This window comes from Brevundimonas sp. G8 (assembly GCF_902506205.1).
In the GTDB taxonomy this organism is placed as follows: domain Bacteria; phylum Pseudomonadota; class Alphaproteobacteria; order Caulobacterales; family Caulobacteraceae; genus Brevundimonas.
On the sequence record NZ_LR732816.1, the window covers coordinates 1571604 to 2010688 of the forward strand.

A 439085-nucleotide genomic window follows, 5' to 3' on the forward strand; every position below is an offset into this window, starting at 1 on the left:
TCGTAGGCGACGAAATAGGGCTTGCCGAGGATGTCGGTCTGGCCGCGATAGGGTTTGCCGTCCTTGAGCACGGCGTCGAAGACCGGGCCGGGCTTTAGCCGGGTGCCGACGGCGCGCGAGCCGTCGTCCTTGACCACATTGGTCGTGATGCGCAGGTCGCCCATGAAGACGGTGGCCGTGCCGCCAACGAGGGTCTTGACCCGATCCACGGGGGCGGTGAAGTCGTTCATCGGCGTCGAGCCGACGTAGAGCTTGCCGTCGCGCGCAGTGAAGCCGTCGCCATAGTCGGCCAGCACGTCCCAGGCGACCCGCATGTTGGTTTCTTGGCGCTCGGCCGCCCTGGCCTCGGCGTCGCGGGTCAGAAGGACGGCGGCGACCGCCATGACGGCCAGGGTCAAGGCGCCGAGGGCGGCGATGACCATCAATGCCGTCTTGGCCGACAGGGAAAGGGCGCTGAGCTTCATCGTCTGGTCCGGGTGGAAAGGCCGGGGGAGCGGCCGAGCGTCAGACCTGCCGGAACGAGGTTAAAATTCTCAACCTATAAGGGTTCTTGCGTAGTCGGCTCAGGCCAGTCCCTTCAGGCGATACAAGGCTTCCAGGGCCTCGCGGGGGCTTAGCGCGTCGGGATCGACGTCCTGCATGGCCTTCTCCAGCGGCGAGGGGCCGCGCATCGGCTCCGGCTCGGCGACGGCGAACAGGGGCAGGTCGTCCAGGCGGGCGGCGGCGGCCTTTTCGCCCTCCAGCCGTGTCAGCACCGAGCGGGCGCGGGCGACGACGGCGGCGGGGACGCCGGCCAGTTTGGCGACCTGGACGCCATAGGAGCGGTCGGCCGCGCCGGGCGCCGCCTCGTGCAGGAAGACCAGTTCGCCGTTCCATTCGCGCGCGACCATGGACAGGTTGCAGACGTGGTCCAGTCGCGTCTCCAGCTGGGCCAGCTCGTGATAATGGGTGGCGAACAGGGTGCGGGCGCGGTTGGTCTCGTGCAGGGCCTCGGCCGTAGCCCAGGCGATGGCCAGGCCGTCGTAGGTGGCGGTGCCGCGCCCGATCTCGTCCAGCACCACGAAGCTCTTCGGCGTGGCCTGGGTCAGGATGGCGGCGGTCTCGACCATCTCCATCATGAAGGTGGAGCGGCCGCGCGCCAGGTCGTCGCCGGCGCCGACGCGACTGAACAGCCGGTCCACCACGCCCAGCCGCATAGACCGCGCGGGCACGAAGGCGCCGGCCTGGGCCAGGATCACAAGCAGCGCGTTCTGGCGCAGGAAGGTGGACTTACCGGCCATGTTCGGGCCGGTGACGATGGCCAGGCGCGATCCGTCCTGGCCCGATCCGTCCAGCCGGGCGTTGTTGGGGGTGTAGGGCGACCCTTGCGCCTTGACCGCCGCCTCGACGACGGGATGTCGGCCGGCCTCGACGCAGAAGGTCAGGGTGTCGTCCACGACGGGCCGGGTCGCGCCGACCTCTTGCGCCCATTCGGACAGGGCGGCGTGGGCGTCCAGTTCGGCCAGGGCCTCTGCGACGGCCTGAAGCGGCTGGGCCAGGCGCGCGGCCTCGCGTCGCCAGCCTTCGAAGGTCTCGCCCTCGATGGCCAGGGCGCGGTGGCCCGCCTGGCTGATCTTGGCGTCCAGTTCCGACAGTTCGACGGTGGTGAAGCGGACTTGGTTCGCCAGGGTCTGGCGGTGGATGAAGGGGCTCTCGGGACCGGCGCGGAACAGGGGTTCCGCCGCCTTGGCCGAGGTTTCCAGGAAATAGCCGAGGACGGCGTTGTGCTTGACCTTGAAAGGCACGCCGGATTCGGCGACGGCGCGGGCCTCCAGATCGGCGACCACCCGGCGGCTGTCGTCGCGCAGGGTGCGGGCGGCGTCCAGTTCGGGGCGATAGTCGGGCCGCACATAGCCGCCGTCACGCGCCAGATGCGAGGGCTCGTCCACCAGCCCGTCGATCAGATCGGCCTTCAGCCGCGACACGTCCGCCGACAGGGTCAACCGGTCCAGAGCCGAGGCGATGCGGCGCGGCTGGCCGGTCAGGGGATCGACTTGCCCGACGAAGAGGCCGGCTACGCCCTCGGCGATCGACAGGCCGATGCGCACCGCCGCCAGGTCACGCGGGCCGCCACGCCCCAGGGCCAGCCGTCCGACAGCGCGGGCGATGTCGGACGACGCCTTTAGGGCCTCGCGCAGGTCACGCCGCAGATCGCGCCGCTCCAGCAGCCATTCGACGGCGTCGAGCTGTTCGTTGATCGCCAGGGGATCGCGCAGGGGCCGAGCGATCCGTTCGGCCAAAGCCCGCGCGCCGCCCGAGGTCACGGTGCGGTCGATGCAGGCGAGCAGCGATCCCTCGCGCTCGCCGCGCTGGGTGCGGTCGATCTCCAGGCTGGTGCGGGTCGCCGGGTCGATGGCCAGAAAGCCGCTTTCGCCCAGCCGGCGCGGCGGGGCGAGCGCAGGAACCTTGCCGGCCTGGGTCGTCTCCAGATAGGCGGCGATCAGGCCCAGCGCCGAGACCTCCGCCTCCTCGAAGGCGCCGAAACCGTCGAGCGCCGAGACGCCGTACAGCCGCTCGACCCGCACGCGCGCGGCCTGGGGTTCGGCGATGGCGCTGGCCAGGGCCTGGACCACGCCGCCCGAGCCATCCAGAGCGTCACGCGTCGCCTCGTCCGAATACATCCGGTCGGTGACCAGAACCTCGGACGGCCGGAAGGCGGCGAGGGCTGCGCCCAGATCCTCGATGGCGCAGGCGACGGAATCCACCGCGCCGGACGACAGCTCGACCACGGCGACCGCCGCCCGCCCCTTGCGCACCGCGACCGCCGCCAGACGATTGGCGCCGCGCGCGTCCAGCAAGCTGTCCTCGGTCAGGGTGCCGGGCGTCACTACCCGCACCACGCCGCGATGGACCACGGCCTTGCCGCCGCGCTTCTTGGCCTCGGCGGGGTCTTCCAGCTGTTCGCAGATGGCGACCTTGTGGCCCATGCGGATCAGGCGGGCGAGGTAGCCTTCCATGGCGTGGACCGGCACGCCGGCCATGGGGATGTCCTCACCCTGGTGCTTGCCCCGCTTGGTCAGGGTGATGCCCAGGGCGGCGGCGGCGACCTCGGCGTCCTTGAAGAATAGCTCGTAGAAATCGCCCATGCGGAAGAAGAGGATGGCGTCCGGCTGGCCGGCCTTGGCCGTTAGATATTGCGTCATGAACGGCGTCGCGCCCTCCAGCGAAGCGGCGATTTCGGGGGGGTGAGTGACGGGGGCGTTCATGTGGCGACAGGGTGACGGATCGCGCCCGGCGGCTCAAGGCCGTTGAACGGCCCTTGCACAGGCTTGTCGCCCCTGCGATAGGCCGCGCCAGGCGGTTTAGGGAACACGGTGAGACACCGTGGCTGTGCCCGCAACTGTAGGCGGCGAGAGCGTCGTCCGTCCGGGGTCTGACGACTTCGGCGCCACTGGGCAACTGGGAAGGCGAGGACGGCGGTTTTTGACCCGCAAGCCAGGAAACCTGGCCGCCAACGTCGCTCGTCGCTGTCCGGGACCAGGCAGAGGCGCGGGGACTATCTCGTCGCAGCGACCCGACCTTGCGCCGTCCAGACCCCTCGCGGTCTGGCGGGTCGGCTCGCTTTGAACGGTCTCTCGCGCGCACTCGCGGGACCGGAAATGGGGATATCGCTCAATGAAGCGTTCCATTCTTCTCTCGACGGCCGCGCTCGCGGCCGCCTTCGCCGCGCCCGCCTTCGCAGCCGATGACACGACCCAGCTGGACGAAGTCGTCGTCACCGCCACCCGCATTCCCGCCATTGTCGCCGACACGCCCGGCGCCCGCGTCATCGACGGCGCGACCATCGAAAAGCGCGGCGCGATCTTCGCCGCCGACATCCTGGCCGACGTGCCGGGTCTGTCGGTGACGCGCAACGGCGCGTTCGGCGGCGTGGCCCAGGTCCGTATGCGCGGCGCGACGCCGGGCAAGACCTTGGTGCTGGTCGACGGCGCGCCGGTCAACGATGCGGCCGAGCCCAACGGCGCCTATGACTTCTCGGGTTTCGAGCTGGGGGATATCGAGCGCATCGAAGTGCTCAGCGGCCCGCAGTCGTCGCTGTGGGGCTCCGACGCCATCGGTGGCGTGATTTCCTTCACAACCAAGGAGATCGACGGCCTGCGCGCCGAAGCCGAAGCCGGCAGCTTCGACACTGTGCGCGGTCGCCTGTCAGCCGGCGTGGCCAACGAGACCTACGCCTTCAGCGGCTATGTTTCGCACTTCGATACTGACGGCATCTCTGCCGCTGATGAGGCGAACGGCAATCCCGAAGCCGACGGTTTCACCAGCACCATAGCCGGCTTGAAAGGCCGTTACGCCGTCTCCGACACCGTCAAGTTCGATGGTTCGGCCCGCTGGTCCAAGAGCAAGGCCGATACAGATAACGGTTTCCCTGTCTCGGATAATGACGACACCTCGGAATCGGAACAATGGTCCGGGCTGGCCCGCGCCAGCGTCAGCGCCTTCGGACTGGACCATCAGTTCAGTGTCTCGGCTTCAGACATCGAACGCAAAGCCTTCCAGAGCTTCGGAGACTCTGTTTTCGATGCCAATCGTCAGGCCTATCGCTGGCAGGCGAATGGCGAGACTGGCGCCGCCACCTATGCCTTCGGCGCCGAACGCGAACAAAGCGAAGGCAGTATCTCGACTGGTGACAAGGTCAGCTTGGGCACAACCTCCCTGTTCGGCACGGCCCGCTACGAAGTGAGCGAGCAGCTCAGTGTCACGGGCGGTCTGCGTTGGGACGACACCGACGATTTTGGTTCGGAGACGACAGGACGGATTTCTGCGGCCTATGAACTGGGTGGCGGTTTCATCCTGTCGGGCGCCTATGGCACGGGCTTCAAAGCTCCGTCAGTCAGCCAAGCGGTCTGCGACTTCTGCTTTTCGTCTGTTCCCTATCCGACCCTGAAGCCGGAGACGGCTGATAGCGTCGAGGTCGCCTTAGGCTGGGCCTCAGCAGACGGCCGGTTCGACGGCCGCGCGACCTTGTACCGGCTAAACATCGACGATCAGATAATCTACTTCTCCGACGAAGTGACGTTCGACAGCTATTATGCCAACGTAGACAAGACCCGCACCGACGGGTTCGAGCTGGAAGGCCGCGCGCTGTTGGGCGGCGGGTTCGACCTGACGCTGGCCTATGCCTGGACCGACGCCGAGGACCGCTCGACGGGCGCTCGCTTGTTGCGCGTGCCCGAACACGCCGGTTCGGCGACCCTGGGCTGGACGGGCGACCGCGTCTCGGGCGCGTTGACGGTGCGGGCGGAAGGTGACCAGGCCGATGCCGGCGGGGTTCGCGAGGGTTTCGTCACGGCCAATCTGAACGCGGCCTATGAACTGACCGACCAGGTCACATTGACGGCGCGGATCGAGAACCTGAGCGACGAACACTATCAGCAGGTGTTCGGTTACGGAGAGCCAGGACGGTCCGGCTATGTCGGGATCAGGCTGCGCTACTGATCCGGGCGCGGGCGCCGGCGGTGAAGGCCGCCGGCGCCTCTAGCGCCAGGGCCGCCCAGTCCAGGTTCGGACAGGGGGCGTGGGCGGCGGCTAAAATGGCGCGCAGTTCGGCGGCTGAGGCGACGCTGGCCACGACCTTGTCCACCCCTTTCAGCGCCAGGGCGTAACCCAGGGCCGCCTGCATCGGGTCGCAACGCTGCTCGGCCAGGCGCCTGCGTGTGCGCGACAGGGCCTGGGCGTGGCTGGCCAGTTCGGCCGGCAGATCGTCGCCGCCCGCGAACAATAGTCCGCCGGCGAAGACCGAAGACAGATGAACCGAGGCGCCGGTGTCGGCGATGGCTTCCAGCACGCCGTCCTGGGCCGCGCGCTGATCCAGCAGGCTGCACGGCACCTGGACCACATCGGCTTCCAGACGGCGGGCCAGCAGAGCGGGGCCGTCTTCCAATGTGGCGCAGAAACCAATGCGACGATAAAGGCCGCGATCCTTGAGGCTGCGGGCGCGATCCCACAGGGCGCGACCCTCGGCGCCGGCCAAGTCAGCGGCGTTGGAAATCAGCAGCACGTCTCCACGCGGCAGGCCCATCCGTTCCAGTGAACGGCGGGCGCGGGCCTCGACCCGGTCCACACCTTCGCTGATCGGCACGGTCCGCACCGTCACCTGGAAGGGGGAGGGGAAGGGCCAGGCCTGACCCAGCAGGCGCTCGCCGTCGCCCTCGGGTCGGGTAGCGATCAGTTTGACCCCGGCGTCCGCCCCCGTTTGCAGCAGGAACCGCATGGCCTCTTCGCGGGCGCCCGACGGCGCGCTCATGAAGGCGCCGGGCGCGCGCTCGGGCTCTGTCACCACGGCGAGGGCCAGGCGATGGATGGGCGACGACGCCGAAGGTGTGGCGGGAGAATACGACACCCACGCACTTTGACGCCCAATGCTTAAGGGACGCTGAGCGAGACCTTAAGCGAACCCTACTTATCCACCGCTGATATGCGCAATCCGGCGAAAATCAGACATCCGCGTCAGGCTGTCGGTCCGGGTGGGCCGAGGCGAAGGCGGGGTGCGCTTCGGCGGTCGCCTCGATGGCCAGAAGGCGGGGCCAAGGGGACAGGTCCATATTGAACCGGCGCGCCGAATAAAGCTGTGGAATCAAATAGCAATCCGCTAGCGTCGGCGCGTCGTCAAAGCACCAGGCGCCACCGTGGCGCGCAGTCAGCGCCTCCAATGCATCGAACCCCGGCGCGATCCACTGGGCGGCCCAGGCGTCCACGGTCGCCTGATCGGCCTCGAAGCTCGACCGCAAGGCCTTCAGCACGCGCAGGTTGTTAAGCGGATGAATGTCGCAGCCGATCAGGGCGGCCATGGCGCGCACCGCCGCGCGGTCGTTCGCCGCCCTCGGCAACAGCGCTGGCTGGGGGTGGGTCTCCTCCAGCCATTCGAGGATGGCCGGGCTCTGGGTGACGATCAGATCGCCGTCCTGAAGGGCTGGGACCATGCCCTGTGGGTTCAGCGCCAGATAGTCGGCCGTCTTCTGCTCGCCCTTGCGCAGGTCGTGGGCGGCGAGGTCGTAGCCCAGCCCTTTCAGGTTCAGGGCGATGCGGACGCGGTAGCTGGCGCCCGAACGCCAATAGCCGTGCAGGATCATGGCTGGATCTCGAAGCTGAGGGTTTCCAGGCCCTCGACGGTGACGACCACGCGGTCGCCCGGACTGACGGGGCCGACGCCGGATGGGGTGCCGGTGAAGATCAGGTCGCCGGGCTGAAGCGACCACAGGGCCTGCGCCGCCTCGACGATGCGGTCGGGGTTCAGGATCATGTCGTCCAGCGTGCCCGCCTGCTTGACCTCGCCGTTGACGCTCAGGCCGATGGCGCCGGCGGGATGAGGCAGGGCGCCCAGGGTGATGGGGCCGCACGGCGCCGACTGGTCGAAGCCCTTGGCGGCGTCCCACGGACGCCCCGCTTGCTTGGCCTCGGCCTGCAGATCGCGTCGCGTCAGGTCGCAGCCGACGGCCCAGCCGATGATGGCGACGCCGCCGTCAGCATCCGGCCCGATGGCCGCGACCAGTTCGGCCTCATAATGCAGGTTGGCGGTCGCCGACGGATAGGCCGGGTTCGCCCTGTCCGACACCACGGCGTCGCCGGGCTTGGCGAAGAAGAAGGGCGTCTGCTTGTCGGGGTCCGACCCCATCTCGCGCGCATGGGCGGCGTAGTTCTGGCCCACGCACAGGATGCGGCGAACGGGAAAACGCTGATCCGTTCCGACGATCGGCAGCGAAGGGGCGGGGCGGGGCGGGAACAGCCATTGGGTCATGCGACCGTTCTAGTGCGGCGAAAAGCCCGTGGCGAGGGCAGAGACGGGCGCCCATCTGTTGGAACCTCGTTCGCAGTGTGGCGTTGCCAGACGGGGTTCTCTATTCTACCGCCAAGCTTTCAACGGAGCGCGCATCATGGCCACCACCAAGGCCCGAGAAGACATCAAGGCCGACCTGAAGACCCTCAAGGAGGATCTGAAGACCGGCGCCCGCGAAGAAACCCAGCGCCTGCGCGAAAAGGCCGCCGAGGCCGAAGCCAAGCTGCGCGCCAAGAGCGACGAAGTGCGCGATCAGGCTCGCGGCTACTACGACGAAGCCCGCGTGAAGGGCCGCGAATATTACGACGACGCCGCCGAGCGCTTCGACGAAGCCCAACGCTATGTCGTCGAGCGCGTGCAGGAGCGTCCGCTGCAATCGACCGCCGTTGCGCTCGGCGTCGGCGTCATCCTGGGCATGCTGCTGGCCGGCCGCCGCCGCTGATGTTCAAGGGAATCGTCAAAAAGCTGGTGGCGACGGCTGTCGTCGCCGCCAGCGTGTTTCTGGCCGTCGTCTTCCTGGGCCTGACCCTCTTCTATGCGCTCAGCCTCAAGCTGACGCCTCTGGGCGCGGCGGCCGTGACCTTCGGCCTGTTCGCTCTGGTGGCCCTGATCGTGGCCGTCGTCTTCCTGAAAGGCGACAAGCATGACGAGGACGATGAAGAGGACGAATCGGAAGGCCTGCTGGGCAAGGTGATCCATATCGTGCGCGAGCGGCCCATCGTGGGCGCCGTCGGCGGTCTGGGCGCCGCCTTCCTCTTGCTGCGCAATCCGGCCCTGGCGGCCATCATCGCCAGCATGGTCGCCGACCGCAAGATGGACCAGGGCGGATACGCCAAAAGACGTCGTCGCTGATCGAATCTGACCGAACGACGGAACGGCCAAGCCGCGACGACGTTGATGTATCGGACCGACGAACGGCTCTAGGGTCGCCGACGGCAACATCAACTCAGGAGAGCTAAACCCATGATGCGTTGGGCAATTATCTTCCTGGTCGTGGCCTTGGTCGCGGCCGTTCTCGGCTTCGGCGGCATCGCGAACTTCTCGTTCGAGATCGCCAAATTCGTCGCTGTCGTCGCCATCATCCTGTTCGTCATCGCCTTGGTGGCCGGCGGACTTCGCGGACGCGGCGGCACGCCCCGACTATAACGGGCGAAACAATCAGATTGAGGGGCGGGACTTCGGTTCCGCCCCTTTTTTATGCCTGAAAGCAAGGTTGAAAAAGAACTTTACAACACAAAGTATATGGACGATGTTTCTTCATCGGATTTGAGGAGGAGAGACCCATGACCCGCGAGACCCAGGCCATTCAGGACGACATCGCCTATATGCGCAGCCTCGCGCACGAGGGCCGCCACGCACCGTTGCTGGCGGGACCGATCCTGGTCACCGCCGCCATCGTGTTCGGTGGGGCCAGCGTAGGCCAGTGGGCCCTTCAGTCCGGCACCTTTAACGTCAGTCCGTGGGCGCAGCTCTGGCTCTGGATCGCCTCCGCAATCATCTTCACCGTGGCGCTGATCGCCTTGATCGGTCGCATGAAGGGTAAGCCGGGCATCAACTCGGCTGGCAACAAGGCGGTCGGGGCGGCCTGGTCGGCCGTGGGATACGGCATCTTCGTCACCTGGCTGGCCTTGGTCGCCCTGTCGGTCAGGACGGAGAACTGGTCGTTCATGGCGGTGATGCCGACGGCGGTTCTGGTCGCCTATGGCTCGGCCTGGATGGTCGGAGCAGCGATGACACGGACGCGCTGGATGTCGTTCACGGCCTTGGCGGCCTATGCTGGCGCGGTCGCGGTGGCCTGGTTCATCGGCAGCGCGCTCATCTATCTGGTATTCGCCGTCGTCCTGATGGCCATCGCCCTGGTTCCGGGGATCATCCTGATGCGTCAGGAACCGTCGGAGATCGACTAAGCATGGCCGATGATTTCGACATTAGCCGGATCGACGACGTCATCCATGGGCGCATCCGGTTGGGGATCATGGCCTATCTGTCGGGAGCGGGAACGGCGGATTTCACCAGTCTGAAGGCCCGGTTGCAGACCACGGACGGCAATCTGTCGGTCCATCTGCGCAAGCTGGAAGAGGCCGGATTCGTCGCTGTGACCAAGAGTTTCAAGGGCCGAAAGCCCCTGACCGAGGCCAGCCTGACCGACCAGGGACGCGACGCCTTCGTCGCCTATCTGGATGCGATGGCGGGCCTGCTGCCAGATCGGTGAATACAGGCTAGAAGCGCGGGCATGACCACCCGTCTTCACGCCTTCGAGGCCATCGACAACTTCCGCGACTATGGCGACTACGCCACCACGGCCGGGCGGCGCGTGCAGCCTGGCCGTCTGCTGCGATCCGCCCACCACGCGCGGGCCAGCGATGCGGATCTGGAGCGGTTGCGGCGGCTGGACATCGGGGCCGTGGTCGATCTGCGCCGACCCGGCGAGCGTCGCGATCAGCCGTCGCGTCGGCCGGATGGCTTCAGCGGCCTGGTGATCGATGGCGGCGTGGACGACGGGGCCGAGGCACCGCACATCGCCTTTCTGAAGACTGCGGACCTGACGCCGGATTCGGGGCGGCGGTTCATGGAACGCACCTATCGGACCCTGCCGTTCGATGCGTCGCACCAGGATGTGTTCGCTCGCTATTTCCAGGCTCTGGCCGATCAGGACCGGCCGGTGGTGATCCACTGCGCGGCGGGCAAGGATCGGACGGGTTTCCTCGCCGCCCTGACCCATCACCTGTTGGGCGTGTCCCGCGACGACATGATCGAGGACTATCTGCTGACCAATACGGCCGTCGATCTGGCCGGGCGAGCGCCGGGCATCGCCCGGAAGCTGCACGCGATGACCGGTCGCCTGGCGTCGGACGACGCCATCGTGGCCTTCCTGGGCGTCGAGGCCGCCTATCTGGAGGCGGCGTTCGCCGAGGTGGAGGCGCGGCACGGGTCGGTGGACGCCTATCTGCGCGAGGCCTTGGGTGTCGATACGGCCCGGCGTGACCGGATCGTGGAGCGACTGTCGGCGTGAGCGAGGTTCTGAGCCACGTCGTCACGCGCGATGCGCCGTGGACGGAACCAGTCGAAGTCGCGGCGGGGCTGGGCGGCGGTGACGGCGTGCTGGCCCTGCTGTCCGACGGCGGACCGGGCGGGCGCTGGTCGCACGTCGCCACAGGGCCGGACCTCGTTCAGGTCGGCCCGGTCGATGACGCCGCGCCGTTCCAGGCGCTGAGAGAACCGGCGTTCAGTGCGGGCTTGGTGGGTCTGGCCGCCTATGACGCGGGCGCGCGGCCGGCCACCGGGCGGCGAGAGACGACATGGCCCGACCTGATGCTGGCCCGCTATCCGGCCATGCTGACCTTCGATCATCACCAGCGCACGGTGACCGCCGTGGGGCGAGGGGCAACTGAGGGCCAGGCCGACGAGGCGGCGCATGTCGCCCTCGGCTGGTTGGCGAACGCCGCCGTTGTCGCACCGCCATCGGCCCCGGCCGAGACCTTCGACGCCGAAGCGCAGGCGGGCGCCTATCGCGCCGCCGTGTCGGATGTGGTGGAGCGGATCGCGGCGGGCGAGCTGTTCCAGGCCAATATCGCGCGGGCCTGGACCGGCGTGCTGAGGGCGGGCGCCGATCCTTTCGACGTCTTCCTGCGCCTGCAACAGGATCGGGCCTCGCCGTTCGGGGCCTATTGGCGGATCGGGGATCGGGCGTTGGTGTCCAACTCGCCAGAGCTATTCCTCGCCTTCGACGCCGCCAGCCGCCGTATCGAGGCCCGGCCGATCAAGGGCACCCGCCCCCGCGCCGTCGATCCGGTTCAGGACGCCGTCCTGGCGGACGAGCTGCAGGCCAGCGCCAAGGACCGGGCCGAGAACCTGATGATCGTCGACCTGATGCGCAACGACCTGGCGCGGGTGTCACAGCCGGGGTCTGTCCGCGTCGAAACCTTGTTCGAGATCGAGAACCATCCGACCGTGCATCACCTGGTCTCGACCGTGACCGCACGGGCTGCGGCCGGCATCGGCCCCGCCGACCTGCTGGAGGCGACCTTCCCGCCTGGCTCGATAACCGGCGCGCCAAAGCATCAGGCCATGAAGGTGATCGCGGCGCATGAGCCGCCGCGCGGTCCCTGGTGCGGCTCGCTGTTCCTGATCGGGGAGGGCGGCGCCCTGACGGCCTCGGTCCTGATCCGCACGGCCGGTTTCGAAAGATCGGGTGAAGTCTGGCGCTTCCGAACCCTGGCCGGCGCCGGCATCGTCGCCGACAGCGACCCGGCGGCGGAAGAGGCCGAGACCGACGCCAAGATTTCAGCGCTGCGTGAGGCCTTGGTCGGCGCGTGATGTCAGCAGTTGGAACAGGCGACCACTTCTATGGTTCTGGGTCGCAGATAGGCCATTCGTACGAACTTCGTACCGTAGGGAACGACCCGGTCGAATGGCGACACGTAGTCATAGACCGCTTCGGCGACGATGACGGACTCGCCGGCGGCCAGTAAGTCGGATGGAATCTTGGCGTCGGCGACCGGCAGCTTGGCTTTCATGGCGTTGCTGCCGCGGCCAACGCTCCAATCAACCCTGTAGGTGGTGGCGTTCACGCGCGTGACACTGCTTACGCGCTGCTGGAGCGTCGTCGTCGAAAAGGGCGTCATGATCAGGTCGCCAATGTCGAGAACCTCATTGACCTGCTGCTTGGTCACGGCGTCGGTTCGAGACACGAGATCAGCCACCATCGAGGCGACGTGACCGGTGCGCTTCAGCGCCATATAGCCCTGACAGAACTCTACCATGCTGAAATAAAACAGGATTAGGATTGGCGCGAGAAAGGCGAACTCGACTGCGGCGACGCCGCGCGTGTCGTGCGCCAGAACCCTGAGACGCGACATCAGGCCAGGCTTTTTCATCAGAATGGCTCGTTGCGGAAGGCGGTGGCGGCGCTTAGCAGCACCTTGCCGGTTCCTATCCGCGAGACAGACTGGGTCAGGAACGGCGTGACCAGCGGATGGGCATACCAGACGCGAACGAGCACCAGGTCGCCGCCTACGCCGCTGTCATAGACGGTCTTGTTGTTATCCAGAGCGTTGTTTGTGATCGGATCCTCAAGATCCCGCACGGCGAATTGCGCAATGACTCGCACGTCGATCGTTGCGCGATTGGTGCAATCGCTTTCGAATAGCATCATCCGACTGCAAAGCTCGGTCTTGAAGCGGGCCTTGTCGAAGCTCTGCGTCTGGGCCTGACCGGTGCGGACCAAACGCCCCGCATCAATCGTCGCCGTTTCGAGCACCGAATCCAACACGAAGACGATGCCCAGTTCCAGGATCGAGAAGATCATCAGGAAGAAGGGGATCGCGACCATGGCGAACTCGACGGCCGCGACGCCTTCGCGACCCTGGCGGCGCCGTAGCCGAAGCGGCCGCGACCTTGATGATCCCCAAACGGCCATGAGGAGGATCAGGGAGCGGTCGGAGCGGTGGAAGACGAAGCTCGAATGCTGGGGGTGCAGGATGCGCCACAGGCCATTTCGGTGGCCTGGGCGCCACGCCAGACGCGAACCGTGCCGGTTGAACCGCCCGTCACCACGATCTCGCGCTGAAACAGGGTGCGACCGACGCCGTCGACCGCGACGACTTCGGTGACGCCATAGCCCTTGCCGACGATGAACAGGGTGTTGGCGTCGACCATCGAGACGTCGGCGATCTGGGGGTTGCCGACGATCACGGAGGCGGCCGCGCCGCGAAGCTGAACGCGGGCCGAGCGGTCGATTTCTACATTAAGCGCGCCGTCTTGAGCGCTGGCGGAGATCGGCGCTGAGACGAGGGCTGCGGCCAAGAGGATGGCGGGAATGCGAGACATCGGCGGCTCTGAATAACGGCGCGTGCAGACGCGGACGCACGCATGATGCGCCTTTGATCCTCAACAAAGCCTGAAGCGCCAAGATGAGAATTTTCTTTGGTAAATCCGCGCGTAACCAAACCTCGTGACTCAGATTTAACGGGGGTCTGGCATTTTGATCCTGCGTTTGGGGGTCAAGCGGGCTACCGGCTCCCCCCGCCAAGTTGCTCGCTAGACCATTTTGAAAAAAAGGAACTACCCATGACCAAGTTCATCTCGCGCTTCGCCAAAGACGAATCCGGCGCCACCGCCATCGAATACGGCCTGATCGCTGCTCTGATCGCCGTCGCCCTGATCACCGTGCTGGGCACCATGAGCGGCAGCCTGAAAGACACCTTCACGAAGGTCAGCACCGAACTCGACACCGCCAACAAGCCTGCTGCGTAACTCCGTAGAAGTTTGTTGAGGGAAAGGGCCGGGGCGAAAGCCTCGGCCTTTTTCTCATGTTGGAAACTCAACTTTAAGTCCTGATGCCGAAGATGGTCCTCATGGACATCCTTCTGCTCATCGCGCTTGGCGTCTTTCCGGCTCTTGTCATCGTCGGCGGTCTGCACGACCTGATCACGATGAAGATTCCGAACTGGATCTCGTTGGCCTTGGTCGCTGCCTTCTTTCCCGTCGCGTTCCTGATTGGCGCGGCCCCGATGGACGTCGCCCTTAACGCCGGGGTCGGCGTGGTCGCGCTTCTGGTCGGGATGGGCATGTTCGCCGCTGGGTGGGTGGGAGGAGGAGACGCGAAACTTCTGGCCGCCAGCTGTCTATGGATGGGCGTCAGCGGCGTCGCACCCTTTCTGATATGGACAGGTCTCTCTGGCGGCGCCTTCTGTCTGCTTCTGATGACAGCCCGCCAGTATTTCCCAATGGTCGCGCCCTCGGTATCGCCAGGGTGGGTCGCCCATCTGATGCAGCCCAAGGGCGACATTCCTTATGGTGTCGCCATCGCGGCCGGGGCCTTGCTGGCCTTGCCGGAGAGCGGCTTGGTCGCTGCTTTCACGTCGGGCCGTTGAACCTTTGCTGACCGGCGTTCGCGCCGCTTAGGAAGCGTTAACCCGCAAGGCCCATGATCGTTAACGGTAGGCGTCGGGGGATGAATCCGAAACATTGCGCCTGCTGGAGACATCCTGGATGAAGCCCGCCCGCATCGTCGTCATCTGCATCGCCGCCGTCTCGGCCATCGGCCTGGCCTTGGTGGTCCGCGCCATGGGGTCGTCGTCGAACCAACCCGCAGCGCCCGCCGCCGCCGCCCAGGTCGAAGTCCGTCCAATGGCCAAGGTGCTGGTCGCCGCCAAGGACCTGGAGCCGGGCAAACGTCTGGTCGAGGGCGATCTGGCCTGGAAGGACTGGCCGGTGGACGAGGTCAATCCCGTGTTCATCACCGACGGCTCTACGCCCGTTCCCGCCAAGCCGGTCGCGGAAACCACGACGGAGAAGGCCTCCAACGCGGTCGAAAGTGTCGCCAAGGCGGCGAACGAACTGTCGGGGACCGGGGCCAAGGCCGACTATATCGGCTCGGTGGTGCGTGAACCCATTCTGGCCGGAGAGCCGATCGTGGCGCGCAAGATCGTGCGCGCCGGCGACAGCGGCTATCTGGCCGCCTATCTGGAACCCGGCATGCGGGCCATGGCCATCGCCGTCACCGTGGAATCCGCCGCCGGCGGCTTCATCTTGCCGGGCGACCGTGTCGATGTCGTGCTGACCGCCGAAACCAATCGCAATGGCGCCGTCGAAGGCGCGACCAGTTCCAAGTTCGCGTCGGGCGTCGTCCTTCAGAACATAAAAGTCCTGGCCATCGACCAGTCGACTCGCGCGGGCGACGACGAACAGGCCGTGGTGGGCGCCACCGCGACCCTGGAGGTCCGCCCGCAGGATTCTGTGTTGCTGGCTCAGGCCAAGTCCGAAGGCGAGCTGTCACTGTCTCTGCGGTCCTATGCCGACACCGCCGGTCCGTCCGGCGCCACGCGTCGCCCCTCCGCCGCCGCAGCTCAACCGAGGGCCGTACGCATCTATCGCGGTGGCGCGCCCGAAGTGGTGGCCGTGCCATGAAAGCTGTTCTGATGCGTCAATATGCGATGAGAAAGACCGCCTTCGCCGCCGCCTGCGCCCTGCTGGCCAGCTTGGTCGCCGTACCAGCCGGCGTGGCCCAGACGCGCGCCGCCGTGTCGATGGGCGCCGCGCCGCAACTGATCAACCTGCCGCGCGGCACCTCTTTCGCGGTCGATCTGCCGGCCGATGCGCGCGATGTGATCGTGTCCAATCCGCAGGTGGCCGAGGCGATGCTGCATTCGCCGCGCCGCATCACCGTCATCGGCATCGCACCGGGCGAGACCGATGCGGTCTTCCTGGATGCCGCCGGTCGTACGATCCTAAGTCTGCGCGTCCGCGTCGATGCCGGCACCAGCGCCCTGCAGGACACGCTGAGCCGTGTTGCGCCCGGCGGACAGATCCATGCGGAAGCCGTCAACGACAGCGTTATCCTGACGGGCTTCGCCGACACGCCGGCCCAGGCCGCCCAGGCCACTCGCGTGGCCGCCGCCTTCGTCTCGGCGCCGGAGAAGGTGATCAACATGATCAGCGTCGTCGGTTCGGACCAAGTGACGCTGAAGGTGCGTGTGGTTGAGATACAGCGCAGCACGCTGAAACAGCTCGGCTTTGGTTCCGACATTCTGAACGGCGCGGGCATTCATTCGTACGGATTCAGCCGGCCCAACACTTACGGCGTCAACGGCGCGCCATTGGGTGGAAGCAGCCTGTGCTACAATCAGGCGGGTGGCCAGACGACGAACGGCTCGACGTCCAACTCGAGCACCGGAACGACTGTCGACGGCGGGCTGACCAACACGATTTCCAACATTGCATCGACCGCCTTCCGCACGATGACCGGTACGAATGCGAGCGGTTGCCTTGAAGCCTTCGAGCGCGTGGGCCTGGCCCGGACCCTGGCCGAGCCGAACCTGACATCGGTGAACGGCGAAGCCGCAAACTTCCTGGCGGGCGGCGAGTTTCCGTTGCCTTCGGGACGCGACCGCGACGGCAATATCACCGTGACCTACAAGCCCTATGGGGTGGGCTTGGCGTTCCGCCCCGTCGTTCTGTCGGGCGGCCGCATATCCTTGCAGGTCAAAGTCGAGGTGTCGGAACTGACGTCCCAGGGCGGCTTCACGATCGGTGCGGGCACGCCTTCGTCCATCACCTTGCCGGGCCTGAGCGTTCGCCGTAGCGAGAATACGGTCGAACTTCCCTCGGGCGGGTCGATGATGATTGCCGGCCTGCTTCAGGAAAGCACGCGACAGACAGTGGACTCCCTACCGGGCGTAACCAACCTTCCCGTGCTGGGATCTTTGTTCCGGTCGCGCGACTATCTGATGGGCGAGACCGAACTGGTGGTCATCGTCGAGCCTTACATCGTCAGCCCCACGTCGCCTGATCGGATGCAGACGCCGGCCGACGGCCTGCGGATCGCCAGCGACAGCCAGACCATCCTCTTTGGCCAGTTGAACCAGGTCTATGGGCTGCCGAACGCGCCCCCGGCCGGTTCGGTCGGCTATGTGATCGAGTGAGCGACATGAAACGCACCCCGATTATCGCCCTTTTGGCTGCGGCCGCGCTCTCGCTGGGCGCCTGTGTCGGCGGGCCGGCCAGCCTGGGCGGCGAACCGCCTTTGACGCCGACCTCGCGCTATCAGCTTCAGGTCGAACCCGATCTGGACCGCGTCGCCCTAGCGGTTCACGAGACGGGCCTGTCGCCCGCACAGGGCGACGCGCTTCAAGCCCTGGTCGGACGCTATCGCTACGTTGACGCCGTGCCGATGGTGATCGAAGCGCCCGCTGGAAACGATCCGGTCGCGCTGAAGGCCGCCTATGACATCAAGTCGGCCCTGGCGGCGTCGGGCGTCGCGCCGGACCGCATCATATTGGTCAGCTATGCCGCGCCCGATCCGCGAGCGCCGGTCGTCGTCGGTTATCAGACCGTTCGCGCCGCCGTGCCCCAGTGTGGAGCCGCGTGGGGCAATCTGAGCCGTACCGGGGACAACCAGTCATCGTCGAACTTCGGGTGCGCGGTCACGGCCAATCTGGCCGCCCAGATCGCCGACCCACGTGACATCCAAACGCCGCGCGCCATGACGCCGACCGACGCCGGCCGTCGTACGGTGGTGTTCGATCGCTACCGGGCCGGCCAACAGACGGCGGCATCGGCGGAAACGCTGATCCAGCAGACCGCCGTCTCCCGTGCGGTGAACTAGCATGAGCACAGCTCCCGTCCCCCGCGAGTTCGACGCCTTCGAAGACGGCTTCGACGTCGATATGGATTTTTCCGAACCGACCCGGGATGTCGAGGTGGAGACGGCGCGGGCGCCGCTTCAGTTCATGGCCGCTGCGCCGGCTCACCCCGCACCGCCTGTGCCGGTCGCCCCCGCCTATGTCCCCGAAGCCGCTGGCTTCAACCCTGTCGGCGACGTGGTGGCCCAGGCGCAGGCCAGCCTGATGGAGACAAGCCTCGCCTCCACCGGCCTGGCGCCGTCCAGCAATATCGGCGAAGTGTCGGTGCCGCGCATCGCCATCCATGTCTTCGCCGAGCGCCAGGATACGCTCGCGGCCGCCGAACGCGCGGCCCAGGATCGCCGTCTGTCGCGCGCCACCACTCAGATCCGCGTCGGCGGCGTGCCCGCCGCCGTCGAGACCTATCATCACGAACCCACGCCGCCGCTGATCATCGTCGAGTGCTTGAAGGATCCCCAGACCCTGCTCTGGGAAGTCGATCAACTGGCTGAGGTCTGCGACGCGGGCACCAAGGTCGTGGTCATCGGGGCGACCAACGACATCATCCTGTTCCGCGAACTGATGCGGCGCGGGGTCAGCGAATATCTGGTCGCGCCGTTGCAGCCGCTGCAACTGATCGCGGCCATCGGCGGCCTGTTCAACGATCCGGCCCAGCCCTTCGTCGGGCGCACCATCGCCTTCGTCGGCGCGCGGGGCGGGGCGGGGGCCTCGGCCGTGGCGCACAACACCGCCTATGCGATCTCCGAGCGGATCGGCGCCAATACCGTCATCGTGGACTATGACCTGCCGTTCGGCACCGCCGGTCTGGACTTCAACCAGGATCCGCTGAGCGGCGTCGCCGACGCCCTGGGCCAACCCGACCGGCTGGACGCGACCCTGCTGGACCGGATGATGGTTCGCTGCACCGACAAGCTGAGCCTGTTCGCCGCGCCCGCCAGTCTGGACACGGACTGGGACATCTCGACCGAGGCGTTCGAGGAGGTGACGAACCAGATCCGCGCCACGGCGCCCTTCGTGGTGCTGGACCTGCCTCACCTGTGGTCGCCGTGGATGCGCCGCACCCTGATCAGCGCCGACGAGGTGGTGGTGGTGGCCACGCCCGACCTGGCCTCGCTGCGCAACGCCAAGAACATGATCGACCTGATCCGTCAGGGTCGTCCCAACGACGCCCCACCGCGCCTGGTGCTGAATCAGGTCGGGGTGCCGGGCCGCCCCGAGATTCCGGCCAAGGATTTCGGCGCCGCCCTGGGCGTGCATCCCAGCCTGCTGATCCCGTTCGACGCCAAGACCTTCGGCGCCGCCGCCAACAACGGCCAGATGATCCTGGACGCCGGGGCCAAGACCAAGGCGGCCGAGGCCTTTCAGACCCTGGCCCAGATCGTGTCGCGTCGCGAACTGCCCATGGTCGCGGGACCGAAGGGTAAACCCGCGAAAGCCGACAAGGCGTCCAAGCCGTCCGCCGGTGCGTCCAAGTCCCTGTTCGCCAACATGTTCAAGAAGCGCTGACGCATGTTCGGCAAGCGCACAGGCCAGCCCGGCGTCACGACGGCGCCGATGCGTCCGGCGCCCGGGCCGGCCGGCGAGCCTGTGTCCGTCTTCAAGGTCGACGCCGCCGCGCCTCCGCCGGGAATGGCCGCCCAGGCCAGGGCCGAGGCCTACGCCTTCGCCGACGAGGATCTGGAGCCGGCGGCGGAAGCTTTCGAGCGCGCCTCGGCGCCGACCCAGCCCGCGCCCGCCGACCGCCTCGACGCCCTGGCCTCGCGCCCCAAACCCAAGCCGGACGCGCCGCGGCCGACCGGCAATGTCGCCGGAACCGGCCCCAAGGCTACGGCCGGCCTAGAACAGCTGAAGAAGGCCCAGGCGGTCGCCGAAATCGTCCGTGAACAGAGTGACTATTATCACGCCACGAAGACGACGATCTTCAACGCGTTGATGAACACCATCGACCTGGCCCAGCTGGCGCATCTGGACCAGAAGGCGGCGTCGGAAGAGATTCGTGACATCGTCGCCGAACTGGTGGCGATCAAGAACGTCTCCATGTCGGTCGCCGAGCAGGAGCATCTGGTTCAGGACATCGTCAACGACGTTCTGGGTTATGGGCCGCTGGAGCCGCTGCTGGCCCGCGACGACATCGCCGACATCATGGTCAACGGCGCCGGCCGGGTCTTCATCGAGGTCGCGGGCAAGGTCCAGCTGACCAATGTCCGGTTCCGCGACAACACCCAGCTGATGAACATTTGTCAGCGAATCGTGTCGCAGGTCGGCCGCCGCGTGGACGAAAGCAGCCCGATCTGCGACGCCCGTCTGCCCGACGGTTCGCGCGTCAACGTCATCGCCCCGCCGCTGGCGATCGACGGCCCGACGCTGACGATCCGGAAGTTCAAGAAGGACAAGCTGACGATGAAGAACCTGGTGGAGTACGCCTCCATCAGTCCCGAGGGCGCGCGCGTCCTGGGCGTCATCGGCGCGTCGCGATGCAATCTGGTCATCTCGGGCGGCACGGGTTCGGGCAAGACGACCCTGCTCAACACCCTGACGGCCTTCATCGACCCGACCGAGCGCGTCATCACCTGCGAGGACGCCGCCGAACTGCAACTGCAGCAGCCGCACGTGGTGCGTCTGGAAACCCGCCCGCCCAACCTGGAGGGTCAGGGCACGATCACCATGCGGGACCTCGTCAAGAACTGCCTGCGGATGCGTCCCGAACGGATCATCGTCGGCGAGGTGCGCGGACCTGAGGCCTTCGACCTGTTGCAGGCGATGAACACGGGCCACGACGGCTCCATGGGCACGCTGCACGCAAACTCGCCCCGCGAAGCCATCAGCCGGATGGAATCCATGATCACCATGGGCGGCTATGGCCTGCCCTCGCGCACCATCCGCGAGATGATCGTCGGCTCGGTCGACGTGATCATCCAGGCCGCGCGTCTGCGCGACGGGTCGCGTCGCATCACCCACATCACCGAGGTCGTCGGCCTGGAAGGCGACGTGATCGTGACCCAGGACCTGTTCGTCTACGACATCACCGGCGAGGACGAGCACGGCAAGATCATCGGCCGTCACCGTTCGACCGGCATCGCCCGTCCCCGCTTCTGGGACCGCGCCCGTTATTACGGGCTGGAGCGCGAGCTGGCCGACGCCCTGGACGCGGCGGAGTAGACCATGTTGCCGATTCTCGCCGCCGTTCTGGCCTTCATCACCATCGGCGGCCTGGGCTGGGTCTTCGTCGGGGGCGATGATTCCTCGGCTCAGGCTGTCAAGCGCGCCCAAAGCCTGGGCGAAGCCAAGAAGAACCCCACGATCGCCCGCAAGGCCGCCGCCGCCAATACGCCCGAGGCGCGACGCAAACAGATTCTGGTTCAGCTTCAGGAAGCCGACCGCCGCGAACGCAAGGCGCGCACCACTCTGGCGTCACGTCTGAAACAGGCGGGCCTGAGCCTGAACGTGCGAACCTTCTACATCATCTCCGCCGTGGTCGGTGTGGTGGCGGCGCTGGTCGCCTTCGTGCTCGGTCTGCCTATTCTCGCGGTGCTGGGCCTCGCCCTGGTGTTCGGTCTGGGTCTGCCGCGCTGGGTCGTCGGATTCCTGGCGAAGGGCCGGATGAAGAAGTTCTCGCTGGAATTTCCCAACGCCGTCGACGTGATCGTGCGCGGCATCAAGTCGGGCCTGCCGGTCCACGAATGTTTCAAGATCATCGGCCGCGAAAGCCCCGCGCCCCTGGGGCCCGAGTTCCAGAAACTGGTCGAGGGCCTGGGGGTCGGCCTGACGCTGGAGCAGGCGCTGGAGAAGATGTTCGAGCGGATGCCGACGCCGGAACTGCGTTTCTTCACCATCGTCATCGCCATTCAGCAGAAGACCGGCGGCAACCTGGCCGAGGCCTTGGGCAACCTGTCGGCCGTGCTGCGCGCGCGGCGCATGATGGGTGAGAAGATCAAGGCCCTGTCGTCCGAAGCCCTGGCCTCGGCCGGCATCATCGCCTCCCTGCCGCCGGCGGTGATGACGATGGTGATGATGACGACGCCGTCCTACATGATGCCCCTGTTCACGGACTTCCGCGGCAACTTCATGCTGCTGCTGGCGGTTTGCCTGATGGCGACCGGCATCTTCGTGATGAAGCGCATGATCTCGTTCAAGTTCTGAGGCAGGGATCATGGAAGGCTTCATCCGCTTCATCACCGACCCGCAGAACCTGCTCAGCATCGGCGTGGGCGTGCTGGTCTTCGCCACCGTCATGACCTTGTTATCAGCGATGGGCGGCAGCGCTCAGCTGGACAAGCGGATGAAGGCGGTCGGCGAACGCCGTGACGAGCTGAAGCGACGCTCGCGCGCCAATATGGCGGCTGGCCAGGGCGCGTTGCGTCACACCGACGACGGGTTCAAGAAGCGGATCGTCGATCGGCTGAACCTGACCAAGCTGCTGGAAGACCCCAAGGTCGCCGGCCAGATGGCCCAGGCCGGCTATCGCGGGCCCAAGCCGCTGACGACCTTCTATTTCTTCCGCTTCGCCTCGCCCTTCGTCTTTCTGATCGTGGCGGCCTTCTACATGTTCGTGATCAAGATCGTGGACTGGCCCACGATGAACAAGGTGACCCTTGTCATGGGGGCGGCGGTGGGGGGCTTTTATGCGCCCAACCTCTATCTGAAGAACCGCATCACCAAGCGCCGCACCTCGATCATGCAGGCCTTCCCCGATGCGCTGGACCTGCTGCTGATCTGCGTCGAGGCCGGCATGTCCATCGAGGCGGCGATCACCAAGGTCAGCCAGGAGATGGGGCCGTCGTCGGTCGACCTGGCCGAGGAACTGTCGCTGCTGTCGGCCGAGCTCAGCTATCTGCCGGAGCGACGCATGGCCTATGAGAACCTGGGCAAGCGCACCAACCATCCGGGCGTGAAGTCGGTGGCGACCGCCATGACCCAGGCCGAGACCTATGGCACGCCGCTGGCGACCGCCCTGCGCGTCATGGCCAAGGAAAACCGCGACCTGCGTCTGTCGGCCGCCGAGAAGAAGGCGTCGGCCCTGCCGGCGCAACTGACGGTGCCGATGATCCTGTTCTTCCTGCCGGTGCTGTTCATCGTCATCCTGGGACCGGCGATCCTGAACGTCATCGACATGATGAAAGAGGGCGGCTAACCCGCCTCCGCCGCCGCTTTCAGGCCTTCCACGATGGCTTCCTGGGCCTGGCGGATCGCCGGGCGATGCTTGTCGTGGAACAGTTCGCCACGCAGGCCCGAGAAGCGGATGCCCGCCGTCAGGATGCAGTTGCCGGGGCCCAGCTCCTCGATTTGGATGTAGCGCAGGCTCTGGAACAGGAAGCCGCGCCGTTCCGCCCAGACAAGACGCACGCGCGGCTGCCATTCGACGACCTGGGCCAACGCCTGACGCTCAGCCATGTCAGGCCAGGCCTCGTTCATCGTCAACCGCCCGCCATAGGCGATGGCGCCTTCGACATCGGCGTCGACCGGGTTCCAGGCGCCCCAGCCCGACAGGTCGGCGACCAGATCCCAGATCCGATCCGAGGTCGCCTGAACGCCGACGCGTTTTTCGATACGAGTGTCATCCATGGTTTCGCTCTGGCACGGCTTGTCGCCGGAAGGAAGGCGCAACCCGCCGCTGTCCTCAGTCCGGTTCGACCAGCTTTAGCCGACGCCCGTCGTCCAGCCCCAGCCGCGTCTTGACCTCGAACAGGTCGGCGCCGGCGGGAATGATCAGCAGCTTCTTGGGTTGGGCCGTGTTGACAGCGACCACCCCGCCCTTAGGGCAGATGTCGAAACAGTCGGCGCCGGTGACGACCAGCCCGCCCCTTCGGCCCTGCTTGCCCTTCTTGAGGTGCAGATATTTGCGCAGCGCCTTCTTCAGCGTCAGGTCGCCGCCGGGGCCGAAGCCGCCATCCAGCTTCTTGGAGCATTTGCGGCACACCAGGACCACGTCCCGCCATTCCGTCTTCGCGGTCTTGAAGTCCTTTTCGGCCATGCCGACAGAAATCGCCGTTCGCGACGGCTTGCACAAGCGCTCGCGGCGCCGTCACCTGCGCGGGTAAGAAAATTTCACGGGACCTTCACATGCGCCGACTGTTCGCCGCCTCCGCCCTGGCGCTGCTGCTCGCGGCCGGCGCCGCAAATGCTCAACCCGTCGATGCGGCCAGCGTGGACGCCGCCGTACGGCGCGTGATGCCCGAGGTGACGGCTTGGCGCCGCGACTTTCACCAACATCCCGAACTGGGCTTCGCCGAAACCCGCTCGGCGGCGGTGATCGCCGAACATCTGCGGTCGCTGGGGCTGGAGGTTCGAACCGGGGTCGGCAAGACCGGCGTGGTCGGCATCCTGCGCGGCGCGCAGCCTGGTCGGGTCGTGGCCCTGCGCGCCGACATGGACGCCCTGCCGGTGCAGGAGGCGACGGGTCTCGACTTCGCCTCGACTGCGACCGGAACCTATATGGGCAATACGGTGCCGGTGGCCCACGCCTGCGGCCACGACATGCATATGGCCATGCTGATGGGCGCGGCCGAGGTGCTGGCGGGGATGAAGGACCGGATCGCCGGCACGGTGGTCTTCGTCTTCCAGCCGGCCGAGGAGGGCGCCCCTCCGGGAGAGCCCAAGGGCGGCGCGGCCCTGATGATCGCCGAGGGCGCGCTGAACGATCCCAAGCCCGAGGCCATCTTCGGCCTGCACGTCGTGCCGGGCCGTCCGGGCAGCGTCTTCTATCGACCCGAAGGGTTCATGGCCGCCTCGGACCGTGTGGACATCAGCCTCAAGGGCAAGCAGACCCACGGCGCCTGGCCTTGGCGCGGGGTCGACGTGATCGCGGTGGCGGGCCAGGTGATCGAGACGGTCAACACCCTGACCGCGCGCACGGTCGATCCGACCACGACTCCGACGGTCTTCACCATCGCCACGATCAACGCCGGCGTCCGCTACAACATCATCCCCGACAGCGCGACCCTGTCCGGCACCTTGCGCACCTTCGACACGGCCCAGCGCGACGCCTTGGTCGCCCGCGCCGAGACCGCCATCGACCACGTCGCCGCCGCTTATGGCGCAACGGCTGAGTTCGGCGTCAAACAGAACGCCGCCCTGGTCTTCAACGACCCCGGCCTGTCCACCTGGCTGGCCCCGGTCTTGGCCGAGGCGGCGGGTGAAGGAAACGTCAACCCCGCCACGCCCCCGACCACGGTGGCCGAGGACTTCAGCTATTTCCAGCAGGTCATCCCCGGCGTCTTCTACCATCTGGGCGCCAGCCCCGACGGCGTCGATCCGGCTGCGTCGTCGCCCAATCATTCGCCGGAGTTCTCACCGAACGAGAAGGTGCTGCCGCTGGGGGTGAAGACGCATGTCCTGACGGCGCTGCGATTTTTGGATCGGAGTTAGGCGAGGCGAACGATGGCAGTCGGAAGCCAATGTCGCAAACCGACCCTTAGCAGACGTTGCTCCGGCGATCTTCGTTATGCATATATCCGCGATGTCCCGATTGCTCCCAGCGATAACGGTCACTGCGGCGGTGCTTGGGCTTGTTGGCTGTCAAACGGTTTCGAATTGGGGTCCGTCCTCTGAGTTCGCGCTCCCCTTGGGCGATGTTGTCGTCATCGCTCGGGTTGAAAACCTTAGTAGCGAGCCCGTCGATGACCCCGACGATCTGCTTGGTCACGGCTGGTTTTCCGGCAACCTCCACGGCTCGCGCGTCGAATCAGGAAGCCTGACGAGCAGGATCGTGCCAGTCCGCTACTTTGGGCACACATGGCTCCGAGAGGACGTTGATTTTCGCTTTCACTTGCGGGCCGAGGAAGGCGGACGATACTTCATCTGCAAACCACCGGGACCCAGTAGCGGAGTAAACTGCAACCGGAAAAAGGGATCCTAGGACAGCCCCAGTTGCCCTCCGGCGACGGTCCGCTTTCCACCCCTAGCGGACGGCGACGGCGACCGCTTGTCGGCTCAGCGTCCAGCGACTACTTCCGGCGTCGAGGCCTAAAGCGGAATCAACCCGTCCCAGATTGTGTAGATGTGGTCTAGCGTCGCCATTGGAACGGGAGTTCGACCTCGCGCCCGATCTCGGCGTGGTCAGCCACGAAGCTGGCTGACATACACAAGCTCCACTCACCAAGCCGGGCGTCAGACGCGCTCAGAACAACACACCGGTCCAACTCTCCGGCTGCACCAACCCGACACCGCAGACGGACCGCCCCGTCTGGAAGGTCGGTGCTGGACGGCTGGCAGCGCGTAATCTCTTCAGACGATGGGGTGCGCTTCCATCGCGGGGGCTTCGATTGGCTGTCAGTCCCCGCAGGGGCGAATCCGCAACCGCTGATGAACACCGCGACCGCCACGACGTGAACAGAAATACGTTTCATTGCGATGAGGATAGGCACACCGAAGGTCCGCTTTCCACCCCTTTCGGACTATCCGAAGGCCCGGTTTGGAGCGGGCCAAGTGAAAGCAGATTCACTAAAGTCTGGCCGCCAGCAGGTGTCACTAAAGCCGCTCGAACACCGTCTCGATCACCCTCCGATAGACGGCCGTCAGGGTCTCCAGCTCCGCCACCGGGACCCGTTCGTCGATCTGGTGCATGGTCTGGCCGACCAGGCCCAGTTCCAGCACCGGGCACAGGGTGCGGATGAACCGGGCGTCGGAGGTGCCGCCGGTGGTGGAGGCTTCGGGGCGGCGCCCCAACACGGCCTCGACCGCGTCCTGCACCGCCGCGACGAAGGCTCCGGGTTCGGTCAGGAAGGCCTCGCCCGAGCACAGATGCTCCAGCGTGATCTGCAGCCCGGTCTCGGCCTGGACGGCGCCGGCCTCGCGGTTCAGCCAGTCGATCAGGGCGTCGCCGGTGTGGCTGGGGTTGAAGCGGATGTTCAGCCGCGCCCTGGCCTCGGCCGGTATGATGTTGGTCGCCGGATTGCCGATGTCGATGGTGGTGATTTCGAGGTTGGACGGGGGGAAGTTCTCGTAGCCGTCGTCCAGCACATGGTCGTTCAGGCGCGCCATCAGACGTGCGATCACCGGGGCCGGATTGGCCGCGCGCTCGGGATAGGCCACGTGGCCCTGTTTGCCGTGGACGGTGATCCAGGTGTTCAGCGAGCCGCGCCGGCCGACCTTGATCATGTCGCCCAGCTGTTGCGACGACGACGGTTCGCCGACCACGCAGGCGTCGATGACCTCGCCCTCGGCCGCCAGGGCCTCGACCACCCGCTTGGTGCCGTGCAGCGCCGGGCCTTCCTCGTCGCCGGTGATCAGGAAGGAGAGGGAGCCTTTGGGTTCGCCATCCACCAGCACCTGGGACACGGCGGCGACCCAGGCGGCGATCCCGCCCTTCATGTCCACCGCACCGCGGCCGTACAGGACGCCGTCCCTGACCTCGGCGTTGAAAGGTTGCGACGACCATTGGTCCGACGGGCCGGTCGGCACCACATCCGTATGGCCCGCGAAACACAGGTTGGGCGAGGCGGTCCCGCGCCGCGCATAAAGGTTCTCGATCCGCGCATCGACGCCGACGCCGCTGGGCCCCTCGAAAGCCAGCCGGCGACAGGTGAAGCCCAGGGCCGTCAGATGGCGTTCCAGCACGTCCATGGCCCCTTCGTCGGCGGGGGTGACGGACGGAATGCGGATCAGGTCGCGGGTCAGTTCGACAGGATCGATAACGGGAGTTGATGCGCGGCTCATGCGGCTATGCTTTAGGGAAATCGCGTCAAGGCGAGAAGGCCCATGCCCAAGATCGACATCGACAGCGCGCCGAGAGCCGACGGCACGACCTATCCCGAGGAATTCGCCGGCCCGTGCAAGCCGCGTCGCCGCTGGAAGCTGGGCGATGCGGCGGGACTGAGCCAGTTCGGCGTCAACCTGCTGCGCCTGCCCGACGGCGCCTGGTCCAGCCAGCGCCATTGGCACGCGTCCGAGGACGAGTTCGTCATGGTGGTCGAGGGCGAGGTGGTGCTGGTCGAGGAGGACGGCGAGACCGTGCTGCGCGCCGGCGACTGCGCGGGGTTTAAGGCCAGCGTCCCCAACGGCCACAAGATCGTGAACCGATCCGGCCGCGAGGCGGTGCTGCTTGAGGTCGGGACACGCAGCCCGACGATCACCCCTTGCGACTATCCTGACATCGACATGGTGCTCCACGCGGGCGTCGATGGCTATTTCCACCGCGACGGCTCGCCCTATCCGAAACAATCCAGACGCACGTGACCACAGAAACCATAGATACCGGCCCCGCCGCCCCGCCCGTTCCGCCTGCGCCTCCCGAGGGGCCGTCCAGTCCGTGGGGGATCCGCGATTTCCGCCTGCTGTGGTTCGGTCGGGTGGTCGCTGTGCTGGCGATCCAGATCCAGTCCTCGGCCCTGTTGTGGCAGGTCTATGAGATCGCGCGGCGGGATCACCCGATCGAGGAGGCCAGCCTGTATCTGGGCCTGGTCGGCCTGTGTCAGTTCCTGCCGCTGCTGGCCTTTACGCTGCCGGCCGGGGCCATGGCCGACCGGCGCGACAGGAAGCGCACGGTGTGGATTTCGATCCTGGTCGAGGCGGCCTGTGCGGGGTCGTTCCTGGCCATGGCGCTGCATGGCAATCCGCCGCTATGGGGGTTGTTGGCCGTCGCGGCCCTGTTCGGCGCGGCGCGAGCCTTCCTGGCGCCGGCCAGCCAGGCCTTTCTGCCGATGGTGGTGGGGCGCAAGGCCCTGCCGCCGGCCATCGCGGCCCAGTCCATCGCCTTCCAGACCGGGGCCATCGCTGGCCCGGCCCTGGGCGGGGTGATCGTGGGGGTCAATGTGCCCCTGGCCTATGCGGTGTCGCTGGGCATGTTCCTGCTGGCGGTCGCGGCCTTCATCCTGATCCGCACCAGTGGCAAGCCCGCGCCCCAGGCCAATCCCCTGTCGCCCATCGAATCCGTCAAGGAGGGGCTGGCCTATGTCTACAAGACCAAGATCGTGCTGGGCGCCATTTCGCTGGATCTGGTCGTGGTGCTGCTGGCCGGCGTGGCCCTGCTGACGCCGATCTTCGCGCGCGACATCCTGCATGTGGGACCGCAAGGGTTCGGCCTGTTGCGGGCGTCGTTCGGGGTGGGGGCGATGGCGGTGGCCATCTATTTGAGCCGTTACCCCATCGTGCGGCACGGCGGTCGCTGGATGTTCGCGGCGGTGGCTGTGTTCGGGATCTGCACGGTGACGTTCGGCCTGTCCAAGATTGTCTGGATCAGCGCCCTGGCCCTGTTGATCGGCGGCGGGGCCGACATGATCAGCGTCAACATCCGCCAGACCCTGATCCAGCTGGCCACGCCCGATCACATGCGCGGGCGGGTGTCGTCGGTGTCCATGCTGTTCATCGGCGCGTCGAACGAGCTGGGCGAGGCCTATTCGGGCGTCATGGTCCGGCTGCTGGGCGCGGTCGGCGCAGCGGTGTTCGGCGGGTTTGGCGCGCTGGCGGCGACCGGGGCCTGGGCGACGATGTTCCCGGGGCTGAGGAAGGCGGATCGGCTGACGTGAGGTTTCGGGCTCTCCCTCCCCCTGCGGGGGAGGGGCGTCGCGGATCGACGGGGTGGGGGCGGCCAGGCGACGACGCACGGACTTGACCGGGCGAGGTCTTGGAGCCCCACCCGGCTTCGCCTGCGGCTCAGCCCCCCTCCCCCGCAGGGGGAGGGAGAGGCTTGTGGCTCACCACACCTTGAAGTGCTTCGACAGCTTCAGCCCCTGGTTCTGATAGTGGCTGCCGCTTTCGCCATACAGGCGGCTGGGGCGTTCGGTCAGAGGCTCATAGACCAAGCGGGCGACGGTCTGGCCGTGTTCCAGCAGGAAGGGGGTGTCGTGGGTGCGGACTTCCAGCACACCTTTCGATCCCGCGCCGTGCGCCTCGTCGGTGCCGAAACCGGGGTCGAAGAAGCCGGCGTAGTGGACGCGGAACTCGCCCACCGACGGGTCGATGGGGGTCATCTCGGCGGCCTGATCGACGGGGATCTCGACGTCGTCGGACGAGGCCAGGATGTAGAACTCGCCCGGATCCAGCAGCAGTTCGCCGCGACGCAAGGACAGCGGCTCCCAGAAGTCGCGCGGGTCGTGGCCGGCGATATGGTCCAGATCGACGACGCCCGCATGGCGCCGGCCGCGGAAGCCGACGATGTCGCCGCCCTGCAGATCGACGCCGACGCTGCAGGTCTCCAACTTGGGCGGATCGCCGGCCTTGAGGCGCAACTGGTTCAACCGCGTGCCGGGACGGACCAGGATGGAGAAGGTCTGGGGCGCGACCTCCATATAGAGCGGGCCGTCATAGCCTTCGGCCACGTCGTCGAAACGGGCGCCCTGGTCGGTCAGCAGGCGCACGAAGACATCGACGCGGCCGGTCGAGCTTTTCGGATTGGCGCGGGCGATCAGGCCCTGGGGCAATTTCAGCCGCTCCTGCAGGCGCACGATGTAGACGCAGCCCTTTTCCAGCACGACGCCGGCGTCGGTAATCTCGATGGCGTGCATGGCCACGTCGGCGATCCGCGCCTCGACCTTGCGTTGGCCGGGCAGGAAGGAGGCGCGGACGCGCCAGGCCTGGTCGGACAGGCGCAGGTCCAGGCTGGCGGGCTGGACCTGGTCGTGATCGAATGCGGTGTCGGACGTGATGGCGCCCGTGGCGATCAGCGTCTCGATGGACTGGGCGGGCAGGATGCCGGGACGGGGCGCTTGGAAGGAGCTCATGGCGTCTGTCTCACACGGTTTTCGCGACTTGTCTCCAAGTCGCGCTTGCAGCCCGCGCGCGGCGGGGCGAGCATATAGCCCATGCACGATGGTCCTGCCTATACCGCCGAATCGAACGGCATCCTGATCCGGGTCCGGCCCAGCTATCTGGCGGGCCAGTCCGATCCGCACGAAGGCCGCTGGGTCTGGGCCTATCAGATCGAGATCGTGAACCTGACTGGATCGACGGTGCAACTGATGGCGCGCCGCTGGACCATCACCGACGGCCACGGCCATGTCGAAGAGGTGCGGGGGCCGGGCGTGGTGGGCGAACAGCCGGTGATCGAACCGGGCGGCAGCTATGCCTATGCGTCGGGATGCCCGTTGGGCACAGACAGCGGTTCGATGGTCGGCGCCTATTATATGACGGATGCAGACGGGCGCAGTTTCGAGGCGGAAATTCCCGCCTTTTCGCTCGATACGCCCGATGCGCGGCGGGTGCTGAACTGACGAAATCCTCCCCCGAGAAGCGTAGCGAAGCGGGGGAGGATCGAGAAGGCGGATGGGGCTGCGTCAACCCGGATGAACCGCAGCCCCGCCCCTGAAGTCTCGCCGGCTTGATTGCGCGAGCCGGCGAGGGGGAAGTCGGCTCCCTAGGGAGCATCTGTGACGCGGAAACGACCCGCGCGAAGCGCGGCGCTCAAGCAGCGAGCGACCGCGTCGTGAGCGTAGCGCCCTTAGATGTACCTACGCAGGCTGCGGGCCAGGTCGGAACCGCTTTCCTTGGAGCCGCGACGGACTTGCGGCTGGTAGGCGACGCGGGCGTGTTCGACGCAATAGACGCCTTCCGAGGAGCGGCGGCCGCAGAAGCTGAACTCGCGCGACGACGGGTCGCCGATCGGCCATTTGCACATGTGCGCGCCCAGGGTCATCACCGTCGCGGTGCCCGGCAGGTCCGGGATCGGGGCGGGGACGGGCGCGGCGGCCTGGACCGGCTTGGGCTGGACGGCCTCAAGACGGCGCGGGGCCGAGGGCTGAGCTGGGGCGGCCGGCGCTGGGCGCGGCCGGGCGGTCCGGAAGGTCGCGGCGACGGTGCGCGCCGGTTGCGACGGGGCGGCCCGGCCCGACAGGCCCAGGCGGTGCACCTTGCCGATCACGGCGTTGCGGGTGACCCCGCCACCCAGTTGTTTGGCGATCTGGCTCGCGGACTGGCCCTCAAGCCAGAGCTTCTTCAGCGCGCCTACGCGGTCGTCAGTCCAGCCTGCGGTCATGCCACCCTCCAGCGAGTTTGGATTCAATATCTAGGTCCAGGCTCCCCCTCCGGGGTCTTGACCTACAACTAATCGTAAACCAGCCGTTAAGAGACGCAAGATGTGCGAATCAATCGTCCACAGAAACCAGATATTGAATCATCGTTAAGGTTAAGCCGGTGATGTCGTTTTCTGGCGGATCAGGGGTGATCCCTTGCGAAGCGCGACCGTCGAGCGCATCTGGCGGGCCATGACCGAGACCCCCGACCTGATCTCCACCCGTCCCGCCGGCTTGCCGCAGCCGCGTCGCTATCCGGGGATCAACTGGATCGGGGTGCAGACGCTTTATCTGCGCGAGGTGCGGCGCTTCTGGAAGGTGGGCGCCCAGACGGTTGCGGCGCCGGTGGTGACGACGCTGCTCTATATGCTGGTGTTCGTGGTGGCGCTTCAGAACGCGCGCCCGCCGCTGCACGGCACGCCGTTTGCGCTGTTCGTCGCGCCCGGTCTGATCATGATGGCCATGCTCAACAACGCCTTCGCCAACGCCTCGTCCAGCCTGATCCAGGCTAAGATCATGGGCACGGCCACCGACTTCCTGACGCCGCCGCTCAGCCCACTGGAACTGACGCTGGGCTTTACCCTGGGGGCTGCGACGCGCGGCCTGGCGGTCGGTCTGGTGACGGCGATCTGCGTCCTGCCGTTCGCGCCGTTAGGCGTAGCCAATATCTTCGCCATCGTCTGGTTCGCCTTGGCCGCCTGTTTCGTCATGGGCATGACCGGGGTGCTGGCGGGGCTGTGGAGCGAGAAGTTCGACCATCTGTCGGCGGTCCAAAACTTCATCGTCATGCCCATGACCTTCCTGTCGGGCACCTTCTATCTGGTCGAGAACCTGCCCGAGCCGTTCCGCTCGATCAGCCGCTACAACCCCTTCTTCTATCTGATCGACGGCTTCCGCTATGGCTTCATCGGCCATGCCGAGAGCAATCTGACGGTCGGGGTGGTCGGTTCGGCCGTTCTGATGGTCGTCATGGGCGTCGTCTGCTGGCTGGTGTTCCGCTCGGGCTGGCGCCTTAAGAGCTAGATCGCTACCTTTTGCGGATCGCTCCCCCGAGAGGTCCGCCATGCTGTTCCGTTCGCTCGTCGCCGCCACGGCGCTGTTCGCCGCCGTCCCTGCGTTTGCTCAAGAAGCGACGCCCCAGGCCGGCGACCGCCCCGACATCGCCGCCGGCGCAGCCCAGTTCATAAAGCCCACCAACGCCGAACGGACCCAGGTCCTGGTCGGCATTCTGACCCGCCTGGGCTTCACGCCCGAGATCCAGGTCTTCGCCGGCGGCAACCAGGCCTCCGGCCCGATGGAAGGCGCGAACGTCGTCGTCACGGTCGGCGAGGGCGACAAGGACATCGTCCTGACCGCCCACTATGACGCGGTGAAGCTGCGCGACGGCGCTCTGTCCCAGGGCATTGTCGACAACGTCGGCTCGGTCATGGCGATGATGGAGGCGGCCAAGACGCTGGAGATGGGACTGGAGGGCCAGCCGGTCGCCCACCGCTTCGTCTTCGTCTTCACCGACCAGGAAGAGCTGGGCCTGCTGGGCGCCAAGGCCTTCCTGGAAAAACACGGCAAGGACAGGATCGCCGCCGTGATCAACGCCGACGTCGCCGCCTATGGCCAGACGGTCATGTACGGCGAGAACAACGGCGACCAGTCCGACTTCGTGCTGGAAACCCTGCGCAGCCTGTGCGCCGAGCGCGGCTTCGACTGCATGCCCTATCCGGTCTATCCGCCCAGCGACGACCGCGCCTTCTCGGCGGCCGGCGTGCCGGTGGTGTCGATGGGCACGCAGGATGCGGTCGGCGCCCACCAGATGTGGCTGGCTTTCAACGGCGGCGAGAACAACGGCCTGAAGGAAGGCTTCGTGCCGCCGGTGTTCCAACGCATCCACTCGACCGAGGACAGGCTGTCCTACATCAAGGGCGTCGATGTCGCCCGCTTCGGCCTGTTCATCGCCGACCTGGGCCTGGCCTTGGACAAGCGCCTGGTCGAGATCCAGGCCAAGGACGACGCCGTCGCCGCCGAGGCCGCCCCTGCCGCCGCGGCGCCCAGCAATCCGTGACGGCCGTTATCGAGATAATGGGTGTCCAGCCGACGCCACGGGAAGGTCGGGCCGCATTTAAGGCCTGGCCCGGCATCCGTCGCTGGACGACTATGCCGGTCGCGTTCCTCGGTGTCGTGATGCTGGCCACCATGGCAGCCTGCTTCGGCATGGAGTCCGACCGTATGGGCTGGATCGTCGGTTTTCAGGTGATCGGCCTCTATGGCTTCGTCGGCCTGTCGATGCTCGCGAACCGCACGATCGTGGCGACCGGCCGATCGACGCCGATCGCTCAACGACCCAGCGACTGGCGCATCGGCGAGCAGGGCCTAGCGATTTCGGGCGCGGATTTCGAAACCCGCATCGGCTGGCGCAGCCTGGTGGCCGTGGTGGAGGAGAAGGATCGGATGATCTTCGCGGCCTCGCCCAACACCAACTTCATCCTGCCGTTGCGGGTGCTGGATACGGATCAGCTCCAGGCCGTGCGCGCCATCGTCGCCGACGTGCGGTCGCGGGGCGTGCTCGGCGCCGGTGTTGACTAACACCGTCACTAATCCGACAACGCCTGTCCGTATCAATCCGGCTCCGTCGCGCTCGCGTCGGGGCCGTCTCGCTTTTGGAGGTCTTAGTCCCGTGTCCACGAACCATCTGATGGGTGTCTACAATCGCGCGCCGCTGGAAGTGGAACGCGGCCGAGGCGCGCGCCTGTGGTCGACCGACGGGACCGAGTATCTGGACTGCGTCGCCGGCATCTCGACCAACGGCCTGGGCCACGCCCACCCCGAGCTGGTGCAGGCGGTCAAGGATCAGGCCGAGAAGCTGTGGCACGTGTCCAACATCTTCCGCATCCCGGGCCAGGAAGCCCTGGCCGACGCCCTGTGCGACAGCAGTTTCGCCGACGTGGTCTTCTTCACCAACTCGGGCACCGAGGCCGTCGAGTGCGCGCTGAAGACCGCGCGCAAATATCATTCGGCCAATGGCGCGCCCGAACGGATCGACATCTACGGCTTCGACGGCTCGTTCCATGGCCGGACCTATGGCGCGATCAACGCCGCCGCCAACCCCAGCTACACCGAGGGCTTCGGCCCGCCGATGCAGGGCTTCCACCAGCTGACCTGGGGCGACAAGCCCGCGCTGGAAGCCGCCTTCAAAAACCCGACCACGGCGGCGATCATCCTGGAGCCTGTCCAGGGCGAGGGCGGCTGCCGCGAGACGCCGGTCGAGGAACTGCGCTGGATGCGTCAGATGGCCGACGACAACGGCGTGCTGTTGATCTTCGATGAGGTCCAGTGCGGCATGGGCCGGACCGGCAAGCTGTGGGCCCATGAATGGGCCGGCATGGCGCCGGACATCATGGCGGTGGCCAAGGCCCTGGGCGGCGGCTTCCCCATCGGCGCCTGCCTCGCCTCGGCCAAGGCGGCCTCGGGCATGACGGTCGGCGTCCACGGCTCGACCTTCGGCGGCAACCCCCTGGCCATGGCCGTGGGCCAGAAGGCGCTGAGCCTGATCAACAGCCCCGAAACCCTGAACAACGTCGCCGAGATCGCCGGTTATCTGAAACAGCAACTGGCCGGTCTTCAGGCGCGCTTCCCCGATGTGATCGTGGATGTACGCGGCAAGGGCCTGCTGATCGGGGTCAAGCTGGTCCCGAACAATCGCGAGTTCATGGGCCTGGCGCGCGATACGCAACAGCTTCTGATCGCCGGGGGAGGGGACAACTGCGTGCGCCTGCTGCCGCCGCTGAACCTGACGCTGGACGAGGCGCGCGAGGCCATTGCCCGGTTCGAGGGCGCCTGCGAAGTCGCCCGCGAGAAGCTGGCGGCCTGACTGATATCTCTCCCTCCCCCGGCGGGGGAGGGCGGTCGGCGCCAAGCGCCGACCTGGTGGGGGTGACCTAATCCAATCCGTTTCTCAGGGCCGGCCCCACCCGGTCCCTGCGGGACCACCCTCCCCGGAGCGGGGAAGGAGAAGGGCGGCTCAATGGTCCGGCACTTCCTCGACATCCACCGGCTCGAAGCGGCCGAACTGCGCGCCATTCTGGACGACGCCCATGCCCGCAAGGCCGCGCGCAAGGGCTGGCCCCAGGGGCGCGCCGATGCCGATGCGCCAGGCCAGGACCGCGTCCTGGCCATGATCTTCGAGAAGAACTCGACCCGCACCCGCTTCAGCTTCGACGCGGCCATTCGTCAGCTGGGCGGGTCGTCGATCATCGCCACCGCCGCCGACATGCAGTTGGGTCGCGGCGAGCCGGTGGAGGACACCGCCCGCGTCCTGTCGCGCATGGTGGACGCCGTGATGATCCGCGCCAACGACCACGAGGATGTCGAGCGTTTCGCCCGCGTCTCGACTGTGCCGGTGATCAACGGCCTGACCGACCGCTCGCACCCCTGTCAGATCCTGGCCGACCTGCAGACGATCGAGGAGCATTCCGGCCCCATCGCCGGCAAGACGATCGCCTGGATCGGCGACGGCAACAACGTCTGCCACAGCTTCATGCACGCGGCGCCCAAGTTCGGCTTCCACTTGAACGTCGCCTGCCCGGCGGAATATCATCCCGATCTGCGCGACCTGGCCAAGGGCGCAAACGCCGTCACCCTGACCAGCGACCCGCGCGAAGCGGTCAAGGGCGCCGATGTCGTCGTCACGGATACCTGGGTCTCGATGGGCGATCAGGACTATGAGGCGCGTCTGGCGGCCTTCGAATCCTATTCGGTGGACGAGGCCCTGATGGCCCTGGCCGATCCTGACGCGGTCTTCCTGCACTGCCTGCCCGCCCACCGCGGCGAGGAAGTCACCGACGCCGTCATCGACGGACCGCGTTCCCTGGTCTGGGACGAGGCCGAGAACCGCATCCACGCCCAGAAGGCCGTGCTGGCTTGGTGTTTCGGCGGCTGAACGAAAAAGGGCGGACCCGATCAGGTCCGCCCTTTCTAACCGAATGGGTTCTGTCGCTTACAGCTTCACGTCCGAGACGCCGCCGACGTCGGGCGTGGACTTGGTGAGGTTGGCCTTGAGGACTTCGTAGCCGAAGCCCAGCGCGCCCTTGTCGGACACCCAGACGCGGCCGTCGTTGGCGTCGAAGCGGACCAGGGTCAGGTGAGGGTCGTCCTTGCCGTCGGGGTACCAGGCGGCGACGACGGGATTCCAGTATTTCTCGATGCGGGCGCGGTCCTGATCCACGGCCAGGCTACCGTGGATGCAGGCCTGAACCTTGCCGTCCTTGGCCTGGTAGCAGAACATGCCGTCCTGGCCGCCGCCGGCCACGTCGCGGGCGAAGTCGGTGTCGTCGCGGGTGAAGAACCAGATGGTGCCGGTCTCTTCCTCGCCATAGCCGGTCATGGGCTGGTGGTGATAGCCGGGCTTGTCCAGGCCCAGCATGCCGGTGTTGGACTCTTTCAGGCTCTTCCAGAATTCCTTTTCCGCCTCGGCGGCGGTCAGTTTGTCGGTCATGCGGCATCTCCTTGCATTGGTTGCAGGATCAACCGACCGAAAGGAAACGGGTTCCTAAGGCTAAGCTCCCGGAATCCATGGCGCGCGTTCGGCGCCGAACAGCGTCGCCAGATGGATCAGCAGCAGCATGGCGATCGCGGCCGACCCGATCATCAGAAACCGCCACGGCATCATGCGCGGCCCCTTCAACGGTTCAGGCGGCCGCGCCCCGCGCCAGCCGGTGAAGACCATGACCGCCAGGGTGAGGGCCAGCAGAATGAGGGTAGTCGTCAAGCTCATGCGCCGCACGTGGCGAAGCCCGCGCCGCTTGGCAAGCGAACCCTTGCCGGGAGGTTAATCTTCACACCGCGTTAACCGAGATGATTCACTAATCCCGGCGTCTGGCGGGCTGTCCACAGGATTGGGAGACCGCCGCTAGATATTGCGGTTAACCATCAGTTTACACCCTCGATATTGACGGTATAGCCTCACTCGTATGGGCCGGGAGACGAATCAGTGAGCGCTGCAGCGCCGTGGAGCGTTAAGGGAATCGATCCCAAGGCTCGTGAGGTCGCAAAGGACCTTGCGCGTCGTTCCGGCATGACGCTGGGTGAATGGCTCAACTCCATGATCATGGAGGATGAGGAGGAGGGTTACGCCACCCTGCCGCGTCGGTCCCAGGCCGCCGACACCTACGAGCGCCGCAACCGCAGCCGCCGTCTCGACGACGCCTATGATGTCGCCGAGGACAACGGGCACCGGATCAGCGCCTCCATCGATGTGATCGCCGCGCGTCTGGAAGCCGCCGAACGCCGCTCGACCGTCGCCATTCAGGGCGTGGATCAGGCGGTCTCCGGCCTGATGCGTCGTCTCGACGGCCAGGAAGTCGAGGCCCAGGGCAATGCCCGCCGTATCGACGACATCGCCGAGGAACTGCGCGAGGGCCATCGCCGTCTGCGCGCCTTCGAACGCGACACCGGCCCGCTGACTCAAGAGGCTTTCGGCAAGGTCGAGACCTCGCTGGGCGCGCTGAGCGGACGCCTCTACGACATCGAGGAACGCCAACGACTGGGCGTCAACGACCTGCGCGAGCGGATGGAGGCGGTCGAAAAGGCCGCCGGCCCCGGCGTCGGCACCGAAATGCTGGCCCAGGTCGGCGCGCGTCTGGACGAAGCCCAGAACCGAACCACCGAAGCGCTGAAGACGCTTGAACGCTCGTTCGCCGAACTGGACCAGCGGATGCGCTCGGCCGAAAGTCGGGTCGAGCCGGAAAGTGCGCGGGATCTCGCGCGGTTCGAAAAGCTGGCCGAAAGCCTGTCGCGCCAGATCGAGAACAATCGCGCCGAAATGATGCAGCGTCTCGACGCCGCCGAGACGGGCGCGCGCATCGACCGCATCGAACGCGCGGTCCAGGCCGTCGGCGACCAGATCAAGACGTCCGAGCAGAAGGGCGCCGTGGGCCTGGAAGCCATGGGCCGCGAAGTGCTTCGGATCGCCCGCAATCTGAACGCCCGGGTCCAGAAGGTCGAAACCGACAGCGACGGTCGCACCGACGCCGTCGCTCGCGCCGTCACCGAGGCCGTCAGCCAGACCATCGAGACCGAGGTCGCGCGTCGCGCCGGTCGCCTGGATCAGGAGTTCGCGCGTCACGTCGATCGCGTCGATCAACGCCTGACCGCCAGCGACGACCGCCACGCAATCGCGTTGGAGAAGCTGGGCGGCGAGATCACCCGCATCTCGGACCAGCTGAGCGACCGCATCGCCCAGTCGGAGCGCCGCTCTCAGCAGGCGCTGGAAGACATCGGCCGGCGCCTGTCGGAAAGCTCGGACAAGATCGAGCAACGCTATGACCGCGCCTCGGGCGAACTGGCCGAGCGGATGCGGATGAGCGAGGAGCGCACCGCCCGCCTGCTGGCCGAGGCGCGCGACAGCATCGACGCGCGCGGTCCCACGCCGATCCGCGACAAGCCGCTCGACAGCGAGCCGGCATGGAGCCCGGCGCGCCCGGTTCTGGAACGCGCCGCGCCGGCAACGATCCAGTCGACCTCCGTCGATGGCGACTGGCGCGCTGCCGCCTTCCCCGACGAGACCTTCACCGACCAGGATGCCTGGTCCAGCGATCCGGTCACGCCCGAAGTCGCCGCCGCCTCGCCTTTCCCGGCGACCGCCTTCGCCGATCCTGAAGCCGACACGGTCACGGCCGAGGCGGACGAAACGCCGGCGCGTCAGGTCGATCCCGATGGCGTCGAACCCATCATCCAGCCCTTCAGCGGCTTCGGCGGCGCCGATGTCGAGGATGCGCTGGAAGCGACCTCGCCCGGCTTCTCGACCGCATCGACCGAGAAGCGCGACGCCCCCGTTCTGGACGCCGACGACGACGATTTCGGCGGCGAGACTGAGTTCGTCGATCCGCGTCGCCTGCGCGCTAGCATGGAAGCCGCAGCCGCCGCCGGTCGCGCCTCTGCGACCCGCAGCACCATCGACGCCGCCCGCGCCGCCATCACGACGCCGCCCGAGCCGGAACCGGCGCCGCGTTCGGGCTTCGGCCTCAAGCGCGGCGGCAAGTCCAAGCTGCAGGAGCGGCTGGACAGGCAGGCGGCCAAGGACGGCTCGACCGTCAAGAAGACCTTCCTGGCCTCGGTCACGGCGGTCGCCCTGACCGGCGGCGTCTATGGCTATCTGTCCCTGACCGACGGCGGCGCGCCAGACTTCGAGCTGCCGAGCTTCGGCGGCGCCCAGGCTGCTGGCCCCGCCATGCCTATCGCCGCCTCGGCCGTGACGCCGACCGGCGTGCGGCCGACCTTCGACCTCGCCGGTCCCGGCGCGGCCGACTACGAAACGGCTATCGGCAAACTGGAGGCCGGCGACAGCACCGGCCTGGACGGCATGAATCGTGCCGCCAACCTGGGCTATGCCCCGGCCCAGACCTATCTGGGTCAGCTCTATCTGGACGGCGCCAACGGCGTGCCCGCCGACCCGGCGCAAAGCCGCCAGTGGGGCCGTCGTGCGGCCGAGGGCGGGGATCCGCGCGGGATGCATCTCTATGGGATGCAGCTCTATGAAGGCGACGGCGGCGCGACCAATCAGGCCGAGGCCCTGACCTGGCTGCTCAACGCCGCCGAGCGCGGTCTGCCGGACAGCCAGTATAATGTTGCGCGCATCTATGAGACCGGCGCCGACGGCGTGGCCAAGAATGCGACCGAAGCCCTGAAGTGGTACATGATCGCCGCGCGCGGTGGGGACTCCGAGGCCCAGGCCGCCGTGACGCGCCTGCGTCCGACGGCCAGCGCCACCGCCCAGCGCGCCGCCCGCACCGCCGCAGACGCCTTTGTGGCCCAGTCCCAACCCGCTTCGCAGGCGACGGGCTAGATTCACGCGCGCCGGGCGGCTATCGGTCGCCCGTCGTCGAACGACCTCGTCCCCGCCTGACGGCGATCCTTTAACCGCTCCAGCCGAAGGCGCGTCCTTTGGACATCTATCTGCCGATCGCCGAGGTTTCGGTGAACTGGCCGACCCTGGTGATCCTGGGGGCGGTGGTCGGATTCGTGTCCGGCCTGTTCGGCATCGGCGGCGGCTTCCTGATGGCCCCGATCCTGGTCTTCCTGGGCATCCCCCCGACCGTCGCCGTCGCCAGCCAGGCCAGCCACGTCGTCGCCTCTTCCACCTCCGGCGTCATCCGCTATGCGGGCGCAGGCGCTGTCGATTTCAAGATGGGTTCGGTCATGGCGGCCGGCGGCGCGGTCGGCGCCCTGGCGGGGGTCGAGCTGTTTCGATATCTGCGCCTGCTGGGCCAGGCCGACCTGGTCGTCGCCGTCTCCTACCTCGTCTTCCTGGGCGCTATCGGCGTCCTGATGCTGAACGAGAGTCTGACCGAGATCCTGCGTCGTCGTCGGGGCCTGCCCGCGCCGCACAAGCAGCGCCGGCGGCCGATGTGGCTGTATGGTCTGCCGCTGAAGATGAAGTTCCCCAAGTCGGGTCTTTATATCAGCGCCCTGCCGCCGTTCGGCCTGGGCGTGTTCGCCGGGGTCCTGTCGGCCATCATGGGGGTCGGCGGCGGCTTCATCCTGGTTCCGGCCATGCTTTATATCCTGCGGATGCGGGCGGGCGCGGTGGTGGGGACCAGCCTGTTCCAGATCATCATCACGACTGCGATCACCACCATCCTTCAGGCCGGCCGCAACCAGACGGTCGATATCGTCCTGTCCACCATCCTGCTGCTGGGCGGCGTGGTCGGCGCCCAGGTCGGCGCCCGGTTCGCCGGTCGTTTCCGTGCCGAGGAGCTGCGCGCGGCGCTGGGGCTGATCGTGCTGCTGGTCGGGATCCAGATGGGGCTGGACCTGTTCGTGCGCCCCAACGACATCTTCATGATCGCGCCGGGGATCGCGGACTGATGCAGGCGCTTCCTCCTCCCCCGCCGGCGATCACAGCCCCGGCCCCGGATCGGTCCGAGGCGACGACGGGCGATCTGCGCGTCGCCGCCGCCTTGACCGACGCCCAAGTCCGGGTCGATTCCAGTTTCACGGGCGCGTCCATCGTCCTGTATGGCGCGGTGTTCAATCCGACGTCCGAACCGGCCGATGTCGTGGTGGTGGTGCGGGGGCCGGACGCGCCGATCCGCCTGGTCAAGAAGACCCGAACCTCGGGCGTCTGGCTGAACAGCCGGCCGGTACTGTTCGAAGGCGCGCCCGGTTTCTATATGACCGCCTCGACCCGCCCGCTCAGCGACATCGCCGACTTCGGCCAGCTGCGCCGCCTGGGCGTCGGGGTCGATCACCTGCGCATCGACGCACCGGAAGAAAGCCGCACTGTCACCCGTTACGGCGTGCGCGACGTGGTCGTCAGCCGGCTGGGCGACGACTATCTGGACTGGCGCCGCGCCGTGATCCGGCTGAAGGAGGCCGCCGCCCTCTACGACACCGATTCTCAAGGAGTGGAGTTCGTGGATCGGGGCCTGTTCCGCGCCGAGGTCGAACTGCCCACCGTCGCCCCTACGGGCAAATACTACGCCGAGGTCTGGCTGTTCCAGAACGGCGAACCGCAGTCGGTCTCCAACCTGACGCTGACGGTCGAGAAGGTCGGGCTGGAGCGCGACATCTACGAGTTCGCCCACCGTCGTCCGTGGCTGTACGGGGTGTTGTGCGTCGTGCTGGCCGCCCTGACCGGCTACGGCGCCTCACGCATCTTCAGTCGCCGGAGCTGAAGCCCAGTTCGGCGCGCAGGGCTTCAACCGTCAATCCGCCCGCCCGCAGTTCGGCCAAGGTGACCGAACGATCGCGCTTGGCGTAGCGCCGCCCGTCCGGTCCCGCCAGCAGCCGGTGATGGCGATAGGTCGGCGCCGGCCAGCCCATCAGCGTCTGGATCAGACAATGCACATGGGTCGCCTCGAACAGGTCCTGGCCCCGGATCACATGGGTCACGCCCTGCAGCCCGTCGTCGTGCGTCACCGCCAGATGATAGGCGACGCCCGTATCCTTGCGCGCCAGCACCACATCGCCCGCCGCCTCGGGATCGACGGCGACGACGCCGGTTTCGCCGTTCGGACCCTCCCCCTCCTCGACGAAGCCCAGGCCGTTCCAGACCGTCTCGCCCAGCGCCTCGCGCGCCCGATCCAGCGACAGCCGCCAGGCGAAGGGCGCGCCCGAGGCCAGCAGCCGCGCCTCTTCATCCGCCGGATGCGGGCCGGGCCGCACCGCCTCCATCGCCCCGTGCGGCGCGTCGCCGATGGCGTTCAGGATTTCCTTACGCGTGCGGAAACACCGATAGAGCAGGCCGCGCGCTCTCAAGCCTTCGATCACGGCGGCGTAGTCGTCCAGATGGTCGGACTGTCGCCGCACCGGCGTCTCCCAAGCCAGACCCAGCCAGGCCAGGTCCTCCAATATCGCCGCCTCATATTCCGGCCTGCACCGCGTCGGGTCGATATCCTCGATCCGCAACACGAACCGCCCGCCCGCCGCCTTCGCCGCGAACCAGGCGGTCAGGGCCGAAAAGGCGTGCCCTTTATGCAAGCGGCCGGTGGGGGAGGGGGCGAAGCGGGTGGTGAACATCGCGATGATCCTAGCGGTTTGCGGCCGTCAACGGCGCCCCCGCTCTTTCCGACAGGCGCGACGAGCCGTAAGCATGACGAATGCCGCTTCAACCCACGCCCCAGGACATCGCCGCCGCGCGCGAAGCGCTGGTCGCCGCCGATCCGGCCATGGCGCGGGTGCATGCGCAGACGCCCGCCTTCGAGTGGCGGCTGCGGGTCGGTGGGTTCGAGGGGCTGTTTCGCATGATCGTGGAGCAGCAGGTGTCGGTGGCCTCGGCCGCCTCGGTCTGGGCGCGGCTGCGGGAGGGGATGGGCGGGATCACGCCCGAGCTGTTGCTGGCGCATGATCTGGACCAACTGCGCGGCATGGGCCTGTCGCGGCAGAAGGCGACCTATGGCCAGGGCATCGCGCGGGCCCAGATCGCCGGCGAAATCGATCTGGAGCATCTGGCCAGTCTCGACGACGAAGCCGCAATCGCCGCCCTGACGGCGTTGAAGGGCGTGGGGCTTTGGACGGCCGAGGCCTATCTGTTGATGTGCGAGGGGCGGCTGGACGTGTTCCCAGGCGGCGACGTGGCGCTGCAGGAGGCGATCCGCTGGGCTGACGGCGCCGATGTGCGACCCGATCAGAAGGGCGCCTACGCCCGCGCCGAGGTTTGGCGGCCCTATCGCGCGGTGGCGACCCATCTGCTGTGGGCCTGGTACACGGGCGTAAAACGCGGCGAGATCTTGCTGGAGGCTGCGCCATGACCCCGCTCGATCCCGTCCTGACCGAACCCCTGCGCAATCCTCAGACCGTGCTGTCGGCGCTGGATTTCGCCGGCGTGGCGGTGTTCGCAGCGACCGGCGCCCTGGCCGCCGCGCGCGAGAAGCATGACGTGGTCACCTTCGCCTTCTTCGGCGCCATCACCGGGGTGGGCGGCGGCACCCTGCGCGACCTGTTGCTGGGCCTGCCCGTCTTCTGGGTGCAGGACTGGCGTTATCTGGCGGTCTGCCTTTTCGCCTCGACGGCCCTGTGGCTGGTGGGCCAGCGCGACTGGCGGTTCCGCGCCCTGCTGTGGCTGGATGCGATCGGTCTGGCGGCCTATGGCGTCATGGGTGCGGCCAAGGCGGAGGCGGCGGGCGCGCCGGCGCTGATCTGCATCGTCATGGGCACGCTGACGGCCTGTTTCGGCGGGGTGGTGCGCGACACGCTGGCGGGCCAGCCCTCGATCCTGCTGCGCCGAGAGATCAACGTCACGGCGGCCATACTGGCGGCGACCGTCTATATGGTGCTGAGGGTGCCCGGCACGCCGATCTGGCCCGCCGCCATCGTCGCGGCCCTGTCAGGTTTCCTGTTGCGCGCAGCAGCCCTGCGTTGGGGCTGGACCCTACCGGGCTTCCCGACACACGCCAGCCGGGCCTGAGCAGGTCATGAGCGAAATCCCCGCCGCTTATCGCGACGCGCCCCGTTGGCCGTTCGGCGACAGCCTGGAACTGGCCGACGAACTGCTGGCCCTGGTGCTGGCGGGCGGCAAGCGGGCCACCTGTTCGTCGCTGGCGGCGTGCGAAGCCGACATCATGCCGACCGTCGGCGAGGTCAGCGTGATCCTGGACGGCGCGGGAACGCCCCACTGCGCCATCCGCACGACCCAGGTCGAGATCATGGCCTTCGAAGACGTCAGCGAAGATTTTGCTCGCGCCGAGGGGGAGGGCGATCTGAGTTACGCATGGTGGCGGGACGCGCACGAGGCCTATTACAGACGCGAAGGCAGCTGGGCGCCGGGCATGAAGGTCGTCTGCGAGCGGTTCGAACTGGTCGAGGTCTTCTGACGCCGCGTCACGAAAACGCTGCACACTGGTCATGGCGATGAGCGGGAATCACGCGTAGGCTGTCGCTGCAAGACTAGGGAAGGAGACGTGTCCTCACCTCTGTCGCCTCGATATCCCCCCGTCCGCGCGGGAGGGCCTGATGCAGGTTCTCCATCGACCGCCCTCCGGCTTTCCCGCCTTGGTGCTGAACGCCGACTTCCGGCCATTGTCTTACTATCCGCTGTCGCTCTGGCCGTGGGAGGAGGCGGTCAAGGCGGTCTATCAGGACCGCGTGGACGTCGTGTCCCTGTATGACAAGGTCGTCCGCTCGCCCTCGATGGAGATGCAGCTTCCCAGCGTGATCGCGCTGCGCAGCTATGTGGACCAGGACCGCAACCCCGCCTTCACCCGCTTCAACGTCTTCCTGCGCGACGGTTTCGCCTGTCAGTACTGTGGGGAATCCAAGGATCTGACCTTCGACCACGTCATCCCCCGCTCGCACGGCGGCCGCACGACCTGGGAGAACATCGTCGCCGCCTGCAGCCCCTGCAACCTGGCCAAGGGCGGCCGCACCCCGCGCCAGGCCATGATGCCGATCCGCCGCGAACCCTATCGCCCCAACGCCTGGCAGCTCCAGGACGCCGGCCGACGTTTCCCGCCCCACTATCTGCACCAGAGCTGGCTCGACTATCTCTACTGGGACATCGAGCTGGAGCCCTAGGGGCGCAGAATGGCGCCCACGGGCGACGGGCCGGTCGAAGCGCGGCGGCGACGCAGGCGGCGGTCCAGGCGGTCGATTTCGGTCAGGGTCAGGTCGGGGTGGCGGCGGAACGACTGGCGCAACTGTTCGATACGGCCGGGCGCCCAGGCCGCCGTGACGCCGGCGGCGCCGGCCAGGAAGTCGACGATGGAGACGCTGCGGCCAGTCAGAGCCTGCAGCAGTTCGATACCGAACGCGGCGGCGATGACATACAGGGCCAGGTCGTCGCGCCGCTGGCTGGGCGCGATCAGGAACAGGCCGCTGGCGACGCCATAGAAGGCGATGACGTGGGCGGCCTTGTCGTTCAGGCCGAAGACCTGCTCCAGCCCCTGGAACGGTCCCAGCATCAGGACGGCCATGCCCAGCGCCGCCAGGGCGAAGCCGAGGCGGGCGGCCATGACGATGCGGCGGGGCGTGAGCATGAGGCGGGCGTCCGTGACGTTGATCCGCCGTCATCCTGCATCGCCGTCCGCCAAGATGCGGTGAAGCGACGTGCTGAACGCTTTACGAACGCCCTATCGCAGCACGGACCAGTCCAGGGCGTGGACCCGGTCTCGCCCGAGGGCGGCGGCCAGGGGCGGGGCGGCGAACAGATCGGCGATGGCGGGATCGCGTACGTTCAATCCGCCGGTGAAGGCGCCGAAGGCCGGAAGGACGATGCGCGATCCGTCCGTGACGAAACACGGCCGCCGCACGCCGCGTCCATAGGCGGCGACCTTGGCGGCGGGATGAAGGTGTCCCGCGACCTCGCCGCGCCGGTCGTCGTGGGCCGTCAACGGTTCCGGCTCGTGCGTCAGGCGAAGCGGGCCCAGGGCCATGTCGCCGACGATTCTGCCGGGCAGGCGGGCCGCCGTGTCGGCATCGCGCGCCATGCTGCGGTTCAGGGCCTCGCGGTCGTGGTTGCCCTCCAGCCACAGCCAGTCGCGCCCCGACGCCAGCCGGTCCAGACGCGCGCGGTCTTCGGCCGCCATGCGGGGAATGGCCTTAGTGTCATGGAAACTGTCGCCCAGCAGCACGACCATGGCCGGGTCCAGTTCGGCGATCTCGGCCTCCAGCTTGTCCAGCGTGGCGCGGCTGTCATAGGGCGGCAGCAGCTGTCCGCGCACGGCGAAGGCGGACCCTTTTTCCAGATGCAGGTCCGCGACGATCAGGGCGCCGTGCGCCGGAACCCAAATGGCCCCGGAACAGCGCAGCACGCAGGCCTCGCCCGCGATCCGCACGCTCAACGACCCGCAGGTCTTGCGGGCAGGCGACAGGGTCTGACGCAGGGCGGCGTTCATGCGGCCCCCGACTGGGTTTGCGGTTCAGCGTCGTCCATGACCTCTGCGATCAGCAGGTCGGCGCTCTCGTCCAGGATCATTTCGGCGGCGTCCCCGCCCACCCGCTCGCGCCCGATCTGGACCAGCACCGGCACGCAGAAGGGCGAGGGCCGCGTCAGGGGCTGATGCCGGATCCGGCCCTCTATCCGCGTCAGCATCTGGCCTAGCCTGGCCACGTCGAGCAGGCCGGAGGCGGCGTCGGCGCGGGCGGTCTTCAGCAGCAGGTGATCGGGTTGGTGGCGGCGCAGCACGTCGTAGATCAGGTCGGTGGAAAAGGTCACCTGGCGGCCGGTCTTCTCGGCGCCGGGCTGGCGGCGCTCGATCAAGCCCGAGATCAGGGCGCAATTGCGGAAGGATCGCTTCATCATGAAGCTTTCCTCCAGCCAGGCCTCCAGATCGTCGCCCAGCATGTCGGACTGGAACAGGGCGTCCAGGTCGATGTCGTCCATCGGCTTGATCGACCAGATGGCCAGCGAATAGTCGGTGACGACGAAGCCCAGCGGACCCACGCCCATCCGGTCCAGCCGCCGCGTCAGCAGCATGCACAGTGTGGTGTGCGCCAGATTGCCCTCGAACGGATAGGCGACGAGGAAATGGCGGCTGCCGCGCGGAAAGGTCTCGACCAGCATGGATTCCGCATTGGGAATGACCGAGCGCGTCTCCTGAAGCTCCAGCCACTCCTGCACGTCGGGCGGCAGGACGCGCCAGTGATCGCGGTCGTGAATCATCGTCCGCACCCGGTCGGCCAGCGAGGTCGACAGCGGGAACTTCGACCCGCCCCAGGACGGGATCTTGGGATCCTTGTCGTTGGCGTGGGTGACCAGGGCGTCGGTGCCGGTGATGCCCTGGAACGCCCAGACCTGGCCGGCGAACAGGAAGGTGTCGCCGGGTGTCAGCTGTTCGAAATACCACTCCTCGGCCTCGCCCACCTTTCGTCCGCCGATCAACTGGCGCGACGCCCCGCCCCGGCGGCTGGCGACGCGCACGTTCAGGGTTCCGGCCGAGACGATGGCCCCGACGTTCATGCGGTGGCGTTGGGCGATGTGCTGGTTGCGGACCTTCCAGCGGCCATCCTGGGTTCTGACGATGCGGGCGAACCGGTCATAGGTGCGCAGGGCATATCCGCCGGTGGCGACGAAATCGACCACCTCCTCGAACTGCTCCCACGTCAGGTCGCGATAGGGACCGCAGCCGGTGATCTCGTCGTACAGGGCCTGCATGTCGAAGGCCTCCGAACAGGCCACGCCCATCACGTGCTGCGCCAGGGTGTCGAGGGTGCCGATATGGACCGGCTCCCAGTCGAAGGCGTTGTCGGCCACCGCCTCGCGCGCCGCCTGGCATTCCAGCATCTCGAACCGGCTGGCGGGCACCAGCAGGGCGCGCGACGGCTCATCCAGCCGGTGGTTGGCGCGGCCGATCCGCTGGACCAGGCGGCTCGATCCCTTCGGCGCCGCCATCTGGATGACCAGGTCCACGTCGCCCCAGTCGATGCCCAGATCCAGCGTCGAGGTGCAGACCACGGCCCGCAGATCGCCCCGCGCCATCGCCGCCTCGATCTTGCGCCGCTGCTCGGCGGCCAACGAGCCGTGGTGCAGACCGATGGGCAGGTTCTCGTCGTTGATCGCCCACAGCTGCTGGAACACGAACTCCGACTGCCAGCGGGTGTTGACGAAGATCAGCGCCAGGGTCGATCGCTGGATGGCGGAGTAGACTTCCGGGATGGCATGCTGGCCCGTGTGGCCCGCCCACGGCACCTTGCCCTCGGAGATCAGCACGTCGATGACGGCGGGGGCGCCGGGGTCGCCACGGACCAGTTGGACGGCGTCCAGAGCCCCTCCACCCCTGGCTTCGCCAGCGGTCCCCCTCCCCATTTCATGGAGAGGAGACGATGCGGCATCTGTCTCCTCCCCGCTGTGCGGGGAGGGGGACCGCGAAGCGGTGGAGGGGCTCTCTGTGTTCGCATCACCCGGCGCCAACCACCCCCGGATCAGATCGGGATCCTCGATGGTCGCGCTCAGACCCACGCGCCGCATCCCTGGCGAAAAGCTCTGCAACCGCCCCAGCCCCAGCGACAGCAGGTCGCCGCGCTTGCCGCTCCAGATCGCATGCACCTCGTCCAGCACGACGCATTTCAGGTCGGCGAAATAGGATCGCGCCCCCTCCCAGGCGCAGAACAGGGCCAACTGCTCGGGCGTGGTCAGCAGGATGTCGGGCGGAAAATCGCGTTGCCGCTGACGCTTGGACTGCTTCGTGTCGCCGGTCCGCGTCTCGACGTGGATGTTCAGCCCGATCTCTCGGATCGGCGTCATCAGATTACGCTCGACGTCGGTGGTCAGCGCCTTCAGCGGTGATAGATACAGCGTATGCACCCCCGACCCCGGCCCGGTCGCCGGCCTTGGCCCGCGCTCCGCCAGTTCGATCAGGCTGGGCAGAAACCCCGCCAGCGTCTTGCCCCCGCCGGTCGGTGCGACCAGCAGCGCATGCCGGCCCGCTTCACCCGCCGCGACCATCTCCAACTGATGCCGCCGAGGCGACCAGCCGCGCAACGCGAACCAGTCGGCGAACAGGGGCGGAAGCGTTGCGGGAGCGGCGGCGGTCGTCACGAAGCCGATATAGCATGTTCCCGTTCCGTTTCAGCCCCGAGGTCGCTATCTATCGACCGTGTCCGACGAATCCGTCATCGCTGAAACCCGCCTGACCGGCGCCGAGCCGTGGGCGGGACTGCCGCCGGCGCTCGCCACGCCGCCCGGCGCGGGTGCGGTATGCGACGAGGCGGGTGCGAGGAAGATTGGGCGCGGGGCGGCTGAGGGCGTGTTCACAACCGGGCCGGTCATTGTGGCGCACGCCTCGCTGACGGCGCGGCGGCTGGGGCTGACACCGCCGCCGAGGTCGCCCGAGTTGATGGATGTGCTCGAGCTTTACGCCTTCGTGCGGCCGGCGCGGTTCTGCGCGCCGTCGCCAACGGGGCTGGCCCTGTCGCTGGGGCTGGCCGAGCCGAAGTCGGCGGAGGAACAGGCGGCGGCCCTGCGCGAGGCGGCGGGCCTGCTGCTGCGAGAACTGACCGAGCCGGCCTATCCCGAACGCGAGGCGGCGTATGTCCTGGCCCTGACGATGCAGCGGGCGGGCTGGGCCTGGGGCGAGCGGGTGGTTCAGGCGCTGGAGGCCGGCGGCGTGCGGGCGCGCCAGCATCGCGGGTCGGGCCTGGACGTCTGGTCGCGCCTGACCGAATGGGAGGACGAGGCGCCGCGCGGCGAGGCGGGCTCGGCCCCGGTCGACAGCGAGAGCGCGCGCATCCGGCTGGAGAAACTGCTTCAGGCCTCGGGCCTGGACGAGACACGGCCGACCCAATCGGATTACGCGGCCGAGGCCGCCTTCGCCTTTTCGCCGCGCAACGAGGAGGGGCGACCCCGTGTTCTGCTGGCCGAGGCGGGGACCGGCACGGGCAAGACCCTGGGCTATCTGGCGTCCGCCTCGCTGTGGGCCGAGCGGAACCAGGGGGCGGCGTGGATCTCGACCTATACCCGCGCCCTGCAGCGCCAGATCGACCGGGAGAGCCATTCGCTGTGGCCCGATCCGGCCGAGCGCAAGAAGAAGGCGGTGATCCGCAAGGGGCGCGAGAACTATCTGTGCGTCCTGAACCTGCAGGACATGGTCCAGGCGGCCCAGCTGGGGAACGGCGACCTGATCGGTCTGGCGCTGGCCGGGCGATGGGCGCTGCATACGCGCGACGGGGACATGACGGGCGGCGACTTCCCCGGCTGGCTGCCCGGCCTGTTCGCCATGCCGGCGGCCCATGCGGCGGGGGCGGCGAACCTGGTGGATCGGCGCGGCGAATGCGTCCACGCCGCCTGTCCGCACTACCGCACCTGTTTCGTGGAGAAGACCATTCGCGCCAGCCGCCGTGCCGACCTGGTCATCGCCAACCATGCTCTGGTCCTGACCCAGGCGGCGTTCGACGGCGCGCGGTCGGCGCGAGGTCAGAAGCAGGACGGCGAGACGGCGGCCCTGAAGCGCATCGTCTTCGACGAGGGCCACCATTTGTTCGATGCGGCCGACAGCGCCTTTTCCGCCTGTCTGTCGGGCCAGGAGGCGGCCGAACTGCGCCGCTGGATCCGCGGGCCGGAAGGGCGGGGGCGTCGCGGGCGTGGGCTGGAACAGCGGCTGGGCGACATGGTCGGGGACAATGAGGCGGCGCTGAAGGCGCTTCAGGACGCCATCCGCGCCTCGGCTGCGCTGCCGGGCGAAGGCGTGTCCGGCCGCGTCGCTCCGGCTTCGGGCGAGGTCAACCCCATCGGCCCGATCGAGGCCTTTCTGGCCGCCGCCCTGGATCAACTGCGCGCCCGCACCGCCGAGACCAACACCTATGGCGGGCCAGAGTTCGGCATGGAATGCGCGCTGAAGCCCGTCACCGATCCGGTCGCCGAAACCGCCCGCGCGGCGGCCCAGGCCCTGGCCGCCATCGAGGCCCCGCTGCTGGCCCTGTCGCGGCATCTGGAGGACATTCTCGACGACGAGGCGGCCGAGCTGGACGGCTCGCAGCGGTCGCGGATCGAGGGGGCGTTGCGCGGTCTGGACCGGCGCGCGCGCATGACCCTGCCGGGATGGCGGTCCATGCTGGCGGCGCTGGAGGACGGGGGCGATCAGCCCGATCCCGACTTCGTCGACTGGCTGTCGGCCGAGACGGCGTTCGGCCGCATCCACGACGTGGCCCTGCGTCGTCACTGGATCGACCCGACCGTGCCGCTGGAGGCCGCCGTGATCGTGCCGTCGCACGGGGTGCTGGTGACCTCGGCGACCCTGTCGGATCCGATGCAGGAGGACCCGTTCGACCTGGCGCGGATGCGGACCGGATCGGCCCGTCTGATCGATCCGCCGCGCACCCTGAAGGTCGAAAGCCCGTTCGACTATGCGGCCAACAGCCGGGTCATCGTCGTCAACGACCTGGTCAAGGACGATCCACGCCAGACGGCGGCGGCGATGCGCGAACTGTTCCTGGCGGCAGGGGGCGGGGGGCTGGGCCTGTTCACCGCCATCCGCCGGCTGAAGGCGGTCTATGAGCGGCTGGGGCCGGATCTGGCGAAGTCGGGCCTGCCTCTGTACGCCCAGCACGTCGATCCGCTGGAGGTCGGGGCGCTGGTGGACATGTTCCGGGTCGAGGAGAACTCTTGCCTGCTGGGCACCGACGCCGTGCGCGACGGGGTGGACGTGCCGGGTCGCAGCCTGCGCGTTCTGGCCTTCGACCGCGTGCCGTGGCCTCGCCCGGACCTGCTGCACAAGGCGCGGCGCGAACGGCTGGGTGGGAAGGGGTATGACGACGCCCTGGCCCGCGCCCGTATCGCTCAGGCCTTCGGGCGGCTGATCCGGCGCGGCGACGACAAGGGGGTCTTCCTGATGCTGGACGCCGCCACGCCGACGCGGCTGTTCGCCAGCCTGCCGCCGGGCACCGAGGTCCAGCGTATGGGCCTGGCCGATGCGGTGGAACTGACCCGCAGCTTCCTGAACCCCGAGACGACCTGAGATGTCGAAGACCACGCCCGCGACCGTCGCCCTGACCAAGGCCGGCGTCGCCTTCGATCTGTTCCCCTACGACTATGATCCCGATGCGCCGCGCGTGGGGTTGCAGGCCGCCGAGGCCCTCGGGATTGCGCCCGAGCAGGTGTTCAAGACGCTGATGGTCCTGATCGACGGCGCGCCCGCCTGCGTCATCGTGCCGTCCGACTGCGAGGTCAGCATGAAGAAGCTGGCGGCGGTGCTGGGGGGCAAATCGGCCCAGATGATGAAGCCCGCCGACGCCGAACGGCTGACGGGCTACAGGGTCGGCGGGGTCAGCCCGTTTGGTCAGCGCAAGTCCGTGCCCACCGCGATGGACGAGACGGCGATCCTGTTCGATCAGGTGCTGATCAATGCAGGCCAGCGCGGGCTGTTGCTGGGCTTACCGCCGGAGGATGCGCGCAGCGTCGCGGATGCGGTGCTGGCTGATCTGACGGCCTAGAACGCCTTATCCCCGCGCCGTTCGTTGCGCTATAGGACCGCCGAACACCGGAGTTTTCATGACCGACGCCACGACCAAGCGACCCAGCCGCAAGGGCCTTTATGCGCCCTTCATCCTCGTGCTGATCGCCTTGGCGGCCTGGACCGGCTGGTGGGTCTTTCTGACGCGCCAGATCGACACGCGGCTTGAGGCCCAGGTCCAGACCCTGCGTCAGGACGGGTGGGACGTGCGGTTCGCGGGCAAGACCATCACCGGCTGGCCCTTCCGCGCGCGTGTCGGCCTGACCCAGCTGGTGGTCGAGACGCCGTCGGGTCACGCGATCAATGCGGCCGAACTGAACGCCGAGGCCAATGCCTATCAGCCGACAAAATGGGTGGTGGTGGCGCCGCAGGGGCTGATGCTGACCCGCGCCGGCAAGGGCGAGGTCGCGGTCAAGGGCGACGCGATCCGCATGAGCGCCAGCGGCATAGACCAGCGCTGGCCCAATCTGGCGCTGGAGATGGTCAATCCGGTCTTTACGACCCAGACCGGCGCCGAACCCTTTCCCATCGCGCGCGCCGCGCGGATCGAATTTTACGCCCGGCCGCATCTGGAAGGCTCGACGGCGCCCACCGACGACGTCGATGTCATGTTCCGCCTGGTGGACGGCCAGGGGCGCGCCGACGGCCCGGTCGAAGGCTTCGCCCAGGACGGCCGCCTGACCACCCAGCTTGAGGCCGTGATCGGCCAGGCCAGCCTGTTGAAAACCGGCGGCGATGCGGCCGGGGTCTTCTCGGCCTGGACGAAGGCAGGCGGGACGTTCCGCAATGTGCGCGGCGACCTGCAGGCGGGGGACAGCCGCGCGACCCTCAGCAGCGCCGTGTTGCGCGCCGATGCGAACGGCCGCCTGACGGGTCAGGTGGAACTGCAGGCGCAGAAGCCTCTGCCCGCGCTGGCCGGTCTGATGGCGACGCGGCAGGGGCCGGTCAACCGGATCGGCGCGGCCGGGGCCGCTGCTGCGGCGGGCGCCGCCCAAGCAACAGGAAAGGCGACGGGCCAGGAGCAACTGCCCCTGACGCTGGTGTTCCGCGACGGCCGCACCTGGCTCGGGCCCTTCCCCCTGGCCCCGGCGCCCAAGCTGTTCTGATGGCCCTGTTGAACGAACCCGAGACGAACGAGGCCTTGCTGGCGCTGGACCGCGCCCTGGTCGAGGCGGTGAAGGCACGCGTGGCGGCGGGGCCGCGCGACCGGGCCGACGCCTCGGCCATCGCCTTGCGCCAGTTGCTGGACGGCGCGTCGCCTTCCGAAGCGGGGGCCGTCAAGGCGGTGTGGGGCCGGCTGGAGGTCGCCACCGGCCCGGCGCTGGTCGTCTGCGGCGGCCTGGCCCAGGCTCTGGCGGTCGATCGCTACGGCCTGGGATCTCGCCCGATGTCGGCGGACGACGCCTTGAAGGCGGTCGAGGCCGGGTCGCGCGCGGTGATCGACCTGACGCCCGACCGGCCGTGGTGGGGGCGTCTGCTGGCCCGGCCCGAGCTGAAGATCGTCGGCGCCTTGCCGGACGACCGACGCGGCCGGCCCCAGGCCTTTGTGGTGTCGAAGGAAACCTCCGGCCCGACCGGCGACGACCGCAGCTTCTGGGTCACCGACAGCGGCTGGTCCGAGACCAAGATCGTCGAGGCCCTGGGCGAGGCCGGACTGGTCGCCGATCCGTTGGCGGCGGCGGGCGGCTTGAAGCTGTTCATGCTGACGGGCTATGTGCAGCCCGAGGACGGGCGGCTGAAGACCGCGCCCGGCCGCCTGAACGGCGTCATCGGCGCCGCCCCCATCTATTAGTTCAAGGTTTCCCATGACCGACGCGCCCGCCCCCAAGCCCGGCATCCTCGACATCGCCCCCTATGTCGGCGGCAAGTCGTTCATCGCCGGCGTCGCCGAGCCGTTGAAGCTGTCCTCGAATGAGAACATGCTGGGCGCGGGCGAAAAGGCGCGGTCCGCCTATGAAGCCGCGATCAAGAACATCCACGTCTATCCCGACGGCCGGGCGACCAAGCTGCGCGATGCGGCGGCCGAGATCCACGGGCTGGAGCCTGAACGCCTGATCTTCGGCAATGGCTCGGACGAGGTTTTCGCCCTGCTGAACCAGACCTATCTGACGGCCGGCGACAACATCGTCTGCGGCCAGTACGGCTTCCTGGCCTACCGGATCAGCGCCCTGGGCTGCGAGGCCCAGGTCAAGCTGGCGCCTGAGCCGAACTTCAAGGTCGAGGTCGATGCGCTGCTGGCCCAGGTCGATGACCGGACCAAGATCGTCTATGTTTCCAACCCGTCGAACCCGACCGGCAGCTACAATACGGGCGAGGAAATTCGCCGCCTGCACGCCGCCCTGCCGGCCCACGTCATCCTGGTCGTGGACGAGGCCTATGCGGAATATGTAACCGAGGCCGATTGGGAGACCGCATTCCCGCTGGCCCGCGACGCACAGAACATCGTCGTCACCCGCACCTTCTCCAAGATCCACGGCCTGGGCGGTCTGCGCATCGGCTTCGGCTATGCGCCGCTGAAGGTCGCCGAGGCCATCGACCGCATCCGCCTGCCGTTCAACGTCTCGGTGCCAGGCGTCGACGCCGCGACCGCCGCCCTGTTCGACGAGGCGCACCAGACGGCGTCGCGCGACCTGGTGTCGAACTGGAAGCCGCGCCTGACCCAGGCCCTGCGCGGCTTCGGCCTGGAGGTGCTGCCCAGCGCCGGCAACTTCGTGCTGGTGATGTTCGATGGCGCCGAACGCGCCGCCGCCGCCAACGAATACCTCAACACCAAGGGCATCATCGTGCGCCCCGTCGGCGGCTACGGCCTGCCCCAGGCCCTGCGCATCACCATCGGCACGGAAGACCAGAACCGCGCCGTGATCGACGCGCTGAGCGAGTTCGCGGCGAGCTGACGCAATCGTCTCCTCCCCGCGAAGCGGGGAGGGGGACCGTGTAGCGGTGGAGGGGCTCTTCAAGCCCACAGACGCCTGTCCTGTATTGCAGAGCCCCTCCGTCACGGCGCGAAGACGCGCCGTGCCACCTCCCCATCGCTGCGCGATAGGGAGGAGACGGATCGACCGTCAGTCCGCGCTGGAAAACCGCACTACGCCGATCAGGCCGGCGCGCCAGATGCCTTCGTCGTCGACCAGGGGGCTGTCCTTGGTGTCGCCAAGGCGCTGCTCATAGTTGACGAAGCCGCCCAGACCGAAACGCTTGCCGACCGGAATGGCCAGGAAGGCGACGGCGCCCGCGCCCGACAGGCCGCCTGACGCCTCGTAGGGTTGATAGCCGCTGCCCGGCGCCTGCTCGGTCGTGATGCCGTAATAGCGTTGCAGGCGCTTGTCGTCGCCGCCGGTGACGTAGCCGCTGACCCGCAGCAGGCCGACCGGCGTCACGCGTTGATGGCCGACCGAGGCGAAATACTGCATTCCGGCGTCGTCGCCCGAGACGTCCTGGGCGATGCGGCCGCCGACCACGATCCCGCCGAACCGCTTGTAGGCATACAGGGCGGCGTCAGCGCCCAGACCCGGGCGTTCCAGGCTGGAACCCTCGATGTCGCCGGCCGAGAAGCGCGGGCGAAGTTGGACCCCGGCGCGCAAGTCGTCGCTCTTGACCGCATTCCAGCCCACGCCGTCCAGCCCGTTGGCATAAACCACGTCCTTGTAGTTGGCCGAACCCCAGGCGGTGTAGTTGATGTCGTCGCCGGTATTGCCCGTCGCGCTGAAGCCGTGGGTGATCCCGCCGCCGACCTCGACCCGCCAGGTCTTGGGGGCCTCGACCTGCTCATAGGGCTGCGACTGGGCCAGGGCGGAGCCGGCCACGGCGGCGAAGGCGACGGAGAGCAGAAGGGGGCGAAGCATCGGGCGTTTCCATGATTTGCGCCCGAGCGGGGAGTTCAGGCCGGATCAGAATGCGCTAGCTGGGCCTTTGGCTCCAAAAGGGCGACCGAAGCCGTCTCGATGCGACTTTCCAGCAACGCCATCATGGCGCCGCGCTTCAGCTGGCCCGGGATCGGCTCCAGGAATTCGAACACCACCGTGCCCGGATAGCGGCGGAAACCATGGGCCGGCCAGTGGACGCCGGAGTTGGTGGCGACGGGCCAGCAGGGGCCTTCCAGATCGCGATAAATGGCCGCGACGCCGGGCTTGTAGTCGCCGGGCACGCCGGGATCGTTGCGGGTGCCCTCGGGGAAGATGACGATCTGGCGGCCTTCGGACAGGCGCTCGCGCGCCTGGCGGGTCATGTCCTTCAGGGCCTTGGCGTGACCGGCGCGGTCCACCGCGATCATCTTGGCCTTCCAGGCGAACCAGCCGAAGAAGGGCAGGGGCATCAGTTCCTTCTTCATCACGAAACAGGCGTCGGGCAGCACGGCCAGCAGGGCGACGATGTCCAGCATCCCCTGGTGTTTCGACGCGATCAAGGCCGCGCCGGAAGGGGCGTGTTCCAGCCCGCGCACCTCGACCTTGACCCCGGCGATCCAGCGCAGGCCGAACAGGACGATCTTGGCCCACAGTCGGCACACGCCCTGGGCATAGCGATGCGGTCCCAGGAGGGCGGGCGACAGGCCGACGGCGATGACCGGCATCGACAGATAGAGCCAGGCGGTGAAGAGCAGGGAACGCAGGGTGTTCACTTAAGGCGCGGCCTTTTCGTCAGGAGACGTGTCGGTGGAGGGCGTTACGGCGGCGGGCCGGTCGCGGGTGATGCGACGCACGCCCTCGCGACCCAGGACGGCCAGGTATTTCATATATTCCAGCGTCATGCGCCGCGCCGTCACCGCCGCCCGCCACCAGCGCGCATTGTCCAGCGACGGGGTGGAGATGGCGTAAGGCGTCAGCTTCACCCCTGGCAGCTGGCCCCGGATTTCGACCAGCGAACGCGGCATATGATAGTCGGAGGTGACCACGATCAGGCTGCGATAGCCCTTGGCGCGGGTCCAGGCGGCGATCTCCTGGGCGTTGCCGACGGTGTCCTCGGCCTCGAAGCCCAGATCGACGCAGCAGTTGAACAGGCGGCTGGAGCCGGGCGTCAGCTCACGCAGTTCGCGGCGACGGACCTCGCGATTGACGCCCGAGATCAGCACCCGCTCGCCCTTGCCCTGTTCCAGCAGGCGGATGGCGGTGTTGACCCGTTCGGACGAGGGGCCGGTCAGGGCGACGATGGCGTCGGCGCGTGCGGGATCGTCGGCGGGCGTCAGCTCGCGCACCCGATGGGCGAAGGCGAACAGGCCGACCAGCCAGATCAGGGCCGCGATGGCGATGACGCTCAACAGTCTCATGCGCCTCCCCCTTCTGTCGGCCTGCCTGACGCCAGCACCCGCATGGCGGCGAATCTCGCCGCGAGAACCGCAACCGTAGCCGCGAGCAGAGGGCATGGCGAGAGCAGCGCAAGGTCGCTCCAGGTGATCGGCAACGCCGCCGACAGCCCGTCCGATCCGCCCAGGAACCTCAGGAAGGCCAGCAGGATCGCAGCCAGCCCGGCCCCAATCGCGCCCGCGCCCGCCGCCATCAGGCCGAATCGCCGCTGGAACAGCCAGGCGATGGCCCCGTCGGTCGCCCCGTTCAGGCTCAGGGTCTCGATCACGCCTTGCCCGGCCGCAAGACCCGCGCGGGTCGCATAGGCGATAGCGGCGGCGGCGGCGAAGGCGATGGCCAGGAAGGCGGCGCCGGCCAGGGCCGTGATCAGGGCGGCGGACCGCTCGACCTCGCCGCGCCACAGGCTGTGGTCGTCTACTGTCGCATCCAGCCCGGCTTCGGCCAGGGCGCGGCTCAGGGTCACGGCGCTGGCGGGCGCCTGGGCGTTCAGCCGCACCGTCACCAGATGCGGCACGGGCAGGTCCGGCAGGACCGCGTCGCCCAGCCAGGGCCGCAGCAGGTCCTCGGCCGCCTTGCGGCTCAGGGCGGCGGCTTCTTCCACCCCGTCGACGCCCGACAGGGTCTCGGCCGCGCGGGCGGCGGCGGTGTCGCCGGTCTCGCCGACACTGGGGCGCACCTGCACCGTGGCCTCGGCGCCCAGTTGCCCGGCCCAGCCGTGGGCGGCGCGATCCGCAGCTGACGCGGCGACGGCGGCCAGACAGGCCAGGAAACACAGGACCGCAATGACGGTCATCAGCCACGGCTCGCCTGCTGCGGCGGGCGGCAGCAGGCCGGGCCGGCGGCTGGACAGGCTGAAATCGGACAGGCGGATCATGCGGCGACCCGCGACGGTTCGCTCAGACGCCCGGCGTCCAGCCTCAGGACGCGCGCGCCCGACCTCTGGGCCAGGGCCTCGTCATGGCTGGCGATCAGGACGGTGGCCCCCAGCTTGTTCAGCGACTGGAACAGCCGCAGCAGCTTGTCGGCCATGACGGCGTCGACGCTGCCGGTCGGTTCGTCCGCCACGATCAGGCCGGGTCGGGTGATGACGGCGCGGGCGATGGCCAGCCGCTGTTTCTCGCCGCCGGAAAGGGCGGGAGGTCGCGCGTCCATCCGACGACCAAGGCCGACCCATTTCAGCATCTCCTGCACATCGGCGGCATAGTCGGCTTCCGATCCGCCCGCCAGGCGCAGCGGCAGGGCGACATTGTCGAAGGCGGACAGGTGATCCAGCAGGCGAAAGTCCTGGAACACCACCCCCATGCGCCGTCGAAAAGCGGGGATGTCGCGCCGGTCGATGTGGGTGACATCCGATCCGAACAGGCGGATGGTTCCCGTCCTGGGCCGGTCCGCCAGCGTCAGCAGGCGCAGCAGCGAAGACTTTCCGGCCCCGGACGGCCCGGTAAGGAAGTGGAAAGAGCCACGCGGCAGAATGAGGTTAACGTCCCCCAGCACATCGGGCGCGCCAACATAGCCGAAGCCGACGCCCGACAGGCGAACGGTCTCAGTCACGGGGGCGGGTTCGGCGGGCGAGGACGGCATGGTATGTGTTTCAGGAACAGGGCGCGGCGTCGCGCCTTACGGGAGGGGGCGACAGCCTCGCAGTCAGCCACATGATACTGACCTGCCCGGCCTGCGCCACCAGCTATTTCATTCGTGACGACGCGGTCGGGCCCGACGGCCGCAAGGTGCGGTGCCAGTCGTGCGGCGAAGTGTGGCGCGCCACGCCCGACGAACCGCTGGAACTGACCCTGACGCCCGAGCCCAAGATCGCCCCCGCCGCTCCTGCGCCGGAGCCGGAACCCGCGCCGACCGCCAGCCTGGCCGAGACGCCCGCCCCGGAACTGCCCCGCGCCTTCCGCGCCCGCGCCGACCGCCAGAAGAAGCTGCGTCGCGCCGCCGCCCACGGCGTCGTCTGGGCCGGCCTGGCCAGCGTCTTCATCGGTCTGATCGTGGCGGCCTTCCTGTTTCGGGTCGAGATCGTCCAGGCCTTCCCCAAGGCGGCCTCGGCCTACAAATTCTTCGGGGCGACCGTGAACCCGGTCGGGCTGGACTTCGAGGCCCTGACCGCCAAGGCCGCGCCCGGCCGTCCCGGCATGGTCGTGGTGTCCGGCGCCATTCGCAATGTTCGCGACGTCGAGATCGTCTCGCCGCCCGTCCGCGTCGCCCTGGTGGACGCCAACGGCGCCGAGGTGGGCTTCAAGATCGTCCAGATCGACGCCGCGCCGGTCCTGCCGGGCAAGGTCCAGGGATTCGCCGCCCTGATCCCCGATCCGGGCGGACACGGCGCCGGCATCGGCGTCGACTTCGCCCCGGCGAAACCTGCCCCGGCCAAGCCGGCCGCAGGGCATGACGATGACAAGAAAGCCGAGTCGCACGGGGCCGAACCGACTTCCGACCATGCGCCTGCTGCAGCGGATGCTGCGGCCGCCCACGGCCTGCGCTCGGCGACCGCGCCTGGGGCCGATGCGCCGAACACTGCGGCGCCGATCGACGCGCGGCCTGTCGGTGCGGTGGACAAGGGGCATGATGAGGCGGTATCGGCCTCGCATCATGGCTGATCCCTCCCCGACGCCGACCGTTCTCTTGCCCGAGGCCGAGGTGGCGCGCATTGTCGCCGACCTGGCCCAGCGTATCGCCCCGGTGATCGACGACGACACCGTCGCCGCCGTGCTGCTGACGGGCGGCCTGTGGTTCGCCGCCGACCTGACCCGCGCCCTGTCGCGCGTGGGCCGCAACGTCCGCTTCGACGCCCTGTGGCTGGCCTCCTACGGCGACGAACAGACCAGCCGGGGCCGCATCGACGTCTATGCCCCGTTCCAACGCCCCATCGCCGGCCGTCGCGTCCTGATCCTGGACGACGTGTTCGATACCGGCCTGTCGCTGGCCGAGGCGGTCCGCATCGCCAAAGAGGCCGGCGCGTCCGAGGTCCTGACCTGCGTCTTCGCCAGGAAGCCCTGGCCTGCGCCGCGTGCGCCGGAACCGGACTTCGTCGGCTGGGAGGCGCCGAACCGCTTCCTGGTCGGCTATGGCCTGGACCACGCCGGAACCCTGCGCGGCCTGCCCGACATCTGCGCCCTGGATTGAGTCCGGGGACTGAAGCGTCACAGGCCGCGACGACGGGGGATAATCCGTCCGGGGCTGAATTTCCGCCGGGTTCGGCGTTGACTCTCGGACACCCTTCCGTATATGTCGCCGCTCTTCGCCGCCCGGGGTGCCCTCGGACGGCGTATCTTTTTTTGCGTTTGCGCTGAGGCTTCAACATGTACGCGGTGATCAAGACCGGCGGCAAGCAGTACCGGGTCCAACCGGGCGACACCATCGTCGTCGAAAAGCTCGACGGCGACGCCGGCTCGGAGCTGAAGTTCGACAGCGTCCTGATGCTGGGCGGCGACAAGGGCGTGACCCTGGGCGCTCCCCTGATCGACGGCGCCTTCGTCGGCGCGACCCTGGTCGAGACCCGCAAGGGTGAGAAGATCAAGATCTTCAAGAAGACCCGTCGCCAGGGCTATCGCCGTACGAACGGCCACCGCCAGATGGAATCGGTCCTGCGCATCACCGGCATTGACGGCGCCGGCGAGACCGCCAAGTGGGACGGCACGGTCGATCTGACGACCAAGGCCGAGATCAACCTGCGGGCCCGCAACCTGGCCGCCCGTGACGCCACGTCTTCGCTGGGTTCGACCGAGACGGTCGTGACCGACGTGGACGGCGCCGAGGTCAAGGGCGTCGTGGTCGAGAGCTCCGCTCCCGCCAAGAAGGCCCCGGCCAAGAAGAAGGCTGCGCCCAAGGCTGAAGCCGCCGGCGACGAAGCCTAAGACATTCACCGGCGCCTCGCGGCGCCAGACAGTTCAGAGTGGCGTCCTCAAGTAGGCCGAAAGGCCGGTAGGACACTCAAGAAAGACGGAGCGGCAAGATGGCTCACAAGAAATCCGGTGGTTCGTCGCGTAACGGTCGCGACTCCGAGTCGAAGCGCCTTGGCGTGAAGAAGTATGGCGGCGAGCGCGTGCTGGCCGGCAACATCATCGTGCGCCAACGCGGCACCACCTTCCACCCGGGTGAGAACATCGGCATGGGCCGCGACCACACCCTGTTCGCCCTGACGCACGGCGCGGTGAAATTCACCAAGAAAGCGGGCGGCCGTTGTTACGTGTCGATCCTCGCGGCCAATGACGACGCCCAAGTGGCGATGGCCGCCGAGTAACGCGATCTGGACCTTCCCGGATCGGCGTTGCTTCTGAAAGCAGCCGATCTGGACCAGGGATTATATTCCGCGGGGAGTCTGGATCACCAGGCTCCCCGTTTGCGTTTCCCCGCCTCGAAGACCGTCCGAGCCCTTCAAGGAGACGGTTGAAGATCCGAGGCAACGCCCATGTGCGTCATCGAAACCTCTCCCGTCGTCGAGACCCGGCGTTTGGTGCTGCGCGCGCCCGCGCCCCAGGATGCGCCGCGCATCGCGGCCCTGGCCAACGACCTGGACATCGCGCGCATGACCAAGCGCATGCCCCACCCGTTCCACATCGGCCATGCCGACGACTTCGTGCTGCAGGTCGCCTCGCAGGATCCGAGGCGGGCCAACACCTTCGTCATCGACCATGAGGACGTCGGCCCGATCGGCGTGATCGGCCTGTTCGAGGGCGAGGATCGGGTGCCCGAGACGGGCTACTGGATCGGGCGGGACTACTGGGGTCGGGGCTTCGCCACCGAGGCGCTGGACGCCGCCCTGGTCTGGGCCAGCCGCAAGTGGAAGCGTCGGGCGCTGGTCGCCGGGCATTTCGCCGACAACCCGGCGTCCGGTCGCGTGCTGGAAAAGGCGGGCTTCCTCTACACCGGCGAGACGCGCCGGGCGTGGAGCAAGGCGCGTCGGGCCGAGGCGGACACCCGCATGATGGTCTGGCTGGCCTGAGGGCCGGCCAGGCGTCAGCCGCCGGCCATGGTCGGTCCATAGACGGCGGCGGCGGCGATCAGGCCAACCACCAGCATGGCGCCCGCGCCGGCGATGAAGGTCGCGATGGTCTTGGAACGGCGGCGCCGCATGCCGCCGGCCTTGTATTTGCGGATGATGACCGACGGCCCTCGCGTAAAGGCCTCGGACCCTATGATGTTGTGTTGGGACAAAAAAAGCGCTCCCCGAACTCTCGCACAGAAGCGGCGATCAGTCCGGGGCGCTCGCGGCCAGAAGATGGCGATCCGCGTTACCGGGGTCGCATCTTCGTGACATGGCTCTCTCGGGTCACAGGGTGACGGCGACGACTCGGCCGCCGCGCGTCTGAACCGACCGCATCAGCACCAGAGGCGCATCGCCCGCCGTCACCGGCACGATCAGGAACCAGCCGCCGTCCGGCAGGTCATCGAAGCGGAAGCGGCCGTTCTCGCAGCGCGTATCGCGCACATAGGTCCGATAGTCGGCGTTGGCGTCGGCGACGGTGCGGGCGCGGACCACGGCGGCCGGCACGGCCGCACGCTCGGTCGAGCCGTACAGGGTGCGGAAGCGGGCGCGGGTGTAGGGCGTGTCGGGGGTGAGACCGACATTGGCGACACAGGCGAAGGCCTTGCCGTCCTGGGCGAAGGCGACCTGGCCCTGAATACTGTTGCGGCCGGGCATCTGGGACCAGCCGAAGTCACCTTCGTCGAAGGCCGCAGGTCCGGCGTATGGCAGGCCGCCTCCGGTCGTGGGGGCGCAGGCCGAAAGGGCGGCGGCGGCCAGGGCGAGGGCGAGGCCTGGGGCGGCGAAGGGGCGGATCGACATGGGGGGCTTCTCCGATGATCGTCACGGTCGCGGGGACGACCAAGCCCACTATCGCACGACCCGGCGCCCGACTTCCACGGTCAAGATGTCCGCCTCTGGACCCAGGCCCGGCAACGCGCGAAACAGACCCGAACAACGCGCCCATTCGTCGAGGCGCGACAGCTCGGAAACGCCCGCATGACCGTCACCTTCGCCGACATCCAAGCCGCCCGCGCCCGGATCGCCGGTCAGGTCGACCACACCCCGACCCGCTATTCCAGGAAGCTGTCGCAGCTGACCGGGGCCGAGGTCTGGGTCAAGTTCGACAACCTGCAATTCACCGGCAGCTTCAAGGAACGCGGCGCGCTGAACCGCCTGCTGATGCTGAGCCCCGAGGAGCGCAAGCGCGGGGTGGTGGCGGCCAGCGCCGGCAACCACGCCCAGGCCCTGGCCTATCACGGCGGGCGGCTGGGGGTGCCGGTGACCATCGTGATGCCGGAGGGGACGCCCTTCGCCAAGATCAACGGCACCCGGTCGCACGGGGCCACGGTCGTGATCCAAGGGCTGGACTTCACCGGTTCGACCGAGGAGGCCAAGCGGCTGGAGGTCGAGAAGGGCTATGTCTTCGTCTCGGCCTTCGACGACGCGGGCATCGTGGCGGGCCAGGGGGTGTGCGCCATCGAGTTCCTGGAGGATGCGCCCGACATCGAGGCCCTGATCATCCCCATCGGCGGGGGCGGGCTGATCGCGGGCTGCGCCATCGCGGCCAAGGCGATGAAGCCGGACATCAAGGTGTTCGGGGTCGAGGCCGCGCGCTATCCGTCCTTCACCGCGCGGCGGGCGGGCCTGCCGCCGGTCTGCACCGGCCAGACCATCGCCGAGGGCATCGCCATCAAGGCGGTGGGCGACATCCCCTTTGCTTTGGCCGACCCGCTGGTGGACGAGGTCTTCGTCTGCGAGGAGGCGGACTTCGAACGGGCCGTGGCCCACTACGTCACCTATGAGAAGACGGTGTCCGAGGGCGCGGGGGCGGGCGGTCTGGCGGCCCTGCTGGCCTATCCCGAGCGGTTCAAGGGGATGAAGGTCGGGCTGGAGCTGTGCGGCGGAAACATCGATGCGCGAATGCTGGCCGTGGTGCTGAATCGCGAGATGGTCCGTGAACGGAGGTTGCTGGTTTACCGCATCCTGGGCGACGATCGGCCGGGCATGCTGTCGGCCATGGCGGCGGTGATCGGCGGCCTGGGCGGCAACATCATCGACGTGGTTCACAACCGCCTGGCGCTGGACGTGCCGGCCAAGGGCGCCGAGTTCGACATCATGGTCGAAACGCGCGATAGCGCCCACGCCGACGAGATCGGCGAGGCCTTGAAGGAACGCGGCTATGAACTTCGGATGGGGTAAGGCGGCAATCGTCGCGGCCTTCTTGCTGGCGGGCTGCGGCCAGGCCGAGCCGGTCGATCCGAACGCGGGCAAGGCCGAGGCGGTCGCCTTCATGGCCGAGAACGCCAAGGCCGAGGGCGTCGTGACCCTGCCCAGCGGCCTGCAATACAAGGTGGTGCAGGCGGGGCCGGCCAGCGGCCTCAGCCCGGACCGCAACGACCTGGTCAAGGTCGATTACGAGGGCAAGCTGGTCGACAACAGCGTGTTCGACAGCTCGTTCGCGCGCGGCGCGCCGGCCGTGTTCACGCCCGAGGAAGTGGTCAAGGGCTGGACCGAGGCGCTGCAGAAGATGCGCGTCGGCGACGAATGGCTGCTCTATGTCCCGCCCGAGCTGGGCTATGGCGAGCGCAACAGCCCTAAGATCCCGGCGAATTCGGTGCTGATCTTCCGGCTGAAACTGCTGGACGTGGCCAAGGTGCCGGGCGGTGGATCGGGTGCGGCGACGGCGATGGGGTGACGGCTTCCATCTCCTCCCTGCGAAGCGGGGAGGTGGCGCGGCGCCGCTTGGCGACGTGACGGAGGGGTTCTGTGCCGCATCACCAGCGCCTGTGGGACGTCAAGAGCCCCTCCACCGCTTCGCGGTACCCCTCCCCGCGAAGCGGGGAGGAGACGAAAAAAGTGCACTGCGAATTTTTTGAGTGCACTTTAGTGCAGATTTTTGCGAGCGGTTTGCAAGTCTGTCGTTGGGCGGATGTCAAAGACCAGGGCGGCATCATAACCCAGCGTGCAGGGGCGGTGGGGTAGCGGTCGCTGGTCGTCTTCAGGGCTTTGAAATCGCTACGGTTCGTTGCGGCGATTATGCGGGTTGAGCGGTTTCGGACCGTCGCCATTCGGCCAGGACCTGGGGGTCGGTCTCTGTGGTAGCCTCGGCCAGGGTCGCGAATTCACCGGGGCATGTCAGCCGCGAAAGCGCCCAGACGGCGGCGCCGCGCACCAGGGGCGAGGGGTCGGCCAGCAGGGCTTTCGTCGGGGCGATCAGGGACGCGTCGCCCGAGTTGCCGACGGCGTAGAGGACGTTCCGCAGGAAGCGGTCGCGGCCGATGCGCTTGACCGGGCTCTTGGTGAACAGGGCGCGGAAGGCGGCGTCGTCCAGCGCCAGCAGGTCGTGCAGCCGGGGGCTTTCGAAGGCCTCGCGCGGCAAAAGCCGAATCTCGCGCGCTTCCTGCGCGAACTTGTTCCACGGGCAGACCGCCAGACAGTCATCGCAGCCATAGATGCGCGAGCCGGTCAGGGTGCGGAACTCGACCGGCCAGGGATCGGCGAACTCGATGGTCAGGTAGGACAGGCAGCGCCGGGCATCGAGCTGGAACGGGGCGGGAAAGGCCTTGGTCGGACAGGCGTCGAGACAGGCGGTGCACCGGCCGCAGTGTTCGGTCTCGGCCGCGTCCGGCTCGATCTCGGCGGCGGTCAGGATGGTGCCCAGGAACAGCCAGTTGCCGTGGGTGCGGCTGAGCAGATTGGTGTGCTTGCCCTGCCAGCCCAGGCCGGCGCGCTGGGCCAACGGCTTCTCCATTAATGGGGCGGTGTCGACGAAGACCTTGATGTCGGCGCCGTTGCGGGCCGCGATTTGACCCGCCAGCTGTTTCAGCCGGCCCTTGATGACCTCGTGATAGTCGTCGCCGCGCGCATAGACCGAGATATAGCCGGCCGAGCGGTCGGCCAGCTGGTCCAGCGGATTGTCGTCGGGGCCGTAGTTCATGCCCAGGACGATGGCGGTCCGCGCCTCGTCCCACATGGCGGTGGGGTGCTGGCGGCGATCCAGCGTCGTCTGCATCCACTCCATGTCGCCATGCCGGCCCTCGTCCACGAAACGCCGCAGCCGCTCGCCCGCCGGCCAGGCGTCGGCCGCCGAGGCGAAGCGGCAGACATCGAAGCCGAGTTCGGCCGCGCGCTGGCGGATGAAGGTTTTCAGGCGGTCGGACACGGGGCGGGGGATAGCACAGTTTCTTGCGCGCCGTTCGGGGCGGAGCGGGTCTCTCTTTCGCTCGTCATCCTAGGCCTCGTGCCTAGGATCCATAAACACGGGAGGTGCCGGTGCGCACCATCGAAGACCGGGCGTCTGGATCCTAGGCACAAGGCCTAGGATGACGGGAAAAATGGTGCGGAAGGGCGCGCTTATTCGCCGTCGAACAGCTCCAAGATCTGGGCCTGGATGTCGGTAGGCCAGGGCGTGATCAGGGCGGTCAGGCGGTCGCGGTCGGCGGCGAACAGGGCGCGGCTGGCCTCTTCGAAGTCGGGGGCGTCGCCAGCCATCTCGACCATGAAGCCATAGGCGGCGTCGGTGCGGCGGCGGCGCGCATCGTCGTCGGCGCCGGTCTTGCGGGCTTGTTCAACCAGACGGCGCAGGGCGGCCGAGGCGCCGCCGGGCTGGGCCGCCAGCCAGTCCCAGTGACGGGGCAGGAGGGTAACCTCGCGCGCGGCGACGCCCAGGCGCGGGCGACCGCGCCGGGGTGGGGGCGCCGGTCGCAGATCGAGATCGACGGCGCGCCCGGTCTGGAGGTCGAAGACGCGCAGAGCGGCCTGGGGCGACGCCGACAGGGCGGTCTGGAAGGCGGCCGACACGACGGCTTCGGACCCCTTGGCGATCCGGTCGGGGCCGTCGAACAGGACCAGTCGGCGAATCTCATCGTCCATATATTTACCCGGGTAAAATTAGCAGATAGGATAATACCCGGATAATAAGGAAGGCCGTCATGACCACAAGCCGCAAGACCCTGATCGCCGAATACAAGGAGCGGGTGACCATCGCCGGCGTCTATGCCGTGATCTGCAGCGCGACGGGTCAGGCCTGGGTCGGCAAGAGCCGCCACATCGACACCGAACAGAACGGCCTGTGGTTCGCGCTGCGCCACGGCGGCAGTCCGTATCGGTCGCTTCAGGCGGCGTGGAAGGCGCACGCGCCCGAGGATTTCCGCTTCGAACAGCTGGACCGCCTGCCGGAGGACCTCTCCGATCTGCGGCGCAAGGATGAGTTGGTCAGTCGCGCCAAGCTGTGGATCGCACGGCTGGGCGCCGAGGCGCTGTAAGGGCGGCGCACCCTTTACTTTCGTCATTCCGGGCGCAGCGTAGCGGAGACCTGGAACCCAGCGGCGCCGAAGGCGAAATCTATCCGACGCACGCAGTTTGAAGATCGAATCTGCGACAGGTTCGCGCTCACGCGCGCCGCTGGGTTCCAGCTCTGCGGGCCAAGCGGCCCTTCGCCCGGAATGACGAAAGGTGTTTTTGCTTAGAAATCCAGGGTCTGCGTATCTTGCTTGTCGCTCGTAATTCCTCGCAAATGTTTAGCTTAGGCGCGATGGGGTGGCGGGTTGATAAGTGCTGGGCATAGGTGGGCGGGCTGGCTTGCGCTCCTGGGCGTAGGTAGCGTGTTCCTGCTCTTCGTCAGCAGGCTGCCGGGGAACGATGCTTCAACGGTGAAAGCTGTCAACAAAGTCGTGTCTAAACCATCCCGCTGTTCAGCAGGTTTCACGGCGACATCGAATCTTATTGGGACCTTGGAGCAGGGAGAGATCGTCAAATCGATCTCCGCACGAAACGGTATGGATTACGTCGACTGGCGTGGAGGATGCTGGGTCGTTTCGCAAAACATGACTCCACTAACCGATCCAGCTTCTAAATAGACGGTATTCGGGACGTTGGTTCGACGTCCCTGATCTACTCACTTGGGCCGTTCGCCTTGACCGCTTGCATCTCAGAAATCCAGATCCGCATACCACGCTGAGGGCGGCACGCCGACGAAGCGGTCCGCCAGCAGGGGGCGGAAGCAGGGGCGGGATTTGAGCTTGGAGTACCAGGTCTTCAGCCCAGGCCAGTTCTTCCACTGGATCTCGCCGAAATAGTCGAGGACCGACAGGTGGGCGGCGGCGATCAGGTCGGCCTGACTGAGGCGACGGCCGGCCAGCCAGTCGCGGGCGGCGACCAGATCCTCCAGCATGGCGAGGTGGGTCTTCAGGGCGTCGCGGCCCTCGCGCAGGGCGCGGGCTTCGGGCGGGCCCAGCTTGAGCAGGGGTTTCTCCATCCGCTCGTGCAGCAGGACCGAGTCCACGTCGTCGGTAAAGCGGCGCTCGAACCAGCCGGTCAGGCGGCGGGCCTCGGCGCGTTCGGCGAGGTCGGCGGGCAGCAGCAGGGGCCCCTTCTGCTGATCCTCGATCCAGCCCAGGACGGCGGGCAGTTCGCACAGCACCAGCGGGCGGCCGCGATCCATCGTCTGGATCACCGGCGGCAGGCCTGATGGGTTGAAGTCGTTGACCGGGCAGTCGGCCTCCCACGGACGGACCGGGGTGTCGGTCCATTCGATCCGCGCTTCGCCCAGGGCCAGGCGCGCGGCGCGCGAGGCGGGCTGGAAGGCGAAGTGGAAGAGAACGCAAGGGTCGGCCATCAGGGGTTGATGCGCCCCGACCCGTTAATGCGCGTTTACTGCATTGAAATTGGGCGCAAGGTCAGGACCAGGGGCCCTTCGGCGCAGGGCCGGTCGGGGCCTCGACGGCCTTGGGTTCGGCCGGCGCGGGGGTCGTGACGGCGGGAACGTCCGCCTGCGGACGGGTGCGGCCGCGCGGGTCGGCGTGGATCAGGATATCGGCGGCGGGATATTGGCTCAGCACCCGGTTCTCGGCCGCGACGACGATGGCGTGGGCGGCGTCCAGGGTCTGGTGGGCGTCCAGGTCGACGTGCATCTGGATCATCATCACCTGGCCGGCCATGCGGGTGCGCAGCTGATGCACGCCGAAGACCTGGGGGTCGGTCAGCACGGCCTGGGTGATGGCGGCGCGGTCGGCTTCGGGCACGGCGCGGTCCAAAAGGTGATCGGCGGCGACCTTCAACATGCCGGTCGCGCCCCAGAACAGCCAGACGGCGACGACGATGCCGGCCGCCGCGTCCAGACCCGGCGCGCCCAGAAAGGCGCCCGAGATCACCCCGATCAGGACCACGACATTGGCGGCTAAGTCCGCGGCATAGTGGGCGCGGTCGCCAGCGACGGCGAGCGAGCCGGTCTTCTTCAGCGTCTGGGTCTGCATCCACACCAGCCAGGCGGTGATGGCGATGGCGACGACCATGATCCCTGTCGCCCAGAAGCCTGCGGTGACGGGGCGGGGGTCGAAGATGCGCTGCACCCCCTCCCAGCCGATGAAGATGGCCGAGGCGAACACCAGCCCGGCCTGGACCAGGGCGGACAGGGCCTCGCCCTTGCCGTGGCCATAGCGGTGGTCCTCGTCCGGCGGGGCGGCGGCCCAGCGCACGGCGAAGAAGGTCGTCAGGGACGCCGCCAGATCCAGCACCGAATCCGCCAGGGTCGCCAGGATGGAGACCGAGCCGGAGGCGCCGAGCGCAAAGGCCTTCATCGCGATCAGCACCACCGCGACCCCGACCGACAGGCGGGTGATGCGGCGCGCAGCCAAATGGGCATCTTCCAAGGGCGGGGGCGCAGGTGCGGGGGCGGGCGTCGTCATATGCGGCCTCTTCTCGCGCAATCATGGCGGAAAGCCAACCGCTCGCCATCCTCTCGCCTAATCGGGGATGGTTGGTCTAAGGGTGAGGCGAACCGGGGGCGTCGTGATCCCGGACCTGTTTCGGGGTTTTCATGTCGGACTGGCTGGCGGCCATCATCCTGGGTCTGGTCGAGGGACTGACCGAGTTCATTCCGGTCTCGTCCACGGGCCATATGCTGCTGCTCGGCCATTTCATGGGTTTCGAGAGTTCGGGCAAGACGTTCGAGATCGTGATCCAACTGGGCGCCCTGCTGGCCATCATAAGCGTCTATTTCAAACGGCTGTGGGCGCTGGCGACGCGCTGGCCGTTCGACCCGGAGGCGCGTCGGTTCCTGATCGGCCTGCTGGTCGCCTTCGCGCCCGCCGTGGTGATCGGCTTTCTGGCCTATGACTTCATCAAGACGGTGCTGTTCGAGACGCCGCAGGTGGTGTGCGTGGCCCTGATCGTCGGGGGCGTGATCCTGTTGCTGCTGGACCGGATGGACAAGCGGCCGAAATGGCTGGACGCCGAGGCCTATCCGATGCGGATCTATTTCCTGATCGGCCTGTTCCAGTGCCTGGCCATGATCCCCGGCGTGTCGCGGTCCGGCGCTACCATCGCCGGCGGCCTGCTTCTGAAGACCGACAAGCGGTCGGCGGCCGAGTTCAGCTTCTTCCTGGCCCTGCCCACGATGGGGGCGGCGGTGGCCTATGATCTGCTGAAGAACCACAAGACGCTGGATTTCAGCGACGTGGGCCTGATCGCCGTGGGCTTCGTCGTGGCCTTCATTTCGGCCCTGGCGGTGGTGCGGTTCCTGCTGGATTTTGTGTCGCGTCGCGGCTTCGGCGTCTTCGCCTGGTGGCGGATCGTGGTCGGGGTCGTGGGGCTGGTGCTGTTGCAGGCGGGGTTCTGAGGCTGGTCCCCGACGCCTTCACCCTCTAAGGGCGGGGCATGACCACGCTTCTCTATGGCCGCCCGCCTGTCGTCTTCGATCCGCCGGGCGACGCGACCCAGACCTCGCCCCTGATCCCGGATTCCGCTGCGCTGGAGGCGCAGGACGCCGGTTCGGCCGACACCATCATGATCTCCGCCCCGCCCGGCGTGCTGGAGCGGCGCTATGTCCTGGCCCTGGCGTTGAGGGTGCTGAAGGTCGGCGGGCGGCTGGATGTGATGGCGCCCAAGGACAAGGGCGGGTCGCGCCTGGGCAAGGAGCTGAAGGCGTTCGGCGTCGAGGTCGCCGAGACGGCCAAGGCCCACCATCGCCGCTGCATCGTCTTCAAGCCCGAGACGGCCGAGGGGTTGGACGCGGCCATCGACGCCGCCATCGCCGCAGGCGGGCCGCAGTTCGTGCCGGGGCTGGAAGCCTGGTCTCAACCGGGGATTTTCGCCTGGGACCGGATCGATGCGGGGTCGGCTTTGCTGGCCGGACACCTGCCGCCGATGAAGGGCGAAGGGGTCGATCTGGGCTGCGGCTATGGCGCGCTGGCGATCGTGACGCTGCGGTCGCCGGCGGTGACCAAGCTGAAGCTGGTCGATCTGGATCGCCGGGCCATCCGCGCCGCGCGCGAGAACGTCACCGATGAGCGGGCCAAGGTCTGGTGGTCCGACGCCCGCACCCTGGAGGCCAAGGGCGACAAGGATTTCGTGGTCAGCAATCCGCCCTTCCACGACGGCGGGGCCGAGGACCGGCGGCTGGGTCAGGCCTTCATCCGCAAGGCGGCGGAGCTGCTGAAAAAGGGCGGTGTCGCCTGGGTCGTGGCCAACCGGCACCTGCCGTATGAGGCCGAGTTGAACGCGGCGTTCAAGCGGGTGCGGCTGGTCGCCGAGGCGGGCGGCTACAAGCTGTTCGAGGCGGTGAAGTGAGTACGCGCTCAAGCAGCCCGAAGGGCGGTAGCGTATGAAAAAAGTCCCCACGTCGAGGGTCGACCGCCTGCTGGGTTCGATGGGCTATGGCTCGCGGGCCGAGATGGCGCGGATGGCCAAGGCGGGCGGGATCGTGCTGGACGGGGCCGATCTGACGGACGTGTCCAAGCGGATTCCGGTGACGCGCGACCTGCCGAGCCGGATGGAGATCGACGGCCAGCCGCTGGACCCCGTGCAGGGGCTGGTGATCATGCTGAACAAGCCGCTGGGCATGACCTGTTCGCACAAGGAAGAGGGGGCGCTGGTCTATGACATCCTGCCGGGGCGGTGGCGGGCGCGCGATCCGGCCATTTCGACCATCGGGCGGCTGGACAAGCAGACGACGGGCTTGCTGCTGCTGACAGACGACGGCGATCTGCTGCACCGGGTGATCTCGCCAAAGCGCCATGTGACCAAGGTCTATCGCGCGGGGCTGGCGCGGCCGCTGGTCGGGACGGAAGGCGATCTGTTCGCCGCCGGGGAGTTGGTGCTGGAGGGCGAGGACAAGCCGCTGGCGCCCGCCGTGCTGGAGGTCGTGACGCCGACCGAGGCCCTGCTGACGGTGACGGAGGGGCGCTATCACCAGGTGCGGCGCATGTTCGCCGCCGCCGGAAATCATGTCGAGACCCTGCATCGCGAGCGGATGGGTGGGCTGGTCCTGCCGGCCGATCTGGCGCTTGGACAGTGGCGGCTGCTGAGCCCGGACGAAATCGCGTCCATCTTCGTGGAACCGACCGGCGGCTGATTGGACATCTCGTGGCCAGATGGCTATTTTGATGGCCATGTCCAGCTACTCCGTCGCCGAAGCCAAGAACAACCTGCCTAAGCTGCTGGATCGCATGCTGGCGGGAGAGGCCGTGACCATCACGCGGCGCGGCGTGCCTGTGGCGCGACTGGAACCGGCGCAGGAGGTTGAGCCGACGTCGGGGCCGATGGACATGGATTGGCTGAAACGGGTGCGGATCAAATCGGAAGCGTCAATGGACTCGGTGACGCTTTTGCGCCGGATGCGGGACGAAGAGATTTGACCGTCTATCTGGACACCAGCGTCCTGATGTCCCTGTTTCAGACCGACAAGCACACCGAGCGGGCGTCGGCCTGGATCGCGGGTGTCGATGCCTTCGTCATGAGCAGTTGGACCCTGACAGAGTTTTCCTCCGCCCTGGCGATGAAGACACGCATGCGCAATTTGCGCGACAGGGATCGGCGCGAGTTCGAACTGCAACTGGACCAATGGTTGAGGGGCAGAGTCGTCCTTTCGGTCCTTGATGGCGATATGGTGGACGCGCGGCGCCTAGTGAGAAATGACGTAAGATTGCGCGCGCCCGACGCGCTTCATATCGCGGTGGCGGCGAGGCATGGCTGTAGGCTCGCGACACTGGACGAGGACATGGCCGCTGTAGGTCGTGACATCGGACTGACGGTGATCGTGCCATGACGGCCATCAAGATTTGCGGCCTTACGACGTTCGATACGCTGGACGCCGCGCTGGACGCCGGCGCCGATTTCGTCGGATTCGTGATGGTGAAGGCCAGTCCGCGATATGCCGGGCCAGGTCTGGCGAGCCGGCTGGTGGATCGGGCGCGCGGCCGTGCCAAGACTGTGCTGCTGTTTGCGGACATGGTCGGTCCTGAAATGGACGTTCTGGTCCATGATCTCCAACCCGACATGGTTCAGTTGCATGGCCGGGAAACGCCGCTTCAGGTTAGCAATGCACGGACCGACTACGAAATTCCGGTGATCAAGGCGGTGGGGGTGTCCGGCGCAAAGGATCTGGTCGGGCCAGAGACTATGGAAGCGGCGGCCGACCATCTGCTGCTGGACGCCAAGGCGCCCAAGGGGGCGGCCTACAGCGGCGGACATGGGGTGGCTTTCGACTGGACCCTGCTGGCGGACCGGGCGTTTCGCCATCCGTGGTTCCTGGCGGGGGGGCTGACCCCGGACAATGTGGCCGAGGCGTTGAGGATCACCGGCGCGCCCATGGTGGACGTGTCCTCTGGCGTGGAAAGCGCGCCGGGTGTTAAGGACGCCGACCGGATCGCGGCCTTCATCCAAAACGCGCGCCGGACGTAATTACGACGCCTCTCCGCGTGAAAGTCGAACCCGTGAACGCCCAGACCCCCATCCAAGCCCCGTCCTCTGGTCAGCCGTTGTCCAACGCCTACGCCTGGCCGGACGCGCAGGGGCGGTTCGGTCCCTATGGCGGGCAGTTCGTGGCCGAGACCCTGATGCCGCTGATCCACGAGCTGGACGCGGCCTATAAGGCGGCGAAGGCGGATCCGAGTTTCCAGGCCGAGCTGGACAGCTTCCTGACCCACTATGTCGGTCGCGAGAGCCCGCTGTATTTCGCCGAACGTCTGACCGACCATTTCGGCGGGGCGAACATCTGGCTGAAGCGCGAGGACCTGAACCACACGGGCGCGCACAAGATCAACAACTGCATGGGCCAGATCCTGCTGGCGCGGCGCATGGGCAAGACGCGCATCATCGCCGAGACCGGCGCGGGTCAGCACGGCGTGGCGTCGGCGACCGTCTCGGCGCGGTTCGGTTTGCCCTGCACCGTCTATATGGGCGCGGTGGATGTGGAGCGGCAGCAGCCGAATGTCTTCCGCATGCGCCTGCTAGGTTCGGAAGTCTTCTCCGTCACGGCCGGCGCCGCGACCCTGAAGGACGCGATGAACGAGGCGATGCGCGACTGGGTCACGAACGTCTCGGACACCTATTACATCATCGGCACGGCGGCGGGTCCGCACCCCTATCCGGCCATGGTGCGCGATTTTCAGTCGGTGATCGGCAAGGAGATCAAGACCCAGTCGATGGCGCAGATGGGCAAGCTGCCCGAGGCCGTCGTGGCCTGTATCGGCGGCGGATCGAACGCCATCGGCGCCTTCCACCCCTTCATCGAGGACGAGGCCGTGCGCCTGATCGGCGTCGAGGCGGCGGGCCACGGGCTGGATACGCCAGATCACGCGGCCTCGCTGAAGGGCGGGCGGTCGGGCGTGCTGCACGGCAACCGGACCTATCTGCTGCAGGACGAGGACGGCAATATCGTCGAGGGGCATTCGATCTCGGCCGGGCTGGACTATCCGGGCATCGGGCCGGAGCACGCCTGGCTGCACGACATCGGCCGGGCCGAATATCGCTCGGCGACCGACAACGAGGCGCTGGAGGCGTTCCAGCTGTGCTCGAAGCTGGAAGGCATCATTCCAGCGCTGGAACCGGCCCATGCGCTTGCGCGGACGGGCGAAGTGGCGCGCGAAGTCGGCAAGGGCGGCGACGTCGTGCTGCTGATGTCGGGCCGCGGCGACAAGGACATCTTCCAGGTCGCCAAACATCTGGGAGTGGAACTGTGATCCGTAGTCTGCTGGCGGCGACCGCCGTGATGAGCCTGTCGGCCGCCGCCGTTCAGGCCCAGACGCCGGCTCCGGCTCCGGCTCCGGCTTCGCCTGCGCCTGCGCCGCAAGGCGGCCCGGCCGATATCGGTCTGCTGCCCGGTGCGGAGCTGTCGGCCGATTGCGGCGGGCTAAACAATCTGACGGGCCGGGCGTATTGCGTGACGGCGCAACTGGGTCAGATCGGCGCCTTGGCCGACGCCTATATCGCCGATCTGGCGTCCAAGAACTGGCTGGCGGCGGGCGGAGATGAGAACCGCGTGGTCTTCATCAAACGCCGCGAGGGCGGCGGCTGCGACGGCATGCAGATGGTCGCCTTTTACGACACCGCCAAGACCGCCGTCGCCGAACTGCCCGCCTATCTGGGCTTCGCCACCATTCCAGGCGACGTCTGCGCGGCTGCTGCTGCTGCGACGCCGCCTGCCGCTCCCGCCGGATCGCCGCAGCAATGACCACCGCCCGTATCGACGCGCGCTTCAAGGCGCTGAAGGCCGAGGGCCGTGCGGCCTTCATTCCCTATGTGATGGGGGGCGATCCGTCGCGCGAGGAGGCGTTGGCGATCCTGCACGGCCTGCCCGGCGCCGGGGCCGACATCATCGAACTGGGCTTTCCGTTCAGCGATCCGATGGCCGAGGGGCCGCCGATCCAGCGGGCGGCGATCCGGGGGCTGGCGGCCGGGTTCGGCCTGCGTTCCACCATGGATCTGGCCAAGGAATTCCGCAAAGGCGATGACGCCACGCCGATCGTGCTGATGGGCTATCTGAACCCGATCGAGAGCCTGGGTTATGACGCCTTCGCCGCCTATGCGGCCGACTGCGGCATCGACGGGCTGATCGTGGTGGACTGCCCGCCAGAAGAGGCCGGTCCGCTGATCGAGGCGCTGGACAAGGTGTCGATCTCGCTGATCCGTCTGGCGACGCCGACGTCGGACGACGCGCGGCTGAAGATCGTGGTCCAGGGCACCTCGGGCTTCGTCTATTACGTCGCCGTGGCGGGCGTGACGGGCGTCAAGGAAGCGAACGCCGATGTCGTGGCGCCGGCGGTGGAGCGGGTGCGCAAGGCCTCGGGCCTGCCGGTCGCGGTCGGGTTCGGGGTCAAGACGCCGGAGCGGGCCGCCGAGATCGCCCGCGTGGCGGACGCGGTGGTCGTGGGTTCCGCCCTGGTGGACGAGGTTGCGGCGGCGCTGGCGGCGAACGAACCGGCCGCGCCGCGCGTTCTGGCCCGGGTCAAGGCGCTGGGGGATGCGGTTCGGTCCGTGCGCACTGGTGCATCCCTGGCGGAAACCGTCTAAGAGCCCGCCCATGGTCGACAAGAACAAACCTCAGGAAAAGCGCGGCGGCTGGCTGAGCCGTTTCGCGCCGGGCGTCCGCAAGATCGTGTCGCGCCGGGACACCCCGGACAATCTCTGGGTCAAGGATCCCGATAGCGGCGAGATGCTGTATCGTTCGGATCTGGAGGCGTCGCTGTGGGTGACGCCGTCGGGCCGTCACATGCGGATCGACGCGCCGACGCGCCTGAAGGCCACCTTCGACGGCGGCGTGTTCCAGTCCATCGACACGCCGGACGTGCCGGAAGATCCGCTGAAATTCTCGGACGGCAAGTCCTACAAGGATCGCCTGAGCGCCGCGCGCAAGGCGTCGGGCCGCAAGGACACCATGGCCATCGGATATGGCGTGGTTGGCGGTCAGGACGCGGTCGTGATCGTCCAGGACTTCACCTTCATGGGTGGGTCGTTGGGCATGGCGGCGGGCGCGGCCTTCATCAAGGCCGCGCGCGAGGCGGTGTCCCGCAAGGTTCCGATGATCTGTTTCACCGCCGCCGGCGGCGCGCGGATGCAGGAAGGCGCCCTGTCGCTGATGCAGATGGCGCGCACCACCCTGGCCATCGAAGAGCTGAAGGACGCCAAACTGCCCTACGCCGTGGTCCTGACGGATCCGACGACAGGCGGGGTGACGGCCTCCTACGCCATGCTGGGCGATGTGCATCTGGCGGAACCGGGCGCCCTGATCGGGTTCGCCGGGCCGCGCGTGATCGAGGCCACCATCCGCGAGAAGCTGCCGCCGGGGTTCCAGCGCGCCGAATATCTGCAGGAAAAGGGCATGGTGGACCGGGTCGTGACCCGCGCCGACCTGCCGCGCACCCTGGGTCAGATCCTCTCCATGCTGATGGGCGGCACGCGCGCCGCCGCCTGAGACCGCCTGAAGGGCCAGTCGACCGCGGTCGAGGCCCACAGGCACCACCAGATGATGACCGGCTGAAACAGCAGGCGCGGGCCGTGATAGGCCCAACCAAGGCCCGTGCCTGAGGTCAGGCCATCGACGGCGTGCTGGACGTTGGCGGGGTAAACGCAGACCGCATAGAGGGCCAGGGCCCATCCCGCGACGACGCGCAGGCGCGGGATCATCAGTCCCGCCGCGCCCAGCAGTTCGGCGACACCCGTCAGCGCCACGACCAGGGCGGGGTTCGAAACCCAGTGCGGCGTGATCCGCACGAAGGGGCCGGGGACCATCAGATGCAGCACGCCGGCGCCCAGGAAGACGGCCGCCAGGACGATGCGGGCCGCCGTTCTGATGTGCGGCCTGGAAGTCATGTCGCGGTTCTCGAAATCAGGGGCTAAAGGAGGCGGATGGATCCCGTCTCCGAACGTCTACGTGCGCGCCACCCCCAGCGGATCGACCTGTCGCTGGAAAGAATGCGCGTGCTGTGCGCCGCCCTAGGCGATCCGCAGCATCGACTGCCGCCGGTGATCCATGTGGCGGGCACCAACGGCAAGGGTTCGACCGTCGCCATGATCCGAGCCATAGCCGAGGCGGCGGGGCTGAAGGTCCATGCCTATACCTCGCCCCATCTGGTGCGGTTCAACGAGCGGATCCGGCTGGCCGGCAAGCTGATCGAGGACAAGGCGCTGAACGCCATCCTGGACCGGATCGAGGCCGTGATGGCCGAGACCGACAGCGAGGCGACGGTGTTCGAAAGCACCACCGCCGCCGCCTTCCTGGCCATGGCCGAGACGCCGGCCGACCTGGCCATCATCGAGGTCGGCCTGGGCGGGGTGCTGGACGCGACCAATGTGATCGAACGGCCGCTGCTCAGCGTGATCGCGCCGGTCGATTACGACCATGCGGAGTTCCTGGGCACGGATTTGGCCGCCATCGCCTCGGAAAAGGCGGGTGTGCTGAAGGCCGGGGCGCCGGCCGTGATCGCGCGCCAGCGCGAGGAAGCGATGGCGGCCATCGAACGTCGGGCCGCCGACGTCCATGCGCGGCTGACGGTGCTGGGGGTCGATTTCGACGCCTGGGCCGAGCGGGGCGGCCTGGCGTTCCAGACGGCCGAACTGTTCATGGACCTGCCGGCGCCGGCCTTGGCGGGGGCGCACCAGATCGACAATGCGGCCCTGGCCGTGGCGGCGGCGGTCGAGCTGGATCTACCTGAGACCGCGATCGCCGAGGGGCTGAAGGCCGTGCGCTGGCCCGCGCGGCTGCAACGGATTTCGGCCGGACCCTATGGCGAGGCGGCGCGGGCGGCGGAGGCTGAACTTTGGCTGGACGGGGGGCACAATCCCCATGCCGCAAAGGCGCTGGCGGCATTTCTGGCCGAGCGTCAGGCGCGGGCGCCGCGTCCGCTGGCCCTGATCTGCGGCATGCTGTCGAACAAGGATGCGGGCGGCTTCTTCGCCGCCCTGAAGGACAGCCAGGCGACGGTGTTCACTGTCGGCTTCGACGGGGCGGCGGCCGATCCGGCGGCCTTGGCGGCCGTGGCGCGCGGCCATGGACTGGCGGCGACGCCCGCAGGCTCGGTGAGCGAGGCGCTGGAGCTGGCGTTGAGGCTGGGGGCCGGGCGGGTCGCGATCTGCGGGTCGCTGTATCTGGCGGGGGAGGTGCTGGGCGCCAGTCGAGAGACCTGGCCGGACTAGGCGCCGGATTCTCCCTCCCCCTGCGGGGGAGGGTGGTCGAGCCGCAGGCGAGACCGGGTGGGGGCGGCAGGGTGACGCTACACGGACTTCTCTTCAGTCAAGCAAGTGCCGCCTTGCCGGGCCGCCCCCACCCCGTCGCTGCGCGACGACCCTCCCCCGCAGGGGGGGGGGGAAGCCTGCGTCTGCTTTTACTTGCTCATCCAGGGGCGTGATTTGCCGGCGGCGATGCGGGCGTTCTGTTCGCGCTGGAACCGGCCGCCGCGCGGGGCCTTGGGACGGCCGTCGAGGGCCGCATTCTTCAGGCGCAGGGCGCGCTGGACGGAGGTCTCGCCGGGGATATCGTCGTCAGAAATCGGGGCGGGGATTGGGGTGTCTTCGTCGCTCATGACGGCATCCTAGCATGAAAAACGCCCGCCGGTCGGGACCGGCGGGCGTTTGATCTTCACAGGTAGATAAGGATCAGGCGTCGGCCTTGACGCCGGCCTCGGCCAGCCATTCGACGATCTTGCCCTTGGGCATGGCGCCGACCTTCATCGAGGTCATCTGGCCGTCCTTGAACAGCATCAGGGTCGGGATGCCCTTCACGCCCAGTTTGGACGGGGTCATGGGGCTGTCGTCGATATTGATCTTGGCGACGGTGACCTTGCCGCCCAGTTCGTCGGCGATCTGTTCCAGCGCCGGGCCGATCTGCTTGCAGGGGCCGCACCACTCGGCCCAGAAATCCACCAGCACGGGGGTGGACGACTTCAGGACGTCGGCGTCGAAGCTTTCGTCGGTGACTTTTACCGTCGCCATAAATGGCTCCTTGGGCGCTGGCGCTCGGCCCGCGGGGCCTTTGCTGCTTGAGCGCATGTTGATGTTGGCCGGATGCGTCCGGGTTCGGATGCAGATGTGGGAGCGAATCGCGGGCAATTCAACTGTCCGCCAATGCGGCGTCCAGCATCGCCTGCGGGATCGGCATCAGCTTGGGACCGTCGGTCCAGACCAGGGCGGCCTCGACCGGGCGGTCGGGGTAGAGGCGTTTCAGCACGGTGACATAGACGGCGGCCTGAAGCACATAGGCGGGGTCGACGGTCGCGATGGCGTCGGGCGCGGGGCGGTTGGTCTTGTAGTCGACGACCAGCACCCGGTCGGGCGTGACCACCAGCCGGTCGATGCGGCCGTTGATGGCGACGCCGGGCGGCAGGCCGGGAGCGGATCCGGTCAGGGCGACCTCGGCGCGCGAGCCCTGGCCAAAGACGGGTGCGAACAGGGCGTCGTCCAGAACCGAGAAGGCGGCGGCGATCATCTCGGCGCGCTGGGACTCGTCTAGGTCTGTCTCGCGCGCCAGCAGACGCCGCGCCGCGTCGGGACGGTCTGCGGGCGTGATCTCGGGCAGGCGTTCCAGCAGCCGGTGGATCAGGTCGCCGCGCCGGAACCGGCCCAGCGACGCGCCCCCCGCCGCGCTGCGGGCCAGGGGCGAGGGGGCGGGGATACGGATCGAGCCCTCCATCCGCGACGGTGAAGCGAAGCGGGCGGCGGCGTCGGCCGGAGGGCGGGTGGAGGCCCAGGCGGGCAGGATGGTCGTCGTCGGAGCCGCCAGCGTTTGGTGTGGAACGGTCTCGGGATCGACGCCGAAGCGCAGGCGGCCGTCGTCCAGCATCTGCACCGCGTCCCGCCGGTCCTGGGCCAGACGTTCGAAGGTTCCGGCGATCACGTCCCACCAGCTGCCGACCTCGAACCCCTCCTTGGGCGACTTGGTTTTGCGACCCATGACGATCAGCCGGTCGCGGGCGCGGGTCAGGGCGACGTAGAGCAGGCGCAGGGATTCGGCGTCGGTGCGTTCCACCCGCGCCTGACGCACATCGGCGGAGGCGATGCAGTCGGCCTTGGCGCTGGATGGACACATCAGCCAGGCCTCCGAGCCATCCGGCAGGGTGGCGGGCATCAGGGTGGGCCCCTGCGGCTTCGCCTTGCCCGTGGTGTCGGGCAGGATGACGATGGGCGCCTCCAGCCCCTTGGAGCCGTGGACGGTCATGACGCGGACCTCGTCGCGCGCGCCCTCCATCTCGCGCTTCACCACCACGTCGGCCTGTTCGAGCAGGTGAAGACAGGTCTCCAGATCGCGGCCGCCGCGCTCCTCGGCCGCCAGGACCTGGGCCAGGGTTTCGTCGATGGCTTCTTCCGCCTCGCGGCCCAGCCGGTCCAGGATACGGGCGCGGCCAGAACGGCCATCGGGGCCGACGCGGTTGAGGGCGGTGGAGAAGAAGCTGAACGGATCGCGGTCGCGCGCGGCGATCAGGGCGTGCATCAGGTCGCGCGCGGCGGTCCAGGCGGGATGTTCATGGGCGCGGCGCTGCAGTTCGCGCCACAGGCCGCGCCCGTCGCGGTTGACCTTGTCCGCCAAGGGATAGAGGGCGTCGGCGGGACCGAAGTCGGCGACGTCGCAGAAGGGGCTGCGCAGGATTTCCGCCAGCGACAGGTCGTCGTCGGGGAAGAGGGCCAACCGGGCCAAGGCCATCAGGTCGTCGAAGACGATATGCGCCTTGAGCTTCAGCCGGTCGGCGCCGGCGACAGGCACGCCCTCGGTCTTCAGCGCGCGGATGATCTCCTCGAAGGTGGCGTCGCGACGGCGGACCAGCACCAGGAAGTCGCCATAGCGGACGGGCCGCATGGCGCCGCGCTTTTTCGGAGCGTGGACGGCGACGGCGTCGGCGACCTGCTGTTTGATGTCGCGGGCGAGGGCGAGTGCCAGCTTCTTGCGCGCGCTGTGTTCGCCCTCCTTGTCCACCGGGGCGTTCCAGGCCTCGCGATCGGGGGCGGCGGGGTCTTCGAACAATGGCCATAGATCGACCGAGCCGTATTGACCCAGGCGTGCAGGACGGTGAACGGCGATGTCGCCGGTCTCTCCGACCAGGGCGCGGGTGCGTTCCGGCCCGGCGAAGGCGGCATCCACGAAGGTCAGCACCTCCTCCGTCGACCGGAAGGAGGTGTCCAGCGGCACCTCGCGGAAGTCGGCGCCGGCCTCGCGCACCAGGGCGTCATAGGTCTGGGCCTCCTGACGCAGCCGTTCGGGCCGGGCGCCCTGGAAGGAGTAGATGGACTGCTTCTCGTCGCCGACGGCGAAGACGGTGCGGGGTATGGCCTGATCACGACGCTCGGCGCCCGAGCCGGCGAAGAAGGGCTCCGTCAGGGCGCGGACGATGTCCCACTGATCCGGCGCCGTGTCCTGGGCCTCGTCGATGAGGACGTGCTCGATGCCGCCGTCGAGCTTGTACAGGACCCAGGCGGCGGTGGCGCGTCGGGTCAGCAGTTCGACCGTGCGTCCGACCAGGTCGGTGAAGTCCAGCGCGCCTTGCGCCCGTTTGGCGCTCTCGTAGAGGGCGGCGTGGACGCGGGCCAGGGTCAGGACCTTCTCCGTCTCGTCCGCCACGCGCGCGGCGCGCACCCGGTCCAGGGTCGAGAAGTATTTCAGCGACACGTCGGCGAGATAGGTCGCGGCGCCGGGCGGGGCCTTCGACGTGCCGAACTTGTCGCGGGGCTGGCCTTTGGAATCGATGAAGATCGGCGTCATGGCCGTCAGGGTCGCGGCGGGCGGGACAGCCTCGCGCATCTGGCCGGCGATCTTCTTGTCGTTGATCCCGCCCATGGCGAAGCCGTCGGCGGCGGCCAGCCAGTCGGCGGGGTTCAGCCAGGCCATGAAATCGGCCTCGATCTGATCCGGCGTCTCGTCGCGCGTGACCCCGACCAGGGCGTGCGGATCCGGCGCGGTCCCGGCGTCGATGCGAGCCAGATAGTCCAGCAGGGGCTCGCGCTTGGCCTCGACCGTATCCAGCAAGGAATGGAAGGCGTCCCAGGCCAGTTCGACGGCGAAATGGGCGTAGGCGCGGCCGACCGGACCATCCCCGTCCTTCAGGGCGTAACGGGCCAGATCCTCGCGCGCGGCGTGGGACAGGTTCAGGGCGGCCTGATCCTCGAGCACGGTGAAGCCCGGCGCGACCACGGCCTCCAGTGGAAACCGCCGCAGCAGTTTCTCGCAGAAGGCATGGATGGTCTGGATCTTCAGCCCGCCCGGCGTTTCCAGCGCGCGGGCGAACAGGATGCGGGCGTCGGACAGTTCGCCGCCGGTCAGGGTCGCGGGGTCGCGGCCGTCCAGTTCGGCCAGTTCCTTGGCCAGCGCGCGGTCATCGGCGACGGCCCATTCGCCCAGCCGTTCGAACAGGCGGGCCTGCATCTCGGCGGCGGCGGCCTTGGTGTAGGTGACGCAAAGAATCTCGCCTGGGCGCACGCGTTTCAGCAGCAGGCGGGCCACGCGGCTGACCAGTGTGGTGGTCTTGCCCGATCCGGCGTTGGCGGTGACGAAGACCGACAGGGCGGGGTCGGCGGCGGTGGCCTGATGGGCGCGGGCCATTTCCACAGGGTTCGGGTCGACGGGGCTGAGTTCGGTCATTCGGGCGCCTCGTCCTCGCCGCCGACGACGTGCCATTCCCACACGCGCGCCAGATGGTCGTAGTTGCCGCCGAAATTGCCCATGAACTGAGGCGCGACCCATGATCGATAGGGGGTCGCCTCGTCGTCGAAGGCGGCGACGCCCAGTTTCAGCCGGTCCAGTTCGCGCTGGGCCAGTTGGGCGGCGGTCTGGGTGTTGCCCCGGCCCTGGCGCGAGACGTCCTCGACCTTGCCCGGATCGCGGCGGCCGGTGACCTTGACGTAGAGCAGTTCGGTCGCCTCGGTCGGCGGGGCGGGAAAACCGCCCTCGGCCAGGATGGCGGCGGTCAGGGTCAACTGGGGCGCGAAACCCTGGACGACCTGTTTCTGGCTGGGTGTCTGGCCGGTCTTGAAGTCGAGGACGGCGGCGCCGTCTGCGTCCAGTTCGATCCGGTCGGCGCGGGCGGTCAGGACGAAGGCACCGCCGGGCGAGGAGAAGGCGATCCGGCCCGATTGTTCGATCATCAGGGTGGCGCCGCGCGCGCGGCGATCACGCTCGAACCGCTCCAGCCAGCGGGCGCAGTTCCTGGCCAGGGGGCGTTCGCGGGCGAGGGCGGAATCCTCGAACCCGGCCTCGATCATGGCGTCGACGATGAATTCCGAAATCTGATCGGCGCAGTCGTCGGGAAGGACGTCGGGCCAGACGCGGACGATCTGTTCGATGGCCTCGTGCACCGCATTGCCGCGCGCCATGGCCTCGGCCGAGGCGCCGGGCCGGTCCAGCACCCGCAGGCCCAGGATGCGCTGGGCGTAGACGGCGTAGGGATCGCGCACCCAGCGTTCGACCCCCGTGACGGGCAGTTCGCGCGGGCGGCGCTCGACCGGAGGCGTCGGCGCGGGACGACGCGCATAGTCGGGCGTGGCGCGGGCGGCGGCGTCCAGGGCGCGGGTCCAGTCGGCGACGTGGACCGGCGCGGCGACGGCGACGGGCGTCTCGTCGGTGTTCGCCCCCCGCGTCAGCATGTCCAGCCGCCACAGCCAGCGAGAGCGCACGGCCGGCTGGCCCCCGCGCCGTTCGGTATGGATCAGAATGGCCTCGTCGGCGCAGGCGGCCTGGACGAAATCCTGGGCGCTCTGGCCGATGCGGCGTTCGGGCGGGGGCAGGCCCAGGGTCTTGCGCATGGGTCGTGACAGGAAGGGGTCGATCGGCGCGCCCTGGGGCCAGACGCCTTCCTCCAGTCCGGCCAGGATCATGCGATCGGCCCGCACCAGCCGCGCCTCGATGGCGCCCAGGATACGCAGAGACGGATGCGTCGCCCCGCCGGTCCGAACCACGGCGTCGCCCAACAGGCCCTGAACCAGTTCGACCAGATCCTCGGGCGTCAAGGCGCCCAGCGAGGCCCCGCCCGCGATCAGGTCGGACAACAGTCCGGCTGCGCATTCCCCATCCGGCCCGCCCCAGGCGTTCTGGCCCGCCAAGGCCTCGATCAGCATGGTCAGGGCGCGCGCGGCGGCGTCCAAAGGCGCGTCGGGCGCAAACGATGCGCGGGCGGTCGTGATCAGGCCTTCCAGATGATCCGACAGGGCGCGGGCCAGGGCTAGGCGTTTCAGCTTGCCGTCAGACGAGGGCTGTCCGTCGCGGTCAGTGCCGGCGGCCTTGTCCAGTTTCCTGCGCAGGCGCTCGAAGCTCGTCAGACGCGGGCCGCGCAGGGCCACGGCTTCGAAAGCGACGACGGCGCGGTCGGCATCGACCTCGCCCAGGTCGAGCCGCACCAGCGGGTGTTTCAGCAGACCGAGCAACACCTGGGGATCGGTCGGGGCGGCCATCCAGCGCACGCACAGTTCGACCAGCACGCCCGCAGGCATCCGGTTCAGCGGCTGGCCGGCCGAGGCGTCGGCCGTGATGCCCCACCGCTCCAGCCGGGCGGCGACGCGACGGCCCAGGCCCTGGTCCGGGGTGACCAGGGCGCAGGTTTGACCGGGGGTTTCCAACGTCTCGCGCATCATCAGGGCGATGGCGGCGGCGGTCTCCTCGTCGTGGCGCAAGGTCAGGACTGAAAGCCCTTCCAGCCCCTCGGCGATGGGGTCGACGGCGCGACCGGCCTCTGCGGCGCGGGCGCGGATATGGCCGATCTCGGCGCGCCAGTCGCCAGTGGCGTCGGCGGGCCGCAGGGCCTCGTTGAGCAGACGCTGACGCGCCAGGCCGCGCTGTTCGATCCGCGGTTCGACGGCCGGACGGAACCACGGACGCACGGCATGGCGGTCGATGTCGTGGCGCTCCAGCAGGCGTTTGAGCGCGCGTTGGGGGTGCTGTTCGTTCTCCGCGTCGATCTGGTCCCAGACCCGATCGTCCAGATCCAGATCGAGGCCGGGAAGGACGACGCAGCCCAGCGGCGCACGGGCGACCGCGCCCAGCACATCTGCGGCGGCGGGGACGGTGCCGGTCGAACCGGCGGCGATGACGGCCTGGGTCGGGGGGTGGGCGTCCCACAGTTCGGCGAGGCGGCGCAGCAGGGTGGCGCGGCGCCAGGCCGGATCGACCAGGCCCAGTTCGGCCAGGCGTTTGGGCCAGGCGGTGACGGCGAGGCCCAGGAACTCGGCCGAGCGTTCCCAGTGTTCGGCCATTTCGCCGTCGACCAGGGTGGCGATCCGTTCGGGGTTGGGGATTTCTTCCAGCTGGCAGGAATCTAGGAAGCCGCCGAGCGCGTCGGCTAAATCCAGCGCGCGCATCGGCGTCAGTGTGTCGTCGAACTGTTCGACGATCATCCGCGCCATCTCGAAACGGCGCGTCAGGGCGGGGATGGCGGGCGGCAGATCGAGGCCCAAGGCGCCGGGGGTGAAGGGCGGCTCGTCCTCCTCCAGATCGCCCAGCGGCCGCACCTGGGGCAGCAGGATGGGCCGGTCGCCCGACAGTTTCGACAGGGCGCCGGTGAAAGCCCGCGCGGCCCGGCGATTGGGCAACAGGATGGTGGCGTCCGACAGGGTCTCGGGCGGGAGTTCACCCAGCCAGGCCAGGACGCCGGCGGCCAGGTCTTCGAGGAAGGGGCGGTGCGCGGGGATGGCGTACCAGCGCGGGCTGGACGCCGAGAAAGGGTCGAAGGACACGGGGGCGTTTGCCGTCATGCCCTCCCCCCAAATCCGTCATCCTCGGCCTTGTGCCAAGGATCCAGAGACTCCGTCGAAGACGGGGTGGCACAACGGCCGCCACCGGGAGTCTGGATACTAGGGACAAGCCCTAGGATGACGGGGAGGGTGTGGGGGGTCACGACTTGGCGGTCCCCAGCTTCGCCTCGGCCTGGTTCCGCGCCTGGGGATCGCCGACGTGCATCCAGTCGCCGTCCAGGACGCAGCCGAAAAGACGGCCCTGGGCGGCGGACTTGCGCCACAGGGGGCTGAGGGAGAAGGGGCCTTCGCAGCCGTTGTCGGCGTATCCGGGCCGGGTGATGTGGACGCCCATATAGGCGTAGGGCGCCGATGCGGCCGCGCCCCGGAAGGCCAGGCCTCCCCCCTCTCCAGAAATGGCATCACGCAGGAAGAAATCGCCGTCGCCCTCGAAGCCGATGGAGCCCTCGCGGCGGGCCAGCAGCAGGGCGGCGTCCATCGTCTCGGGGTTCCACAGGCGGACCAGATCGGCCAACGCATCGCCCCGGTCGATCCAGACACTGTCGATATTGGCGACGAAGACGGGCTCCTCGCCCAGCAGGGGATGGGCCTTCTTCAGCCCGCCGCCGGTCTCCAGCAGTTCGGCGCGTTCGTCGGAGATGACGATCTCAGGCCCGCGCCCCCGCGCGGCGAGATGCGCCTCCAGCCGATCGGCGAACCAGTGGACGTTGACCACCGCCGTTTCGACCCCCGCCTCAGCCAGTCGGTCCAGCACATGATCGATCAGGGCGCGGCCCTGAACCTCGACCAGGGCCTTGGGTCGGTCGTCGGTCAGGGGACGCATGCGGGTGCCCAGGCCGGCGGCCAGCACCATCGCCGTCTTGGGCGCGATCTTGTGGGTCATGTGCGCACCTCGGCGGAGATATACCGGTCGAACCAGCGGGCGACGGGCGCCAGGGCCGGCTGTTCCAGATTGGCGTTCAGATGCCGCCACATGCGCGGCAGGAACTGGCGGTAACGCGGCTTGCCGTCGCGGGCGATCAGACGGGCGAAGATGCCGATGATCCGCGCCTCGTTCAGGGCGGCGAGACCGGCGTAGTCGGCCATGAAGGCGGCGCGGTCCACGCCGGGGCGCAGGGCGAAATAGCGATCCAGAGCCTGGGCCTCCAGCGCAGGCGACACGTCGCGGCGGGCGTCCTGAAGCAGGGAGTGCAGATCCCAGGACGGGTGGGCGCGGACGGCGTCCTGGAAGTCGATCATGCCGACGCGGGCGGCGCCGTCTCGCTGGGGCAGCCAGATCAGGTTCTCGGCGTGATAGTCGCGGTGCGCCATGACCGAGGCCCCCGCCGCGCCCGAGGCGACGATGGGCGCCCAGGCCGCGCGCCAGTCGGCGACGGCGGCGGCGTCGAAGCTGACGCGCTCGTCCAATTTCGGCAGCCATTCGACGAACAGATCGGCCCCGCCCTGCAACGCGGTCTCGTCATAGGCCAGCAGGGGCCAGTCGCCGCCGGGTCCGTCAAGCGTTTCGGGCGGCGCGCCCGCGTCGTGCAGGGCGGCCAGGGCCTCGATGGCCGTCAGATAGAGCGGCGTCTCGTCGGCCCCGTCTGCGATGACGCGGGCGAACAGGTCGTCGCCGAAATCCTCCAGCACCGCCAAGCCGTTGGCGGCGTCCAGCGACGGGATCTCAGGGGCGGACAGGCCCAGGGATTTCAGATGGGCGGCGACGGCGGCGAAGGCCTCGATCCGGCCGGCGGACAGGCGGGCGACGGCGTTCCAGCCGGCGGCGTGGCGCTGTTGCGGCGTCCAGGTCGGGTCGGCGGGCGGGCTTTCGGCGGCGGGGGCCTGGTCCATCAGCATCAGGGTCGGGCCGCTAGTCGGCGTCAGCCGCTCGTAACGCCGCGTCGAGGCGTCGCCGGGCAGGGGGGCGCGCACGGCGTCGGCCAGACCGGCGGCCTTCAGGAAGTCGAGACGGAGGATTTCGCGGTCAGACATGCAGTTCCTTCAGCCCCGTTTCCCATCGGCCTACGCCGGAAACGGTCGCAAGGCGGCCCTCGCCCTGTTCGGAGATTTCGATGATCAGTTGATCCGGCCCCAGGAACCGGCCCGGTTCCTCGCCCAGTCGTTCGGGCCATTCGATGACGGCGCAACCCTCGTCCAGCGCCTCGTCCAGGCCGATCTCGAACGCCTCTTCGGGCCGGGTCAGACGGTAGAGGTCGAAATGGGCGACGGGCGGGTCGCTCTCGTAGAACTGGACCAGGGTGAAGGTCGGACTGGGCACGTCCTCGTCCGGCGTGGTCAGGGCGCGGATCAGGCCGCGCGCCAGGGTCGACTTGCCCATGCCCAGCGGCCCGTACAGCAGGACGCTGTCGCCCGGCGCGAGCAGGGGGGCGACAGCCTGGCCAAGGGCGGTGGTGGCCTCGGCGTCGGACAGTTCGATCTTCATGCGAACACCGCGTCGGCATCGGCGGCCAGGGTGCGTTCGGTGAAATGTTTCAGCGCCTCGGTGGCCTTGGCCGCGTCCACGTCCAGCCGGTCGGCGGGGATGGGCAGGCCGACATCGACGCCGAACGGCTTTCCCGCCTTGTTCAGAAGCTCATGGAACAGGGTCACGTCGCGCAGTTCCTGCGAGACCTTGTCGAACAGGTGGAACAGACGGCTGTAGGGGCCGGTGACGTGCATTGGGATCACCGGCGCATCGTATTTGCGCGCCATCGAGGCGGCGGTGGGCGCCCATTCGGGATCGGTCAGGACGCCGTTCCTCTCACGCGCCAGACGACCGGCGGGGAACATGACGACGCAGCGTTCGGCCTCGAACGCCTCTTTCGCCGCGGTCAGGGTGGCGCGGGTCTTTTCGCGGGTGCGTTTGTCAGTGACCCATTCGACGGGGATGATGGTCTCGTCCAGCCGGGGCGAGACGCGGATGGCGTCGGCGTTGGCGAAGAAGATCATGTCGTTGCGCCGCTGTTTGATCGCATCGAACACGGCGAGCCCGTCGGCGATACCGGTGGGGTGGTTGCACACGACGACGCAGCGGCCGGTCGCGGGCAGACGGTCCAGGTTGGTCGTCGTCACCTTCAGCTTCAGCAGGTCGGAGACGTAGTCGAAGGTCTGCGTCCCCGACAGGGTCTGGATGGCGTCGGCCATCCGCACCGCCGCCCCATAGCCCAGCACGCCGTAAAGGGCCGGCCGCACCACGGGCCACAGGGGCGAGGCGGTCAGGCGCGGCGCACGCTCGGCGATCAGCACATCGACGATGTGCGGCTGGCGTCGGGCGGGGAGCGGGGCTGAATCCATGGAAGTCCGCTTGTCGCCGGTTCGGGGGGGCGGGGCAAGATGCGCGGCGTCTTGAGGCGCGATGGCTTGGGCGCTTGGCGATGCGGCGGGCGCCCCCTATCAAGATCGGAAAACCTATGGGGAGTTGAGACATGACGCGTTCACGCTGGATGGCGGCCGCCGCCTTTGGAACCCTGATGCTGGCCGCCGCGCCCGCGTTCGCTCAGGAGGCGGCGACTGCGCCGGCCGAGGCGGCGGCGCCCCCATCCCAGGCTCAGCCGCGCGGCTTGTCGCTGAAGGATCTGGCGATGATGGAGCGGGTCAGCGAGCCGCGCGTCTCGCCGGACGGCCGCCAGATCGTCTACGCCGTGCGCACCACGGACTGGGACGACAACAAGGGCGTCAACGGCCTGTGGCTGGCCGACGTTGCGGGGGGAGAGCCGCGCAGGCTGGCGATTTCCGAAGGCGGCGCCTCCGGTGCGCGCTGGGCGCCGGACGGCGGGGCGATCTATTTCCTGTCGTCGCGGGGTGGATCGAACCAGGTGTGGCGCACGGATGCGGCCGGGATGGCGGCGGCCCAGGTGACGACCCTGCCGTTCGACGTCTCGGGTTTCCGCATCGCGCCGGACGGCAAGTCGCTGGTGCTGGCGGTTTCGGTCTTCGTGGATTGCGACACCCTGGCCTGCACCAAGACGCGGCTGGATGCGCGCGCCAAGTCGACGCTTCAGACCTATGACCGACTGCCGCTGCGCGACTTCGACCATTGGGTCGATACGCGCCGCACCCATCTGTTCGTCCAGCCGCTGAACGGCTCGGGCCTGGGGGGCGGCGAGCCGCGCGATCTGCTGACGGGCCTAGACGCCGATGTCTCGGCGGGCGATTCCAGCTTCGACATTTCGCCGGACGGCCGGACGCTGGTTTACGGCACCCAGACGCAAGGAGCGGGCGAGCCCTTCACCAGCAACAGCGACGTTTTCCGTGTCGCGCTTGAAGGCGGCGCGCCGGTCAATCTGACGGAAGGCAACAAGGGGCCGGACGGCAATCCCGTCTTTTCGCCGAACGGTCGCCAACTGGCCTGGTTGTCGGCTCCGCGCGAAAACGTCGGCGGGGATCAGGCGGCGGTCTGGGTGGCTGACGCCGACGGGTCGGGCGCGAGGAAGCTGACCGACTGGGATCGCGGGGCGGGCGGCCTGCAATGGCGCACCGACGGCCGGTCGCTGCTGGTCTCTGCGGCGGACGAGGGCCAGAACCGGCTGTTCTCGGTCGACGCCCGCAACGGCCGGGTCACGCCCCTGACCCGGACGGGCACGGTCGGGTCCTATGAAGAGGTGGCGGGCGTCCTGGCCTACGCCCACGAAAGCTTCGTCGCCCCGACCCAGATCTTCGTCCACACCAACGGCGAGCCGCGCCAGATCAGCCGCCAGAACGCCGAGGTGCTGGCGCAACTGGACCTGCCCAAGGGCGAGGCCTTCACCTTCGCGGGCTGGAACAATGAGCCGGTGCAGGGATGGGTGTTCAAACCGGCCGGTGCGGTCGAGGGGCGGCGCTATCCGGCCGTCTATCTGATCCACGGCGGGCCCAAGTCGCCCTGGACCGAGAGCTTCTCCTACCGCTGGAACCCGCAGACTTATACGGCCGCCGGCTATGCAGTGGTGATGATCAACTTCCACGGTTCGCCCGGTTACGGCCAGGCCTTCACCGACGCCATCAACAATCACTGGGGCGACCGGCCGCTGGAGGATCTGGAGAAGGGCTGGACGGCGGCCCTGGCCAACAACCCGTGGATCGACGGCGACCGGGCCTGCGCCTTGGGCGCCTCCTACGGCGGCTATATGGTCAATATGATCGCCGGCAAGTGGAACGGGCCGTGGCGCTGCCTGGTCAACCACGCCGGGGTGTTCGACGTGCCCCAGCTGATGAACGCCATGGATATCGGCAACTTCATCTGGGAGTTCGGCGGGCCGAGCTGGGAGCGCAAGGAGGTGTACGACGCCTTCAACCCGGAGACCTTCGTGGGCGACTGGAAGAAACCGATGCTGGTGCTGCACGGGTCGAAAGACTTCCGCGTGCCGATGGAGCAGGGGCTGGCGACCTTCTCGGCCCTGCAGCGCGAGGGCATCCCCAGCCGCTTCGTCCATGTGCCGGACGAGAACCACTGGGTGCTGAAGCCCCGCACCTGGGTCGATTGGCAGCAGGAAATCCTGGACTGGGTCGGCCGCTATACGGCGGCCCAATAGGCCGCCAAGCAGGTCACCAGATCCGGGCGACCCCGAAACTGTCGAACAGGCGCTCGTTGGACACGAGCGTCAGTTCGTTGAGCAGGCCCTGGGCGATCAGCAGCCGGTCGAACGGATCGCGGTGGGCATTGTCCATGCGGCCGGCTTGCGACGCCTCGCGGGCGGTGATGGGAAGGATGGCGAACCCTTCGAGCTCGACCTCGGCCTCGAAGCGTTCCGCCAGAGGCGCGGCCTGCGGCAATCGACCCATGCCGTGTTTGAGGGCGATCTCATAGGCCGAGACCGCGCTGACGAAGACGGTATTGCCGCCGTCCCGTATCGCCGCCTCGGCAGTTTGGCTGAGGCCAGTCTCGCCGGACATCCACCAGATCAGGGCATGGGTGTCGAGCAGCAGCCTCATTCGCCCCGTCCTTCCCACAGGCGCAGTTCATCTTCGGGCAAGGGGTCGAAGAAGCGCGCATCCATCGCCACGACACCCCTGAGCCGCCCCGGCTTGCGATCAGGCTTGGCGGCCGGTTCGAACGGCACGATCCGCACGGCCGGCTTGTCGCCGCGGGCGATGACGACCTCTTCGCCGCGTTCGGCGGCGGCGATCAGTTTGGAGAGATGGGTCTTGGCGTAGTGGACGGTGACGGTGGTCATGTCGCGCTCCCCGAAAGCCTGAGTGGGTCTAACCATCTTAGCTAAGTCACCTGCGCGCAGCAACTTCCGCCCGGCGAACGGCGGTGCTACGCCTTGCCGCAGCAAGATTTCCGAGGAAGAGCTTGATGCGTCACCGTTCCCTTCTGTCCGCCGCCTGCGCGGCTGTCGCCCTGATGAGCGGCGTTCCGGCCTTGGCTCAGGTTCCGCCCGCCCCGGTTCCCGCCGCGCCTGCGACGCCCGACGCCTTCACCTATCAGGACATGATCACCGCCAACCGGCTGGGCGATCCGCAGGTTTCGCCGGACGGTCGCTATGTCGTCTATTCGGTGACGACCACGGATGTTCAGGCCAACAGTCGCGCGGGCAGCCTGTGGATACTGGACCTGACGACGCCGGATACGGCGCCGCGTCGCCTGGCCATCTCGGACCAGGGCGCCAACACCGCGCGCTGGGGCGGGGACGGCAATCTGTATTTCCTGTCGGGAAAATCGGGCGCGAGCCAGGTCTGGCGCGTGGCTTCGCCCACGTCGGCGGCTGTGCAGGTGACCAATCTTCCGACCGACGTGAACGCCTATAGGATCAGCCCGACGGGCGACAAGGTGGCGGTGTCGCTGGCTGTGTATCCCAATGCGGCCGACCTCAACGCCTCTGTTCAACAGGGCAAGGCCATCGCCGAACAGAAGACGACGGGTCAGGTCTACGACCGCATGTTCGTGCGTCACTGGGACACCTGGAACGACCACACCCAGAACCACCTGTTCGTCCAGTCCATCGGCCGCGACGGCAAGGCGACGGGAACGCCTTCCTGGATCACCAAGGGCTTCGATGGCGACACGCCGTCCAAGCCGTTCGGCGACGAGAGCGAGTTCGTCTTCACGCCGGCGGGTGACGCCGTGGTCTTCTCGGCGCGCCTGGCGGGCCAGACCGAGCCGTGGAGCACCAACTTCGACCTGTGGAAGACCAACGGCCTGTCGGGCGACGGCACCTTTACTAACCTGACCGACGACAACGACGCCTGGGACACCGGCCCGGTCTTCTCGCCGGACGGGCGGACCCTGGCCTATCGCGCCATGGCGCGGCCGGGCTTCGAGGCGGATCGCTATCAGATCGTGCTGATGGATGTCGAAACCGGCCAGAAGCGCGAGATCGCGTCGAACTGGGATCGGTCGGCGGATACCCTGCAATGGTCGCGCGACGGACAGACGCTATACACGACGGCGGGCGACGTCGGCTCAACCAAGCTTTTCTCGGTGGATACGCGCAACGGGGTGGTGACGCCGATCACGGGGGCGGGCCACGTCTCGGCCTTCCAGCAGACGCCGTCGGGTTTCGTCTTCGCTCAGGACAGCCTGCGCGAGCCGGGCGACCTCTATTTCAAGACCTATCTCGGTCGCGAGATGCCGCGCCGCCTGACCCAGGCCAACCCCGCATTCGCCGCCAAATCGTTCGGCGAGTATGAGCAGTTCAGCTTCCCCGGCTGGAACAACGAGACGGTGCACGGCTATGTCATCAAGCCGGTCGGCTATGTCGAAGGTCAGAAATATCCGGTCGCCTTCCTGATCCACGGCGGGCCGCAGGGTTCGTTCGGCGACGGCTGGTCCTATCGCTGGAACCCCGAGACCTATGCCGGCGCGGGCTATGCGGTGGTGATGATCGATTTCCACGGCTCGACCGGCTACGGCCAGGCCTTCACCGACGCCATCAGCCAGCACTGGGGCGACCGCCCGCTGGAAGACCTGCAGAAGGGCTGGGCGGCAGCGCAGCAGAAGTACGGGTTCCTGGACGGCGACAACGCCTGTGCGCTGGGCGCGTCGTACGGCGGCTATATGATCAACTGGATCGCCGGCAACTGGTCCAACGAGTTCAAGTGCCTGGTCAACCACGACGGCGTCTTCGACACCTTCGGCATGGGCTATTCCAGCGAAGAGCTGTGGTTCACGGAATGGGAATACGGCGGCACGCCGTGGTCCAATCCCGAGGGCTATCAAAAGTTCAACCCGGCCAACCACGTCGAGAACTGGAAGACGCCGATGTTGGTCGTCCAGGGCGATCGCGACTTCCGCATTCCGACCGCCCAGGGCCTGTCGACCTATACGGCCCTGCAACGTCGCGGCATCGACAGCCGCCTGATCGTCTTCCCCAACGAGAACCATTGGGTGCTGAAGCCGGCCAACAGCCTGCAATGGCACAATGAAGTGTTCGGCTGGCTGAACAAATACCTGACGCCGGCGCAGTAAGACCCTTCAGTCTGGAACGACAAAAAGGGGCGCGGTCGTCAGACCGCGCCCTTCTTCATGCGTCCAACCGAAGGATCAGAGCGAGGCGCGCATCTGGGGCGCGCCGGCCAGGCGATCATACTGGTGCGCGGTCATGCAGCGCGGGGCGGCCCAGCGCTGGCCCGACTGGCGGGCGGCGACGGCCTGTTGTGCGGTGACGAAGGTGGGGGTCACGCCGTTGTCGCGCTGATAGGCGAGGCGCGAGGCCGCGTCGGTTCCACAGACCCTGACGGACTGGAGCACCGCGGCGCGTTCGGTGCGTGGCGTCGAGCTTTGGGCCAGGCTGGGCGACGCGGCGGCCGCCAGGGCGGCGACGATCAGGGCAGGGGTGAGAAAACGGGTCATCGGGTCATCCTCCATGGCCTGAATTAAGATCAGGACTCTGACGAAATATGCGCCGATATTTCCATTTGTAAAGAATATGCGACAAGTTCACGTCAAATAGACGACGATCAACGATAGGTTGACGTTGCGGCGCCAAACTGGAGCTGATGCGTTCTCTGTGGCTGACGGAGACGAGCGATTGTCGAACCCACGGAATTGGCGGACTTTTCGGGCTGACGTGCATCAAAGGGCGCTGGTTCCAGCAGGCGTGCGCCTGCGGTCCTGGCGCGACTGGGTTCGCGACAATGACCCCGTCTATGCGGCGGCGCGGCGGCCCGGATCGGCGGAAAAATGGGCGGCGGGGGTGGTGCTGGTCCTCGTCGCGGTCGTGGTGCTGTTCCTGGCCCTGTTCGACTGGAACATGCTGCGCGGACCGATCGGCCGCTGGGCTTCGGTCAAATACGATCGTCAGATCGCCCTGACGGGGGATCTGGACGTCAACCTGTTCAGCTGGACGCCGTCCGCCGTGGTGCGCGGGCTCAAGGTCGGTGGGCCGGACTGGGCGCGGGATCGCGACACGGCCGACGTCGACGAGGTCCGCGCCTCGGTCAGGCTCAGGAAACTGCTGGCCGGCCAGATCGAGATGCCGCTGCTCAGCTTCACCCGGCCCAAGGTCGTGCTGATCTCGACCAAGGACGGCCGCAAGAGCTGGGAGCTGAACCCGGACAAGCCCGACACCGGCGAGGGTCTGAAACTGCCGGTGATCCAGCAACTGATCATCACCGACGGCCAACTGTCCTTCGACGAGCAGCGGCGGGGCCTGACGCTGCAGGCCGCCGTCAATGCGCGCGAAGCCGCCAGCGGCGCCGGCTTCCTGCTGGACGGGCGAGGCACGGTGAACGGCTCGCCCCTGACGCTGAAGATCGAGGGCGGTCCCTTCATGAATATTCGGCGCAACCGGCCCTATCGGTTCGAGGCCGAGGTCAGCGGGGCGGGGTCGTCCCTGACCGGCAAGGGCGCCATCACCCGCCCGTTCGACTTGGGTCGGTTCGATGCGACCCTGACGATGGAGGGACGCAATATGTCGGACCTCTATCTGCTGACGGGCGTCACCCTGCCCAATACGCCGCCTTATCGGCTTTCGGGCGCGCTGAACCGCAACGAGCGGATCTGGACCTTCAAGGATTTCGACGGGCGCGTCGGCGCGTCCGACCTGTCGGGCGAGGTGCGGGTCGATTCCGCCCAGCGCCTGAGGGTCGATGCGCAACTGACCTCGCGCCGGCTGGACATCGACGATTTGGCCGCCGTGCTGGGTGCGCGGACCCGGACCAATGCGGCCGGTACCGATACCGAGGCGCCGGTCGCAGTCGGCGGCAAGCTGCTGCCCGACGCCAAGCTTCAGACCGAACGCCTGCGCACCATGGACGGAACCCTGACCTACCGGGCGGCTGCGGTGAAGGCGAACGAGTTCGACGTGCGGGCCGTGAACCTAGGGGCCGATCTGAAAGACGGTATACTCAAGCTCGACCCGATCAGCTTCAACTTCAACCGGGGCGAAATGAACGGCACGGCGCGGATCAATGCGACCCGGGATACGCCCTACAGCACCGTCGATCTGCGTCTGTCCGGCTATCCGCTGGAATCGATCATTCCCGCCCGTAACGGCTCGGTTCCCTTGAGTGGTCGCGCCCTGGGTCGGGCCAGGCTGGAAGGGCCGGGCGCCTCGATCCATGATTTTGCGGGGGCGTCGAAAGGCTCGCTCAGCCTGGTGGTGCCGAACGGCAAGATGCGGGCGGCCTTCGCCGAACTGCTGGGCATCAACGCCAGCGCGGGCCTGCTGAAACTGCTCAGCGGCGATCAGTCCGAAAGCCAAATCCGCTGCGCCGTCGCCGATTTCAGCGTCAGCAGGGGCACGGCGACCGCCCGCACCTTCGTCATCGATACGGATGTGGTCCTGGCTCAGGGCAAGGGCACGATAAACCTGGGGGCCGAGACCATGAACCTGCGCATCGAGGGCGAATCCAAGAAGCCGCGCCTGCTGCGCCTGTGGGCGCCCATCACCGTCTCCGGCCCGTTGACGGCGCCCAAGGTCGGGGTCGATCTGGGCGATGTGGTGTCGCAGGGCGGTCTGGCGGGTCTGCTGGGCGCGGTGGTGGCGCCGGTCACCGCCCTGTTCGCCTTCGTCGATCCGGGCCTGGCCGAGGACGCCGACTGTGGTCGACTCATTGCTGGGGCGCGCTAATCATCGGGGTGACGAAGACCGAATCGGCGGCGCGAACGTATTGACCGCGATGGAACCTTGCACATGACCCGCCGTGGCCTGTTCGCGCCCGCCCTTGGGCTTTTCGCCGCCGCCTGCTCGCCGCTGGGCCTGCTCAACACCCTGGGGCCGAGGGACGGCGGGGTGCGCCGCGTCGCGCGCGACATCGCCTATGGCGACGATTCGCGCCAGCGGATGGACCTCTACGCCCCGACCGCGCCGGGACCGTATCCGACCCTGGTCTTCTTTTATGGTGGCGGCTGGGATTCCGGTTCGCGCAGCCAGTACGGCTGGGCGGCCCAGGCCTTGGCGGCGCAGGGGTTTGTCGTGGCCCTGCCCGACTATCGCGTCGTGCCCCAGGTCGTCTTTCCCGCCTTCATCGAGGACGCCGCCGCCGCCACAGCCAAGGCGGCGGATGTGGCGGCGCAATATGGCGGCGATCCCGCGCGCCTGGGTGTGCTGGGCCATTCGGCGGGGGCGCATCTGGCGATGATGATCGCGCTCGACCGGCGATACATGGCCGCCGTCGGTCGGCCCGACCTGATCAAGGCGGCGGCGGGGCTGGCGGGGCCTTACGACTTCCTGCCGTTCGACGTGGCGGCGTCGCGCAACGCTTTCGGCCGCGCGCCGGATCCGACCCTGACCCAGCCCGTCACCTTCGTGCGCGCCGACGCCCCGCCGCTGTGGCTGGGCCACGGCACGGCAGACACGGTGGTCCACGACGAGGACACCATCATTCTGAACGATCGGATACGCGCGGTCGGCGGTCGCTCGGAGGCCAAGCTCTATCCGGGGCTGGACCACGCCGACCTGATCGCGACCTTCTCGCCCCTGTTCCGCAAGAAGGCGACGGTCCTCGCCGACGTGGCGGGGTTCTTCCACCGGCAACTGGGCTAATTAGGTTTTCAAGAAGGTGGTGCGGGCGGCCGGAATCGAACCGGCACTCCTTTCGGAACAGGATTTTGAATCCAGCGCGTCTACCAATTCCACCACGCCCGCAGAGGCCGCCTCATGCCACAGAGGGTAGAGGCGGGTCTAGTGTTCGTTCAGCGTTCCGTCATGCTGAAGGTCATTCTTGTCGTGAAGACGCCGCCCGCCTGCATAGGCGCCCCGTCGATGCGTTCCACTCGCCCGCTTGTGATCATGCGCAAGGCATGGCGGCCAAAGCCCGAGCGTGCGGGGTTTTCGTCCAGAAGGGCGCAATCTTTGGGTTTGCCGCGTTCATCAACGGAGCACTGAATCAAAGCTTCCGCATAGCTGGCTGAGGGCAACGTCGGCGGCGGGGTGATCCTTGGTGGGACGGCCCAGACGACATCCAGTGGGCGGGGATCATAGATTGCGTCGGCAGCGTTTTCCAAGGCGATCTCGCAAGCCGTCATGACCGCGTCGAGCGCCGCATGATCGCGGGGAAGGGCGAGTTGGTAGCGTTGTGCTCGACGGTCACCCTCCGCAGGAATGCGCACGGTGAAGCTTTCTGACGAACGAAGGTGGCGCGCGTAGATCGAGGGGGCTGGAGCCAAAACGACCGAGCCGTTGCTGTTCGGCGCAACCGACCAGGCCGAGGATACCAGCACCGGGGCGCGAAGACTGACGTCGAGTTTCCGAGTTCCTTCGGACCCAGCCATTGCCGGCAGTCCTCCCAACGCGAACACGAACCGTCCGTTTCGGCAGGCCGCCGAGAGGGTCACCCCGACATCATATTCAATAGACGCAGCTTCCAGGCCGTCCTTTTTCGTGGCCGTCCACGCCAGATCCGACACGACGGCTTCTTGTGCGAGCGCCAACAACAGGCCCACGATCACGCCACGACCTCCACATGCCCGTCCGTTCCACCCGCCTGGATGCGGCGGGCGCGGATGTACATTTCGACGCGCTGCATGACGATCAGGCCCATGGCGAAGACCAGGAAGGCGTCGGTCACGGCCATGGCGTTCAGGTGCCATTCGGCGGCATGGCTCTCGATCAGGTCGCGCAGCAGCGACCGGCCCGCGAACAGCACGACCAGCAGGATCAGGCCCAGCGGCGACGCCTGGGCCATCAGGGAGCCGTCCGGTTCCTTTTCGATGGTGACGGTCTTGCCGCGATACCAGCCGGCGACACCGCCCAGCAGGCCGCCGATGGCCAGCACCGCCCAGGCGGCGGGGCCGAACGGAGCGTGGGCCATTTGGGGGTTCTGCATCATACCCCACAGGCCCAGGCCGATCAGAGGCAGGACGATGGCTGGCATGACCCACAGCAGATGCGGCTTCAGCACCCGCTTCCTGCGGTTCTTCAGCAGCACGACCACCAGCATGATCGGGATCATGAGCAGCGGAATCAGTTTTTCAGGCGGCACGTCGTCTCTCCCCAGGACTTGATCCGACCTCCCCCGAGGCCGGCGTGATCAACCTAATGCCGTCACACGTCGCTGGAAAGCGGGCCGACGGTCTGTTCGATGGCGCCGAAGATGGAGTGGTTGCGGTCGTCCAGCATCTCGATCCGCACCGTGTCGCCGTGCTTGAGGAAGGGGGTCTCGGCGGCGCCGCGCAGCAGGGTCTCGACGGTGCGGACCTCGGCGATGCAGCTATAGCCCAGGCCGCCTTCCGACACCGGCTTGCCGGGGCCGCCGTCGGCGTCCTTGTTCGACACGGTGCCCGAACCGATGATGGTGCCGGCGCCCAGCGAGCGGGTCTTGGCTAGGTGGGCGATCAGGGTTCCGAAGTCGAAGGTCATGTCCACGCCGGCGTCGGCCTTGCCGAACTCGGCGCCATTCAGTTGGACGTTCAGCGCGCCGTGCAGCTTGCCGTCCTGCCAGCGGTCGCCCAGCGCTTCGGGCGTGACCAGCACCGGCGACAGGGCGCTGGCGGGCTTGGACTGGACGAAGCCGAAACCCTTGGCCAGTTCGGCCGGGATCAGGTTGCGCAGGCTCACGTCGTTGACCAGGCCGACCAGCCGGATGGCGGCCAGGGCCTGTTCCCGCGTTGCGCCCTGCGGCACATCGCCGACGACCACCACGATCTCGGCCTCCAGGTCGCAGCCCCAGGCCTCGTCGGCCAGGGGGATGGCGTCGCGGGGCGCCAGGAAGCTGTCGGAGCCGCCCTGATACATCAGCGGATCGGTCCAGAAGGTGGCGGGCATTTCGGCCCCGCGCGCCTTACGCACCAGTTCGACGTGGTTCACGTATGCCGAGCCGTCGGCCCACTGATAGGCGCGGGGCAGGGGCGAAGCGGCCTCGTGTTCGCGGAAGCGGCCGCGCGGCACGGCCTCGTGTTCCAGGCTCTCGGCCAAGGCCTCCAGCCGGGGCCCGCACTGGTCCCAGTCGTCCAGCGCCGCCTGCAGCGTCGGTGCGATCAGGAAGGCGTCCGTGAACCAGTTCAGGTCCTGCGAGACGACGACGAGGCGGCCATCGCGGCCGTGCTTGAGCGAGGCGAGTTTCATGGACAAAGGCCTAAACCGAATTCACGGGGTTGGAAACCGAGCGATCACGCGTTTGGCGTCAGCAGGGCGCGGGCCTCGGCGCCGGTGCGGGCGGCGGCGTCGCGAACCTCGACCTCGACGATGACGCCGCCCTTGGGCTCGACGGCCCAGAGGTAGCGCCGCTCGACCTCGACCGTGCGGCCGGACGGGGCGAAGCCTTCGTAGCTGTCGCCCCAGGGTGTGATCTTCTTCAGTTCGACGAAGGGCATGGCGCAGGCGGCGTCCAGCTCCTCCTGGGCCATCACGGTCAGTTCGTCGTCGGGTGCAGGCATGGGCATGTCAGTCTGAACGAAGGGGAGTGAGGAGGGATGCGGCGCGACCGCGTCACCCCCGGTGGTGCAGCCGCTTCCACACCTGATAGCCGACGATGGGAGCGAAGCCGCAGAGGAGGGCGGCGATCAGGACCATCCAGAAGCCGCCGCCCAGCCAATATTCACCGGCCAGGGCCCCGGCGCCGGCCGCGAGGACCGGGCCGAGCCAGGGCAGCCAGGTCGGCGGCCGCATCTTCATTCAGACGTCGACCTTGATGACGCCGCGACGGATCTGGTCCAGTTCGATGGAGTCGAACAGGGCCTGGAAGTTGCCGTTGCCGAAGCCCTCGTTGCCCTTGCGCTGAATGATCTCGAAGAAGATCGGACCGAAGGTGTCCTGGGTGAAGATCTGCAGCAGCAGGCCGTCCTCGTCCGAGCCGTCGATCAGGATGCGGTTCTTGCGCATCCGCGCCACGTCGTGCCCGTGGTTGGGCAGGCGTTTGTCGATTAGTTCGAAATAGGTCTCGATGGTATCCTGGAAATCGACGCCGCGCTCGCGCATGGCCTCGACCGTCTCGAAGATGTTCTCGGTGGTCAGGGCGATGTGCTGGATGCCCTCGCCGTTGTAGCGACGCAGGAACTCCTCGATCTGGGAGTTGTCGTCCTGGCTTTCGTTCAGGGGGATGCGGATGGCGCGGTCGGGCGCGATCATGGCCTGCGAGAACAGGCCGGTCGCCTTGCCCTTGATGTCGAAATACTTCTGCTCTTCGAAGTTGAAGACCGAGCCGTAGAAGCCGGACCAGGTGCGCATCTCGCCGCGGCGCACGTTGTGGGTCAGGTGGTCCAGGATCTCCAGACCCATCGAATTCTTGCGCTCGGATTCTTCCCAGCCCTCGATCTCGTCCCAGGTGTCGTACAGGGAGCCGGCGTCGCCATATTGATCGATGACGTAGAGCAGGCTGCCGCCGATGCCCTCCAGGATATAGGGATAGTCGCCACCCAGGGCGCCGCCCGAGACGCCTTGCGCGGGCTTGGCGCCGCGCTCGACCGCGCCCTCATAGGCGGCCTTGGCGTCGTTGGTGCGGAAGGCCATGCCGTTGGCGGACGGGCCGTGATCCTTCGCGAAGGTTGCGGCCTGGCTCTCCGGACGATCCTGGGGCTTGCGGTGAACCAGGAAGCTGATGTCGCCCTGCTTCAGGCGGACCACGTCGGTCCTGGGGTTCACGTGCGTCTGGGTGAAGCCCATCAGCTCCAGGCGCGAGATCATCGCCTTGGGTTCAGGGCCGGTGAATTCGACGAATTCGAAACCGTCGACGCCGAGGGGGTTTTCCAGGTCGAGCTTTTCGACCTGAGCCTGGGTCATGTCGTTCATGGCGCGTCTCCCGCACAGATTTTTGAGGCGGGCTTAACCGAAAGGGGCCGCCGATTGGCGCGGAACCTAGTCACAGAAGACGACGGAGCCAAGACGAAGCCACGGGGACGTGATGAACAGCGCCCCGTAGCGCCTCATGCGATCAGCGCAGGACGGGTTCGGGATCGACCAGACGGACGTCGTGCATCTGGTCCAGATAGGCCTCGTAGTAGCCCTTGTGCGCCGCGCCCACGATGCTCAGCATGCGCGTGCCCGGATAGCGGCCCAGCACGTCACGCATGTTCGCGACCATCCGCAGGTTGCGGGTTTCCCAGAAGCCGACGTAGCGGCGGCCGAAGGCTTGTGGCGACGGTTCCACCAGGTTTGCGCCGAAATCGGACTGATAGGCCATGGCCGGCGCGCCCGGCGAATTGTAGGCGCGGTACATCTGAAGGACGCCGTCCGGCTGGTCCAGGGCGGCGCCCAAACGGACGTCTTCCGCGCGACGGGCCGTGCTGGCGGGATTGTCCCAGGCGCGTATGACGGCCTCTTCGTAGGCTTTCTTCTCCTCCGGGTCGGTCGGATCGGGCGAGTCGGCGGAGTGGTCGTCGACGCTCCACAGCCGCTCCAGTCCCAGGCGCGCAGCCAGGGGCGCGGAGATCAGATAGGTCTCGTTGGCCCGATCCTTGATCCGGTTCAACATGGCGACCAGGGCGTCGTTCAGGCCGTCGCCGGCGGTGCGGTCCTCCGGCGCGAGCCGAAGCCACTGGACCAAGGCCGATCCCCGCTCGCCGGCCGCCAGGAACAACGCCGCCAGATGTCGCCGCTGCGCCGCCGTGGGCTGGGCGGGCCAGGTCGCCAGCAGCCGCTCGGCCTCGGCGTTGGCGGCCGGAACGTCCAGGCCGGTCGCCAGGGCGGCCGGGGCGGGGTCCCAGCAATAGGTTCTGACCGTCTCGGCATAACGTGCCGGATAGCGACGCAGGCTGTCGCATTGCAGGCCGGACAGGTCCTCGGTCGCAATGGCTGTGGGTTTCCAGGCCGCCAGCCGGTCCAGCAGCGGCGTCAAGCTCTCGGCTTTGAAGCCGTCGTCCAGGTTCGACAGGTGGGGCGTGCCCAGCACCAGCACTTCGTTCAAGGCGCCGGCGGGCGGCCCCTTTAGCTGGTCGGGATGGAAGGGCTGGCGGTAATCCTGCGCGGCGGCCGGCAGGGCGGTCGTCAGCAGGGCGCCGACGGCGGCGAGAAGGGTGCTGGAAGAACGAAGGAACAGAGCCATGACACGCCGTGAAGAGGGGCAAGAGGGAAGATCGACCGCCGGTCGATCAAGCCACCATTCACGCTGTGCCGGTCGGACGCTTGTTAATTCTTGGACATCTTAAGGCCGCGCTTGGTCTGGGGCTGGTCAGGTTGCGCGCGTCGTCAGGGCCGGGGCTGCCGTGACGACCCAGGCCTTGGGCTGAGCCAGCGGGGCCTTGCAGACGGCCTCGACCGCCTGGCCGTCCTGGAAGCGATAGCGGACCGGCAGTCCTTCGACGCAGCGGGTTTGAATTGCGACGAACATGGCTTCGGCGTCGGCGTAGGGATCGTGATCCTCGATACTGGCCAGGACCGGGGAGCCCGACAGCACGCCGCATTTGTCGGTGGTGTCCAGCTGGATGCCCTCGCGAACCTGATAGAAGCCTGTGCCGCCCCCTGTGCAGTTCTGGGCGTTCAGGTGGACCAAGGCGGCGCGGCGATAGTCGCCCCGGCCGGGCTGATCCACCAGGGAGACACCTAGGGCCGTCAGTCGCGCCTCGATCCCCGTCCAGCGGTCCGCGCCGGGGGCGTCCAACAGAATGTTCGCGCCGCTGTCGGCGGGCAGAAGGGCGCGGAAGTCCGCCACGCCATAGCCGTCTCCCGCGCGCCTAGCGTCCAGCATCGTCTTCCACAGATCCAAGATATCTCGTCGACCATCGGAGGCCCGACGCACCTCCAGATCGGCGATCCACTGGATCAATACGCCGCAGTCATAGACGCTGGAGCCGGATTGCAGCCGCCGAGGATCGTAGTCGCGATCCTTGAGCGTCGCACGGCAACCGTTCAGCCGCCGGGCCAGGGACGATCTCGCTTGGGCTTCGTCTATGACGCCGGACGAGGCGGCGGCGACCAGGGCGCCGTATTCCGCCCCGCCCTCGTGCAGCCAAGGCGCGCTGTCGCCGTCCTTCAGCGTGAGGCCGTGGCCGTTCCACAGGTGGAAGGTCTCGTGCCAGACGAAGGTCGAAAGGGGACCGGCCACGTCCTCGGCCGGTGCGTCCCAGGACGTGCCGAAAAAGCGTGTGGAGATGACGCCGGTGTCGGTCACATCGCCACGAAAGGTCGTCGGGCCGGGGCTGTCGGTCGTGACGATCAGGACGGGTTGGTAGGGCAGGTCGCGGCCCAGCCTGGCGCCATAGAAGGCCTGAGCCGCCAGGAAGCCGTCGCCCATCAGCTTCGACAAGGATGCGGGAACCGAGGCGCCGGTCACGACCGCCCCGCCGTCCCTGCGCGTCACCGCCGCCTCGGGGCCGATATAGGCGTAACCCTTGATCGCATCGGCCTGAGGCAGGGTGGTTTCGCCAGCGACGGGTTGGGCGGTCAGTTCGGCGTCCATGCCCTTCAACTCCAGGCCGGGGCCATAAAGGACGTGGCCCGCGCCGACGCGCGTCAGGCCCATATAGACACGGTCCACCTCGGCCGCGTCGGGGGCGATCAGAATCTGAAAAGTGTCGAAGGGCCGGTCGGACTTGACCACGCCGTCCGCCAAGGTCAGGCCGGGCGTCGTCACTGTCCACAGATTGCGGATGATGGCGGGGTCCAGGAAGGCGACCTCGGTGGTCGGCTGGGCCAGCCGCCAGGTCACGGCGACGCCGCCGGCGGCGGTGCGGGCCTCAATGGTCGCGGCCTGCTGGGCCTGAGATAGCGCGGAGGCGGCCGTTCCAATGGCTAGGCTCAAAGCGGCCAACACGCCAATCAGGTTCGAGGTCATGCAATCCGGCTCCGACAACTAAGCGTGAGCATACTGGCGCGACGAAGTGGGGCGATTTGACGGCGAAATCGTTAAAGCGAAGTCAGCCCGGCAGCCAGCGCGTCGCCCATTCTGCGCCCATCAGCAGGCCGGCTCCCAAGGCGCCAAGAATCGTTAGCCAGACGGTGGTGACGGCGGCGCCGGCGATGACGAACAGGCCGTCGCGCTGGATCAGGCCGACTGACAGCAGGGCGAGGGCCACCGACGGGATGGTGTTGGTCAGGGGCATGACGATGGTCAGGGTGGCCAGGATCATGAAGACGGCCGCCAGCTTCTCGCCCGGTCCGTCGGCGAACCGGCGCAGGCGGGGGCGCGACAGCCGGTGGATCCAGCCCAGTTTCGACTCGGCGAAATCGGCCATGGCCTTTAGCCAGACGCCCTTGCACCTCAGGTTCAGGAACCAGCGCGGCAGCCACGGCTCCTCGCGCCCGACCAGCATCTGGCCCGCCAGCAGGATGACGATCAGTCCGACGACTTGCGGCACGCCGTAAAGGCCCGGGACCAGGCAGGGGATGGAGAGCAGCAGGATCAGCAGCCCATAGGCGCGCTCGTCCAGACGGTCGCGAATCTCGTGCAGGGTCAGGCCGGTTTCGCCGCCGTCGTCCGCCAGCCGCCGCAAGAGGCGGGTGACGTTGTGGCTGACGTCATCCTGCTGCGAGGCGGGCGAGGGAGGAGAGGCAGGGGTGGTCATGAAATGCGCTCTAGCAGGTGGCGGCGACCGCCGAGGATGACGGAACGCCACAGGGGTGGTAACGCGCCAGTCCGCCCTGCGGCCCCTCTAAGGATCACCATGCTTCGCCAGCTTTACGACCGTGTCTTCGATCTGGCGCGCAGCCGCCATGCGACGAAGGCCCTGGCCGTGGTCTCCTTCGCCGAGAGTTCGTTCTTTCCCATTCCGCCCGACGTGATGCTGGCGCCGATGATCCTGGCGCGGCCGGAGCGGGCCTATTTCTACGCCGCCGTCTGCACCGTCGCCTCGGTGCTGGGCGGGATACTGGGCTACGTGATCGGCTATTTCCTGACCGATCTGGGCCTGGCGATGATGCGGCTGCTGGGTCATTCGGACGGGCTGGCGCAATTTCGCGCCTGGTTCGATCAGTGGGGGCTGTGGGTCATTCTGATCAAGGGGCTGACCCCGATCCCCTACAAGCTGGTGACCATCGCCTCGGGCCTGGCGGCGTTCAGCTTTCCGGTCTTCATGGCCGCGTCGGTGGTGACGCGCGGCGGGCGGTTCTTCCTGGAGGCGTGGATCCTGAAACGCTGGGGTCAGGCCATGCTGGCGCAGGTGGAAAAGCGGCTGGCGCTGTGGAGCGTCATCGGCCTCGTGGCTCTGGTCGGACTCATCGTCGCCGTGAAGCTTCTGTAAGTCGACGTAAGGCCTGGGGAGGGGTAAGACTTTTCGCAATGATCGACGCCTATCGCCTTCTGACCCGTTGGTGGACCGCCTTCGCCCTGGCCGCGTCGCTGGCGATGCTGGGTGCGGCCCATGCGTTTCAGCGGTTCGGCGGGCTTGAGCCCTGCAACCTGTGCCTCAAACAGCGTGAGGCCTATTGGGGCGCCGTCGTGGTGGCGGCGGTCGCTACGGCCTGGACCCTGATCAGCGGCAGCCGGCGGGGAACCCCTCGCATCGCGGCCTTCCTGCTGGCCGCCGTCTTCGCCACCGGGGCCGTGACGGCCATCTTCCACATGGGCGGGGAATACAAATGGTGGGCCTTGCCCGCGACCTGTTCGTCGGTCGGCGGTTCGGTCGATCTGAACAGTCTGACGGCGCTGGCCATGGGCACAGGGCCGGTGGTCAAGGTGATCGGCTGCGGCGACGTGGCCTGGAGCTGGCTGGGCCTGTCGATGGCCGGATGGAACGCCCTCGTCGCCTCGGCGCTTGCGGTGTTCAGCCTGCTGGCCGCCAAACGCCCCAAGGACGCTCGCGCCCCCCGTATCGAGAAGGCCTGACCTGACATGAGCGGCTCCATTCCTCTTCCTCGTCCTGGACGCGGCGCTGACAAGGCGCGGATGGACGAGATCCTGCGGGTCGATCACGCCGGAGAATACGCCGCCGTCCTGATCTATCGCGCCCAGAAAGCGGTGTTCGAAGGCCGCAAGGGCAGGGGCGAGATCGCCCGCGACCTGGGCGAGATGCAGGACCAGGAGGCGGTGCATCTGGCGCGCTTCGACCGGCTGCTGAACGATCGGCAGGTGCGGCCCACAGTGATGACGCCTCTGTGGCGGATCGCGGCCTCGGCCTTGGGCGCCGGCACGGCCCTGATGGGCGAAAAGGCGGCGCACGCCTGCACCGAGGCGGTCGAGAGCGTGATCGAGAAACACTATGCCGATCAGATCGCCGAGATCGGCGACCGCGACCCGGCTCTTGCCGCCGAGCTGAAACAGTTCCGCGACGAGGAACTGGCGCACCACGACCACGCCATCGAGCACGGAAGCCGCGAGGCGCCGGCCTATCGGCTGTTGAGCGGCGTCATCAAGGTCGGCTGCAAGGCGGCGATCAAGATCAGCGAGCGGGTTTAAACCGTCTCCTCCCCACTTGTGGGGAGGGGGACCGCGCGTAGCGTGGTGGAGGGGCTCTTGAAGTCCCACAGGCGTCTGTGAGGCGGTGAAGAACCCCTCCGTCACGGCGCTGGATAAGCGCCGCGTCTCCTCCCCCTCGCTGCGCGACAGGGAGGAGACGGGAGCCTCAGTAGATCTCGAACAGGCCCGCCGCGCCCATGCCGCCGCCGATGCACATGGTGACGACGCCGTATTTGGCGCCGCGGCGCTTGCCTTCGATCAGGACGTGGCCGGTCATGCGGGCGCCGGACATGCCGTAGGGGTGGCCGATGGAGATGGCGCCGCCCGAGACGTTCAGTCGGTCCATCGGAATGCCGAGGGTTTCAGCGCAATACAGGACCTGGACGGCGAAGGCCTCGTTCAGCTCCCAGATGCCGATGTCGTCCACCGTCAGGCCGTGGCGCTTCAGCAGTTTGGGCACGGCATAGACCGGGCCGATGCCCATTTCGTCCGGCTCGCAGCCGGCGACCGCCATGCCGCGATAGACGCCCAGCGGCTGAAGATTGCGCTTCACCGCCTCGCCCGCCTCCATGATCACGCAGGCCGAGGCGCCGTCCGACAGTTGCGAGGCGTTGCCGGCGGTGATGAATTCGCCCTGCTGGATTTCCTCGCCGGAGCCGAACACGGGCTTCAGCGACTTCAGGCCCTCCAGGGTGGTTTCGGGCCGGTTGCCCTCGTCCTTCGACAGGGTCACATCCTTGGATGAGGTCTCGCCGGTCGCTTTGTCCGTGACCAGCATGGATGTGGTCATCGGCACGATCTCGGCGTCGAAACGGCCCGCCTCCTGCGCCGCCGCCGTGCGCTGTTGGGACTGGAGGGCATATTCGTCCTGGCGGTCGCGGTCGATATTGTAGCGCCGGGCCACGACCTCGGCCGTCTCCAGCATCGACATATACATATGCGGCGCCAGCTTCAGCAGGGCCTCGTCCTTGCCGCGGTACAGGTTCATGTGCTGGTTCTGGACCAGGGAGATGCTTTCCAGCCCGCCGCCGACCGCAATCTTCTGCTGGTCGAACACCACTTGTTTGGCCGCTGTGGCGATGCCCATCAGGCCCGAGGCGCATTGACGGTCCAGGCTCATGCCGGGAACCGACGACGGCAGGCCGGCGGCCAGGGCGATCTGACGCGCCACGTTCGTGCCTGTCGAGCCCTGCTGCAGGGCCGCGCCCATGACGACGTCCTCGATCTCGGCCGGATCGACGTTGGCGCGCTGAACCGCGTGCTTCACCGCATGGGCTCCCAACTGCTGGGCCTGGGTGTCGTTGAAGGCCCCACGATAGGCCCGGCCGATGGGCGTGCGGGCGGTGGAGACGATGACGGCTTCGCGCATGAGCTTTCCTCCTGGGGCTATCGCCCTTCGGGCTACTTGAGCCCCATTTTGTTTGGCCTATCGCGCGTTCGCGCTGCTGAGGCCGATTTCCTCTGAAGCGAAGTTAGGCGCCTCACGTCGCGTCAACGCAAGGCGCCTTTACGCTTAAACGTCGTGCGCCTTCTGCGCCTTTGTCAGTTCGATCATGCCTTGGGCGGCGCCCATCTCCGGCACGATCTCGCCGGCGCGGTCCGAGATGGCGTCGAAGCGGGCGGCGACCTGTTCGGGCGCATCCTCGCCGGTGACGAACGCTCCTTGCGTCAAGGTGACATAGGCGCGCTCGAACCCGCCGGCGCCGGCGGCCAGGATGGCGCGGCTGGGGGCGTCCGTCGAAGCGGGCGGCGACCTGTTCGGGCGCATCCTCGCCGGTGACGAACGCTCCTTGCGTCAAGGTGACATAGGCGCGCTCGAACCCGCCGGCGCCGGCGGCCAGGATGGCGCGGCTGGGGGCGTCCCGGCTGACCAGATACAGAAGACCCGGCGTCACCAGGGCAGGTGACAAGGCCTCCAGCGGCAAGGCCGCGCCCAGGTCCTCGGTCATGCGGGTGTGGGCGGTGGGCGCCAGGCAGTTGACGCGAATGTCGTTCTTGGCCCCCTCGATCGACAGGGACTGCATCAGACCGACCAGGGCCATCTTGGCCGCGCCATAGTTCGACTGGCCGAAGTTGCCGTACAGGCCGGACGACGAGGTGGTCATCACGATGCGGCCATAGTTCTGACCCCGCATGATCTCCCACACCGCCTTGGTGCAGTTGACGGCCCCCATCAGGTGAACGTCGACGACGAAGCGGAAATCCTCGATCTCCATCTTGGCGAAGCTTTTGTCGCGCAGGACGCCGGCGTTGTTCACCAGGATGTCGATCCGGCCCCATTTCGCCATCGCCTGATCGACCATCGATTGAACCGCCGCGAAGTCGGTGACGGAGGCGGCGTTGGCGATGGCCTCGCCGCCTGCCCCCTGGATTTCCGCCACGACGGCTTCTGCGGCGCTGGCCGAGCCNACGTCGACGACGAAGCGGAAATCCTCGATCTCCATCTTGGCGAAGCTTTTGTCGCGCAGGACGCCGGCGTTGTTCACCAGGATGTCGATCCGGCCCCATTTCGCCATCGCCTGATCGACCATCGATTGAACCGCCGCGAAGTCGGTGACGGAGGCGGCGTTGGCGATGGCCTCGCCGCCTGCCCCCTGGATTTCCGCCACGACGGCTTCTGCGGCGCTGGCCGAGCCGCCCGAGCCGTCGCGCGCGCCGCCCAGGTCGTTGACCACCACCTTGGCCCCCCGCGCCGCCAGCGCCAGAGCATGCTCGCGCCCCAGTCCGCCGCCCGCGCCCGTCACGATCGCCACCTGTCCGTCGAACCGCATCGCCATAATCGTTCCCTTTCGCTGGCGCCCAATGTGTTGAAACGGCGCCACAGTCGTCACAATCCTAATCCGAGAGCGGAACCGGACGCCAGCCATGCCGTTCGGCTCGGGAACGCTGTGCCAACGCGCAGCTTCGCGCAATTCACACAGTGAGGAAGCTATGAAGCTCAAACTTCTCGCCTCTGTCGCCGCAGCCGGGCTGTTCGCAGCCGGGGCCGCATCGGCAGAACCCAATGGTTGGTACGGGGCGATCGACGCCGGTTACCATATGATCGACGACATCAACGCCGAGTCGTCGACGACCGGCGCCAACTGGAACTATGAAGTGAATGACGGCTGGGCGGCGTTCGCCCGTCTCGGCTATCGCTTCAACCCAAACTGGCGTGCGGAACTCGAAGGCGGCTACCGCTCGGGCGACGTCGGCACGGTTCGCGCCGTTTCCGGTACGCAGGGCCTTTGCAACTTCACCCCGGCGACGGGCGGTTGCTTCTCCCCTGAAGGCGATATCGAATCCGTCACCCTGATGGCGAATGTCATCTATGACTTCGGTTACGAAGCCTGGGGCATCCGTCCGTTCGTCGGCCTCGGCGCCGGTGTGAATCGCGTCAAGACGGACCTGACGGGCAACCTGCGCGCCAACCGCGCCGCGACCTTTACGGCTGATGACGACTCGACCAAGTTCGCCGCTCAGGCGATCGCCGGTCTGGCCTGGGCCGTGGGCGACCGCACCAACATCGACCTGACCTACCGCTACCTGACGGGCGACGCTGGCTTCGCCTCGACGACGGTCGGCGCGACGCAGTTCGGCGAATGGGACGGCGACTACGATCAGTCGCACACCGTGACCCTGGGTCTGCGCTACAGCTTCGGCGCCGAAGACGCACCGCCGCCCCCGCCTCCCCCCGCAAGAAACCACCGGAGGAAAGCGAGGCTTACCTCTTAAAACCCGTCGGCGATTCGATTGGAGCGCGGAACCTAGTGAAACCAACCGATGAAAGCAAGAAGTTTTTCAACTCCTCCTTCCGTGGGGCCTTGGAGATTTACACCCCCGCGGCCCCGTCGGCCGGCCCGTTTCCGAGCGAGGCGGCTCTATACGTATGGGCTGATTTGTCAGCAAGCGGATTCTGACTGTTGGGGGAAAGTTTCTCAAAGACTCATGATCGACGATCATGAGCCACCAGCCTCAACCCGCAATGTAAGTGCGGAGACTCGCGGCTGACGGGCTGCTTCAGGCTCCGCCCAGGCGGGACATCAGCTCCGCATCCTGCTCGGAGGCGGCGACCTCATTGTCGAACGCCAGCTGCGCCTCGGAGAGATCTGTGAAGATCAACGGCTCCGACAGGCGCAGACTTGAGATGGCGTAGTCTTCGCCCCTCTGTTCGAGGACGACGCCGCTACGGGCGTGAAGGATACGGGCATCCGTGGTCATGGGTCTGTTCTCCGGCTTGGATGGAGAACGCGCCAATCACCGAAATGGGTCGCTCTCATTCGCCGGACAGGATTCCAGCGATTCGCGCGTTCAGCGTTTCGTCATCCAGGCCGTCGACGACAACGATCTTCGACCGCGACTGGCCGCCGCGTGTCACGGTCACCGAAGACTTCGACACGCCAAGGCTCTTGGCCAACAGCCGGATCAGGGCGTCATTGGCCTCTCCATCTATGGGACGAGCGCGGACGCGCACCTTGAGCACGCGCCGTCCTTCTACGTCCGCCTCCCAGCCCTCGATGCGATCCACCGCCGCGCCGGGCTGCAGCCTTATGGGCAGGTTCGCCATCCGATCTCCTACGGGCAAGAAAAAGGGCGCGGCTCCTTTCGAAGCCGCGCCCTCTGCGTTTGGGGTCTAACCCAGACTTAGCCCAGGGCCGTCATCAGTTCCGGCACCACGGTCTTGTAATCGCCGACCAGGCCATAGTCCGCGACCTGGAAGATCGGGGCGTCCGGGTCCTTGTTGATGGCGACGATCGTCTTGGAATCCTTCATCCCCGCCAGGTGCTGAATCGCGCCCGAGATGCCGATGGCGATATACAGCGCCGGCGCCACCACCTTGCCGGTCTGGCCGACCTGATAGTCGTTCGGCGCATAGCCCGCGTCGACCGCTGCACGCGAGGCGCCGATGGCGGCGCCCAGCTTGTCGGCCAGCGGCTCCATCACGGCGTGGAATTCGTCCGCCGAGCCCAGAGCGCGACCACCGGAGACGATGATCTTGGCGGCGCCCAGTTCCGGGCGGTCCGACTTGACCATTTCTTCCGAGACGAAGGTCGTCTTGGGCGCATCGGCGCCGGCGACGCTCTCGACCGAGGCGGAACCGCCCTCAGCGGCGGCGGCGAAGGCCGTCGGACGTACGGTGATGACCTTCTTGGCGTCGGCCGACTGGATCGTTTCCAGCGCGTTGCCGGCGTAGATCGGGCGCACGAAAGTATCGGCCGAAACCACTTCGACGATGTCCGAGATTGGGGCGACGTCCAGCTTGGCGGCGATGCGGGGAGCAAAGTTCTTGCCGTCCGTCGATGCTGGGGTCAGGATGGCGTCGTAGCCGGCGGCCAACGGAACCACCGTCGCCTCGACCGCCTCGGCCAAGCCGTGGCCCAAACCGGCGCTCTCGGCCAGCAGCACCTTGCGGACCCCGGCAATCTTGGACGCGGCGTCAGCTGCGGCTTGCGCCCCCTGCCCCACGACTAGAACGTCCACGTCGGACGACAGGCCGAGCGCGGCGGTCACGGTCTTGTTTGTGGTGTCGCGAACGGTCGAACCGTCGTGATCGGCGATAACGAGGACAGCCATATTACAGCGCTCCCGCAGACTTGAGTTTGGAAACCAGTTCGGCCGCATCGGCGACCTTGACGCCGGCCGACCGCTTGGGCGGCTCGGTGACCTTCAGGACCTTCAGACGGTCGGCGACATCGACGCCGTAATCGGCGACCGCCTTGACGGCGATCTCCTTCTTCTTGGCCTTCATGATGTTCGGCAGCGACGCATAGCGCGGCGTGTTCAGCCGCAGGTCCACCGTCACCACGGCCGGCAGGTCCGCCGAGAGCGTCTGCAGGCCGCCATCGACCTCGCGCGTCACAGTCGCCTTGCCTGCATCGATCACCAGCTTGCCGGCGAAGGTCGCCTGGGGCCAGTCCAGCAGGGCGGCCAGCATCTGGCCCACCGCATTGTTGTCGCCGTCGATAGACTGTTTGCCCATCAGGATCAGGTCGGGTTTTTCTTCCTCGACCACCGCCTTCAGCAGCTTGGCGACCGCCAGCGGCTCAAGGTCCGTATCCGACTGGATCAACAGACCCCGGTCCGCGCCCATGGCCAGGGCGGTACGGATGGTTTCCTGGGCCTGGGTCACGCCGATGGAGACCACAACGATCTCGGTCGCGGTGCCGGCGGCGTGGTGTTCCTTGCCTTCCTTCAGACGAACCGCCTCTTCGACGGCGATCTCGTCGAAGGGATTCATGCTCATCTTGACGTTGGCCAGATCGACGCCTGACTGGTCCGCCTTCACGCGGGCCTTGACGTTATAGTCGATCACCCGTTTGACGGGGACGAGTACCTTCATGGGTCTATCCGTGAAATCGCCTGAATGTGAGGGCAGGACATGGAGCGGTCGCGAAGGCCTGTCAACGTAACGCGGGGTCAAGCTGTGGCAGCGACCCCTCCCTAACGGACTACGAGATGAAGCGTTTCCTGACCTTTCCCCGCCTGGCGATGATTTTCTTTGGCCTGTTCGGCGTCGCCATCGTGGGGATTTTCATCCTGCAGGACTATTGGGTCGCGCCGGGCAAGCGATGCGAAGCGGCTGGCAAATGGTACGACATGGATAGCCGCATCTGCGCACAACCCATCTCGATCGCCCAGATCACAGGCCGCCCCAATGGCGTCTCGCGTGAGGAAGCCTCGGCCGAGAAGAATCGCGAACTGGTCCGCATCGAACAGGAACTCGCCGCCGAGGATCGCGCCCGCGCCGCCGAAGTTCAGCGCCAGAAGGCGGCCCTGGCAGCCGCGCGGCCGGCGGCATAGTTTAGCGGGTCGCGCCCGGCTTCCACTTGATGTCGCTGGCGCCGTTGGCATTGGCGCGTCGTGCGGCGACGAACAGATGGTCCGACAGGCGGTTCAGATATTTGACCGCCTCGACATTCACCGCCTCGCCGCTTTCGACCAGTCGCACGGCGTCGCGTTCCGCCCGGCGGCAGACCGTGCGCGCGACATGCAGATGCGCCGACAGCGGCGCGCCGCCCGGCAGGATGAAGCTGTCGAGCGCCTTGAGGCTCTCGTTCATCCAGTCGATTTCCTGCTCCAGCCGCGCCACCTGGGTGTCGATGATCCGCAAGGCCTCCCAGGCTGGCGGCGGATCCAGCGGCGTGGCCAGGTCGGCGCCCAGGTCGAACAGCTCGTTCTGGATGCGGCCCAGCATGGCGTCGATGCGGTCGTTCTGACCGCTGTTAAGACGGGCGACGCCGATCACGGCGTTCAACTCATCGACGGCGCCATAGGCCTCGACGCGGATGTTTGTCTTGGACACCGGTGCGCCTGACGCCAGCCGCGTGCGGCCCTCGTCACCGGTCCGGGTGTAGATCTTGTTCAGCGTCACCATGGTCAGGCCCCCTTCGCCGCCTTCCACATCATGCCGACGACCAGCAGGATGACGGCCAGCGCCTGCAGCCCGACCCTCAGCCGCATCAGCTTGTTGGAGTTGGTCCGCGCATAGTCCCCGCCCCGGAACAGAGAATAGAGGCCAAAGCCCAGGGTGATCGTCACGGCGGCGATGGCGACGATAATCAGGATGTCGAAGATCTGCATGCCGTCGTTCTAGACCCGGATCGCCATCACACGCCAGCGGCGCTCGCCGACTGCCCCGTCACGATACGGCGCCGCTTGCGACCGATGGGCGCACCCCCCTTGGACTGTGATTGCGAATGCTGTTGAGAGGCGCTCGCAAATATCAGGGGCTATTCCGATCATGATCTTCTCGACCCGCGCTCGCCTGTTGGCCGGCGCATCCTGCGCTTTCGGCCTGACCTCGGGCGCCGCACTGGCGGAGACCGTGCAACCGGTCACGGCCGGACAGGCGACGCAGACGGCCGAGCTGGGCGAGATCGTCGTCACCGCCTCAGGCTTTGAACAGCGCATCAACCAGGCCCCCGCCTCGATCAGCGTCATTCCCCGCGCCGAGATCGAAGAGGTGCGTGCCGTTTCCCTCGCCGAAATCCTGAATAATGTCGAAGGCGTCGATACCGGGGCCGCCGTCGGCAAGACAGGTGGCCAGACCATCAACATCCGGGGCATGGGGTCAGACTACACCCTGATCCTGATCGACGGCCGCCGCCAGAACACGGCCGGCAGCGTTACGCCCAATGGGTTCGGCGAGACGTCCAACAGCTTCCTGCCCCCCATCTCGGCCATCGAACGGGTCGAGGTCGTGCGCGGCCCCGTCTCCACCCTCTACGGCTCCGACGCCATGGGCGGCGTGGTCAACATCATCACCCGCAAAATCGGCGACGAATGGCACGGCTCGGCCAGCGCCCATTACACGATACAGGGCGATGATGAGTTCGGTCCGATCCGCGGCGGCGATGTCTATCTGGCCGGACCTCTGATCAAGGACCGGGTCGGACTGTCGATCCGCGGCTCGCGTTCGGAACGCGAACAATCGCGCCTGACATTCGAAAACGTCGCGGGCGCGGAAACCCCGGTCACAGGCTTCGGGCGCAGTTCCACCGCCAACGAAATCTGGTCCGCCGGCGCCCGTCTGGCCTTCAACCTGCACGCCGACCACGACCTGTGGATCGACGCCGACGTCGGCCGCCAGTGGTACGACAACTCCAAAGGCCAGATGGGCACCGCCACCACCGCCGGCGGCTATGACAAGTTCCTGGAGTTCAATCGCGACCAAGTCGCCATCGCCCATAACTGGCGCCTGCCGTTCGGCACATTGGAATCCAACTATTCGATCGCCACGACCGAGACCAAGGGCCGGATCATCCCCAACGGCGTCGCCGGCGCCGGCAGCCCGCGCGACCTGGAGAGCGAGAACCGCATCTTCGACACCAAACTGTTCTCGCAATGGCGCAATCACACCTTCACCGTCGGCGGCCAACATTGGGAAGCCGAGATGACGGACGGCGTGGTGTCGGGCACGTTCAACCACACCCAATGGGCCGTCTTCGCCGAGGACGAATGGCGCTTCACCGACACCCTGGCCCTGACGGTGGGGGCGCGTCACGACGATCACTCGACCTTCGGCTCTCACTTTAGCCCGCGCGCCTATCTGGTGTGGAATCCGACCGATGTGTGGACCGTCAAGGGCGGCGTCAGCCAGGGCTTCAAGACCCCGCGCCTGGAACAGCTGGCCTCGGGCATCAACGGCTTCGGCGCACAAGGCCGCCTGCCCTTGCTGGGCAGCCCGGGTCTGATGCCGGAAACCTCGACCTCGACCGAGTTCGCGGTTCTGTATGACGACCATTACCGCCTGCGCGCTGGCATCACCGTCTTCCACAACCAGTTCGACGACAAGATCGCCACCGGCGTGCCCATCGCCAATTGCCTGTTCGGCCTGACCCCTGCCCAGTACGCGGCCGGCGGCTACAACACGTCGGGCTGTTTCGACGTGGGCTTCTATACGGCCTATATATCGACCGTCCCCACCTTCGGTCAGAGCATCAATATCGACGAGGCGGTCACGCAGGGGGTCGAGGCCACGGCGCGTTACCGCTTCAACGACGCCTGGACGCTTCAGGGCAACTACACCTTCACCGACAGCGAGCAGAAGTCAGGCGCCGCGGCCGGCCAGCCCCTGACCGACACGCCCGAACACATGGTCAACGCCAACCTGCGCTGGAACGCCACCGACCGGATGAACCTGTGGCTGCGGGGCGAATACCGTTCGGCGCGCTATCGCGGGGCCGGCGACGCCCAGACGGCGCTGGGCGACTATGACGCCTACAGCCTGTTCCACCTCGGCGGCGCCTATCGCATCGACGATAATCTGACGGTCAATGCCGTGGTCTACAACCTGTTCGACAAGGACTTCGTCAGCCTGCTGCCCTATGGCAGCCCGGTCGTCTATGCGCCCGAGTTCGCCAACAATCAGGAGCCGCGCCGCCTCTGGATCTCGGTGACCGCGGCCTTCTGATCCTTGAATCCGAAGCCATCAGGCGGGGGTCGCTTCGGCGACCCCCGTTCTTTTTTGCGCCGAGCTAAGCCATTGGTCACGATTGCCGGTGCAATCTGCACGACATGACCGATCGCGCCGTCCGCAATCTCGAACATCTCAAGAGCTCCGCCTCCACCGCCCGCGTGCTGAACCTGCTGCGCGTGTGGGAAGAAAACGGCGACAGCGCCGCCGACGGCGCCGTGCGCAACCCCGACTGGGCCGCGCGTCCGATCTTTCGCACCTCGGCCCTGAACCGCGCCCTTATCATCAAGCACCGCCTGCGTCGCAACGAGACCGACCTGTTCACCGGCCGCCGCCAGGTCGCGACCAAGGTCGTCATCCCCATCGACGATGCGGACCTGAAGACCGGCGGCCGCTACGTCTTCGTCAACCAGATCGGCTTCGAGCGGATGATGATGGAGGCCTTCGGCGTCGCCGCCACCCATCCCGACATCGAGACCCTGCGCCTGATCGACAAACTGCCGTCGCTGGACCCCTTCCTGCTGCGCGAGCAGTTGCGACGCGGCGGCCTGGACCCCTCGCCCTGCTATTTCTCGATCAGCGACAGCGATCTTCAGCGCATGCTGGCCTTCGTCCGCAGCGAGATCGAGCCGCTGGTGACCCTCAGCCTGGGCCCGGACACGGTCGCTGTGAACTCCGATTCGGCGGGGCGGATGGCGTCCAAGATCCTGTCCAACACGCCCGGAGACCAACTCGACGCCCTGCGCCTGACCCTGCGTCTGGCGCCGGAGCAGTATCAGGAGGGTGTCTTCTGCTGGAAGGGCTTCCTCTATTACAAGTGGACGCTGGCCGCCCTGCTGGGCGAGGTCGCCGGCGTCGCCGAGGCCGTGCGCACCATCAAGCCCGTCGGCAAGATCGACCGCGCCGCCAAGGAATATCTGGCCCGAAGCCGCGACGTCCTGCGCGGCCGCATCATCAAGACCTGCGACGAGGTCAGCCGAACCCTTCGCGTCTATGACGACGCCTACGCCAAGCTGACGCAAGAGGGCCGCCCCACCGCCTTCCGGGACTTCCTGCTGGACGCCCCCTCGATGTTCGCCAAGCTGGGCGACCAGCTGGGCGCCGTACAGCACATCGTCAGCTACTGGCGCTTCCGCTTCGGCCCCGGCGCCGCGCCGGTGAACGTCGAAGAGCTGATGGACATCTTCATGGACTTCGAAACCGGCCTTCTGGGCCGCGGCGAAGTCCCCGACGACATCGGCATGATCGCAGCTTAGCGACGACCGAACGCTCGTTTTAAGATATACAGACTCTCTCAATGGTTGCCGACTAGCTTAGCAATCAGCATTGGGGGAAGCCTTGGACATTCAAACGAAACTCGCCGAACTTCAAAAACGGACGATGGAACACCGCGAGGTGTTGCTGACCGAAGAGGCCGCCAAGACGGCTTTGGTCATGCCCTTCATCCAGGCTCTCGGTTACGACGTGTTCAATCCGTCGGAGGTGATCCCGGAATATACGGCCGACGTCGGCACCAAGAAGGGCGAGAAGGTCGATTACGCCATCTGCGACGGCGGCAAGGTTCGCATCCTGGTCGAATGCAAGCCCAGCAATGTGGCGCTGAACCTCAACCACGCCAGCCAGTTGTTCCGCTATTTCTCGGTCACGGACGCGCGCCTCGCCATCCTGACCAACGGCGTTGTCTATCAATTCTACTCGGACGTCGAAGCCACCAACAAGATGGACGACAAGCCGTTCTTCACCTTCAGCATGGATGCGCTGAAACCGACCGACGGCCGCACGGTGGAGAAGTTCACCAAACTCTCTTTTGACATCGAAAAGATCGTTCAGGAAGCAGGGCTGCTCAAGCTCCAGTCTTTGCTCCGAAAGGAGTTGGAAAAGGAGATGGCTGAACCGTCGGAAGAGTTCGTGCGCATGATGGCCGCCCGCGTCCATGAGGGCCGCGTCACCGCGCAGGTGCGCGAGAACTTCGGTAAGATGGTCGTGGCCACCTTCTCCTCGATCATCCGTGACAAGGTCAACGAACGCCTGTCCACCGCCCTCAACGCCACCGGCCCTTCAATGACCGATCAGGACGAGGCTCCGCCTAGCGACCCGGAAATGATCGTGACCACCGAGGACGAGGTTTCCGGCTTCCACATCATCCAGGCCATCGCCTCGAAACTGGTGAAGCCCAAGCGCATCGTCATGCGCGACGCCCAATCCTATTGCGCGATCTTGCTGGACGACAACAACCGCAAGACCATCGCGCGCCTGCATTTCAACGGCGTCACCAAGAAGTATCTCGGCACCTTCGCAGAGAAGGGCGAAACCCGGCACCTGATCGGCGACCTGACGGACATCTACCAACTATCAGATCAGATCGAAAAGCGGATCAAGGAGCTGGAAGGAAGCACGCCCGCTTAGCGCCCGTTCAGTGCGCGGCGTCCCAGTTCGACGCCGCGCGCGCATCCACCACCAGCGGCACGGTCAGGGCGACGGCCGGGTCCGACGCATTCTCCATCACCTGCTTGATGATGACGATGGCGCGGTCGGCTTCGGCCTCCGGCGCCTCGAACACCAGTTCGTCGTGGACCTGGAGCAACATGCGCGTGGAAAGGCCGGCCTCGGTCAGGGCGGCGGGCATGCGGATCATGGCGCGGCGGATGATATCGGCGGCCGCGCCCTGGATCGGGGCGTTGATGGCGGCGCGCTCGCCGAACTGGCGTTCGGCGCCCGACTTCGAATGGATGGCGGGAATATGGATACGGCGGCCGAAGACGGTCGAGACGAAGCCCGACTGGCGCACCTCGGCCTTGGTCTTGTCCATATAGGCGCGAATGCCGGGGAAGCGTTCGAAATAGGTCTTGATATAGGCCCCGGCCTCGCCCTGATCGATGCCCAGCTGGTTGGCCAGGCCGAAGGCCGAAATGCCGTAGACGATGCCGAAGTTGATGGCCTTGGCGCGGCGACGGGTCTCGGAGGGCATTCCCTCGACAGGGACGCCGAACATCTCCGAAGCCGTGGCGGCGTGAATGTCCAGCCCCGCCTTGAAGGCGCGCTTCAGCTCGGGAATGTCGCCGATATGGGCAAGCAGGCGCAGCTCGATCTGGCTGTAGTCGGCGCTGATCAGGACATTACCGGGCGCGGCGATGAAGGCCTGGCGGATCTCGCGGCCGGTCTCGGTGCGGATCGGGATGTTCTGAAGATTGGGATCGCTGGACGCCAGACGGCCCGTGGTGGCGGCGGCCAGTTGATAGCTGGTGTGGACGCGGTCGGTCTTGGGATCGGCGGCGGCGGTCAGGGCGTCGGTATAGGTGCCCTTCAGCTTGGACAGCTGGCGCCAGTCCAGCAAGACGCGCGGCAGATCGTGACTGAGCGCTAGTTCCTCCAGCACGCTGGCGTCCGTGCCCCATTGGCCCGAGGCGGTCTTCTTGCCGCCCGGCAGGTTCAGCTCGCCGAACAGGATCTCGCCGATCTGGCGCGGCGAGCCGATGTTGAAGGGGCGGCCGGCGATCTCGTGGGCCTGGGCCTCCAGTTCGGCCATGCGCAGGCCGAACTCGCTGGACAACCGCTTCAACCGGTCAGGATCGATGCTGACGCCGTTCAACTCCATGTCCGCCAGCACCGTGGGCATGCCGCGCTCCAGCGTCTCATAGACGGTGGACAGTCCCTCGCGCGCCAGTCGGGGCTTGAGGACACGCCAGAGCCGCAGCGTCACGTCCGCATCCTCTGCCGCATATTCCGCCGCCGGTTTCAGGGCGACATGCTTGAAGGATTTCTGGCTCTTGCCGGTCCCCGCCACCCGCTTGAACGGGATCGGCTCGTGGCCCAGGTGCAGGCGCGACAGCTCGTCCATGCCATGCCCGTGCAGTCCGCCCTCCAAAACGTAGGAGATCAGCATGGTGTCGTCATAAGGCGCGACGCGAATGCCGCGGCGCGCCATGACGGCGATGTCGTATTTGGCGTTCTGCAACACCTTCAGAACCGACGGGTCTTCCAACAGCGCCTTCAGTTTCGCCAGGGTGGCGGGCTTGTCCAGTTGATGGATCGGCTCGCGCGCCTCTTCCGGTTCACCGAAAAGGCCGCCGTCGTTCGCCTGCGGCTCGTGCTCGTGCGTCAGGGGGATGTAGCAGGCCTCGTTCGGCCCCACCGCCAGCGACACGCCGCACAGGCCCGCATGGGTCGCCGACAGGGCGTCGGTCTCGGTGTCGAAACCGACGACGCCGGCTTCGGTCGCCCGCGCGATCCACCGATCCAGCGCCTCTTCGGTCTGGACGCATTCATAGGCGGCGTGGTCGAAGGTCTGGACCTCCGCCGGGCCTTCCACGACCTGCCCGTAACGCGGCGTGGCGACGGGGGCGTTCAGGTTCGGCGCGCGCTTGGGCGCAAAGGCGGAGACGTCGCTGGGGCCGGCCTTGCCGTCTCCGACACGGCGCTGAAGCGAGCGGAACTCCATCGTCTCCAGGAAGGCCGACAGGATTTCGGGATCGGGATCGCGCACGGCGAAGTCGTCGATCAACTCGGGCGCCGGCGCATCGCACGTCAGGCGCACCAGTTCGCGCGACAAGCGGATCTGGTCGGCGAAGGCGATCAGGGTCTCGCGCCGCTTGGGCTGTTTGATCTCGCCGGCGCGGGCCAGCAGGGTGTCCAGGTCGCCGTATTCGTCCAGCAGCTGGGCCGCCGTCTTCGGCCCGATGCCCGGCGCGCCAGGCACGTTGTCGACGCTGTCGCCGATCAGGGCCTGCAGATCGACCATCTTCTCCGGGCCGACGCCGAACTTCTCGAACACCTCGGCCTCGGCCAGACGCCGATCCTTCATCGGGTCCCACATCACGACGCCGCCGCCGATCAGCTGCATCAGGTCCTTGTCGGACGAGACGATCACCGCCTCGCCACCCGCATCGCGCGCCTTGCAGGCGTAGGTGGCGATCAGGTCGTCGGCCTCATAGCCGGGCAGTTCGACGCAATGGACGCCGAACGCCGCCGTCGCCTCGCGCACCAGCGGAAACTGGGGGATCAGATCCTCGGGCGGCGGCGGGCGGTGGGCCTTGTACTGGTCGTACAGGGTGTTGCGGAACGTCTTTTCCGAATGGTCGAAGATGGCGACCAGATGCGTCGGACCATCCGCCCCCTTCATGTCCTGGAGCAGTTTCCACAACATGTTGCAGTAGCCCTGGACCGCCCCGACCGGCAGGCCGTCCGACTTGCGCGTCAGCGGCGGCAGGGCGTGATAGGCGCGGAAAATGTAGGCCGAGGCGTCGATCATCCACAGCCGCAGCGCGGGGCCGTCCTGTGTCAGGGGACGTTCGGCCTGGTCGGTATCGGCGGCGGGAAGTTCGGTGGAGGCGTCGGACATGGGGCGAACATAGGATGCGCCCTCGCCGCCGTCATGTCTGGATCGCAGCCGGCGGCTACAAACCTTCGGGCAGGTGCGCCAGATCCGGCATGACCGTCAGCTTTTCACGCGCATCGATCAGCACTGGGAAGGTTGCGCCGACCCGACAGAAGAAGTCCCTCCGGGCGACGGACTCAGGCCGGAATTCGATGGTCAGGCCGGTATCATAGGCGGGTTCTCCATCGTCGGGCGTGACACGCAGGCCCAGTGCGGCGAAGCTGGAGCCATCGTCTTTTAGTTTGGCGTCCACGGCGGACACCGTGGCTTGCCCCCGGCGGCCTTCTCGCCGCAGACCATCGTGTCGTTCCGCGCCCTGACGCGTCGCGCCGGTCACATCGATAGTGTTTTCGCCTCGGCCGGCCATGCGTTCCGCCATCATCAACGCGGCCTTTCGGCCCGCGACCGCCCCCGTCTCGATCTCGCGCCACAGAATGTTGAATCGGGCGGGGTCTGCGCGTTCGAACACGACAGGCAAGGTCTGGCCGGGCGACGGCCATTTGGATGCGCGCGCAAAGCCGGGGCCATGCACCGCCAGACCTTCGACGCCAGGCCCAGAGAGCACGCCGTCCAGGACATAGTTCGAGGACGCCACGCCCGCTTCCGGCGGTTGACTGACGGCGACGACTAGCAGTTGACCCCGCACAGCATCGGTCAGCTTGACCGGCCCCAGCTTGCGCCAGATCAGAAAGCCGACACCCGCGACGATCAGGACCGGCGCAAGAACCGAGACCAGGATGATTGCGATCGTGGCGTCATCGGTCATGGCATTGATCCCTTGTTGGCCGGACGCGAACGGAGGTCAGAACTCGGTCCAGCTCGATCCGGGGTCGCGCCGGCCGGGCTGGGCCTGCTGTTGGCCCCAGGACACCACCATGAAGGCCTTGTGGCTGCGAATGCGATAGGTGCCGATCATCGGCACGACGGCGCCCAGCGGCGCGCCCGTCTTGGCCTCGTAGAGGAAGCCCGAAAACTCGGCGACGCCGACCCGGTCGCGATGGCTGTAGACCGACAGTTCGGGCAGGGAGACGACGTTGAAAGTCTCGTTGATCGGGATGCGCATCTCGGGAATGCCGAAGACGCGTCGCATCTGTTCCAGCGACAGGGCGCCGGCGCGGATCTCGAACACCGCGTTCGCCTCGTCCTTGTTGCGCGCCAGGCTGAAGCCCGCATCCGAGATCGCGCCGCGAATGGCGCTGACGGCGTAACGCGTGCCTTCGCCCTGGAAATAGGCGTCGTCGACGAAGACCGAGGCCCCCAGCGGCAAGGGCAGGACCATACCCTCGATCGCCTTGTCCGAGGCGCGCGCCAGCAGCAGCTGTTCCGTCGCCGTGCGGCCGGTGTTGCTCTCGGTAGTTGAGGCGCAGGCCGACAGGGTCAAGGTCAGGGCCGCCAAAGTCAGCGACAGCCCCCGCCCCGCGCGCATCACCATGCCCCGGTATTGGGCATCGAGACCCAGGGCTCGGCCGGCGCCAGCGGCGCGCCTTCCTGAAGCAGTTCGATGGAGATGCCGTCGGGCGAGCGCACAAAGGCCATGTTGCCGTCGCGTGGCGGGCGGTTGATCGTCACCCCGCCGTCCATCAGCGTCTGGCAGGCGGCGTAGATGTCGTCGACCTTGTAGGCCAGATGGCCGAAGTTGCGGCCGCCCTGATACTCTTCCGGGTCCCAGTTGAAGGTCAGCTCCACCTCGGGACAGCGTTCCGCCGCCGACTGCGCCAGGTTCTTGGGAGCGGCGAGGAAGACCAGGGTGAACCGCCCCGCCTCATTCTCGGTGCGCCGCACCTCCTGCAAACCCAAGAGGTCGCAGTAGAAATGCAGCGAGGCGTCGATGTCCTTTACCCGGACCATGGTGTGCAGATAGCGCAAGGCTCGTCTCCGTCCGAACGGGGTGTCAGCGCTCTATAGACCCAGGCGCCGTCACACTGCGACTGAACTGAGGTTACGACCTCAGTGGGACTCGGGCTCAGTGGGCCTCGGGCGCGCGGGCCGCCGGGCTCAGATATTCGTTCTCGTCATGCGGATGGGCCGACAGGACGAAACGCCGGTCGCAATAGCCGCATTCGATGAAGTCGTCCTCGCCCATGTCCATATAGACCAGCGGGTGACCCAGCGCCCCGCCGCCGCCGTCGCAGGCCACGCGCTTGGTTGAGACCACGATCTCTTCGGGCGGCGGGATGATGGCGTCGGAATGGCGGGGGGGCATGATGCGGTCCGGTGTGGAAGGCTTGCGGGCTTCCTAGGCGGACCGGCCCCGAAGGTCAAACCTCAGTGGGCGCCGCCGGGCGACGGCCCAGAAGGCGGTTCAGCATCGCCTTGCGCTTCTTGAACAGCGTCAGACCCAGACAGGCGGCGCCGACCCACAGACCGATTTCGCCAATGAGCAGCAAGGCGGCGCCGGCGATGGCCGCATGCGTCATTTCGATCTGATCGGTCTTGCCCGCCAACAGCGCCAGTCCCCCGCCGATATAGCCGATGGCGCAGACGCCCATGGCGACGAAGCCGATCAGGCGGGTGCGGGTCAGGGGCGTCTTGGATTTCTGAACGGTGGTCAAAGCGATCTCCATCAAGTTCGGTTGTCTTTATGACAAGCAAGCTAGACACCACACGCACGTTCGTCAAGCACCGTTGACACAAAGACAGGCACGCTTGTCGAAAGCCTCTATGTGGGACAGGTTGGCGAATGCGGCCGCGCGCCCTACCTATGCCGCTCGCCGTCCCGCCCGAGTGAATAGCCGATCATGTCAGAGACCCCCGCCCTGCCCGACAACGCCATCGAGGTGCACGGGCTGAAGAAGACCTATGCCGGGTCCAAGAAGGCCGCGCCCAAGACGGCCCTGCGCGGCGTCGATCTGGTCATTCCGCGCGGCTCGGTCTTCGGCCTGCTCGGCCCAAACGGCGCGGGCAAGTCGACCCTGATCAACATCCTGGCCGGGGTGGTGAAGAAGTCCGAAGGGTCGGTGAAAATCTGGGGCCGCGACATCGACAAGGAGCCGCGCGACGCCGCCGCCGCTTTGGGCGTCGTGCCGCAGGAGATCGTCGCCGACGTCTTCTTCACCCCGCGCGAATCGCTGGAGGTCCAGGCCGGTTTCTATGGCGTGCCCAAGAACGAGCGTCGCTCGGACGAACTGCTGGCGGCGCTGGGCCTGTCGGACAAGGCCAACGCCTATGTCCGCGCCCTGTCCGGCGGCATGAAACGTCGCCTGATGGTGGCCAAGGCCCTGGTCCACAATCCGCCGATCCTGATTCTGGACGAACCGACCGCCGGTGTGGACGTGGAACTCCGTCGCCAGCTGTGGGCCTATGTCCGCCGCATCAACGAGGAGGGGGTCACGATCGTTCTGACCACCCACTACCTAGAAGAAGCTCAGGAGCTTTGCGACACCATCGCCATCGTCAACCGGGGCGAGGTCGTGGCCTGCGAACCGACGCCGCAACTGCTGCGCCGCCTGGACAGCCGCAACGTGGTGGTGACGCCGGAGATACCGCAGACGACGCCGCCGGTCCTGGCCGGCTTCGAGGTCACCGCGCGACCGGGCGGCGCCTTCGCCGTGGCCTACAAGAAGGGCCAGTCGTCGGTGGAACAGGTCATCAACGCCGTCCGCGCCGCCGGCGTCACCATCGCCGACATCACCACCGAAGACCCGGACCTGGAAGACGTCTTCCTGGCCCTGACCTATGGGGATGCGTCGCGGGTCGATCCGACCAAGGACTAATCGACTTCGGATAGAAACTCGAAGATCGCCGCCTTGGCCTCCGGTTCGTCCAGCATCGGCGCGTGGCCGACGCCGGGAACCTCGACATAGGCCATGGCCGGGGCGGCCTTCTTCATCCGCCCGGCGATGTCGGCGCTCAGCAGATCCGAGTTGGCGCCGCGCACCAGCAGGGTCGGCTTCTTCCGCGCCAGCCGCCGGAACATGGGCCACAGGTTCGGAACCAGCGCCTTGGCCCCCGCCGCCCGGATCGGCACGGCGATGTCGGGATCGTAGTCCAGCCCGATCTCGCCGTCGGGCTGCTGGCGGAAGATGCGCCGCGCGAAAGCGTCCCAGTCCGCATCCGAATAATGAGGAAAGGCGACCGCATTGATCCGCTTCGCATAGGCCGCCGCATCGGCCCACGACCCGATCTCGACCGGCTGGCCGCTATAGGCGGCGATGCGCGCTAGCCCCTCGGGCGCGACTTCCGGGCCAATGTCATTCAGGATCGCCGCGACCACCGCCTTGGGCCGGATCGCCGTCAGCGCCATGGTGATCAGCCCGCCCATCAAGGACATCGTCCGCACCACCCCGTTCGCGACAACCGATCCGTCTAACTTCGACGCCCTGTCCATCGGCGGCCAGAACACGCGCTTCAATGCCATCCTGATCGACGGCGTACGCCAAAACGACGATTTCGGACTGAACCAGAACGGCTATCCGACCCTCAGCACGCCGATCTCGCGTTCGGTGATCCAGGCCGTCAGCGTCGATGTCGCCCCGTACGGCGTTCAATACGGCTCCTTCACCGGCGGCGTGGTCAACTCGGTCACCAAGTCGGGCGGCAATGACTTCCACGGCGAGGTCTTCTACGAGAAGACCGACCAGGACATGCGCGGCGAGACCTTCAGCTACGAAGATTTCGTCACCGGCCAGCGCCAAAATCGCTCGGTCGTCGGCGAGTTCGAAGAAAAGACCTGGGGCGCGACCCTCAGCGGTCCGATCATCAAGGATCGCCTGTTCTTCCTGCTGAACTACGAGAAGTTCGACAGCGCCACGCCGGTCCTGTCCGGTCCTGAAGGCGCCGGTCTGCCGAACGAAGCCGCCGGCATCACCCAGGCCCAGATCGATCAGGTCCGTCAGATCGCCCAAACCGTCTACGGTTACGATCCCCTCGACTGGCGCGCCGGCGCGCTTGAGACCTTCGACGAAAAATACTTCGCCAAGCTCGACTGGAACATCAACGACCGTCACCGTGCGGTGGTGTCGTACCAGCAGACCCAAGGCAGCGACCTGCGTCTAAACAACACGACGACCAGCGGTACGAACCTGTCGGTTGGCCTGCTGTCATCGGCCTATCAGATCGTCACCGATCTGACGGCCTACAAGGTTCAGCTGTTCTCGGACTGGACGGATCGCTTCTCGACCGAGTTCTCGTACACCCGCAAGGAAGTCGAGAACATTTCGCAGGGCCTGGCCGGCAACGACTTCGCCGCCATGCAGATCTATCTCGACTCGCCCTACGGCGCGCAAAGCGGCACGCGCCGCTCGATCCGTTTCGGACCGGAACGCTCGCGTGCCGCCAATGCGCTGACGGTGGACACGACCCAGTATCGCTTCGTCGGCAAGTACGACGCCGGCTTCGGTCACCGCTTCACGGTAGGCGTGGAACGTGAAGAGCAGGACATCTTCAACCTGTTCGTTCAGGTCGCCAACGGCGAGTACGAGTTCGCGTCGATTGCGGACTTCCAGAACCGTCAAGCGTCTTCGATCGGCTATTCCAACGCCGCAACGAACAACAAGGCCGATGGTGCCGCCTCGTTCAGCTATGCGCAGAACAGCTTCTACTTCCAGGACGAATGGACGGCGACGCCGAACCTGACGATCACGGCCGGCCTGCGCTATGACCTCTACACGTCGGACGACAAGCCGAAGCTGAACCAAGCCTTCGTTGATCGCTTCGGTTTCGGCAACGACACCAACCTGGATGGTATCGGCATTCTTCAGCCGCGCTTCGGCTTCAACTGGCGCGCACCTTGGGATGTCACCGTCTATGGCGGCTTCGGTCGCTTCCAGGGTGGTTCGCCCAACGTCTGGATTTCGAACTCCTACTCGAACCCCGGCAACCTGATCGGCTCGTTCCAGTGCAAGACCTCGAACCAGGTCAACGGTCAGGCCTATAACTCGCAGTTCGCAGGCGGCTTTGCTGTCTGTAATGCCGCTCAGCAAGCCGCTCTGGCGAATGTGGACGGTCTGGTCGTCAAGCCGGTGGCCCAGACTGCGGTCACTACCAGCGCCAACCTGGGCACGGGCAACATCAACCTGATCGACCCGACCTTCAAGACGCCCTCGATCTGGAAGGCTTCGCTCGGCGCGACCAAGGCGTTCGACCTGAGCCGCTTCAACCTGGGTGAAGGCTGGAACGTGACGGCCGAATACGTCCACTCGGAACTGCAGGACGCCGTGGGTTGGGTCGATCTGTCCATGGCCAAGACCGTCACCGGCACCGCGCCTGATGGTCGTCCGGTCTACGGTCCCAACCCGGTTCGTCGTGGTCAGAACGTGCTGATGATGACCAACTTCGATGGCGGCAAGACGGATCAGTTCGCCATCGGTCTGGGCAAGGATTGGTACGACGGCTGGCTGAATGGTGCAGGCTTCAACCTGTCCTACACCTACCTGGACAGCACGGATCGTTCGCCGGGCTCGTCATCGACGGCCAGCTCCAGCTTCGGCAACAATGCTCTGTTCGACGCCAACGACCCGACGCTGGCCGACTCGAACTACGAGATCGAGCACGCCCTGAAGCTGTCCGTCAGCTATTCGCGCGCCTTCTTCGGCGATTACCGCACGCGTATCGGCATGTTCGCCCAGCGCCGTTCGGGCCTGCCGTTCAGCTATACGTTCAGCACCAGCCCGGCGAACCAGTTCGGCGAATACGTCACGACCTTCCGCCAACTGCTCTATGTCCCAAAGACCGACTCGTCGGGTAACGTCACGGCGACCAGTGATCCGCTCGTCAACTATGGCGCCAACTTCAACGTCGCCAACTTCAACGACTTCCTGAAGCGCACGGGCCTGATCGATTACGCCGGTGAAATCTCGCCGCGTAACGCCTTCAAGTCGCCTTATGTCACCACGGTCGACATGCATATCGAGCAGGAACTGCCGGCCTTCTTCCCCGGCGGCGCCAAGCTGATCGGCTATATGGATATCGAGAACCTCGGTAACCTGTTGAACGACGAATGGGGTTCGATCCAGCAGATCGGCTTCCCGTACACCTCGGCCAACGTCGATGCGACGCGGACCGCAACCCAGTACAACTACAACACCTTCACGACCCGCAGCCCGGCCACCTTCGGCACGAACTCTGTGTGGCAAATCAAGGTCGGCGTTCGCTATCAGTTCTAAGCGAACGACAGACTGAAACGACGAAGGGCGGTCCGTTCGCGGGCCGCCCTTTTTCTTTGCGCATAGGCCCGGCGTTGAAGTCGGGGGCGCGAGGGACCATATGGCGCGGCTCGCGTTTCGTGCCCGATTACAGACAGGATCAGTTCGCCGATGACCGCTCCCATCCCTGCCGCCATCCCCGCAGAGTGGGCTCCGCACCGCGCTATGTGGGTGGGTTGGCCCAGTCATGCCGAATACTGGTTCGAGGCGCTGGAACAGGCGCAGGACGAGGTCGAGGGGCTGGTTCGGGCGCTGGCGGGGCCGGGGCGCGAGCAGATCAAGCTGATGATCGGCAAGGCCGAGGTTCTGGCGGACGCCCAGGCGCGCTTCGCCGGGGTGGAGAATGTCGAGGTCGTGGCCGGCGAGTTCGGCGACATCTGGCTGCGTGACACCGGGCCGATCTTCGGCGCGGGATCGAAGACGGCGGCGGCGTTCCGGTTCAACGGCTGGGGCGGGAAATACGACATGCCGGGCGATGATCTGGTCGCGGGCCAGATCGGCGAACATTCGGGCGTGGCCCTGACCTTGAACGACTTCGTCATGGAGGGCGGTTCGCTGGATCACGACGGAGAGGGGACGGTGCTGACAACGCGCCAATGCTTACTGAACCCGAACCGCAACCCGGCCTGGAACCAGGACGAGGCGGTGGCGACCGCAGAACTGGAAAAGGCCATCGGGGCCAAGGCCGTGCTGTGGCTGGGCGACGGTCTGCTGAACGACCACACTGACGGCCACGTCGATAACCTGGCCCGCTTCGTCGCGCCGGGCGTCGTCGCCTGCCCGATCGCCTGGGGCCGGAACGACCCGAACGCCGAGGTCTATGACGCCACGGCGCGCGAACTGTCGGGCATGACCGACGCGGCGGGACGCACGCTCCGTGTACTGAGGATCCCGTCGCCCGGCCTGGTGCTGGATGAGGACGAACGGCCGATCCCGGCCAGCCACATGAACTTCCTGATCGCCAATGGCGCGGTCGTTGTGCCGACCTATGGCGACGACGAGGCCGCGCGTTTCGCCTGCGAAGCCCTGGCGACGGCCTTCCCCGATCGCGAGATCATCCCGCTGCCGTCCAAGGCCATCCTGACCGGCGGCGGCTCGTTCCACTGCATTTCCCAGCAGGAGCCCGCATGACCCGCAACATCACCGTCGCCGGCATCCAGACCTCGTACGGCGAGGACATGCAGGCGAACATCGCCAAGACCATCGACTTCGTGCGTGAGGCGGCGGGCAAGGGCGCGCAGGTGATCCTGCCGTCGGAACTGTTCCAGGGGCCGTATTTCTGCGTCTCGCAGGAAGAGCACTGGTTCACCCAGGCCTATGAATGGCGCGAACATCCGTGCGTCACGGCCATGGCGCCTGTGGCGAAGGAGCTGGGCGTGGCCATTCCCGTCTCAATCTTCGAGAAGGACGGGCCGCAGTATTACAACTCGCTGGTCATGCTGGACGCGGACGGCGAGGCCTTGGGCGTCTATCGCAAGAGCCACATCCCCGACGGCCCCGGCTATCAGGAGAAGTATTATTTCCGGCCTGGCGATACGGGCTTCAAGGTCTGGAACACCCGGTTCGGCAAGGTCGGGGTCGGCATCTGCTGGGACCAGTGGTTCCCCGAGGCCGCGCGGGCGATGATGCTGATGGGCGCCGACGTGCTGATGTATCCGACGGCCATCGGCACCGAGCCGCATGACGCCGAACTGCACACGGCCGAGCCGTGGCGGCGCGCCATGCAGGGGCACGCCGTGTCCAACGCCGTGCCGGTCGTCGGCGCCAACCGCATCGGCCATGAGACGGTGACGGAGACTGGCCAGACCTTCTACGGCCATTCCTTCATCGCCGATCAGCGCGGCGACCTGGTTGAGAGTCTGGGCGCCGAGGAGGAGGGGGTGCTGGTCCACCGCTTCGACTTGGATGAACTGGACAAATATCGCGCGGCCTGGGGCTTCTTCCGGGATCGGCGGACGGATCTGTATGGGGCGCTGACGGGTAAGGGCTGACCCGATCCTCCCCCGCGTCAGCGGGGGAGGATCTAGCTCCGCATCGCCTCCACCGCCGCGACCAGGCGGTCGAGGTCGGTCGGCGTTGAAAGCCGGTGGTCTCCGCCCTCGATCAGGTCGAGCCGCACGTCACCCCCGGTCAGCCGCTCGACCAGTTCGGCCTGATGCCGCCAGGGCACCACGTCGTCCGCGCGGCCCTGCAGGATGTGAACCGGGGCGGCGATCTCGATCACGCCGTCCAGCAGCAGCCAGTCGCGCGCCTCTTCAAACATGCGCCGCGTCAGGACGTATTCGCCAAGGCCCTCCTCGACGATCAGGGTCTCGCCCTCGCGCAGGATGGCCTGGCGTTCGTGGTCGGCCAAGCCCGGCCACATCATCCGTTCGGTGAAATCCTGGGCCGGGTTGATCAGGACCAGCCCCTTGATCCGCTCGGGTCGCGCCAGGGTCGCCAGCAACGAGACCCAGCCGCCCATCGACGACCCGACGGGGATGACCGGCCCCGAAAGGCTGTCGATCAGGGCGATGGCGTCCTCGCGCCAGCGGCCGATGGTGGCCTGGCGCCAGTCGCCAGAGGACTGGCCGTGGGCAAAATGGTCGTAGCGGACGTAGTTCCAGCCACATTCGCGTGCGGCGTTCTCCAGCGCCAGGGCCTTGGTCCCCTCCATGTCGGAGCGGAAGCCGCCGACCCAGATCACGGTCGGGCCGTCGCCCTCGATGTGGCGGAAGGCCAGGATTTCGCCGTCGGGGCGGGACAGGTGCTGGATGTCGGTCATGGCGCTCTTGTGCCGCGACTTTGCCGCCCCGTCACCCTTGACCCCGACGCCCGATGGCGGAACTACAGGCGCATGTCCGCACCCCAGGTTCTGTTCGTCACCTCCAATCGCATCGGCGACTGCGTCATCTCGTCGGGGGTGATCCGCGAGATCGCGCGTCAGGTTCCGGGGGCGCAGATCACCGTCGCCTGCGGTCGCCCGCCGGCGCCCTTCTTCCGCAATGCGCCGGGCGTGGTGCGGACTATCGTGCTCGACAAGAAGAAGATGTCCGGACACTGGCTCGACCTGTGGAAACAGGTGGTCGGCACGCGCTGGGACCTGGTCATCGACATCCGGGGGTCGGCGCTCAGCTATCTGATCCCGACAAAGCGGCGCGTGGTCTATAACCGCTCGTGGGAGACCGGCCTGCGCAAGGTCGAGATGGTGTCGCGCCTGATGGGGTCGCCCGCGCCGCTGGATCCCGAAATCTTCCTGGACGACCAGGCGCGGGCCGAAGCCGCCGCCGTCATCGATCCGCAGCTGGCGGGCGGGGCCGGTCCTGGCCGGATCATTGCGCTCGCGCCCATCGCGCACCAGCCGGGCAAGAGCTGGCCCGCCGACCGCTGGGGCGCTCTGGTGGATAAGCTGAAAGCCGAACCGCGTTTCGACGGCTGGCGTTTCATGCCCGTGGGCGGGCCGGGCGACCGGCCGCCGGCGACCCCTGCGCTCGAGGCCGCTGGGCCGCGCGGCATCGACTTCGTCGGCAAGGGGGACATTCTCGCGTCGGCCGCCGCCATCGATCGGGCGGACCTGTTCGTCGGCAACGACAGCGGCCTGATGCATGTCTCGGCGGCGCTGGGGCGGCCCACGCTGGGCCTGTTCGGGCCGACCGAGTGGTGGCTGTATGGTCCGTGGGGTCCCAAGACGCGCACGGCGGCGTCGAACGAGACGCGCGGCCAGTTCGCGCCCATCGAGGACCTGAGCGTGGATCACGTCTTCGAGGCGGTGCTGGCGCTGCACGACGCCTATATCGACGCCCTGCCCGCGAAGCCTTGAAAAACCGGGCTTCCGGGCGCATATTGCGGCCTTGAGGGGAACGTGGCGCAAGCTGCGCCATTCCGCTTATCAATACACACGCCTTCTCTGACCACATAAGGAAACGACGCCCATTCGCCGTCCCATGCAAGCGCCACCCGTGAAAGACGGGCCGCGTATGAACCAGGATATCCGCGCCCCTCGCGTTCTGCTCATCGACCAGAACGGCGAGAAACAGGGCGTCATGCCCACCTCTTCCGCGCTCGAAGCCGCCGAAGAAGCCGGGATGGACCTGGTCGAGATCGTCTCCACCTCCGAGCCGCCGGTGGTCAAGATTCTCGATTACGGCAAGCACCGTTTCCAGGAGCAGAAGAAGAAGGCCGAGCAGCGCAAGCGCCAGAAGGTCGTCGAGCTCAAGGAAATCAAGCTGCGCCCCAACATCGACACCCACGACTACGAGGTGAAGACCAAGGCCATGCACCGCTTCTTCGACGAGGGCGACAAGGTCAAGGTCACGCTTCGCTTCCGCGGGCGCGAGATGGCACACCCCGAACTGGGCATGAAGCTGCTGAACAAGGTCCAGGCCGATTTCGACGAAATCGCCAAGGTCGAGTTCTCGCCCAAGATGGAAGGCCGCCAGATGATCATGATCCTGGCCCCGCGCTGATCGCGATCCATCGCTGATTACGAAACGCCCCGGTCGCAGGACCGGGGCGTTTTTCGTTGGCGCATCCGCCGCTTGCGTCGCTCCGCGTCTTCTGGTTGAGCTTCACCGTGGATGGGGGAGTTCATGCTGAAGTCTGTTTTGTCGGGATTGGTCCTGACCGTGTTGAGCGTCGTGGCCTTGGGCGGCGGCATGGTGTCCGGCGCCCAGGCGCAAGTGCAGGGCGCCCCGCCGTCGCTCGATATTTACGCGGCGTCGCCTACCGTCGAGCTGATGGCGCTGTCGCCCAGCGGAGACCTGATCGCGCGCATCGTCGTGACGGGCGAGCAGCGGGCCATCGCCGTCACCCACATGAATAGGGCCGAGCATGTCTTCGCCGCGTCCATCGGCGAGGCCAAGGTGCGCGATCTGCGCTGGATCGGCGAAGGCAAGGTGCTGATCATCAGCTCCCAGACGCGGGCCATCCATCTTCTGGGGGTGCCTCGGTCCGAGCTCTATTTCGGCATGATCCTCGATCTGGAGACTCAGAAGCTGACCCGTGTGCTGGATCGCACGCAGGATGTTCTGCCGGTGCTCTATGGCGGCGCATCGGTTCGCGAGACCGACCAGGGACCGACGCTGTTCGTGCGCGGCTTCAACGTCGAAACGGGACAGTCCGATCTGCACAGGGTCGATCTGAGTTCCGGTCGCGGGCGTTCGGTCGTGCCGATGGATCGAGAAACGGACGACTATGTGCTGGACGGCGAGGGCGTCGTGATCGCCACCGCGCGCTATGTCGAGCGCAGCGGGCGGTGGACCATGATGCTGCCGAACGGCCGACGGTTCCGCGAGGCCTGGACGACCGATGCGCCCGTCGACACGCCGACGTTCCTGGGCATGGGTCGCACGCCGCGCACGGTCGTGATCAGTGCGGATCGACCCGATCTGGCCGCCGCCGATCCCGAATCCGAGACGCAGGCCAATCTGTTCGAGGTCAATGTCGATACCGGCGAGTGGACGAAACTGCCGTTTGCGCATCACCCGGACGCGCTGTGGCATCATCCAAGGACCCGTCTGCTGATCGGCGGGTCGCGTGTCGAAGAGGACGGCGTGCGCTATGAGTTCATCGACCCGACCTCGGCCAGTCGGTGGCGTTCGATCGAGCGCGCGTTCGAAGGCAAGGCGCCGCAACTGGTGTCATGGAGCGCCGACCAGAAACGCATCCTGGTCTTCAGCGACATCGGCGAATCCGGCCTCTACCAACTGGTTGATTTCGACCGTCGCACCGCCGACGCCTTGGCCTTCACCTATCCCGACATCCCGCCGGAACAGGTCGGCGCGGTTCGGCATGTCACCTATGACGCCGCCGACGGCCTGAAGATTCCCGGTTATCTGACCCTGCCGCCGGGCGTCGAGACGCCTGAGAAACTGCCCCTGATCGTGCTGGCGCACGGCGGGCCGGCGTCGCGCGATGTGATGGGGTTCGACTGGTGGGCCCAGGCGCTGGCGTCACGCGGCTATGCGGTGCTTCAGCCCAACTTCCGAGGCTCGGAAGGGTACACGCGGGCCTTCCTGGAAGCGGGATATGGCGAATGGGGTCGCAAGATGCAGACGGACCTGTCCGACGGGGTCCGCTGGCTGACCGAGCAGGGCATCGTCGATCCCGACCGGGTCTGCATCGTCGGCGCCAGCTACGGCGGTTACGCGGCCATGGCGGGACTGACGCTGGACAGGGGCGTCTATCGCTGCGCCGTCGCAGTCGCCGGCGTCTCCGACCTGCGCCGCATGGTGAACTGGGAGGCCCGGCAAGAGCGTAGCCGCAACAACCAGACGGTCCGGTACTGGAACCGGTTCATGGGCGCCGCGCGCCTGAACGACCGGGCGCTGGATGCGCTGTCGCCCGCCTATCTGGCCGACACGGTCGACAAGCCGCTGCTGCTGATCCACGGCCGCGACGATACGGTGGTGGCGATCGAGCAGAGCCGCGTCATGGCCGAGGCGATGCGCCGTGCCGGCAAGCCGGTCGAACTGATCGAGCTTGAGGGCGAGGATCACTGGCTGTCGCGCGCCGACACCCGCCAGCAAATGCTGCGTGAGACCGTGCGGTTTCTGGAGGCGAACAATCCGGCTCGCTAGCGACGGAATGCCGCGCTAAGCCTTGGCCATGACCGCGACACCGACGACCCCGCCGAAGCTGAAGACCCCGGTGCTGGCCGTGTTGTTCGCGACGGTGTTCATCAATCTGGTCGGGTTCGGGCTGGTGGTGCCGCTGCTGCCCTTCTTCGCCCAGAGCCTGAAGGCCGAGGCGTGGCAGATCACGCTGATGTTCTCGGCCTATTCGCTGGGCCAGTTCTTCGCTGAGCCCTTCTGGGGGCGGTTGTCGGACCGGATCGGGCGCAAGCCGGTGCTGCTGATCACCCTGATCGCCAATGCGCTGGGCTATCTGATGCTGGCCTTCGTGCCCAACATCTGGCTGGCGATTGCGGTGCGGCTGTTCACCGGCCTGGGGGCGGGCAACATCTCGACGGTCCAGGGCTATGTCGCCGACGTCACCCCGCCGGAACAGAGGGCGGGGCGGATGGGGCTGATCGGCGCCGCCTTCGGCCTGGGCTTCATCGTCGGGCCGGGGCTGGGCGGACTTCTGACCCAACCGCAGTTGGGGCGTCTCGGCTATCAGCTGCCCATCTTCTTGGCGGCGGCCCTGGCGGCCGTGGCGGCGGTCGGTGTGATCGTCTTCCTGCGCGAGAGCCGGGCCAAGGCCGATCCCGCCACGCCGCGCCCGGCCTTCCTGGCGGGACTGAAGGATGCGCGTGACAACGATGTGGTGTCGCGGGTGCTGGTGGTGACTCTGATCTATATGGCCGGGTTTTCGGCGATGGAGAGCGTGTTCGGCCTGTGGGCCGAGAGCCGCTATGCGTGGGGTGCGCGCGAGGTGGGGCTCAGCTTCATGATTGTGGGCATCGTCTCGACCCTGAACCAGGGGTTCTTCGCCGGGAAGTTGGCTCGGCGGTTCGGCGAATCGCGGGTGCTGGCGGTCGGCATGCTGCTGTTCGGAAGCTCGCTGGTGTTGCAGGTGCTGGCGCCCATCGCCTGGTTCCCGGCGACCCGGCTGGAGCTGGGCGCCCTGTCCATCCCCATTGTTCAGGGCTGGGTCATTCCACTGGTCATGGCGGTGGGGGCCTGCGGCATGTCCCTGGCCATGCCCAATATCTCGGCCATGATCAGCCGCGCTTCGCCGCCCGACCGGCAGGGGGCCATGCTGGGCCTGAACATGGCGTCCAGTTCGGTGGCGCGCATCTTCGGGCCCATGATCGCGGGCGCGCTGTTTTCCGGCCTGGGGCACGACTGGCCCTTCCTGGTCGGCGCCCTGCTGACCATCCCGGCGGCGGTCATGGCGATCAACGCCGGACGGGCGATCCGGCGGGGTCAGGTCGCGGCGGATGCGCCGGCCAAGTCCTTGACCTGACTCACGTCTTGCGTCGCCGGGCGTCTTCGTCTACAAGCCGCGCCTTCGCGTACCGAACCGCCGGGCGAACAGGCATGCCTGGGCGGTTCTTAAACTCTGGAAGACCACCTCCCCACGGCTCAAGCAGCCCGAAGGGCGGTAGCCCTCCAAAAAGGAGACTGAAATGCCGAAACTGAAGACGAAGTCAGGCGCCAAGAAGCGCTTCAAATTCACGGCCACTGGCAAGGTGAAGTCGGGCGTTGCAGGCAAGCGTCACCGCTTGATCAGCCACAACTCGAAATACATCCGTCAAAACCGTGGCACCAAGGTCATGGCCGACGCCGACGCCAAGAAGATCAAATCCTACATGCCGTACGCCTGATCGGCGCGCGCTGTACGACTGATCTCCATCCCAAAGAATTTGAAGGAATAGCGACATGGCTCGCGTTAAACGTGGCGTAACCTCGCACGCCAAGCACAAGAAGGTTCTGGAGCAGGCCAAGGGCTTCTCCGGCCGCCGCAAGAATACGATCCGTACGGCCAAGGCCGCCGTCGATCGCGCCGGGCAATACGCCTATCGCGACCGTCGCACCAAGAAGCGTAACTTCCGCGCCCTGTGGATCCAGCGCATCAACGCCGCCGCCCGTCTGGAAGGCTTCACCTACAGCCAGTTCATCAACGGCCTGAATAAGGCCGGAATCGAACTGGACCGCAAGGTTCTGGCCTCGATCGCCGCTGACGCGACCGGCTTCAAGGCCGTCGCCGACAAGGTCCGCGCCGCTCTGGCTTAAGGGTTTGGCGTAAGGACCGCGCTCAAGCCGCGAGCGACCGCGTCGCGAGCGTAGCGCAAGAAAATGACGCCCGCTCCGCTTTCCGGGGCGGGCGTTTTTCGTTTCAGGGCCTGTCGGAAGTCCGCCCGTTCAGGCGGCTTCGGCCACTTCCGCCATTCGGCTTTGCGCCAGCACCATGCGAATGGCGTTCAGCAGGGCGTCGGGCTGGATCGGCTTTTGCGCCACCCCGTTCATGCCCGCAGCGATATAGTCCAACTCGTCACGCTCATCGGCGTTGGCCGTCAGCGCCAGGATCGGCAGGGCGCCGGCCGGGCCGGGCAGGGCGCGGATGGCCCGCGTCGCGGCGACCCCGTCCATCACCGGCATCTTGATGTCCATCAGGGCCAGGTCGAACGGTCGAGCACTGACGGCGTCCAGCGCCTCGCGCCCGTTCTCGGCCATCTCGCAGGTGCAGCCGAACATCTCCAGCAGCTTGCCGGCGACGAAACGGTTGGTCGCATTGTCGTCCACCACCAGCACATGCAGGGTGTCGTGCGGCGTCGGCGCGGCCATTTCGGGCGCCGTCGTCCCTCGTTCGTTCGCGACGCGCAGCGGCAGTCGCACCTGGAACCGGGCGCCGCCCTGGGGCGAGGTCGCCAAGGAGATGCCGCCCCCCATCCGCTCGGCGATCTGGCGGCAGATGGCCAGACCCAGGCCGGCGCCTGCGCCCTCGCGCCCGGCCTTGCCGGTGTTGAAGGGGTCGAAGATGGTCGCCGCCGCCGCCTCGGGTACGCCGGGGCCGCTGTCGTCCACGGTGAAGATCACCTCGCCGTCGGGCCGGCTTTCGATCAGGGCGACGACCTCGCCCGTCAGGGTGAACTTCAGGGCGTTGCCGATCAGGTTGTTCAGCAACTGCTTCAACCGCATGCCGTCGGCCTGAACGTAAGGGACGGCCAGGTCGGTGTGGATCGTCAGGGCCAGGGCCTTCTCTTCGGCCCGCGCGCGCCACAGGGCGTCGATGTCGAAGGCGACGGCCGATAGGTCCAGCGGCTCTTCTTCCAGGGTCAACATGCCGGCCGAGGCGCGCGACATGTCCAGCGCGTCGGTCAGCAGCCGCAGCAGGCTCTGGCCCGAATCGATGACGGTGCGGACGTAGGGGCGCAGCTCTTCCTGCTCCAGCTTCTTGTCCATCAGGGCGGCGACGCCCAGCACCCCGTTCAGGGGCGTGCGGATTTCGTGGCTCATCACCGCCAGGAACTCGGACTTGGCGCGGCTGGAGGCGACGGCCTCGGCCTCGGCGATGGCCAGGTCGCGGGCCAGGGCGCTCATTTCCTCGGCGCGCTGGCGGTGCAGGGCGGCGCCGGCTTGTACGATCTGCAGCGCGGTGCCGACGCCGACGTAGCGACCGTCCGCCACCACGACGAAGCCGCCCAGCAGGGCCCCCAGTTCCGCCGCCCCATAGGCTTGGAAGAAGGCCTCCGCGCTGGTCGCCGCGTCCGCCATGGGGGCGTTGCGATCCATCAGGCTTTCGGCGGGTTTCCTGGCATAGAGGGCGCGTCCGAACTCGGCCGCCATCCTCAGGGTGAAGGCGTTGCGCTCGATGATGCCGACCGGGCGGCCGTCGTCGTCCACGACGGCCAGGGCCAGGGTGTTCGGCTCGGTCTGGAACCGTTCGAACACCTCGGCGCCGGGCGTAGACGGGGCCACCGGCGCGATCAAATCAACGAAGTCACCGATACGCGGCATCAAGGTCCTCACCCGTTCGGAGGCCTGCTTAGCGGCTGATATTTAACGCCAGCTTTGCCGTTCATGAACCTTTCGCGGCGGGTTTTCGACAGTTGATCCGTTAACGGACGGAAATCACATAATTTCAAATGGACGTTTCCCCACGCGTGCTTCGACGCTAGCCTCGCACCATGATGCGCCCCCTGATCTGCAGCCTGGCTCTCGCTCTCGCCCTGGCCCACCCCGCCGTCGCGCAGGAGCGCCGCGTCGCTGTCACCTTCGACGACCTGCCGTTCCAGGCGGACGAGGCGACCTTGTGCGATCCGGCGCGGATGATGACGATCACCGAAGACTTCGTCGCCATGCTGAAGCCGCTCGACACCCACGGTGCGGCCTTCGTCAATGCGGGCAAGGTGTGCGAGGCCGAACGCGCCACGACCCTGCCCCGCGTGCTGAACGTCTGGTTGGACGGTGGACTGGACCTGGGCAACCACACCTTCAGCCACATCAACATCCACCGCACGACGGCCGAGACCTATTTGGCCGACGTGGACGCAGGCGCCCCGATCGTCCGCGACGTGCTGGAGGCGCGCGGCAAGGCCCTGCGCTGGTTCCGCCATCCCTATCTGTTCACCGGCGAGACCCAGGACAAGCACGACGCCATCGCGGCAGGCCTGGCCCAGCGCGGCTATACGGTGGCGCCGGTCACGATCGACAACAACGACTGGATGTTCGCCGACGTCTATCGCAAGGCCGAGTCGCTGGGCGACACGGCCCTGATGCAGCGCATCGGTCAAGCCTATGTGGCGCACATGACCACGGTGCTGGATTTCTTCGAACCCTACAGCGCCGAGATCGCTGGCGGTCGCGAACCGGCCCAGGTCCTGCTGCTGCACGCCAACAGTCTGAACCAGGCGTATTATCCGCAGGTCCACGCCCTCTATCTTGCGCGCGGCTATCGCTTCGTGCCGCTGGAGGAAGCGTTGTCCGATCCGGTCTACGGCCACGCCGATACCTATGTCCGCGCCAACGGAATCTCATGGCTGCACCGCTGGATGCAGACCGACGGCCGGCCCATCCGCTGGGAGCCGGAACCGCCCGCCTGGATCGTCGCGGCCAACAAGGCGCCGGCGTCCGAACTTCAGGCCATCGCATCCGCCCCTTGAAGGGTGACGAAAGCCGTTCCACCCGTTAAGGCACGGGGCAAATGACCGATCTCGCCACACTCGAACTCGACCTGATCAACGCCATCGGCGGCGCCGAAGGCGTCGCCGCCCTGGAAGAGGTGCGTGTCGCCGCCCTGGGCAAGTCCGGCTCCGTCTCCGGCCTGCTGAAGGGCATGGGTGCGATGAGCCCCGACGAACGCCGCGAACAGGGGCCGATGATCAACGGCCTGCGCGACCGCGTCGCCGCCGCCATCACGGCCAAGAAGGCCGAACTGGAGGCCGCCGAACTGGACGCGCGGCTCCAGGCCGAGCGCATCGACCTGACCCTGCCGGCCTGGCCGCGTCGCAAGGGCGGGGTTCACCCCACCATGCAGGTGATGGACGAGATGATCGCCCTGTTCGCCGAGATGGGCTTTGCGGTCGCCGAAGGCCCGGATATCGAGGACGACTTCCACAACTTCACCGCCCTGAACTTCCCGCCCAAACACCCGGCGCGGGAGATGCACGACACCTTCTTCCTGAAGCCCGACCCGGAAACGGGCGAGCGCAAGGTGCTGCGCACCCACACCAGCCCGGTGCAGGTCCGCACCATGATGTCCCAGAAGCCGCCGATCCGCATCATCGCGCCGGGCCGCACCTTCCGTAAGGATTCGGACGCCACCCACACGCCGATGTTCCACCAGATCGAAGGCCTGGTGATCGATCGCGACATCCATATGGGTCACCTTAAGACCACGCTTCAGACCTTCATCGCCCGCTTCTTCGAACTGGACGAGGTCCAGGCGCGGTTCCGGCCGCACCACTTCCCCTTCACCGAACCTTCGGCCGAGATGGACATCCGCTGCGACCGCTCGGGCGGCAAGCTGGTGTTCAACAGAGGCGACGACTGGCTGGAGATCCTGGGCTGCGGAATGGTGCATCCCAATGTGCTGCGGAACTGCGGCATCGACCCGGACGAGTATCAGGGCTTCGCCTTCGGCATGGGCGTGGACCGCCTGGCCATGCTGAAATACGGCGTGCCCGACCTGCGTCCTATGTTCGACGCCGACACCCGCTGGCTGTCGCACTACGGCTTCTCGGCGTTCGCCGCCCCCAATCCGGCCAGCGGACTGAGCTGATGAAAACCATACTGCCGATCAATCGCCCGCTCGCCGACGCGCCGGACCTGAACGCAGCGAGGTTCGAGAACGTCGACATCATCTTGTACGAACTCTATGCTGCCGCCGATGCCAAAGGAGTTCCGCTGGTCGAGGGCCGCACCTTCACGGGCTGCCGCTTCCAGGGGCCGGCCGTCATCTTGGTGTCGAACGGCGTCACCTTCACCGATACGAACTTCGGCGACGGTCGGGGCAGCATCAAGAACCTGCTGACCCGTTCGCTGGGCGACAAGGCCATCGGCACGATCCCGATGCGCGACTGCAAATTCATCGGCTGCGAATTCTATGGCGTCGGCTTCACCGGCACGGACGAGTTCCTCGACCAGGTCGCCGCCCTTACCGACAAGCCCAAGGCCTGAGACCGTTATGAAATTCACCCTGTCCTGGCTGAAGGACCACCTCGAAACCGAGGCGGACGTGCATCGGATCGCCGAGGCCATGACCATGGCCGGGCTGGAGGTCGAGGAGGTCATCGACCCCGCCGCCAAGCTCGCGCCCTTCACCGTGGCCAAAATCCTGTCGGCCGAGCGTCACCCGAACGCCGACCGGCTGCAGGTCTGTCAGGTCGAGACCGTCGATGGCTTGAAGGAGATCGTCTGCGGCGCGCCGAACGCGCGGGCGGGCCTGACCACCATCTACGCCCCCATCGGCGCCTATGTGCCCGGCCTGGGCGTGACCCTGGTCGAGAAGCCGGTACGCGGCGTGGTGTCGAACGGCATGCTGTGTTCGGCGTCGGAGCTTGAGCTGTCGGACGAGAGCGACGGCATCCAGGAACTGCCGCCCGAGATCCCGGTGGGAACCCCGGTCGCCGGCCTGTTCGGCGCCGAACCCGTGATCGATTTCGAGGTCACGCCGAACCGCCCCGACTGGCTGGGCGTCGCCGGCATCGCGCGGGATCTGGCCGCCGCGAGCGTCGGCAAGCTGAAGCATTTCGACATCGCGGTGGTGCGCGGGGCCTTCCCGTCGCCGATTAGCGTGCGGCTGGATGCGCCGCAGATGTGCCCGGTCTTCGCCGGTCGCGTCATTCGGGGCGTCAAGAACGGGCCGTCGCCGGCCTGGCTGCAAAAACGCCTGACCGCCATCGGCCTGCGCTCGATCAACCGTCTGGTCGATGTGACCAATCTGATCGCCTACGACCGCGCCCGGCCGCTACACGTCTATGACGTGGCCAAGCTGGTTGGGACCGAGATCGTGGTGCGCGCGGGCCAGGTCTCAGCCGAGACGGCTCATATCGAGGGCGGCGAGCCCGAACATCTGATCGCCCTGGACGGAAAAACCTACGCGGCATCGGCCGCCGACTGCGTCATCGCCGACGCCGGGGGCGAGCGTCCCATCGGCCTGGGCGGCGTGATGGGCGGCGAGTCGACCGGCTGTGACGAGACCACGACCGACGTCTTCGTCGAAAGCGCCTGGTTCGACCCGCTGGTCGTCGCCCAGACGGGCCGGGCGCTCGGCATCCATTCCGACGCCCAGTATCGGTTCGCGCGCGGAGTCGATCCGGTCTCGGTCACGCCGGGGCTGGAACTGGCCACCCGCCTGATCCTGGACCTGTGCGGCGGCGAGCCGTCCGAGATCGTCTTCGTCGGCGAACCCCCCGCCAGCCCGGCGCCCTTCGCCTTCGACCCCGCCTATGTGAAGCGGCTGACGGGCATGGACCTGGCCGACGACCGGATCGGGACCATCCTGGGCCAGCTCGGCTTCCTGGTCACCGCCGGCCCCGCCGATCAGGCCGAGCCCTGGATCGTCACCCCGCCGTCCTGGCGCCGCGACGTCGAGGGCCGCGCCGATCTGGTCGAGGAGGTCGCCCGGATCGAGGGCTTCGACAGCCTGCCCGACACGCCCCTGCCTGAGGCCGCTCGCCCCGCCGGCGGCGTGCTGAGCCCGCGCCAGGCCCGCGTCCGCACGGCGCGCCGGGCCCTGGCCGCCCTGGGCTACGCCGAGGCCGTCACCTGGTCCTTCACCAAGCAATCGACAGCCGTCCTGTTCGGCGGCGGCGATGACAGGCTGGTGCTGGAGAACCCGATCGCAGCCGATCTGGACTGCATGCGGCCGTCGGCCCTGCCGAACCTGATCCAGGCGGCGGCGAGGAACGCCGCGCGCGGCTTCGCCGACGCCGCCCTGTTCGAGATCGGCCCCATCTATCTGGGCGACGGTCCCGCGGATCAGCGCACGGTGATCACCGCCCTGGTCGCCCCGCACGCCGCCCGCCACTGGGCCGGCGCCGGCGAGGACGCTCTGTTCACGCTCAAGGGCGACCTGACCACCCTGCTGGAAGAGATCGGCGCCCCGGTCGCCTCGCTGCAACTGACGCAAGGCCAGAACCGCGACTGGTGGCACCCCGGCCGTTCGGCCCGGCTGCAGCTGGGTCCCAAGAACGTCATGGTCGAGCTCGGTGAACTGCATCCGCGCGTGCTGAAGGCGCTGGACGCCGACGGTCCGATCCTGGCCTTCGAGATCGTGCTCGACAACGTCCCCGAGCCGCGCGGCCAGAAAAGCAAGAATGGGGGCGGCAAGGCGCGAGGATCCGCCGACCTGTCCGCCCTGATGCCCCTGACCCGCGACTTCGCCTTCGTGGTCGAGGACGCCAAGCCGGTCGGCGACCTGGTCCGAGCCGCGACCGGCGCCGATAAGGCCCTGATCGCCGAGGTCCGCGTCTTCGACGTCTATCGCGGCAAGGGCGTGGACGACGGCTTCAAGTCCGTCGCCCTGGAAGTCGTCATCCAACCCCGCGACGCCACCCTGACCGAAGCCGAGATCGAAGCCCTGACCGCCAAGGTCGTGGCGGCGGTGGAGAAGCAGGGCGGCAAGCTGCGGGGGTAAGGCTGACGTACCCACGGTCCTAGCGGCGTTACCGATCCTTAAGTTGCCCCATTGAGCGCAAGTCGCGACGGTGACGGCGAACCGGGGGCGCCGCTTTGAACATACTGAAACTATGCTTGGCTGTGGCGGCGACCATCCCAGGCGTCGCGTTCGCGCAGACCGCGCCCTCGCGCGCCTTCTTTGAGCCGGGCTCCTGCGTCGTCGAGGTCGCGGCTGGCGAAAAGATCGACTGCGGCACGTTGAACGTCCCGGAAAACAGGTCGGTGGCGGACAGCCGGATGATCCGGCTGCCGGTCATCATCTTCCGCAGTCGCGCGGCCCAACCGGCGTCCGACCCAGTCATGTTCCTGACAGGCGGTCCCGGCAACAGCGCATTGACCGGCCAGCGCTCGGGCAAGAGCAATCCTTTCCTCGACGCACGCGATCAAGTGTTGCTGGAGCCGCGCGGCGCGAGACTGTCTCAGCCGGCGCTTGAATGCCCTGAGATCAACGCTCTGAAAGGCGAGATCGGCGCGGGTCGATTACGGGCAGGGGCGGGGCAGGCGGCTTTGTCCGCCGCAGCCGGAGCCTGTCGTACGAGACTTGAGGACGCCGGAGCGGACCTGAACGGCTACAACTCGGCGGAGGCGGCCGACGACATCGAAGATCTTCGTGTCGCCCTGGGCTATCCCCAACTGAATCTCTACGCCCTGTCTTATGGGACGCGGCTGGCGCTAACGGTCGCCAGGCGGCATCCGGCCTCGGTGCGGGCAATGGTGCTGGACTCCGCTTTGCCGCCCGAGGTGAACTATGACGAGACCGCCAGCGCCAACACCTGGCGCGCGCTCAACGCGGTGTTCGACGGATGCGCCGTGGACCCTGTCTGTGCGGCGGCCTGGCCGAACCCAAGGGCGGACTTCCAGGCCCTGGTGGCCAAGGCCGACAGCGAACGTCTGCCCTTCGGTCTGGCCGATCCCTCGATAGATGCAAGAGGGGCTGAGGTCGTCCAGGCCGTCGGCATGGCCTTGCAGAACCCGCGTCTCATTCCCCTCATCCCCCGCGCCGTGGGTGGGGCTCTGGCGGGTCGGTATGAAGAAATGGCCGGCTGGATCACTCAGGGCCAGGGTCTCTCGAACTTCACCTGGGGGCTGAGATTGTCGGTCTGGTGCAGCGAAGAGGCGCCGTTTCAGAATGCGGATCGCGTCCGGGCGCAGACGTCGGCGGATTACGGTCTGGGCGGCATGGACGCCCGTGCGGCGTCGCCGGCCATGTGTGAGGCCTGGAATATCGCACCGGCGCCGGCGGTCGAGAACGAGGCGGTGCGTAGCGATGTCCCCACCCTGATCCTCGCGGGCGAGTTCGATCCATCCACCCCGCCGCAATGGGGGCAACGGGTGCTGGTGAACATGCCGAAGGCCTTTTTCGTGCAGATGCCGGGCCTCAGTCACGGCGCCAGCTTCAACGCCTGCGGGGGGCGTATGGCGTTCGACTTCATCAACGACCCTGGTGCGCCGCCCGTGATGACGTGCGTCGCCAAACTTCCCGGCGCGGACTTCGCCGCCAGCGCAACAGAGCCAGCAACGTAAGCCCCCGTTAACCTTGAAGCCGCAAGGCTGCCGCAAAGGTCGGGGACGGTGCAGCGAAGACCGGCGCGCCAGCCGGCCGTCCTCTCGCCGCCTTCGGAGCGTCCCCCATGCATCGTCGCCAAATGATTCTTTCCGGCCTGGCCACAGCCGCCGGCGCCTCGGCCGTCGGCGCCTGCGCCACGGCGCCGGCGCGCGATCCCAACTATCCGATCCGCTCGGACCAGACCGCCCAGGCCTACAGCTTCGACGAACTGGTCTCGGCCGGTTCGCGCGAGTTGGGCATTGCGGCCGAGGTCGTGGGCGGCGCCATCGAGCGTATCTTCGCCGACCAGGGCGACCGCCCCACCGCCTATATCGCAGGCGAGGAAGGGTCCGGCGCCGTGGTCGTCGGCGCGCGTTACGGCCGCGGCGCCCTGCACATGAAGGACCTGTCGGCCTCGCAGGAGGTGTTCTGGCAGGGCGCGTCCGTGGGTTGGGACTGGGGCGGCAACGCCAGCCGGGTCTTCACCCTAGTCTACGGCCTGTACCACCCCGACATGATCTATCGCCGCTATCCGGGGGTCGAGGGTTCGGCCTATCTGGTCGCCGGCATGGGCGTGAACTATCAGCGCGCCGACGGCATCGTCCTGGCCCCCATCCGCACCGGCGTCGGCCTGCGCCTGGGCGCCAACGTCGGCACGATGAGCTATAGCCGCCAGCGGAATTTGCTGCCGTTCTAAGCTACTCACCGGCTTGACCCGAGGACCGAGCGTCGGTCGGACTGTGCGTCGCCCCTTCGCATGAGCGGCGGATCATCCGGTCCTCGGGTCAAGCCCGAGGATGACGGGGTGTGATCAACTCACCAACCGCAACGGCGGTGGCGCATCCAGCAGCGTCGCCAGCCCTTCGCGCCAGGTCGGATAGGCAGGCCGCCAGCCTAGCTCGGCCTTGGCCAGCGCGTTCGAGACGCGTTTGGAATCCAGGTAGAAGCGCCGCATCGCCTCGCTGACGCTGTCGTCGGTCCAATCGACCTGGGGCGGGCGGGGCAGGCCCATCCGGTCGGCGGCCCATTCCATCACCACGTCCGCGGGCGAGGGTTCGTCGTCGGTCAGATTGTAGGCCGCCCCCGGACGCGGCCGTGCCATCGAGGCGAACAGGCCCGAGACGATGTCGTCCACATGGATGCGGTTGAAGACCTGGCCCGGCTTCCTGACCAGTTTCGCCGTGCCGTCTCGCAGCCGCTCGACCACGCTGCGTCCCGGCCCATAGAAGCCTGGCAGGCGGAAGATCTGCACCGTCAGCCCCATCCCCTGCGCCCCGTCCAGCCAGTCGCGCTCGGCCCGCACCCGGCGTGCGCCCTCCAGGGTGGCGGCGTTCAGGGGGCCGGTCTCGAACACCCAGCCCCCGGCCCGGTCGCCATAGACGGAGGTGGAGGAGACATAGCCGATCCAGTCCGGCCAGGCGTCGCCGGCCAGCGGTCCCAGGGCGCGCAACCCGGGGCAGCCGTGGGCGTCCGGCGCGGCGGTGATCAGGACCGCCGTCGCGGCCTCCAGCGCCGTCTTCAGCGCGGTCGTATCGGTCGGGTCGATAGCCGTGATCCCCTCCGCCGCCAGCGCGCGACGGCGTTCGGGATCGCGCGAGGTGGCGGTCGCCCGCCCGCCGCGCCGGATCGCCTCCAGCGCCGCCGCCCGTCCCAGATAGCCGCCGCCGAAGACCAGCAGGTTGAGGGAAGAGGGGACGTCGGTAGGCATCACGTTACTCAGGCCGTCAGAACTTTGGAAAGCGGCGCGGCGACTGGCGGACGCGCCTCATTTTCCAGCGCCTCCGCCCGGCGTTGGTTCCAGGCGGACACGCATGGGACCCGCGTCAGATCGGCCCGGTCGGCGTAGCGGCGGGCGATCTCGGTCACCTCGTCCATCAGGCCCTGCGCCAGGGTGATCGGCTTCAGCCCCAGGTCGCGGAACTGGTCGTTGGCGACGACCAGATCGTTCTCGTCGGCCTCCTGGCGGGGGTTGGCGACATTGTGGATTTCGGCGCCGGTCTTGTCGGCGATCATGGCCGCCAGGTCGCGCACGCGCCGGCTCTCGGTCATCTGGTTCAGGATCTTGACCCGCTCGCCGCGCCTGGGCGGGTTCTTCAGCGCCAGTTCGACGCAGCGCACCGTGTCCTGGATATGGATGAAGGCCCGCGTCTGGCCGCCTGATCCGTGCACCGTCAGCGGATAGCCGACCGCCGCCTGCATCAGGAACCGGTTCAGCACGGTGCCGTAATCGCCGTCATAGTCGAACCGGTTGATCAGCCGTTCGTCCTGCTTGGTCTCGGTCGTCTGGGTGCCCCAGACGATGCCCTGGTGCAGGTCGGTGATGCGCAGATTGTCGTTGCGAGCATAGAACTGGAACAGCAGGGCGTCCTGCGTCTTGGTCATGTGATAGATGCTGCCCGGATTGGGCGGGAACAGGATCTCCTGCTCGGCCGGGCCGTGGTCGGTGTCCACCGTCACCTTCAGATAGCCCTCGGGGATACGCAGGCCAGCGGTGCCGTAGCCATAGACCCCCATGGTCCCCAGGTGCGCCAGATGCACGTCCAGCCCGCTCTCGACGATGGCGGCCAGCAGATGGTTGGTGGCGTTGATGTTGTTGTCGACGGTGTAGAGCTTGTGCCGCGCCGACTTCATCGAATAGGGAGCCGCGCGCTGTTCGGCGAAATGCACCACGCTGTCGGGGGCATAGTCGCGGATCAGGGCGACCAGACGATCGAACTCCTTGCCCACCGTCATGTTGACGAAGCCGATCTCGCGGCCGGAGACTTCCTTCCACGCCTTGATCCGCTCGCCCATGGTGCGGATCGGCGTCAGCGACTGGACCTCCAGCTCGTTGTCGATGTTTCGGCGGCTCAGGTTGTCGACGATGGTCACGTCCCAACCGCTGGCCGACAGATGCAGGGCCGTGGGCCAGCCGCAGAAACCGTCGCCGCCCAGAACCAGAACACGCATGGGATAGCCTCGTCGTCGTCTCAAAGGTCATGCCTAGCCCAGCAGGCGGGCATCGGCAAAGCGGGGCAGTTAACGAGCGCGTGCGACGCTTTGACGAATACCCCTTGGAAAGGGGCGTCGCACAGGTTAAGTCTCGCTCGTCTCCCACTCAAACGCAGCTTTACGGGCCTCAACCCGGTTGTTCGCGACTTGAGCCGATCATGACGGTCGGTCCCGAAAGGACCGGCGCACCATGCGGGCGACAAGGCATTCCGACAGTTCGACAATCGGGGATCGGCCCCGAGCGAAACGGAACCACGAAACGGACGGAACCGGCCGACGGCCTGGGCTCCATCCCTGCACACGGTAGCGCGAATGAGAGATTTCAAGGGCATGAAGCGTCAGCGCGGACGCAATCGGAACAAGGCGGGCGCGTCGAACGCCAACAGCGCCAATCCGAATCGTTCGTGGGACTCGCAAGGCCCCGAAAACATCAAGGTCCGGGGCAACGCCCAGACCGTGTACGAGCGCTATCAGCAGCTCGCCCGCGACGCCTCGTCCGGCGGCGACCGGGTGCTGGCCGAAAATTATCAGCAGCACGCCGAACACTATTACCGCGTCCTGCGCGCGCTTCAGCCGCAACGGTCCTTCTCGGACATCGCCGCGCGCGAACAGTCGAACCAGGGCTTCGACATCGATTTCGAGGATGAATCCGGGGCCCAGGCCGCCGCCTTCGTCGCCGCCCAGCAGGCCGCCGACCGCCAGGTTCAGGAAGCTGCCGAGCGCAGCGAGCAGAACCAGAACCGCGATCAGAACCGCGATCGGGACTACAACCGCGATCGCGACCAGACGCAGAACCGTGATCGGGACCGTGACCAGAATCGCGACCGTGACCGCGACCAAAATCGTGACCGCGATCAGAACCGCGACCAGACCCAGAACCGTGACGCCCAACCGCCTCGCGAACCGCGAGAGCCCCGCGAGCCGCGCGAGGGTGAAGAAGTCCGCGCCGATGGCGAGGGCGGTCGCCGCGAGAGCCGTCGCGAACGCTGGGAGCGTCGCCGCGAGGAACGCAACCGTCGCTTCGACGGCCAGGAAGGCGAAGGCGCCGACACCTCCGCTCACGCCGAGGCCGAAACCGTCACAGAGACGCCCGTCGTCGAGGCGCCCGTTGTCGAGAGCAAGGTCGAAACGCCCGCCGTCGAGGACCGTCCCGCCCGCCGTCCGCGCCGCACCGCCGCCGCCATCGCTGCGGACGAAGGCGACGCCCCGACGGCCCTGCCGGGCTTCCTGACCCGCGCCCCCGCTTCGGTCGCTGCTGCTCCAGAAGCCGAAGGCGAGGCGGCCCCGCGTCGTCGCGCCCCGCGTCGCAAGCCGGAAGCCGCCGCGACCAGCGAAGATTAAAACAACTCAAGCGAGCGTGTTTACCTGAACGCAACTCCTGCGTGCCATCTTGGCGCGTAGGAGGGCGTCATGGATATCGTCTTGCTTGTCTTGTCCCTGGCCCTGGCCGGGACCTGCGCGGGAATATGGCTCTGGCTTCAGGCGCACGCGGTCGCGGTGCGTCTGCGCCGTGAGAACGACCGGCTCGAAACCCGCATCGTGCAACAGACCCAGGCCCTGCGTCGCGCTCTGACGACCGCCGAAGCGCAGGTCGAACGCCTGACCGCCGAGGACCGCACCAAGGGCGAGGTGATGCAGGCCCTGGGGCGCGAACTGCGCACCCCCCTGACCACCGTCATGGGCTTTCCCCAACTGCTGCGCATCAACGCCGAGGCCGATCCCCTGACCGCGCGCCAGTCCCAGGCCGTGCGCCAGATCGAGGCGGCGGGCGCGGTGCTTCTGGCCCTGGTCGAGGAGGCGGACGCCTTCATGACCTCGGGCGACGCCGGCGCCTCGCCCTCCATCCACCGTGTCGATCTGCGCCTGGCCCTGCGTCAGGTCTGCGACGGGGTCGAGCCCCAGGCGCGCGAGGCGGGCGTCACCCTGGCCTGTCCGCCGCCGGCGTCGGGCCTGTGCGTCATGGCCGATCCCGGCCAGGTCCGCCGCATCCTGCGTCGTCTGGTCGAGAACGCCCTGCGCCATTCGCCGGGCGGCGGGACCGTCCGCATGGAGATGAGGCGCGACGATTCACAGGTCATCGTCGCCATCCATGACGCCGGCGCGACCCCGACGCGCGAAGGGTCCGACCGCCTGTTTCACCCCCTGGACGGCCAGGACGCGCGCGGCGGCACCACCCTGGGCGTCGCCTCGATTCAGCGCCTGGCCGAGCGGATGGGCGGCGCCATCGCCCAGCAGCGCGAACCCTGGGGCGGGACCGTCTTCTCGCTCAGCCTGCCTGCGGTAGGCGCGCGGTCCGTCTCGAGCCCGAAACCGGCGGTGGTGCTCTATGTCGAGGACAACCCCGCCAACATCGCCCTGATGCGCCAGGCGGCTGCGGGCCTGGGTCTGACCCTGCACGCGGCGACGACGGGGCCGGAGGGACTGGAACTGGCTCGTGCGCTGCGGCCCGACGTCATCCTGCTGGATATTGGCCTGCCGGACATGGACGGCTATGAGGTCAAGGCGCGGCTGGACGCCGATCCGATGACGCGCCACGTGCCCGTCCTGGCCCTGACCGCGGCCGTTTCGCCCCAGGACCGCACGCGCGGCGCCGCCGCCGGCTTCGACGCCTGGCTGGCCAAGCCGCTGGACCTGACCGCCCTGGCGGCCGCGTTGAACGACGTGCTGGGCAGCGCGCCCGCGACCGGCGGTCTTGACGCCGACCGGCGTCAGAGGGCCTAAGGAGCCACTTCGCCCGCAAGGTCGCCCCCAAAGGGAAGCGTTGATGCGTCAGTTCGCCCGGTTCGTTTCGTCCCACCTGCTCGTTCGCCGTCTGGCGCCGCTGGTCGCCCTCTGCGCCGTCGCCGCCTGCGCCGCGACCCCGCCGCCCCCGCCGCCGCCGCCGTCGAGCGCAGGCACGGGCGCCGCCCTGATGGACTGGCGCGGCGTCATCACCTCGGGCGACCGCGACCGCTATAACCGTGTCGACGCCGCGTGGACCCTGGCCCTGCAGCAGGCGAACCGCCAGCGCGGCTCGGGCGACCTGAACGGTCTGGGCGACCTGATCTCGCCCAAGGCCGCCCGCCCCGGCGTCACGCCGCCGCCCGGCGACTACCGCTGCCGCACCGTCAAACTGGGCTCCCAGGGCGGCGAGGATGGCCTGGGCTATGTGGTCTATGGCTGGTTCGCCTGTCGCATCGAACAGACGCCGCGCGGGCTGAAGTTCTCCAAACTGACCGGCTCCCAGCGCCCTTCGGGCCTGCTGTTTCCCGAGAACGACCGGCACATGGTCCTGCTCGGCTCCATGGCCCTGGCCCAGGAGCCCGCCGCTAACTCTTACGGCCGCAACGCCGACCGCGACCTGGTCGCCGTGCTGGAACGCATCGGCGAGGCCCGCTGGCGCCTGGTCCTGCCCTGGCCCCAGAACGAGTCCAATCTCGACCTGATCGAACTGGTCCCGGCGCCGCGAAGCTGACGGCGCGCTGAACCGGGCGGCGGCTGGGCCGTTTGCATCTCCGCAACCGATGGAGACGCTCATGCGCCGCACCCCTCTGGCCGTTCTGGCCCTGATGACCACCACGGCCCTGGCGGCCTGTGGCGATGACCGCCCCGCCAGTCCCGCCGAGACGTCGCCCGCTGTGACCGAGCCGGCCGCAGCGCCGGCTCAGGAGGGGCCCGAGGCCGCACCAATGCCGCAGCAGGAGGCTTCGACTAGCGGGATCCAGGGCGGGACCGACAGCTGGCACCAGGTCGCCAATACGGCAGACGCCAGCCTGCTGGGCCGGCTGGACCAGGCCTGGCGTCTGGGGCGCGCTGAGGCGGAAGACGGCGGGTTCGCGCGTCAGGTTGAGGCGTTGGGTCCGCTGGCAGATCCGAACGCGGCGCAGACGGGCCGCATCCAGCCGGGGCCGGGGACCTATCGCTGTCGCACCATCAAGATGGGCCGCCGCGTCGAGGGCCAGGGGCTGGCCTATGTCGAATATCCCTGGTTCGCCTGTTCGGTCGAACTGACGCCGGGCGGCGATCTGGTCCTGACCAAGACAAGCGGATCGCAGCGCACGCGCGGCCTGATCTATCCCGACACCGACCGCCGCGCCGTCTATGTCGGCGCCCAGGCCTGGGGCGCCGACGAAAAGACCTTCCCCGCCTATGGCGACCAAGCGGAGCGCGATCAGGTCGGGGTCGTCGAGCGGATCGGCCAGACCCGCTGGCGCCTGGTCCTGCCCTGGCCCAAACAGGAGGCCAAGCTGGAGCTGCTGGAGATCACCCGCTAGCGCGCGCCGGTCGAACGGCCCAGCGCGGGGCGCATCCCTTCGGCGTGCAGGGCGCCGGAGGGGGCGATCCTGACGTTGGGCGTCTCGATCGGGCCGAAATTAGCGGTGCGGTCGTCCGGCCCAGTCCAAGTCGGGCTTTCGGCCTTGCGGTTGACGGCTTCGCGCAGGTTGTCCGTCGCGGCCTTGGCGTCGGCGCCCGGCTTGCGACGCGCCATCTCGTCGGCGACGCGGGCCACGGCCTCTGTGAGGATCGCCTTCTTCTCGCGCGCGCCGGTGTCCGGCCCGCCCTGCGCCGTGCGGACGCGGGTTCGGATATGGCGTTGCACCCGGTCGCGACGCGCCCGCAGCCGGCCGATCAGGTCGCGCAGTTCCGCCGGCGAACGCTCGCCCAACGACTTCGTCTGTTCGACCATTTCCGCCTCGTCGCGATCCAGCGCGCGCGGATTTGGGGTCTTGGACATGACGGTCTCCCTTTGGATTGATGGGAAGGCAGCGTTTGTCCTGCGACGACCGTTCCGGTTTGCGACCCTGGGTCACAGGGCTTTCGCCGCCACTCAGCGCGCCGTACAGTCCAGCGGCTTTGCATACTCCACGGCGCTGGGATCCAGCCGGCGCGCCTCGGCGATCTGCGTCTCGGCCTCGGCGCAGCGGCCGGTCGCGGCCAGCACTCGGGCGTAGGAGTGTCGGATCGGCGCGGCTTGCGGCAGGGTCGCCAGCGCCGCCTCGCAATAGGGCAGGCCCTCGGCCGCGCGCCCGGCCTGATACAGGATGAAGCAGTGGTTGTTCTGCACCCCCGCCTCGTCCGGCGACAGGGCCAGGGCGGCGCTGCTGTCGGCGACAGCGGCAGGATAGTCGCCCAGCTTGGCCATCAGACCCGCCCGGTTGGTCAGGGCGATCCCGTCGGTCGCCGGCAGGGTCATGACCTGGGCCTTGGCCGCCGCAAAGGTCGCCGCATCGCCGTCCTTCAGGATCGGCAGAATGCGGATCAGCACCTCGAACCTCAGTTGGTCGTCCACCGGCATGTCGTTGGCCGGATCGCCGGACGCGCTGACCTCGCCCTTCAGCATCCGCCACGCCAGGCCGGCGTCTTCCTGCGCCGCCTCAATGCGTCCGGCGTGGAAGTAGGTGTCCCCCCGGAAGGTGTGGAAGACGATGTCGGAGGTCACCGCCATGCCGGGCGGAACCGCCTCGTCATAAAGACCTAGGGCCTTGGCGTACTGGCCCGCCAGATAGGCCTGCGACGCCAGGTTGATCAGCGCTAACGCCCGGACCGGCGACCCCTTGGGCGCCGCATCGGCGCAGGCCTGGACATTCATCTGCCCCGCCCCGTCCGGCCGACAGACGGCGGGAATGTCCTGAGGCGTCTGCACCTCCTGCGGCGCCAGGGACAGACCCAGGATCAGGGCGACGGCGGCGATCACCTCAGTCCACCCGCATCAGCTTCAGGTCCTGATAATCGTAGCTGAAGTCGATGTCGGGGCTGACCCCCTTCACCGTCGCCGTCGCGGGCTTGGCCGTCAGGATGGCGAAGGTGACGAAGGCGTCCTCCTCGCGCTTGTCCAGGAACCGGGTGCGGAAGGTCTCGCCGTCATACGGCTCCAGCCAGCCTTGCAGGGCGGGGGTGTGGGTGAAAGTCAGCCACAGGCCGCTCTTCCTGTTGCGCCCGCGTCCCTCGGTCTTGGGCGCAATGACGATGTCGCCATACCAGGGGTCGCGCCAGGTTCCGGCGTAGGCTTCCAACGGCATGGACGGGGCGGCGCCGGCCGCCTGTTTGGCGTCAATCTCGACGGCGGCGGCGATGGATTTCGCATTGCCCTCGGTCTCCATCCGCTTGGAGTCCGCGATCCAGTCGACGTCCACCTTGCCCATGCAGATGTCCGAAATCCCCGAACGAAGCGCGCGCAGCAGGAAGCTCTCCTCGGCGTTGGAGAAGATGCAGAAGCCGGTCTTGCGGCCGGGGATCAGCACCGTCGCCGAAATCCCGCCGGGCGAGCCGCCGCCGTGGCTGGCGATCCGCTCGCCGCGATAGTCCTGAACCTGCAGCCCCATGGCGTAGGTCGAGGCGATCGATCGGTTGGGCAGTTCCGCCGTGGGGCCGGGCGAGGACCCGACGATGATGTTGGGTCGAACCATCTCGCGCGCCGCCTCCTCGGAATAGAGCCGCGATCCGTCCGCCAGCTTGCCGTCGTTCAGCCGCACGGCGATCCATTTGGCCCAGTCGGTGGGGGTGGTGCAGATGCCGCCGGCCGCAGCGGCCGAATCCCAGTTCCAGACCTCGACGATGGACTTGGCGATGGGCGTAATCGCCCCCTGGTAACGCAGCGGCGGCCCGACACGGCCGTGGGGCAGGGCGGACTTGGCCGGGTCGGCCAGACGCGCCAGCGGCACGGTCTCGGTCATGCCGACCTTGTCCAGAATGCGGGTCTGGATGAAGGCCTCCCAGGTCAGGCCGGACACAGCCTCCAGCACCGCGCCCGCGACCACGAACATCAGGTTGCAGTAGTGATAGCGCGCCCGGAACCCGTCCTCGATCGGCACGAAGGCGGCCTGGGCCAGCACCTCGGCGCGGGTGCGGTCCGAATTGGGCCAAAACAGCAGGTCGCCGGCGCCTAGGCCGAACCCGGCCCGGTGGCTCAGCGTATCGCGCACCGTGATGTGCTCGCCGATATAGGGGTCCGACAGGGTGAAGCCGGGCAGGTAGGTTTTGACGGGTTCGTCCCACTTCACCTTGCCCTCGTCGACCAGGACGGCCAGGGCGGCGGCGGTGACGTTCTTGGTGTTGGAGGCGATGGCGAACAGGGTGTGCTCATCGGCGCGGGCCGGCTTGCCCTGAACCTTGACGCCATAGCCGTGCGCCAGGACGGTCGCCCCGTCCTTTACCACGGCGACGCCCAGAGCCGGCTGATCGGGCCAGGCCGCCATGCATTTCGCCACATAGGCGTCCACCGCCTGGGCCAGCGACGCATCGTCGTTCGCCGGCACCTGAGCCGTTGTCTGGGCGAACGCCGGCTGAGCCGCCAGCGCCGCTGCGCCTCCGGAAGCGAACAGGGAACGGCGCGACAGACGAAGGGACATGGCGAACTCCAGCGAAGACGCCGGACGCTAGCGCCCCTGCGCCGTCTAGGCCAGTCGCCACCGCTGAAGTTGCTCCAGCACATCGGCGACGATCTGGTCGTGGGTGAAGCCGGTGATGTCGTGCGGGCGGGCGCCGTCGCCGGTCTGGGCCATCAGTCGCCACTCCAGCAGGCGGCGGCCCTGAGATGTTTCGCGAGCGGTCATGGTCGGCCGCGGGCGTGACCGCGCGCCGATGCGATAGACGAACGTCCGTTCGCCGTGCCGCAAGGTCAGCCAGGCGGCGGCGTCGTCTGTGCCGATTTCGGCGTCCGGCTCTTCGGCCTCCAGGGCGGCGCGCACCGTCTCTAGGGCCGGCAGACCGTGGCGGTCGATCTCCTTGACGATGTCGGCGCGGCTGGCGGGGGCCAGGATGCGTTTCAGCCGTTCGGCCAGGGGCGGGCCTTCCGTCTCGACGCTGCGCCCCGCCAGGTCGGCGTTCATCTGGCGCACCAGGCCGATCGACAGCAGGATCATGATCAGGACGAAGGGCAGGGCGGCGGCCAGGGTGGCCGCCTGAAGCGCGCCCAGTCCGCCCGCCAGCAGCAGCGTCGCGGCGATCAGGCCCAGCAGCAGGCACCAGTAAACCCTCTGCCAGCGCGGCGTGTCGTCGGCCCCTCCGGATGCAATGGTGTCGATCACCAGGGCGCCGGAATCGGCCGAGGTGACGAAGAAGACCGCGACCAGCAGGATGGCCAGCGTCGAGGTGAAGGCCGCGCCCGGCAGCTGTTCCAGGAAGTAGAACAGGGCGGTCGACAAGTCGGTCGAGACGGCGTTGGAAATCGCGCCCGCCGCCTGACCCATGTCCAGGCTGATGGCCGTATTGCCGAAGACGGTCATCCACAGGAAGGTGAATCCGGCCGGCACTAGCAGCACGTTCAACAGGAACTCGCGCACCGTCCGCCCGCGCGAAATCCGGGCGATGAACATGCCCACGAACGGCGACCAGGCGATCCACCAGGCCCAGTAGAACAGGGTCCAGTCCGCCATCCAGGCGCGCGGCTCATAGGCGTAGAGGGTGAAGGTCCGTTCGAAGAAATGGTCCAGATACAGGCCGAAGTTCTGGACCAGCGCCTTGAACAGGAAGCCGGTCGGCCCGACCACCAGCACGAACAGCATCAGCAGGACCGCCAGGGTCAGGTTCAGCTCGGACAGGCGGCGCACCCCCTTGCCGACGCCGCTCATCACCGAGGCGGTCGCCGCCGCCATGACCACGACGATCAGCCCGACCTGGACCCAGGCGGTGTTTGGAATGCCCAGCAGATAGGTCAGGCCGCTGTTCATCTGAGACACGCCGAAGCCCAGCGAGGTGGCGATGCCGAAGGCCGTGCCCCAGATGGCGAAGATGTCGACGGCGTCGCCGATGGGGCCGTTGATCCGCTTGCCCAGCAACGGCGACAGGCCCGACCGCAGGGTCAGCGGCAGACCCTTTCGGTGCGCGAAATAGGCCAGGCTCAGCCCCACCAGCGCATAGATGGCCCAGGCGTGCGCCCCATAGTGGAAGAAGGTGATGCCCATCGCCTCGCGCGCGGCGGTGAAGGTGCCGCCTTCGCCGGAGGGCGGGTTGATATAGTGCTGGATCGGCTCGGCGACCCCGAAATACATCAGGCCGATCCCCATGCCGGCGGCGAACAGCATGGCCAGCCAGGACAGGTAGGGGAAGTCGGGCTCGGCGTCGTCCGGTCCCAGTTTCAGAGCGCCCGTAGGCCCGATGGCCAGCACCAGCACCAGTCCCACGAACCCCGCCACCGAGGCGATATAGAGCCAGCCGAAGGTGTCGATCACCCAGGCCTGGACGCTATGGAACAGCCGGTCGGACTGGCCGGGCGCGAGGGTGGCGACAACCAGCAGCATCGCGATGATGGCGCTCGCGCCCCAGAAGACGCGCGGGTTCATTTTCGTAGTCAGCATCGGGTCAAAGCGTATGGCGAAGCTGACGGTTCCCCAGCTTGGCCACAACCCCGCCACGGGGATGAAAAAGATGTAACTGAGGGATGTGGTCGCCGCCTGATACGCGCCTGACAGGAGGACGTTGAGGGACGTCCATTTGGGGATACGGCGCCATGTTGATACGCAAACTCGCGCCGGTGGTCGGCGCCGTTCTGGCCTTGCCTGGCGGCGTGGCGATGGCCCAGACGCCCGCCCCCGCGCCTGCGACGCAACAGACCCAAACCCAAACGCCCCCGCCTGCGCCTGAAACCGACAAGGACAAGGAGGCGTCGACCGTGGGGGACGTGGTCGTCAGCGCCCGCGCCAGCGACGTGCGGACATCCATCGATTCCATCAGCTACAGCCTGGCCGACGATCTTCAGGCCGCCACGGGCACCCTGGCGGAGGCGCTGCGCAACGTGCCGTCCGTGGATGTCGATCCTCAGGGTAATGTCTCGCTGCGCGGCGACGGCAACGTCACAATCCTGGTGGACGGTCGCCCGTCGGCGATCCTGTCGGGACCGAACCGGGCCGACGCCATACTGCAGCTTTCCGCCGACCGTTATGCCCGCATCGAGGTGATGACCAACCCCTCGGCCGCCTACAGCCCGGAAGGGTCCGGCGGCGTCATCAACCTGATCACCAAGCCGACCCCCGCCGCCGCGCCCGGCGCGCCCGGCGCTCCGGCAGCGACCACGACGACGGGCTCGCTGCGCGCCAATGTCGGCGACAACGGCCGCTGGAACGTGGGCGCCAGCGGTTCGCGCCAGAGCGGCAAGCTGACCCTGACGGGCGACGTCAGCTATCGCTACGACGACCAGACCTTCTCCTTTGATCGCCTGCGCGAGCAACTGGATCCGGCCGGCGCCGTCACCTCGACGACGACCACATCCCAGCAGAATAACTCGACGCAGAAGGGCGCCTTCGGCCGCCTCTCCGCCGAATATCGCCTGACGGAAAAGACGATGCTGACCGGCGAACTGCGGGGCAACCGTTTCGATGTCGATGGTGAAAACCAGGGCCTGTTCGAGACCCGCGACGCCTCCGGGCAACTGCTGAACGCCTACACCCGCGACGGCGACAGCGCCTTCGTCCTGGACGGCTGGGGCGCGACCGCCCGGGTGCTGCACCAGTTCGACACGTCGGGCCATGAATGGTCCAACGAGCTGCGCTACGATCGTAACGACAACGAAAACACGGCCCTGATCGTCAATGCCTTCCTGACCCCGATCGCGCCCGATCTGTATGAACGTCAGCGCTGGCTGAGCGCGCAGGAGACGATCGGTTTCACCAGCGCCTACACCCGGCCGATGAGCGACGGGTCCAAGCTGCGCGCCGGCTATGAGCTGAGCATCAGCCGGCCGGATCAGGACAATGTTCTGCGGCGTGGCGCCTCCGAATCCGCTCTCGCCGTTGTTCCGGCGCTGAGCAACCGGTTCGAGGCGGACCAGACCGTCCACGCCCTTTACACCACCTACGAGCGGCCGTTCGGCGAGAAGCTGTCGGCCCAGTTCGGCCTGCGTCTCGAACAGGCGGACATCGATGTCGAGGACGTCACCAACGGCATACGTGCGTCCCAGGACTATTTCCGGGCCTATCCGACGGGCCACCTCCAGTACAAGCTGAACGACGAGCAGACCCTGCGGGCGAGCTACTCGCGTCGCATCCAGCGGCCCCAGCCGACCCAGCTCAATCCCTTCGTGACCTATGGCGATCCGCTGAACCTGCGCTCGGGCAATCCCGATCTGGAGCCGCAGGAGACCGACAGCTTCGAGGCCATGTGGCAGTTGCGGCGCGGCCAGAGCTTCTATCAGGCCACCGCCTATTACCGCGACACGACCAAGGCCTTCACCGACGTGGCGACCGACGTCGGGGGCGGCGTCCTGTTGACCCGGCCCGAGAACCTGGGCGCGCGGCGTGATCTTGGCGTCGAACTGACCGCCAGCGGGCGACTGCATCCGACCCTGCGCTACAACGCCAGCCTCAACGCCTTCCGCCAGGAAATCGACACCGCGGGTATCCCCGGCGCCCGCAACCGCGAAGGCGACCTCGTGACGGGCCGCCTCAGCCTGAACTGGCAGCCCACAGCCAAGGATTTCGTCCAGGTCTCGGGCTTCTGGCAGGGCGACCAACTGCTGGCCCAGGGCACGCGCGAGAGCGGCGGCATGCTGAACCTCGGCTATCGCAGGAAGCTGAGCGACACCCTGTCGCTACAGTTCACGGCCCGCGACCTGCTCAACTCCTTCGGCGGCGCCACCACCTATGACACGCCGCAGTTCCGCGAGCGGGTCGACCAGGACATCAACCTGCGCGCCTTCTACCTGGGGCTCAGCTGGTCGTTCGGCGGCCCCCGTCGTCAGCCCGAACAGTTCGACTTCTCGACCGGCCCGAGCGGCGGCTGACCGCCCTTGCAGAGTCTGTCTTGACGCCCGTCGCCCCTCCGGCGGCGGGCGTTTTTGCGCCGGCTCTTGCGTGTCCAACTGGCCACACCCACCTCGAATGCAACGGCTCATGGCGTCGCTTCCTGCAAGGGCGCATTGGGTTGAAATCCGCCTCCCGAGGGGACTGAAACGATGAATCTCGAACTCTATTCCGACCGCGCCAAACAGGCCGTTCAGTCGGCCCAGTCGCTGGCGCTCGCCCGCCGTCACCAGCAGTTCGCGCCCGAGCATCTGCTCAAGGTGCTGCTGGAGGAACGCGACGGCCTGGCCCGCAACCTGATCACGGCCGCCGGCGGCGACGCCCGCCGCGCCGAGGCCGATATCGAGACGGCGCTGAAGAAGCGCGCCCAGGTCTCGGGCGGCTCGGGCCAGCTCTATCTGGACGGCGACACCGCGCGCGTCTTCGCCGCCGCCGAGGAGGCCTCCAAGAAAGCCGGCGACGCCTTCGTCACCACCGAACGCCTGCTGGCCGCCCTGGCCAAGGAGGGCGGGGTCGCCGCCGAGGTGCTGAAATCCTCGGGCGCCACGGCCGAAAAACTGGACGCCGCGATCGCCGAGGTGCGCAAGGGCAAGACCGCCGACAGCGCCGGCGCCGAGGACGGCTATGACGCCCTGAAACGCTACGCCCGCGACCTGACCCTGGCCGCCCGCGACGGCAAGATCGACCCGGTCATCGGCCGCGACGAAGAGATCCGACGCACCATCCAGGTCCTGGCCCGCCGCACCAAGAACAACCCCGTCCTGATCGGCGAGCCCGGCGTCGGCAAGACCGCCATCGTCGAGGGCCTGGCCCTGCGCATCGTCAACGGCGACGTGCCCGAGAGCCTGCGCGACAAGACCGTCATGGCGCTGGACATGGGCAGCCTGATCGCCGGCGCCAAATACCGCGGCGAGTTCGAGGAACGGCTGAAGGCCGTCCTGTCCGAAGTCTCGGCGGCCGAGGGCGGCATCGTCCTGTTCATCGACGAGATGCACACCCTGGTCGGCGCCGGAAAGGGCGACGGCGCCATGGATGCGTCGAACCTGCTCAAGCCCGCCCTGGCGCGCGGCGAACTGCACTGCGTCGGCGCCACCACGCTGGATGAGTATCGCAAGCACGTCGAGAAGGACGCGGCCCTGGCCCGTCGCTTCCAGCCGGTCTTCGTCGCCGAACCGACGGTGGAGGACACGGTCTCCATCCTGCGCGGCCTGAAGGAGAAGTACGAGGTCCACCACGGCGTGCGCATTTCCGACAGCGCCATCGTCGCCGCCGCCACCTTGTCCAACCGCTACATCACCGACCGCTTCCTGCCGGACAAGGCCATCGACCTGATCGACGAGGCCGCCAGCCGCGTGCGCATGGCCGTGGACTCCAAGCCCGAGGCCCTGGACGAGATCGACCGCCGCCTGGTCCAGCTGAAGATCGAACGCGAGGCCCTGAAGAAGGAGACGGACACAGCGTCCAAGGCCCGGCTTGAAAAGCTGGACGACGAGATCGCCGATCTGGAAGGTCAGTCCGACGATCTGACCACCCAGTGGAAGGCCGAAAAGGACAAGGTCGGCCAGGGCGCGCAACTGCGTGAAACCCTGGACCGTCTGCGCCTCGAACTGGCCAACGCCCAGCGCGCCGGCGACCTCGGCCGTGCGTCCGAGATCGCCTACGGCCAGATCCCCCAGATCGAAAAACAGCTCGAAGAGGCCGAAGCCAACGAGACCTCCGGCACTTCAGGTCGTGGGGGCCCCCTGACCCCCGAGGTCGTCGACGCCGAACAGATCGCCGCCGTCGTCAGCCGCTGGACCGGCGTCCCCGTCGACAAGATGCTGGAGGGCGAACGCGAAAAACTGCTCTCTATGGAGACCGCTCTGGGCGGCCGCGTCGTGGGCCAGGACGAGGCCCTGGCCGCCGTCTCCGATGCGGTGCGTCGCGCCCGCGCCGGCCTGAACGACCCCAACCGCCCCCTGGGCAGCTTCCTGTTCCTGGGCCCGACCGGCGTGGGCAAGACCGAACTGACCAAGGCCCTGGCCGAGTTCCTGTTCACCGACGAGGCGGCCATCACCCGCCTGGATATGTCGGAATATATGGAGAAGCACAGCGTCAGCCGCCTGATCGGCGCCCCTCCCGGCTATGTCGGCTATGACGAGGGCGGCGCCCTGACCGAGGCCGTGCGTCGTCGCCCCTATCAGGTCGTCCTGTTCGACGAGGTCGAAAAGGCCCACCCCGATGTCTTCAACGTCCTGCTGCAAGTGCTGGACGACGGCCGCCTGACCGACGGCCAGGGCCGCACCATCGACTTCCGCAACACCCTGATCATCATGACCTCCAACCTGGGCAGCCAGTATCTGGCCGAACAGGGCGAGGGCGACGATGTCGAGGCCGTCCGCCCCTTCGTCATGGACGCCGTCCGCGCCCACTTCCGGCCCGAGTTCCTGAACCGGATCGACGAGATCATCCTGTTCCACCGCCTGGGTCGCGACCAGATGGGCGGCATCGTGCGGATCCAGCTGTCACGGTTCGAGAAACTGCTGGCCGACCGCCGGTTGTCGCTGGACCTGGACGACGCTGCTTTGGCGTGGCTCGCCGACCGCGGCTACGACCCGGCCTATGGCGCGCGGCCGCTGAAACGGGTGATCCAGAAGGACCTGGTCGATCCGATTGCGCGCAAGCTTCTGGCCGGCGAGATCGAGGACGGCGGGGTGATTGCGGTCACCGCCGGCGAGGGCGGGTTGGAGATTGGGAAGATGCGGGTGCACTGAGGCTTGCCTTCTAGTTCAGGCGCTTGCTTGCCTCGAATTCCAAGAAGCTGTTGATCAGGGATCGTTTGCGGTCGGCAACGGCTTGGAGCAAGTACCTGATGTTTTCATCCGTCAGAATTAGTACAAGACCTTTCCCTTCATTTGCCACGTCTCGGCATCGCTTCAACGCCAGCTCTGCATTGTCGAGGTCGCGACAAGTGATGAAGCCAAAATTGCCTCGCTGCTGGCCAAAGCGGCCAGCAAGTTGATCGATTTCGGGGTTGGTAATGTCTTTTGAATAGTTTTTACACTCGAATATTGCATACAGCGCTTTTGTCATCGGCCACGTGCGCATTCTATAGAAGAAGCCGTCACGAGAGCTGTTTACAAAATGAATGTCGATACGCTTACGGCCTTCGTTCTGAGGCTGTTCCATCTTAGGGCTGGTGAGGTGTGGATAAAACAGGAAAGTCAAAATGCCAGTCATGAATGACTGATAGCGGCTAGCGTTGTCGTTTCCTGGCGGAATCTTTCGAAGATCGTCGATCAAGCTTAGGGCGAATACAGACTCGTTGAAGTCTTTTTCCATTTGCTTTGCCGATAGAGGACCGTCCGCGCCTTTAATTTTCTTGTATGTCTCTATTATTTGAGGGTGCTGCCTCACAAAATCGGCAAGAAATTTCTTTGAGAACGGATGTTGTTCTTTGAGGTCCTTTTTGTAAACTCGTGGCTCGGTGCCATTTTTGATCATCCTGACCAAGCTGCCGTTCGACGAAAGCTCCTCCGCTTGAAGGAATTCCAGTATGTGATTGTTGTAAAACTCTTGGCTATCGAGCGACAGTTTCATCCGCACGATGGATTTCGGTACCAGAAGAACCTTCTTGCCTGACACGATCGGAATGTCGGCATAACCGCCTTCCCATCTTAGCTTCTCGGGATTCCACGCGGCAGGCATGGCGACCCGGCGTGTCTCCATTCCGAGAAGTGCGCATTGGTTCGCGGTGTATTCGTTGAGCGGACCACGGATGAGATTGGTAGTCAGATCGGATAGCTTGTCGCTGCTGATCCCTTCAATGAATAGTTCTGTTTCCGCTAGGTCGGTCAACAGGCCCGTTTGAACTGCCCGACTGCTTCGCAAAGCCGCTATAATTTGGTTCGCCTGACCCCGGCCGACTCCTCGCCCTGCGGGGGTCCCTTTCGACATTCCGAGGAACGTTTCTTCGGGTTCGCTAAGATGCGACGTGAGAGATTGCAGGAGTCGCTGGTCGTTCGACTTGATTGCCTCGATCAAGGTCTGGAAGAATGACACGATATGGGTCTTCAAGCGCTCCGAGAATGGATCATCTCGAATCTCAATGGCGTAGGGATCGATGAAAAGACGGGTGTCTCGCGTCACGTCGACGTCAATAAAATCGAGCTCTGCTTGGCTTTTGTTTAGGCGGAAGAAGTTGGTGACCCGCATGCCAATTTCCGTGACAGACCATAGTTCTGCGACCATCAACTCTAGATTCGGTTGGAACTCAACCTGACCGCGTCGGCCGGGCAATCTGAAAAAGCGCCGGCAGCGCATTCATCGCGTACAATCAGCACGGGTGTAGCTACAAGAAGAAGACCCCGCGTCTCCACGGGGCCTCTGGTCTCCTCGCCGTCGCAAGTCCGCGAGTAGGGGTTGATGACGCCCTTGATGCAGCCGTCTGCGCCGCGAAGACGCGGCTTGCCAAAGGATGACGAAAGGTGGGGGTTAGCCATCGTATTGGCTGCGTCTCACCCAAGCGATTTCAACCCCCTACCCTCCACCAGCGTCCTCTTCCTGCCCGCCCTCCAAAACCGTGCGATCCTTTTTCCGCACGTCCGCATCGGACGCGCCGCACAGCCGGGGAGGGCGGATTTGAGACGAATTGCACTATTCAGACGGTGTTTTTCACGCCGCAGAGTCTGAAATCGGCGTCACGGGTTGATCACCACCTTGATGCAGCCGTCCTTCTTCTCCTGGAAGGTCTTGTAGGCGTCGGGTCCGTCTTCCAGACCGATCTTGTGGGTGATCAGGAAGCTGGGGTCGATGTCGCCGTCGAGGACCTTCTTCATCAGGGGCTCCAGATAGCGCTGCACGTGGGTCTGGCCGGTCTTGAGCGTCAGGGCCTTGCCGATGAAGGCGCCCAGCATCGTGGGAACCATGCCGACGAAGACGCCGGGCAGGCTGATGGTCCCGCCGGGCTTGCAGGCCACGATGGCTTCGTTCAGCGCATAGGGGCGCTCCAGCTTGCCGGCGACGGTCTCCTGAACCTTCTCCATCAGGCTGCCCGAGCCGTGGCTCTCCAGGCCGACGGCCTCGATCACCGCATCGGGGCCTTCGCCATTGGTCAGGGCCTTGATCTGCTCCTGCAGGTCGCCCTCGGAGAAGTCGAGGGTCTCGGCGCCCGCCGCCTGGGCCAGGGCCAGCCGCTCGGGCACCTGGTCGATGGCGATGACCCGGCCGGCGCCCATCATGAAGGCGCTGCGGATGGCGAACTGGCCCACCGGCCCGCAGCCGAACACCAGGATGGTCTGGCCGGGCTGGATGTCGCAGTTCTCGGCCGCCATCCATCCCGTCGGGAAGATGTCGGACAGGAACAGCACCTGATCGTCGGTCAGCCCCTCGGGCACCTTGATCGGCCCGACGTCGGCGTAGGGGATGCGCAGATATTCGGCCTGACCCCCGGCGAACCCGCCGTACATCTCGCTGTAGCCATACAGGCCGGCGGTCGGATAGCCGGTCTGTTTGGCCTGTTCGGCGCCGTTCGGGTTGGAGCGTTGGCACAGGCTGAAAAGGCTGGCGCGGCACATCTTGCAGTCGCCGCAGCTGATGGTGAAGGGCACCACGACGCGGTCGCCGACCTTGAGCTTGTCGTTGTCCTTGCCGACGGCGACGACCTCGCCCATCGTCTCGTGGCCCATGACGTCGCCGTGCTTCATGCCGGGCACATAGCCGCCGTACAGGTGCAGGTCCGAGCCGCAGATGGCGCAGCTGGTCACGCGGATGACGGCGTCGCGGCCGTCCTCGATGGTGGGGTCAGGCACCTCCTCGCAGCGGATGTCGCCCTTGCCGTGCCAGCACAACGCCTTCATGTCGGATCTCCCAATCTGAGTGGGATCAATCCGGCTGTGCGGGCGCGGTTCCTAAGGCGCCGCTTTAAAATCAAAGCGTTACCGTTCGAAGATCAGTCCTTGGGGATCGGATTGGTCCTTGGGTCGGGGCCATTGGTGATGACGCGGTCGCGTTCGCCCAGATCCTTGATGATCTTGACGTCGGTGAAGCCGGCGGCCTCGAACAGGGCCTTGACCTGGGGGCCCTGGTCCCAGCCGATCTCGACGGCGAAGACGCCCAGCGGTTTCAGGATGCGTTTCACCTCGGGCGCCAGGTCGCGATAGGCCTGCAAGCCGTCGGGGCCGCCGTCCAGGGCCAGGTGCGGGTCGTGGTCGCGGACCTCGGGGTCCAGGGTGGCGATATGGTCGGTGGGGATATAGGGCGGGTTGGACAAGACCAGGTCGAAGCTGGCGTCGCCGAAGCCCGCCGCCCATTCGGTGCGCAGGAAGACGGCGCGGTCGTTCAGGTCCAGGTTGGCCGCATTCTCCTTGGCCACGGCCAAGGCTTCCGACGAGATGTCGGTGCCGACGCCCTTGGCGGCCGGCCGCTCGGCCAGCAGCGCCAGCAGGATCGCGCCCGAGCCGGTGCCCAGGTCGATGGCCTCGAACGCCTCGTTCCGGGAAAAGGCCAGCATGGCCACGTCCATCAGGGTCTCGGTGTCGGGCCGGGGGCTGAGGACGTCGGGGGTGACGTTCAGCATGATCTTCCAGAACCCCTTCTTGCCGATGATGCGCGACACCGGCTCCCGCCTCAGGCGGCGTTCGACCATGGTTTCATAGGCGCTCAGCTGGTCGTCTGTGATGACGCGATAGGGATCGGTCAGGATGTCCATGCGGCTGGCGCCCGATGCGGCCTCCAGCAGCAGTCGGGCGTCGATGGCGGGGCTGTCGATGCGGCCGGTCTTGAGCCTGGCCTGGGCGGCCTTCCACGCGGTCAGCAGGGTGTTGGATGCGGTCATGGTCGCTGATTGGCCCGCGCGGGCGCCGATTTCAAGCATTTGCGGAACGGGCGAGCAGCTATACCGTTCGCCAGACCATGTCCGACCGCAAGTCCCCCCGCCGCCCGTCCGTCCTGTCACGCCTGTCGTCCTCGCCCCGTCCCGCGCGACGCGGCGGCAAGGACGGCGGCGGCATCTGGCGCTATGTTGCGGCCGTGGCCGGGGGACTGACGGCCGGGGCGGGCGCCGCCCACCTGCTCTACAGCCAGGGCCACAAGGTCGGGGTCGAGCTGCGTCCCGAACGCCCCGAGCCCCTGCCGCCCAAGCCCCCGACGCCCGAGGACTATGAGGCCAAGGAGCCGGGCCGCGGTCGCATGGCGAAACGGCCCGAGCACATCCCGCACAGGGGCTGGTCCGACATCGTCTGGCGCACCGGCGGCTCGTATTTCGGCGACCGGGTCGGGTTCGTGGCCGGGGGCGTGACCTTCTTCACCCTGCTGTCCCTGTTCCCGCTGCTGGCCACCTTCGTGACCCTGTACGGCCTGTTCGCCGATCCGTCCGACGCCTGGGGACGGCTGAACTTCCTCTACGCCGTCCTGCCCGACAGCATCGCCGTCTTCCTGGGTGGGGAGATGCAGCGCCTGGCCCAGAACTCGAACAGCCAGCTGACCTTCACCCTGATCTGGACCCTGGCCCTGTCGCTGTGGACCGCAAACGGGGCGGTCAAGGTGCTGTTCTACGGCCTGAACGTCGCCTACCACGAGGTCGAGCGGCGCAACCTCGTGCGCTACAACCTGATCTGCATGGGCTTCACCGTCGGGGCCATCTTCGCCGTGCTGCTGACCTCGGTGCTGGTCGTCGGCGTGCCGGTGGTGGTGCGCCTGTTCGGGCTGGAGGAGGAGTGGGGCCTGTTCGCGCCGTTGCGCTGGCCGCTGCTGCTGGCGGGCTATATCGCCGCCCTGACCGTCATCTACCGCTTCGGTCCGTGCCGTCAGAGGGCGCGCTGGCGCTGGGTTACGCCGGGCGCGATCTTCGCGGCGGTGCTCAGCCTGACGGTGTCCTTCCTGTTCAGCTGGTATCTGAACAACTTCGTGCGGACCGACAGTTATGGCCCGCTGGCGGCCATGATGGGCTTCCTCTTGTGGACCTGGTTGTCGGTGCAGGTGATTCTGATGGGGGCCGAGCTGAACGCCGAGATCGAACACCAGACAGCCGTGGACACCACCACCGGCAAGCCCCTGCCGATCGGCGAGCGGGGAGCCAAGGTCGCCGACAGCATCGGCGCCCGGCGCGGCAACCCCGCCGCGCTGGCCTTCACCCAGCGCCAGGCCGAGCGGGTGGCGGATCGACTGCGCGGCCGCCAGAACCGCAAGGCCGTCGAGGCCGCCTCTAAAGAATGAAGCGGCTCAGATCGACGTCCTTGGTCAGGGCGTCCATCTTCTCGCGCACCGCGTCGCCGTCGAAGGCCACGGTCTGGCCCGACAGGTCCGAGGCCTTGAAGCTGGTCTCCTCCAGCACCCGCTCCATCACCGTCTGAAGCCGGCGCGCGCCGATGTTCTCGATGGCGCTGTTGGCCGCCACCGCCGCATCGGCCATTGCCTCGACCGCGTCATCCGTGAAGGTCAGCGTCACGTCCTCGGTCGCCAGCAGGGCCTGGTTCTGACGGATCAGATTGGCCTCCGGCTCGGTCAGGATGCGCTTGAAGTCGTCGCGCGTCAGGGCCTTCAGCTCGACCCGGATCGGCAGCCGGCCCTGAAGCTCCGGCAACAGGTCCGACGGCTTGGCGACGTGGAAGGCGCCCGAGGCGATGAACAGCACATGGTCGGTCTTCACCGGCCCGTATTTGGTCGAGACGGTGGTGCCCTCGATCAGGGGCAGCAGGTCGCGTTGGACCCCCTCGCGCGACACGTCGGCGCCGGATGCGCCCTGGCGCGCGGCGACCTTGTCGATTTCGTCCAGGAAGACGATGCCCTCGTTTTCGGCCAGCAGCAGCGCTTCTTGTGTCAGGCTGTCCTGATCCAGCAGCTTGTCGCCCTCTTCGGCGATCAGGGGCGTGGTCGCGTCGCGCACGGTCAGCTTGACGGTCTTGGTGCGCCCGCCGCCCATCTTGCCCAGCATCTCCGACAGGTTCAGCAGGCCGACGTTGCCGCCGCCCGGAATGTCCAGGCCCTGGATCGGCGAGGCGGTGTCGGCCAGCGAGATCTCGATCTCCTTGTCGTCCAGCTCCCCGGCCCGCAGCTTCTTCCTGAAACTGTCGCGCGTCGCCGGCCCCGCGCCCGGTCCGACCAGGGCGTCCAGGATCCGGTCCTCGGCGGCGGCCTCCGCCTTGGCCCGCACGTCGCCGCGCCGACGCTCGCGCACCATGATCAGGGCGCTTTCGACCAGGTCGCGCACGATCTGGTCCACGTCGCGGCCGACATAGCCGACCTCGGTGAACTTGGTCGCCTCGACCTTGAGGAAGGGCGACCCGGCCAGCTTGGCCAGCCGCCGCGCGATCTCGGTCTTGCCGACGCCGGTGGGGCCGATCATCAGGATGTTCTTGGGCGTCACCTCATCGCGTAGGTCCGCCGGCACGCGTTTCCTGCGCCAGCGGTTCCTCAACGCCACGGCCACGGCGCGCTTGGCGTCGTCCTGGCCGACGATATAGCGATCCAGTTCGGAGACGATCTCGCGGGGGGTCAGTTCAGTCATGCCGTGCAGATAGGAGGCGCCGAACCGTTGCGGGAGAGGGCAGGGCGTCGCGTCGTGCGATTGTCGCCGCGAACCTGATCTATAGACCCGCCGTCGGTCGTGCATGTGCGCCTGCCGATGCGAAAAGAAGCGAGACCGTCATGACGCCGTTGGAAACCGATCGCTTGATCCTGAGGAACTTCGACGCCGCCGATGCGGCGGACCTGTTCGCCTATCTGCACAAACCCGTGGTGAGCTGTTTTGCGTCTCTGCGGCTGGAGGACATGGATGCGGCCGAGGCCAAGGCGGGCAAACGCGGCGAGTCCGACGATTATATCGCCGTCGAGCTGAAGGCCGAAGGGCGGGTGATCGGCGATGTCTTCGGCATGTTCGAGGAGCCCGACACCTATTCAATCGGCTGGAATTTCAACCCGGCGTTCGGCGGCGCCGGCTATGCGTCGGAGGCTGCGTTCGCTCTGGTCGATCACCTGTTCCGACGGAAGAACGCGCGGCGCCTTTATGCCTATACCGAGGACGACAACCTGTCGTCTCAACGCCTTTGCGAGCGCTTGAAGATGCGCCGCGAGGGCCTGTTCCGCGAGTTCATATCCTTCGAGACCGACAGCGACGGCCAGCCGGTCTACGTCAACACCTACCAGTACGCCCTGCTGCGCAACGAGTGGGAGGGCTGACAGGCGACGCCCAGCAAAAAGGCGTCCTCCGGCCGGAGGACGCCTCTTATGCTTATGCCGATGTCGCCCGATCAGGCGGCGTTGGCGGCCTTGGTCTTGGCCAGCTTGTCCTGGTGGGCCTTCATGCCTGCGGCGATCAGGTCGGCGGCTTCGCCGGCGTCGCCCCAGCCCTGGACCGTGACCGACTTGCCCTTTTCCAGGTCCTTGTAGCGGGTGAAGAAGTGTTCGATCTGCTCGATCAGGATGGCCGGCAGCTGACGATAGCTGGCGATCTCGGTGTAATAGGGGTTCAGCTTGTCGACCGGCACGGCCAGGATCTTCTCGTCGCCGCCGGCCTCGTCCGTCATCTTCAGCACGCCGATGGGGCGCGAGCGAATGACGCAGCCCGGAACGACCGGCGTCGGGTTCAGCACGATCACGTCGCAGGGGTCGCCGTCGTCCGACAGGGTGTGCGGGATGAAGCCGTAGTTGCCCGGATAGTACATGGCGGTGTGCAGGAAGCGGTCGACGAACAGGGCGCCCGAGGCCTTGTCCATCTCGTATTTCACCGGCAGCCCGCCTTGCGGGATCTCGATGATGACGTTGATGTCCCAGGGAGCGTTCGGGCCGACCGGAATGGCGTCAAGGTTCATGGTGGATCTTTGCTGCGACTGCGAAATTCGAAAAGGCGAGGCGTGATAAGCCTACCAGCCCGCAACGGCAAGCGCGACATGTGGCGGACAGGCTTGCGTCGGGCCGCGTCATCGCGGACATCTGGGTCATGACCTGGACCGATTGGGCCGCCCTGGCGCTCTTTTTCATCTGCTGGCTGGGATACAGCCCCATCCTGGCTTTCATCAGCCGAAAGGGCGGCTCGCTGAACAAGGACATGGAGCATGTCCGCGCGGTGTGGATGCAGTCCATGACCCACCGCGAGATGAAGTTGATCGACAGCCAGTTGATGGGCCATTCGATCAACTCGGCCTCCTTCTTCGCCTCGACCAACCTGCTGCTGATCGCGGCGGTGGGGGGCATATTGTTCGGCGGCGAGAGCGCGCTGCAGGGGTTCGCCGCCGTCGGGGCCGAGAATGTGCCGCTCAAGATCCTGGAGGCCAAGCTGGCCCTGGTGCTGGTCTGCCTGGCTCGGGGCTTTCTCGACTTCATCTGGGCGCTGCGCCAGATGAACTACACCCTGGCCCTGATCGGCTCGGCGCCCGAACTGCATTCCAACACCGACCGCAAGGCGTTCAGCGAGGCGGCGGGGCAATTGCTGAACCCCGCGCTGAGTTCGTTCAGCCAGGGGGTGCGGGGCTATTATTTCGCCTTGGCGGCGGCGGCCTGGCTGTTCGGTCCCTGGTGGCTGGCGCTAGGGGTGGCCTCGTCGTTCGGCCTGCTTATCTATCGCCAGGAAGCCTCGCCGGCCGCGCGGGCCATTCGCAATGCGCGGCGGCTGCTGGAGCACTGAGCGCCGCTATCTCGCAGATGCGAGATGCGCTTGGCGTCAGACTTTGGTCTAATACCCGCCATGTTACCGGTTACATGGCCGTATTTGCGTAACACGGCGTGACCGCGAAGGCGCATATCGGCCTTGACCCATTGTGCATCGCAACCTAAGTTGGCCTCTGACGCCTCCGGGCGTCTTGCCCTTCCTGGGCGTTTCCTCCCTATAGACTTTAATGCCGCACCTTCGGGTGCGGCTTTTTTTTGATCTGATCAGCGATCAGTCAGGCCTTGATCCAGGGTTCCGCACACAGGGCGGCGATCACGCGGGCAAGGGCCCTCTGTGTCGTGGCGTAGGTCGCGCCGGGCGCAAGCGTCGCCTCGTCCAGATACAGCCGCCGGCTCAGCTCGATCTGGATCGCCTCATAGCCTTCGTCCGGCCGACCCCAGCGCTGGGTGGACCAGCCCCCCGCGTAGGGATGGTTCTGCGCCACACGCCAGCCCAGACCCTCGAACAGGTCGCGCAGTCGCCGGCTGAGCCGTGCGCTGCACGCCGAGCCGTAACGGTCGCCCAGCACCACCTCGGCCCCCACCGCCCGCGACGGCATGGAATGCCAGTCGATCAGCACCGCCCGCCCGTGCGTCTCGCGCGTCGTCTCCATCAGGTCGGTCAGGGCCTGATGATAGGGGCGATGAACCCTGTCGATGCGGTCCTGCGCGTCGGCCAGGCTCAACCGACGCGCATAGAGGGGCGTCCCGTCGCCGGCCAAGCGCGGCACGACGCCGTAGCCGGCCGCGGTCTTGGCCCCCACCGGTCCGTCCAGGCCGTCGATCAGCGCGGGATCCAGCTCGCCGGGGTCGCGGTTCAGATCGACATAGGCCCGGCCGATCCGCCCCTCGATCAGGGTCGCGCCCTGACGCGGCCCCTCCGCGATCAGCCGCCCGACCAGGGCGTCCTCGGCGCTTTTCAGGCTGGAGAGCGACAGGTCGGGCACGGCGCCCATGTCGGCAGGATAGCGGTCGCCCGAATGGGGCGAGGCGAACACCAGCGCGGTCGCCTTGACGCCAGAGGCCGGCGCGGTGATCGAAAAGCTGTCGCCGCCGTCGGTCATGCCTCCGCATAGCGGGTTTCGCTGTGGAAGGAAGTCGGCTGATCGGTGAATTTCATCGGCGGTTTACCGTTGCGCCTCTAGTCTGGTCGCCTGTTTCAGAGGTGTTTTTCGAATGGCGCGTATTCTCCTGGCCGAAGACGACGGTTCGTTACGCGGGTTTCTGACGCGCGCGCTGGAGCGGGCGGGCCATCAGGTCATCGATTGCGAGAACGGCGACGACGCCATCGACGCCCTGGAACATGGCCCCTACGACCTGCTGCTGACCGACATCGTCATGCCGGGCGCGGACGGGATCGAGGTGGCGCGCGTCGCCGCCGCCCGCCAGCCGGGCCTGCGCATCATGTTCATCACCGGTTTCGCCGCCGTGGCCCTGACCGCCGCCCAGGCCACGCCCGATGCCAAGGTCCTGTCCAAGCCCGTCCACCTGCGCGACCTAGTCAACGAGGTCGAGCGCATGGTCGCCGCCTGAGCGGCTGATCTGACGGCGGTTTTCGAGAAATCTCTTTCTGGCCGTGAAATCGGCTTGATGAAGCCCGGCCTCGCCGCTATACGACCGCTCTTCCCGCTCCGAACAGCTTTTTCGGAGCCCTACGGCGGATGCGTAGCTCAGCGGGAGAGCACCTCGTTGACATCGAGGGGGTCACAGGTTCAATCCCTGTCGCGTCCACCATTCTTCCCCATGACATTGTAAGCGTTGGTTTACATGCCGAGGTCTGGGCCTTCGGCGAACCAGGCCGACAGATGTTGGCGGCAGTTCAGTTCTGAAGCGCTTGCATGGCGCACAGGCCGTCAGCGGTTCGATTTCGCGGAGCTCCCACGCGTTTTTCGGCGCAGTTCCCTCTGCCCCCCGCCTGTCCGTCCGCGGCTAACGGACGAATAAGGCAAAGCTTTCAGCCCGATTGATTTTATCCACACAACGCCCTGCGTCAAAATGACGTGTGGCGAAATTAGGGTTGACGCTGATCGTATTCCCGGCCGGGATGTGCGTCGGGGTTGCGCGTTTGGTCGCAAACATAATGTCGGCGAAAAGCCGAAGGGGGACTTTTTGGCTATCAGTTTGAAACACGGCCTTCTGGCCGCGACGGCTGGCGTGGCGATGCTGGCGTCGACGGCGGCTTTCGCTCAGTCGGCGCTGACGGCCCCGACCGGCGGCTTCTACATGGCCAATGGGACGCGCACGACCAACTATCAGACAGCCGTGGCGTCCTGGCGGGCGGACGCGCAGTTCGCCGTGGATTATTCGAAGGGGTTCCTGGGGCTTGAGCACGCCTATGCGCGCGGTCTGACGGGCCGTGGCCAGACGATCGGGGTCAATGACGCCGGCGTCTATATGGCGCACCCGCTGTTCCAGTCGGCGGGCAAGGTGACGGGCCTGCGGACGGCGGCCATCGCCGGATACGGCAATGACGGCATGATCAACCCCCGCCGTCCCTGGGAAGGTCACGGCACCCACGTCGCGGGCACGATCGCGGGCGATCGCGTCGCCGGACAGGCGATGTTCGGCAACGCCTTCGGCGCCAAACTCTATGCCGCCAGCATCAATTTCGCGGCCGGTGATTTCCTGTGGTTCAAGGATCAGATCATCGACGGCAAGACGGTGATCACCTCGACCCAGAACATCGTCGACCTGGCCAACACCGGCCAGGTGCGCATCATCAACAACAGCTGGGGCAGCAACAACAGCCTGCCGTTCAACGCGTCGCTGCCGACGGTTCTGGCGGCGTTCAATCGCGATTACGGCGACTTCTACAAGCCGGTTCTGGACAAGGACGTCCTGGTCGTCTTCTCGGCCGGCAACGGCAGCGGCGTGCACGCCGGCATCGACGCCGCCGCGCCGCTGTCGGACGCCCGTCTGCGCTCGAACTGGCTCTCGGTCGCCAACTACGCCAGCACGACCACGCCCAGCCCCTCGACCAGCTTCTGCGGACAGACCGCGACATGGTGCGTCGCGGGCCCGGGACATAATGTGATCTCGTCCGTGCCGACCTATGTGATGGACAATCGCGGCCTTCAGGCCCTGTATCCGCGCGCCAGCTATCCTGGTCTGTATTCGGCGACGACGGTCACCGCCTTGCAGAATGCCGCAGTCAACCAGTTCCTGACCGTGCTGAACAACTACCTCGGCGCCAAGCAGGCTGGCGGCGCTGGGTTCGACGAGGACGCGGCCCGCCGCGAAGTGGCTCGTCAGGCCGTGGCCATCACGCTCGTCTCCGGCAGCCGACTGAACACCCCCGACGGCATGACCAGTGTGCTGGCCGGACTGCTGACCTCGACGGGCAATATCGCCATCCTGACGCCCGCCTTCTCAAGCGCGGTGCTGGAATATGCCAACACCGAACTTCAGCGCGTGCTCGCCCAGTACGTGACCTACACGGGCGCGGGCTACGAAGCCTACACCGGCACGTCGATGGCGGCGCCCAATATCTCGGGCTTCGCCGCGCTGCTGATGGAGAACTTCCCGGAATATAACACCGCCCTGATCTCCGACATTCTGGTCTCCAGTTCGCTGGACCTGGACACCCCCGGCGTCGATCTCCGGTCCGGCTGGGGCGCGCCTCAGATGAATGTTGCGCTGAACGGCCCCACCGCCCTTCGCGATACGCGCGACGTGACGGTTTCGGTCGGCACGGTCGATGTGTGGAGCAACAATATCGGCGATGCGCGCGATCGCTATTCCGCCGAGGTGCGCGCCAACTTCGGCAACGACATCGGCGGCCTGGTCAAGAAGGGCGGCGGCGAGCTGATCCTGGCCGGCGCCAACGACTACAGCGGCGTCACCCGTGTGGAAGGCGGGCTTCTGACCGTGAACGGCAGCCTGCTGCGCTCCAACGCAACGGTAGGCCAGGTCGGCATGATCGGCGGCACAGGACGGCTGCTGAACCTGACGGCCGAAAGCGGCGGCGTGGTTGCTCCGGGCGATGCGGCCAACCCGTTTGGAACGCTGACGATCGCCGGCGACGTCAACTTCAAGCCGGGGTCGTTCCTGTGGGTTCGTTCCAGCGTCAACGGCGCGGCCTATTCGCGGTTGGCGGTCGGCGGCGCGACGCGGATCGAGGGCGGCCAAGTCATCCTGAAGGCCGACAATGGCGAGTGGAACCTGCGTTCGCAGATGAACATCATCCAGTCGACCGGTCCGGTCACAGGAACCTTCAGCGGCGCACAGAGCGATCTCGCCTTCCTTGCGCCCGTGCTTACCTATTCGGCCAATGGCGTGGTGCTGACGGTGCGGCGCAACGACGTGACCGTCGCGTCCTTGGCCGGCAATCCGAACCAGCAGTCGCTGGGCGGAGCGCTGGACGTGATGATCAACAACACGACGACCGGCGCGAACCGCAATCTGACGCTGGAAAACGCCTTGCTGGACGCCAGCGCCGCCAACGTCAGAGCGGCCTTGGGCGGTCTGACCGGAGAAATCCACGCGTCTCTGGGCGGTTTGGCGACCTCGGACGCCCGGTCCATCCGCGAGGCCATGGCCGAACGTGGCAGGGGCGCCGGTGAACAGGCCTACGGTCGCGGCGTCTCGGTCTGGGGCAGCGCGGTCTATGGCAACGGTCGAGGCAGCGCGCACGACGGCATTGCGAGCTTCCGCAATGAATCGTCGGGTTATCTGGTCGGCGCGGAAAAGGCGTTGTCGGACAACATGCACCTCGGCGTCGCGTTGGGTGAGAACCGATCCGAAATGCGTTCGCCGCGCCTGCGATCGACGGGACGGGTCCAAAGCGAACAGATCGGCGTCTATGGCGGCGTCAACCTTGGCGCCTTCGATGTTCGCGTGGGCGGCTCCTGGGCCGACGCCAACGTCAGAACGGACCGCACCGCTCAGTTGAACCAGTTCAACAACAGCCTGGTCGGCAACTATGATGGCAACGTCTGGCAGGCCTACGGCGAACTGTCCTGGAGCAGGGCTGTGGGCGGCACCGTCGTCGAGCCGTACGGCGCCTACAGCCATGTGGAGTATGATGCGGATGTCGCTGAAACGGGGGGAGACGCCGCCCTGTTCGGCAACGTCAAGCAGAAGTCAGACCTGCTGACGGCCGGTCTGCGGACCCGCACCATCCTGGCCGGGGGCGAAGGTCGTCCGCGCCTGTCGGCGGTCACGCATCTGGCCTACACCCATGACCTGAACGGCGACGGTCCGATCTTCGACGCCGCCTTCGTGGACGGTCCCCGGTTCCTGATCGAAGGCGCCAATCCCGGCGACGACGTGATCTCGACCGGACTGGCGTTCAATATCCAGGCTACGGATCGGGCGGCGGTCGAGTTCGGATACACCGGACTGCACAAGGACGAATATCGCGACAACCGCATCTACGGGCGGTTCAGCGTCAAGTTCTGATCTCAAGCCAGCCCAGACATCGCGCCCTCGACCTCACGGTCGGGGGCGCTTTTGCGTGCGGCGACGGGCTAGTGGGTTTCGCCAGCCAGCGCGTCGTCATCCAGCGGGAAAGTGCGACTGCGTGCGCTCGGTCGGTTCTCGACCCAGACGGCAGGCGAGCGGGTCAGCCGTTCGACCGCCTCGACTGCGCCCCTCATGAAACGTTCGGGTGTATCGGCGGCGGTGCGCCTTGATGGGCCGGCGTGCCCGCCTCGCAGGACTGTGGTCGCATAGATATCGAGCTGATGGCCTTGCTTGCGCCCATCGCGGTAAGGAAACAGGCACAGGGTGTAGCGCTGCTCCAGACGGCTTGCGACCCTCTGGCGGACGTCTGCGCGCCAGCTTGCGCCGTCGCATGTGGCGATCCGAACGGAGCTGACCCGCCCGCTGGGTGTCTGTGTCGACGGCCCTTGGAGGCCGAACCCTCCCGGCGAAGCGGGGTCGATCAGAGCGAACCGCCGTGGGATGCGCGGAACCACGGGCGTCTCTGACCCGGAAGTCGTGACCTGGACGTGCTGACGCTCGAGATAAAGCTTCAGGGCGTTGGATACGTCTTGGCCTGACAAGGGCGTCTGGAAATCCACGATGACATAGGCCTGGTCGGTGCTCAGATCGGCAGGCGCCTGCGCCGCCGCGCATCCTGCGGTCGCGAGGCTTGCGATAGCGGCGGCGAGAACGGTGTGAACACGGCGGGTCGTCATGGGTCATCAACGCCCTGGCGGAGATGAGTGTCAACCTGATCAAGGTGTCGCGTTTGACCGCGGGTTACAGCAACAAACCTTGGCCCGGTGTTTTCGCGACTTCGGCTTCGACAAGACCGCGTCGGCGCAGTTCGGTCGCGGCGGTGAAGGCGATGTCGATGTCTCGGCCTGATCTGAAGGCTTGAAGCGTGTCGTTTTCGAGCGCGCTCCACGCCTTGCCGCGTGCCGGGCCGGCGGGCACGCGGGGCAGAAGCCCGGGCTCGCGGCTCCACGCCAGCAACTGCTCTACGGTGGTTAGGTTCAGCATGTCGCGCAGGTGGTGGGCGGTGACATAGGCGTCGGGCAGGGCGCGGTGCGCCGGTAGACCCAGCTCGTGCACCAGGCCCTCGGGCCGGCGCAGGTAGCGCAGCATCTGGTTGGAGAACCGGGGCAGGTCGGGCCAGAGTCGTAGGGCGCATTTCCATGTACAGATCCAGTCCGCGCCGCCTGAAAGGGTCGGGGTGCAATACCGCTGCTCAAAGGCCGCGCGGTGGGCGGCCAAGGCGATCACGCCGTCGTCAGGGCGAAGGATGGATGGGGCGACGGACCTCCAATAACCCGCGCCCTGGACCCAGGCGTCCTGGATATGATGGATGGCCATGGTGTCCGGCGAGATGGGACGGCCCGGATCGACGAAGCGGGCGCCGCGTACCTCATCCAGCCGCCAGACGCCGGACGCGGTCCTCACCACATCCTGCCAGCCGATCTCGCACACGTCCTGAGGCCCGGGGCCGGCGGTTTCCAGGTCGATGACGCGGATGCGCGACGGCAGGCCGGTATCGGCAGGGGAGGCGGCGTCGATGTCGGTCAGGGCGTCCTCTATGCGTGGCTCAGGGACGGTAACGCGTGACGCACGCGATTTGGTCCGGCCGTTGAAGGGAGCGCCGCCGGAAGCTTGTCAGTTGGGCGTGTGGGCCGGGCTGTGGGGTATGGCCGCCATCACCGCCCAGGCGCCGACCAGCAGCGCAGGCGAGGCGATCAGCGCCCGCCGACAGCGGTGCGCCAGATACAGAGCTTCGCCGATCACGATCGACAGCAGCATTTGCGTTTCCCCCGAAACGATAAGCGACACTTGTATGACGCCGCCGGTCGGTGGGCGCCTTACTCGGAATTGTTTCTGGCGCGTTGGATGCGCGTTCGCTGGACCTGGGTCGTGGAATGGGCGATCTCGAAGCCATGGGATCCGTCGCGCGCCTGTTCCGTCTGCATTTCTCCCTGTGGCTAGGGCTGCTTGTGCTGGCGACGGTGGCCGCGCTGACACCGGCTGGCCTCGGCTGGCCGCTCAGGCTGGCGGCGGGCTGGGACGCGGGCGTCGCGGCCTTTTTGATCGTCACCTTCTATCACATCTTCCGGGCGCGCTCTCAGGACGCGATCCGACGTCGCGCGGCCGAACTGGATCAGGCGGGCGCACTGGTCTTGCCGCTCAGCATGGCGGCGGCGGTCGCCAGCGTCGTGGTGCTGGTCCTGGCCATGGTGGCGAGCGGGGGCAAGCCGACGGTGGGGCAGGCGGTGTTCTCGGTCTGCACGGTGGGCCTGTCGTGGCTGTATGTGCACATCATCTTCGCCCTGCACTACGCCCATGGCTTCTACGCCCCGCGCGAGCACGGCAAGGGCGATCAGGGCGGACTGATCTTCCCCGGCGAGGACGACCCAGACTACTGGGATTTCCTGCATTTCGGCCTGATCATCGGCGTGGCGAACCAGACGGCCGACATCCAGATTTCCAGCCGCAAGCTACGCGGCCTGGCCACCCTGCACAGCCTGGTGGCCTGGTTCTTCAACGCCGTCATCCTGGCGTTGACGGTCAATCTGGCGGCGACGCTGTTCTGAGGCGTCGCCGCCGTTTCGATCAGAGATCGATGGGTCGGCCGGACTCTTCTTCTTCGAGCGTGACGGCCACGTCGGCGTTGGCCGACAGGCGCACCTTGTCGCCCTCGACGCCGGCGACGAAGCCGTTCTCGATATAGTGGTGGTGGTCGGCGTGGGCTCCGGAGTTCTCGCGGCGGGTCAGCTTGATCCGGTCGCTCTCGACGCGGTCCACGACGCCCACATGCACGCCGTCGGCCCCGATGACTTCCATGCCTTCCTTGATCTCACTCATCGCCGTCTCTCCTCGTTGAAAATGACATCAAGAGGGGAGCGTCGCAGAAGAGGATTCCGTTCCCGTCGCGGTTGGACGGCCTGCCGTTTAAGTTTTACAGGCGGCAGGGACGGGCATTGGGTGCATTATCGCGCCGCAAGACCGGCTCAGCGCACCAGCTGAGGATTGCAGGCGACAGGGATGCCGTTGACTTGATCGAACAGTATGGATGGTCCGACGCCTGGGCGACGGCGTTTGCGCCTCAGGCACAGGCCGGTCATGTTCCAGGCCGCGTCATTCTCCAGCATCGCAACGGCTATCTGGTCGCCACGGACGAGGGCGAGCTTCAGGCCAAGGCGTCCGGTCGCCTGCGTCACGAGGCCAAGGAGGTCGGCCATCCGGCCGTCGGCGACTGGGTCGCGCTGTCGCTGAACCTTCAGGACCGCACCGCCACAATCCATGCCGTCCTGCCCCGGCGCACAGCCTTCGTGCGCCGGGCGGCGGACAGCGTGCGGCGGATGCAGATACTGGCCGCCAATATCGACGTGGCCTTCGTCGTCACCTCGATGAATGCGGATCTGAACCCGCGCCGGATCCAGCGGTTTCTGGCCGCCGCGTGGGAGAGCGGAGCGCGGCCTGTGCTCGTTCTGACGAAATCGGATCTCAGCACCGATCCGCAAGCTGAAGCCGCTCAGGTCGCCGCGTTGGAGACGGGTTGCCCGGTCCTGATGGTCTCGGCCCGCGAAGGCGTCGGCCTGGATGCGCTGCGCCTGCAGATGAAGCCGGGCGAGACCTGCGTGCTGATCGGCTCGTCCGGCGTGGGCAAGTCCACCCTGGTCAACGCCTTCCTGAACGAGGATCGGATGGCGACCCAGGCGATCCGCGCGTCCGACGACCAGGGGCGTCACACCACCAGCCACCGTCAACTGATCCCCCTGCCGGGCGGGGGGCTGATCATCGACACGCCGGGAATTCGCGAAGTGGGCCTGATCGACGCCGAAGAGGGCGTGGGCGCGGTGTTCGACGACATCGAGCGCCTGATGCAGGCGTGCCGCTTCACCAACTGCAGCCATACGAACGAGCCGGGATGCGCCGTGCAGGCGGCCTTGGCGGACGGGACGTTGGAGGCCTCGCGATGGGCGCATTTCCAGAAGCTGACGCAGGAACTGTCGGAAGCGGGCGACAAGGCGGAGCGGGTCGCCAAGGCCGCCGAACGGCGCCGGCTGGGCGGGCTTCAGAAGGTCTATCGCGCGACGAAGCGCAACGATCGGGGCGGCGCGGATTGATGGTGGCTTTCCCGTTCGCTTTTTCCGACCTCTTCGACCTCTAAGAATTTAGGCCTGTCGCGCCGCCAAACAGGCTAGGTGAGCGACTTAGACTTAAGAAAGATCATCATGTCCGCATTCACCATCGTCACCACCAGCGCCGTCCAGGGCAGCGAGGCCGCAGAGGTCAATACGCTGACGGACGACTTTTCCGACGCCAGCGAGGCCGTCGGCTATGCGCGCCGCATGGCCGACGAGATGATCGACATGGCCGCTCAGCTGCTGCTGGATTTCGACTACAGCAATGTCGGCATCTATGAAGGCGACCTGCTGGACGAGGATGTCACCCCGGACCACCCCGCCCTGATCGGCGTGTGGGTCCTGGACGAGGAAGGCTCGGCCTTCGTGCCGGCCGAAGAGTTCCGGCAGGGATCGACCGAAGTCGAGAACTGATCAGCGATATCGCGGCGGGAGGCTCGGATCGAGCCGCCTGCCGCGTCCGCCATCGGACGATGCGCGAGAGTGCATTGATCGCGCGCCGAACGGCGTCTGCGGTGCATCGCGGATGTGAGGAAAGGTGGCCGTCCCTCCGAACACCTTGCGGTGCTCGGAGGTGACGATGGTGGAGCTTAGCGGAGTCGAACCGCTGACCTCTTGCATGCCATGCAAGCGCTCTACCAACTGAGCTAAAGCCCCGGACCTGTCGGTCTGGATCGCCCGGTTCATCTTGCGATGGCCCCCGGCGAGGCGGCGGAAACTATGTCAGGGCTTTTCTACGATCAAGCCCGTTTCGAGATTTATTTTCACCGCGTTCCCAGGGGTGAAAATACGCAGATTTTTCAAACCGAAGCGGCTGGAAAAGGCTGCTGTCCCGCCGCGTTTCCCTAACGGGAAATGCGGCGGGTGCAACAAGAATCTGAGCCCGACAGCGAGAAGCGCAACAGAGGCGGGAAAACCGGCCTCAAGTAGCGCGACGCGCGATAGGCCCAACCAATCAGTCGTCGTCGCGCGAGGGCTTGGCGATCTCGCCGTCGATCGAGTCGTCGTCTTCGTCCTCAATGAAGGGGACGGAGTCGTCATCGTCGTCGTCGGCCAGCAGGTCGTCGTCGCCGTCGGTCGCATTCATACCGGCTTCTTCCGAAGCATCGGCAGGCGCGTCCTCGTCTTCGTCGTCCGGCGTCAGGATCGGCTCATGGCCTTCCTCGTCGATCTCGGGCGTCTTGACGTCTTCTTCCTCGTCCTCGTCGCCGTCGACCTTCTTGTCCTTGACCTGGTCTTCGGCTTCGTCGTCAGCCGGATAGCCGGGGCGAGCGCGGCGGCTGCGCAGCTTCAGCGCTTCTTCCGGATCGAAGTCCGTGCCGCATTTGGGGCAGTGGGCGGGACGACGGTTCAGGTCGTAAAACTTCGCTTGGCAGTTGGGGCAGACCTGCTTGGCGCCCAGTTCGGGATTGGCCACGTGAGGACACTTTCAACGGGTTGAATTCGGGGCGGTCCCTTGCCACCCCTTTGACCCGCTGTCAAAAGCCATCTTTCGCGCCGCCCGCGCGGCCGTTTCGACAATACAGCCTGAAGCGGGTGAATATGCCTTCCCAACTGACCGCCCAACTGACCGCAAGCCGTTCGTCCGCCCTGACCGGAAAGGTCCGCGCGCCCGGCGATAAATCCATGTCGCACCGGTCGATGATCCTGGGCGGAATGGCGTCGGGCGTGACCGAGGTCGAGGGTCTGCTGGAAGGCGACGACGTTCTGGCCACCGGCCGCGCCGTCGAGGCGTTCGGCGCCAAGGTCGAGCGGACAGGCGACGGCAAATGGCGGATTGAGGGCGCAGGCGGCTTCAAGACGCCTTCGTCGGTGATCGACTGCGGCAACGCCGGGACCGGGGTTCGCCTGCTGATGGGAGCGGCGGCCGGCTATGCGCTGACGGCGACCTTCGACGGCGACGGCTCGCTGAGGAAGCGGCCGATGAAGCGTGTGACCGGGCCGCTGGCCGAGATGGGCGCGGTGTTCGACTGGCAGGCGGCCGAGGATCGGTTGCCGGTGGCCCTGACCGGCGGGACGTTGAAGGCCATCGACTATGTGCAGACGGTCGCCTCGGCCCAGGTGAAGTCGGCCATCCTGCTGGCCGGCCTGAACGCCGAGGGCGTGACCTCTGTGGTCGAGCCCGAAAAGAGCCGCGATCACACCGAGCGGATGCTGCGCGCCTTCGGCGTCGAGGTCGGTGTGGAAGAAATGGGCGAGGGCTGGACGGTCACGCTGAAGGGTGGCCAGCTGCTGACCGGAACCTTCGTCGCCGTGCCGGGCGATCCGTCGTCAGCCGCTTTCCCCCTGGCGGCGGGGCTGATCGTGCCGGGGTCGGAGGTCACTGTGGAGGGCGTGATGCTGAATGCGCTGCGCACCGGGCTGTTCGACACCTGGATCGAGATGGGCGCGGACCTGACCATCACCAACCGGCGCGAAGCCGGCGGCGAGGATGTCGGCGACATCACCGCCCGCCATTCGGCCCTGAAGGGCGTGGTGGTGCCCGAGGCGCGCGCGGCTTCGATGATCGACGAATATCCGATCTTGGCGGCGACGGCGGCCTTTGCGGACGGCGTCACGGTCATGCGCGGCGTGGGTGAGATGCGGGTCAAGGAAAGCGACCGGATTTCGCTGATGGTCGAGGGCCTGCGCGCCTGCGGCGTCCAGGTCGAGGAGGAGCCGGAGGGCTTCATCGTCACGGGTGGGGTGGTTCGCGGCGGCGCGACCGTCCACACCGCCCACGACCATCGTATCGCCATGAGCCACCTGGTCTTGGGCCTTGCCGCCGAACAGCCGGTCTCGGTCGACGAGCCCGGCATGATCGCCACTAGCTTCCCCGGCTTCGTCGAGATGATGAACGGGCTGGGCGGGCATATCGCGTGAAGCCGGCGCGCGACGTCCTCTATCGCGGCGTCGCGGCCCTGGGGCTTCTGACCTGTCTGGGTGGGGCTAGCTGGACGGCCTGGACCGTCTGGCAGGGGATGATGACCGGCAGCGTCAGGGGCAAGCACGGCGCCGTCCATCTGAGAGGCGATTTCTTCTTTTATTCGACAGTGACGCTGAACGGTATCGCCTGTCTGGTGTGGCTGGGCCTGGCGGCGTTCGCGGTCGTGGTTCTGGCGCGCTGGAACGACTGGACGTGAGCCGGCGCGGGCGGAACGCCTGGGTTGGTTCGGTCGCGACCCTCGCGATTGCACTGCTGATCGGCGGGTTCTGCCTCATCGGCGCGCTCGAGATTCTGGACGGCCTCGCGTCCGGAGTTCTGAACAATCGCAAGGGGCCGGACGTATATCTGATCGAACGTCCAGTCATTTTCTGGACGCTGATCGTTTTCTACGCGACGGCGGTGGTCGTCAGTGCAGGCATGGCGGTTCTGCTGTCGAGCATCGCCTTGCGCAACCTGTTCGAATTGCGTCGCTGATGGCCTCGCATGTCGCCCTGCGGGCGCTGGGCGCCATGCTGCTGGTTCTTTGTCTGAGCTTTCTGTTGTTCGGGCTCGGCTTTTACGGCGAAGGGATGTTGGATCTTGCCGACGGTCGCATGAATGGCCACGCGTCCCTCCACCTTTCGGAGAGCGTCGCCCTCCACCTGTTTTGGCGTCGCATCCGAACCATGCTTGGATTAAGTGCGGTGCTTCTGTTGCTCGCTCTTGCGTGTTTCTGGGCTGCCTCCGCGTTGAAGCCGAAGCCATGAACGCCATAACCGGCTTGGCGCGCCGTGAAGGGATGCCGCTTTGAATGCGAAACTGATCATCGCCGTCGATGGACCGGCCGCCTCTGGCAAGGGGACCATCGCCGCGCGCTTGGCCCAGACCTATGGACTGCCGCATCTGGATACGGGGCTGCTGTACCGCGCGGTGGGGGTGAAGGTGCTCGAGGACGGCGGTTCGCTGGATGACGAGGCGGCGGCGGCCGAGGCGGCGCGCGGGTTGGACGCGGCCGGTCTGTCGGACGATGCCCGCCTGACGACGGGCGAGGCGGGCGAGGCGGCCAGCCGCGTGGCGGGGCATCCCGGCGTGCGTGCTGCCTTGCTGGAATTGCAGCAGGCGTTCGCGGCCCAGGCGGGCGGGGCTGTGCTGGATGGGCGCGACATCGGCACGGTGATCGCCCCGCACGCCCAAGCCAAACTGTTCGTCACCGCGACGCCGCAGGTCCGTGCGACCCGCCGCTGGAAGCAGCTGACGGCGCGCGGATCGGACATCGCCTTCGAGGACATGCTGGCCGATATTCAGCGTCGCGACGAGCGTGACGCGGGTCGCGGCTCCGCGCCCATGGTCCAGGCCGACGACGCGGTCTTGCTGGATACGACCGACATGGGTATAGAGGCGGCCTTCGATGCGGCCCGCCGTATCGTCGAGGCGGCGCGCGCGAAACACGGTCTCTGAGACTGCTCTCGCAAATCCAACGCTCCCATCCTCGGCTTCCGCGGGCGTTTTGATCGTTCTGAACGGCCTCGCATCCTGACGACCTGCCTATCTTTTCCTCTCGCCTCGGCGCAGCGCCTTGCTGTGTGAGGGGCGTCCACCTCGCGCGGGGCCGTCCGGTCGCGCGCCACAGCCCTATCGGAAACACCAGAGCTTCATGTCTGATACTCTCAATCCCACACGCGACGACTTCTCGGCGCTGCTCGACGAACAGCTTCAGGGTCGCGACTTCGGCGAAGGCCAGGTCGTTCACGGTCGCGTCGTCGGCATCGAAAAAGATATCGTCATCATCGACGTCGGTCTGAAGACCGAAGGCCGCATCGCCATGCGCGAGTTCGGCCAAGGCGACGACGGCGCCCTGCCCAAGGTCGGCGACAACGTCGAGGTTTACCTGGAGCGCGTCGAGAACGCCCTGGGCGAAGCCGTCATCAGCCGCGACAAGGCGCGTCGCGAAGAAGCCTGGACCCGTCTGGAAGTCGTGTTCGCCGAAGGTCAGCCGGTCAACGGCGCCATCGTCGGTCGCGTCAAGGGCGGCTTCACCGTCGATCTGGGCGGCGCCTCGGCCTTCCTGCCCGGTTCGCAAGTCGACATCCGTCCGGTCCGCGACGTTGGTCCGCTGATGGGCAAGGAACAGCCCTTCGCCATCCTGAAGATGGACCGTCCGCGCGGCAACATCGTCGTGTCGCGTCGCGCTATCCTGGAAGAAGCCCGCGCCGAACAGCGCACGGAGCTGGTCGGTCAGCTGGCCGAGGGTGAAGTCCGCGAAGGCGTCGTCAAGAACATCACCGACTATGGTGCGTTCGTCGACCTGGGCGGCATCGACGGCCTGCTGCACGTCACCGACATGTCGTGGAAGCGCGTCTCGCACCCGTCGCAGGTTCTCGCCGTCGGCGACACCGTCAAGGTCCAGATCGTCAAGATCAACCCGGACACTCAACGCATCTCGCTGGGTATGAAGCAACTGCAGTCGGACCCCTGGGACGGCGTGGAAGCCAAGTATCCGGTCGGCGCCAAGTATACGGGCCGCATCACCAACATCACCGACTACGGCGCCTTCGTGGAGCTGGAAGCCGGTGTCGAGGGCCTGGTGCACGTCTCGGAAATGTCCTGGACCAAGAAGAACGTCCACCCCGGCAAGATCGTCTCGACCTCGCAGGAAGTCGACGTCGTGGTTCTGGATGTCGACGCCTCCAAGCGCCGCATCTCGCTGGGCCTGAAGCAGGCTCAGGACAATCCGTGGGACGCCTTCGTCGCCAACAACCCGATCGGCTCGACCGTCGAGGGCGAAGTCAAGAACGCCACCGAGTTCGGCCTGTTCATCGGCCTGGACAACGACATCGACGGCATGGTGCACCTGTCCGACCTCGACTGGTCGGTGTCGGGTGAAGAAGCCATCCAGCGCTACCGCAAGGGCGAGATGGTCAAGGCCAAGGTCCTGGACGTCGACGTCGAGAAGGAACGCGTCTCGCTGGGCATCAAGCAACTCGGCGGCGATCCGATCGGCGAGGGCGACACCTATCGCCGTGGCCAGCAGATCACCGTCACCGTCTCGTCGATCGAGTCGGGCGGCATCGAGGTCAAGTTCGGTGAAGACGACGCGCCGGTGACGGCCTTCGTCCGCAAGTCGGACCTGTCGCGCGACCGCAACGAGCAACGTCCCGAGCGCTTCGCCGTCGGCGATCGCATCGACGCCATGATCACCGCCGTGGACAAGGCCTCGCGTCGCGTCTCGGTGTCGATCAAGGCGCTGGAAATGAAGGACGAGGCCGAGGCGATCGAACAGTTCGGATCGTCCGATTCGGGCGCTTCGCTGGGCGACATCCTGGGCGCCGCGCTGAAGAACGCCGGCACCAAGGACTAAGCGCTTGTCCGAAAAGCGTCAGGCGCCTCGCTCAAGCAGCGAAGCGCCGCTCGCTTTGCGGTAGCGAACAAAAGATGAAGGGCGGCGGGAGCGATCCCGTCGCCCTTTTCTCTGTCTGAGACAGCGTTATGTTCGCTGGCGGACATAATTCCTGCGAATGACGCGCATCGTTGGCGGATAAGGGCTTTTTCGAGAGCCGGTCGAAGGTTAGGGTGCAGCTTCTGGATCGACGGCGGGCGAGACGGCCTGTCAAAACGAGCTGGCAGGGGCATCGATGATCAAGTCCGAACTGATCGAAAAGCTGGCGATGGAAAACACCCACCTGACCCACGCGGAGGTGGAGCGGTTGGTCAATGTCATCCTGGGCACCATGACCACGGCCCTGTCCGAGGGCGGCCGGGTCGAGCTGCGTGGTTTCGGCGCCCTGTCGGTTCGTTCGCGGCCGGCGCGGGCGGGACGCAATCCCCGCACCGGCGAGGCCGTCGAGGTGCCGGCCAAGGCCGTGCCCTTCTTCAAGAGCGGCAAGGAACTGCGCGAGCGGCTGAACGCTTCCGGCGACGCGTGATCCTGCGCCTCGCTCTCTGACGACCATCCTAAGGAAAATCCAATGAGCCTGATGTCTGAGTTTCGTGAGTTCGCGGTCAAGGGCAATGTCGTCGACCTTGCGGTCGGCGTCATCATCGGCGGCGCCTTCGGCAAGATCGTCACCAGCTTGGTCGATCAAGTCATCATGCCGCCGATCGGCTGGCTGATCGGCGGGATCGACTTTGCGGACCTGAAGATCACCCTGCCGGTCAATCCGGCCAATCCGACCGGCGAGCCGGCCGTGATAGAATACGGCGCCTTCATCAATGTGATGATCCAGTTCCTGATCGTCGCCTTCGTCATCTTCATGATGGTGAAGCTGATCAACAAGCTGCGCCGCCAGCAGGCTGCCGAACCGGACGCGACACCTTCGGCGCCCACCGCGACCGAAGCCCTGTTGATCGAAATCCGCGACGAGCTGAAGGCCCGCCCGACCGCCTGATCAGGCCTTGGAGACGCGGCCGCGCGATGTCGCGCGCGCCGCAGACGGCCGGCGGAGGCGCGTTGGCGCCGGCGGGTTGCGCGAACAGATGCCGTAGTCGCCGTCGAACGGGGTCGGCGCCCAGGCGGCCGCCAGCGCCGGATCGTCGATGATGGCGTGGCAATGGCCCCAGCCGCCTTCGCGTCGCGCCGTCGTCGCCAGCTCGCCTAGCCCGGCCAGCAGGCGCGGGGTCACCATCTGCAACCGCACCTTGGCGGCGCCCATGGCGCGCGCGTTGTCGATCAGGGCCTGCGTCAGCAGTGCGATCGCATCCTGCGCCGTCTCCAGCGCGACCAGATCGATGATGTCCAGGCAGGGCGGTTCGATCAGGCTGGTCTTGGTCATCTGCGCCATGGCGGTGGCGACGATCCGGCCCTCGCGCACGCAGGCCAGCAACAGGGGCGTCAGCGTCAGGTCGGGGTCGGCCATGCGCCAGCGCAGGGTCTCGGGACTGCGATCCGCCAGCAGCCGATCCTCCGACGACAACCGTCGCCAGAAGTCGGCATAGGGCGACCCGTCCGACAGGTCGCGCAGCACGGTCACCTGCGGCGGCAGGGACGGCGCCGTCTGTCGAAACACCCGTCCATTCATCAGCTGCTCGCCCAGCCGGGCGGCCGTCTGCGCCGAGGTGCGGCCCAGAAGACTCCGCAGCACACGACCCTTGGCGCAGGCCAGCCGGTCCGTCACCCACGACAGCTTCAGTCCATGCGTTTCGGTCGGCCAAGGCGACATGCCGAACAGAGTGTAGAGCGGGGCCGAGCGGGCGTTGGCGTTAAAGGTGTAACGAGCGAACAGGCCCGGCTGTTTCAGGAAGGTGCGGATCAGCGGACGGCTGGCGCCTTTCTGGCTAGGCGGCACGATGATCGAGAAGCCGGTCGCCCCATAGAGACAGCGCGGCCCGTGCCGGAACCGCTGGATGAAGTTGCCCAGCATGGCGACGGCCTCGTCCTGATCGTCGGCGACCACCCACCCGGCCGGGGCCGCGATATCCTGGCGCGCCGGATTGGCCTCCAGCCAGCGCCAACCGGCCGGCGACCGTTCGGGCCAGCCCACGTCGCGGTGCAGCCTGTTCAGGGCTTCATGGTCGGATCCGACGATGGGTCGCACGGACATCGGGCGCTCCTTCCCATTATGAAACCGGAGGTCTCTCCTGGGCGCGAGGATTGCAGAATGGGCGCCAACTTCTATCACTTCAGGTTGTGTCTGGCGACAGGTCTTCGCGGCACGCTGTCCCACAACGGCCTTAACACTTGTTCGGATTCGCCCGCTGTGCTGGGTATGCGCCTTTCGCGCGCCCGATAGCGGCGCGGCAGTTGGGAGTGAGCCGTTGAATATGACGGACATGGGGGGCGCGCGACTTACGCGCTGCGTTACGAAACTTCGACGTGGGGTGGCGGCATGAATATCGTCGTCGCTCTTGGACTGATCATCACATTCGCAACCGGCGTGCCGGTGCTGATGCAGATCCTCAAACACCATCCGCGCGGACTGATCATTCTGTTCTTCGCCGAGATGTGGGAGCGTTTCTCCTACTACGGCATGCGCGGCATCCTGATTTTCTTCCTGACGCAGCACTTCCTGTTCGACGACACGATGGCGGGGTCGACCTACGGCTCCTACACCTCGCTGGTCTATCTGCTGCCCCTGCTGGGCGGCATCATGGCGGACCGGTTCATCGGCACGCGCAAGGCTGTCGCCTTCGGCGCCCTGTTGCTGGTCGCCGGTCACGGCATGATGGCCTTCGAGGGGCGTCCGGCGACGGAAACCCTGACCTACGCCGGTCAGACCTATCAGATCGACGCCGAAGGGCGTGGCGCGGCCCGCGAAGTCGCCATCGTCATCGATGGCCAGAAATACAGCTTCGAACCCGCCGAAAACGGCATCGCCATTCAGAACCTGCCGGCGACCTCGACCCTGCCTGCTGTGATTCCGACCGCTGACTACAAGATCGAAACCACCCGCGACATGGCGGGCGTGAACGTCTTCTATCTGGCGATTTCGCTGATCATCATGGGCGTCGGCTTCCTGAAGCCGAACATCTCGACCATCGTCGGACAGCTTTATCCGCAGGGCGATCCCCGGCGTGATTCCGGCTTTACCCTCTACTATTACGGCATCAATCTCGGGGCCTTCTGGGCGGCGGTGCTTTGCGGCCTTCTGGGGCAGACCATCGGCTGGTGGGCGGGCTTCGGCCTGGCTGGCATTGGCATGGCGCTGGGCTGGGTCGTCTTCATGCTTGGCAAGCCGCTGCTGCAAGGCAAGGGCGAGCCTCCGGCCGACGCCAATCTGAAGAAACCCATGCTGGGGCCGATCAACCGCGAATGGTCGATCTATCTGCTCAGCATCCTGGGCGTGGGCATCGTCTGGTTCATGGTCCAGCGTAATGCGCTGGTCGGTTGGGTTCTGGGCGCCGCGACCGTCGCTTCGTTGCTGTTCATCCTCTACGTGATCGTCAAGGTCTGCGAGAGCAAGGCGCAGCGCGAGCGGATGATGCTGGCGATGGTGCTGATCTTTGGATCGGTGGTCTTCTTCACCCTGTTCGAACAGGCCGGCACGTCGCTGAACCTGTTCGCCGATCGTAACGTGGACCTGAGCATCACCCCGCAGGCCTTCCAGTTCCTGGGCGTCACGGTGGGAACGCCGGCCCAGTTGGCCGCCGCCGGCATCACGCCAAGCGGCTTCTGGATCGACGCGACGATCACCGCCGCCCAGACCCAGTCGTTCAACGCCGGCTTCATCCTGATCTTCGCGCCCATCATGGCCGCGATCTGGGCCTTCCTGGCCAAGCGCAAGCTGGATCCCAATCCGACAATGAAGTTCGGCCTGGGCCTGCTTCAGGTCGGTCTGGGCTTCATGATCGTGGTGTGGGGCGCTGGCATGGCCAACTCAGCCTTCCAGATGCCGCTGCTGCTTCTGGGCCTGCTCTATCTGTTCCACACCACGGGTGAACTGTTCCTGTCGCCGGTGGGCCTGTCGGAAATCACCAAACTGTCGATGGCCAAGGTGGTCAGTTTCATGATGGCGGTCTGGTTCCTGGCCAGCTCCATCGCTCAATACGTCGGTGGCTGGATCGCCGGCCTGGCGGGCACGGAGACCGTGGGCGGCCAGGTGCTGAACCCCGGACTGGCGCTGCGGACCTCGCTTGAGGTGTTCAGCATGCTGGGGCTTTGGGGCATGGGCATCGGCGTGGCCTTCATCGTCATCAGCTTCTTCATCAAGGGCTGGTCGCATGGGGCGAACGACAGCGGCGATCATCCTGGACCGTCGTTGAGCGATCGGGGCCAGGAGGATGGCAACATCGCTGCGCCGCGGACCTCCACCGTCGGCTGATCCTCGAGTGTCGACATGAAGAAGGGCGGCGTCCGCGAGGACGCCGCCCTTTTTTCTTGCTGGGACCGCTGGTCAGAAGGTCTTGCGGACGCGCAGCGACACGAAGGTGCGCGGGTCGATGTCGCGGTCTTCGACGAAGGCGACGGTGCGCGGGTCGCGCGAGGCATAGACCGTGCGGCGGATGGTGAAGTCGTCCCACAGGTTCAACTGGGCGCGGATGGCCAGGGTAGGCGTTGGCTTGTACTCGACGAAGGTCTCGACATAGCCCGACCCACGCCAGATGCTGACCTGATCGGGACCGTAGGTGGGCTGGCCCAGACGGGGTAGCCAGTTGATTCCCCACTGGGTCTTCCAACTGGTGATGTCCTGCTGGAAGCCGACATTGGCCTGGCTGGCGCGGACGCCGGAGATCCGCCGATCTTCGCCCGTGGTCGGGTCGGTGACGCTGGTCTTGTTCCAGTCGTTCTTGAAGGTGAAGCGGCCGCCCGAGATGCCGAACTTGTCCAGCGGGACGGTGACGTTCAACGACAGCTGGTCCAGCGTGCCGTCGCCGATGTTGCCGACGGCCGACAGGCCCTCCGGCAGGGGCAGGCGGTCGATGACGTCGATGATCTCGTCATGGCGATAGCCGATGGCCACCACGCCCTGGCCCCAGAAACGGCGCTCGTAGGTCAGTTCTGAAATCCAGCGCTGCTCAGGCTCCAGATTGACGTTGCCGCCATAGACATTGTTGTCACCCAGGTCGGCCGAGGCGGCGAAATCGCCGAAGTCGAGCTGGCCCAATTCACGCTCGAAGCGGAAACGCACCTGATTGTCGGCCATCGGCGTCCAAGTCGCCAAGAAGCGCGGCTTGGCGAAGAAGAAGCTCTTTTCCTGGTCCGCATCGCCCGACTGCTTGATAGTGGAGGCCTCAAGCCGCACGCCGCCTTCCAGCGTCAGCTTGGGGTTCAGCCGCCAGGTCGCCTTGGAGAAGGCCTCCCCGCGCGTCTCCTCGACCTTTACCGAGGCGCTGGGCAGGTCGACGGGTGCACCGCCGATGGTGAAGCCCTGCTGCACGTCCAGCATATTGTAGGCCACTTCGCCGCCAGCTTCGAACGTCAGGGCGGCCGAGCGTTCGTGACGCACGAGGGCGCGCAGGATGGTTTCGGACGTATCGCCCTTCGACGTGAACTGCTGTTCCGGCGTGACCGTCCCGTTCAAGGTCTCGTTGCTGTTGGAGACGTTGTCGGTGTCGCCGAACTCGTGAATGAAGCGGGTTTCCACCTGCCAGCGCGGGTTCAGGGTGCGCGTCCAGGTCACACCGACCTCGCCGAAATGCTCCTTTTCGCCATAGTCGCTGCGGCGCAGCGAGGTGGGCGAGCTCAGCTCGGACCAGTTTTGCCAGTCGCTGACGCCATAGCGCGCCGTACTTTCGACCTTGCCGCCGAACAGGGGGCCGGAGTAGTTGCCACGGATCGAGTTGCTGCCGCCCCAGCCGTCGTTCTCATACCGCTCGTCGCGGATGACCTGGCCCGCGGCATTGGTGCGGATCGAACGGCCGACGCCGTTGGAATCGCTGGACCCCATACCGTCCGACAGAACGACGCCCCAACTGCGATCCCCATTGCGCGCGGTGAACTGATACGAGCCGCCGTAGATGTCATGGCCGCCTTCGAACAGCATGGCGTTCCAGGTCAGGATCGACTGGCGGCTGGTGGTGGATTTCAGGACGACGTTCACGACGACCGCATAGCCCTGCATGTCGATGCCGGACGCGCCGCCGCGAATCAGCTCGATGCGCTCGACCTGGTTGGCCAGGGTGCGGCCCAGGACGTTCGAACCCGAGTCGTTCTTGGACGCCGGGCGGTTGTTGTTGATCAGGACGTTGCCGACTGCCCCTTCGAACCCACGCGCGCCCGAGCCGTCGTCGATGGAGAAGCCGGGCACCCGGTTGACCATATCCAGAGCGGTGTTGGGGCGCTGGGTGGCGAAGAAGTCTGGGGTGAAGACCAGTACGCCGCGCTGGCTGGCGTCGGCAAGCGGCGCCTCATTGGTGGGGCCGGTCGGGATCGGAGCTTCGGCGACTTGCGGTACGTCTCCGGCGAAGGCGGCGCCGGCGGTGAAGAGCAGGGCGGTGCTGGCCAGCAGCAGGGTCTTGGTCATGGGGTTCCCCTCGGTTCGTTGGCGAGAGGTGTGCCGATCCGGCGTCTTCATCTCCAGTTACAAGGCGGCAAGGTGGATTAAATCGACGACATAATTACAGGGATTTCATTACACGTCGGACAGTAAAACATCTTACAGCGATGTAATGATCAGACGCTCATCTTGCCTGTTGTTGTCCCTGCTGGCCGCCGGCGCGCTGGCCGGTCCGGTCTCGGCCCAGGAGGTTCCGTCCGATGCGGTCGAGGACATCGTCGTCACGGCGCGCCGGATCGAGGGACCGATGTGGGAGGTGCGGCGCGGCGACAGTGTCCTGATCCTGGTCGGATCGATCGACGGCCTGCCCCGTGACATGGAATGGCGCACCGACGCCCTGGTCTCGGCGGTCGAACGCGCAGATCGGGTGCTGTTCCCGGTGCAGGGCCAGGCGTCGCTGGCGGATGTCGGGCGACTGCTCTGGCGGATGCGCACCCTGACGCGCCTGCCGGGTGACCGCACCAGTGCGGACTATCTGTCGCCCGAACTTGAGGCGCGGGTGGAGCAGGTGACGGGCGAGGGCCCCAGCCGCAAGAGCATGCTGATGCTGTCGGCGGACCTGATGGAACATGGCGGCTATGCGCGTCGGGCGCGGCCGGTGTCGGAGGTGGTGCGTCGCGCCGCCCGGACCAACCGCACCCCGGCCGAGCCTGTCGGCGTCTTTCGCGGCGACGAGATGGTCGACAAGATCCTGACCACGCCGCCCGAGGCCTATATGGACTGCATCACGGCGGCAGTGACGGCGGCGGAGGCGCATCCCGAAGAAGCCGCGCAGCGGGCCGAGGCTTGGCGCCTGCGGCGTGTGCCCGCCGTATTGGCTTCGTCGTTGGATCAGGCGACCAACGCCTGTTCCTACTGGGCGGTGATGGGGCAAGGCGAGACGCTGCGCGACATCTGGAACACGGCGGTGGACGAGGCCCTGGCCGAGACCGGCGTCACGGTCGCCATCGCGCCCTTGCGGTTGCTGGCCGAACCAGGCGGCATGCTGGATCGTCTGGAGGCGAACGGGCTGGAACCGCTGGGTCCCGAATGGCGTCCGTCCGCCCCCTGACGAGGCCTTAGTTAGCGGGAGCCGGCGCGCGTTCCGGCACGGCGTCACGCGCAGCGTCGCCGATGTTGTCGGCGGCGTTGCCGACGCTCTCGGCCGCGCCGGCGACGGCGTTGGACTCGATCGCGTCGTTGCGGTTCATGTTCATCAGGAAATAGCCGATCACCAGCACGGCCAGCAGGCCGATGATCAGGGCGACGATGGCGCCCATGCCACTGCCGCTGCGACGCTCGACGACGGTCGTGGGGGCGGCGGTGGTTTCGGTGATGCGTTCAACCCGGCCATCGGGATGTTGGATTTCACGTTCGGTCGGCATGGTGTTTCCTCTCTGTGGTGGCGAGGAAACCCGCCCTGAGCGGATACGGTTCCGCTGGGTCAGACCGCCGTTCCGCCAACGGTCAAGCCGCCGATTTTGAGCGACGGCTGACCGATACCTACCGGCACGCCCTGTCCGGCCTTGCCGCAAACGCCGACGCCGGGATCAAAGGCGAAGTCGTCGCCGACCATCTGGATTTTGGTCAGGGCCGTGGCGCCGTCGCCGATCAGGGTGGCGCCGCGGACGGGTGCGGTGATGACCCCATCTTCGATCAGATAGGCCTCGTTGCACTGGAACACGAACTTGCCGTTGGTGATGTCCACTTGGCCGCCCGAGAAGTTGGCGGCGTAAAGGCCACGCTTCGTATTGGCGATCATGTCGGCCTTGGAGTCCTTGCCGCCTTCCATGAATGTGTTGGTCATGCGCGGCATGGGCATGTGGGCGAAGGACTGGCGACGGCCGTTGCCGGTCGCGACCACGCCCATCTGACGCGCCGAGAGCCGATCGTGCATCAGCCCGACCATGATGCCGTCCTCGATCAGGACGGTGCGCGAGGTCGGGGTGCCCTCGTCGTCGATGGACAGCGACCCGCGCCGCCCGGCGACAGAGCCGTCATCGACCACGGTGACGCCGGGAGCAGCGACGCGCTTGCCCATCATGCCGTTGAAGACGGACGAACCCTTCCTGTGGAAGTCGCCCTCGAAGCCATGGCCGATGGCCTCATGCAGCAGGACGCCGGGCCAGCCGGCGCCCAGGACCACGTCCATCTCACCCGCCGGACAATCGATGGCGTCCAGATTGACCAGGGCCTGACGCAGGGCCTCGTCCACCTGGGCCTGCCAGCGTTCGGGGGCGACCCAGGCCTCGAACCCGGCCCGACCACCGGCGCCGGACGAGGCGCTCTCGCGCTTGCCGTTCTGCTCGACGGTGACGGCGACGTTCAGCCGGACCAGGGGGCGGACATCGCGTACGGCCCGCTCGTCGGCGCGCAGGATTTCGATGGTGCGGCGCTCGCCTACCAGCGAGGCCGAGACCTGGACCACGCGCGGATCGCGGGCGCGGGCCCAGGCGTCGATCTCGGCCAGCAGGGCGATCTTGTCGGAGAAGGCAGGCGAGGCGAGGGGATCGACCTCGCCATACAGTTTCTGATTGGTGGCGCGCGGCCCCTCGGCGACCAGAGCGGCGTGGCCCTGTTTGGCAAGCGCGGCGCTGTCGGCGGCGCGGCGGAGGGCGGCGGCCGAGATCTCGTTGGCGTGGGCGTATCCGGCGGTCTCGCCCGCCACGACCCGCAGGCCGAAGCCCTCGGTGGCGTCATAGGCGGCGGACTTCAGCCGGCCGTCGTCGAACACCAGGCTCTCGCTCTCGGACCGTTCCAGGAACAGCTCGCCGTCGTCGGCGCCGGCCAGGGCCGTTTTCAGGATCGACAAGGCTTCGTCGGTATCGACGCCGGCGGCGTCGAGGATGGGCGGCGGGGAGGCGTGAACGGTCATGGCCTGTAGGTAGGGGCTGCAGGCCGTTTCGTCACCTGCGAAGGCGCGCGATCTTTCGGATCAGTCCAGCGGTTGAGGCCGGGTTACGACCGGGGCGTCCGGATCGCTGGCGCTGGGACGCGCCGCGGTCGGAGGCGGTGTGGACGGCACGACCACTAGCGGCTCTGTCTGAACCGTCGGTGCGGGCGTGGGCGTAGGCGTGACGGGCTGAGCAGCGGCTGGCGCCGGTTCGCGCGGCGCAACGGTCGCCGGGCGAGGTTGAGCTGTCGGGGTGGTCGTCGTCGTCGGCGGCGTGGTGCGGGCGGCCGGGGTCGGCGCGGTCTGCGCCTGGACGGGGGCCGGGGCGGGTGCGGCTGTCGCTGGCGTCGGCGTTTCAGCCTGAACGACGGGGGCTGCCCCGGTCGGGACCGTGTCGGCCGGCGGCGTGGTCAGCGGCGCCTCGGGGGCCACGGCGGCGGTCGTCGCAGGGGCGGGCGTGGAGGCCGGACGCGTGGCGAACCAGGCGCCGCCGCCGATCACCAGCAGGGCGGCGACGCCCGCGCCGACATAGAGTGGCAGGCGCGAGGGCTTGGCCGGCGCGCGGGCGAAGCTGGGCGTCACTTGGGGCGCAGACGCTTCCACAACAGGTTTCGAAGCGACGGGCGGCGCGACGACGGGTTTGGCCGCGACTGGCGCCGTCTCTGCCGGCTTCGGCGTGGGGGCAGGCGCGGCCTGCGGCGTCGGCAGCGGACGCACGGTCAGGTCGGCGTCGGGCAATGGCGCGGCTTGCGGCGCGGGCTGTGGCGTTGCTGGCTGGGGCGTCGTCGCCTGGGCCGGACGCGCGGTCGGGATCAGTGATCCGCCCAGGATGCTTGCGGTCTGCGGACGCGGCGGCCTGGGCTGCGCGGGCGCTCGGTTCGGAGCCGCCACCTGCCTCTTGGCGGGCGCCACGCCGGATGCCAGGCTCTGCGTCTGGATCGAGGCTTGCTGCTGTTGCGGCGAGGGCTTGCGCGGCGGCGGATTGGGGATGCGGTCCAGCGGATTGGGCGCGACCGGCACCGGCCCGACGTGGAAGGTCGTCGCGGGCATGCGTCCCCACGTCACCGGCTTGCGGGCAAAGGGCTCGGGCGGGGTCTTCTGATCGTCGGACATTCTATTCCATTCGCTGGCGATCTGGCCCGTTTCGTGACGGATCAGTTCTTGAGCCGATAGCCGGTCTTGAACATCCACATGACGATGGCAAGGCAGACGGCGAAGAAGCCCAGGGTGGCCGCCACGCTGATCCCGATCGCGACATCGCCCTGACCGTAGAAGGCCCAGCGGAAGCCCGAGATCAGATAGACCACCGGATTGAACAGGGTCACCGTGCGCCAGCCGTCGGGCAGCATGTCGATGGAATAGAAGGCGCCGCCCAGGAAGGTCAGGGGCGTGACGACCAGCATCGGGATCATCTGAAGCTGCTCGAACCCATTGGCCCAGACCCCGATGATGAAGCCGAACAGGCTGAAGGTCACCGAGATCAGGATCAAAAAGGCCATCATCCAGAACGGATGCAGGATCTGCAGCGGCACGAAGAACGCCGCCGTCGCCAGGATGATCAGCCCCAGCACCGCTGACTTGGTCGCCGCCGCCCCGACATAGGCCAGCACGATCTCAAGCGACGACACCGGCGCGGACAGGATCTCGTAGATGGTGCCCGTGAACTTGGGGAAATAGATGCCGAAAGAGGCGTTGAAGATCGACTGGGTGAACAGGCTGAGCATGATCAGGCCGGGCACGATGAAGGCGCCGTAGGGCACGCCGTCCACCTCCTGCATCCGGCTGCCGATGGCGCCGCCGAAGACGACGAAATACAGGGCCGTGGTGATGACGGGCGTGACCACGCTCTGCCACAGGGTGCGCAGGGCGCGCGCCATCTCGAAGCGATAGATGGCCCAGACACCGAATGCGTTGAAGGTCATGCCGCGGCTCCGTTCTGGTGGACCAGGCTGACGAAGATGTCTTCCAGCGAGCTCTGGCGGGTGTTCAGGTCCTTGAAGCCGATGTTCAGCGCCTCAAGTCGGCGGATCAGCGACGGCACGCCCGTATCGTCGGCGTTGGCGTCGAAACTATATTCCAACTCGCCCCCGTCGTTCTTCAGCATCAGATCCCAGTCGGACAGGTCGGCGGGCAGGGCGGCCAGCGGGTCGATCAGGTTCAGCGTCAGGGTCTTCTTGCCCAGCTTCTTCATCAGGGCCGACTTCTCCTCGACCAGGATCAGCTCGCCTTTCAGGATCACGCCCACCCGGTCGGCCATCTCCTCGGCCTCCTCGATATAGTGGGTGGTGAGGATGATGGTGACGCCGCGTTCACGCAGCTTCCTGACCATAGCCCACATGTCGCGACGCAGTTCGACATCGACCCCGGCGGTGGGTTCGTCCAGGAACAGGATGTCCGGCTCGTGGCTCAGGGCCTTGGCGATCATCACCCGCCGCTTCATGCCGCCCGACAGGGTCATGATCTTGGCGTCGCGCTTGTCCCACAGCGACAGGTCCTTGAGCACGCTTTCGATGAAGGCGGGGTTCGGCGACTTGCCGAACAGGCCCCGGCTGAAGGTGACGGTGGCCAGCACGGTCTCGAAGGCGTCGGTGGTCAGTTCCTGCGGCACCAAACCGATCTTGGTCCGGGCGGCGCGGAAGTCCTTCTGGATATCATGGCCGTCGGCGACCACCGTCCCCGTCGTCGGCGTGACGATGCCGCACACGATGGAGATCAGGGTGGTCTTGCCGGCGCCGTTCGGACCCAGCAGGGCGAAAATCTCGCCCTTCTCGATTGTCAGGTCGATGCGCTTCAGCGCCTGAAGACCCGACTTGTAGGTCTTGGTCAGGCCGTCGATCTCGATTACGGGCATGGGCGTTCCTTTCCGGCGGCGCGGCGGCGCCGGCCGGGGTGTGGCGGCAATATGGCGTGCCTGACGGCCGACTCAAGGGGCGCGCGCGACTCCGAGCGGCGCCAAGTCGTTGTTAACCGGATTGCCGCACGGTGCAGACTGTCCCTTCCGTTGGCGGGAGCTTTCGTGTCGTCCCTGTCCGCCGCCCACCGCGCCGCCTTGACGGCGGTCGTCGAGGCCTGCCCCGACGCGTCCCTGGCGACGCTGGGGGCGGCCGTGGCGGCCCTGAAAGGCGACAAGGCGACGGAACTGGCGATCATCGTCGCCGAAGAGGCACGCGACAGAGCGCGTCGCGGAACCGCTTTCGGTCCTCTTCTGCCTCTGTTTCATCCCCGAGCGGACGGGGCGCCGGCCCTGACTTTTCCGCCTCGGGTTCTGACGCGCGTCTGGCGTCATGCTGTCCAGGGTGAAGAGGCCTTCCTGCCTTTGCTGGACGGCGCCGTCACCATCGACGGCGAATGGACCCTGGCCGCCGACCGGCTGTGCGCCAAGGCGGCGGCCGTGCTGCGCGACCGCGCAAGCGATGTCTGGCCCGATTATCAGCGCCCGGCCGACGGCGAGCCGCCCGCGACCCCGTTCGAACTGGCGGGCTGTTTCGACCTGACGCCGCTGGCGCGCACCGCTCTGCCGCGTCTGCCGGTCTGGCTGGAACGGCCCGACGACAACCAACTGGCGGGCCTGCGCCTGCTGATCCAGGACTGTCTGCTCATGTCGCCCGACGGCGGGCGGCGGATGATCGACATCCTGTTCGCCCATGTGGCGGATGCCGAGCGGATGTTGCGGGTCGTGACGCGCACCAGCCGCCTGGCCGACCGCGAGGCGACCCTCAGTCATTCGGAAATGGGCGTATTCGTCGAACGGCTGCTGACCTCTGTCCAGACGCGGGTTCAGCGCATTGCCGCCGTGCGGTCCTCGCTGGGCGAGGCGACCATGCTGGGCGTCGTGGACGATGTAACCTGGTGCGCTGGGGTTCTGGCCGAGATGGACATGAGCCTGCAGATCCGGCCCGATTCCAGCTGGGGCAAGACCGCGCGGATGGCGCGGGTCCAGGTCTCGGGTCAGTTGTCGGGGCTGATGAAGTCCACCTCGGCCGCCGTCCACGCGGCCCTGCCGATGAAGCGGCGAACCATCACCGGACGCATGACCCGGATGTCGCCCTGGCTGGAGGCGCCCAGCGACGGCGAACCCATTGAGGCGGCGGCGGCTCTGCTGGCGGCGGTCGCGGCCCTGCGCGGGGCGGCCGTCACCTTCGGCTGTGAGGCCGACCGCTCGGCGCTGAAGAGCGAACTGACCGACTATCTATCCACCTGGGCCAACGAGGCGCTGGACAGCGCGGCGGATGGCGAGGTCGAGGATCCCGACCATGTCCTGCGCCTGGTCGGCGTAGCGGCGCGGTGCCTGACCCTGATCGAGGCGCTGGAGGCGGCGCGGGCCGTGCGACGGCGCGCGGCCTCGGCGGAAATGGCGCGCCTGGGCTGAAACGACACCTCGCCCGGCGTTCGCGTATGGGTTAGACGGCGAGGATGATCGCCTTCTGGATGATGACGGGACTGGCGGCGGCCCTGGCCGCCCTGCTGGTGCTGACCGGCGCACGGCGCGGCGCCGATCCGGCCGCCGGGGCCGAGACCCAGGCCGGCTCGCGCGAGATCGAGGAGCTGGATCGGCTGAAGGCGCGCGGCCTGCTGGACGACGCGGCCTATGCGGGCGCACGGGCCGAGGCGGGGCGGCGGCTTCTGGCCATGACGGCGACCGCGACCCCGGTGGCGGGCGGCAGGGATCGGTTCTGGGTGCTGGGCGGCATCGCCGTGACGGTCGCCGGCGCGCTGGGCCTCTATGTCTTCACCGGATCGCCCGGCCTGCCGGACCAGGCCTATGAGCGGCGGGTCGACGACTGGGCGGCGAACCTGGAGGGGCTGGAGCCGGCGCAACTCGCCGCCGTGACGGCGCGCATATCCAGGGAACGCCCCAATGACCGTCAGGCCCTGGCCATGCTTGGAGCGGCGCGTTATGCGGCCGGCGATCCTCTAGGCGCGGCGTCGGCCTTCCGTCGCCTGATCGCCCTCGACCCCAAGGACGCCCAGGCCTGGGCGCGGCTGGGCGAAAGCCTGGTGGTGGCCAATGACGACCAGATCGGCGGCGACGCCGAAGCCGCTTTCCGCGAGGCGCTGAAGCTGGACTCGGATCAGCTGGGCGCGCGCTTCTTCCTGGGCGAAGCGGCCCTGAGACGGGGCGACGGCGCGTCGGCGCGTGCGCTGTGGACGCCCCTGATCGCCGCGCTCGACCCGGCTGATCCGCGTCGTCTGGACCTGGAGCGGCGATTGCCGAAGGACGGCGCGCAATGACGCGTTGGTCGCGCGCCGCGACGGCGGTATATGCCGCCGGTCTGCCCTCCGAACCCGGAACGTCCGTCGCATGAGCTGGCTGCCCAAATCGCCGAAGGCGCGTCGTCGCCTCTGGGTCGTCGCCGCCGTGGCGCCGATCCTGGCGCTGGCGGTCGGCCTGTCGCTGTGGGCGATGCAGGACAGCGTGACCTTCTTCTATTCCCCGTCCGAGGCCACGGTCGACAAGGCGCCGGAGGGGCGCAACATCCGCCTGGGCGGCTTGGTCGAGGCCGGCAGCGTGCAGAAATCCGGCGACGGCGTTGTGGCCTTCGTCGTCACCGACAACGCCGCGACGACCCGCGTCGTCTATCACGGCGACCTGCCCGACCTGTTCCGCGAAGGGCAGGGGATCGTTGCGCAAGGGGCCTTCGGCGCCGACCGCACCTTCCACGCCAGCCAGGTCCTGGCCAAGCACGACGAGAACTATATGCCGCGCGAGGTCTCCGACCGGCTGAAGGAAAAAGGCGAGTGGCGGCCGGACGGCCCCGAAACGCGCTCAAGTAGGCCGCAGGCCGATAGCGCGCAGACCAGCTTATGATCGCTGAGCTTGGGGCCTTCGCCCTGGCGCTGGCTCTGGCGCTGTCGATCCTTCAGACGGGCCTGTCGGCGGCCGGGCGCGCGCGACGCAGTCCGGTTCTGGCCGGGGCGGCGCAAGGCGCGGCGCTGGCGGCGGCGGGCGCAGTGGCGCTCAGTTTCGCGGCGCTGATCTACGCCTTCGTGGTCTCCGACTTTTCGGTCTCCAACGTCGCGGCCAACAGCCATACCGACAAGCCGATGCTCTACAAGGTCGCCGGCGCCTGGGGCAGCCACGAGGGGTCGCTGCTGCTGTGGTGCCTGGTGCTGACCGTCTTCGGCGGGGCGCTGGCGCGCGCGCGCGGCCTGCCGTTCGGGCTGAAGGCCTCGGCCGTGGCGGTGCAGGGCGCGCTGGGGTCGCTGTTCCTTGCCTTCGCCGTCTTCACCTCCAGCCCCTTCACCCGTCTGGATCCCGCGCCGTTCCAGGGCGCGTCGCTGAACCCTCTGCTTCAGGATCCGGCTTTGGCGGTGCATCCGCCGCTGCTCTACGCCGGCTATGTCGGCTTTTCCGTCTGCTTCTCCCTGGCCGTTGCGGCCCTGATCGAGGGGCGAGCGCAGACGGCGTTCTGGCCCGCATGGGGGCGCTGGGTCCGGCCCTGGGCCCTGGCCAGTTGGGCCTTCCTGACCGTCGGCATCACCCTGGGGTCGTTCTGGGCTTATTATGAGCTGGGCTGGGGCGGCTGGTGGTTCTGGGACCCGGTCGAGAACGCCAGCTTCATGCCCTGGCTGGCGGGGGCGGCCCTGTTGCATAGCGCGGTCGTAACCGAACGGCGCGGCGCGCTGGCGGGCTGGACCGTCTTCCTGGCCCTGCTGGCCTTCACCTTCTCCATGCTGGGCGCCTTTCTGGTGCGGTCGGGCGTGCTGACATCGGTCCACGCCTTCGCCGTCGATCCGCAGCGCGGCATGATGCTGCTGGCCATTCTCGGGGTCACGGCCGGCGCCGCCTTCGCCCTGTTCGCCTGGCGCGCGCCCCAGTTGAAGGGCGGCGGTCTGTTCGCGCCGGTCAGCCGCGAGGGCGCACTGGTGCTGAACAATCTGTTCCTCACGGCGGCGGCCGCAACCGTGCTGCTGGGCACCCTGTATCCCCTCATCCTGGAGGCCGCGTCCGGCGCCACCATCTCGGTCGGCCCTCCTTATTTCGCCGCGACTTTCGTGCCCTTGATGGTTGTCGCCTTCATCATCCTGCCCGCCGGACCGCTGCTGGCGTGGAAGCGTGGCGACCTGCCCGGGGCGGTGCAGCGGCTGGCCGTAGCGGCAGGTCTGGCCATTGTTTCGGCCTTGGTCGCCTATGCCCTGTGGGAGCCGAAGAAGGCGCTGGCCGCCGCCGGGATCGGCCTGGGGGCCTGGCTGGTCCTGGGATCGCTGGCCGAGGTGGCCGAACGCGCGCGTCTGTTCCGGGCATCGGGCGCCGAGACGCTGCGTCGGCTGAAGGGCCTGCCGCTGGGCGCCTGGGGCATGACGCTGGCGCACCTGGGCCTGGGCGTCTTCATCCTGGGGGCGGTGGTCGAGACGGGCTTCAAGGCCGAGACGGCGCGCGCCCTGTCGCTGGGCCAGAGCGTCTCCGCCGGACCCTGGACCGTCACCCTGGACGACGTCCGCGTGGTCGAGGGCCCGAATTATCTGGCCGAACAGGGCCGGTTGACGGTGCGGCCGACCGATGATCGCGGCCGGGCCAGCACGGTCACGGCCGAGCGCCGCTTCTTCCCCGCCGGCGGTCAGACCACGACCGAGGTCGGGCTGGATTTCCGAGGGCTGGACGACGTCTATGTGGTGATCGGCGAGCGGGCGGGCAGTCCTGAACAGCCGGCCTGGGTCGTGCGCCTGTACTGGAACCCTTGGGCGCGACTGATCTTCCTGGGGCCGATGATCATGGCCCTGGGCGGCGTCCTGTCCCTGCTGGATCGTCGGTTGAGGCTCGGGGTCGGCGCGCGCCGTCGCAAGACCGCATGAGGCGGTATCTGATCCTGCTGGCCGCGCCGGTCCTGGCGCTGACGCTGACGGCGGCCGAGCCGCCCGCCGCGCCCGACAGGCCGCTGACCGATGCGACCCAGGAAGCCCGCGCACAGGCCCTGTTCAAGGATGTCCGCTGCGTCGTCTGTCAGCATGAGGCCATCGCCGATAGTCCGGCCGGAGTGGCGGGCGACATGCGCCGGCTGATCCGTGAGGAAATCGCCTCGGGCGCGTCGGACCAGGCGGTGCGCGACGACCTGGTGCGGCGCTTCGGCGACTATGTCCTGTTCACTCCGCCGGTGCGGGCCGGGACCTGGCTGTTGTGGTTCGGGCCCTTCGCCCTTGTTCTGCTGGCGGTCGCCGTCCTGATGCTGCGCGCCCGCCGCCGTCCGGTCGAGGCCGCGCCCCTGACGGCCGAAGAAGAAGATCGGCTGGACGAAGTTCTGCGAAATGAGAAGCTTCGCCGCGATCCTGACGCAACCTCGCCTCACGACGGGCGCTAGTCGAGATCAACGATCGGCGGTCGGGATTGGCGCAACGCCGGTTCGGCCTATATCAATCGCGAAACCGGCGCCCGCATGGCGCAGGACAGAGGATCGCAAGGACCACGATGCTGAAGCGCAAGGAGTTCATTCTCGGGGCCGCGGCCGGCCTGACCCTGGCGGCGGCGGCGACTGCCGGCGGCGTCATCAACTGGCCTGGCGCCCATGCGGAGCCGCAGGCGGTCAACCGGATCACCCCGGTCCCGGCCAACGGCGACAGCTTCACGCCCCCGCCGGGCGCGCCCAGCAGTTTCGCGACCATCTTCGATCAGGTCTCGCCCGCCGTCGTGCAGATCGACGTGACGGTCAAGGTGGATCAGCCCCAAGGCGGCGGCGCGTTCACCATCCCCGGCCTGCCGTTCCAGTTCGTGCCGCCGCAAGGTCGCGGCGGTCAGGGCGGTGACGAGCCGCAGACGACCCAGGGCGCCGGCTCGGGCTTCTTCATCTCGCAGGACGGCTTCATCGTCACCAACAACCACGTCGTCGCCGACGCGACCGAGATCAAGGTCAAGATGTCGGACGGCCGCGAACTGCCGGCCCGCCTGATCGGCCGTGATCCCGCGACGGACCTCGCCGTGATCAAGGTCGAGGGCGCCGACTTCAAATACGTCAGCTTCGAAGAGACGGCCGAACCACGCGTGGGTGACTGGGTCATCGCCATCGGCAACCCCTTCGGCCTGGGCGGCACCGCCACGGCCGGCATCGTCTCGGCCAAAGCGCGCGACATCGGCGGAGCCGAAAGCCCCTATACGGACTTCCTTCAGATCGACGCCGCCATCAACCGGGGCAACTCGGGTGGCCCGACCTTCGACATTCACGGCCGCGTCATCGGCGTGAACTCGGCCATCTATTCGCCCACCGGTGGATCCGTCGGGATCGGCTTCGCTATTCCTGCCGAGGTCGCCAAGCGCATTACCTCGCAGCTGATGCGGGGAGAAACCATCGAGCGAGGCTATCTTGGCGTCCAAATTCAAACCGTTACGCCGGACCTAGTCGGCGCATTGGGTCTGACCGAAGGTCAGAAGGGCGCGTATGTCGGTGAGGTGACGGCTGGCGGCCCGGCCGCGCGTGCGGGCATCCAGATCGGCGACATCGTAACTGCGGTGGACGGTCAGGCCGTAACCAACAACACCGAACTGACTCGCCGGGTCGGCGCGGCTAAGGTTGGAGACAGTCTGCGTCTCGACATACTGCGCGATGGTCGCCGCCAGACGATAAACGTTCGCGCGGCCCGTCGTCCCGCGGAAGCCGAGCTTCAAGGCGGCCCGCAGGGTGGCGACGAGACACCCTCGACGCCGGACGCGCCGTCGGGTGCCGTGGTCGAAGGCATGCGGGTCGCCCCCATGTCCGATGCCCTTCGTCAGCGCTACTCCGTGCCGGCCGATGTCAATGGCGTGGTCGTGACGGACGTGGCGCGTGGATCGAAGGCGGGCGGTCTTGGGATGCCTGCGGGCGTGGTCATCCTTCGCGCGAACAACCGGGCCGTGGCGACGCCAGCAGAACTGGAAGCGGCGGTGGCTGCGGCCAAGGCCGCCAATCGTCCGGGTATTCTGCTGCTGTTGCGCGCGCCGGACGGCAACCGGTCGATCGTGCTGCCGCTGTCCACCGGCGAATGATCGGCATTCTGACCAAGCCTTAACTCACTCTATCGCCGCCGATGCGCTACCATCGGCGGCGATTTTGATTCCGGGAGGGGTTTCGATGCGGATTTTGGTGGTCGAGGATGACGCCGAGGCGGCGACCGCCATGGTGCGGGGCCTGTCCGAAGCCGGACATGAGGTGACCCACGCCGTGGACGGCGCCTTTGGGCTGCTGGAGTCGCAAAAGGGCGGCTACGACGTCTATGTCGTGGACCGGATGATGCCGCGCCTGGACGGCGTGGGCATGGTCGAGACGGTGCGCAAGGGCGGCGATCAGACGCCGGTCCTGTTCCTGTCGGCTCTCGGCGAGGTCGAGGACCGGGTCACGGGCCTGAAGGCCGGCGCCGACGACTATCTGGTCAAGCCCTACGCCTTCGCCGAGCTGATCGCCCGGGTCGAGGCCCTGGCCCGCCGTCGCGAGACCGGCGGCGTCCAGACCGTGCTTAAGGTAGGCGACCTGGAGATGAACCTGATCGCCCGCACCGTCCATCGCGGCGCGGCCGAGATCGATCTTCAACCGCGCGAGTTCCAGCTGCTGGAGTTCCTGATGCGCCACGCCGGCCAGTCGGTGACCCGCACCATGCTGCTGGAGAAGGTCTGGGAATATCATTTCGACCCCCAGACCAACGTCATCGACGTCCACATCAGCCGCCTGCGCTCCAAGATCGACAAGGGCTTCGACCGCGCGATGCTGCAGACCGTGCGCGGGGCGGGGTATCGGTTGGAGGCGTAATTTCTCGCAAATAGTTCTCCCTCCCCCTCGGGGGAGGGTGGCCGCGCAGCGGCCGGGTGGGGAGGGCAAGGCGACATGGCGATCATCGCTAGAGCCCGCGCGATGCGAAAGGCGCTCACTCCGTCGGAAGCTCGTCTGTGGGTCGCTCTGCGCGAACTCAGACATGAGGGTTTGCATTTTCGCCGGCACGCGCCTTTGCGCGGCTATTATCTCGACTTCTTTTGTTGGGCCCGAGGAGTGATCGTGGAAGTGGACGGCGGGTCTCATCTCGACGAAGACCGCGCCCGGCAGGATCGCGTGCGCGACGTCGTCTTCGCCAGAGAGGGGTTGATCACCTTGCGCTATGACAATCTCATGGTCCGGGATGAGTTGGCTCAGGTCGTTGAAGACGTGCGTGGGCGTTGCCTTGCCCGCCCCACCCGGTCACCGCTGCGCGGCGACCACCCTCCCCCGCAGGGGGAGGGAGAAGATTTCTCCTGATCTATGCGCCTTCCCTCCCTCCTTCGCCGCACGCCCTTCCGGCTGACGCTGCTGTTCCTGGCGTTGTTCGTGACGGCGGCGGGGGCGATTCTGGCCTATGTCTATTTTGCCTCGGCCTCCGAGGCTCAAGGCCGGGCCAAGGCGGACGTTGAGATCGAGCTGGGGGCGCTGACGGCGATCCATCGCACGCGCGGCATTGACGCCCTGAACCAGGCGCTGGTCGAGCGGTCGATCCGGGGCGGGCCGTATCTGTATCTGCTGACCGACGCGGCGGGAAAGACGATCACCGGCAACATCACGGAATCTCCGATCGACATCGATCTCAGCCTGCCGGCCGGCGCCAGCGACTGGGAGACCTTCCGCCTGACCGACACGGATGCGCAGGGCAAGGTCCAGCGTCGGCGCTCCATCGGGGTGATCACCACCTTGTCGGGGGGCGAGCATCTGTTCGTCGGTCAGGACATCGGGGACATCGAGGAATACCTCGCGCGGCTGACCCAGGCCCTGTGGGGCGCCATGGCGCTGGTGATGCTGCTGGGGCTGGCCGGCGGTCTTTACATCAGCCGGCGGGTGGAACAGTCCATGGCCGGTCTGAACCGGGTCGTGCAGGCGGTGCAGGAGGGCGACCTCAAGGTCCGCGCCCCCGTCCGCAACACCGGCGACGAACTGGACGAACTGGGCCAGGGGCTGAACACCATGCTGGACCGGCTGGAGGCGTCGATGTCCTCCATCCGCCACGCGGGCGACGCCATCGCACATGACCTGCGCTCGCCCCTGACGCGGATGCGGGCCAAGCTGGAGGTGGCGCTGATCGACGCCGAGGCGGGCAAGATCGACGGGGTGGAAGCCTTGGGCATCGCCCTGGACGAGGCGGACCACCTGCTGAAGACCTTCAACACGGTCCTGGCCATCGCGCGTCTGCAGGCGGGCGGCGCGCCGGATCCCAGGCTGATGGACGCCGCCGACCTGGCCGCCGACATGGCCGAGCTTTACGAACCGGCGGCCGAGGACAAGGAGATCGACTTCTCGTCCGAGGTCGAGCGCGGCCTGATGATCGAGGGCAACCAGCCCTTCCTGGCCCAGGCCCTGGCCAATCTGATCGACAACGCCATCAAATACACCCCGGCCGGCGGGGCGGTGAAGCTGCGCGCGCGAAGGCGCTCGTCGGGCGAGATCGAATATTCGGTGACGGACACTGGACCGGGCGTCCCCGAGGAGGACCGCGAGCGGGTCGTTCAGCGGTTCGTGCGCCTGGACAACAGCCGTACCGAGCCCGGCTCGGGCCTGGGTCTGTCGCTGGTGACGGCGGTGGCCGAGGCCCACGGCGGCCGGGTGGTGCTGGATGAGGGGCCGGGGGCTTACGGCGATTTCGGGCCGGGGCTGCGGGTGGCGTTGGTGCTGCCTGCTGCGATCCAGAACTAAAGATTTCCGCTCATCCCCGCGAAAGCGGGGACCCAGTTCTTTGGGCGGTCAGGCTTGTGGCGTGTGTCAGGATCGTGGTCCAACGCTTTGCCGAGCGAAAGCACTGGGTCCCCGCTTTCGCGGGGATGAGCGGATGAATTAATGGCCGAAACTGCAACCCCCGCACCGATCCCGTTGGGCCAGAGGATCAAGCCCGCTGGTCCAGTGGCGAGCGCGGTCGCGGCAGACCGCCTGCTGGAAAGCCTGATCGAGGCGGCTGACACCGACGGCTGGCGTGATACCCTTGACGCCGCTTGGCCCGCTCTGGCCCCGGTCGCCGGCGCTTCCCCCTATCTCGCCGGACTGATGCGTCGCCGCCCCGCCCATCTGCGCCGCCTGCTGGAACAGGATCCCGCCGCCAGCCTCGCCGGGATCATCCGTGACACCGATGCGCTGGACGCCGAGCCCGACGAGGTCCGCGCCCCGCTGCGGGTGCTGAAGGCGGACCTGCATCTGCTGACCGCCCTGGCCGATCTTGGCGGCGTTTGGGATCTGGATCAGGTCACCGACGCCCTGTCGAAATTCGCCGACGCCGCCTGCCGCGCGGCCCTGCGCGCCGTCGCCGCCGAACAGAGGGCGCGCGGTCGGCTGGTCTCGCCGCCCGGCGATCCGCGCGGGCCGATCCCCGGTCTGTTCGGCCTGGCCATGGGCAAGCACGGCGCCAACGAGCTGAACTATTCCTCCGACATCGACATCTCGCTCTTCTTCGAGCCACGCCTGATGGTCCTGGCCCTGCGAGAGGGTGAGGAAATGCAGGATTTCGCCAATCGGGTCGGCAAGGGTATCGCCACCCTGCTGACCGAGCGGACGGCCGACGGCTACGTCTTCCGCGTCGACCTGCGGCTGCGGCCTGATCCGTCCTCGACCCCGCCGGTGGTCGCGGGGCCGATGGCCCTGGCCTACTATGAGAGCGTCGGCCAGAACTGGGAGCGGGCGGCCTTCATCAAGGCGCGGCCGGTGCTGGGCGACATGCGCGCGGCGGGCCGGTTCCTGAAGGCCATGATCCCCTTCATCTGGCGGCGCAGTCTGGACTACGCCGCCGTGCTCGACATCCAGTCGATCAAGAAACAGATCCACGTCCACAAGACGGGCGAAGGGCTGCACGCCGCCGGGGCCAATCTGAAGCTGGGGCGCGGCGGCATCCGCGAGATCGAATTCTACGCCCAGACCCAGCAGCTGATCCTGGGCGGGCGCGATCCGGGCTTGCGCAAACAGCGCACGCTGGAGGCGCTGAAGGCGCTGGCCGACGCCGACCACATTCCTCAGGCGGTCGCCGAGGAACTGTCGGCCGCCTATGTCGAACTGCGCGGGCTGGAGCACCGGGTGCAGATGCTCGACGACGAGCAGACCCACCGCCTGCCCGAGGACCGTGAACGCCGCGCCGCCGTCGCCGCGCTTGCCGGTTCCGGCGATCTGGCGGCCTTCGACGCCCATGTCGAGGCCCTGCTGGTGCGGGTCAACACCCGCTATGGCGAGCTGTTCGAGGGCGGTGAAAATCTGGATTCCAGCTATGGCAGCCTGGTCTTCACGGGCGTCGAGAACGATCCCGAGACGCTGGAGACCCTGCGCCGCATGGGCTTCTCCGAGGCCCCGTCCGTCGCTGACACCATCCGGTCCTGGCACCACGGCCGCATCCCCGCGACGCGGACATCGCGCGGCCGCGAACTGTTCACCCGGCTGGCGCCGCGCCTGCTGGAGGCCCTGGCCCGGTCCGGCGCGCCGGACGACGCCTTTCGCCGTTTCGCCACCTTCTTCTCGGGTCTGGCGGCGGGGGTCCAGGTCCAGGCCCTGTTCCTGAACCAGCCCAAACTGTTCGAGATGGTGCTGGGCGTCATGGCCTTCGCGCCGCGCCTGGCCCGGACCCTGGGGCGGCAACCGGCCGCTTTGGACGGGGTGCTGGACGCGCGCTTTCTGGCCGATCTGTCCGCCGAGACCGGCCTGACCGAACAGATCCTGCGCGAAGCCGGCGAGACCGAGGATTTCGAAGGGGCCATGAACGCCGTGCGCCGCCTGCACCGTGAACAGATGTTCCGCATCGGCATCCACGCCCTGACCGGCCGTGCAGGGCCTGAGGCGGCGGGCCGCGCCTATGCCGCCCTGGCCGACGCGGCCATGCGCACCCTGTCGCCGGCGGCTTTGGCCGAGACCGAACGGCTGGGCGGCGCCTTGCCCGGCGCGGTGGCGGTGGTGGCCCTGGGCAAGGCCGGGTCGCGCGAGATGACGGCCGGGTCCGACCTGGACCTGATGACCCTGTACGAGGCCCCGTCGGAGGCTGCGTCCGCGATCAAGGGCTGGACCGCCGATGTCTTCTACGCCCGCTTCACTCAGCGGCTGATCGCGGCCCTGTCGGCGCACACGGCGGAAGGCGGCCTGTACGAGGTCGATATGCGGCTGCGGCCCACCGGCTCCAAGGGGCCGGTGTCGGTGCGGCTGAAGGCCTTCGACGACTATTACGCCCGCGAGGCCGAGACCTGGGAGTTCATGGTCCTGACCCGCGCCCGCGTCGTGTGGGCCAGCGATGCGAAGTTCGGCGCTCAGGTGTCCGCCGCCATCGAGGCCGCCCTGCGCCGCCCGCGTCCCGGCGTCGACATCGCCGCCGATGTCAGGAAGATGCGGGGTCTGATGGATCGCGAACGTCGCCCGCACGGCTTCTGGGACCTGAAACTGTCGCCCGGCGGCCAGGTGGACGCCGAGTTCGCAGCCCAGTTCCGTCAGCTGCAGGCCGCCGCCATCGGCGAACCCCTGACCCTGTCGACGCTGGAGGCCCTGCACGACGACCCGGTCCTGGCCGAGGCCTGGCGGGTGCAGCAGCGGCTGGCGCACCTGCTGGCCGCCGCCTTCGAGGGGCGTGTGGATCCCGAGGCCGAGCCTTCGGTCTTCCAACTGCGTCTGGCCGAGGCGGCGGGGGCTCAGGATTTCGAGAGCCTGAAGACCGAACTGACAGATTTGCGGGCGCGGGCGCGCAAGGCCTTCGAGCGGGCGGTTCCTGCAGGCCGCGACGGAGATTCGGAGACGCCGCGTTCAATCTCCTGACAGGGCAATGTCAAAGGGTCGCGCCACGCGGTCCATGGAGATGATCGAGATGAGAAAGACCTTTCTGACCGGCCTGAGCGTTATCGCGCTGGCCGCCGTCGCCGGGGCCGCGACCGCACAGGTTCCGCCGGCTGGCGCACCCGTTCCGCATCAGGCGCGCGGCGAACCGAACCGTCAGATCACGCGCGCCGAGTTCGTCGATACGCGCGTCGCCCGCCTCACCGCGCTGGACGCGAACCGCGACGGCACGGTCAGTGTCGAGGAGCGTCAGGCCGGCATGCAGGCCCGCCAGGCCGAACGGGCTGACGCCCGCTTCACCAAGCTGGACGCCAATGGCGACGGCTCCATCAGCCGCGCAGAGTTCGACGCCGGCCATGCCGCGCGCCCCGATCGCGGCCCGCGCGCCGAACGCGCCGGCAATCGTGAAGGCCATCGCGGCGGCCCGCGTCACGCCATGCGCGGTTCCGGTCGTCCGGGCGCCGAAGGGCGTGGCCCCGGGCGCGAACGTGGTCCGGTGGTGATCTCCGACGTCGCCGCCAAGCTGGGCGAGCGCTTCGACAAGATGGACGCCAACCGCGACGGCGTGATCTCGGCCGACGAGCGCCGCACGGCCATGACCGCCCATCGCGCGGAGCGTCAGGCCCAACGTGCGGAACGCCGTGCAGCCCGTCCGGCGCAACAACCGGCTTCCCCCGCCCCGGCTTCGGAGTAAGAACGGTGTCGGGGTCGGCCGTCATGCGCGAACCGGTCCCTTTCGTCAGCAGCGGAAGAGGCAGGTTTGGTCGCGATCGTCGACCCCGACGAGGATCTGGTGCGCCGGGTGGGTCAGGGCGACCCGGCGGCGGCGCAGACGCTCGTCGCGCGCAAGCTGCCGCGCATCCTTACCCTGGCCCAGCGGATGCTGGGCGACGCGGCCGAGGCCGAGGACGTGGCCCAGGAGGCCATGCTCAAGGCTTGGCGTCAGGCGCCGAAATGGGCTCCCGGCAAGGCCCGGTTCGACACCTGGCTGCACCGGGTGGCGCTGAACCTCTGCTACGACCGGCTGAGGCGACGGCGCGAAATCCCGACCGACACGCCGCCGGATCGCCCCGACGAGGGACCGGCGCCGGATCGGGGGCTGCTGGCGGCGGAAACAGGCGTGCGAGTGGATGCGGCGCTGAAACGGCTGCCGGACCGTCAGCGCGAGGCCATTGTCCTGTGCCATTATCAGGAGCTGTCCAATATCGAGGCGGCCGCCCTGATGGAGATCAGCGTCGAGGCGCTGGAGAGTTTGTTGTCGCGCGGTCGTCGCGCATTGCGTCAGGCCCTTTCGGACATGGCTCCGGCCGGGTCTCTGAGGGCGGGTAGAGGAGACGGACGATGAAGGCGGAACGGTTGCACGAACTGGCGGGCGCCTACGGCGCCGACCTGCGTCGGTGGCCCGCGTCCGAGCGCGCCTTCGCCGAGAGCCTGCTCGCGGCCGATCCGTCGTTGAAGGCGGTGCTGGACGAGGCGGCGACGCTGGACGCCCTGCTGAACGCCGTGCCGGCTCCGGTTCCGTCCGCCGCCCTGACCGCGCGCATTCTGGCCGCTGCGCCCAAACGCAAGGCCAGAGGCCGGCTGGGCAAGGCTGTCTGGTATCTGGGGGCGGGATGGGCCGCCGCCGCCTGTGCGGGCGTGGTCGCCGGCGTTGGCCTGACCACCCATCTGACCGCCGACGCGCGGGCGGATGCGGTGCTCTATCAATCCTCGCTGACGGGCGTGGACGACACCGAGGTTCTGGGATGACGGCGAAGACCTTGAAGATCGCCCTGGCCGTCTCGGTGGCCTTGAACCTGTTCGCCGTCGCGGGCGGCGTCACCTACGTGGTCAATCGCGACCGGATCGAGCGCAAGATCGAGGACCAGCGACGGCCTGGCCGCGAAGGACCGCTGGCCGAAGTCCTGACCGATCTCGACCCCGCCGTTCGCCAGCGCGTGCGCGCCGCCCTGCGAGAATCGGCGCTGGCGGCGCGACCTGACTTTGAGGCGGCACGCGCCGCGCGACGCGAGGCCATCGACGTCGCCGGTCAACCGACGCTGGACGCGGCCCGTGTTCAGACGCTGCTCGAACAATCCAGGGTCGCCGAGATGCGGGGGCGCACGCGGCTGGAGAACGGCGCCGTCGCCGTGCTGGGCACGCTTACACCCGATGAGCGCAAGGCCCTGACGCCGATCCTGCAACGCAAGGGCGACGCCCGACGCGCGATCGTGCACGGCGAACGAAACGATCGTCAGCGGGACCAAAGTCCTTCCCGCTGACGGCCTGGCAGATCAGCCTTTCTTGGAAGCCCGGAACGCCGCCACGGCGTCCACGGTCGCGCGGACCTTGGTCTCGATGGCGGCCCAGTCGCCCGACTTGACGGCCTCGTCGGTCACAAGTTTGGAGCCCATGCCCGCCGCGACGATGCCGGCGCCGAACCATTTGGCGATCGAGGCCTCGTCGGGATCGACGCCGCCCGTCGGCATGATCTTGACCCAGGGCATTGGCCCCTTGACCGCCTTGACGAAGTCCGGGCCGCCGACCGACGAGCCGGGGAACAGTTTGACGATGTCGCAGCCCAGTTCGTGCGCCTCGCCGATGTCGGTCACCGAGCCGCAGCCAGGGAAATAGGCGACCATGCGACGGTTGCAGACCTTGGCCACGTCGGGGATCAGGCAGGGGCTGACCACGAAGCGCGCGCCCCGGTTCAGATAAAGCGACGCGGTGCCGGCATCGACCACCGAGCCGATGCCCAGAACCACGTCCGGGTCGGTCCTGATCAGTTCGCGATTGATCTCGCCGAACAGGTCGCAGGCGAAGTCACCGCGATTGGTGAACTCGACCACCGGCGCCCCACCGCGTGCGCAGGCGCGAATGACGTTCAGGCTGACCTCGGCGTCGGGGTGATAGAAGACCGGGCACACGCCCTGGGTCTCCAGCGCCTGAAGCACGCTGACGCGATCATGGGCCATGGTCTGTCTCCGCCTGTCCCGGCGTGGGCCGGGATCTTGTGTTGCAACGACCGGTCGTCCCGGCCCTGATCCCCTGCTTATCCCAGCCGACGCGAAATGCGAAAGCGCCGCGCGGCGGCTTTCGCGGGGCCGGGCGGAACTTATTGTTTCACCGGTGTCAGGCGGCGCCTGATCGATTCCCATCCGGGCTGCATCCCTTGGCCAGCAGGGCGGCCTCGATCACCGACAGCCGAGCCTGGGCTGCACGTTCGGCGTCGGGCCTGGCCGTCGAATAGAGGACGGGCCGTTGCGAGAACCTGGGCCGCCCGCCTTGCGCGATTAGGTCGATCTGCTGCGTCGTGTCCTCCGCGACCAGACCCTGGTCGTGAAGCTGGCTGCAGGTCATCGCGTCCGCGTCGGTGGGGCTCAAGGTCGTCAACATAGGATATTTCATCCCCACGCACCCCGCCAGGACGAGGGCGCAAACGGGGATCAGGATCGGCGCGTGTCTGGACATGGCGATATTGTGGAGGGCGTGAACGCCTTCGTCCACGGGTTCGCCGTCAGCCTGCGGTGCGCGCGTGCCCCAGGGCGGCCAGCCGTTCGACCATAGGACTGTCCGCATCGAACAACGGGTCCAACACCGTGAAATGGTTCAGGCCCGGCAGGGCCTCGAACCGTGTCTTGGAGCCTTGGGCGCTCCATTGCGCGGCCATGGCCTCGCTTTGGCGTCGGAAGGCATCGCTTTCGGCGCCGCCGACGATGCAGTCCAAGACGGCGCCGGCGGGTGCGGGCCAGTGGATCGGCGACAGCGCGCGCGCTTCGGCCGGGTTCATGTCCAGAGCCACGTTCAGCGAGGTCGGGATCAGCGGCTCCAGGTCGAACACGCCCGAGATGGAGACGGCGGCCGAGGCGCGACCGTCCGCCAGCAGGCAGGCCGCCATATGTCCACCCGCCGAGTGGCCGCTGACGACGGGGCGGGCGCCGGTGCGGTCGTGGATCAGATCGACGGCGGCGCGCATCTGATCGACGATCCGGCCCAGCCGCACGGTCGGCGCCAGGTCATAGGTCGGGATGGCGACGCTGACGCCATGGGCCAGCAGGGGCAGGGCGACGAAGCTGAACCAACTGGCGTCCAGCGCCTGCCAATATCCGCCGTGGATGAAGACCACGACGGGTGCGCCTTTCCCTGCATCGAACCAGTCGATCCGCTCGCGCACGCCGGGGCCGTAATGCAGGACTTGCGGCGGGCAGGCCGCGCGAGCGGCCTCCGATCCCGCCTTCCAGCGCGCCATGACGGTCGGGTGGTCGGGGACCAGGGCGCGGTTGTTGTATTGCGCCTCCAGCACGGCGTCTGTGTCTTGCGGCTTACCCGGCACGTCGTCATCCGCTAGGAACGCCCTCGAACCAGAGGACTGATCCGCCATGATGACCGCCATCTTCGTCTTCATCAAATGCGAGCTGGGCTACGCCAACGATGTGGCGGCCGACATAGTGGACAATGTCGAGAACGTCTCGGAGGTCTATTCGACCTCGGGCCAGCACGATCTGCTGGCCAAGTTCAATCTGCCGCGCGACGCCGACATCGGCACCTTCGTGACGAAACAGGTGCAGACGCGGCCGCATGTGCGCGACACCTTCACCGTCATCACCTTCTCGCCCTTCTTGCCTTCGAAAGGCTAAGTTGCAGTCTTTCGTTTGACCTTGTCCTTGCGGTCCTCGGCCTCGTCGTCGTCGCCGACCTTTTCCTCGACCGTGGCCGACAGGCGCTGGAAGACGCCCAGCCCGACCAGCACCAGCACCGAGGCGACCAGCAGGGCGGTGGGATAGATCAGCAGGGCCACGTCCTCGCGCGCCGTCTTGAACACCACCACCAGCGCCTCAAGAAACAGGGCGATGACGATGGTGGACAGGAACTTGGTCAGGCTGCGCCGGGCCTCGGCCGCGCTGCGCTTCTCGTTGCCGCGCTGCACCTCGTCCTCGAAGATGTATTTGGCCACGTCGAATACGGCGATGGCGACGATGACATAGCCCAGCACGTCCAGCACGGCGTCGGCGCCCGACCGATCCGGCGAGCCGATCCCATGCAGCGCGTCTTTCACGCCGAACCCGATCAGAGCCATAGCCGCCAGCAACAGCATCAGGCTGGCGAAGGCGAAGACCGCCCGGGTCAGATAGGTCATTCGAAAATCCCTCCGCGAGGCCACAGCAACGCGCCATCTGCCAAGCTGTTGCCTCGCTGCAAAAGGGTGACGCTGACCCAAGGGAGGGCTAAACCGGCGTCATAGGGAGACACGACATGACGCGATCCAACGCGCCCGCCTACATGACCGGCTTCGGCAATCATTTCGCGACCGAGGCTGCGCCGGGCGCCCTGCCCGTGGGCCGCAACTCGCCGCAGAAGACGCCGATGGGCCTGTATGCCGAACAGCTGTCGGGCACGGCTTTCACCGCCCCCCGCGCCGAGAACCGCAGAAGCTGGCTGTATCGCCTGCGGCCCTCGGCCCAGCACGGACCCTATACGCCGTTCGGCCAGGGGCTGGTGCGCTCAGGCCCCTTCGACGAGACGCCGCCCAATCCCAATCGGATGCGGTGGGATCCGTTGCCGACGCCCGAGGCGCCGACCGACTGGGTCGAGGGGCTGACGACCTATGGCGGAAACGGCGAGCCGGACGCCGGCGCAGGGGCGGGCATCCACCTGTATGTCGCCAATCGTTCGATGACCGACCGGGTCTTCTACGACGCCGACGGCGAGCTGCTGATCGTGCCGCAGGAGGGGGCGCACCGCTTCGTCACCGAGATGGGCGTGATCGAGGCCGAGCCGGGCCATGTCGTGCTGATCCCGCGCGGCGTTCGCTTCCGCGTCGAGGTGGATAGTCCCGTGCGCGGCTATATCTGCGAGAACTACGGCAGTCCGTTCCGCCTGCCGGATCTTGGCCCCATCGGCTCGAACGGCCTGGCCAATCCGCGCGACTTCGAGACCCCGGTCGCAGCCTATGAGGATGTGGATCGTCCGACCGAGTGCGTCCAGAAATATGGCGGCCGACTGTGGGCCACCACCTTCGACCACAGCCCGCTGGACGTGGTCGCCTGGCACGGCAACCTGGCGCCCTGCCGCTATGACACGGCGCGGTTCAACACGATCAACACCGTCAGCTTCGACCACCCGGACCCGTCGATCTTCACCGTCCTGACCAGCCCGTCCGAAACGCCGGGCACCGCCAACATCGACTTCGTCATCTTCCCGCCGCGCTGGATGGTGGCCGAGCAGACTTTCCGCCCGCCGTGGTTCCACAGGAACGTCATGAGCGAGTTCATGGGCCTGGTGACCGGCGCCTATGACGCCAAGGCCGGCGGCTTCGCACCGGGCGGCGCGTCCCTGCACAACCGCATGAGCGGGCACGGCCCCGACCAGGCCAGCTATGAAGGGGCGATCAAGGCGGAGCTGAAACCGCACAAGATCACCGACACCCTGGCCTTCATGTTCGAAACCCGCGCGCCGATCCGCGTCACGAAATGGGCGTCCGAATCACCGCAGATGCAGCTCGACTACGACGACTGCTGGTCAGGCTTCACCAAAGGACAGATCTCATGATCCGTATTTCCCTCATCGCCGCCGCCGCTCTGCTGGCCGCCGCCTGTTCGTCCCAGCCGACGGGCGCCAGTTCCGACGCCCCGATGCAAAGCGCGGACGCCGCGTCCTGCGCCACGCGGGGCGGCACGATGCAACAGGTGGGGCGAATGCAGTCCTGGCAGTGCGTTGTCCGCTATGCCGACGCAGGTAAGCGCTGCACCGACGGCGACCAGTGCCAGGCTGACTGCCTGATCGAGGGCAACAGCGGCGTCGCGCCGGGGGCGGCTGTGGCGGGCGTCTGTCAGGCCACCAGCAACCGCTTCGGCTGCAACACTCCAGTCGAGGACGGCAAGGCCGGCGCGACCCTCTGCATCGACTGATCCTTCAGGCACGAAAAAGCCCCCGTCGCGAACGACGGGGGCTGATCCATCCGTAAACGGATTTAGTGGGTCGACGGCGTGTTCGAGGTGGTCATGCCGCCGTCGGCGTTACCGCCCTGTTGCTCGACCATGTCGGCCTTGCGGTCGGCGTTCTTCTCGACCTGATCGGCCTGGGCGTTCAGAGCGCCGGCTTCGGCGGCGGTCGGAGCGGTCGCGGCTTGCGATTCCAGCTGATCGGCGCGGGCTTCACCCGTCGCTTCGATGGCGTCGGCTTGTTTTTCAGCGGCCTTGTCGGCGGCGCTTTCACCGCAGGCGGCGACGCCGGCCAGCATGAACAGCGAGGCGGCGGCGATGGCGAACTTCTTCATTTTCGTTTCCTCTCCTTGGTGGAAATCAGGAAACGTCACGGCGGCGAAACGGTTCACGCCGCCGTGATATTTTCGTGATCTTCAGTCTTCGGATTGGGCGAAGGCGACGCGTGCGGCCCCCAGCAGGGCGGCGTGTTTGTGCATGATCACCTTGGTCGGAATCTCGGACATATAGTCCTTGAACCGGCCCTTGCGCTCGAACCGCTGGCGGAAGGGGCTGGCCTTGATGAAGGGCAGTATGCGCGGAACGATGCCCCCGGCGATATAGACGCCGCCGCGCGCGCCGGTGGTCAGGGCGATGTCGCCGGCCACGGCGCCCAGGATGGCGCAGAAGCGGGCCAGGGTTGCGCCGCACGGGCTGTTGGGGTCCGCCATCGCTGTCTCGGTGATCTGGGCCGGATCGTCGATATGGGTCTCGCGACCGTCGATCTCGGCCAGCGCCCGATGCATGTTCAACAGGCCGGGACCGCAGATCAGCCGCTCGATGGAGACGCGGTCATAGCGACGACGCAGGATACGCAGGATCTCGTCCTCGATCGGATCGCCGGGCGGGAAACAGGCGTGTCCGCCCTCGGACGGCATGGCCATCTCCTTGCCCGCCGCGTCGCGCACCAAGGCGGCGACGCCGAAGCCCGTGCCGGGGCCTAACACGGCTACGGTGGAGTGGGGATCGCCGTCTACTGGCCCGCCCAGGCTTTCCAGCTGGTCTTCCGGCACGATGGGCGCGCCCCAGGCCAAGGCCTCGAAATCGTTGATCAGCTTGACCGGTTTCAGACCCAGGGTCTGAAGCTCGCTCTCCGACACCGCCCAGGGCGAGTTGGTCAGGTCGATGGCGCCGTCGGTGACCGGGCCGGCCACGGCGATGACGCCACCCGTCGGCTTGACGTCGCAGCCGTCGACGTAGGCGGCGACGCCTTCCAGGAAGGTCGGATAGGTCTCGGCCGGAAAGCTCTCATGGTGGTCCAGCACGGGCTTTCCATCAACCATGCGGGCCACGGCGAAGCGGGCGTTGGTGCCGCCGACATCACCGACGAGGAGGGTCTTGTCATTCATTTCAGGCGTTTCCTGCGCTCGGTTCGGTGGATCAGGCGTCCACGGTCCGGTCGACGAAGTTGGGATTGGGCGGCGTGTCGTCATGGCCACGAGAGCCGGTCGGCACGGCGAAACAGACGGTCGCCCCCTGTTCGGCCGTGGTGACCACATGGCGGAAGGCGCCAAACAGTTCGCGGCCATAGCCCCAGGACGAACCCTCGGCGTTGTCGGCGGACCGGGCGGCGAGGGGGCGGGCGGTCAGGTCGGCGATCCCGACCGTGGTCAGGACCCCGGCCTCGGCGTCCAGACGGATGATGTCGCCGTCCCGGACATGGGCCAGCGGGCCGCCGGCCAAAGCCTCGGGGCTGACGTGGATGGCGGCGGGCGTCTTGCCGCTGGCGCCCGACATGCGGCCGTCGGTGACGAAAGCGACCTTGAACCCCTTGTCCTGAATGACCGACAGGGCCGGCGACAGGCTGTGCAGTTCGGGCATGCCGTTGGCCTTCGGTCCCTGGAAGCGCAGGACCACGACCACGTCGCGGAACAGTTTCCCGTCCCGGAAGGCCTGGAGCGCGTCTTCTTGGGTCTCGAACACGGCGGCGGGAGCTTCGACGATGCGGTTCTCGGGCTTGACCGCCGAGATCTTGATGACCGCGCGGCCCAGGTCGCCCTTCACCAAGCGCAGGCCGCCCTCCTTGTCGAACGGGTTGGAGGCGGGGCGCAGGATGTCCAGGTCCAGGCTTTCCGCGACGCCGTCGCGCCAGACCAGCTCGCCGTCCACCATCGACGGTTCCTGGAAATAGGCCTCGATGCCCTGACCCATGATGGTCGTGACGTCACTGTGGATATTGCCAGCCTTGGCCAGTTCGCGGGCGATGAAGGCGACGCCGCCGGCGGCCTGGAAGGCGTTCACGTCGGCCGAGCCGTTGGGATAGACCCGCGCCAGCAGCGGCGTGACCGACGACAGCTCGTCCATGTCGGTCCAGTCGACCAGCACGCCCGCCGCCCGCGCCATGGCGACCAGGTGGATTGCGTGGTTGGTCGAACCGCCGGTGGCCAAGAGGGCCACGATCATGTTGACGATGGACTTCTCGCTGATGACGTCGGCCATGCGGCATTCGCCGCTGCGGGCCAGTTCGACCGCCCGCTTGGCCGCCGCCGCCGTCAGGGCGTCGCGCAGGCCAGTGTCGGGATGGACGAAGGCGGTGGACGGCATGTGCAACCCGCCCAGTTCCATCATCATCTGGTTGGAGTTGGCCGTGCCGTAGAAGGTGCAGGTGCCGGGCGAGTGGTAGCTGCCGATCTCGCTTTCCAGCAGGGTGTGGCGATCCACCTTGTTCTGCGCATATTCGGCCCGGACCCGGGCCTTTTCCGCATTCGGAATGCCCGACGGCATCGGACCGGCGGGGGCGAAGACGACCGGCAGATGGCCGAACGCCAGGGCGCCCATGAACAGGCCGGGCACGATCTTGTCGCAAACGCCCAGCATCAGGGCCGAATCGAAGGCGTCGTGCGTCAGGGCGACGCCCGTGGACATGGCGATCACGTCGCGGCTGAACAGCGACAGCTCCATACCCGGACGACCCTGGGTGACGCCATCGCACATGGCGGGGGTGCCACCGGCGACCTGGGCCGTGGCGCCGACCTCGCGCACGGCCTTGCGCACCACATCGGGGAAGCGTTCGAACGGCTGGTGGGCCGACAGCATGTCGTTATAGGCGGTGACGATGCCCAGGTTGGGCTTGGACCCATCCATCGCCGTCAGCTTGTCGGCGATAGTCTGGCCGGCGAATGCATGGGCCCAGTTGGCGCAGCTCAGTTTGGCGCGGCCGGTGCCGCTGTCGCGGGCGGCGTCCATGCGACGGATGTAGTCGGCGCGGGTCTCGCGGCTTTTCTCGACGATGCGGGCGGTGACCGCGGCGACCGTGGGGTGAAGCGTCATCAGCTTTCCTCCGTCCACAGAACTTCAAGGGAAACGCCGGCGGCGATCAGGGCGGCGATGGGCTGGATCTTGGGATCGCCCTGGGCCTGTTCTTCGAACACGCGGCGTTTCGCGGCGCCCTTCAGACCCAGGATCACGCGCCCGGCGGAAATCAGGTAGGGGAGGTTGATCGACAACCGCTCGATGGTCGGCGCCATGCCGTCGCGACCGTGGGGCACGCCCAGGACGGTGGGTTTCAGCGTCGGTGTCAGCAGGGTCTTCAGCGTCGGGCTTTCCGGGAACATCGAGCAGATATGGCCATCCTCCCCCATGCCGAGAAGGACCGCGTCGAAACGCCCGCCCGCATCGGCCAGGGCCTTGGCCGCCACGATGCCCGCACGGTCCACCGTGACCTCGGGCGTATAGAGGGGGATGAAGCGCGCCGCAGCCGCCTTGTCCTGCAAAAGCACGTCGCGGATCAGGCGGGCGTTCGATTCCGGCGAGGTCTCGGGCACATAGCGCTCGTCCACCAGGGTTACGGCGATCTTCGACCAGTCCAGATCGGTCGCCGCGAGACGGCGATAGACCGGCGCGGGCGTCGAACCGCCCGGACCGGCGAACAGGGCGCGGCCATTGTCACGCACGGCGGCGCCCAGAGTCTCGGCCAGACGCGCGGCGATGGCTTCGGCCCAGGTCTCGACGGTGGGGAAGGTTTCGATGGGGCGGGCTTCAGACATCGGTCGTGTTCCAGTCGCGGCCAGTGCGCATCATCAGCATGTCGGCGCTGTCGGGGCCCCAGGTGCCGGCGACGTATTCGTCGGGCTTCAGACCGGATTCGGCCCAGGCCTCGGAGACCTCGTCCACCCATTTCCAGGCCTGCTCGGCCTCGTCGCGACGCACGAACAGGGTGGAGTCTCCCGCCATCGCATCCAGCAGCAGCCGCTCATAGGCGACCCGGCGACGCGGCGGCGCGTCGCCCTTGCCGTCCACACCCCACGACAGGCTCATCTTGATCGGCTGGAGCTGCATGCGGCGATCCAGGCCGGGGCGCTTGTTCATCACCGTCAGCGAGATGTCTTCCTCGGGCTGTAGCTCGATGATCATGCGGTTGGCCTGAACCTCTCCGCGGTCGTCGCGGTCGAAGATCGAGTGGGGCACCGGCTTGAACTGGATGACGATCTCGGTCCGCTTCTCGGGCAGGCGTTTTCCGGTCCGCATGAAGAAGGGCACGCCTGCCCAGCGCCAGTTGTCGATGTCGGCGCGCACGGCGACGAAGGTCTCGGTGTCGGAATCGGCTCCGCGTTCCTCGTCATAGCCCTTGGCCGGCTTGCCCTCGCTGACGCCCGCCACATACTGGCCGCGCACGGTGACGCGCTCGACCTCGTCCACCGTGACGGGACGCAGGGACCGCAGCACCTTGACCTTCTCGTTGCGCACCGAGTCCGGGTCCAGATCGCTGGGCGGCTCCATCGCGACCAGACACAACAGCTGCAGCATGTGGTTCTGCAGCATGTCGCGCAGGGCGCCGTATTCGTCATAGTAGGGCCAGCGGTCGCCGACCCCCACCGTCTCGCCGATCGTGATCTGGACGTGATCGATCGACAGGTTGTTCCACAGCGGCTCGAAGATCGTATTGCCGAACCGCAGGGCGATCAGGTTCTGGACCGTCTCCTTGCCCAGATAGTGATCGATGCGGAACACCTGGTCTTCGCTGAAGGCGTGGGCCACGGCGTCGTCGATCTCCAGGAAGGACTTCAGGTCGCGCCCGACCGGCTTCTCCAGCACGATGCGGCAGTTCTTGTCCGCCAGACCCGCCGCCTTCATCGCCGTGACGATGCGGGCGTAGAGCGAGGGGGACACGGCCAGGAACGATGTGACCTCGCCGTCGCCGACCTTGTCCTTCAGGGGCTTGAGGCTGTCGGGCGAGGTGGCGTCCACGGCCAGATAGTCCAGACGAGCCTTCATCCTGGACCAACTGGTTTCGTCCCAGGCCTGGTCGGCCTCGGCGCGCGCCTTCACGGCCTCATGCACCTTGGCGATATAGTCGTCGGCGCTCTCTTCCGAGCGGGCGGCGCCGATGATCTTCAGCCCTTCAGGCAGCAGGCCGTCGTGTTCGAGGAAATACAGCGACGGCAAAAGCATGCGCATCGCCAGATCGCCGCCGCCGCCGAACAGAATGAGAGCCGCCATGTCTTGTCCCTCGATGATCCCATTTGTCGGGACGCACGCCTTTACGGCCTAGCCGCTGTCTTTGGCCGCTTCCGCACGCGAGGCCAACACGTCCAGCACGTCCTGAAACACCATGTTACGGGCATGGAGAAGAACGAGCAGGTGATAGATCAAATCCGCAGCCTCGCTGGCGAGTTCCTCGTCAGGGCCTGCGACGCCGGCCAGAGCGGTCTCGACTCCCTCTTCACCGACCTTCTGGGCGATACGTTTGGGCCCCTGGGCGATTAGTTTGGCGGTCCAGCTTTCGGACGGATCGGCGGCGGCGCGCACGGCGATGGTCTGTTCCAGCCGGGCGATGCGGCCAACGCCCGGCGCGTCGGCCTCGCCGAAGCAGCTGGTTCGGTTCAGGTGGCAGGCGTTGCCCACGGGCCGCACTGACAAAACCAGTGCGTCGTTGTCGCAGTCGGGCGTGACGCCCACGACATACAGCCGGTCGCCGGAGGTCTCTCCCTTCCTCCACCGCCCGCCGCGCGAGCGTGAGAAGAAGGTGGCCTCGCCAGACGCGAGGGTCTCATCCAGGGCGGCGCGGTCCATATAGGCCAGGGTCAAAACCTGAAGCGTGGCGGCGTCCTGCACCACCACGGGAACCAGGCCGTCGCCCTTGGCGAAGTCGATGGTGTTTGGATCGAGTGTCATATCCGCATCTCCAGGCCTTGGTCGGCCAGGTATTGTTTGAGGTCGGGAATGGCGATGGCGCCGGTGTGGAAGACGCTGGCGGCCAGGGCGCCGGAAACGTCGGCCTGTTCGAACACGGCCTTGAAATGCTCGGGCGCGCCGGCCCCGCCCGAGGCGATCAGGGGGATGGTCAGGCGCGCGCGGGCGGCCGACAGCTGTTCGATGTCGTAGCCGCGTCGAACCCCGTCCTGATCGATGCAGTTCAGCACGATCTCACCAGCGCCCAGGCCCTGCGCCTCGTCCAGCCAGTCAAGGGTGCGCTTGCCGGCGTGGCGACGCGCGTCGGGATCGCCGGTGTATTTGTGAACCACCCAGTCGCCGTCTTCCAGACGACTATCGACGCCGACGACGACGCACTGGCTGCCCAGGCGCGCGGCCATTTCGGCGATTAGGTCGGGGCGCTCCAGGGCGGGAGAGTTGATCGACACCTTGTCCGCGCCGTGATCCAGGCAGCGGGCCGCCTGGTCCACGCTGCGAATGCCGCCGGCGACGCAGAAGGGGATGTCCAGCAGCCGGGCGATGTCCTTGATCCAGCCATAGTCCAGCGTCCGCCCCTCGGGGCTGGCGGTGATGTCGTAGAAGACCAGTTCGTCGGCGCCCGCGTCGCGATAGCGGGCGGCCAGCTCCGCCGCATCGCCCATGTCGGTATGGCCGACGAACTTCACGCCCTTGACCACCCGTCCGTCCTTGACGTCCAGGCAGGGGATGATGCGCCGCGCTGTCACGACCGTTTAGCCGTCGCGATGGCTTCGGGCAGGGTAAAACGGCCTTCGTAAAGGGCGCGGCCGACGATGACGCCATGACAGCCCAGGGCCTTTACAGCGGCGATGTCCTCCAGCGACGAGACCCCGCCCGAGGCCTGGAGCACCAGGTCGGGGCGGCGCTGACGGATTTCGGCCAGCAGATCCAGGTTCGGCCCGGTCATTGCGCCGTCGCGGCCGACATCGGTCACCAGCAGGTGTTTGGCCGTCCCCTTGGGATAGCGATCCAGCGCCTCCCACAGAGTCACGCCCGACGACTGGGTCCAGCCTTTCAGGGCGGGAACGGGCACGCCGCCCTCGATCTTGACGTCCAAGGCCAGGGTGATGCGTTCGACGCCGAAGCCCTTGAGCCAGGCGGACACGTCGCTGGGTTGGGTCACGGCGAGAGAGCCGACCACGACGCGCGACACGCCCGCGTCCAGCAACTTGGCCACGTCGTTGGCGCCACGGACGCCGCCGCCCGACTGGATCTTGACGTCGATGGCCTGGGTCAGTTCGCCGATCAGGCCGTGCTGGCGCGCTTCGCCCGCCTCGGCGCCGTCCAGATCGACGATGTGGATCCACTGCGCGCCCTCGGTCGCAAAGGCGGTCAACCGGGCGGCCGGTTGTTCGTCATACCGGGTCACCTGGTCGAACTTGCCGTGCATCAGGCGCACGCAGACGCCGTCCTTCAGGTCGATGGCGGGATAGATCAGCATGAGAGGCCCAGGAAGTTCTTGAGGATGGTCGCCCCGGCCTGGGCCGAGCGTTCGGGGTGGAACTGGCAGCCCCAGCGGTTGGCGGATCGCACCATGGCCGGGACGGCCCCGCCATAGTCGGCGCGGGCCAGGGTCGCCGGGCCGTCGGGGCAGACGAAGCCGTGGACGAAATAGGCGTAGGCGCCGTCGGCGACGCCGTCCAGCAGCGGGTCGTCCCGGTCGCGGGTCAGGCGGCTCCAGCCCATGTGCGGCACCGGCAGGTCGCCCGCCGGTTTGAGCCGGGATACGGCGCCGGGGATGAAGCCCAGCAGATCGACACCCTCGCCCTCCTGGCTGGTTTCGAACAGCAGTTGCTGGCCCAGGCAGACGCCCAGCAGGGGGCGCGGAAAGGCGCGGATCGGTTCGACCAGACCCAGTTCGGCCAAGCGGCTCATGGCGTAACCGGCCGCGCCGACGCCGGGCAGGATGACCCGCTCGGCGTCTGCGATCACGGCGGGGTCGTCGGTCAGGCGTACGGTCGCGCCCAGCCGTTCCAGCGCGAACTGGACCGAGGCGACGTTGCCGGCGCCGTAGGCGATGACGGCGACCTCGGTCACAGCACCCCCTTCGTGGACGGCACGGTGTCGCCCTCGACGCGGATGGCCTGACGGAGCGCCCGGCCGAAGGCCTTGTAGACGGCCTCGGTCTTGTGGTGGTCGTCCTGGCCTGTGACCGAGATGTGGACGGCGGCGCCCATCGCTTCCGCCAATGAACGAAAGACGTGGGCCGTCAGGTCGGTGCGATAGTCGCCGATAAAGGGCGTCTCGAACGTCCCTTCGAACACCGGATAGGGGCGACCCGACAAGTCGATGGAGACGGTGGCGTTGGCCTCGTCCATCGGCAGGACGAAGCCGTAACGGGCGATGCCCTTGCGCTCACCCAACGCCTGTTTCAGCGCCTGGCCCAAGGCGATGGCGCTGTCCTCGATGGTGTGGTGCGGATCGGTGTGCAGGTCGCCCTCGCATTGAAGCCGCAGGGAAAAGCCGCCGTGAGCCGCGATCTGCTCCAGCATGTGATCGAAGAAGCCGACGCCGGTTTCGATCTTGACCGGGCCGGGCGCGTCCAGATCGACGGCGCAGACGATCCGGGTCTCCTTGGTGTCACGCACGGCCTGGCCTACGCGGGCCGGGCGGCGCTTGGCGGGCGTGAGGCCGAAGGCGGCCAGCAGCCGGTCGTTGACCTCGGCTTTGATGGAGAGGGGCAGACGTAGGCGGTCGCCAGACAGGTCGGCCTCGACGCCGTAGGCCTTCAGACCGGCCAGGGCGGCGGCGGGGTCTTCCGGTCGGGCCATGATGATGGGGCCGACGCCGGGTTCGACCGGCATCTGGCGGGCCAGTTCGCGGGCGATCCGCTCGCGCTCGCGCCGGACCGAGGCGATCCGCTCGGCGGTCTCGATCATGCGGGAAGGGTCGAGCGCCTGCATCGCCAGTCGCACCAGGGGTTCGGGCAGGGCGTAGGGCTCCAGCATCGAGGCGAGGCGGGCCAGGGTTTCGGCTTGTGCTATCGCCGCGCCGACGCGGGCGCCGGCTAAACCATAGGCTAGGGACAGGCTGCGCAGGACGATCAGGTTCGGCTGATCGGCGACGACGGTGGCGGCCGACACGCTGTCGGAGAATTCGATCAGGCCCTCGTCCACGACCAGCAGTGTGGGAGCGACGCGGGCGGCCATTTCGGCGACGGCCTCGGGCGAGCCGAGGGCGCGGATGACCACGACTGCGGGTTCACCCCTGGCCGGATAGATGGCGGCGAGACTGTCGTAGGGCTCGGCCTTGGGGGCCTCGACCGAACCGCCGTCGCGGGCGGCGAGGCGCCAGGCCAGCTCCAGCCCGTGGGTCAGGCCGCGGACGGGCAGGACCTGGTCGGCAGGCACGGCGTAGACGGCGGCCATGCGGGCGCCCAGAGCCGAGGCGTCGCCGGGATAGCGGTCCAGGCCTTCGCCGCCGGAGACCAGCGGGGGGTAGGGGGCGGGCAGAGTCATTGGATGGCGCCCCGGACAAAACGAGGTGCAATCAGTGCAATTGGTCTCAAATCGGCGCCCGAAAAACAGGGTGCAATGTGTGCAATTCGCCTGAATGCGGTCACGACAAAAGAGGGTGCAATTGGTGCACTTCGTCCATTCAGGGCTGGGCGACGCACAGGAGGTGGGGCGAGGGCGGGGTCTTGTCCAGAGGCTGCGGCGATCATCCCTCGCTCCTCAAATCGGCGGCGCGGGCGTGGGCTTCGAGGCCCTCCATCCGGGCGAGGCGGGCGGCTATGGGCGCCAGCGCGCGGGCGCCGGCCTCGGTCACCAACTGAACCGACATGGTGGTCATAAAGCTGGCGGTGGTGACGCCGCCCAGGGTGCGGGCGCCGCCGTCGGTGGGCAGAACGTGGCTAGGACCTGCCGCATAGTCGCCCAGGGTCTCGGCGGCGAACCGGCCGACGAAGACGGCGCCGGCGGCCTTGATCGAATCGACCAGGGGTTCGGGGTCGTCGATCTGGATCGCCAGGTGTTCAGGGCCATAGAGGTTGGCGACCTCTGCGGCGTCGTCGAGATCGCGGACCAGAATGGCGCGAGCCTCGTTCAACGAGGCGCGGGCGATGGTTTCGCGCGGCAGGGTGGCGATCTGAACCTCAACCTCCGATAGGATGTAGTCGATGGTGGCGCGGCTGGTGGACACCAGGATGACCTGGGCGTCGGCGTCGTGTTCAGCCTGGCTGAGCAGGTCGGCGGCGGCGATCTCGGGCGCGGCGTCGCGGTCGACGATGACCATCAGTTCGGACGGGCCGGCCGGCATGTCGACGGCGGGGCCGCCCGGCAGGGCGGAGGCCTGCTTCTTGGCCTCGGCCACATAGGCGTTGCCGGGGCCGAACAGCTTGTCGCAGGCGGGGATGATCCCGTCCTCCAGTTCGACGCCGAAGGTCAAGGCGGCGATGGCCTGGGCGCCGCCCATCAGCCAGAGGGCGTCTAGGCCCGCCTCGGCAGCGGCCAGGATCATGGCGGGGTGGACGCCGCCATCCTTGTTCGGCGGGGTGACGGCGACGCGCTGGCCGACACCTGCGACCCCGGCCGGAATGGCCAGCATCAAGAGGGACGAGAAGAGGGGCGCCGTGCCGCCGGGGATGTAGAGACCGGCCGAGGCGAGGGGCCGCCAGGCCAGTTTCGAGCGCACGCCGGGCGTGGTCTCGATGAAGGGGGTGTCCTCCGGCTTGGTCGCCTGGTGGAAGACACGGACATTCTCGGCTGCCATGCGCAGGGCGCGGGCGTCGGCGGGCGGCAGGGCGCCCCGCGCCTCGGCGACGGCGCCGGGCGTGATGGCGATGCGACGCGGCGGCGCCTTGTCCAGCTTCAGGCACCAGTCGGTGACGGCCGCCCCGCCGCGTTCGCGCACGTCGTCCAGGATGGTGCGGACCACTTCGGTCACGTCGCCGGCGGTGCGCTGGGCAGGGCGGGCCAGTGCCGCTTTCTTGCCGGTGGCATCCAGGGCCGACCAGTCGATGCGTTTGAAGGCGGAGGTCATCACATCATCTTCTCGATGGGCAGGACCAGGATGGCCGAGGCGCCGGCGGCCTTCAGCTTCTCCAGCGTCTCCCAGAAGACGGCCTCCTGACAGACGGCGTGGACGGCGACCGCGTCGTCACGACCCATCAGGGGCATGACGGTCGGCGAACCGGCGCCGGGCAGGATGGCCGTGATCTGGTCTAGCGAGGCGCGGGGCGCGTTCAGCATGACGTATTTGGCGCCCTGCGAGGACACGACGCCGGACATGCGTTCGATCACGCTGTCCAGAAGGTGCTGCAGGCCGGGCTCGGGCGCGACGGGAGACTGGATCAGGACCGCCTGGCTTTCCAGCACGGTGTCCTTGGCGCCCAGGCCGTTGGCCTCCAGCGTCGCGCCGGTCGAGACCAGGTCGCAGATGGCGGCAGCCAGTTTGAGCCGAGGCGCGACCTCGACGGCGCCGCGCATGACGACGATGTCGGCCTTGACGCCGCGTTCGTCGAGGAAGCGGCGCAGGATCTTCGGATAGGACGTGGCGATGCGCAGCCCGTCCAGCGAAGCCGGGCCGTCATAGGCCAGGGTTGGGGGGGTGGCGATCTTCAAGGTGCAGCGGCCGAAGCCCAGCGGCATGACGATGGAGGCGTTGGCCCCGCCGTTCTTTCCCTCTTCCAGCACGTTCTCGCCGACGATCCCCAGGTCGCAGACGCCGTCGGCCACGAAAGTCGGGATGTCGTCGTCGCGCACGCGCAGCAGGTCGATCGGATAGTTCTCGACCCGATAGAGCAGGTCGTTGTGACCCTTGACCCATTTCAGGCCCGCGTCGCGGATCAGGTCGAGGCTGCGGTCGGCCAGACGGCCGGATTTCTGGACGGCGATGCGAAGCCGGCCCTGGACGGTGCTCATGTTCGGATACTCAGTTCTTGTTCTTCAGGCGATCCAAGGCGAGGCGATAGCCCTGGTGCGGCATGTCTTTCAGATAGCGGGCCACGCGGACGACGGTGGTGGGGCTGGCATGGGCCTCGGCCGCGATCTCGCGATAGGATTTGCCGCCGGCGTCCAGCAGGCGCGCCACCTGCCAGCGCTCGGAGAAGGCGCGTAGTTCCGCCGGGGTGCAGAGATCAGCCAGAAAGGCGTCGATCTCGGCGCGCGTCTGCATCGACAGCAGGGCGTCATGAAGGGCGTCATGGGCGGGCGGGGTCGTCATGCGCGTTCCACTATGCTGTAACGGTGGAACGGTCAAGGGGGCGTCTTCTTCCGGCGAAGCGGGGAGGGGGACCGCGCGAAGCGTGGTGGAGGGGCTCTTGAAGTCCCGCGGACGCTTGTAATGCGGTGAAGAACCCCTCCGTCACGGCGCAAGCGCCGCGCCACCTCCCCATCGCTTCGCGACGGGGAGGAGACAGGACGTGCGGCGCGCATTATCTCCCGTATCATGACCAAGGTTCTCATCATCGGCGCTGGACATGCGGGCGGTTCCGTCGCGGCCTTTCTGCGGCAGTACGGCCATGAGGGGCCGATCGTGCTGATCGGCGAGGAGGATGCGCCGCCGTATCAGCGTCCGCCGCTGTCCAAGGCCTGGCTGAAGGGCGAGGCGGATCTGGAGGCGCTGCTGCTCCGGCCGCTGAGCTTCTATGAAGAACAGGGGATCGACTTCCGGCCTTCGACCGTCGCCGTGTCGGTGGACCCGGAGGCGAAGATGGTCGCCTTCCATGACGGATCGTCCGAGACCTATGACGTCCTGGTGCTGGCGACCGGGTCGACGGCGCGGAAACTGCCGGTTCCGGGCGGGGATCACCCCGACCTGTTGGAACTGCGCACGCTGAAGGACGCCGAACGGCTGAAGGCCGTGCTGGGGCCGGGCAGGCGGTTGGCGGTGGTCGGGGGCGGCTATGTGGGGCTGGAGGCGGCGGCTTCGGCCCGCGCCCTGGGCGCAGAGGCGGTGGTGATCGAGCGGGCGTCGCGCGTCCTGGCGCGGGTGGCGTCGGAGACGCTGTCGGCCTTCTTCACGGCCCAGCACCGGGCGCACGGGGTCGAGATCCTGACCGACGCAGAGGTGGTCGCCGTCGCCCATGACGGCGTGACCCTGGCGGACGGGTCGGTGGTGCGGGCGGATGCCGTGCTGGTCGGGGTTGGGGCGCTGGCGTGCGAAAGCCTGGCGCGGTCGGCGGGTCTGACCTGTGATGACGGGGTGGTGGTGGACGGCGAAGCGCGCACCAGCGACCCGGCCATCTTCGCCGTCGGTGACATGACGCGGCGGCCGATCCCGGTTCACGGCGGGGTGCATCACCGGCTTGAGAGCGTGCCCAATGCGCTGGAACAGGCCAAACAGGCTGCGGCGGCCATCGTCGGACGCACCGGGCCGACGCCCGAGGTTCCGTGGTTCTGGTCGGATCAATATGACTTCAAGCTGCAGATCGCCGGCTTGCCGTTCGACGCGGACCAGCAAGTGGTGCGCGGCGATCCGTCGGCGGGGGGATTTGCGGTGTTCCACCTGAACGGCGACAGAATCGTCTGCGTCGAGGCCGTCAACGCCCCGCCGGAGTTCATGGCCGGCAAGCAGTTGATCGGCAAGGCGACGCGGGTGGACTTGGGCAAGCTGGCCGATCCTGCGACTTCGATGAAGGCTGTGGCGGCCGGGTGACCCGAAGCCTTTCCCTCCCCGTTCCGGGGAGGGGGGTCGCGTAGCGACCGGGTGGGGGCGGCCCGGCAGGGTCGCACTTGCTGGTGATGCGAGACAAGTCGGTGGGATGTCGCCTTGCCGCCCCCACCCGACCTCGCTCCGCTCGGCCACCCTCCCCCGCAGGGGGAGGGAGAGGTGCGGCGCCGCTCCTCGTCGCCGCAGTGCAACAAAACTGTTGCGCTTTTCGTTTGGGGACGATCAAGCTGCGACTTCAACGCGGCGGGGGCGAATGACGAGAGCTTTCGACGAAATGAACGGCGGCGGGTCGGGTGCGATCCGTGACAGCTACAAGACCCTGGCGGCATGGCTGGAAAACGCGCCGGCCGATCTGCTGCAGGCGCGCTCGCGCCAGGCGGAGCTGTTCTTCCGCCGCATGGGCGTGACCTTCGCCGTCTATGGCGACGAGGAATCCAACGAACGCCTGATCCCCTTCGACGTCGTGCCGCGCATCATCGGCGCGGACGAATGGAGCGGACTGGAAAAAGGGTTGAAGCAGCGGGTCACCGCCATCAACGCCTTCCTGAAAGACATCTATGGCGCGCAGGAATGCATCAAGGCGGGCATCGTCCCCGCCGACCTGATCCTGACCAATCCGCACTATCGGCCCGAGATGCAGGGGCGCCGTCCGCCGGGCGATGTCTGGTGCCATATCTCGGGTGTCGATCTGGTCCGTACCGGCGAGGACGGCTTCTACGTGCTGGAAGACAACTGCCGCACGCCGTCGGGGGTCTCCTACATGCTGGAGAACCGCGAGATGATGATGCGGCTGTTCCCCGATCTGTTCGCGGAACACGCCGTGCGGCCGGTCGAAATCTATACCGACATGCTGCTGCGTTCGCTCCAGGCCTCGGCGCCGGCGGGCGCGGGGGCGGACCCGACTATCGTCGTCCTGACGCCGGGGCCGTTCAACTCGGCCTACTATGAGCACAGCTTCCTGGCCGACAAGCTGGGGGTCGAACTGGTCCAGGGCACCGACCTGTTCGTCAATGACGACACGGTCTTCATGCGCACGACCGAGGGGCCGAAACGGGTCGATGTCATCTATCGCCGCATCGACGACGACTTCATCGATCCCCTGACCTTCATGCCGAACTCGACGGTCGGGGTGCCGGGACTGATGTCGGCCTATTTCGCCGGGCGCGTCACACTGGCCAATGCCATCGGCACGGGCGTGGCCGACGACAAGGCCGTCTATACCTATATGCCCGAGATCATCCGCTTCTTCACCGGCGAGGATGCAATCCTGCAGAACGTGCCGACCTGGCGTTGCCGCGAGGCGGATGCCTTGAAAGAAGTGCTGGATAAGCTGCCGGAACTGGTGGTCAAGGAAGTCGGCGGATCGGGCGGCTACGGCATGCTGGTCGGGCCGACTTCGACCAAGGCCGAGATCGAGGCCTTCCGCGCCAAGTTGATCGCCGACCCCGATGACTTCATCGCCCAGCCGACGCTGAGCCTGTCGACCGCCCCGACCCTGAACGGGGGCGATCTTTCGCCCCGCCACGTCGATCTGCGGCCGTTCGTCCTGTCCAGCCCGGCCGGGGTGCGGGTCGCGCCCGGCGGCCTGACGCGGGTCGCGCTGAAAGAGGGGTCGCTGGTGGTCAACTCCAGCCAGGGCGGCGGAACCAAGGACACCTGGGTGCTGGACAACTGATGCTTTCACGCACTGCAGACAGCCTTTACTGGACCGGCCGCTATATGGAGCGGGCGGATTTCCTCGCGCGGATTCTTGAGGCGGCCATTCGCCTGGCCGCCTTGCCGGCCAAGGACCAGGCCACGGTCACGGCCTGGGCGGGCGCCATCGCCTCGTCGGGGGTCAAGAGCGGCTTCGACGCCTCGGGGCGTACAATCTCCGAGAAGTCGGTCCGGGAATATCTGGCCTTCGGCTACGACAACTCCACCTCGATCAAGGCCTGCATCACCAAGGCGCGGACCAATGCGCGTTCGGTGCGGACGGCCCTGACCATCGAGTTGTGGGAGGCGATCAACGGCGCCTGGAACGGTCTGAACGAACTGGGCGAACCCACCAAGCGGGACGACTTCACCAACTTCCTCGACTTCGTGAAATCGACGTCCCTGGCGGTCGAGGGCGCCTCGTCGCGGACCATGCTGCGCAACGACGCCTACTGGTTCCTGCGGCTCGGCATGGCGATCGAGCGGGCGGACAACACCGCGCGCCTGCTGGACGTGAAATATCACCTGCTGCTGCCGCCCGGCGAACGGGTGGGCGGACAACTGGACTATTTCCAGTGGACGACGCTGCTGCGCGAGGTCTCGGCCCTCACCGCCTATCGCTGGGTCTATCGCGAGAGCGTTCGGCCCTGGCTGGTGGCGGACCTGCTGGTTCTGAACCGCCAGATGCCGCGTTCGCTGGCGTCGTGCCAGGGGATGATCGTCAGCTATCTGGAGCGGCTGGCGACCGATTACGGGCGGCGCGGCCCGGCGCAGCGGTTGGCCTCCAACCGCCTGACCCAGTTCAACGAGGCCAAGATCGAGGACATCTTCCAGTCCGGCCTGCATGAATATATTCAGGGTTTCCTGAACCAGAACAACGCCCTGGCTGCGGCCGTCCAAGAACAGTATCTGGTCTGACCATGCGGATTCGGATCGACCACTCCACCCGCTATGCCTACGCCCGCCCGGCGCGGTTCATCGTGCAGATGCTGCGGCTGACGCCGCGCTCGTGCGAGGGCCAGCAGGTGCGCGACTGGCGCATCGAGACCGATGTGGACGCCCGCCTGCGTCGCAGCGAAGACGCCTTCGGCAATGTGGTTCACAGCCTCTATACCGAGCGGCCGACCGACGCCCTGACCATCCGGGTCACGGGCGAGGTGGCGACGGTGAATACGGGCGGCGTGGTGCGGGGCCAAGCCGAGCGGCTGTCGCCCATCGTCTTCCTGCGCGAGACGCCGATGACCAAGCCAGATGCGGCCATTGACGACTTCGCCCGCTCGATCCCTGAAGGCGCGACCCTGGGCCGGATGCATGCCCTGATGGGGGCGCTGAAGCAGGATGTGGCGTTCGAGGTCGGCTCGACCTCGGCCAGCCACACCGCCGCCGAGGCCTTCGCCCAAAAGCGCGGCGTCTGTCAGGATCACGCCCAGATCTTCATCGCGTCGGCGCGCCGGATGGGGGTTCCCGCCCGCTATGTCTCGGGCCACCTCAGCCGCCAGGACGGCAAGCACGACCAGGACGCCGCCCACGCCTGGGCCGAGGCCTGGGTCGAGAACCTGGGCTGGGTCGGCTTCGATCCGGCCAACGGCATCAGCCCGACCGAACACTATGTCCGCGTCGCTGTCGGTCTGGATGCGCGCGAGGCCACGCCGATCCGGGGCACCAGCTATGGCGGCGGTCAGGAGACCCTGACGGTCGCCCTGAATGTGCGGCCCGTGCAACAGACCCAACAACAACTGCAGTCGCGCGGATGGCCCTGATAGGCATGTCGCGCGAATCTGTTAGCGTCATCGGATTCGCAACGCGGGGAGCGGATAGAGCGAAGTGACCTATTGCGTAGGCATGCTGGTGGACGAAGGGTTGGCGATGATCGCCGACACGCGCACCAATGCGGGCGTGGACAACATCTCGTCCTACCGAAAGCTGCACATCTACAAGTCGCCCGGCGAGCGGATGCTGGCGGTGGCGACGGCGGGCAATCTGTCGGTGACCCAGACGGCGCTGGCCATGGCGTCGGCGGGTGTGAAACTGCCCGACTCCATCGACGTCGAGACGCTGGAGACCGCGCCGACCCTGTTTCGCGCGGCCCAACTGCTTGGCCATGCGATGGCCAGCGTGCGCGCCAGCATCAATACGCCGCCGACCCCGACGGCCGACGGGCTGAACGTCACGGCCTCCATGCTGCTGGGCGGTCAGATCTCGGGCGGCAAGATGGGCCTGTATCTGATCTATGGTCAGGGTAATTTCATCGAGTGCGGGCCGGACACCCCCTATCTTCAGATCGGCGAGCTGAAGTACGGCAAGCCCATCCTTGATCGCGCCCTGCACAGTTCGACGACCTTGTCCGAAGCGGTGAAGCTGGGGCTGATCTCGTTCGACTCGACCATCCGTTCGAACATCGCCGTCGGGCCGCCGCTGGACCTGATCGTCATGCCGCGCGACCAGCTGAGCGGCACCGCGCGGCGTATCGAAGCCGATGATCCCTATTTCCGCGATCTGGGCCGCCGCTGGTCTGAGGCTCTGGCCGCCGCCCACCGCGCCATGCCCGATCCGACCTGGCTGGATGTGGACAAGACGCCGGCGCCGAGGGCGATGACCGTCGTGAGCTGATTAAGATTGCGATTTGTTCGCAATTTGGCTTGTGCGACATATTGAAGCTGGTTATTGCGACCGCATCGCAAAATCAGACCAAAAGGTCGCAAGACTATGTCCGACTCCCGCGCCGCCGCGCTCCGCTCGCTCCTGTTCGCCTCCAGCGCCGCCGGCATGCTGATCGCCGCCCCCGCTTTCGCCGCTGACGCCGCCGCCGAAGACGGGGTGATCGTCACGGCGGACCAGCAACAGCCCGCCAATCTGGGCACCATCGACGTCAATGGGCAGCGCGTTCGCCGCGAGCCGCAATCCTCCAAGTTCGTCGCCCCCCTGGTCGATACGCCGCGCAGCGTCACCATCATTCCTCAGCAGGTCATCGAGCAGATCGGCGCGACCTCGCTGCAGGACCTGTTGCGCACCTCGCCTGGCATCACCTTCGGCGCAGGCGAGGGTGGCCAGCCGCTGGCCGACCGTCCGTTCATTCGCGGCCAGTCGTCGGGCAACAATATTTTTGTCGACGGCATCCGGGATTCGGGAGGCCAGCAGCGCGAAGTCTTCAACCTGGAACAGGTCGAGGTCGTGAAGGGGCCTGACTCGGCCTATTCCGGCCGGGGTTCGGGCGGCGGCTCGATCAACCTGTCGTCCAAGTCGCCGAAGCTGGTGGACTTCACCAATGTCTCGCTGGGCGCCGGCACGGACAGCTACTGGCGCGGCACGATCGACCAGAACTGGGCCATCAGCGACACCGCCGGCTTCCGCATCAACGTCCTGTCGGCTTCGGGCGATGTGGCGCGTCGCAACGCGGTCGATTACGACAAGCTCGGTGTCGCCGCCTCGTTCGCCGTGGGCATCGACACCGATACGACCGCGACGCTCAGCCTCAACTACCTCGATAGCAATCAGATGCCTGACTACGGCATTCCGCTTTATACCAAGCGCGGCGGCGCGACGGCGCCGCGCGAGAATGCCGAAGGCATTCTGAACGTGCCGTACGACACCTTCTACGGCCTGACTGCGCGCGACTATCTGAACAATACGGTCAAGAGCGCCACCCTGGTGCTGGAGCATCGGCTGACGCAGAACCTGACGCTGCGCAACAGCACCCGCTATGCCGAGACGCTGAACGACTATGTCGTCACCAATCCCGGCGACGGCGGCGCCGCCGTCCTGATCGGCGACACCTGGTGGATGAAGCGGGGCCTGAAGTCGCGCTGGAACCCTGTCGATACGACCGCCAACGTCACCGAACTGTTCGGCACGTTCAATACCGACGCAATCAAGCACAGCTTCAGCCTGGGCGCCGAATTCACCCATGAGGTCAACAAGAACGCGTCTTGGACCGTGACGTCTCTGACGGGAACCGCCTGTCCTGCGCCGCTGACCGGCGTGGACTGCACCCCGCTCTACAACCCCAATCCGAGCGATCCGTGGACGGGCACCAAGGTTCGCGGCGCCGTCACCTCGAACACGACGGACACCAAGGCCATCTATGGCTTCGACTCCATCGAGATCGGCGACAAGTGGTTGGTGAACCTCGGCCTGCGCTGGGACGACTATTCGGTGGACGGTGTCGCTTCGACGGGCGCCTCTGTCGCCGAAGCGTCGTGGGACTTCGTGAACTATCAGGTCGGCGTAGTGTACAAGCCGACCCGCCAGACCAGCGTCTATGCGTCCTATTCGACCTCCTCGACGCCGCCCACGATCAGCGGCGGCGACGGCAACTCCAGCGCTACACCGGCCCAAGCTGTGCTCGATCCGGAAGACACGACCAGCTATGAGGTGGGCGCCAAGGCCAGCCTGTTCCGCGACCAGCTTCAGTTGAGCGCGGCGGCCTTCCACCTGACCCGCAAGAACGCCAATGTCGTGGTCGGTCCCGCACCGACGGATTTGGGTCAGGTCGGCGAAATCCAGGTCGATGGCGTCGAGCTCGGCATCTCCGGCAACATCACGCCCCTGTGGCAGGTGTTCGGTGGTTACACCTATCAGACCAGCGAACTGGTCAAGGGCGCCGTCACCTTCCCTGTGCCGGGAGGCCCCGCCGTGCCCAGCCCGCTGGAGGGACAGGCCTTGGGGAATACGCCCAAGCATAACGTCAGCCTGTTCTCGACCTATAAAATCACGTCGAAACTGACGGCCGGCGGCGGCGTCTATTATGTCTCGCGCTCCAACGGCGGTAACCAGGGCGGCGCCGGCGGCGGCACGAATGCGATCTACGCTCCTGCTTATACTCGCCTCGACGCCTTCGCCTCCTACGACCTGACGGATCGCGCCACCCTGCAACTGAACGTGCAGAATGCAGCGGACGAGGATTACATCATCCGCACCAACGGCGTTCACCATGCCGACCCGGCGCCGGGGCGTTCGGCCACCCTGGCCCTGAACCTGCGCTTCTAAAGGCCGCCTTCGCAGCCTATCCTGACGGCCCCGCGATCCCCCGCGGGGCCGTTTCTTCTTTCCGAACGAGGCCGTCGTGCTGCTGCAGATACCGGAAGTCTTCTCCAAGGCCGAGGTGAAGGCCTTGCGCGAACGGCTGGACGCCGGTCCCTGGAGCGACGGCAACGCCACCTCGGGCCATCAGTCGGCGACGGCGAAGAAGAACCTGCAACTGCCCGAGGATTCTGAGGTCGCGCGAGAGGTCTCGGCCCTGGTCGTTCAGGCTTTGAACGCCAATCCCATGTTCGTGGCAGCGGCCTTGCCGCACACGATCTTTCCGCCCCTGTTCAACCGCTACGAAGGCGGGGGCGAGTTCGGCCTGCATGTGGACAACGCCATTCGCCAGGCGCGCGGGGGCGGGGCGATGCGCATCCGCAGCGACCTGTCGGCGACCCTGTTCCTGTCCGAGCCCGAGGATTACGACGGCGGCGAGTTGATCATCGAGGAGATGTACGGGTCGCAGTCGATCAAGCTGCCGGCCGGCGATCTGGTCCTGTATCCGTCCAAGAGCCTGCACAGCGTCACGCCGGTGACGCGCGGGGCGCGGGTGTCGTCCTTCATGTGGATGCAGAGCCTGGTCCGCGACGACGCCGACCGCGAGACGTTGTTCCGCCTGGACATCGCCACCCAGCGGGTCGGGCTGGACAAGGGACCCAAGGATCAGGCGGTGATCGAACTGACCGGCGTCTATCACAATCTGCTGCGTCGCTGGGCCGAGGTCTGAGGCGCAAGGTGTCGCGGCGCTGCTGAATGCTATTGCAACCCGTTCGCAACAATGGCACAGCGACGGCGTGACCGAACTCGCCACACAGCGTCAGGCCGAAACCGCAGCCAAGGGGCCCAAACCCAAGGCGGCGCTGAACGGCGCGCGGTCGTTTTGGCTGAAACAGCTTCATAGCTGGCACTGGATTTCGGCGGCGGTCAGCCTGGTGGGCATGATCCTGTTCGCCGTCACCGGCATCACCCTGAACCACGCGGCCTCGATCCCCGGCAATCCTGTCACGGTCGAACAGACCGCGACCCTGCCGGCGCCGCTGTTGCAGCGACTGGCGGCCTTCCCGCAGGAGACGACCGATCCCGTTCCCGACTCCGTCGCGCGCTGGGCGTCCGAGGCGCTGAAGGTCGAGATCGCCGGCAAGCCGACCGAGACAACGCCCGAAGAAGTCTACGTGGCCCTGGCCATGCCGGGCGGCGACGGATGGGTGACGATCGACCGTTCAAACGGCGATACCCTGCATGAGAAGACCACCCGTGGCTGGATCGCCTACCTCAACGACCTACACAAGGGCCGTAACGCCGGCTCGGTCTGGTTCTGGTTCATCGACGTCTTCGCCGTCGCCTGCACCATCTTCGCCCTGACGGGGCTGGGCCTGATGTTCCTGCACGCCAAGGGTCGGCCCTCGACCTGGCCGCTGGCGGCGTTGGGCCTGCTGATCCCCGTCGTCATCGCCCTGATCTTCATTCACTGACGAGTTTTCCGATGCGCCTGCTCCCCATCGTCATCACCACAGTCGGCCTCGCCGCCGCCGCTGCGCCCGTCATGGCCGCCGACCTGACGGTGTCGGTCGAGATTCCGCGCCTGAACACCGCCTCCTATCACCGCCCCTATGTCGCCGTGTGGATCGAGAAGCCGGACCAGTCGGCCGAGCGGACCCTGGCCGTCTGGTATCAGCAGACCCGCAACAACGAAGGCGACGGCAAGGACTGGCTGAAGGACCTGCGCACCTGGTGGCGCAAGGGCGGCCGGGCCATGAGCCTGCCGGCCGACGGCGTGTCGGGCGCGACCCGCGCGCCGGGTCGCCAGACGGTCACCTTGCCGGCCGCGCGCCTGGCCGGCCTGCAACCGGGCCAATACAACATCGTCGTCGAGGCGGCCCGTGAGCTGGGCGGCCGCGAGGTCGTGCGCGTGCCCTTCCGCTGGGGCGCCGCCAACGCCGGCGCCGGAACCGGCTCTACCGAACTGGGCGCCGTGCGCGTCGCCGTCTCTCGCTAAGGATCATGACCATGAAGAAGACGATCGCTCTCCTCACGCTGGCCGCAGCCTTGGCCGCCCCCATGGCCGCCCAGGCGCACCGCGCCTGGCTGGCGCCGACGGCCACGACCCTGTCGGGCACGGACGCCTGGGTCGGGTTCGACGCCGGCATGTCGAACCAGGTGTTCAACCCCGATCACGCCGCCATGCGCCTGAACGGCCTGGCCATCACCGCGCCGGACGGTTCGGCGGTTCAGCCCGAGCACGCCATGCAGGGCCAGTATCGCTCGACCTTCGACGCGCACCTGACGCAGAACGGCACCTACAAGATCGCCAACGTCATGGGCGGCGTCATGGCCAGCTACAAGCTGAACGGCGAACAGAAGCGTTGGCGCGGCGCGGCGGCCGAATATCCGGCGGGCCTGCCTGAGGGCGCGACCGACGTGCAGGCGACCCGCACCGCCAGCCGCATCGAGACCTTCGTCACCCTGAACAACCCGACCGACACCGTCTTCAAGACGACCGGCGAAGGGCTTGAGCTGGTTCCCGTGACCCATCCCAACGACCTGGTCGTCGGCGAGCCCGCCACCTTCAAGCTGCTGAACAATGGCCAGCCGGCGTCGGGCCTTGAGGTCACCGTGGCGCGCGGCGCTATCCGCTATCGCGACAATCCCGAGGAATCGACTGTCACGACCGGCGCCGACGGCGCCTTCACCGTGACCTGGCCGGAAGCGGGCATGTACTGGCTGAACGCCTCGGTCCGCACCGAAGGTCAGGGCGAAACGCTCGGTTCCAACGCCAGCTATGTGGCGGCGATGGAAGTCCTGCCCTAAGCGACAGGGATGTCAGACACACCCTTCTCGCGCGGTTCACGCGCCGCCCCGCCCACGGTCAATCTCGGTGACGCCAGCCCGCTGGCCGACCGCGCCGACAACCGCGTGCTGGTGCCCGTCATCGCGAGGGCACCGCCCCGTCCGCCCAGCGACCTGATCCGTGCGCTGGGCGGCGAGACCATGGGCACGACCTGGAGCGCGCGCGTGATCGCACCTCCAGGCGTGGGCGAAGCGGCGATCCAAGACGCGATCGAACAGGAGCTGGCGGCCGTCGTCGCCCTGTTCAGCCCGTGGGATCCGTCCAGCGAGATCAGTCGATTCAATAATGCGCCGGCCGGTTTCTGGGCGGTGTCGCCGCCGTTCTGGGATCTGGTGGATGCGGCGATGACCCTGGGGGACGAGACGAACGGGGCGGTCGATCCGACGCTTGGAGCGCTGGTCGACCTGTGGGGTTTCGGCCCGCCCGGACCACGCTCGGCCCTGCTGCCTGTGCCGTCCGAGGATGAGATCGCGGCGGCCATGGCCGTGTCCGGCTGGCAGAAGCTGCGGCTGAATCCCGAGGCGCGCGGCGTGATGCAGATGGGCGGAATGAAGCTGGATTTCTCCGGCATCGCCAAGGGGCATGCGGTGGACCGGGTGTCCGACCGGCTGATGGCGATGGGCGCGACCTCGCACCTGATCGAGATCGGCGGCGAGTTGAAGGGACGCGGCGTCAAGCCGGACGCCCAACCCTGGTGGGTTGAGATCGAGCGGGTCGAGGGTTCGCCTGCACCCCACACCGTGGCGGCCCTGTTCGATTTAGCCGTGGCGACCAGCGGCGATTATCGCCGGGCGTTCCGCCATGACGGCCGGCTGTATCCCCACACCCTCGACGGTTCGACCGGGCGCCCGGTCAGCAACAATCTGAGCTCGGTCACGGTGCTGCACGCCTCGGCCATGATGGCCGACGCCTACGCCACGGCGCTGACGGTCATGGGGCCGTTCGAGGGGCCGGAGTATGCCGAGGCGCTGGGGCTGATCGCCCACTTCGTCGAGCGCACCGAGCGCGGGCCGGTCGAGCGGATGACGTCGGCCTTCGCCGCCCTTATGGACGATCCCGACGGAGATCGGCCGGGGTGACAGCCGATCCGCAGCGCTGGCTGTGGGCGGTCGGGGCGTTCCTGCTTTGGCTGGCCCTGATCGCCGTCATCGTCTGGCGCGAACGCCGGGCCAGGGCGGCGGCGCGCGCGCAGTCTGACGTCTTTTCGGGCGCTGGGGCCGGGGCGGGCGAGGGCCAGGCGGTGCTGATCGCCTTCGCCAGCCAGACGGGTTTCGCCGAGGAACTGGCCTGGATGACGGCGCGCGCCTTGAGCGACGGCGGCGTGGGCGCGCGCGTGGTGTCTTTCGCCGATCTGGACTTGCAGACCCTGAAGGCGACGGACCGGGCGCTGCTGATCGTCTCCACGACGGGGGAGGGCGATCCGCCCGACAGCGCGGCCCGGTTCGTGCGCAAAACCATGGGCGCGACGGCGAAATTGTCAGGGCTGCGGTTCGGTCTGCTGGCGCTCGGCGACCGCAGCTACGACCAGTTCTGCGGCTTCGGCCATGCTGTGGACGGTTGGCTGAGACGGTCGGGAGCCGAACCCCTGTTCGATACGGTCGAGGTCGACAACGGCGAGGCCGGCGCCATCCGCCACTGGCAGCACCAGCTGAACCAGATCACCGGCAGCGTCACCGCCCCCGACTGGACCCCGCCGGCCTACGACCCCTGGCGGTTGGTCGAGCGGACCCTGGTCAATCCCGGCAGTCCGGGCGGCGAGGCGTTTCATCTGGCGTTCGAACCTGTGGACGCGGCGCCCGACTGGTCGGCCGGCGACATCGCCGAGGTGGGCCTGCCCGAGCGGGACGGCGTCACGCCAGGCTCGCGCGAATATTCCATCGCCTCCCTTCCGTCGGACGGCCGGGTCGAGTTCCTGATCCGCCTGATGCGCCATCCCGATGGGACGCCGGGCTTGGCTTCGGGCTGGCTGACCCAAGACCTGGCGGTCGGCGGCGAGATCGGGATGCGGCTGCGCACCAACCGCAGCTTCCACGGCCCGGCGGACGCGACGCCGATGATCCTGATCGGCAACGGCACGGGGATCGCCGGACTGCGGGCGCACCTGAAGACGCGGACAGCGGCAGGCGGGGCGTGGCTGTTGTTCGGCGAACGGACGCAGGCGCACGACGCCTTCTTCGATGCGGAACTGCAGGCCTGGCGGGCGTCGGGCGTGCTGCGGCGGCTGGACCGGTCCTTCTCGCGCGATGCGGGCGACGGGCGCTATGTGCAGGATCTGGTCGCGGCGGCGACGGACGAGCTGCGAGACTGGGTCGCGCGCGGGGCGACGATCTATGTCTGCGGCAGCCTGGAAGGGATGTCCCAAGGTGTGCATGCGGCGCTGGAGAATGCGCTGGGCGCGGATGTGGTGCTGACGATGCTGGAAGACGGGCGGTATCGGCGGGACGTCTATTAGGCTTCGGCCATGTCGGTCCGTTGGTTAGACCGTGATGCCGTCAGAGCCGCGAGGCTGGCGAAGCTGAGGAAAAACGTGATCGCATACTCTGCATAGGTCGGCGCCACATAGATGCGCCAGGTTTCGCTGCCTAACGCAGGCCATTGACCCATAGATGCACGGATTACGCTTTGGTCCACAATGAGCCAGACCGCCGGAACTACGACCAGCATCGTAGCCACGAGAACAGTGGCAATCGCCGAAAGGCGTCGTCCAAACAGCCATGCCCCGACGACGACCAGCGTTCCGATGATCCAAGCCATAAGCATTTCCGGACGACCATAGATTGGCAACAGCCAAAATGATCGGATAAGCGGCAGGCTCGGCCATACTGCAAGCAGCGCTACATAAAGAATGGCTGAGCAGGCCATTCCGCAAACGCCGGTCAAGAATGTGGCTCGCTTTAACTTCAAGCGATCAAACTAACCCAACCGCCCCAGCAGCTCGGCCGCAAATGTGGACAGGGTGTCGTCGCGCGCCCCCATGACGATGATGCGGTCCCCCGGTTGAGCGATCTCCACGATCCGGTCGCCGCACGCCGCGCGCGTCGCGAGCGCCTCCGCCTGACGGCCCGCGGCGCGGACGCCGGAGGCGATGTCCTCGGACCCGACGCTGCGGTCGGTGGTGCCGCCGTAATAGACCGGCTCGGGCATCAGCAGAACGTCGTCCTCCCGCATCAGACCGGCGAAGCCGTCGATGAACTCCGACTTCATCAGCTTCAGCGGGCCAAACCCGTGCGGCTGGAACAGGATCAGCAGCCGCCCGTCGAAGGCGTGCAGGGTCTTCAGCGTGGCGGCGATCTTGTCCGGGTTATGGGCGAAGTCGTCGATGACGGTGATGTCGCCGGTCGTCCCGACCACCTCCATGCGGCGACGGATGCCGGCGAAGGTCTCCAGCGCCTTGACCGCCTCGCTGGTCGGCACGCCCAGCGCCCGGGTCGCGCCCAGCGCCGCCAGCGCATTGGCGACATTGTGCGCGCCGGGGACGTTCAGGATGACATCGTGCTCGCTCCAGCCCTCGATCAGGCGGAACTTCATGCCCGTCGGCAGGGGCTGGAGATCATGGCCGGACAGGTCGGCCTTCTCCTCGCCCAGGCCGAAGGTGATGGCCTTGCCGGCGGGCAGGGTCTGCGCCAGGGCCGCCGTCTCGGGATTGTCGAGGTTCAACACGGCCGTCGTCGCACGGGCGGTGAAGCCGCCGAACAGGTTGCGCAGTTCCTCCATCGACTTGTGGTCCAGCGAGATGTTGGACACCACGGCGACCGTCGGGTCATAGCCGGCGATGGAACCGTCGCTTTCGTCCACCTCCGACACGAACACGTCGGGGCCGCCGATCAGGGCGCTGGCGAACGGATGGTCGGCGTCGGCGAAGTTCTTCATCACCGCCCCGTTCATGACGGTGGGTTGGCGGCCCGCCTGATGCAGGATCCAGGCGATCATGCCGGTGATGGTGGACTTGCCGCTGGTGCCCGCCACGCCGACGGAGGTCGAGGCGGCGTTGAAGATTTCGCTGAGCAACTGGGGCCGGGTCTTTATGATCGCGCCGGCGCGTTTCGCCGCCCCGATGTCGGGCACTGTCTCCTCGATGGCGCCGGTGGCGATCACGGTCTGATCGGCGCGCGTCACGCCCGACCCGTCCTGGGGATGCAGGGTCACGCCGTGGGCGCGCAGCCAGTCGAACTTCTCGGGCGTGCGGCCTTGATCCAGCGCGCGGTCCGAGCCCTCGATGGCTGCGCCGCGCGCCTGAAGGATCATGGCCAGGGGCAGCATGCCCGACCCGCCGATGCCGCAGAAGAAATAGGAGGCGTCTTGGTTCATGCCCCCTTAGAACAGGGGATCGGGCCGGTCCGCCAGTGGGGATCGCAAAAACGACGAAGAAGGCGGGCGTGGATACCAACAGCTTCAAGATCGGCGTCGTCTGCGCCAGTTCGCGGTTTTCGAAAGAGCGCGCCGAGGCGGTCGCGGTCTGGATGGCGCAGAACCATCCCGACCGCGACGTGGCGGTGGTGTTTCATCCCGCCTGCTTCCTGAAACACGGCCATTTCGCCGGCGACGACCGGGCGCGCGCCGACGCCTTCGTGGAGTTCGCCAACGACCCGCGCATCGACGCCATCTGGTTCGCGCGCGGCGGCTATGGCTCGTGTCGCATCGCCGACGCGGTGATCCCGCGCCTGGACGCCACAGCCCGCAAGAAGCGCTACATGGGCTATTCCGATGCGGGCAGCCTGCTGGCCGGGATGTACAAGGCGGGTTTCCAGCATCTGGCGCACGGGCCGATGGCCTCGGATTCGGTGCGCGACGACGCGACGGCGAAGGGCGCCCTGTCTTGGCTGACCACCGGGCGGACCGACTGGATCGAGCCTTCGCTGGCGACCGATCCGCGACCGGCCGTGGCCTTCAATCTCACCATCCTGAACGAGCTGACCGGCACGGCGCTGGAGCCGGATTTGTCCGGTCACGTCCTGATGCTGGAGGAGGTGTCGGAGGCCGCCTACCGGATCGACCGGATGATGTTTCATTTGACCAGCCAGGCGAGCATTCGGCGTGTGGCCGGGATTCGCCTGGGGCGTGTTTCGGATGTCACGCCAAACGATCCCGATTTCGGACAGACTCCTGAGGAGATCGTTCGATACTGGTGCCTGAGATCGGGCATAGCCTTCCTCGGAAACGCCGATATTGGGCACGACGGCGCCAACAAGGTCGTGCCCTTCGGTCGCGCGTGAGGCAAAGTGCACGCGGCGAAAAAGACACAGTCTCGCCTTGATCCGCAGCGCCGCCGCACCCGCCCTCTCGACAGAACGCCGGTCCTGACCTCAGATGCCGGTCCGCGAGGCGTTAGGACTTCGTTAGCCAAGGCGTTGGGGGACGCGGCGGTTTACGCCTTCTGCGATGCGGCGGTTCGTTCGGATATCGGGGGATGCCCGGACGAGCCGCCTGATCGCCCTTGCTGGCGATCAACCGTTCAGACTGAGCCGATCTAGATATAGCGCCCATGCTGTGCGCCCGGCTGGGGTCAGGACGACACGCATGCGGGGCTTGCGACCTAAAAAGCCGCGACGAAGCTGAACGTAGCCCAAGGCCTCCAGCCGCATCAGGTTGCTGGACAGACTATTGTTGGCAACCTCCAGCTCGGCGGCCAGTCGGGTGAAGTCCTCGATTTCGGCGCTCGAGAGATAGGCCATCACCGCTCGTCTCAACCGATGTGAAAAGGCGGGATCGCCGTCGGATGACGCCTTCACCTGCGGGCCTGGCGCATCAGGATGACGGCCGGGATGAAGGCCAGGCCGATCAGGCTGGCGCACATGATCGGCAGGGCGTCGAATGTTCCGACGCCGACCCAGGCCAATGCGGCTGCGGCGGCGAAGCTTCCCAGGCCGACCAGAACCAGCCAGCGACGATCGCTGGTGATGGCTGTGATCCACCAGGCGCAGCCCCATAGAATGAGCACGACCGAGGGCACGATATGGGCGGTGTGCACCGACTCGTTCGACATCTCGTTTCGCGTGAACATCGGGAAGACGATCACGGTCATCACCAGGGCGATGAAACTGGCGGACCAGGTCGCGAAAGCGGTTCGACTGAGGCGGACCCTGTTTGGCCCTATGGTCCTCCAAGCCGTCCAAGCCAGGGCGGCGAAGACGCAGAGGTGTGAGCCGATGATGGCCCACATGCCGACGAAATTCGAAATGGGGCCTGTGACGGGCATTCCGGGTTGCGGTACGCCATCGATCAAGCACGCGACCAGAATGGCCAGCAGAGCAAAGCCGTAAGCGCCGCCGAACACGGCGATCAACAGCAGGAAGGGCGCGGGTGCTCCTCGACCTGCGATCGCCAGTCGCTTGAGATAGGCGAGATCGTCCGCCTCAGGGCGCGTGGGGCTGTCAGTCATCAATGCTCTCCAAAAGGGATCTGATAACTTTGAATTACAAACTAGTCGAGTCAAGGCGTGGTCTTGATGCGACAGGAGTCGCTTGTATGCGCGGCGGGCGCTAAAGGTCGCCGGGTGCGTTTCGACGAAAGATTCATCGATGAACTGAAGGCCCGCCTTCGGCCGTCCGACGTGATCGGGCGGACGGTGAAGCTGAAACGTCAGGGGCGCGAATATGTCGGCCTGTCGCCCTTCTCCAAGGAGAAGTCGCCGTCGTTCTTCGTCAACGACGACAAGGGGTTCTTCCACGACTTCTCGTCCGGCAAGCACGGCGACATCATCTCCTTCCTGCAGGAGACGGAGCGGCTCAGCTTCGTCGAGGCGGTGCAGCGGCTCGCCGGCGAGGCCGGTATGCAACTGCCGGCGGAAGACCCCAAGGAGGCCGAGCGCGAGCAGAAGCGGGCGGGCCTGTCGGACTGGATGGATCTGGCCCAGAAATGGTTCGCCGCCAATCTGCGCCGCACGCCCGGCAAGGCGGCGCGGGAATATCTGGAAAAACGCGGCCTGCCCGAGGATCAGTGGGAGCGGTTCGGCCTGGGCTATGCGCCCAACGACCGCGAGGGGCTGAAACAGGCCCTGATCCAGCGCGGCGCCAAGCCCGCCGAACTGGTCGAGGCCGGGATGCTGATCTCGCCCGAAAGCGGCGGCCAGCCCTATGACCGGTTCCGCGACCGGCTGATGTTCCCCATCCTGGATGCACGGGGCCGGATCGTCAGCTTCGGCGGCCGGGCCATGAACCCCGACGATCGCGCCAAATATCTGAACGGCCCGGAAAGCCCGCTCTTCCACAAGGGCGCGACCCTCTACGGCCTGCCCGAGGCGCGGCGCATCTTGGGTGCTGAGAGCAAGAACGATCAGGCCATCATCGTGGTCGAAGGCTACATGGACGTCATCGCCTGCCAGCGCGCGGGCCTGCCGGCCGTGGCGCCGATGGGCACGGCTCTGACGGAAGAGCAGATGGAGCGGCTGTGGCGGGTGTCGTCCGAGCCGGTGCTGTGTTTCGACGGGGATGCGGCCGGCTTGCGCGCCGCCTATCGCGCCATCGAACGGTCGCTGCCGTTGCTGAAGGCCGGGCGCTCGTTCCGGTTCTCGCTGCTGGGCGCCGGACAGGATCCCGACGACATCCTGCGCGAAAAGGGCGCCCCGGCGCTGCGCCAGGCCCTGGCCGACACCCATGGGTTCGCCGAGGTGCTGTTCCGCCGTGAACAGGATCTGGAGCCGCTGGACACGCCGGAACGCAAGGCTGGCTTCAAGGCGCGGCTGAGGAACACCGCTTCGGCCATTCAGGACAAGGATCTGGCCGAACAATACCGCCGCGACCTGTTCGACCGTTTCGACGCCCTGTTCCCGCGCAGTCCCCAACGCGCGCCCTGGACGCCGGGGCAGGGCAGGCGCGGTTTCGGTCCGCCGCCCAAGCTGGGCCAGACGGCGGAAGGGGCCCAGGCGATGCAGTCGCTGTTCCGCGCTATCGAGCCGGTGCCAGCGGCCTTGGCCCACGGCGCCATCGACGATCCCGAACGGATGGACGACCATCTGGAGGAGATCGCCGCCCACGGTTTCGGCGACAAAGGGCTGGATGGCCTGGCTCAGGAACTGGTTCGCATGCGTCTGTCGGGACATAGCCTTGACTCTGCCGCCCTGCGACGCCATCTGGCGCAATCGGGTCATGATGCCTTAGTGCGCGAGGTCGAGAAGGCGGCGGCAAAGTCCGGCGCGCCTTTCCTGGCCGCAAATGCGCCCCTCGCCGAGGCAAGGGTCCGATGGTCGCAGGCGTTCGACGCTTCGACGCGGGTCGCCGCGTTGGAGGACGCCTTGGCTCATGCACGTGATGTGCCTGGGCAGGATGAGGCGTTTCGCCGGCTTAAGGCCGAGCGGGATGCGCTTCGCCGTGCGATCAAAGCCGGGACGATTTGGGAAGACAGCGCGGGCTCGTAACCTTACGGCCCGCCAGGCATTGTATTTTTCGCCGGGGCGGATTGATCACCCCCTCCGGCTGGAGACAGACTGACTATGAACGCACAGACCGAGACGCAGGACACCGAGGTTTCGACCGATGGACCCCTGCTCGATCTGACCGACGCCGGCGTCAAGAAGTTCATCAAACAGGCCAAGGCCCGTGGCTATGTGACGATGGAGGAGCTGAACAAGGTTCTGCCGTCCGAAGAAGTCACGCCCGACGCCATTGAAGACACCCTGGCCATGTTGTCCGAGATGGGCGTCAACGTCGTCGAGGCCGAGGAGGACGCGCAGGAGCAGCAGTCCACCGACGTCGCCGCCGCCGCCGGCACCGCCGTCGCCGAGGCGCCCGCCAAGGCCGCCTATGACCGCACCGATGACCCGGTGCGGATGTATCTGCGCGAGATGGGCTCGGTCGAACTGCTGAGCCGCGAGGGCGAAATCGCCATCGCCAAGCGGATCGAGGCCGGCCGCGACGCCATGATCTCGGGTCTGTGCGAAAGCGCCCTGACCTTCGAGGCCATCATGGTGTGGCGCGACGAGCTGGAGAACAACCGCATCCTGCTGCGCGAGGTCATCGACCTCGACGCCACTTACGGTGTGCTGAACCCGTCGTCCCTGCCCGGCGCCGCTCAGCCCGAGGCTGAGGCGGAAGAAGAAACCGAGGAAAAACCGGCGGCCGAGGCCAAGCCCGAATCCGACGACGACGATGACGACGACGATTTCGACGACGGCGGCGGCATGTCCATCTCGGCGCTGGAAGCCGAGCTGCGCGATGGCGTGATGGAGGTGCTGAACCTGATCGCCGCCGACTTCGGCGCGTTCCGGGGGCTGCAGGACAAGCTGGTCCAGACCCGCCTGAAGGGCGAGGTGCTGAGCGCCAAGGACGAGAAGGCTTATCGCGCCCTGACGCTGTCCATCTCGGACCGTCTGAAGACGATGAAGCTGAACAATAACCGCATCGAGGCCCTGGTCGAGCAGCTTTATGCGATCAACAAGCGCCTGATCGGTCTGGAAGGCCGTCTGCTGCGTCTGGCCGACAGCTACGGCATCTCGCGGCCTGAGTTCCTCAAGGCCTATTTCGGCGCCGAACTGGACCCGACCTGGACCGAGCGGATCAAGGACCAAGGCGTGCGCTGGACCAAGTTCAGCGACAACGAAGCGACGCAGATCGCGACCATTCGCAGCGACGTCGCCGCCGTGGCGCTCGAAGCCGGCCTGCCGATCGACGACTATCGCCGCATTGTCCAGACCGTGCAGAAGGGCGAACGCGAAGCGCGGCAAGCCAAGAAGGAAATGGTCGAGGCCAACCTGCGCCTCGTGATCTCCATCGCCAAGAAATACACCAACCGCGGCCTGCAGTTCCTGGACCTGATCCAGGAAGGCAACATCGGCCTGATGAAGGCGGTCGACAAGTTCGAGTACCGTCGCGGCTACAAGTTCTCGACCTACGCGACCTGGTGGATCCGTCAGGCGATCACCCGCTCCATCGCCGACCAGGCGCGGACGATCCGCATCCCGGTGCACATGATCGAGACGATCAACAAGATCGTCCGCACGTCGCGCCAGATGCTGCATGAGATCGGCCGCGAGCCGACGCCGGAAGAACTGGCCGAAAAGCTGGCCATGCCGCTGGAGAAGGTCCGCAAGGTCCTGAAGATCGCCAAGGAGCCGATCTCGCTGGAAACCCCGATCGGGGACGAGGAAGACAGCCACCTGGGCGACTTCATCGAGGACAAGAACGCCGTCCTGCCCATCGACGCTGCCATCCAGTCGAACCTGCGCGAGACCACCACCCGCGTGCTGGCGTCGCTGACGCCGCGCGAGGAACGGGTTCTGCGGATGCGTTTCGGCATCGGCATGAACACCGACCACACGCTGGAAGAAGTCGGCCAGCAGTTCTCGGTGACGCGCGAACGGATCCGTCAGATCGAGGCCAAGGCGCTTCGCAAGCTGAAGCACCCGTCGCGGTCGCGCAAACTGCGATCCTTCCTGGACAGCTGAAGACGATCAGGGGCGGCTCCGACGGGGCCGCCCTTTTTCTTGGCAGGCGACATGGGTCGAAAGCACGTCAACCTCGGCACGGCGCCCGCCAAGGCCGACCTGCCGCAAAAGCTTTGCTCCGCCTGCGGCCTGCAGTTCGCGTGGCGCAAGAAGTGGGTGCGGGACTGGGAACAGGTGCGGTTCTGCTCGGACAGGTGTCGGGCCAAGGGCGCGTCCGAAGATCAACGGTAGATGGCTCTCCGCCTCGTGACCGCGAGCGATCCGGGAATCAGATAGCGTCGCGACGATGTTTGCTGTGTCTCGCGCCTCGCCTTTCCTGATCGCCCTCAGCGTCGTGCTGATTCTGAGCGGCTGCGTGCGGCGGCCGCCCGAGCCGCTGCGGCCCTCACCCTATCCGTCGCGCACCGAGGCGCCCCTGGTCGGGGGGTTGGTGGATCGGGCCATCGATGGGGGCACGCAGGGCGCAGTCGTGCGCGAGGGGCGGGACCTGGGGCGGTGCCTGGCCGAGCTGAACGCCGCGCGGGTGCGGTTCAGCCCCGTGCCGGATCGCCAGAACACCGCGACCTGCGGCCTGAGCCAAGGCGGGGTTCTGGGCGCCGACCTGGGGACCGTGGCGCGCATGACGCCCGGGGATGTGGAGATGACCTGCCAGACGGCGCTGGCGCTGAGCATATGGCGACGCCAGTCGCTGGAGCCGGCGGCGCGCGAGATCCTGGGTTCGGACGTGGTCCAGATCGATCACATGGGCGCCTACGCCTGTCGCAACGTGAACAACGGCGTGGGGTCCAACCGCATCAGCGCCCATGCCCAGGCGGCGGCGCTGGACTTCGCCGGGGTGCGGCTGAGGGACGGGCGGCGGATCATGGTGGCCAGGGACTGGAGCGGCGACACGGCCGAGGCGCGTTTCCTGCGCCGCATCCGCGACGACGCCTGCCGCATCTTCGGTACGACGCTGAGCCCCGACTACAACGCCGTCCACCACGACCATCTGCATCTGGAGGCGACAGACACGCGGTTCTGTCGCTAACGCAACGGTTTCGCCTGAGGCGGATTACGGCTTCATGCGCGGTGAACTGAAGACCTATCAGGCCAAGCGCCGGTTCGGCGAGACCCCGGAGCCGAAAGGCGCCAAGGGCGGGCGGTCGAAAGGCGGGTTCCGCTATCTGATCCAGCGTCATGCGGCGACGCGGCTGCATTATGATTTCCGCATCGAGGCGGACGGAGTGCTTAAATCCTGGGCCGTGACCAAGGCGCCGTCACGCGACACGGCGGTCAAACGGTTGGCGGTCGAGGTCGAAGACCATCCGCTGGATTACGGCTCGTTCGAAGGCACGATCCCGGACGGAAACTATGGCGCCGGCACGGTGCAGATGTGGGACATCGGAACCTGGGAGCCGCAGGAGCCGGACCTTGAGGCGGCATGGGCCAAGGGTCAGATCAAGATGATCCTTCACGGCGAGCGGCTGAAGGGCAAATGGGCGCTGATCCGTTTGAAGAGCGACCGGGGCAAGCCGTCCAAACGGAACAACTGGCTCCTGCTGAAGGAGAAGGACGAGTTCGCCGTGGCGGGCGAGGGTGACGCCTTGGCCGAGATCGACGCCTCGGTCACCACGGGTCGGTCGCTGGCCGAGATTGCGGACGGGACCAAGGAATGGACGGCGTCCAAGCCGACGGGGCGCAAGGGCCCGGCCAAGCCCAAGCCGTCGAAGGCGGCGGCGAAGGCCAGCAAGCCGCCGGCCTTTATCCCGATCCAGCTGTGCAAGGTGACCGACCACCCGCCAGGCGGCGCTGGTTGGGCGCACGAGATCAAGTTCGATGGTTATCGCATCCAGATCGGCGTCGGCGGCGGTCGGGCGGTGCTGAGGACGCGCAAGGGTCTGGACTGGAGCGACCGGTTCCCGGACCTGGCGGCGAACGCGGCGACATGGCCCGATGCGGTGATCGACGGCGAACTGTGCGCGCTGGACGACGATCACATGCCGGACTTCGGGGCGTTGCAGGCTGCGATCTCGGACGAGAAGACGGGGGGGCTGGTCTATTTCGCCTTCGACCTGCTGTTCGAGGGGGCGGAGGATCTGCGCAAACTGCCGCTGTCGCATCGCAAGGCGCGGCTGCAGGCCTATGTGGACCGGATCGGCAAGGCGGGCGCAACGCGGCTGCGCTACGTCGAGCATTTCGCCTCGACCGGGCAGGCGGTGCTGGAAAGCGCCTGCAAGATGGATCTGGAAGGTGTGATCTCCAAGAAGCTCGACGCGCCCTATCACGCGGGGCGGTCATCGACCTGGCTGAAGTCCAAATGCCGGGGGCGCGACGAGGTGGTGATCGGCGGCTGGTCGTCGGAGGGCGGGACGCGGTTTCGGTCTCTGCTGGTCGGAGTGCGCGACAAGAAGGGCCTGCGCTATCTCGGCCGGGTTGGGACCGGCTATGGCGAGGCGGTGACGAAGACTTTGGTCCCGGCGCTGAAGGGCGTGGCGGCCGACAAGTCTCCCTTTGGCGGGACAGGCGCGCCCAAGGCGGCCAAGGACATCCACTGGGTCAAGCCGGTGCTGGTCGCCGAGGTTGAACATGGCGGATATACCGAGGCGGGCTCGCTGAGGCAGGCGGCGTTCAAGGGGTTGCGCGAGGACAAGACCGCCGCCGAAGTGACGCAGGCGCCGCAACCGCCAACGGAGATGGGCGAGGCCGACACGAAGGCGACCACGACGGTGCGGGCGGCGGGAAAGCCCGGCAAGGTGGTCGTGGCGGGGGTGACGATCTCCAGCCCTGACAAGGTGCTATGGCCCGCCGTCGGCGAGCGGCCGGCGATCACCAAGGCGGACCTAGCGCGATACTACGAGACGGCGGCCGAGCGCATCCTTCCCCATGTGGCGGACCGGCCGACCTCGATCATTCGCGCGCCCGAGGGGATCGGCGGCGAGACCTTCTTCCAGCGCCACGCCATGGCGGGGTCGAACCCGCGCCTGAAGCTGATCGACGTCAAGGCGCGCACCCCCTACGTCGCCGCCGTCGATGTGGGCGGCCTGGTCGCCATCGCCCAGTCGGGCGGGCTGGAGCTGCATCCCTGGGGCTGTGCGCCCGGCGCGCCGGAGGTCCCGGACCAGATCACCTTCGACCTGGATCCCGACGAGGGACTGGATTTCGCCGACGTGATCGCGGCGGCCAAGGGGGTGAAGGCGAAGATCGAGGCGCTGGGCCTAGCGGCCTTCGTCAAGACGACCGGGGGCAAGGGGTTGCACGTCGTCGTGCCGATCAAGACCGACGCCCGATCGCGCGTCACCTGGGACCAGAACAAGGCCTTCGCCAAGGCGGTCGCCGAGGCCATCCGCGTCGAGGCGCCGGACCGGTTCACCACGACCCTGGCCAAGAAGGCGCGGGGCGGAAAGATCTTCATCGACTATCTGCGAAACGGGCGGATGGCGACGGCGGTCGCGCCCTGGTCGCCGCGCGCCCGGCCGGGGGCGGGGATCGCCTTCCCGCTGTCGTGGGGGCAGGTGAGGGCGGGGCTGGACCCGGCCGCGTTCAATCTATGGACCTATGAGGCGCTGCTGAAAAAGCCCGATCCGTGGGCTGACTTCCGCGCCTCGGCGGTCAGCCTGAAGCCGGCGTTGAAGGCGATGGGGGTGAGTTCGAAATAGTCAGGCGGCGGCCTTCTTCTTCGCCGCCGGCTTCTTCTGTGCGGCCTTCTTCGCCGGCGCCTTCTTGGCGGCGGGTTTCTTCGCCCCCGTCGCCGAACCCTTCAGGCTGTTGCGCAGCGCCGCCATCAGGTCGATGACGTTGGTGTCGTCCGGTTCGGCGACGTCGACCACGCCCTTGCCGCCCTTGGACTTGGTCTTGATCATGGCGCGCAGGGCGTCGTCGTAGCCGTCCTTGAAGTCGGACGGATCGAAGTCCGCCTCCTTCTGACCGATGATGCGGGCGGCGATCTCGACCATGTCGGGGTCCGCCTTCACGGTCGGGATGTCGTCGAAATAGTCGTCGGAATCACGCACCTCGTCATGGGCGCGCAGGGTGTAGGCGATCAGGCCCTTGTCCCGCACTTCCAGCGCCAACTGACGTTCCTTGCCGCGCAGGACCAGGCAGCCCAGGGCGACCTTGCCCTGTTTCTTCATGGCGTCGCGGATGACGGCGAAGGCCTCGACGCCCGCGCCCTTTTCGGGGACGACGAAGAAGGGATCGTCCCAATACAGACGGTCGATTTCCGACTCGTCGACGAACTTGTCGATGGAGATGGTCTTGGTGCTTTCCAGCTTCACCTTGTCGAAGTCGGCGTCGTCGAACAGGACGTATTCGTCCTTGGACACCTCATAGCCGCGCACCAGGTCGCTGCGCTCGACCGGGCCGGTGTCGGGGTCGGTCGGCACCATGCGGATGCGGTTGTTGGTGTCGGGATTGATCAGGTGAAACCGCACGTCGTTCGTGCTGGTCGTCGCCGTGTAGAGGGCCACCGGACAGGTGACCAGCGACAGCTTCAGATGTCCTTGCCAGGTGGGGCGAGCGGCCATGTCGTTTCTCCTCGATCCATGACAATGCACCGGGGCGATTTGGGTTCGGACATGGCCGCCCGACGTCAGACGTGGGTCAGGCCTTGCCGTCGAAGACGACCTCGAACCCACCCCACATCATGCGCTTGCCGTCAAAGGGCATGTCCATGTCGGCGAAGCCGGGGTCGTCCTGCATCTTGCCGAAACAGGCGTCGGCGGTGGCGCGGTCGGGCCATGTCACCCAGGAAAAGACCACGACTTCTCCGTCCTCCAGCTTCACGGCCATGGGGAAGCTGGTCAGCTTGCCGTCGGGAACGTCCTCGCCCCAGGTCTCGACCTGAGACAGGGCGCCGTATTTCTGGAACAGGGGCCAGGCGACCTCGGCGGACTTGACGTAGCGCGCCTTGTCCTCGGATTTTACGGGGGTCAGGAAGCCGGTCACATAGGTCATCGGTCGTCTCCTTGGTTTGGGTTCAGAGGTCGGCGACGGCGCGATCCAGCGCCGCGATGTCGATCTTGCGCATGGTCATCATGGACTGCATGGCGGCGGCTGCGCGCGCCGGGTCGGGATCTGTGGTCAGGTCCATCAGGCGGCGAGGCGTGATCTGCCACGACAGGCCCCAGCGGTCTTTCAGCCAGCCGCAGGCGTTCTCGCTGCCGCCGTCGGCGATCAGGGCGTCCCACAGGCGGTCGGTCTCGGCCTGATCCTCGGTCATGACCATGAAGGAGACGGCCTCGGTGAAGCGGAAGTTCGGGCCGCCGTTCAGAGCCACATACTCATGGCCCGCCAGTACGAACTGGACCGTCAGGACCGATCCGGCGGGACCGGACGGCGTATCGACGGGCGAGCGATTGACCGCCATCACGCGGCTGTCGGGCAAAAGGGAGACGTAGAAGGCGGTCGCCGCCTCTGCGTCGCCGTCGAACCACAGGCAGGGAACGATCTTGTCGGCCATCACGCGTCTCCTTCCGCGAGGGCGGCGAGTTGATCGGCGACGGCGCCCCAGCCCTGTTCGAAGCCCATCGCCTTATGCGTCTCGGCGGTCTTCTCGTCCCAATGGCGGGCGATGGAGGTGTAACGCGTGCCCCCGGCCTCGGGCTCGAAGGTGTCGATGCGGACAAAGTCCAGATCCCCGGACTGGGGAACCCAGCCCTCGGTGAAGGCGCCGGTCGAGACCAGTTTGCGGCCCGGCACGACCTCCAGGAAGACGCCGAAATGGGGATGGCGTTCGCCCTCGGGAGAGGCCATCTCGATATTGGCCCGTCCACCGACGCGCAGGTCCCAATCGACGACCGGGGTGGTCCAGGGGCGGGGGCAGAACCATTCGCCGGTGCGCTGGGTGTAGATCTTCCAGACGGTTTCTGGCGAGGCCTGGATCAGGCGGCTGATGCTGAGTTCGCGGGGGTCGGCCATCACGACACCAAGGCGTCGGCGGCGAAGGCCTCGGGGCCGGCGGAGACGGCGGCCGGGTCCATCCACATCGGCTCCCAGATATGGCCGTCGGGGTCGGCATAACCGCGACCGTACATGAAGCCGTGATCCTGGATCGGGTTGGGGTCCATCATGCCGCCCGCAGCGCCCGCCTTCTGCACCACCTCATCCACGGCTGCGCGGCTGTCGCACGAGAAGCACAGCGACATCTGGGCCGAGACATGGGCGTCGGGGATCTGGCGGTCGGTGAAGGTGCGCCATTTGTCGTGGGTCAGCAGCATGACGTGGATCACGTCCGACACCACCATGCAGGCGGCCGTGTCATCGCTGAACATTGGGTTTCTGGTCGCGCCGACGGCCTCGTAGAAGGCGATGGACTTGGGCAGGTCGGTGACGGGCAGGTTGATGAAAATCAGCTGGGACACGGCGTTTCCTCTCCTTGTTTGTTTGCGAAATCTGACTCCAATGATTATGATAGTCAACCATGAAGTTAGAAAAAGTAACCGAAAAGGCCGGACGCAAATATCACGACGCCTGTGGCGCGGCGCACGGGCTGGATCTGATCGGCGAGCGCTGGGCGCTGCTGGTCATCCGCGAACTGATGATGGGACCGCGCCGGTTCGGAGACCTGAGAAAGGATTTGCACGGCATCTCGGCCAATGTGCTGACGCAGCGGCTGGAGGGGCTGGAAGCGTCTGGCATCCTGCGGCGCAGAAAGCTGCCCCCGCCCGCCTCGGTCCAGGTCTATGAGCTGACGCCTTGGGGCTATGAGATCAAGCCGGTCTTCATGGTGCTGGGCGGCTGGGCGGCGCGCTCCCCGCTGCACGACCCGACCCTGCCGATCAGCGCGGTGTCGATCATGCAGTCGTTCGAGACGATGTTCGACCCGGGTCTGGCCGGCGATGCGGTCATGAGCCTGGGTTTCGTCTTCGGCGATGAAGGGTTCGTGGTGCAGGTCGAAGGCGGGATCATCACGACGCGCCGCGATGCGACGGACGCCGCCGAGGTCGTTCTGACGACGCAGCCGCCGCTGGTCGCCGCCTGCGTCTATGGCAAGGTTCCGCCCGCTGCCTTCGAGGCCGATGGGATGATGACCGTCACCGGCGATCGTGCCGTGTTCGACCGGTTCGCGGGCTTCTTCAACCTGCCGGAGAAAGCGGGGTGATTTCGCAGCCAAAGCGCGCGCAGTAGCGGGCGCGGACCTTGATGGCGACAGCCTCGGGGTCGAAGAGATCGAGGGACGATTTCATCATCTGCTCGGAATCTGGCGGCGTCTTGGAGACGGGCGGTCGACCTTGAGACATCGCCTGCAGATCGACCTCTGCGATATTGCGCGCCAAAAGCGTCGCGAAGATTCGCCGGGTCTCTGTCGCCGAGGGAGACTCTTGTCGAAACCACGACTCGATCAGCGCCCGGCGATCCGCAGGCGCTTCGATATCGGGCATGAAGGGCTCGGGAATATCCTCCAGCATCTGTTGCGCCAGAATGTCGGCGGCGGCCATAGCGGCCGGTGTCGGCCGCGGCCCTCTCCAAGGCGGCGTCTGGGAACGGCGTGGTCGCTCGGTCGTAAAGGGAATAGCGACGCGGAAGCGGCTTGGCTGGGCTCTACCGTCTATGGTCGCCGGGTTCAGCGTTCCGCGACGCACGACCTCCAAAGCACGCTCGCCGAAGCCTAGCCCTTCAGGCAATTCGGAGCGCACTTCGCAGTCTTTAGCCTGACCGCTTACGGTCGCGGTGCATTCGACGACGACGCGGCCGTCTATGCCCAACAATACCGCCAAGCCTGGGAAGTCGTTCTCAGACGCCGCAGGCGGGATTTTCCATGACGAAGAGGTGCGCTGCGCCAAGCTGGGCGAGGCGACCATCACCGTGGCTGCACCTATCACTGCCACCAACCAAACACGCATGACGATCCCCGACGGCTTCCCCTAGCGTGTTCGACGCTTAAGGCTTCAAGCCAGGATGTCCAGCAGGGTTCCGGTCATGTCGTCGGCGGTGCGGACCACGGCGGCGTTGGCGTTGAAGGCGGTCTTGGCCTGGAGGCGTTCGACGGTTTCCTCGGCCAGATTGTCGAGCGGTGCGGTCGCGGTGCGGCGCGCGCTGTTGTCGAAGCGCGTCTGGGCGCTGGTCATTCCGGCGGCGGCGATGGAAAGCGCTTGCATGACGAGGGTCCGGGCGAGGTGCGTTCGATCTCAAGACTGCGTCTTTCAGGTCAACGTCGCCTGAAGGAACAGGGTGAACGGTGTTTTCCGCCCCGCTTGCGCCCTTATTCGTGTATAGAGCGCCATCATTCGCCCGGCCTGAGGTCTGACCTCGGCCGGGCGCGGTCGTTTCAACGACCGCCCTTGTCCGTTTGCCCAGGTTTCCTATGCCCTTTCCCGCCGTCCATCCCGCGCTCGACCGCGCCCTGATCAACAAGGGCTATGCCGAACCAACCCCGGTTCAGGCCGCTGTCCTGGAAGCCGAATACGCTGGTCGCGACCTGCTGGTCTCGGCCCAGACGGGCTCGGGCAAAACCGTCGCCTTTGGTCTGGCTGCAGCCCCGACCCTGTTGGGCGACAAGCCGATCTTCGCCCCCGGCGGCGCGCCGCTGTGCCTGGCCATCGCCCCGACGCGGGAACTGGCCATGCAGGTCGCGGCCGAGCTGGAATGGCTGTACGCCGACTCCGGCGCCAAGATCGCCACCTGCGTCGGCGGCATGGATGCGCGCCGTGAAGCGCGCGCCCTCAGCTTCGGCGTCCACATCGTCGTCGGCACGCCCGGCCGCCTGAAGGATCACATCGACCGGGGCAACCTGGACCTGTCAGAGCTGAAGGTCGCCGTGCTGGACGAGGCCGACGAGATGCTGGACATGGGCTTCCGCGAAGATCTGGAGCACATCCTGGACCAGGCGCCGGCCGAACGCCGCACCCTGCTGTTCTCGGCGACCATCGCGCGCGAGATCGCGACCCTGGCCAAACGCTATCAGAAGGACGCGGTGCGCATCGACGCCACCGACAAGACGCGCCAGCACGCCGACATCGAATACCGCGCCTATCGCATCGCGCCGAACGAGATCGAGCATGCGGTGGTCAACACCCTGCGCTGGTTCGAGGCGCCGCGCGCCATGGTCTTCTGCTCCACGCGCGATAGCGTGCGTCACCTGCAATCCTCGCTGCTGGAGCGTGGTTTCTCGACCGTCAGCCTGTCGGGCGAGATGGGTCAGCGCGAGCGCACCGACGCGCTTCAGTCGCTGCGTGACGGCCGCGCCCGCGTCTGCGTCGCCACCGACGTGGCCGCGCGCGGTCTGGACCTGCCGGACCTGGGCCTGGTCATCCACGCCGAACTGCCGATGAACCGCGCCGGCCTGCTGCACCGTTCGGGCCGGACGGGCCGTGCGGGCAAGAAGGGCGTCTCCGTGATGCTGGTGCCGCACTCGCGCCGCCGCAAGGCGGAGCGTCTGATGGACGAGGCCGGCGTCGACGCCGTCTGGACCGGCGCGCCGACCTTCGACGAAATCCGCAAGGCCGACGAAGGCCGTCTGCTGTCGCCCGAGTTCTTCGAGGCCGAGGTCTCCGACGAGGACATGATCGTCGCCAAGCGGATGATCGCCGAGCGCACGCCCGACGAGATCGCCGCCGCCCTGGTGCGTCTGCTGCGCAAGGAACAGCCGGCGCCGGAAGAACTGTCCGATCCGGGCTCGGATCGCGGTCCCGCCAAGCGCGAACGCACCGTGCGCAACGACGACGGTACGGCGGCCCAGCCGTGGCCGGGCGACCGCCTGGGCTCCGACGACGTGGTCTGGTTCCGCCTGGACGTGGGCCGCAACAAGAATGCCGACCCGAAATGGCTGATCCCGCTGATCTGCCGCATCGGCGGCATCACCAAGCCCCAGATCGGCGCCATCCGCACCTTCCCCGACGAGACCCGTTTCGAGGTCGCCAAGACCCACGAAAAAGCCTTCCGCGAAGCCGTCGCTGCGTCCAAGGACGAGGTGAAGATCACGCCGTCGGAAGCCCCGACGCCGGGTTCGATGAAGGCCGGTCGGTACGAAGGCAAGCCGCGTCGCGAAGAAGGCGACCGTCCCTTCAAGAAGACCCCCTACAAGCGCGCCGACGGCGGCGCGGGCGACGCCCGTCCGGCCTTCAAGAAGCCCTGGGCGCCCAAGGCAGACGGCGGCGGCAACCCGCGCTCGAACGCAGCAGCCGACAAGCCGTTCGCCAAGAAGGCCTTCCAGGGCAAGCCGAACTTCAAGAAGGACGGCTTCAAGGGCAAGCCCAAGGGCTAAGGCGTTACACGTCTAAAGATTAGTCCGTCATCCTCGCTTTTGTGGCGAGGATCCAGACTCCCGGTGCCTGCAATTGTTCGCCACTTTCACTACCGGGAGTCTGGATACTAGGCACAAGGCCTAGGATGACGAGAGGGTAGAGCTGCCCTTGCCACCCGTCTCATCCGGGCGCACCTTCCGCTCATGAGCACGCCGTCCGCACCTGATGGTCGATACGCCTCGTTCGAGGCCTTCTATCCCTATTACATTCACGAGCATTCCAACCGCACGTGCCGACGCATCCACGTCGTGGGCACCGGCCTGGTGATCCTGGCGTTCGGGGTCTTTGTGGCGACGCAAAACCCCTGGTGGCTGCTGGCCATGCCGCTGCTCGGATACGGCTTCGCCTGGGTGGGGCATTTCTTCTTCGAGAAGAACCGGCCCGCGACGTTCAAATATCCGCTGTGGAGCCTGATGGGCGACTTCCGTCTGTTCTTCGAGACGGTGTCGGGCAAGCGCCGCTTCTGATCCGCATTTCAAGCTGCGCGGTTTTTTGAAACCGACTAGTCTGGTCCTGCGGCGCCTCGCCGCTGCTGGAGGGAGCGCTCATGAAATCCATCGCCATCGTCGCCGCCGCCTCGGTCCTGTTCGCCCCGGGCGTCAGCCTGGCGCAGAAGGCCGGGGCCAAGCCCGACTTCAATCTGGATCCCAACTATGGCTCGGTCGAGCTGGAGACGGGCTTCACGCCCGACCCCTGGACCAAGTCGATCCTGGCCGGCGGTTCGATCGCCGCTTCGGCCGCGCAATCGGGCTGCGAGGGCAAGGTGAGCGCCGCGCCCGACCTGCAACTGAACTTCACGGCCGGCGATCTGGACCTGACCATCAAGGCCCTGGCGTCCGAGGACACCACCCTGCTGGTCAACAGCCCCGGCGGCCGGTGGTATTGCGACGACGACAGCGGCGGCGACCTGGACCCGATGGTGACGATCTCCGATCCCGAGAGCGGCCGTTACGATATCTGGCTGGGCACCTATGACGACAGCATGGTCCAGTCGACGCTGCAGATCAGCGAACTGGGCGGCACGGACATGACCTCGGGGCCTGCGCCGAACATGGAACTGGAGCCCAACTACGGCACGGCCAATCTGCGCGGCGGGTTCACGCCCGATCCCTGGACCAAGTCGATACTTGCCGGCGGTTCGTCGCCCGCCTCGGCCGCCAAGTCGGGTTGCGAAGGCTCGGTCAGCGCGGCGCCGGACATTCAGATATTCTTCGAGCCGGGCGATTCCGACCTGACGTTCCGCGTGCGGGCCGAGGAGGACACCACCCTGCTGATCAACACGCCGAACGGCCGCTTCTATTGCGACGACGACAGCGGCGGCGATCTGGATCCCAAGGTCACGATCACCAATCCCCAGAGCGGCCGCTACGACATCTGGGTCGGCACCTATAACGGCTCGATGGTGCAATCGACGCTGGAAGTGTCCGAGTTGGACTGATCGCAGCTAGACGCAGACACGGAAACGCCGGCTGACCTTCGCGGTCAGCCGGCGTTTTCATTTCCGCATCGGATCAGTTGGAGGCGGTGGTCCAGGCCGGGGGGCAGCCGTCGAAGTCGCCGGCGTCGACGATGGTCAGGGTGCGCATGTTCAGACGCTGCGCCTGGTTCATCGAGCCACGGCCGTTGCCGGTGTAGAGGTCGACCTTCTGGCCCTTGATGGCGCCGCCGGTGTCCGACGCGTACCAGTAGCCGTCGTGGATCGTGCCGTCGGCCATACGCAGGCCCACCGTCTCGCGAATGAACAGCTTGGTGCGGCGGGGAATGACGCGGGGATCGACCGCGACGGTGCGCATGGCGATCGGACGGCAACCCAGGGAATCGTTGCCCGTCGCGCCGCCGCCGCCTGCGTGATAGAGGCGCGCCGATGCGCGCCAGTCGGGATCTGAGGCCATCATCTCGGCCTGTTCGGCGTTCAGCGCGGTTTCGATTTCGGTGGAACCGACGGTGGCGGCAAGGGTTTCAACCCTGACTTCATCCGCCGCTACGACATCATTGTAGGGGACAGGCCCGCTCGTCACAGACGACACGGCGGCCCAAAGCATGGCGATAGCAGCGGAAGCGCCGATCATGAGTTTCGCTCAGGAGACACCGGCTCCCAACGCCGCCGGCGCTGGCCTTGTCGCGTTAACTTGTGGCGAGAAAGCGGCCAAATCGTCCGGCGTGCTTTGCGTTACGATTTGTTTCTAAGTTAACACATTGTTTTTCATGATTTATCCATCCCCAGCTTGCGCGCCCGTGCGGCAAGCCAGGGACGGGTTCGGCTATCAGAATTTGAAGTTCAGACCCGCCTGAACGACGGGAAGGATCTTGTAATCGTCGGCCTCGGACTGGATGTCCTGCTCTTCCTGATCCAGCCGCGCCCGGAAAATGGGGTCGTTGGACAGGGTTCCGCCGCGCGCATCCAGATTGACCTGGGGCGAGTCGCCGAACGCGGCGCCGGCCAGGATGCGGAAGCCCAGGCGGCCGCCGCGCGTGAAGGTGTTGTCGTAACCGAAGCCGACGAAGGGCGCGGTGCTTTCCAGGTCGATGCGGCCCGTCAGCGTCCCGACCTGGGCCGGGGTGAAGGTCGCGCCGCCGACATTGACGTTGCCGGTGGGCGTGGCGTCCAGATCGATCTTGCGATCCCCGAAATAGGCGCCGCCCGAGATCAGGAAGCCGTTGCGGAACGGATGCACGTCCACGAAGGCGCCGGGCGACTTGAAGTCGATCTTGGCGTCGTAATCGATCCCCTTGTAGGTCTGGTCGCGATCCCAGTTCAGCACGTCATAGCCGCCGCGCAGCACGACGACGGGGCTGAGGGCGAACTGGGCCTGAAGGCCGGCGCCCGGCGTGCCGACCTGGGCGCCGACGGCGAAACGGCTGTCTTGCTGGGCGAGGGCCGACGCAGCGGGCAGGGCGGCCGTGACGACGGCGGCGACGAACAGGGCTTTCATGACGTGTATCCGAACAGGAGGGGAGGAGGTTTGCTTCACCCTGCCGGTGTGCCCCTGAAGATTGAGTTACGCAGCCTCGTCCCGCCGCGCCTCGGCCTCGCGCACGGCTTCGACGGCGCGGTCCAGCACCTCCAGTCCGGCGCCGGGCTGGATGGCTTCTACGGTCAGGATGCGGCGGAAGGCGCGCGCGCCGGGGCGGCCATGCATCAGGCCCAGCATGTGCCGGGCCATGGCGGGCAGGGCGAGTCCCTCGGCCAACCGCGCGGCCATATAGGGACGATAGCGGTCCAGCGCGGCAAAGGCGTCGGTGTCGGCGACGGCCTCGCCATACAGGCGACGGTCCGCCTGACCCAGGATGGCCGGCTCATGATAGGCGGCGCGGCCCAGCATGACCCCGTCCAGCTTGACCCCGTCTGCGTCGTCCAGATGGGCTTTGGCTTCGTCCATCGAGGCGATGCCGCCGTTGATCGAGATGTTCAGATGCGGCCGTTCGCGCTTCAGCCGGCGCACCAGGGCGTAATCCAGCGGCGGCACGTCGCGGTTCTCCTTGGGCGACAGACCCTTCAGCCAGGCCTTGCGCGCATGGACGACGAAGACCTCGATCCCGACGGCGGCGCAGGCGTCCACCGTGGCGAACAGGCTGACCGCCGGATCCTGATCGTCCACGCCGATGCGGCATTTGACGGTGGCGGGCACGGTCACCGCCTTGCGGATCGCCGCCATACAGTCAGCCACCAGCTCCGGCTCGCGCATCAGACAGGCCCCGAACCGGCCCGACTGGACCCGGTCGGACGGGCAGCCGACGTTCAGATTGATCTCGTCGTAACCGAAAGTCTCTCCGATCTTGGCCGCCTCAGCCAACTGCGCCGGATCCGACCCGCCCAGTTGCAGCGCCACCGGATGCTCCAACGCATCGAACCCCAACAGCCGCTCGCGATCCCCATGCAACACCGCCGGCGCCGTCACCATCTCGGTATACAGCAAGGCCCGCGTCGTCAGCGCACGGTGAAACGCCCGGCAATGCCGGTCGGTCCAATCCATCATTGGGGCGATGGAGAGCGTGCGGGAGGCGTTCAACGACATTATATTTGGAATCGACGTGCTGTTTGGCGACGGTCGCGATGGGGCTTCCCGCGCAGGAGAGCCGCTTTATAGGCGATGTCGTCTTTAAACGCGATGACACAGACCCTACCGGCTTAGTAGGTCGGCCGCGTCAAAATCGACGGCTTGCGGTGAGGCGGACGGTTCGGCCGAGCGGGTCCTGGTCGTCGCGGCCATAGCCCGGCGCCGGGAGGCCGTTGCCTAATGTTGCATCTGGCCGGGCGTCGAACAGGTTCTCGATTTCCAGTTCGAGGCGGAGACCATCGTTTCGACGCCGGCCGGCCTCCGTCGTTTCGGCTTGTTTCGTCTCCAGCACGGTGCTGATCTTGAGTCCGACGGTGGTCAGGGGCGACAGGGCAAGGTCTTGTGGACCGTCCTGGCCGACGTCGCGTCGAATGCGGGCGCTGCTGCGCCAGGCGGCGTTCAGGTTCGCGCCCCAACGCCCAAATCGACCATCCATTTTCAGTGTCAGCTGATGGCGGGACACCCCGCCTCCATCTCCGGACAGCCGGTCGAACGTGGGAAGATCGTCGCGGATGATCAGGCGATCCGCGAGCCGCCAGGTATGGCTGATGGAAACCTGGACAGAGCCTCGTCGGGGCGATCCAGGGGCGGCCCCGCCAAGGGGAATGTTGGCGGTCAGGCCGGACGAGAGGGTGTCGGAGGCGATCTCCTGCAAATTGATTGCGCGCTGATCGACGGCGAACAGACGCCCCGTCGCGTCTCTCAAAAATCGGTTCGGAAAGGCGGCCTCGGTCGCCGGCGTCAGCGCAGGCAGGGCGCCGATCGCGTCGGTCGATCGCGTGCTTTGCAGATCGACATTGCCCTGCACGCCCCAACGGCCGAACGGGCCTGCTGAGGCCCCGATCGACGCCGACTGCGTGTCTTGCGCTCGAAGGTCTGGACTGCCGCCGGTGAGCGGCAAGATTTCCACCGCTTCGCCGGATCGAAAGTCATAAACGGTCTGCGGTGCTCCGTAGAGGGCCGGTGCGAACCGTTGATCACGCGTGGGGGCGTCCGTTGCGCGGGACCATTGCCCCGTAAATCGATATCGGCCCGACGGCGTCCAGGCGAAGCCGGCGTTGAACCCTTGGCCGTCCGCGCCTGCGGTGTCCAACCGACTCAACCGCCCGCCGAGCGTGACGAGCAGGTCGCCCCATACGCCGCCCCGCTCGCCCTGCTGGGCTGACCATATGGGAAGCGTCAGACCGGACCTCATATCGAGCGCCTGCGAAGACTGGGCTGTCTCTTGGCCCGATGCGTCGGTGTCGGTTCGCGCGTGGGAATACTGCGCGTCCACCGTCATCAGCATCGGCCCCGCCGGAAGATCGACCAGGGTCCGATCCGCCGACAGGTTCGCGACCCCTGACAGGTTGCGGGCCGTCAGGTCGGAAACGCCATTCTGCCGGCTTTCAATGGCGACGGCGTCCAGGCCCATCCGCACCGACCAGCCGTAGGCCGAACCACTGACGCCGCCACTCGCGGTCAGGATGCTCGTGGCCTGTCGCGTATCGAGCACGCTTCCCGCGACCTGCGACGAAAACCGACTGCGCTGCTCCTGCGCGCTGGCGGTCAGCGATGTCGCCCAGTCGCCGAGCGTCCCTGTCATCGACAGGTTCGCCGCGGCGGTCTGGGTCGCGGGGCGCAACGTGCCGCCTTCGCGCTCGGGATTGTCTCTGACGACGCCTGATCGTTCATCCGCTCTGAGCGACGTCGTTCGCCCCGCCTCGACGCCGAACTGCAGCGTGTCGGTTTCCTTCAGTTGAGATTGACGGGCGTCGACCGCCAGGGTCGAGGTTCCCCCGGCCGTGGGTCGCGACGCCCGAGCCAGGCCGTCGCGACTTCTGAACTCGGGGACCAGGACGATGTTCACGACCCTCCGGGTGGGGTCGCCTCCATAGGTCGCGCCCGCCTGTTGCGGCAGAATTTCCAAGCGAGACAAGGCGTCCGGCGGAAAGCCGAGGAAGTTCCGGGGATCGACCACCCGACGACCATTGACGATCACCAACGGCGGCTGCTGCAGGCCGAGGTTTTCGCTGATGCGATTGATGACCTGCCCGATATCGTAGGCGCCGAGGTTGTCGATCTCCTCGGTTCCCAGCTCGCGCTCGGGCGCCAGCCTGGCGGCGCCCCTCCGACCGACGACGACGACCTCGTCCAGTTGAACCGGGGCGAGGGCCTCGGCCTGAACGCTGCTGGTCAAAATAAGGGGTAGGCAAAACAGCATCTGCGCGATCACCAAGACCTGCTGTTAGGGCCAGACCCGCGACCCTATTCGGTTTCTGCGAAGTGGCGCCAGAAACGAGAACAAAAAAGGCCGGACGTCGGAGACGCCCGGCCGAGGTTTTTCAGGTTTCAGAGAGGTCCAGACTCGTGCCGGGACTAGAGGATTTGCAGGCCGGGGATACGGATGGAGCCGCGCACGATCGTGCAGTTCCGGCCTGTCGGATTGATGGGCGGCAGCGCATTGTTGTTGAAGGTGGCCGTGTTGGTCGCGTTGTTCCAGGCGACGACGACTGTCCCGTAGCACGGATCATTGGCGACAGTGTTCGCGCCAATGGTCAGGGCGATGGAAGTGGTCGATCCCGGTACGACGGCTGCGCCCCAAGCACCTGTCGGCGCCACCGCCAGGCATGTGATGCTGCCGGGCGTGATGCTGCGGGTTGGGATGGGCGCGCTGGTCGCGCTGAGGGGGCTGGCCGTAACTGATACATTACAGGTTGCAGAAACGGTCTGCGAAAGCGTCACTGAACCCGATCCCGACACGCTGCCCGAGCTAGGCGAAAACGATTGCGCGAAGGATGGCGAAGCCATGGCGACCGTCGCGAAGGCTGCGGCGGCGAAGGAAAGTGTCTTGATCATGATAGTCCTCCCTAGTGCGGGCCGTGGTCGGCCCTGTGAAATTTGGACTGTCCCAATGTTTGGACGCCTATTAACAGCGCCGTCAACACTGATGAGTCAAGAAAAAATTGTTATTTTTCAGTATGATAAACCTGGCATGGCACGAAACCCCGACCGCAGTGGCGGTCGGGTAAAACAATCGTTGGCGCACCGACGGGCGTTAGCGCCGTCAGAAGCTCTTGGTCAGACGCACGGCGATCAGCCGTGGATCCAGGGTGAAGACGTTGGTGGTCAGTCCCGTGTCATCGGAGTTGGTGAAGGCGTCGACAATCGGCGCGTCGTCCAAGATATTCTTGACATAGGCCTGAAGGGTGAGGCCGCGCCGTTCATCCTTGACCGAGACTGACAGGTTAAGGTTGTCCCACCCTTCCAGCCGGTCGTATTCGGTGTTGTAAACGCGGAAGAAGCTCTCACCTTGGCGATAATAGTCACCGCGTACAGTCACATCCCAGTTGCCAAGGAACCAAGTGTATTGAGCCCCGATATTGGCGGTCCAGTTAGGCGAGTTGGGCAGTTCGTTGCCGCCTAGATCCGCCTCAAATCCGCGCCCGGCATTCGGAGCTTCCGTCAGGGGATTGTAGGTGAAGCCATAGAGAGCCCAGAATGGAAGGCTGGAATTAAGCTCGGGGTTGAAGGTGCCAAATCGCGATGAGCCGCCACACAAGGCACTGATCGCAAGGTTCGCAAACTCCGGCCCAAACGGGCTGTCCAGAATTCGTTCGACGTATTCAGTAGGCGCGACACAGTTCGATGGCACTTGAATCCATGGTCGAAGCACAGTCCAGTCCGGGTTGCCCTGCGTCCGGTCCATGACGTTGATGGACCCTTCACCATCGGCGATACGCGTGTTCAGATATCCGAAATTGCCATCGATCTGAAAGTTGGGAGTAGGCTTGTAAACAGCTTCCAACTCTACGCCCCAGATGGTGGCGTCAAAGTTCTCGTTCAGGGAAATGCGGTCAACGATCTGGGATACCTGATAGTCTTTGTAGTCGTAGTAGAAGGCGGTGGTGTTCAGCCGAAGCGCCCCATCCAAGAGCGTGTTCTTGGTGCCGATCTCGATGGCGTTCACATACTCGGGTTCGAATGTGCTGGCCAAGGGCAGGTATTCGACAATGCCAGGCTTCAGATCCAAGCGCGGCGGATTGGTCCCGCCTCCCTTGTAGCCACGCGATAACGAGGCATACACCAACGTGTCGTTGGTGAAGGATAGGTCCGGAGTCCAATCCAGGACCAGGCGCCCCGTGACTGCTTCCCACTGCTGTTCTATATCTGGAAGGGCGTAGTATCCACGACGTACAAAGCCGCCGGTTGAACTACCGGGGGTGCCGTCCCGGTCTGCTCCCAGTAGCAACTGGCTTGGATAGGGCGTTGTGACCTTACGGTCCTCTGTATAACGAAAGCCGGTAGTCAGACGCAGATTAGGCTTCAGGTCCCAGTATCCTTCACCAAACACCGCCCAGGAGCGGGTATGAATGACGTTCTTACTGCGAAAATAGTTATGCCCATCTCCGTTGATATCGCTCAAACGATTGGGGTCGACGTAAACACATTCTAGATCGCGATTTTCTTCACAAAGCTCGCTATTTCTTCCTGTAAAATCACTAAGGTCCTGATTATAAAAATATTCCGCGATAAGAGAAAACGTGTTGTTGAATACGTAGTAATCGTCTTGAGATTTGAAATCTAAATAGTTCGCACCAAGGCTGAAGTTGAACTTACCATCCATTTCGGACTGAAGTCGAAATTCTTGATACCATTGACGGTTATCTGACTGGCTGATGTCGGCCGAAAGTATGCGGTCTGAGGGACCGAGTTGCGGGTCGTTGTATATTCCGCCAGGCGTCGCTTTGGACGGTAGTGGATCGCCGAAAAAGTCGAGTGCCTTGCTGCTGTCCGAAAAAGCTGGGTTTGAGACGTATCGCGCATAATCCTGAGACGCGTAATAATCGTCCTTGGCATAGGCCGTCTGAGAATACAGCGTCAGCATATCGGTCAGATCAAATTCAAGATTGACCTGAAAGATGTCGTTCTTCGCGCGAAACACCGGATCGAAGTTGGTCGCGATTTCTCGCAGATTGCGTGACTGGACGACGCCTTCATAGGGGTCGGCGCCCAAGGGGATCAGGAAGGTTAGCTGCCCGTTGCTGTCCTGACCGATATCGACGGAGGTAGACAGAAATCGGATAGGCCCAAAGGATCCACCGTTCGGTGTGCCATAGGCGGCGTCTGCATACAGTGAGCCAGGCAGGCAACCCTGACTGAGTTGATCCTGGTTATAGGGTTGAACCACCGCTACCGATCCGACCTGCGTCAAACCAGGATCGCGTGTGCACAGCTGTTTTCCGGTGCGCGAGCGGTTGTCGTCTTCCTCGAAATGTTCCCAGATCGCATTGGCGCGGAACCGGGCGGTCGGCTCCCAGCGGGCCGACAGGCGGGTGGTGAACAGGTCGCGGTCGTTGACGTGGGTGTCGTTGAAGCTGTTGTAGTCGAAGCCGTCCCGCTTGGTGGCGGCGAAGGCGCCGCGCACGGCGAAGGTGTCGCCCAACGGGATGTTGACCATGGCCTGGGCGCGCTTGGTGTCGTAGTTGCCGAGTTCGCCGGTCACGAATGCTTCGGACTCGAAGCGCGGCAGTTCAGGGAACATGTTCACCACGCCGCCGGTGGCGTTGCGGCCATAAAGGGTGCCTTGCGGACCGCGAAGCACCTCGACCCGCGCGACATCCAGATACTCCTGCTCGAACAGCCGGTTTCGGATCAGGGGGGTGTTGTTGAAGCTGACGGCGACCGCCGGATCGCTGGAGGCGGAGACGGCCTTGGTGCCGACGCCCCGGATCGAAAAGTTGTACATGCTGAAGTTGGACTTGGAGAAGGTGACGTTCGGCACGGCGCGCAGCAGTTCCGAACCCCCTTCGATCCGCAGGGACTCCAGCGTTTCAGACGACAGCGCCGTGACCGCGATCGGCACGTCCTGGATCGACTGTTCGCGCTTTTGCGCCGTGACGATGATGTCGTCCACGACCGCAGGCGAAGGCTGGGTCTGACCCGCTGCAGTCTGCGCCAAGGCGGATCCCGAGGTGATCAGGAGGGCCGCTGTCGATACGGAGATTGCCAGACGCGCGCGAATACGGGCCGTTGAAGCCATGAAGTCCTCCCGAAGCGCGCCGGCTTTATCAGGGGCGCGTAATGTGCGTTTCCTCCCGCCTGTATTTTCCGCTCGGCGGGGCGGGGCCACCGGCGGTTGTCGTCAACTTCGCACTACTCACCGCCATGTCAATACCTATTGACAGCGATGTTGGTTGACGGTCATCCGAAAGCGGGCCGGATTGTCGGTGTCGGCGGCGTGAAGCTTGGCGCCACAAAGGGGGAGCGGGATGGACTTTGACGCCGTAATCGTTGGGTCGGGGCTGGCCGGTCTGGTGGCCGCGAACGAGTTGGTCCAGGCCGGACGTCGGGTGGCGCTGGTGGACCAGGAAAACGCCGCGAACCTGGGTGGTCAGGCCTATTGGTCGTTCGGCGGACTGTTCCTGGTCGACAGCCCCGAACAACGTCGCTTGGGCGTGCGCGACGGATTCGATCTGGCCTGGTCGGACTGGCGGGGCAGCGCAGGTTGGGACCGTCTGGACGGCGCGCTGGCGCAGGACGAATGGGCGACGCGTTGGGGCCGCGCCTATGTCGAGTTCGCAGCGGGCGAGAAACGCAGCTGGCTACGACGTCACGGCATTCGACTGACGCCGATGGTCGGCTGGGCCGAGCGGGGCGACGGCCGCGCCGACGGTCACGGCAACTCCGTGCCGCGATTCCATGTGGCGTGGGGAACGGGAACGGGCGTGAGCGGCCCCTTCGCAGCCCGTGCAATAGAGGCGGAGAAGCGCGGCGCGCTGTCGTTTCACCCGCGCTGTCGTGTCGACGAGCTGATCGTTGAGGCCGGGCGCGTCACAGGTATTTCAGGCGTCAAGCTGGCATCGGACGATGCGCCGCGTGGAGCGCCGTCCAACCGCGACGTGACGGGGTCCTTCACCCTGCGGGCCCCCGCCGTTCTGATCGCCACCGGGGGCATCGGCGGCGACCATGACAAGGTGCGACGTCTCTGGCCGGCCCGTTTGGGAACGGCGCCGCGCGAGATGATCACCGGCGTGCCCGCCTATGTCGACGGGCGGGGGCTGGACATCGCTGAGGCGGCCGGCGCGCGCCTCGTGAACCGGGACCGTATGTGGCACTACGTCGAGGGCATCCAGAACTGGAACCCCATCTGGTCCAGGCATGGCGTACGAATATTGCCGGGACCGTCGTCGCTCTGGCTCGACGCTTTGGGGCGGCGTCTGCCGTTTCCTGCCTTGCCGGGTTACGACACCCTGTCGACCCTGCGCCATCTGCGCACTACCCCGGATCTGGCGGCGCACGACCATTCCTGGTTCGTGCTGACCCAGGCGATCATCGAAAAGGAGTTCGCTCTGTCGGGCTCCGAGCAGAACGGCGACATCACTTCCGGCGAGTGGCTGCGAGTGCTCAAGACCCGACTAGGCAAGGGCGCATCCCCTGAAGTCGAAGCCTTCAAGACGCAAGGCGCGGATTTCGTGATTGCGAAGGATGTCGATACGCTGGTCGCGAAGATGAACGCCCTGACGGCGACGCCCCTTCTGGACGCGGCGGCGGTGCTTTCCATCATTGAGGCGCGCGACGCCCAGATCCAAAATCCCTATGCCAAGGACGTTCAGGTTCAGGGCATTCACAATGCTCGTCGCTATCTCGGCGATCGACTGGCGCGAGTCGCCAAGCCCCATCGCCTGCTTGATCCGGCGGCCGGCCCGCTGATCGCCGTCAAGCTTCATGTCCTCACGCGCAAGAGTCTCGGCGGCATTCAGACCGATCTGAGCAGTCGAGTTCTGAAAGCCGATGGATCGGTTCTCGAAGGTCTCTACGCCGCTGGCGAGGCCGCCGGGTTCGGGGGCGGCGGGGCCCACGGCTATAACGCCCTGGAGGGCAGCTTCCTGGGGAGCTGCATTTTCACAGGCCGTGCCGCTGGTCGCGCCATGAGCGACCTGGGCTGAGGACCGACCCCAGATCGCGCTGCTGGCGACGGTCTATGCTGCAATCCTCTTCCCCATGGCCGCGCCGTTCGGTTTTTGGATCCGGCGGACTAGTTGATCCGGGTCCAGGTCTGGGTGCGACACAGCAGGGGCGCGATACAGCCCCGCACGGACAACCGATCACGCTCGACCAGCGTCAGGGTTCCCCGAGCGGCGCGTTGGCCGCTGTCTGGATCGTAAAGCGGCCCGCCGTTCCAGGCGGTAGGACCGCCCGTGAACCCGTCCAAGACCCTTACGCCTCTTAGAGGGCGCTCACGCAGGTTCGGATCGCGATTGCGCACGTCCTTCTGGTCCGGGTTGCGCCGAAGCGGCGCGGCATCGACGACCCGACCGCACAATGCGGATCCGCAGGCGTGGATTTCGACGACCCCGCTCTGGGCGGCGGTGCGCCATTTGCCGATCAGAAGCCCATCCTGAGCCGTCGCCGACCCCGTGAGGACGAGGCCGGTGATCAGGGCGGCGGCGGCCCGAAACATCAACTGGAGACCAATAGGCTGTTGCGCAGCTCGACCGGGATTTGGTCGTAAAGCGTGGGTCCGGCCAAGCCCAGGCGCGCACGGGCCTGATCCAGAGGCTCAGCCATCAGAGCCTCATAATCCAGCCCCGGCAGCCAGGCGGCGCGGCGCCCACGACGCCAGGCCTGCAGGATGGCGCGTGCGCAGGGATGGCCCGTCCGAGCCCGCGCAGCTTCCACCGCGACACCGGCGGCGATCAGGCCGAAGCCGGCGCTTCGGGTCTGCGGCAGCGAGAAGGCGACCACACAGGCTTCGCCCAGCGCGTCGGTGCGATAGCCGGCGAGGATGTGCCAAAGGTCGTGGACATCGCGTAGACGGCGTGCATACCAGGCATAGGGATGGGCGGCCTCGATCTCGCTGTCTGCGACCTTCTGGCTTTCGCTCGCCAGGCCGTAGGCCGATAGATTGCGCTCGTCGATGAAGTCCAGATAGGCGCGACCCACGGAGTTCTGAGGCAGGGATTCCAGCCATGGCCGGTCGTGAAGGCGATCCGCTAGTTCGATCATCTTGAAGGCTTGTCGCGACCCTTCGGTCTGTTCCAGCATCTTGTGATAGCCGCGCCTGACCGAACTGCCGGCCAAGGCGTTCATGATCTCGAACACCTGGGTCGTGTCTTCCTTGTTGGCGATCAGTCGTCGCAAGGCGCGCAAGGCCCTCAGCGGCTGAACACGCCGAGGCTGAAGCCGACCGGCGGCGCGGGCGGGCGCTCGAAATGCTCCGTCATCGATCAATAGGTCCGCTGTCACTTGCTCTCTCCGGCCGCTGCGCTTAACCAATCTGCTATCTACATGGATGTAACTAACAACAATGTCAATAGAGCGCGTTCGTCGTCGTCGGCGCACCCCGGACGAAGCCCGCCAAGAGGCCTTGGTCTGCGCGCGTGCGCGGTTGCTCGCGGGTGGGCCGGATTCCGTCACGCTCAAGGCGGTGGCCGACGACCTGGGCATGACCCACGCCAACCTCATCCATCACTTCGGCTCGGCGGAGGGGCTCCAGTCGGCGCTTATGGGGTCCATGGTCGCGGACCTGTCCAACGCTCTGGATACGGCCATCGCGCGCCTGCGCACCGATGACGGCGCGCCGCTGGAACTGGTCAACGCCGTGTTCGACGCCTTTGCGGAAGGCGGAGCGGGCAAGCTGGCGGCCTGGATCGTGCTGAAGGGCGACCTTTCGCACCTCGAGCCAGTCCGCAGCGCCGTGAACGGGCTGGTGCACGCCATCCAGGACAAGCTTGGCGACCCCTCGGACGCCAGCCAGATTCGCCTGTCTTCGGCCGTCCTCTTCATCGCGTTGAGCGCCTTTGGCGAAGCCTTGATCGGAGAGCCGCTCAGGGACATGCTCGATCAGGACGAAGACGCCAGCCGCCGCGTCGTCGCGGGACTGCTGCCCTATTTCGTTGCGCGGTCCGAACGGTGAATCAGAAGAACAAGCTCACACGCAGTCGGGATTAAATCGTTCGGCGCCCGCCCAGTCGCACTGGCCATCGATGCAGTCGATCAGGTTGCTGTCGAAACGATTGGCGGCATGGTCGAAGACCTTGAACCATCCTCCGTCGTCCCACACGGCGGTCGGCATCTTCATCGGTGCGGCATAGGCGGCCTGGAACTTGGCGTAGTAGAGCCGGATGTTGTTGCAGTTCATGGTCGGCAGGCGACTATGCCAACCCACACCCCATTCACCGATGAAAACGGGCATGCCCTGGCCGGTCGTCGCGGCCCAGCGGGCCATCGTCTCCATGGGGTCGCGGATGTTCGCATCGGTCCAGGCGTCGGCGTAGTCGCCTTGGTTGTCGCCTGCGAAGGTCCAGGGATTATAGTGGTGGAAGGTCGCCATCACATAGGGATCGCGGCCCGCCCCGACGTCTGAAAGGTCAGGCCATGTCCGGGCCATTTCATCGGCGCCGAACCACTGGTTTCCGCCGATCACGACGATGCGCGCCTTGTCTCGCGCCCTGATTTGATCGTAGGCGACGCCCGTCATTCGCCGAAGGACGGCTGGCGGCATCGGATCGTGATTGGCGAGATGGGGCTCATTCAGGATTTCGAAGATCAGGCGATGATCCCGATCGCCGAACTGGTCGCTGATGTCGGCCCAGAGCCGACCGAGCACGTCGGCCCGACCGCTCTCTTTCAGTCGTTTCTCATGATGGGCGTTGATCACCACATAGAGGCCGGGTCTGGAAAGGGCGTAGTCGACGACGGCTTTCAACGCCGCCAGGCGAGGGGAGGCGAGGTCTATGCGGCCTGTGCCCGCGTCCGCCAGCGTGTCGCCATCGACGTCTTCGGTCCAGGTGACCGGAATCCGCACGACCCGAAAACCACGATCGTAATAGGCGTCGATCTTGGGCCGTGCCGCCTCCAGCGTCGGCGGATGTTGGCTGTTGTCGAACATCTGACCAAGATTGAAGCCCTTGCCCATCTGCGCTGCGGCCTCATGGGCGGTCGGCGCAGGCGTCGTGGACTGAACGGGCGAGAGGTTGGCGGCGGCCGAGAACGAAGGTTCTGCAACGCCAAGGGCGACGCAGAAAATCAAACCTGCTGCGATCTCTGCAATCTTCATGTCTGCGCACCCTACCGAAACGCCGCATTGACAGCGCTGTCTTTCACTTTGTCAACGCGTCGCGCGCACGCCGTAAACGACGCCGCCGCCCAGCAGGGCGATAGCAGCGGAGGCGATCATCAGGGTCGGCCAGTCCGAACGCGTCGGCCCCAGGGCGACGATCGCCAATACAGGGGCAAGAATGGCGGGCAGGGTGTTTGTCAGGTTCATCACGCCCAGATCGCGAGCGGTGTTCTTTCTCGAGGGCAGAATTTGAGCGACCAGCGCGGTGTCCACCGTGGTGTAGAGGCCGAACCCCAGCCCATAGAGAATATAGCCGACAAGCGGCCCAGGCCATTGCGGCCATAAGGCGAAAACCAGCAGCCCGCTCGCGAGCAAGCCGCCTGCCAGGAAAATGAACGGCTTGCGCCGTCCAAGGCGGTCCGAGAGCAGACCGCCGACGAACCCGGCGGCGAGGGTCAGAACCGTAGAAATGGCGATCAGCTTGGCCAGGCCGCTCTCGACCGTCGCGCCCGTGAACCGATCTGCATATCGCGCATAGTCCGCCAGATAGAAGAGCATATAGGCGCCGACCACGCTGGCGGCGATCTGGAAGCAGAATCGCGAGGCCCAGACGAAGCCGAAGTCCGCGCTGAGACGACTTCGCGGCTGAGACGTCGGGTCCGATGCGCGTGGCGGGCTCGGCCCTTCGCGCCAGGTCAGCAGCAAGGGCAGGACGCAGGCCGACACCAGGATGCTCAAAACGATCAGCCGTGCGGCGGCGGAGGGGAACAGAGGTGTCGCGATCAGCACGCCGCTGGCCGCACCCATGGGCGCAGCGAGGCCGATGAAGGCGGCCACGCGCCCCTTTTGATCGTCGGGCACCCTGTCAGCAAAGACCGCATGCAAAGGGGCGAACATCAGATTGAAGGCGAGCTGAAAGCCCATGATCGCGATGACCAGGCCGCGCGGTGAGTTCGCGGCCTCGATTGCGGCATAGGCCAGCAAGACGCCGATAAGACCGCACAGGATCCAGGGCCGGCGTCGGCCGAAGCGGCCCGGTGTGCGGTCGCTGATCCAGCCGGACCCGAGGTTGGCGAGGCTGGCGGTGACGGCGCCCCACAGCGTGACGAGGCTGAGCAGACCGATCTTGTCACCCGGAGCGAGGACGGCCGCCTGAAGCGGAATCAGCAGGGTCAACAGCGGCACGAAGGCGATAAAGGCGCCGACATAGGCCAGGGTCAGGATCGCGATGAATCCGGCGCCTACGCGGGCGGGCCCGGCCTGTTGAACGTCGTGGACGAACTGCATGGCGTGGAGCAGTGACGATTGTCTGCGTCCTTCGCGAGCGAAATCTTGCGAGCCCACGCGCAAACGGGCCATAGGTCGGGTTCGAACCGACGACTCGTTACGGGCGTCTGCGGGGGCGGGGACCAGGATGCCTGCGACGATCTATGATGTTGCCGCGCTGGCGGGCGTATCCATCAAATCCGTGTCTCGGGTGCTGAATCGCGAACCCAATGTCAGCGCGGCCCTTCAGGCCAAGGTTCAGGCCGCCGTCGAAAGCCTGGACTATCAGCCGAGCCTGTCGGCGCGCACCCTGGCTGGCGCGTCGTCCTATCTGATCGCGGCCTTCGTCGACGCCGATCTGACCCTGGAGCATTGGCGAAGCGGGCGCGGCAACGACTATCTCAGCCGGCTCGAATACGGCGCGCTCGTGGAGTGCCGCAAGGCCGGGTATCACCTTCTGGTGGAGCTTGTGGATTACGGTGCGCCGAGTCTGGAAACCCGGCTGCTATCCCTGTTGAGATCGCTACGGCCGGACGGGGTGTTGCTGACGCCGCCGAACGCCGACGATCCGACCGTGCTCGATATTCTGGAACGCACCGGGACGCCGTTCGTGCGATTGGGCGCCGACCGGGACCTGGGACGGGGAATGCGGGTCTTCATGGACGATCGTCAGGCCGCCATGGACATGACGGATCATCTGATTGGTCTGGGCCACCGAAGGCTCGGATTCGTCTCGGGGCCCGCCGCCTATGCCGCCAGTCAGGCGCGACGCGAAGGCTATGAGGCGGCGTTGGCGGCCCACGGCCTGATCGCGCAACCGGACTGGATCGTCGAAGGCGACTTCACCTTCGCCTCGGGCCGCAAGGCCGGCGAGTCGCTACTGACCTTGGCGCAGCCGCCCTCGGCCATCTTCGCCAGCAATGACGATATGGCCCTGGGCGTTCTCAATGCCGCAGCCGCCTTGGGCATCGCTGCGCCCGGCGGGATTTCCGTCTGCGGCTTTGATGATACGCCCAGCGCCATGTTCAGCACCCCGCCTCTGACGACAGTGCGCCAGCCGGTCGCAGAGATGGCGGCCGCCGCCACACGCATGTTGCTGAACGCCACGCGCTCGCCCGGCCACGCCGTCGAGAAGATCGACTATGTGCTCGTAGATCGAGCTTCGACACAGCCGCCGCGCTGAAATTTCTTTGGCGTTGACAGCGCTGTCAAACAACGGCAGTTTGAAGGTGGGAAACGGGCGCATCACGCGATGCGTCATCATGCTGGAGCTCTGGAAAACAGGGCCCGCGGGAGGGAAGACCATGATCCGCTTCAGACAATCGCTTCTGCTCGGCTGTGCGACGTTCGCGATCGCGGCCGGCGCAGGACAGGCTTTCGCACAGAGCGCCGAGCCGGCTGACAGACCCCAGGATAGCGCGACGGATGTCGGCGAGGTCGTCGTGACGGCCGAGCGCCGCGAACAATCCTTGCAGAACTATGCAGGCGTCGCCCAGGCCATTTCCGGCAAGGAACTGCAGGCGATCGGCATCGACCAGATCGAGGATCTGCAGTCCGCGGTGCCAGGCCTGTCGATCTCCAATCAGGAAGGCAACGTCCAGATCTACATCCGCGGCGTCGGTACGGCCAACAACACCGAACTGGGTGACCCATCGGCCGCCACTCACCTGAATGGCGTCTACCTGCCCCGGCCGCGCGGCCTCGGCGGCATGTTCTTCGACCTGGCGCGGGTCGAAATCGCCAAGGGCCCGCAAGGCACGCTGCGGGGACGCAACGCCGTCGCCGGCACCCTGAATATCATTCCCAACATGCCGCGATTGGGCGAGCGTTCCGGCTACGTCCAGGGCGAGGTGGGCAATCTGGAAACCACCGGCTATGAGGCCGCGCTGAACCTGCCTATCGGCGAGACCCAGGCGATCCGCGCCGCTATCTACGGCGTGGACAAGGGCACAGCCTACAAGAATGTCGGCAGCGACCAGACGCTTGACCCGACTGGCATCCAGGAGCTGTTTTCCGGCCGCTTGACCTACCTGTTCCAGCCGAACGACCGGTTCCGCCTCAGTCTGATGGGCGATTATGAGTCCGAGCGCGGCACCGGTTATCCCGCGACCAATATCCGCAATGGCCTGGTCGGCGGCGGCACGCCCGATCAACTGGAGCTGCGCGACGTGCTCTATCGCGGGCCGCAAGGACTGGTCGAGAATGACAACTGGGGTCTGGCGCTGAACGTGTCCTACGACTTCGGGCCTGCGGTGCTGGAATATTCAGCCAGCCGCCGCAATGTCGACTATTATCAGGTCAACGCCGCCAACGAGGGCGTTGTCCGTCCCGGATACGGGGCTTCGAACGTCGATTACGACAACTTCGGCACCCAGTATTGGCTGACCCTGTCGGAGTCCGACATCCACGAACTGCGTCTGTCGTCGCCGGCCGATTCCAAGGCGATCTGGTCCGCCGGCCTCTTCTATTTCAAGGAAAGCCAGCAGGTCGGCTTCCTGTCGGTCGTGGACAAGGGGCAGTTCTACTCGGGCACCGAGTTTACCTTCCCGGACGTGCAGTCGGACTCCTTCGCCGCCTATGCCGATCTGACCTATCCCGTCACCGATCAACTGCGGCTCAAGGCCGGTTATCGCTACACGGAAGAGAACAAGTCGCGAAACGGGATCGGCGGCAACTGGTCGCTGGGTCTTGGGTCGGAAGGCTTCGGCTGCTGCTTCAACACGCGTCTGGGCACCGAAGGCTTCCGCCCGATCTTCACGGGACGCGAGAGCTATGCGCCGCCGACGCCCGGCAACAATCAGGAAGCTGCGCGTTATTTCCAGGGTGCATTCCAGTCCGGCGCACGCGATACCTTCATGCAGCAGATCGCCGGCGTCGCCGACGGTTCGCGACCCAACGGCACCTGCGTCGATCGCCCGGATACCCAGCCGGCGGGCGGCGGACAGGTCTGCCCCGCCAACGGTCAACACAGCTTCTTCCAGATCACGGCCCCTGGCGCTCAGGTCGGGTCGTATGAAGACAACTTCAGCGACTACCGTGTCGGCTTCGAATACGATCTGACGGCCGACAACCTGTTCTATGGCGCGGTGTCGACGGGCCATAAGTCAGGTGGTTTCAACGACACCATCACCATCAACGGCGTCCAGACCGCGCCGACGTTCGCGCCTGAATCCGTGACCCTGTTCGAGCTGGGTACGAAGAACACCTTCCGCCCCGCCAGCGGTCGTATCGACCTGAATGCGAACGTCTTCTACTACGACTATGCGGATCAGGTGTTCCAGACCCTGGTGTCGCTGGGCACCGGCCCCGGCGGGGCCAGCGCCGGCTTCTCGCAGCAGAACATCAATGTGGCCCAGTCCACCATCAAGGGCTTCGAGCTGGAGTCGCGGTTCGACCTGCCGTTCCGCACGCGCCTGGACCTGATCGGTTCGTACATCGACGCCAAGGCCGACAGCGGCGTGCTCACGGATACGCGGGGCACTGACTACGGCGACGGAACGCCGAACTTCAACGTCGACATCGCCGGCAACGAGCTGCCCAATGTGTCCAAGGTCAATCTGAACGCCCACCTTCAGACCACGGTGGATCTGTTCGGCGGCCGCGCCGATTTCCATCTGCTGGCCAACTACCGGTCGAGCTTCTACCTGAACATCTACAATGAGGCGCCGGTGATCCAGTTTACGGCTCGCCCGACCGACGCCGCCGGCCAGGCCGCCTATGACGCCTTCAAGGCTTCGTTGGCGGGGCAGACCGTCAATCCGACGTCTCCACCCGCCAGCCCCTATCTGCGCAGCACCGATGCGCGCCAGGGCGGTTTCTGGGCGCGGCAGGAAGGCTACGCCACCGTCAACCTGGGCGCGGGCTGGGAGCCGGCCAGCGGCCGCTATCGCATCGAGGCCTACGTCAACAACGCCTTCGACAAGACGGTCGTCGAAAAGCAACTGGTGTCGGATCAGGTCGTCAACGTCCTGTTCCTCAACCAGCCGCGCACGGCCGGTATCCGGTTGCGCGCGAACTTCTAAACTCCTGAGCCTTGAGGCGGCGTCGATCTCCGGATCGTCGCCGCCCTTTTTTTAGTCCGAGGTCCTGCATGTTTGCGTCCCGTCGATCGCTCGTGTCCGCCATCGCCCTCGCGGCCGTCCTGACGGGTTGCGCGGCAGTTTCGCCTTCATCCGCCGAACCAGCGTCCGCCGCAAAGGCCGATCCCGCCGTCTGGCCTCAGGCCGCCAGTCCGAGCGCCATCACCAATCCGCAAACCGAGGCCATGATCGACGGCCTGTTGGCCCGTATGACGTTGGAGGAAAAGGTCGGTCAGATCATCCAGGCCGACATCGCCTCCATCACGCCGGCCGACCTGGAGCAGTATCCGATCGGGTCCATTCTGGCCGGCGGCAACTCCTCTCCCGATGGAAACGAGCGCGCGCCGTTACAAGATTGGGTCGCCCTGTCACGCGCTTTCAGGGCGGCGGCTGCGGCCCGTCCCGGCGCCGCCGTGCCGCTGATGTTCGGCATCGACGCCGTTCATGGCCACAACAATATTGTCGGCGCGACCCTGTTTCCGCACAACATCGGCCTGGGCGCCGCGCGGGATCCAGACCTGATCCAGCGGATCGGCGCCGCCACGGCCCAGGAGGTGGCGGCCTCGGGCGCAGACTGGACGTTCGGGCCGACGCTGGCCGTGCCCCGCAACGACCGCTGGGGTCGAACCTATGAAGGCTACAGCGAAAATCCCGAGGTCGGCGTCGCCTACGCCGGCCCGATGACCTTGGGGCTGCAAGGGGCTCTGGTCGCCGGCCGCCCTCTGGCCGCGGACAAGATCGCGGGGGCCGCCAAGCATTTCGTCGCTGACGGCGGCACCCACGACGGCGTCGATCAGGGCGACGCCCGGATTTCCGAATCCGAACTCATCGCCATTCACGCTCAGGGCTACGTCCCGGCCATAGACGCCGGCGTCCTGACGGTCATGGCGTCCTTCTCGAGCTGGAACGGAGACAAGATCACCGGCAACGCCTCGCTTCTGACCGATGTCCTGAAGGGACGAATGGGTTTTGAAGGCTTTGTCGTCGGCGACTGGAACGCCCACGGCCAGGTCGAGGGCTGCAGCAACGAAAGCTGCGCTCAGGCCATCAACGCTGGTCTCGACATGTTCATGGCGCCGGACAGCTGGCGGGGTCTCTACGTCAACACCTTGGCCCAGGCCCGGTCAGGCGAGATCTCGGCCGCGCGTCTGGACGACGCCGTGCGGCGCATTCTGAGGGTCAAGGCCAAGCTGGGCGTCTTTGATCGCGATCGCGCTCTGGAAGGGCGCGCCGATGTGCTGGGCTCGCCCGATCACCGGGCGCTGGCGCGAGAAGCTGTGCGAAAGTCTCTCGTCCTGCTCAAGAACGACGGGGTCCTGCCCATCCGGCCGGGCGCGCGCGTGCTGGTCGCCGGCGAGGCGGCCGACTCCATTGGTCAGGCTTCCGGCGGTTGGACAGTGACCTGGCAGGGCGCGGACACGACGAATGCCGATTTTCCCGGCGGCACATCCCTGTGGGCCGGTCTCAAGGCGGCGGTCACCGACGCCGGCGGCGTCGCCGAACTGAGCCGTGAAGGCGCCTATCGCGACAAACCCGACGTCGCCATCGTCGTGTTCGGCGAGACGCCGTATGCCGAGTTTCAGGGCGATGTCGAAACCCTCGACTTCGGACCGGAAGAACCGTTGGCGCTGCTGAAGCGGCTTCAGGCGGCGGGCATTCCGACCGTCTCGGTCTTCCTCAGCGGCCGCCCCCTCTGGGTCAACCCCGAGATCAACGCCTCCGACGCCTTCGTCGCCGCCTGGTTGCCCGGCGCCGAAGGCGAGGGCGTCGCAGACGTGCTGGTCGCCAAGGCCGACGGCAAGGCGGCTTATGACTTCACCGGACGGCTGTCCTTCTCGTGGCCGCGGACCTCCGAACAGTTCACGCTCAATGTCGGCGACGCGGGATATGATCCGCAGTTCGCCTACGGCTACGGGCTGAGCTACGCCGCGCCGGCGACCACACCCCTTCTCTCCGAAGCGGGGGCCACGACCATCGCCAGAAGCAACCTCGACCGGTATTTCAGCGACGGTCGCATCCAGGCGCCCTGGTCGCTGATTCTTCGGGACGATGGCGGAGACGCCCGGGTCGGCCAGGCCCTTTCAGCGTCCAGCCCCCGGGACCGGGTGTCGGTTCGTCCCGCCGACGGTTCGGCTCAGGAAAGCGCCATGGCGCTGACCTTCACCGGGCAGGCTGAGGCCGTTGTCTTCGGTCCCGCCGTCGATCTGTCACGCCAACGCAACGGCGACATGGTGCTGACGACCGCGGTGCGGCTGGACGCTCCGATCGCCGGAGCGCTTCAACTCGGCTTCGGCAAGGACCTGGTCGACATCGCACCCCTCCTTCGCGATGCGAAGATCGGCGAATGGCGCACGATCCGGGTAAGATTGGCCTGTTTCGACGCCGAACGCGTGGGAACGACGGCGGTCGAGACCCCGTTCGTGCTGGGCTCCAGTTCCCCTCTACGCATCACCTTGGCCGACATCGGCCTCGTCCCCAACGATGCGGAAGCCAGCTGTCCGACGCGCTGAGTAACAGCCGCTTGGCAGAGGGGGGCAGACCAGATTGCACTGCGGCTTCCGCGAGCGCCGTCTTACTTGCCATCGGCGGCCTTGCAGAACCTGATGCTGCGATCTCTAGTGATCGCTGCGGGCGAGGTGCTCGGAACTTGCGGGTGGTGACGATGGCTCCCAGGCTGAAGGTCTTCAGCTGGTCTGATGGGTTTCATGCCTTTACTGTCGCGGTCAGCTCACGACCCAAGGCGCTGGAAGCGTGGGGATCAAAGCAGGACCTGTTCGCCACCGGCCTAGCCAGCGAACTGAGCGACGGTGCGGATTATGACGCCGCCCTGGCCGCGCCGGGCGAGGTCATCCAGCGTGGGTTGACGATCGATATCGGCAAGATCGCCAAGACCCCTCGCCCGAAGGCCGCGCCCGGCAAGGCCAGGCGTGCGCAGATCGACAGGCTGGCGACAGACCTGGCCACTTTAGACGCGAACCAGGCGCGCATTCTGAGGGACTTGGACGAAGAGGCGGTCCGATTGGAAACGCGCCGTGCCGACCTTGATCGCGACTACGATGTTCGCCGCAAGGCCCTACTGGCCAAACTCAAGACAGCGCGATCCGGATAGGCCGTCCCGCTCTCGAAAGAGCGGGACGGATGGCGTCGTGGCCCTAGCGTCGTGCGCGGGCTTCCAGTTCGCCGATGCGGCGGCTGAGGTAGGCGGTGTCGTCGGCCGACGGGCTGGTGCGGGTGTAGGCGGCGTCGAGACGGGCTAGGTCGCCGGCTTCGACGCGGATGTCTGCGGCCTCGGCGCGGGTGACGGCGCCCGAGCGTTCGGAGGCGGTCAGGGTGGTTTCCAGGTTCGTCAGCCGTGCGCGGGCCGTCAGGTTCGCGGCCGGCGGCGTCGTACCGGCCGGGCCGTCGCCAACCCGCAGGTCCAGCGCATCCAGACGCGCGTCCAGATCGGCGCGTTCCGTGGCGTTGATCGTGCCGTCCGAATTATAGCGGGTCTCGATCTGGATCAGGGCCTGATAGTCGGTCTTCAGGCGGGTGGCCTCGGTCCGCGTCAGGCGGCGAGCGGTCACGGCGGCGTCCACGCGCGCATTGAAGGCGGTGCGGCCCTGGGCGACCGTGTCGGTCTCTTCGTAACCCGAGGCACCAGACTGCAGCGTCTGGGTCAGGGCCGTGTAGCGGGCGTTCAGGTCTGCGCGCTCCTGAGTATTGATGCCGTCGGCGGCGTAACGGGTCTCCAGATCGACCAGGGCCGTATAGTCCGACCTCAACCGCGTCGCGGCCGAGCTGGACACCGAACCAGCCCTCAGGCTGGCGTCCACCTGGGTCGAGAACTGGCTCTGGCCGTCACGCAGGGGTCGCCCGCCGCGCAGCCAGGCCTGGTCCATGGCCGACAGGCCGAGCCGATCCCCGAACAATGCCCCGACCACGGCGCCGAGGCGGTCCTGGGTCGTCGATGGGGCTTGCGTCTGGGCGCTGGCGGCGCCGGCGGCGAGGGTCAGGGCGGTCGTGGCGACCAGGGCGAGGCGGATGCTGGGCATGGATGCGGCTTTCGGGCGTCTGTGGGACCCCAAGAACGACCCGCGCCTTGCATTGGTTGCCGCCTTCGCCAAACGGCGTGACGCCGCCTCAGCCCCGAATGAAGTGCGGCACGAAGCGCGAGGTGTTGCGTGTGATGCGCCCCACATCCTCACGCAGGCTGATGCCGGCGGGCTCCGTCCCGACCACCCACGACCCGACGATCACATGGTTGCCGTCGAACAGGGGCGGATCGCACAGCGCCTGGCGGATGTAGCGCCCCTCGCCATAGCCGCCGTCCACGACCTCGGCCGCGCTCAGGCCCTGGTCGATCAGTTCGACGTTGTCGCCCTCGCGCGAGAACAGGGGCTTGCGGACGTAGGACGACCCCAACGCGCTCTCGGCCGTATCGCCCTCGAAATAGGATTCCAGCAGGTTGGGATGGCCCGCATGCCGTTCCCATAACAGGGGCAGGATGGCCTTGTTGGACAGCACGCTCTTCCACGCCGGCTCCAGCACCGTCACGTCGGCGGTCGGCAGGGGGGCGGCGTATTCGTCGCGCAGCATCTGCTCCCACGGATAGAGCTTGAACATCGCCTGGATGATCCAGTTGTCGTGGTCCACGAACCGGCCGTCGGCGTTCAGGCCGATCTGGTCGATGGCGACGAACTGCGGGTCCAACCCGGCCTGGCGGGCCAGGTCTTCCAGGAAGCGCACCGTCTGGCGGTCCTCGACGAACTCGGCGTCCGAGGCGAAATGCACGAAGCCGCCGTTCGGGAAGATGGCCCGGAACCGATCGACCAGCTTCTCATGCAGGCTGTTGAACTGGTCGGCTTCGGCGGGCAGGGCGCCAGCCGCGATTTGATCCTCCAGCCACAGCCACTGGAACACCGCCGTCTCATAGATGCTGGTCGGGGTGTCGGCGTTGTATTCGTACAGCTTGGCCGGACCCGTTCCATCATAGGCGAAGTCGAACCGGCCATAGAGGGACGGATCGCCCCGCTTCCAGCTGTCGGCCACATAGTCCCGCATGGTCTCGGGAATATCGAGCTGCTCCATCAGCCGCTCGGACTGAACGGCCTCATCGACCAGCTCCAGGCACAGGCCGTGCAGTTCTTCGGTCGGCGCCTCGATCCCGTCCTCGATCTCGGCCAGCGAGAAGGCGTAGGCGGCCGTCTCGTCCCAATAGGGTTTGCCGTCGGTATGGCGCCAGGTGAAACCGAGTTCCTCGGCCTTGGCGTCCCAGTCGGTGCGGGGATCGAAGCGCAGACGCTCCATGGATCAGGCCGGGTCTTTGTCGGGGGTCGCCCCATCTTGGCTGGACTGCCCGATGCGCGGGGTGACGACTGTCACGTCCGGCTGGCTCAGGCGGGCCAGGACGTCGTCGGCCGACGAATGACCGGGCAGGATGCCGGCCTCGCGCAGCTTGGCGTCCAGGTCGGCGCCGGTGCGGCGGTCTTCCAGGGCCTGGTTGGCGTTCAGCTTCTCTTCCTGAATCGCCTGACGCTGCTTGATGCGTTGCAGGCTGTCCGCCGCCGAGCCGATGCGCGACTGGGCGCCGGCCGAGTTCAGGGCGACCGAGGTCTGGGCGCGCTGGACGGAATCGTTGACCTTGACGATGTCGATCTCGCGACGAAGCGTCTCGATCTTCTGGTCGGTCGAGGCGATGGCGGTGCGCAGGCGCGTCTCGGCCGTCTTCATGTCCTCGATCAGCGGGCCGCGACTGGTGATCTCGACCTCCAGCTCGGCGATGCGGCCGGCGACTTCGCGCGCCAGGTCGGTCTTGCCCTGGCCCAGGGCGGTGCGAGCCGAGCTTTCGTATTTGCCGATCTGGTCGCGGAAGCTGGACATCTCGTTTTCGGCCATGCGGCGGCGCGCCACCAGGCCGGCCAGGTCGTCGCGCGCCTTGCCTTGAGCATTGTCGGCGTCGCGGATTTCCTGGTCGAGGATCTTCAGCGCATTGGCGTCGACGACGCCCTGGGCCGCATCATGGGCCGAACCCCGAAACAGGGCTGACAGTTTTCTGAGCATGGACATGGTCGGTCTTCCGGGATCAGGCGGCGTCGGCGCCGAAGGTTTCACGCAGTTCGGTGGCGTCGATCGCATTCTCGGCCAGGGTGCGCAATTCGATGAGGATGGTCTGCAGCGTCGTCTTGCAAGAGAGTTCGCCCATCAGCTCATACACGTCTTCGCCACCGACGTTGGTGATGGCGAAGTTGGACAGGGGCACCACGCGCTGGGCCTTCAGCAGGAACTCGTTGAAGGCGTGGCGGTCGGCCTGTTCGGCGACGGGCCACAGCAGGACCGAACAGACGATCTGGGCGTCGCCGACGCTCAGATAGACCGGCAGGTCGCCGTATTCGTGCATGGTCGCCAGCAGAACGGGCTCGGCGCCCTCGACCACGCGCAGGGTCATTTCCCCGTCGCGCAGCAGGGCGGAACCGTCCAGCGCCGACTTGATGGCGGGCACGGTCCAGGGGGTTTCGATCACGGCGTCCATATGGTGGTCGTCTCCAGGGGTGATGGGATCAGAAGTGGGGCGGCGCGGTCGCCCGGCAAGGTGCGGGCCGCGGGTGGAATCGGTGACGATGGCGCGAACGGCCGCTTTCACGTCGTCGCGGGCGGCCTCCGGCACCCAAAGCTCCAGCTTGACCAGCCCCGCCTCGCGACGCGCCTGTCGCCACGCACGGATGCGATCGTTGGCGGCGGAAGAGGGTGAGGTATCATTCGGCATGTCGTTACATGAAACGCGTAACATGAACGCTTGACTTGATGCAAGATCGGACGGAAGTTGTGGGCATGAACCGCCTCATTCGGTCGCATCGTCTCTGTTCGCTCGCCGTCGGCGCGCATCGGGCCTAGATAGTCGCCCATGTTCAAGAAGCTTTTCGGATCGTCGGAGAAGGCTGCACCCGCCAATCGGCTGGCGACGGTGCGCAACATCACCGTGGGCCGCACCGTATCGCTGGACCCGCTGGCCTGGCGCCGGCTGGGCGACGAGACCCACTTCACCTTGGACCGCGATGTGCTGGACATCTCGGCGCAGGGGCTGGTCAGCCTGGACAGCGGTCAGTTCGTGCATCGCTTCTACACCGACGACCACGTCATGCTTCAGGCCATGAGCGACGACGAGGCGGGGCTGGAATCCTATGACTTCAGCCTGTTCGTGCCCTGGACCTCGGCCTATCCGCCGGGCGAGCGGGAACGCCGCATCTGGCGCGACCGGTTGTCGGCGCCGGTCTTCCACGGCGCGGCCGAGGACCTGCCCGACTATCCGCGCTTCTGGTTCGCCGAGAGCGACGCGATCCAGCCGCCCGTCACCCTTTGGGAGACGATCTGGGACGACCGGGCCGCTACCACCCCCTATGCCAAGATCTTCCAGACCTGCATGCTGTATGCTCGCGAGCTGGGCGGTGGGCGCGAACTGATGATCGCCCTGGAGCAGCAGCCCGAGGGTGGCGAGACGACGCACGAAATCATGATCGGCATTCCGCTGGAAATGGCCGAATTCCGCGCCTGAGCGCGCAATCCGAGGGGCAAGACAGATGTTCGACTGGTTCGTATTTCAGCAGGGGGCGATCGCCTTCCTGATCGCCTTCGCCATGGCGGGCGCTTTCACCCTGGCCTTCAAACTGGTCTACCAGTGGGTGACGCCGTATCACGAACATACGCTGATCCGTCAGGGCAACACCGCCGCCGCCATCGCCCTGGGCGGCGCCCTGATCGGTTACGTCCTGCCGCTCGCCTCCGCCCTGTCGCACACCGTCAGCCTGATGGAGTTCGCCGCCTGGGCGCTGCTGGCCGGGATCATCCAGATCGTGGTCTTCGTCACCATCAGCCGCATGGCCTTCCGCAACCTGGTCGTCCGCATCGAGGCGGGCGAGATCGCCGCGGCCGTCTATCTGGCTTCCATCTCCATCTGCGTCGGCCTGCTTAACGCCGCCTGCATGACGTCGTGACCGCCATGACCGATCCGAAAGACCTTCCCAAGACCGAGACCATGCGCCGGCTGAAGCGCTCGCGCGTCCTGCACGTCAGCAGCCTGATGGCCACCGCCAGCTTCTCCCTGGCCGCCTGCGGTTCGCCCCAGCGCGTCCCGGCGCCCGATCCCGAACCGACCCTGGCCTATCAGTCGCTGGACGAGTGCAAGGCCGCCAACGACATAACTCCCGCAGAATGCGACGCCGCCCAGGCCAAGGCCCAGGAAGAGGCCGCCAAGACCGCGCCCCGCTACGCCTCGCGCGAGGAATGCGAGGGCCAGTGGGGACCGTCCCAGTGCCAACCCAACAATCAGGGCGGCAACGGCTCCTTCTTCACCCCGCTGCTGACCGGTTTCATCGTCGGCCAGATGCTGAACGGCGGCTATCGCGGCGGTGGTCCGCTGTATCGCGACCGGGAGGGCCGGCTGTCGAACGGCTACGGCGGCGGCTACACCTACCGCGACTATCGCACCGGCAAGACCCTGACCAATGCGCGCGAACACGGCGACGTGGCGCGCCAAGCCCCGACGCGGGTGCAGAGCCGCACCACCGTGGTCTCGCGCGGCGGGTTCGGCGGCGGCGGCCGCAGCTACGGCGGATAAGCGACCGACCCTCTCGCGGTCAGTTTTTAAAGCCTCCGATCCCGCCGGGTCGGAGGCTTTCTGCATTCCGGATCCGCCGCCCCGCATTATGCTTCCTTTATGCCTAGGGTCGGGATTCACATCGCGCCGTTACGGCCGCCCATGATCTCCTCCTGCTTCCACTTGAGCTTGAGGAGGCCGACTTGGCCGACGTGATCTTTCTGGCCGTGGGGGCAGGGGCGTTCGCCGCCTTCGCCCTGCTGGCCACAGCATTGAAACGGGTATGACGATGATCGCCATACTCTGGGGGGCGGGGGCGGTGGTCGTCGCCGTTTACATGGTCGCGGCGCTGCTGCGGCCCGAACGGTTCTGAAGAACCGGGACGGAATTCATGAACATTCAAGGATGGGGCGAGATCGCCCTGACCCTTGGGCTGGCCGTAATGCTCGGCTGGCCCATCGGCATTTATATGTCGCGCGTCTGGAACGGCGAACGGACCTGGCTGGACCCGGTGCTCAAGCCGGTGGAGGCCGTCTTCTACGGCGCGGCGGGCGTCGATCCGAAGCGCAGCCAGGGCTGGCTGGGATACGCCAGCGCCCTGCTGGCCTTCAACCTGGCGGGCTTGGTCCTGCTGTACGCCATCCTGCGCCTGCAGGGCGTGTTGCCGCTGAACCCGCAAGGTTTTGCGGGCGTGTCGCCGCACCTGGCCTTCAACACCGCCGTCAGCTTCGTCACCAACACCAATTGGCAGAGCTACGGCGGCGAGACGACCCTGTCGGCCTTCACTCAGATGGTGGGTCTGACGGTGCAGAACTTCGTCTCCGCCGCGACCGGGGCGACCATCGCGGCCGCCCTGGCGCGGGCCTTCGTCGCCAATCGCGGCGAGGGCGTCGGCAACTTCTGGGCCGACCTGACGCGCACCACCCTCTATGTCCTCTTGCCCGCCGCCCTGATCCTGGCGGTGGCCTTGGCCGGTCTCGGCATCGTCCAGAGCCTGGCGGCGAACGTCCACGCGGTCGGCGTCGAGGGCGGGTCGCAAACTCTGCCGCTGTTCCCGGCGGCCAGCCAGGTCGCGATCAAGCAACTGGGCATCAACGGCGGCGGCGTCTTCAACGTCAACGGCGCCCATCCGTTCGAGAACCCGAACGCCATCACCAACCTGCTGACCGCCGTCGCGATCAACGTCATGGGCTGGGCCGCCTTCTTCGCCTTCGGCCGCACGGCGATGGCCGGGCGCGACATCAAGGCCCTGGCGGCGGCGGCGCTGATCCTGCTGACCGTGTCCAGCGCCGCCATGTACGTCATCGAGACCCAACCGGCGCCGTCCCTGGTCGCAGCCCAGGTGGACGCCTCGGTCAACATGGAGGGCAAGGAGGTCCGCTTCGGCGCGCCGGCCTCGACCGTCTGGTCCGTCGTCACGACGGGGGCCTCGAACGGCTCGGTCAATTCGATGCACGCCAGCTTCATGCCGCTGGGCGGGGCCTTGCAGATGTTCCTGATGCAGCTGGGCGAGATCCTGCCCGGCGGCGTCGGTTCGGGCATCGCCATCATGGTGGTCATGGCCCTGCTGTCGGTCTTCGTCGCCGGTCTGATGGTCGGTCGGACGCCGGAATATCTGGGCAAGAAGATCGAGGCGCGCGAGATCCAGTTCGCCATGATCGCGGTGCTGATCCTGCCGCTGTCCATCCTGGGCTTCTCGGCTATCGGCGCGGTCTTTCCGACGGCGCTGGCGGGCCTGCTGAACAAGGGGCCGCATGGCCTGTCGGAGATACTGTACGCCTACACCTCGGCGGCGGCGAACAACGGTTCGGCCTTTGCGGGCCTGACCGCCAACGCCCCTTGGTGGAACACGACCCTGGGCCTGGCCATGCTGTTCGGGCGGTTCATTCCGGCCGTCGCCGTCCTGGCCATCGCCGGCAGCCTGGTCGTCAAGCCCAAGCTGGCGCCCAGCCCCGGCACCCTGCCCACCGACAACGGCCTGTTCATCGGCCTGCTGATCGGCGTGATCCTCATCCTCGGCGGTTTGCAGTTTCTGCCCGCCCTCGCCTTGGGACCCATCGTCGAGCACTTCCAGGTGCTCGCCGCGGTCGCCGGCGCCTGATCCTCCGGACATCCTGACATGACACAAGTAACACTGGACCCACGCGAGGGCGGCCGCTCGTCGCCCCTCGCGGGCGGGCTCTCCGGGGCGATGATCGGACGCGCCGTCGGCGACGCCTTCGTCAAGCTGAACCCCGTCAAACTGATCAAGAACCCGATCATCTTCACCACCTGGATCGTGGCGCTTCTGTCCACCATCTCGGCGGCGGCGGCCATCGCCGGCGGTCAGTCGGCAGGCTTTGCGGTGCAACTGGCCCTGTGGCTGTGGGCCACGGTCCTGTTCGCCAACATCGCCGAAAGCATCGCCGAGGGACGCGGCAAGGCGGCCGCCGACAGTCTTCGCGCCACCCGCGTCACGACCAAGGCCAAGCTGATCGTCGATCCCAAGACCGGCACGGTGGTCCCCACCAATGCGTCGGAACTTGAGGTCGGGTCGATCATCCTGGTCGAGGCCGGCGACGTGATCGCCTCGGACGGCGAGATCATCGAGGGCGTGGCCTCGGTCAACGAGGCCGCCATCACCGGCGAGAGCGCCCCGGTGATCCGCGAAAGCGGCGGCGACCGTTCGGCCGTGACCGGCGGCACCACCGTCGTCTCCGACTGGATCAAGGTCCGCATCACCGCCAAACCGGGCTCCACCTTCCTCGACCGCATGATCGCCATGGTCGAGGGCGCGGACCGCCGAAAGACGCCGAACGAACTGGCCCTGGCCGTGCTTCTGGCCGGCCTGACCCTGATCTTCCTGATCGCGGTCGTGACCCTGGTCGGCCTGGGTGCCTATTCCGGCGTCGATCTGGACCCGATGGTCCTGGGCGCCCTGTTCATCACCCTGATCCCGACCACGATCGGGGGCTTGTTGTCCGCCGTCGGCATCGCCGGCATGGACCGGTTGCTGAAGGTGAACGTGCTGGCGACCTCGGGCCGTGCGGTGGAGGCGGCAGGCGACGTCGACACTCTGCTGCTCGACAAGACCGGCACCATCACCTTCGGCAACCGCATGGCGACCGAGGTCATCCCGGTCCCCGGCGTTCGTCCCGAAGCCGCCCTGGCCGCCGCCGTCATGGCGTCCCTGGCCGACGAGACGCCGGAAGGCCGGTCCATCGTCGAACTGGGCCGCAACGCCGGCGTCTCGGTCGATCAACCGACCGGCGCCACGGCCATCCCCTTCACCGCCGTCACCCGCCAGTCGGGTCTGGACGTCGGCAAGGACAGCTGGCGCAAGGGCGCGGTCGATGCCGTGCTCAAGGATCTGGGTCTGGCCGACGGTTCGGCTCCGGCCGAGTTCCGCCAGGCCGTGGACCGGATCGCGCGTTCGGGCGGCACGCCCCTGGCCGTCACCCAGAACGGCGCCCTGGTCGGCGTCATCCACCTGAAGGACGTAGTCAAGCCGGGCGTGAAGGCGCGCTTCGCCGACCTGCGCCGCATGGGCCTGCGCACCGTCATGATCACCGGCGACAATCCGGTCACGGCCGCCGCCATCGCTTCGGAAGCCGGGGTGGACGACTACCTCGCCGAGGCGACGCCAGAGGACAAGATGCGTCTGATCAAGGCCGAACAGGCCAAGGGGCGTCTGGTCGCCATGTGCGGCGACGGCGCAAACGACGCCCCTGCGCTCGCTCAGGCCGACGTCGGCGTGGCCATGCAGACCGGCGCCCAGGCCGCGCGCGAGGCCGGCAATATGGTCGATCTCGACAGCGACCCGACCAAGGTCATCGAGATCGTCGAGGTCGGCAAGCAACTGCTGATCACGCGCGGCGCCCTGACCACCTTCTCGGTCGCCAACGACGTGGCCAAGTATTTCGCCATCATCCCGGCGATGTTCGTGGTCGCCCTGCCATCGCTGGGCGCGCTGAACGTCATGCGGCTGCACAGCCCCGAGAGCGCCATCCTGTCGGCGGTCATCTTCAACGCCCTGGTCATCGTCGCCCTGATTCCGCTGGCGCTGAAGGGCGTGAAATACCGGGCCATCGGCGCCGCCGCCCTGCTGGGTCGCAACCTGCTGATCTACGGCCTGGGCGGCCTGATCGCCCCGTTCGTCGGCATCAAGCTGATCGACCTTCTCATTTCCGCGCTCGGCCTGGCCTGATGCGCGCTTCCAAGGACATCTCCATGCGTAAACCCCACTCCAGAGCCTCGGGCCGCAACGACGCCTGGTTCGCCGCCGCCTGCATCGTCGGCATCGCCGGCCTGGGCCTGTGCAGCGAGGCCAAGGCCCAGGACGTCTCGGCGAACGTCGCCCTGACCTCCGACTATGTCTTCCGCGGCGTCAGCCAGACCCAGGAAAACCCGGCGATCTCGGCCGGGGTCGATCTGACCAGGAACGGCTTCTATGCCGGCGGCTGGGCCTCCAACGTCGATTTCGGCGACGATACGGACGCCGAAATCGATCTCTACGCCGGCTATCGGCCCGAGATCGCCGGTTATGCGCTGGACTTCGGCGTGATCGGCTACCTCTACGCCGGTCAGCCGGACGGCGCGGACTATGACTATGTCGAGCTGAAAGCGGCCGTCTCGCGCGCCGTCGGCCAGACACCTCTAGGATTGGCGACCCTGGGTGCAGCCGTCTATTATTCGCCCGACTTCTTCGGCGCAGCCGAGGACGAGGCGACCTATGCCGAGATCAACGGCGCCGTCAGCCCGGCCGACAAGTGGACGGTGTCCGGCGCGGTCGGCCGTCAGTGGGTCTCGTCGGACCTGGACTACACCACCTGGAACTTGGGCGCGGCCTATCAGCTGACCGACAATCTGGCGCTGGACGTCCGCTATCACGACACCGATCAACACGACTTCGGCGACGGCTATGGCGCACGCGCCGTAGCCACGCTGAAGGCCAGCTTCTGAGGCGACGATCATGGTCAACCAACTTCGCCCGGCCCTCGTGATGATGGCCCTTTTCACCCTGCTGCTGGGGCTGGCCTATCCGCTGGCCGTCACCGGCGTCGCCCAAACCCTCTTCCCCGATCAGGCTGACGGCAGCCTGGTGCGCGACGCCGGCGGCCGGGTCGTCGGCTCTTCCCTGATCGGTCAACCGTTCGCCGGCGCAACCTATCTGCATCCGCGCCCCTCGGCGGCGGGCGACGGCTATGACGCCGCCGCCTCGTCCGGCTCCAACATGGGGCCGCTGAACGCGGACCTGGCCGCCCGCGTCGCCGAAACCGCCCAGGCGATCCGCGTCGAGGACGGCCCCGGCGTCATCCCCGCCGATGCGGTGACGACCTCGGGTTCGGGCCTCGACCCGGACGTGTCTCCGGCCTACGCTCGGCTTCAGGCCGCGCGGATCGCCCGCGCCAGAGGCGTCTCCGTGCAGCAGGTCCAGAGCATCATCGACGAGCGGACCGAGGGGGCCTTCCTCGGCTTCATCGGCCAGCCGCACGTCAATGTCCTGATGACCAATCGCGCGCTGGACGCCCGCTTCGGCGCGGAGGGCTGATTGCCCGAACCGGCGCCCGATCCGGCCAAGACAACGCCCGCGACTTCAGCCGTTCCGCGCCGCAAGCGCGGGCGGCTGAAGGTGTTTCTGGGCATGTCGCCCGGCGTGGGCAAGACCTATGAGATGCTGCGCGCCGCGCGCCGGCGAAAGGCCGAAGGGCTGGATGTCGTCGTCGGCGTGGTAGAGACCCACGGCCGCAAGGAGACGATGAGCCTGCTGCGCGGGCTGGACGTCATGCCGCGCGCGCCGATCGATCACCGCGACCGCGCCCTGATGGAGTTCGACCTCGACGGCGCCTTGGCGCGGCGTCCCGAACTGCTGCTGGTCGACGAATACGCCCACTCCAATGCGCCGGGGTCGCGCCATCCGAAACGGTGGCAGGATGTGGAGGAGCTGCGCGACGCCGGGATCGACGTCTGGACGACGCTGAACATCCAGCATCTGGAGAGCCTGTCCGACGTCGTCCTGCGCATCACCGGGGTGCGCCAGAGGGAGGCCGTCCCCGACAGCGCCCTGACCGGCGCCGACGACATCGAGGTCGTGGACATCACACCCGAGGACCTGCGGGCGCGTCTGGCCGAGGGCAAGGTCTATGTGCCCGAGACGGCGCGGGTGGCGTCCGAGAACTTCTTCAAGATCGAGAACCTGACGGCGCTTCGCGAACTGGCCCTGCGCCGCGCGGCACAGACGGTGGACGATCAACTGCTGTTGCACCTGCGTGAGCGGGGCGTGTCGGGGCCGTGGGCGGCGAACGAGCGGATTCTGGTCCTGGTCGGCGGCGACGCCATGACCGCCTCACTGGTTCGCACCGGGCGGCGGATGTCGGACATGATGATGGACGCCCCCTGGTCGGTGGCCCACGTCGAACGGCCCAGCGGATCGCGCGCCGACGCCCGCTCGGCGGGCCGATTGTCCGAAGCCTTTAAACTGGCGGAGCAGTTGGGCGGACGGCCCGTGACGATCAGCGGCGACGATGTGGTCCGCGCCGTGCTGGATCACGCCCACCGCAACAACGTCACCCAGATCGTCATCGGCAAGACGGGGGGCGGGCGGTTCAGCGAATGGACAGGACGGGCGCTGGCGACCGAACTGCTGCGCAAGGCCCAGGGCGTCGCCGTCCACGTCGTGACCGAGGGCGACCTGACCGCGCCCGAACCGGCGTCCAAGTCTGGCGTCAGGGCGGCGTTGGACTGGCGCGGCTATCCGGCGGGCGCGGCCTTCGTCCTGGCCGCGACGGGCGCCGCCCTGTTGCTGGACACGCGGTTCGAGCGGGTCGATCTGGGCGTCATCTATCTGGCGGCCGTGGTGGCGGCCGGGGTGCTGAACGGACTGCGGCCCGCGCTGGCGGCGGCGACCCTGGCCTTCCTGACCTACAACTTCCTGTTCCTTCAGCCGCGCTACAGCTTCCTGATCGGCTCGCCGACGGACGTGCTGACGCTGATCGTCTTCTGGGGCGTGGCCCTGGGCACGGGCGCCCTGGCGGGGCGGGTGCGCGAACAGGCCAGGGCGGCCCAGCGCCGCGCCGCCGCCGTCTCGGCCCTGCTGGCCGCCAGCCAGACCCTGTCGGCGGGTCAGGATCGCGCGACCACGGCCCGAACCCTGGCCGAACAGGCCTCGGCCGCCGCCGGCGCCGGGGCGGTCGTCCTGCTGCCCGAAGACGACGATCTGACCCTGACCGCCGCCAGCCCCGAGGGCGTGACCCTGGCGCCCGACGCCATGGCCGCCGCTCGCTGGGCCTGGACCCATGGCGAGGTCACGGGACACGGCACCGGCACCCTGCCGCAGACCCACTGGCGGTTTCAGCCTCTGCAGGGCGTGCGCGGCCGGGCCGGCGTGGCAGGCATCGACGCTTCGGCCGTGGCGGCGGGATCGGACGAGGAACGCCTGGCCATGGCCCTGCTGGACCAGGGCGCGGTGGCGCTGGAGCGGGCCGACCTGGCGGGGCAGGCGCTGGAAACAGAGACCCTGCGTCGCGCCGACCGTTTCCGCGCCGCCCTGATGAACTCGGTCAGCCACGATCTGCGCACGCCCCTGTCCACCGTCCTGGGCTCGGCAACCACCCTGATCGACTATGGCGCGACCCTGAAGCCCGAGGTCCGCGACGACCTGCTGCTCAGCATCCGCGAGGAGGCCGAACGCCTGTCGCGCTATGTCGGCGACCTCTTGGACATGACCCGGCTGGAGGGCGGCGGCCTGAACGTCCGCACCGACTGGACCGATGTGCGCGACATCCTGAACGCCGCCGCCGACCGCGTGTCGCGCCGCCTGAGCCAACGCAAGGTCACGCGCGACTTCCCGGCCCAGCTCAGCATGGTCGAGGCCGATCCGGGCCTGCTGGAACAGGCGGTGGTCAACATCCTGGAAAACGCCATCGCCTACAGCCCCGACGGCACGACCATCGAACTGGCGGCCTATGAGGATCGCGGCGCCGTCGTCATCTCCATCGAGGACGAGGGGCGCGGCATTCCCACCGCCGAACTGGAACGGGTGTTCGACAAGTTCCGCCGCATGGAAGCGTCCACCGACCGCGCCAAGGGGGCGGGTCTGGGCCTGGCCATCGCCAAGGGCTTCGTCGAGGCCATGCGTGGCCGCATCGCCGCCGCCAGCCCGATCCAGGATGGCCCGGACGGCGGCAAGCTGGGCGCCCGCATCCTGATCAGCCTGCCGAAGTCCATCGCCACCCACCGGGATCTGCTGTGATGTCCGCCGTTCGCCCCCAGGTTCTGGTCATCGACGACGAGCCCCAGATCCACCGCTTCCTGGCCCCCGCCCTGGACGCCGCCGGCTATGAACCCCGCCGCGCCGACAGCGGTCAGGAGGGCCTGCGCGCCATCGCCCTGTGGAGCCCCGACGCCGTGGTCTTGGACCTCGGTCTGCCCGACATGGACGGCAAGGACGTGCTGACGCGGGCGCGGGACTTCTATCAGGGCCCGATCATCGTCCTGTCCGCGCGCGACCGCGAGGCCGAAAAGATCACAGCCCTGGACCTGGGCGCCAACGACTATGTGGAAAAACCGTTCGGCGTCGGCGAACTGCTGGCCCGCATCCGCGCGGGTCTGCGTCAGGGCGCGCTGACGCCAGTCGCGGGCGGCGTGGTCACGGCCGGGGACGTCGTGATCGACCTGGACCGCCGCATCGTCACCCGCGCCGGTGAACGGGTGAAGCTGAGGCCCAAGGAGTACGACGTCTTGGCCTATCTGGCGCGCAACGCCGGCAAGGTGCTGGGCCATGTCGATCTGCTCAAGACCGTCTGGGGCGCCGGCCATCTGCAAGACGTTCAGTATCTGCGCGTCGTCGTCGGCCAACTGCGGCACAAGCTGGAGGTCGATCCGGCCGAGCCGACCCTGGTGGTGACCGAGCCGAGCGTCGGCTATCGACTGAACGTCTGATCGTCCGGCTGGCGTCGGCGGCCGGACTTCCCTTATTAAGGGACGGCTCTCTCGCCCACCACAGACCGGACCGCCCCGCCTCATGACCGCATCGCCGCCCCGGATCGGAGGCCTGGACGTCGAAAGCTGGGGCGACCCGGAGGATCCCATCGTCCTGCTGATCGGCGCGCCCGAACGTCTGTCCGGCGACTGGCGCCGGTCGGTACGCGCCTTGGTCGAGGCGGGGCGCCACGTCGTGCTGGCGGCCGATTTCGATCGGACCGAGGACGGCTCGGCCGCCCTGCGTCGCCTGCTGACCGAAATCCCCTCGCGCCCGGCCATCGTCTGTTCCGACCGGACGCTGGAGGCCGTGGCTCCCGCGCTCGCCGTCACCGGACCGGCCCTGGCCAGTTGCCTGACCATCGTCGCCGGCGAAGGGCAGGGCGCCGTGTCGCCCGAGGTCGAGGCCCTGCTGGCCGGCCTGCCGGTCCAGATCATCTCCCGCGACGACGGTCCCGACCCGGTCGAGGCCGAGAACGCCGCCCTGCTGGGCTTTCTGGAACGCCAGGCCCCGCGCGAGGCCATGGTCTATCAGGCCGGGTCCGACCCCCGCACCCTGCGTGACGCCCTGGGCTGTTTCGCGACCGGGGTGACGGTGGTGACGACGCTGGACGAGGCCGGACAGCCCGTCGGCCTGACGGCCAACTCCTTCTCCTCGGTGTCGCTGGACCCGCCGCTGATTCTGTTCTGCCTGGCCCGCTCGTCCACCAACGTCGAGCGTTTCCGTCAGGCCGACCATTTCGCCATCAACGTCCTGCACATTGGCCAGCAGCCGACCTCCGGCGTCTTCGCCCGGTCCCAGGCCGACCGGTTCCAGGACGTGGCGTGGGAGACCTGGGACACCGGCGCGCCCATCCTGTCGGGCGCCCTGGCCAGTTTCGAATGCGGCACGGAGCAGATCGTCGAGGCCGGCGATCACCTGGTCATCATCGGCCGGGTCACGCGCGCGCGGTTCGAGCCTCGACGCGATCCGCTGCTCTATTTCCGGGGCAAGTATCGGCGGCTGCACTTCTCCTGACGCTTTGAATTGATCGGGCGGATCGCTATCTGTCCTCGCAAGCAAGAGGAACCGCTCCATGTCCGATCCCGTCGTCATCGTCTCCTACGCCAGAACCCCGATGGGCGGTTTCCAGGGCGCGCTGTCGGACGCCAAGTCCACCGACCTGGGCGCGGTGGCGGTCAAGGCGGCGCTGGAGCGCGCCGGGCTGGACCCGAACAAGGTCGAGCAGATCATCATGGGCTGCGTCCTGCCCGCCGGCCTGGGCCAGGCGCCGGCGCGTCAGGCGGGGATGGGCGCAGGCCTGCCCGTCTCGACCGAGGCGACGACCATCAACAAGATGTGCGGCTCGGGCATGCAGGCGGCGATGATGGCGCACGACGCCCTGGCGGCCGGGTCCGCCGATGTGATCGTGGCGGGCGGCATGGAGTCCATGACCAACGCCCCGTATCTGATGACCAAGCACCGGGGCGGCGCCCGCATCGGCCACGACGTCATTTCCGACAGCATGTATCTGGACGGGCTGGAGGACGCCTACACCCCCGGCAAGCTGATGGGTCAGTTCGCCGAGGACACGGCCAAGGTCTATCAGTTCACCCGCGAGCAGCAGGACGCCTACGCCATCGAAAGCGCCGGCCGGGCCAAGCGCGCCCAGGACTCGGGCGCCTTCGACGCCGAGATCGCCTCGGTCGAGGTCAAGACCCGCAAGGGCCCCGTCATCGTCGATCGCGACGAACAGCCGACCAAGTCCGACCCCTCCAAGATCCCCAACCTGAAGCCCGCCTTCGGCAAGGACGGCACCATCACCGCCGCCTCGGCCGCCTCGATCTCGGACGGCGCCGCCGCCCTGGTCATGATGCGCCAGTCGACGGCCCAGGCCCTGGGCCTGACGCCCATCGCCCGCATCGTCAGCCAGGCCGCCTACGCCCAGGAGCCCAGCCTGTTCACCACCGCCCCGGTCTTCGCCCTGCAAAAGGCGCTGAAGAAGGCGGGCTGGAGCGCCGACGACGTCGACCTGTGGGAGGTCAACGAGGCCTTCGCCATCGTGCCGATGATCGCCATGCAGGAACTCGGCATCCCCCACGACAAGATCAACGTCAACGGCGGCGCCTGCGCCCTGGGCCACCCGCTGGGCGCCTCCGGCGCCCGCGTCCTGACCACCCTGCTGTCCGCCCTGAAAGCCCACGGCAAGACCAAGGGCATGGCCGCCCTCTGCATCGGCGGCGGCGAAGCCACGGCGATGGGCGTGGAGTTGGTGTAGGGCTTTCGTCGTACACTTAGCGGACGATAGCTAAGGGTGCGGAGTTCGAACAACGCGTCAGAAGTCGGCGGCTTGGGTGAGGTGATTGAGAGGATCTTTATAGAGGTCCTTATCCATCGAAGCGCCAGCCTCAAGGGCTTCACGTACCTTCTCAGTCCGCCGACGGGCTGTGTTCAACCAGTACCTAGCGTCCATGACTCGCGTCACGAGGTCGGTACTCGGCAGTTCGAAAAGAGGAACGCTGCAAAGCAGGTCGATGCACTCATCTAGGTCTTCTTCAGTGGCGCTGACGTTCCCAAGAGCGAACGTGGTCTTGGCGCTTCTCGTCATCTTGGAATGAGCGCGCCTGATGGCTTCATGAGAGCGTTTCAGCACGGCGCGAGCAGCGGTGATTTTTGCTTCGGCAGCATTTTGCTCTCGAGCATTGTGCTCTCTGTTTTGTCGAGAGAAAATGGCAAATGCTGCCCAAACGGCAGCTACGCTACCAATAGCTTGAACCCAGTCCGTGATGATTGACCAATCGATGGTCATGTGGCGCTCCTCTGAAACAATATGGAGCGGCGGATCGCACAGTTGGTGTAAACTACTGGTTGCGAATGGCGTGGTGAGTCTGAGGATAAACCGCTTCGGCGCCCAATGTCATGATCGTTCTCATGAAGGAAGTCATTCATGACGTGATCGCCAACCCCCTAAGCCGCGAACGCCGCCCGGATCGGCTGCACCGTCTGGTCCGGCCGCTTCACCGGCAGGTCGAAGCTGACCACCGTGCCCAGGCCCGGTTCGCTTTCCATGGTCAGCTTGCCGCCGTGCATCTCGATCAGGGCCTTGGTCAGGGCCAGGCCCAGGCCGGTGCCTTGCGTGGTTTTCGAATGCTGGCCCTCGACCTGTTCGAACGGCCGGGCCAGGCGCACCAGATCGTCGGGGGCGATGCCGATGCCGGTGTCGGCGCAGGCGACGCGGATGCGGTCCTCGCCCGCCGGGCCTGCGAACCGGTCCAGAGACACGACGATGGACCCGCCGTCGGGCGTGAACTTCACGGCGTTTGAGATCAGGTTCAGCAGCACCTGTTTGACCCCGCGGTGGTCGGCCTCGATGTCGGGCAGGTCGCCGCCCTCGATGGAAATCTTCAGCCCCGCCTCCTGAACCTTGCCGCGCATCAGGCGCACGGCGTCCTCGCACACCTCGCGCAGCGACACCGGCTCATAGTGCAGGGTCATCTTGCCGGCCTCGATCTTGGCCATGTCCAGCACGTCGTTGATCAGGCTGAGCAGGTGCTGGCCCGACTTCAGGATGTCGCCGGCATAGCCCTTGTATTTCTCGTTCAGCGGCCCGAACAGCTCGCTGGCCATGATCTCCGAGAAGCCGTTGATGGCGTTCAGGGGCGTGCGCAGCTCGTGGCTCATATTGGCCAGGAACTCGGACTTGGCCTGGTTGGCGGCCTCGGCGCGGGTCATGGCGACCTCGTATTTGCGGGCCAGCAGCGCCAGCGTCTCGCGGCTGGCCTCCAGTTGATCGACGGTGACGCGCAGGTCGTCGGCGGCGCGGCGACGCTCGGCCTCCTGGCGTTTGATGGCGGTGATGTCGGCGGCGGTGACGACCGAGCCGCCCTCGGAGGTGAACCGCTCGGACAGCTGCAGCCAGCGCCCGTCGTGCAGCTCGACCTCGCGTAGGCCAGCGCGGCCGCCTGCGGGCTTATGCTCGGCCTTGATGGCCAGGGCGGCGATGCGGTTCAGCTCGTCCTTCAGCGCGCCGCGCCGGACTATTCCGTGCTCGAAGCCGAAGGCGTCCTCGAACGCCTGGTTCCACAGGATCAGCCGGCCCTGACGGTCGAACAGGACGAAGGCGTCGGAAATGCTCTCCACCCCGTCACGCAACCGGCTCTCGGCGGCCTGGGCGGCGGCCTTGGCCCGGCGGGCCTCGGTGATGTCCAGCGCCACGCCCAGGATGGCCGAAAAGCCTGCCTCGCCACGCGGACCGCGCGCCTGGCCCCGCGCGTCGATCCAGCGCGCGCGCCCGTCGGCGCCCGGCACGGGGAAGGTGATCTCGAAGGCGCCATAGGCCGCGGCCTGGCGCAGGGCGTGGCGGAAATCTTCCTGGAAGCGCGGGTGGACGCGGGCGATGACGTCTTCGGCCGAGGTCACGCCGCCGCGATCGAAGCCCAGCAGCGCCGCCATGAAGTCCGACAGGGACACCTCGTCCTTCTTCAGGTCCCATTCCCACACGCCGCAACGCGCGGCCTCGACCGCGATGCGGAACCGCTTTTCGGTGGCGACACGCTCGCGGTGCTGACGGGTCCGGCGAAAGCCGTAGAAGACGAACAGACCGACGACGCCCAGGCCCAGCACAAGCGGCACGGCCACCAGCCAAGCGTCGTCCAGGAACGACGACGCCGCGCCCTTCGACAGGGTCACGACATAGGGCCCGTTCGGCGTCGTGCGCGCGGCGGTCGCGATCCGGCCCTCGCCGTCGATGGTCACGTTGCGCGGCGTCGTCTGGTCGGCCAGAGCGGCGGCGTCCACGCCGATCAACGCCCGGATCGGCTGGCCGATTTCGGCGGCGCGGCTGGAGGCCAGAACGACGCCGCCCGCCGACACGATCCGCGCCTCGCCCGACGCCGGCAGCGGCGGGTCCATCCGCGCCTCCAGCCGCAGGCCGTTGAGGTTGGCGCTGGCCACGGGGACGGCGCCCTCGCCTTGGGCCGCCTGAACGGTCTCGCCGGGGCCGATCAGAGAGAAACCGACCTGGGGCGCGACGCGACGTGCGGCCTCGACCACGTCGATCGGCGCACGACCCGCGCGGATTTCGGCCTGGCCGGCGGCGAGGCCGGCGTCGGCGGACTGGATCAGGACGGCGGTCTGGCTGGCGACCAGTTGCGCGCTCAGCGTCAGGTTCTCGGCTTCCAGCCGGCTGACATCTCGGGTCGGTCGCGTGATTTCGCGTGACGCCAGAAGCACATAGCCGGTAGCGATCAAGGCCAGGACCAGCACGGATATGCGCAGCCAGGCAGGCGCGCCGGGGGCGCGGTCCGAGGCGCGACGCCCCGACCGTTGTTCCCGACGCTCCTCGTTGCGCAAGCCCCGTCCCTCCGGCAAATCTGCTGTAGGGGGAATCTAGGCTGTGTCGCGGATTCCTGTCGAGGCTCGGCGCGCGCTTTTAACGGTATTTTAAGCCGCGGCGACCGGCGCTGGCAGGCGATCGGGCGCCGGTTCCAGCACCCGCGTCACGCCTTGCAGCGTATCGCGCGCCTGACGGGCCAGTGTCAGGACGGCGGGCGGGGCGTCGTCGGGCGCCTCCGACACCATGTCCACCAGCCCTTGGGCGATCTGCATCAGTTGCGGCGCGGCGGCGATCAGCCGGGCCTGAAGCTCGATCTGTTGCGGGTCGCGGTCGTATTCGGCGCCCGGCACGCGCCAGCCGCCCCAGTCCGCGCGGTCGGTAACGACGACGGGATAGGTGCCGGGATGCGGGTGATGCAGGCAGTCCTCGGGCAGTTGCCACTTGTTGCGCGCGCGCAGCAGCCTCCATTCGCCGACGCCCTCATCCGCCGACGGATCGTCCATCGCCAGCATCAGTTCGTTGGCGGTGAACTCACGTCCCAGGCCGACGTCGTATGTGACGCGCACGGGTTCCTCGAAGCCCTTGGCCCAGACGGGCTGGACCTGTTCGACGAAGGCCCAGGCGCCGACACACTCGACCCAGACCTTCTGACCCTTCTGGAACTGCGCGCGCGCCATGCCATCCTCCGATTATGGAGGAACAGCATGAACGACGATCCTTGACGCCCGGTGTCAGGGCGCGGTTACGCAGGTCTTAACGCGAGATGCTCTCCAGCGTCTCGCCGGCGTATTTCTCCTTCACCCGCGTGGACAGGTCGCCCAGCGAGACCACGCCGACGACGCGGCCGTGCTTGTCCACCACCGGCGCACGGCGGATCTGTTTGGCGCCCATCAGGTCCAGCACGACCTTCAGGTCATCGGTGTCCAGCACCGTCTGCGGATCGCGCGTAATGAACTCCACCACCGCCGCGCTGGAGGCCGCGCCGGTCGCCAGCGCACGCACCACGATGTCGCGGTCGGTGATCGTACCGATCAGCTGGTCGCCGTCCGCGACGGGCACGAAGCCGAAGCCGCCCTTGGCCATGCGGCTGGCCACGTCCTGGATGGTGTCGGCAGGCCGGGCCAGATGCACGTCCTTGGTCATCACGTCGCGGATCTTCATGGCGGGTTTCCTTGGTTGAAGCGTTGCGCTGGAAACCCGCCGCGAGCGTAGCGGTTCCGATCAGGGCGTGCGTGTCGGGGGAAGGCCTTGGGCCGCCCGCACCATCTGCACGAACTCGGCCCGATCGCCGTACGGATCCTCGCCCCTGGCCCCTTGCGCCTGATCGACGATCCGGTCCCAGCCATAGTCGGCCGCCATCCACGGATCGCCCCGCAGCTTCTGCCCGAAGCCGGCGACGGCGATGGCCCAGCGGGTCGCCTCCGGCGGCTGGGCGCCGACCGGGCCTGATGCGCGATTGGTCAGCGGCTGCTGGATCAGGTCCGAGCGGCTCTGGCCCGGCTGTTTGTAGCGCACCTGGACGAAGCCGATCTCGCCGTTCGGATCGCCCCCGCCCACCCCGATGCGGTTGTCGGGATAGCGCCGCTCGGGAACCTGGGTCGGGCCGCCGACGGGGGTGATCTCGTACAGGGCCGTGACGCTCGCGCCCGATCCGACTTCGCCGGCATCGACCCGATCGTTGTTGAAGTCTTCCTCGTTCAACAGCCGTGTCTCATAACCGATCAGCCGCCATTCGGCGACGCGGGCGGGATTGAACTCGACCTGGATCTTGACGTCGTCGGCGATAGGGAAGGCCCCCTTGTCGAAGGCCGGGCCGAACAGCCGGCGTGCGTCCCTCAGATCCCCGACATAGGCCGCCACCCCATTGCCCGCCTGGGCGATGGTCTGCATCCGCGCGTCCTGATAGTTGCCGCGCCCGAAGCCATAGACCGACAGATAGATGCCGTTCCCACGCTTGTCGGCGACATAGTCCTCCAGCCGCTTGTCGTCGGTGACGCCGACGTTGAAGTCGCCGTCGGTGAACATCAGGATGCGGTTGACCTTGTCTCGGGCGAAACTGGCCTGGGCCTGGTCATAGGCATTGGTCATGCCGGTCGCCCCGGCGGTGCCGCCCGACGCGCGCAGGCTGGCGACGGCGCAACGCATCTTCAGCTTCTCGTCGCCGCGCGTTGGCTGCAACGTCGTGCCGGCGCCCTCGGCGTAATAGGTCACCGCCAAGGTGTCCTGCGGCCGCAACCGATCGATGGCCAGGTTCATCGCCTTCTTGGCCAGGTCCAGCTTGTCGGCCGACCCCATCGATCCGGACACATCGACCAGGAAGGTCAGGTTCAGCGGCCGCTGCTCCCCGGCCGGCAGTTCGTAACCTTGCAGACCGATATGCACGATCTGGCGACCCTCCGCCCAAGGCGAGGCCGCCACCGCCGTCGTGATGGCGAACGGCCGGCTCTGCGCGGTCGGCCGGGCGTAGTCATAGTCGAAGGCGTTGATCAGCTCCTCCACCCGCACCGCGTCCCGGGGCGGCGCACGTCCCTCGTCGATGAAGCGGCGGACATTGGAATAGGCGGCCGTATCCACGTCGATGGAGAAGGTCGAGACCGGCTGATCGCTGGTCCGCTTCACCGGATTGGGCGTCGCGTCGGGATAGCGTTCGGTATCGGCCGGTGGGGGCCTCGTGCCCGGCGCTACGACGCGAGAACCGGTTACGACGAGCTCATTCACCGCAGTTGACGCGGCGGACGAGCCTTGGATAAAGGCGGGCCGCATCGGTGCTGGCGGGGCCGGAGGTGGCGGCGGAGGAGGAGGCGCAGGCGGAGGTGGTGGACCCGGTATATTGACGGGCGGGCCCGTATACTCGACCCGGTCTTCCTTGCGGCTGGGCGTGATGTTCACGGGAGGCGGCGGCATACGGCGCACCGGGGGCGCAGCGACCGGCGCCGGCTGGCCCAGGTCGAAGCCCAGCGGGCCACAGGCCGCCGGCGTCGCTTCGCCATCCAAAGGCTTGGCCATGGCGATGGACGGCAGGGCTGCCGGCGGCGCGGCGATCGACACGCTCAGCAGTGACAGGGCCGCGATCCTGATGACACGTGACATGGCTTCCTCCGGTTGTTTTCTTGACGCCAGTCGCGGGTCGTCCTGGGGCGAAACTGTGGCGTCCGGGTCGCTCGCCGCACGGCGATCTTCGACCGTGTCTTCGGCGCCATCTCGCAATCGCGCGCGACGCCCCCCACAATAGGGGCCAGGCTTGAGGGGGAATGTGATGTCCGAGGCGGCGACGGGACTGGATCTGGGCGCGGCGGCCGCCTTGCTGGCGGCGGGCGTGCTCGCCGTGCCGGTGTTCAAGCGGATCGGCCTGGGCTCCGTGCTGGGCTATCTGGCGGCGGGCCTGGCCATCGGTCCCTTCGGCCTGAAGCTGTTTCGCGAACCCGAGACCATCCTGCACGTCGCCGAATTCGGCGTGGTCATCTTCCTGTTCATCATCGGGCTGGAAATGCGGCCCAAACGCCTGTGGGGCTTGCGCAAGGAAATCTTCGGCCTGGGTGCGGCCCAGGTCCTGTTCTGCGGCCTGATCCTGACCCTGACGGCCATGCTGGCCGGCTTCTCCGCCCCGGTCGCCTTCGTCGGCGCCATGGGCTTCGTCCTGTCGTCCACCGCCGTCATCATGCAGATGCTGGAAGAGCGCGGCGAGATCGCGGGCGGGCCGGGCCAGCGGGCGGTCTCCATCCTGCTGCTGGAAGACCTGGCCATCGTCCCGCTGCTGGCCATCGTCGCCGTCCTGGCCACGGTGCTGGGCGTCGCGAACGAACAGGCCCCGCCCCTGTGGCAGACCATCGGCTTCGCGGTCGCGGCGGTCGGCGGGGTGCTGCTGGCCGGCAAATATCTGGTCGATCCGATCTTCCGCCTGCTGGCTCGTTATGGTGGGCGCGAGGTGATGACGGCCGCCGCCCTGCTGGTCGTCGTCGGCGCGGCCTGGGCCATGTCGCTGGGCGGTCTGTCGATGGCCATGGGCGCCTTCCTGGCCGGCGTCCTGCTGTCGGAATCGACCTTCCGTCACCAGCTGGAATCGGACGTAGAGCCGTTCCGCGCCATCCTGCTGGGCCTGTTCTTCCTCAGCGTCGGCATGTCGCTGGACCTGTCGGTCGTGATCACCGACTGGCGTCTGGTCATCGGCGGCGTGGTCGCCTTCATGGTGGTCAAGGCGCTGGGCATCTATGGCGTCGCCCGCCTGTTCAAGGCCTCCCACCACGAGGCGGTCGAGCGCGCGGCCCTGTTCGCGCAAGGCGGCGAGTTCGCCTTCGTCCTTTATGGCGCGGCCGTCACGGCCGGCCTGTTCGACGCCCAGGTCGGCGCCATGCTGTCGGCCATCGTCATCCTGTCCATGGCCCTGACGCCGTTGACCAGCCTGCTGACCGAGCGCCTGCTGCCCAAGCCGGTGCTGTCGGCCGAGGACGCGGACGGCGTCGACTTCGCCAAGGACCTGCGCGGTCAGGTGCTGATCATCGGCTTCGGCCGTTTCGCCCAGGTCGTGTCCCAACCCCTGCTGGCCCGCGACGTGGACGTGTCGATCATCGAGAACGACGTGGAGATGATCCAGGCCGCCTCCCAGTTCGGCTTCAAGGTCTATTATGGCGACGGCGCCCAGCTCGCCACCCTCAGGGCGTCGGGCGCGGAGGAGGCCGAGATCGTCCTGGTCTGCGTGGACAAGCCCGAGGCCGCCGACCGCATCGTCGAACTGGTCAAGTCCGAGTTCCCGACCACCAAGATCATGGTCCGTGCCTTCGACCGGGGCCATTCGATGCGCCTGATCCAGGCCGGGGTCGACTATCAGATCCGCGAGACCTTCGAGTCGGCGCTCAAGTTCGGCGAGCGCGCCCTGGTCGAGCTGGGCCTGGACGAAAGCCAGGCGGCCGAGACCATCGGCGACGTGCGCCGTCGCGACGAGGCCCGTCTGGACCTGCAACTGACGGGCGGCCTCAAGGCCGGCCGCCAGCTGATGCGCGGCAACATGCCGACCCCGCAGCCCGCCCCCTACATCAAGCCCAAGCGCGAAGGCCGTCTGCTGAACGAGGACGAGGCGGGCCCGGCCGCCCCGGACATCCGGCGCGAGCCCGCCGACGTCTGATCCCTACTGGCTGACGTCCTTCTCCAGACGCGCGCCGGCCAGTTCGGCCTTGGCCTGCAGATAGGGCGCCTCCGACACCAGGCGGGAGATCGTGTTGAAACGCTCCGTCGTCAGGCCCGACGCCTCGACAGCCGCGGTCAGCTGAGCGCTCTGCGCCGGAGTGGCTTGATTGTTCTGGACCTGGGCTGTGATGGCGCGGATCTGGGTCATGGCGGTCACGAAGCGGGTCAGTTCATCGTCGGTCACGGCGGCGGCGGGCGTGCCTGGCGCCGGCGGCGTGGCGTTGACCACGCGAATGCGGGCCGCCAGAGCCGGATCGGCGGCGACGGCGTTCGACAGGGTGTTGAAGCGGGTCACTTCCAGACCGGAATCCTGTACGGCGGCGGCCATCTGCGCCTGTTGTTCCGGCGTCGGCTGGGCGCCGTTCAGGGTGTCGCTGACGGCTCTCACCTTGACCATGGCGTCGTCGAACTTCTTCAGCTCGTCATCGGTGAAGGTCGCAGAGCCGGTCGTGGGCGTGGCGACAGGCGTCGCGCCCGCAGTCGGGGCAGGGGCGTCCTGGGCCTGGGCGGTTGCGGCGGTCGCCAGAACGGCGACGGAGGCGAAAAGGGCGAGGCGGGGCGTGCGCATGGGCATGTCCTTTCGATCTGGCGTCCACTTGGAGGCGCCGTCGAACGACGGCGACGACGCAATCACGTCGTCGCTCCCCGAGGAATGTGGAGCCTGGATAAGACAAGGGGGGAGCCTTCATAACCTAGGCGTTGACGCCCGGATCGCCAGTCTTCGACGCTGGAGGCGCGATCAAGGATACGTTAGACGGACGTGATCGCTCCAAAGGTTCGTCTTCATGAAACGTCTCGCCATCGCCGCCCTGGCCCTGATCGCGGTCGCCGCGCCGGCCGTCACCGTCACCGCCTGGGGCAATACCGGCCACCGCCTGATCGGCGTGGCGGCGATGCGGGCCCTGCCCGATGATCTGCCCGCCTTCCTGCGCACCCCGGCCGCCATCGCCGACGTGGGCGAGCTGGCGCGCGAGCCGGACCGCTGGAAGGGCGCCGGCCAGCCGCACGACCGCGAGCGCGATACCGCCCACTTCATCGACATGGACGATCAGGGCCGAGTGTTCGACCAGCGCGGCATGAGCCTCGCCGACCTGCCGCGCCTGAAATCGGAATATGACGCCGCCCTGACCAAGGCCGGTCTGGACGTCAACGACGCCGGCTATCTGCCCTACGCCATGATCGACGGCTGGCAGCAGCTGGGCCGCGACTTCGCCTATTGGCGCGTGCTGAACGCCGCCGAAAAGCGCGAGACCAATATGGAGCGCCAGGCCTGGTACCGCGCCGACCGCATCCGCCGCGAGGCCCTGATCCTGCGCGACATCGGCGTGATGGGCCACTATGTCGGCGACGGCTCCCAGCCGCATCACACCAGCATCCACTACAACGGCTGGGGCGACTTCCCGAACCCGGAAGGTTTCACCAACTCGCGTCAGACCCACGCCCTGTTCGAGGGCGAGTTCACCAACCGCGTCGCCCGTCTGGACGCGGTCGAGGCCGCCATGCCGGCCGCCAATCTGGACGGCTTCGACGTCAAGGCGCGCACCGTTTCCTATCTGACCACGACGCTCGGCACGGTGATCCCTTTCTATCGGCTGGAAAAGGCCGGCGGTTTCCGCGACGCCGATCCGCGCGGCGCGGCCTTCGTCAACGAACGTCTGGCGGCGGGTGCCGGCGAACTGCGCGACTTCATCGTCACCGCCTGGACCGCCTCGGGCAGCGCCTCCATCGGCTGGCCCGCCGTCAAGGTCGCCGAGGTCGAGGCCGGAACCACCGACCCCTGGATCGCCATGGTGGGCGAGGACTGATTTCCTTGTCTGACCTCACTCCCCCCGCCGTCATCCTCGACAAGTCGCAGATGGCCGAGAACATCGGCGCCGTGGCGCGGGTGATGGCCAACTTCGGCCTGACGGATTTGCGCCTGGTCACGCCCCGGGACGGCTGGCCCCAGGAACGGGCCTGGGCCATGGCGTCGGGCGCCGACTGGGTGCTGGAGGGCGTGCGGGTGTTCGACAGCGTCGCCGAGGCAGTCGCCGACCTGAACACCGTCTTCGCCACCACCGCCCGCCCGCGCGAGACGCGCCAGCCGGTCCGCACCCCGCGCGAGGCCAGCCGCGTCCTCTATGACGACACCGCTTCCGGCCTGAAGACCGGCCTCTTGTTCGGCGGCGAGCGTGCGGGGTTGGAGACGACCGACATCGCCCTGTGCGCAGGCATCGTCACCATCCCCATCGACCCCCGGCACCACTCGCTGAACCTGGCCCAGGCCGTGGCGATCAACGCCTATGAGTGGCGCACCCTGATCCTGGACGCCCCGCCGCCGCGTTTCCGCGACAGCGAGCCGCCGGCGTCCAACGAGCTTCTGGTCGGCATGTACGAACATCTGGAAGAAGAGCTGGAAAACGGCGGCTTCTTCTATCCGCCCGAGAAGAAGCGTTCGATGAGCCAGAACCTGCGCGTCATGCTGGGCCGCGCCGCCTTCTCCGAACAGGAGGTCGCCACCATGCGCGGCGCCATCCACGCCCTGTCGCGTGGTCGCGGCCGGGTGCTGACCAAGCTGGCGGCTGAGCGGGCGGCGAAAGCGAAGGCGGGCGAATAGGAGTTTTGTCTCTCCTTCTCCGTCACCCTCGGGCTTGACCCGAGGATCGGATCATCCGCTGCCTTGCGTCTCCATCAAAGCACAGTCCGAACGACGCCCGATCCTCGGGTCAAGCCCGAGGATGACGGAGGTGGAAAGGACCGCGTAGGAAACCCTCATGAAGCTGGCCCTCATATACCCCCTCGCGGCGCTGGCGGAGATCGGCGGCTGTTTCGCCTTCTGGGCCTGGCTGAAGCTGGATCGCTCGCCGTTGTGGCTGGCGCCGGGCGTCGTCTGCCTGATCGCCTTCGCCTGGCTGCTGACCCTGGTCCCCAGCGATGCGGCGGGCCGGGCCTTCGCGGCCTATGGCGGGGTCTATATCTGCGCCTCATTGATCTGGATGGCCGTGGTCGAGAAGACGACGCCGGATCGCTGGGACGTGCTGGGCGGCCTGGTCTGCCTGGTCGGCGCGGGGATCATTCTGTTCGGGCCGAGAGCCGCTTAACCCGCCCCCAGCAGGTCCGACCAGCGCCAGCTGCCCTTGCCCAACGCCAGCTGCGCGCCACCCGCCCGGTCTTCCAGCTTCAGCACCGCCAGGCCGCTCATCCGCTGGTTCTTGCACTCTGCCGGGGCGAAGGCGACTTCCAGGGCGATGGCCTGACGCACGCCGGCCAGGCCCTTGCCCGACTGATTGCGGCTCTGCAGCCAGTCGCCGTTCCAGACCAGGATGGCGCGTCCGTTGGCGTCCATGTCCTGCGAGGCGTCGATGACGGCGCGTCGCACCGCCTGGTCGTCGCGCACCGCGTCCTGGACCCAGCGCACCATGTCGCACGATCCGCCGCCCGACCCGGAGCCTGAGCCGGTTCCGCCCGACCCGCCGCCGCACAGATCGCAGGAGCCATGACGGTGCCTGAGCCGCGGCGGCCGGCGCATCCGGCTTGGGCGAGGGATCGGGGGCCATGACCCGTGCGGGCGGCGGCGGGGGAGGAGGAGGCTCGACCAGTTCGACCATCACCAAAGGCGGCTCGGACACGTCCGGCTCAGGCGTCGCACGCGCGGTCATCAACAGGGCCAGCCCGGCATGGGCGACCAGAATCGGCGTCGCCGCCAGCGCCCAGCGTCGTGCCCGGCGCCGTGATCGGCCGGCGCTCAATCGCCTATCAGTGATGACTGTTGAACACCGCGTCGCATGGTCATCAGAACAGAATGCCTGTAAAAAACATCAGGCCCTGTTGAAAACATTCGGTCGCGTCAGGAAAGTGGCGCTGAGCCGAATACAACCGGGCGGCGTTTCAGATTAGCGATAGATCAGCCTGCCCGCCCTCCGGCCTCGACCGTCGGCGGCGCAACGGTTGATCTCGGCGCCGGGTTCCGTGTTGGCGCAAGAATAACGCGAAATACCCCATGTTTTTATGGCCAAGCTGACATGATCCTGCCCAAAGCACGTCATTACTCCGCCTTGTCTCCTACGCCACCTTCATCTTGCGCAAAAACGGGTGTGGCGCTCCCGGCAAGAAGGAGACAGAACTTGAGCAGATCGAAACTCAGGACGGCGGTCGTCGGCGGCGCCCTCATCGCCCTCGGCTTTGCGGCCAGCGGCTGCGCCAGCCATCGTTTCGTGCGTGATCAGGTGGAAGTCGTCGATACCCGCGTGACCGGCGTCGAAGGCACGGCGGGCCAGGCGCTCCAGCGCGCCAACGACGCGCACAAACTGGCCGAGGGCAAGTTCCTCTATCAGGTCGTGCTGTCGGACGATTCCGTGAAATTCCCCACCGACGCGGCGGCTCTGTCGCCCGAGGCCGAGCAACGCCTGGCCCAGTTCGCCCAGCGTCTGGCTGGCGAGAACAAGAACGTCTATCTCGAAATCCAAGGCTATACGGACGCGACCGGCACGCCCCAGCACAATGACGAGCTGGGCGAGCAACGCGCCGAGGCCGTGCGTCGCTTCCTGAACCGTCAGGGCGTCGCCCTGAACCGCATGGCGACCATCTCTTATGGTCAGGAACAGCCGGTGGCCTCGAACGACACGCCCGAAGGCCGTTCGCAGAACCGCCGCGTGACCATCGTCGTCCTGGCCTAACCCGCCTCGACTTCGAAAGACCCGAACGGCGGCCGCTTCACAGCGGTCGCCGTTTTTGTATTTACAGACTGTCGAAGAAGCCCGGAACGGCCTGCGTCGCCGGCCCATAGACGCCTTCGTCGAACAGGCGCGCGCCTTGCGTGGGCTCCAGATTGATCTCCACTGTCCTCGCCCCGGCATGCCGCGCCGCCTGGACGAAGCCCGCCGCCGGATAGACCGCCCCGGACGTGCCAATGGAGACGAACAGGTCGCAGGCCTCCAGCGCCGCCTCGATCCGCTCCATCTCCAGCGGCATTTCCCCGAACCAGACGATGTGCGGCCGCATGAGGCCCTGCGGATGACGCGGCGAGGCCTGATCCGCCGCCATGTCGCCCGTCCAGTCCATCACCACGCCCGACCGGGTGCAGCGCGCCTTCAACAGTTCGCCATGCATATGGATCAGTTTGAACCCGGCGCCGGGCGGCGTCTGCGCATGCGCCCGGTCGTGCAGATCATCGACGTTCTGCGTCACCAGCAGGAAGTCCCCCTCCCACCGCGCCGCCAACTCCGCCAGCGCCCAATGCGCCGCATTGGGCTGAACATCCGCCAACTGCCGCCGCCGCTGATTGTAGAAGTCCTGCACCAGTGCCGGATCGGCCGCATACCCCTGCGGCGTCGCCACATCCTCGACCCGATGCCCGCACCACAGCCCGTCGTCCGCCCGAAACGTCGGCACGCCGCTCTCCGCCGATATGCCGGCGCCGGTCAGGACGACGAGGTTCATGGCGCGATCTCCTGACCGACCTGTAGCGCGTTCAGCAAGCGCCGAAGTTCGCCAGATAGGCGGCGTAGTCCGGCCAGCGAAAACCCATTGGCGCGCGGCGTTGTTCCAGCCGTTCCGGGTCTTCCGTAGGCGACGGGACCATACGTCCGGCGACGCATTGCATCTGGGTGCCGTATCGCTGCGTACGGTTCTCGGCGACGGCGATGCGGTCGTACATCATCGCATACTGCCATTTCAGTGCCTCGCCCCGCTCGGCCATCGCTTCCAGCGCGGGCAGGAAGCGTTTTTGCAACGCCGTGTCGGCGTGCTGGATGACCAGGAAGGCTCCTGTCGCGGCATCCTGGCCGTAGGCAACATTGGAGAACCAGCCCTCGGGCGGGACCAGCGACAGAACCGTGGCCACCGTCTCGTCGCTGATGGCGTCCACTCGCGCCTTGGCCTCTGCCTGCGCGGCAAGGCGATCCGTTTCGGAAAGGGCCGACAGATCGACGCTGTGCATCGCCTTCAACGGCTCCTGATCAAGGGTCAGCGCCAGCTCCAGTCTTTCCCTGGGTATCGGGTTCTCCGGCAGGGCCGCCTGCTTGGCGCGTGCGGTCGCGATGGCTTCGGTCAGAGGACGAAGCGCAGCCTCTGCTGCGGGGGAAAGATCGGTCAAACCCAAGGCAGCGACAAGGAACCAGGCCAGCATGAAAGGCGTCTCTCCGTTGCCGGGTCAGACTATTGTCGCGCGTGAATGATGCAAGTCTGTCGTGTGCCAGGACACGTCCGATCCTGACGCCGTCGTCCTCTACACATCAAACGTCGCGCGTCCCTGCGAACCAGTCTCAAAAATCTGCACGAAAGTGCACTCAAAAAAATTCAGTGGCCTTCATCGGCGGACGGGCTGGCCTTCCCTGCGTCGCTCGTGAGAAACAGGCGCAAACCAAGGAGCCCTCGCCATGAAAACCCGCGCCGCCGTCGCCTTCGAGGCCAAACGCCCGCTCGAGATCGTCGAGGTCGATCTGGAGGGGCCGCGCGCCGGCGAGGTGCTGATCGAGATCAAGGCCACCGGCATCTGCCACACCGACGCCTATACGCTGGACGGTCTGGACTCCGAGGGCATCTTCCCGAGCATCCTGGGGCATGAGGGCGCCGGCGTGGTGGTCGAGGTCGGGCCGGGCGTGACCTCGGTCGCGGTCGGCGATCACGTCATCCCGCTGTACACGCCGGAATGCCGCCAGTGTAAGTCGTGCCTGTCGCGCAAGACCAACCTGTGCACCTCGATCCGCTCGACCCAGGGCAAGGGCGTCATGCCCGACGGCACCTCGCGCTTCAGCTACAAGGGTCAGGCCATCGCCCACTATATGGGCTGCTCGACCTTCTCGAACTTCACCGTCCTGCCCGAGATCGCCGTGGCCAAGATCCGCAAGGACGCGCCCTTCGACAAGGCCTGCTACGTCGGCTGCGGCGTGACCACCGGCGTCGGCGCAGTCGTCAACACGGCCAAGGTCGAGCCGGGCGCCAACGCCGTGGTCTTCGGTTTGGGCGGCATCGGCCTGAACGTCATTCAGGGTCTGAAGATGGTCGGCGCCGATATGATCGTCGGGGTGGACATCAACCCTGACAAGGAAGAATGGGGCCGTCGCTTCGGCATGACCCATTTCGTCAATCCGAAGGATGTGCCGGATGTCGTGGCGCATCTGGTTCAACTGACCGACGGCGGCGCGGACTACACCTTCGACTGCACCGGCAACACGGTCGTCATGCGCCAGGCGCTTGAGGCCTGCCATCGCGGCTGGGGCGAGAGCGTCGTCATCGGCGTCGCCGAATCCGGCAAGGAGATCGCCACCCGCCCGTTCCAGTTGGTCACCGGCCGCGTCTGGCGCGGTTCGGCCTTCGGCGGCGCGCGCGGCCGCACCGACACGCCCAAGATCGTCGACTGGTACATGGACGGCAAGATCGAGATCGACCCTATGATCACCCACACCTTCGGCCTGGAAGACATCAACAAGGCCTTCGACCTGATGCACGAGGGCAAGAGCATCCGCAGCGTGGTCGTGTTCTGATCGACTTGCGCGCCCCACGGTTCGTTGTTTAAAGAAACGGACTGGAAATCGGGAGGTTCGCCATGTTCACCCACGTCACCGTCGGCGCCAACGACATCGAGGCGTCGCGCAAATTCTATGACGCGGCGCTCGGCGCTCTGGGCGTCGAGGCGGGGCAGGGGCCGGATCCCAAGGGCCGCTACTGGTGGCGGACCCTTCGCGGCTCCTTTGGGGTCGGCGCGCCGATCGACGGCGACCCGGCCTGCCACGCCAACGGCGGCACCATCGGCTTCGCGGCCAAGACGCCCGAGATGGTCCAGGCCTTCCATGACGCCGGTGTCGCCGCCGGCGGTCACGCCATCGAGGATCCTCCCGGCGAGCGCCAAAGCCCGTTCGGTCCGATGATCCTGGCCTATCTGCGCGATCCGTCGGGCAACAAGATCGTGGCGATGCACCGGGTCGGCTGACCTAGCGGTCTCGCACGTGTCTCGCGCCGACGATGGCGCGGCGCACGAACCAGAAGGCGAGCAGGCCAGGCAGCAAGGCCAGGCCGATCGCCATCGGCCATGAGGCCTGACCCGTCGCGCCTAGGCTGATCTTGGCGGCGGCCAGCAATCCGGCGAGGGCGGCCCGCACGCCGTTGAAGATCAGGACGTTGGCGCCATCCGGATTGGTCGCCTTCGCCACGGCGCGAATGCTCAGGGCGATCAGTGCGCCGACGGGCAGGGCAAGCGCGGCAACAAGGATCGTTCGCGTCATGCGGTCAGCCTATCATCCTTGAACCGTTTGGCGAACGACGCCTGGGCGACGGTCAACCGGCCGCCTGGGCCTCGCGATAGCGCATATCGCGTGGCCCGTGGGCGGCGATGGTCGCGCACTGATCGGCGACCGCCTTCTTGTAAGCCGGGCGATCCAGGCAGCGATCATAGTAGGCCTGGAGCGCGGGAAACGCTTCCAGCAGATTCAGCGACGCGGCGATCTTCAGCACCGAACTCATCATCAGGTCCGCGACCGTGAAGTCTTCCCCGACCAGCCAGTTCCGGTCGCCCAGCGCCACCTGAAGCTCGCCCAGGCGCCGCTCCGCAAAGGGCACGACCTGCGGTCGCCGCACCGCCTTGGTCGCCTCGTCGGGCATAAAAAACTCGGCCTCCGCGACATTCGCCAACGCCCCTTCGACACTGTTCAGGGCCGCGAAGTACCAGCCCAGAACCTGCGCCCGCATCACCGGATCGGGCGGGATCAGCACGCCGGCGCGTTCGGCGATGTCCCAGACGATGGCGCCGCTCTCGAACATCGGGGGTCGACCGTCCTCTTCCACCGTCGGCACCTGACCGAACGGCTGGCGCGCCCTGTGGTCGGTCGACTTCTGATCGACCGCGTCCAGCAGCCGGATTTCATAGGGCCAGCCCGCCTCGTTCAAGATCCATCGCACCCGGTGGTCGCGCACCTGACCGGCGGCGAAGGGCGGAACCCATTTGAAGGCGGTGACGGTGATCATGCGACCCTCCTGTCCGATCAGGCGCCCAAGGTGTCAGGCTTGCGCGTTGCGGGCAACGGCGAGGTGGACTAGCCAGTCCTCATGACCTTTGAGACCACCAAGACCCACATCGTCCACGGCGGAACCCTCCGCTATCTGAAGCACGACAGCACAACGACCGGCACGCCCATGACCCTGTCGGTCTTCATGCCGGCGGGCGAGGGGCCGTTCCCGGTCCTGATCTGGCTGTCGGGTTTGACTTGCACAGAGGACAATTTCACCACCAAGGCCGGCGCCTATAAGGCCGCCGCCGAGCACGGCCTCATCATCGTCGCCCCGGACACCAGCCCGCGCGGGGACGGCGTCGCCGACGATCCGGCCTATGACCTGGGCCAGGGCGCTGGGTTCTATCTGGACGCCACGCAAGCCCCCTGGGCGGCGCATTTCCGCATGGAAACCTATGTCACGGACGAACTGATCGCCTTGATCGACGCCGCGTTCCCGACCAAGGACGCCCGCGCCATCAGCGGCCATTCGATGGGCGGCCACGGCGCCCTGACCCTGGCGCTGAACCACCCCGACCTGTTCCGGTCCGTCTCCGCCTTCGCCCCCATCTGCTCCCCCACCCAATGCGCCTGGGGCGAAAAGGCCTTCACCGCCTATCTCGGAGACGACCGCGCCGCCTGGGACCGCTACGACGCCGCCAAGCTGATCGCCGCCGGCACGGCACGCGGGGTCTATGACGACATCCTGATCGACCAGGGCGACGCCGACAGCTTCCTGACCGACCAGTTGAAACCCGAACTGCTGCAGGCCGCCGCAGACGCCGCCGGCCAGAACATCACCCTGCGCATGCAGCCCGGCTACGACCACTCCTACTTCTTCATGACCAGCTTCATCGCCGACCATGTCGCCTTCCACGCCAAGCGCTTGAAGGGCTGACCGACTGTCGCTGATCGCCCAGCGGTGATAGAGGGGCGCCATGAGCGCTCCCGATCCCTACGAACCGATGTTTTCCGCCCTGTGCCGCGAGGTGGGCTATTGCCTGCACGCCAAGGGCCAGAAGAAGGTGATCGAGGCCCTGCCCAAGGGCTTGGACGCCGCCGTCCGCGCCGTCTTCGCCGCCGAGGGCGTGGACGAGCCCAATGCGCCTGGCGACGTGAAGCGCGCCGTGCGCGAATGCCTGAAGGCGAACTTGCCAGCCGCCTGACCGGACATCGTCAGGGCGTCGGCACGATCTCGGTCGTGGTTCCCGACGGCGTCGTGACAGTGCGGGTCGTAACGGGCGCCTTGCCCGTCTCCTCGACCGTAGTCGTCGTCGAAGACCAGACCGTATGACTAACGCGGCAGGTCTTGCCGCCATAGTTATCCGCGCCGATCGCGGGGTCTTGGGTGCAGGTCGGCGTTTGGCTCGCCATATCCGCCGCGGCCTCGTCCATCGCCTTGAAACCAGCGCAACCGCTTCCTGAAACGGCGAGCGCCAACAGGGCGACGAATCCGATACGCGACATGACAGCCTCCGATTGATGTATGGACAATCGCGCGCCTCGTAGGCCAATGCAAATGGCCAAGCTGAACAAAAACCCGACGAAATCGCTTGGGTCAGACGCCACAGCCCCTAAATGGGGTTCAGGAACAAACCGTCTTCAGGAGACTGACATGGCCTTCACCCTGCCCCCGCTGCCCTACGCCTATGACGCGCTGGAGCCGGCCATCGACAAGGAGACGATGACCTTCCACCACGACAAGCACCACCAGACCTATGTCGACAACCTGAACAAGGCCGTCGACGCCGACGCCGGTCTGCAGGGCAAGCCGCTGGAAGAGATCTTCACCAGCATCTCCACCGCGCCCAAGGCCGTCCGCAACAACGGCGGCGGTCACTGGAACCACAGCCTGTTCTGGGAACTGCTGGCCCCGGCCGATAAGGCCGGCGAACCCTCGGCCGAACTCGCCGCCGCCATCGAGAGCGATCTCGGCGGGATGGACAAGTTCAAGGAAGACTTCAACGCCGCCGGCGCCGCGCAGTTCGGCTCGGGCTGGGCTTGGCTGATCGTGCAGAACGGCAAGCTGAAGATCACCTCGACCCCCAATCAGGACAATCCGCTGATGGATGTCGTGGACGAGCGCGGCGAGGTCATCCTGGGCGCTGACGTCTGGGAACACGCCTATTATCTGAAATACCAGAACCGCCGCGCCGACTATCTGAAGTCGTTCTGGTCGGTCGTGAACTGGAACAAGGTCAACGAACTGTACGCGGCCGCCAAGTAAGGCAGGCCCCAAGATCGAGACATGACGACGCCCGCCGGAACCTCCGGCGGGCGTTTTCGATTCAGGTCCTACAGATGGAGACGACTGCGATGCGGATCATGATGACGGGGGCGGCCTTGGCTTGCCTGACACTGGCGGCGTGCCAGCAGCCAGCGAACGAGCAGAAGCCCGGCGATCACGCCCCGCCGACGCCGCAGCAGACGGTCGCGGCCCCGGCGGAAAAGCCGGTCTATCGCTTCAAGATCGGCGCGCTGGACGCCATCGCCCTGTTCGACGGCGAAAACCCCGTGCCGAACGACAACAAGGTGTTCGGCGTCGGCCTGAACCCCCAGGCGGTCGCAGCACCCCTGACCGCCGCCGGCCAGCCAGCCGATCCGATCATGCTGGAAATCCACCCGCTGCTGGTCAGGAACGGCGACCGGACGATGCTGTTCGACACCGGCCTGGGCGAGGGCAAGGGTCAGTTGATGGACAGCCTGCAAAAGGCGGGCGTCGATCCGGCCTCCATCACCGACGTGCTGATCTCGCACGGCCACCCCGACCATGTCGGCGGTCTGATCCGCGCCGGCGGCCTGGCCTTCCCCAATGCGGCGATCCGACTGTCGCAGGCGGAGTGGGCGTCAATGCGCGCCAATCCCGAACTCGCCGATCTGGTGCGGATCATCACGCCCAAGGTCCAGGCGTTCTCGCCGGGCGGAGAGGTCGCGCCGGGCGTCACGTCTCAGGATACGGCGGGCCACACGCCGGGCCACGTCGCCTATCTGATCGCCGACGGCCAGAACCAGCTGCTCTATACCGGCGACCTGATGCACCACTGGATCCTTTCGGTGGAGCATCCCGACTGGAAGGTCGGCTATGACGACGACCAAACGGCGGGCGAGAAGGCGCGGCTGGACGAGGTGACGGCGCTGCGTAACTCCGGCGCCCACATCTACGCCTATCACTTCCCCTTCCCGGGTCTGGGCAAGATCGCCACGCGCGAGGGTCGGGCGATGTTCATCTCCGAGGCCCAGCCTTCAGAATAAGGGAAGGCCGCCAGATAGGGGTCAGACCCTCAGGTCCACGCCCTGCCGAACGCGCTCGTTCATGCGTTCGGCATGGTGTTGCCTGACCGCGCGGCGCTGGCGCAGCATCTCGTGGATGCCGTCGGCGAGGTCCAGCAGTTGATGATCGGTCAGGGGTTCGACCAGATCGACCAGTTGTTTTTTCAGGGTTTCCACTGCCTGATCGGACAGGCCAGTTTGAAAGCTTTTGGATTCAGTCTGCATTCCACTCCTCCTTGTCCTCGCGCAGTGTTCGGTTGCGTCAGATGAAGGGTGGAATCGGGTGATCGTTCCATTCCATCGTGCTTAACGGCTCGTCCGGCTTGACTCTGCCAGCCCCTCTGGCCATAAGCGCCGCCTTCTATGGATCCGTTTCGACGGAGCCGGGGATTGATGACGGAAGATGCGTGGACCGCCGTTGAGATCGCATTCCCAATCGAGGGGATGCCGGGCCGTATCGTTGAAAAGAGAATAGAATGTCCAAGCGCCACAGCGCCAAATACAAGATCGACCGCGCCATGGGTGAGAACCTGTGGGGCCGCGCCAAGTCGCCGGTCAACAAGCGTTCTTACGGTCCCGGTCAGCACGGTCAGCGTCGCAAGTCCAAGGTCTCGGACTTCGGTCTGCAACTGAAGGCCAAGCAGAAGCTGAAGGGCTACTACGGCAACATCACCGAGAAGCAGTTCGCCAAGACCTACGACGAAGCCACGCGTCGCAAGGGCAACACCTCGGAAAACCTGATCGGTCTGCTGGAATCGCGTCTGGACGCCATCGTCTACCGCGCCAAGTTCGTCCCGACCGTCTGGGCCGCCCGTCAGTTCGTCAACCACGGCCACGTCCTGGTCAACGGCAAGAAGGTCGATATCGCCTCCTACCGCGTGAAGCCGGACGACGTCGTCACGGTGAAGGAAAAGTCGCGCAGCATGGCTCTGGTGATCGAAGCCCAGACGTCGTCGGAACGCGACGTGCCGGATTACCTGGAGCTGTCGGACCGTTCGTTCTCGGCCCGCTACGTCCGCGTGCCGGAACTGTCGGACGTGCCCTACGCCGTGAAGATGGAACCGAACCTGGTCGTCGAATACTACGCTTCGTAAGCGCAGCTTTCTTCAAAGCGGCTATCGGCCTTCGGCCTACTTGAGCCGCTTTCTGGATTTCAGTTTGAAGGGCCTCGGATTCGTCCGGGGCCTTTCGTTTTTACCCTGTTCCCTCCACGGGCGAACAGGCGCATTCTCGGCCCGTTCAGGCTTTGAGAGACAGGGGAGGTCGTCGGTGCGCGACTCCATCATCGGACGCTTGGCTTTGATCGCCGCCGCATCGGCGAGCCTTGCCGCCTGCGCCACCTCCAGCGAACCGACCGTCTCGACCCAGGGCATGCCCGGCGCGCTTGAGCCGATCCACGCCGCCGCCTTCACCAAGAACGAGGCCGTCTTCTGGGTCAGCTCCAACGGCTGCACCGACAAGAGCGACCTGATCCCCATCGTCAGCCTGCAGGGCGGCGCGGCCGTCATCACCCTGCGCCGCATCGACGAGGACAAGTGTAAGCAGGACCTGGTTCAGGGCGTCGAGCTGAAATGGTCGTTCGAGGAACTGGGCCTGCCGCCCGGCTCGCCCATCAGCGTCAACAACCCCTATCAGATGCCGCGCTCCTGATCCGTCCGCATAGGGATTGGTTAAGCCTGTTCGGGCGCGTCTGATTAAATTTCATCGGTTACGAAGCCGGGCTGTCTTCTCCCACGGTCCGTAGCTTTCATGCGCTTTTTCACCTGCCTGACCGACGACCATAACCTCTGGCTGGTCGGGCTCGCCGCCGGCCTGTGCCTGGTCGGCTCCATCATCACCTTCCGCCTCTATCGCCGGCTGCGCGCCGCGGAAAAGGGCACGCGCCTGGCCTGGGCCTTCATGGGCGCCGTGGCGACGGGGGCGACGATCTGGTGCACCCATTTCGTGGCGATGATCGCCTATGAGCCGGGGACGAACATCAGCTACGAGCCGGTCCTGACGGGCGTCTCCCTGGGCGTGGCCATCGCCGGCAGCGCCCTGGCCCTGTGGGTCGCCTCGCGAACCGTGCGCTTTTCGGCCGAGATCGGCGGCGTGCTGTTCGGCCTGACGGTGGTGGCGATGCACTATACCGGCATGGCGGCCTTTGCGACCGACGCGGTCATCCACTGGTCGACCGCCTATGTCGCCGCCTCCGTGGTCGGCGCCGTCCTGTTCGGGGGCTTTGCTTTCAACCGCGCACGGCGGGCGGGGCAGGTGCTTCCGGTCGCCCTGATGGTCCTGGGGATCGTCGCGCTGCACTTCACCGGCATGGCGGCCATGACCGTCATACCGCTCGCGCCCATGTCGGGAGACCTCGCCGCCGATCCCGCCAATGTCATCATGGCCTTCGCCGTCTCCGCCGTCGGGCTGATGATGCTGGGCACCGGCGTGGCCAGCCACGCCCTGGACATGCAGTCGCGGCTCCAGGCCAAGGCGCGTCTCGATCATCTGATCGAGGGCAGCGTAGACGGCATGGTGGTTGCTCAGGACGGCCTCATCCTGGCCGCCAACGCCGCCTTCGCCGACCTGGCCGGCGTGGCGCATGACGCCCTGGTGGGTGAGCCCCTGTCGCGCTGGCTGTCTCATACCGCTGACCTGACCATAGGCGGCCTGACCCAGTCCAAGCTGGCCGAAGCGGGTGGAGCCGAAATCCCAGTCGAGATCGCTGTGCGCCGCGACGGGGGCCACGCCGTCGAAACCGATCTGATGATCTATGCCGTGCGTGACCTGCGCATGCGCCTGGCCCAGGAACGTCGCATCGCCCACCTGGCGCGCAACGACGGCCTGACCGGCCTGCCCAACCGCTCATCCTTCCTGGAATGGCTGACGCGCCAGACCTCGGACCTCAACGCCCCGACCAAGGTCGCCCTGCTGGCCATGGACCTGGACCGGTTCAAGGAGGTCAACGACGTCCACGGCCACGCCGCCGGCGACCAGTTGCTGATCCAGATCGCCGAACGGATGCGGGCCTGCCTGCGTCATGACGAGTTCGTGGCTCGCCTGGGCGGAGACGAGTTCGTCGCCGTCATGCCGATCCGCCACCGCGACGACGCCCTGGACCTGGTGGCGCGCCTGCGCGACGCCGTCACAGAACCCGTCATTCTGGACCATGCCGAGGTCGCTTGCGGCCTCAGCACCGGCATCGCGATCTGGCCCGACGACGCCCACGATCCGTCCGCCCTGATCAACGACGCGGACCTGGCCATGTACCGCGCCAAGGCCTCGCTGGGGACCGATGTCTGCTTCTACGAGGAAGAGATGGATGAGGCGGTGCGCACGCGCCGTCGCATGGCCCAGCAGATGCGCGAGGCCCTGGACCAGGGTCAGTTCAGCCTGAACTGGCAGCTTCAGGCCGCCGTCGATACGGGCGACATCACCGGCTATGAGGTTCTGCTGCGCTGGATCCAGCCGGACGGGACCTTCATCTCGCCGGCCGACTTCATCCCCCTGGCCGAAGAGAACGGCCTGATCCTGCCGATCGGGGAATGGGTGCTGCGCACCGCCTGCGCCGAGGCCGCAAAATGGGCCGAGCCGCACAAGATCGCCGTCAACCTGTCGCCGGTCCAGCTGGGCCACGTCGATCTGCCGCGTCTGGTGCATCAGGTCCTGGTGGAGACCGGCCTGTCGCCCTCGCGTCTGGAGCTGGAGATCACCGAGACGGCCATGATCACCGACATGGAGCGCACGACCCACGTGCTGCGCCAGCTGAAGCTCTTGGGCGTCTCCATCGCCATGGACGACTTCGGCACCGGCTATTCGTCCCTGTCGACCTTGCGCGCCTTCCCGTTCGACAAGATCAAGCTGGACCGCTCCTTCATGTCGGAGCTGGACGGCGGACCGCAATCCGCCGCCATCATCCGCGCCGTGCTGGCCCTGGGCGAAAGCCTGGAGATCCCGGTCCTGGCCGAGGGTGTCGAGACGCTGGAGCAACTGACCTTCCTGCGCGACCAAGGCTGCGACGAGGTTCAGGGCTATCTGCTGGGCCGTCCGCAAAAGACGGCCGAGGGCCATATCCAGCAGGCTGCCCGCGTCCTGTGGGATGGCGCACCACCGCTGGAAGACGCCGCCTGATCAGGCCTTACGCGTCGGCCTTGCCGTATCCGGGCCAGGTCGTCTTGCCCGCCCGCGCATACTGCGGCGGCAGGTTCTCGTCCTCGCCCAGGACGACCGCCGCATGGTGCGCCCAGTTGGGATCGTCCAGCGCAGCACGGGCGATGGCGATCAGGTCCGCCTGACGCGAGGCCACGATGTCCTCGGCCTGCTGCGGATCGAAGATCATGCCCACGGCCATGACGCTGGCGTCCGGCGTCGCGGCCTTCACGGCCTGTGCGAACCGCAGCTGATAACCCGGCTCGGCGCCCGGAATGTCGGCGCGCGCGACATTGCCGCCCGACGTCAGGTGCAGATAGTCATAGCCCATGTCGTGCAGGGCCTGACCGAAGGCCGTCACCTCGTCCAGGGCGATGCCGCCCTCGACCCAGTCCGAGCCATTGAACCGCACGCCCAGCGCCTTGGTCCGAGGCCAGGCGTCGCGCAGGGCCTGGGCCACACGCAAGGGGAAGCGCGCCCGGTTCTCATACTCACCGCCGAAATCATCGGTGCGGTGATTGGACAGGGGCGACAGGAACTGGGTCAGCAGATAGCCGTGGGCGGCGTGCAGCTCGACTAGGTCGAACCCAGCCCGGTCCGCCCGGCGCGCGGCATCCTCGAAGGCGGCGACGACGCGGTCCATGTCGCCTTCCGTCATCGCGGTCGGGGTATGCCAGTCGTCCTTGAAGGCGGCGGCTGAGGCGCTGAACGTCTCCCAAGCGCCCTCGTCGGCGCCCAGGGCGCGACCGCCCTTCCACGGCGCGCTGGTCGAGGCCTTGCGTCCGGCGTGGCCCAGCTGAACGCCGATGGGCGTGTCGCTGTAGGTGCGGATGTCGGTGATGATCCGGGCGAAGGCGGCTTCCTGGGCGTCGTTCCACAGGCCGGTGTCGTCCGGCGTGATGCGGCCCGCCGCCTCGACCCCCGTCGCCTCGACGATGACCAGGCCTGCGCCCGAGATCGCCAGCTTGCCTAGGTGCTGCACGTGCCAGGGCTGGGGCACGCCATCGACGGCCGAATACTGGCACATCGGGGCGATGACGACGCGGTTCTTCAGCGTCAAGGGGCCCACGGCGCGGGGCGAGAACAGCAGGCTCATGAAAGGCGATCCGAAGGGAAGGGGGGAGGGACTGTAGCTATGGCGGTTGCGGTCACGTTCAACCCCGACCCTTTCCAATTGTTCATCCAGCTTGCCGATTATTCACGTGTGCAGAGCCGGCCCTCGCGGCACATAGGGTCAAGCTTTCAAAGGGGAACCCAAATGCTTCGTCTCGCTCTCGCCATCGCCATTGCCGCCCCGCTGCTGTCGGGCTGCATCATCGTCTCGACCGAAAAGCCGACCACGCGGGTCATCACAGCCCCGGCCTCGGGTCAGTGATGCGCGGCTTCGTGAAGGGTCTGGCGGTTGCGGCCCTGGTCGCGCCGCTGCTGTCGGCCTGCGTCATCTATGACAGCGATGCGGGCGAGAACGTCTCGGTCAATGTCACGCGCAACGACGCCCCGCCGGCCGAGGCCATTCGCGAGGCCCGCTTTGCAGACGGCGCCCTGATCGCGCGGGTCGATTCCAACGGCTGCACCCAGGCGTCGGATTTCGAGCTGTCGGTGTCCGAAAACACCCCGACCGAGATCACCCTGCGTCGCACCAAGCCCGATCTGTGCAAGGCCCTGGTCCCGAACGGCGTCGAACTGCGCTGGACTTACGCCGATCTCGGGCTGGAGCCCGGAACCCCGGCGCGGATCCTCAATGCGTTGAAGTAGGCGTCTCGAACACCGCCAGCATCGTGGGCGGAATGCGCTGGGGCCTCAGGGTCTTGGCGTCGACCAGCACCCATTCGGTGACGCCCTGGGCGCAGACGCGACCCTGGGCGTCCTCGATGCGGACATAGCGCGTGAAGCGCGGCCCCTGCGGATCGCCGACCCAGGTGCGCGCGACCACGCCTTGGGCGCCCGGTTCGATGCCGCGCAGATAGTCGATCTCGTGCCGGGTCGCGACCCACGACCATTTCGCCCGCGTCTCATCGTCGAAGCGCGCGTTCCAGTGGGCCGTGCCGGCGTCCTGAAGCCAGCCGACATAGACGACGTTGTTGACGTGTCCATTGCCGTCGATGTGCTCGGGCCGCACGTCCAGCGGCACGACGAAGACCTCGCGGTCCTCGCGCGGCGTCAGCGTCTTGCGGGCCATCAGGCCTCGCCGAGCGGAACGCCCTTCTCGACCATCAGGGCCTGAAGCTCGCCGGCCTGGAACATCTCGCGGATGATGTCCGACCCGCCGACGAATTCGCCCTTCACATAGAGTTGCGGGATGGTGGGCCAGTCGGTGAAGCTCTTGATGCCTTCGCGCAGGGCCTCGTCCTGCAACACGTCCACGCCCACGAAGGCGGCGCCGACATGGTCCAGGATCTGCACCGCCAGCGACGAGAAGCCACAGCGCGGCTGGTCGGGCGTGCCCTTCATGAACAGCACGACGTCGTTTTGGGCGACGGTTTCGCCGATGAAGGCGTGGGCGGGATCGGCGGCTTGAACGGTGTCGGTCACGGGATAGGCCTTTCGTGAAGCCCGTCAGCTAGGGAGCCAAGGGCGCGCGGTCAAGGCGTCCGCGACGATCGGCATGCCGCGCGTCGCTTGTCGTCAGGCAGCGACGCTGGCGACCACGCGCGCCATTTCGATCTGGGCCGCGAGGCCCGGCGGCATGTCTCGCTCGGGCGCCGCCGCCAATGTCGCCAGCCGGTCGGTGTCGGTGGCGTTGACGATCACGCTGGACACCGTCGGATCGGTCAGGACGTAGGCCAGGCAGATCGCCTCGGCGGTCCAGTTCTGCGTGCGATACAGGAAGCCGAAGGCGTCCTTTTGCGGCGTATCGGCCGGACGCTTCTGGGCGCCGATGCCGAACAGGCCCTTCTTGAAGATCGGCGCGATACGTGGACCGGAGCGGCGATCCTTGAAGAAGTCATAGGCGAAGACCGCCATGTCCTGCTCCCGCGCCGCCCGGATGCGGTTACGGACCCGCCAGTCTGCATTGATGTCGAACGGCGTCAGCAGGGCGTCGAACGCGCCGGTCGAGACATAGGCGTCCATCACATCGCCGCCGCCCGCGATGCCCAGCAGCTTGATCCGGCCGGTCGCCCGCATGGCCTTCAGCGCGCTCAGCGACGACTGGGCCAGTTCCGCCTCGCCCGGCTCGTGCAGCACCGCCACGTCGATCCAGCCCAGCCCCGAGAAGTGCAGCGCCCGGTCGATGGCGGCGGTCATGCCCTGGGCGGAAAAGTCCCGTTCGCTCTCGCGCCCGTCGCCGGCCCCCAGGGTCAGGCTGACGTAGACCAGCTTGCGATCCACATGCGACAGCGCCTCGCCCAGCACCTCGGCGGCCACCGGATCGGCGTTCTCCAGCCGATAGCTGTTCACGCCGGCTTCCAACGCCGAATACAGCAGGTCCAGGCCGGCCTCACGCCCCCGCTTCAACGCCTCGGCGCCGAAGCTGAGCGTCAGGTTCGAAATCGCGGAGCCTGAAACGCCGAAGGGGCGATAGCGCATGGGGTCAGGCCTCCTTCGCCGGCGCCGAGGTCTCCAGCGCCAGCGCATGCAGTTCGCCGCCCATCTGACCCTTCAGCGCCGCATAGACCAGCTGATGCTGACGCACGCGCGCCAGGCCGGCGAAGGCGTCGGACACGATGCGGGCGCGATAGTGGTCGCCGTCGCCCGCCAGATCCTCGATGTCGATCTCGGCGTCGGGAAAGGCCTCGACCAGATGCTGGCGCAGCGTTTCGACGGACATGGGCATGGCAAGGGACTCGCGGTTCGTTCGACGCGATTTTGACGGATAAACCTTAATGGCGACCTACACGGAACGGCGGGGCCGCTCGAACAGCTGAACCGTATGATCCTTGTAGGTCGCGGTCGCATAGGGGCGATAACCGACCCGCGCCGCCAGCTTCAGCGAGGCCAGGTTCTCGGGCGCAATCATACAGACCGTGCGTCCCTCCAGCGTCCGGTCGGTCCAGCCCAGAGCCGCCGCCAAGGCCTCGGCCGCATAGCCCTTGCCCTGAAACGCAGGCGCCACGCCCCAGCCCAGTTCGGGCGCATCGAACGGCGGCTCCAGCTCGCGGCGATAGTCGAACACCCCCACGCTGCCCAGATAGGCTCCGCCGTCGCGCAGCCGGATCGTCCAGTTGCCGTGGCCCATCGCGGCCCAATGGCCGATGTCGCGCAACAGCCGGAACCAGACCTCCTCGCGTCCCAGCGCCCGTCCCATGATGTGGCGCGTGAAGTCCTCGTTGGACCATAGCGTCAGCAGGTCGTCGAAATCCCCGGTCGAGACGGGTTTAAGCACCAGCCGCTCGGTCGTCAGAATGGCGTCGGTCACATCAGGCCCAGTTGCTTGAAGCTGGCCACCCCGTCGCGGCCGACGACCAGATGGTCGTGCACCTCGACGTTAAGCGCGCGCCCGGCCTGTACAACCTGTTTCGTGATCTCGATATCGGCGCGGCTGGGCGTCGGGTCGCCCGACGGATGGTTGTGGACCAGGATCAGGGCGCTGGCCGACAGCTCCAGCGCGCGACGCACCACTTCGCGCGGATAGACCGGCGCATGATCGACCGTGCCCCGGTTCTGCACCTCGTCCAGGATCAGCTGGTTCTTCTTGTCCAGATAGAGCACGCGGAACTGCTCTCGCGGTTCGTGCTGCAGCGCGACCCGCACATAGGCCAGCAGCGCCGTCCACGACGAGATCACCGGCCGTTTCGCCGTCGGCTCTCTCGCGATCCGTCGCGTCACGTCGAAGATCAGCTGCAGATCCAGCGCCGCCGCCCGCGTCGCCTTGCCGGCGACATAGCCCAGCGACCGCGCGACCTGATCCTCGATCGCCTCATGGCTGGCCGCCCCGATCCCCTCCAGCCCCCCGAACCGCGCCAGCAGGTCCTTGGCCAGCGGCTTGGTGTCCTTGTAGGGCACGCTGCGGAACAGCAGCAGCTCCAGCAGCTCATAGTCGGGCAGGGCGCCCAGCCCCCCCTTCGCCGCCCGCTCGCGCAGCCGGTCGCGATGACCGTTGTGGCGCGGTTGCGTCTTAGCTGCGTCTTGCTCCGACTCCCCGCCGTTCAGCATGTCCCCTCCATTTTTCGCAACCTGTGCGGAATGCGAAAGGGGATCAAGGGTGTGCTGCTAAATGCGCGCTAGAAAGCCGGGGGCGGAGACACAACGTCCAGTCGAGTCTCCCGTGACAGACCGTATCGGTATGTCACCTCCCACCCGTGAGGCGCAGCCTGCGATGGAGCCAGCCTGAAGGACAGACACCTTGTTTCACCCAGACAGGGCGTCGCCGAGACGATCCGGTCTCGCGAGAGGAAATCCGTCGATGGGTCCGATGCGCGATCTTCCTCCCGCATGGCTCGAATAGCATCCCAGTAGGCGCGCAGCATTCCGTTCGCGACATCAGATGATAGGGCTGCAAATCCAAAGGGTGCGCCTGTCTGTTGGCGACAGCCGCCGCTTTCATCAGGGATGCGATAGAGGATTTGGCGATGCCCGCTGAATATCTTGACCAGCGGCTTGCCTTGAACCGTTTGGTCCGTGCCGAAGAAACTGTTCAACGCGGTTTCGCATATGCCTTTCGGGCGCGGTTGCGGTGTTTCGACAAGCTCGATCACGACGTTTCCGAACGGTGCAGACGACGCTACGGATACGGTCTCAATATCGTCTGCGCGTTCAGGCACGAGCCAAAGCGCCAGATCTCTAGCGGAATAAGACCGAAGCTCAGCGGTCGGTCTCTCCTCGGACGGGATCGGAATCTGGCTGTAGCCAGTGTTCAGTTGCACCAGCATTCCCGCTTGGTCGAACTTGGCCGCGCAGCTGGCGACCAGAAGAAGCAGCGGGATCGCAGCCTGTTTCATGCAAATCTCGCCCGCCCGCCGTCAGTTCGGCCGGAACAGCCCCGCCGGAGACGCCGTAAAGATTTCCAGTCCGTCTTCCGTCACCCCGATGGTGTGCTCGCACTGGGCCGACAGGGACTTGTCGCGCGTCACGGCGGTCCAGCCGTCGGACAGCACCTTCACGTGCGGCTTGCCCAGGTTGACCATCGGCTCGACGGTGAAGAACATGCCGGGCTTCAGCACCGCGCCCTCGCCGCGACGGCCGTAGTGCAGGACGTTGGGGCTGTCGTGGAAGACGCGGCCGATGCCGTGGCCGCAGAAGTCGCGCACTACGCTCATGCGCTGGGCCTCGACGAATTTCTGGATGGCGAAACCGATGTCGCCGAAGGTATTGCCCGGCTTGACCTGTTCCAGGCCCAGATCCAGCGACTGATAGGTCACGTCGATCAGCTTCTTGGCCCGCGCGTTGATCTCGCCGACCGCATACATGCGGCTGCTGTCGCCGTGCCAGCCGTCGACGATGACGGTGTGATCGATGTTGACGATGTCGCCGTCCTTCAGCACCCGATCGCCGGGAATGCCGTGGCAGACGACGTGGTTGATCGAGGTGCAGACAGTCTTCTCATAGCCCTTGTAGCCCAGGCAGGCGGGCAGGCCGCCGTTGTCCAGGGTGAACTCGCGCACCAGATCGTCGATCGTGCTGGTCAGGACGCCCGGCTTCACATGCGCGGCGATCATGTCCAGCGCCTCGGCGACCAGACGGCCGGCCTTGCGCATCCCCTCGAAGTCTTCGGTTTCGTGGACGCGAATGGCGCTGGTGCGGACCAGGACGTCGGTTTCGATTTCGGGCGTTTCGTACATGGTGCGATGGGTCTGCAAAAGGCGGGGATACGGCGCGATCCGTTCGCCGCAGATGGTCGTTATAGCATGAAACCTCAACCCCGAGTTTGGATTCCCGCATGACCGAAGCCAATCCCGCCGCTGCCGGGCCCACCGCCGCCGTCCTGGTCATTGGCGACGAAATCCTGTCGGGCCGAACCCAGGATACGAACACCAACACCATCGCCCGCTTCCTGTCCGCGCTGGGGATCGACCTGATGGAGGCGCGGGTCGTCAGCGACGATCACGACCGGATCATCGAGGCGCTCGACGCGCTGCGGTCGCGCTGGGACTATGTCTTCACCACCGGCGGCATCGGCCCGACCCATGACGACATCACCGCCGACGCCATCGCGGCGGCCTTCGGCGTCGCCCTGCCCGAACATCCCGACGCCCTGGCGATCCTGGCGCGCCGCTATGGCGACGAGTTCAACGCCGCGCGCCGTCGCATGGCCCGCATCCCTCAGGGCGGGGCGCTGATCGCCAATCCGGTCACCGATGCGCCGGGCTTCCAGATCGGCAATGTCTTCGTGATGGCCGGCGTGCCCAGGATCATGCAGGCGATGCTGGAGGACGTGGCGCCGCGTCTGCGCACCGGCGCCGTCGTTCAGGCCCGGACGCTGAAGGTCAGCGGGGTGGGCGAGGGGGCTGTGGCCGATGTGCTGCGGGCCGCCGCAAATCTGCGCCGTGACCTGTCGTTCGGCAGCTATCCTTGTGGACATGGCAGCGACGGCGAGATCGGAACCCAGTTGGTCATCCGTGGCCGTGACGCAGGCCTGGTCGAGGCTGCGGCGCATGATTTGATCGCAGAACTTCGTGATCTGGGCATCGATGTTGCCGCGACGTAACCTCTCGAAGCCGTGATCATGTGCGGCTCAGGCGCCACGGTTTCGCCCGTTTCCGGTCCGATGGGGGCCTTGCCCGCAACGCTTTCGCGCCGTGAACGCTGAGTGGGTTCCTCCCCGGATCGACCGCGCCTAATGCGGTCGACGTTTACTTAGGTGTTTGAAATGACCTCCAGGAACTTCGCCCGCGTGGGCGGGCTCGCCCTGACGACCGCCCTGCTGGCTGGCGTCGCCGCTCCGGCCATGGCCGGCTCCTTCTATGTCCAGGAACAATCGACGCGCGCCCAGGGCCGCGCCAACGCCGGCGTTGGCGCCGACAAGGGCGTCCAGTCGCTGTGGTGGAACCCCGCCGCCATCGCCGGAACCCAGCGCGAAGTCTATCTCGGCATGCACGGCCTGATCCTGGACTCCGACGTCGATGACCGTGGCTCCAGCCTGACCTACAACGTCCCCACCCCTGCCATCGTCAGCCGCACGGCCCCCGTCAACGGCGACCCGCACGTCCACGACGTCGTCGAAAGCGGCATCGTGCCGAACTTCGCTGTCTCCATGCCGATCGGCGACCGTTTCAACGTCGGCCTGGCCGTCCAGGCGCCCTACAACTTCACCACCAAGTATGAGCCGACCGACTTCGCGCGCTACGACGCCCTGACGTCCGAGCTGCGTTCGGCCAACATCAGCCTGGTCGCCGCCATGACGGTCACCGACTGGCTGGACCTCGGCGTCGGCTTCGACGCGCAATACGCCAAGGCGACCCTGTCGTCGGCCCTGCCGAACGTGCCGATCCCGGCTGTCCTGTCGCCGGCCTATGTCGTCTCGCCGTCCACCGACGGTCGCAACCAACTGGAAGGCGATGGGTGGGATTACGGATGGAACGCCGGCGCCCAGATGCATTTCGGCAAGCTGGACCTGGGCGTGTCCTACCGTTCCAAGATCGAGCACGAGCTGGAAGGTTCGGTGAACATCTCGGGCCTGACCGGCGTCCTGGCCGGCGCCAACGTCTCGGCTGATGGCGGCGCGTCCTTCACGACGCCCTGGTACGCCACCGTCTCGGCCCGCTACGCCGTCAACGACCGCCTGACCCTGAACGCCCAGGTCAACCAGATCGGCTGGAGCGAGTTCGACGCTATCCGCGTCGCCTACACCGGCGGCGGCTCGACCATCGTTCAGGACTATGACGACGTCACCACAGGCGCGATCGGCTTCGACTACAGGATCGATCCGTCCATGACCTTCCGCGCGGGCCTGGGCTACGACCCGACCCCGACCCCGGACGATCACCGCACCGCCCGCATCCCGGACGGCGACCGCTGGCTCTACGCCGCCGGCCTGTCCAAGACAGTCGGTTCGATGACCTTCGACGGCGCCGTGACCTACATCGACATCGACACCGCGCAGATCAACGACACGCGCGACGTCTATGGCAACGGCCTGGTCATCTCGAACCTGCGCGGCGAGGCCAAGGGCTCGGGCGTCGGCTTCTCGATGGGCGCGACCTGGGCCTTCTAAGGTCCGCACACGCCTGACATGAGAACGGCGGCTCCTGCGAAGGAGCCGCCGTTTTTTTATTGTCTCAAGATGAAGGCGGGGCGCGAACCCCGCCGTTCGATCCTCACCCCTTGGCGCCGCCGACATAGCCCTTGCCGCCGTTGGACGGGCGACGACGGGGACGGCGCTTCATTTCGCCTTCGGCCGGCTTGACGTTGTCGTTGATCGACGGCACGCGCTCGCCGCCCAGCGGGTTGTAGGCGCGTTCCGGGCGAGCCGGGGCCGCAGCCGTCTCGCCGGGGCGAGCGCCACGACGCTGGCGATGCGGCTGGCCGCCGCCTTCCGGGCGCACGCCGTCGCGATGCGGGACGCGGCTGCGTCCACGACCGCCGCGACCTTCGCCACGGCCGCCTTCGTTGCGATCGCCGCCTTCGCGTTCCGGCATGGTCGCCTTCTTGCCGACGCCGGTGGCCATGATGGTGGCGTCCAGCTGGCCCAGGGCCTTGTCGTTGCGACGGTCGATGGCCGGGATCTTCTGGCGCGTGACCTTCTCGATGTCCTTCAGCAGCTTCATCTCGTCGCCGGCGACGAAGCTGACGGCCGTGCCGTCCTTGCCCGCCCGCGCGGTGCGGCCGATGCGGTGGACATAGGATTCCGGCACGTGCGGCAGTTCGAAGTTCACGACGTGCGAGACGCCGTCCACATCGATGCCGCGCGCGGCGATGTCGGTGGCGACCAGGACGCGCAGCTTGCCGGCCTTGAAGGCGGCCAGGGTGCGTTCACGCTGGGGCTGGGACTTGTTGCCGTGGATGGCGCCGGCTTCGACGCCGCCGGCTTCCAGATAGGCCGCGACCTTGTCGGCGCCGTGCTTGGTCTTGGTGAAGACCAGGCAGCGCGTGTATTCGGGATCCGAGAACATCTCGGTCAGCAGGGCGCGCTTACGGCCCTGTTCGATATAGACGACCGACTGGCTGATGCGCTGCACCGTGGTCGACTGCGGCGTGACCTGGACCTTGACCGGGTCCTTCAGCAGTTCGCCCGCCAGCTTGCCGATCTCGGACGGCATGGTCGCCGAGAAGAACAGGTTCTGACGCTTGGCCGGGATCTTGGAGACGATCTGGCGGATCGGCTTGATGAAGCCCAGGTCAAGCATCTGGTCGGCCTCGTCCAGGACGAAGATCTCGGTCTGCGACAGGTCCAGGTTCTTCTGCTGGATGTGGTCCAGCAGGCGGCCCGGCGCGGCGACCAGGATGTCCAGACCCTGTTGCAGGGCGCGTTCCTGGCCGCCGTATTTCACGCCGCCGAAGATGACCGCGACCCGGAAGCCCAGGTGGGCGCCGTAGGCCTTGAAGCTGTCGCCGATCTGGGTCGCCAGCTCACGCGTGGGGCTCAGCACCAGCACGCGGGTCGTGCGCGGCTTGGGGGCGATGCGGTTCTCGGCCAGGCGATGCAGGATCGGCAGGGCGAAGGCGGCGGTCTTGCCGGTGCCGGTCTGGGCGATGCCCAGCAGGTCCTTGCCGGCCATGACGTCGGGGATGGCCTTTTCCTGGATCGGGGTCGGCGTGGTGTAGCCGGTCGAGGCCAGGGCCTGGAGGAGGGCCTTGTTCAGACCCATGGATTCGAAGGTGGTGCTCACAGCAGTATCTTTCGCGTAGCGGCGACGCGCTTCGGCCATGGCATGACGCCGTCGGGCCGCGCACCGCCAGTCCCGACGGGGCCTCAAGGAATGAGGCCTGCGGGGTGGATCGGGCGCCGCCCCGCGTGTCCGGGCAGCGAATGGATATGAGGGGCCGGCGGCTTCTACAGACAGGTCTGAATCAGACCCACACGCGCTGGAGACGCCGGAGATCGCGATTGTGCGACGCAGCGCAAATGGGCGCTTATCGCCGATAAGTCAACTGCCGCACACATCAGGGCGCGTATCGCGTCGCCGCCTCGGGCAGGCCGTCGGGCAATCCGATGGCCGCACGCCACTCCTCGGGATGCAGCCGCGCCATCTCCAGATCCAGCCACGCCAGCGGCTTCAGCCTGCCGTCCTCGTCCCAGAACCGCTCGGCCCACGGCTGTCCCGTCTCGCGCGCCCGCGCCCGGTCCCGCGCGCTCGCTTCCTGTCCTAGATGCGTCGCCCGCCAGTGATACAGCCACGGAATATGCCAGTGCGGCGCGCTGGTCAGCCGCTCGTCCCGCATCGCCGCCGCCAGACATTCCGCCAGCGCCCGCGCCTCCTCCAGCTGGGCGGTGAACGCATCGCGCCGCGCCTGGATATGCCGGTCCCAGCCTTCCGCCGGCTCGATCGGTCCCGCTGCCGCCGGATCGGGCCGTTTCCACCCCTCCGCCTCGCGCCGCTTCCACAGGGCATGCACCCCCACGTCATAGCGTGCGGCGACCGAGCGCGCGGTTTCGCCGTCCTCCCACGCCTTGCGAACCTCGGCCCAGACGGCGTCCGGCCGGATCTTGCGATGTATGCCCTGGCTCATGGGGAAGGGGTCGTCGCACGCCCCTGCGTCATCATCGGACGCAAGCCAGACCACGGGCCCATTTAGGATGGCTGGCGCGCCGCACCTGACATGTCGCGATCTGGAAAATCAGGTCTCTAGCCTCGAAAATCGCCCGTCTTCCGGCCTGAGGTAGAGACCGCCCTAGACTGTCCGCATGGAAAAACGTCGCTACAAGATCAAACCGCCCGAGGTCTGGGCCCAGGTCCGACAGGACTATCTCTCCGGCCTCGACGCCAAGACCACAGCCGCCCACCACGGGGTCACCGAGGCCGCCCTGCGCGCCCGCGCCACCAAGGAAGGCTGGTCGCGCCACCCGCGCACCGAGACCCCGCCGTCCGCGCCGCCGCCGCTGTCGGCTCAGGACGCCGCCGACCTCTCGCCCGACGACCCGAATGATCCTTCAGCCCTGGCCCGCGCCGCCGCCCAGGCCTCGGGCCGCGCCCTCCACGCCCAGGACTTCGCCCATGCCCGCGCCCTGGCGGCCTTGGCCGAGACCTATCGCAAACTGGCCGACCGCGACGGCCCCGGCCGCGCCTCGCGCCTGACGCTCAAGACCGCGCCCCTGCAACTGGTCTTCGACATCCTGACCAATCAGGCGGAGGCCCAGCGCCGCTTCGCCATGAACACCAGCGACAAGAGCGACTGGGAGCTGAGAGGCCAGTATTGGAAAGCCAAGGAGAAGCTGGACCGCGCCAACGATGAATGGAGCGAGGCTCAACTGGCCCGCCGCGTCCAGCTGGACCGCCGCATCGCCGCCCTGGAGGCCCAACTCCGCGAAGCCGGCCTCGACCCCGTCATCGAGCGCGAACAGGACCGCCGCATCTCCCAGGGCCTCGACCTCTACCTCGGCACCTGGCGCGGGATCGTGACGATGGAGGAGTGGGAGAAGACGCTGGATGAGTTGTGAGAACCGAACTTCGGCTCAATCAGAATAGCGGCTGATCGCCGCTCGATCTATTTGATCGGCGGATACGAGTTGATAGTGGCGCTCGTCCACAACTCGGATTTCGTCGTCTTGGAGGGTCAACTCGAACATCGCGATCACACCGTCATCCATGAACTGAGCTGATATCGCTCGGCAGCGAAGGCCTGGGAACTTCTCTTCGACGAACCGAATGTCCTGGGTGGTCTGAACTACGCCGATCTGGTCCTTGCCGCCCTTCGCTTGGACAGGGATGACATAGTGACAACCGCGCTTGTCGAGGCCGACGTAGAGTTCATCGATCTCGATCTGACCGATGCCTTTGACGGTGGTGCGTAGATGGTTCTGCAAACTGTATGTCGTCAGGCCCAGAAAGGTGTCGATCAGGCGATTGTAGCGAACGATGGCGAGAAGAGCCTGCTCGTCGTCCAAAGCATAGGCTCGGATCAATTCGGGGGTCGCGTCCGGCACCGATATGCGAACCAAATCCGCGCGCGGCAACACACGCTGAGCTTTTACGAGCTTGAACCGATAGCCTGCGCGCCCTGCGCCTTCGATGATCCAGTTCTGACCCTCGGGTTGGGTCGCCTTGATGGAGTCGGGATAATCGATCCGATAGCGAAACGCATAGATCACGTCTCCTTGGTTCTTCGGCAGCTTGATCGAAAGCGCGCTTGCGACGGTCTCGATTTCCTCGCGAGCGAATTGAAAAGCTGTCTTGCCCGGTTCGAAATGATCGAAGAAAATCTTCTCGATCAAAAGCTTGTAGGTGTTCTCGCGGGGAGGAGCCTTAGCCATTTGCAATCCGTGCGACCATGTCGGCTTCCTCTATCTCGCTCTGCTTTCGCTTGCGAGCTCCGCTTTTTTGGTCACGCCGTTGAGGCGTGAAGGCTTTGCCGAAGAAGGATGATGCGTCCTTCATGCTGATCGAAATCAGCATGGGGTCGCCGAGCATGATCGATTTTTCGGGGCGTTCCACTTCTATGCCCATCGCAGCGATCAACGACGAAGCCACCGCTCTTGCCAGCGGTGGCGGCACGGCGTTTCCGACCTGTCTTGCACCATGCCACTTCGTGTCGTGCAGGCGGAACCAATCGGGGAAGCCATGCAGTCGTGCCATCTCGCGCACCGTGATGCAGCGGTCGTGCTTGTAATGTATCGGACGCGGGCTGGTGAACGCGCCCCGCGCGGCGTCCGTACCTGCGCGTAGGGTGTTGGAAACGCCATTGGGTGGCAGGCGGAAAAAGCGAGAGATAGGCTCGACGTCGCCTGGCGCGGTCTTTGCAAATCGCCTGCGTGAAATCTCCGTGTGTTCCGTGCGAGCGCTCGAAGTGAGAACATTGGGTTCCCAGCAGCGAACATACCCATAGTGCCAGCTGTCGGCTGTACGGCATCGCATCTCTGTCGCGTATTCGCTTGGCTTTGCCCACGAGCTAGTTGCGACGCTGTCCGTGGTTTTCAAGCGCTCGAACTTTTCGGCATCGGGTAGGTCGCCCAAGGCCTCCTTGCAGCTTGGTCCTTCCTGCAGCGGTGAAAGTTTTGAGCCGGCAGGCCGAGTGATGGCTTCGGGGTAGCGAGGCATCGCCAAACCATCCTTTGCGCCCATCAGGATTAGGCGCTCGCGGCTCTGAGGCACGCCATAGTCTGCGGCATTCAGCACCTTCCATTTCTTCTCGACAGAATATCCAGCAGCGACGAACTCGTCGATCAGTTCGTCTAGAAAAGCGCGATGGCGTCCGACCGTGATGCCCTTGACGTTCTCGAACACAAAATACGACGCATCGAGTTCTCGAACGAGCCGAACGAAGTCGCGCACCAGCGAGTTTCTGGGATCGTCCAGCGCCCGCTTTCCGATCATCGAAAACCCTTGGCAGGGGGCGCCCCCAAAGACCACGTCGACCGTTTTGCCGCCGATTCCGGCGAGCGTCCGGATGTCTTTTCCTGTGAGGTCCTGCACCGACCGGGCGATTACTGTCGTGTCGGGAAAGTTGAAGGCATGGGCCGCTGCGTGAATCGGGTCGATTTCGACTGCGGCGACGACGTCGAACCCGGCCTGTTCGAACCCAAGGCTCATCCCGCCGACGCCCGAGAACAAGTCGACTCCGATCGGACGTTTCATGCAGGCTCCTTGCGACGCGACTCTCTCACCCTATCAATCTTCTTCGATCATGTCGATCGCCTTTTGTTCCATGTCGATTTTAAAGGCGCCGATGCAAACGGGTCATCCACCTCCTAGATGAAGGTCGTGGAACAAAGGCGACCATCGACAGAAATCGACGTTTTGGTCGATCCGAAGCGGAGCGCCATCATGCGCAGCGTTGGAGACAAGAACACCGCTCCGGAGCTCAAGGTGCGCTCGGCCTTGCACAAAGCGGGATACCGCTTTCGCCTTCACCGAAAAGATTTGCCCGGAAGTCCCGACATCGTCCTGCCTTCGAGGAAGGCCGTAGTCTTCGTTCACGGGTGTTTTTGGCATCGCCATGCGGGTTGCCGGTATTCCAGCAATCCATCGACGAGGGCGGATTTCTGGAGACTCAAGTTCGCGAGAAACGTCGAGAGAGACCGTCGAAACATCGGCGATCTCGAAAAGGCAGGCTGGTCCGTCCATGTAGTTTGGGAATGCGAAACAAAGGGGCGCGACCCCACATTTTGGGACAGTTTGGAAAGATTCTTGAGCGCGCTTGCGCGAAAAACCGCCGGTTGAGCTCGGCCTACAGCCGCCCCTTCCTGAACCGCTCCTGCGCTTCCGCCGCCGCATCCGCCCGCCACCGCTTGGGCGCCGACTTGTCGACCTCTTCGCCCGCCCCGGTCAGGGCCTCGTTGGCGAATTCCAGGTCCATCAGCTTCATGCGCTTGATCTCGTCGCGCAGGCGGCCGGCTTCCTCGAACTCCAGGTTGGAGGCGGCCTCGCGCATGCGGCCTTCCAGGTCGCGCAGGGCGGCCTGGAAGTTGGAGCCGACGAAGGGTTTGGAGGCCTCGGCCACGCCGGGCCGGGTGATCCGGTCCATCTCGCGCGACTCATAGGGGCTGGCCATGATCTCCTTGATGTCGCGCTTGACGCTCTCGGGGGTGATGCCGTGTTCGGTGTTGTAGGCGACCTGGCGTTCGCGGCGGCGGTCCGTCTCGGCGATGGCGCGCTCCATACTGCCGGTCATGCGGTCGGCGTACAGGATGACGCGGCCGTCCACGTTGCGCGCGGCGCGGCCGATGGTCTGGATCAATGAGGTCTCGGAGCGCAGGAAGCCCTCCTTGTCCGCATCCAGGATGGCGACCAGGCCGCACTCGGGGATGTCCAGCCCCTCGCGCAGCAGGTTGATGCCGATCAGACAGTCGAACGACCCCAGCCGCAGGTCGCGCAGGATCTCGATCCGCTCCAGCGTGTCCACGTCGGAGTGCATGTAGCGGACGCGCACACCCTGTTCATGCATATATTCGGTCAGGTCCTCGGCCATCTTCTTGGTCAGGGTGGTGACCAGGCTGCGGTAGCCCTTGGCGGTCGTCGCCTTGACCTCGTCGATGACGTCGTCGACCTGGTTGCGGGTCTTGCCCGAGACGGGGCGGATCTCGACCGGCGGGTCGATCAGGCCGGTGGGGCGGATGACCTGTTCGACGAAGACGCCGCCCGCCTGTTCCATCTCCCACGGGCCGGGGGTGGCGCTGACGTGAACCGTCTGGGGGCGCATGGCCTCCCATTCCTCGAACTTCAGCGGGCGGTTGTCGATGCAGGAGGGCAGGCGGAAGCCGTATTCCGCCAGCGTCGATTTGCGGCGGTAGTCGCCCCGGAACATGCCGTTGATCTGGCCGATGGTGACGTGGCTCTCGTCCACGAACAGCAGGGCGTTGTCGGGGATGTATTCGAAGAAGGTCGGCGGCGGCTCGCCGGGCGCGCGGCCCGTCAGCCAGCGGCTATAGTTCTCGATGCCGGCGCAGCTGCCGGTGGCCTCCATCATCTCCAGGTCGAAGCGGGTGCGTTGTTCGAGGCGTTGCGCCTCCAGCAGCTTGCCGTTCTCGACCATCCAGTCCAGCGTCTCCTTCAGCTCGGCCTTGATGCCGCTGGTGGCCTGGTTCAGCGTCGGGCGCGGCGTCACATAGTGGCTGGCGGCGTAGACGGTGATCTCGGTCAGGTCGGCGGTCTTCTTGCCGGTCAGGGGATCGAACTCCTGGATCGCCTCCAACTCGTCCCCGAACAGGCTGATGCGCCAGGCGCGGTCTTCCAGGTGGACCGGGAAGATCTCGATCACGTCCCCGCGCTTCCTGAACATGCCCCGGTCGAAGTTCAGGTCGTTGCGCTTGTACTGCAACGCGATCAGATCCGCCCGCAGCTTGCCCTCATCGATCTGGTCCCCCACCTTCAGCGTGAACGTCATCGCCGTATAGGTCTCGACCGACCCGATGCCGTAGATGCAGGACACCGACGCCACGACGATGACATCTTCCCGTTCTAGTATCGCCCGCGTCGCCGAGTGCCGCATCCGGTCGATCTGCTCGTTGATCGACGAATCTTTCTCAATGTAGGTATCGGTTCTCGGGACGTAAGCTTCTGGCTGATAGTAGTCGTAGTAGCTGACAAAGTATTCGACGGCGTTGTCCGGGAAGAAGCTCTTGAACTCGGAATAGAGCTGGGCCGCCAGCGTTTTGTTAGGGGCCAGGATCAGAGCGGGTCGCTGGGTTTCCTCGATCACCTTGGCCATGGTGAAGGTCTTGCCAGACCCAGTGACGCCCAGCAGCACCTGGTCGCGGTCGCCTTCCCCCGCCTGGGCCACCAGTTCGGCGATGGCTGTGGGCTGGTCGCCGGCGGGGGTGTATTTCGTCTCCAGCCGGAACCGGCCGCCCTTCTTCTTGCCCTCGTGTGAAGGGCGGTGCGGCACCCAGTCGGCGGGGGCCGCAATGGGCTCCTCCGGCGTCAGGCGAGGGCCGGTGACCGGTGCGAACATCGGCATGGCCTTGGCCGGCTTGCCTGTGTCTCGCACGAACTGCGCCGACGCCTCCTGCACCCCCGGATTGGGCACGTGAACGGGCTTGGCCGGCTTTGCGGCGGCGGGCTTCGGCGTCGAAGAACGGTTCATGAACAGAACTTAGTGCGTGCGGATGTGTCACGCCATAGCGCGCCTCGCTCCAGACGGTTGCGCTGGTCAAGCCGCGCGCCGCGCGGCGAAGCGCCCGTCGGACAGCGGCGTGATCCACCCATAGCGAACCAGGGTATAGAGCGCCTGAATGACGCGCGGCTCGATCCGCTTGCCCCCAGCCTTGAACGCGCGGGCGATCTCGGTCGCGTCCATGGCGTGGCCCGACCGCTCCAGCACGGCGCGAATGGCCAACGGCTGTTCCGACTTGTCTTTGGGGAAGGCCGGCAGGCTGCGGTCGAAGGCGACGACATTGTCGCCTAGGTCCAGCGCGCCGGACGTTTTCGAGGCGGCCTTGGCGAAGCGTGGGATCTGGTAGTTTGGCCGCAGCCAGCGGACATGACCGGCGGCTTCTTCTGCAGCGCGTTCGGCGTTGAGAGCAACGAGACGTTCCAGAATCTGTTCGTCCGACAGATCGTGGGGCCAGCCGTAGGCGTCTGCGGTCGCGCGGTCGATCTGATCGTGCAGATCCTTGAGGATCAGGACGCGGCCGCGTGCCTTGACGTCCTCATCCTTTGCGTCGAGCGCCGTTCCGGCGCGGACCTTTTCCAGCACATTGTAGAGGCCGGTAAGGGTCAGATCGGAATGCTCGGCCTGAACGGTCTTGCGTGTGGCGTCTAGCTCTTCGCCGAGGTCGCGAAGGGTGGAGCGAATGGCGTCGGACGGATCGGGGAAGGGGAAGGGGTCGAAGCAGAGTGTGTTATTGTAGACGGGGTCATTACCTTTGCCGACCCGTCCGCCAATGGCGGTTGCCCAGTGAACGTGAAACGTGGACGACAGCATTGCCAAAAGCCAAGCTTGGTCGGAGGCGATTACTCGGATTTTCTGGTCTGGTAGGATGCTGTGCCCGAGAAATGTAAACCAGCGATGCTTCGAGGTCTCGGTCGTGGCAATGTAACGGGGAATTCCGGCTAGAGCATTCCGCATCCCAGGACGAGCTTCGCCGAAAATCCACCAGTTAACGCGATGATTTTTACGCACAACCGTGTCCCGAAAAGGTTTGACGTGATCTATAACGTGCTGAAAAAGCGCTGGATGGTTTTGCCGAGCATCGGTTTCAGACATTCCAAAGAAATCGATTATTCTACGGCTCGTCCGATTATCTGCTAGATCTTTTCCTGACAAATACTCGCGTAAAACACTCGAATTTGCGTTCTCGATTAGTTCGGTCTCATTCTTAGAAAGAACGAACCGCAAGCTGACTGGAATGACGCCCATAAAGGACAGCCCTTGATCGGCCTTTAGTGGCTTAGCCGCCGAAAGCATCGCGCCGGTGGTAAGGAAGGGGGTGATTTTGCCGTGCGTGGCGCTTGCGAGTGATTCACTTCCAGCCTGTCCATGCCTCTTGTTTTCCACCTGCTGGACCTTTCCAGAGAAAGTGCCGCCAGCTCCGACCGTCATCGCTATCCGAACGGAAGCAGTCGTGTCGCCTTCGGTCCACGGATGATCGGGGATCGCGTAAATGAGTGAAATCGGGAACTTTGCTTCTAGCCGATCTTCCATAACGGAGCGATTGAAGGCCATCGTGATCGAATTTGTCGTCACAAGGCCAAAACGCCTTATCGCGCCGATTGCAGCTAAGTCAGCAGCCCTAGCCCACCAGTACATCACAAAGTCCGCCGACTCAGTTACGTTTTCCCAAGTTCTTCTCAGGGCGCGGACGTATTTCTCTGAGAGCTGTTCTTTCATCCGTTTGTTACCGATAAAAGGCGGGTTACCTACAATGAACTCCGCCTCGGGCCAGTCTGGCCGTCGCGCGTTCGGATAGACTTGAACCGCGACCCCGTCCCGCATCTCGAACTGAAGCTCGGGATAGCCGTCCCAGGTGAGGACAGCATCCTTCTGCTGGATGTTGCCGAAGGCCTTGAGGATGGGTTCGGCGGGGTGCTCGGCCCGGTTGCGATAGTGTTGTTGCAGATAGCCGATCCACAGCACCAGTTCGGCGATGGCGGCGGCGCGGACGTTCAGTTCGATGCCCAGGAACTGGTGCGGGTCTACGGTCTCGAAGCCGATGGTTTCGGACTGGCCCAGTTCGGCCAGCGCTTCGAGCACGTCGCCTTCCAGCTTCTTCATCAGTTCAAGCGAGACATAAAGGAAGTTGCCCGTCCCGCACGCGGGGTCCAGCACGCGGGTGTTGCAGAGGTGATGGTGGAAGGCGCGGATGATGGAGACGGCCTCTTTCAGGTCGCCGCGCTCTCGGGCGTCACCGGCCTTCAACTGTGCGTCGGCCCAGTCGCCCCGCAGCGGCTCCATCACCGTGACTTCGACCAGGCGTTCGACATAGGCGCGCGGCGTATAGTGGGCGCCCAGCTTGCGGCGCTCCGTCGTATCCAGGGCCTGTTCGACCAGAGTGCCGAAGATGGCGGGCTCGACGTAGCGCCAGTCGTGGCGCGACGCCGCCAGCAGTTCTCCGATCTCCTCGCGTCCCATCGGGAATGCGCGGGCGTCGTGAAAAAGGCCGCCGTTGAAATAGCGCAGATGGGTCTTGAAGCCGGAGAAGAAGCGGTCGGCGTATTCCGGCGCATCCATTTTGCGCCACAGGTCCTGAAGCAGCGGCGCGAAGCTGGTCGGACCGTCGAGGCATTCTTCCAGCAATGCGGTGAACTGGCCCCGGGGCAGCAGGTCTGCGTCCTCGGCGAACATGGTGAAGATGCAGCGCATCAGGAATTGCGCGACCTCTTCGGCGGGGTGCTTCTTCTCCAGCGCCTTGGAGACTTGGGCCAGGCGTTCGGCGATCTGCCGCGTGACGCGGGCGGCGTGACGGCCGGGGTCCAGGCTGTGGGGATCGGACCAGATGTCTCTGAGGCGTGCGACGACCTCGGGATCACGCAGATCTTCCAACTGAATGCGGAAGCGCTTGCGGTCGGGAAAGTGAGAATAGGCCCGGCCGCTGCCCGAGAAGTCCGCATAGACCTCGAAGACATAGCCGACGTCGCAGACAATGATGAAGGGCGGCGCCGCGTGATCGGCGGGCAGGCGAAAGACATAGTCTTCGGCTTGGCGACGGGCGTTGCGCATCAGGATGTCCCAGCGGCCCTGCGACGCGGCGGTAGAGACGGTCTCGTCGGCGTTGAAGAGCGTCGCCTGGCCATCTGGCCGATGGGCGGCACGCGACTGTTTGGCCTCAAGGATGAAACTGCCGCGCTTGTAGAGATCGATGCGCAGGGTTGACGCCAGGCCTTCGGACTCGCGCCGCTTAACGCCGCGCTCGAAGACGTAGTCGTTGGCGCGTGTGTCGTCACTGGCAGGCGCCGGTCTGGGCAGGTCCAACGCCTCGCAAAGCTCGGTGAGAAACATCTGGTAGTTGGCGCGCTCGGCGCCGCCGCGGGCGGATTGCCAGCGCTGAATAAATCCCTCGGCGTCCACGAAATGCCCCCCGGCAATCTGATCGATCAAGCGGTAAGGGACCGATATGCAAGCGTAGGTCGTTAATTATAGGTATCTAAGGGTGTGTATTGATCAACTTAAGCGCGACGCTCATCTTGAAGTACACTCCCGCTTGACTCCCTCGCACAGTATGTCACACACACTGTGTATCACACACTATGTGACGCATAAGGATGGCGCATGAGCGAGAACGATGAAGCGCTGCTGTTCGAGAGCTTGCGGCTGGAGCTGCGGCGGGGGTCGTTGATCCTGGCCGTGCTGGCGAGCTTGCGGCGCGAGCAATACGGCTATTCGCTGCGGGTGGCCCTGGGCGAGGTCGGGGTCGAGATGGAGGAGAGCACCCTCTATCCGCTGCTGCGCCGGCTGGAGAGCCAGGGGCTGCTGGACAGCGAGTGGCGCGAGGAGGAGCGGCGCAAGAAGCGGTTCTACCGCCTGTCGCCGCGCGGCGAGACGATGCTGGCGCGGCTGGCGACCGAATGGCGCGGCCTGTCGGTCTCGCTGGAGAAAATGCTGTGAACACCGGGAAAGAGGGAGAGACGGGCATGGACCTGGTCGAACGTTATCTGAAGGCCGTGGCGGCCCAGTTGCCCAAGGCTGATCGCGACGACATCGCTGCCGAGTTGCGCGACGAGATCATGGATCGGCTCGACGCGCTGGAGGGGCGTCTGGGCCGTGCGCCGACCGACGACGAGGTCGAGGCGTTGTTGCGCGAAGTCGGGCATCCACTGACCGTGGCGGCGCGCTATCGCTCGGGGCCACAGGCGCTGATCGGGCCTGAGCTCTATCCCTGGTGGATGTTCGGGGTGAAGGTCGGGCTGACGGTCATGGCCGGCGTGACCCTGATCGGGCTGGCGGTGCGGGTGCTGGTCGGCGACGTCTATGTGGGTCAGGCGATCAGGCAGGGCATCGCCAGCCTGTTCAGCGGGGCCATCACCATCATCGGCCTGTTGACCGTGGCTGGCTTCGTGCTGGAACGTCAGCAGAAGAAGCCGGACTTCATCGTGAAATGGCGGGTCAAGGATCTCGGCCTGTTCGAGCTGGGCGGCGACTTCGACGCCGACCAGTGGGGCCAACGGCTGGCGCGGGGCGACTGGTCTTCGCCTAAGGCCAAGCCCGGCGCGGCGGTCCGCAAGAGCGCGGAGATGTCGCCGGTGGCCCGCGCGGTCGCCAGCGCCATCGGCTGGACCGTCGTGCTGATGTGGTGGACGGGCCTGCTTCAGGTCGCGCCGATCCGGCCCGAGGATCTGGCGGGCGTGGTCGACGGCGTCGATTACGGGCGGATCCTGGGCGACATGGTGCGCGCCGCCTATTGGCCGGTCGCCCTGTTCGCGGCCTGCCGTGTGGGCTTCGACCTGATGCGAGCGGCGTCGGGGGGAAACGTGCGTCTGACGGCGCTGGGCGATCTCGCGTTCGGGATCGCGGCCGCGTGGGGCCTGCTGTGGGTCTGGTTCTGGTCGGCGCTGTCACCGCTGATCTGGGTCGGCAGCGTCACCGACTTCGTGGAGCGGGTGCGGGTGCTGATCGGCCGCTCCGGCGAGGACGTGGGCGGGGTGGCGACGATCCTGATGGTCGTGGTGGTCTGGGCCTTCGCCGCCGAGGTGGTGCGGGTGGTTCGGGCGGCGGCGCGGCTGGTCGCGGGGCGCTGAAAATCATCCCCTTCCTCGACGGGAGGGGATGAACCTTCGGGCGGCTGCACCGTTGGGGCCAAGCGGCGCCGTTCAGGCCGCGGCGGGGGCGGATCATCGCGTGACATTGCAGCAGGGTTTGGCGTTCGGCCTGGTTGGCCTGACGGTGGCGGCCTTCATCTGGGGCCGCTTCCGCTATGATCTGGTGGCGCTGGCGGCGCTGGTCGCGGGCCTCGCCGTCGGGGTGATCCCGGCGGAGGACGCCTTTTCAGGCTTCGCCAACGACGTGACGGTGATCATCGCTTGCGCCCTGGTCGTGTCTGCAGCCTTCGCCCGGTCTGGCATCGTTGAGATGGCGCTGAAGCGGGTCCTGCCGCACCTGAAGACGGAACGCAGTCAGGTTCCGGTGCTGACGACGGCGGTGACCCTGCTGTCCATGGTGACCAAGAACGTCGGGGCGCTGGCCATCATGATGCCGGTGGCGCTTCAGGTCTCGCGCAGGACCGGCACGCCCCAGTCGCGCCTGCTGATGCCGATGGCCTTCGGCGCCATGGCGGGCGGCATGGTGACCCTGGTGGGCACCTCGCCCAATATCCTGGTCGCCCAGGTGCGCCAGGAGATCGTGGGTCAGCCGTTTCAGATGTTTGACTACGCGCCCGTCGGTCTGGCGCTGACGGCGGCGGCGCTGGTGTTTCTGGCGTTCGGTTATCGGCTGCTGCCGAAGGATCGAACCGGCGCGCTGGGCCTGTCGGCAGCCCTTTCGGCCAACGCCTATCTGACCGAGGCCCGCGCACCGGACGACTGGATGCGAGAGCCGACGACGATCACAGCCCTGGTGGCGTTGACGCCCGACGCGGTCGAAGTCATGGCCCTGATCCGAGACGGCAAGCGTCGCGCCAGGCCGCGTGGCAACACCCTGGTCCAGCCGGGCGACACCCTGTTGCTGAAGGGCGACCAAGAGGCGCTGGAAGCGTTCATCGATGCGACGAAGCTGACGCTGGTGCGGGGCGACCGCCCGGTGCTGCTGGAACAGGCCAAGGACGAGGTCAATCTGGTGGAGGCGGTGGTCGGGGCTGAATCCCCGCTGACGGGTCAATCGGTGCGCCAGCTGGACCTTTACGGCCAGCATGGTCTGAACCTTCTGGGGGTGTCGCGCAGCGGCTATGAACTGACGCAGCACCTCAGAACGGCCAAGCTTCAGGCGGGCGACGTGTTGCTGCTTCAGGGGTCCGAGGCGGCGATGCCCAAGGTGCTGGCCGAACTGCAGCTCCTGCCCCTGGCCGAGCGTGAGGTGCGGCTGGGCGGCAAGCGACGCAAATACCTGCCGGCGGTGGTGCTGGCGGCGGCGATGGTGATGGTGGGGTTCGGCATCCTTCCCGTGGCCATCGCCTTCTTCGGCGCCGCCGTGGTGATCGTGGCCTTGGGCGGCCTGCGGATGCGCGACGCCTATGCGGCGCTGGACGGGCCGCTGCTGGTTCTAATCGCGGCGTTGATCCCCGTGTCCGACGCCATCCAGCAGACCGGCGGCGCCGACCTGATCGCCAGTCATCTGAAGGCGGTGTTCGAAGGCATTCCGCCGGTGGTGGCCGTGGCGGGGATGATGGCCGCGTCGATGGCGGTGACGCCCTTCCTGAACAACGCCGCCACGGTTCTGGTCGTGGCGCCCATCGCCGGTGTTCTGGCCCAGCAGTTGGGCCATCGCCCCGACCCGTTTCTGATGGCGGTTGCGGTGGGGGCCGCGTGCGACTTCCTGACCCCCATCGGACACCAGTGCAACACCATGGTCATGGGACCCGGCGGCTACAAATTCTCGGACTATCCGAAGCTGGGCGCGCCGTTGAGCCTGCTGGTGCTGATTATCGGCCCGCCGATGATCCTGCTGTTCTGGCCCATGTGACGATCGCCTCTTGACGGCGTGTAACCTATAGGTGATATGTCACCTCAAGGTTACTTATGACACAGGGAGGCAAGACCATGCAAGACGAACAGGCGATCCGCCTGATGGAATCGAAGCGGGCGACGAAATGGCGTTGGGCGATAGGCCTGGGGGCAGTCAGCACAGCCGCCGTGATCGGCGGCGTCGCGGTCGGGGTTCGGGTCGATGGCGACCTGGCCACCGCTGCGGGCGCGGTGACGGGCGCCGGGGCCGTGATCCTGGTTGCGGCGCTGGCCTTGGCCTGGTGCACACGGCCAGGACAGTCGGTGGAGGCGCTTATGCGGCGCCAGGGGACAAGCCGAGATCAGTTGCAGAAGGCGCGGACGCGTCAGTTGATCATCTTCCCCTTCGTCATGCTGGCCTTCATGTTCCAGGCCCATTTGGCCATGCAGCAGGTCCTGGCCGGGCAGGGGAACTGGGGGCATTATCTGCAGGTGTCCTTGCCGGTCCTGTACGGCTGGGTCGTGCCCCTGATCGTGATGGGTTGGGACTTGACCACGCGAAAGCACCGCAGCCTGCTGGACGACGAACTGACCCAGTCGATGCGGGCGCAGGCGATGATCCTGGCGTTCGTGGTGCTGATGGGCGGGGCGACGGTCGCTCTGATGCTGGGCATGTGGCGGCCGGCCTATGGCGTCGCCGCCCTGCCCTATGTGCTGGCCATCGGCGGGGCGACGGCGGGGCTCAGGTTCGCCTGGCTGGATCGGGAGGCCGAGCGCGGTGGGTGATCCGAGATTGGGATCGCGCCTGAAGGAGGCGCGGCTGGCCGCCGAACTGACCCAGGCCGGCCTGGCCGACAAGGCGGGCGTGTCACGCAAGACCATCAATACGGTCGAGAACGGCGTCTTCGTGCCTTCAACCGTCCTGGCGCTGGAACTGGCGCGGGCGTTGGAGACGACGGTGGAGGCGCTGTTCTTCCTCAAGGACTGATCCGATCCATGTCCGAAAACCGCGAGACATCGCGGGCCGAGCGGGGCATCCTGTCCTTATGGAACAGCCCCTGGATCAGGATGCCTGCTGGCGCGCCGCCGTGGCGCGGGACGCCCGTTTCGACGGGCGTTTCTTCACCGGCGTGACCTCGACCGGGATCTATTGCCGGCCGGTCTGTCCGGCGCGGACGCCAAAGCGTGAGAATGTCGTGTTTCATCCGACGGCGGCGGCGGCGGAGGAGGCGGGGCTTCGGGCCTGCCTGCGTTGCCGGCCCGAGACCGCGCCCGAGATGGGCGCCTGGCGCGGCACGTCGAACACCGTCAGCCGCGCCTTGGCGCTGATCGAGGCGGGGGCGCTGGACAGGGGCGATGCGGAGGCGCTGGCGACCCGGCTGGGCATGGGCGAGCGGCAACTGCGCCGCCTGTTCCGCCAGCACCTGGGCGCCGCCCCGGTCAGCGTGGCCCAGACGCGACGCGTGCTGCTGGCCAAACAGCTGATCCACGAAAGCGACCTGTCGATGGCCGAGGTGGCGATGGCTTCCGGCTTCGGCAGCGTGCGGCGCTTCAACGAGACCTTTCAGGCCCTCTACGGCCGCGCGCCGTCGGACCTCCGCCGACGCAAGGTCGAAGGCGAGCCGGGCGGGGTGATCAAGATCAACCTGTCCTACCGGCCGCCCTATGACTGGACCGCCATGATGACGACGCTGGCGATCCGCGGCGTCGCGGACGAGGCGGTGGTCGATGGCATATGGACCCGTCGGCTGCGCATCGATGTGGATGGCACGGACGGGTCTGTGACGGTGCGCCCCGCCGCCATGGGCAGGGCGGCGGTCGAGGCGCGGGTCTACGAGCTGAAGGCCTTGCCCGGCGTTCTGGCGCGGGTGCGGCGGGTGTTCGACCTCGCCGCCGATCCCGAGGCGATCACGCGCGACCTGTCGGCCGATCCCGTCCTGCGGGCGGCGGTCGAGGCGCGGCCGGGATTGCGGCCTGCGGGCGACTGGATCGACGCGGGCGAGGATGCGCCCAGCGACCGGCTGGCGACGACGGATGTCGGACTGCTGGCGCGCGCGGAGCGGTGGCGGCCGTGGCGAGCCTATGGCGCCCTGTACTGGACCCTGATCGAGGAGCGGCGAGATGACGAAGCAGCCTGAGATGCATCTGACCCTGGACCGAATCCCGTCGCCCGTGGGCGAGGTGCTGGTCGTCACCGACGCGGACGGTGCGGTGCGGGCGCTGGATTTCCACGACTATGAGGCGCGGCTGCTGCTGCTGCTGCGTCGTCACTATGGCCAAGTCGTTCTGGTCGAGGGGCGCGCGCCCGAGATCGTGCGTAGGGCCGTCGAGGCCTGGTTCGGCGGAGACCTGACCGCCTTCGACACGGTCGAGGTGAAGACCGGCGGCACGGAGTTTCAGCGTGCGGTGTGGAAGGCCCTGCGCGAGATCCCCTCTGGTGAGACGCGCACCTATGGCCAGCTCGCCTCGGCGATCGGCGCGCCCAAGGCGGTGCGGGCGGTCGGTCTGGCCAACGGCGCGAATCCGGTCGGGGTCATCGTGCCCTGCCATCGCGTGATTGGGGCGAACGGGACGCTGACCGGCTATGCGGGCGGGCTGGAGCGCAAGCGCTGGCTGCTGGCGCACGAGGCCGGCGGTCGATTGCTCTAGCGCCGCGTGAACCGTTCGGGGGGCAGGGCGGCGTGGGTGAAGCGTGCCTGGCGCACCGCGCCCTTGAAATAGTTCACGCGGTTCATGCGACAGCCGACCGAGGCGCGGCCTGGTCCTTGAGGCTTGAACGGCACGGCATGTTCGCCTTGCAGGACGCCGTCGACATAGGCCCGGTACATGACGCCGTCGAAGGTCTGGGCGACGTGGAACCACTGGCCGCAGGGGTAGAGGCGCTCGGGAAAGATCAGGGTGTGGTTGTAGCCGGGGCCGCGGGTGAAGGCGTCCAGGTACCAGCGGTCCTGAACCACGCGGATCTCGAACAGGAAACGCGTCTGGGACGGCGGCTGGCCGGCGGGCGCCTCTGCGGCGAGATGGAACCAGCGTTGCTCGAAGGCGCCGCCGTCGGGCCGGAACAGGGCCTCGAACGTAAAGGTCTCGGCGCCGGCCAGCGGATGGTTGTCGATGAACAGGGCGTCGTCCACGCCGTCGAACAGCACGGCCCGGCCATAAGGACTGTCGATCAGGGTCGGGTCGCCCTCGACGCTGGTCGCGACCCCGCCGATGTCGCTCAGCCGATCAAAGGTCCACACCGTCTGGCGCGGCGCGGCGGCCCCCATCGTCGCACATCCCGGCAGGATCGCGCCCACGACACCCGATGCCCCCAGGGCCATCAGGCGGCGGCGGTCCAGGGGCAGGGCGTCGGGCATGGTTCGTCTCTCGGCGGTTTTGTCGCGCGACACTATGGGAATGGCTGCGCGAGGCAACGGCCTGCGCCCCGGTTCGTTGTCTCAACCCTTACAGACTGGAGTATCGACGATGAAACTTTCCAATGGCGCACTGGTGGCGGTGGTCGACGGCGAAAAGCTGGCCCTGTTCAAGAACACGAACGCCTCGGACATCAAGCTGACGCCGCTGGAAAATCCTCCTATCGCGGATCGCGTCTCCGGCTCTGCCGGCCGCCGTTCCAATGAGGCCAATCCCGACAACGACACCCAGGCCGAGGACGGTTTCGCCATGGGCGTCGCCGAGGTGCTGAACAAATGGTCGGTCACCAACAAGATCGACGAACTGCTGGTGATCGCGGCGCCCAAGACGCTCGGCGAGCTGCGCAAGCACTGGCACAAGGACCTTCAGGGCAAGCTGGTCGGCGAGATCGCCAAGGACCTGACGGGACACTCCAGCGACCAGATCGCTGCGGCGATCGACAAGGCCTGAATGATCAGAGGGGGCGCCGCAAGCGCCCCTTCTTTTTGCCGTCAGTCCTTGATCTCGGCGGTGCAGGGCCGGTCGTCGGGGCCGGCGGCGCCGTCGCAGCGGCGGGCGGCGAGCAGGGCGGCTTCGCTCTCGACCAGACGGTTGCGGCCGTCTTCGCCGCGCACAAGGGCGAAGGCGTCGTAGAGGCCACCCTCGGCGGTGAAGGCCTTGAAGTCGATGCGCGCGTCGGCGACGTCGATCACTTGATAAAGCTCGGTGTTCTCAGCGGCGCGCACGGGCTGAGTATCGGCGCGGTCGTTGAGGCCATACATCTTCGAACCCACGACCGAGACCAGATAGACGGGGCCGACCGGCTGGCCTGCGTCCGACGCCGTGCGCGAAGCTGCGGCGCCCGCCTCGTTGGAGACGCGGGCATAGCAGTGGTCGTGGCCCTGCAGGACCAGATCGACGTTGTGACGTTCGAAGATCGGCTTCCACACGGTCTTCAGCGGCTCGGTGTCGTTGGGGCGGGCGCAGGTGAAGATCGGTTGGTGCATCAGGACGATGTTCCAGAGGGCGGTGCTCTCCGTCAGGACACGATCCAGCCAGGCGGTCTGGCTGTCCAGCGTGCCCAGGTCGATGGCTGAGGTGCCGTCCAGCACCACGAACCGCGCGCCCTGATAATCGAAGACGTAAGACGTCGCCTCGGCGCCCGGCGCGCCATTGGCCGGCAGGGCGTGGTGCGGTGTCCAGCCCGGACCCAGTTCGCGTGTCTCGGACCCGTCGGCGGCGACGGCGTCGCGATATTCATGGTTTCCGGCGGCGACCGCCTGGGGGATCATGGCGAAGGCGTATCCGCCGGCGGCGGTCCACTCGCCGTATTCGTCGTCGGCGACCTTGGTTTCGCGCTGGGCGATCTGGTCGCCGGCGTGGACGGCCAAATCCACGGGGCCGGACGAGAGGAAGGCCTGGCGGATGACGCGCGACCCGACCTCAAGGATGTCGTTCTGCGTATCGCCGAAATAAAGGAAGCGGAACGGGGCGGGTTCGGCCTCGGCGGTGGTGAAGGGCAGCCATTCGGACCAGCCGTCGGCAGCCCTGACCCGATAGACGTAGCGCGCGCCCGGGGTCAGGTCGGTGAAGCGGACATGGTGGTGATGGGCCGGACCGTTCTCGGCCGTAGAAGCGATCGTTTCCCCCGTGACGGTGCGGGCTGCATGACCCAGCAGGGGGCCGGCGATGTCCAGGGCGATCTCGGCCTCGGCCGTGGTCTGGGCCGTCGAGGTGCGCCAGGCGACGCCCATCTGTCGCGCGGCGTCGGCGCCGGGCGACAAAACGATCCGGTCGGCCCAGCCCTTGGCCGCATAGCGGCCGTTCGGCGCGTGGGCGGGTGGCGGCAGGGGATCGGGATCGGCCGGCGCGACTACCTGGGCTTGGACGGCGCCGGCGGCCAGCAGGGCGCATAGCGCCGAGGTCAGAAGCAGTCGCATGGTGTTCCCCCGTGATCAGTCGGGGCGGGGCTAAACAGGCCTCATGACGCTCGAACGACGGGGATGCGACGGTTTCGTCATGATCGCTCCGTTCGCGCGCGACCAAGCGTCGCTGGTCAGCTTCCGTCCAGGAACAGCCGGCATGCCGGGTTGGCGGTCTCGTCGACGTAGGGGTAGCCCAGGTCGGCGAGGGCGGCTGTCAGCTGGGCCTGCTCTTGGGGCGGCACGCTGATGCCCGCCAGCACCCTGCCTACGTCGTCGCCGTGGTTGCGATAGTGGAACAGGGTCAGAGCCCAAGCGGGCTGAAGGCTGTTCAGAAAACGCAGGAAGGCGCCGGGCCGTTCGGGGAACTGGAAGCGCAGGATGCGTTCGTGCGGCAGGCCCACGGTGCGGCCGCCGACCATGTAGCGGACGTGCAGCTTGGCGGTCTCGTTGTCGCTCATGTCCTCGACGGCGTAGCCGCCCGAGCGCAGAGCCGCGATCAGGTCGTCACGCTCATGCGGGCCGTTCCTGAGGGCGACCCCGACGAAGATCTGGGCGTCGCCGTCGCCGGACCAGCGATAGTTGAACTCGGTCACCGACCGGCCGTCCAGCGTATCCAAGAAGCGGCGATAGTCGTCGCGGTCGTCCTTCATCGCCACAGCCAGCAGGGCCTCGGCGCCCTCGCCGATCTCGGCCCTTTCGGCGACGTGACGCAGGCGGTCGAAGTTTAGGTTGGCGCCCGAGTTGATGGCGATCAGCGACCCCTTCCTGAAATCGGGGCCGGGATGGGCGGCGGCCCAAGCCTTCAGCCCCGCCAGGGCTACGGCGCCCGACGGCTCGGCGATGGCGCGGCTGTCGTCGAAGATGTCCTTGATCGCGGCGCAGATGGCGTCGGTGTCCACCAGCACGATCTCGTCCAGCAGGTCCTTGCACAGGGCGAACGTCAGGTCGCCTGCGCGACGCACGGCGACGCCGTCGGCGAACAGGCCGACCTCGTTCAGGGTCACCACCTGGCCCGCGTCGATGGCGGACTTCATGGTGGGCGCATCGACGGGTTCGACGCCGATGACGCGGGTCTCGGGACGCAGGAATTTGACGATGGCGGCGACCCCGGCCGCCAACCCGCCGCCGCCGATGGGAACGAAGATCGCCTCGATGGGGTCGGCGTGCTGGCGCGCGATCTCCAGCCCGACCGTGCCCTGGCCGGCGATGACGTCGGGGTCGTCGAACGGGTGAATGAAGGCGGCGCCGGTCTGGCTCTCCAGATGGCGAGCGTGGGCATAGGCCTCATCGAAACTGTCGCCATGCAGGACCACTTCGCCACCTAGGGCGCGCACGGCGGCGACCTTGATGCCGGGGGTGGTGGTCGGCATGACGACGGTGGCCGGGGTGTTTCGACGCGCGGCGGCCAAAGCCACGCCCTGCGCATGATTGCCGGCAGAGGCGCAGATAACGCCCTTGGACAGTTCGGCCTCGGACAGGGCCGCGATCTTGTTGTAGGCGCCGCGGATTTTGAACGAAAAGACCGGCTGCAGGTCCTCGCGCTTGAGCAGGACGGGCCGGTCGAGCCGTGTCGACAGGCGGCGCAGCGGATCGAGAGGCGTTTCCTCGGCCACGTCATATACGCGGGCGGTGAGGATGCGGCGGATGGTGTCCTGCATGGAAATGTCGCGAATAGGCTTGATGCGGCAAAGAAGTGGGCTGTCGTCTAGGCGAATTCGGCCGTCGTGGGAACGGTTTTTGCAAATCCGAGCTGTCGACGCTTGTGGAGTGCGGCTTTGCATTTCCTCTTGCACCGCGTCCGCATAGGCCTACATTATTCCTGCTTATGCTAACATTGAGCATAAGGGTCAGGGAGATGATCATGGCTGACGGCGCCTTTGGTCTGACGAAGGAATTGGAGCGGGAAACCGCCGGGGTGTGGGCCAAGGTCAAGGATCACGTCACGCCTTTGGAATGGCCCGAACAGGCGCGGCTGATCAGCGAGATCAACCGGCTGAAGCGCGAGCGCGACGCCGTGATCCTGGCGCACAACTATATGACGCCCGAGATCTTCCACGGGGTCGGCGACTATGTCGGCGACAGCCTGGGCTTGGCCAAGGAGGCCGCGCGGTCGGACGCGAAAGTGATCGTCCAGGCCGGCGTTCACTTCATGGCCGAGACATCCAAAATCCTGTCGCCCGAGAAGACCGTGCTGATCCCGGATTTGCGCGCGGGCTGTTCGCTGGCGTCGTCGATCACGGGGGCGGACGTGCGGCTGATCAAGCAGCGTTATCCGGGCCTGCCGGTCGTGACCTATGTGAACACCACCGCCGATGTGAAGGCCGAAACCGACATCTGCTGCACGTCCGCCAACGCCGTTCAGGTGGTCGAATGGGCGGCGAAGGAATGGGGTGTGGACCGGGTCATCCTGATCCCCGACGAATATCTGGCGCGCAATGTCGCGGCTCAGACGACGGTGGGGATTATCGCCTGGAAGGGCCGCTGCGAGGTGCACGAGCGGTTCACGGTGGATGACATCGCCGAGATGCGCGCCGCCTATCCGGGCGCCGAAATCCTGGCCCACCCCGAATGCCCGGAAGACGTGCTGGCGGCGGCGGACTTCGCCGGTTCGACGGCGGCGATGACCGACTATGTCGAGACACGGCGGCCCAAACAGGTGGTTTTGATCACCGAATGTTCGATGGCCTCGAACGTGGCCGGCGACGTGCCGGGCGTGCAGTTCATCGGCCCGTGCAACCTGTGCCCACATATGAAGCGGATCACGCTTCAGAACATCCACGACTGCCTGTTGCACATGCAGTTCGAGGTCACGGTGCCAGCCGCCATGATCGAGCGTGGACGCCTTGCCGTGCAGCGGATGATCGACCTGCCGCCGCCCGCCGTTCCCGCCCGCTACGACCTGGTCAAGGCGCGCCACCACGTCGATGTGGAGCTGATCTGAGCGTGACGCGGCGATCGGTCCCGGCGACGGGGCCGATGCGCGCGCCCATCTGGACGCCATGAGCAACACCGACACCCCAAACCCGACGCCCGCCCCCGGTCCCTGGGATCCCCGGCCCGAAACCGCCGCCGTGCGCGAGGCGCCGGTCGAGCGCGCCACCCTCGATGCTCCGGTCGAGAAGGACCAGAGCCTGGTCTGGGCCTTGGCGTCCACGGCCCTGATGGGCGGTTTCCTGTGGTGGGTCACGGGCAGCGCCATCGTGGCCGGCGCGGTGCTGATCGGCCTGTTCGTCCATGAGGCGGGGCACGCCCTGGCGATGAACAAGCTCGGCATGGGGCCGGCGCGCATCTATATCATTCCTTTCCTGGGCGGACTGGCCAAGGCGCGGCGCGAACCCCGCAGCGAATGGGACGGCGTGCTGGTGTCGCTGGCCGGGCCGGCGTTCGGCCTGCTGGCCATGATCCCCTTCGTCGGGGTCTGGATGGTCTTGGGGCAGGGCGAATGGCTGATGGGCGCCTTCTTCATCGCCATGCTGAACCTGGTGAACCTGGTCCCTGCGCCGCCGCTGGACGGGTCCAAGGCCCTGGGGCCGGTGCTGACGCGGGTTCATCCGCGTCTTGAGCAGATCGTGCTGCTGGTGATCGGCGTGGCGGTGGTCTGGTGGGGATTGTCCACCGGGCGGTTCATCCTGGCCGCCTTCCTGGCCCTGTCAGTGTTCAGCCATCTGAAGCGAGGTGTCTGGCGCGCGGCCTGGGGCACGCTGAGCTGGCCTGAGGCGGGCAAGAGTCTGGCCCTCTATCTGCTGACCCTGGCGGTGTGCGCAGCGGCGGCCGTCGGCGCCCTGATGCCGATGACCGGCGGCGATCCGGCCGGGGCTGTGCAACTGGGCCTGAACTATCTCGGAGTGCGCGGATGAACCGAACGCGGCATGGTGGACCTCTGATCGTCGGCGCAGGCTTGGCGGGGCTGTCGGCCGCGCTGGAGGCGGCCAAGGCCGGGGCCAGGGTTCTGGTGGTTACGCCGGAGCCGTTGTTGAACGCCTGTTCGTCCGCCTGGGCGCAGGGCGGGATGGCGGCGGCCCTGACGGCGCAGGATTCGGCCGAACGTCATGCGCGGGACACCGAGGCGGCCGGTGCTGGTCTGGTCGAGCCGGTCGCGGCGCGCGCCCTGACCGACGCCGGGCGCGAGACGGTGGAGTGGCTGGCGGCCCTGGGCGCGCCGTTCGACCGGGATGCGGACGGCGGTTTCGTCGTCAGCCTGGAGGCGGCCCATTCCGTTCCCCGCGTGGCGCGGGTCGGCGGTGACGGCGCCGGCCGGGCCATCCTGTCGGCCGTGGTCGCGGCCGTGCGGGCCGAGAAACGGATCGAGGTGTGGGACGATGCGCGGCTGAAGGCTTTGCTTCAGGACGCCGACGGCCGAGTGGTCGGGGCGGTGGTCGTGCGCGGCGACCGCCTGGTCGAGATCACGGCGACCGCGGTGGTGCTGGCCACCGGCGGGGCGGGCGGCCTGTTTGCGGCGACCACGACCCCGGCGGCGCTGAAGGGCGAGGGGATGGCCTTGGCCGCGCGTGCCGGTGCGGAAATTCTCGATCCCGAGTTCGTGCAGTTCCACCCCACCGCGATTGATGTCGGTCTGGACCCCGCGCCTTTGGCGACCGAGGCCTTGCGCGGCGAAGGCGCGCGGCTGATCGATGGCGAGGGCAGGTTCCTGCTGGGCGCCGAGAACGACGCCGATCTGAAGCCGCGCGACGTGGTGGCGCGGGCGGTCCATGCGGCGCGGGTCGAGAGGCGAGGCGCCTTTCTGGATGCGCGCACGGCCATCGGCGAGGCCTTCCCGCACGAGTTTCCGGCCGTCTTCGCCGCCTGTATGCGCAGCGGTCTGGACCCGCGCGTCAGTCCCATTCCGGTGATGGCGGCCTGCCACTATCACATGGGCGGGATCGCCGCCGATGCGGACGGGCGCACGACGGTTCCGGGCCTCTATGCGGTCGGAGAATGTGCGGCGACGGGGGTGCATGGCGCCAACCGGCTGGCCTCCAACTCCCTGCTCGAAGCGGCGGCCTTCGGTCGGCGCGCGGGTGTGGCGGCGGCCATGGAAACAGGCGGCGGGCGTCCTGCACCGGCCGAGATCGCGCCCGATCTGCCGGAGGCGGCGATGGCCGAACTGCGAACGGCGATGACCGCCCATGCAGGCGTTGTGCGCGATGCGCAGGGGCTGTCGGGCCTGATCACCCTGATCGGCCAGCTGGAGACCCAGCACGGGGCGGCCGCCGTCTTGCTGGCGGCGCGGCTGATCGCCCAGGCGGCGCTGGGTCGGCGCGAGAGCCGTGGCGGTCATTATCGTTCGGACTATCCTCGGACGGCGGCGCGCGCCGACCATACGCGGGTGCGGATCACGCGCCCGGCGGCGCTGGAGGCGGCGGAATGAGAAGACTTCCCGATGTTCTGATCCAACCCGTCGTGCGCATGGCTCTGGCCGAGGATCTGGGCCGGGCGGGCGATGTGACCGCCATGGCCTGCATTCCCGAGGGCGCGCGCATGAAGGCGGCGTTCGCGGCGCGCAAGCCGGGCGTGCTGGCCGGGATCGACTGTGTGCGGCTGGCGGTGCTGGCCATGGATCCGAAGGCGTTTGTGGACGTGCGCCTCAATGACGGTGACGCCTTCGACGCCGGTGCGGTGCTGGCGGTGGTCGAGGCCGACGCCCGTGCCTTCCTGTCAGCCGAGCGGACGGCGCTGAACCTGGTGGGGCGGCTCAGCGGCGTGGCGACCCTGACGCGGACCTATGTCGATGCGGTCGCCGGGACGCGGGCGCGGATCGCGGATACGCGCAAGACCACGCCGGGCTTGCGCGCACTTGAGAAGCACGCCGTGGCCTGTGGCGGCGGGATGAACCATCGCTTCGGTCTGGATGACGCCATCCTGATCAAGGACAACCACGTCGCCGTCTGCGGCGGCGTCGCCGAGGCCGTTCGGCGGGCCAGAGCCTTCGCCCCGCACCTGATGAAGGTCGAGGTCGAGGTGGACGGGCTGGATCAGTTGGACGCCGTGCTGGCCCTGATCGACGAGGGCGCGGCGCCCGACGTGATCATGCTGGACAACTTCAGCCTCGACCACCTGCGGGCCGCCGTGTCCCGCGTCGCCGGGCGGATCGTGCTGGAGGCCTCGGGCGGTGTCGATCTGACGACCGTGCGCGGCATCGCCGAGACCGGCGTCGACGTGATCTCGGTCGGCGCCCTGACCCATTCGGCGTCGGTGCTCGACATCGGCCTGGACGCACTCTAGGCGCCCCAAGCCTCAGCTGATCAGGCGGGGCTGGAGGCCGTTTCGACGATGTCGGTCTTGGCGGGGGCTTCTGCTGGACGCACGGGACGCGACGTCGGCTGGGCGTTGGCGGCGCGAGCGGCGGTCGGCGAAGGGGTTGTCGCGGCGGCCGGGCGTGGCGGCGTCGCCAGTTGGGCGGCCGGAGCCGGCAGCGACCGGCCTTCCTGCGCCAGCACCATCGTATAGGCCACGGCCTGTCCGGCCTGACGCGCGGTCTCGACCGGGTTGAGGCCGGCCTGGATCAGGCGCGGCTGTTCCGTAGGAGCCGAAGGCCGCGCCGCATAGGTGAAGGCGCCGCTGGAGCCCGAACGCCCGCCGAAGCGATAGAACAAATGGCTGCCGACCTGGCTGACCTGAATCAGCGACGACCGCCAGCCCGGCGCGACGGCTGTGGTGTGGAAGTGGGTGGCGTTGCCGACGCGGGCGAAGACCGAGCCCGACATGGCGTCCGACGCGACGGTGCGCGCGCGGTTCCAGGCGGCCTGATTGACGCGACCCCGCATCACGCCCGAGCAGGTGAAGGAGAACTGGCAGCCGGTGCTGCGGGCCGCGCCCTGAAACACCACGCCGCAGACGGTCTTGGGGAAGGCGGGGTGACGCACGCGGTTCAGGACCACCTGGGCCACGGCCTTCATGCCGTCGCCGCCTTCGCCGCGGGCTTCATAATAGACGGCCTGGGTCAGGCAATCGAGATCGCGGCTGGCGTCCAGGGCGTTGGCCATCTGGAAGGGGCGGGCGGCGGTCGGGGCGGTCAGGCTGGCGCGGCGAAGATTGGCGTCGCCGGGCGCACGGAGTTGTTCGAGACGGGCGGCCAGCAGTTCGGCCTGTCGGTCGCGCTGGGCCGAGCCGGCGCTGGTATAAGGGTCGTGGCGACGCGCGATGGTCAGGGCGCTGGCGTCCAGGCCGCCGGCGGCGGCGGCGAGCGCCTCTTCGGTGAAACCGGCGGCGGTCGCTCCCTGAATCCGTTCAGCCTGGGCGCGCAGCGTCGTCGCGCGCGCAGCCGTGCCGCCCAGATAGGCGCATCCGATCGCCAGTCCCACCAGACCGCCGAATGCTGCGGCGGCCGTCATGGGCTTGATCTTGGCCACACGATCGGCGCGCAGAATGGCGCGCGTCTGCGAGGAATGCGACAACGAGGTAGTCCTGTTCAGCAGGGCGAGAAACGCGGCCCCCGGGGGTAGTCTTGCCGGCGAGGCGACTCTGCGGTCGCATTCCAGCCTGCAATTTCCGGCGCTCGGCTCAGTGGCCCGGGCGTCGAGGACGGGCCTTTAGCCAGCCTTTTATGGCCTCAATGTGTTCGATTCGCAATCCGATGGTTAAGGTGGCGAAACGACTAGGTATTTTTCAAATGGTCGGCGGCTTGTGGCCGAAATTCGGCACATAGCCCATAATCCAACTGTTGAATACTGTATTAGGTTACACAAAAACTAACCGTCAAACAGCGTGTTGCGGTGCAGCGGACTAAAGATGCCGTCTTGGTCTGTTCAAGATTGTGACGGTGCGCGTAATCGCTACTAAAGCGAAAGGCCGGAACCGCGATGGGGCGTTCGCGTTGAAGCTTGGCCTTTTGGAGAGAAGCACCATGACCCGAACCCTCATCCTGACCGCCGCTGTCGCCTCTGCCCTGACCCTGGCCGCATGCGGCGCCACCGTCGAACAGAAGGCCGCCAGCGGCGCCATCGCCGGCGCCGTCGTGGGCGGCCCCGTGGGCGCCGCCGTCGGCGGGGCCGCCGGAACCGCTGTGGGCCAGGCGCAAAAGCCGAACTGACCTAAAGCCAGTCGCGCCCGTTCGGATGGCGGCCCTTGCCATCGGACGGGCGCGACCTACCTTAGACTGGGCGTGTCGATGGCGACGCCGTCACACGCCAAATGACGCGCAGAATCGATTTCCAGGGGGCGAACCTTGATTTTCGCCCGGTTATCGGCTTTGTGCGCCCCGCTTCGGGATGCGCGTTTTTCTCGCCGCCCGACCCCCGACGGCCGCCCCTGGCCGCTCACAAGGAACCCTGACGCTTTCGCATGAAAGATCTGAAGACCGGATTCTCCGACCGCATTACCGCCCAGCAGGACGCCAAGAAGGCGCTGCTCGCCAAATTCAAGCCGAAGGCCGCTGCGCCCGATCCCGAGTTCGAGCTGCTGGCTGAAAAGCGCGCCGCCGAAAAGGAAGCCCTGCGTCAACAACACGAGCTGGCCAAGGCTGAACAGCGCCGCGAGAAGGCCGAGAAGGACGCCGCCCGCATGGCTGCCGATCTCGCCGCTCAGGATGCGATCGACGCCGAGAAGCGCGCCGACCGCAAGGCGCGCAAGCAGTTGACCAAGGAAGAGCAGAAGGAAAAGCGCGACGCCCGTTACGCCGCGCGCAAGGCCCGCCGCTAGGTCCAAGCCGACTGCCGAAAAGATCGACGCGTCGCAGCTCTGCGGCGCGTTTTTCTTTGCCTGTCAGCTTGCCGGCGTTGCGCTCAGTCGCTCCAGCAGGGCGCGCAACTGGTCAGACGAATAGGGTTTGCGCAGCAGCGGCCAGGTCGTGTCGGCCAGCACCGCGTCCACATCCTCGCCGACATAGCCCGAGGTCAAGGCGATCCGCAGTTCCGGCCATTGGACCGCCGCCACGCGCGCCAACTCCACCCCGCTCATACCGCCCGGCATGACCACATCGGTCAGCATCACGTCGAAGCGATCGGCGTGCAGGAACTTCAGTGCGTCGTCGCCATTCTCGGCCCAGTCGACCTCAAGCCCGAAGCCTTCCAGAATTTCCAACGCCACGGCGGCGACGCCGGGATCGTCCTCGACCAGCAACATCCGCCCGCCCTCGGCTAGAGGCGCGTCGTCCCCGGACGCCGCGACCGGCGCCGCCACCGCATCCTCGACGGACAGGGGCGGCAGGTAGAGGCAGATCTCGGCCCCCTGTCCCGGCTCCGATTCGATATGGACGCCGCCGCCCGACTGGCGCGCGAAGCCATAGACCTGGCTCAGGCCCAGACCCGTGCCCTTGCCGACGCCCTTGGTGGTGAAGAAGGGTTCGAACACTCGGTCCCTGATCTCGGGCGACATGCCTTCGCCATTGTCGGACACGGCGACGCAGACATAGTCGCCGGCCGCCAGTTCGGCGACCTTGCCGGCCTCGACGGTGCAGGCCCGCGTCTGGACCGTGATCCGCGCGTGGCGACCCTTGGCCCCCGTCACGTCGCCCAGGGCGTCGCGGGCGTTGACGATCAGGTTCAGCAGCGCCGCCTCGAACTGGGCCGGGTCCACATTGGCGCGCGCGCCGCCGCGCTTCAGCTTCACCTTGAAGTCGACGGCCTCTCCGACGGCGCGACGCAGCAGGGGCTCGCTCTCGCGGATCAGGGCGTTCAGGTCGATCGGCTCGGGCCTCAGGGCCTGACGCCGCGAGAAGGCCAGCAACTGGTGTGTCAGGCTCTCGCCACGGCGCGCCGCCGCCAGGGCCGCCTCGCCCAGCTTCTTGCGCTTGGCCGGGTCCTCGCTGCGCAGGATGATGTCCAGTGCGCCGATCACCACGGTCAACAGATTGTTGAAGTCGTGCGCCACCCCGCCGGTCAGACGTCCGACCGCCTCCATCCGCTGGGCGTGAACCAGCTGGGCCTCGGCCTGGGCCTTTTCGATCAGGGCCTCGTCGACCCGCTCGGCCAGCAGTTCGTTGATGCGCTTCAGATCGTCTTCGGCGCGTTTGGCGTCGGTCACGTCCAGACAGGCGCCGACATAGCCCTGGAACAGGCCCAAGGCGTCGAAGCGCGGCACGCCCTCGTTGCGCAGCCAGCGCAGGCCGAGCAGCGGGTGGTTGACCCGCGTCAGGGCCTCGAACCGATCCCTGGCCTCGAAGGCCCGCATGAAGGCGGCCACGAAGACGCCCTCGTCGTCCGGGTGGATCAGGTGGCGCCAGCTGTCGGGCAGATGGCCCTCGGCCTCCACCCCGAAGAAGGTGCGATAGCGCCTGTTGGCGAACACCATCTGGGCGGCGTCGTCGCTCATCCAGATCAGGGCCGGCGCGCTGTCCGCCACTGTGCGGAACCGGTTCTCGGACTCTTCCAGCTTGGCCTGGGCGGCCCGCATGTCGGTCACGTCGAAGGCCACGCCGACAAAGCCGACGACTTCGGACCCGTTCAGCCGGGGGCGCGAGAAGGATTTCAGCCAGCGCCACTCGCCGTCGTGCCGGCGATAGCGGGCCTCCATCGAGAAGGGCTCGCGGGTCGCTTCGCCCGCCAGCGATTCCGCCAGGATGCGGGCGTGGTCGTCGGGGTGCAGCACATCGCGCCAGTCCAGGGTGCGAACCGTCTCGTAGTCGGACCCATAGAAGTCGACATAGGCCTGATTGACGAAGGCGCGCGTGCGGTCCTGCTGCGTGACCCAGATCAGGACCGGCGCCGTGTCGGCGATGGCGCGGAAGCGCTGCTCGCTCTCGCGGGTCTCGGTCTCGGCGCGGGCGCGTTCGACCTCGGCCCAGGTGCGGGCGGCGACCTCCTCGACCAGGGCGACCTGCGCCTCGGTCCACAGACGCGGCGTGGCGGAATGGACATAGAGGAAGGCGCGCAGGCGTCCGGTGCGGATCAGCGGCGCGCGGATCAGGGCGCGGGTCTGGATGGCGTCGAAGGCGTCGGCGAAGGCGGCCGTGCGCGGGTCCTCCCGGACATCCTCGATCTGGATCGTGCGGCCTTGCGCCAGATCCGCGATCAGGCCTTCGCCGAAGGCGTTCAGGCTGAACTGGCCCTGGGCGCTGGCGACGCCGGCGGTCCAGTCGCGGCTCATGGAGACGACGCCCGCCGCCTGGTCCACCTCGCCATAGCCGACCCGGTCGGCGTCCAGTAGGGCGCCCAGGGCGCTCTCCACATCGGCCATGATCTCTTCGGGATCGGTCAGGTCCCGTAGGCGGTCGCTGAGGTCCAGCAGGAAGGCCTGACGACGCTCGGCCCGCGCCGCCGTCTCCAGCGCCTCGCGCGTTTCCGTCACGTCGAACGAAATCCCGGCATAGCCCAGGAAGACGCCCTGACCGTCGAAGCGCGGTCGCACGATGGCCCGCATCCAGCGCCAGACGCCGTCCTGCCCCTTGATCCGCCCCTCCATCTCATAGGGCAGACGCTCTGCGGCGGCGGACCGCTCGGCTCCTTTGATGGTCTCCAGGTCGTCGGGATGCACCGCCGCCTTCCAGCCGCCCTCGCGCAGGGTTTCCACGGTCAGGCCATGCAGGGCGAAGACCGCCGCATTGACGAACTCGAACTCTCCCTCGGTGTTCAGCAGCCAGATGGGGGACGGCGCGGTATCGGCCAGCTGCCTGAACCGCGTCTCGCTTTCGCTCAGTCGTGAAATCGCGCTGCGCAGAGACGCGCCGACCAGGGCCATGAACAGGCCGACCAGCACGAAGTTCCAGGTGGCGACCCCGCCGATGGCGCTCAGGATCCCGTCTCGGCCAGTCGTCGTCAGGGCGACGATGGCCCAGCCGCCTCCAGTGCAGACGGCGAGGGCGGCCAGGGCGCCGGACCAGCCGCCCGCCAACGCCGCAAGGGTCACGGCCGGCAGCAGGATGGCGAAACCGGTCACCTCGCCATAAAGGGCGGAGGCCGCCGCGCGGACTGCCAGCCCGGCCAGGGCGAAGCCGACGCCGATCAGCACGCTACGCAAGGGAGATGTCGCGGACAGGCGCGCCAGGCTGATCAGCCAGCCGTCCATCCCCGCGATGCGCCGTGGTGCCGCGCCTCCGCTCATGCTGTTCCGCTTCTCCGGCCGAGTTGTCATCGCACGATGTCGGAACGCAGCTTTACACCTTGCGTTTCGAGCGACCACCCCCGTCGCGCAGCGGGGGTCGCGATAACGACGGTCGTCGGATCGCCGGAAAATGGCCTATAAGTCCGAATAGATGCGCGGTTTCAGCGAAAGGCGACTGCGCCGATCGCGGCTGTGGACGGTGAATGACCCTGTTGCCCTGGAAGACGATGTGGACGGCGCTGCGGCGTTCGGCGGCGGCCCTGCCCGCGGCCGGCGCGGTGCTGGGCGTCGCCATGGCCGCCGGGTCCAGCGTGCGCCCGGACGTGGACCGCACCGCCGAGGCCGTGTCGCGCATCACCGGCGGCGACCTGGGCGAGGGCGGACTGGCGGCGATCAGAGGTCGTCTGACCCCGTCGCAACTTGCCATGGCCATGCGTCATGACCCCAGCCTGTTGCAGCCAGCCCTTTATGGACTGACGCCGGGTTGGGAAAGCCTGACCCTGGCGGGCAAGCCCGGTCTGGAACTGGGCAAGAACGGGCTCGAGGCCCAACGTCTGAACGCCGCCCTGGCCCCCGCGTCGGGTGCGCTGCGTCCCGCCCTGCCGTTCGTGTTCAAGGGCAGCGCCGACGACCGCAGGCGCGCGCTGCGCTGCCTGACCCAGGCCGTCTATTTCGAGGCGGCGCTGGAGCCGGATAACGGCCAGGCCGGCGTGGCCCAGGTGGTGCTGAACCGCGTGCGCGATCCCAACTACGCCAACACGGTCTGCGGCGTGGTCTTCGAGGGCGCCGAGCGGACCACGGGCTGCCAGTTCAGCTTCACCTGCGACGGCTCTCTGGCCCAGGCGCCGGTCGGCTGGGCCTGGGACCGGGCGCGCAAGGTCGCGGAAAAGGCGCTGAACGGCGAGGTCGCCCAGCAGGTCGGCACCGCCACACACTATCACGCCGACTATGTGCATCCCTGGTGGGCGCCGACTGTGGCCAAGGTGACGCAGATCGGCGCGCACATCTTCTATCGCTGGAAGGGGGTCTATGGCGAAACCGCCGCCTTCCGCAAAGTCTACAACGGCCGCGAGCCGGTCATCGACGAGGCGCGCTTCTCGCGGCCCCGCCTGACCATCGCCGCCGGCGCCGCGACCGGCGGTCCCGACCCCGACGCCCTGGCCAAGGACGCGCCCCTGCGCACCGTCGAGGTCGATGGTCAGCAGCGCGTCGTCGGCGTGGTCAGCCTGGGCGGACGTCGCCTGCCGACCCGCGACGAGGTCGCCGCGATCAACGCTCGCCTGACGGCGCTGGAACGGCCCGCAACGACGCCCAAACCCGCCGCCGTTGCGCCTGAAGGCGTGGCGACCATGGACGTCGAAGAAGTCGGTCGTCCCACGAACTGAAATCGCGCATTGCAACGCTATGACCGGTCGGGGCATTGATGCACGTGCCCGGACGTGACCGGCCCGACGAGGACGCCTGCTTGACCCACCCCGAAGTCGAATGTCCTAGGTGGGACGAGGCTGACCGTCTGAGGGCGCTCAAACAGTACGGCGTGCTGGACACGACCCCCGAGGCGTCGTTCGACGACCTCGCCAATCTGGCCGCGCGCATCTGTGGGACGACCATGGCCGCCGTCAGCCTGGTCGATGCCGAGCGTCAATGGTTCAAGGCCGAGATCGGCCTGGGCGTGCGCCAGACGCCGCGCCCACTGTCCTTCTGCGCCCACGCCATGCTCGCCGACGACGCCATGGTCGTGAAGGACGCGCTTCTGGACCCCCGGTTCGCGGACAACGCCCTGGTGACGGGGGCGCCGCACATCCGCTTCTACGCCGGCCATCCGCTGAAGACGCCGGACGGCGTGTCGCTGGGCGCGCTCTGCGTGCTGGACGAAAAGCCGCGTCCCGAAGGTCTGACCGAGCTTCAGGCCATGGCGCTGAAGACCCTGGCCGATCAGGTCATGACCCAGCTCGAGCTGCGCCGCGCCCTGCTGGAGCGGGACCGCAGCCAGGACATCGCGCGCCTGGCGATGGAGGCCTCGGCCTATGTCGGCGCCTGGGACTGGGACATCGCCCAGAACCGTGTCGTCGCCGACGAACGCTTCGCCCGCATGTACGGTGTGGATGCCATCGCAGCGCGCGACGGCGTGCCCATTGAGGTCTTCACCGCCAGCGTTCACCCCGACGATGCGGTGCGTGTCGGCGAGGAGATCGAGCGCGCCAAGGCGGGTGACGGCGTCTTCCTCAGCGAATATCGACTGATGGCCAACGGCGTCGTGCGCTGGGTGCTGGCCAGGGGACAGGCCTATTTCGACCGTTCCGGCGAGGCCATTCGTCTGCCGGGCATCGCCGTGGACATCACCGAGCGCAAGCAGATCGAGACGGATCTGGCCGAGACCGCCCGCGCGCTGAGCGAGAGCGAGACCCGGTTCCGCGTCCTGGCCGACGCCATGCCGCAGATGGTCTGGTCGACGCTGCCGGACGGTTTCCACGACTACTACAACGCCCGCTGGTACGAGTTCACGGGCGTGCCGGCCGGTTCGACGGATGGTGAAGGCTGGAGCGACATGTTCCACGCGGAAGACCAGCAGCGCGCCTGGACCGTCTGGCGGCATTCGCTGGAGACCGGCGAACCCTATGAGATCGAATACCGGCTGAAGCATCACAGCGGCGTCTATCGCTGGACCCTGGGCCGGGCGGTCGCGGTGCGTGACGAGCAGGGCGAGATCACCCGCTGGTTCGGCACCCTGACCGACATCGACGAGCTGAAGAAACTGGAACAGGGTCGCGAGCTGGTCAGCCAGGAGCTGAGCCACCGCATCAAGAACATCTTCGCGGTGATCACGGCCCTGGTCGCCCTGTCGGCGCGTCAGTATCCCGAGGCCAAGGCCTTTTCCGCCTCGCTGCGCACCCGGATCGCCGCCTTGGCCCGCGCGCACGAGTTCGTGCGCCCGCACACCGAAACCTCCAAGCCGACGGTGGGGGCGACGACGCTGCATTCCTTCCTGTCGGACCTGTTCAAGGCCTATGCCGACGAGACGGGGACGCCGCGCGTCAGGATCACGGGAGACGACGCCGTGTTCGACGACCAGGCCGCGACCTCGGTCGCCCTGCTGTTCCACGAACTGGCGACCAATGCGGCCAAATACGGCGCCCTGTCGGAAAAGGGCGGCATGGTCGCCCTGTCCACCGCCCGCGACGAGGATCGCTTCGTCCTGACCTGGACCGAAAGCGGCGGGCCGACTGTGCAGGGAGAGCCCTCGCGCACCGGTTTCGGCTCTTCCCTGGCGACATTGTCGGTCCAAGGACAATTAGGCGGACGGCTGGAACGCGAATGGCGGCAGGAAGGTTTGAAGGTCATCGTCGATCTGCCGGCGACGGCGCTGTCGCGCCGCAGGGCCGCCAGCGATGTTAGAAATTAGCGTTATGTTGAAACCTATCGGGCTAACTCGCGTTCTGTACGCTCCCGAGCACAAGCTTATCCCATGACTGCGCGTATCCTCATCATCGAAGACGAAGCCCTGGTCGCCATGGAGCTGCGTTTCGTACTGGAAGATCTGGGACATGAAGTCCTGGGCGTCGCCGCGACCGCAAAGGCCGCGCGCGATCTGGTGCGCGAAAATGATGTGGACCTGGCTCTTGTCGATATTCACCTGTCCGACGGCCCCACCGGCATCGATCTGGGTCGCGAACTGGGTCAGGACATGGGCGTCACAGTCCTGTTCATGACGGCCAACCCCGGCATGGTTCGCGACGGCGTCGCCGGCACCATCGGCGTCCTGTCCAAGCCCACCGACGAACAGGCCGTCCAAACCGCCGTGGATTACGCCCTGCGTCGCCGTCAGGGCGAGCCGGTGGATTACGCGCCGCCGAGCCTTCAACTCTTCGCCTAACCGCCGCCGAGGCGGTTGCGGTCGCTGCGATGCGGCATATGTCGAGGGCTCCCCACAAGGAGACCCCCCATGACCACCCTGACCAAACGCAAGCTCGGCTCCAGCGGCCTGGACATCGCCCCCCTGGTGTTCGGCGGCAACGTCTTCGGCTGGACGGCCGACGAGGCGACGTCTTTCGCCCTGCTGGACGCCTTCGTCGAAGCCGGGTTCGACGCCATCGACACCGCCGACGCCTATTCGCGGTGGGTTCCCGGCCATTCGGGCGGTGAGAGCGAAGTCATCATCGGCAAATGGCTGAAGGCGCGCGGCCGGCGCGACGACGTCAAAATCCTGACCAAGGTCGGCTCGGACATGGGCCAAGGCCACAACGACCTGTCGCCGGCCTGGATCGAGACGGCGGTCGAGGCGTCGCTGCGCCGGCTCCAGACCGACTATATCGACCTCTATCAGACGCACTGGCCCGATCCGAAGACGCCGCAGGAGGAGACCCTGCGCACGCTCGACAAGCTGGTGAAGGCGGGCAAGGTGCGCGCCATCGGCACGTCCAACCATTCGGGCGAACAGGTAAGCGAGGCGCTGGCGGTTTCGGACCGCGAAGGCCTGGCCGCCTATGCGACGATCCAGCCGCACTACAACCTCTACAGCCGCGACACCTTCGAGGGCGGGTTGCAGAATCTGGCCGTCGAGAAAGGCCTGGGCGTCATCACCTATTTCAGCCTCGAAAGCGGCTTCCTGACCGGGAAATACAAGACCGTCGATCAGATCGCCGGGACCAAGCGCGAGGGGATGCTGAAGGACAAGTTCGACGAGCGCGGCGTGCGCATCCTGGCCGTGCTGGACGCCGTGGCCCAGAAGAACGAAGCCACCTCGGCCCAGGTCGCCTTGGCCTGGCTGCTGGCCCAGCCCGGCGTGACGGCCCCCATCGTCAGCGCGACCTCGACCGAACAGCTGGCCGATACGCTGAAAGCGGCGACCCTGACGCTGTCGGACGAGGATGGGGCGGAACTGACGGAGGCGTCGGCTTACTGACGCCGACAGATCGGGGTCACCAGACCCCGATCTTCTCCGCCTCGGCGTGGCTGATGGGGTGGTGGGCCTTGGCGTGGTCCTCTTCGGCGAGGAAGCGGCTGACTTCCAGGGCGGCCATGCAGCCCATTCCGGCGGCGGTAACGGCCTGGCGATAGACGTCGTCGGTGACGTCGCCGGCGGCCCAGACGCCTTCGATCTCGGTCGAGGCCGTGCCGGGCTTGACCCGCAGATAGCCGCCGGAGTTGGTCTCCAGCTGGCCCTTGAACAGTTCGGACGACGGGGCATGGCCGATGGCGATGAAGACGCCGTCGGCGGGGATTTCCCGGGTCGAACCGTCCTGGACGTTCTTGAGCCGGACGCCGGTGACGTTACGGGCGATGCCGTCCACCACGCCGACGACCTCCTCGACCGCCACGTTCCAGATCACCTCGATCTTGGGGTGGGCGAATAGGCGGTCCTGCAGGATCTTCTCGGCGCGGAACTCGCCCTTGCGGTGGATGACGGTGACCTTGGAGGCGAAGTTGGTGAGGAACAGCGCCTCTTCGACGGCGGTGTTGCCGCCGCCGACGACCACGACTTCCTTGCCGCGATAGAAGAAGCCGTCGCAGGTGGCGCAGGCCGAGACGCCGAAGCCCTGATAGGCGGCCTCGCTCTCAAGCCCCAGCCACTTGGCTTGGGCGCCGGTGGAGATGATGATGGTCTCGGCCAGGATCTCGTCGCCGCCATCCAGCTTCAGCTTGAACGGACGCTGCGACAGGTCGGCGGAGACGACGATGTCGTGGATGACCTCGGTCCCGACATGCAGGGCCTGGGCCTGCATCTGCTCCATCAGCCACGGACCCTGGATGGTCTCGGCGAAGCCGGGATAGTTCTCGACGTCGGTGGTGATGGTCAGCTGGCCGCCGGGCTGGATGCCGGCGATGACGACGGGGTTCAGCGAGGCGCGGGCGGCGTAGATGGCGGCGGTCCAGCCGGCGGGGCCGGAACCGATGATGGCGACGCGAACGGTACGAGCTTGGGTCATGGCCCCTATTTAGGGGCTGATTCCCATTTGCGCGATGCTAGTCTCGCCTGACGAGAAGGGGAGATGGGGATGACGAACAAGGGTGCAGCCTTTTTGCCGATCGGAATCGGCATGGGCGTGTCGATGGGGGTAGCGCTGGGCGTCGCGCTGGACAACATCGGACTGGGTCTCGCCTTGGGCACGGCCATCGGATCGGGCCTGGGCGTGGCGCTGATGGGGGCGGTTAACGCCAAGGCCAAGCCCACGAAGAATGGCGACGGGTCGGACGGCGGCGGTGCGGTGATCCCGACGTCGGACACGCATCATCAGGGCGGCCATGACGCGGGCTCGGACGGCGGCGGGGATGGCGGCGGCGGGGGTGACTGAACGCCACTGTAATTTTTTTGAGTGCACTTTAGTGCAGATTTTTGCGAGCCATTCTTAAAGCGCCTCCAAGGGATGGATGAACGCTAGGTCATCCCTGCGTCAGGATTGGACGTGGGTCACCGCGCTCGCATCGCTTCCAGCACCGCGCGCGCCGCGCGGTCGGTTTCGGCCAGGGGATCGTAGGTCCAACTGTCCAGCGTGCCGTCGAACGGGCGGGTCGCGCCGCGTAACTGAAGGTCGTCGTGCAGGCGGGCGAACTTGTCGCCGGACTTCAGCGGGATCATCGGCAGGACGTGGACCGGTTTGCCGGTCGAGGCGGCCTCGGCGGCCATGTTGGCGCTGTCCTCGGTGACCAGCACGTGGTCGGCGAAATGCAGGAAACCGAACAAGGGGTTTTCGCCGGTCCCGTCCCAGATCCAGCCGGGCAGGTCCGACAGGCGGGCGGTCATAGCCGCCTTGGCTGCGTCCGGCGTGCGTCGCGAGAAGGTCAGCATCAGCGAGCCGCCCGACGCGCGCACGGCGTCCGCGATCTGGTCGGCCAAATCCGCCGCATGGGCTTCGGTCAGGTCGAAGGCCCTGGACTTGCCGCCGATCAGCACGGCGACGCGCGGATGGGGCAGGGGAGCGATCCGGTCGGCGAAGGCGGGCGCGGCCTCGGCGACCCGTTGCGGCGTGATGCGGTGGGGCGAGCCTGTGATCTCGAAGATATTTTCGCCCGACAGTTCGTCATGGGCGGGGGCGACGATCAGGTCGTAACGGTCGTTGGCCCAGCGCGGATCCTGGGTCTGGACGACGAAGGTCTTGCCGCCGCTCCAGGCCTTGATGCGGGTCGAGAGGGGCAGGGTCGCGCGGCCGGTGGCGATCCACAGGTCGGGCCATGGGGCGGTCAACGGCGCGGACGCAAGCATGGCCGGAGTTTTCAACGCCGAGGGCAGGCGGTCGAACAGCGGCCGCCAGCGGATGTGTTTGATCGCGATCTCGGCCGGTGTCAGGCGCTGAACGGCCTCGGCGAGGCCCAGCGCCTGGTTCTCGATGCCGGCACGGCCGTCGGAAACGACCCAGAGGGAGAGGGGGCGCGCTGACGCCGCCCCCGCCACCGCTGTTACTTCCACTCGACCTTGAGGATTTCGTAGGCCTTCACGCCGCCGGGGGTGTTGACCTCGACGACGTCGCCGACCTCCTTGGAGATCATGGCGCGGGCGATGGGCGAGGCGATGGAGACCTTGCCCTTCTTCACGTCGGCTTCGTGCTCGCCGACGATCTGATAACGGGCCTCTTCCTCGGTGTCCTCGTCCACCACGGTGACCGTGGCGCCGAACTTGACCTGGCTGCCCGACAGTTTCGACACATCGATGACCTGGGCGCGGCTGATCTTGTCCTCGATGTCGGCGATCTGGCCTTCGATCCAGCCCTGCCGCTCCTTGGCGGCATGGTATTCAGCGTTTTCGGACAGGTCGCCATGTTCGCGGGCCTCAGAGATGGCCGCGATGACGCTTGGCCTTTCGACCGACTTCAATTGCTTCAGTTGATCGTCGAGGACACGGTAGCCCTCGCCCGTCATCGGCACTTTTTCCATTGGTGTCGTGATTTTTCTGGTTCGCCCGGAGACTGGAAAGACGCGAAGTAAGCATACAAAAGGCCGCGGGGCGGGCGCGGCCGGGCATCAATACTAGGGTTTCCCGCTCAGGTTTTCAAGAGCGGGACCCCGAGCCGACGAAAACATCAGGCTCGGGCGGGCGGTTCGGACTTGGGATCGCGGCGCAGGACGCCCTTGATCAGGCTGTAGGCCAGCCATCCAACGGCGGCGAGGCCAGCCAGCATGAACAGGCCCGAGACGAGGGCGGCTCCTGCAGCCATGAAGGCCAGGATGAAGGCGACGGCCGCTGCAAGTCCGGCCACGATCTGAATGGTTTGAAGGCGCATAGCCTATCAACGTCCTGGGCGACGCCGGGTTGCGTCGCCCCGATCACGATCCGATCACGCGTAGCTATAGGGGCCGCCGCGTTCGAGGGCGCGCTGATAGGCGGGACGGGCGTGGATGCGGGCCAGGAAGGCTTTCAGGCGCGGCTTGGTCGCGGCGTCGAACGCACGGTCTGCGCCGGCTTCGACGGGGAAGCTCATCATGATGTCGGCGGCGGTGAACTGATCGCCTGCGAACCATTCGGATCGGCCCAGTTCATCTTCCCAGAAGCCGACGTGGGTCTTGAGCTGCGGATCGACGAAACTGGTCAGGGCCTTGGCGGCGATGCTCTTGACCAAGGGCCTCATCAGGGCAGGGGCGCGTCGGGGCAACATGCCGAACACCAGTTTCAGCAACAGGGGCGGCATGGCCGAGCCCTCCGCGTAATGCAGCCAATAGGTGAAGCGGCGACCGTCCTCGGTCCCCGCCGCAGGCCGCAGCCGGCCCTGGCCATAGGTGTCCAGCAGATATTCGACCACCGCCCCCGTCTCGGCGACCGTGACCCCCCCGTCTTCGATCACCGGCGACTTGCCCAGGGGGTGAATGGCCAGCAGTTCGGGCGGGGCCAGACGGTTGCCGGCATTCCGCTCATAGCGAATAACCTCGTAGTCCAGGCCAAGCTCTTCGAGCAGCCACAAGACGCGTTGCGAGCGACTGTCGTTCAGGTGATGGACTTTGATCATCGGGCGGCTCCGTTTCGGCGCCGACCATAGCGCGGTTTTCGTCTTACGTTAGGTCAGCGTCGCGCGCGACCGCTCCAGCGTGCGCGCGGCTCGGGCGCAGGCTTGGGCGTGACCTGAGGCTTGCCGCCTTCGCGATGGTTTCGCCAGACCTCATAGGCCAGGGTGGCCAAGGCCAGCTTGCCGGCATGGCGACCGGCGACGCGACGCCCGCCCTTGGACAGCAGCAGGCCGCCGAGGATGGGAACGAGTTTGTGCAGACGGGACATGGTGGATCTCCTTTGGCGACTTAACGCGCCGTTCGGCGTCGGGGTTCGACCTGCGGCGACATGAACTGAAGGGGGCCGACAGAAGGTTTGGCGCGCGCCCTACTAAAAGCGGTGCTAGCTCTGACGTATGAGCCAATCTCGCCTTGCCGCCTTCTTCACCTCGTTGAGCTTCTTCGTCATCGCCGCCCTGGTCGCGGGCGTGGTCGTGGGCGCCTTGGCGCAGGGGGCCGACGCCCCCTGGCTGACCGGGTCGCTGGGGGTGGTCGAAAGCCTGGGTCAGGTTTGGCTGAACGCGCTGCGGATGACCGTCATCCCCCTGGTGTTCAGCCTGCTGGTCACGGGCATCGTCTCCATCGCCGATGCGGCCGCGACGGGCCGGATCGCCGTGCGGTCGCTGGTGGTGTTCGGCGTGCTGCTGGTCGGGGCCACCGTCTATGCGATCCTGGCGGGACTCGGCCTGTTGGCGGTCTGGCCCATCGACCCGGAGGCGGGCCGGGGGCTGCTGGCGGGGGTGACGACCGATTCGCTGGCGACTGTGGGCGAGGCGGCGCGGACCGACGGCCTGCGCGCCTTCCTGGCCAGCCTGGCGCCCGCCAATGTGGTCAAGGCGGCGGCCGATGACGGGGTCCTGGCGGTCGTGGTCTTCGCGGTCGCCTTCGGTTTCGCTGCGACCCGGATCAAGACGGAGTTGCGCCGACCGCTGGCCGGCTTCTTCGAGGCGGTGGCCGAGACCATGGTGGTGATCGTCCATTGGGTGCTGCTGGCCGCGCCGTTCGGCGTGTTCGCCCTGGCGCTGGGCGTGGGCTTGCGGGCCGGGCTGGGGGTGGCGGGGACGCTGGCCCACTATGTCGCCATCGTCTGCCTGAGCCAGATCGGCCTGATCCTGATCACCTATGTGGTGGCGGTGGTCTGGGGGCGGATTTCGCTGGCCCGGTTCGCCCGCGCCGTGGCGCCAGCCCAGGTCGTCGCCGTCTCGACCCAGTCGTCGCTGGCCAGCCTGCCGGTGATGATCGAGCGGGCGCGCGACTGGCTGGGCGTGCCCCAGACCTCGGCCGGTCTGGTCCTGCCGCTGGCGGTGGCGGTGTTCCGCATCACCAGTCCGGTCGCGAACCTGGCGGTCTGCCTCTATGTGGCGCAACTGCACGGGGTCGAGCTGAGCCTCGGCGTCCTTATCGCGGGCGGACTGACGGCCATCGCCGTGTCCATCGCCTCGGTCGGCCTGCCGGGCCAGGTCAGCTTCTTCGCCGCCATCGGCCCCATTTGCCTGGCCATGGGTCTGCCGCTGGGGGTGCTGCCTCTGCTGCTGGCGGTCGAGGTCATCCCCGACATCTTCCGCACCGTCGGCAACGTCACCGCCGACCTGGCCGCGACTCGGATCGTGGCGGGTAAGGACGATCCCGCTACAGAATGATCCAGGCGGCGCCCGCCGCCAGCAGGATCAGGTGCAGGACGACGACCAGGCCGAACTGCGTCCTGAACGGCTCCTTGCGCGTTTTGTGGCGGAGCAGATGCTGAGCCATCCAGGCGCCCAGGCCGCCGATCAGACCGAACATCAGCAGGGTCGCCTCCGGGGTGCGCCACAGACCGGCCTTGGCCTTTTGCTTGTCCCTGGCGAAGGCGACGAAGCCCAGGATTTCGGCGCACAGGATGGCGATCAGGGCGGGGTCGAGGTTGGAGATCGGCATGTCCCTGGTTTCCGGCCGCTACGCATTCGCAGCGTGCGGCCGAAAGCCGGAGATTTCGTCAACGTCAGGCGTAGTCCTGGATCGGGCGGACATCCAGGTCGCCGGCCTTGATGGCGCCGATGGCCTGGGCGGCGGCGAGGGCGCCGGCGGTGGTGGTGTAGTAGGGGATCTTCATCATCAGGGCGGTGCGGCGCAGGGAGAAGCTGTCCTGCAGCGACTGCTTGCCCGAGGTGGTGTTGAAGACCAGATGAACCTCGCCGTTCTTCATGGCGTCCACGATGTGCGGGCGGCCTTCCAGCACCTTCTTGACCAGTCCGACCTCCAGCCCCTGTTCGACCAGATAGGTGTGGGTGCCGCCGGTGGCGATCAGGCTGAAGCCTTCGGCCAGCAAGGTCTTGGCCGCATCGACGATGAAGGGCTTGTCCTCGTCCTTGACCGAGATGAAGGCGCAGCCCGAGGTCGGCAGGGTGGTGCCGCCGCCGATCTGGGCCTTGGCGAAGGCGCGGGCGAAGGCGGGGGCCATGTCGGCCTCCCCGTCACGCTTCCAGTCCAGGCCCATGACCTCGCCGGTCGAACGCATTTCCGGGCCCAGGATGGTGTCGACCCCGGCGAAGCGGGCGAACGGGAAGACCGCTTCCTTGACCGCGATATGGTCGTAGGGCTTGTCCGCCAGGCCGAAGGATTTCAGCGGCACGCCGGCCATGACCTTGGCGGCGATGGAGGCGATCGGCTGGCCGATGGTCTTGGCCACGAAGGGCGCGGTGCGGGACGCGCGCGGGTTCACTTCCAGCACGAAGATGCGCGGGTTGTCGCTGTGCGGTTCCTCGATGGCGAACTGCACGTTCATCAGGCCGCGCACCTTCAGGGCCTTGGCCATTTCGGTGGTCTGGCGCTTCAGCTCGGCCACCGTCTCGGCCGACAGGGACCAGGGCGGCATGGAGCAGGCGCTGTCGCCCGAGTGGACGCCGGCTTCCTCGATATGTTCCAGCACGCCGGCGACGAAGACCGTCTCGTCGTCGCACAGGGCGTCCACGTCCACCTCGGTGGCGCGGTTCAGATAGTGGTCGATCAGGACGGGGTCCGAGCCCGAGACGCGCATGGCCTCATGGACGTAGCGGTCCAGCTGCTCGCGGTCGTGGACGATCATCATGCCGCGTCCACCCAGGACATAGGAGGGGCGCAGGACGACGGGATAGCCGACCTCTTCGGCCTTTTGCGCGGCTTCTTCGGCGCTGCGGGCCAGGCCGTTGGGCGGCTGGCGCAGGCCGATGCCTTCCAGCATCTGCTGGAAGCGCTCGCGGTCCTCGGCCAGGTCGATGGAGTCGACGGATGTGCCCAGCACCGGGATGCCGTCTTCCTGAAGGGCGTGGGCCAGCTTCAGCGGAGTCTGGCCGCCGAACTGGACGACGCAGCCGATCAGGTCGCCGTTCGAACGCTCGACCTCGATCAGCTCCAGCACGTCCTCGGCCGTCAGGGGTTCGAAATACAGGCGGTCGGAGGTGTCGTAGTCGGTCGAGACGGTCTCTGGGTTGCAGTTGACCATGATCGACTCGACGCCGATGTCGTCGAAGGCGAAGGCCGCGTGGCAGCAGCAGTAGTCGAACTCGATGCCCTGGCCGATCCGGTTCGGACCGCCGCCAAGGATGATGGCCTTCTTCTTGTTCGTCGGCTCGGACTCGCACTCGGGGATCTGGCCCAGGGCGCCGGTCTCATAGGTCGAATACATATAGGCGGTGGCGCTGGCGAACTCGGCGGCGCAGGTGTCGATCCGCTTGAACACCGGGCGGACGTTCAGGCCGCGACGGGCCAGACGCACGGCCTTCTCTGTCGCGCCGGTCAGCTGCGCCAGGCGGGCGTCGGAGAAGCCCTTGGACTTCAGGCGGCGGAACTCGGTCGGGTCCACCGGCAGGCCCTTGACCCGCACATGGCCTTCCTCGCGCACGATGTCGGCGATCTGGCGCAGGAACCAGGGCTCGTAGGAACAGGCGGCGTTGACCTCTTCCACCGTCAGGCCGTGGCGGAAGGCCTGGGCGATGACGCGGATCCGGTCGGGCGTCGGGATGCCCAGGGCGCGCACCACAGCGCCGCGTGCAGTCGCGTCGTCCTCGGCTCCGGCCACGCCGTCGATCTCGATCTCGTCGAAGCCTGACAGGCCGGTCTCAAGCCCGCGCAGGGCCTTCTGCATCGATTCCTGGAAGGTGCGGCCGATGGCCATGACCTCGCCGACCGACTTCATCGAGGTGCCGAGCAGGGGCTCGGAGCCCGGGTATTTCTCGAAGGCGAAGCGCGGGATCTTGGTCACGACATAGTCGATGCTCGGCTCGAACGAGGCCGGCGTGACCTGAGTGATGTCGTTGGTCAGTTCGTCCAGGGTGTAGCCGACGGCGAGGCGCGCTGCGACCTTGGCGATGGGGAAGCCGGTGGCCTTGGACGCAAGCGCGGACGAACGCGACACGCGCGGGTTCATCTCGATCACCACCATGCGGCCGTCGGCCGGGTTGATGGCCCACTGGACGTTCGATCCGCCGGTCTCGACGCCGATTTCGCGCAGGACGTTGATCGAGCCGGTCCGCATGCGCTGATATTCCTTGTCGGTCAGCGTGAGGGCGGGGGCGACGGTGATGCTGTCGCCCGTGTGGACGCCCATCGGGTCGATGTTCTCGATGGAGCAGATGATGATGCAGTTGTCCGCCGTGTCGCGGACGACCTCCATCTCGTATTCCTTCCAGCCCAGCACCGATTCCTCGATCAGGACCTCGGTGGTCGGCGACAGGTCGAGACCGCGCAGCACGATCTCCTCGAACTCCTCGCGGTTGAAGGCGATGCCGCCGCCGGTGCCGGCCAGGGTGAAGGACGGGCGGACGACGGCGGGCAGGCCGACGAACTCAAGCCCCTCCAGCGCTTCTTCCATTGAATGGGCGGCCTTGGAACGGGGGCTTTCCAGACCCAGCTTGTCCATGGCGTCGCGGAATTTCTGGCGATCCTCGGCCTTGTCGATGACGTCGGCCTTCGCCCCGATCATCTCGACGCCGTATTTGGTCAGGGCGCCGGAGGCGTCCAGCGCCAGGGCCGTGTTCAGCGCCGTCTGGCCGCCCATGGTGGGCAGCAGGGCGTCGGGGCGTTCCTTGGCGATGATCTTCTCGACCATCTCGGGCGTGATCGGCTCGATATAGGTGGCGTCGGCCACCTCCGGGTCCGTCATGATGGTGGCGGGGTTCGAGTTGACCAGGATGACCCGGTACCCCTCGGCCTTCAGCGCCTTGCAGGCCTGAACGCCGGAATAGTCGAACTCGCACGCCTGGCCGATGACGATCGGGCCGGCGCCGATGATGAGGATGGACTTGATGTCTGTGCGCTTGGGCATCGCCAGCTCTTCTTCTTATTGAACGCTAATGGGTCACGACCGCGCAGTCCCAGCCGTCGTAGTCCAGCTGAAACGCTGCGGCCCAGGTCTGCATCATGGCGGAGGTCGCGGCGAACGACGCCTCGTCCACCGCCATGGTGGTCTCAAGTGTGGTGGAATCGTCGGCGCCCCCGGTCAGGAAGCCGGCGCGACGCGCGACCTCGTTCAGGTCGCCGTGGTCGCCTTCGCCATAGAAGTAGAATCGCGTGTGACGCGGGGTCACGCCGCTGTCGCCCTGTTCGGCCAGCGCCGCGCGCACCATGGCGTCGCGTTCGTCATGACTGATGTCCGAGGCGTCCAAGGGGCTGCGTCGTCTTTCGTTCTCTACGCGCGCGAGAAGTCCCCGCAGAGCCTGGCCCTGCGACGCTCACGTCTGCTTGTCGGTTAAGCGGCCCGTTTAGAGAGGGAGGGGCGGCCTGACAAGGCGGCGAGAGCATCGCGCCATGAAAAAGGGCGGCGCCTCGCGGCGCCGCCCTTCGATTTCAAACTAAGTCCGCCGTTAGAACGGGCGGAAATTCAGGCCGACGAAGAAGCGGCGGCCGTAGGGGTCGAAGTTCGAATAGACCGACTGACCCAGGAAATCGCGCTGTTCGGCGTCGAACACATTGACCACGCCCGCACGCACCGCGAGGTCGTCGCGAACGTTCCAGCGCACCGTCAGATCGTGGCGCGAGAAGTTGCCGGTCCGTGTTTGATCGAACAGGCGAGCATCGGCGTTGTTGACGAAATCACGCGAGGCGGTGATCTCTTGCGACGATTGCCAATCGGCCGTCCAGTTTACGCTCCAGGTGTCGTTCGGCGTGTAGGTCATCGAAGACTTGAAGCGCACGCGGGGGTTCGAACCACCCAAGGCCAAGGTTCCGGCCAACTCGTCGAAGTCGGACGGATCGTCGGCGTTCAGGAAGTTCTGTTGATCCAGAACCCACAGGCCGGCGATCGAGTAGTCCAGGCGACCCCAGTTGCGGCCCATCATTTCGTCGAAGTCGAAACGATAGTTGGCTGTGAAGTCCAGACCGCGCGTTTCCAGCTTGGCGTAGTTTATCGAGCCCTGGATGAAGCCGCCGATCGGATCGCCGACAGGTGCGCCGATACCGAACGGAATGGCAGGGTTGTTGCGGAAGATGGTGGCGCAAGCTCCAGCGTTCAGCGACGGGCCATCGACGCAGTTCGCGGCGGCGGTTTCAGCCGAGACGGCGGCGATCACGTTGTCGATCGTGATTTCGTAGTAGTCGAGAACCAACGAGAAGTTGGGGATGAAGCGCGGCTTCAGCACCGTCGAGAAGGTGAAGCTTTCTGACTCTTCGGGCTGCAGGTTGGGGTTGCCGCCCAGAACGCCCGAGACGCCCGAGGTGTAGTTGGGACGGAAGTCGTCCGTGGTTTCCGGCGTTGCGCCAGCGAAGTCGAACGCCAGTCCTTGAGTTTGCGCCAGCGCCGTACAGTTGCGGATGCGGTTTTCCCGCGTCGCCGTTTCACTGACACCGATAATCGCCGCCGTGGTGCAGGGGTCGGCGAAGTCGTTGGCGAACGTCTGGCCGAACGGCGAGAAATTCTCGGTCAGGTCGGGAACGCGGATCGAGGTGTTGAAGCTGGTCTTGAACGTGATGTCCGGGATCGGACGATAGACCAGGTTGACCCCGTAGACGTCCTGGCTTCCGACGGTGGAGTAATCGGCATAGCGGTACGAGCCGCTGAGCTCCGCATACTCGCCCAGGATGGTGTCGCGCATCAGCGGGAGCGACACTTCCGCGAAGACTTCCTTGCTCTCATACGAGACTTCCGGGAAGTCTGGCGACGTGTTCAGGAACAGCAGTCGTCCGCCAGCGTCGCGGCCGGTGCCTGAGGTCGTTTCCTTGCGATATTCGCCGCCGATGGCGACGCCGATGGCGCCGGCCCCCCAGAAGTCCCAGAGGTTGCCAGCCACCGAAGCGATGACTTGGTGCTGCTCGTTCTGTTCGGTCACAGCGACAGCGGCGTCGACGTACTGCAGCGCTTCGGCAGACTGGTTGCCTTCGCCGAAGATGTTGAGCGGCGCGCACTGCTGAATGGAGTTACGGCCGTATTCACTGTCCCGCAGGTCGCCGCCGCGGACGGGGTCGCCGATATTGCCGGTTGGCACGCCTTGAGCGTTCAGCAACTGAACCCGGCAGACGACTTGGCCTGCCTGCCCGTTGACGAGGCCGAGGGTATCGACCACGGCGTCCGCAGCAAGTGCGAACCGCTGGCTATCGACGCCGGTCTCGATGTTTTCGACCTCGACCTTGCCGTAGGTGTAGCCGATATCCCAGTTCAGATCCTTGACGAAGGCCAGGCGATCAAGATCGCCCCGAGCGCCCACAACAAAACGTTGCAGTTCACGCGTGTTCTGCTGATCGCGGCGCGGACCGAACAGATTGTGTCGAGCGACCTGCGTCAACACCGGGGCCAGAGCCTGGCCCGGGATGGTCAGGGTGGGCTCCGAGTACGGCGTGACGAAGTTGGTGCGGATCGCGTCCTTGATCGATTGCGGCAGGTAGGCGTTGTCGTCCCAGCGCAGGTCGAACAGGTTCACATCCTCAATGATGTTCGCCTCGTTCGCGGCGTAGGAATTTTGAAGCGTGACGTTGAAGAAGGTCGGCTGGCCGCTGAAGGATGTCTCTTCCTTCACATATTTGGCTTCGCCGTACAGCTCGATGTTGTCGGTCAGCTTGAAGGTCGACCCGACTTGGAAGCGCGCAGATTCAGTCTTCGGCGTAATGGCGCCATTATACGCGACCGGATTGTAGCCGTCGCCGCCGATGTTCAGGGTGCGGTTGATGCCGACATTGCCGATGCGTTGGCCGAAGTTGGCTGCACGGGCGTTTGCGCCGTCATACAGGAAGGTCTTGCCCGGCGTCACGCCGAAGCAGTTCGCGGCACCAGTGAAACCCGTTCCGCCGCCGAAGCAATCTTCATAAGCCACATTGGGGCTGCTCAGATCTGTGGGCTGCTGAACATTGGCGAGCGTGGTCTGACCCCACAGCGGACGGCTCAGCGTGCGAAGGCCCGAGAAGACCTGGGCGTCGAGATTGCCGTCGTAACGCTGTGCGTTTTGGTCGGCGTCGATGGAGACCAGAGCGGATGAACGGTCGATCCAGTCGAGGTCGGTCAGTTTGACTTCATCGGCCTGCTCGTATTCGCCATGAGCGTAAACATTCAAACGATCGTCGAAGAAGTTCTTACCGATCAGGGCGGAGATACGCTTATTCGTCTGACCGTCCTGATTGATCATGCCGTAGTTGGCGTCGACTTCCAGTCCTTCGAAGTCCTTGCGCAGCACGAAGTTCAGAACGCCGGAGACAGCGTCGGCGCCATAAACCGAGGCGGCGCCGCCGGTGATGATCTCGATGTTTTCGATCAGAAGGCGCGGAATGGTGTCGATGTCGACCGCGAGCGATCCGCCCGACGAGCCCACGTGACGACGACCGTCAACAAGCGTCAGGGTGCGGTTGGAGCCCAACTGGCGCAGGTTGGCCAGCGAGAGGCCGCCGGCGCCCAGGGTGGCGCCCGTCGTGTCCGACGGAATCTGCGAGGCTGAAAGGGCAGGCAGCGTCGCCAGATAATCGATCACCGTCGCCTGACCAGTGTTCAGAAGCTCATTGCGACCGATCTGAATCAACGGCGTCGGCGCATTGGTCGGATCGCGACGAATACGCGAGCCGGTCACCACGATCTCGCCCAACTGCGTCGCTTGTTGGTCTTGAACATCTTCCGCAGCGGGAACGGTGTTCAGGGATGTATCGGCGGTGGGGGCGGTTTGGGCCATGGCCACGCCAGACGTGGCGATTGCGCCGGCAAGCACAGTCGAGGCCAGAAGAATTCTACGCATTTTTTGCTCCGGAAGCGTCACATCAGGGAGCCAAACAAGCGCTTTTTTGGTCTTCGAGGCGCCCCCTCGCTGTCACAAAGGCAACACATCTCCGGATGGTCAACCTTGGCCGTAGTCATTATTTATATATATCTTTGTTGTTCGAGTATTCGTTTCAATACTGCAACACGAACAACGTTATTTAAACGTAGATGAAACCTCTTGTCTATCTTTGCGTATATGTGAATTTGTTCGATTGCCGCGGGTATTAATTGTTCCACATCTTGATTGTCTCAGGCAGGTTACATATCGCCGATAGCGCAATAAATCTGCTTTGATCTTCCGGCGCATCCGCCAGTTCGTGGGCCCAGGTGACGGCGTAGGGGATGTGGACGCCGAAGGCGCCGGCGGCGATGGCGGGCAGGACGTCGGACTTCATGGAGTTGCCGGCCATGACGGCCTCGGCCGCGCCCGTGCCGTGGCGGGTGAAGACGCGGTCGTAGGTGGCGCGATCCTTTTCCGACACGATCTCGACGGCGCTGAACCGTTCGCCCAGGCCCGACGCGGCCAGCTTGCGTTCCTGGTCCAGCAGGTCGCCCTTGGTGATCAGGACGAGGCGGTATTTTTCGGACAGTTCGGCGACGACCTCGTCCACGCCGGGCAGGGTCTCGACCGGGTGGGCCAGCATCTCGCGGCCGGCCGCCAGGATCTCGCGCACGACATGGGGCGGGGCCTCGCCGCCCGTCAGCTCCATCGCCGTCTCGATCATCGACAGGGTGAAGCCTTTCACGCCGTAACCATAGAGACGCAGGTTGCGTTGTTCGGTCTCGGCGAGACGCGCCTCGATGGTCGGTTCGTCGCCGTGGTCGGCCAGCAGATCGACAAACCGCGCATGGGTCAGGCGGAAGATCGTCTCATTGTGCCAGAGGGTGTCGTCGGCATCGAGGCCGACCGTGGTGATGCTCATGCCGCGCCCCTATCATGGGACGAACGAGGAGGGGAGACGCGATGAACGGATCGGCGGTGGTGATCGGGGCGACGGGCGGCATCGGCCGGGCGATGGTCGAACGGATCGTGAGCGGCGGGGCGTTCGAGACAGTCTGGGCCGTGTCGAGGTCGGGCGCGGACGTGGCAGGCGCGCAAGGGCTGGCGGCCGATCTGGAGGACGAGGCCAGCCTTGGCCGGGCGGCCGAGCGGATCGGGCAGGGGGCGGCGCCGACCCTGATCGTGCTGGCGACCGGCGTGCTGCACGACGGGTTTCAGCCGGAGCGGGCCTTACGCCAGCTCGATGTGGATCATATGCTGCGGGACTACCGGGTCAATGCGGTCGGGCCGGCGCTGGCGGCCAAACATCTGTTGCCGTTGATGCCGCGGGATCGGCGGGCGGTGTTCGCGGCCCTGTCGGCGCGCGTGGGGTCGATTTCTGACAATCGGCTGGGCGGGTGGCACGCCTATCGCGCGTCCAAGACGGCGCTGAACATGATCCTGCGCAATCTGGCGATCGAAATGGCGCGCAGCCATCCCATGGCAGTGATCGCCGGCCTGCATCCCGGCACGGTGGACACGGGGCTGAGCGCGCCGTTCCAGAAGGGGGTGGCCGAGGGGCGGCTGTTTACCGCCGACCATTCCGCAGAGCGTCTGCTGGCGGTTCTGTCCGGCCTGACGCCGGCCGACAGCGGCGGGGTCTTCGCCTGGGATGGGGCGAGGGTAGCGGAATAACGCGCAGTCGTGACTTGAGCCAAAGGGGCGTCTGGCGTCAGATGCCGCCCATGCGCGTCAGAGTTTCCGTCCGGCTTTTCAGCCTCTTGTTGCTCGGCCTGCCGTTGAGCGGGCCGGCAGCGGCCCAGCCGGCCGGCTCGACCCTGTCCATCCCGTCTATAGCGGCGCCCCAGACGCGAGACCGTGTGCGGCTGAACCAGCGGGTGTTCGACCGGGTGTGGAGCGAGGTCCGGCGCGGCTACTACGACCCGACCCTGCACGGCGTGGACTGGAACGCGGCGCGGGCGCAGTTCCGGCCCCAGGCCCTGGCGGCGACCGACGAGCGGGGGCTGTACCGCGTCATCAACGAAATGCTGGATCTGCTGGATGACGGCCATGCCGCCGCCAGTCCGCCGGCCGCCGTGCGCCGTCAGGAGGCCCAGTTCGCCCGGCGGGCCGTGATGGGGCTGACCCTGATGCGGGGCGAGACGCCCGACGACTGGACCGTTGAACGCATCCGGCCCGGTTCGCCGGCCGAGGAGGCGGGGGTGCAACTGGGGTGGGCGCTGAACAGCGTGGACGGGCAGGCCTGGGGACCGGATGTGGAGACGTTCGACGGCCGGCCGGTGCATCTGGTCCTGACCGACGAGACGGGTCAGCGGCGCGAGACGACGCTGACGCCGCGCATCATGGATGCGGTGCAACCGTTCACCGCCGACACGTCGCGGCCCGGCGTGCTGGTCCTGCGGGTCGAGCAGTTCGACAGGGGACTGGGGCCGTGGATGGGCAGCGAACTGGAAGGCCTTCCCGCCGACGTCGATGTGGTGTTGGACCTGCGCGGCAATCCTGGCGGTCGGCTGTGGGAGGCGGAATCGGTGCTGAGCTGTTTCCTGCCGCGCAACCAGGCCTGGGCCACGCGGACGGGACGCAGCGGCCGGGCGGTGGTGTTGCGGGCCGCCGGCGACTGCGGCGACCGGCCCGATCCGCTGGCGAACGGCGTCGCGGTGCTGGTGGACCAGGGCAGCCGGAGTGCTGCGGAACTGACGCCTGCGGCCCTGCAGGAGGCGCGGCGCGGCATCGTGGTGGGCGAGAAGACGGGGGGATCGGTCCTGATCGCCCAGGAGACCAACCTGCCGGACGGGGGCAAGCTGACGCTCAGCCGGGCGGACTTCGTGACCTCGGGCGGCACACGGCTGGAAAAGCGGGGCGTCACGCCCGACATCGCCGCACCCCGCACCGTGGCTCAGCGCCGCGCCGGCGACGACCCCACGCTGGAGGCGGCCATCGCCGCGCTTCAGGCCGAGGACCGGGCGAGGGCCTCAACCCCCGCCAGCGGCCTCTAGATCAGCAGCATTTGAACGATCCAGAGCCGCCGAAGCGGCGCTGTTCGTGCAGTCGGAAGAAGGCGGTCTTGTCCAGCGGCGGCTGGTCGGGATGGGTCGCCGCCGCATGGGCGACATAGGCGTCATAGTCCGGCTGGCCGATCATCAGACCGGCCGTTCGCCTGACGCCGCGACCCCACCGCAGGGCGGTGTCGCGGCACAGGCAGAGCAGGTCCTCGTTCGCGGGATCAGGCACGGGCGATATCCGCCGCTTCGTCGGCCGGCGTCAGGTCGTGCGCTTCGGGATATTCGCGCACGGTCGGCCGGTTGTTGCGGTAGGCCTTGCGGCACGCCAGCACGCCGTAGATCACCATGGTGACGACCACGAACAGGAAGCCCGCCGTCAGGACCGAGTTGACGTAGTCGTTGACGATGATGCGGTGCATGTCGCCGACGCTCTTGGCCGGGGCGATCAGTTCGCCGGCGCCCAGGGCCTCCTGATACTTGCGGGCGTGGGCCAGGAAGCCGATGCGGACCTCGGGGTGGAACAGCTTCTGCAAGCCGGCCGTCAGGGTACAGATCAGCAGCCAGATCGCCGGGACGATCGTGACCCAGGCGTATCTCTCGCGCTTCATCTTGAACAGGACGACGGTGCCCAGGATCAGGGCGACGGCGGCCAGCATCTGGTTGGCGATGCCGAACAGGGGCCACAGGCTGTTGATGCCGCCCAGCGGATCGACCACGCCGGTATAGAGGAAATACCCCCACAGACCGACCGTCAGGGCCGTGGCGACGACGTTGGCGCCCCACGACTTGGTCTCGCGCATCTTGGGCACGGCGACGCCCAGCAGGTCCTGGATCATGAAGCGGCAGACGCGGGTGCCGGCGTCGACCGTGGTCAGGATGAACAGGGCCTCGAACAGGATGGCGAAGTGATACCAGAAGGCCATCATGGCCTTGCCGCCGATGACGCTGGACAGGATGTGCGCCATGCCGACCGCCAGGGTCGGGGCGCCGCCTGCGCGCGACAGGATCGAGTTCTCGCCCACGTCGCGGGCCAGTTGCTCAAGCTCTCCGGGCGTGATGTGGAAGCCCCATTGGGCCACGGCGGCGGCGGCCGAGACCGCATCGTTGCCGATGATGGCGACCGGGCTGTTCATGGCGAAATAGACAGCTGGGTCCAGCACCGTGGCGGCGATCAGGGCCATGACGGCGACGAAGCTTTCGCACAGCATGGCGCCATAGCCGATCAGCGGGATCTGGTTCTCGTTCTCCAGCAGTTTCGGCGTGGTGCCCGACGAGATCAGGGCGTGGAAGCCCGACACGGCGCCACAGGCGATGGTGATGAACAGGAAGGGGAACAGGGCGCCGGCGAAGACCGGGCCGGTGCCGTCGATGAAGGGGGTGACGGCCGGCATCTGCAGGTGCGGACGCACGATGATTATGCCGATGGCCAGGGCCACGATCGCGCCGATCTTCAGGAAGGTCGACAGATAGTCGCGCGGCGCCAGCAGCAGCCAGACCGGAATGACCGAGGCGATGAAGCCGTAGATCATCATCAGGATGGCCAGGGTCGGGCCGGTCAGGGTGAAGGCCGGGCCCCAGAAGGGGTCGGCCGCGACATGGCCGCCGCCGATGATGGCCAGGATCAGCAGGACGACGCCGATGACGGAAATCTCGCCCACGCGGCCGGGCCGCAGGTAGCGGGTGTACAGGCCCATGAAGATGGCGATGGGGATGGTGGCGGCGACGGTGAAGGTGCCCCACGGGCTTTCCGCCAGGGCCTTGACCACGACCAGAGCCAGAACGGCCAGGATGATGACCATGATCATCAGCACGCCGACCTGGGCGATGATGCCGGGGATGGTGCCCATCTCAGTGCGGATCATGTCGCCCAGCGACTTGCCGTCGCGACGCGTGGACATGAACAGCACGATCATGTCCTGAACCGCGCCCGCCAGAACCACGCCGACCAGGATCCACAGCACGCCGGGCAGATAGCCCATCTGGGCGGCCAGCACCGGCCCGACCAGCGGCCCAGCGCCGGCGATGGCGGCGAAGTGGTGACCGAACAGCACGTTTCGGGGCGTCGGCACATAGTCCAGCCCGTCGTTGCGGCGCATGGCCGGCGTCAGACGCGCAGGGTCCAGCTTCAGCACCTTGTTGGCCAGGAAGCGGGCGTAGAACCGATAGGCGATGGCGTAGGTGCAGACGGCGGCGACCACCATCCAGACCGCGCTGATGCTCTCGCCCTGATGCAGGGCGATGACGCCGAGGGACACGGCCCCCAGTATGGCGATGGCGCCGAAAATTATGGGTGTGCTGAGTTTGCCCACGACAGATCCCTCCCGGCCGGCTGACTGCGGCCCTCGCCCTTGGTTTGCACCACAATGCGGGACAAGGCCAATCGACTAAAGTCGTAGAAATGCAGGGTCAGACGTCTCCTGCCTGCGGAGCGGGGAGGTGGCGCGGCGCGCGTTCGCGCCGTGACGGAGGGGTTCTTCACCACATCGCTGGCGCTTGTGGGACTTCAAGAGCCCCTCCACCACGCTTCGCGCGGTCCCCCTCCCCACAAGTGGGGAGGAGACGGTCGGAGTCAGCCTCGAACCACCTTCACCAGTCCGGCCGCTTCGCGCGCGCGTTCGCGGGCTTGTTCGACATCGGCGCCGCGCGCGGTGGCGACGCCCATGCGGCGGCGGTCGAAGGCTTCCGGCTTGCCGAAAAGGCGTAGGTCGGCCGTGGGGACGGACAGGGCTTCGGCCACGCCTTCGAAGGCGATCCCTTGCGCCTCCATGCCGCCGTAGATGACGGCGCTGGCGGCGGGTTCGCGTTGGGTCACGTCGATCGGCAGGCCCAGGATGGCGCGGGCGTGCAGGGCGAACTCGCTCATGGTCTGGCTGGCCAGGGTGACCAGGCCGGTGTCGTGGGGGCGGGGCGAGACTTCGGAGAACCAGACCTGGTCGCCCTTGACGAACAGTTCGACGCCGAAGACGCCGAGACCGCCGAGCGCGTCCGTGACCTTGCCGGCGATGTCCTGCGATGCGGCTAGGGCGGCGGGGGTCATGGCCTGGGGCTGCCAGCTCTCGACATAGTCGCCCTTGACCTGGCGGTGGCCGATGGGGGCGCAGAAGTCCGTGCGGGTTTCGCCGTCGGCGCCGCGCGAGCGGACGGTCAGCAGGGTGATCTCGAAGTCGAAATCGATCCGGCCCTCGACGATGACGCGCGCGCCGGCGACGCGGCCGCTTTCCTGGGCGTAGGTCCAGGCGTCGGCGATCTCATCGGCGCTTTCGACGAAGGATTGCCCCTTGCCGGACGAGGACATGACCGGTTTGACGAAGGCGGGATAGCCGACGGTCTCGGCGCCGGCCGCCAGTTCCTCGGCCGAACCGGCGAAGGCGTAGGGGCTGGTGGGCAGGGCAAGCTCCTCGGCGGCGAGACGGCGGATGCCCTCGCGGTTCATGGTCAGTTGCACGGCGCGGGCGGTGGGGATGACCACGGCCATGCCGGCGGCCTCGATGTCGGCCAGGACCTCGGTGGCGATGGCCTCGATCTCGGGCACGATGAAGTGCGGGGCCTCGGCCATGATCAGGCCGTTCAGCACCTGGGGGTCGGTCATGGGGATGACGTGGCTGCGGTGCGCCACCTGCATGGCAGGGGCGTTGGGATAGCGGTCCACGGCGACGACCTCGACGCCCAACCGCTGAAGCTCGATGGCGACCTCCTTGCCCAGTTCGCCCGCGCCCAGCAGCATGACGCGGACGGCGGTGTCGGAAAGCGGGGTGCCGAGTTTCATCGCGGTCAGGCTCCGGTAGCGGGTTCGATCAGGTCCCAGGCGTTGCCGTAGAGGTCTTCGAAGACCACCACCTTGCCATAGGTCTCATGTCGCGGGGTTTCGCGGAAGTGAACGCCGGCGGCAAGCCAGGCGGCGTGGTCGCGCATCAGGTCGTCGGTTTCGAGGAACAGCCAGACGCGGCCGCCGGCCTGGTTTCCGACCTGGGCCTTTTGGTCGTCGGTCGTGGCGCGGGCGAGCAACAGACTGGTCTCGCCGCCTTTCGGGGTGACGCGCACCCAGCGTTTGCCGCCGCCCATGTCGGTGTCTTCGCTGAGGTCGAAGCCCAGCGTGCCGACATAGAAGGCGATGGCGGCGTCATAGTCGTGGACCAGCAGGCTGATCGCGCCGATGCGGCTCATTTTGCGGGCTCGGCATAGAGCTGGCGGAAGGCGTCCAGCGCGGCGCCGTGATAGATGGTGGCGTGGGTTTCGGTCGGGCGGGGTGTGAAGCTCCAGCTCACGCCGGGCATGGCGTAGTTCCGCAGATTGGCGGTCAGGACGTCCATCGGCGCCTGCATTTCGGGGCCTTCGTCGCCCAAGGTCAGGATCAGGGTGCGGGGGTCGTTCGACTGGTCACGCAGATGGGCGCCGGACTGACGCGCCAACTGCCCGCCGTCCCACCACAGGCTGGGGCTGACGGCGACATAGGCGTCGAACATCTGCGGTTCCTTGAGGAAGGTCTCGACCACGAACAGGCCGGCCAGCGATTCGCCCATCAGGGCCGTCTCGCCGCTGGTGCGAAAGCGGTTTTCGATGAAGGGCTGGACCTCCTCGGCCACGAAGCGGCGGAAGCGGTCGGAATGACCCTGGGTCGGATAGCGGGCGATCAGGTCGGGATCGGTGGTCGGCAGGGCCAGTTCGTTGCGGCGGTCCACCGAGGCGATGCCGACCACGATCACGTCGCGCGTCGTGCCGGCAACGGTCCCCAGCTGGGCCAGGCCCGAGATGTGGTGGAAGTCCTGATCCTGGCCGCCGTCGAGGACATAGAGGACGGGATAGGTCTTGCCGCTGTCGGCATAGCCGGGCGGCAGCCAGACGTTGATCTCGCGCGTCGCGCCCATGATCGCGGAGGGGAGGGCGTAGGACCGGCCAATGACGATGGGGGTTTCGGCGATGGGCGCTTCCAACGCCGTCTGGGCGAGGACGAAGGTTGGAAGGACGCTCAGGCCAGCGGACAGGGCCAGGACGCGCAGGGCGGCGATCAAAGCGGTAACTCCGACGCATGAGCCGCCCAACCCCTGTCGCGGTGGGCGGCGTCGATGGCGTTGACCAGTTCGTCGGCAGCGCCCCGTCGGCGCAGTTCTTCGGTCGGCATGATGCTGCTCTGGGTGCAGGCGGCGGCGCCTTGCCCCGTCAGAGCCGGCGCGATGGCCAGGCCGCCTCGCTCGGCGTCCAGCCAGATGCGAAGTCCGCCCGTTTGAGACGGGTCGAGGATGCGCCCTTCACAGTTCGCGCGTGTTTGGGCGTCCATCGACGCCAGAACTTGGTCGGCATGCCAGGCGATCAGGGCCTTGGATCGCACCGTGGCCTCGTAGACAAAATCCAGAGTGTCGGCCTGGTCCCGAGGCTCGATCAAGTCCGGGGGCAGAACGCTCGACCAGTCGATCGTGTCGCCGGTGGCCAGGTCGTAGGTCATCCGCAGCTCGGTGGCGCTGGGCGGAGTGTCGCCGCAGGACGCGACATCGCGGATCACCAGGCTGGCGAACCTGGGCCCGGACATGGGGACCGTGACGCGGCGCGACCACTGCGACCGTTCCGGCGCGGCGGCCATACAGTGTGTCCGCTCGGCCGCGCCGGTATCGTCCAAAGCGCCGGTCAGGTGTTCGAACTGCCGCGCGGCGCGGCCGTCGCCCGTCAGTCGGGGCAGGACTTCGACGCCCTCGACCGTATCCGGCCGTCCGATCAGGCGGCCGGCGGGGGCCTGACTCTCCGATGCGCCACCGGTCAGCAGCAGGAAGGTCAGGCCCGCCGCGGCGATCATTGAAGCCGCGCCTTGACCGCTGCGACCACCGCTTCGGTGGTGATGCCGAACTTCTCGTACAGAACCTCGGCTGGGGCCGAGGCGCCGAAGCCGGTCATGCCGATGAAGGCGCCGTCTTCGCCGATGAAACGCTCCCAGCCCTGTTTGATCGCGGCTTCGACGGCGACGCGGACCGTGCCGCGACCGATGACCGAGGCCTGGTAGGCGGCGTCCTGCTGCTCGAACAGTTCGAAACAGGGGACGGAGACGACGCGGGTCGGCGTGCCTTCGCCTTCCAGCGTTTCTGCGGCCTTCAGGACCAGGGCCAGTTCCGTGCCGGTGCCGAACAGGGTGACCTTGGCCTCGGCCGAGGCCGCCTTGATCTCATAGGCGCCCTTGGCCGACAGGTTTTCTGTCGCGGCGACGGTGCGGACGGCCGGGGTCTTCTGGCGCGACAGGGCCATGGCCGAGGGCGAGGTCCGGGTCTCCAGCGCGATCTTCCAGCATTCCATGGCCTCGACCGTGTCGGCGGGGCGGAAGACCAGCAGGTTGGGGATGGCGCGCAGGGCGGCCAGGTGTTCGACCGGCTGGTGCGTGGGGCCGTCTTCGCCCAGGCCGATCGAGTCGTGCGTCAGGACGTGGATGGCGCGGACCCCCATCAGGGCGCCCAGACGGATGGCCGGGCGGCTGTAGTCCGAGAAGACCATGAAGGTGCCGGCGTAGGGGATGACCCCGCCGTGCAGGGCCAGACCGTTCATGGCTGCGGCCATGCCGAACTCGCGGATGCCCCAGTTGACGTAGCGGCCCTCATACGACGGCGCGTCCAGGATCGGGGTGCCGGCGACGAAGGTGTTGTTCGATCCGGTCAGGTCGGCCGAGCCGCCGACCAGTTCGGGGATTGAGGCGAACACCTGGTCCAGGGCGGCGCCCGACGACTGGCGCGTGGCCTGGGCCGGCTGGGTCTCGATCAGTTCGGCGATCTTGGCGTTCAGGGCGTCGAAGGCGCCCTCGGGCAGGTCGCCCTTCATGGCGCGGGTGAAGTCGGCGGCCTGGCCGGAGGCGGCGAGGCGGGCTTCCCACTTCTTGCGGTCCTTCGATCCGCGGCGGCCGACCTTGTGCCAGGCGTCGGCGATGGTCTGGGGCATTTCGAAGGGTTCGTGATCCCAGGCCAGGCCCAGGCGGGTGGCGGCGATTTCGGCGGCGCCCAGGGCCGCGCCGTGGGTCTTGTGGCTGCCCTCCATGGTGGCGGCGCCCTTGCCGATCTTGGTCTTGCAGGCGATCAGGGCGGGCTTGTCCTGACGCGTGGCCCACTTCATGGCGGCCTTGATGGCGTTCATGTCGTGGCCGTCGATGGCCTTGACCGCCCAGCCGGCGGCCTTGAACCGGGCCTTCTGGTCGGTCGTGTCCGACAGGGAGACCTTGCCGTCGATGGTGATTTCGTTGTCGTCCCACAGGACGTGCAGCTTGTTCAGCTTGTAGCGGCCGGCCAGGGCGATGGCTTCCTGCGACACGCCTTCCATCAGGCAGCCGTCGCCGGCGATGACCCAGGTGCGGTGGTCGACCAGGTCGTCGCCGTATTTGGCGGCCAGGTGACGCTCGGCCATCGCAAAGCCGACCGAGGTGGCCAGGCCCTGGCCCAGCGGGCCGGTGGTGACCTCGACGCCGGGCATGTGGCCGTATTCGGGGTGGCCGGCGGTCTTGGAGCCCCACTGGCGGAAGTTCGACAGTTCTTCCTTGGTCGCGGCCTTGTAGCCGGTCAGGTGCAGCAGGGCGTAGATCAGCATCGAGCCGTGGCCCGCCGACAGAATAAAGCGGTCGCGGTCGGCCCAGTCGGGGCGGCTCGCGTCGAACTTCAGGAAGCGGCTGAACAGCACGGTGGCGACGTCGGCCATGCCCATGGGCATGCCGGGGTGGCCGGACTTGGCCTTCTCGACGCCGTCCATGGCGAGGACGCGAATGGCGTTCGCCATCTGCTCGGGCGTGGCCTTTGGTGCGGTTTTGGCGTCGGTCACGGTGGAGACCTCTGTTGGGAAGGCGGAAAAAGGGGGCGCGCCGCTTTACCCCGACGCGTCCTCGGGTTCTATACGCAATTTGAAGGAGCGACCGATGGCAGACGCCACCACGGCCGCAAGGACGCGTATCGACCGCGCCCTGGCCGAACTGGAACGCAAGATCCTGGAGCTGAAGGCGCGCCCCGCCTCGGCGCCCGCAATCGCGGACGACGACCTGTTCGCGCCCCGTTCTTCGGATTCGGCGGCCAGCGATCAGCGCGTCGCCGAGCTGGAGGCCGCAGGACGCGAGGCCTCCGACGCCCTGGCCCGCGCGGCCGAAGCCGTGCGCGGCGTCCTGGCGCAAAGCGAGGCCGGCTGATGGCGACGGTGACGGTCGAGGTCAACGGGCGGCCCTATGCAGTGGGTTGCGCCGACGGTCAGGAAGAGCGAGTTCGAATCCTGGCCAAACAGTTCGACAACCAGGTGCGCCAGGTGGCCCAGGACGTGGGGCACGTCGGCGACCTGCGTCTGTTCCTGATGTCCGCCCTGATCCTGGCCGACGAACTGCACGAGGCGCGCCTGAACGGCGGCAAGGCGGGGCCGTCCACCCTGGCCCCAGCGCCGGCCTCGACGGACGGGGTCGCCGAGGCGCTGAACGCCGTCGCCGCGCGGATCGAGAAGATCGCTCAAGGTATCTGATCAGGATTTGATCGTGGGCGCTGGCGCAAGGCGAGGCGAAGGCCTATCTTGATCGATGGCGGGTCTTGCTGCGGCCCACGTCGAAGGCATACATTTCCTCGCGACCTTAATTCACTCAAAGGGATCTGTCCCTGTCCGGGCTCGAGGGCCTGGGCATATGGAGCCCACCTGGCTACCCAGGTTCGAGAGGATTTAAACGCCCTTCACGGTTCTTGCGGCGCCGCCAACCTTCTCTCTTTTTTGTGTGCTACCGCTCGCCGCGCGGCGGCTCGCTGCATGAGCACGTTTGTGCGCGCTATCTTTCGCGACGCGGTCGCTCCGCTGCATGACTTCTTTTTTGCTGTTGCGCGGGCGTCGCTTTGGTTCGCTAGGCTCGGCGCGTTGGTAGGGGTGGCCGAATGATCCAGGACAAGCATGAGTTGCGGTCCGCCGCGCGGGCGGTTCGCAAACGGCTGGCCGAGGTCGATCCCCTGGCGGCGTCGCGCGCGGCGGATCACGCCGACGCCCTGCCGCCCGCCGAGATCGTGGCCCTCTATCGCGCCATGGGGTCCGAACTGGATACGGACGCGTTGGCCTTGACGCTTGAGGCCGCCGGCCGCCGGCTGTGCCTGCCGGTGGTGATCCAGCGCGACGCCCCCATGGAGTTCCGCGCCTGGTCGCCGGGCGAGCCGCTTGAACTGGACGCCGCCGGATGCCCCGCGCCCCTGCCGCTGGCGCAGGTCGTCACGCCGGACCTGATCCTGACGCCTTTGCTGGCCTTTGACGACCACGGCGGGCGTCTGGGGCAGGGCGGCGGCTATTACGACCGCACCTTCGCCGCCCGCCCCGACGCGCTTCGCATCGGTTTCGCCTACGTCGGCCAGAAGGTCGAGCGGCTGAAGCTGGAACCCCATGACATCCGACTGCATGGCGTTCTGACCGAGGCGGGCTATGCGGACTTTGGCATATCCCATTGACATATACGTGCGGCGAGCCGATATCAACGTCATGAGCGCCCCGCTGAAAGCCACGGTCTTCAAGTCCAATCGTTCGCAGGCCGTGCGACTGCCCAAGGCCGTCGCCTTTCCCGAAGACGTGAAGGAGCTTCGCGTCATCAAGGAAGGCAAGAGCCTGCGCTTGGTGCCGCTGAATGCACTATGGGACGACTTCTTTGACCGACCCGGCATCCCGGATTGGCCGGATCGCGAGCCCCAAGGCGAATGGCCGGAACGCGAGCCGTTCTGAGGTGACGGATTACCTGCTTGATGCAGATATCTGCATCCATGTTCTGCGTCGGCGTGGGCCTGATTTGCGCGATAAGTTCGCCGAGGCGGTGGGGCGGATATCGATGTCCACCATCACACTGACCGAGCTGCTCGTCGGTGTGGCCAAATCACAAAACCCTGTCTTGCGGCATGAGGAGTTGATGAGGTTCCGGGCGCGTCTGGACCTTTTGGACTTCGACGAACAAGCCGCAGCCCACGCAGCGGATATCCGCGCGAGCTTGGAACGGAGCGGCCAGAAAATCGGGCCGCTCGATACTTTATTGGCCGGCCAGGCGCGCAGCCTTGGCCTCACGGTCGTAACGGCGAACGTCCGGGAGTTCTCGCGCGTCGAGGGCCTACTGGTCGAAAACTGGCTTGGCCATGGACAAGGCTTTCACGAATGAGACTGGCATTTTTTGGCGACGTCATCGGCAAGTCCGGCCGTGACGGGATCAGCGACCATCTTCCGGGCCTGAAGCGCGACCTGAAGCTCGACTTCGTGGTGATCAACGCCGAGAACGCGGCGGGCGGTTTCGGCATCACCGAGAACACGGCGCGCGAGCTGTTCATGGCGGGCGCGGACTGTTTGACGCTGGGCAACCACTCGTGGGATCAACGCGAGGCCCTGACCTATATCGTGCGCGAGCCGCGCCTGATCCGGCCGGCCAACTATCCGCGCCTGATGGATGCGCCGGGCGCCGGGGCCAATCTGTTCGAGACCCATTCGGGGCGCACCGTCCTGGTCATGAACGTGCTGGGCCGGGTGCATATGGATCCGATGGACGATCCGTTCGGCGCGGTCGAGCGTGAGCTGGCGGCCGCGCCTTTGGGCGCCGTGGCCGACGCCGTCATCGTCGACATGCATGCCGAGGTCACGTCCGAGAAGATGGCCATGGGACATTTTTGCGATGGGCGCGCCTCGCTGGTCGTCGGCACCCACACCCACGTTCCGACCGCCGACTGCCAAATCCTGCCCGGCGGCACGGCCTATCAGACCGACGCCGGCGGTTGCTGCGACTATGACAGCGTGATCGGTAACGAGAAGGAAGAGCCGCTGCGGCGCTTCACCACCCGCATCTCGGGCGGTCGCTACATGCCCGCGTCCGGCCCGGCGACCATCTGCGGCGTCTTCGTCGAGACCGATGACAAGACCGGGCTGGCCACGCGCGTCGAGCCGATCCGCGTCGGCGGTCGCCTGTCCCAGGCCGTGCCGGTTCTCTGAGGCCTCAGGCGGCGGCCCGGCGGCGTTCGATCAGGGTCCGCCGCACGGCCTGAAGATCGGCCGCGCGCCGCTGGGGCGTATGGGTCGCCAGCACATAGGCTTGGCCCGCGCGCGCCAGGGCCAGCCGTTCCTCGGGCGCCGAGATCAGCCGCTCCATCGCCGCCGCCAGCGTCTTCGGGGTCACCGCGTCCACATAGAGGGCATGCGGCCCGCTGGCTTCGCGCAGGCCCCCGCGCCCGGACGAGATCAGGGCTGCGCCTGCCGCATGAGCCTCGATCGCCGTCAGGCCGAACGGCTCGTCCCAGACGGACGGTGTCAGGGCGATGGCCGCCGTCTGCATTCGCCGTCGCACCTGCGCTAGCGGCGCGGACTTCAGCACCTCCACCCGGTCGCCATACCGTTCCAGCGGCGCGACATGTCGGGCCGCCCAGCGGGCGTGGTCGTCCCAGTCGTTCAGCATCAGCACGGCGCGCCAGTCCGGATGGGCGTCCAGCACGGCGGGCAGGGCGGCGCACAGGACATCCACGCCCTTCTCGGGCATCGCCCGTCCGGCGAAGGCGATCACCGGCTGTCGATCCTCGGGCGAGGCCAGCCAGGCGCCGGCGTCGATGGGGTTGGGCACGGCGAACGCCCGGTCGTCCAGATCGGGGAAGGTGCGCACGAAGGAGTCGCGCTCGGCGATGCTGACGAAGACCAGGCCGTCCAGCCGGTCATAGCGGGCCTTGTAGCGCCAGCGGTCGATGGGGTGGCGCGGCGTGCGCAGGGCGTTGTGGCGATAGAGCAGTTGGGGCGTATCGGGCAGAGCCTGCTGCACCGCCAGCGCCTGTTTCACCTGCTGATGATGTTCGATCACGTCGGGTCGAAAGGCGCGCAGCCGCTCGATCAGGGCGGGCATTCGCATGCGCCCGGTCGGCAGGGCATCGATGCCCGGCGCATTGTGATCGTCTGCCCCGCTACAGCAGAAGATGCGCGTCTCGCCGCCCTGATCGACGCCCGCCATCGTCCGCACGACGGTCTCCATCGAGTTGGGCTGAGCTTCGGAAAAGAGACACCCCGGAGGGAGCAGGATGGCGGTGCGCAAGGGCGAGTTCCGGTGCGAGGACTGCGCGACCTATAGACGGTTCATGGCGTGACGGCGACGCTTCTAGCTGTTGGGATAACCCAGTTCCGGCTCCATCCGCTCGAAGGTGCGGTTCATGGCGTAGGCGTCCAGATTGGGCAGGGCGATATGGCCGAAGCGCAGCGACAGCTGATCCTCGGCGCGCGTCTCGCCGCCTCGGGATACGGCGGCGACGTAGAAGGCCGACGCCAGGCCGGTGCGGTCCGATCCGCCGGCGCAGTGGATCAGCAGCGGTTTGGGCGCATCGCGCATGATGGCGATCAGGGTGCGGACCTCCTGCGGCGTCAGCTCTTCCTTGGACGACATGCGGAAGTTGATGTGCCGGATGCCAAGGCGACGACTGTCGGCGACCTCGTCGTCATACCAGGGCGAGCCGGGGTTGGGACCGCGCAGGTTCAGCACGGTGCGGATGCCGTGCTGGCGCTCCATCCGGTCCAGCAGGCCGGGACGCGGCTGACCGGCGCGATAGATCTCGCCGGGAATGACCGTATGGACATTGCCGCTCATGGCGACGGCGACGATGTAGGCGATCAGGCAGACGAGGACGATCCCGGCCGAGGTCAGCCCCAACTTTAAGGGTGAGACGCGGCGGATCACGCGGCGCGCGCTCCGGTGAACCACTTGCGATAGTCGGCAGTAGTAGCGATCAGCAGCACGACCAGCAGGCCCAGCAACGCCGCCGTCGATCCGATGGTGCCCAGGTCGAGCCCACCCTTGGCGTGCGATTTCGTCAGCAGGTCGCCCATGGTCGCTCCAAACGGTCGGGTCAGGACGAAGGCGATCCAGAACAGGACGGTGGTCGAGATGGGAGTGAACTTCCAGGCCAGTATGGTCAAGGCGATGCCACCCGAGATCAGGACGTTGCTCCACAGATAGCCCAGGCCCGAGGTGTCGGCCAGGAAGTCGCCCAGGGCGGTCCCCAGAGTGTTCGACGCCAGGATGGCCAGCCAGTAGAAGGTCTCGACCCCCGGCTCGCGGATGTGATCGACCTTCAACGAGCCATAGGTCAGCCGCCAGGCCGTCAGCACGGCGATCAGGACACAGGCGATGATCGTCGCGCCCGTGGCGTAGCCCAGGCCCAGGCTGCGATCCATGAAGTCGGATAGGGTCGTGCCCGCCGTGCTGGTGGACAGGATCACCAGCCAATAGAGGGCGGGATGAAATCGCTTCGCGCGCAGCTGCATGACCAGTGTGATCACGAAGAAGGCCAACAGGATCAGCGAACTGACGGCATAGCCGACCTTCAGCGTCATCGACACCAGATCGCCGCCGGTCTCGCCGACCGTGGTCGCGCAGATCTTCATCAGCCAGAATGCCAGGGTGACCTTCGCCACCTTGTCCACCGCCCCGGCGGCAGACGGTTCAACGGGCGTGATGCTCATCGTGGGCGATCCGGTTTCGACGTCCCACGACGCGCTGGCTTTGCGGCCAAGTTTGGGCTGATCAGCCCTTGCGCCTCGCCCTCAGCCGCAGTCGCATGGGTTCGCGGCTACGCAGGGTGATCTGGTGAACCGGGCGGGGTTCGACCGTGGTCAGGGCCTCGACATCGGCGACGCGCAGGATGGCGGCGAGAGCGATCATCGCCTCCTGCAAGGCGAAGGCGGCGCCGATGCAGACGCGCGGCCCGGCGCTGAAGGGGATGTAGGCGTAGCGGTCGACGCTCTTGCGGTTTTGCGGCAGGAAGCGTTCGGGCTGGAAGGCGTCGGGGTCGTCCCACAGCAGTTTGTGACGCTGAAGAATCCACGGCGAGATGATGACGGTGGCGCCGGCCTTGATCGTCTGTCCGCCGATCTCGTCGTCGGCCAGAGCCTTGCGCGCCATGGTCGGGGCGGGCGGGAACAGGCGCATCGTCTCCTCCAGCACGGCGCGGGTCCAGGGCAGGCCGTCCGCCCATTTCGGATCGGAGACGTCGAAGGTATCTGCCTCGGCCTGAAGATACGCCAGATACTCGGGTTGGCGCGACAGCAGGTGCAGGGTCCAGCCCAGGGCGCGGGCCGTGGTCTCGTGCCCGGCCAGGATGAAGGTCAGGATGTTGGCCGCGACCTCTTCGTCGGTCAGGCCGGGACCGCCGTTCTCGTCCCTGGCCAGCAGAAGCGCGCTGAGCAGATCGGCCGGGGGCGTGTCGCCGGTCTCGATCCGGGTGCGGCGCGCCTCGACCAGCGTGGTGACACGCTGTTCGAAGAAGCGGGCCGAGCGGAAACTGGCCAAGCGGCCCAGGCGCGGCGCCCAGTCCGGCGCGCCCAGCACGTCCAGCGGATCGATGCGCGCGCCATTGGCCAGGAACTGGTTCAGCGCCCGCTCGAACCCGCGCGCCTCGCCGCCCAGCTCGTCCGAGAACATGGTCGCCGACAGGATGTCGAAGGTCAGGCCCGACATCTCGCTGTCGATGTCCAGCACCCGCCCGCGAGCCGACAGCGACCAGGCGTCGACGCGCGCATGACAGACCTCGGCCATGCGGGCGTTCAGCGTCGCCATCTTTGCCGGGGTGAACAGGGGCGCCAGGATGCGCCGGGCGCGTCGCCAGACCTCGCCCTCGGTCAGCAGCAGGCCCTCGGCCAGCATCGGTCCCAGCACGCGGCGCTGCAGGTCGCCCTTTTCATAATTGATGGCGTTTTCCGTCAGGACGTGACGCACGCCCTCGGGATGGCTGACCACCAGGATCTCGCCGAAGGCGCTGTTTCCATGCAGTTGCGGCTCGGTGAAATGCCGCTCGGACCACATCTGGATTGGGTCGCGCCAGCTGATCCACAGGAAGGGCAACAGCGACAGGGGCTTGCCCGTGCGTCGCGGCGGTATGGCCGGGCGGAAGATGGTGTCGGCGGTCGTCGCGTCCATAGGACGGTCCCTTAAGCAAATCGCCGGCTCAGCCGGGCGCATCGTCCCTGAAACGCGCGATCTGGTGCATGCGTTCATGCAGGATCGTCACGATCCCGACGGCGCCGTCCGACAGGGTGCGCCAGTAGACGTAGTGGTGTTCGCAGCGGACGTAGAAGCCATCCACGCCAAACTCGGCCGGGATGGCGCGCCATGCGACCCGGCGGGCCGCAATGTCCCCGAAACAGGCGAACAGGTGGCGGATGTAGGTTTGCCCTTGCGCCTCGCCCCAGGTCTCGCAGCTGTAGGCGTAGATGTCGTCGAGCCGACGACTGGCCGCTTCCTGTATGCGAAAATCGGCCACGTTGGTCAGCGTCGGGCGTTGCGAGCGAACACGGCGTCGGCGTCAAGAGCCGTGTAGCTGGACTCAGGCGCAGCAAACGCCGCCGTCAGCTCGGCTTTGAGCCGTTCGAAACTCGCAGCCTCGACCCGCTCGCGGTCGCGTCTGATGAGGTCGCGGACGTATTCGCTGACGTTCTCATAGGCGCCGTCCCTGCCCACGTTTTGTGAAACGAAGTCACTCAACGGGCCGGTGACGCGGACATTCAGGGTCATAGAATTCGACACGACGCTCTCCTCGTTCCTCAATATGAGGAATATTGAGGACGCCGCAAGTGGCGTGAAGCCTGCCGATCAATGACGTCAGCGAGGGCGTGACGCCCGGCCGATAACACTCAGCAGCCGCGCCATATCTTCAGCGGCTGAATCCTTCGCGCGTTGGCTTGAGAGCGCGGGTTTAGAAACCGGGGCCGCCGACGTCGCTGGAGCCGTTTGAGAGGCTCTCTTCTTTTCGCGCCGTTCGAACAGAAAGCGTTGAAGACCCCAGACCAGGTGGGGCGTCCACGGCTGGCCGCAGGCGGTCGTCTTTCCCGCCTTGTTCAAGAGGCCGGCGACCTCGTTGGGCCGGGTGAAGCCGCCCTTGAAACAGGCGCGGAGCAGAGGGTCGAGCTCATCCAGAAACGCCTCTCTGGAGCGATCGCGAAAGGCGAAATGCTTCAGTTCGTCTCTAGTGATCTGTGACGGCTTGGACTGCGGGCGTCCGGCAGGTCGCTCCGGCTTTTGCGGCCGGGCGCGTCCAGTCGGCGTCGCCTTGGCTTTGGAGGGGCCTGCCCGTTTCCCGCCGCTGAGATAGGGTCCCTTGCCCATGCTCAGTTGGCCGGAGGGGCGGTCTGCGCCCAGGCCTTCATTTCGGCGATCTCGCGCGTCTGGGCCTCCACGACGCTCTGGGCCATGCGGCGGATTTCGGGATCGCGGCTGTCGCGCAGGGCGACTTCGGCCATGGCGACGGCGCCCTCGTGATGGGCGATCATCTTGGCGATATAGGCCTGATCGACGGTCTGGCCGGAAGCGGCGGCCATCTTCTGGTGCATCTCGGCTTCGGACGCGGCGAAGGCTCGGTCGCCAGGAGTGGGTCCCGCCTTGTCGTGACCCGCGTGGTTTGCGGCCTGGGTCTCTGCCGTGGTGCGGGCCGCCGCCGCGTGGTTGGCGGCGGATGTGTCGCGCAGCGCCTGCTGCACCGGATCGCCGCCGCCGTCGCAGGCCGCCAGCAAGCCAAGCAGCGCGACAGGCAGGGCGGCGCGGATCATGCGGCGTCGCCCAGCCAGCCTGGCATCCAACCTTCGTGCCATTCGCGCAGATGGGCGAGGGGGATGCTGAACAGGTCCGTGGAGCCGAAGGCGTCGCCGCCCGCGCGGCCGACGACCGAGGCGTGCAGGCCGGCCTCGCGCGCCTTGGCGATGATGGCGTCGGCGTCCGGCACGGCGACCAGGTAACGGGCCTGGTCCTCTCCGAACAGGAAGATATGGGCGTGGGTCGCGCTTGTGGCGTCCAGGGTCACGCCGACGTCAGAGGCCAGCACCAGGTCGGCGGCGGCGCCGATCAGGCCGCCGTCGCTGAGGTCGTGGACCACGGTCAGGTCGCCGCCCTCGATCAGGTCGCGCACGAAGTCGCCGGTCTTCTTTTCCAGCTTCAGGTCGACGGGCGGCGGTGCGCCGTCCTCGCGGCCCAGAACCTCGCGCAGATAGATCGAGGCGCCCAGTTCGCCGTGGGTCTGGCCGATCAGGACCAGCGTATCGCCCTCGGCCATGGTGGAGAAGTTGGTCACCACGTCATAGTTGGGCAGCAGGCCCACCGCGCCCACGGTCGGGGTCGGCGGAATGGCGACACCGTTGGTCTCGTTATAGAGGCTGACGTTTCCGCTCACGACCGGGAAGACCAGTTCGCGGCAGGCCTCGGCCATGCCGTCGATGGCGCGGACGATCTGGCCCATGATCTCGGGGCGCTGCGGGTTGCCGAAGTTCAGGTTGTCGGTGATGGCGATCGGGCGCGAGCCGACGGCGGTCAGGTTGCGCCAGGCCTCGGCCACGGCCTGTTTGCCGCCCTCGTAGGGGTCGTTCTGAACGTAACGCGGGGTGCAGTCCGAGGTGACGGCCAGACCCTTGTCCGTGCCATGCACGCGGACCACGCCGGCGTCGGCGCCGGTGGCCGAGTCCTGGAGCGTGTCGGCCATGACGTGGCGGTCGTACTGTTCCCAGATCCAGCGCTTGGAGGCCATGTCAGGGCAGGCGATGACCTTCATCACCGCATCGGCCCAGTTCTCGGGTGCTGGGATCTCGGCGTGGTTCAGCTTGGGCTGCAACTCCGGCTGAACCCACGGCCGGTCGTACAGGGGCGCGTCGTCGAACAGGGGCGCCAGGGGCACGTCGCAGACGGTCTCGCCGTGATGCTTCAGCACCAGACGGCCGGTGTCGGTGGTGACGCCGATGGTGGCGGCGTCCAGGCCCCATTTCTTGAAGATGCGTTCGCCGTCGGCCTCGCGGCCGGGCTTCAGGACCGCCAGCATCCGCTCCTGGCTTTCCGACAGCATCATCTCATAGGCGCTCATGCCCTCTTCGCGCTGGGGCACGGCGTCCATGTTCAGCTCGATGCCGACGCCGCCCTTGCCGGCCATCTCGACCGAGGAGGAGGTCAGGCCCGCCGCGCCCATGTCCTGAATGGCGGCGACAGCGCCCGAGGCCATCAGTTCGAGGGTGGCCTCGATCAGCAGCTTCTCGGCGAAGGGATCGCCGACCTGGACCGTGGGGCGTTTGGATTCCGACTCATCGTCGAACTCGGCCGAGGACATGGTCGCGCCGTGGATGCCGTCGCGGCCGGTCTTGGAGCCGAAATAGACCACCGACAGGCCTGCCGAGGGCGCGGCCGAATAGAAGATGCTGTCTGACTTGGCGATGCCCACGCACATGGCGTTGACCAGGATGTTGCCGTTGTAGCCCGAATGGAAGTTGGTCTCGCCCGCCACGGTCGGCACGCCGACGCAGTTGCCGTAACCGCCGATGCCCGAGACGACGCCCTTGACCAGGCGTTTGGTCTTCTCGTGGCTGGGATCGCCGAAACGCAGGGCGTTCAGCAGGGCCACCGGGCGCGCGCCCATGGTGAAGACGTCGCGCATGATGCCGCCCACGCCCGTCGCCGCGCCCTGATAGGGTTCGATGTAGGAGGGGTGGTTGTGGCTCTCCATCTTGAAGATGCAGGCGTCGCCGTCGTCGATGTCGATCACGCCGGCGTTCTCACCGGGACCACAGATGACGCGCTCGCCGGTGGTCGGGAACTTGCCCAGGTGGATCTTGGACGATTTGTACGAGCAATGCTCGGACCACATGACCGAGAAGACGCCCAGTTCGACATGGTTGGGCTCGCGGCCCAGCCGGTCGAGGACGACCTGATATTCATTGGGGGCCAGGCCGTATTCGGCGGCCAATTCGGCCATCGACTTTTCGGGGGTCTTTTGCGGAGCGCTCATGGGCGGCGCTTCTAGCCGCAGATGGGCCAAATGTCAGCCCGCACGGCGCAAGTTCGGGGAACATCGACCATCGCAGGCGGTTGATTCCGACGACAGCCACAGGAGCCGCCATGACCGACACCCCCATCGACCCCGCCGCAACCCCCGAAGATGACGACCTGCCCGAGATCGCCGCCGACGACGCCGGCGCCTCCGCCCTGGCCGAAAAGGCCCAGAAACAGGCCGACGACACCGAGGAGGACCCGGCATGAGCAAGCCCCACACGGACCGCATCACGCCGGCTTCAGGCCAGCAGATGGATCGCTCGAACGACCCCGAAACGACCGCCGAGATGGATGCCGCAGCGCCGGAGGCCGCACTGGCCAGCCGGCGTCAGCGATTGACCGGCTCGGCGGTCGGGGTTGGCAGCGTCGGCTTCGATGAAAGCGGCGCGTTCGATGTCGGCGCCGACGATCGCGAGCCTCAGGACGACGAGATCACCGACACGTCGAAACCCTGAGGCTTACCGGGCGCGTTCGACGCCCGGCCGCAGGCGGAAGGTCAGCAGCAGCCCGCCGACCAGCAGGACGATGGCGCCGGCCAAGGCGGTGAAGGCGACGGCGGGCTTGTCCGCCTGTTCGGCAACGAAGGCGCCCAGCAGGCCCCAGGCCGTTGGCAACGGATAGGCCATGGTCCGCAGCACCGCCGTCACCGCAATGGCGACGACAGTCACCGCCAAGATGGCGACGATGGCCCACAGACTGGGCGACAGGGCGGCGGGTAGGGCGTCGAACGCCGTCACCGTCGTGATCAGGTTCAGCGGCGCGGCCACCGTCAGCCAGCCCGCCAGGGCGGCGAGGGGCCAGACCAGCAGGATGCGCTCACGATCCATCAGCCGCAGCGCGCGAATATGGCCCGACACCGCCAGCAGCGGCAGCAGCAGGGCGATCAACGAGGCGAAGATCACGCCGACGCTGGCGGCCTTAAGGTTCATGGCCGCCACGATGATCCAGAAGCCGATGCCGAAGAAGGCGACGGCGGACGGCAGGCCCATCCGGTTAAGCAGCGGGCTCTCGCCCGTCTGAGGCAGGGCCTGACGGATCGCATAGGCCAGGATGCCGACATAGATCAGACCCCAGATCGAGAAGGCGTAGCCGGCGACCCGCAGGGTGGTGTTGCCGTCGGCGGCGAACTCGGCCTGCGTCAAACCCAGACCGGCCAGGTTCTGAACCAGGGGCACGACGATGGCGAACAGGGCGGCGGCCAGGACGACCAGGCGCCGGGTGCGCTGGCGGGGCGTGGGGCGGATGATGGAGGACATTCGGGTTCCAGTGCGACGCTTATCGGCCCTTTACGCGCCGGACCGACAGAAGGTTCACCCACGGCGCTAGAAAAGTGAAGCTTGCATTGGCGAGCGTGGGCCTCATCCTGCGTGACATGACGATCAAGGCTCGCCTTCTTTGCCTGTGCCTCGCCGCCTTCTCCGCCGTTGTGATAGCGGGCGAAGGGCAGGCGCAAACCGCTTCGACCCTGACGGCGCCGGTCCAGTCGGCATGGACGCGTATCCGCGCCGCTCTGACGCCCGAGCAACAGGCCAATGAGGTGCGCGGCTTTCTGTCGGCCCTGGCCTCGGCTGAGGGTCGGCCGACCCTGCCCCCGCTGGATGCCCGCGACATCGCCTCGGGTCGTGCGGTGTCTCTGGACGATCCTGCCCTGCTGCAACGCCCCCAGGCGCACGAGATCACCGTGACCGTCGGCGGCCAGTTTATGATCTTCCGACCCCTATCGCGCGCCAGCCTGGAGCCGTTTTTCGGTCGGTAGGAACAATCGCCGGGACCGAACGGTTGTCAGGGTGATCCTTCAACACAGGAAAAGCTCATGGCCGACATCGACAGCAACCAACCTTCGCTCGAAGAAGAAGTCGAGGCCAACCGCGCCATCGAACAAGGCCTGGGCGTCGGCGCTCGCGAACTGGCCGCTCAACGCGAGGCTGGTGAAAAGGCGTTCGACGACGAAGAGGTCGAAGACGACGAGGCCGCAGACCTTTCGGACGGACGCGCCCAGATCAAGGACATCTGAGACCGCGTTCAGGGCTCCATCTTGAAGTTGACGGCGAAGCGGATCATGCGCCCGGCGAGCGGACGTCCTGTCGCCGCCGCCTCGTCCGTCAGTCTGATGCAGGCGAGAGGCAGTGAGGCACGGGCGTCAACGTCTAATGCTCGCCGTCTCGCGATTGCCGTCAAGCCGCCGCGTAGATGCTTTGGAACAGCGTCGCGCCGTCGGCCGAGCCCAGTTCGGCCTCGAAGGCGCGATCGGGGTGGGGCATCATGCCCAGGACGTTGCCGCGCGCATTCTGAATGCCGGCGATGTCGTTGACCGAACCGTTGGGGTTGTCGACATAGCGGAACACGACCTGACCCTCGCCCTCGATCTGGGCCAGGGTCTCGGCGTCGGCGAAGAAGTTTCCGTCGCCATTGCCCTGGGTCATGGTCACTTCGGCCTGGCCTTGATAGCCGGCGGTGAAGCGGGTCTGGCCGTTGGCGACCGTCAGGGCGATGGGCTTGCAGACGTATTTCAAACCCTTGTTGCGAAGCAGGGCGCCAGGCAGCATGCCGGCCTCGCACAGGATCTGGAAGCCGTTGCAGATGCCGACCACGGCCACGCCATTGTCAGCAGCTTGCTTGACGGCCTGCATCACCGGCGACTGGGCCGCCATGGCGCCGCACCGCAGATAGTCGCCATAGGAAAAGCCGCCGGGAATGACGATCAGGTCCAGGCCCTTGGGCAGTTCGGTCTCGGCATGCCACACCATGGAGACGGGCTCGCTGGTGGAGCGTTCGACGGCGACCTTGCAGTCGCGATCACAGTTGGAACCGGGGAAGACGATGACGGCTGCGCTCATGGCGCGGCCCTTTAGCAGGGTTCTTAGGCCTTGTCAGGCTCCACTGTCCGGCCTGCATCAAGGTTGGCGGCTGCGACCCAGGTATTGGGCGATCCGGCCCAGATCGATCTGGCTGAAACCGGCTCCGTCCAGCGTACGGCGCTTCCCGTCCGCATATCTGAGATGGATGACCCCCTGCATCAGGGCGGCGATGGAATAGACAGTCTGGCTGCTGGTCAGGCCTTCGCCCGGGTAGTGGCGGGTAGTCCCGAAACTGCCCTGGACGGTCACGCCATTGGATTGGACGATGATCCTGCGACGCATCGCCAGCATCCCGGCGCCGACCTGAATCGCCAGAAGGCCCAGCCAGACGCCGATGCAGATCAACCAGACGCGAAGGCCTTCGCCCTGGAAGCTGCGCGTAACCTCCTCGCCCTCTTTGAGATAGATCAGGAACAGCATCACTGGTGTGAAACCCAGCATGCCCCAAAGTCCGAACGACAGAACGCCGAACGGCGCCCAGCGATAGAAAGGCCAGGGCTTCAGAATGTCTCCGTCTTTCAGCGGGCCGTTCGGTTTGGGCATCCATCAACTCCCCAGCGGAGAGCCAGCCTAACGCGTCTTTAGACCGTGCGCACCTGCTGCGACCGGCCCGTCAGCCAGGCGACGACGAAGATGGCGAACCCGCCCAGGGACAGGCCGACGCCGACCCAGGCGGTCGAGGTCCAGCCGTAACCCGCAGCGATCGCCATGCCGCCCAGCAGGGGGCCGATCGCGTTGGCGGTGTTGAAGGCCGAGTGGTTCAGGGCGGCCGCCAGGGTCTGGGCGTCGCCGGCGACATCCATCAACCGTGTCTGCAACACCGAACCCAGGCCGCCGCCGCCGCCGATCAGGAAGACCACCCCCATCACCGCCCACAGGTTCGACGCCGCCATCGGATAGAGCGCCAGAGCCGCCGCGCTCCACAGCAGCAGGCCGCCCGCCGCCTTGAACCCCACATGGTCCGCCGCCCAGGCGCCCAGGATATTGCCCAGGAACATGCCGACCCCGAACACGGCGAAGACCCAGGGTAGGACCTCGGCCTCCACGCCCGTCACCGCCTGCAGCGTCGAGGCCAGATAGGCGTAGACCGCGAACATGCCGCCGAAACCCACGGCGCCGACGCCCAGCGTCAGCCAGACCTGCCCCCGCTTCAACGCACCCAGTTCGCGCCAGGGACTGGCGTCGGGATGGGCCGGATCGCGCGGCGCGAACAGGGCGACCAGGGCCATGGTGATCACGGCCAGCACGCCTACGATGGCGAAGGTCCAGCGCCAGCCATAGGCATGGCTGATGATGTTGACGACCGGCACGCCCAGCACCGTCCCGACCGTCAGCCCCATCAGGATGGTCGAGACCGCCCGGGTGCGGAAATGCAGCGGCACGATGGAGGCGGCGACCAGGGCCGCCACCCCGAAATAGGCGCCGTGCGGCAGGCCGCTGAGGAAACGGAACACCAGCATCCAGCCATAGGTGGGCGCCAGCGCGCTGAGCACGTTGCCGACGGCGAACAGGGCCATGAAACCGATCAGCAGATGCCAGCGCGGCAGGCGCGCCCCCAGCACCGCCAGGATCGGCGCCCCGACTACGACGCCGGCGGCATAGGCGCTGATGACATGGCCGGCGGTGGGCGCATCGACGCCCAGACCGGCGGCGAAGTCGGGCAGGATGCTCATGGCCGCGAACTCGGTCACGCCTATGGCGAACCCGCCCATGGCCAGGGCGATCAGCACGAGGGCGACCGCCCCGCGCGAGCGGACGGGAAGGGCGGTGTCGAGGGCGGCGTCTGTCATGTTGCGCTGCAACCTAATCAGCGTTCATGACACCACAAGGGCGGCCGGCCGATCAGCCCTTGTTTTCGTAGGTCGCCGTGATCGACGCCTTGGCCAGGGTGTGGAAGTGCAGATTGAAGCCGAACACGGCGCCGGAGTTGTCGGCCGTGACGTCCAAGCTTTCCACATCCACGGCGAAGACGGTGAAGATGTAGCGGTGCGGACCATGGCCGGGAGGCGGGGCGGCGCCGCCGAAGCCGGCCTGGCCGAAGTCGGTGCGGCCCTGGATCGCGCTGTGCGGCAGATGACCGCCGGACGATCCGGCCCCAGCCTCCAGTTCTGTCACGTCGGCGGGAATATTCGCCACGGTCCAGTGCCAAAAGCCCGAGCCGGTCGGTGCGTCGGGATCATAGCAGGTGATCGCATAGCTCTTCGTCCCCTCCGGCGCGCCGGACCAGGCGAGGTGCGGCGACTGGTTGCCCTTGGCGTGAACCTGAGCTTCCGGCAGCAAGCCGCCGTCCTGAATGTCGGTGGAGGTGAGGGTGAAGGTCATCGCGTATCCCTAACAAGCTGTAGAGCCCAGAACGAATGGCCCAGACCATCGTTGCGGCCATGAACGCCATCAAAGCTCCATCCGGCCTACGCTAGTGTTTTGGAGGCGGAGGAAGCCTTGGCTCAATCGAAGGTGATCTCAAACGATCAGAGGAGCAAAGGTAACAAGGCTCTTCCGCGTTCAGCAGACGGTCGAAGGCGTCGTATAATCGCATTTCTTGATCGAACGCGACCTTATCGCCAAACCCGCAACCGTTTGAATCGATGATCGCGCCTTCGCTGGTTAGCGCGACTTCCCTAACGAAGATCGCGGGATGGGCGGGGTGGTCTGACAAGGTGACGACGTAGACAAGGTGATGTCGGTCGTCACGATAGGCATTCGATCCACGCGAATGGCGAGACGCCAGAAGATCGGGGTTGGCGTCCAAATTTGCGACCAAGGCTCGGAATCCGCGCGCGCAATCTAGCTGTGGCCCGATCTCCTGCGCGGGGGCTGGCCTTTCAGCGCACCCAAACAGCAAAAAAGCCGCTCCAATGATCAGAGCGGCTCTCATGTTTCACGCCGCTTCGATGCGGTAGCTTTCGATCACCGTATTGGCGAGCAGTTGCTCGCACATCTTCTTGGCCTCGGCTTGCGGGTCTTCGGCGCCGGCGAGGTCGAACTCGATCAGCTTGCCGACGCGGGCGTTCGAGACGCCCGACCAGCCCAGACCCTGCAGGGCGCCTTCGACGGCCTTGCCCTGGACGTCCAGGACGCCGGGCTTGAGGAAGACGTGAACCTTGACCTTGGCCATCAGTGCAGCCCTCCCTGGATCACCGTCGGCATGCCCTTCATGATGCCCAGGCGACGCGCGACTTCGGTATAGCTTTCGATGACATTGCCCAGGTCGCGGCGGAAGCGATCCTTGTCCAGCTTCTCGCCGGTGGTGGTGTCCCACAGGCGGCAGCTATCGGGGCTGATCTCGTCGGCCAGCAGCACGCGGCTGAAGTCGTTTTCCCAGACCCGGCCGAACTCGATCTTGAAATCGACCAGCGTGATGCCGACCGCGCCGAACATGCCCGACAGATAGTCGTTCACGCGCACCGTCATGGCCAGCATGTCGTCGAGTTCCTGGGTCGAGGCCCAGTTGAAGGCGGTGATGTGCTCCTCGGTGACCATCGGGTCGTTGAGCTCATCCTTCTTGTAGTAGAATTCGATGATCGAGCGGGGCAGGGGCGTGCCTTCCTCGATGCCCAGACGCTGGCTCATCGAGCCGGCGACGATGTTGCGGCAGACGACTTCCAGCGGGATGATCTCGACTTCGCGGATCAGCTGCTCGCGCAGGTTCAGGCGCTTGATGAAGTGGTTGGTCACGCCGATGCCGTTCAGGCGCGACATGATGAATTCGCTGATCTGGTTGTTGACCACGCCCTTGCCTTCGAGGACGGCCTTCTTCTGCGCATTGAACGCAGTGGCGTCGTCCTTGAAATACTGGATCAGGGTGCCGGGCTCGGGTCCTTCGTACAGGATCTTGGCCTTACCTTCGTAGATTTTCTTGCGCTTGCTGTTCATCGTCCGGTCCCGCTTACGGGCGCCCTCCAGAAACAAAAATCGCGCGGCCATGATGGAGGGGAAGACCCGGTCCTGGCGGCGCGTTTCGGAATCGTTCGGGCAGTCAATCTCGTTCGGGGTCTCCTTAGCCGATGGCGCGCCGCGATACAAATGAGGATGGCGAAGGGCGCAAAGGATGGGGACAGGATGTCCACCCGAGTGAAGTCATGTTGCGTTCAGGGATGGGCGGTCTATAGACGGCCGTTGCCCCGACGTTAGCGGGGCGTACGGAGCTATGCTGAGCGAAATGACGACCTTCGACGATCGGGAAAAGGCCTTCGAGGCCAAGTTCGCCCTCGATCAGGAGCAGGAGTTCAAGGCCATCGCCCGGCGCAACCGGATGCTGGGCCTGTGGGCTGCCGAAAAGATGGGCCTGTCGACCGAGAGCGCCGATCAGTACGCCGCCGCCGTCGTGCGCGCCGATTTCGAACAGCCGGGCGACGAAGACGTGTTCCGCAAGGTCGCCGGCGACTTCAAGGCCTCGGGCCTGTCGGTGTCGGAAGGCGAGATTCGCTCCAAGATCGACGAACTGGCCTCGATCGCCCGCGAAGGCATTCGCGCCGGCGAGTAGGTCTTAGGCCTTCGGGCTGATTTCTGAGAATTCGAAAGGGCCGCACCCGGGGGAAAGTGCGGCCCTTTCTTTTTTGCCGGGGACGTTGGGGGATGTCTCACCCGGCGTACTGTGCGTCTCGCGCCCTTGAAGAACACGAGCGTCGGGATTTGGTTTCAGGCGTTTCCGCCCGAAACCAAATTATTTTTACGGCATCAGAACCGTGTCCACGACGTGGACCACGCCGTTGGACTGACCCACGTCCGCCTGGGTGATGGTGGACTTGCCGCCCTTGGCGTCGGTGATGACCCAGGTGTTGTTCGGGCCGGCCGAAACCTTCAGTTCTTCGCCCTGAACCGTCTTCAGCGTGGCGGTTCCGCCATTGGCCTGGGCCTGGGCGGCGATGTCGGCGGCCGTCAGGCGACCGGCGACCACGTGATAGGTCAGGATCTTGGTCAGGTCGGCCTTCATCGCCGGCTGCATCAGGCTGGTGCGCGTCGCCTCGGGGATTTTCTCGAAGGCGGCGTTGTCAGGTGCGAAGACGGTGAAGGGACCGGGGCCCTGAAGCGTCTCGACCAGACCGGCGGCGGTCACGGCAGAAACCAGGGTGGTCAGGTTGGAGGCCTTGGACGCGTTGGCGACGATGGTCTCGTTGGGGCTCATGGCGGCGCCGCCCACCATCGGATCTGTCGCGGGGGCCATGGCGGCGCCCTCGGCCGGGGCCATGGCGGTCGATTCAGCCGGCGTCGCAGCTGCCGGTTCGTTGTTGTTACAGGCGCCCAGCGCCATCAGCGCGCCGCCGGATACGGCGACGAGCATGAGATTGCGAAGATTTGTCATTGTGTTTCGTTCCCTTTGGGCCGCTCTCAAGGCGGTAACGGGAACGTTACGTTCGAAACCGCATAAAGGATGCGTGTGGCGCGACAAGAAATCGCAGCTTCACCATTCAGTCTTCGAATACGACCGTCTTTGTGCCGTGCAGCAAAACACGGTCTTCCAGATGGCGACGAACAGCGCGCGCCAGGACGCGGCGTTCAATATCTCTCCCCTTGCGGATCAAATCTTCGGGCGTGTCGCGGTGGCTGATCCGCTCGACGTCCTGTTCGATGATGGGGCCTTCGTCCAGGTCGGGGGTGACATAGTGGGCGGTGGCGCCGATCACCTTCACGCCTCGCGCGTGGGCCTGATGATAGGGGCGGGCGCCCTTGAAGCCGGGCAGGAAGGAGTGATGGATGTTGATGCAGCGTCCCTCCAGCTTGCGACTGAGGTCGTCCGACAGGATCTGCATGTAGCGCGCCAGCACGACCAGTTCCGTCCCCGTCTCCTCGATCAGCCGCAGCAGTTCCGCCTCCTGCGCCGGCTTGTCGGCGGCGTTGATCGGGAGGTGATGGAAGGGCAGGTCGCCCAGGTCGACATGGCCGATCTGCTCGCGCGGATGGTTCGACACGACCGCCGTCACCTGCATCGCCAGTTCGTCGATGCGCCAGCGGTACAGCAGGTCCGCCAGACAGTGATCGAACTTGGACGCCAGGATCATCACCTTACGCGGCGCGGGACCTCGCAGGGTCCAGTCCATGGCGAACCGCTCGGCCAGGGGCGCGAAGGCGGCGCGGATCGCGGTCTCGGCGTCGCCGTCCGCCGGCTCGAACACCACCCGCATGAAGAAGGTGGCGCTGGAGGCGTCGCCGAACTGTTGCGCGTCGGAGATGTTGGCGTCCCGCTCCAGCAGGAAGGCGGAAACGGCCGCGACGATGCCGTGGCGGTCGGGGCAGGACAGGGTCAGGATCATCAGGCGGCAGGCTTATCCGGGAGAAACTTCCCCAGTATGGCCCAGCTGTCCGCCTTTGCCGACAAGGATATTGCATGGGCGGGGCTGGATGACGGCAGATCGATCAAGGCGGCGCCCTTTACGTCGGCCAGGATGCGCCGCCCCAGTTTGCTCGCCAGCTTGCCATTGAATGCGACGCCCCGCAGGTTCGGCAGGCTTTCGACCAAGCCCCTCAGATCGGCTGCCTCCGGCGACCGGATCGCCGCATCCAGACTGCCCGACCGCTCCGCCGAGGCGATCACGTCCCACAGACCGACGCCGCGCGCCTTCAACCGGTCGAGCCGCTGCTCATAGGGTCGTGTCGCGAGGTCTTCTCCCAGCACCCCGCCGATCAGGGGCCAAAAGCCATTGCGCGGATGGGCGTAATACTGCGCCGCCTTCAGCGACGCGTCGCCAGGTAGGCTGCCCAGGATCAGAAGTCGGGTCTCCATGTCGACCACGGGGGCGAAGCCCTGCCTGCGGTCGCCGATAGGGTCCGTCACTTGACTGGCGGGTCGTCGCGCAGCCAGCCGGTGATCGAGCGGCGCTTGCCGCCGGCATAGGCGGCGACCGGCGCGACGGAGTGCATGCGGGGTGTCTTGAACACGGTCCAGACGTTGAAGCCAGGCTTGAAGCCACGCTCGATGTCCCCGTTCGCGTCGTGGAACATCAACTGGCCGCCCCAGTCGGGCCGCCAGTCGCGCGACAGGCCCAGCGTATAGGCCGCGCGCCGTTCGCCCACACCCGTGTCGTCATGCTGGGTCAGGAAGTCGCCGGGCCGGAACCAGGTCGCCTGGGCGTCGATCTTGGTCACGCTCGCTTCGCCCGTCACCGCCTTGGCGAAGGTGGTGAATGGGGTGTCGTTGAAGAATTGCAGCAGGACATGGGTGGCGTGGCCCGGATCCTTGCCGGTCAGTAAGGCCGGGATGATCGGATAGGCCAGATAGATGAAGGAGAAGCCGGTGCGGCCTTCCGACAAGGCGTGCTGGATTCTGGCGGTGACCGCCTCGCGACTCAACTCGGCCATGTCCTGCGGCGACAGCAGTTTGCCGCCTTCGGGCGTCTTCAGCGACAGATGCCAGGCCGTGTCGTGTTCCAGCGCGAGCGCCAGCCAGTCAGCGCTCTCCTGATTGAGCAGGTCTGGCACCTGCACCATGCCGTCGCGCGCATAGGCCTCCGCATAGTCGCGGGGATCGAGCCGGGGATTGAGCCGGATCGTGCGCTCGCTCATGGCCTCAGTCTCCGAACACCCGCTTGAACACCACGTCCACGTTCTTGGTGTGATAGTCGAGGTCGAACAGGGCTTCCAACTGGTCGGCGGGCAGGGTGACGCGGTCGTCGGCCTTCAGGAAGTCGATGAAGACCCCTTCGCCGCGCCAGACCTTCATGGCGTTTTCCTGCACGGCGGCATAGGCGTCCTCGCGCGAGATGCCGGCCTGCGTCAGGGCCAGCATGACCCGTTGCGAGTGAACAAGACCGCCCAGGCGGTCGATGTTCTTCTGCATGTTCTCAGGATAGACGTTCAGCCGCTCGACCACATTGGCCAGACGCTGCAGGGCGAAGTCCAGGTGGATGGTGGCGTCGGGGCCGATGCCGCGCTCGACCGAGGAGTGGCTGATGTCGCGCTCATGCCACAGGGCGACGTTCTCCATCGCGGGCGTCACGGCCGAACGGACCAGACGGGCCAGGCCGGTCAGGTTCTCGGTCAGGATGGGGTTGCGCTTGTGCGGCATGGCCGACGAGCCCTTCTGGCCCTTGTCGAAGAATTCCTCGGCCTCCAGCACCTCGGTGCGCTGCAGGTGACGGATCTCGACGGCGAGGCGTTCGACCGAAGAAGCAACGACGCCCAGGGCCGCGAAGAAGGCGGCGTGACGGTCGCGCGGGATGACCTGGGTCGAGACCGGCTCGACCTGCAGGCCCATCTTGTCGGCCACATACTGTTCGACGGCGGGATCGACATTGGCGAAGGTGCCGACGGCGCCCGAGATGGCGCAGGTTGCGATCTCTTCCTTGGCGGTGATCAGGCGGCGTTTGGCGCGCTGGAACTCGGCGTGATAGCCGGCCAGCTTCAGGCCGAAGGTCACCGGCTCGGCGTGAATGCCGTGGCTGCGGCCGACGGTCGGGGTATATTTATGCTCCTTGGCGCGGGTTTCCAGCGCGGCCAGAACCCGGTCGACGCCGTCGATCAGCAGGTCCGACGAGCGCGCCAGCTGAACCGCGAAACAGGTGTCCAACACGTCCGACGAGGTCATGCCCTGGTGCAGGAAGCGGGCTTCCTCGCCGACGATTTCCGACACATGGGTCAGGAAGGCGATGACGTCGTGCTTGGTGGTGCGCTCGATCTCGTCGATGCGGTCGGCGTCGAAGGTCGCGTCCTTGCCCTTGGCCCAGATGGCGTCGGCCGCATCCTGAGGGATCACGCCCAGCTCGGCCATCTTGGCAGCGGCATGGGCCTCGATCTCGAACCAGATCTTGTACTTGGTCTCTTGCGACCAGAGGGCGGCGGCGACGGGGCGGGAATAGCGCGTGATCATGGGCCGGTCGTGTCGGTCTCAAGGGGCTCGGAGTCAAGGTTCGTCGCTTGACTTCCGGTCGGCCTGTCCCAGATATCGGCTCAGAGGACGACCTCTCCCTTCATCGGGCATGACTGCCGGGACGACCCGGCTCGCCATGCAAGGGAGCACGTCATGGCCTGGATTTTTCTTCTTCTCGCCGGTCTTCTTGAAATCGTCTGGGCCGTCTTGATGAAGGCGTCGGCGGGTTTCACCAAGCCGTGGCCGACCGTGGGCATGGTTGTCTTCATGATCGGCTCGTTCGGCTTGCTGTCGATGGCGATGAAGACCCTTCCATTGGGCACGGCCTACGCCATCTGGACCGGCATCGGAGCGGTCGGCGCTTTTGTGGTCGGAGCCTTGTTCCTGGGCGAGCCGCTGACACCACTACGGATCGCGGGCGTCACCCTCGTGGTGTCGGGCCTGGTTGTGCTGAAGCTGGCGTCCAGCCATTGATGGTCGCCACGTTTCCAAGGTGAGGACGACATGGAACTGGTGATCGGAGACAAGGCCTATTCGACATGGTCGCTGCGGCCCTGGCTGGTGCTGAAACACTGTGGCGCGTCGTTCGACGAGATCGTCGTGCCGCTGAACCAGCCGGACACCGATCGCCGCCTTCGTGAGCATTCGCCATCCGGCCTCGTGCCGGTGTTGAAGGTCGACGGCGAAGTCATCTGGGACTCGATGGCCATCGCTGTCTGGGCGGCCGAACGCTATCCCGAGGCGCGGCTCTGGCCCGCCGACGCCCATGCGCGCTGGCTGGCGCGGTCTGCGGCCTGCGAGATGCATGGCGGTTTCAGCGCCTTGCGAACCGCCTGTTCGACCGGCCCCGATCACTGGATGGTCGGCCCCAGCCGCGCCCCCACGCCGCAAAATCCGGGATTGGACAAGGACCTGCGCCGCATCGTCGAACTGTGGCGGGGGATGCGGGACCGGTTCGGGGGCGGCGGGCCGTATCTGTTCGGAGAATGGTCCGTGCCGGACGCCTTCTTCACGCCGGTCGCGGCGCGCATTCGCCATTTCCAACTGGACCTGGCGACCCACGGCGACGACGGGACGGCCCAGGCCTATGCCGATACCCTGCTGGCCCATCCCGACTTCCGCCAATGGGAGGCCGACGCCTTGGCTTCAACGGGGGCTTAACGGGCGAAAACCATCCCGCCTGACGCTGCATTAAGCGGACGCTGTTATACGTTGGGCATGAAAAGCCCGCCCCTTCCGCACGATCCGGCCGAACCCGCGTCGCGCGGCATTCATCCGGTGATGGGCTATGGTTTGGCGGCCCTGATCGGCGCGGCCTTCTGGGCCAGCCTGCTGTTTGCGGTCTTCTAGCGAACGCCGGCGACGGTGGTCGCTTCGGCGATCAGGACCGGCTCGGCCTGGGGCGGCGGCGCGACATAGTCCAGCGAGACCGGCACGGCCTTTGCGCCCGACGCCAGGGCGTCCAGCGTCTTCAGCGGTGCGCCGAACAGGCGCTGATAGATCCAGTAGCTGGCCACGACCTTTTCGACGTAGTCGCGCGCCTGGGGCACGTCGATCGTCTCGATCAGCAGCAGGGGATCGGCGTCCGGTCCCAGCTTGCGCACCGCCGCCAGCATCGGGCCCGGCCCGGCGTTGTAGGAGGCCACGGCCCGCAGCAGGTCGCCCTGGAAGGCCGGCAGGGCCAGCATCCGGTTGATGTAGGTCTGGCCCAGACGCATGTTCACCGCCGGGACCAGCAGCTTGGACGGGTCGGAGACGAAGCTGCGATCCCCCGTCATCTCGGCCGCCGTCGTCGGCATCACCTGCATCAGCCCATAGGCGCCGACGCTGGAGCGGGCGTTGGGATTGAAGTCGGTTTCCTTCAGCGCCAGCGCATAGACCAGCGACTTCTCGATGACGAAACCGCCCTCGGGCGCCAGGTCCGGCATCGGATAGCGGGTGGCGTCGATACGGGTCGCGTCCGCATTGCCGACGGGCATGATGGCGCGCGCCAGGGCCGTCCACATCTTGGCCGCATCGCCGACGGCGGTGCGCAGGCCCGAACGCAGCTCGGTCTCGGCGTCGGCGCGACGTCCGACCTCGTAGAAGGCGACGGTGCGGCGGGCGCGGGCGTCGGCCTGGACGAAGGCTTCCAGCGCGGTCGGCTCGACGGCGGCGCTCTGGGGCACATAGGCGGCGCGGCGCAGGCGCGGCTCGGCCTCATAGGCGCGGGGGCCCATGTTTTCGATGGGCGGCTCCTCGCCCAGCTGACGCAGGGCGATCTGACCATAGAAGGTGGCGGGCCACTGGGCCGACAGGCGCAGATAGTCGGTCACGCGATCCTGGCGGCCCGACTGGCCGGCTGCGCGTGCGGTCCAGTAGGCGGCGCCGGCGCGAACCCAGGGGTCTTCGGTCGGATCGTTGGCGACGCGTTCGAAGGCGGCGAAGGATTCATGGAATTGGCCCAGTCGCCATTCCGCCAGGCCCACGGTCCACCAGTCGCCGATCTGGCGGCCCATGGCCGAGGCGCCGGTCAGGTCGTCGTTGTTGTAGGCGACGCGCGCCGCCTTGGCCGGATCGTCGACGCCGCCGCCGCCCGAGACAGCCGTCACCAGACTGTTCCAGGTGCGTCCGATCACGCCGCCGGGCCGCACCGGCTCGGGCGCGCCGTCGGGGCGGCGACGCAGGGCCAGGGTATAGACGCGGTCCGCGCACGGCAGGTCGGAGTAGTTTTCCAGCCAAGCCGTCAGCTCTTCATAGGTGGCGACGTGATCCGGGTGGAACAGGCTCTCGAACTCGACCTGACCCAGCAGGACCCGGTCCTGCGCCTGGCGCGCCGAGGCGCGGGCGGTCTCGATGTCGCCGCGCCGCAGGGCGTCGAAGGCGGTGGTGTAGGAGATGCGGTCCGCAGAGCTGAGCGCGGTGGGCCGCGTGGAACTGGCGCTCGATTCGGCCGTTGATCCGTAAGGTGTCTCGGCGATCGCCGCGCCTGCCAAGGCGCTGAAAGCGACAGCAAGCGTTGGCGCGAGGAACGCGCGGCGGAACAGAAACATAAGCGGCGGCCCCCTCGTTGGCGACGCGCGTAAGATACTAGGCGCGTGTATGGCGATCGGTCGTCAGCATGCGAGCATGCAGCGATTAGCCTTGTTCTTCAACCGAGTCCGTTTCAAGGCGAACGGCCAGCGAGAGCAGGTCGCTCCACACCTGACGCTTGGCCTGGGGCTGACGCAGCAGGAAGGCCGGGTGCAGGGTCGGCATGACGGGGGCGGACACGGCGCCCTCGGCCAGACGCCATTCCTTCCAATTGCCGCGCAACTTCATGATCCCTTCTTCAGCCTGAAGCACGGACTTGGCCGAGGCCGCGCCCAGCAGCAGCACGGCCTTGGGCTGCAACAAAGCAAAGGCGCGCTCGACGAAGGGGGCGCAGACGGCCTGCTCCTGCGGGCTGGGCGTGCGATTGCCGGGCGGACGCCAGAAGACGGTGTTGGTGATGAAGACCTTGTCGGTCAGGCCTGCCGCCGCCAGCATCCGGTCCAGCAACTGACCGGCCTTGCCGACGAAGGGCTGGCCCATCCGGTCCTCGTCCCCGCCGGGGCCTTCGCCGATGATCAGGACCGAGGCGTTGGGGTTGCCGCGCCCGAACACCGACTGGGTCGCGCCCATGCCGCGCAAGGGGCAGCCCTCGAAGGCCGCAACGGCCGCCGCCAGATCCTGAAGCGTCGCTGCGCCCGACGCCAGTCGTCGCGCCTCGGCGATGGCGTCCTCGGCGTTGACGCCGGCCAGCGGCATGACGACCGAGGCGGTCGCCTTTTGCACGGCTTTTACCGCCGGCGGCGGGGCCACATGGGTGTGGTCGACGGGCGCGTCGCCATAGCAGGCGTCCACCCCCGCATCCCGCCAGAAGGCGAGCAGGCTTTCGACTGCAGCGATGTCATGGGGTTGCGCGTTCATGTCTCGGGCTACCGATAAGCCTTGACCGCCCTCGCGTCACCTTCCGATAAGCGGCATAACCACACAGACAACCGGGATTCAGGGGAAATCATGGCCGAAGAAGCCATCGAAGGCGGCGCGGAGAACGCCCGTCAGGAAGCGATCATCGACAATCTGCCGCCGCTGGAGGCGCTGGACGGCGTTGAACGAGAGGTCATGGAATACGATGTCGTGATCGTCGGCGGCGGACCGGCCGGCCTTTCGGCCGCCATCCGCCTGAAGCAGCGCGCGGAAAAGGACGGCAAGGACATCACCGTCGCCGTGCTGGAAAAGGCGGCCGAGGTCGGCGGCCATATCCTGTCGGGCGCGGTCATCGATCCCAAGGCGCTGAACGAGCTGTTCCCCGACTGGAAGGAACGCGGCGCGCCGCTGGAGACGCCGGTCACCAAGGATAAATTCCTGCTGCTGGGTCCGCAGGGCGAGGCGTCCCTGCCCATGCCCCTGCTGCCGCCCTTCATGCACAACCACGGTTGCTACATCGCCTCGCTGGGCAATGTCACACGCTGGCTGGGCGAGCAGGCGGAGGCGCTTGGCGTCGAGGTCTATCCCGGCATGGCCGCCAGCCACGTCGTCTGGGAAGAGGAAATGGGTCGCGTCAAGGGCGTGGTCGCCGGCGTGTTCGGCATCGACCGCGAGGGCAAGCCGACCGGCGAATTCCAGCCGGGCATCGAACTGCACGGCAAATATGTCTTCATCGCCGAGGGCGTGCGCGGTTCCCTGGCCAAGACCATCATCGCCAAGCACAGGCTTCAGGACGGCAAGTCGCCCCAGAAATACGGCATCGGCCTGAAGGAGCTGTGGCAGGTGCCCGCCGAACAGCACCAGCCCGGCCTGGCCCAGCACACGACCGGCTGGCCGCTGGACGAACACACCGGCGGCGGCAGCTTCCTGTATCACTTCGGCGACCGCTACGTGGCCGTCGGCTATGTGGTCCACCTGAACTACAAGAACCCGTTTTTGTCGCCGTTCGACGAGTTCCAGCGGTTCAAGCACCACCCGTCCATCGCCCCGCACCTGGAAGGCGGCACGCGTGTTTCGTACGGCGCCCGCGCCATCACCGAGGGCGGGTTGCAGTCGATCCCGAAGCTGAGCTTCCCCGGCGGCGCGTTGATCGGCTGTTCGGCCGGCTTCGTGAACGTGCCCCGCATCAAGGGCAGCCACAACGCCATGAAGACCGGCATGCTGGCCGCCGACGCCGCCTATGACGCGGTTCAGGCCGGGCGGTCGGGCGACGAACTGGTCGAATATCAGACCGCGTTCGAAAAGAGTTGGGTCTTCAAGGAACTGTCGGTCGTCAAGAACGCCAAGCCCCTGTTGTCCAAGTTCGGCACGACCCTGGGGGGGGCGTTCGGCATGTTCGACATGTGGTGCCGCACCCTGCTGGGCGGCTGGTCGCCGATCCCGACGCTGAAGCACGAAAAGACCGACGCCGCCTCGAGCGGGCTGGCCGTCGATCACAAGGAAATCCGCTATCCCAAGCCGGACGGGAAGCTGTCGTTCGACAAGCTGTCGTCGGTCTTCATCTCCAACACCAACCATGCCGAGGACCAGCCCGCGCACCTGAAGCTGCTGGACCCGTCCAAGCCGATCCAGGTCAACCTGCCCAAATACGGCGAGCCGGCCCGGCTCTACTGCCCGGCGGGCGTCTACGAGGTCGTCTATGCCGACGAGGTCGCCAAGACCGATCCGCGTTTCGTCATCAACGCCCAGAACTGCGTCCACTGCAAAACCTGCGACATCAAGGACCCGTCGCAGAACATCGTCTGGACCACGCCCGAGGGCGGCGGCGGTCCCAACTATCCGAACATGTGATGGAACGGGGCAGGGGCGCGTTCCGCCCTTGCCCGCCGCCGCAAAAGCGTGAAGGGTCGAGGCATGATCGCCTCCCGTTCGCGCCTGTTCGCCGCCTCCCTGACCGTGCTCGCCCTGGCCTTGGCCGGGCAGTCCGCAGCGCAGGAAATCACGCCCCCCGCGCCGACGCCGCAGACCCATCCGCCGGCGATCATCCTTGCGCCCGGCGAGCCCACGCCGGGCCAGGCGCCTTCGGATCAGGCGCCGTCCAGTCAGGACGCGGCACCCGATCCCCACATCATCATCACCGACACGCCGGTCACGCCGCCGATCCCTGCGGTCTGGGCTCCGATCCCCACCAACGCCGAAGGCCGCAGCGCCTATGGCCTGTATCTGGCGGGCAAGCTGGCCCTGATGCAGGGCGAGGGCGCCATCGGCTCGAACTATCTGGCCCAGGCCGAGCAACTGGCGCCGGAACAGCCGCGCGTGCGCGAACAGGCCTTCACCTCGGCCCTGCTCACCGGCGATCTGGATGTGGCGGCGGCGCTGGCCCCCACCGACGCGACCGCCTCGCCCGCCTTCGTCGAGGGCGGACGCCTGGTCCGGCTGGTTCAGGACTTCGTGCGCGGCGACGCAAAAACGCCCAACGCCGCCCTGGCCCAGCAACCCATCGGCTCTCCCCACGCTCGCGCCGGTCTGCTGGTCGCGCCGTGGATCGCGGCGGCGGCTGGGGACTGGACCCGCGCGCTTCAGCCCGCGCCGATCAGCGGCGATCCCCTGACCCTGGCCTTCGCCCGCATGAATCGCGCCGCCCTGCTGGAAAAGCGCCGCGACTATGCCGAGGCCGAGGTGGAGCTGAAGGCGGCCGCCGACGTGGCCTGGGTCGGCGCCCTGTTCAAGCGCCCCTATGGCGAGTTCATGGAACGGCGCGGCCGTCGCGACGACGCCATCGCCCTGTATGAGGCCGCGATCGCCGTCCAGCCCGTCGATCCCGGCGTCGTCCGCGCGCTTCAGCGGGTGCGCGACGGCGGTCGGCCGCCGGTCCTGCCCGACTTCCGCGAAGGCGCGGCCCAGGGCCTGATCACCGCCGCCGCCCAGGCGTCGGCCGAGCGCGGCAACGAATTCGCCGCCGTCTATCTGCGCCTCGCGCAGAACCTGCACGACGATGACGAGACCGAGTTCCAACTGGCCCAGGTGCTGTCGCGGGCAGGGCTGAAGTCGGCCGCCCGCAGCGCCCTGTCGCGCGTCGGGACCGACGATCCCCAGCTCTACGCCGCCGCCCGCGCCCAGCTGGCCATCGCGCTGGAAGAAGACGGCCAGTCGGACAACGCCTTGGCCGAACTGCGCCGCGCCGCCGCCGCCAGCCCCGACGACCGCCGCATCGCCCTGGTCCTGGCGGGTCAGTTGATGCAGTTGAAACAGCATGACGAGGCGCTGACCCTGTTGGACGGCCCGATCCTGAACGTCGCCGATCAGGGCGCCAGCGTCCACTTCCTGCGCGGCGCGGCCTATGAGGCCCTGGGTCGCACACCCGAGGCCGAGGCCGAGCTGTGGGCCGCGCTCCAGACCGCGCCCAACGACGCCGACATGCTGAACTATCTGGGCTATCTGTGGGTCGACAAGGGCCTGCGGGTCCAGGAGGGTGCCGACATGATCGCCCGCGCCCATGCGTTGGAACCCGACAACGGCAACATCCAGGATTCGCTGGGCTGGGCGCAGTTCAAGCAGGGTCAGTTCGAAACCGCCGTCGACACCCTGGAACAGGCCGTCGACAAGGAACCCGCCAACGCCGAGATCAACGACCACCTCGGCGACGCCTATTGGCGGGTGGGGCGCGAACGCGAGGCGGTCTGGCTGTGGAACCGCGTCCTGGTGCTGGAGCCCGAACCCGAGCGCCGCGCCGACGTCGAACGCAAGATCGCCAATGGGCTGGACGGCGCCGCGCCCGCCAAGGGCGTCTCTCAATAGTTTCCATGCCCGTGCTGACCGCCCTGGCTCCGGCCAAGATCAACCTGTTCCTGCATGTCGGGGCGGTGGACGCCGACGGCTATCATCCGCTGTCCAGCCTCGTCGCCTTCGCCGACGTGGGGGATCAGGTGTCTGTCGAACCGGCCGACAGCCTGTCTCTCGATGTGACCGGCCCGTTCGGCGAGGCGCTGGGCGCTGCCCCCGATAATCTGATTCTGCGTGCGCTCCGTTGCCTGGGCGACCTGTCAGGGATCGGAGAGCCGAAGCTGAAGGTGACGCTGGACAAGCGCCTGCCTATCGCGGCGGGGCTGGGCGGCGGCTCGTCCGACGCGGGCGCGGCGCTGAAGCTGGCGCGCCAGGCCCTGTCGCTGGACATCGACGATGTGGCGCTGGAAGCGGTCGCCGGCGTCGTGGGCGCGGACGGCCCGATGTGCCTGCGCATGCGCACTGCCTGGGCCGAGGGCAGGGGAGACGTGCTGACCGACGAACCGCGCCTACCCACGCTTCCGGCCGTCCTGTTCAACCCCGGCGTCCCGTCGCCGACCGGCGCCGTCTATCGGGCCTATGACGCGGGTCGGATGCGCTCGGCCGACCGTCCTGAAGCGCCGCGCGATTGGTCCGATGCCGCCGTCATCGACTGGCTGTCTGTTCAGCGCAATGACCTCCAGCCGCCGGCGCTGGCCCTGACGCCCGCCATCGGTGACGCGCTCGCCGCGGTCGCCGCTACGGCGGATGTCGCCTTGACCCGCATGTCCGGCTCGGGCGCGACCGTATTCGGCCTGTATCTCACCGAGGCGGCGGCCCAGGCGGCGGCTCGAACGCTCTCGGTCGCCCATCCAACAGCCTGGGTCACAGCAATGCGCTTGGCCGTTCAGTAGGGTTCGAGGTTTGTGGCCGAATACTGGCCATTCGCCCTCTGTAACGCGGATATCGCCAAGGTCTCGCCTCGATCATCACGAATGTTACCGATTGTATCAAAATCTCGGAACCAGATCACGGTGTTCTGATTTGAGTCCGCAGTTCCGATGACTGGAACGGATCGCCACCTCCCGGAAGTGATCCTCAAACAGAAAAAGGATATCGCCATGCTTCGTGCAAAACTGCTTGCCGCAACCGCCGTTGTCACCCTGATGGCCGCTCCCGCCTTCGCTCAGGACGTCACCCCGCCGACCTCGCCCGCCCCGGCCGAGGCTCCCGTGCCGCAAACCGATCCGTCCATGCCCGCCGCGCCCGAGGCTGCGGCGCCCGCCGCCCAGGCGACCGCCCCCGCCGCTTCGGAAGTCGCGGAAGCCACGCCGGCCGCCGGTGAGACCGTCGTAGACAAGCTGAAGGAGAGCGGCCAGTTCACCACCCTTCTGGCGGCCCTCGATGCGACGCAACTGACCGACACCCTGGCGACACGCCCGGCCATCTCGATCTTCGCCCCGACCGACGCGGCCTTCGCCGCCCTGCCTGAGGCCGACCGCACGCGCCTGATGGATCCGGCCAACGCCGCCGAACTGCGTCAACTGCTGCTTTATCACGTGATCGTCGCCGACGTTACGCCCGACCAGATCATGGGCAAGAAGGGCGGCGTTCCGACCGCCGCCGAGAGCCAGGTCCTGCTGGACGGCACCGGCTCGGCCATCAAGGCTGATGGCGCCACCGTGGTCAGCGCCGAACTGGACGCCTCGAACGGCGCCATCTTCCCGATCGACAAGGTTCTGAACCCGGCGAACTCGATGGCCGCCATGGGCGATGAAGAAGCCGCCGCTCCGGCTGAATCCGCAGCCCCAGTTGAAGAAGCTGCTCCGGCCGCCCCGGCCGCTCCGGCGACGACCCCGACGGGTGAACCGGCTGCTGCGACCACGACCACGGCCTCGCCCCCGGTCGCCAACCCGACCGACGGTCAGGTCGATCCCTCGGCCACGCCCCCGGTCGATGCGGCCGATCCCGCCGCTGACGGCGGTGACGAGGCCAACCCGACTCCCCAGTAAGATGGGGCGATAATACGGGTCACCCACGCGCTCGCTTGGTAGCGTGTTGAAGCGGAAGGCGGCGGGCCCTATGGTCCGCCGTCTTTTTTGCACCCCTCCCCACGAGCCCGATTTGACCACCTCGACCGAGCCGCTCGCGTTTCAGGACCTGATCCTGACGCTCCACCGCTATTGGGGCGAGCAGGGCTGCGCCATTCTTCAGCCTTATGACATCGAGGTCGGGGCCGGCACGCTCCACCCCGCCACGGTCCTGCGCGCGCTCGGCCCCAAGCCTTGGAAGGCTGCCTATGTTCAACCGTCGCGCCGCCCCGGCGACGGCCGCTATGGCGAGAACCCCAACCGGCTCCAACACTATTATCAATACCAGGTCATCCTGAAGCCGAACGCGGACAATCTTCAGGAGCTCTACCTGGGCTCGCTGGCCGCCATCGGCATCGATCCGAAACTGCACGACATCCGCTTCGTCGAGGACGACTGGGAGAACCCCACCGTCGGCGCCTGGGGTCTGGGCTGGGAGGTCTGGTGCGATGGGATGGAGGTGACGCAGTTCACCTATTTCCAGGGCGTCGGCGGCATCGAGGTCGATGTGGTCTCGGGCGAGCTGACCTACGGGCTGGAGCGTCTGGCCATGTATGTGCAGGGCGTGGACAACGTCTATGATCTGAAGTTCACGAAAGAAGGTCTGACCTACGGCGAGGTCTTCCTGGAGAACGAGCGCCAGCAGTCGGAAGCCAACTTCCACGGCTATGACGTGGACGGGTTGAAGCGCCGGTTCGAGGATATGGTGGCCGAGGTTTCGCGCTTGCTAGACATGCGCGGCCCGCAAAACCAGCCCCTGGTCCTGCCCGCCTATGATCAGGTGCTGAAGGCCAGCCACCTTTTCAACCTGATGGACGCCCGTGGGGCCATCGCCGTCGCCGAGCGCCAGAGCTACATCGGCCGCATCCGCGAACTGTGTAAGGCCTGCGCCCTGGCCTATGTGGAACGCGAAAGGGCCGAAGCATGAGCCTTCGTACATCCCTGATCGCCGTTGTCGGCGTCTGCGCCCTGGCTCTGGCCGCCTGTGATCCCAAGCCCGTCGCCGAAACTTCGGGGCCGGGCGACGACATCGTCCAGTTCGAGCAACAGAACACCGAGATGAATGCGGCGATCGCTCAGGCTAAGGCCAGCTTGCCCGTCTTCCTGGCGCGCCTAGACGCAAACCAGATTCAGCCCACCGACAGCCTGAAGGTCGGCTTCCCGGCCGGCGAAGGGCACGAGCACATCTGGGTCAATCAGATCGCACGCGAGGGCGATCAGTTGACCGGCGTTCTGGCCAATGAGCCGAACGCCATGCCCGGCCAGCACAGGGGCTCCGTGGTGGTCTTCCCCATCGCACTGGTCTCCGACTGGTCCTACGAGAAGAACGGCAAGCGGTGGGGCAACTACACCACCCGGGTCATGCTGCCCTACATCGCCCCCGAAGAAGCCGACGCTGTACGCGAAAGCCTGTCCGACACGCCGACTGAATCGAACGCTCTCTGATGCCCCAACTCCTTCTCGAAATCTTCTCCGAAGAAATCCCCGCCCGGATGCAACAGGGCGCCGCGCGCGACCTCGACCGCATGGTGTCCGACCGGCTCAAGGCCGCCGGTCTGACCTGGGACGCGCTGACCACCTATGCCGGTCCGCGCCGCCTGACCCTGGTGATCGACGGCCTGCCCGTCGCCACACCCGACCGCGAGGAAGAGGTCAAGGGCCCGCGCGCCTCGGCCCCGGAACAGGCGCTGGAAGGCTTCCTGCGCAAAACCGGCCTGACGCGTGATCAACTGACCGAGCGTGACGGCGTCCTGTTCGCCGTCCTGTCGTCCAAGGGCCGCGCCACCACCGATCTGGTCGCCGAGACCGTGGATCAGGTGATCCGCACCTTCCCCTGGCCCAAGTCGATGCGTTGGGGTTCCGGCACCTTGCGCTGGATCCGTCCGATCAAGCGCATCCTGTGCATCGTCGACGGCAAGGTCGTGCCGTTCGAGATCGACGGGATTCAATCCGACGCCATCACCGAGGGCCACCGGTTCATGGGCTCAGGCCAGCCGCTGAAGGTCAGCGACTTCGTCGACTACCGCGCCCAGTTGGAAAAGAACTTCGTCCTGATCGACGTGGCCGACCGCAAGCTGCGCATCCTGGAACAGGCCAAGGCCGCCTGCGCCGCGAGGGGTCTCGCTTTGGTCGATGACGACGGCCTGCTGGACGAGGTGGCGGGTCTCGCCGAATGGCCGACGCCGATCCTGGGCGACATGGACCCGCAGTTTCTGGCCCTGCCGCCCGAGGTCGTGCGCCTGTCGATGAAGGTGCACCAGAAGTATTTCGCCGTCCGCGATCCGTCGAAAGACGGCCTGGCCCCCAACTTCCTGGTCGTCGCCAATGTCGAGGCGACCGACGGCGGCAAGGCCCTGGCCGCCGGCAACAGCCGCGTCCTGAGCGCCCGCCTGAACGACGCCCGCTTCTTCTGGGACGAGGACCAGAAGGTCGGCTTCGACGCCTGGAACGCCAAACTGTCCGGCGTCACCTTCCACGCCAAACTGGGCACATTGGCCGAGCGCGTCGAGCGCATCGCGGCGCTCGCCCGCGAGATCGCCCCCCTGGTCGGCGCCGACCCCGACGAAGCCGAAATGGCCGCCCGCCTGTCCAAGGCCGACCTGCTGTCGGGCATGGTCAGCGAATTCCCGGAACTGCAGGGGATCATGGGCGGCTATTACGCCCGCCTCGCCGGCCATTCCGACGCCATCGCCGACGCCGTCCGCGACCACTACAAGCCGCAAGGCCCCGCCGACACGGTCCCGACCGCGCCGGTCACGGTCGCCGTAGCCCTGGCCGACAAGCTGGACACCCTGGTCGGCTTCTTCGCCATCGACGAGAAGCCTACGGGATCGAAGGATCCGTTCGCGCTGCGGAGAGCGGCGCTGGGCGTGCTTCGTCTGACTCTGAACAATGAGATCCGCCTTGCTCTGACCGACGACGCTTTCGCTCCTGCGATTGCGCTGATCACAGGGCAGGGCAAGGTAGATCGTCAGGTCGATAAGCTGTCCCTTGGGTCAGAACTGGCGTCATTCTTCGCCGACCGCCTGACCGTCCTCCTGCGCGACCAAGGCCAACGGCACGACCTTGTCGCCGCCGTCTTCGCCCTGGGCGATGACGACCTCGTCCGCATCGTGCGTCGGGTGGAGGCGCTGGCCGCCTTCCTCGCCACCGACGACGGGGCCAATCTGCTGGCCGGCTACAAGCGCGCCTCCAACATCCTGCGCGCCGAAGAGAAGAAGGGGCCGCTGCCGACCGGCATGGTCCAGACCGGCCTGCCGAACCAGCCCGAGCCCGAGACCGTCCTGGCCTTCGCCGTCGGCGCCGCCCGCACCGCCGTCGAGGCCGCGCTGGAGACCGAGGACTTCGCCGCCGCCATGACGGCTCTCGCCGCCCTGCGCGCCCCGGTAGACCGTTTCTTCGAGGACGTGCTGGTCAACTCCGACGTGGCCGAGGAGCGCGACAACCGCCTGAAGCTGCTGGGCCAGGTCCGCGACGTGATGGGCCGGGTCGCGGACTTCGGTCAGATCGCGGGGTAGGGACCGCATCCCTGCTTCCCTCTCCCATTGGGAGAGGGCTTGAGCGCACGACGGCAAAGCCGGCGTTCTTGCGCGAAAGGGTGAGGGGCGGGTGGTGCGAGTTGGCCCACCGGCCGACCCTCATCGGGCCCTTCGGGCCACCTTCTCCCACTGGGAGAAGGGCGCTGAAAACCTGAGCCAGGAAACCGGTTACCCCCTCACGCATTGTTACATCCGCCATGGTCAAGCCGGTTCCTCCGCGCTAGATCGTGCTGCATGTGCGAGCGGGGGCAACCCGCCGGA

437 protein-coding genes, 3 tRNA genes, 1 other RNA gene, 4 pseudogenes and 1 riboswitch (1 of these 446 only partly in view) are annotated in these 439085 nt (G+C 66.9%); of the genes and pseudogenes, 232 read left to right on the top strand and 213 right to left on the bottom strand.

The genetic code is table 11. The annotated features are described in order from the left end of the window. Together CHRYSEO8AT_RS07625 and mutS are read right to left on the bottom strand one after the other, a co-directional pair. On the bottom strand, positions 1 to 464 hold the 5' end (the start) of the coding sequence (locus CHRYSEO8AT_RS07625) for a methyl-accepting chemotaxis protein (protein ID WP_159848602.1). The gene continues 1369 nt to the left of window position 1, outside the view; 464 of the gene's 1833 nt are visible here — the first part of the coding sequence; it begins with the start codon at positions 462 to 464; the stop codon falls past the left edge of the window. 99 nt (positions 465 to 563) lie between these two features. Continuing rightward, a complete protein-coding gene (gene mutS, locus CHRYSEO8AT_RS07630; protein WP_159848605.1) occupies positions 564 to 3245 on the bottom strand; it encodes a DNA mismatch repair protein MutS in 2682 nt (893 codons plus the stop codon). 50 nt (positions 3246 to 3295) lie between these two features. Then, positions 3296 to 3506: riboswitch (cobalamin riboswitch) on the top strand. Between the two features lie 148 nt (positions 3507 to 3654). Between mutS and CHRYSEO8AT_RS07635 the strand changes: the two genes are divergently transcribed. After that, a complete protein-coding gene (locus CHRYSEO8AT_RS07635) occupies positions 3655 to 5478 on the top strand; it encodes a TonB-dependent siderophore receptor (protein ID WP_159848608.1) in 1824 nt (607 codons plus the stop codon). On the opposite strand, the gene CHRYSEO8AT_RS07640 is transcribed toward CHRYSEO8AT_RS07635, so the two are convergent. The 3 genes from CHRYSEO8AT_RS07640 to CHRYSEO8AT_RS07650 all read right to left on the bottom strand — a co-directional run bounded on the left by CHRYSEO8AT_RS07640 (position 5462) and on the right by CHRYSEO8AT_RS07650 (position 7777). Beyond that, positions 5462 to 6382 (bottom strand): aldo/keto reductase, encoded by a 921-nt coding sequence (locus CHRYSEO8AT_RS07640; protein ID WP_159848610.1) that lies wholly within the window; start codon positions 6380 to 6382, stop codon positions 5462 to 5464. The two genes, CHRYSEO8AT_RS07635 and CHRYSEO8AT_RS07640, sit on opposite strands and share 17 nt — an antisense overlap. A gap of 94 nt (positions 6383 to 6476) precedes the next feature. Continuing rightward, a complete protein-coding gene (maiA, locus tag CHRYSEO8AT_RS07645) occupies positions 6477 to 7112 on the bottom strand; it encodes a maleylacetoacetate isomerase (protein WP_159848613.1) in 636 nt (211 codons plus the stop codon). Next, positions 7109 to 7777: a fumarylacetoacetate hydrolase family protein gene (locus tag CHRYSEO8AT_RS07650; protein WP_159848616.1), complete on the bottom strand. Its 669-nt coding sequence runs from the start codon at positions 7775 to 7777 to the stop codon at positions 7109 to 7111. The genes maiA and CHRYSEO8AT_RS07650 overlap by 4 nt, the downstream gene beginning before the upstream one ends. 136 nt (positions 7778 to 7913) lie before the next feature. On the opposite strand from CHRYSEO8AT_RS07650, the gene CHRYSEO8AT_RS07655 reads away from it, so the two are divergent. The 7 genes from CHRYSEO8AT_RS07655 to CHRYSEO8AT_RS07685 all read left to right on the top strand — a co-directional run bounded on the left by CHRYSEO8AT_RS07655 (position 7914) and on the right by CHRYSEO8AT_RS07685 (position 12133). Beyond that, positions 7914 to 8258: a YqjD family protein gene (locus CHRYSEO8AT_RS07655; RefSeq protein ID WP_159848619.1), complete on the top strand. Its 345-nt coding sequence runs from the start codon at positions 7914 to 7916 to the stop codon at positions 8256 to 8258. Next, on the top strand, positions 8258 to 8668 hold the full coding sequence (locus CHRYSEO8AT_RS07660; RefSeq protein WP_159848622.1) for a hypothetical protein: 411 nt from the start codon (positions 8258 to 8260) through the stop codon (positions 8666 to 8668). The genes CHRYSEO8AT_RS07655 and CHRYSEO8AT_RS07660 overlap by 1 nt, the downstream gene beginning before the upstream one ends. A 111-nt stretch (positions 8669 to 8779) precedes the next feature. Beyond that, positions 8780 to 8962: a DUF1328 domain-containing protein gene (locus tag CHRYSEO8AT_RS07665; protein WP_087121113.1), complete on the top strand. Its 183-nt coding sequence runs from the start codon at positions 8780 to 8782 to the stop codon at positions 8960 to 8962. A gap of 137 nt (positions 8963 to 9099) precedes the next feature. Next, positions 9100 to 9723 (top strand): hypothetical protein, encoded by a 624-nt coding sequence (locus CHRYSEO8AT_RS07670; RefSeq protein WP_159848625.1) that lies wholly within the window; start codon positions 9100 to 9102, stop codon positions 9721 to 9723. A gap of 2 nt (positions 9724 to 9725) precedes the next feature. Further along, the gene (locus tag CHRYSEO8AT_RS07675) at positions 9726 to 10028 is read left to right on the top strand and encodes a transcriptional regulator (RefSeq protein ID WP_159848628.1); all 303 of its coding nucleotides are present in this window, start codon (positions 9726 to 9728) and stop codon (positions 10026 to 10028) included. A gap of 21 nt (positions 10029 to 10049) precedes the next feature. Beyond that, positions 10050 to 10829 carry a tyrosine-protein phosphatase gene (locus CHRYSEO8AT_RS07680; RefSeq protein WP_159848631.1) on the top strand — a complete coding sequence of 260 codons (780 nt, stop codon included), beginning with the start codon at positions 10050 to 10052 and terminating at the stop codon, positions 10827 to 10829. After that, complete coding sequence (locus tag CHRYSEO8AT_RS07685) at positions 10826 to 12133, top strand: anthranilate synthase component I family protein (protein WP_159848634.1); 1308 nt, start codon at positions 10826 to 10828, stop codon at positions 12131 to 12133. Before CHRYSEO8AT_RS07680 ends, CHRYSEO8AT_RS07685 begins: the two co-directional genes overlap by 4 nt. A gap of 2 nt (positions 12134 to 12135) precedes the next feature. On the opposite strand, the gene CHRYSEO8AT_RS07690 is transcribed toward CHRYSEO8AT_RS07685, so the two are convergent. From CHRYSEO8AT_RS07690 to CHRYSEO8AT_RS07700, 3 genes are read right to left on the bottom strand one after another with little or no spacing between them, the layout of a single operon-like run. Further along, positions 12136 to 12693, bottom strand: a complete 558-nt coding sequence (locus CHRYSEO8AT_RS07690) for a TadE/TadG family type IV pilus assembly protein (protein ID WP_159848637.1) — start codon at positions 12691 to 12693, stop codon at positions 12136 to 12138. Beyond that, the gene (locus CHRYSEO8AT_RS07695) at positions 12693 to 13235 is read right to left on the bottom strand and encodes a TadE/TadG family type IV pilus assembly protein (RefSeq protein WP_159848640.1); all 543 of its coding nucleotides are present in this window, start codon (positions 13233 to 13235) and stop codon (positions 12693 to 12695) included. The genes CHRYSEO8AT_RS07690 and CHRYSEO8AT_RS07695 overlap by 1 nt, the downstream gene beginning before the upstream one ends. A gap of 8 nt (positions 13236 to 13243) precedes the next feature. Continuing rightward, positions 13244 to 13645: a pilus assembly protein N-terminal domain-containing protein gene (locus CHRYSEO8AT_RS07700; RefSeq protein ID WP_159848643.1), complete on the bottom strand. Its 402-nt coding sequence runs from the start codon at positions 13643 to 13645 to the stop codon at positions 13244 to 13246. 240 nt (positions 13646 to 13885) lie between these two features. On the opposite strand from CHRYSEO8AT_RS07700, the gene CHRYSEO8AT_RS07705 reads away from it, so the two are divergent. The 9 genes from CHRYSEO8AT_RS07705 to CHRYSEO8AT_RS07745 all read left to right on the top strand — a co-directional run bounded on the left by CHRYSEO8AT_RS07705 (position 13886) and on the right by CHRYSEO8AT_RS07745 (position 23092). Next, complete coding sequence (locus CHRYSEO8AT_RS07705) at positions 13886 to 14071, top strand: Flp family type IVb pilin (RefSeq protein ID WP_159848646.1); 186 nt, start codon at positions 13886 to 13888, stop codon at positions 14069 to 14071. Positions 14072 to 14154: 83 nt separating this feature from the next. Continuing rightward, a complete protein-coding gene (locus tag CHRYSEO8AT_RS07710; RefSeq protein WP_236547462.1) occupies positions 14155 to 14691 on the top strand; it encodes a prepilin peptidase in 537 nt (178 codons plus the stop codon). 118 nt (positions 14692 to 14809) lie between these two features. Beyond that, entirely contained in the window at positions 14810 to 15727 is a 918-nt protein-coding gene (cpaB, locus tag CHRYSEO8AT_RS07715) for a Flp pilus assembly protein CpaB (RefSeq protein ID WP_159848649.1), read from the top strand. Then, complete coding sequence (locus CHRYSEO8AT_RS07720; RefSeq protein ID WP_236547463.1) at positions 15724 to 17241, top strand: type II and III secretion system protein family protein; 1518 nt, start codon at positions 15724 to 15726, stop codon at positions 17239 to 17241. The genes cpaB and CHRYSEO8AT_RS07720 overlap by 4 nt, the downstream gene beginning before the upstream one ends. Positions 17242 to 17246: 5 nt before the next feature. Then, positions 17247 to 17924: a CpaD family pilus assembly protein gene (locus CHRYSEO8AT_RS07725; protein ID WP_159848652.1), complete on the top strand. Its 678-nt coding sequence runs from the start codon at positions 17247 to 17249 to the stop codon at positions 17922 to 17924. Between the two features lies 1 nt (position 17925). Next, positions 17926 to 19467: a cellulose synthase operon protein YhjQ/BcsQ gene (locus tag CHRYSEO8AT_RS07730; RefSeq protein WP_159848655.1), complete on the top strand. Its 1542-nt coding sequence runs from the start codon at positions 17926 to 17928 to the stop codon at positions 19465 to 19467. Between the two features lie 3 nt (positions 19468 to 19470). Continuing rightward, complete coding sequence (locus CHRYSEO8AT_RS07735) at positions 19471 to 21120, top strand: CpaF family protein (RefSeq protein WP_236547464.1); 1650 nt, start codon at positions 19471 to 19473, stop codon at positions 21118 to 21120. A 3-nt stretch (positions 21121 to 21123) separates the two neighbouring features. Next, positions 21124 to 22101 (top strand): type II secretion system F family protein, encoded by a 978-nt coding sequence (locus CHRYSEO8AT_RS07740; RefSeq protein WP_159848658.1) that lies wholly within the window; start codon positions 21124 to 21126, stop codon positions 22099 to 22101. A 10-nt stretch (positions 22102 to 22111) separates the two neighbouring features. Next, positions 22112 to 23092, top strand: coding sequence for a type II secretion system F family protein (locus tag CHRYSEO8AT_RS07745; protein WP_159848661.1), 981 nt, complete (start codon positions 22112 to 22114; stop codon positions 23090 to 23092). On the opposite strand, the gene CHRYSEO8AT_RS07750 is transcribed toward CHRYSEO8AT_RS07745, so the two are convergent. After that, positions 23089 to 23523 (bottom strand): SRPBCC domain-containing protein, encoded by a 435-nt coding sequence (locus CHRYSEO8AT_RS07750; protein ID WP_159848664.1) that lies wholly within the window; start codon positions 23521 to 23523, stop codon positions 23089 to 23091. The two genes, CHRYSEO8AT_RS07745 and CHRYSEO8AT_RS07750, sit on opposite strands and share 4 nt — an antisense overlap. Before the next feature lie 55 nt (positions 23524 to 23578). Next, positions 23579 to 23932 carry a hypothetical protein gene (locus CHRYSEO8AT_RS07755; protein ID WP_159848667.1) on the bottom strand — a complete coding sequence of 118 codons (354 nt, stop codon included), beginning with the start codon at positions 23930 to 23932 and terminating at the stop codon, positions 23579 to 23581. An 89-nt stretch (positions 23933 to 24021) separates the two neighbouring features. Here CHRYSEO8AT_RS07755 and CHRYSEO8AT_RS07760 point away from each other — a divergent pair, with 89 nt between their 5' ends. After that, positions 24022 to 25326 carry an amidohydrolase gene (locus CHRYSEO8AT_RS07760; protein ID WP_159848670.1) on the top strand — a complete coding sequence of 435 codons (1305 nt, stop codon included), beginning with the start codon at positions 24022 to 24024 and terminating at the stop codon, positions 25324 to 25326. A gap of 46 nt (positions 25327 to 25372) precedes the next feature. Here CHRYSEO8AT_RS07760 and CHRYSEO8AT_RS07765 read toward each other — a convergent pair whose 3' ends face one another. Both CHRYSEO8AT_RS07765 and dapE read right to left on the bottom strand, forming a co-directional pair. Further along, a complete protein-coding gene (locus tag CHRYSEO8AT_RS07765; RefSeq protein ID WP_159848673.1) occupies positions 25373 to 25603 on the bottom strand; it encodes a hypothetical protein in 231 nt (76 codons plus the stop codon). Between the two features lie 824 nt (positions 25604 to 26427). Further along, entirely contained in the window at positions 26428 to 27615 is a 1188-nt protein-coding gene (dapE, locus tag CHRYSEO8AT_RS07770; RefSeq protein ID WP_159848676.1) for a succinyl-diaminopimelate desuccinylase, read from the bottom strand. Positions 27616 to 27657: 42 nt separating this feature from the next. On the opposite strand from dapE, the gene CHRYSEO8AT_RS07775 reads away from it, so the two are divergent. Both CHRYSEO8AT_RS07775 and CHRYSEO8AT_RS07780 read left to right on the top strand, forming a co-directional pair. Next, positions 27658 to 28134: a cupin domain-containing protein gene (locus CHRYSEO8AT_RS07775; protein WP_159848679.1), complete on the top strand. Its 477-nt coding sequence runs from the start codon at positions 27658 to 27660 to the stop codon at positions 28132 to 28134. Further along, the gene (locus CHRYSEO8AT_RS07780; protein WP_236547465.1) at positions 28131 to 29423 is read left to right on the top strand and encodes an MFS transporter; all 1293 of its coding nucleotides are present in this window, start codon (positions 28131 to 28133) and stop codon (positions 29421 to 29423) included. Before CHRYSEO8AT_RS07775 ends, CHRYSEO8AT_RS07780 begins: the two co-directional genes overlap by 4 nt. Positions 29424 to 29591: 168 nt before the next feature. Here CHRYSEO8AT_RS07780 and CHRYSEO8AT_RS07785 read toward each other — a convergent pair whose 3' ends face one another. Further along, positions 29592 to 30617: a 2'-deoxycytidine 5'-triphosphate deaminase gene (locus CHRYSEO8AT_RS07785; RefSeq protein ID WP_159848682.1), complete on the bottom strand. Its 1026-nt coding sequence runs from the start codon at positions 30615 to 30617 to the stop codon at positions 29592 to 29594. A gap of 81 nt (positions 30618 to 30698) precedes the next feature. Between CHRYSEO8AT_RS07785 and apaG the strand changes: the two genes are divergently transcribed. Then, positions 30699 to 31106 (top strand): Co2+/Mg2+ efflux protein ApaG, encoded by a 408-nt coding sequence (gene apaG / locus CHRYSEO8AT_RS07790; RefSeq protein ID WP_159848685.1) that lies wholly within the window; start codon positions 30699 to 30701, stop codon positions 31104 to 31106. 227 nt (positions 31107 to 31333) lie between these two features. Here apaG and CHRYSEO8AT_RS07795 read toward each other — a convergent pair whose 3' ends face one another. Next, complete coding sequence (locus tag CHRYSEO8AT_RS07795; protein WP_159848688.1) at positions 31334 to 31867, bottom strand: GcrA family cell cycle regulator; 534 nt, start codon at positions 31865 to 31867, stop codon at positions 31334 to 31336. 229 nt (positions 31868 to 32096) lie between these two features. On the opposite strand from CHRYSEO8AT_RS07795, the gene CHRYSEO8AT_RS07800 reads away from it, so the two are divergent. The 5 genes from CHRYSEO8AT_RS07800 (at position 32097) to argF (ending at position 36834) form a co-directional block, all read left to right on the top strand. Then, the gene (locus CHRYSEO8AT_RS07800) at positions 32097 to 32927 is read left to right on the top strand and encodes an ABC transporter permease (protein ID WP_159851659.1); all 831 of its coding nucleotides are present in this window, start codon (positions 32097 to 32099) and stop codon (positions 32925 to 32927) included. A 40-nt stretch (positions 32928 to 32967) separates the two neighbouring features. Beyond that, positions 32968 to 33960 carry a M28 family metallopeptidase gene (locus tag CHRYSEO8AT_RS07805; RefSeq protein ID WP_159848691.1) on the top strand — a complete coding sequence of 331 codons (993 nt, stop codon included), beginning with the start codon at positions 32968 to 32970 and terminating at the stop codon, positions 33958 to 33960. A gap of 92 nt (positions 33961 to 34052) precedes the next feature. Beyond that, complete coding sequence (locus CHRYSEO8AT_RS07810; RefSeq protein WP_159848694.1) at positions 34053 to 34481, top strand: YcxB family protein; 429 nt, start codon at positions 34053 to 34055, stop codon at positions 34479 to 34481. Between the two features lie 31 nt (positions 34482 to 34512). Further along, positions 34513 to 35766 (top strand): aspartate aminotransferase family protein, encoded by a 1254-nt coding sequence (locus CHRYSEO8AT_RS07815; RefSeq protein WP_370514251.1) that lies wholly within the window; start codon positions 34513 to 34515, stop codon positions 35764 to 35766. A gap of 153 nt (positions 35767 to 35919) precedes the next feature. Further along, on the top strand, positions 35920 to 36834 hold the full coding sequence (gene argF / locus CHRYSEO8AT_RS07820) for an ornithine carbamoyltransferase (protein WP_159848697.1): 915 nt from the start codon (positions 35920 to 35922) through the stop codon (positions 36832 to 36834). Between the two features lie 57 nt (positions 36835 to 36891). Here the strand turns inward: argF and CHRYSEO8AT_RS07825 are convergent, their stop codons facing one another. Both CHRYSEO8AT_RS07825 and CHRYSEO8AT_RS07830 read right to left on the bottom strand, forming a co-directional pair. Further along, positions 36892 to 37389: a pyridoxamine 5'-phosphate oxidase family protein gene (locus tag CHRYSEO8AT_RS07825; RefSeq protein ID WP_159848700.1), complete on the bottom strand. Its 498-nt coding sequence runs from the start codon at positions 37387 to 37389 to the stop codon at positions 36892 to 36894. A gap of 60 nt (positions 37390 to 37449) precedes the next feature. Next, positions 37450 to 37668: a hypothetical protein gene (locus CHRYSEO8AT_RS07830; protein ID WP_159848703.1), complete on the bottom strand. Its 219-nt coding sequence runs from the start codon at positions 37666 to 37668 to the stop codon at positions 37450 to 37452. Positions 37669 to 37884: 216 nt separating this feature from the next. Here CHRYSEO8AT_RS07830 and CHRYSEO8AT_RS07835 point away from each other — a divergent pair, with 216 nt between their 5' ends. From CHRYSEO8AT_RS07835 to CHRYSEO8AT_RS07845, 3 genes are all read left to right on the top strand, one after another. Then, a complete protein-coding gene (locus CHRYSEO8AT_RS07835) occupies positions 37885 to 40737 on the top strand; it encodes a hypothetical protein (RefSeq protein ID WP_236547466.1) in 2853 nt (950 codons plus the stop codon). 98 nt (positions 40738 to 40835) lie between these two features. Beyond that, positions 40836 to 41759 (top strand): sulfite exporter TauE/SafE family protein, encoded by a 924-nt coding sequence (locus CHRYSEO8AT_RS07840; protein ID WP_135193904.1) that lies wholly within the window; start codon positions 40836 to 40838, stop codon positions 41757 to 41759. Further along, positions 41759 to 42568: a TIGR02186 family protein gene (locus CHRYSEO8AT_RS07845; protein ID WP_159848706.1), complete on the top strand. Its 810-nt coding sequence runs from the start codon at positions 41759 to 41761 to the stop codon at positions 42566 to 42568. The genes CHRYSEO8AT_RS07840 and CHRYSEO8AT_RS07845 overlap by 1 nt, the downstream gene beginning before the upstream one ends. On the opposite strand, the gene gluQRS is transcribed toward CHRYSEO8AT_RS07845, so the two are convergent. Next, on the bottom strand, positions 42552 to 43412 hold the full coding sequence (gene gluQRS, locus CHRYSEO8AT_RS07850) for a tRNA glutamyl-Q(34) synthetase GluQRS (protein WP_159848709.1): 861 nt from the start codon (positions 43410 to 43412) through the stop codon (positions 42552 to 42554). The two genes, CHRYSEO8AT_RS07845 and gluQRS, sit on opposite strands and share 17 nt — an antisense overlap. Positions 43413 to 43492: 80 nt before the next feature. On the opposite strand from gluQRS, the gene CHRYSEO8AT_RS07855 reads away from it, so the two are divergent. The 4 genes from CHRYSEO8AT_RS07855 (at position 43493) to CHRYSEO8AT_RS07870 (ending at position 45905) form a co-directional block, all read left to right on the top strand. After that, positions 43493 to 44143 carry a DNA-3-methyladenine glycosylase gene (locus CHRYSEO8AT_RS07855; RefSeq protein WP_159848712.1) on the top strand — a complete coding sequence of 217 codons (651 nt, stop codon included), beginning with the start codon at positions 43493 to 43495 and terminating at the stop codon, positions 44141 to 44143. After that, positions 44140 to 44799, top strand: a complete 660-nt coding sequence (locus CHRYSEO8AT_RS07860; RefSeq protein WP_159848715.1) for a trimeric intracellular cation channel family protein — start codon at positions 44140 to 44142, stop codon at positions 44797 to 44799. Before CHRYSEO8AT_RS07855 ends, CHRYSEO8AT_RS07860 begins: the two co-directional genes overlap by 4 nt. Before the next feature lie 7 nt (positions 44800 to 44806). Then, complete coding sequence (locus tag CHRYSEO8AT_RS07865) at positions 44807 to 45205, top strand: ASCH domain-containing protein (protein ID WP_159848718.1); 399 nt, start codon at positions 44807 to 44809, stop codon at positions 45203 to 45205. 139 nt (positions 45206 to 45344) lie between these two features. Next, complete coding sequence (locus CHRYSEO8AT_RS07870; protein ID WP_159848721.1) at positions 45345 to 45905, top strand: HNH endonuclease; 561 nt, start codon at positions 45345 to 45347, stop codon at positions 45903 to 45905. Here the strand turns inward: CHRYSEO8AT_RS07870 and CHRYSEO8AT_RS07875 are convergent. The 3 genes from CHRYSEO8AT_RS07875 to CHRYSEO8AT_RS07885 all read right to left on the bottom strand — a co-directional run bounded on the left by CHRYSEO8AT_RS07875 (position 45902) and on the right by CHRYSEO8AT_RS07885 (position 49773). After that, positions 45902 to 46366, bottom strand: a complete 465-nt coding sequence (locus CHRYSEO8AT_RS07875) for a hypothetical protein (protein WP_159848724.1) — start codon at positions 46364 to 46366, stop codon at positions 45902 to 45904. The two genes, CHRYSEO8AT_RS07870 and CHRYSEO8AT_RS07875, sit on opposite strands and share 4 nt — an antisense overlap. A gap of 93 nt (positions 46367 to 46459) precedes the next feature. Next, a complete protein-coding gene (pdeM, locus tag CHRYSEO8AT_RS07880) occupies positions 46460 to 47224 on the bottom strand; it encodes a ligase-associated DNA damage response endonuclease PdeM (RefSeq protein ID WP_159848727.1) in 765 nt (254 codons plus the stop codon). Then, a complete protein-coding gene (locus CHRYSEO8AT_RS07885; RefSeq protein WP_236547606.1) occupies positions 47221 to 49773 on the bottom strand; it encodes a ligase-associated DNA damage response DEXH box helicase in 2553 nt (850 codons plus the stop codon). Before CHRYSEO8AT_RS07885 ends, pdeM begins: the two co-directional genes overlap by 4 nt. A 151-nt stretch (positions 49774 to 49924) precedes the next feature. On the opposite strand from CHRYSEO8AT_RS07885, the gene CHRYSEO8AT_RS07890 reads away from it, so the two are divergent. From CHRYSEO8AT_RS07890 to hisC, 5 genes are read left to right on the top strand one after another with little or no spacing between them, the layout of a single operon-like run. Beyond that, positions 49925 to 52780, top strand: a complete 2856-nt coding sequence (locus tag CHRYSEO8AT_RS07890; RefSeq protein WP_159848733.1) for an ATP-dependent DNA helicase — start codon at positions 49925 to 49927, stop codon at positions 52778 to 52780. 1 nt (position 52781) lies between these two features. Beyond that, a complete protein-coding gene (gene ybaK / locus CHRYSEO8AT_RS07895) occupies positions 52782 to 53255 on the top strand; it encodes a Cys-tRNA(Pro) deacylase (protein ID WP_159848736.1) in 474 nt (157 codons plus the stop codon). A 58-nt stretch (positions 53256 to 53313) separates the two neighbouring features. After that, positions 53314 to 54381: a DUF2125 domain-containing protein gene (locus tag CHRYSEO8AT_RS07900; protein WP_159848739.1), complete on the top strand. Its 1068-nt coding sequence runs from the start codon at positions 53314 to 53316 to the stop codon at positions 54379 to 54381. After that, a complete protein-coding gene (locus CHRYSEO8AT_RS07905) occupies positions 54381 to 55067 on the top strand; it encodes a hypothetical protein (RefSeq protein ID WP_159848742.1) in 687 nt (228 codons plus the stop codon). The genes CHRYSEO8AT_RS07900 and CHRYSEO8AT_RS07905 overlap by 1 nt, the downstream gene beginning before the upstream one ends. Before the next feature lie 13 nt (positions 55068 to 55080). Continuing rightward, positions 55081 to 56169 (top strand): histidinol-phosphate transaminase, encoded by a 1089-nt coding sequence (gene hisC / locus CHRYSEO8AT_RS07910; RefSeq protein WP_159848745.1) that lies wholly within the window; start codon positions 55081 to 55083, stop codon positions 56167 to 56169. 168 nt (positions 56170 to 56337) lie between these two features. Here the strand turns inward: hisC and CHRYSEO8AT_RS07915 are convergent, their stop codons facing one another. From CHRYSEO8AT_RS07915 to CHRYSEO8AT_RS07935, 5 genes are read right to left on the bottom strand one after another with little or no spacing between them, the layout of a single operon-like run. Next, a complete protein-coding gene (locus CHRYSEO8AT_RS07915) occupies positions 56338 to 57117 on the bottom strand; it encodes a MipA/OmpV family protein (protein WP_159848748.1) in 780 nt (259 codons plus the stop codon). Positions 57118 to 57152: 35 nt separating this feature from the next. Then, on the bottom strand, positions 57153 to 57890 hold the full coding sequence (locus tag CHRYSEO8AT_RS07920) for a 1-acyl-sn-glycerol-3-phosphate acyltransferase (protein ID WP_159848751.1): 738 nt from the start codon (positions 57888 to 57890) through the stop codon (positions 57153 to 57155). Continuing rightward, complete coding sequence (locus CHRYSEO8AT_RS07925; RefSeq protein WP_159848754.1) at positions 57891 to 58535, bottom strand: YdcF family protein; 645 nt, start codon at positions 58533 to 58535, stop codon at positions 57891 to 57893. After that, entirely contained in the window at positions 58532 to 59446 is a 915-nt protein-coding gene (locus CHRYSEO8AT_RS07930; RefSeq protein WP_159848757.1) for an ABC transporter permease, read from the bottom strand. The genes CHRYSEO8AT_RS07925 and CHRYSEO8AT_RS07930 overlap by 4 nt, the downstream gene beginning before the upstream one ends. Next, positions 59443 to 60153, bottom strand: coding sequence for a cell division ATP-binding protein FtsE (locus tag CHRYSEO8AT_RS07935; RefSeq protein ID WP_159848760.1), 711 nt, complete (start codon positions 60151 to 60153; stop codon positions 59443 to 59445). The genes CHRYSEO8AT_RS07930 and CHRYSEO8AT_RS07935 overlap by 4 nt, the downstream gene beginning before the upstream one ends. Positions 60154 to 60224: 71 nt before the next feature. On the opposite strand from CHRYSEO8AT_RS07935, the gene CHRYSEO8AT_RS07940 reads away from it, so the two are divergent. The 5 genes from CHRYSEO8AT_RS07940 (at position 60225) to CHRYSEO8AT_RS07960 (ending at position 63517) form a co-directional block, all read left to right on the top strand. Next, the gene (locus tag CHRYSEO8AT_RS07940; protein WP_159848763.1) at positions 60225 to 61172 is read left to right on the top strand and encodes an MJ0042-type zinc finger domain-containing protein; all 948 of its coding nucleotides are present in this window, start codon (positions 60225 to 60227) and stop codon (positions 61170 to 61172) included. Beyond that, entirely contained in the window at positions 61165 to 61698 is a 534-nt protein-coding gene (locus CHRYSEO8AT_RS07945; protein ID WP_159848766.1) for a phosphoribosyltransferase, read from the top strand. Before CHRYSEO8AT_RS07940 ends, CHRYSEO8AT_RS07945 begins: the two co-directional genes overlap by 8 nt. Before the next feature lie 176 nt (positions 61699 to 61874). Then, entirely contained in the window at positions 61875 to 62429 is a 555-nt protein-coding gene (rplU, locus tag CHRYSEO8AT_RS07950) for a 50S ribosomal protein L21 (RefSeq protein WP_159848769.1), read from the top strand. Between the two features lie 98 nt (positions 62430 to 62527). After that, positions 62528 to 62815: a 50S ribosomal protein L27 gene (rpmA, locus tag CHRYSEO8AT_RS07955; protein ID WP_159848772.1), complete on the top strand. Its 288-nt coding sequence runs from the start codon at positions 62528 to 62530 to the stop codon at positions 62813 to 62815. 168 nt (positions 62816 to 62983) lie between these two features. Further along, positions 62984 to 63517: a GNAT family N-acetyltransferase gene (locus CHRYSEO8AT_RS07960; RefSeq protein ID WP_159848775.1), complete on the top strand. Its 534-nt coding sequence runs from the start codon at positions 62984 to 62986 to the stop codon at positions 63515 to 63517. A 14-nt stretch (positions 63518 to 63531) separates the two neighbouring features. Here the strand turns inward: CHRYSEO8AT_RS07960 and CHRYSEO8AT_RS07965 are convergent, their stop codons facing one another. Both CHRYSEO8AT_RS07965 and CHRYSEO8AT_RS07970 read right to left on the bottom strand, forming a co-directional pair. Next, positions 63532 to 63729 carry a hypothetical protein gene (locus CHRYSEO8AT_RS07965; protein WP_159848778.1) on the bottom strand — a complete coding sequence of 66 codons (198 nt, stop codon included), beginning with the start codon at positions 63727 to 63729 and terminating at the stop codon, positions 63532 to 63534. Positions 63730 to 63844: 115 nt separating this feature from the next. Then, positions 63845 to 64360, bottom strand: a complete 516-nt coding sequence (locus tag CHRYSEO8AT_RS07970) for a hypothetical protein (RefSeq protein ID WP_159848781.1) — start codon at positions 64358 to 64360, stop codon at positions 63845 to 63847. Positions 64361 to 64537: 177 nt separating this feature from the next. On the opposite strand from CHRYSEO8AT_RS07970, the gene CHRYSEO8AT_RS07975 reads away from it, so the two are divergent. Continuing rightward, the gene (locus tag CHRYSEO8AT_RS07975; RefSeq protein WP_159848784.1) at positions 64538 to 65740 is read left to right on the top strand and encodes a threonine ammonia-lyase; all 1203 of its coding nucleotides are present in this window, start codon (positions 64538 to 64540) and stop codon (positions 65738 to 65740) included. After that, positions 65721 to 66236 (top strand): FKBP-type peptidyl-prolyl cis-trans isomerase, encoded by a 516-nt coding sequence (locus tag CHRYSEO8AT_RS07980; RefSeq protein ID WP_159848787.1) that lies wholly within the window; start codon positions 65721 to 65723, stop codon positions 66234 to 66236. The genes CHRYSEO8AT_RS07975 and CHRYSEO8AT_RS07980 overlap by 20 nt, the downstream gene beginning before the upstream one ends. A gap of 339 nt (positions 66237 to 66575) precedes the next feature. Here the strand turns inward: CHRYSEO8AT_RS07980 and queG are convergent, their stop codons facing one another. Both queG and CHRYSEO8AT_RS07990 read right to left on the bottom strand, forming a co-directional pair. Continuing rightward, a complete protein-coding gene (queG, locus tag CHRYSEO8AT_RS07985; RefSeq protein WP_159848790.1) occupies positions 66576 to 67703 on the bottom strand; it encodes a tRNA epoxyqueuosine(34) reductase QueG in 1128 nt (375 codons plus the stop codon). A gap of 191 nt (positions 67704 to 67894) precedes the next feature. Continuing rightward, positions 67895 to 68413: a DUF2239 family protein gene (locus tag CHRYSEO8AT_RS07990; RefSeq protein WP_159848793.1), complete on the bottom strand. Its 519-nt coding sequence runs from the start codon at positions 68411 to 68413 to the stop codon at positions 67895 to 67897. A 59-nt stretch (positions 68414 to 68472) separates the two neighbouring features. On the opposite strand from CHRYSEO8AT_RS07990, the gene CHRYSEO8AT_RS07995 reads away from it, so the two are divergent. Then, positions 68473 to 68805, top strand: a complete 333-nt coding sequence (locus CHRYSEO8AT_RS07995; protein ID WP_159848796.1) for a GIY-YIG nuclease family protein — start codon at positions 68473 to 68475, stop codon at positions 68803 to 68805. Between the two features lie 665 nt (positions 68806 to 69470). Here CHRYSEO8AT_RS07995 and CHRYSEO8AT_RS08000 read toward each other — a convergent pair. Both CHRYSEO8AT_RS08000 and CHRYSEO8AT_RS08005 read right to left on the bottom strand, forming a co-directional pair. Further along, positions 69471 to 70157: a glutathione S-transferase family protein gene (locus tag CHRYSEO8AT_RS08000; protein WP_159848799.1), complete on the bottom strand. Its 687-nt coding sequence runs from the start codon at positions 70155 to 70157 to the stop codon at positions 69471 to 69473. Between the two features lie 61 nt (positions 70158 to 70218). Then, the gene (locus CHRYSEO8AT_RS08005; RefSeq protein ID WP_159848802.1) at positions 70219 to 71226 is read right to left on the bottom strand and encodes a cation diffusion facilitator family transporter; all 1008 of its coding nucleotides are present in this window, start codon (positions 71224 to 71226) and stop codon (positions 70219 to 70221) included. 131 nt (positions 71227 to 71357) lie between these two features. On the opposite strand from CHRYSEO8AT_RS08005, the gene CHRYSEO8AT_RS08010 reads away from it, so the two are divergent. The 10 genes from CHRYSEO8AT_RS08010 to accD all read left to right on the top strand — a co-directional run bounded on the left by CHRYSEO8AT_RS08010 (position 71358) and on the right by accD (position 78731). Next, the gene (locus CHRYSEO8AT_RS08010) at positions 71358 to 72158 is read left to right on the top strand and encodes an undecaprenyl-diphosphate phosphatase (protein WP_159848805.1); all 801 of its coding nucleotides are present in this window, start codon (positions 71358 to 71360) and stop codon (positions 72156 to 72158) included. Between the two features lie 38 nt (positions 72159 to 72196). Continuing rightward, positions 72197 to 73108, top strand: a complete 912-nt coding sequence (locus CHRYSEO8AT_RS08015; RefSeq protein WP_159848808.1) for a class I SAM-dependent methyltransferase — start codon at positions 72197 to 72199, stop codon at positions 73106 to 73108. Positions 73109 to 73142: 34 nt separating this feature from the next. After that, entirely contained in the window at positions 73143 to 73892 is a 750-nt protein-coding gene (locus tag CHRYSEO8AT_RS08020) for a pseudouridine synthase (RefSeq protein WP_159848811.1), read from the top strand. A gap of 19 nt (positions 73893 to 73911) precedes the next feature. Beyond that, a complete protein-coding gene (locus tag CHRYSEO8AT_RS08025) occupies positions 73912 to 74175 on the top strand; it encodes a type II toxin-antitoxin system Phd/YefM family antitoxin (RefSeq protein ID WP_159848814.1) in 264 nt (87 codons plus the stop codon). Continuing rightward, positions 74172 to 74585, top strand: a complete 414-nt coding sequence (locus CHRYSEO8AT_RS08030) for a type II toxin-antitoxin system VapC family toxin (protein ID WP_159848817.1) — start codon at positions 74172 to 74174, stop codon at positions 74583 to 74585. Before CHRYSEO8AT_RS08025 ends, CHRYSEO8AT_RS08030 begins: the two co-directional genes overlap by 4 nt. Next, a complete protein-coding gene (locus tag CHRYSEO8AT_RS08035; protein ID WP_159848820.1) occupies positions 74582 to 75220 on the top strand; it encodes a phosphoribosylanthranilate isomerase in 639 nt (212 codons plus the stop codon). Before CHRYSEO8AT_RS08030 ends, CHRYSEO8AT_RS08035 begins: the two co-directional genes overlap by 4 nt. A gap of 77 nt (positions 75221 to 75297) precedes the next feature. Next, complete coding sequence (trpB, locus tag CHRYSEO8AT_RS08040) at positions 75298 to 76500, top strand: tryptophan synthase subunit beta (protein ID WP_201304504.1); 1203 nt, start codon at positions 75298 to 75300, stop codon at positions 76498 to 76500. Then, entirely contained in the window at positions 76497 to 76991 is a 495-nt protein-coding gene (locus tag CHRYSEO8AT_RS08045; RefSeq protein ID WP_159848823.1) for a hypothetical protein, read from the top strand. The genes trpB and CHRYSEO8AT_RS08045 overlap by 4 nt, the downstream gene beginning before the upstream one ends. Further along, positions 76988 to 77830 carry a tryptophan synthase subunit alpha gene (trpA, locus tag CHRYSEO8AT_RS08050; RefSeq protein ID WP_159848826.1) on the top strand — a complete coding sequence of 281 codons (843 nt, stop codon included), beginning with the start codon at positions 76988 to 76990 and terminating at the stop codon, positions 77828 to 77830. The genes CHRYSEO8AT_RS08045 and trpA overlap by 4 nt, the downstream gene beginning before the upstream one ends. A gap of 10 nt (positions 77831 to 77840) precedes the next feature. Then, positions 77841 to 78731 (top strand): acetyl-CoA carboxylase, carboxyltransferase subunit beta, encoded by an 891-nt coding sequence (accD, locus tag CHRYSEO8AT_RS08055; RefSeq protein ID WP_159848829.1) that lies wholly within the window; start codon positions 77841 to 77843, stop codon positions 78729 to 78731. Here the strand turns inward: accD and CHRYSEO8AT_RS08060 are convergent. Further along, positions 78686 to 79129, bottom strand: coding sequence for a DoxX family protein (locus CHRYSEO8AT_RS08060; protein ID WP_159848832.1), 444 nt, complete (start codon positions 79127 to 79129; stop codon positions 78686 to 78688). The two genes, accD and CHRYSEO8AT_RS08060, sit on opposite strands and share 46 nt — an antisense overlap. Before the next feature lie 36 nt (positions 79130 to 79165). Between CHRYSEO8AT_RS08060 and CHRYSEO8AT_RS08065 the strand changes: the two genes are divergently transcribed. Continuing rightward, positions 79166 to 80452: a folylpolyglutamate synthase/dihydrofolate synthase family protein gene (locus tag CHRYSEO8AT_RS08065; protein WP_159848835.1), complete on the top strand. Its 1287-nt coding sequence runs from the start codon at positions 79166 to 79168 to the stop codon at positions 80450 to 80452. A 188-nt stretch (positions 80453 to 80640) separates the two neighbouring features. On the opposite strand, the gene CHRYSEO8AT_RS08070 is transcribed toward CHRYSEO8AT_RS08065, so the two are convergent. The 8 genes from CHRYSEO8AT_RS08070 to CHRYSEO8AT_RS08105 form a co-directional block, all read right to left on the bottom strand. Further along, a complete protein-coding gene (locus tag CHRYSEO8AT_RS08070; protein WP_159848838.1) occupies positions 80641 to 80838 on the bottom strand; it encodes a hypothetical protein in 198 nt (65 codons plus the stop codon). Between the two features lie 73 nt (positions 80839 to 80911). Beyond that, entirely contained in the window at positions 80912 to 81247 is a 336-nt protein-coding gene (gene trxA / locus CHRYSEO8AT_RS08075) for a thioredoxin (protein WP_135193854.1), read from the bottom strand. A 118-nt stretch (positions 81248 to 81365) separates the two neighbouring features. Beyond that, positions 81366 to 84881 (bottom strand): double-strand break repair helicase AddA, encoded by a 3516-nt coding sequence (gene addA, locus CHRYSEO8AT_RS08080; RefSeq protein ID WP_236547467.1) that lies wholly within the window; start codon positions 84879 to 84881, stop codon positions 81366 to 81368. Beyond that, positions 84878 to 87964 (bottom strand): double-strand break repair protein AddB, encoded by a 3087-nt coding sequence (gene addB, locus CHRYSEO8AT_RS08085; protein WP_236547468.1) that lies wholly within the window; start codon positions 87962 to 87964, stop codon positions 84878 to 84880. The genes addA and addB overlap by 4 nt, the downstream gene beginning before the upstream one ends. 157 nt (positions 87965 to 88121) lie before the next feature. Then, entirely contained in the window at positions 88122 to 88835 is a 714-nt protein-coding gene (murU, locus tag CHRYSEO8AT_RS08090; protein ID WP_159851664.1) for an N-acetylmuramate alpha-1-phosphate uridylyltransferase MurU, read from the bottom strand. A 26-nt stretch (positions 88836 to 88861) separates the two neighbouring features. After that, on the bottom strand, positions 88862 to 89953 hold the full coding sequence (gene amgK / locus CHRYSEO8AT_RS08095) for an N-acetylmuramate/N-acetylglucosamine kinase AmgK (protein WP_159848844.1): 1092 nt from the start codon (positions 89951 to 89953) through the stop codon (positions 88862 to 88864). Next, positions 89946 to 90404, bottom strand: coding sequence for a tRNA (adenosine(37)-N6)-threonylcarbamoyltransferase complex ATPase subunit type 1 TsaE (gene tsaE, locus CHRYSEO8AT_RS08100; protein ID WP_159848864.1), 459 nt, complete (start codon positions 90402 to 90404; stop codon positions 89946 to 89948). Before tsaE ends, amgK begins: the two co-directional genes overlap by 8 nt. Next, entirely contained in the window at positions 90401 to 91255 is an 855-nt protein-coding gene (locus tag CHRYSEO8AT_RS08105; RefSeq protein ID WP_159848867.1) for a GNAT family N-acetyltransferase, read from the bottom strand. Before CHRYSEO8AT_RS08105 ends, tsaE begins: the two co-directional genes overlap by 4 nt. 131 nt (positions 91256 to 91386) lie before the next feature. On the opposite strand from CHRYSEO8AT_RS08105, the gene CHRYSEO8AT_RS08110 reads away from it, so the two are divergent. Next, positions 91387 to 93471: a S9 family peptidase gene (locus CHRYSEO8AT_RS08110; protein ID WP_236547469.1), complete on the top strand. Its 2085-nt coding sequence runs from the start codon at positions 91387 to 91389 to the stop codon at positions 93469 to 93471. Between the two features lie 13 nt (positions 93472 to 93484). Here the strand turns inward: CHRYSEO8AT_RS08110 and CHRYSEO8AT_RS08115 are convergent, their stop codons facing one another. Further along, positions 93485 to 93871, bottom strand: a complete 387-nt coding sequence (locus tag CHRYSEO8AT_RS08115) for a type II toxin-antitoxin system VapC family toxin (protein ID WP_159848870.1) — start codon at positions 93869 to 93871, stop codon at positions 93485 to 93487. After that, entirely contained in the window at positions 93868 to 94113 is a 246-nt protein-coding gene (locus CHRYSEO8AT_RS08120; protein ID WP_159848873.1) for a type II toxin-antitoxin system Phd/YefM family antitoxin, read from the bottom strand. Before CHRYSEO8AT_RS08120 ends, CHRYSEO8AT_RS08115 begins: the two co-directional genes overlap by 4 nt. Before the next feature lie 125 nt (positions 94114 to 94238). On the opposite strand from CHRYSEO8AT_RS08120, the gene CHRYSEO8AT_RS08125 reads away from it, so the two are divergent. After that, positions 94239 to 96350, top strand: coding sequence for a S9 family peptidase (locus tag CHRYSEO8AT_RS08125; protein ID WP_159848876.1), 2112 nt, complete (start codon positions 94239 to 94241; stop codon positions 96348 to 96350). 75 nt (positions 96351 to 96425) lie between these two features. Here CHRYSEO8AT_RS08125 and CHRYSEO8AT_RS08130 read toward each other — a convergent pair whose 3' ends face one another. Then, positions 96426 to 96734, bottom strand: a complete 309-nt coding sequence (locus CHRYSEO8AT_RS08130) for a hypothetical protein (protein ID WP_159848879.1) — start codon at positions 96732 to 96734, stop codon at positions 96426 to 96428. Between the two features lie 247 nt (positions 96735 to 96981). Here CHRYSEO8AT_RS08130 and CHRYSEO8AT_RS08135 point away from each other — a divergent pair, with 247 nt between their 5' ends. Beyond that, positions 96982 to 98955, top strand: a complete 1974-nt coding sequence (locus CHRYSEO8AT_RS08135; protein WP_236547470.1) for an AsmA family protein — start codon at positions 96982 to 96984, stop codon at positions 98953 to 98955. A 63-nt stretch (positions 98956 to 99018) separates the two neighbouring features. Further along, a complete protein-coding gene (locus CHRYSEO8AT_RS08140) occupies positions 99019 to 99870 on the top strand; it encodes an alpha/beta hydrolase (RefSeq protein ID WP_159848885.1) in 852 nt (283 codons plus the stop codon). A gap of 17 nt (positions 99871 to 99887) precedes the next feature. On the opposite strand, the gene CHRYSEO8AT_RS08145 is transcribed toward CHRYSEO8AT_RS08140, so the two are convergent. The 10 genes from CHRYSEO8AT_RS08145 to CHRYSEO8AT_RS08190 form a co-directional block, all read right to left on the bottom strand. Beyond that, positions 99888 to 99972, bottom strand: a tRNA-Leu gene (locus CHRYSEO8AT_RS08145). Between the two features lie 47 nt (positions 99973 to 100019). Then, positions 100020 to 100775 (bottom strand): hypothetical protein, encoded by a 756-nt coding sequence (locus CHRYSEO8AT_RS08150; RefSeq protein ID WP_159848888.1) that lies wholly within the window; start codon positions 100773 to 100775, stop codon positions 100020 to 100022. Continuing rightward, entirely contained in the window at positions 100772 to 101308 is a 537-nt protein-coding gene (locus CHRYSEO8AT_RS08155; RefSeq protein ID WP_159848891.1) for a CcdC protein domain-containing protein, read from the bottom strand. The genes CHRYSEO8AT_RS08150 and CHRYSEO8AT_RS08155 overlap by 4 nt, the downstream gene beginning before the upstream one ends. Before the next feature lie 62 nt (positions 101309 to 101370). Beyond that, positions 101371 to 102390 (bottom strand): fumarylacetoacetate hydrolase family protein, encoded by a 1020-nt coding sequence (locus tag CHRYSEO8AT_RS08160; protein WP_159848894.1) that lies wholly within the window; start codon positions 102388 to 102390, stop codon positions 101371 to 101373. Between the two features lie 44 nt (positions 102391 to 102434). After that, positions 102435 to 102701 (bottom strand): hypothetical protein, encoded by a 267-nt coding sequence (locus tag CHRYSEO8AT_RS08165; RefSeq protein ID WP_159848897.1) that lies wholly within the window; start codon positions 102699 to 102701, stop codon positions 102435 to 102437. A gap of 52 nt (positions 102702 to 102753) precedes the next feature. After that, positions 102754 to 102939, bottom strand: coding sequence for a hypothetical protein (locus CHRYSEO8AT_RS08170; protein WP_159848900.1), 186 nt, complete (start codon positions 102937 to 102939; stop codon positions 102754 to 102756). Beyond that, a complete protein-coding gene (gene hppD, locus CHRYSEO8AT_RS08175; protein ID WP_159848903.1) occupies positions 102940 to 104052 on the bottom strand; it encodes a 4-hydroxyphenylpyruvate dioxygenase in 1113 nt (370 codons plus the stop codon). A 142-nt stretch (positions 104053 to 104194) separates the two neighbouring features. After that, the gene (locus tag CHRYSEO8AT_RS08180; protein WP_159848906.1) at positions 104195 to 105304 is read right to left on the bottom strand and encodes a DUF5694 domain-containing protein; all 1110 of its coding nucleotides are present in this window, start codon (positions 105302 to 105304) and stop codon (positions 104195 to 104197) included. 126 nt (positions 105305 to 105430) lie between these two features. Then, positions 105431 to 107032 carry a hypothetical protein gene (locus CHRYSEO8AT_RS08185; protein WP_159848909.1) on the bottom strand — a complete coding sequence of 534 codons (1602 nt, stop codon included), beginning with the start codon at positions 107030 to 107032 and terminating at the stop codon, positions 105431 to 105433. Positions 107033 to 107114: 82 nt separating this feature from the next. Next, the gene (locus CHRYSEO8AT_RS08190; protein ID WP_159848912.1) at positions 107115 to 107762 is read right to left on the bottom strand and encodes an exopolysaccharide biosynthesis protein; all 648 of its coding nucleotides are present in this window, start codon (positions 107760 to 107762) and stop codon (positions 107115 to 107117) included. Positions 107763 to 107861: 99 nt separating this feature from the next. Here CHRYSEO8AT_RS08190 and CHRYSEO8AT_RS08195 point away from each other — a divergent pair, with 99 nt between their 5' ends. The 3 genes from CHRYSEO8AT_RS08195 to CHRYSEO8AT_RS08205 are packed head-to-tail and all read left to right on the top strand — an operon-like array spanning position 107862 to position 109591. Next, positions 107862 to 108437, top strand: a complete 576-nt coding sequence (locus CHRYSEO8AT_RS08195) for a YqaA family protein (protein ID WP_159848915.1) — start codon at positions 107862 to 107864, stop codon at positions 108435 to 108437. Between the two features lie 38 nt (positions 108438 to 108475). Next, positions 108476 to 109021, top strand: coding sequence for a disulfide bond formation protein B (locus CHRYSEO8AT_RS08200; protein ID WP_159848918.1), 546 nt, complete (start codon positions 108476 to 108478; stop codon positions 109019 to 109021). Between the two features lie 6 nt (positions 109022 to 109027). Continuing rightward, complete coding sequence (locus CHRYSEO8AT_RS08205) at positions 109028 to 109591, top strand: demethoxyubiquinone hydroxylase family protein (RefSeq protein WP_159848921.1); 564 nt, start codon at positions 109028 to 109030, stop codon at positions 109589 to 109591. 166 nt (positions 109592 to 109757) lie between these two features. Here the strand turns inward: CHRYSEO8AT_RS08205 and CHRYSEO8AT_RS08210 are convergent, their stop codons facing one another. From CHRYSEO8AT_RS08210 to CHRYSEO8AT_RS16125, 3 genes and pseudogenes are all read right to left on the bottom strand, one after another. Next, the gene (locus CHRYSEO8AT_RS08210; protein WP_159848924.1) at positions 109758 to 110960 is read right to left on the bottom strand and encodes an acetyl-CoA C-acyltransferase; all 1203 of its coding nucleotides are present in this window, start codon (positions 110958 to 110960) and stop codon (positions 109758 to 109760) included. Between the two features lie 144 nt (positions 110961 to 111104). Next, positions 111105 to 111999: pseudogene (locus CHRYSEO8AT_RS08215) on the bottom strand (SDR family NAD(P)-dependent oxidoreductase); the annotation flags it as partial. Position 112000: 1 nt separating this feature from the next. After that, positions 112001 to 112371 (bottom strand): annotated as a pseudogene (locus CHRYSEO8AT_RS16125) (SDR family NAD(P)-dependent oxidoreductase); the annotation flags it as partial. 85 nt (positions 112372 to 112456) lie between these two features. On the opposite strand from CHRYSEO8AT_RS16125, the gene CHRYSEO8AT_RS08220 reads away from it, so the two are divergent. Next, positions 112457 to 113305: an outer membrane protein gene (locus CHRYSEO8AT_RS08220; protein WP_236547472.1), complete on the top strand. Its 849-nt coding sequence runs from the start codon at positions 112457 to 112459 to the stop codon at positions 113303 to 113305. 285 nt (positions 113306 to 113590) lie between these two features. Here CHRYSEO8AT_RS08220 and CHRYSEO8AT_RS08225 read toward each other — a convergent pair whose 3' ends face one another. From CHRYSEO8AT_RS08225 to CHRYSEO8AT_RS08240, 4 genes are all read right to left on the bottom strand, one after another. Beyond that, positions 113591 to 113791 carry a hypothetical protein gene (locus CHRYSEO8AT_RS08225; protein ID WP_159848927.1) on the bottom strand — a complete coding sequence of 67 codons (201 nt, stop codon included), beginning with the start codon at positions 113789 to 113791 and terminating at the stop codon, positions 113591 to 113593. Positions 113792 to 113846: 55 nt separating this feature from the next. Further along, positions 113847 to 114137 carry a DUF167 domain-containing protein gene (locus CHRYSEO8AT_RS08230; RefSeq protein ID WP_159848930.1) on the bottom strand — a complete coding sequence of 97 codons (291 nt, stop codon included), beginning with the start codon at positions 114135 to 114137 and terminating at the stop codon, positions 113847 to 113849. A 77-nt stretch (positions 114138 to 114214) separates the two neighbouring features. After that, a complete protein-coding gene (locus CHRYSEO8AT_RS08235) occupies positions 114215 to 115144 on the bottom strand; it encodes an electron transfer flavoprotein subunit alpha/FixB family protein (RefSeq protein WP_159848933.1) in 930 nt (309 codons plus the stop codon). A gap of 1 nt (position 115145) precedes the next feature. Next, a complete protein-coding gene (locus tag CHRYSEO8AT_RS08240; RefSeq protein WP_159848936.1) occupies positions 115146 to 115910 on the bottom strand; it encodes an electron transfer flavoprotein subunit beta/FixA family protein in 765 nt (254 codons plus the stop codon). 116 nt (positions 115911 to 116026) lie between these two features. Here CHRYSEO8AT_RS08240 and CHRYSEO8AT_RS08245 point away from each other — a divergent pair, with 116 nt between their 5' ends. Then, positions 116027 to 116371: a hypothetical protein gene (locus tag CHRYSEO8AT_RS08245; RefSeq protein ID WP_159848939.1), complete on the top strand. Its 345-nt coding sequence runs from the start codon at positions 116027 to 116029 to the stop codon at positions 116369 to 116371. A gap of 1 nt (position 116372) precedes the next feature. Here CHRYSEO8AT_RS08245 and CHRYSEO8AT_RS08250 read toward each other — a convergent pair whose 3' ends face one another. Both CHRYSEO8AT_RS08250 and CHRYSEO8AT_RS08255 read right to left on the bottom strand, forming a co-directional pair. Further along, positions 116373 to 116945, bottom strand: coding sequence for a cob(I)yrinic acid a,c-diamide adenosyltransferase (locus tag CHRYSEO8AT_RS08250; RefSeq protein WP_159848942.1), 573 nt, complete (start codon positions 116943 to 116945; stop codon positions 116373 to 116375). Positions 116946 to 116947: 2 nt separating this feature from the next. Then, positions 116948 to 117151: a twin transmembrane helix small protein gene (locus tag CHRYSEO8AT_RS08255; RefSeq protein WP_159848945.1), complete on the bottom strand. Its 204-nt coding sequence runs from the start codon at positions 117149 to 117151 to the stop codon at positions 116948 to 116950. A 160-nt stretch (positions 117152 to 117311) separates the two neighbouring features. Between CHRYSEO8AT_RS08255 and CHRYSEO8AT_RS08260 the strand changes: the two genes are divergently transcribed. From CHRYSEO8AT_RS08260 to CHRYSEO8AT_RS08270, 3 genes are all read left to right on the top strand, one after another. Beyond that, positions 117312 to 119483 (top strand): TonB-dependent receptor domain-containing protein, encoded by a 2172-nt coding sequence (locus CHRYSEO8AT_RS08260; protein WP_201304381.1) that lies wholly within the window; start codon positions 117312 to 117314, stop codon positions 119481 to 119483. A 104-nt stretch (positions 119484 to 119587) separates the two neighbouring features. Next, the gene (locus CHRYSEO8AT_RS08265; protein ID WP_159848948.1) at positions 119588 to 120742 is read left to right on the top strand and encodes a hypothetical protein; all 1155 of its coding nucleotides are present in this window, start codon (positions 119588 to 119590) and stop codon (positions 120740 to 120742) included. Between the two features lie 124 nt (positions 120743 to 120866). After that, a complete protein-coding gene (locus CHRYSEO8AT_RS08270; RefSeq protein WP_236547473.1) occupies positions 120867 to 121892 on the top strand; it encodes a type I restriction enzyme HsdR N-terminal domain-containing protein in 1026 nt (341 codons plus the stop codon). 7 nt (positions 121893 to 121899) lie between these two features. On the opposite strand, the gene polA is transcribed toward CHRYSEO8AT_RS08270, so the two are convergent. The 6 genes from polA to CHRYSEO8AT_RS08300 all read right to left on the bottom strand — a co-directional run bounded on the left by polA (position 121900) and on the right by CHRYSEO8AT_RS08300 (position 127412). Next, positions 121900 to 124824, bottom strand: coding sequence for a DNA polymerase I (gene polA / locus CHRYSEO8AT_RS08275; RefSeq protein ID WP_159848954.1), 2925 nt, complete (start codon positions 124822 to 124824; stop codon positions 121900 to 121902). Positions 124825 to 124879: 55 nt separating this feature from the next. Beyond that, positions 124880 to 125626: a hypothetical protein gene (locus tag CHRYSEO8AT_RS08280; RefSeq protein ID WP_159848957.1), complete on the bottom strand. Its 747-nt coding sequence runs from the start codon at positions 125624 to 125626 to the stop codon at positions 124880 to 124882. Between the two features lie 36 nt (positions 125627 to 125662). Further along, positions 125663 to 126292, bottom strand: a complete 630-nt coding sequence (locus tag CHRYSEO8AT_RS08285) for a DUF6655 family protein (protein ID WP_159848960.1) — start codon at positions 126290 to 126292, stop codon at positions 125663 to 125665. After that, positions 126286 to 126726: a VOC family protein gene (locus CHRYSEO8AT_RS08290; RefSeq protein WP_135194347.1), complete on the bottom strand. Its 441-nt coding sequence runs from the start codon at positions 126724 to 126726 to the stop codon at positions 126286 to 126288. The genes CHRYSEO8AT_RS08285 and CHRYSEO8AT_RS08290 overlap by 7 nt, the downstream gene beginning before the upstream one ends. Positions 126727 to 126823: 97 nt before the next feature. Further along, positions 126824 to 127063, bottom strand: coding sequence for a zinc-finger domain-containing protein (locus tag CHRYSEO8AT_RS08295; RefSeq protein WP_159848963.1), 240 nt, complete (start codon positions 127061 to 127063; stop codon positions 126824 to 126826). Positions 127064 to 127118: 55 nt separating this feature from the next. Further along, on the bottom strand, positions 127119 to 127412 hold the full coding sequence (locus tag CHRYSEO8AT_RS08300; RefSeq protein WP_201304382.1) for a hypothetical protein: 294 nt from the start codon (positions 127410 to 127412) through the stop codon (positions 127119 to 127121). Between the two features lie 186 nt (positions 127413 to 127598). On the opposite strand from CHRYSEO8AT_RS08300, the gene CHRYSEO8AT_RS08305 reads away from it, so the two are divergent. Further along, positions 127599 to 128573: an ABC transporter ATP-binding protein gene (locus tag CHRYSEO8AT_RS08305; protein ID WP_159848969.1), complete on the top strand. Its 975-nt coding sequence runs from the start codon at positions 127599 to 127601 to the stop codon at positions 128571 to 128573. Here the strand turns inward: CHRYSEO8AT_RS08305 and CHRYSEO8AT_RS08310 are convergent. After that, positions 128570 to 129121: an alpha/beta hydrolase gene (locus tag CHRYSEO8AT_RS08310; protein WP_236547474.1), complete on the bottom strand. Its 552-nt coding sequence runs from the start codon at positions 129119 to 129121 to the stop codon at positions 128570 to 128572. The genes CHRYSEO8AT_RS08305 and CHRYSEO8AT_RS08310 overlap by 4 nt on opposite strands. Here CHRYSEO8AT_RS08310 and CHRYSEO8AT_RS08315 point away from each other — a divergent pair. The 3 genes from CHRYSEO8AT_RS08315 to aguB all read left to right on the top strand — a co-directional run bounded on the left by CHRYSEO8AT_RS08315 (position 129102) and on the right by aguB (position 133993). After that, positions 129102 to 131963, top strand: a complete 2862-nt coding sequence (locus CHRYSEO8AT_RS08315) for a TonB-dependent siderophore receptor (RefSeq protein ID WP_236547475.1) — start codon at positions 129102 to 129104, stop codon at positions 131961 to 131963. The genes CHRYSEO8AT_RS08310 and CHRYSEO8AT_RS08315 overlap by 20 nt on opposite strands. Positions 131964 to 132113: 150 nt before the next feature. Further along, positions 132114 to 133133 (top strand): agmatine deiminase family protein, encoded by a 1020-nt coding sequence (locus tag CHRYSEO8AT_RS08320; protein ID WP_159848975.1) that lies wholly within the window; start codon positions 132114 to 132116, stop codon positions 133131 to 133133. Then, positions 133130 to 133993: an N-carbamoylputrescine amidase gene (aguB, locus tag CHRYSEO8AT_RS08325; protein ID WP_159848978.1), complete on the top strand. Its 864-nt coding sequence runs from the start codon at positions 133130 to 133132 to the stop codon at positions 133991 to 133993. Before CHRYSEO8AT_RS08320 ends, aguB begins: the two co-directional genes overlap by 4 nt. Before the next feature lie 32 nt (positions 133994 to 134025). Here aguB and CHRYSEO8AT_RS08330 read toward each other — a convergent pair whose 3' ends face one another. Then, the gene (locus CHRYSEO8AT_RS08330; RefSeq protein ID WP_159848981.1) at positions 134026 to 134766 is read right to left on the bottom strand and encodes an alpha/beta fold hydrolase; all 741 of its coding nucleotides are present in this window, start codon (positions 134764 to 134766) and stop codon (positions 134026 to 134028) included. Positions 134767 to 134838: 72 nt separating this feature from the next. On the opposite strand from CHRYSEO8AT_RS08330, the gene CHRYSEO8AT_RS08335 reads away from it, so the two are divergent. The 6 genes from CHRYSEO8AT_RS08335 to rplT all read left to right on the top strand — a co-directional run bounded on the left by CHRYSEO8AT_RS08335 (position 134839) and on the right by rplT (position 140659). Next, positions 134839 to 135801, top strand: coding sequence for a glycosyltransferase family 9 protein (locus CHRYSEO8AT_RS08335; RefSeq protein ID WP_159848984.1), 963 nt, complete (start codon positions 134839 to 134841; stop codon positions 135799 to 135801). Positions 135802 to 135925: 124 nt separating this feature from the next. After that, on the top strand, positions 135926 to 136447 hold the full coding sequence (gene infC, locus CHRYSEO8AT_RS08340) for a translation initiation factor IF-3 (protein ID WP_135193774.1): 522 nt from the start codon (positions 135926 to 135928) through the stop codon (positions 136445 to 136447). A gap of 123 nt (positions 136448 to 136570) precedes the next feature. Further along, complete coding sequence (locus CHRYSEO8AT_RS08345; RefSeq protein ID WP_201304383.1) at positions 136571 to 138559, top strand: alpha/beta fold hydrolase; 1989 nt, start codon at positions 136571 to 136573, stop codon at positions 138557 to 138559. 28 nt (positions 138560 to 138587) lie between these two features. Beyond that, positions 138588 to 139889, top strand: a complete 1302-nt coding sequence (locus CHRYSEO8AT_RS08350; RefSeq protein WP_159848987.1) for an MFS transporter — start codon at positions 138588 to 138590, stop codon at positions 139887 to 139889. A 163-nt stretch (positions 139890 to 140052) separates the two neighbouring features. Then, complete coding sequence (gene rpmI, locus CHRYSEO8AT_RS08355) at positions 140053 to 140250, top strand: 50S ribosomal protein L35 (RefSeq protein WP_135193772.1); 198 nt, start codon at positions 140053 to 140055, stop codon at positions 140248 to 140250. 55 nt (positions 140251 to 140305) lie between these two features. Further along, a complete protein-coding gene (gene rplT / locus CHRYSEO8AT_RS08360; protein WP_159848990.1) occupies positions 140306 to 140659 on the top strand; it encodes a 50S ribosomal protein L20 in 354 nt (117 codons plus the stop codon). Positions 140660 to 140788: 129 nt separating this feature from the next. Here rplT and CHRYSEO8AT_RS08365 read toward each other — a convergent pair whose 3' ends face one another. Further along, on the bottom strand, positions 140789 to 142384 hold the full coding sequence (locus tag CHRYSEO8AT_RS08365; RefSeq protein WP_159848993.1) for an ATP-binding protein: 1596 nt from the start codon (positions 142382 to 142384) through the stop codon (positions 140789 to 140791). Between the two features lie 170 nt (positions 142385 to 142554). Between CHRYSEO8AT_RS08365 and CHRYSEO8AT_RS08370 the strand changes: the two genes are divergently transcribed. From CHRYSEO8AT_RS08370 to pheT, 4 genes are read left to right on the top strand one after another with little or no spacing between them, the layout of a single operon-like run. Then, positions 142555 to 143529: a polysaccharide deacetylase family protein gene (locus CHRYSEO8AT_RS08370; protein ID WP_159848996.1), complete on the top strand. Its 975-nt coding sequence runs from the start codon at positions 142555 to 142557 to the stop codon at positions 143527 to 143529. A 41-nt stretch (positions 143530 to 143570) separates the two neighbouring features. Then, a complete protein-coding gene (gene pheS, locus CHRYSEO8AT_RS08375) occupies positions 143571 to 144647 on the top strand; it encodes a phenylalanine--tRNA ligase subunit alpha (RefSeq protein WP_159848999.1) in 1077 nt (358 codons plus the stop codon). Then, positions 144647 to 145045 (top strand): hypothetical protein, encoded by a 399-nt coding sequence (locus CHRYSEO8AT_RS08380; protein WP_159849002.1) that lies wholly within the window; start codon positions 144647 to 144649, stop codon positions 145043 to 145045. Before pheS ends, CHRYSEO8AT_RS08380 begins: the two co-directional genes overlap by 1 nt. Before the next feature lie 7 nt (positions 145046 to 145052). After that, positions 145053 to 147506, top strand: coding sequence for a phenylalanine--tRNA ligase subunit beta (gene pheT, locus CHRYSEO8AT_RS08385; protein WP_159849005.1), 2454 nt, complete (start codon positions 145053 to 145055; stop codon positions 147504 to 147506). Positions 147507 to 147534: 28 nt separating this feature from the next. Here pheT and CHRYSEO8AT_RS08390 read toward each other — a convergent pair whose 3' ends face one another. Then, a complete protein-coding gene (locus tag CHRYSEO8AT_RS08390; protein WP_159849008.1) occupies positions 147535 to 147807 on the bottom strand; it encodes a hypothetical protein in 273 nt (90 codons plus the stop codon). On the opposite strand from CHRYSEO8AT_RS08390, the gene CHRYSEO8AT_RS08395 reads away from it, so the two are divergent. Both CHRYSEO8AT_RS08395 and CHRYSEO8AT_RS08400 read left to right on the top strand, forming a co-directional pair. Next, positions 147785 to 149071, top strand: coding sequence for an alpha/beta fold hydrolase (locus tag CHRYSEO8AT_RS08395; protein WP_159849011.1), 1287 nt, complete (start codon positions 147785 to 147787; stop codon positions 149069 to 149071). The genes CHRYSEO8AT_RS08390 and CHRYSEO8AT_RS08395 overlap by 23 nt on opposite strands. Positions 149072 to 149178: 107 nt before the next feature. Beyond that, positions 149179 to 149790 carry a DUF1134 domain-containing protein gene (locus CHRYSEO8AT_RS08400; protein ID WP_159849016.1) on the top strand — a complete coding sequence of 204 codons (612 nt, stop codon included), beginning with the start codon at positions 149179 to 149181 and terminating at the stop codon, positions 149788 to 149790. Between the two features lie 114 nt (positions 149791 to 149904). Here CHRYSEO8AT_RS08400 and CHRYSEO8AT_RS08405 read toward each other — a convergent pair whose 3' ends face one another. After that, a complete protein-coding gene (locus CHRYSEO8AT_RS08405; RefSeq protein WP_159849019.1) occupies positions 149905 to 150801 on the bottom strand; it encodes an SDR family oxidoreductase in 897 nt (298 codons plus the stop codon). 8 nt (positions 150802 to 150809) lie between these two features. Further along, entirely contained in the window at positions 150810 to 152042 is a 1233-nt protein-coding gene (locus CHRYSEO8AT_RS08410) for an NAD-dependent epimerase/dehydratase family protein (protein WP_159849022.1), read from the bottom strand. 354 nt (positions 152043 to 152396) lie between these two features. Between CHRYSEO8AT_RS08410 and CHRYSEO8AT_RS08415 the strand changes: the two genes are divergently transcribed. The 4 genes from CHRYSEO8AT_RS08415 to CHRYSEO8AT_RS08430 all read left to right on the top strand — a co-directional run bounded on the left by CHRYSEO8AT_RS08415 (position 152397) and on the right by CHRYSEO8AT_RS08430 (position 156337). Further along, entirely contained in the window at positions 152397 to 153425 is a 1029-nt protein-coding gene (locus CHRYSEO8AT_RS08415; RefSeq protein ID WP_159849025.1) for a DUF4167 domain-containing protein, read from the top strand. Between the two features lie 69 nt (positions 153426 to 153494). Further along, positions 153495 to 154805, top strand: coding sequence for a hybrid sensor histidine kinase/response regulator (locus CHRYSEO8AT_RS08420; protein ID WP_159849028.1), 1311 nt, complete (start codon positions 153495 to 153497; stop codon positions 154803 to 154805). A 43-nt stretch (positions 154806 to 154848) separates the two neighbouring features. After that, positions 154849 to 155538 carry a DUF4893 domain-containing protein gene (locus CHRYSEO8AT_RS08425; protein WP_159849031.1) on the top strand — a complete coding sequence of 230 codons (690 nt, stop codon included), beginning with the start codon at positions 154849 to 154851 and terminating at the stop codon, positions 155536 to 155538. Between the two features lie 61 nt (positions 155539 to 155599). Beyond that, on the top strand, positions 155600 to 156337 hold the full coding sequence (locus CHRYSEO8AT_RS08430) for a DUF4893 domain-containing protein (RefSeq protein ID WP_201304384.1): 738 nt from the start codon (positions 155600 to 155602) through the stop codon (positions 156335 to 156337). Here the strand turns inward: CHRYSEO8AT_RS08430 and CHRYSEO8AT_RS08435 are convergent. From CHRYSEO8AT_RS08435 to CHRYSEO8AT_RS08450, 4 genes are all read right to left on the bottom strand, one after another. Continuing rightward, positions 156334 to 156798, bottom strand: coding sequence for a hypothetical protein (locus tag CHRYSEO8AT_RS08435; RefSeq protein WP_159849037.1), 465 nt, complete (start codon positions 156796 to 156798; stop codon positions 156334 to 156336). The two genes, CHRYSEO8AT_RS08430 and CHRYSEO8AT_RS08435, sit on opposite strands and share 4 nt — an antisense overlap. A 93-nt stretch (positions 156799 to 156891) precedes the next feature. Continuing rightward, a complete protein-coding gene (locus tag CHRYSEO8AT_RS08440) occupies positions 156892 to 157758 on the bottom strand; it encodes a tetratricopeptide repeat protein (RefSeq protein WP_159849040.1) in 867 nt (288 codons plus the stop codon). A gap of 1 nt (position 157759) precedes the next feature. Next, a complete protein-coding gene (locus CHRYSEO8AT_RS08445) occupies positions 157760 to 159412 on the bottom strand; it encodes a serine hydrolase (protein ID WP_159849043.1) in 1653 nt (550 codons plus the stop codon). Between the two features lie 45 nt (positions 159413 to 159457). Then, positions 159458 to 161344: a BCCT family transporter gene (locus CHRYSEO8AT_RS08450; RefSeq protein WP_236547476.1), complete on the bottom strand. Its 1887-nt coding sequence runs from the start codon at positions 161342 to 161344 to the stop codon at positions 159458 to 159460. Between the two features lie 167 nt (positions 161345 to 161511). On the opposite strand from CHRYSEO8AT_RS08450, the gene CHRYSEO8AT_RS08455 reads away from it, so the two are divergent. Both CHRYSEO8AT_RS08455 and clpB read left to right on the top strand, forming a co-directional pair. After that, complete coding sequence (locus CHRYSEO8AT_RS08455) at positions 161512 to 163779, top strand: outer membrane beta-barrel family protein (RefSeq protein WP_159849049.1); 2268 nt, start codon at positions 161512 to 161514, stop codon at positions 163777 to 163779. 171 nt (positions 163780 to 163950) lie between these two features. Then, positions 163951 to 166551, top strand: a complete 2601-nt coding sequence (clpB, locus tag CHRYSEO8AT_RS08460) for an ATP-dependent chaperone ClpB (protein WP_159849052.1) — start codon at positions 163951 to 163953, stop codon at positions 166549 to 166551. A 10-nt stretch (positions 166552 to 166561) separates the two neighbouring features. Here clpB and CHRYSEO8AT_RS08465 read toward each other — a convergent pair whose 3' ends face one another. The 3 genes from CHRYSEO8AT_RS08465 to prmC form a co-directional block, all read right to left on the bottom strand. Then, complete coding sequence (locus tag CHRYSEO8AT_RS08465; protein WP_159849055.1) at positions 166562 to 167992, bottom strand: hypothetical protein; 1431 nt, start codon at positions 167990 to 167992, stop codon at positions 166562 to 166564. 485 nt (positions 167993 to 168477) lie between these two features. Next, positions 168478 to 169635: a zinc-dependent alcohol dehydrogenase gene (locus tag CHRYSEO8AT_RS08470; RefSeq protein WP_159849058.1), complete on the bottom strand. Its 1158-nt coding sequence runs from the start codon at positions 169633 to 169635 to the stop codon at positions 168478 to 168480. 92 nt (positions 169636 to 169727) lie between these two features. Next, complete coding sequence (prmC, locus tag CHRYSEO8AT_RS08475; protein ID WP_159849061.1) at positions 169728 to 170612, bottom strand: peptide chain release factor N(5)-glutamine methyltransferase; 885 nt, start codon at positions 170610 to 170612, stop codon at positions 169728 to 169730. 77 nt (positions 170613 to 170689) lie between these two features. On the opposite strand from prmC, the gene CHRYSEO8AT_RS08480 reads away from it, so the two are divergent. Then, positions 170690 to 171991 carry a YihY/virulence factor BrkB family protein gene (locus CHRYSEO8AT_RS08480; RefSeq protein WP_201304385.1) on the top strand — a complete coding sequence of 434 codons (1302 nt, stop codon included), beginning with the start codon at positions 170690 to 170692 and terminating at the stop codon, positions 171989 to 171991. Here the strand turns inward: CHRYSEO8AT_RS08480 and hslU are convergent. Further along, entirely contained in the window at positions 171981 to 173282 is a 1302-nt protein-coding gene (hslU, locus tag CHRYSEO8AT_RS08485) for an ATP-dependent protease ATPase subunit HslU (protein WP_159849064.1), read from the bottom strand. The genes CHRYSEO8AT_RS08480 and hslU overlap by 11 nt on opposite strands. Positions 173283 to 173422: 140 nt before the next feature. On the opposite strand from hslU, the gene CHRYSEO8AT_RS08490 reads away from it, so the two are divergent. Next, a complete protein-coding gene (locus CHRYSEO8AT_RS08490; protein WP_159849067.1) occupies positions 173423 to 173953 on the top strand; it encodes a GNAT family N-acetyltransferase in 531 nt (176 codons plus the stop codon). Between the two features lie 71 nt (positions 173954 to 174024). Here CHRYSEO8AT_RS08490 and ppa read toward each other — a convergent pair whose 3' ends face one another. Then, positions 174025 to 174585, bottom strand: a complete 561-nt coding sequence (ppa, locus tag CHRYSEO8AT_RS08495) for an inorganic diphosphatase (protein ID WP_135193748.1) — start codon at positions 174583 to 174585, stop codon at positions 174025 to 174027. A gap of 80 nt (positions 174586 to 174665) precedes the next feature. Here ppa and CHRYSEO8AT_RS08500 point away from each other — a divergent pair, with 80 nt between their 5' ends. Then, on the top strand, positions 174666 to 175397 hold the full coding sequence (locus tag CHRYSEO8AT_RS08500; RefSeq protein ID WP_236547477.1) for a DUF599 domain-containing protein: 732 nt from the start codon (positions 174666 to 174668) through the stop codon (positions 175395 to 175397). 259 nt (positions 175398 to 175656) lie between these two features. Here CHRYSEO8AT_RS08500 and CHRYSEO8AT_RS08505 read toward each other — a convergent pair whose 3' ends face one another. After that, positions 175657 to 176484, bottom strand: coding sequence for an N-formylglutamate amidohydrolase (locus CHRYSEO8AT_RS08505; RefSeq protein ID WP_159849070.1), 828 nt, complete (start codon positions 176482 to 176484; stop codon positions 175657 to 175659). Positions 176485 to 176596: 112 nt separating this feature from the next. On the opposite strand from CHRYSEO8AT_RS08505, the gene cpdR reads away from it, so the two are divergent. The 3 genes from cpdR (at position 176597) to CHRYSEO8AT_RS08520 (ending at position 180820) form a co-directional block, all read left to right on the top strand. Next, positions 176597 to 176953 (top strand): cell cycle two-component system response regulator CpdR, encoded by a 357-nt coding sequence (gene cpdR, locus CHRYSEO8AT_RS08510; RefSeq protein WP_017506825.1) that lies wholly within the window; start codon positions 176597 to 176599, stop codon positions 176951 to 176953. A gap of 126 nt (positions 176954 to 177079) precedes the next feature. Continuing rightward, positions 177080 to 177154, top strand: a tRNA-Val gene (locus CHRYSEO8AT_RS08515). Between the two features lie 387 nt (positions 177155 to 177541). Next, positions 177542 to 180820, top strand: coding sequence for a S8 family serine peptidase (locus CHRYSEO8AT_RS08520; RefSeq protein ID WP_236547478.1), 3279 nt, complete (start codon positions 177542 to 177544; stop codon positions 180818 to 180820). 68 nt (positions 180821 to 180888) lie between these two features. On the opposite strand, the gene CHRYSEO8AT_RS08525 is transcribed toward CHRYSEO8AT_RS08520, so the two are convergent. From CHRYSEO8AT_RS08525 to CHRYSEO8AT_RS08535, 3 genes are all read right to left on the bottom strand, one after another. Continuing rightward, the gene (locus tag CHRYSEO8AT_RS08525; protein WP_159849076.1) at positions 180889 to 181560 is read right to left on the bottom strand and encodes a hypothetical protein; all 672 of its coding nucleotides are present in this window, start codon (positions 181558 to 181560) and stop codon (positions 180889 to 180891) included. 64 nt (positions 181561 to 181624) lie between these two features. After that, on the bottom strand, positions 181625 to 182287 hold the full coding sequence (locus CHRYSEO8AT_RS08530) for a DNA polymerase III subunit epsilon (RefSeq protein ID WP_236547479.1): 663 nt from the start codon (positions 182285 to 182287) through the stop codon (positions 181625 to 181627). Between the two features lie 210 nt (positions 182288 to 182497). Continuing rightward, entirely contained in the window at positions 182498 to 182641 is a 144-nt protein-coding gene (locus tag CHRYSEO8AT_RS08535) for a hypothetical protein (RefSeq protein WP_159849079.1), read from the bottom strand. A gap of 116 nt (positions 182642 to 182757) precedes the next feature. Here CHRYSEO8AT_RS08535 and CHRYSEO8AT_RS08540 point away from each other — a divergent pair, with 116 nt between their 5' ends. Continuing rightward, positions 182758 to 183429 carry a DUF1345 domain-containing protein gene (locus CHRYSEO8AT_RS08540; protein WP_236547480.1) on the top strand — a complete coding sequence of 224 codons (672 nt, stop codon included), beginning with the start codon at positions 182758 to 182760 and terminating at the stop codon, positions 183427 to 183429. 19 nt (positions 183430 to 183448) lie between these two features. Here the strand turns inward: CHRYSEO8AT_RS08540 and CHRYSEO8AT_RS08545 are convergent, their stop codons facing one another. Beyond that, positions 183449 to 183700, bottom strand: coding sequence for a DUF2171 domain-containing protein (locus CHRYSEO8AT_RS08545; RefSeq protein ID WP_201304386.1), 252 nt, complete (start codon positions 183698 to 183700; stop codon positions 183449 to 183451). Between the two features lie 191 nt (positions 183701 to 183891). Between CHRYSEO8AT_RS08545 and rsgA the strand changes: the two genes are divergently transcribed. Both rsgA and CHRYSEO8AT_RS08555 read left to right on the top strand, forming a co-directional pair. Next, on the top strand, positions 183892 to 184965 hold the full coding sequence (rsgA, locus tag CHRYSEO8AT_RS08550) for a ribosome small subunit-dependent GTPase A (protein ID WP_159849082.1): 1074 nt from the start codon (positions 183892 to 183894) through the stop codon (positions 184963 to 184965). 108 nt (positions 184966 to 185073) lie between these two features. Then, complete coding sequence (locus CHRYSEO8AT_RS08555; protein WP_159849086.1) at positions 185074 to 185397, top strand: hypothetical protein; 324 nt, start codon at positions 185074 to 185076, stop codon at positions 185395 to 185397. A gap of 167 nt (positions 185398 to 185564) precedes the next feature. Here the strand turns inward: CHRYSEO8AT_RS08555 and CHRYSEO8AT_RS08560 are convergent. Together CHRYSEO8AT_RS08560 and CHRYSEO8AT_RS08565 are read right to left on the bottom strand one after the other, a co-directional pair. Continuing rightward, positions 185565 to 185640, bottom strand: a tRNA-Ala gene (locus CHRYSEO8AT_RS08560). Positions 185641 to 185938: 298 nt separating this feature from the next. Then, the gene (locus CHRYSEO8AT_RS08565; protein WP_159849089.1) at positions 185939 to 186400 is read right to left on the bottom strand and encodes a TIGR02300 family protein; all 462 of its coding nucleotides are present in this window, start codon (positions 186398 to 186400) and stop codon (positions 185939 to 185941) included. Between the two features lie 125 nt (positions 186401 to 186525). Here CHRYSEO8AT_RS08565 and aroA point away from each other — a divergent pair, with 125 nt between their 5' ends. From aroA to mscL, 8 genes are all read left to right on the top strand, one after another. Next, positions 186526 to 187845: a 3-phosphoshikimate 1-carboxyvinyltransferase gene (gene aroA / locus CHRYSEO8AT_RS08570; RefSeq protein WP_159849092.1), complete on the top strand. Its 1320-nt coding sequence runs from the start codon at positions 186526 to 186528 to the stop codon at positions 187843 to 187845. Next, positions 187842 to 188105, top strand: a complete 264-nt coding sequence (locus tag CHRYSEO8AT_RS08575) for a hypothetical protein (protein ID WP_159849095.1) — start codon at positions 187842 to 187844, stop codon at positions 188103 to 188105. The genes aroA and CHRYSEO8AT_RS08575 overlap by 4 nt, the downstream gene beginning before the upstream one ends. After that, positions 188102 to 188383 carry a hypothetical protein gene (locus CHRYSEO8AT_RS08580; RefSeq protein WP_159849098.1) on the top strand — a complete coding sequence of 94 codons (282 nt, stop codon included), beginning with the start codon at positions 188102 to 188104 and terminating at the stop codon, positions 188381 to 188383. The genes CHRYSEO8AT_RS08575 and CHRYSEO8AT_RS08580 overlap by 4 nt, the downstream gene beginning before the upstream one ends. Continuing rightward, positions 188383 to 188655: a hypothetical protein gene (locus CHRYSEO8AT_RS08585; protein ID WP_159849101.1), complete on the top strand. Its 273-nt coding sequence runs from the start codon at positions 188383 to 188385 to the stop codon at positions 188653 to 188655. The genes CHRYSEO8AT_RS08580 and CHRYSEO8AT_RS08585 overlap by 1 nt, the downstream gene beginning before the upstream one ends. Before the next feature lie 40 nt (positions 188656 to 188695). Beyond that, on the top strand, positions 188696 to 189346 hold the full coding sequence (cmk, locus tag CHRYSEO8AT_RS08590; protein WP_236547481.1) for a (d)CMP kinase: 651 nt from the start codon (positions 188696 to 188698) through the stop codon (positions 189344 to 189346). 196 nt (positions 189347 to 189542) lie between these two features. Continuing rightward, positions 189543 to 191246 (top strand): 30S ribosomal protein S1, encoded by a 1704-nt coding sequence (rpsA, locus tag CHRYSEO8AT_RS08595; protein WP_159849104.1) that lies wholly within the window; start codon positions 189543 to 189545, stop codon positions 191244 to 191246. Positions 191247 to 191520: 274 nt separating this feature from the next. Continuing rightward, a complete protein-coding gene (locus tag CHRYSEO8AT_RS08600) occupies positions 191521 to 191811 on the top strand; it encodes an integration host factor subunit beta (RefSeq protein ID WP_135193710.1) in 291 nt (96 codons plus the stop codon). A 42-nt stretch (positions 191812 to 191853) separates the two neighbouring features. Next, the gene (gene mscL, locus CHRYSEO8AT_RS08605; RefSeq protein WP_159849108.1) at positions 191854 to 192273 is read left to right on the top strand and encodes a large-conductance mechanosensitive channel protein MscL; all 420 of its coding nucleotides are present in this window, start codon (positions 191854 to 191856) and stop codon (positions 192271 to 192273) included. On the opposite strand, the gene CHRYSEO8AT_RS08610 is transcribed toward mscL, so the two are convergent. Further along, positions 192274 to 193425: an N-acetyltransferase gene (locus tag CHRYSEO8AT_RS08610; RefSeq protein WP_201304387.1), complete on the bottom strand. Its 1152-nt coding sequence runs from the start codon at positions 193423 to 193425 to the stop codon at positions 192274 to 192276. A gap of 285 nt (positions 193426 to 193710) precedes the next feature. Between CHRYSEO8AT_RS08610 and CHRYSEO8AT_RS08615 the strand changes: the two genes are divergently transcribed. Next, a complete protein-coding gene (locus tag CHRYSEO8AT_RS08615) occupies positions 193711 to 195642 on the top strand; it encodes a peptide MFS transporter (protein WP_159849111.1) in 1932 nt (643 codons plus the stop codon). A 72-nt stretch (positions 195643 to 195714) separates the two neighbouring features. On the opposite strand, the gene CHRYSEO8AT_RS08620 is transcribed toward CHRYSEO8AT_RS08615, so the two are convergent. Then, entirely contained in the window at positions 195715 to 197784 is a 2070-nt protein-coding gene (locus tag CHRYSEO8AT_RS08620; RefSeq protein WP_159849114.1) for a TonB-dependent siderophore receptor, read from the bottom strand. Between the two features lie 145 nt (positions 197785 to 197929). On the opposite strand from CHRYSEO8AT_RS08620, the gene CHRYSEO8AT_RS08625 reads away from it, so the two are divergent. Continuing rightward, on the top strand, positions 197930 to 198868 hold the full coding sequence (locus tag CHRYSEO8AT_RS08625; RefSeq protein WP_159849117.1) for a TraB/GumN family protein: 939 nt from the start codon (positions 197930 to 197932) through the stop codon (positions 198866 to 198868). A gap of 7 nt (positions 198869 to 198875) precedes the next feature. Here the strand turns inward: CHRYSEO8AT_RS08625 and CHRYSEO8AT_RS08630 are convergent, their stop codons facing one another. Genes CHRYSEO8AT_RS08630 through CHRYSEO8AT_RS08650 form a run of 5 tightly spaced genes read right to left on the bottom strand, consistent with a single transcriptional unit; the run spans position 198876 to position 203540 of the window. Beyond that, the gene (locus tag CHRYSEO8AT_RS08630) at positions 198876 to 199181 is read right to left on the bottom strand and encodes a hypothetical protein (protein ID WP_159849120.1); all 306 of its coding nucleotides are present in this window, start codon (positions 199179 to 199181) and stop codon (positions 198876 to 198878) included. A gap of 59 nt (positions 199182 to 199240) precedes the next feature. Beyond that, on the bottom strand, positions 199241 to 200671 hold the full coding sequence (tldD, locus tag CHRYSEO8AT_RS08635) for a metalloprotease TldD (protein WP_159849123.1): 1431 nt from the start codon (positions 200669 to 200671) through the stop codon (positions 199241 to 199243). Between the two features lie 60 nt (positions 200672 to 200731). Then, the gene (locus CHRYSEO8AT_RS08640; RefSeq protein ID WP_159849125.1) at positions 200732 to 201802 is read right to left on the bottom strand and encodes a hypothetical protein; all 1071 of its coding nucleotides are present in this window, start codon (positions 201800 to 201802) and stop codon (positions 200732 to 200734) included. Between the two features lie 41 nt (positions 201803 to 201843). Beyond that, positions 201844 to 202611, bottom strand: a complete 768-nt coding sequence (locus tag CHRYSEO8AT_RS08645) for an ABC transporter permease (protein WP_159849127.1) — start codon at positions 202609 to 202611, stop codon at positions 201844 to 201846. Further along, the gene (locus CHRYSEO8AT_RS08650) at positions 202608 to 203540 is read right to left on the bottom strand and encodes an ABC transporter ATP-binding protein (RefSeq protein ID WP_159849129.1); all 933 of its coding nucleotides are present in this window, start codon (positions 203538 to 203540) and stop codon (positions 202608 to 202610) included. The genes CHRYSEO8AT_RS08645 and CHRYSEO8AT_RS08650 overlap by 4 nt, the downstream gene beginning before the upstream one ends. 165 nt (positions 203541 to 203705) lie before the next feature. On the opposite strand from CHRYSEO8AT_RS08650, the gene CHRYSEO8AT_RS08655 reads away from it, so the two are divergent. From CHRYSEO8AT_RS08655 to CHRYSEO8AT_RS08720, 14 genes are all read left to right on the top strand, one after another. Then, positions 203706 to 205058 carry a hypothetical protein gene (locus CHRYSEO8AT_RS08655; protein WP_159849131.1) on the top strand — a complete coding sequence of 451 codons (1353 nt, stop codon included), beginning with the start codon at positions 203706 to 203708 and terminating at the stop codon, positions 205056 to 205058. 44 nt (positions 205059 to 205102) lie between these two features. Further along, on the top strand, positions 205103 to 205921 hold the full coding sequence (ccmI, locus tag CHRYSEO8AT_RS08660; protein WP_159849133.1) for a c-type cytochrome biogenesis protein CcmI: 819 nt from the start codon (positions 205103 to 205105) through the stop codon (positions 205919 to 205921). A gap of 70 nt (positions 205922 to 205991) precedes the next feature. After that, complete coding sequence (gene ccmE, locus CHRYSEO8AT_RS08665) at positions 205992 to 206498, top strand: cytochrome c maturation protein CcmE (RefSeq protein WP_159849135.1); 507 nt, start codon at positions 205992 to 205994, stop codon at positions 206496 to 206498. Next, positions 206495 to 208483: a heme lyase CcmF/NrfE family subunit gene (locus CHRYSEO8AT_RS08670; RefSeq protein WP_159849137.1), complete on the top strand. Its 1989-nt coding sequence runs from the start codon at positions 206495 to 206497 to the stop codon at positions 208481 to 208483. The genes ccmE and CHRYSEO8AT_RS08670 overlap by 4 nt, the downstream gene beginning before the upstream one ends. Next, positions 208480 to 208986, top strand: coding sequence for a cytochrome c-type biogenesis protein (locus tag CHRYSEO8AT_RS08675; protein ID WP_159849139.1), 507 nt, complete (start codon positions 208480 to 208482; stop codon positions 208984 to 208986). Before CHRYSEO8AT_RS08670 ends, CHRYSEO8AT_RS08675 begins: the two co-directional genes overlap by 4 nt. Positions 208987 to 209093: 107 nt before the next feature. Beyond that, entirely contained in the window at positions 209094 to 210641 is a 1548-nt protein-coding gene (locus tag CHRYSEO8AT_RS08680; RefSeq protein WP_159849141.1) for a Do family serine endopeptidase, read from the top strand. 85 nt (positions 210642 to 210726) lie between these two features. Continuing rightward, positions 210727 to 211398: a response regulator transcription factor gene (locus CHRYSEO8AT_RS08685; RefSeq protein WP_066623947.1), complete on the top strand. Its 672-nt coding sequence runs from the start codon at positions 210727 to 210729 to the stop codon at positions 211396 to 211398. A 75-nt stretch (positions 211399 to 211473) separates the two neighbouring features. Beyond that, complete coding sequence (locus CHRYSEO8AT_RS08690) at positions 211474 to 211878, top strand: endonuclease domain-containing protein (RefSeq protein ID WP_159849143.1); 405 nt, start codon at positions 211474 to 211476, stop codon at positions 211876 to 211878. Positions 211879 to 211881: 3 nt separating this feature from the next. Further along, positions 211882 to 213300 carry an ATP-binding protein gene (locus CHRYSEO8AT_RS08695; RefSeq protein ID WP_159849145.1) on the top strand — a complete coding sequence of 473 codons (1419 nt, stop codon included), beginning with the start codon at positions 211882 to 211884 and terminating at the stop codon, positions 213298 to 213300. Between the two features lie 141 nt (positions 213301 to 213441). Then, entirely contained in the window at positions 213442 to 216372 is a 2931-nt protein-coding gene (locus tag CHRYSEO8AT_RS08700) for a bifunctional [glutamine synthetase] adenylyltransferase/[glutamine synthetase]-adenylyl-L-tyrosine phosphorylase (RefSeq protein WP_159849147.1), read from the top strand. Positions 216373 to 216421: 49 nt separating this feature from the next. Beyond that, positions 216422 to 217084: an EF-hand domain-containing protein gene (locus tag CHRYSEO8AT_RS08705; RefSeq protein ID WP_201304388.1), complete on the top strand. Its 663-nt coding sequence runs from the start codon at positions 216422 to 216424 to the stop codon at positions 217082 to 217084. A 66-nt stretch (positions 217085 to 217150) separates the two neighbouring features. Beyond that, positions 217151 to 217735, top strand: a complete 585-nt coding sequence (locus CHRYSEO8AT_RS08710; protein ID WP_159849149.1) for an RNA polymerase sigma factor — start codon at positions 217151 to 217153, stop codon at positions 217733 to 217735. Next, positions 217732 to 218139, top strand: a complete 408-nt coding sequence (locus tag CHRYSEO8AT_RS08715; RefSeq protein ID WP_159849151.1) for a hypothetical protein — start codon at positions 217732 to 217734, stop codon at positions 218137 to 218139. The genes CHRYSEO8AT_RS08710 and CHRYSEO8AT_RS08715 overlap by 4 nt, the downstream gene beginning before the upstream one ends. Further along, the gene (locus tag CHRYSEO8AT_RS08720; protein ID WP_159849153.1) at positions 218136 to 218651 is read left to right on the top strand and encodes a periplasmic heavy metal sensor; all 516 of its coding nucleotides are present in this window, start codon (positions 218136 to 218138) and stop codon (positions 218649 to 218651) included. The genes CHRYSEO8AT_RS08715 and CHRYSEO8AT_RS08720 overlap by 4 nt, the downstream gene beginning before the upstream one ends. A 12-nt stretch (positions 218652 to 218663) precedes the next feature. Here the strand turns inward: CHRYSEO8AT_RS08720 and CHRYSEO8AT_RS08725 are convergent, their stop codons facing one another. The 3 genes from CHRYSEO8AT_RS08725 to CHRYSEO8AT_RS08735 form a co-directional block, all read right to left on the bottom strand. After that, entirely contained in the window at positions 218664 to 219344 is a 681-nt protein-coding gene (locus CHRYSEO8AT_RS08725) for a bifunctional 4-hydroxy-2-oxoglutarate aldolase/2-dehydro-3-deoxy-phosphogluconate aldolase (RefSeq protein ID WP_159849155.1), read from the bottom strand. Positions 219345 to 219501: 157 nt separating this feature from the next. Continuing rightward, positions 219502 to 219840 carry a hypothetical protein gene (locus CHRYSEO8AT_RS08730; RefSeq protein ID WP_159849157.1) on the bottom strand — a complete coding sequence of 113 codons (339 nt, stop codon included), beginning with the start codon at positions 219838 to 219840 and terminating at the stop codon, positions 219502 to 219504. Positions 219841 to 219886: 46 nt separating this feature from the next. Continuing rightward, positions 219887 to 220750, bottom strand: coding sequence for an alpha/beta hydrolase (locus tag CHRYSEO8AT_RS08735; RefSeq protein WP_201304389.1), 864 nt, complete (start codon positions 220748 to 220750; stop codon positions 219887 to 219889). Here CHRYSEO8AT_RS08735 and CHRYSEO8AT_RS08740 point away from each other — a divergent pair. After that, complete coding sequence (locus tag CHRYSEO8AT_RS08740; RefSeq protein WP_039244189.1) at positions 220749 to 221006, top strand: Lrp/AsnC ligand binding domain-containing protein; 258 nt, start codon at positions 220749 to 220751, stop codon at positions 221004 to 221006. The genes CHRYSEO8AT_RS08735 and CHRYSEO8AT_RS08740 overlap by 2 nt on opposite strands. Here the strand turns inward: CHRYSEO8AT_RS08740 and CHRYSEO8AT_RS08745 are convergent. Then, positions 221003 to 221506: a GNAT family acetyltransferase gene (locus tag CHRYSEO8AT_RS08745; RefSeq protein WP_159849162.1), complete on the bottom strand. Its 504-nt coding sequence runs from the start codon at positions 221504 to 221506 to the stop codon at positions 221003 to 221005. The two genes, CHRYSEO8AT_RS08740 and CHRYSEO8AT_RS08745, sit on opposite strands and share 4 nt — an antisense overlap. Before the next feature lie 116 nt (positions 221507 to 221622). On the opposite strand from CHRYSEO8AT_RS08745, the gene hmgA reads away from it, so the two are divergent. Both hmgA and CHRYSEO8AT_RS08755 read left to right on the top strand, forming a co-directional pair. After that, positions 221623 to 222918, top strand: coding sequence for a homogentisate 1,2-dioxygenase (gene hmgA, locus CHRYSEO8AT_RS08750; RefSeq protein WP_201304390.1), 1296 nt, complete (start codon positions 221623 to 221625; stop codon positions 222916 to 222918). Next, positions 222915 to 223277 (top strand): hypothetical protein, encoded by a 363-nt coding sequence (locus CHRYSEO8AT_RS08755; RefSeq protein ID WP_159849164.1) that lies wholly within the window; start codon positions 222915 to 222917, stop codon positions 223275 to 223277. Before hmgA ends, CHRYSEO8AT_RS08755 begins: the two co-directional genes overlap by 4 nt. Positions 223278 to 223339: 62 nt before the next feature. On the opposite strand, the gene CHRYSEO8AT_RS08760 is transcribed toward CHRYSEO8AT_RS08755, so the two are convergent. From CHRYSEO8AT_RS08760 to CHRYSEO8AT_RS08820, 13 genes are all read right to left on the bottom strand, one after another. Beyond that, positions 223340 to 223645 (bottom strand): hypothetical protein, encoded by a 306-nt coding sequence (locus CHRYSEO8AT_RS08760; protein ID WP_159849166.1) that lies wholly within the window; start codon positions 223643 to 223645, stop codon positions 223340 to 223342. Positions 223646 to 223726: 81 nt separating this feature from the next. Further along, positions 223727 to 224698 (bottom strand): glucokinase, encoded by a 972-nt coding sequence (glk, locus tag CHRYSEO8AT_RS08765; RefSeq protein ID WP_159849168.1) that lies wholly within the window; start codon positions 224696 to 224698, stop codon positions 223727 to 223729. A 31-nt stretch (positions 224699 to 224729) separates the two neighbouring features. Beyond that, a complete protein-coding gene (edd, locus tag CHRYSEO8AT_RS08770) occupies positions 224730 to 226619 on the bottom strand; it encodes a phosphogluconate dehydratase (RefSeq protein ID WP_159849170.1) in 1890 nt (629 codons plus the stop codon). After that, a complete protein-coding gene (gene pgl, locus CHRYSEO8AT_RS08775) occupies positions 226619 to 227335 on the bottom strand; it encodes a 6-phosphogluconolactonase (protein WP_159849172.1) in 717 nt (238 codons plus the stop codon). Before pgl ends, edd begins: the two co-directional genes overlap by 1 nt. Then, on the bottom strand, positions 227328 to 228788 hold the full coding sequence (gene zwf / locus CHRYSEO8AT_RS08780) for a glucose-6-phosphate dehydrogenase (protein ID WP_159849174.1): 1461 nt from the start codon (positions 228786 to 228788) through the stop codon (positions 227328 to 227330). The genes pgl and zwf overlap by 8 nt, the downstream gene beginning before the upstream one ends. A gap of 48 nt (positions 228789 to 228836) precedes the next feature. Further along, the gene (hisIE, locus tag CHRYSEO8AT_RS08785) at positions 228837 to 229463 is read right to left on the bottom strand and encodes a bifunctional phosphoribosyl-AMP cyclohydrolase/phosphoribosyl-ATP diphosphatase HisIE (RefSeq protein ID WP_159849176.1); all 627 of its coding nucleotides are present in this window, start codon (positions 229461 to 229463) and stop codon (positions 228837 to 228839) included. Beyond that, positions 229460 to 230227 (bottom strand): imidazole glycerol phosphate synthase subunit HisF, encoded by a 768-nt coding sequence (gene hisF, locus CHRYSEO8AT_RS08790; protein WP_159849178.1) that lies wholly within the window; start codon positions 230225 to 230227, stop codon positions 229460 to 229462. The genes hisIE and hisF overlap by 4 nt, the downstream gene beginning before the upstream one ends. Further along, a complete protein-coding gene (hisA, locus tag CHRYSEO8AT_RS08795) occupies positions 230224 to 230961 on the bottom strand; it encodes a 1-(5-phosphoribosyl)-5-[(5-phosphoribosylamino)methylideneamino]imidazole-4-carboxamide isomerase (RefSeq protein ID WP_159849180.1) in 738 nt (245 codons plus the stop codon). The genes hisF and hisA overlap by 4 nt, the downstream gene beginning before the upstream one ends. Further along, the gene (gene hisH, locus CHRYSEO8AT_RS08800; protein WP_159849182.1) at positions 230955 to 231557 is read right to left on the bottom strand and encodes an imidazole glycerol phosphate synthase subunit HisH; all 603 of its coding nucleotides are present in this window, start codon (positions 231555 to 231557) and stop codon (positions 230955 to 230957) included. Before hisH ends, hisA begins: the two co-directional genes overlap by 7 nt. Further along, the gene (gene hisB / locus CHRYSEO8AT_RS08805; RefSeq protein ID WP_159849184.1) at positions 231554 to 232978 is read right to left on the bottom strand and encodes an imidazoleglycerol-phosphate dehydratase HisB; all 1425 of its coding nucleotides are present in this window, start codon (positions 232976 to 232978) and stop codon (positions 231554 to 231556) included. Before hisB ends, hisH begins: the two co-directional genes overlap by 4 nt. Before the next feature lie 202 nt (positions 232979 to 233180). Beyond that, positions 233181 to 234500 carry a histidinol dehydrogenase gene (hisD, locus tag CHRYSEO8AT_RS08810; protein WP_159849186.1) on the bottom strand — a complete coding sequence of 440 codons (1320 nt, stop codon included), beginning with the start codon at positions 234498 to 234500 and terminating at the stop codon, positions 233181 to 233183. Continuing rightward, positions 234500 to 235381 carry an ATP phosphoribosyltransferase gene (gene hisG / locus CHRYSEO8AT_RS08815; protein ID WP_159849188.1) on the bottom strand — a complete coding sequence of 294 codons (882 nt, stop codon included), beginning with the start codon at positions 235379 to 235381 and terminating at the stop codon, positions 234500 to 234502. The genes hisD and hisG overlap by 1 nt, the downstream gene beginning before the upstream one ends. Before the next feature lie 10 nt (positions 235382 to 235391). Then, positions 235392 to 235682 carry a YerC/YecD family TrpR-related protein gene (locus tag CHRYSEO8AT_RS08820; RefSeq protein WP_159849190.1) on the bottom strand — a complete coding sequence of 97 codons (291 nt, stop codon included), beginning with the start codon at positions 235680 to 235682 and terminating at the stop codon, positions 235392 to 235394. Positions 235683 to 235907: 225 nt separating this feature from the next. On the opposite strand from CHRYSEO8AT_RS08820, the gene CHRYSEO8AT_RS08825 reads away from it, so the two are divergent. The 12 genes from CHRYSEO8AT_RS08825 (at position 235908) to CHRYSEO8AT_RS08880 (ending at position 249148) form a co-directional block, all read left to right on the top strand. After that, complete coding sequence (locus CHRYSEO8AT_RS08825) at positions 235908 to 237116, top strand: NAD(P)/FAD-dependent oxidoreductase (RefSeq protein WP_159849192.1); 1209 nt, start codon at positions 235908 to 235910, stop codon at positions 237114 to 237116. Positions 237117 to 237384: 268 nt separating this feature from the next. Further along, positions 237385 to 238806, top strand: a complete 1422-nt coding sequence (locus CHRYSEO8AT_RS08830) for a circularly permuted type 2 ATP-grasp protein (RefSeq protein WP_159849194.1) — start codon at positions 237385 to 237387, stop codon at positions 238804 to 238806. Next, the gene (locus CHRYSEO8AT_RS08835; protein WP_135193667.1) at positions 238806 to 239744 is read left to right on the top strand and encodes an alpha-E domain-containing protein; all 939 of its coding nucleotides are present in this window, start codon (positions 238806 to 238808) and stop codon (positions 239742 to 239744) included. Before CHRYSEO8AT_RS08830 ends, CHRYSEO8AT_RS08835 begins: the two co-directional genes overlap by 1 nt. A 2-nt stretch (positions 239745 to 239746) precedes the next feature. Then, positions 239747 to 240586 carry a transglutaminase family protein gene (locus CHRYSEO8AT_RS08840; protein WP_159849196.1) on the top strand — a complete coding sequence of 280 codons (840 nt, stop codon included), beginning with the start codon at positions 239747 to 239749 and terminating at the stop codon, positions 240584 to 240586. Between the two features lie 64 nt (positions 240587 to 240650). After that, positions 240651 to 241436: a peptidase gene (locus CHRYSEO8AT_RS08845; protein ID WP_159849198.1), complete on the top strand. Its 786-nt coding sequence runs from the start codon at positions 240651 to 240653 to the stop codon at positions 241434 to 241436. A 96-nt stretch (positions 241437 to 241532) separates the two neighbouring features. Further along, positions 241533 to 243812 (top strand): TonB-dependent siderophore receptor, encoded by a 2280-nt coding sequence (locus CHRYSEO8AT_RS08850; protein ID WP_159849200.1) that lies wholly within the window; start codon positions 241533 to 241535, stop codon positions 243810 to 243812. 76 nt (positions 243813 to 243888) lie between these two features. Beyond that, the gene (locus CHRYSEO8AT_RS08855; protein ID WP_159849202.1) at positions 243889 to 244575 is read left to right on the top strand and encodes a Fe2+-dependent dioxygenase; all 687 of its coding nucleotides are present in this window, start codon (positions 243889 to 243891) and stop codon (positions 244573 to 244575) included. Positions 244576 to 244642: 67 nt separating this feature from the next. Then, positions 244643 to 245320 (top strand): PepSY-associated TM helix domain-containing protein, encoded by a 678-nt coding sequence (locus CHRYSEO8AT_RS08860; RefSeq protein ID WP_159849204.1) that lies wholly within the window; start codon positions 244643 to 244645, stop codon positions 245318 to 245320. An 11-nt stretch (positions 245321 to 245331) separates the two neighbouring features. After that, a complete protein-coding gene (locus CHRYSEO8AT_RS08865; RefSeq protein WP_159849206.1) occupies positions 245332 to 245844 on the top strand; it encodes a DUF2271 domain-containing protein in 513 nt (170 codons plus the stop codon). Between the two features lie 11 nt (positions 245845 to 245855). Further along, on the top strand, positions 245856 to 246656 hold the full coding sequence (locus tag CHRYSEO8AT_RS08870; protein ID WP_201304391.1) for a DUF4198 domain-containing protein: 801 nt from the start codon (positions 245856 to 245858) through the stop codon (positions 246654 to 246656). Positions 246657 to 246665: 9 nt separating this feature from the next. Next, entirely contained in the window at positions 246666 to 247775 is a 1110-nt protein-coding gene (locus tag CHRYSEO8AT_RS08875) for an FAD:protein FMN transferase (RefSeq protein WP_159849210.1), read from the top strand. Beyond that, a complete protein-coding gene (locus tag CHRYSEO8AT_RS08880) occupies positions 247772 to 249148 on the top strand; it encodes a sulfite reductase subunit alpha (RefSeq protein WP_159849212.1) in 1377 nt (458 codons plus the stop codon). Before CHRYSEO8AT_RS08875 ends, CHRYSEO8AT_RS08880 begins: the two co-directional genes overlap by 4 nt. On the opposite strand, the gene CHRYSEO8AT_RS08885 is transcribed toward CHRYSEO8AT_RS08880, so the two are convergent. Next, complete coding sequence (locus CHRYSEO8AT_RS08885; protein ID WP_159849214.1) at positions 249145 to 249576, bottom strand: hypothetical protein; 432 nt, start codon at positions 249574 to 249576, stop codon at positions 249145 to 249147. The genes CHRYSEO8AT_RS08880 and CHRYSEO8AT_RS08885 overlap by 4 nt on opposite strands. 33 nt (positions 249577 to 249609) lie before the next feature. Further along, the gene (murC, locus tag CHRYSEO8AT_RS08890; RefSeq protein WP_159849216.1) at positions 249610 to 251004 is read right to left on the bottom strand and encodes a UDP-N-acetylmuramate--L-alanine ligase; all 1395 of its coding nucleotides are present in this window, start codon (positions 251002 to 251004) and stop codon (positions 249610 to 249612) included. A gap of 68 nt (positions 251005 to 251072) precedes the next feature. On the opposite strand from murC, the gene CHRYSEO8AT_RS08895 reads away from it, so the two are divergent. Further along, a complete protein-coding gene (locus CHRYSEO8AT_RS08895; RefSeq protein WP_159849218.1) occupies positions 251073 to 251909 on the top strand; it encodes an LD-carboxypeptidase in 837 nt (278 codons plus the stop codon). A gap of 231 nt (positions 251910 to 252140) precedes the next feature. On the opposite strand, the gene CHRYSEO8AT_RS08900 is transcribed toward CHRYSEO8AT_RS08895, so the two are convergent. Then, positions 252141 to 252488 (bottom strand): transcriptional regulator, encoded by a 348-nt coding sequence (locus tag CHRYSEO8AT_RS08900; RefSeq protein ID WP_255451474.1) that lies wholly within the window; start codon positions 252486 to 252488, stop codon positions 252141 to 252143. Further along, the gene (locus CHRYSEO8AT_RS08905; protein WP_159849222.1) at positions 252422 to 253075 is read right to left on the bottom strand and encodes a hypothetical protein; all 654 of its coding nucleotides are present in this window, start codon (positions 253073 to 253075) and stop codon (positions 252422 to 252424) included. Before CHRYSEO8AT_RS08905 ends, CHRYSEO8AT_RS08900 begins: the two co-directional genes overlap by 67 nt. Before the next feature lie 114 nt (positions 253076 to 253189). Here CHRYSEO8AT_RS08905 and dnaG point away from each other — a divergent pair, with 114 nt between their 5' ends. The 5 genes from dnaG (at position 253190) to ligD (ending at position 260709) form a co-directional block, all read left to right on the top strand. Then, positions 253190 to 255049, top strand: coding sequence for a DNA primase (gene dnaG, locus CHRYSEO8AT_RS08910; RefSeq protein ID WP_201304392.1), 1860 nt, complete (start codon positions 253190 to 253192; stop codon positions 255047 to 255049). A gap of 75 nt (positions 255050 to 255124) precedes the next feature. Continuing rightward, positions 255125 to 257074, top strand: a complete 1950-nt coding sequence (gene rpoD, locus CHRYSEO8AT_RS08915; protein ID WP_159849226.1) for an RNA polymerase sigma factor RpoD — start codon at positions 255125 to 255127, stop codon at positions 257072 to 257074. Positions 257075 to 257125: 51 nt separating this feature from the next. Continuing rightward, positions 257126 to 257305 (top strand): DUF2256 domain-containing protein, encoded by a 180-nt coding sequence (locus CHRYSEO8AT_RS08920; protein WP_159849228.1) that lies wholly within the window; start codon positions 257126 to 257128, stop codon positions 257303 to 257305. 64 nt (positions 257306 to 257369) lie between these two features. Continuing rightward, on the top strand, positions 257370 to 258101 hold the full coding sequence (locus CHRYSEO8AT_RS08925; RefSeq protein ID WP_236547482.1) for an extensin family protein: 732 nt from the start codon (positions 257370 to 257372) through the stop codon (positions 258099 to 258101). A 34-nt stretch (positions 258102 to 258135) separates the two neighbouring features. Beyond that, entirely contained in the window at positions 258136 to 260709 is a 2574-nt protein-coding gene (gene ligD, locus CHRYSEO8AT_RS08930) for a DNA ligase D (protein ID WP_159849232.1), read from the top strand. Here the strand turns inward: ligD and CHRYSEO8AT_RS08935 are convergent, their stop codons facing one another. The 5 genes from CHRYSEO8AT_RS08935 to CHRYSEO8AT_RS08955 all read right to left on the bottom strand — a co-directional run bounded on the left by CHRYSEO8AT_RS08935 (position 260710) and on the right by CHRYSEO8AT_RS08955 (position 263412). After that, positions 260710 to 261576, bottom strand: coding sequence for a Ku protein (locus CHRYSEO8AT_RS08935; protein WP_159849234.1), 867 nt, complete (start codon positions 261574 to 261576; stop codon positions 260710 to 260712). Between the two features lie 76 nt (positions 261577 to 261652). Next, positions 261653 to 262006 (bottom strand): DUF1428 domain-containing protein, encoded by a 354-nt coding sequence (locus CHRYSEO8AT_RS08940; RefSeq protein ID WP_159849236.1) that lies wholly within the window; start codon positions 262004 to 262006, stop codon positions 261653 to 261655. 22 nt (positions 262007 to 262028) lie between these two features. After that, positions 262029 to 262511: a VOC family protein gene (locus CHRYSEO8AT_RS08945; RefSeq protein WP_159849238.1), complete on the bottom strand. Its 483-nt coding sequence runs from the start codon at positions 262509 to 262511 to the stop codon at positions 262029 to 262031. Beyond that, positions 262511 to 262969, bottom strand: coding sequence for an SRPBCC family protein (locus CHRYSEO8AT_RS08950; RefSeq protein ID WP_159849240.1), 459 nt, complete (start codon positions 262967 to 262969; stop codon positions 262511 to 262513). The genes CHRYSEO8AT_RS08945 and CHRYSEO8AT_RS08950 overlap by 1 nt, the downstream gene beginning before the upstream one ends. After that, the gene (locus tag CHRYSEO8AT_RS08955) at positions 262969 to 263412 is read right to left on the bottom strand and encodes a VOC family protein (protein WP_159849242.1); all 444 of its coding nucleotides are present in this window, start codon (positions 263410 to 263412) and stop codon (positions 262969 to 262971) included. The genes CHRYSEO8AT_RS08950 and CHRYSEO8AT_RS08955 overlap by 1 nt, the downstream gene beginning before the upstream one ends. 59 nt (positions 263413 to 263471) lie before the next feature. On the opposite strand from CHRYSEO8AT_RS08955, the gene CHRYSEO8AT_RS08960 reads away from it, so the two are divergent. Beyond that, a complete protein-coding gene (locus CHRYSEO8AT_RS08960; protein WP_159849244.1) occupies positions 263472 to 264152 on the top strand; it encodes a winged helix-turn-helix transcriptional regulator in 681 nt (226 codons plus the stop codon). Here CHRYSEO8AT_RS08960 and CHRYSEO8AT_RS16130 read toward each other — a convergent pair. Beyond that, on the bottom strand, positions 264127 to 264489 hold the full coding sequence (locus CHRYSEO8AT_RS16130; protein ID WP_236547483.1) for a hypothetical protein: 363 nt from the start codon (positions 264487 to 264489) through the stop codon (positions 264127 to 264129). The genes CHRYSEO8AT_RS08960 and CHRYSEO8AT_RS16130 overlap by 26 nt on opposite strands. A gap of 123 nt (positions 264490 to 264612) precedes the next feature. Then, a pseudogene (locus CHRYSEO8AT_RS16290) lies at positions 264613 to 264768 on the bottom strand (energy transducer TonB); the annotation flags it as partial. Here CHRYSEO8AT_RS16290 and CHRYSEO8AT_RS16135 point away from each other — a divergent pair. Further along, entirely contained in the window at positions 264749 to 264919 is a 171-nt protein-coding gene (locus tag CHRYSEO8AT_RS16135) for a hypothetical protein (protein WP_236547484.1), read from the top strand. The pseudogene CHRYSEO8AT_RS16290 and the gene CHRYSEO8AT_RS16135 overlap by 20 nt on opposite strands. 20 nt (positions 264920 to 264939) lie before the next feature. On the opposite strand, the gene CHRYSEO8AT_RS08970 is transcribed toward CHRYSEO8AT_RS16135, so the two are convergent. Further along, a complete protein-coding gene (locus CHRYSEO8AT_RS08970) occupies positions 264940 to 265149 on the bottom strand; it encodes a flagellar basal body rod C-terminal domain-containing protein (RefSeq protein WP_159849248.1) in 210 nt (69 codons plus the stop codon). Between the two features lie 206 nt (positions 265150 to 265355). Between CHRYSEO8AT_RS08970 and CHRYSEO8AT_RS08975 the strand changes: the two genes are divergently transcribed. The 3 genes from CHRYSEO8AT_RS08975 (at position 265356) to CHRYSEO8AT_RS08985 (ending at position 268732) form a co-directional block, all read left to right on the top strand. Then, on the top strand, positions 265356 to 267254 hold the full coding sequence (locus tag CHRYSEO8AT_RS08975) for a DEAD/DEAH box helicase (RefSeq protein WP_159849250.1): 1899 nt from the start codon (positions 265356 to 265358) through the stop codon (positions 267252 to 267254). A gap of 183 nt (positions 267255 to 267437) precedes the next feature. Further along, positions 267438 to 267761, top strand: a complete 324-nt coding sequence (locus tag CHRYSEO8AT_RS08980; RefSeq protein WP_159849252.1) for an Mpo1-like protein — start codon at positions 267438 to 267440, stop codon at positions 267759 to 267761. Positions 267762 to 267841: 80 nt separating this feature from the next. Next, positions 267842 to 268732, top strand: coding sequence for a hypothetical protein (locus tag CHRYSEO8AT_RS08985; RefSeq protein ID WP_159849254.1), 891 nt, complete (start codon positions 267842 to 267844; stop codon positions 268730 to 268732). A 73-nt stretch (positions 268733 to 268805) separates the two neighbouring features. Here CHRYSEO8AT_RS08985 and CHRYSEO8AT_RS08990 read toward each other — a convergent pair whose 3' ends face one another. The 6 genes from CHRYSEO8AT_RS08990 to CHRYSEO8AT_RS09015 all read right to left on the bottom strand — a co-directional run bounded on the left by CHRYSEO8AT_RS08990 (position 268806) and on the right by CHRYSEO8AT_RS09015 (position 277374). Beyond that, complete coding sequence (locus tag CHRYSEO8AT_RS08990) at positions 268806 to 269363, bottom strand: 3D domain-containing protein (RefSeq protein ID WP_159849256.1); 558 nt, start codon at positions 269361 to 269363, stop codon at positions 268806 to 268808. Positions 269364 to 269558: 195 nt separating this feature from the next. Then, the gene (locus tag CHRYSEO8AT_RS08995) at positions 269559 to 270227 is read right to left on the bottom strand and encodes a hypothetical protein (RefSeq protein ID WP_159849258.1); all 669 of its coding nucleotides are present in this window, start codon (positions 270225 to 270227) and stop codon (positions 269559 to 269561) included. Between the two features lie 66 nt (positions 270228 to 270293). Continuing rightward, positions 270294 to 271310 carry a tRNA dihydrouridine(20/20a) synthase DusA gene (gene dusA, locus CHRYSEO8AT_RS09000; RefSeq protein ID WP_159849260.1) on the bottom strand — a complete coding sequence of 339 codons (1017 nt, stop codon included), beginning with the start codon at positions 271308 to 271310 and terminating at the stop codon, positions 270294 to 270296. 130 nt (positions 271311 to 271440) lie between these two features. Then, positions 271441 to 273567, bottom strand: coding sequence for a TonB-dependent receptor (locus CHRYSEO8AT_RS09005; protein WP_236547485.1), 2127 nt, complete (start codon positions 273565 to 273567; stop codon positions 271441 to 271443). A gap of 143 nt (positions 273568 to 273710) precedes the next feature. Beyond that, on the bottom strand, positions 273711 to 274190 hold the full coding sequence (locus CHRYSEO8AT_RS09010; protein WP_159849264.1) for a hypothetical protein: 480 nt from the start codon (positions 274188 to 274190) through the stop codon (positions 273711 to 273713). Positions 274191 to 274398: 208 nt separating this feature from the next. Then, positions 274399 to 277374: a TonB-dependent receptor gene (locus CHRYSEO8AT_RS09015; protein ID WP_159849266.1), complete on the bottom strand. Its 2976-nt coding sequence runs from the start codon at positions 277372 to 277374 to the stop codon at positions 274399 to 274401. A 229-nt stretch (positions 277375 to 277603) separates the two neighbouring features. Here CHRYSEO8AT_RS09015 and CHRYSEO8AT_RS09020 point away from each other — a divergent pair, with 229 nt between their 5' ends. Further along, the gene (locus CHRYSEO8AT_RS09020) at positions 277604 to 279280 is read left to right on the top strand and encodes an FAD-binding dehydrogenase (protein ID WP_159849268.1); all 1677 of its coding nucleotides are present in this window, start codon (positions 277604 to 277606) and stop codon (positions 279278 to 279280) included. A gap of 89 nt (positions 279281 to 279369) precedes the next feature. Here CHRYSEO8AT_RS09020 and CHRYSEO8AT_RS09025 read toward each other — a convergent pair whose 3' ends face one another. After that, positions 279370 to 279795: a DUF2147 domain-containing protein gene (locus tag CHRYSEO8AT_RS09025; RefSeq protein ID WP_159849271.1), complete on the bottom strand. Its 426-nt coding sequence runs from the start codon at positions 279793 to 279795 to the stop codon at positions 279370 to 279372. Beyond that, a complete protein-coding gene (locus CHRYSEO8AT_RS09030; protein ID WP_236547486.1) occupies positions 279795 to 280475 on the bottom strand; it encodes a Coq4 family protein in 681 nt (226 codons plus the stop codon). The genes CHRYSEO8AT_RS09025 and CHRYSEO8AT_RS09030 overlap by 1 nt, the downstream gene beginning before the upstream one ends. 166 nt (positions 280476 to 280641) lie before the next feature. On the opposite strand from CHRYSEO8AT_RS09030, the gene CHRYSEO8AT_RS09035 reads away from it, so the two are divergent. Then, positions 280642 to 281250 (top strand): TetR/AcrR family transcriptional regulator, encoded by a 609-nt coding sequence (locus CHRYSEO8AT_RS09035; RefSeq protein WP_159849273.1) that lies wholly within the window; start codon positions 280642 to 280644, stop codon positions 281248 to 281250. A gap of 15 nt (positions 281251 to 281265) precedes the next feature. On the opposite strand, the gene CHRYSEO8AT_RS09040 is transcribed toward CHRYSEO8AT_RS09035, so the two are convergent. Beyond that, a complete protein-coding gene (locus CHRYSEO8AT_RS09040) occupies positions 281266 to 282393 on the bottom strand; it encodes a glycoside hydrolase family 5 protein (protein WP_159849275.1) in 1128 nt (375 codons plus the stop codon). Positions 282394 to 282444: 51 nt separating this feature from the next. After that, positions 282445 to 283683 (bottom strand): MFS transporter, encoded by a 1239-nt coding sequence (locus tag CHRYSEO8AT_RS09045; RefSeq protein WP_159849277.1) that lies wholly within the window; start codon positions 283681 to 283683, stop codon positions 282445 to 282447. Between the two features lie 127 nt (positions 283684 to 283810). Between CHRYSEO8AT_RS09045 and CHRYSEO8AT_RS09050 the strand changes: the two genes are divergently transcribed. The 4 genes from CHRYSEO8AT_RS09050 to CHRYSEO8AT_RS09065 all read left to right on the top strand — a co-directional run bounded on the left by CHRYSEO8AT_RS09050 (position 283811) and on the right by CHRYSEO8AT_RS09065 (position 290850). After that, positions 283811 to 284845 (top strand): LacI family DNA-binding transcriptional regulator, encoded by a 1035-nt coding sequence (locus CHRYSEO8AT_RS09050; RefSeq protein ID WP_159849279.1) that lies wholly within the window; start codon positions 283811 to 283813, stop codon positions 284843 to 284845. A gap of 121 nt (positions 284846 to 284966) precedes the next feature. Then, positions 284967 to 287684 (top strand): TonB-dependent receptor, encoded by a 2718-nt coding sequence (locus CHRYSEO8AT_RS09055; protein ID WP_159849281.1) that lies wholly within the window; start codon positions 284967 to 284969, stop codon positions 287682 to 287684. 68 nt (positions 287685 to 287752) lie between these two features. Further along, positions 287753 to 290251: a glycoside hydrolase family 3 protein gene (locus CHRYSEO8AT_RS09060; protein WP_159849283.1), complete on the top strand. Its 2499-nt coding sequence runs from the start codon at positions 287753 to 287755 to the stop codon at positions 290249 to 290251. Between the two features lie 152 nt (positions 290252 to 290403). Then, positions 290404 to 290850, top strand: a complete 447-nt coding sequence (locus CHRYSEO8AT_RS09065) for a hypothetical protein (RefSeq protein ID WP_159849285.1) — start codon at positions 290404 to 290406, stop codon at positions 290848 to 290850. 43 nt (positions 290851 to 290893) lie between these two features. Here the strand turns inward: CHRYSEO8AT_RS09065 and CHRYSEO8AT_RS09070 are convergent, their stop codons facing one another. The 4 genes from CHRYSEO8AT_RS09070 to CHRYSEO8AT_RS09085 all read right to left on the bottom strand — a co-directional run bounded on the left by CHRYSEO8AT_RS09070 (position 290894) and on the right by CHRYSEO8AT_RS09085 (position 294486). Continuing rightward, on the bottom strand, positions 290894 to 291775 hold the full coding sequence (locus CHRYSEO8AT_RS09070) for a hypothetical protein (RefSeq protein WP_159849287.1): 882 nt from the start codon (positions 291773 to 291775) through the stop codon (positions 290894 to 290896). Between the two features lie 88 nt (positions 291776 to 291863). Then, positions 291864 to 293030: a glutathionylspermidine synthase family protein gene (locus CHRYSEO8AT_RS09075; protein ID WP_159849289.1), complete on the bottom strand. Its 1167-nt coding sequence runs from the start codon at positions 293028 to 293030 to the stop codon at positions 291864 to 291866. Between the two features lie 3 nt (positions 293031 to 293033). Next, positions 293034 to 293789, bottom strand: coding sequence for a PspA/IM30 family protein (locus tag CHRYSEO8AT_RS09080; protein ID WP_159849291.1), 756 nt, complete (start codon positions 293787 to 293789; stop codon positions 293034 to 293036). A 16-nt stretch (positions 293790 to 293805) separates the two neighbouring features. Further along, on the bottom strand, positions 293806 to 294486 hold the full coding sequence (locus CHRYSEO8AT_RS09085) for a YjfI family protein (protein ID WP_159849293.1): 681 nt from the start codon (positions 294484 to 294486) through the stop codon (positions 293806 to 293808). 138 nt (positions 294487 to 294624) lie between these two features. Between CHRYSEO8AT_RS09085 and CHRYSEO8AT_RS09090 the strand changes: the two genes are divergently transcribed. The 12 genes from CHRYSEO8AT_RS09090 (at position 294625) to CHRYSEO8AT_RS09145 (ending at position 307529) form a co-directional block, all read left to right on the top strand. Beyond that, positions 294625 to 295272, top strand: coding sequence for a DUF2491 family protein (locus CHRYSEO8AT_RS09090; protein ID WP_159849295.1), 648 nt, complete (start codon positions 294625 to 294627; stop codon positions 295270 to 295272). 25 nt (positions 295273 to 295297) lie between these two features. Continuing rightward, complete coding sequence (locus CHRYSEO8AT_RS09095) at positions 295298 to 295711, top strand: DUF350 domain-containing protein (protein WP_159849297.1); 414 nt, start codon at positions 295298 to 295300, stop codon at positions 295709 to 295711. 5 nt (positions 295712 to 295716) lie between these two features. Next, positions 295717 to 296334 carry a DUF1190 domain-containing protein gene (locus CHRYSEO8AT_RS09100; RefSeq protein ID WP_201304393.1) on the top strand — a complete coding sequence of 206 codons (618 nt, stop codon included), beginning with the start codon at positions 295717 to 295719 and terminating at the stop codon, positions 296332 to 296334. Positions 296335 to 296596: 262 nt separating this feature from the next. Beyond that, positions 296597 to 296686 (top strand): potassium-transporting ATPase subunit F, encoded by a 90-nt coding sequence (locus CHRYSEO8AT_RS09105; protein WP_159849301.1) that lies wholly within the window; start codon positions 296597 to 296599, stop codon positions 296684 to 296686. 18 nt (positions 296687 to 296704) lie between these two features. Further along, a complete protein-coding gene (gene kdpA / locus CHRYSEO8AT_RS09110) occupies positions 296705 to 298414 on the top strand; it encodes a potassium-transporting ATPase subunit KdpA (protein WP_159849303.1) in 1710 nt (569 codons plus the stop codon). An 18-nt stretch (positions 298415 to 298432) separates the two neighbouring features. Continuing rightward, positions 298433 to 300499 (top strand): potassium-transporting ATPase subunit KdpB, encoded by a 2067-nt coding sequence (gene kdpB, locus CHRYSEO8AT_RS09115; protein ID WP_159849305.1) that lies wholly within the window; start codon positions 298433 to 298435, stop codon positions 300497 to 300499. 23 nt (positions 300500 to 300522) lie between these two features. Next, positions 300523 to 301254 carry a TorF family putative porin gene (locus CHRYSEO8AT_RS09120; protein WP_159849307.1) on the top strand — a complete coding sequence of 244 codons (732 nt, stop codon included), beginning with the start codon at positions 300523 to 300525 and terminating at the stop codon, positions 301252 to 301254. Between the two features lie 10 nt (positions 301255 to 301264). Beyond that, entirely contained in the window at positions 301265 to 301843 is a 579-nt protein-coding gene (gene kdpC / locus CHRYSEO8AT_RS09125; protein WP_159849309.1) for a K(+)-transporting ATPase subunit C, read from the top strand. Next, positions 301844 to 304543 (top strand): sensor histidine kinase KdpD, encoded by a 2700-nt coding sequence (locus tag CHRYSEO8AT_RS09130; RefSeq protein ID WP_159849311.1) that lies wholly within the window; start codon positions 301844 to 301846, stop codon positions 304541 to 304543. After that, entirely contained in the window at positions 304543 to 305232 is a 690-nt protein-coding gene (locus CHRYSEO8AT_RS09135; protein WP_159849313.1) for a response regulator, read from the top strand. The genes CHRYSEO8AT_RS09130 and CHRYSEO8AT_RS09135 overlap by 1 nt, the downstream gene beginning before the upstream one ends. 82 nt (positions 305233 to 305314) lie before the next feature. Beyond that, positions 305315 to 306289, top strand: coding sequence for a flavin reductase family protein (locus CHRYSEO8AT_RS09140; protein ID WP_159849315.1), 975 nt, complete (start codon positions 305315 to 305317; stop codon positions 306287 to 306289). Between the two features lie 58 nt (positions 306290 to 306347). Further along, positions 306348 to 307529, top strand: coding sequence for an acetyl-CoA C-acyltransferase (locus CHRYSEO8AT_RS09145; RefSeq protein ID WP_159849317.1), 1182 nt, complete (start codon positions 306348 to 306350; stop codon positions 307527 to 307529). 57 nt (positions 307530 to 307586) lie between these two features. On the opposite strand, the gene CHRYSEO8AT_RS09150 is transcribed toward CHRYSEO8AT_RS09145, so the two are convergent. The 5 genes from CHRYSEO8AT_RS09150 to CHRYSEO8AT_RS09170 form a co-directional block, all read right to left on the bottom strand. Further along, positions 307587 to 308060, bottom strand: a complete 474-nt coding sequence (locus CHRYSEO8AT_RS09150) for a hypothetical protein (protein ID WP_159849319.1) — start codon at positions 308058 to 308060, stop codon at positions 307587 to 307589. A 158-nt stretch (positions 308061 to 308218) separates the two neighbouring features. Continuing rightward, positions 308219 to 310603, bottom strand: coding sequence for an ATP-binding protein (locus CHRYSEO8AT_RS09155; RefSeq protein ID WP_159849321.1), 2385 nt, complete (start codon positions 310601 to 310603; stop codon positions 308219 to 308221). A gap of 90 nt (positions 310604 to 310693) precedes the next feature. Further along, positions 310694 to 311263: a hypothetical protein gene (locus CHRYSEO8AT_RS09160; RefSeq protein ID WP_159849323.1), complete on the bottom strand. Its 570-nt coding sequence runs from the start codon at positions 311261 to 311263 to the stop codon at positions 310694 to 310696. Positions 311264 to 311339: 76 nt separating this feature from the next. Next, positions 311340 to 311747, bottom strand: coding sequence for a CBS domain-containing protein (locus CHRYSEO8AT_RS09165; protein WP_159849325.1), 408 nt, complete (start codon positions 311745 to 311747; stop codon positions 311340 to 311342). Between the two features lie 60 nt (positions 311748 to 311807). Continuing rightward, on the bottom strand, positions 311808 to 313676 hold the full coding sequence (locus tag CHRYSEO8AT_RS09170) for a von Willebrand factor type A domain-containing protein (RefSeq protein WP_159849327.1): 1869 nt from the start codon (positions 313674 to 313676) through the stop codon (positions 311808 to 311810). A 166-nt stretch (positions 313677 to 313842) separates the two neighbouring features. Between CHRYSEO8AT_RS09170 and CHRYSEO8AT_RS09175 the strand changes: the two genes are divergently transcribed. Next, positions 313843 to 315705 carry a monovalent cation:proton antiporter-2 (CPA2) family protein gene (locus tag CHRYSEO8AT_RS09175; RefSeq protein WP_159849329.1) on the top strand — a complete coding sequence of 621 codons (1863 nt, stop codon included), beginning with the start codon at positions 313843 to 313845 and terminating at the stop codon, positions 315703 to 315705. Between the two features lie 3 nt (positions 315706 to 315708). Here the strand turns inward: CHRYSEO8AT_RS09175 and CHRYSEO8AT_RS09180 are convergent, their stop codons facing one another. Beyond that, complete coding sequence (locus CHRYSEO8AT_RS09180; protein ID WP_159849331.1) at positions 315709 to 316335, bottom strand: DUF4168 domain-containing protein; 627 nt, start codon at positions 316333 to 316335, stop codon at positions 315709 to 315711. Between the two features lie 217 nt (positions 316336 to 316552). Between CHRYSEO8AT_RS09180 and CHRYSEO8AT_RS09185 the strand changes: the two genes are divergently transcribed. The 3 genes from CHRYSEO8AT_RS09185 to CHRYSEO8AT_RS09195 all read left to right on the top strand — a co-directional run bounded on the left by CHRYSEO8AT_RS09185 (position 316553) and on the right by CHRYSEO8AT_RS09195 (position 318847). Next, a complete protein-coding gene (locus CHRYSEO8AT_RS09185; RefSeq protein WP_159849333.1) occupies positions 316553 to 317572 on the top strand; it encodes a S1/P1 Nuclease in 1020 nt (339 codons plus the stop codon). 5 nt (positions 317573 to 317577) lie between these two features. After that, positions 317578 to 318363: an RNA methyltransferase gene (locus tag CHRYSEO8AT_RS09190; protein ID WP_159849335.1), complete on the top strand. Its 786-nt coding sequence runs from the start codon at positions 317578 to 317580 to the stop codon at positions 318361 to 318363. Between the two features lie 157 nt (positions 318364 to 318520). Then, positions 318521 to 318847: a YnfA family protein gene (locus CHRYSEO8AT_RS09195; RefSeq protein ID WP_159849337.1), complete on the top strand. Its 327-nt coding sequence runs from the start codon at positions 318521 to 318523 to the stop codon at positions 318845 to 318847. On the opposite strand, the gene CHRYSEO8AT_RS09200 is transcribed toward CHRYSEO8AT_RS09195, so the two are convergent. After that, complete coding sequence (locus CHRYSEO8AT_RS09200; protein WP_159849339.1) at positions 318844 to 319167, bottom strand: hypothetical protein; 324 nt, start codon at positions 319165 to 319167, stop codon at positions 318844 to 318846. The two genes, CHRYSEO8AT_RS09195 and CHRYSEO8AT_RS09200, sit on opposite strands and share 4 nt — an antisense overlap. A gap of 134 nt (positions 319168 to 319301) precedes the next feature. Between CHRYSEO8AT_RS09200 and CHRYSEO8AT_RS09205 the strand changes: the two genes are divergently transcribed. Together CHRYSEO8AT_RS09205 and CHRYSEO8AT_RS09210 are read left to right on the top strand one after the other, a co-directional pair. Continuing rightward, positions 319302 to 319643: a hypothetical protein gene (locus CHRYSEO8AT_RS09205; RefSeq protein WP_159849341.1), complete on the top strand. Its 342-nt coding sequence runs from the start codon at positions 319302 to 319304 to the stop codon at positions 319641 to 319643. 227 nt (positions 319644 to 319870) lie between these two features. Next, positions 319871 to 320422, top strand: coding sequence for an OmpA family protein (locus tag CHRYSEO8AT_RS09210; RefSeq protein WP_159849344.1), 552 nt, complete (start codon positions 319871 to 319873; stop codon positions 320420 to 320422). A 61-nt stretch (positions 320423 to 320483) separates the two neighbouring features. Here the strand turns inward: CHRYSEO8AT_RS09210 and cobB are convergent, their stop codons facing one another. Then, positions 320484 to 321185 carry a Sir2 family NAD+-dependent deacetylase gene (gene cobB, locus CHRYSEO8AT_RS09215; RefSeq protein WP_159849346.1) on the bottom strand — a complete coding sequence of 234 codons (702 nt, stop codon included), beginning with the start codon at positions 321183 to 321185 and terminating at the stop codon, positions 320484 to 320486. A 31-nt stretch (positions 321186 to 321216) separates the two neighbouring features. After that, complete coding sequence (locus tag CHRYSEO8AT_RS09220; protein ID WP_159849348.1) at positions 321217 to 321873, bottom strand: DUF6624 domain-containing protein; 657 nt, start codon at positions 321871 to 321873, stop codon at positions 321217 to 321219. Positions 321874 to 322123: 250 nt separating this feature from the next. On the opposite strand from CHRYSEO8AT_RS09220, the gene CHRYSEO8AT_RS09225 reads away from it, so the two are divergent. Further along, positions 322124 to 323230, top strand: coding sequence for an S-(hydroxymethyl)glutathione dehydrogenase/class III alcohol dehydrogenase (locus CHRYSEO8AT_RS09225; protein ID WP_159849350.1), 1107 nt, complete (start codon positions 322124 to 322126; stop codon positions 323228 to 323230). A 62-nt stretch (positions 323231 to 323292) separates the two neighbouring features. Then, positions 323293 to 323676, top strand: a complete 384-nt coding sequence (locus CHRYSEO8AT_RS09230) for a VOC family protein (RefSeq protein ID WP_159849352.1) — start codon at positions 323293 to 323295, stop codon at positions 323674 to 323676. Between the two features lies 1 nt (position 323677). Here the strand turns inward: CHRYSEO8AT_RS09230 and CHRYSEO8AT_RS09235 are convergent, their stop codons facing one another. Both CHRYSEO8AT_RS09235 and CHRYSEO8AT_RS09240 read right to left on the bottom strand, forming a co-directional pair. Further along, positions 323678 to 323968 carry a hypothetical protein gene (locus CHRYSEO8AT_RS09235; protein ID WP_159849354.1) on the bottom strand — a complete coding sequence of 97 codons (291 nt, stop codon included), beginning with the start codon at positions 323966 to 323968 and terminating at the stop codon, positions 323678 to 323680. Between the two features lie 52 nt (positions 323969 to 324020). Then, positions 324021 to 324707: a glutathione S-transferase family protein gene (locus CHRYSEO8AT_RS09240; RefSeq protein WP_159849356.1), complete on the bottom strand. Its 687-nt coding sequence runs from the start codon at positions 324705 to 324707 to the stop codon at positions 324021 to 324023. Between the two features lie 81 nt (positions 324708 to 324788). Here CHRYSEO8AT_RS09240 and fghA point away from each other — a divergent pair, with 81 nt between their 5' ends. Both fghA and CHRYSEO8AT_RS09250 read left to right on the top strand, forming a co-directional pair. Beyond that, the gene (gene fghA / locus CHRYSEO8AT_RS09245; protein ID WP_159849358.1) at positions 324789 to 325628 is read left to right on the top strand and encodes an S-formylglutathione hydrolase; all 840 of its coding nucleotides are present in this window, start codon (positions 324789 to 324791) and stop codon (positions 325626 to 325628) included. Positions 325629 to 325668: 40 nt separating this feature from the next. Beyond that, positions 325669 to 325896 (top strand): hypothetical protein, encoded by a 228-nt coding sequence (locus CHRYSEO8AT_RS09250; RefSeq protein WP_159849360.1) that lies wholly within the window; start codon positions 325669 to 325671, stop codon positions 325894 to 325896. 10 nt (positions 325897 to 325906) lie between these two features. Here the strand turns inward: CHRYSEO8AT_RS09250 and CHRYSEO8AT_RS09255 are convergent, their stop codons facing one another. Next, the gene (locus tag CHRYSEO8AT_RS09255; protein WP_159849362.1) at positions 325907 to 326197 is read right to left on the bottom strand and encodes a hypothetical protein; all 291 of its coding nucleotides are present in this window, start codon (positions 326195 to 326197) and stop codon (positions 325907 to 325909) included. A gap of 148 nt (positions 326198 to 326345) precedes the next feature. On the opposite strand from CHRYSEO8AT_RS09255, the gene CHRYSEO8AT_RS09260 reads away from it, so the two are divergent. After that, positions 326346 to 326957, top strand: a complete 612-nt coding sequence (locus CHRYSEO8AT_RS09260) for a superoxide dismutase (protein ID WP_159849364.1) — start codon at positions 326346 to 326348, stop codon at positions 326955 to 326957. An 89-nt stretch (positions 326958 to 327046) separates the two neighbouring features. Further along, positions 327047 to 327982: an MBL fold metallo-hydrolase gene (locus CHRYSEO8AT_RS09265; RefSeq protein ID WP_159849366.1), complete on the top strand. Its 936-nt coding sequence runs from the start codon at positions 327047 to 327049 to the stop codon at positions 327980 to 327982. Positions 327983 to 328003: 21 nt separating this feature from the next. Here CHRYSEO8AT_RS09265 and CHRYSEO8AT_RS09270 read toward each other — a convergent pair whose 3' ends face one another. Further along, on the bottom strand, positions 328004 to 328225 hold the full coding sequence (locus CHRYSEO8AT_RS09270; protein WP_159849368.1) for a hypothetical protein: 222 nt from the start codon (positions 328223 to 328225) through the stop codon (positions 328004 to 328006). A gap of 251 nt (positions 328226 to 328476) precedes the next feature. Here CHRYSEO8AT_RS09270 and rpsD point away from each other — a divergent pair, with 251 nt between their 5' ends. The 3 genes from rpsD (at position 328477) to CHRYSEO8AT_RS09285 (ending at position 332110) form a co-directional block, all read left to right on the top strand. Then, entirely contained in the window at positions 328477 to 329094 is a 618-nt protein-coding gene (gene rpsD, locus CHRYSEO8AT_RS09275; RefSeq protein WP_159849378.1) for a 30S ribosomal protein S4, read from the top strand. 175 nt (positions 329095 to 329269) lie between these two features. Beyond that, the gene (locus tag CHRYSEO8AT_RS09280) at positions 329270 to 329650 is read left to right on the top strand and encodes a hypothetical protein (protein ID WP_159849380.1); all 381 of its coding nucleotides are present in this window, start codon (positions 329270 to 329272) and stop codon (positions 329648 to 329650) included. 99 nt (positions 329651 to 329749) lie between these two features. After that, positions 329750 to 332110, top strand: a complete 2361-nt coding sequence (locus CHRYSEO8AT_RS09285; protein ID WP_159849382.1) for a bifunctional diguanylate cyclase/phosphodiesterase — start codon at positions 329750 to 329752, stop codon at positions 332108 to 332110. Positions 332111 to 332117: 7 nt separating this feature from the next. Here CHRYSEO8AT_RS09285 and CHRYSEO8AT_RS09290 read toward each other — a convergent pair whose 3' ends face one another. Further along, complete coding sequence (locus tag CHRYSEO8AT_RS09290; protein WP_159849384.1) at positions 332118 to 333224, bottom strand: NADH:flavin oxidoreductase/NADH oxidase; 1107 nt, start codon at positions 333222 to 333224, stop codon at positions 332118 to 332120. Between the two features lie 278 nt (positions 333225 to 333502). On the opposite strand from CHRYSEO8AT_RS09290, the gene CHRYSEO8AT_RS09295 reads away from it, so the two are divergent. Further along, a complete protein-coding gene (locus tag CHRYSEO8AT_RS09295) occupies positions 333503 to 333883 on the top strand; it encodes a hypothetical protein (RefSeq protein WP_236547487.1) in 381 nt (126 codons plus the stop codon). Here the strand turns inward: CHRYSEO8AT_RS09295 and CHRYSEO8AT_RS09300 are convergent. The 8 genes from CHRYSEO8AT_RS09300 to map all read right to left on the bottom strand — a co-directional run bounded on the left by CHRYSEO8AT_RS09300 (position 333867) and on the right by map (position 338847). After that, positions 333867 to 334307, bottom strand: a complete 441-nt coding sequence (locus CHRYSEO8AT_RS09300) for a thioesterase family protein (protein ID WP_159849388.1) — start codon at positions 334305 to 334307, stop codon at positions 333867 to 333869. The genes CHRYSEO8AT_RS09295 and CHRYSEO8AT_RS09300 overlap by 17 nt on opposite strands. After that, a complete protein-coding gene (grxD, locus tag CHRYSEO8AT_RS09305; RefSeq protein WP_159849390.1) occupies positions 334307 to 334660 on the bottom strand; it encodes a Grx4 family monothiol glutaredoxin in 354 nt (117 codons plus the stop codon). The genes CHRYSEO8AT_RS09300 and grxD overlap by 1 nt, the downstream gene beginning before the upstream one ends. A gap of 93 nt (positions 334661 to 334753) precedes the next feature. Continuing rightward, positions 334754 to 335656, bottom strand: a complete 903-nt coding sequence (locus tag CHRYSEO8AT_RS09310) for an aldo/keto reductase (protein WP_159849392.1) — start codon at positions 335654 to 335656, stop codon at positions 334754 to 334756. Positions 335657 to 335660: 4 nt separating this feature from the next. After that, on the bottom strand, positions 335661 to 335903 hold the full coding sequence (locus tag CHRYSEO8AT_RS09315) for a BolA family protein (protein ID WP_159849394.1): 243 nt from the start codon (positions 335901 to 335903) through the stop codon (positions 335661 to 335663). A 57-nt stretch (positions 335904 to 335960) separates the two neighbouring features. Then, a complete protein-coding gene (locus CHRYSEO8AT_RS09320) occupies positions 335961 to 336485 on the bottom strand; it encodes a GNAT family N-acetyltransferase (RefSeq protein WP_159849397.1) in 525 nt (174 codons plus the stop codon). Next, on the bottom strand, positions 336482 to 337222 hold the full coding sequence (gene radC / locus CHRYSEO8AT_RS09325) for a DNA repair protein RadC (protein ID WP_159849399.1): 741 nt from the start codon (positions 337220 to 337222) through the stop codon (positions 336482 to 336484). The genes CHRYSEO8AT_RS09320 and radC overlap by 4 nt, the downstream gene beginning before the upstream one ends. Before the next feature lie 68 nt (positions 337223 to 337290). Next, entirely contained in the window at positions 337291 to 338007 is a 717-nt protein-coding gene (locus CHRYSEO8AT_RS09330; protein WP_159849402.1) for a hypothetical protein, read from the bottom strand. 21 nt (positions 338008 to 338028) lie between these two features. Next, positions 338029 to 338847: a type I methionyl aminopeptidase gene (gene map, locus CHRYSEO8AT_RS09335; protein ID WP_159851678.1), complete on the bottom strand. Its 819-nt coding sequence runs from the start codon at positions 338845 to 338847 to the stop codon at positions 338029 to 338031. A 98-nt stretch (positions 338848 to 338945) separates the two neighbouring features. On the opposite strand from map, the gene CHRYSEO8AT_RS09340 reads away from it, so the two are divergent. Both CHRYSEO8AT_RS09340 and CHRYSEO8AT_RS09345 read left to right on the top strand, forming a co-directional pair. Next, positions 338946 to 339713 carry a molybdopterin-binding protein gene (locus CHRYSEO8AT_RS09340; protein WP_159849404.1) on the top strand — a complete coding sequence of 256 codons (768 nt, stop codon included), beginning with the start codon at positions 338946 to 338948 and terminating at the stop codon, positions 339711 to 339713. Positions 339714 to 339875: 162 nt separating this feature from the next. After that, a complete protein-coding gene (locus CHRYSEO8AT_RS09345; RefSeq protein WP_236547488.1) occupies positions 339876 to 341219 on the top strand; it encodes an OmpP1/FadL family transporter in 1344 nt (447 codons plus the stop codon). Between the two features lie 103 nt (positions 341220 to 341322). On the opposite strand, the gene CHRYSEO8AT_RS09350 is transcribed toward CHRYSEO8AT_RS09345, so the two are convergent. Next, positions 341323 to 342813 (bottom strand): DEAD/DEAH box helicase, encoded by a 1491-nt coding sequence (locus tag CHRYSEO8AT_RS09350; protein ID WP_159851679.1) that lies wholly within the window; start codon positions 342811 to 342813, stop codon positions 341323 to 341325. Positions 342814 to 343108: 295 nt separating this feature from the next. After that, positions 343109 to 343675 carry a hypothetical protein gene (locus CHRYSEO8AT_RS09355; protein ID WP_159849408.1) on the bottom strand — a complete coding sequence of 189 codons (567 nt, stop codon included), beginning with the start codon at positions 343673 to 343675 and terminating at the stop codon, positions 343109 to 343111. A 175-nt stretch (positions 343676 to 343850) separates the two neighbouring features. On the opposite strand from CHRYSEO8AT_RS09355, the gene CHRYSEO8AT_RS09360 reads away from it, so the two are divergent. Further along, positions 343851 to 344603, top strand: coding sequence for a hypothetical protein (locus CHRYSEO8AT_RS09360; RefSeq protein ID WP_159849410.1), 753 nt, complete (start codon positions 343851 to 343853; stop codon positions 344601 to 344603). Positions 344604 to 344618: 15 nt separating this feature from the next. Here the strand turns inward: CHRYSEO8AT_RS09360 and CHRYSEO8AT_RS09365 are convergent, their stop codons facing one another. Next, positions 344619 to 345416, bottom strand: a complete 798-nt coding sequence (locus tag CHRYSEO8AT_RS09365) for an endonuclease (RefSeq protein ID WP_159849412.1) — start codon at positions 345414 to 345416, stop codon at positions 344619 to 344621. Next, entirely contained in the window at positions 345409 to 346737 is a 1329-nt protein-coding gene (locus tag CHRYSEO8AT_RS09370) for a DNA cytosine methyltransferase (protein WP_159849414.1), read from the bottom strand. The genes CHRYSEO8AT_RS09365 and CHRYSEO8AT_RS09370 overlap by 8 nt, the downstream gene beginning before the upstream one ends. A gap of 117 nt (positions 346738 to 346854) precedes the next feature. On the opposite strand from CHRYSEO8AT_RS09370, the gene CHRYSEO8AT_RS09375 reads away from it, so the two are divergent. Further along, complete coding sequence (locus CHRYSEO8AT_RS09375) at positions 346855 to 347322, top strand: very short patch repair endonuclease (protein ID WP_159849416.1); 468 nt, start codon at positions 346855 to 346857, stop codon at positions 347320 to 347322. A 7-nt stretch (positions 347323 to 347329) separates the two neighbouring features. On the opposite strand, the gene uvrB is transcribed toward CHRYSEO8AT_RS09375, so the two are convergent. Then, on the bottom strand, positions 347330 to 349558 hold the full coding sequence (gene uvrB, locus CHRYSEO8AT_RS09380) for an excinuclease ABC subunit UvrB (RefSeq protein WP_236547610.1): 2229 nt from the start codon (positions 349556 to 349558) through the stop codon (positions 347330 to 347332). Between the two features lie 192 nt (positions 349559 to 349750). Continuing rightward, positions 349751 to 353137 carry a DNA methyltransferase gene (locus CHRYSEO8AT_RS09385; protein ID WP_159849420.1) on the bottom strand — a complete coding sequence of 1129 codons (3387 nt, stop codon included), beginning with the start codon at positions 353135 to 353137 and terminating at the stop codon, positions 349751 to 349753. Between the two features lie 171 nt (positions 353138 to 353308). Between CHRYSEO8AT_RS09385 and CHRYSEO8AT_RS09390 the strand changes: the two genes are divergently transcribed. The 7 genes from CHRYSEO8AT_RS09390 (at position 353309) to CHRYSEO8AT_RS09420 (ending at position 359280) form a co-directional block, all read left to right on the top strand. Further along, the gene (locus CHRYSEO8AT_RS09390; RefSeq protein ID WP_159849422.1) at positions 353309 to 353644 is read left to right on the top strand and encodes a PadR family transcriptional regulator; all 336 of its coding nucleotides are present in this window, start codon (positions 353309 to 353311) and stop codon (positions 353642 to 353644) included. Between the two features lie 26 nt (positions 353645 to 353670). Further along, complete coding sequence (locus CHRYSEO8AT_RS09395) at positions 353671 to 354774, top strand: hypothetical protein (RefSeq protein ID WP_159849424.1); 1104 nt, start codon at positions 353671 to 353673, stop codon at positions 354772 to 354774. Positions 354775 to 354874: 100 nt separating this feature from the next. Next, entirely contained in the window at positions 354875 to 356650 is a 1776-nt protein-coding gene (locus tag CHRYSEO8AT_RS09400) for an SLC13 family permease (RefSeq protein WP_236547489.1), read from the top strand. A gap of 77 nt (positions 356651 to 356727) precedes the next feature. Further along, positions 356728 to 357417, top strand: a complete 690-nt coding sequence (locus tag CHRYSEO8AT_RS09405) for a hypothetical protein (RefSeq protein ID WP_159849426.1) — start codon at positions 356728 to 356730, stop codon at positions 357415 to 357417. Continuing rightward, complete coding sequence (locus tag CHRYSEO8AT_RS09410) at positions 357410 to 357619, top strand: helix-turn-helix transcriptional regulator (protein WP_159849428.1); 210 nt, start codon at positions 357410 to 357412, stop codon at positions 357617 to 357619. The genes CHRYSEO8AT_RS09405 and CHRYSEO8AT_RS09410 overlap by 8 nt, the downstream gene beginning before the upstream one ends. Positions 357620 to 357677: 58 nt before the next feature. Beyond that, the gene (locus CHRYSEO8AT_RS09415) at positions 357678 to 358769 is read left to right on the top strand and encodes a bifunctional transcriptional activator/DNA repair enzyme AdaA (RefSeq protein WP_159849430.1); all 1092 of its coding nucleotides are present in this window, start codon (positions 357678 to 357680) and stop codon (positions 358767 to 358769) included. Next, complete coding sequence (locus tag CHRYSEO8AT_RS09420) at positions 358753 to 359280, top strand: methylated-DNA--[protein]-cysteine S-methyltransferase (protein ID WP_159849432.1); 528 nt, start codon at positions 358753 to 358755, stop codon at positions 359278 to 359280. Before CHRYSEO8AT_RS09415 ends, CHRYSEO8AT_RS09420 begins: the two co-directional genes overlap by 17 nt. Here the strand turns inward: CHRYSEO8AT_RS09420 and CHRYSEO8AT_RS09425 are convergent. Then, positions 359277 to 359987, bottom strand: a complete 711-nt coding sequence (locus CHRYSEO8AT_RS09425) for a LamG-like jellyroll fold domain-containing protein (RefSeq protein WP_159849434.1) — start codon at positions 359985 to 359987, stop codon at positions 359277 to 359279. The two genes, CHRYSEO8AT_RS09420 and CHRYSEO8AT_RS09425, sit on opposite strands and share 4 nt — an antisense overlap. A 109-nt stretch (positions 359988 to 360096) precedes the next feature. On the opposite strand from CHRYSEO8AT_RS09425, the gene CHRYSEO8AT_RS09430 reads away from it, so the two are divergent. After that, positions 360097 to 360495 carry a host attachment protein gene (locus tag CHRYSEO8AT_RS09430; RefSeq protein ID WP_159849436.1) on the top strand — a complete coding sequence of 133 codons (399 nt, stop codon included), beginning with the start codon at positions 360097 to 360099 and terminating at the stop codon, positions 360493 to 360495. Between the two features lie 41 nt (positions 360496 to 360536). On the opposite strand, the gene CHRYSEO8AT_RS09435 is transcribed toward CHRYSEO8AT_RS09430, so the two are convergent. Next, positions 360537 to 361964, bottom strand: a complete 1428-nt coding sequence (locus CHRYSEO8AT_RS09435) for a metallophosphoesterase family protein (protein WP_159849439.1) — start codon at positions 361962 to 361964, stop codon at positions 360537 to 360539. A 116-nt stretch (positions 361965 to 362080) separates the two neighbouring features. Then, complete coding sequence (gene ilvA, locus CHRYSEO8AT_RS09440) at positions 362081 to 363607, bottom strand: threonine ammonia-lyase, biosynthetic (protein ID WP_159849441.1); 1527 nt, start codon at positions 363605 to 363607, stop codon at positions 362081 to 362083. Positions 363608 to 363774: 167 nt separating this feature from the next. Between ilvA and nadA the strand changes: the two genes are divergently transcribed. From nadA to nadC, 4 genes are read left to right on the top strand one after another with little or no spacing between them, the layout of a single operon-like run. Then, positions 363775 to 364890 carry a quinolinate synthase NadA gene (nadA, locus tag CHRYSEO8AT_RS09445; RefSeq protein WP_159849443.1) on the top strand — a complete coding sequence of 372 codons (1116 nt, stop codon included), beginning with the start codon at positions 363775 to 363777 and terminating at the stop codon, positions 364888 to 364890. Positions 364891 to 364948: 58 nt separating this feature from the next. After that, positions 364949 to 365806 carry a metalloprotease gene (locus CHRYSEO8AT_RS09450; RefSeq protein WP_159849445.1) on the top strand — a complete coding sequence of 286 codons (858 nt, stop codon included), beginning with the start codon at positions 364949 to 364951 and terminating at the stop codon, positions 365804 to 365806. After that, a complete protein-coding gene (locus CHRYSEO8AT_RS09455) occupies positions 365803 to 367317 on the top strand; it encodes an L-aspartate oxidase (RefSeq protein WP_159849447.1) in 1515 nt (504 codons plus the stop codon). The genes CHRYSEO8AT_RS09450 and CHRYSEO8AT_RS09455 overlap by 4 nt, the downstream gene beginning before the upstream one ends. Beyond that, positions 367314 to 368171, top strand: a complete 858-nt coding sequence (nadC, locus tag CHRYSEO8AT_RS09460) for a carboxylating nicotinate-nucleotide diphosphorylase (RefSeq protein WP_159849449.1) — start codon at positions 367314 to 367316, stop codon at positions 368169 to 368171. Before CHRYSEO8AT_RS09455 ends, nadC begins: the two co-directional genes overlap by 4 nt. 20 nt (positions 368172 to 368191) lie before the next feature. Here nadC and CHRYSEO8AT_RS09465 read toward each other — a convergent pair whose 3' ends face one another. Continuing rightward, complete coding sequence (locus CHRYSEO8AT_RS09465) at positions 368192 to 369343, bottom strand: cell wall hydrolase (protein WP_159849451.1); 1152 nt, start codon at positions 369341 to 369343, stop codon at positions 368192 to 368194. Between the two features lie 449 nt (positions 369344 to 369792). On the opposite strand from CHRYSEO8AT_RS09465, the gene CHRYSEO8AT_RS09470 reads away from it, so the two are divergent. Further along, entirely contained in the window at positions 369793 to 369978 is a 186-nt protein-coding gene (locus CHRYSEO8AT_RS09470) for a hypothetical protein (RefSeq protein ID WP_159849453.1), read from the top strand. Between the two features lie 251 nt (positions 369979 to 370229). Continuing rightward, entirely contained in the window at positions 370230 to 370586 is a 357-nt protein-coding gene (locus CHRYSEO8AT_RS09475) for a DUF6481 family protein (RefSeq protein ID WP_159849455.1), read from the top strand. Positions 370587 to 370649: 63 nt separating this feature from the next. On the opposite strand, the gene CHRYSEO8AT_RS09480 is transcribed toward CHRYSEO8AT_RS09475, so the two are convergent. Next, complete coding sequence (locus CHRYSEO8AT_RS09480; RefSeq protein ID WP_159849457.1) at positions 370650 to 373925, bottom strand: PAS domain S-box protein; 3276 nt, start codon at positions 373923 to 373925, stop codon at positions 370650 to 370652. A 203-nt stretch (positions 373926 to 374128) separates the two neighbouring features. On the opposite strand from CHRYSEO8AT_RS09480, the gene CHRYSEO8AT_RS09485 reads away from it, so the two are divergent. The 4 genes and pseudogenes from CHRYSEO8AT_RS09485 (at position 374129) to CHRYSEO8AT_RS09500 (ending at position 378828) form a co-directional block, all read left to right on the top strand. Next, positions 374129 to 375310, top strand: coding sequence for a cell wall hydrolase (locus tag CHRYSEO8AT_RS09485; RefSeq protein ID WP_159849459.1), 1182 nt, complete (start codon positions 374129 to 374131; stop codon positions 375308 to 375310). Between the two features lie 80 nt (positions 375311 to 375390). Continuing rightward, positions 375391 to 377328 carry a PAS domain-containing protein gene (locus CHRYSEO8AT_RS09490; RefSeq protein ID WP_236547490.1) on the top strand — a complete coding sequence of 646 codons (1938 nt, stop codon included), beginning with the start codon at positions 375391 to 375393 and terminating at the stop codon, positions 377326 to 377328. Positions 377329 to 377379: 51 nt separating this feature from the next. Further along, positions 377380 to 377799: pseudogene (locus tag CHRYSEO8AT_RS09495) on the top strand (response regulator); the annotation flags it as partial. Between the two features lie 69 nt (positions 377800 to 377868). Then, entirely contained in the window at positions 377869 to 378828 is a 960-nt protein-coding gene (locus tag CHRYSEO8AT_RS09500; RefSeq protein ID WP_159849463.1) for an aldo/keto reductase, read from the top strand. A gap of 16 nt (positions 378829 to 378844) precedes the next feature. Here the strand turns inward: CHRYSEO8AT_RS09500 and trxB are convergent, their stop codons facing one another. Beyond that, the gene (trxB, locus tag CHRYSEO8AT_RS09505; protein ID WP_159849465.1) at positions 378845 to 379852 is read right to left on the bottom strand and encodes a thioredoxin-disulfide reductase; all 1008 of its coding nucleotides are present in this window, start codon (positions 379850 to 379852) and stop codon (positions 378845 to 378847) included. Positions 379853 to 379921: 69 nt separating this feature from the next. On the opposite strand from trxB, the gene CHRYSEO8AT_RS09510 reads away from it, so the two are divergent. Next, positions 379922 to 380218: a hypothetical protein gene (locus CHRYSEO8AT_RS09510; RefSeq protein WP_201304397.1), complete on the top strand. Its 297-nt coding sequence runs from the start codon at positions 379922 to 379924 to the stop codon at positions 380216 to 380218. A gap of 116 nt (positions 380219 to 380334) precedes the next feature. On the opposite strand, the gene CHRYSEO8AT_RS09515 is transcribed toward CHRYSEO8AT_RS09510, so the two are convergent. The 5 genes from CHRYSEO8AT_RS09515 to CHRYSEO8AT_RS09535 all read right to left on the bottom strand — a co-directional run bounded on the left by CHRYSEO8AT_RS09515 (position 380335) and on the right by CHRYSEO8AT_RS09535 (position 383127). Beyond that, positions 380335 to 381330, bottom strand: a complete 996-nt coding sequence (locus tag CHRYSEO8AT_RS09515) for a mitochondrial fission ELM1 family protein (protein ID WP_201304398.1) — start codon at positions 381328 to 381330, stop codon at positions 380335 to 380337. Continuing rightward, complete coding sequence (gene greA, locus CHRYSEO8AT_RS09520; RefSeq protein ID WP_135194890.1) at positions 381321 to 381794, bottom strand: transcription elongation factor GreA; 474 nt, start codon at positions 381792 to 381794, stop codon at positions 381321 to 381323. The genes CHRYSEO8AT_RS09515 and greA overlap by 10 nt, the downstream gene beginning before the upstream one ends. A gap of 146 nt (positions 381795 to 381940) precedes the next feature. Then, positions 381941 to 382141, bottom strand: coding sequence for a hypothetical protein (locus CHRYSEO8AT_RS09525; RefSeq protein WP_159849469.1), 201 nt, complete (start codon positions 382139 to 382141; stop codon positions 381941 to 381943). A 54-nt stretch (positions 382142 to 382195) separates the two neighbouring features. Further along, the gene (locus CHRYSEO8AT_RS09530) at positions 382196 to 382861 is read right to left on the bottom strand and encodes a glutathione S-transferase family protein (protein ID WP_159849471.1); all 666 of its coding nucleotides are present in this window, start codon (positions 382859 to 382861) and stop codon (positions 382196 to 382198) included. 53 nt (positions 382862 to 382914) lie between these two features. Further along, complete coding sequence (locus CHRYSEO8AT_RS09535) at positions 382915 to 383127, bottom strand: cysteine protease (protein WP_159849473.1); 213 nt, start codon at positions 383125 to 383127, stop codon at positions 382915 to 382917. Between the two features lie 127 nt (positions 383128 to 383254). Between CHRYSEO8AT_RS09535 and CHRYSEO8AT_RS09540 the strand changes: the two genes are divergently transcribed. Beyond that, entirely contained in the window at positions 383255 to 384538 is a 1284-nt protein-coding gene (locus tag CHRYSEO8AT_RS09540) for a dicarboxylate/amino acid:cation symporter (RefSeq protein ID WP_159849475.1), read from the top strand. Here CHRYSEO8AT_RS09540 and CHRYSEO8AT_RS09545 read toward each other — a convergent pair. The 5 genes from CHRYSEO8AT_RS09545 to CHRYSEO8AT_RS09565 form a co-directional block, all read right to left on the bottom strand. Continuing rightward, on the bottom strand, positions 384528 to 384812 hold the full coding sequence (locus tag CHRYSEO8AT_RS09545; protein ID WP_159849477.1) for a DUF1294 domain-containing protein: 285 nt from the start codon (positions 384810 to 384812) through the stop codon (positions 384528 to 384530). The two genes, CHRYSEO8AT_RS09540 and CHRYSEO8AT_RS09545, sit on opposite strands and share 11 nt — an antisense overlap. Positions 384813 to 384876: 64 nt before the next feature. Continuing rightward, positions 384877 to 388176 carry a carbamoyl-phosphate synthase large subunit gene (carB, locus tag CHRYSEO8AT_RS09550; protein ID WP_159849486.1) on the bottom strand — a complete coding sequence of 1100 codons (3300 nt, stop codon included), beginning with the start codon at positions 388174 to 388176 and terminating at the stop codon, positions 384877 to 384879. A 25-nt stretch (positions 388177 to 388201) separates the two neighbouring features. After that, a complete protein-coding gene (locus tag CHRYSEO8AT_RS09555) occupies positions 388202 to 388516 on the bottom strand; it encodes a hypothetical protein (protein ID WP_236547491.1) in 315 nt (104 codons plus the stop codon). A gap of 198 nt (positions 388517 to 388714) precedes the next feature. After that, a complete protein-coding gene (locus CHRYSEO8AT_RS09560) occupies positions 388715 to 392059 on the bottom strand; it encodes a TonB-dependent receptor domain-containing protein (protein ID WP_159849488.1) in 3345 nt (1114 codons plus the stop codon). Between the two features lie 247 nt (positions 392060 to 392306). Beyond that, a complete protein-coding gene (locus CHRYSEO8AT_RS09565) occupies positions 392307 to 393005 on the bottom strand; it encodes an HAD family hydrolase (protein WP_159849490.1) in 699 nt (232 codons plus the stop codon). A 41-nt stretch (positions 393006 to 393046) separates the two neighbouring features. Between CHRYSEO8AT_RS09565 and CHRYSEO8AT_RS09570 the strand changes: the two genes are divergently transcribed. Continuing rightward, complete coding sequence (locus CHRYSEO8AT_RS09570) at positions 393047 to 393757, top strand: SDR family NAD(P)-dependent oxidoreductase (protein WP_159849492.1); 711 nt, start codon at positions 393047 to 393049, stop codon at positions 393755 to 393757. A gap of 50 nt (positions 393758 to 393807) precedes the next feature. Beyond that, complete coding sequence (locus CHRYSEO8AT_RS09575; RefSeq protein WP_236547492.1) at positions 393808 to 395079, top strand: S41 family peptidase; 1272 nt, start codon at positions 393808 to 393810, stop codon at positions 395077 to 395079. A gap of 1 nt (position 395080) precedes the next feature. On the opposite strand, the gene CHRYSEO8AT_RS09580 is transcribed toward CHRYSEO8AT_RS09575, so the two are convergent. The 7 genes from CHRYSEO8AT_RS09580 to tkt form a co-directional block, all read right to left on the bottom strand. Further along, on the bottom strand, positions 395081 to 395314 hold the full coding sequence (locus CHRYSEO8AT_RS09580; RefSeq protein WP_236547493.1) for a YbdD/YjiX family protein: 234 nt from the start codon (positions 395312 to 395314) through the stop codon (positions 395081 to 395083). Next, the gene (locus tag CHRYSEO8AT_RS09585) at positions 395307 to 397394 is read right to left on the bottom strand and encodes a carbon starvation CstA family protein (RefSeq protein WP_159849496.1); all 2088 of its coding nucleotides are present in this window, start codon (positions 397392 to 397394) and stop codon (positions 395307 to 395309) included. The genes CHRYSEO8AT_RS09580 and CHRYSEO8AT_RS09585 overlap by 8 nt, the downstream gene beginning before the upstream one ends. Before the next feature lie 260 nt (positions 397395 to 397654). Continuing rightward, positions 397655 to 398851, bottom strand: coding sequence for a formate-dependent phosphoribosylglycinamide formyltransferase (purT, locus tag CHRYSEO8AT_RS09590; protein WP_159849498.1), 1197 nt, complete (start codon positions 398849 to 398851; stop codon positions 397655 to 397657). A 5-nt stretch (positions 398852 to 398856) separates the two neighbouring features. Beyond that, the gene (locus tag CHRYSEO8AT_RS09595; RefSeq protein ID WP_159849500.1) at positions 398857 to 399249 is read right to left on the bottom strand and encodes a VOC family protein; all 393 of its coding nucleotides are present in this window, start codon (positions 399247 to 399249) and stop codon (positions 398857 to 398859) included. Continuing rightward, positions 399246 to 400094 (bottom strand): alpha/beta hydrolase, encoded by an 849-nt coding sequence (locus CHRYSEO8AT_RS09600; protein WP_236547494.1) that lies wholly within the window; start codon positions 400092 to 400094, stop codon positions 399246 to 399248. The genes CHRYSEO8AT_RS09595 and CHRYSEO8AT_RS09600 overlap by 4 nt, the downstream gene beginning before the upstream one ends. Continuing rightward, positions 400091 to 400870 carry a hypothetical protein gene (locus CHRYSEO8AT_RS09605; RefSeq protein WP_159849502.1) on the bottom strand — a complete coding sequence of 260 codons (780 nt, stop codon included), beginning with the start codon at positions 400868 to 400870 and terminating at the stop codon, positions 400091 to 400093. Before CHRYSEO8AT_RS09605 ends, CHRYSEO8AT_RS09600 begins: the two co-directional genes overlap by 4 nt. Next, entirely contained in the window at positions 400867 to 402861 is a 1995-nt protein-coding gene (gene tkt, locus CHRYSEO8AT_RS09610; protein WP_159849504.1) for a transketolase, read from the bottom strand. The genes CHRYSEO8AT_RS09605 and tkt overlap by 4 nt, the downstream gene beginning before the upstream one ends. A gap of 94 nt (positions 402862 to 402955) precedes the next feature. On the opposite strand from tkt, the gene CHRYSEO8AT_RS09615 reads away from it, so the two are divergent. The 7 genes from CHRYSEO8AT_RS09615 (at position 402956) to CHRYSEO8AT_RS09645 (ending at position 406005) form a co-directional block, all read left to right on the top strand. Further along, a complete protein-coding gene (locus tag CHRYSEO8AT_RS09615; protein ID WP_159849506.1) occupies positions 402956 to 403219 on the top strand; it encodes a hypothetical protein in 264 nt (87 codons plus the stop codon). Next, complete coding sequence (locus CHRYSEO8AT_RS09620) at positions 403219 to 403539, top strand: cell division protein ZapA (protein ID WP_135194907.1); 321 nt, start codon at positions 403219 to 403221, stop codon at positions 403537 to 403539. The genes CHRYSEO8AT_RS09615 and CHRYSEO8AT_RS09620 overlap by 1 nt, the downstream gene beginning before the upstream one ends. A gap of 62 nt (positions 403540 to 403601) precedes the next feature. Further along, positions 403602 to 403764, top strand: a non-coding RNA gene (gene ssrS / locus CHRYSEO8AT_RS09625) — 6S RNA. 173 nt (positions 403765 to 403937) lie between these two features. Continuing rightward, positions 403938 to 404495, top strand: coding sequence for a 5-formyltetrahydrofolate cyclo-ligase (locus tag CHRYSEO8AT_RS09630; protein ID WP_159849508.1), 558 nt, complete (start codon positions 403938 to 403940; stop codon positions 404493 to 404495). 7 nt (positions 404496 to 404502) lie between these two features. Beyond that, positions 404503 to 404763, top strand: coding sequence for a type II toxin-antitoxin system VapB family antitoxin (gene vapB, locus CHRYSEO8AT_RS09635; protein WP_304488851.1), 261 nt, complete (start codon positions 404503 to 404505; stop codon positions 404761 to 404763). 1 nt (position 404764) lies between these two features. Beyond that, positions 404765 to 405187 carry a PIN domain-containing protein gene (locus tag CHRYSEO8AT_RS09640; RefSeq protein WP_159849510.1) on the top strand — a complete coding sequence of 141 codons (423 nt, stop codon included), beginning with the start codon at positions 404765 to 404767 and terminating at the stop codon, positions 405185 to 405187. Next, the gene (locus CHRYSEO8AT_RS09645) at positions 405184 to 406005 is read left to right on the top strand and encodes a TIGR00282 family metallophosphoesterase (RefSeq protein ID WP_159849512.1); all 822 of its coding nucleotides are present in this window, start codon (positions 405184 to 405186) and stop codon (positions 406003 to 406005) included. The genes CHRYSEO8AT_RS09640 and CHRYSEO8AT_RS09645 overlap by 4 nt, the downstream gene beginning before the upstream one ends. A gap of 4 nt (positions 406006 to 406009) precedes the next feature. On the opposite strand, the gene CHRYSEO8AT_RS09650 is transcribed toward CHRYSEO8AT_RS09645, so the two are convergent. The 8 genes from CHRYSEO8AT_RS09650 to purL all read right to left on the bottom strand — a co-directional run bounded on the left by CHRYSEO8AT_RS09650 (position 406010) and on the right by purL (position 413798). Then, positions 406010 to 407086 carry a glycosyltransferase family 4 protein gene (locus CHRYSEO8AT_RS09650; protein WP_236547495.1) on the bottom strand — a complete coding sequence of 359 codons (1077 nt, stop codon included), beginning with the start codon at positions 407084 to 407086 and terminating at the stop codon, positions 406010 to 406012. Between the two features lie 63 nt (positions 407087 to 407149). After that, entirely contained in the window at positions 407150 to 407722 is a 573-nt protein-coding gene (locus tag CHRYSEO8AT_RS09655; RefSeq protein ID WP_236547496.1) for a tyrosine-protein phosphatase, read from the bottom strand. Further along, positions 407719 to 408507, bottom strand: a complete 789-nt coding sequence (locus CHRYSEO8AT_RS09660) for a hypothetical protein (RefSeq protein WP_201304399.1) — start codon at positions 408505 to 408507, stop codon at positions 407719 to 407721. Before CHRYSEO8AT_RS09660 ends, CHRYSEO8AT_RS09655 begins: the two co-directional genes overlap by 4 nt. A gap of 61 nt (positions 408508 to 408568) precedes the next feature. After that, on the bottom strand, positions 408569 to 409960 hold the full coding sequence (locus tag CHRYSEO8AT_RS09665) for a cytochrome P450 (RefSeq protein WP_159849514.1): 1392 nt from the start codon (positions 409958 to 409960) through the stop codon (positions 408569 to 408571). Positions 409961 to 409988: 28 nt separating this feature from the next. Further along, positions 409989 to 410303, bottom strand: a complete 315-nt coding sequence (locus CHRYSEO8AT_RS09670) for a type II toxin-antitoxin system RelE/ParE family toxin (RefSeq protein ID WP_159849516.1) — start codon at positions 410301 to 410303, stop codon at positions 409989 to 409991. Positions 410304 to 410308: 5 nt separating this feature from the next. After that, on the bottom strand, positions 410309 to 410566 hold the full coding sequence (locus CHRYSEO8AT_RS09675) for an addiction module antitoxin (protein WP_201304400.1): 258 nt from the start codon (positions 410564 to 410566) through the stop codon (positions 410309 to 410311). Between the two features lie 581 nt (positions 410567 to 411147). Then, a complete protein-coding gene (locus CHRYSEO8AT_RS09680) occupies positions 411148 to 411585 on the bottom strand; it encodes a DUF305 domain-containing protein (RefSeq protein WP_159849518.1) in 438 nt (145 codons plus the stop codon). Continuing rightward, the gene (gene purL, locus CHRYSEO8AT_RS09685) at positions 411582 to 413798 is read right to left on the bottom strand and encodes a phosphoribosylformylglycinamidine synthase subunit PurL (RefSeq protein WP_159849520.1); all 2217 of its coding nucleotides are present in this window, start codon (positions 413796 to 413798) and stop codon (positions 411582 to 411584) included. Before purL ends, CHRYSEO8AT_RS09680 begins: the two co-directional genes overlap by 4 nt. 110 nt (positions 413799 to 413908) lie before the next feature. On the opposite strand from purL, the gene CHRYSEO8AT_RS09690 reads away from it, so the two are divergent. After that, entirely contained in the window at positions 413909 to 414049 is a 141-nt protein-coding gene (locus CHRYSEO8AT_RS09690) for a hypothetical protein (RefSeq protein WP_159849522.1), read from the top strand. Then, positions 414046 to 414297 carry a Tat pathway signal protein gene (locus tag CHRYSEO8AT_RS09695; protein ID WP_159849524.1) on the top strand — a complete coding sequence of 84 codons (252 nt, stop codon included), beginning with the start codon at positions 414046 to 414048 and terminating at the stop codon, positions 414295 to 414297. The genes CHRYSEO8AT_RS09690 and CHRYSEO8AT_RS09695 overlap by 4 nt, the downstream gene beginning before the upstream one ends. A 3-nt stretch (positions 414298 to 414300) precedes the next feature. On the opposite strand, the gene CHRYSEO8AT_RS09700 is transcribed toward CHRYSEO8AT_RS09695, so the two are convergent. Further along, on the bottom strand, positions 414301 to 415098 hold the full coding sequence (locus tag CHRYSEO8AT_RS09700) for a hypothetical protein (RefSeq protein ID WP_159849526.1): 798 nt from the start codon (positions 415096 to 415098) through the stop codon (positions 414301 to 414303). Between the two features lie 74 nt (positions 415099 to 415172). On the opposite strand from CHRYSEO8AT_RS09700, the gene CHRYSEO8AT_RS09705 reads away from it, so the two are divergent. After that, a complete protein-coding gene (locus tag CHRYSEO8AT_RS09705) occupies positions 415173 to 415598 on the top strand; it encodes a hypothetical protein (protein WP_236547497.1) in 426 nt (141 codons plus the stop codon). 57 nt (positions 415599 to 415655) lie between these two features. After that, positions 415656 to 415856: a hypothetical protein gene (locus tag CHRYSEO8AT_RS09710; protein ID WP_159849528.1), complete on the top strand. Its 201-nt coding sequence runs from the start codon at positions 415656 to 415658 to the stop codon at positions 415854 to 415856. 160 nt (positions 415857 to 416016) lie between these two features. Here the strand turns inward: CHRYSEO8AT_RS09710 and purQ are convergent, their stop codons facing one another. The 6 genes from purQ to purC all read right to left on the bottom strand — a co-directional run bounded on the left by purQ (position 416017) and on the right by purC (position 420573). Continuing rightward, positions 416017 to 416679 carry a phosphoribosylformylglycinamidine synthase subunit PurQ gene (gene purQ / locus CHRYSEO8AT_RS09715; RefSeq protein ID WP_159849530.1) on the bottom strand — a complete coding sequence of 221 codons (663 nt, stop codon included), beginning with the start codon at positions 416677 to 416679 and terminating at the stop codon, positions 416017 to 416019. 57 nt (positions 416680 to 416736) lie between these two features. Then, entirely contained in the window at positions 416737 to 417243 is a 507-nt protein-coding gene (locus CHRYSEO8AT_RS09720) for a hypothetical protein (protein ID WP_159849532.1), read from the bottom strand. Between the two features lie 38 nt (positions 417244 to 417281). Next, positions 417282 to 418490 carry an MFS transporter gene (locus CHRYSEO8AT_RS09725; protein ID WP_159849534.1) on the bottom strand — a complete coding sequence of 403 codons (1209 nt, stop codon included), beginning with the start codon at positions 418488 to 418490 and terminating at the stop codon, positions 417282 to 417284. Between the two features lie 52 nt (positions 418491 to 418542). Then, complete coding sequence (locus CHRYSEO8AT_RS09730) at positions 418543 to 419022, bottom strand: YbhB/YbcL family Raf kinase inhibitor-like protein (protein WP_159849536.1); 480 nt, start codon at positions 419020 to 419022, stop codon at positions 418543 to 418545. Positions 419023 to 419578: 556 nt separating this feature from the next. Further along, positions 419579 to 419815 (bottom strand): phosphoribosylformylglycinamidine synthase subunit PurS, encoded by a 237-nt coding sequence (gene purS / locus CHRYSEO8AT_RS09735; RefSeq protein WP_159849538.1) that lies wholly within the window; start codon positions 419813 to 419815, stop codon positions 419579 to 419581. Continuing rightward, positions 419815 to 420573, bottom strand: coding sequence for a phosphoribosylaminoimidazolesuccinocarboxamide synthase (gene purC, locus CHRYSEO8AT_RS09740; protein ID WP_159849540.1), 759 nt, complete (start codon positions 420571 to 420573; stop codon positions 419815 to 419817). Before purC ends, purS begins: the two co-directional genes overlap by 1 nt. Positions 420574 to 420859: 286 nt before the next feature. Between purC and CHRYSEO8AT_RS09745 the strand changes: the two genes are divergently transcribed. Continuing rightward, positions 420860 to 421183: a DUF1476 domain-containing protein gene (locus CHRYSEO8AT_RS09745; protein WP_201304401.1), complete on the top strand. Its 324-nt coding sequence runs from the start codon at positions 420860 to 420862 to the stop codon at positions 421181 to 421183. Positions 421184 to 421369: 186 nt separating this feature from the next. On the opposite strand, the gene CHRYSEO8AT_RS09750 is transcribed toward CHRYSEO8AT_RS09745, so the two are convergent. From CHRYSEO8AT_RS09750 to purB, 5 genes are all read right to left on the bottom strand, one after another. After that, the gene (locus tag CHRYSEO8AT_RS09750) at positions 421370 to 422002 is read right to left on the bottom strand and encodes a fasciclin domain-containing protein (protein WP_159849544.1); all 633 of its coding nucleotides are present in this window, start codon (positions 422000 to 422002) and stop codon (positions 421370 to 421372) included. Positions 422003 to 422108: 106 nt separating this feature from the next. After that, complete coding sequence (gene purU, locus CHRYSEO8AT_RS09755) at positions 422109 to 422951, bottom strand: formyltetrahydrofolate deformylase (protein WP_159849546.1); 843 nt, start codon at positions 422949 to 422951, stop codon at positions 422109 to 422111. Then, entirely contained in the window at positions 422951 to 423421 is a 471-nt protein-coding gene (locus CHRYSEO8AT_RS09760) for a DNA-deoxyinosine glycosylase (RefSeq protein WP_159851691.1), read from the bottom strand. The genes purU and CHRYSEO8AT_RS09760 overlap by 1 nt, the downstream gene beginning before the upstream one ends. Before the next feature lie 47 nt (positions 423422 to 423468). Beyond that, complete coding sequence (locus CHRYSEO8AT_RS09765; RefSeq protein WP_159849548.1) at positions 423469 to 424200, bottom strand: 2OG-Fe(II) oxygenase family protein; 732 nt, start codon at positions 424198 to 424200, stop codon at positions 423469 to 423471. A 4-nt stretch (positions 424201 to 424204) separates the two neighbouring features. Further along, a complete protein-coding gene (purB, locus tag CHRYSEO8AT_RS09770) occupies positions 424205 to 425503 on the bottom strand; it encodes an adenylosuccinate lyase (protein WP_159849550.1) in 1299 nt (432 codons plus the stop codon). Between the two features lie 153 nt (positions 425504 to 425656). Here purB and CHRYSEO8AT_RS09775 point away from each other — a divergent pair, with 153 nt between their 5' ends. Genes CHRYSEO8AT_RS09775 through CHRYSEO8AT_RS16230 form a run of 3 tightly spaced genes read left to right on the top strand, consistent with a single transcriptional unit; the run spans position 425657 to position 426853 of the window. After that, positions 425657 to 425977, top strand: a complete 321-nt coding sequence (locus CHRYSEO8AT_RS09775; protein ID WP_159849552.1) for a multidrug efflux SMR transporter — start codon at positions 425657 to 425659, stop codon at positions 425975 to 425977. A gap of 30 nt (positions 425978 to 426007) precedes the next feature. Then, positions 426008 to 426664: a glutathione S-transferase family protein gene (locus tag CHRYSEO8AT_RS09780; RefSeq protein ID WP_159849554.1), complete on the top strand. Its 657-nt coding sequence runs from the start codon at positions 426008 to 426010 to the stop codon at positions 426662 to 426664. A 57-nt stretch (positions 426665 to 426721) separates the two neighbouring features. Beyond that, positions 426722 to 426853, top strand: a complete 132-nt coding sequence (locus tag CHRYSEO8AT_RS16230) for a hypothetical protein (protein ID WP_255451477.1) — start codon at positions 426722 to 426724, stop codon at positions 426851 to 426853. On the opposite strand, the gene CHRYSEO8AT_RS09785 is transcribed toward CHRYSEO8AT_RS16230, so the two are convergent. Together CHRYSEO8AT_RS09785 and CHRYSEO8AT_RS09790 are read right to left on the bottom strand one after the other, a co-directional pair. Further along, positions 426850 to 428535 carry a lytic transglycosylase domain-containing protein gene (locus CHRYSEO8AT_RS09785; RefSeq protein ID WP_159849556.1) on the bottom strand — a complete coding sequence of 562 codons (1686 nt, stop codon included), beginning with the start codon at positions 428533 to 428535 and terminating at the stop codon, positions 426850 to 426852. The genes CHRYSEO8AT_RS16230 and CHRYSEO8AT_RS09785 overlap by 4 nt on opposite strands. 85 nt (positions 428536 to 428620) lie before the next feature. Further along, complete coding sequence (locus CHRYSEO8AT_RS09790) at positions 428621 to 429433, bottom strand: uracil-DNA glycosylase family protein (RefSeq protein WP_159849558.1); 813 nt, start codon at positions 429431 to 429433, stop codon at positions 428621 to 428623. 195 nt (positions 429434 to 429628) lie between these two features. Between CHRYSEO8AT_RS09790 and CHRYSEO8AT_RS09795 the strand changes: the two genes are divergently transcribed. The 7 genes from CHRYSEO8AT_RS09795 to glyS all read left to right on the top strand — a co-directional run bounded on the left by CHRYSEO8AT_RS09795 (position 429629) and on the right by glyS (position 438803). Continuing rightward, positions 429629 to 431284 (top strand): electron transfer flavoprotein-ubiquinone oxidoreductase, encoded by a 1656-nt coding sequence (locus CHRYSEO8AT_RS09795; protein ID WP_159851692.1) that lies wholly within the window; start codon positions 429629 to 429631, stop codon positions 431282 to 431284. Between the two features lie 63 nt (positions 431285 to 431347). After that, positions 431348 to 433231, top strand: a complete 1884-nt coding sequence (locus tag CHRYSEO8AT_RS09800; protein WP_159849560.1) for a tetratricopeptide repeat protein — start codon at positions 431348 to 431350, stop codon at positions 433229 to 433231. A 5-nt stretch (positions 433232 to 433236) separates the two neighbouring features. Beyond that, on the top strand, positions 433237 to 434109 hold the full coding sequence (locus CHRYSEO8AT_RS09805) for a 4-(cytidine 5'-diphospho)-2-C-methyl-D-erythritol kinase (protein WP_159849562.1): 873 nt from the start codon (positions 433237 to 433239) through the stop codon (positions 434107 to 434109). 207 nt (positions 434110 to 434316) lie between these two features. Continuing rightward, a complete protein-coding gene (locus CHRYSEO8AT_RS09810) occupies positions 434317 to 435207 on the top strand; it encodes a fasciclin domain-containing protein (RefSeq protein ID WP_159849564.1) in 891 nt (296 codons plus the stop codon). A 70-nt stretch (positions 435208 to 435277) separates the two neighbouring features. Further along, positions 435278 to 436213: a glycine--tRNA ligase subunit alpha gene (locus CHRYSEO8AT_RS09815; RefSeq protein ID WP_159849566.1), complete on the top strand. Its 936-nt coding sequence runs from the start codon at positions 435278 to 435280 to the stop codon at positions 436211 to 436213. Beyond that, the gene (locus tag CHRYSEO8AT_RS09820; RefSeq protein ID WP_159849568.1) at positions 436210 to 436731 is read left to right on the top strand and encodes a YegJ family protein; all 522 of its coding nucleotides are present in this window, start codon (positions 436210 to 436212) and stop codon (positions 436729 to 436731) included. The genes CHRYSEO8AT_RS09815 and CHRYSEO8AT_RS09820 overlap by 4 nt, the downstream gene beginning before the upstream one ends. Then, complete coding sequence (gene glyS / locus CHRYSEO8AT_RS09825) at positions 436731 to 438803, top strand: glycine--tRNA ligase subunit beta (RefSeq protein WP_159849570.1); 2073 nt, start codon at positions 436731 to 436733, stop codon at positions 438801 to 438803. The genes CHRYSEO8AT_RS09820 and glyS overlap by 1 nt, the downstream gene beginning before the upstream one ends. Positions 438804 to 439085 lie beyond the last annotated feature (282 nt).

Bases quoted from the DNA above. Each gene is read 5' to 3' on its own strand.
- CHRYSEO8AT_RS07725 (WP_159848652.1), top strand. From the start codon at position 17,247: ATGAAACGCACCCCGATTATCGCCCTTTTGGCTGCGGCCGCGCTCTCG.
- CHRYSEO8AT_RS08445 (WP_159849043.1), bottom strand. From the start codon at position 159,412: ATGTCCCTTCGTCTGTCGCGCCGTTCCCTGTTCGCTTCCGGAGGCGCA.
- CHRYSEO8AT_RS09800 (WP_159849560.1), top strand. From the start codon at position 431,348: ATGATCGCCTCCCGTTCGCGCCTGTTCGCCGCCTCCCTGACCGTGCTC.
- CHRYSEO8AT_RS07935 (WP_159848760.1), bottom strand. From the start codon at position 60,153: ATGCCGTCCTCGCCCGCCGAACCCGCCCCCGTGACTGAGACCGTTCGC.
- CHRYSEO8AT_RS09175 (WP_159849329.1), top strand. From the start codon at position 313,843: ATGTCCGAGGCGGCGACGGGACTGGATCTGGGCGCGGCGGCCGCCTTG.
- CHRYSEO8AT_RS09225 (WP_159849350.1), top strand. From the start codon at position 322,124: ATGAAAACCCGCGCCGCCGTCGCCTTCGAGGCCAAACGCCCGCTCGAG.
- murU (WP_159851664.1), bottom strand. From the start codon at position 88,835: ATGGTGCTGGCCGCCGGCCTGGGCACCCGCATGCGTCCCCTGACCGAC.
- CHRYSEO8AT_RS08685 (WP_066623947.1), top strand. From the start codon at position 210,727: ATGCGGATTTTGGTGGTCGAGGATGACGCCGAGGCGGCGACCGCCATG.
- CHRYSEO8AT_RS08610 (WP_201304387.1), bottom strand. From the start codon at position 193,425: ATGTCCGTGCGACCCATCGTCGGATCCGACCATGAAGCCCTGAACAGG.
- CHRYSEO8AT_RS07870 (WP_159848721.1), top strand. From the start codon at position 45,345: ATGCAGGTTCTCCATCGACCGCCCTCCGGCTTTCCCGCCTTGGTGCTG.
- CHRYSEO8AT_RS09620 (WP_135194907.1), top strand. From the start codon at position 403,219: ATGGCGACGGTGACGGTCGAGGTCAACGGGCGGCCCTATGCAGTGGGT.
- CHRYSEO8AT_RS08425 (WP_159849031.1), top strand. From the start codon at position 154,849: ATGCGTCAGTTCGCCCGGTTCGTTTCGTCCCACCTGCTCGTTCGCCGT.
- maiA (WP_159848613.1), bottom strand. From the start codon at position 7,112: ATGATCCTGCACGGCTATTGGCGTTCGGGCGCCAGCTACCGCGTCCGC.
- CHRYSEO8AT_RS09265 (WP_159849366.1), top strand. From the start codon at position 327,047: ATGCGGATCATGATGACGGGGGCGGCCTTGGCTTGCCTGACACTGGCG.
- purL (WP_159849520.1), bottom strand. From the start codon at position 413,798: ATGAGCGCTCCGCAAAAGACCCCCGAAAAGTCGATGGCCGAATTGGCC.
- hisIE (WP_159849176.1), bottom strand. From the start codon at position 229,463: ATGACACTCGATCCAAACACCATCGACTTCGCCAAGGGCGACGGCCTG.
- CHRYSEO8AT_RS08115 (WP_159848870.1), bottom strand. From the start codon at position 93,871: ATGAGGCTGCTGCTCGACACCCATGCCCTGATCTGGTGGATGTCCGGC.
- CHRYSEO8AT_RS08450 (WP_236547476.1), bottom strand. From the start codon at position 161,344: ATGAACCCGCGCGTCTTCTGGGGCGCGAGCGCCATCATCGCGATGCTG.
- pdeM (WP_159848727.1), bottom strand. From the start codon at position 47,224: ATGAACGCCGCCCTGCGTCAGACCCTGTCGCCTGCCCGCAAGACCTGC.
- CHRYSEO8AT_RS08110 (WP_236547469.1), top strand. From the start codon at position 91,387: ATGACGCGTTCACGCTGGATGGCGGCCGCCGCCTTTGGAACCCTGATG.
- cpaB (WP_159848649.1), top strand. From the start codon at position 14,810: ATGAAGCCCGCCCGCATCGTCGTCATCTGCATCGCCGCCGTCTCGGCC.
- CHRYSEO8AT_RS08950 (WP_159849240.1), bottom strand. From the start codon at position 262,969: ATGGCCGACCCCCGCGAACTCAGCATCAGCCGCCTGATCCAGGCCTCG.
- hisC (WP_159848745.1), top strand. From the start codon at position 55,081: ATGACCGACGCGCCCGCCCCCAAGCCCGGCATCCTCGACATCGCCCCC.
- CHRYSEO8AT_RS09760 (WP_159851691.1), bottom strand. From the start codon at position 423,421: ATGGAGACCCGACTTCTGATCCTGGGCAGCCTACCTGGCGACGCGTCG.
- CHRYSEO8AT_RS09485 (WP_159849459.1), top strand. From the start codon at position 374,129: ATGACCCTGTTGCCCTGGAAGACGATGTGGACGGCGCTGCGGCGTTCG.
- CHRYSEO8AT_RS08975 (WP_159849250.1), top strand. From the start codon at position 265,356: ATGCCCTTTCCCGCCGTCCATCCCGCGCTCGACCGCGCCCTGATCAAC.
- CHRYSEO8AT_RS08940 (WP_159849236.1), bottom strand. From the start codon at position 262,006: ATGACCTATGTGACCGGCTTCCTGACCCCCGTAAAATCCGAGGACAAG.
- CHRYSEO8AT_RS08350 (WP_159848987.1), top strand. From the start codon at position 138,588: ATGACCGCGACACCGACGACCCCGCCGAAGCTGAAGACCCCGGTGCTG.
- CHRYSEO8AT_RS08875 (WP_159849210.1), top strand. From the start codon at position 246,666: ATGTCAGACACACCCTTCTCGCGCGGTTCACGCGCCGCCCCGCCCACG.
- CHRYSEO8AT_RS09185 (WP_159849333.1), top strand. From the start codon at position 316,553: ATGAAACGTCTCGCCATCGCCGCCCTGGCCCTGATCGCGGTCGCCGCG.
- CHRYSEO8AT_RS09455 (WP_159849447.1), top strand. From the start codon at position 365,803: ATGAACCGAACGCGGCATGGTGGACCTCTGATCGTCGGCGCAGGCTTG.
- CHRYSEO8AT_RS09075 (WP_159849289.1), bottom strand. From the start codon at position 293,030: ATGGAGCGTCTGCGCTTCGATCCCCGCACCGACTGGGACGCCAAGGCC.
- CHRYSEO8AT_RS09395 (WP_159849424.1), top strand. From the start codon at position 353,671: ATGGACCTGGTCGAACGTTATCTGAAGGCCGTGGCGGCCCAGTTGCCC.
- CHRYSEO8AT_RS07805 (WP_159848691.1), top strand. From the start codon at position 32,968: ATGCTGTTCCGTTCGCTCGTCGCCGCCACGGCGCTGTTCGCCGCCGTC.
- CHRYSEO8AT_RS09700 (WP_159849526.1), bottom strand. From the start codon at position 415,098: ATGTCCTCCATCATCCGCCCCACGCCCCGCCAGCGCACCCGGCGCCTG.
- CHRYSEO8AT_RS07925 (WP_159848754.1), bottom strand. From the start codon at position 58,535: ATGAGACTGTTGAGCGTCATCGCCATCGCGGCCCTGATCTGGCTGGTC.
- CHRYSEO8AT_RS08585 (WP_159849101.1), top strand. From the start codon at position 188,383: ATGGCCTCGCATGTCGCCCTGCGGGCGCTGGGCGCCATGCTGCTGGTT.
- CHRYSEO8AT_RS16135 (WP_236547484.1), top strand. From the start codon at position 264,749: ATGCCCAACAATACCGCCAAGCCTGGGAAGTCGTTCTCAGACGCCGCA.
- hisB (WP_159849184.1), bottom strand. From the start codon at position 232,978: ATGACTCTGCCCGCCCCCTACCCCCCGCTGGTCTCCGGCGGCGAAGGC.
- CHRYSEO8AT_RS07825 (WP_159848700.1), bottom strand. From the start codon at position 37,389: ATGACCGACAAACTGACCGCCGCCGAGGCGGAAAAGGAATTCTGGAAG.
- CHRYSEO8AT_RS09530 (WP_159849471.1), bottom strand. From the start codon at position 382,861: ATGATCAAAGTCCATCACCTGAACGACAGTCGCTCGCAACGCGTCTTG.
- CHRYSEO8AT_RS09595 (WP_159849500.1), bottom strand. From the start codon at position 399,249: ATGAGCCGCATCGGCGCGATCAGCCTGCTGGTCCACGACTATGACGCC.
- CHRYSEO8AT_RS08270 (WP_236547473.1), top strand. From the start codon at position 120,867: ATGGAACACCGCGAGGTGTTGCTGACCGAAGAGGCCGCCAAGACGGCT.
- CHRYSEO8AT_RS08190 (WP_159848912.1), bottom strand. From the start codon at position 107,762: ATGACCACCCCTGCCTCTCCTCCCTCGCCCGCCTCGCAGCAGGATGAC.
- CHRYSEO8AT_RS09690 (WP_159849522.1), top strand. From the start codon at position 413,909: ATGACCGACACCCCCATCGACCCCGCCGCAACCCCCGAAGATGACGAC.
- CHRYSEO8AT_RS09250 (WP_159849360.1), top strand. From the start codon at position 325,669: ATGAGCGCTCCCGATCCCTACGAACCGATGTTTTCCGCCCTGTGCCGC.
- CHRYSEO8AT_RS07975 (WP_159848784.1), top strand. From the start codon at position 64,538: ATGACCGTCACCTTCGCCGACATCCAAGCCGCCCGCGCCCGGATCGCC.
- CHRYSEO8AT_RS09050 (WP_159849279.1), top strand. From the start codon at position 283,811: ATGCCTGCGACGATCTATGATGTTGCCGCGCTGGCGGGCGTATCCATC.
- CHRYSEO8AT_RS08285 (WP_159848960.1), bottom strand. From the start codon at position 126,292: ATGGTGATGCGCGCGGGGCGGGGGCTGTCGCTGACTTTGGCGGCCCTG.
- CHRYSEO8AT_RS08430 (WP_201304384.1), top strand. From the start codon at position 155,600: ATGCGCCGCACCCCTCTGGCCGTTCTGGCCCTGATGACCACCACGGCC.
- CHRYSEO8AT_RS08970 (WP_159849248.1), bottom strand. From the start codon at position 265,149: ATGCAAGCGCTTTCCATCGCCGCCGCCGGAATGACCAGCGCCCAGACG.
- purS (WP_159849538.1), bottom strand. From the start codon at position 419,815: ATGGCCAAGGTCAAGGTTCACGTCTTCCTCAAGCCCGGCGTCCTGGAC.
- CHRYSEO8AT_RS08380 (WP_159849002.1), top strand. From the start codon at position 144,647: ATGAAAACCATACTGCCGATCAATCGCCCGCTCGCCGACGCGCCGGAC.
- CHRYSEO8AT_RS09010 (WP_159849264.1), bottom strand. From the start codon at position 274,190: ATGATCAAGACACTTTCCTTCGCCGCCGCAGCCTTCGCGACGGTCGCC.
- CHRYSEO8AT_RS08730 (WP_159849157.1), bottom strand. From the start codon at position 219,840: ATGTCCAGACACGCGCCGATCCTGATCCCCGTTTGCGCCCTCGTCCTG.
- kdpB (WP_159849305.1), top strand. From the start codon at position 298,433: ATGACACAAGTAACACTGGACCCACGCGAGGGCGGCCGCTCGTCGCCC.
- pgl (WP_159849172.1), bottom strand. From the start codon at position 227,335: ATGTCTGAAGCCCGCCCCATCGAAACCTTCCCCACCGTCGAGACCTGG.
- CHRYSEO8AT_RS08740 (WP_039244189.1), top strand. From the start codon at position 220,749: ATGATGACCGCCATCTTCGTCTTCATCAAATGCGAGCTGGGCTACGCC.
- CHRYSEO8AT_RS07995 (WP_159848796.1), top strand. From the start codon at position 68,473: ATGACCACAAGCCGCAAGACCCTGATCGCCGAATACAAGGAGCGGGTG.
- map (WP_159851678.1), bottom strand. From the start codon at position 338,847: ATGTACGAAACGCCCGAAATCGAAACCGACGTCCTGGTCCGCACCAGC.
- CHRYSEO8AT_RS09820 (WP_159849568.1), top strand. From the start codon at position 436,210: ATGAGCCTTCGTACATCCCTGATCGCCGTTGTCGGCGTCTGCGCCCTG.
- CHRYSEO8AT_RS07830 (WP_159848703.1), bottom strand. From the start codon at position 37,668: ATGAGCTTGACGACTACCCTCATTCTGCTGGCCCTCACCCTGGCGGTC.
- CHRYSEO8AT_RS07740 (WP_159848658.1), top strand. From the start codon at position 21,124: ATGTTGCCGATTCTCGCCGCCGTTCTGGCCTTCATCACCATCGGCGGC.
- CHRYSEO8AT_RS09060 (WP_159849283.1), top strand. From the start codon at position 287,753: ATGTTTGCGTCCCGTCGATCGCTCGTGTCCGCCATCGCCCTCGCGGCC.
- CHRYSEO8AT_RS08220 (WP_236547472.1), top strand. From the start codon at position 112,457: ATGCCGTTCGGCTCGGGAACGCTGTGCCAACGCGCAGCTTCGCGCAAT.
- ppa (WP_135193748.1), bottom strand. From the start codon at position 174,585: ATGAACCTTGACGCCATTCCGGTCGGCCCGAACGCTCCCTGGGACATC.
- CHRYSEO8AT_RS09435 (WP_159849439.1), bottom strand. From the start codon at position 361,964: ATGCGACTGCTTCTGACCTCGGCGCTATGCGCCCTGCTGGCCGCCGGC.
- CHRYSEO8AT_RS09330 (WP_159849402.1), bottom strand. From the start codon at position 338,007: ATGAAACAGGCTGCGATCCCGCTGCTTCTTCTGGTCGCCAGCTGCGCG.
- aguB (WP_159848978.1), top strand. From the start codon at position 133,130: ATGACCCGCAACATCACCGTCGCCGGCATCCAGACCTCGTACGGCGAG.
- CHRYSEO8AT_RS09165 (WP_159849325.1), bottom strand. From the start codon at position 311,747: ATGAAGATCCGCGACGTGATGACCAAGGACGTGCATCTGGCCCGGCCT.
- rpsA (WP_159849104.1), top strand. From the start codon at position 189,543: ATGTCTGATACTCTCAATCCCACACGCGACGACTTCTCGGCGCTGCTC.
- CHRYSEO8AT_RS08705 (WP_201304388.1), top strand. From the start codon at position 216,422: ATGAGAAAGACCTTTCTGACCGGCCTGAGCGTTATCGCGCTGGCCGCC.
- rplU (WP_159848769.1), top strand. From the start codon at position 61,875: ATGTACGCGGTGATCAAGACCGGCGGCAAGCAGTACCGGGTCCAACCG.
- CHRYSEO8AT_RS09205 (WP_159849341.1), top strand. From the start codon at position 319,302: ATGACCCGTGCGGGCGGCGGCGGGGGAGGAGGAGGCTCGACCAGTTCG.
- CHRYSEO8AT_RS08395 (WP_159849011.1), top strand. From the start codon at position 147,785: ATGATCCGGCTGCCGGTCATCATCTTCCGCAGTCGCGCGGCCCAACCG.
- hmgA (WP_201304390.1), top strand. From the start codon at position 221,623: ATGACGCGATCCAACGCGCCCGCCTACATGACCGGCTTCGGCAATCAT.
- hslU (WP_159849064.1), bottom strand. From the start codon at position 173,282: ATGACTGAACTGACCCCCCGCGAGATCGTCTCCGAACTGGATCGCTAT.
- CHRYSEO8AT_RS09775 (WP_159849552.1), top strand. From the start codon at position 425,657: ATGGCCTGGATTTTTCTTCTTCTCGCCGGTCTTCTTGAAATCGTCTGG.
- CHRYSEO8AT_RS09500 (WP_159849463.1), top strand. From the start codon at position 377,869: ATGACCACCCTGACCAAACGCAAGCTCGGCTCCAGCGGCCTGGACATC.
- CHRYSEO8AT_RS07720 (WP_236547463.1), top strand. From the start codon at position 15,724: ATGAAAGCTGTTCTGATGCGTCAATATGCGATGAGAAAGACCGCCTTC.
- CHRYSEO8AT_RS09660 (WP_201304399.1), bottom strand. From the start codon at position 408,507: ATGAGCATCACGCCCGTTGAACCGTCTGCCGCCGGGGCGGTGGACAAG.
- rpmA (WP_159848772.1), top strand. From the start codon at position 62,528: ATGGCTCACAAGAAATCCGGTGGTTCGTCGCGTAACGGTCGCGACTCC.
- CHRYSEO8AT_RS07700 (WP_159848643.1), bottom strand. From the start codon at position 13,645: ATGTCTCGCATTCCCGCCATCCTCTTGGCCGCAGCCCTCGTCTCAGCG.
- CHRYSEO8AT_RS09160 (WP_159849323.1), bottom strand. From the start codon at position 311,263: ATGGCGCGCGCGCAGTTCCAGAAGGGTCAGAAGGTCTGGGTCGAGTGT.
- CHRYSEO8AT_RS08625 (WP_159849117.1), top strand. From the start codon at position 197,930: ATGATCAGACGCTCATCTTGCCTGTTGTTGTCCCTGCTGGCCGCCGGC.
- CHRYSEO8AT_RS09545 (WP_159849477.1), bottom strand. From the start codon at position 384,812: ATGCCGATCTCCAACCTCGACCCCGCCCTGATCGCCATCCTGTGCGCC.
- CHRYSEO8AT_RS08195 (WP_159848915.1), top strand. From the start codon at position 107,862: ATGCTTCGCCAGCTTTACGACCGTGTCTTCGATCTGGCGCGCAGCCGC.
- CHRYSEO8AT_RS08620 (WP_159849114.1), bottom strand. From the start codon at position 197,784: ATGACCAAGACCCTGCTGCTGGCCAGCACCGCCCTGCTCTTCACCGCC.
- gluQRS (WP_159848709.1), bottom strand. From the start codon at position 43,412: ATGTTCACCACCCGCTTCGCCCCCTCCCCCACCGGCCGCTTGCATAAA.
- CHRYSEO8AT_RS07735 (WP_236547464.1), top strand. From the start codon at position 19,471: ATGTTCGGCAAGCGCACAGGCCAGCCCGGCGTCACGACGGCGCCGATG.
- greA (WP_135194890.1), bottom strand. From the start codon at position 381,794: ATGGAAAAAGTGCCGATGACGGGCGAGGGCTACCGTGTCCTCGACGAT.
- CHRYSEO8AT_RS08690 (WP_159849143.1), top strand. From the start codon at position 211,474: ATGGCGATCATCGCTAGAGCCCGCGCGATGCGAAAGGCGCTCACTCCG.
- CHRYSEO8AT_RS08680 (WP_159849141.1), top strand. From the start codon at position 209,094: ATGCTGAAGCGCAAGGAGTTCATTCTCGGGGCCGCGGCCGGCCTGACC.
- CHRYSEO8AT_RS08205 (WP_159848921.1), top strand. From the start codon at position 109,028: ATGAGCGGCTCCATTCCTCTTCCTCGTCCTGGACGCGGCGCTGACAAG.
- CHRYSEO8AT_RS09100 (WP_201304393.1), top strand. From the start codon at position 295,717: ATGACCGATCCGAAAGACCTTCCCAAGACCGAGACCATGCGCCGGCTG.
- purQ (WP_159849530.1), bottom strand. From the start codon at position 416,679: ATGAGCGCAGCCGTCATCGTCTTCCCCGGTTCCAACTGTGATCGCGAC.
- CHRYSEO8AT_RS09105 (WP_159849301.1), top strand. From the start codon at position 296,597: ATGACGATGATCGCCATACTCTGGGGGGCGGGGGCGGTGGTCGTCGCC.
- CHRYSEO8AT_RS09510 (WP_201304397.1), top strand. From the start codon at position 379,922: ATGACGAACAAGGGTGCAGCCTTTTTGCCGATCGGAATCGGCATGGGC.
- CHRYSEO8AT_RS08250 (WP_159848942.1), bottom strand. From the start codon at position 116,945: ATGGTGACGCTGAACAAGATCTACACCCGGACCGGTGACGAGGGCCGC.
- CHRYSEO8AT_RS08280 (WP_159848957.1), bottom strand. From the start codon at position 125,626: ATGACCGATGACGCCACGATCGCAATCATCCTGGTCTCGGTTCTTGCG.
- CHRYSEO8AT_RS09780 (WP_159849554.1), top strand. From the start codon at position 426,008: ATGGAACTGGTGATCGGAGACAAGGCCTATTCGACATGGTCGCTGCGG.
- CHRYSEO8AT_RS09310 (WP_159849392.1), bottom strand. From the start codon at position 335,656: ATGCGCTATCGCCCCTTCGGCGTTTCAGGCTCCGCGATTTCGAACCTG.
- CHRYSEO8AT_RS07755 (WP_159848667.1), bottom strand. From the start codon at position 23,932: ATGGCCGAAAAGGACTTCAAGACCGCGAAGACGGAATGGCGGGACGTG.
- CHRYSEO8AT_RS09810 (WP_159849564.1), top strand. From the start codon at position 434,317: ATGCTTCGTGCAAAACTGCTTGCCGCAACCGCCGTTGTCACCCTGATG.
- CHRYSEO8AT_RS07795 (WP_159848688.1), bottom strand. From the start codon at position 31,867: ATGACCGCAGGCTGGACTGACGACCGCGTAGGCGCGCTGAAGAAGCTC.
- CHRYSEO8AT_RS08235 (WP_159848933.1), bottom strand. From the start codon at position 115,144: ATGGCTGTCCTCGTTATCGCCGATCACGACGGTTCGACCGTTCGCGAC.
- CHRYSEO8AT_RS08615 (WP_159849111.1), top strand. From the start codon at position 193,711: ATGAATATCGTCGTCGCTCTTGGACTGATCATCACATTCGCAACCGGC.
- trpA (WP_159848826.1), top strand. From the start codon at position 76,988: ATGACCACCGCCCGTATCGACGCGCGCTTCAAGGCGCTGAAGGCCGAG.
- CHRYSEO8AT_RS08200 (WP_159848918.1), top strand. From the start codon at position 108,476: ATGATCGACGCCTATCGCCTTCTGACCCGTTGGTGGACCGCCTTCGCC.
- CHRYSEO8AT_RS09195 (WP_159849337.1), top strand. From the start codon at position 318,521: ATGAAGCTGGCCCTCATATACCCCCTCGCGGCGCTGGCGGAGATCGGC.
- CHRYSEO8AT_RS08960 (WP_159849244.1), top strand. From the start codon at position 263,472: ATGAAGTTAGAAAAAGTAACCGAAAAGGCCGGACGCAAATATCACGAC.
- CHRYSEO8AT_RS08435 (WP_159849037.1), bottom strand. From the start codon at position 156,798: ATGTCCAAGACCCCAAATCCGCGCGCGCTGGATCGCGACGAGGCGGAA.
- CHRYSEO8AT_RS08905 (WP_159849222.1), bottom strand. From the start codon at position 253,075: ATGACTGACAGCCCCACGCGCCCTGAGGCGGACGATCTCGCCTATCTC.
- CHRYSEO8AT_RS08640 (WP_159849125.1), bottom strand. From the start codon at position 201,802: ATGTCCGACGATCAGAAGACCCCGCCCGAGCCCTTTGCCCGCAAGCCG.
- clpB (WP_159849052.1), top strand. From the start codon at position 163,951: ATGAATCTCGAACTCTATTCCGACCGCGCCAAACAGGCCGTTCAGTCG.
- CHRYSEO8AT_RS08015 (WP_159848808.1), top strand. From the start codon at position 72,197: ATGACCACGCTTCTCTATGGCCGCCCGCCTGTCGTCTTCGATCCGCCG.
- CHRYSEO8AT_RS07775 (WP_159848679.1), top strand. From the start codon at position 27,658: ATGCCCAAGATCGACATCGACAGCGCGCCGAGAGCCGACGGCACGACC.
- CHRYSEO8AT_RS07745 (WP_159848661.1), top strand. From the start codon at position 22,112: ATGGAAGGCTTCATCCGCTTCATCACCGACCCGCAGAACCTGCTCAGC.
- CHRYSEO8AT_RS08415 (WP_159849025.1), top strand. From the start codon at position 152,397: ATGAGAGATTTCAAGGGCATGAAGCGTCAGCGCGGACGCAATCGGAAC.
- CHRYSEO8AT_RS09295 (WP_236547487.1), top strand. From the start codon at position 333,503: ATGCGCGGCTTCGTGAAGGGTCTGGCGGTTGCGGCCCTGGTCGCGCCG.
- CHRYSEO8AT_RS09370 (WP_159849414.1), bottom strand. From the start codon at position 346,737: ATGAAACGTCCGATCGGAGTCGACTTGTTCTCGGGCGTCGGCGGGATG.
- CHRYSEO8AT_RS08745 (WP_159849162.1), bottom strand. From the start codon at position 221,506: ATGACCTATCTGACCCGGGCGGTCTTCGCCTTCGCCAGCCTGATGCTG.
- CHRYSEO8AT_RS08060 (WP_159848832.1), bottom strand. From the start codon at position 79,129: ATGACTTCCAGGCCGCACATCAGAACGGCGGCCCGCATCGTCCTGGCG.
- ybaK (WP_159848736.1), top strand. From the start codon at position 52,782: ATGTCGAAGACCACGCCCGCGACCGTCGCCCTGACCAAGGCCGGCGTC.
- CHRYSEO8AT_RS09795 (WP_159851692.1), top strand. From the start codon at position 429,629: ATGGAATACGATGTCGTGATCGTCGGCGGCGGACCGGCCGGCCTTTCG.
- CHRYSEO8AT_RS09095 (WP_159849297.1), top strand. From the start codon at position 295,298: ATGTTCGACTGGTTCGTATTTCAGCAGGGGGCGATCGCCTTCCTGATC.
- dusA (WP_159849260.1), bottom strand. From the start codon at position 271,310: ATGTCGTTGAACGCCTCCCGCACGCTCTCCATCGCCCCAATGATGGAT.
- CHRYSEO8AT_RS09615 (WP_159849506.1), top strand. From the start codon at position 402,956: ATGGCAGACGCCACCACGGCCGCAAGGACGCGTATCGACCGCGCCCTG.
- CHRYSEO8AT_RS09560 (WP_159849488.1), bottom strand. From the start codon at position 392,059: ATGCGTAGAATTCTTCTGGCCTCGACTGTGCTTGCCGGCGCAATCGCC.
- CHRYSEO8AT_RS09055 (WP_159849281.1), top strand. From the start codon at position 284,967: ATGATCCGCTTCAGACAATCGCTTCTGCTCGGCTGTGCGACGTTCGCG.
- CHRYSEO8AT_RS08870 (WP_201304391.1), top strand. From the start codon at position 245,856: ATGAAGAAGACGATCGCTCTCCTCACGCTGGCCGCAGCCTTGGCCGCC.
- CHRYSEO8AT_RS08835 (WP_135193667.1), top strand. From the start codon at position 238,806: ATGCTTTCACGCACTGCAGACAGCCTTTACTGGACCGGCCGCTATATG.
- CHRYSEO8AT_RS08245 (WP_159848939.1), top strand. From the start codon at position 116,027: ATGAAGCGTTTCCTGACCTTTCCCCGCCTGGCGATGATTTTCTTTGGC.
- hisA (WP_159849180.1), bottom strand. From the start codon at position 230,961: ATGCTGATCTATCCCGCCATCGACCTGAAGGACGGCGTCTGCGTGCGC.
- CHRYSEO8AT_RS07680 (WP_159848631.1), top strand. From the start codon at position 10,050: ATGACCACCCGTCTTCACGCCTTCGAGGCCATCGACAACTTCCGCGAC.
- CHRYSEO8AT_RS08265 (WP_159848948.1), top strand. From the start codon at position 119,588: ATGACCGATCGCGCCGTCCGCAATCTCGAACATCTCAAGAGCTCCGCC.
- CHRYSEO8AT_RS08180 (WP_159848906.1), bottom strand. From the start codon at position 105,304: ATGGCTCTGTTCCTTCGTTCTTCCAGCACCCTTCTCGCCGCCGTCGGC.
- CHRYSEO8AT_RS09270 (WP_159849368.1), bottom strand. From the start codon at position 328,225: ATGCAGACTGAATCCAAAAGCTTTCAAACTGGCCTGTCCGATCAGGCA.
- CHRYSEO8AT_RS08260 (WP_201304381.1), top strand. From the start codon at position 117,312: ATGATCTTCTCGACCCGCGCTCGCCTGTTGGCCGGCGCATCCTGCGCT.
- CHRYSEO8AT_RS08130 (WP_159848879.1), bottom strand. From the start codon at position 96,734: ATGACCCGTTTTCTCACCCCTGCCCTGATCGTCGCCGCCCTGGCGGCC.
- CHRYSEO8AT_RS09480 (WP_159849457.1), bottom strand. From the start codon at position 373,925: ATGAGCGGAGGCGCGGCACCACGGCGCATCGCGGGGATGGACGGCTGG.
- CHRYSEO8AT_RS09745 (WP_201304401.1), top strand. From the start codon at position 420,860: ATGACGACCTTCGACGATCGGGAAAAGGCCTTCGAGGCCAAGTTCGCC.
- CHRYSEO8AT_RS08990 (WP_159849256.1), bottom strand. From the start codon at position 269,363: ATGATCGGCGCTTCCGCTGCTATCGCCATGCTTTGGGCCGCCGTGTCG.
- CHRYSEO8AT_RS07670 (WP_159848625.1), top strand. From the start codon at position 9,100: ATGACCCGCGAGACCCAGGCCATTCAGGACGACATCGCCTATATGCGC.
- CHRYSEO8AT_RS09450 (WP_159849445.1), top strand. From the start codon at position 364,949: ATGAGCAACACCGACACCCCAAACCCGACGCCCGCCCCCGGTCCCTGG.
- CHRYSEO8AT_RS08295 (WP_159848963.1), bottom strand. From the start codon at position 127,063: ATGCCCCCCCGCCATTCCGACGCCATCATCCCGCCGCCCGAAGAGATC.
- pheT (WP_159849005.1), top strand. From the start codon at position 145,053: ATGAAATTCACCCTGTCCTGGCTGAAGGACCACCTCGAAACCGAGGCG.
- mscL (WP_159849108.1), top strand. From the start codon at position 191,854: ATGAGCCTGATGTCTGAGTTTCGTGAGTTCGCGGTCAAGGGCAATGTC.
- CHRYSEO8AT_RS08185 (WP_159848909.1), bottom strand. From the start codon at position 107,032: ATGACCTCGAACCTGATTGGCGTGTTGGCCGCTTTGAGCCTAGCCATT.
- CHRYSEO8AT_RS08555 (WP_159849086.1), top strand. From the start codon at position 185,074: ATGTCCGCATTCACCATCGTCACCACCAGCGCCGTCCAGGGCAGCGAG.
- CHRYSEO8AT_RS09680 (WP_159849518.1), bottom strand. From the start codon at position 411,585: ATGATCCGCGCCGCCCTGCCTGTCGCGCTGCTTGGCTTGCTGGCGGCC.
- rplT (WP_159848990.1), top strand. From the start codon at position 140,306: ATGGCTCGCGTTAAACGTGGCGTAACCTCGCACGCCAAGCACAAGAAG.
- CHRYSEO8AT_RS09785 (WP_159849556.1), bottom strand. From the start codon at position 428,535: ATGTTTCTGTTCCGCCGCGCGTTCCTCGCGCCAACGCTTGCTGTCGCT.
- CHRYSEO8AT_RS09645 (WP_159849512.1), top strand. From the start codon at position 405,184: ATGAGACTGGCATTTTTTGGCGACGTCATCGGCAAGTCCGGCCGTGAC.
- kdpA (WP_159849303.1), top strand. From the start codon at position 296,705: ATGAACATTCAAGGATGGGGCGAGATCGCCCTGACCCTTGGGCTGGCC.
- CHRYSEO8AT_RS07750 (WP_159848664.1), bottom strand. From the start codon at position 23,523: ATGGATGACACTCGTATCGAAAAACGCGTCGGCGTTCAGGCGACCTCG.
- CHRYSEO8AT_RS09360 (WP_159849410.1), top strand. From the start codon at position 343,851: ATGGAAAAACGTCGCTACAAGATCAAACCGCCCGAGGTCTGGGCCCAG.
- CHRYSEO8AT_RS09665 (WP_159849514.1), bottom strand. From the start codon at position 409,960: ATGGACGCGACGACCGCCGACACCATCTTCCGCCCGGCCATACCGCCG.
- CHRYSEO8AT_RS08315 (WP_236547475.1), top strand. From the start codon at position 129,102: ATGGTGATCAGCCCGCCCATCAAGGACATCGTCCGCACCACCCCGTTC.
- CHRYSEO8AT_RS09540 (WP_159849475.1), top strand. From the start codon at position 383,255: ATGAGCCAATCTCGCCTTGCCGCCTTCTTCACCTCGTTGAGCTTCTTC.
- CHRYSEO8AT_RS09570 (WP_159849492.1), top strand. From the start codon at position 393,047: ATGAACGGATCGGCGGTGGTGATCGGGGCGACGGGCGGCATCGGCCGG.
- CHRYSEO8AT_RS08170 (WP_159848900.1), bottom strand. From the start codon at position 102,939: ATGAAGATGCGGCCGCCGACCTGGCTGCCCTGGCTCGGCCCGGTCCTC.
- CHRYSEO8AT_RS07705 (WP_159848646.1), top strand. From the start codon at position 13,886: ATGACCAAGTTCATCTCGCGCTTCGCCAAAGACGAATCCGGCGCCACC.
- CHRYSEO8AT_RS08695 (WP_159849145.1), top strand. From the start codon at position 211,882: ATGCGCCTTCCCTCCCTCCTTCGCCGCACGCCCTTCCGGCTGACGCTG.
- CHRYSEO8AT_RS08670 (WP_159849137.1), top strand. From the start codon at position 206,495: ATGATCGCTGAGCTTGGGGCCTTCGCCCTGGCGCTGGCTCTGGCGCTG.
- CHRYSEO8AT_RS08025 (WP_159848814.1), top strand. From the start codon at position 73,912: ATGGCTATTTTGATGGCCATGTCCAGCTACTCCGTCGCCGAAGCCAAG.
- nadA (WP_159849443.1), top strand. From the start codon at position 363,775: ATGCTAACATTGAGCATAAGGGTCAGGGAGATGATCATGGCTGACGGC.
- CHRYSEO8AT_RS08980 (WP_159849252.1), top strand. From the start codon at position 267,438: ATGAGCACGCCGTCCGCACCTGATGGTCGATACGCCTCGTTCGAGGCC.
- CHRYSEO8AT_RS09605 (WP_159849502.1), bottom strand. From the start codon at position 400,870: ATGATCGCCGCGGCGGGCCTGACCTTCCTGCTGCTGACCGGTGGCGCA.
- CHRYSEO8AT_RS07875 (WP_159848724.1), bottom strand. From the start codon at position 46,366: ATGCTCACGCCCCGCCGCATCGTCATGGCCGCCCGCCTCGGCTTCGCC.
- amgK (WP_159848844.1), bottom strand. From the start codon at position 89,953: ATGTCTGACCGCGAAATCCTCCGTCTCGACTTCCTGAAGGCCGCCGGT.
- CHRYSEO8AT_RS08850 (WP_159849200.1), top strand. From the start codon at position 241,533: ATGTCCGACTCCCGCGCCGCCGCGCTCCGCTCGCTCCTGTTCGCCTCC.
- CHRYSEO8AT_RS08920 (WP_159849228.1), top strand. From the start codon at position 257,126: ATGGGTCGAAAGCACGTCAACCTCGGCACGGCGCCCGCCAAGGCCGAC.
- CHRYSEO8AT_RS09080 (WP_159849291.1), bottom strand. From the start codon at position 293,789: ATGTCCATGCTCAGAAAACTGTCAGCCCTGTTTCGGGGTTCGGCCCAT.
- kdpC (WP_159849309.1), top strand. From the start codon at position 301,265: ATGGTCAACCAACTTCGCCCGGCCCTCGTGATGATGGCCCTTTTCACC.
- purT (WP_159849498.1), bottom strand. From the start codon at position 398,851: ATGAAACTCGGCACCCCGCTTTCCGACACCGCCGTCCGCGTCATGCTG.
- CHRYSEO8AT_RS08715 (WP_159849151.1), top strand. From the start codon at position 217,732: ATGAAGGCGGAACGGTTGCACGAACTGGCGGGCGCCTACGGCGCCGAC.
- CHRYSEO8AT_RS07810 (WP_159848694.1), top strand. From the start codon at position 34,053: ATGCCGGTCGCGTTCCTCGGTGTCGTGATGCTGGCCACCATGGCAGCC.
- CHRYSEO8AT_RS08505 (WP_159849070.1), bottom strand. From the start codon at position 176,484: ATGACCGACGGCGGCGACAGCTTTTCGATCACCGCGCCGGCCTCTGGC.
- murC (WP_159849216.1), bottom strand. From the start codon at position 251,004: ATGAACCAAGACGCCTCCTATTTCTTCTGCGGCATCGGCGGGTCGGGC.
- CHRYSEO8AT_RS08165 (WP_159848897.1), bottom strand. From the start codon at position 102,701: ATGCCTGCACCCGACGACGAACTGACCGTGATGGCCCAGGAGGAGCTG.
- CHRYSEO8AT_RS08455 (WP_159849049.1), top strand. From the start codon at position 161,512: ATGTTGATACGCAAACTCGCGCCGGTGGTCGGCGCCGTTCTGGCCTTG.
- CHRYSEO8AT_RS07655 (WP_159848619.1), top strand. From the start codon at position 7,914: ATGGCCACCACCAAGGCCCGAGAAGACATCAAGGCCGACCTGAAGACC.
- CHRYSEO8AT_RS08305 (WP_159848969.1), top strand. From the start codon at position 127,599: ATGTCAGAGACCCCCGCCCTGCCCGACAACGCCATCGAGGTGCACGGG.
- CHRYSEO8AT_RS08735 (WP_201304389.1), bottom strand. From the start codon at position 220,750: ATGGCGGATCAGTCCTCTGGTTCGAGGGCGTTCCTAGCGGATGACGAC.
- CHRYSEO8AT_RS08240 (WP_159848936.1), bottom strand. From the start codon at position 115,910: ATGAAGGTACTCGTCCCCGTCAAACGGGTGATCGACTATAACGTCAAG.
- CHRYSEO8AT_RS07710 (WP_236547462.1), top strand. From the start codon at position 14,155: ATGCCGAAGATGGTCCTCATGGACATCCTTCTGCTCATCGCGCTTGGC.
- CHRYSEO8AT_RS07990 (WP_159848793.1), bottom strand. From the start codon at position 68,413: ATGGACGATGAGATTCGCCGACTGGTCCTGTTCGACGGCCCCGACCGG.
- CHRYSEO8AT_RS08725 (WP_159849155.1), bottom strand. From the start codon at position 219,344: ATGGCCCATGATCGCGTCAGCGTGCTTCAGGCGCTGGAGACCCAGGGC.
- CHRYSEO8AT_RS09040 (WP_159849275.1), bottom strand. From the start codon at position 282,393: ATGAAGATTGCAGAGATCGCAGCAGGTTTGATTTTCTGCGTCGCCCTT.
- CHRYSEO8AT_RS09720 (WP_159849532.1), bottom strand. From the start codon at position 417,243: ATGCCCAAACCGAACGGCCCGCTGAAAGACGGAGACATTCTGAAGCCC.
- purB (WP_159849550.1), bottom strand. From the start codon at position 425,503: ATGATCACGCGCTATTCCCGCCCCGTCGCCGCCGCCCTCTGGTCGCAA.
- trxB (WP_159849465.1), bottom strand. From the start codon at position 379,852: ATGACCCAAGCTCGTACCGTTCGCGTCGCCATCATCGGTTCCGGCCCC.
- CHRYSEO8AT_RS09300 (WP_159849388.1), bottom strand. From the start codon at position 334,307: ATGGCCCGCAAGACGCTGACGCCGCGCGAGGACCGCGAGGTCTTCGTC.
- CHRYSEO8AT_RS08540 (WP_236547480.1), top strand. From the start codon at position 182,758: ATGGGCGATCTCGAAGCCATGGGATCCGTCGCGCGCCTGTTCCGTCTG.
- CHRYSEO8AT_RS08405 (WP_159849019.1), bottom strand. From the start codon at position 150,801: ATGCCTACCGACGTCCCCTCTTCCCTCAACCTGCTGGTCTTCGGCGGC.
- CHRYSEO8AT_RS08335 (WP_159848984.1), top strand. From the start codon at position 134,839: ATGTCCGCACCCCAGGTTCTGTTCGTCACCTCCAATCGCATCGGCGAC.
- CHRYSEO8AT_RS07860 (WP_159848715.1), top strand. From the start codon at position 44,140: ATGACCCCGCTCGATCCCGTCCTGACCGAACCCCTGCGCAATCCTCAG.
- CHRYSEO8AT_RS09415 (WP_159849430.1), top strand. From the start codon at position 357,678: ATGGAACAGCCCCTGGATCAGGATGCCTGCTGGCGCGCCGCCGTGGCG.
- zwf (WP_159849174.1), bottom strand. From the start codon at position 228,788: ATGGCGGCTCTCATTCTGTTCGGCGGCGGCGGCGATCTGGCGATGCGC.
- CHRYSEO8AT_RS09140 (WP_159849315.1), top strand. From the start codon at position 305,315: ATGACCGCATCGCCGCCCCGGATCGGAGGCCTGGACGTCGAAAGCTGG.
- CHRYSEO8AT_RS09805 (WP_159849562.1), top strand. From the start codon at position 433,237: ATGCCCGTGCTGACCGCCCTGGCTCCGGCCAAGATCAACCTGTTCCTG.
- CHRYSEO8AT_RS08010 (WP_159848805.1), top strand. From the start codon at position 71,358: ATGTCGGACTGGCTGGCGGCCATCATCCTGGGTCTGGTCGAGGGACTG.
- CHRYSEO8AT_RS08700 (WP_159849147.1), top strand. From the start codon at position 213,442: ATGGCCGAAACTGCAACCCCCGCACCGATCCCGTTGGGCCAGAGGATC.
- CHRYSEO8AT_RS08945 (WP_159849238.1), bottom strand. From the start codon at position 262,511: ATGGCCGACAAGATCGTTCCCTGCCTGTGGTTCGACGGCGACGCAGAG.
- CHRYSEO8AT_RS09535 (WP_159849473.1), bottom strand. From the start codon at position 383,127: ATGTCCCGTCTGCACAAACTCGTTCCCATCCTCGGCGGCCTGCTGCTG.
- hisG (WP_159849188.1), bottom strand. From the start codon at position 235,381: ATGAGCACCGTCCAGGGCCGGCTTCGCATCGCCGTCCAGAAATCCGGC.
- nadC (WP_159849449.1), top strand. From the start codon at position 367,314: ATGAGAAGACTTCCCGATGTTCTGATCCAACCCGTCGTGCGCATGGCT.
- cpdR (WP_017506825.1), top strand. From the start codon at position 176,597: ATGGCGCGTATTCTCCTGGCCGAAGACGACGGTTCGTTACGCGGGTTT.
- CHRYSEO8AT_RS09025 (WP_159849271.1), bottom strand. From the start codon at position 279,795: ATGTTTCGGGCCGCCGCCGCCCTGATCACCGGCCTCGTCCTCACGGGG.
- CHRYSEO8AT_RS16130 (WP_236547483.1), bottom strand. From the start codon at position 264,489: ATGGCCGCCGCCGACATTCTGGCGCAACAGATGCTGGAGGATATTCCC.
- CHRYSEO8AT_RS08650 (WP_159849129.1), bottom strand. From the start codon at position 203,540: ATGCCCGTAATCGAGATCGACGGCCTGACCAAGACCTACAAGTCGGGT.
- CHRYSEO8AT_RS08865 (WP_159849206.1), top strand. From the start codon at position 245,332: ATGCGCCTGCTCCCCATCGTCATCACCACAGTCGGCCTCGCCGCCGCC.
- CHRYSEO8AT_RS07980 (WP_159848787.1), top strand. From the start codon at position 65,721: ATGAACTTCGGATGGGGTAAGGCGGCAATCGTCGCGGCCTTCTTGCTG.
- CHRYSEO8AT_RS09420 (WP_159849432.1), top strand. From the start codon at position 358,753: ATGACGAAGCAGCCTGAGATGCATCTGACCCTGGACCGAATCCCGTCG.
- CHRYSEO8AT_RS08525 (WP_159849076.1), bottom strand. From the start codon at position 181,560: ATGACGACCCGCCGTGTTCACACCGTTCTCGCCGCCGCTATCGCAAGC.
- CHRYSEO8AT_RS09170 (WP_159849327.1), bottom strand. From the start codon at position 313,676: ATGTCACGTGTCATCAGGATCGCGGCCCTGTCACTGCTGAGCGTGTCG.
- mutS (WP_159848605.1), bottom strand. From the start codon at position 3,245: ATGAACGCCCCCGTCACTCACCCCCCCGAAATCGCCGCTTCGCTGGAG.
- CHRYSEO8AT_RS08125 (WP_159848876.1), top strand. From the start codon at position 94,239: ATGCGTCACCGTTCCCTTCTGTCCGCCGCCTGCGCGGCTGTCGCCCTG.
- rpsD (WP_159849378.1), top strand. From the start codon at position 328,477: ATGTCCAAGCGCCACAGCGCCAAATACAAGATCGACCGCGCCATGGGT.
- CHRYSEO8AT_RS09355 (WP_159849408.1), bottom strand. From the start codon at position 343,675: ATGAGCCAGGGCATACATCGCAAGATCCGGCCGGACGCCGTCTGGGCC.
- radC (WP_159849399.1), bottom strand. From the start codon at position 337,222: ATGCTGAACGGCGGGGAGTCGGAGCAAGACGCAGCTAAGACGCAACCG.
- CHRYSEO8AT_RS07855 (WP_159848712.1), top strand. From the start codon at position 43,493: ATGCCGCTTCAACCCACGCCCCAGGACATCGCCGCCGCGCGCGAAGCG.
- CHRYSEO8AT_RS08365 (WP_159848993.1), bottom strand. From the start codon at position 142,384: ATGCCGCGTATCGGTGACTTCGTTGATTTGATCGCGCCGGTGGCCCCG.
- CHRYSEO8AT_RS09135 (WP_159849313.1), top strand. From the start codon at position 304,543: ATGTCCGCCGTTCGCCCCCAGGTTCTGGTCATCGACGACGAGCCCCAG.
- argF (WP_159848697.1), top strand. From the start codon at position 35,920: ATGGTCCGGCACTTCCTCGACATCCACCGGCTCGAAGCGGCCGAACTG.
- CHRYSEO8AT_RS07695 (WP_159848640.1), bottom strand. From the start codon at position 13,235: ATGGCCGTTTGGGGATCATCAAGGTCGCGGCCGCTTCGGCTACGGCGC.
- CHRYSEO8AT_RS09630 (WP_159849508.1), top strand. From the start codon at position 403,938: ATGATCCAGGACAAGCATGAGTTGCGGTCCGCCGCGCGGGCGGTTCGC.
- CHRYSEO8AT_RS07960 (WP_159848775.1), top strand. From the start codon at position 62,984: ATGTGCGTCATCGAAACCTCTCCCGTCGTCGAGACCCGGCGTTTGGTG.
- CHRYSEO8AT_RS16230 (WP_255451477.1), top strand. From the start codon at position 426,722: ATGAAAAGCCCGCCCCTTCCGCACGATCCGGCCGAACCCGCGTCGCGC.
- CHRYSEO8AT_RS08400 (WP_159849016.1), top strand. From the start codon at position 149,179: ATGCATCGTCGCCAAATGATTCTTTCCGGCCTGGCCACAGCCGCCGGC.
- CHRYSEO8AT_RS08465 (WP_159849055.1), bottom strand. From the start codon at position 167,992: ATGCGGGTCACCAACTTCTTCCGCCTAAACAAAAGCCAAGCAGAGCTC.
- CHRYSEO8AT_RS07690 (WP_159848637.1), bottom strand. From the start codon at position 12,693: ATGAAAAAGCCTGGCCTGATGTCGCGTCTCAGGGTTCTGGCGCACGAC.
- CHRYSEO8AT_RS07900 (WP_159848739.1), top strand. From the start codon at position 53,314: ATGACCGACGCCACGACCAAGCGACCCAGCCGCAAGGGCCTTTATGCG.
- CHRYSEO8AT_RS08210 (WP_159848924.1), bottom strand. From the start codon at position 110,960: ATGCGCGAAGCCGTCATCGTCTCCACCGCCCGCACGCCCATCGGCCGG.
- CHRYSEO8AT_RS09695 (WP_159849524.1), top strand. From the start codon at position 414,046: ATGAGCAAGCCCCACACGGACCGCATCACGCCGGCTTCAGGCCAGCAG.
- CHRYSEO8AT_RS08065 (WP_159848835.1), top strand. From the start codon at position 79,166: ATGGATCCCGTCTCCGAACGTCTACGTGCGCGCCACCCCCAGCGGATC.
- CHRYSEO8AT_RS07970 (WP_159848781.1), bottom strand. From the start codon at position 64,360: ATGTCGATCCGCCCCTTCGCCGCCCCAGGCCTCGCCCTCGCCCTGGCC.
- CHRYSEO8AT_RS08390 (WP_159849008.1), bottom strand. From the start codon at position 147,807: ATGATGACCGGCAGCCGGATCATCCGGCTGTCCGCCACCGACCTGTTT.
- CHRYSEO8AT_RS08410 (WP_159849022.1), bottom strand. From the start codon at position 152,042: ATGCGTGTTCTGGTTCTGGGCGGCGACGGTTTCTGCGGCTGGCCCACG.
- rpmI (WP_135193772.1), top strand. From the start codon at position 140,053: ATGCCGAAACTGAAGACGAAGTCAGGCGCCAAGAAGCGCTTCAAATTC.
- tsaE (WP_159848864.1), bottom strand. From the start codon at position 90,404: ATGAAGATCGAACTGTCCGACGCCGAGGCCACCACCGCCCTTGGCCAG.
- CHRYSEO8AT_RS07905 (WP_159848742.1), top strand. From the start codon at position 54,381: ATGGCCCTGTTGAACGAACCCGAGACGAACGAGGCCTTGCTGGCGCTG.
- ilvA (WP_159849441.1), bottom strand. From the start codon at position 363,607: ATGCAGGACACCATCCGCCGCATCCTCACCGCCCGCGTATATGACGTG.
- CHRYSEO8AT_RS09815 (WP_159849566.1), top strand. From the start codon at position 435,278: ATGGTCCGCCGTCTTTTTTGCACCCCTCCCCACGAGCCCGATTTGACC.
- CHRYSEO8AT_RS09390 (WP_159849422.1), top strand. From the start codon at position 353,309: ATGAGCGAGAACGATGAAGCGCTGCTGTTCGAGAGCTTGCGGCTGGAG.
- CHRYSEO8AT_RS09565 (WP_159849490.1), bottom strand. From the start codon at position 393,005: ATGAGCATCACCACGGTCGGCCTCGATGCCGACGACACCCTCTGGCAC.
- hisD (WP_159849186.1), bottom strand. From the start codon at position 234,500: ATGACCTCCGCCTTCAAACGCATCGACTGGTCGGCCCTGGATGCCACC.
- CHRYSEO8AT_RS08675 (WP_159849139.1), top strand. From the start codon at position 208,480: ATGAGGCGGTATCTGATCCTGCTGGCCGCGCCGGTCCTGGCGCTGACG.
- CHRYSEO8AT_RS07930 (WP_159848757.1), bottom strand. From the start codon at position 59,446: ATGATCCGCCTGTCCGATTTCAGCCTGTCCAGCCGCCGGCCCGGCCTG.
- CHRYSEO8AT_RS08005 (WP_159848802.1), bottom strand. From the start codon at position 71,226: ATGACGACGCCCGCCCCCGCACCTGCGCCCCCGCCCTTGGAAGATGCC.
- CHRYSEO8AT_RS08470 (WP_159849058.1), bottom strand. From the start codon at position 169,635: ATGAAGGCGTTGTGCTGGCACGGCAAGGGCGACATCCGCTGCGAGGAG.
- glyS (WP_159849570.1), top strand. From the start codon at position 436,731: ATGCCCCAACTCCTTCTCGAAATCTTCTCCGAAGAAATCCCCGCCCGG.
- CHRYSEO8AT_RS07760 (WP_159848670.1), top strand. From the start codon at position 24,022: ATGCGCCGACTGTTCGCCGCCTCCGCCCTGGCGCTGCTGCTCGCGGCC.
- CHRYSEO8AT_RS08935 (WP_159849234.1), bottom strand. From the start codon at position 261,576: ATGGCCGCTCGCCCCACCTGGCAAGGACATCTGAAGCTGTCGCTGGTC.
- rpoD (WP_159849226.1), top strand. From the start codon at position 255,125: ATGAACGCACAGACCGAGACGCAGGACACCGAGGTTTCGACCGATGGA.
- CHRYSEO8AT_RS08825 (WP_159849192.1), top strand. From the start codon at position 235,908: ATGACCAAGGTTCTCATCATCGGCGCTGGACATGCGGGCGGTTCCGTC.
- CHRYSEO8AT_RS08310 (WP_236547474.1), bottom strand. From the start codon at position 129,121: ATGGGCGGGCTGATCACCATGGCGCTGACGGCGATCCGGCCCAAGGCG.
- CHRYSEO8AT_RS08985 (WP_159849254.1), top strand. From the start codon at position 267,842: ATGAAATCCATCGCCATCGTCGCCGCCGCCTCGGTCCTGTTCGCCCCG.
- CHRYSEO8AT_RS08320 (WP_159848975.1), top strand. From the start codon at position 132,114: ATGACCGCTCCCATCCCTGCCGCCATCCCCGCAGAGTGGGCTCCGCAC.
- CHRYSEO8AT_RS09710 (WP_159849528.1), top strand. From the start codon at position 415,656: ATGGCCGACATCGACAGCAACCAACCTTCGCTCGAAGAAGAAGTCGAG.
- pheS (WP_159848999.1), top strand. From the start codon at position 143,571: ATGACCGATCTCGCCACACTCGAACTCGACCTGATCAACGCCATCGGC.
- CHRYSEO8AT_RS09180 (WP_159849331.1), bottom strand. From the start codon at position 316,335: ATGCGCACGCCCCGCCTCGCCCTTTTCGCCTCCGTCGCCGTTCTGGCG.
- CHRYSEO8AT_RS07800 (WP_159851659.1), top strand. From the start codon at position 32,097: ATGACCGAGACCCCCGACCTGATCTCCACCCGTCCCGCCGGCTTGCCG.
- CHRYSEO8AT_RS09575 (WP_236547492.1), top strand. From the start codon at position 393,808: ATGCGCGTCAGAGTTTCCGTCCGGCTTTTCAGCCTCTTGTTGCTCGGC.
- CHRYSEO8AT_RS08330 (WP_159848981.1), bottom strand. From the start codon at position 134,766: ATGACCGACATCCAGCACCTGTCCCGCCCCGACGGCGAAATCCTGGCC.
- CHRYSEO8AT_RS09020 (WP_159849268.1), top strand. From the start codon at position 277,604: ATGGACTTTGACGCCGTAATCGTTGGGTCGGGGCTGGCCGGTCTGGTG.
- CHRYSEO8AT_RS09220 (WP_159849348.1), bottom strand. From the start codon at position 321,873: ATGCTGGCCTGGTTCCTTGTCGCTGCCTTGGGTTTGACCGATCTTTCC.
- CHRYSEO8AT_RS07660 (WP_159848622.1), top strand. From the start codon at position 8,258: ATGTTCAAGGGAATCGTCAAAAAGCTGGTGGCGACGGCTGTCGTCGCC.
- addA (WP_236547467.1), bottom strand. From the start codon at position 84,881: ATGACCGAACTCAGCCCCGTCGACCCGAACCCTGTGGAAATGGCCCGC.
- purU (WP_159849546.1), bottom strand. From the start codon at position 422,951: ATGATCCTGACCCTGTCCTGCCCCGACCGCCACGGCATCGTCGCGGCC.
- CHRYSEO8AT_RS08630 (WP_159849120.1), bottom strand. From the start codon at position 199,181: ATGCCGACCGAACGTGAAATCCAACATCCCGATGGCCGGGTTGAACGC.
- CHRYSEO8AT_RS09730 (WP_159849536.1), bottom strand. From the start codon at position 419,022: ATGACCTTCACCCTCACCTCCACCGACATTCAGGACGGCGGCTTGCTG.
- glk (WP_159849168.1), bottom strand. From the start codon at position 224,698: ATGAATGACAAGACCCTCCTCGTCGGTGATGTCGGCGGCACCAACGCC.
- CHRYSEO8AT_RS09230 (WP_159849352.1), top strand. From the start codon at position 323,293: ATGTTCACCCACGTCACCGTCGGCGCCAACGACATCGAGGCGTCGCGC.
- CHRYSEO8AT_RS07650 (WP_159848616.1), bottom strand. From the start codon at position 7,777: ATGACCCAATGGCTGTTCCCGCCCCGCCCCGCCCCTTCGCTGCCGATC.
- CHRYSEO8AT_RS07785 (WP_159848682.1), bottom strand. From the start codon at position 30,617: ATGAGCTCCTTCCAAGCGCCCCGTCCCGGCATCCTGCCCGCCCAGTCC.
- cobB (WP_159849346.1), bottom strand. From the start codon at position 321,185: ATGAACCTCGTCGTCCTGACCGGCGCCGGCATATCGGCGGAGAGCGGC.
- CHRYSEO8AT_RS07885 (WP_236547606.1), bottom strand. From the start codon at position 49,773: ATGGTCGCGGCGGGTGAAGCGGGCCGGCATGCGCTGCTGGTCGCACCG.
- CHRYSEO8AT_RS07915 (WP_159848748.1), bottom strand. From the start codon at position 57,117: ATGCTTCGCCCCCTTCTGCTCTCCGTCGCCTTCGCCGCCGTGGCCGGC.
- CHRYSEO8AT_RS09750 (WP_159849544.1), bottom strand. From the start codon at position 422,002: ATGACAAATCTTCGCAATCTCATGCTCGTCGCCGTATCCGGCGGCGCG.
- CHRYSEO8AT_RS08755 (WP_159849164.1), top strand. From the start codon at position 222,915: ATGATCCGTATTTCCCTCATCGCCGCCGCCGCTCTGCTGGCCGCCGCC.
- CHRYSEO8AT_RS09430 (WP_159849436.1), top strand. From the start codon at position 360,097: ATGAAACTTTCCAATGGCGCACTGGTGGCGGTGGTCGACGGCGAAAAG.
- CHRYSEO8AT_RS09235 (WP_159849354.1), bottom strand. From the start codon at position 323,968: ATGACGCGAACGATCCTTGTTGCCGCGCTTGCCCTGCCCGTCGGCGCA.
- CHRYSEO8AT_RS09090 (WP_159849295.1), top strand. From the start codon at position 294,625: ATGTTCAAGAAGCTTTTCGGATCGTCGGAGAAGGCTGCACCCGCCAAT.
- CHRYSEO8AT_RS08645 (WP_159849127.1), bottom strand. From the start codon at position 202,611: ATGACCTTCAACGCATTCGGTGTCTGGGCCATCTATCGCTTCGAGATG.
- CHRYSEO8AT_RS09145 (WP_159849317.1), top strand. From the start codon at position 306,348: ATGTCCGATCCCGTCGTCATCGTCTCCTACGCCAGAACCCCGATGGGC.
- CHRYSEO8AT_RS09765 (WP_159849548.1), bottom strand. From the start codon at position 424,200: ATGAGCGAGCGCACGATCCGGCTCAATCCCCGGCTCGATCCCCGCGAC.
- fghA (WP_159849358.1), top strand. From the start codon at position 324,789: ATGACCTTTGAGACCACCAAGACCCACATCGTCCACGGCGGAACCCTC.
- CHRYSEO8AT_RS08225 (WP_159848927.1), bottom strand. From the start codon at position 113,791: ATGACCACGGATGCCCGTATCCTTCACGCCCGTAGCGGCGTCGTCCTC.
- CHRYSEO8AT_RS07845 (WP_159848706.1), top strand. From the start codon at position 41,759: ATGCAGGCGCTTCCTCCTCCCCCGCCGGCGATCACAGCCCCGGCCCCG.
- ccmI (WP_159849133.1), top strand. From the start codon at position 205,103: ATGATCGCCTTCTGGATGATGACGGGACTGGCGGCGGCCCTGGCCGCC.
- CHRYSEO8AT_RS09200 (WP_159849339.1), bottom strand. From the start codon at position 319,167: ATGGTGCGCTGGGTCCAGGACGCGGTGCGCGACGACCAGGCGGTGCGA.
- CHRYSEO8AT_RS09470 (WP_159849453.1), top strand. From the start codon at position 369,793: ATGACCCGAACCCTCATCCTGACCGCCGCTGTCGCCTCTGCCCTGACC.
- infC (WP_135193774.1), top strand. From the start codon at position 135,926: ATGCAAGCGCCACCCGTGAAAGACGGGCCGCGTATGAACCAGGATATC.
- CHRYSEO8AT_RS09240 (WP_159849356.1), bottom strand. From the start codon at position 324,707: ATGATCACCGTCACCGCCTTCAAATGGGTTCCGCCCTTCGCCGCCGGT.
- CHRYSEO8AT_RS08105 (WP_159848867.1), bottom strand. From the start codon at position 91,255: ATGGATTCAGCCCCGCTCCCCGCCCGACGCCAGCCGCACATCGTCGAT.
- CHRYSEO8AT_RS09725 (WP_159849534.1), bottom strand. From the start codon at position 418,490: ATGACAGACGCCGCCCTCGACACCGCCCTTCCCGTCCGCTCGCGCGGG.
- CHRYSEO8AT_RS09255 (WP_159849362.1), bottom strand. From the start codon at position 326,197: ATGTCGCGTATCGGATTCGTCGCCCTGTTGGCGCTCGCCGTTTCAGGA.
- CHRYSEO8AT_RS08600 (WP_135193710.1), top strand. From the start codon at position 191,521: ATGATCAAGTCCGAACTGATCGAAAAGCTGGCGATGGAAAACACCCAC.
- CHRYSEO8AT_RS09015 (WP_159849266.1), bottom strand. From the start codon at position 277,374: ATGGCTTCAACGGCCCGTATTCGCGCGCGTCTGGCAATCTCCGTATCG.
- CHRYSEO8AT_RS07635 (WP_159848608.1), top strand. From the start codon at position 3,655: ATGAAGCGTTCCATTCTTCTCTCGACGGCCGCGCTCGCGGCCGCCTTC.
- CHRYSEO8AT_RS09525 (WP_159849469.1), bottom strand. From the start codon at position 382,141: ATGCGCCTTCAAACCATTCAGATCGTGGCCGGACTTGCAGCGGCCGTC.
- CHRYSEO8AT_RS09045 (WP_159849277.1), bottom strand. From the start codon at position 283,683: ATGCAGTTCGTCCACGACGTTCAACAGGCCGGGCCCGCCCGCGTAGGC.
- CHRYSEO8AT_RS08000 (WP_159848799.1), bottom strand. From the start codon at position 70,157: ATGGCCGACCCTTGCGTTCTCTTCCACTTCGCCTTCCAGCCCGCCTCG.
- apaG (WP_159848685.1), top strand. From the start codon at position 30,699: ATGCACGATGGTCCTGCCTATACCGCCGAATCGAACGGCATCCTGATC.
- CHRYSEO8AT_RS09085 (WP_159849293.1), bottom strand. From the start codon at position 294,486: ATGCCGAATGATACCTCACCCTCTTCCGCCGCCAACGATCGCATCCGT.
- edd (WP_159849170.1), bottom strand. From the start codon at position 226,619: ATGACGCTTCACCCCACGGTCGCCGCGGTCACCGCCCGCATCGTCGAG.
- CHRYSEO8AT_RS07945 (WP_159848766.1), top strand. From the start codon at position 61,165: ATGGCTGATCCCTCCCCGACGCCGACCGTTCTCTTGCCCGAGGCCGAG.
- CHRYSEO8AT_RS09285 (WP_159849382.1), top strand. From the start codon at position 329,750: ATGCGCTTTTTCACCTGCCTGACCGACGACCATAACCTCTGGCTGGTC.
- CHRYSEO8AT_RS09260 (WP_159849364.1), top strand. From the start codon at position 326,346: ATGGCCTTCACCCTGCCCCCGCTGCCCTACGCCTATGACGCGCTGGAG.
- CHRYSEO8AT_RS07665 (WP_087121113.1), top strand. From the start codon at position 8,780: ATGATGCGTTGGGCAATTATCTTCCTGGTCGTGGCCTTGGTCGCGGCC.
- ligD (WP_159849232.1), top strand. From the start codon at position 258,136: ATGCGCGGTGAACTGAAGACCTATCAGGCCAAGCGCCGGTTCGGCGAG.
- accD (WP_159848829.1), top strand. From the start codon at position 77,841: ATGGTCGACAAGAACAAACCTCAGGAAAAGCGCGGCGGCTGGCTGAGC.
- CHRYSEO8AT_RS07865 (WP_159848718.1), top strand. From the start codon at position 44,807: ATGAGCGAAATCCCCGCCGCTTATCGCGACGCGCCCCGTTGGCCGTTC.
- CHRYSEO8AT_RS08120 (WP_159848873.1), bottom strand. From the start codon at position 94,113: ATGACCACCGTCACCGTCCACTACGCCAAGACCCATCTCTCCAAACTG.
- CHRYSEO8AT_RS09345 (WP_236547488.1), top strand. From the start codon at position 339,876: ATGACCTCCAGGAACTTCGCCCGCGTGGGCGGGCTCGCCCTGACGACC.
- ccmE (WP_159849135.1), top strand. From the start codon at position 205,992: ATGAGCTGGCTGCCCAAATCGCCGAAGGCGCGTCGTCGCCTCTGGGTC.
- CHRYSEO8AT_RS08255 (WP_159848945.1), bottom strand. From the start codon at position 117,151: ATGCAGATCTTCGACATCCTGATTATCGTCGCCATCGCCGCCGTGACG.
- CHRYSEO8AT_RS09070 (WP_159849287.1), bottom strand. From the start codon at position 291,775: ATGCCCAGCATCCGCCTCGCCCTGGTCGCCACGACCGCCCTGACCCTC.
- dapE (WP_159848676.1), bottom strand. From the start codon at position 27,615: ATGAGCCGCGCATCAACTCCCGTTATCGATCCTGTCGAACTGACCCGC.
- CHRYSEO8AT_RS09365 (WP_159849412.1), bottom strand. From the start codon at position 345,416: ATGGCTAAGGCTCCTCCCCGCGAGAACACCTACAAGCTTTTGATCGAG.
- tldD (WP_159849123.1), bottom strand. From the start codon at position 200,671: ATGACCGTTCACGCCTCCCCGCCGCCCATCCTCGACGCCGCCGGCGTC.
- CHRYSEO8AT_RS09375 (WP_159849416.1), top strand. From the start codon at position 346,855: ATGAAGGTCGTGGAACAAAGGCGACCATCGACAGAAATCGACGTTTTG.
- CHRYSEO8AT_RS09350 (WP_159851679.1), bottom strand. From the start codon at position 342,813: ATGGGTCTGAACAAGGCCCTCCTCCAGGCCCTGGCCTCGACCGGCTAC.
- prmC (WP_159849061.1), bottom strand. From the start codon at position 170,612: ATGACCGCATCCAACACCCTGCTGACCGCGTGGAAGGCCGCCCAGGCC.
- CHRYSEO8AT_RS08140 (WP_159848885.1), top strand. From the start codon at position 99,019: ATGACCCGCCGTGGCCTGTTCGCGCCCGCCCTTGGGCTTTTCGCCGCC.
- CHRYSEO8AT_RS07675 (WP_159848628.1), top strand. From the start codon at position 9,726: ATGGCCGATGATTTCGACATTAGCCGGATCGACGACGTCATCCATGGG.
- CHRYSEO8AT_RS08840 (WP_159849196.1), top strand. From the start codon at position 239,747: ATGCGGATTCGGATCGACCACTCCACCCGCTATGCCTACGCCCGCCCG.
- CHRYSEO8AT_RS08760 (WP_159849166.1), bottom strand. From the start codon at position 223,645: ATGAAGAAGTTCGCCATCGCCGCCGCCTCGCTGTTCATGCTGGCCGGC.
- CHRYSEO8AT_RS09150 (WP_159849319.1), bottom strand. From the start codon at position 308,060: ATGACCATCGATTGGTCAATCATCACGGACTGGGTTCAAGCTATTGGT.
- CHRYSEO8AT_RS08345 (WP_201304383.1), top strand. From the start codon at position 136,571: ATGCTGAAGTCTGTTTTGTCGGGATTGGTCCTGACCGTGTTGAGCGTC.
- aroA (WP_159849092.1), top strand. From the start codon at position 186,526: ATGCCTTCCCAACTGACCGCCCAACTGACCGCAAGCCGTTCGTCCGCC.
- trxA (WP_135193854.1), bottom strand. From the start codon at position 81,247: ATGGCGACGGTAAAAGTCACCGACGAAAGCTTCGACGCCGACGTCCTG.
- CHRYSEO8AT_RS09290 (WP_159849384.1), bottom strand. From the start codon at position 333,224: ATGAGCCTGCTGTTCTCGCCCCGCGCCGTGGGCCCCTTGACGCTGAAG.
- carB (WP_159849486.1), bottom strand. From the start codon at position 388,176: ATGCCCAAGCGCACAGACATCAAGTCCATCCTCATCATCGGCGCCGGC.
- CHRYSEO8AT_RS08830 (WP_159849194.1), top strand. From the start codon at position 237,385: ATGACGAGAGCTTTCGACGAAATGAACGGCGGCGGGTCGGGTGCGATC.
- CHRYSEO8AT_RS08490 (WP_159849067.1), top strand. From the start codon at position 173,423: ATGACGCCGTTGGAAACCGATCGCTTGATCCTGAGGAACTTCGACGCC.
- CHRYSEO8AT_RS09475 (WP_159849455.1), top strand. From the start codon at position 370,230: ATGAAAGATCTGAAGACCGGATTCTCCGACCGCATTACCGCCCAGCAG.
- CHRYSEO8AT_RS08035 (WP_159848820.1), top strand. From the start codon at position 74,582: ATGACGGCCATCAAGATTTGCGGCCTTACGACGTTCGATACGCTGGAC.
- CHRYSEO8AT_RS08480 (WP_201304385.1), top strand. From the start codon at position 170,690: ATGTCCGACCGCAAGTCCCCCCGCCGCCCGTCCGTCCTGTCACGCCTG.
- CHRYSEO8AT_RS08160 (WP_159848894.1), bottom strand. From the start codon at position 102,390: ATGAAACTCGCCTCGCTCAAGCACGGCCGCGATGGCCGCCTCGTCGTC.
- CHRYSEO8AT_RS09035 (WP_159849273.1), top strand. From the start codon at position 280,642: ATGTCAATAGAGCGCGTTCGTCGTCGTCGGCGCACCCCGGACGAAGCC.
- CHRYSEO8AT_RS07940 (WP_159848763.1), top strand. From the start codon at position 60,225: ATGATACTGACCTGCCCGGCCTGCGCCACCAGCTATTTCATTCGTGAC.
- CHRYSEO8AT_RS08230 (WP_159848930.1), bottom strand. From the start codon at position 114,137: ATGGCGAACCTGCCCATAAGGCTGCAGCCCGGCGCGGCGGTGGATCGC.
- CHRYSEO8AT_RS08545 (WP_201304386.1), bottom strand. From the start codon at position 183,700: ATGAGTGAGATCAAGGAAGGCATGGAAGTCATCGGGGCCGACGGCGTG.
- CHRYSEO8AT_RS09790 (WP_159849558.1), bottom strand. From the start codon at position 429,433: ATGAACGCGCAACCCCATGACATCGCTGCAGTCGAAAGCCTGCTCGCC.
- CHRYSEO8AT_RS08535 (WP_159849079.1), bottom strand. From the start codon at position 182,641: ATGCTGCTGTCGATCGTGATCGGCGAAGCTCTGTATCTGGCGCACCGC.
- purC (WP_159849540.1), bottom strand. From the start codon at position 420,573: ATGAACAGCAAGCGCAAGAAAATCTACGAAGGTAAGGCCAAGATCCTG.
- CHRYSEO8AT_RS09315 (WP_159849394.1), bottom strand. From the start codon at position 335,903: ATGCCCATGTCCGTCGAAACGCTGCGCCAGCATCTGGTCGAGGCCTTT.
- CHRYSEO8AT_RS08720 (WP_159849153.1), top strand. From the start codon at position 218,136: ATGACGGCGAAGACCTTGAAGATCGCCCTGGCCGTCTCGGTGGCCTTG.
- CHRYSEO8AT_RS09340 (WP_159849404.1), top strand. From the start codon at position 338,946: ATGACCGAAGCCAATCCCGCCGCTGCCGGGCCCACCGCCGCCGTCCTG.
- CHRYSEO8AT_RS08070 (WP_159848838.1), bottom strand. From the start codon at position 80,838: ATGAGCGACGAAGACACCCCAATCCCCGCCCCGATTTCTGACGACGAT.
- CHRYSEO8AT_RS09120 (WP_159849307.1), top strand. From the start codon at position 300,523: ATGCGTAAACCCCACTCCAGAGCCTCGGGCCGCAACGACGCCTGGTTC.
- CHRYSEO8AT_RS09425 (WP_159849434.1), bottom strand. From the start codon at position 359,987: ATGCCCGACGCCCTGCCCCTGGACCGCCGCCGCCTGATGGCCCTGGGG.
- CHRYSEO8AT_RS08020 (WP_159848811.1), top strand. From the start codon at position 73,143: ATGAAAAAAGTCCCCACGTCGAGGGTCGACCGCCTGCTGGGTTCGATG.
- CHRYSEO8AT_RS08820 (WP_159849190.1), bottom strand. From the start codon at position 235,682: ATGACGACCCCGCCCGCCCATGACGCCCTTCATGACGCCCTGCTGTCG.
- CHRYSEO8AT_RS09065 (WP_159849285.1), top strand. From the start codon at position 290,404: ATGGCTCCCAGGCTGAAGGTCTTCAGCTGGTCTGATGGGTTTCATGCC.
- polA (WP_159848954.1), bottom strand. From the start codon at position 124,824: ATGTCCGACGCCTCCACCGAACTTCCCGCCGCCGATACCGACCAGGCC.
- CHRYSEO8AT_RS08370 (WP_159848996.1), top strand. From the start codon at position 142,555: ATGATGCGCCCCCTGATCTGCAGCCTGGCTCTCGCTCTCGCCCTGGCC.
- uvrB (WP_236547610.1), bottom strand. From the start codon at position 349,558: ATGCCGATGTTCGCACCGGTCACCGGCCCTCGCCTGACGCCGGAGGAG.
- CHRYSEO8AT_RS09405 (WP_159849426.1), top strand. From the start codon at position 356,728: ATGCAAGACGAACAGGCGATCCGCCTGATGGAATCGAAGCGGGCGACG.
- CHRYSEO8AT_RS07730 (WP_159848655.1), top strand. From the start codon at position 17,926: ATGAGCACAGCTCCCGTCCCCCGCGAGTTCGACGCCTTCGAAGACGGC.
- CHRYSEO8AT_RS08995 (WP_159849258.1), bottom strand. From the start codon at position 270,227: ATGAAAGCCCTGTTCGTCGCCGCCGTCGTCACGGCCGCCCTGCCCGCT.
- hppD (WP_159848903.1), bottom strand. From the start codon at position 104,052: ATGAACGACATGACCCAGGCTCAGGTCGAAAAGCTCGACCTGGAAAAC.
- CHRYSEO8AT_RS08420 (WP_159849028.1), top strand. From the start codon at position 153,495: ATGGATATCGTCTTGCTTGTCTTGTCCCTGGCCCTGGCCGGGACCTGC.